417 protein-coding genes, 5 pseudogenes, 2 riboswitches and 1 other annotated feature (1 of these 425 only partly in view) are annotated in these 458,086 nt (G+C 53.7%); of the genes and pseudogenes, 354 read left to right on the forward strand and 68 right to left on the reverse strand.

Going from position 1 to position 458,086, the window contains the following annotated elements; genetic code table 11:
* The 16 genes from mutL to FE783_RS03240 all read left to right on the forward strand — a co-directional run.
* A protein-coding gene (gene mutL / locus FE783_RS03165; protein WP_138877882.1) for a DNA mismatch repair endonuclease MutL crosses the window boundary here: on the forward strand, positions 1 to 830 show its end. 1,168 nt of this gene lie to the left of the window's left edge; only the last 830 of its 1,998 coding nucleotides appear in the window; the start codon falls outside the window, past its left edge; it ends in the stop codon at positions 828 to 830.
* Positions 830 to 1,603 carry a class I SAM-dependent methyltransferase gene (locus FE783_RS03170; RefSeq protein WP_138877883.1) on the forward strand — a complete coding sequence of 258 codons (774 nt, stop codon included), beginning with the start codon at positions 830 to 832 and terminating at the stop codon, positions 1,601 to 1,603. The genes mutL and FE783_RS03170 overlap by 1 nt, the downstream gene beginning before the upstream one ends.
* The gene (gene miaA, locus FE783_RS03175) at positions 1,603 to 2,559 is read left to right on the forward strand and encodes a tRNA (adenosine(37)-N6)-dimethylallyltransferase MiaA (protein WP_138878270.1); all 957 of its coding nucleotides are present in this window, start codon (positions 1,603 to 1,605) and stop codon (positions 2,557 to 2,559) included. Before FE783_RS03170 ends, miaA begins: the two co-directional genes overlap by 1 nt.
* A gap of 73 nt (positions 2,560 to 2,632) precedes the next feature.
* The gene (gene hfq, locus FE783_RS03180) at positions 2,633 to 2,875 is read left to right on the forward strand and encodes an RNA chaperone Hfq (RefSeq protein ID WP_138877884.1); all 243 of its coding nucleotides are present in this window, start codon (positions 2,633 to 2,635) and stop codon (positions 2,873 to 2,875) included.
* A gap of 148 nt (positions 2,876 to 3,023) precedes the next feature.
* Complete coding sequence (locus FE783_RS03185; RefSeq protein ID WP_138877885.1) at positions 3,024 to 5,870, forward strand: transglycosylase domain-containing protein; 2,847 nt, start codon at positions 3,024 to 3,026, stop codon at positions 5,868 to 5,870.
* Between the two features lie 214 nt (positions 5,871 to 6,084).
* Positions 6,085 to 6,477, forward strand: a complete 393-nt coding sequence (locus FE783_RS03190; protein ID WP_138877886.1) for a hypothetical protein — start codon at positions 6,085 to 6,087, stop codon at positions 6,475 to 6,477.
* A gap of 13 nt (positions 6,478 to 6,490) precedes the next feature.
* Positions 6,491 to 8,218: an ABC transporter ATP-binding protein gene (locus tag FE783_RS03195; protein ID WP_138877887.1), complete on the forward strand. Its 1,728-nt coding sequence runs from the start codon at positions 6,491 to 6,493 to the stop codon at positions 8,216 to 8,218.
* Positions 8,215 to 10,110: an ABC transporter ATP-binding protein gene (locus tag FE783_RS03200; RefSeq protein ID WP_138877888.1), complete on the forward strand. Its 1,896-nt coding sequence runs from the start codon at positions 8,215 to 8,217 to the stop codon at positions 10,108 to 10,110. The genes FE783_RS03195 and FE783_RS03200 overlap by 4 nt, the downstream gene beginning before the upstream one ends.
* Before the next feature lie 112 nt (positions 10,111 to 10,222).
* Positions 10,223 to 11,968, forward strand: coding sequence for a sensor histidine kinase (locus FE783_RS03205; RefSeq protein WP_138877889.1), 1,746 nt, complete (start codon positions 10,223 to 10,225; stop codon positions 11,966 to 11,968).
* Between the two features lie 2 nt (positions 11,969 to 11,970).
* Complete coding sequence (locus FE783_RS03210; protein ID WP_138877890.1) at positions 11,971 to 13,536, forward strand: response regulator; 1,566 nt, start codon at positions 11,971 to 11,973, stop codon at positions 13,534 to 13,536.
* A gap of 24 nt (positions 13,537 to 13,560) precedes the next feature.
* Positions 13,561 to 14,304 (forward strand): metallophosphoesterase family protein, encoded by a 744-nt coding sequence (locus FE783_RS03215; RefSeq protein WP_238402839.1) that lies wholly within the window; start codon positions 13,561 to 13,563, stop codon positions 14,302 to 14,304.
* Between the two features lie 23 nt (positions 14,305 to 14,327).
* Positions 14,328 to 14,837 (forward strand): NUDIX hydrolase, encoded by a 510-nt coding sequence (locus FE783_RS03220; RefSeq protein WP_138877891.1) that lies wholly within the window; start codon positions 14,328 to 14,330, stop codon positions 14,835 to 14,837.
* Positions 14,821 to 15,411: a CDP-diacylglycerol--glycerol-3-phosphate 3-phosphatidyltransferase gene (pgsA, locus tag FE783_RS03225; protein WP_138877892.1), complete on the forward strand. Its 591-nt coding sequence runs from the start codon at positions 14,821 to 14,823 to the stop codon at positions 15,409 to 15,411. The genes FE783_RS03220 and pgsA (FE783_RS03225) overlap by 17 nt, the downstream gene beginning before the upstream one ends.
* 147 nt (positions 15,412 to 15,558) lie before the next feature.
* A complete protein-coding gene (locus FE783_RS03230; protein ID WP_138877893.1) occupies positions 15,559 to 15,975 on the forward strand; it encodes a GNAT family N-acetyltransferase in 417 nt (138 codons plus the stop codon).
* Positions 15,972 to 16,529 (forward strand): NUDIX hydrolase, encoded by a 558-nt coding sequence (locus tag FE783_RS03235; RefSeq protein ID WP_138877894.1) that lies wholly within the window; start codon positions 15,972 to 15,974, stop codon positions 16,527 to 16,529. Before FE783_RS03230 ends, FE783_RS03235 begins: the two co-directional genes overlap by 4 nt.
* A gap of 35 nt (positions 16,530 to 16,564) precedes the next feature.
* Positions 16,565 to 17,059, forward strand: coding sequence for an NUDIX hydrolase (locus FE783_RS03240; protein WP_138877895.1), 495 nt, complete (start codon positions 16,565 to 16,567; stop codon positions 17,057 to 17,059).
* A gap of 156 nt (positions 17,060 to 17,215) precedes the next feature.
* Here FE783_RS03240 and FE783_RS03245 read toward each other — a convergent pair whose 3' ends face one another.
* A complete protein-coding gene (locus tag FE783_RS03245; protein WP_238402869.1) occupies positions 17,216 to 18,298 on the reverse strand; it encodes an RNA-guided endonuclease InsQ/TnpB family protein in 1,083 nt (360 codons plus the stop codon).
* Between the two features lie 237 nt (positions 18,299 to 18,535).
* On the opposite strand from FE783_RS03245, the gene FE783_RS03250 reads away from it, so the two are divergent.
* The 4 genes from FE783_RS03250 (at position 18,536) to FE783_RS37890 (ending at position 20,405) form a co-directional block, all read left to right on the forward strand.
* Positions 18,536 to 19,186: an HAD family hydrolase gene (locus tag FE783_RS03250; protein ID WP_158301598.1), complete on the forward strand. Its 651-nt coding sequence runs from the start codon at positions 18,536 to 18,538 to the stop codon at positions 19,184 to 19,186.
* A complete protein-coding gene (locus tag FE783_RS03255) occupies positions 19,183 to 19,836 on the forward strand; it encodes an HAD family hydrolase (RefSeq protein ID WP_138877898.1) in 654 nt (217 codons plus the stop codon). The genes FE783_RS03250 and FE783_RS03255 overlap by 4 nt, the downstream gene beginning before the upstream one ends.
* Positions 19,837 to 19,897: 61 nt before the next feature.
* Entirely contained in the window at positions 19,898 to 20,065 is a 168-nt protein-coding gene (locus tag FE783_RS37390) for a hypothetical protein (protein WP_158301599.1), read from the forward strand.
* A gap of 178 nt (positions 20,066 to 20,243) precedes the next feature.
* Positions 20,244 to 20,405 (forward strand): glycine zipper domain-containing protein, encoded by a 162-nt coding sequence (locus tag FE783_RS37890; protein WP_202916120.1) that lies wholly within the window; start codon positions 20,244 to 20,246, stop codon positions 20,403 to 20,405.
* A gap of 311 nt (positions 20,406 to 20,716) precedes the next feature.
* Here the strand turns inward: FE783_RS37890 and FE783_RS03260 are convergent, their stop codons facing one another.
* Together FE783_RS03260 and FE783_RS03265 are read right to left on the reverse strand one after the other, a co-directional pair.
* Positions 20,717 to 20,893 (reverse strand): hypothetical protein, encoded by a 177-nt coding sequence (locus FE783_RS03260; RefSeq protein WP_238402840.1) that lies wholly within the window; start codon positions 20,891 to 20,893, stop codon positions 20,717 to 20,719.
* Positions 20,894 to 21,048: 155 nt separating this feature from the next.
* Positions 21,049 to 21,567, reverse strand: a complete 519-nt coding sequence (locus FE783_RS03265) for a DUF3231 family protein (RefSeq protein ID WP_138877900.1) — start codon at positions 21,565 to 21,567, stop codon at positions 21,049 to 21,051.
* 252 nt (positions 21,568 to 21,819) lie between these two features.
* Here FE783_RS03265 and FE783_RS03270 point away from each other — a divergent pair, with 252 nt between their 5' ends.
* The 3 genes from FE783_RS03270 to coaD all read left to right on the forward strand — a co-directional run bounded on the left by FE783_RS03270 (position 21,820) and on the right by coaD (position 23,717).
* Positions 21,820 to 22,260: a CBO0543 family protein gene (locus FE783_RS03270; RefSeq protein ID WP_138877901.1), complete on the forward strand. Its 441-nt coding sequence runs from the start codon at positions 21,820 to 21,822 to the stop codon at positions 22,258 to 22,260.
* A 372-nt stretch (positions 22,261 to 22,632) separates the two neighbouring features.
* Positions 22,633 to 23,184 (forward strand): 16S rRNA (guanine(966)-N(2))-methyltransferase RsmD, encoded by a 552-nt coding sequence (gene rsmD, locus FE783_RS03280; RefSeq protein WP_138878272.1) that lies wholly within the window; start codon positions 22,633 to 22,635, stop codon positions 23,182 to 23,184.
* A 17-nt stretch (positions 23,185 to 23,201) separates the two neighbouring features.
* Positions 23,202 to 23,717 (forward strand): pantetheine-phosphate adenylyltransferase, encoded by a 516-nt coding sequence (coaD, locus tag FE783_RS03285; protein WP_420799702.1) that lies wholly within the window; start codon positions 23,202 to 23,204, stop codon positions 23,715 to 23,717.
* Positions 23,718 to 23,752: 35 nt separating this feature from the next.
* Here coaD and FE783_RS03290 read toward each other — a convergent pair whose 3' ends face one another.
* Positions 23,753 to 25,036 (reverse strand): sporulation protein, encoded by a 1,284-nt coding sequence (locus FE783_RS03290; protein WP_138877904.1) that lies wholly within the window; start codon positions 25,034 to 25,036, stop codon positions 23,753 to 23,755.
* A 110-nt stretch (positions 25,037 to 25,146) separates the two neighbouring features.
* On the opposite strand from FE783_RS03290, the gene FE783_RS03295 reads away from it, so the two are divergent.
* Positions 25,147 to 26,283, forward strand: coding sequence for a SepM family pheromone-processing serine protease (locus tag FE783_RS03295; RefSeq protein WP_158301600.1), 1,137 nt, complete (start codon positions 25,147 to 25,149; stop codon positions 26,281 to 26,283).
* On the opposite strand, the gene FE783_RS03300 is transcribed toward FE783_RS03295, so the two are convergent.
* Positions 26,280 to 27,587 (reverse strand): nucleotidyltransferase, encoded by a 1,308-nt coding sequence (locus FE783_RS03300; RefSeq protein WP_138877906.1) that lies wholly within the window; start codon positions 27,585 to 27,587, stop codon positions 26,280 to 26,282. The two genes, FE783_RS03295 and FE783_RS03300, sit on opposite strands and share 4 nt — an antisense overlap.
* A 205-nt stretch (positions 27,588 to 27,792) precedes the next feature.
* On the opposite strand from FE783_RS03300, the gene FE783_RS03305 reads away from it, so the two are divergent.
* The 15 genes from FE783_RS03305 (at position 27,793) to FE783_RS03375 (ending at position 42,452) form a co-directional block, all read left to right on the forward strand.
* Complete coding sequence (locus tag FE783_RS03305) at positions 27,793 to 28,305, forward strand: YceD family protein (RefSeq protein WP_158301601.1); 513 nt, start codon at positions 27,793 to 27,795, stop codon at positions 28,303 to 28,305.
* A gap of 28 nt (positions 28,306 to 28,333) precedes the next feature.
* Positions 28,334 to 28,507: a 50S ribosomal protein L32 gene (gene rpmF, locus FE783_RS03310; protein WP_138877908.1), complete on the forward strand. Its 174-nt coding sequence runs from the start codon at positions 28,334 to 28,336 to the stop codon at positions 28,505 to 28,507.
* 250 nt (positions 28,508 to 28,757) lie between these two features.
* Positions 28,758 to 29,354 carry a transcription factor FapR gene (gene fapR / locus FE783_RS03315; protein ID WP_138877909.1) on the forward strand — a complete coding sequence of 199 codons (597 nt, stop codon included), beginning with the start codon at positions 28,758 to 28,760 and terminating at the stop codon, positions 29,352 to 29,354.
* Positions 29,338 to 30,339, forward strand: a complete 1,002-nt coding sequence (plsX, locus tag FE783_RS03320; RefSeq protein ID WP_138877910.1) for a phosphate acyltransferase PlsX — start codon at positions 29,338 to 29,340, stop codon at positions 30,337 to 30,339. The genes fapR and plsX overlap by 17 nt, the downstream gene beginning before the upstream one ends.
* 1 nt (position 30,340) lies before the next feature.
* A complete protein-coding gene (locus FE783_RS03325; protein WP_138878273.1) occupies positions 30,341 to 31,327 on the forward strand; it encodes a beta-ketoacyl-ACP synthase III in 987 nt (328 codons plus the stop codon).
* Between the two features lie 39 nt (positions 31,328 to 31,366).
* Positions 31,367 to 32,320: an ACP S-malonyltransferase gene (gene fabD / locus FE783_RS03330; protein ID WP_138877911.1), complete on the forward strand. Its 954-nt coding sequence runs from the start codon at positions 31,367 to 31,369 to the stop codon at positions 32,318 to 32,320.
* Positions 32,321 to 32,333: 13 nt separating this feature from the next.
* A complete protein-coding gene (gene fabG, locus FE783_RS03335) occupies positions 32,334 to 33,074 on the forward strand; it encodes a 3-oxoacyl-[acyl-carrier-protein] reductase (RefSeq protein WP_138877912.1) in 741 nt (246 codons plus the stop codon).
* 139 nt (positions 33,075 to 33,213) lie between these two features.
* Positions 33,214 to 33,447, forward strand: coding sequence for an acyl carrier protein (gene acpP / locus FE783_RS03340; protein ID WP_138877913.1), 234 nt, complete (start codon positions 33,214 to 33,216; stop codon positions 33,445 to 33,447).
* A 313-nt stretch (positions 33,448 to 33,760) separates the two neighbouring features.
* Positions 33,761 to 34,999, forward strand: coding sequence for a beta-ketoacyl-ACP synthase II (gene fabF, locus FE783_RS03345; RefSeq protein ID WP_138877914.1), 1,239 nt, complete (start codon positions 33,761 to 33,763; stop codon positions 34,997 to 34,999).
* Between the two features lie 186 nt (positions 35,000 to 35,185).
* Complete coding sequence (rnc, locus tag FE783_RS03350) at positions 35,186 to 35,884, forward strand: ribonuclease III (RefSeq protein WP_238402841.1); 699 nt, start codon at positions 35,186 to 35,188, stop codon at positions 35,882 to 35,884.
* Positions 35,885 to 36,085: 201 nt separating this feature from the next.
* On the forward strand, positions 36,086 to 39,655 hold the full coding sequence (gene smc / locus FE783_RS03355) for a chromosome segregation protein SMC (RefSeq protein WP_138877915.1): 3,570 nt from the start codon (positions 36,086 to 36,088) through the stop codon (positions 39,653 to 39,655).
* Between the two features lie 54 nt (positions 39,656 to 39,709).
* Positions 39,710 to 40,702, forward strand: a complete 993-nt coding sequence (gene ftsY, locus FE783_RS03360; protein ID WP_138877916.1) for a signal recognition particle-docking protein FtsY — start codon at positions 39,710 to 39,712, stop codon at positions 40,700 to 40,702.
* A 108-nt stretch (positions 40,703 to 40,810) separates the two neighbouring features.
* Positions 40,811 to 41,551: an RNA polymerase sigma factor gene (locus tag FE783_RS03365; protein WP_138877917.1), complete on the forward strand. Its 741-nt coding sequence runs from the start codon at positions 40,811 to 40,813 to the stop codon at positions 41,549 to 41,551.
* Between the two features lie 73 nt (positions 41,552 to 41,624).
* Positions 41,625 to 42,053: a VOC family protein gene (locus FE783_RS03370; RefSeq protein WP_138877918.1), complete on the forward strand. Its 429-nt coding sequence runs from the start codon at positions 41,625 to 41,627 to the stop codon at positions 42,051 to 42,053.
* Positions 42,054 to 42,068: 15 nt separating this feature from the next.
* Positions 42,069 to 42,452: a VOC family protein gene (locus FE783_RS03375; RefSeq protein ID WP_158301602.1), complete on the forward strand. Its 384-nt coding sequence runs from the start codon at positions 42,069 to 42,071 to the stop codon at positions 42,450 to 42,452.
* 109 nt (positions 42,453 to 42,561) lie between these two features.
* Here FE783_RS03375 and FE783_RS03380 read toward each other — a convergent pair whose 3' ends face one another.
* Both FE783_RS03380 and FE783_RS03385 read right to left on the reverse strand, forming a co-directional pair.
* Positions 42,562 to 43,335, reverse strand: coding sequence for a VOC family protein (locus tag FE783_RS03380; RefSeq protein WP_138877920.1), 774 nt, complete (start codon positions 43,333 to 43,335; stop codon positions 42,562 to 42,564).
* A 16-nt stretch (positions 43,336 to 43,351) separates the two neighbouring features.
* The gene (locus FE783_RS03385; RefSeq protein ID WP_138877921.1) at positions 43,352 to 45,088 is read right to left on the reverse strand and encodes an RNA polymerase sigma factor; all 1,737 of its coding nucleotides are present in this window, start codon (positions 45,086 to 45,088) and stop codon (positions 43,352 to 43,354) included.
* A gap of 190 nt (positions 45,089 to 45,278) precedes the next feature.
* Here FE783_RS03385 and FE783_RS03390 point away from each other — a divergent pair, with 190 nt between their 5' ends.
* The 16 genes from FE783_RS03390 to FE783_RS03465 all read left to right on the forward strand — a co-directional run bounded on the left by FE783_RS03390 (position 45,279) and on the right by FE783_RS03465 (position 58,387).
* Complete coding sequence (locus tag FE783_RS03390; RefSeq protein WP_138878275.1) at positions 45,279 to 45,698, forward strand: MerR family transcriptional regulator; 420 nt, start codon at positions 45,279 to 45,281, stop codon at positions 45,696 to 45,698.
* A gap of 141 nt (positions 45,699 to 45,839) precedes the next feature.
* A complete protein-coding gene (locus FE783_RS03395; RefSeq protein ID WP_138877922.1) occupies positions 45,840 to 47,534 on the forward strand; it encodes a MutS-related protein in 1,695 nt (564 codons plus the stop codon).
* A gap of 169 nt (positions 47,535 to 47,703) precedes the next feature.
* On the forward strand, positions 47,704 to 48,033 hold the full coding sequence (gene csaA / locus FE783_RS03400; RefSeq protein ID WP_138877923.1) for a chaperone CsaA: 330 nt from the start codon (positions 47,704 to 47,706) through the stop codon (positions 48,031 to 48,033).
* A 176-nt stretch (positions 48,034 to 48,209) separates the two neighbouring features.
* A complete protein-coding gene (gene ylxM, locus FE783_RS03405; RefSeq protein WP_420799711.1) occupies positions 48,210 to 48,518 on the forward strand; it encodes a YlxM family DNA-binding protein in 309 nt (102 codons plus the stop codon).
* Between the two features lie 50 nt (positions 48,519 to 48,568).
* Positions 48,569 to 49,954 carry a signal recognition particle protein gene (ffh, locus tag FE783_RS03410; RefSeq protein ID WP_138877925.1) on the forward strand — a complete coding sequence of 462 codons (1,386 nt, stop codon included), beginning with the start codon at positions 48,569 to 48,571 and terminating at the stop codon, positions 49,952 to 49,954.
* Between the two features lie 206 nt (positions 49,955 to 50,160).
* Positions 50,161 to 50,433, forward strand: a complete 273-nt coding sequence (rpsP, locus tag FE783_RS03415) for a 30S ribosomal protein S16 (RefSeq protein ID WP_138877926.1) — start codon at positions 50,161 to 50,163, stop codon at positions 50,431 to 50,433.
* Between the two features lie 21 nt (positions 50,434 to 50,454).
* Positions 50,455 to 50,685, forward strand: a complete 231-nt coding sequence (locus tag FE783_RS03420; protein WP_138877927.1) for a KH domain-containing protein — start codon at positions 50,455 to 50,457, stop codon at positions 50,683 to 50,685.
* A gap of 219 nt (positions 50,686 to 50,904) precedes the next feature.
* The gene (rimM, locus tag FE783_RS03425; protein ID WP_138877928.1) at positions 50,905 to 51,429 is read left to right on the forward strand and encodes a ribosome maturation factor RimM; all 525 of its coding nucleotides are present in this window, start codon (positions 50,905 to 50,907) and stop codon (positions 51,427 to 51,429) included.
* Complete coding sequence (gene trmD / locus FE783_RS03430; protein ID WP_138877929.1) at positions 51,429 to 52,181, forward strand: tRNA (guanosine(37)-N1)-methyltransferase TrmD; 753 nt, start codon at positions 51,429 to 51,431, stop codon at positions 52,179 to 52,181. The genes rimM and trmD overlap by 1 nt, the downstream gene beginning before the upstream one ends.
* Positions 52,182 to 52,613: 432 nt before the next feature.
* A complete protein-coding gene (gene rplS, locus FE783_RS03435) occupies positions 52,614 to 52,955 on the forward strand; it encodes a 50S ribosomal protein L19 (RefSeq protein WP_138877930.1) in 342 nt (113 codons plus the stop codon).
* 185 nt (positions 52,956 to 53,140) lie between these two features.
* Complete coding sequence (lepB, locus tag FE783_RS03440; protein WP_138877931.1) at positions 53,141 to 53,839, forward strand: signal peptidase I; 699 nt, start codon at positions 53,141 to 53,143, stop codon at positions 53,837 to 53,839.
* A 24-nt stretch (positions 53,840 to 53,863) separates the two neighbouring features.
* Entirely contained in the window at positions 53,864 to 54,742 is an 879-nt protein-coding gene (gene ylqF / locus FE783_RS03445; RefSeq protein WP_138877932.1) for a ribosome biogenesis GTPase YlqF, read from the forward strand.
* Between the two features lie 78 nt (positions 54,743 to 54,820).
* Positions 54,821 to 55,471: a ribonuclease HII gene (locus FE783_RS03450; RefSeq protein WP_420799703.1), complete on the forward strand. Its 651-nt coding sequence runs from the start codon at positions 54,821 to 54,823 to the stop codon at positions 55,469 to 55,471.
* Between the two features lie 92 nt (positions 55,472 to 55,563).
* Positions 55,564 to 57,708: a hypothetical protein gene (locus FE783_RS03455; RefSeq protein WP_138877933.1), complete on the forward strand. Its 2,145-nt coding sequence runs from the start codon at positions 55,564 to 55,566 to the stop codon at positions 57,706 to 57,708.
* The gene (locus FE783_RS03460; protein WP_138877934.1) at positions 57,705 to 58,010 is read left to right on the forward strand and encodes an EscU/YscU/HrcU family type III secretion system export apparatus switch protein; all 306 of its coding nucleotides are present in this window, start codon (positions 57,705 to 57,707) and stop codon (positions 58,008 to 58,010) included. The genes FE783_RS03455 and FE783_RS03460 overlap by 4 nt, the downstream gene beginning before the upstream one ends.
* Positions 58,007 to 58,387, forward strand: coding sequence for a YraN family protein (locus tag FE783_RS03465; protein ID WP_138877935.1), 381 nt, complete (start codon positions 58,007 to 58,009; stop codon positions 58,385 to 58,387). The genes FE783_RS03460 and FE783_RS03465 overlap by 4 nt, the downstream gene beginning before the upstream one ends.
* A 315-nt stretch (positions 58,388 to 58,702) precedes the next feature.
* Here FE783_RS03465 and FE783_RS03470 read toward each other — a convergent pair whose 3' ends face one another.
* Together FE783_RS03470 and FE783_RS03475 are read right to left on the reverse strand one after the other, a co-directional pair.
* Positions 58,703 to 58,891: a DUF2524 domain-containing protein gene (locus FE783_RS03470; RefSeq protein WP_138877936.1), complete on the reverse strand. Its 189-nt coding sequence runs from the start codon at positions 58,889 to 58,891 to the stop codon at positions 58,703 to 58,705.
* Between the two features lie 104 nt (positions 58,892 to 58,995).
* Positions 58,996 to 60,540: a YifB family Mg chelatase-like AAA ATPase gene (locus tag FE783_RS03475; RefSeq protein WP_138877937.1), complete on the reverse strand. Its 1,545-nt coding sequence runs from the start codon at positions 60,538 to 60,540 to the stop codon at positions 58,996 to 58,998.
* A 213-nt stretch (positions 60,541 to 60,753) separates the two neighbouring features.
* On the opposite strand from FE783_RS03475, the gene FE783_RS03480 reads away from it, so the two are divergent.
* From FE783_RS03480 to FE783_RS04045, 114 genes are all read left to right on the forward strand, one after another.
* Positions 60,754 to 61,014, forward strand: a complete 261-nt coding sequence (locus FE783_RS03480) for a hypothetical protein (RefSeq protein WP_138877938.1) — start codon at positions 60,754 to 60,756, stop codon at positions 61,012 to 61,014.
* 402 nt (positions 61,015 to 61,416) lie between these two features.
* The gene (sucC, locus tag FE783_RS03485; protein WP_138877939.1) at positions 61,417 to 62,577 is read left to right on the forward strand and encodes an ADP-forming succinate--CoA ligase subunit beta; all 1,161 of its coding nucleotides are present in this window, start codon (positions 61,417 to 61,419) and stop codon (positions 62,575 to 62,577) included.
* 22 nt (positions 62,578 to 62,599) lie between these two features.
* Positions 62,600 to 63,532 carry a succinate--CoA ligase subunit alpha gene (gene sucD / locus FE783_RS03490; protein ID WP_138877940.1) on the forward strand — a complete coding sequence of 311 codons (933 nt, stop codon included), beginning with the start codon at positions 62,600 to 62,602 and terminating at the stop codon, positions 63,530 to 63,532.
* A 184-nt stretch (positions 63,533 to 63,716) separates the two neighbouring features.
* Positions 63,717 to 64,823 carry a DNA-processing protein DprA gene (dprA, locus tag FE783_RS03495; RefSeq protein WP_420799704.1) on the forward strand — a complete coding sequence of 369 codons (1,107 nt, stop codon included), beginning with the start codon at positions 63,717 to 63,719 and terminating at the stop codon, positions 64,821 to 64,823.
* A gap of 70 nt (positions 64,824 to 64,893) precedes the next feature.
* Positions 64,894 to 66,996 (forward strand): type I DNA topoisomerase, encoded by a 2,103-nt coding sequence (topA, locus tag FE783_RS03500; RefSeq protein WP_138877941.1) that lies wholly within the window; start codon positions 64,894 to 64,896, stop codon positions 66,994 to 66,996.
* 75 nt (positions 66,997 to 67,071) lie between these two features.
* Positions 67,072 to 68,400, forward strand: coding sequence for an FADH(2)-oxidizing methylenetetrahydrofolate--tRNA-(uracil(54)-C(5))-methyltransferase TrmFO (gene trmFO / locus FE783_RS03505; RefSeq protein ID WP_138877942.1), 1,329 nt, complete (start codon positions 67,072 to 67,074; stop codon positions 68,398 to 68,400).
* Between the two features lie 184 nt (positions 68,401 to 68,584).
* Entirely contained in the window at positions 68,585 to 69,124 is a 540-nt protein-coding gene (gene hslV, locus FE783_RS03510; protein ID WP_138877943.1) for an ATP-dependent protease subunit HslV, read from the forward strand.
* 26 nt (positions 69,125 to 69,150) lie between these two features.
* Positions 69,151 to 70,545, forward strand: coding sequence for an ATP-dependent protease ATPase subunit HslU (hslU, locus tag FE783_RS03515; protein ID WP_138877944.1), 1,395 nt, complete (start codon positions 69,151 to 69,153; stop codon positions 70,543 to 70,545).
* A gap of 64 nt (positions 70,546 to 70,609) precedes the next feature.
* Complete coding sequence (codY, locus tag FE783_RS03520; RefSeq protein ID WP_138877945.1) at positions 70,610 to 71,386, forward strand: GTP-sensing pleiotropic transcriptional regulator CodY; 777 nt, start codon at positions 70,610 to 70,612, stop codon at positions 71,384 to 71,386.
* A gap of 220 nt (positions 71,387 to 71,606) precedes the next feature.
* Entirely contained in the window at positions 71,607 to 72,011 is a 405-nt protein-coding gene (gene flgB / locus FE783_RS03525) for a flagellar basal body rod protein FlgB (RefSeq protein WP_138877946.1), read from the forward strand.
* 3 nt (positions 72,012 to 72,014) lie between these two features.
* Positions 72,015 to 72,464 carry a flagellar basal body rod protein FlgC gene (flgC, locus tag FE783_RS03530; RefSeq protein WP_138877947.1) on the forward strand — a complete coding sequence of 150 codons (450 nt, stop codon included), beginning with the start codon at positions 72,015 to 72,017 and terminating at the stop codon, positions 72,462 to 72,464.
* 43 nt (positions 72,465 to 72,507) lie between these two features.
* The gene (fliE, locus tag FE783_RS03535) at positions 72,508 to 72,816 is read left to right on the forward strand and encodes a flagellar hook-basal body complex protein FliE (protein ID WP_138877948.1); all 309 of its coding nucleotides are present in this window, start codon (positions 72,508 to 72,510) and stop codon (positions 72,814 to 72,816) included.
* 42 nt (positions 72,817 to 72,858) lie between these two features.
* On the forward strand, positions 72,859 to 74,445 hold the full coding sequence (fliF, locus tag FE783_RS03540) for a flagellar basal-body MS-ring/collar protein FliF (protein ID WP_138877949.1): 1,587 nt from the start codon (positions 72,859 to 72,861) through the stop codon (positions 74,443 to 74,445).
* Positions 74,446 to 74,457: 12 nt separating this feature from the next.
* On the forward strand, positions 74,458 to 75,474 hold the full coding sequence (gene fliG / locus FE783_RS03545; RefSeq protein WP_138877950.1) for a flagellar motor switch protein FliG: 1,017 nt from the start codon (positions 74,458 to 74,460) through the stop codon (positions 75,472 to 75,474).
* Positions 75,467 to 76,315 carry a FliH/SctL family protein gene (locus FE783_RS03550; protein WP_138877951.1) on the forward strand — a complete coding sequence of 283 codons (849 nt, stop codon included), beginning with the start codon at positions 75,467 to 75,469 and terminating at the stop codon, positions 76,313 to 76,315. The genes fliG and FE783_RS03550 overlap by 8 nt, the downstream gene beginning before the upstream one ends.
* Positions 76,308 to 77,630, forward strand: coding sequence for a flagellar protein export ATPase FliI (fliI, locus tag FE783_RS03555; protein ID WP_138877952.1), 1,323 nt, complete (start codon positions 76,308 to 76,310; stop codon positions 77,628 to 77,630). The genes FE783_RS03550 and fliI overlap by 8 nt, the downstream gene beginning before the upstream one ends.
* 4 nt (positions 77,631 to 77,634) lie before the next feature.
* Positions 77,635 to 78,075: a flagellar export protein FliJ gene (gene fliJ / locus FE783_RS03560; RefSeq protein ID WP_138877953.1), complete on the forward strand. Its 441-nt coding sequence runs from the start codon at positions 77,635 to 77,637 to the stop codon at positions 78,073 to 78,075.
* Between the two features lie 33 nt (positions 78,076 to 78,108).
* Positions 78,109 to 79,020 carry a MotE family protein gene (locus tag FE783_RS03565; protein WP_138877954.1) on the forward strand — a complete coding sequence of 304 codons (912 nt, stop codon included), beginning with the start codon at positions 78,109 to 78,111 and terminating at the stop codon, positions 79,018 to 79,020.
* Between the two features lie 42 nt (positions 79,021 to 79,062).
* Positions 79,063 to 80,838 (forward strand): flagellar hook-length control protein FliK, encoded by a 1,776-nt coding sequence (locus tag FE783_RS03570; protein ID WP_138877955.1) that lies wholly within the window; start codon positions 79,063 to 79,065, stop codon positions 80,836 to 80,838.
* 82 nt (positions 80,839 to 80,920) lie between these two features.
* Complete coding sequence (locus FE783_RS03575; RefSeq protein WP_138877956.1) at positions 80,921 to 81,340, forward strand: flagellar hook capping FlgD N-terminal domain-containing protein; 420 nt, start codon at positions 80,921 to 80,923, stop codon at positions 81,338 to 81,340.
* 11 nt (positions 81,341 to 81,351) lie between these two features.
* Positions 81,352 to 81,738, forward strand: a complete 387-nt coding sequence (locus FE783_RS03580) for a TIGR02530 family flagellar biosynthesis protein (RefSeq protein ID WP_138877957.1) — start codon at positions 81,352 to 81,354, stop codon at positions 81,736 to 81,738.
* 264 nt (positions 81,739 to 82,002) lie between these two features.
* Entirely contained in the window at positions 82,003 to 82,821 is an 819-nt protein-coding gene (locus FE783_RS03585; protein WP_138877958.1) for a flagellar hook-basal body complex protein, read from the forward strand.
* An 80-nt stretch (positions 82,822 to 82,901) separates the two neighbouring features.
* Positions 82,902 to 83,123: a flagellar FlbD family protein gene (locus FE783_RS03590; protein WP_138877959.1), complete on the forward strand. Its 222-nt coding sequence runs from the start codon at positions 82,902 to 82,904 to the stop codon at positions 83,121 to 83,123.
* A gap of 2 nt (positions 83,124 to 83,125) precedes the next feature.
* Positions 83,126 to 83,608 (forward strand): flagellar basal body-associated FliL family protein, encoded by a 483-nt coding sequence (locus FE783_RS03595; RefSeq protein WP_138877960.1) that lies wholly within the window; start codon positions 83,126 to 83,128, stop codon positions 83,606 to 83,608.
* Positions 83,609 to 83,639: 31 nt separating this feature from the next.
* Entirely contained in the window at positions 83,640 to 84,638 is a 999-nt protein-coding gene (fliM, locus tag FE783_RS03600; RefSeq protein ID WP_138877961.1) for a flagellar motor switch protein FliM, read from the forward strand.
* Positions 84,628 to 85,989, forward strand: coding sequence for a flagellar motor switch phosphatase FliY (gene fliY, locus FE783_RS03605; RefSeq protein ID WP_138877962.1), 1,362 nt, complete (start codon positions 84,628 to 84,630; stop codon positions 85,987 to 85,989). Before fliM ends, fliY begins: the two co-directional genes overlap by 11 nt.
* A gap of 22 nt (positions 85,990 to 86,011) precedes the next feature.
* Complete coding sequence (locus tag FE783_RS03610; protein ID WP_138877963.1) at positions 86,012 to 86,374, forward strand: response regulator; 363 nt, start codon at positions 86,012 to 86,014, stop codon at positions 86,372 to 86,374.
* Positions 86,374 to 87,054, forward strand: coding sequence for a flagellar biosynthetic protein FliO (locus FE783_RS03615; RefSeq protein WP_138877964.1), 681 nt, complete (start codon positions 86,374 to 86,376; stop codon positions 87,052 to 87,054). Before FE783_RS03610 ends, FE783_RS03615 begins: the two co-directional genes overlap by 1 nt.
* Positions 87,051 to 87,815: a flagellar type III secretion system pore protein FliP gene (gene fliP, locus FE783_RS03620; RefSeq protein WP_138877965.1), complete on the forward strand. Its 765-nt coding sequence runs from the start codon at positions 87,051 to 87,053 to the stop codon at positions 87,813 to 87,815. Before FE783_RS03615 ends, fliP begins: the two co-directional genes overlap by 4 nt.
* A gap of 49 nt (positions 87,816 to 87,864) precedes the next feature.
* Positions 87,865 to 88,134 carry a flagellar biosynthesis protein FliQ gene (gene fliQ, locus FE783_RS03625; RefSeq protein WP_138877966.1) on the forward strand — a complete coding sequence of 90 codons (270 nt, stop codon included), beginning with the start codon at positions 87,865 to 87,867 and terminating at the stop codon, positions 88,132 to 88,134.
* An 11-nt stretch (positions 88,135 to 88,145) separates the two neighbouring features.
* Positions 88,146 to 88,934, forward strand: a complete 789-nt coding sequence (fliR, locus tag FE783_RS03630; RefSeq protein ID WP_138877967.1) for a flagellar biosynthetic protein FliR — start codon at positions 88,146 to 88,148, stop codon at positions 88,932 to 88,934.
* 32 nt (positions 88,935 to 88,966) lie between these two features.
* Positions 88,967 to 90,064, forward strand: coding sequence for a flagellar biosynthesis protein FlhB (gene flhB / locus FE783_RS03635; protein ID WP_138877968.1), 1,098 nt, complete (start codon positions 88,967 to 88,969; stop codon positions 90,062 to 90,064).
* A gap of 36 nt (positions 90,065 to 90,100) precedes the next feature.
* A complete protein-coding gene (gene flhA, locus FE783_RS03640; RefSeq protein WP_138877969.1) occupies positions 90,101 to 92,134 on the forward strand; it encodes a flagellar biosynthesis protein FlhA in 2,034 nt (677 codons plus the stop codon).
* Positions 92,131 to 93,375 carry a flagellar biosynthesis GTPase FlhF gene (flhF, locus tag FE783_RS03645; protein ID WP_138877970.1) on the forward strand — a complete coding sequence of 415 codons (1,245 nt, stop codon included), beginning with the start codon at positions 92,131 to 92,133 and terminating at the stop codon, positions 93,373 to 93,375. Before flhA ends, flhF begins: the two co-directional genes overlap by 4 nt.
* Positions 93,372 to 94,244 (forward strand): MinD/ParA family protein, encoded by an 873-nt coding sequence (locus tag FE783_RS03650; RefSeq protein ID WP_138877971.1) that lies wholly within the window; start codon positions 93,372 to 93,374, stop codon positions 94,242 to 94,244. The genes flhF and FE783_RS03650 overlap by 4 nt, the downstream gene beginning before the upstream one ends.
* Before the next feature lie 42 nt (positions 94,245 to 94,286).
* Entirely contained in the window at positions 94,287 to 95,390 is a 1,104-nt protein-coding gene (locus tag FE783_RS03655; protein ID WP_138877972.1) for a protein-glutamate methylesterase/protein-glutamine glutaminase, read from the forward strand.
* 19 nt (positions 95,391 to 95,409) lie between these two features.
* Complete coding sequence (locus FE783_RS03660) at positions 95,410 to 97,467, forward strand: chemotaxis protein CheA (protein WP_138877973.1); 2,058 nt, start codon at positions 95,410 to 95,412, stop codon at positions 97,465 to 97,467.
* A 16-nt stretch (positions 97,468 to 97,483) separates the two neighbouring features.
* Positions 97,484 to 97,945, forward strand: coding sequence for a chemotaxis protein CheW (locus FE783_RS03665; protein WP_138877974.1), 462 nt, complete (start codon positions 97,484 to 97,486; stop codon positions 97,943 to 97,945).
* Between the two features lie 2 nt (positions 97,946 to 97,947).
* On the forward strand, positions 97,948 to 98,568 hold the full coding sequence (locus tag FE783_RS03670) for a chemotaxis protein CheC (RefSeq protein ID WP_138877975.1): 621 nt from the start codon (positions 97,948 to 97,950) through the stop codon (positions 98,566 to 98,568).
* Positions 98,565 to 99,059 (forward strand): chemotaxis protein CheD, encoded by a 495-nt coding sequence (locus tag FE783_RS03675; RefSeq protein WP_138877976.1) that lies wholly within the window; start codon positions 98,565 to 98,567, stop codon positions 99,057 to 99,059. Before FE783_RS03670 ends, FE783_RS03675 begins: the two co-directional genes overlap by 4 nt.
* A 2-nt stretch (positions 99,060 to 99,061) precedes the next feature.
* A complete protein-coding gene (locus tag FE783_RS03680) occupies positions 99,062 to 99,478 on the forward strand; it encodes a hypothetical protein (RefSeq protein ID WP_138877977.1) in 417 nt (138 codons plus the stop codon).
* Between the two features lie 112 nt (positions 99,479 to 99,590).
* Positions 99,591 to 100,376, forward strand: a complete 786-nt coding sequence (locus FE783_RS03685; protein WP_138877978.1) for a FliA/WhiG family RNA polymerase sigma factor — start codon at positions 99,591 to 99,593, stop codon at positions 100,374 to 100,376.
* A 26-nt stretch (positions 100,377 to 100,402) separates the two neighbouring features.
* Positions 100,403 to 101,809 carry a DUF342 domain-containing protein gene (locus tag FE783_RS03690; RefSeq protein ID WP_138877979.1) on the forward strand — a complete coding sequence of 469 codons (1,407 nt, stop codon included), beginning with the start codon at positions 100,403 to 100,405 and terminating at the stop codon, positions 101,807 to 101,809.
* A gap of 73 nt (positions 101,810 to 101,882) precedes the next feature.
* Positions 101,883 to 102,215: a hypothetical protein gene (locus tag FE783_RS03695; RefSeq protein ID WP_138877980.1), complete on the forward strand. Its 333-nt coding sequence runs from the start codon at positions 101,883 to 101,885 to the stop codon at positions 102,213 to 102,215.
* An 83-nt stretch (positions 102,216 to 102,298) separates the two neighbouring features.
* Complete coding sequence (locus tag FE783_RS03700) at positions 102,299 to 102,919, forward strand: hypothetical protein (protein WP_138877981.1); 621 nt, start codon at positions 102,299 to 102,301, stop codon at positions 102,917 to 102,919.
* The gene (locus FE783_RS03705; protein WP_138877982.1) at positions 102,912 to 103,421 is read left to right on the forward strand and encodes an endolytic transglycosylase MltG; all 510 of its coding nucleotides are present in this window, start codon (positions 102,912 to 102,914) and stop codon (positions 103,419 to 103,421) included. Before FE783_RS03700 ends, FE783_RS03705 begins: the two co-directional genes overlap by 8 nt.
* 436 nt (positions 103,422 to 103,857) lie before the next feature.
* Positions 103,858 to 104,067, forward strand: a complete 210-nt coding sequence (locus FE783_RS03710; RefSeq protein WP_138877983.1) for a hypothetical protein — start codon at positions 103,858 to 103,860, stop codon at positions 104,065 to 104,067.
* Between the two features lie 247 nt (positions 104,068 to 104,314).
* Positions 104,315 to 105,013, forward strand: coding sequence for a 30S ribosomal protein S2 (gene rpsB / locus FE783_RS03715; protein ID WP_138877984.1), 699 nt, complete (start codon positions 104,315 to 104,317; stop codon positions 105,011 to 105,013).
* A gap of 109 nt (positions 105,014 to 105,122) precedes the next feature.
* On the forward strand, positions 105,123 to 105,773 hold the full coding sequence (gene tsf, locus FE783_RS03720) for a translation elongation factor Ts (protein ID WP_138877985.1): 651 nt from the start codon (positions 105,123 to 105,125) through the stop codon (positions 105,771 to 105,773).
* Between the two features lie 119 nt (positions 105,774 to 105,892).
* Positions 105,893 to 106,621 carry a UMP kinase gene (pyrH, locus tag FE783_RS03725; protein ID WP_138877986.1) on the forward strand — a complete coding sequence of 243 codons (729 nt, stop codon included), beginning with the start codon at positions 105,893 to 105,895 and terminating at the stop codon, positions 106,619 to 106,621.
* A complete protein-coding gene (frr, locus tag FE783_RS03730) occupies positions 106,621 to 107,175 on the forward strand; it encodes a ribosome recycling factor (protein ID WP_138877987.1) in 555 nt (184 codons plus the stop codon). The genes pyrH and frr overlap by 1 nt, the downstream gene beginning before the upstream one ends.
* 72 nt (positions 107,176 to 107,247) lie before the next feature.
* Positions 107,248 to 108,012: an isoprenyl transferase gene (locus tag FE783_RS03735; protein ID WP_138877988.1), complete on the forward strand. Its 765-nt coding sequence runs from the start codon at positions 107,248 to 107,250 to the stop codon at positions 108,010 to 108,012.
* Between the two features lie 25 nt (positions 108,013 to 108,037).
* Positions 108,038 to 108,832: a phosphatidate cytidylyltransferase gene (locus FE783_RS03740; RefSeq protein WP_138877989.1), complete on the forward strand. Its 795-nt coding sequence runs from the start codon at positions 108,038 to 108,040 to the stop codon at positions 108,830 to 108,832.
* 29 nt (positions 108,833 to 108,861) lie between these two features.
* A complete protein-coding gene (locus tag FE783_RS03745) occupies positions 108,862 to 110,007 on the forward strand; it encodes a 1-deoxy-D-xylulose-5-phosphate reductoisomerase (RefSeq protein WP_138877990.1) in 1,146 nt (381 codons plus the stop codon).
* Between the two features lie 433 nt (positions 110,008 to 110,440).
* Positions 110,441 to 111,694, forward strand: coding sequence for an RIP metalloprotease RseP (gene rseP, locus FE783_RS03750; RefSeq protein WP_420799705.1), 1,254 nt, complete (start codon positions 110,441 to 110,443; stop codon positions 111,692 to 111,694).
* 265 nt (positions 111,695 to 111,959) lie between these two features.
* The gene (gene proS / locus FE783_RS03755; protein WP_138877992.1) at positions 111,960 to 113,414 is read left to right on the forward strand and encodes a proline--tRNA ligase; all 1,455 of its coding nucleotides are present in this window, start codon (positions 111,960 to 111,962) and stop codon (positions 113,412 to 113,414) included.
* Positions 113,415 to 113,642: 228 nt separating this feature from the next.
* Positions 113,643 to 117,956 carry a PolC-type DNA polymerase III gene (locus tag FE783_RS03760; RefSeq protein WP_138877993.1) on the forward strand — a complete coding sequence of 1,438 codons (4,314 nt, stop codon included), beginning with the start codon at positions 113,643 to 113,645 and terminating at the stop codon, positions 117,954 to 117,956.
* 126 nt (positions 117,957 to 118,082) lie between these two features.
* A complete protein-coding gene (locus tag FE783_RS03765) occupies positions 118,083 to 118,577 on the forward strand; it encodes a CBO0543 family protein (RefSeq protein ID WP_138877994.1) in 495 nt (164 codons plus the stop codon).
* Positions 118,574 to 119,080 (forward strand): CBO0543 family protein, encoded by a 507-nt coding sequence (locus tag FE783_RS03770; RefSeq protein WP_138877995.1) that lies wholly within the window; start codon positions 118,574 to 118,576, stop codon positions 119,078 to 119,080. The genes FE783_RS03765 and FE783_RS03770 overlap by 4 nt, the downstream gene beginning before the upstream one ends.
* 145 nt (positions 119,081 to 119,225) lie before the next feature.
* Positions 119,226 to 119,684 (forward strand): ribosome maturation factor RimP, encoded by a 459-nt coding sequence (rimP, locus tag FE783_RS03775; protein ID WP_138877996.1) that lies wholly within the window; start codon positions 119,226 to 119,228, stop codon positions 119,682 to 119,684.
* A 93-nt stretch (positions 119,685 to 119,777) separates the two neighbouring features.
* Positions 119,778 to 120,875: a transcription termination factor NusA gene (gene nusA / locus FE783_RS03780; RefSeq protein WP_138877997.1), complete on the forward strand. Its 1,098-nt coding sequence runs from the start codon at positions 119,778 to 119,780 to the stop codon at positions 120,873 to 120,875.
* 60 nt (positions 120,876 to 120,935) lie between these two features.
* The gene (gene rnpM / locus FE783_RS03785) at positions 120,936 to 121,253 is read left to right on the forward strand and encodes an RNase P modulator RnpM (protein WP_138877998.1); all 318 of its coding nucleotides are present in this window, start codon (positions 120,936 to 120,938) and stop codon (positions 121,251 to 121,253) included.
* Positions 121,237 to 121,569 carry a L7Ae/L30e/S12e/Gadd45 family ribosomal protein gene (locus FE783_RS03790; RefSeq protein ID WP_138877999.1) on the forward strand — a complete coding sequence of 111 codons (333 nt, stop codon included), beginning with the start codon at positions 121,237 to 121,239 and terminating at the stop codon, positions 121,567 to 121,569. The genes rnpM and FE783_RS03790 overlap by 17 nt, the downstream gene beginning before the upstream one ends.
* Positions 121,562 to 124,684, forward strand: coding sequence for a translation initiation factor IF-2 (gene infB / locus FE783_RS03795; RefSeq protein ID WP_138878000.1), 3,123 nt, complete (start codon positions 121,562 to 121,564; stop codon positions 124,682 to 124,684). The genes FE783_RS03790 and infB overlap by 8 nt, the downstream gene beginning before the upstream one ends.
* A 6-nt stretch (positions 124,685 to 124,690) precedes the next feature.
* Positions 124,691 to 125,047, forward strand: coding sequence for a 30S ribosome-binding factor RbfA (gene rbfA / locus FE783_RS03800; RefSeq protein ID WP_138878001.1), 357 nt, complete (start codon positions 124,691 to 124,693; stop codon positions 125,045 to 125,047).
* Entirely contained in the window at positions 125,044 to 126,042 is a 999-nt protein-coding gene (locus tag FE783_RS03805; protein ID WP_138878002.1) for a DHH family phosphoesterase, read from the forward strand. Before rbfA ends, FE783_RS03805 begins: the two co-directional genes overlap by 4 nt.
* Positions 126,039 to 126,980: a tRNA pseudouridine(55) synthase TruB gene (truB, locus tag FE783_RS03810; protein WP_138878003.1), complete on the forward strand. Its 942-nt coding sequence runs from the start codon at positions 126,039 to 126,041 to the stop codon at positions 126,978 to 126,980. Before FE783_RS03805 ends, truB begins: the two co-directional genes overlap by 4 nt.
* A gap of 15 nt (positions 126,981 to 126,995) precedes the next feature.
* Positions 126,996 to 127,976, forward strand: coding sequence for a bifunctional riboflavin kinase/FAD synthetase (locus tag FE783_RS03815; protein WP_138878004.1), 981 nt, complete (start codon positions 126,996 to 126,998; stop codon positions 127,974 to 127,976).
* A 181-nt stretch (positions 127,977 to 128,157) separates the two neighbouring features.
* Positions 128,158 to 128,427 carry a 30S ribosomal protein S15 gene (gene rpsO, locus FE783_RS03820; protein ID WP_138878005.1) on the forward strand — a complete coding sequence of 90 codons (270 nt, stop codon included), beginning with the start codon at positions 128,158 to 128,160 and terminating at the stop codon, positions 128,425 to 128,427.
* Positions 128,428 to 128,563: 136 nt separating this feature from the next.
* Positions 128,564 to 130,669, forward strand: a complete 2,106-nt coding sequence (pnp, locus tag FE783_RS03825; RefSeq protein WP_138878006.1) for a polyribonucleotide nucleotidyltransferase — start codon at positions 128,564 to 128,566, stop codon at positions 130,667 to 130,669.
* Positions 130,670 to 131,114: 445 nt separating this feature from the next.
* Positions 131,115 to 132,140, forward strand: coding sequence for a polysaccharide deacetylase family protein (locus tag FE783_RS03830; RefSeq protein ID WP_138878007.1), 1,026 nt, complete (start codon positions 131,115 to 131,117; stop codon positions 132,138 to 132,140).
* A gap of 143 nt (positions 132,141 to 132,283) precedes the next feature.
* Complete coding sequence (locus tag FE783_RS03835; protein WP_138878008.1) at positions 132,284 to 133,543, forward strand: M16 family metallopeptidase; 1,260 nt, start codon at positions 132,284 to 132,286, stop codon at positions 133,541 to 133,543.
* Positions 133,527 to 133,976: a dUTP diphosphatase gene (gene dut / locus FE783_RS03840; protein WP_202916121.1), complete on the forward strand. Its 450-nt coding sequence runs from the start codon at positions 133,527 to 133,529 to the stop codon at positions 133,974 to 133,976. Before FE783_RS03835 ends, dut begins: the two co-directional genes overlap by 17 nt.
* A gap of 157 nt (positions 133,977 to 134,133) precedes the next feature.
* Complete coding sequence (gene dpsA, locus FE783_RS03845) at positions 134,134 to 135,033, forward strand: dipicolinate synthase subunit DpsA (protein WP_138878010.1); 900 nt, start codon at positions 134,134 to 134,136, stop codon at positions 135,031 to 135,033.
* Positions 135,030 to 135,632, forward strand: coding sequence for a dipicolinate synthase subunit B (locus FE783_RS03850; RefSeq protein WP_138878011.1), 603 nt, complete (start codon positions 135,030 to 135,032; stop codon positions 135,630 to 135,632). Before dpsA ends, FE783_RS03850 begins: the two co-directional genes overlap by 4 nt.
* 36 nt (positions 135,633 to 135,668) lie before the next feature.
* Positions 135,669 to 136,709: an aspartate-semialdehyde dehydrogenase gene (locus FE783_RS03855; RefSeq protein ID WP_138878012.1), complete on the forward strand. Its 1,041-nt coding sequence runs from the start codon at positions 135,669 to 135,671 to the stop codon at positions 136,707 to 136,709.
* A gap of 65 nt (positions 136,710 to 136,774) precedes the next feature.
* The gene (dapG, locus tag FE783_RS03860) at positions 136,775 to 137,995 is read left to right on the forward strand and encodes an aspartate kinase (RefSeq protein WP_138878013.1); all 1,221 of its coding nucleotides are present in this window, start codon (positions 136,775 to 136,777) and stop codon (positions 137,993 to 137,995) included.
* 60 nt (positions 137,996 to 138,055) lie between these two features.
* Positions 138,056 to 138,937, forward strand: a complete 882-nt coding sequence (gene dapA, locus FE783_RS03865) for a 4-hydroxy-tetrahydrodipicolinate synthase (RefSeq protein ID WP_238402842.1) — start codon at positions 138,056 to 138,058, stop codon at positions 138,935 to 138,937.
* A gap of 187 nt (positions 138,938 to 139,124) precedes the next feature.
* Positions 139,125 to 140,801 (forward strand): ribonuclease J, encoded by a 1,677-nt coding sequence (locus FE783_RS03870; protein ID WP_138878014.1) that lies wholly within the window; start codon positions 139,125 to 139,127, stop codon positions 140,799 to 140,801.
* A 597-nt stretch (positions 140,802 to 141,398) separates the two neighbouring features.
* Entirely contained in the window at positions 141,399 to 142,133 is a 735-nt protein-coding gene (locus FE783_RS03875) for a ClpP family protease (RefSeq protein WP_138878015.1), read from the forward strand.
* Positions 142,130 to 142,348, forward strand: coding sequence for a YlzJ-like family protein (locus tag FE783_RS03880; protein WP_138878016.1), 219 nt, complete (start codon positions 142,130 to 142,132; stop codon positions 142,346 to 142,348). Before FE783_RS03875 ends, FE783_RS03880 begins: the two co-directional genes overlap by 4 nt.
* 479 nt (positions 142,349 to 142,827) lie before the next feature.
* A complete protein-coding gene (locus FE783_RS03885) occupies positions 142,828 to 145,395 on the forward strand; it encodes an FtsK/SpoIIIE family DNA translocase (protein WP_138878279.1) in 2,568 nt (855 codons plus the stop codon).
* Positions 145,396 to 145,582: 187 nt separating this feature from the next.
* The gene (gene sleB / locus FE783_RS03890; protein WP_138878017.1) at positions 145,583 to 146,389 is read left to right on the forward strand and encodes a spore cortex-lytic enzyme; all 807 of its coding nucleotides are present in this window, start codon (positions 145,583 to 145,585) and stop codon (positions 146,387 to 146,389) included.
* 75 nt (positions 146,390 to 146,464) lie between these two features.
* Positions 146,465 to 147,796 carry an EF-P 5-aminopentanol modification-associated protein YfmF gene (gene yfmF / locus FE783_RS03895; RefSeq protein WP_138878018.1) on the forward strand — a complete coding sequence of 444 codons (1,332 nt, stop codon included), beginning with the start codon at positions 146,465 to 146,467 and terminating at the stop codon, positions 147,794 to 147,796.
* Positions 147,797 to 147,799: 3 nt separating this feature from the next.
* Positions 147,800 to 149,086: an EF-P 5-aminopentanol modification-associated protein YfmH gene (gene yfmH, locus FE783_RS03900; protein WP_138878019.1), complete on the forward strand. Its 1,287-nt coding sequence runs from the start codon at positions 147,800 to 147,802 to the stop codon at positions 149,084 to 149,086.
* Positions 149,086 to 149,832 (forward strand): elongation factor P 5-aminopentanone reductase, encoded by a 747-nt coding sequence (gene ymfI / locus FE783_RS03905; protein WP_138878280.1) that lies wholly within the window; start codon positions 149,086 to 149,088, stop codon positions 149,830 to 149,832. Before yfmH ends, ymfI begins: the two co-directional genes overlap by 1 nt.
* A gap of 216 nt (positions 149,833 to 150,048) precedes the next feature.
* Positions 150,049 to 150,300, forward strand: coding sequence for a DUF3243 domain-containing protein (locus FE783_RS03910; protein WP_138878020.1), 252 nt, complete (start codon positions 150,049 to 150,051; stop codon positions 150,298 to 150,300).
* A 175-nt stretch (positions 150,301 to 150,475) separates the two neighbouring features.
* Positions 150,476 to 151,243 (forward strand): DUF3388 domain-containing protein, encoded by a 768-nt coding sequence (locus tag FE783_RS03915; RefSeq protein ID WP_138878021.1) that lies wholly within the window; start codon positions 150,476 to 150,478, stop codon positions 151,241 to 151,243.
* 44 nt (positions 151,244 to 151,287) lie between these two features.
* Positions 151,288 to 152,211: a helix-turn-helix domain-containing protein gene (locus FE783_RS03920; RefSeq protein WP_238402843.1), complete on the forward strand. Its 924-nt coding sequence runs from the start codon at positions 151,288 to 151,290 to the stop codon at positions 152,209 to 152,211.
* Positions 152,212 to 152,301: 90 nt separating this feature from the next.
* Entirely contained in the window at positions 152,302 to 152,793 is a 492-nt protein-coding gene (locus FE783_RS03925; protein WP_138878022.1) for a YajQ family cyclic di-GMP-binding protein, read from the forward strand.
* A 107-nt stretch (positions 152,794 to 152,900) separates the two neighbouring features.
* Positions 152,901 to 154,229, forward strand: a complete 1,329-nt coding sequence (rimO, locus tag FE783_RS03930) for a 30S ribosomal protein S12 methylthiotransferase RimO (RefSeq protein ID WP_138878023.1) — start codon at positions 152,901 to 152,903, stop codon at positions 154,227 to 154,229.
* Complete coding sequence (pgsA, locus tag FE783_RS03935) at positions 154,226 to 154,804, forward strand: CDP-diacylglycerol--glycerol-3-phosphate 3-phosphatidyltransferase (protein ID WP_138878024.1); 579 nt, start codon at positions 154,226 to 154,228, stop codon at positions 154,802 to 154,804. The genes rimO and pgsA (FE783_RS03935) overlap by 4 nt, the downstream gene beginning before the upstream one ends.
* A 50-nt stretch (positions 154,805 to 154,854) precedes the next feature.
* Positions 154,855 to 156,108: a competence/damage-inducible protein A gene (locus FE783_RS03940; RefSeq protein ID WP_138878025.1), complete on the forward strand. Its 1,254-nt coding sequence runs from the start codon at positions 154,855 to 154,857 to the stop codon at positions 156,106 to 156,108.
* Positions 156,109 to 156,334: 226 nt separating this feature from the next.
* On the forward strand, positions 156,335 to 157,387 hold the full coding sequence (gene recA / locus FE783_RS03945; protein ID WP_138878282.1) for a recombinase RecA: 1,053 nt from the start codon (positions 156,335 to 156,337) through the stop codon (positions 157,385 to 157,387).
* A 117-nt stretch (positions 157,388 to 157,504) separates the two neighbouring features.
* A complete protein-coding gene (locus FE783_RS03950) occupies positions 157,505 to 158,197 on the forward strand; it encodes a regulatory protein RecX (protein ID WP_138878026.1) in 693 nt (230 codons plus the stop codon).
* Positions 158,198 to 158,264: 67 nt separating this feature from the next.
* Positions 158,265 to 159,230, forward strand: coding sequence for a Gfo/Idh/MocA family protein (locus FE783_RS03955; RefSeq protein ID WP_138878027.1), 966 nt, complete (start codon positions 158,265 to 158,267; stop codon positions 159,228 to 159,230).
* A gap of 395 nt (positions 159,231 to 159,625) precedes the next feature.
* Positions 159,626 to 160,255: a chromate transporter gene (locus tag FE783_RS03960; protein WP_238402845.1), complete on the forward strand. Its 630-nt coding sequence runs from the start codon at positions 159,626 to 159,628 to the stop codon at positions 160,253 to 160,255.
* A gap of 60 nt (positions 160,256 to 160,315) precedes the next feature.
* On the forward strand, positions 160,316 to 160,852 hold the full coding sequence (locus FE783_RS03965; protein WP_138878028.1) for a chromate transporter: 537 nt from the start codon (positions 160,316 to 160,318) through the stop codon (positions 160,850 to 160,852).
* A complete protein-coding gene (locus FE783_RS03970; RefSeq protein WP_138878029.1) occupies positions 160,845 to 162,047 on the forward strand; it encodes an ROK family transcriptional regulator in 1,203 nt (400 codons plus the stop codon). The genes FE783_RS03965 and FE783_RS03970 overlap by 8 nt, the downstream gene beginning before the upstream one ends.
* Before the next feature lie 263 nt (positions 162,048 to 162,310).
* Positions 162,311 to 163,852 (forward strand): ribonuclease Y, encoded by a 1,542-nt coding sequence (gene rny / locus FE783_RS03975; protein ID WP_138878030.1) that lies wholly within the window; start codon positions 162,311 to 162,313, stop codon positions 163,850 to 163,852.
* A gap of 196 nt (positions 163,853 to 164,048) precedes the next feature.
* A complete protein-coding gene (locus FE783_RS03980; RefSeq protein WP_158301636.1) occupies positions 164,049 to 164,846 on the forward strand; it encodes a TIGR00282 family metallophosphoesterase in 798 nt (265 codons plus the stop codon).
* A 138-nt stretch (positions 164,847 to 164,984) separates the two neighbouring features.
* Positions 164,985 to 165,245, forward strand: coding sequence for a stage V sporulation protein S (locus FE783_RS03985; protein WP_006286829.1), 261 nt, complete (start codon positions 164,985 to 164,987; stop codon positions 165,243 to 165,245).
* 120 nt (positions 165,246 to 165,365) lie between these two features.
* Positions 165,366 to 166,316: a dipeptidase gene (locus FE783_RS03990; protein ID WP_138878032.1), complete on the forward strand. Its 951-nt coding sequence runs from the start codon at positions 165,366 to 165,368 to the stop codon at positions 166,314 to 166,316.
* A 355-nt stretch (positions 166,317 to 166,671) separates the two neighbouring features.
* Entirely contained in the window at positions 166,672 to 168,402 is a 1,731-nt protein-coding gene (locus FE783_RS03995) for a 2-oxoacid:acceptor oxidoreductase subunit alpha (RefSeq protein WP_138878033.1), read from the forward strand.
* Between the two features lies 1 nt (position 168,403).
* Positions 168,404 to 169,273 (forward strand): 2-oxoacid:ferredoxin oxidoreductase subunit beta, encoded by an 870-nt coding sequence (locus FE783_RS04000; protein ID WP_138878034.1) that lies wholly within the window; start codon positions 168,404 to 168,406, stop codon positions 169,271 to 169,273.
* Between the two features lie 223 nt (positions 169,274 to 169,496).
* Positions 169,497 to 170,534 (forward strand): ComEC/Rec2 family competence protein, encoded by a 1,038-nt coding sequence (locus FE783_RS04005; protein ID WP_138878035.1) that lies wholly within the window; start codon positions 169,497 to 169,499, stop codon positions 170,532 to 170,534.
* 161 nt (positions 170,535 to 170,695) lie between these two features.
* On the forward strand, positions 170,696 to 171,853 hold the full coding sequence (locus FE783_RS04010; RefSeq protein WP_138878036.1) for an ROK family transcriptional regulator: 1,158 nt from the start codon (positions 170,696 to 170,698) through the stop codon (positions 171,851 to 171,853).
* Positions 171,825 to 172,241, forward strand: coding sequence for a YdcF family protein (locus tag FE783_RS04015; protein ID WP_138878037.1), 417 nt, complete (start codon positions 171,825 to 171,827; stop codon positions 172,239 to 172,241). The genes FE783_RS04010 and FE783_RS04015 overlap by 29 nt, the downstream gene beginning before the upstream one ends.
* The gene (locus FE783_RS04020; RefSeq protein WP_138878038.1) at positions 172,238 to 172,999 is read left to right on the forward strand and encodes a Cof-type HAD-IIB family hydrolase; all 762 of its coding nucleotides are present in this window, start codon (positions 172,238 to 172,240) and stop codon (positions 172,997 to 172,999) included. The genes FE783_RS04015 and FE783_RS04020 overlap by 4 nt, the downstream gene beginning before the upstream one ends.
* Before the next feature lie 134 nt (positions 173,000 to 173,133).
* Positions 173,134 to 173,709 carry a phosphate propanoyltransferase gene (locus FE783_RS04025; protein WP_138878039.1) on the forward strand — a complete coding sequence of 192 codons (576 nt, stop codon included), beginning with the start codon at positions 173,134 to 173,136 and terminating at the stop codon, positions 173,707 to 173,709.
* Positions 173,710 to 173,861: 152 nt separating this feature from the next.
* Positions 173,862 to 175,367 (forward strand): tRNA (N6-isopentenyl adenosine(37)-C2)-methylthiotransferase MiaB, encoded by a 1,506-nt coding sequence (miaB, locus tag FE783_RS04030; protein WP_420799706.1) that lies wholly within the window; start codon positions 173,862 to 173,864, stop codon positions 175,365 to 175,367.
* 43 nt (positions 175,368 to 175,410) lie between these two features.
* Positions 175,411 to 175,896: a YlbF/YmcA family competence regulator gene (locus FE783_RS04035; RefSeq protein WP_420799712.1), complete on the forward strand. Its 486-nt coding sequence runs from the start codon at positions 175,411 to 175,413 to the stop codon at positions 175,894 to 175,896.
* A gap of 188 nt (positions 175,897 to 176,084) precedes the next feature.
* Positions 176,085 to 176,972 (forward strand): diacylglycerol/lipid kinase family protein, encoded by an 888-nt coding sequence (locus FE783_RS04040; RefSeq protein WP_158301604.1) that lies wholly within the window; start codon positions 176,085 to 176,087, stop codon positions 176,970 to 176,972.
* Between the two features lie 31 nt (positions 176,973 to 177,003).
* Complete coding sequence (locus FE783_RS04045) at positions 177,004 to 177,501, forward strand: low molecular weight protein-tyrosine-phosphatase (RefSeq protein ID WP_138878042.1); 498 nt, start codon at positions 177,004 to 177,006, stop codon at positions 177,499 to 177,501.
* Positions 177,502 to 177,553: 52 nt separating this feature from the next.
* Here FE783_RS04045 and FE783_RS04050 read toward each other — a convergent pair whose 3' ends face one another.
* Positions 177,554 to 178,963 (reverse strand): hypothetical protein, encoded by a 1,410-nt coding sequence (locus FE783_RS04050; RefSeq protein ID WP_138878043.1) that lies wholly within the window; start codon positions 178,961 to 178,963, stop codon positions 177,554 to 177,556.
* Between the two features lie 262 nt (positions 178,964 to 179,225).
* On the opposite strand from FE783_RS04050, the pseudogene FE783_RS04055 reads away from it, so the two are divergent.
* A pseudogene (locus FE783_RS04055) lies at positions 179,226 to 179,990 on the forward strand (DUF2087 domain-containing protein); the annotation flags it as partial.
* A gap of 468 nt (positions 179,991 to 180,458) precedes the next feature.
* A complete protein-coding gene (locus FE783_RS04060; protein WP_138878045.1) occupies positions 180,459 to 181,967 on the forward strand; it encodes an FAD-dependent oxidoreductase in 1,509 nt (502 codons plus the stop codon).
* 66 nt (positions 181,968 to 182,033) lie between these two features.
* Here FE783_RS04060 and FE783_RS04065 read toward each other — a convergent pair whose 3' ends face one another.
* From FE783_RS04065 to FE783_RS04080, 4 genes are all read right to left on the reverse strand, one after another.
* A complete protein-coding gene (locus FE783_RS04065) occupies positions 182,034 to 182,348 on the reverse strand; it encodes a DMT family transporter (protein WP_138878046.1) in 315 nt (104 codons plus the stop codon).
* 2 nt (positions 182,349 to 182,350) lie between these two features.
* On the reverse strand, positions 182,351 to 182,689 hold the full coding sequence (locus tag FE783_RS04070) for a DMT family transporter (protein ID WP_138878047.1): 339 nt from the start codon (positions 182,687 to 182,689) through the stop codon (positions 182,351 to 182,353).
* Between the two features lie 89 nt (positions 182,690 to 182,778).
* Positions 182,779 to 182,883, reverse strand: a riboswitch (guanidine-I (ykkC/yxkD leader).
* 57 nt (positions 182,884 to 182,940) lie between these two features.
* Positions 182,941 to 184,380, reverse strand: coding sequence for an NAD-dependent malic enzyme (locus FE783_RS04075; protein WP_138878048.1), 1,440 nt, complete (start codon positions 184,378 to 184,380; stop codon positions 182,941 to 182,943).
* A gap of 34 nt (positions 184,381 to 184,414) precedes the next feature.
* Entirely contained in the window at positions 184,415 to 185,695 is a 1,281-nt protein-coding gene (locus FE783_RS04080) for a cation:dicarboxylate symporter family transporter (RefSeq protein ID WP_138878049.1), read from the reverse strand.
* Positions 185,696 to 185,938: 243 nt separating this feature from the next.
* On the opposite strand from FE783_RS04080, the gene FE783_RS04085 reads away from it, so the two are divergent.
* The 6 genes from FE783_RS04085 (at position 185,939) to FE783_RS04110 (ending at position 190,786) form a co-directional block, all read left to right on the forward strand.
* The gene (locus tag FE783_RS04085; RefSeq protein WP_138878050.1) at positions 185,939 to 187,219 is read left to right on the forward strand and encodes an ATP-binding protein; all 1,281 of its coding nucleotides are present in this window, start codon (positions 185,939 to 185,941) and stop codon (positions 187,217 to 187,219) included.
* A gap of 6 nt (positions 187,220 to 187,225) precedes the next feature.
* Entirely contained in the window at positions 187,226 to 188,155 is a 930-nt protein-coding gene (locus FE783_RS04090; protein WP_138878051.1) for a DNA-binding domain-containing protein, read from the forward strand.
* A gap of 318 nt (positions 188,156 to 188,473) precedes the next feature.
* Positions 188,474 to 189,004, forward strand: coding sequence for a mismatch-specific DNA-glycosylase (locus FE783_RS04095; RefSeq protein ID WP_138878052.1), 531 nt, complete (start codon positions 188,474 to 188,476; stop codon positions 189,002 to 189,004).
* Positions 189,001 to 189,501 carry a metallophosphoesterase family protein gene (locus FE783_RS04100; protein ID WP_138878053.1) on the forward strand — a complete coding sequence of 167 codons (501 nt, stop codon included), beginning with the start codon at positions 189,001 to 189,003 and terminating at the stop codon, positions 189,499 to 189,501. Before FE783_RS04095 ends, FE783_RS04100 begins: the two co-directional genes overlap by 4 nt.
* Positions 189,502 to 189,528: 27 nt before the next feature.
* Positions 189,529 to 190,341, forward strand: a complete 813-nt coding sequence (locus FE783_RS04105; protein ID WP_138878054.1) for a protein phosphatase 2C domain-containing protein — start codon at positions 189,529 to 189,531, stop codon at positions 190,339 to 190,341.
* A gap of 61 nt (positions 190,342 to 190,402) precedes the next feature.
* Complete coding sequence (locus FE783_RS04110; RefSeq protein ID WP_238402846.1) at positions 190,403 to 190,786, forward strand: hypothetical protein; 384 nt, start codon at positions 190,403 to 190,405, stop codon at positions 190,784 to 190,786.
* Between the two features lie 16 nt (positions 190,787 to 190,802).
* Here the strand turns inward: FE783_RS04110 and yiaK are convergent, their stop codons facing one another.
* Positions 190,803 to 191,807, reverse strand: coding sequence for a 3-dehydro-L-gulonate 2-dehydrogenase (gene yiaK, locus FE783_RS04115; protein WP_138878056.1), 1,005 nt, complete (start codon positions 191,805 to 191,807; stop codon positions 190,803 to 190,805).
* 72 nt (positions 191,808 to 191,879) lie between these two features.
* On the opposite strand from yiaK, the gene FE783_RS04120 reads away from it, so the two are divergent.
* The 4 genes from FE783_RS04120 to FE783_RS04135 are packed head-to-tail and all read left to right on the forward strand — an operon-like array spanning position 191,880 to position 195,025.
* Positions 191,880 to 192,629 carry an SDR family NAD(P)-dependent oxidoreductase gene (locus FE783_RS04120; protein WP_138878057.1) on the forward strand — a complete coding sequence of 250 codons (750 nt, stop codon included), beginning with the start codon at positions 191,880 to 191,882 and terminating at the stop codon, positions 192,627 to 192,629.
* A 15-nt stretch (positions 192,630 to 192,644) separates the two neighbouring features.
* Entirely contained in the window at positions 192,645 to 193,232 is a 588-nt protein-coding gene (locus FE783_RS04125) for a GNAT family N-acetyltransferase (RefSeq protein ID WP_138878058.1), read from the forward strand.
* A gap of 30 nt (positions 193,233 to 193,262) precedes the next feature.
* Positions 193,263 to 194,603 carry an MFS transporter gene (locus FE783_RS04130; protein WP_138878059.1) on the forward strand — a complete coding sequence of 447 codons (1,341 nt, stop codon included), beginning with the start codon at positions 193,263 to 193,265 and terminating at the stop codon, positions 194,601 to 194,603.
* 23 nt (positions 194,604 to 194,626) lie between these two features.
* Positions 194,627 to 195,025 carry a hypothetical protein gene (locus FE783_RS04135; RefSeq protein WP_138878060.1) on the forward strand — a complete coding sequence of 133 codons (399 nt, stop codon included), beginning with the start codon at positions 194,627 to 194,629 and terminating at the stop codon, positions 195,023 to 195,025.
* Between the two features lie 79 nt (positions 195,026 to 195,104).
* On the opposite strand, the gene FE783_RS04140 is transcribed toward FE783_RS04135, so the two are convergent.
* Positions 195,105 to 198,185 (reverse strand): hybrid sensor histidine kinase/response regulator, encoded by a 3,081-nt coding sequence (locus FE783_RS04140; protein ID WP_138878061.1) that lies wholly within the window; start codon positions 198,183 to 198,185, stop codon positions 195,105 to 195,107.
* A gap of 43 nt (positions 198,186 to 198,228) precedes the next feature.
* Complete coding sequence (locus tag FE783_RS04145) at positions 198,229 to 199,374, reverse strand: response regulator (protein ID WP_138878062.1); 1,146 nt, start codon at positions 199,372 to 199,374, stop codon at positions 198,229 to 198,231.
* A gap of 192 nt (positions 199,375 to 199,566) precedes the next feature.
* On the opposite strand from FE783_RS04145, the gene speD reads away from it, so the two are divergent.
* A complete protein-coding gene (gene speD, locus FE783_RS04150) occupies positions 199,567 to 200,382 on the forward strand; it encodes an adenosylmethionine decarboxylase (protein ID WP_138878063.1) in 816 nt (271 codons plus the stop codon).
* A 59-nt stretch (positions 200,383 to 200,441) separates the two neighbouring features.
* Here speD and FE783_RS04155 read toward each other — a convergent pair whose 3' ends face one another.
* Positions 200,442 to 200,897 (reverse strand): hypothetical protein, encoded by a 456-nt coding sequence (locus tag FE783_RS04155; RefSeq protein ID WP_138878064.1) that lies wholly within the window; start codon positions 200,895 to 200,897, stop codon positions 200,442 to 200,444.
* Between the two features lie 385 nt (positions 200,898 to 201,282).
* Between FE783_RS04155 and FE783_RS04160 the strand changes: the two genes are divergently transcribed.
* The 6 genes and pseudogenes from FE783_RS04160 to FE783_RS39135 form a co-directional block, all read left to right on the forward strand.
* Positions 201,283 to 203,646: a glycosyl hydrolase family 28-related protein gene (locus tag FE783_RS04160; protein ID WP_138878065.1), complete on the forward strand. Its 2,364-nt coding sequence runs from the start codon at positions 201,283 to 201,285 to the stop codon at positions 203,644 to 203,646.
* Between the two features lie 216 nt (positions 203,647 to 203,862).
* On the forward strand, positions 203,863 to 206,268 hold the full coding sequence (locus FE783_RS04165; RefSeq protein WP_138878066.1) for a right-handed parallel beta-helix repeat-containing protein: 2,406 nt from the start codon (positions 203,863 to 203,865) through the stop codon (positions 206,266 to 206,268).
* A gap of 32 nt (positions 206,269 to 206,300) precedes the next feature.
* On the forward strand, positions 206,301 to 208,574 hold the full coding sequence (locus FE783_RS04170) for a right-handed parallel beta-helix repeat-containing protein (RefSeq protein WP_138878067.1): 2,274 nt from the start codon (positions 206,301 to 206,303) through the stop codon (positions 208,572 to 208,574).
* A gap of 87 nt (positions 208,575 to 208,661) precedes the next feature.
* On the forward strand, positions 208,662 to 209,255 hold the full coding sequence (locus tag FE783_RS04175) for a GyrI-like domain-containing protein (protein WP_158301605.1): 594 nt from the start codon (positions 208,662 to 208,664) through the stop codon (positions 209,253 to 209,255).
* A 130-nt stretch (positions 209,256 to 209,385) separates the two neighbouring features.
* Positions 209,386 to 209,580: pseudogene (locus FE783_RS39130) on the forward strand (MerR family transcriptional regulator); the annotation flags it as partial.
* Positions 209,581 to 209,727: 147 nt separating this feature from the next.
* Positions 209,728 to 210,075, forward strand: a pseudogene (locus FE783_RS39135) (response regulator); the annotation flags it as partial.
* Between the two features lie 715 nt (positions 210,076 to 210,790).
* Here the strand turns inward: FE783_RS39135 and FE783_RS38170 are convergent.
* From FE783_RS38170 to FE783_RS04190, 3 genes and pseudogenes are all read right to left on the reverse strand, one after another.
* Entirely contained in the window at positions 210,791 to 211,066 is a 276-nt protein-coding gene (locus tag FE783_RS38170; RefSeq protein ID WP_238402847.1) for a polysaccharide deacetylase family protein, read from the reverse strand.
* Between the two features lie 90 nt (positions 211,067 to 211,156).
* Positions 211,157 to 211,417, reverse strand: a pseudogene (locus tag FE783_RS38905) (polysaccharide deacetylase family protein); the annotation flags it as partial.
* Positions 211,405 to 212,385 (reverse strand): CgeB family protein, encoded by a 981-nt coding sequence (locus FE783_RS04190; protein ID WP_138878070.1) that lies wholly within the window; start codon positions 212,383 to 212,385, stop codon positions 211,405 to 211,407. The gene FE783_RS04190 and the pseudogene FE783_RS38905, both read right to left, overlap by 13 nt.
* Before the next feature lie 81 nt (positions 212,386 to 212,466).
* On the opposite strand from FE783_RS04190, the gene pdaB reads away from it, so the two are divergent.
* Positions 212,467 to 213,102, forward strand: coding sequence for a polysaccharide deacetylase family sporulation protein PdaB (pdaB, locus tag FE783_RS04195; protein WP_158301607.1), 636 nt, complete (start codon positions 212,467 to 212,469; stop codon positions 213,100 to 213,102).
* On the opposite strand, the gene FE783_RS04200 is transcribed toward pdaB, so the two are convergent.
* From FE783_RS04200 to FE783_RS04210, 3 genes are all read right to left on the reverse strand, one after another.
* Complete coding sequence (locus FE783_RS04200) at positions 213,085 to 213,738, reverse strand: polysaccharide deacetylase family protein (RefSeq protein WP_158301608.1); 654 nt, start codon at positions 213,736 to 213,738, stop codon at positions 213,085 to 213,087. The genes pdaB and FE783_RS04200 overlap by 18 nt on opposite strands.
* 26 nt (positions 213,739 to 213,764) lie before the next feature.
* Positions 213,765 to 214,745, reverse strand: a complete 981-nt coding sequence (locus FE783_RS04205) for a CgeB family protein (protein ID WP_138878073.1) — start codon at positions 214,743 to 214,745, stop codon at positions 213,765 to 213,767.
* Positions 214,746 to 214,933: 188 nt separating this feature from the next.
* A complete protein-coding gene (locus tag FE783_RS04210) occupies positions 214,934 to 215,524 on the reverse strand; it encodes a glycoside hydrolase family 75 protein (protein ID WP_138878074.1) in 591 nt (196 codons plus the stop codon).
* Positions 215,525 to 215,939: 415 nt separating this feature from the next.
* Here FE783_RS04210 and FE783_RS04215 point away from each other — a divergent pair, with 415 nt between their 5' ends.
* The 3 genes from FE783_RS04215 (at position 215,940) to FE783_RS04225 (ending at position 220,542) form a co-directional block, all read left to right on the forward strand.
* Complete coding sequence (locus FE783_RS04215; RefSeq protein ID WP_158301609.1) at positions 215,940 to 218,261, forward strand: glycosyl hydrolase family 28-related protein; 2,322 nt, start codon at positions 215,940 to 215,942, stop codon at positions 218,259 to 218,261.
* Between the two features lie 230 nt (positions 218,262 to 218,491).
* The gene (locus FE783_RS04220; protein ID WP_138878076.1) at positions 218,492 to 219,508 is read left to right on the forward strand and encodes a Gfo/Idh/MocA family protein; all 1,017 of its coding nucleotides are present in this window, start codon (positions 218,492 to 218,494) and stop codon (positions 219,506 to 219,508) included.
* A 32-nt stretch (positions 219,509 to 219,540) separates the two neighbouring features.
* A complete protein-coding gene (locus FE783_RS04225) occupies positions 219,541 to 220,542 on the forward strand; it encodes a Gfo/Idh/MocA family protein (protein ID WP_138878077.1) in 1,002 nt (333 codons plus the stop codon).
* 106 nt (positions 220,543 to 220,648) lie between these two features.
* On the opposite strand, the gene FE783_RS04230 is transcribed toward FE783_RS04225, so the two are convergent.
* The 5 genes from FE783_RS04230 to FE783_RS04250 all read right to left on the reverse strand — a co-directional run bounded on the left by FE783_RS04230 (position 220,649) and on the right by FE783_RS04250 (position 225,405).
* Positions 220,649 to 221,863 carry a cation:proton antiporter gene (locus FE783_RS04230; protein WP_138878078.1) on the reverse strand — a complete coding sequence of 405 codons (1,215 nt, stop codon included), beginning with the start codon at positions 221,861 to 221,863 and terminating at the stop codon, positions 220,649 to 220,651.
* A gap of 3 nt (positions 221,864 to 221,866) precedes the next feature.
* Positions 221,867 to 222,361: a cation:proton antiporter regulatory subunit gene (locus tag FE783_RS04235; protein WP_238402848.1), complete on the reverse strand. Its 495-nt coding sequence runs from the start codon at positions 222,359 to 222,361 to the stop codon at positions 221,867 to 221,869.
* A 280-nt stretch (positions 222,362 to 222,641) separates the two neighbouring features.
* Entirely contained in the window at positions 222,642 to 223,538 is an 897-nt protein-coding gene (locus FE783_RS04240; RefSeq protein ID WP_138878080.1) for an AraC family transcriptional regulator, read from the reverse strand.
* Positions 223,535 to 224,488, reverse strand: a complete 954-nt coding sequence (locus FE783_RS04245) for an AraC family transcriptional regulator (RefSeq protein ID WP_158301610.1) — start codon at positions 224,486 to 224,488, stop codon at positions 223,535 to 223,537. Before FE783_RS04245 ends, FE783_RS04240 begins: the two co-directional genes overlap by 4 nt.
* Positions 224,489 to 224,508: 20 nt before the next feature.
* Entirely contained in the window at positions 224,509 to 225,405 is an 897-nt protein-coding gene (locus tag FE783_RS04250) for a helix-turn-helix transcriptional regulator (RefSeq protein ID WP_138878082.1), read from the reverse strand.
* 234 nt (positions 225,406 to 225,639) lie between these two features.
* Here FE783_RS04250 and FE783_RS04255 point away from each other — a divergent pair, with 234 nt between their 5' ends.
* The 6 genes from FE783_RS04255 to FE783_RS04280 all read left to right on the forward strand — a co-directional run bounded on the left by FE783_RS04255 (position 225,640) and on the right by FE783_RS04280 (position 230,736).
* Positions 225,640 to 226,452 carry a sugar phosphate isomerase/epimerase family protein gene (locus tag FE783_RS04255; protein ID WP_138878083.1) on the forward strand — a complete coding sequence of 271 codons (813 nt, stop codon included), beginning with the start codon at positions 225,640 to 225,642 and terminating at the stop codon, positions 226,450 to 226,452.
* Positions 226,453 to 226,478: 26 nt separating this feature from the next.
* A complete protein-coding gene (locus FE783_RS04260) occupies positions 226,479 to 227,429 on the forward strand; it encodes a sugar phosphate isomerase family (RefSeq protein WP_138878084.1) in 951 nt (316 codons plus the stop codon).
* A gap of 23 nt (positions 227,430 to 227,452) precedes the next feature.
* Positions 227,453 to 228,157: a PIG-L deacetylase family protein gene (locus FE783_RS04265; protein WP_138878085.1), complete on the forward strand. Its 705-nt coding sequence runs from the start codon at positions 227,453 to 227,455 to the stop codon at positions 228,155 to 228,157.
* Positions 228,158 to 228,241: 84 nt separating this feature from the next.
* Positions 228,242 to 229,267, forward strand: a complete 1,026-nt coding sequence (locus tag FE783_RS04270; RefSeq protein WP_138878086.1) for a Gfo/Idh/MocA family protein — start codon at positions 228,242 to 228,244, stop codon at positions 229,265 to 229,267.
* Between the two features lie 131 nt (positions 229,268 to 229,398).
* Positions 229,399 to 229,608 (forward strand): twin-arginine translocase TatA/TatE family subunit, encoded by a 210-nt coding sequence (tatA, locus tag FE783_RS04275; RefSeq protein WP_138878087.1) that lies wholly within the window; start codon positions 229,399 to 229,401, stop codon positions 229,606 to 229,608.
* A gap of 135 nt (positions 229,609 to 229,743) precedes the next feature.
* A complete protein-coding gene (locus FE783_RS04280; RefSeq protein ID WP_238402849.1) occupies positions 229,744 to 230,736 on the forward strand; it encodes a hydroxyacid dehydrogenase in 993 nt (330 codons plus the stop codon).
* On the opposite strand, the gene FE783_RS04285 is transcribed toward FE783_RS04280, so the two are convergent.
* Together FE783_RS04285 and FE783_RS04290 are read right to left on the reverse strand one after the other, a co-directional pair.
* The gene (locus FE783_RS04285) at positions 230,737 to 231,042 is read right to left on the reverse strand and encodes a hypothetical protein (RefSeq protein ID WP_138878089.1); all 306 of its coding nucleotides are present in this window, start codon (positions 231,040 to 231,042) and stop codon (positions 230,737 to 230,739) included.
* A 25-nt stretch (positions 231,043 to 231,067) separates the two neighbouring features.
* The gene (locus tag FE783_RS04290) at positions 231,068 to 231,574 is read right to left on the reverse strand and encodes a hypothetical protein (protein WP_138878090.1); all 507 of its coding nucleotides are present in this window, start codon (positions 231,572 to 231,574) and stop codon (positions 231,068 to 231,070) included.
* 153 nt (positions 231,575 to 231,727) lie between these two features.
* Between FE783_RS04290 and FE783_RS04295 the strand changes: the two genes are divergently transcribed.
* The 3 genes from FE783_RS04295 to FE783_RS04305 are packed head-to-tail and all read left to right on the forward strand — an operon-like array spanning position 231,728 to position 232,828.
* Positions 231,728 to 231,985 (forward strand): hypothetical protein, encoded by a 258-nt coding sequence (locus tag FE783_RS04295; RefSeq protein WP_138878091.1) that lies wholly within the window; start codon positions 231,728 to 231,730, stop codon positions 231,983 to 231,985.
* Positions 231,986 to 232,002: 17 nt separating this feature from the next.
* On the forward strand, positions 232,003 to 232,263 hold the full coding sequence (locus tag FE783_RS04300) for a hypothetical protein (protein ID WP_138878092.1): 261 nt from the start codon (positions 232,003 to 232,005) through the stop codon (positions 232,261 to 232,263).
* Positions 232,264 to 232,306: 43 nt separating this feature from the next.
* Positions 232,307 to 232,828: an Hsp20/alpha crystallin family protein gene (locus FE783_RS04305; protein ID WP_138878093.1), complete on the forward strand. Its 522-nt coding sequence runs from the start codon at positions 232,307 to 232,309 to the stop codon at positions 232,826 to 232,828.
* 385 nt (positions 232,829 to 233,213) lie between these two features.
* On the opposite strand, the gene FE783_RS04310 is transcribed toward FE783_RS04305, so the two are convergent.
* The 4 genes from FE783_RS04310 to FE783_RS04325 form a co-directional block, all read right to left on the reverse strand.
* Positions 233,214 to 233,531 carry a hypothetical protein gene (locus tag FE783_RS04310; protein ID WP_202916123.1) on the reverse strand — a complete coding sequence of 106 codons (318 nt, stop codon included), beginning with the start codon at positions 233,529 to 233,531 and terminating at the stop codon, positions 233,214 to 233,216.
* Positions 233,532 to 233,534: 3 nt separating this feature from the next.
* Positions 233,535 to 233,741, reverse strand: coding sequence for a hypothetical protein (locus FE783_RS04315; RefSeq protein ID WP_138878094.1), 207 nt, complete (start codon positions 233,739 to 233,741; stop codon positions 233,535 to 233,537).
* Positions 233,742 to 233,754: 13 nt separating this feature from the next.
* A complete protein-coding gene (locus FE783_RS04320; RefSeq protein ID WP_158301611.1) occupies positions 233,755 to 234,234 on the reverse strand; it encodes an Hsp20/alpha crystallin family protein in 480 nt (159 codons plus the stop codon).
* Positions 234,235 to 234,318: 84 nt separating this feature from the next.
* Positions 234,319 to 234,612, reverse strand: coding sequence for a hypothetical protein (locus tag FE783_RS04325; protein ID WP_138878096.1), 294 nt, complete (start codon positions 234,610 to 234,612; stop codon positions 234,319 to 234,321).
* Positions 234,613 to 234,787: 175 nt separating this feature from the next.
* Between FE783_RS04325 and FE783_RS04330 the strand changes: the two genes are divergently transcribed.
* From FE783_RS04330 to FE783_RS04345, 4 genes are all read left to right on the forward strand, one after another.
* Positions 234,788 to 235,849 (forward strand): M20/M25/M40 family metallo-hydrolase, encoded by a 1,062-nt coding sequence (locus tag FE783_RS04330; protein ID WP_202916124.1) that lies wholly within the window; start codon positions 234,788 to 234,790, stop codon positions 235,847 to 235,849.
* Positions 235,850 to 236,023: 174 nt separating this feature from the next.
* A complete protein-coding gene (locus FE783_RS04335; RefSeq protein WP_138878098.1) occupies positions 236,024 to 237,097 on the forward strand; it encodes a metallophosphoesterase family protein in 1,074 nt (357 codons plus the stop codon).
* A gap of 162 nt (positions 237,098 to 237,259) precedes the next feature.
* Entirely contained in the window at positions 237,260 to 237,844 is a 585-nt protein-coding gene (locus tag FE783_RS04340) for a nitroreductase family protein (protein ID WP_138878099.1), read from the forward strand.
* A 177-nt stretch (positions 237,845 to 238,021) separates the two neighbouring features.
* Positions 238,022 to 238,387, forward strand: coding sequence for a hypothetical protein (locus tag FE783_RS04345; protein ID WP_138878100.1), 366 nt, complete (start codon positions 238,022 to 238,024; stop codon positions 238,385 to 238,387).
* 439 nt (positions 238,388 to 238,826) lie between these two features.
* On the opposite strand, the gene FE783_RS04350 is transcribed toward FE783_RS04345, so the two are convergent.
* Entirely contained in the window at positions 238,827 to 239,966 is a 1,140-nt protein-coding gene (locus tag FE783_RS04350; RefSeq protein WP_238402850.1) for an RluA family pseudouridine synthase, read from the reverse strand.
* A 190-nt stretch (positions 239,967 to 240,156) separates the two neighbouring features.
* On the opposite strand from FE783_RS04350, the gene FE783_RS04355 reads away from it, so the two are divergent.
* The 22 genes and pseudogenes from FE783_RS04355 (at position 240,157) to FE783_RS04460 (ending at position 264,583) form a co-directional block, all read left to right on the forward strand.
* Positions 240,157 to 240,606 (forward strand): helix-turn-helix domain-containing protein, encoded by a 450-nt coding sequence (locus FE783_RS04355; protein WP_138878101.1) that lies wholly within the window; start codon positions 240,157 to 240,159, stop codon positions 240,604 to 240,606.
* 29 nt (positions 240,607 to 240,635) lie between these two features.
* Positions 240,636 to 241,409, forward strand: a complete 774-nt coding sequence (locus tag FE783_RS04360) for a Cof-type HAD-IIB family hydrolase (RefSeq protein ID WP_158301612.1) — start codon at positions 240,636 to 240,638, stop codon at positions 241,407 to 241,409.
* 56 nt (positions 241,410 to 241,465) lie between these two features.
* Positions 241,466 to 242,155, forward strand: a complete 690-nt coding sequence (locus tag FE783_RS04365; protein ID WP_158301613.1) for a class I SAM-dependent methyltransferase — start codon at positions 241,466 to 241,468, stop codon at positions 242,153 to 242,155.
* Positions 242,152 to 242,379: a hypothetical protein gene (locus FE783_RS04370; RefSeq protein WP_138878104.1), complete on the forward strand. Its 228-nt coding sequence runs from the start codon at positions 242,152 to 242,154 to the stop codon at positions 242,377 to 242,379. Before FE783_RS04365 ends, FE783_RS04370 begins: the two co-directional genes overlap by 4 nt.
* 271 nt (positions 242,380 to 242,650) lie before the next feature.
* Positions 242,651 to 243,616 (forward strand): RluA family pseudouridine synthase, encoded by a 966-nt coding sequence (locus tag FE783_RS04375; protein ID WP_158301614.1) that lies wholly within the window; start codon positions 242,651 to 242,653, stop codon positions 243,614 to 243,616.
* 353 nt (positions 243,617 to 243,969) lie between these two features.
* Positions 243,970 to 245,742 (forward strand): sensor domain-containing diguanylate cyclase, encoded by a 1,773-nt coding sequence (locus tag FE783_RS04380; RefSeq protein ID WP_158301615.1) that lies wholly within the window; start codon positions 243,970 to 243,972, stop codon positions 245,740 to 245,742.
* A gap of 152 nt (positions 245,743 to 245,894) precedes the next feature.
* Positions 245,895 to 246,659, forward strand: a complete 765-nt coding sequence (locus tag FE783_RS04385; RefSeq protein WP_138878107.1) for an IclR family transcriptional regulator — start codon at positions 245,895 to 245,897, stop codon at positions 246,657 to 246,659.
* Between the two features lie 172 nt (positions 246,660 to 246,831).
* Positions 246,832 to 247,431: a carbohydrate-binding family 9-like protein gene (locus FE783_RS04390; protein WP_138878108.1), complete on the forward strand. Its 600-nt coding sequence runs from the start codon at positions 246,832 to 246,834 to the stop codon at positions 247,429 to 247,431.
* A gap of 18 nt (positions 247,432 to 247,449) precedes the next feature.
* Positions 247,450 to 249,399, forward strand: coding sequence for an alpha/beta hydrolase family protein (locus FE783_RS04395; RefSeq protein ID WP_138878109.1), 1,950 nt, complete (start codon positions 247,450 to 247,452; stop codon positions 249,397 to 249,399).
* Between the two features lie 155 nt (positions 249,400 to 249,554).
* Positions 249,555 to 250,496 carry an LLM class flavin-dependent oxidoreductase gene (locus FE783_RS04400; RefSeq protein ID WP_138878110.1) on the forward strand — a complete coding sequence of 314 codons (942 nt, stop codon included), beginning with the start codon at positions 249,555 to 249,557 and terminating at the stop codon, positions 250,494 to 250,496.
* An 18-nt stretch (positions 250,497 to 250,514) separates the two neighbouring features.
* Entirely contained in the window at positions 250,515 to 251,255 is a 741-nt protein-coding gene (locus FE783_RS04405) for an NAD-dependent protein deacylase (protein ID WP_138878111.1), read from the forward strand.
* 180 nt (positions 251,256 to 251,435) lie between these two features.
* Positions 251,436 to 251,669: pseudogene (tnpA, locus tag FE783_RS04410) on the forward strand (IS200/IS605 family transposase); the annotation flags it as partial.
* On the forward strand, positions 251,666 to 252,790 hold the full coding sequence (locus FE783_RS04415) for an RNA-guided endonuclease TnpB family protein (RefSeq protein ID WP_138878112.1): 1,125 nt from the start codon (positions 251,666 to 251,668) through the stop codon (positions 252,788 to 252,790). The pseudogene tnpA and the gene FE783_RS04415, both read left to right, overlap by 4 nt.
* 188 nt (positions 252,791 to 252,978) lie before the next feature.
* Complete coding sequence (locus tag FE783_RS04420) at positions 252,979 to 253,656, forward strand: response regulator transcription factor (RefSeq protein WP_138878113.1); 678 nt, start codon at positions 252,979 to 252,981, stop codon at positions 253,654 to 253,656.
* Positions 253,653 to 255,035: a sensor histidine kinase gene (locus tag FE783_RS04425; RefSeq protein WP_138878114.1), complete on the forward strand. Its 1,383-nt coding sequence runs from the start codon at positions 253,653 to 253,655 to the stop codon at positions 255,033 to 255,035. The genes FE783_RS04420 and FE783_RS04425 overlap by 4 nt, the downstream gene beginning before the upstream one ends.
* 311 nt (positions 255,036 to 255,346) lie before the next feature.
* A complete protein-coding gene (locus tag FE783_RS04430) occupies positions 255,347 to 256,840 on the forward strand; it encodes a hypothetical protein (protein ID WP_138878115.1) in 1,494 nt (497 codons plus the stop codon).
* Between the two features lie 429 nt (positions 256,841 to 257,269).
* On the forward strand, positions 257,270 to 258,985 hold the full coding sequence (locus FE783_RS04435) for an efflux RND transporter periplasmic adaptor subunit (protein WP_138878116.1): 1,716 nt from the start codon (positions 257,270 to 257,272) through the stop codon (positions 258,983 to 258,985).
* Positions 258,986 to 258,987: 2 nt separating this feature from the next.
* Positions 258,988 to 259,698, forward strand: a complete 711-nt coding sequence (locus FE783_RS04440; protein ID WP_138878117.1) for an ABC transporter ATP-binding protein — start codon at positions 258,988 to 258,990, stop codon at positions 259,696 to 259,698.
* Complete coding sequence (locus FE783_RS04445) at positions 259,695 to 260,873, forward strand: ABC transporter permease (RefSeq protein ID WP_138878118.1); 1,179 nt, start codon at positions 259,695 to 259,697, stop codon at positions 260,871 to 260,873. The genes FE783_RS04440 and FE783_RS04445 overlap by 4 nt, the downstream gene beginning before the upstream one ends.
* A gap of 21 nt (positions 260,874 to 260,894) precedes the next feature.
* On the forward strand, positions 260,895 to 263,042 hold the full coding sequence (locus FE783_RS04450) for a hypothetical protein (protein ID WP_138878119.1): 2,148 nt from the start codon (positions 260,895 to 260,897) through the stop codon (positions 263,040 to 263,042).
* A 113-nt stretch (positions 263,043 to 263,155) separates the two neighbouring features.
* Positions 263,156 to 263,920, forward strand: coding sequence for a copper amine oxidase N-terminal domain-containing protein (locus FE783_RS04455; protein ID WP_138878120.1), 765 nt, complete (start codon positions 263,156 to 263,158; stop codon positions 263,918 to 263,920).
* 105 nt (positions 263,921 to 264,025) lie between these two features.
* Complete coding sequence (locus tag FE783_RS04460) at positions 264,026 to 264,583, forward strand: GNAT family N-acetyltransferase (protein ID WP_138878121.1); 558 nt, start codon at positions 264,026 to 264,028, stop codon at positions 264,581 to 264,583.
* Between the two features lie 333 nt (positions 264,584 to 264,916).
* Here FE783_RS04460 and FE783_RS04465 read toward each other — a convergent pair whose 3' ends face one another.
* Positions 264,917 to 266,020: a cation diffusion facilitator family transporter gene (locus tag FE783_RS04465; protein WP_138878122.1), complete on the reverse strand. Its 1,104-nt coding sequence runs from the start codon at positions 266,018 to 266,020 to the stop codon at positions 264,917 to 264,919.
* A gap of 316 nt (positions 266,021 to 266,336) precedes the next feature.
* On the opposite strand from FE783_RS04465, the gene FE783_RS04470 reads away from it, so the two are divergent.
* From FE783_RS04470 to FE783_RS04480, 3 genes are all read left to right on the forward strand, one after another.
* Positions 266,337 to 266,705, forward strand: coding sequence for an ArsR/SmtB family transcription factor (locus tag FE783_RS04470; RefSeq protein WP_420799707.1), 369 nt, complete (start codon positions 266,337 to 266,339; stop codon positions 266,703 to 266,705).
* A gap of 173 nt (positions 266,706 to 266,878) precedes the next feature.
* Entirely contained in the window at positions 266,879 to 267,079 is a 201-nt protein-coding gene (locus tag FE783_RS04475; protein WP_138878123.1) for a copper ion binding protein, read from the forward strand.
* A 167-nt stretch (positions 267,080 to 267,246) separates the two neighbouring features.
* Entirely contained in the window at positions 267,247 to 267,861 is a 615-nt protein-coding gene (locus FE783_RS04480) for an NAD(P)/FAD-dependent oxidoreductase (RefSeq protein ID WP_238402851.1), read from the forward strand.
* Between the two features lie 73 nt (positions 267,862 to 267,934).
* Here the strand turns inward: FE783_RS04480 and FE783_RS04485 are convergent, their stop codons facing one another.
* The gene (locus FE783_RS04485) at positions 267,935 to 269,191 is read right to left on the reverse strand and encodes a PASTA domain-containing protein (RefSeq protein ID WP_138878125.1); all 1,257 of its coding nucleotides are present in this window, start codon (positions 269,189 to 269,191) and stop codon (positions 267,935 to 267,937) included.
* 283 nt (positions 269,192 to 269,474) lie between these two features.
* Here FE783_RS04485 and FE783_RS04490 point away from each other — a divergent pair, with 283 nt between their 5' ends.
* The 5 genes from FE783_RS04490 (at position 269,475) to FE783_RS04510 (ending at position 275,760) form a co-directional block, all read left to right on the forward strand.
* A complete protein-coding gene (locus FE783_RS04490; RefSeq protein ID WP_138878126.1) occupies positions 269,475 to 270,560 on the forward strand; it encodes an LCP family protein in 1,086 nt (361 codons plus the stop codon).
* Positions 270,561 to 270,724: 164 nt separating this feature from the next.
* Positions 270,725 to 271,435, forward strand: coding sequence for a glycosyltransferase family 2 protein (locus FE783_RS04495; RefSeq protein WP_138878127.1), 711 nt, complete (start codon positions 270,725 to 270,727; stop codon positions 271,433 to 271,435).
* 356 nt (positions 271,436 to 271,791) lie between these two features.
* Positions 271,792 to 273,105: an ABC transporter substrate-binding protein gene (locus tag FE783_RS04500; protein ID WP_138878128.1), complete on the forward strand. Its 1,314-nt coding sequence runs from the start codon at positions 271,792 to 271,794 to the stop codon at positions 273,103 to 273,105.
* A gap of 135 nt (positions 273,106 to 273,240) precedes the next feature.
* Positions 273,241 to 274,629: an extracellular solute-binding protein gene (locus tag FE783_RS04505; protein ID WP_138878129.1), complete on the forward strand. Its 1,389-nt coding sequence runs from the start codon at positions 273,241 to 273,243 to the stop codon at positions 274,627 to 274,629.
* Between the two features lie 45 nt (positions 274,630 to 274,674).
* Positions 274,675 to 275,760, forward strand: coding sequence for a DUF871 domain-containing protein (locus tag FE783_RS04510; protein ID WP_138878130.1), 1,086 nt, complete (start codon positions 274,675 to 274,677; stop codon positions 275,758 to 275,760).
* On the opposite strand, the gene xerS is transcribed toward FE783_RS04510, so the two are convergent.
* A complete protein-coding gene (gene xerS, locus FE783_RS04515) occupies positions 275,744 to 276,817 on the reverse strand; it encodes a tyrosine recombinase XerS (protein ID WP_138878131.1) in 1,074 nt (357 codons plus the stop codon). The genes FE783_RS04510 and xerS overlap by 17 nt on opposite strands.
* A 232-nt stretch (positions 276,818 to 277,049) precedes the next feature.
* On the opposite strand from xerS, the gene FE783_RS04520 reads away from it, so the two are divergent.
* Both FE783_RS04520 and FE783_RS04525 read left to right on the forward strand, forming a co-directional pair.
* Positions 277,050 to 278,912 carry an ABC transporter ATP-binding protein gene (locus FE783_RS04520; RefSeq protein WP_238402882.1) on the forward strand — a complete coding sequence of 621 codons (1,863 nt, stop codon included), beginning with the start codon at positions 277,050 to 277,052 and terminating at the stop codon, positions 278,910 to 278,912.
* Between the two features lie 28 nt (positions 278,913 to 278,940).
* Positions 278,941 to 280,677 (forward strand): ABC transporter ATP-binding protein, encoded by a 1,737-nt coding sequence (locus FE783_RS04525; protein ID WP_138878133.1) that lies wholly within the window; start codon positions 278,941 to 278,943, stop codon positions 280,675 to 280,677.
* 1 nt (position 280,678) lies between these two features.
* Here FE783_RS04525 and FE783_RS04530 read toward each other — a convergent pair whose 3' ends face one another.
* Entirely contained in the window at positions 280,679 to 282,052 is a 1,374-nt protein-coding gene (locus FE783_RS04530; protein WP_138878134.1) for an MFS transporter, read from the reverse strand.
* A gap of 198 nt (positions 282,053 to 282,250) precedes the next feature.
* Between FE783_RS04530 and FE783_RS04535 the strand changes: the two genes are divergently transcribed.
* Positions 282,251 to 282,913: a helix-turn-helix transcriptional regulator gene (locus FE783_RS04535; protein WP_138878135.1), complete on the forward strand. Its 663-nt coding sequence runs from the start codon at positions 282,251 to 282,253 to the stop codon at positions 282,911 to 282,913.
* A gap of 220 nt (positions 282,914 to 283,133) precedes the next feature.
* Positions 283,134 to 285,464 carry a TIM-barrel domain-containing protein gene (locus tag FE783_RS04540; protein WP_158301617.1) on the forward strand — a complete coding sequence of 777 codons (2,331 nt, stop codon included), beginning with the start codon at positions 283,134 to 283,136 and terminating at the stop codon, positions 285,462 to 285,464.
* A gap of 6 nt (positions 285,465 to 285,470) precedes the next feature.
* Here the strand turns inward: FE783_RS04540 and FE783_RS04545 are convergent, their stop codons facing one another.
* Complete coding sequence (locus FE783_RS04545) at positions 285,471 to 286,289, reverse strand: helix-turn-helix domain-containing protein (RefSeq protein WP_138878137.1); 819 nt, start codon at positions 286,287 to 286,289, stop codon at positions 285,471 to 285,473.
* A 247-nt stretch (positions 286,290 to 286,536) separates the two neighbouring features.
* Here FE783_RS04545 and FE783_RS04550 point away from each other — a divergent pair, with 247 nt between their 5' ends.
* Together FE783_RS04550 and FE783_RS04555 are read left to right on the forward strand one after the other, a co-directional pair.
* Positions 286,537 to 287,766, forward strand: coding sequence for a Gfo/Idh/MocA family protein (locus tag FE783_RS04550; protein WP_158301618.1), 1,230 nt, complete (start codon positions 286,537 to 286,539; stop codon positions 287,764 to 287,766).
* Between the two features lie 22 nt (positions 287,767 to 287,788).
* Positions 287,789 to 289,105: an ABC transporter substrate-binding protein gene (locus FE783_RS04555; RefSeq protein ID WP_138878139.1), complete on the forward strand. Its 1,317-nt coding sequence runs from the start codon at positions 287,789 to 287,791 to the stop codon at positions 289,103 to 289,105.
* A gap of 136 nt (positions 289,106 to 289,241) precedes the next feature.
* Here the strand turns inward: FE783_RS04555 and FE783_RS04560 are convergent, their stop codons facing one another.
* A complete protein-coding gene (locus tag FE783_RS04560) occupies positions 289,242 to 292,160 on the reverse strand; it encodes a TIM-barrel domain-containing protein (protein ID WP_138878140.1) in 2,919 nt (972 codons plus the stop codon).
* A gap of 137 nt (positions 292,161 to 292,297) precedes the next feature.
* On the opposite strand from FE783_RS04560, the gene FE783_RS04565 reads away from it, so the two are divergent.
* The 7 genes from FE783_RS04565 to FE783_RS04595 all read left to right on the forward strand — a co-directional run bounded on the left by FE783_RS04565 (position 292,298) and on the right by FE783_RS04595 (position 300,606).
* The gene (locus FE783_RS04565) at positions 292,298 to 292,438 is read left to right on the forward strand and encodes a twin-arginine translocation signal domain-containing protein (RefSeq protein WP_138878141.1); all 141 of its coding nucleotides are present in this window, start codon (positions 292,298 to 292,300) and stop codon (positions 292,436 to 292,438) included.
* A gap of 43 nt (positions 292,439 to 292,481) precedes the next feature.
* Positions 292,482 to 293,807: an ABC transporter substrate-binding protein gene (locus tag FE783_RS04570; RefSeq protein ID WP_138878142.1), complete on the forward strand. Its 1,326-nt coding sequence runs from the start codon at positions 292,482 to 292,484 to the stop codon at positions 293,805 to 293,807.
* A gap of 29 nt (positions 293,808 to 293,836) precedes the next feature.
* Positions 293,837 to 296,173 carry a glycoside hydrolase family 31 protein gene (locus FE783_RS04575; protein ID WP_138878143.1) on the forward strand — a complete coding sequence of 779 codons (2,337 nt, stop codon included), beginning with the start codon at positions 293,837 to 293,839 and terminating at the stop codon, positions 296,171 to 296,173.
* A 155-nt stretch (positions 296,174 to 296,328) separates the two neighbouring features.
* Complete coding sequence (locus FE783_RS04580) at positions 296,329 to 298,104, forward strand: extracellular solute-binding protein (RefSeq protein WP_158301619.1); 1,776 nt, start codon at positions 296,329 to 296,331, stop codon at positions 298,102 to 298,104.
* Between the two features lie 128 nt (positions 298,105 to 298,232).
* Positions 298,233 to 299,060 (forward strand): RNA polymerase sigma factor, encoded by an 828-nt coding sequence (locus FE783_RS04585; RefSeq protein WP_158301620.1) that lies wholly within the window; start codon positions 298,233 to 298,235, stop codon positions 299,058 to 299,060.
* Positions 299,061 to 299,084: 24 nt separating this feature from the next.
* A complete protein-coding gene (locus tag FE783_RS04590) occupies positions 299,085 to 300,131 on the forward strand; it encodes a hypothetical protein (RefSeq protein WP_138878146.1) in 1,047 nt (348 codons plus the stop codon).
* A 25-nt stretch (positions 300,132 to 300,156) separates the two neighbouring features.
* The gene (locus FE783_RS04595; protein ID WP_138878147.1) at positions 300,157 to 300,606 is read left to right on the forward strand and encodes a GyrI-like domain-containing protein; all 450 of its coding nucleotides are present in this window, start codon (positions 300,157 to 300,159) and stop codon (positions 300,604 to 300,606) included.
* A 395-nt stretch (positions 300,607 to 301,001) separates the two neighbouring features.
* Here the strand turns inward: FE783_RS04595 and FE783_RS04600 are convergent, their stop codons facing one another.
* The gene (locus FE783_RS04600) at positions 301,002 to 302,099 is read right to left on the reverse strand and encodes a PRK06851 family protein (protein ID WP_138878148.1); all 1,098 of its coding nucleotides are present in this window, start codon (positions 302,097 to 302,099) and stop codon (positions 301,002 to 301,004) included.
* A 180-nt stretch (positions 302,100 to 302,279) separates the two neighbouring features.
* Between FE783_RS04600 and FE783_RS04605 the strand changes: the two genes are divergently transcribed.
* The 3 genes from FE783_RS04605 (at position 302,280) to FE783_RS04615 (ending at position 307,709) form a co-directional block, all read left to right on the forward strand.
* Positions 302,280 to 303,215 carry a carbohydrate deacetylase gene (locus FE783_RS04605; protein ID WP_158301621.1) on the forward strand — a complete coding sequence of 312 codons (936 nt, stop codon included), beginning with the start codon at positions 302,280 to 302,282 and terminating at the stop codon, positions 303,213 to 303,215.
* Between the two features lie 106 nt (positions 303,216 to 303,321).
* On the forward strand, positions 303,322 to 306,993 hold the full coding sequence (locus FE783_RS04610) for a heparinase II/III family protein (RefSeq protein ID WP_138878150.1): 3,672 nt from the start codon (positions 303,322 to 303,324) through the stop codon (positions 306,991 to 306,993).
* Complete coding sequence (locus tag FE783_RS04615; RefSeq protein ID WP_138878151.1) at positions 306,990 to 307,709, forward strand: nucleotidyltransferase domain-containing protein; 720 nt, start codon at positions 306,990 to 306,992, stop codon at positions 307,707 to 307,709. Before FE783_RS04610 ends, FE783_RS04615 begins: the two co-directional genes overlap by 4 nt.
* 639 nt (positions 307,710 to 308,348) lie before the next feature.
* On the opposite strand, the gene FE783_RS04620 is transcribed toward FE783_RS04615, so the two are convergent.
* Entirely contained in the window at positions 308,349 to 309,125 is a 777-nt protein-coding gene (locus tag FE783_RS04620) for a helix-turn-helix transcriptional regulator (protein ID WP_158301622.1), read from the reverse strand.
* Between the two features lie 157 nt (positions 309,126 to 309,282).
* Here FE783_RS04620 and FE783_RS04625 point away from each other — a divergent pair, with 157 nt between their 5' ends.
* From FE783_RS04625 to FE783_RS04655, 8 genes are all read left to right on the forward strand, one after another.
* Positions 309,283 to 310,713 carry a sulfatase family protein gene (locus FE783_RS04625; protein WP_238402852.1) on the forward strand — a complete coding sequence of 477 codons (1,431 nt, stop codon included), beginning with the start codon at positions 309,283 to 309,285 and terminating at the stop codon, positions 310,711 to 310,713.
* A gap of 226 nt (positions 310,714 to 310,939) precedes the next feature.
* Positions 310,940 to 312,256 carry an ABC transporter substrate-binding protein gene (locus tag FE783_RS04630; protein WP_158301623.1) on the forward strand — a complete coding sequence of 439 codons (1,317 nt, stop codon included), beginning with the start codon at positions 310,940 to 310,942 and terminating at the stop codon, positions 312,254 to 312,256.
* Positions 312,257 to 312,583: 327 nt separating this feature from the next.
* Positions 312,584 to 313,765, forward strand: coding sequence for an MFS transporter (locus FE783_RS04635; protein ID WP_138878154.1), 1,182 nt, complete (start codon positions 312,584 to 312,586; stop codon positions 313,763 to 313,765).
* A 63-nt stretch (positions 313,766 to 313,828) separates the two neighbouring features.
* Positions 313,829 to 313,909, forward strand: a riboswitch (ZMP/ZTP riboswitch).
* Positions 313,910 to 313,969: 60 nt separating this feature from the next.
* Complete coding sequence (gene purT / locus FE783_RS04640; protein WP_138878155.1) at positions 313,970 to 315,130, forward strand: phosphoribosylglycinamide formyltransferase 2; 1,161 nt, start codon at positions 313,970 to 313,972, stop codon at positions 315,128 to 315,130.
* A gap of 116 nt (positions 315,131 to 315,246) precedes the next feature.
* Entirely contained in the window at positions 315,247 to 316,500 is a 1,254-nt protein-coding gene (ilvA, locus tag FE783_RS04645) for a threonine ammonia-lyase IlvA (RefSeq protein ID WP_138878156.1), read from the forward strand.
* Positions 316,501 to 316,511: 11 nt separating this feature from the next.
* The gene (locus FE783_RS04650) at positions 316,512 to 316,796 is read left to right on the forward strand and encodes a HAMP domain-containing protein (protein WP_158301624.1); all 285 of its coding nucleotides are present in this window, start codon (positions 316,512 to 316,514) and stop codon (positions 316,794 to 316,796) included.
* Between the two features lie 78 nt (positions 316,797 to 316,874).
* Entirely contained in the window at positions 316,875 to 317,054 is a 180-nt protein-coding gene (locus FE783_RS37395) for a hypothetical protein (RefSeq protein WP_158301625.1), read from the forward strand.
* Between the two features lie 83 nt (positions 317,055 to 317,137).
* Entirely contained in the window at positions 317,138 to 317,329 is a 192-nt protein-coding gene (locus FE783_RS04655; RefSeq protein ID WP_138878158.1) for a hypothetical protein, read from the forward strand.
* A 56-nt stretch (positions 317,330 to 317,385) separates the two neighbouring features.
* Here the strand turns inward: FE783_RS04655 and FE783_RS04660 are convergent, their stop codons facing one another.
* The gene (locus tag FE783_RS04660) at positions 317,386 to 318,264 is read right to left on the reverse strand and encodes a serine/threonine protein kinase (RefSeq protein WP_138878159.1); all 879 of its coding nucleotides are present in this window, start codon (positions 318,262 to 318,264) and stop codon (positions 317,386 to 317,388) included.
* 255 nt (positions 318,265 to 318,519) lie between these two features.
* On the opposite strand from FE783_RS04660, the gene FE783_RS04665 reads away from it, so the two are divergent.
* The 8 genes from FE783_RS04665 (at position 318,520) to FE783_RS04700 (ending at position 326,631) form a co-directional block, all read left to right on the forward strand.
* Positions 318,520 to 319,551 (forward strand): multicopper oxidase domain-containing protein, encoded by a 1,032-nt coding sequence (locus FE783_RS04665; RefSeq protein WP_420799708.1) that lies wholly within the window; start codon positions 318,520 to 318,522, stop codon positions 319,549 to 319,551.
* A gap of 21 nt (positions 319,552 to 319,572) precedes the next feature.
* Positions 319,573 to 320,787, forward strand: a complete 1,215-nt coding sequence (locus FE783_RS04670; protein WP_238402853.1) for a ZIP family metal transporter — start codon at positions 319,573 to 319,575, stop codon at positions 320,785 to 320,787.
* Between the two features lie 166 nt (positions 320,788 to 320,953).
* Positions 320,954 to 321,751, forward strand: a complete 798-nt coding sequence (locus tag FE783_RS04675) for a PSP1 domain-containing protein (RefSeq protein WP_138878160.1) — start codon at positions 320,954 to 320,956, stop codon at positions 321,749 to 321,751.
* A 425-nt stretch (positions 321,752 to 322,176) separates the two neighbouring features.
* Positions 322,177 to 323,424: an MFS transporter gene (locus FE783_RS04680; RefSeq protein ID WP_338015761.1), complete on the forward strand. Its 1,248-nt coding sequence runs from the start codon at positions 322,177 to 322,179 to the stop codon at positions 323,422 to 323,424.
* A 196-nt stretch (positions 323,425 to 323,620) separates the two neighbouring features.
* Positions 323,621 to 324,547, forward strand: coding sequence for an acetamidase/formamidase family protein (locus FE783_RS04685; RefSeq protein WP_138878161.1), 927 nt, complete (start codon positions 323,621 to 323,623; stop codon positions 324,545 to 324,547).
* A gap of 109 nt (positions 324,548 to 324,656) precedes the next feature.
* Complete coding sequence (locus FE783_RS04690) at positions 324,657 to 325,106, forward strand: VOC family protein (protein WP_138878162.1); 450 nt, start codon at positions 324,657 to 324,659, stop codon at positions 325,104 to 325,106.
* A 53-nt stretch (positions 325,107 to 325,159) separates the two neighbouring features.
* Complete coding sequence (locus FE783_RS04695; protein WP_138878163.1) at positions 325,160 to 325,918, forward strand: class I SAM-dependent methyltransferase; 759 nt, start codon at positions 325,160 to 325,162, stop codon at positions 325,916 to 325,918.
* A 206-nt stretch (positions 325,919 to 326,124) separates the two neighbouring features.
* On the forward strand, positions 326,125 to 326,631 hold the full coding sequence (locus FE783_RS04700; protein WP_138878164.1) for a hypothetical protein: 507 nt from the start codon (positions 326,125 to 326,127) through the stop codon (positions 326,629 to 326,631).
* 118 nt (positions 326,632 to 326,749) lie between these two features.
* Here the strand turns inward: FE783_RS04700 and FE783_RS04705 are convergent, their stop codons facing one another.
* Positions 326,750 to 327,151: a GNAT family N-acetyltransferase gene (locus FE783_RS04705; protein WP_138878165.1), complete on the reverse strand. Its 402-nt coding sequence runs from the start codon at positions 327,149 to 327,151 to the stop codon at positions 326,750 to 326,752.
* Between the two features lie 207 nt (positions 327,152 to 327,358).
* Between FE783_RS04705 and FE783_RS04710 the strand changes: the two genes are divergently transcribed.
* From FE783_RS04710 to FE783_RS04770, 13 genes are all read left to right on the forward strand, one after another.
* A complete protein-coding gene (locus FE783_RS04710; RefSeq protein ID WP_138878166.1) occupies positions 327,359 to 328,066 on the forward strand; it encodes a TioE family transcriptional regulator in 708 nt (235 codons plus the stop codon).
* 88 nt (positions 328,067 to 328,154) lie between these two features.
* Complete coding sequence (locus tag FE783_RS04715; RefSeq protein ID WP_138878167.1) at positions 328,155 to 328,829, forward strand: response regulator transcription factor; 675 nt, start codon at positions 328,155 to 328,157, stop codon at positions 328,827 to 328,829.
* Positions 328,830 to 330,242: a HAMP domain-containing sensor histidine kinase gene (locus FE783_RS04720; protein WP_138878168.1), complete on the forward strand. Its 1,413-nt coding sequence runs from the start codon at positions 328,830 to 328,832 to the stop codon at positions 330,240 to 330,242.
* Positions 330,243 to 330,302: 60 nt separating this feature from the next.
* Positions 330,303 to 331,214, forward strand: coding sequence for an ABC transporter ATP-binding protein (locus FE783_RS04725; protein WP_138878169.1), 912 nt, complete (start codon positions 330,303 to 330,305; stop codon positions 331,212 to 331,214).
* A complete protein-coding gene (locus FE783_RS04730; protein ID WP_138878170.1) occupies positions 331,214 to 331,927 on the forward strand; it encodes an ABC transporter permease in 714 nt (237 codons plus the stop codon). The genes FE783_RS04725 and FE783_RS04730 overlap by 1 nt, the downstream gene beginning before the upstream one ends.
* Position 331,928: 1 nt before the next feature.
* Complete coding sequence (locus FE783_RS04735) at positions 331,929 to 332,675, forward strand: ABC transporter permease (RefSeq protein WP_138878171.1); 747 nt, start codon at positions 331,929 to 331,931, stop codon at positions 332,673 to 332,675.
* A 496-nt stretch (positions 332,676 to 333,171) separates the two neighbouring features.
* Entirely contained in the window at positions 333,172 to 334,821 is a 1,650-nt protein-coding gene (locus tag FE783_RS04740; RefSeq protein WP_138878172.1) for a transporter substrate-binding domain-containing protein, read from the forward strand.
* The gene (locus tag FE783_RS04745) at positions 334,811 to 336,184 is read left to right on the forward strand and encodes a sigma-54-dependent transcriptional regulator (protein WP_338015762.1); all 1,374 of its coding nucleotides are present in this window, start codon (positions 334,811 to 334,813) and stop codon (positions 336,182 to 336,184) included. The genes FE783_RS04740 and FE783_RS04745 overlap by 11 nt, the downstream gene beginning before the upstream one ends.
* A 218-nt stretch (positions 336,185 to 336,402) precedes the next feature.
* Positions 336,403 to 337,245 carry a transporter substrate-binding domain-containing protein gene (locus FE783_RS04750; RefSeq protein ID WP_138878173.1) on the forward strand — a complete coding sequence of 281 codons (843 nt, stop codon included), beginning with the start codon at positions 336,403 to 336,405 and terminating at the stop codon, positions 337,243 to 337,245.
* 20 nt (positions 337,246 to 337,265) lie between these two features.
* Positions 337,266 to 337,943 (forward strand): amino acid ABC transporter permease, encoded by a 678-nt coding sequence (locus FE783_RS04755; RefSeq protein ID WP_138878174.1) that lies wholly within the window; start codon positions 337,266 to 337,268, stop codon positions 337,941 to 337,943.
* Positions 337,940 to 338,704, forward strand: a complete 765-nt coding sequence (locus FE783_RS04760; protein ID WP_138878175.1) for an amino acid ABC transporter ATP-binding protein — start codon at positions 337,940 to 337,942, stop codon at positions 338,702 to 338,704. Before FE783_RS04755 ends, FE783_RS04760 begins: the two co-directional genes overlap by 4 nt.
* 25 nt (positions 338,705 to 338,729) lie before the next feature.
* Positions 338,730 to 339,710 (forward strand): agmatinase family protein, encoded by a 981-nt coding sequence (locus FE783_RS04765; protein ID WP_138878176.1) that lies wholly within the window; start codon positions 338,730 to 338,732, stop codon positions 339,708 to 339,710.
* Positions 339,711 to 339,936: 226 nt separating this feature from the next.
* On the forward strand, positions 339,937 to 340,431 hold the full coding sequence (locus FE783_RS04770) for a GNAT family N-acetyltransferase (RefSeq protein WP_138878177.1): 495 nt from the start codon (positions 339,937 to 339,939) through the stop codon (positions 340,429 to 340,431).
* 18 nt (positions 340,432 to 340,449) lie between these two features.
* Here the strand turns inward: FE783_RS04770 and FE783_RS37895 are convergent, their stop codons facing one another.
* Positions 340,450 to 340,614, reverse strand: a complete 165-nt coding sequence (locus FE783_RS37895) for a hypothetical protein (protein WP_202916125.1) — start codon at positions 340,612 to 340,614, stop codon at positions 340,450 to 340,452.
* Positions 340,615 to 340,767: 153 nt separating this feature from the next.
* On the opposite strand from FE783_RS37895, the gene FE783_RS04775 reads away from it, so the two are divergent.
* Positions 340,768 to 341,247 (forward strand): GAF domain-containing protein, encoded by a 480-nt coding sequence (locus tag FE783_RS04775; protein WP_138878178.1) that lies wholly within the window; start codon positions 340,768 to 340,770, stop codon positions 341,245 to 341,247.
* A gap of 192 nt (positions 341,248 to 341,439) precedes the next feature.
* Positions 341,440 to 342,309 carry a cation diffusion facilitator family transporter gene (locus tag FE783_RS04780; protein ID WP_420799709.1) on the forward strand — a complete coding sequence of 290 codons (870 nt, stop codon included), beginning with the start codon at positions 341,440 to 341,442 and terminating at the stop codon, positions 342,307 to 342,309.
* 76 nt (positions 342,310 to 342,385) lie between these two features.
* Here FE783_RS04780 and FE783_RS04785 read toward each other — a convergent pair whose 3' ends face one another.
* Positions 342,386 to 343,060, reverse strand: a complete 675-nt coding sequence (locus FE783_RS04785; protein ID WP_138878180.1) for a GntR family transcriptional regulator — start codon at positions 343,058 to 343,060, stop codon at positions 342,386 to 342,388.
* Positions 343,061 to 343,185: 125 nt separating this feature from the next.
* Positions 343,186 to 344,028 carry a helix-turn-helix domain-containing protein gene (locus FE783_RS04790; RefSeq protein WP_138878181.1) on the reverse strand — a complete coding sequence of 281 codons (843 nt, stop codon included), beginning with the start codon at positions 344,026 to 344,028 and terminating at the stop codon, positions 343,186 to 343,188.
* A gap of 185 nt (positions 344,029 to 344,213) precedes the next feature.
* Between FE783_RS04790 and FE783_RS04795 the strand changes: the two genes are divergently transcribed.
* The 6 genes from FE783_RS04795 (at position 344,214) to FE783_RS04820 (ending at position 353,532) form a co-directional block, all read left to right on the forward strand.
* A complete protein-coding gene (locus tag FE783_RS04795; RefSeq protein WP_138878182.1) occupies positions 344,214 to 345,275 on the forward strand; it encodes an amidohydrolase family protein in 1,062 nt (353 codons plus the stop codon).
* A gap of 14 nt (positions 345,276 to 345,289) precedes the next feature.
* Complete coding sequence (locus tag FE783_RS04800) at positions 345,290 to 345,640, forward strand: Rieske (2Fe-2S) protein (RefSeq protein WP_138878183.1); 351 nt, start codon at positions 345,290 to 345,292, stop codon at positions 345,638 to 345,640.
* 160 nt (positions 345,641 to 345,800) lie between these two features.
* A complete protein-coding gene (locus FE783_RS04805) occupies positions 345,801 to 347,159 on the forward strand; it encodes an ABC transporter substrate-binding protein (RefSeq protein WP_138878184.1) in 1,359 nt (452 codons plus the stop codon).
* A gap of 124 nt (positions 347,160 to 347,283) precedes the next feature.
* Positions 347,284 to 349,587, forward strand: a complete 2,304-nt coding sequence (locus tag FE783_RS04810; protein WP_138878185.1) for a right-handed parallel beta-helix repeat-containing protein — start codon at positions 347,284 to 347,286, stop codon at positions 349,585 to 349,587.
* Positions 349,588 to 349,863: 276 nt separating this feature from the next.
* Positions 349,864 to 352,401, forward strand: a complete 2,538-nt coding sequence (locus FE783_RS04815; RefSeq protein ID WP_138878186.1) for a phosphodiester glycosidase family protein — start codon at positions 349,864 to 349,866, stop codon at positions 352,399 to 352,401.
* 81 nt (positions 352,402 to 352,482) lie between these two features.
* Positions 352,483 to 353,532, forward strand: coding sequence for an FUSC family protein (locus FE783_RS04820; protein WP_138878187.1), 1,050 nt, complete (start codon positions 352,483 to 352,485; stop codon positions 353,530 to 353,532).
* Between the two features lie 133 nt (positions 353,533 to 353,665).
* On the opposite strand, the gene FE783_RS04825 is transcribed toward FE783_RS04820, so the two are convergent.
* Both FE783_RS04825 and FE783_RS04830 read right to left on the reverse strand, forming a co-directional pair.
* The gene (locus FE783_RS04825) at positions 353,666 to 354,175 is read right to left on the reverse strand and encodes an SRPBCC domain-containing protein (RefSeq protein ID WP_138878188.1); all 510 of its coding nucleotides are present in this window, start codon (positions 354,173 to 354,175) and stop codon (positions 353,666 to 353,668) included.
* 3 nt (positions 354,176 to 354,178) lie between these two features.
* Positions 354,179 to 354,523, reverse strand: coding sequence for an ArsR/SmtB family transcription factor (locus FE783_RS04830; protein WP_138878189.1), 345 nt, complete (start codon positions 354,521 to 354,523; stop codon positions 354,179 to 354,181).
* 239 nt (positions 354,524 to 354,762) lie between these two features.
* On the opposite strand from FE783_RS04830, the gene FE783_RS04835 reads away from it, so the two are divergent.
* The 5 genes from FE783_RS04835 to FE783_RS04855 all read left to right on the forward strand — a co-directional run bounded on the left by FE783_RS04835 (position 354,763) and on the right by FE783_RS04855 (position 361,199).
* Positions 354,763 to 355,665 carry a LysR family transcriptional regulator gene (locus FE783_RS04835; RefSeq protein ID WP_138878190.1) on the forward strand — a complete coding sequence of 301 codons (903 nt, stop codon included), beginning with the start codon at positions 354,763 to 354,765 and terminating at the stop codon, positions 355,663 to 355,665.
* 125 nt (positions 355,666 to 355,790) lie between these two features.
* Positions 355,791 to 358,067 (forward strand): 5-methyltetrahydropteroyltriglutamate--homocysteine S-methyltransferase, encoded by a 2,277-nt coding sequence (gene metE, locus FE783_RS04840; RefSeq protein ID WP_138878191.1) that lies wholly within the window; start codon positions 355,791 to 355,793, stop codon positions 358,065 to 358,067.
* A 185-nt stretch (positions 358,068 to 358,252) separates the two neighbouring features.
* On the forward strand, positions 358,253 to 359,122 hold the full coding sequence (locus FE783_RS04845; protein WP_158301626.1) for a S1C family serine protease: 870 nt from the start codon (positions 358,253 to 358,255) through the stop codon (positions 359,120 to 359,122).
* 107 nt (positions 359,123 to 359,229) lie between these two features.
* Positions 359,230 to 360,585: an AraC family transcriptional regulator gene (locus tag FE783_RS04850; RefSeq protein WP_158301627.1), complete on the forward strand. Its 1,356-nt coding sequence runs from the start codon at positions 359,230 to 359,232 to the stop codon at positions 360,583 to 360,585.
* 17 nt (positions 360,586 to 360,602) lie between these two features.
* Positions 360,603 to 361,199, forward strand: coding sequence for a GyrI-like domain-containing protein (locus FE783_RS04855; RefSeq protein ID WP_138878194.1), 597 nt, complete (start codon positions 360,603 to 360,605; stop codon positions 361,197 to 361,199).
* 47 nt (positions 361,200 to 361,246) lie between these two features.
* On the opposite strand, the gene FE783_RS04860 is transcribed toward FE783_RS04855, so the two are convergent.
* Positions 361,247 to 362,116 carry a pentapeptide repeat-containing protein gene (locus FE783_RS04860; RefSeq protein ID WP_138878195.1) on the reverse strand — a complete coding sequence of 290 codons (870 nt, stop codon included), beginning with the start codon at positions 362,114 to 362,116 and terminating at the stop codon, positions 361,247 to 361,249.
* 329 nt (positions 362,117 to 362,445) lie between these two features.
* On the opposite strand from FE783_RS04860, the gene FE783_RS04865 reads away from it, so the two are divergent.
* The 5 genes from FE783_RS04865 to FE783_RS04885 all read left to right on the forward strand — a co-directional run bounded on the left by FE783_RS04865 (position 362,446) and on the right by FE783_RS04885 (position 367,085).
* A complete protein-coding gene (locus FE783_RS04865; protein ID WP_138878196.1) occupies positions 362,446 to 363,102 on the forward strand; it encodes a FusB/FusC family EF-G-binding protein in 657 nt (218 codons plus the stop codon).
* 363 nt (positions 363,103 to 363,465) lie between these two features.
* On the forward strand, positions 363,466 to 364,401 hold the full coding sequence (locus FE783_RS04870) for a DUF4037 domain-containing protein (RefSeq protein WP_158301628.1): 936 nt from the start codon (positions 363,466 to 363,468) through the stop codon (positions 364,399 to 364,401).
* Between the two features lie 150 nt (positions 364,402 to 364,551).
* Positions 364,552 to 364,929 (forward strand): VOC family protein, encoded by a 378-nt coding sequence (locus FE783_RS04875; RefSeq protein ID WP_238402854.1) that lies wholly within the window; start codon positions 364,552 to 364,554, stop codon positions 364,927 to 364,929.
* A gap of 31 nt (positions 364,930 to 364,960) precedes the next feature.
* Complete coding sequence (locus tag FE783_RS04880; RefSeq protein WP_238402855.1) at positions 364,961 to 365,896, forward strand: phosphotransferase family protein; 936 nt, start codon at positions 364,961 to 364,963, stop codon at positions 365,894 to 365,896.
* Between the two features lie 169 nt (positions 365,897 to 366,065).
* A complete protein-coding gene (locus tag FE783_RS04885; RefSeq protein ID WP_274381431.1) occupies positions 366,066 to 367,085 on the forward strand; it encodes a Gfo/Idh/MocA family protein in 1,020 nt (339 codons plus the stop codon).
* A gap of 130 nt (positions 367,086 to 367,215) precedes the next feature.
* Here the strand turns inward: FE783_RS04885 and FE783_RS04890 are convergent, their stop codons facing one another.
* Both FE783_RS04890 and panD read right to left on the reverse strand, forming a co-directional pair.
* Positions 367,216 to 367,947 (reverse strand): YheC/YheD family protein, encoded by a 732-nt coding sequence (locus FE783_RS04890; protein ID WP_138878200.1) that lies wholly within the window; start codon positions 367,945 to 367,947, stop codon positions 367,216 to 367,218.
* Positions 367,928 to 368,341: an aspartate 1-decarboxylase gene (gene panD / locus FE783_RS04895; RefSeq protein WP_138878201.1), complete on the reverse strand. Its 414-nt coding sequence runs from the start codon at positions 368,339 to 368,341 to the stop codon at positions 367,928 to 367,930. Before panD ends, FE783_RS04890 begins: the two co-directional genes overlap by 20 nt.
* A 254-nt stretch (positions 368,342 to 368,595) precedes the next feature.
* Between panD and FE783_RS04900 the strand changes: the two genes are divergently transcribed.
* The 8 genes from FE783_RS04900 (at position 368,596) to FE783_RS04935 (ending at position 378,880) form a co-directional block, all read left to right on the forward strand.
* Entirely contained in the window at positions 368,596 to 369,543 is a 948-nt protein-coding gene (locus FE783_RS04900; RefSeq protein ID WP_158301630.1) for a DUF3895 domain-containing protein, read from the forward strand.
* Between the two features lie 66 nt (positions 369,544 to 369,609).
* Positions 369,610 to 370,071, forward strand: a complete 462-nt coding sequence (locus tag FE783_RS04905) for an SRPBCC family protein (RefSeq protein ID WP_138878203.1) — start codon at positions 369,610 to 369,612, stop codon at positions 370,069 to 370,071.
* Between the two features lie 87 nt (positions 370,072 to 370,158).
* Complete coding sequence (locus FE783_RS04910; RefSeq protein WP_138878204.1) at positions 370,159 to 373,257, forward strand: hybrid sensor histidine kinase/response regulator; 3,099 nt, start codon at positions 370,159 to 370,161, stop codon at positions 373,255 to 373,257.
* 2 nt (positions 373,258 to 373,259) lie between these two features.
* Entirely contained in the window at positions 373,260 to 374,390 is a 1,131-nt protein-coding gene (locus FE783_RS04915; RefSeq protein WP_138878205.1) for a response regulator, read from the forward strand.
* A gap of 130 nt (positions 374,391 to 374,520) precedes the next feature.
* The gene (locus tag FE783_RS04920) at positions 374,521 to 375,279 is read left to right on the forward strand and encodes an alpha/beta fold hydrolase (RefSeq protein ID WP_138878206.1); all 759 of its coding nucleotides are present in this window, start codon (positions 374,521 to 374,523) and stop codon (positions 375,277 to 375,279) included.
* 169 nt (positions 375,280 to 375,448) lie between these two features.
* Positions 375,449 to 377,608 (forward strand): ABC transporter transmembrane domain-containing protein, encoded by a 2,160-nt coding sequence (locus FE783_RS04925; protein ID WP_138878207.1) that lies wholly within the window; start codon positions 375,449 to 375,451, stop codon positions 377,606 to 377,608.
* Positions 377,605 to 378,132 (forward strand): hypothetical protein, encoded by a 528-nt coding sequence (locus FE783_RS04930; protein ID WP_138878208.1) that lies wholly within the window; start codon positions 377,605 to 377,607, stop codon positions 378,130 to 378,132. The genes FE783_RS04925 and FE783_RS04930 overlap by 4 nt, the downstream gene beginning before the upstream one ends.
* A 241-nt stretch (positions 378,133 to 378,373) precedes the next feature.
* The gene (locus FE783_RS04935) at positions 378,374 to 378,880 is read left to right on the forward strand and encodes a hypothetical protein (RefSeq protein WP_138878209.1); all 507 of its coding nucleotides are present in this window, start codon (positions 378,374 to 378,376) and stop codon (positions 378,878 to 378,880) included.
* A 245-nt stretch (positions 378,881 to 379,125) separates the two neighbouring features.
* On the opposite strand, the gene FE783_RS04940 is transcribed toward FE783_RS04935, so the two are convergent.
* Positions 379,126 to 380,538, reverse strand: coding sequence for a sialate O-acetylesterase (locus FE783_RS04940; protein ID WP_158301631.1), 1,413 nt, complete (start codon positions 380,536 to 380,538; stop codon positions 379,126 to 379,128).
* A gap of 290 nt (positions 380,539 to 380,828) precedes the next feature.
* On the opposite strand from FE783_RS04940, the gene hcp reads away from it, so the two are divergent.
* Positions 380,829 to 382,121, forward strand: coding sequence for a hydroxylamine reductase (gene hcp, locus FE783_RS04945; protein ID WP_138878211.1), 1,293 nt, complete (start codon positions 380,829 to 380,831; stop codon positions 382,119 to 382,121).
* 213 nt (positions 382,122 to 382,334) lie between these two features.
* Here the strand turns inward: hcp and FE783_RS04950 are convergent, their stop codons facing one another.
* On the reverse strand, positions 382,335 to 382,505 hold the full coding sequence (locus FE783_RS04950) for a helix-turn-helix domain-containing protein (RefSeq protein ID WP_274381432.1): 171 nt from the start codon (positions 382,503 to 382,505) through the stop codon (positions 382,335 to 382,337).
* A gap of 319 nt (positions 382,506 to 382,824) precedes the next feature.
* On the opposite strand from FE783_RS04950, the gene FE783_RS04955 reads away from it, so the two are divergent.
* The 12 genes from FE783_RS04955 (at position 382,825) to FE783_RS05010 (ending at position 398,614) form a co-directional block, all read left to right on the forward strand.
* Positions 382,825 to 383,604 (forward strand): putative protein N(5)-glutamine methyltransferase, encoded by a 780-nt coding sequence (locus FE783_RS04955; RefSeq protein ID WP_202916132.1) that lies wholly within the window; start codon positions 382,825 to 382,827, stop codon positions 383,602 to 383,604.
* Between the two features lie 9 nt (positions 383,605 to 383,613).
* Positions 383,614 to 384,156 carry a GNAT family N-acetyltransferase gene (locus tag FE783_RS04960; protein WP_138878213.1) on the forward strand — a complete coding sequence of 181 codons (543 nt, stop codon included), beginning with the start codon at positions 383,614 to 383,616 and terminating at the stop codon, positions 384,154 to 384,156.
* A 181-nt stretch (positions 384,157 to 384,337) separates the two neighbouring features.
* Positions 384,338 to 385,561, forward strand: coding sequence for an MDR family MFS transporter (locus FE783_RS04965; protein WP_138878214.1), 1,224 nt, complete (start codon positions 384,338 to 384,340; stop codon positions 385,559 to 385,561).
* Between the two features lie 62 nt (positions 385,562 to 385,623).
* Complete coding sequence (locus FE783_RS04970) at positions 385,624 to 387,120, forward strand: hypothetical protein (protein WP_138878215.1); 1,497 nt, start codon at positions 385,624 to 385,626, stop codon at positions 387,118 to 387,120.
* 58 nt (positions 387,121 to 387,178) lie between these two features.
* Positions 387,179 to 389,512 carry a helix-turn-helix domain-containing protein gene (locus tag FE783_RS04975; RefSeq protein WP_138878216.1) on the forward strand — a complete coding sequence of 778 codons (2,334 nt, stop codon included), beginning with the start codon at positions 387,179 to 387,181 and terminating at the stop codon, positions 389,510 to 389,512.
* A 184-nt stretch (positions 389,513 to 389,696) separates the two neighbouring features.
* Positions 389,697 to 391,319 carry an extracellular solute-binding protein gene (locus FE783_RS04980; protein WP_138878217.1) on the forward strand — a complete coding sequence of 541 codons (1,623 nt, stop codon included), beginning with the start codon at positions 389,697 to 389,699 and terminating at the stop codon, positions 391,317 to 391,319.
* 89 nt (positions 391,320 to 391,408) lie between these two features.
* Positions 391,409 to 392,317, forward strand: coding sequence for an ABC transporter permease (locus FE783_RS04985; RefSeq protein ID WP_238402857.1), 909 nt, complete (start codon positions 391,409 to 391,411; stop codon positions 392,315 to 392,317).
* Between the two features lie 15 nt (positions 392,318 to 392,332).
* Positions 392,333 to 393,214: a carbohydrate ABC transporter permease gene (locus FE783_RS04990; RefSeq protein WP_138878219.1), complete on the forward strand. Its 882-nt coding sequence runs from the start codon at positions 392,333 to 392,335 to the stop codon at positions 393,212 to 393,214.
* A 16-nt stretch (positions 393,215 to 393,230) separates the two neighbouring features.
* Complete coding sequence (locus tag FE783_RS04995) at positions 393,231 to 395,540, forward strand: glycosyl hydrolase family 95 catalytic domain-containing protein (RefSeq protein WP_238402858.1); 2,310 nt, start codon at positions 393,231 to 393,233, stop codon at positions 395,538 to 395,540.
* A gap of 204 nt (positions 395,541 to 395,744) precedes the next feature.
* Positions 395,745 to 396,224: a DUF6530 family protein gene (locus FE783_RS05000; RefSeq protein ID WP_138878220.1), complete on the forward strand. Its 480-nt coding sequence runs from the start codon at positions 395,745 to 395,747 to the stop codon at positions 396,222 to 396,224.
* A gap of 177 nt (positions 396,225 to 396,401) precedes the next feature.
* Complete coding sequence (locus FE783_RS05005) at positions 396,402 to 397,517, forward strand: AAA family ATPase (RefSeq protein WP_138878221.1); 1,116 nt, start codon at positions 396,402 to 396,404, stop codon at positions 397,515 to 397,517.
* A 137-nt stretch (positions 397,518 to 397,654) separates the two neighbouring features.
* The gene (locus FE783_RS05010) at positions 397,655 to 398,614 is read left to right on the forward strand and encodes a vWA domain-containing protein (protein ID WP_238402859.1); all 960 of its coding nucleotides are present in this window, start codon (positions 397,655 to 397,657) and stop codon (positions 398,612 to 398,614) included.
* A 74-nt stretch (positions 398,615 to 398,688) separates the two neighbouring features.
* Here FE783_RS05010 and FE783_RS05015 read toward each other — a convergent pair whose 3' ends face one another.
* On the reverse strand, positions 398,689 to 400,332 hold the full coding sequence (locus tag FE783_RS05015) for an aldehyde dehydrogenase family protein (protein WP_138878223.1): 1,644 nt from the start codon (positions 400,330 to 400,332) through the stop codon (positions 398,689 to 398,691).
* Between the two features lie 79 nt (positions 400,333 to 400,411).
* Entirely contained in the window at positions 400,412 to 401,449 is a 1,038-nt protein-coding gene (locus FE783_RS05020; protein WP_158301633.1) for a LacI family DNA-binding transcriptional regulator, read from the reverse strand.
* Positions 401,450 to 401,601: 152 nt separating this feature from the next.
* Here FE783_RS05020 and FE783_RS05025 point away from each other — a divergent pair, with 152 nt between their 5' ends.
* The 9 genes from FE783_RS05025 to FE783_RS05065 all read left to right on the forward strand — a co-directional run bounded on the left by FE783_RS05025 (position 401,602) and on the right by FE783_RS05065 (position 413,232).
* Positions 401,602 to 403,161 (forward strand): FAD-dependent oxidoreductase, encoded by a 1,560-nt coding sequence (locus FE783_RS05025; RefSeq protein ID WP_138878225.1) that lies wholly within the window; start codon positions 401,602 to 401,604, stop codon positions 403,159 to 403,161.
* A 20-nt stretch (positions 403,162 to 403,181) separates the two neighbouring features.
* Positions 403,182 to 404,486, forward strand: coding sequence for an ABC transporter substrate-binding protein (locus FE783_RS05030; RefSeq protein WP_158301634.1), 1,305 nt, complete (start codon positions 403,182 to 403,184; stop codon positions 404,484 to 404,486).
* Between the two features lie 69 nt (positions 404,487 to 404,555).
* The gene (locus tag FE783_RS05035; RefSeq protein WP_138878227.1) at positions 404,556 to 406,412 is read left to right on the forward strand and encodes a right-handed parallel beta-helix repeat-containing protein; all 1,857 of its coding nucleotides are present in this window, start codon (positions 404,556 to 404,558) and stop codon (positions 406,410 to 406,412) included.
* A gap of 149 nt (positions 406,413 to 406,561) precedes the next feature.
* Positions 406,562 to 407,560, forward strand: coding sequence for a beta-ketoacyl-ACP synthase III (locus FE783_RS05040; protein WP_138878228.1), 999 nt, complete (start codon positions 406,562 to 406,564; stop codon positions 407,558 to 407,560).
* Positions 407,550 to 408,833 carry an ATP-grasp domain-containing protein gene (locus FE783_RS05045; RefSeq protein ID WP_138878229.1) on the forward strand — a complete coding sequence of 428 codons (1,284 nt, stop codon included), beginning with the start codon at positions 407,550 to 407,552 and terminating at the stop codon, positions 408,831 to 408,833. Before FE783_RS05040 ends, FE783_RS05045 begins: the two co-directional genes overlap by 11 nt.
* Positions 408,830 to 409,819, forward strand: a complete 990-nt coding sequence (locus tag FE783_RS05050) for an NAD-dependent epimerase/dehydratase family protein (protein ID WP_138878230.1) — start codon at positions 408,830 to 408,832, stop codon at positions 409,817 to 409,819. The genes FE783_RS05045 and FE783_RS05050 overlap by 4 nt, the downstream gene beginning before the upstream one ends.
* A 23-nt stretch (positions 409,820 to 409,842) precedes the next feature.
* Positions 409,843 to 410,748: an MBL fold metallo-hydrolase gene (locus tag FE783_RS05055; RefSeq protein ID WP_138878231.1), complete on the forward strand. Its 906-nt coding sequence runs from the start codon at positions 409,843 to 409,845 to the stop codon at positions 410,746 to 410,748.
* Positions 410,745 to 412,100 carry a F390 synthetase-related protein gene (locus FE783_RS05060; protein ID WP_238402860.1) on the forward strand — a complete coding sequence of 452 codons (1,356 nt, stop codon included), beginning with the start codon at positions 410,745 to 410,747 and terminating at the stop codon, positions 412,098 to 412,100. Before FE783_RS05055 ends, FE783_RS05060 begins: the two co-directional genes overlap by 4 nt.
* Positions 412,072 to 413,232: a GNAT family N-acetyltransferase gene (locus FE783_RS05065; protein WP_138878232.1), complete on the forward strand. Its 1,161-nt coding sequence runs from the start codon at positions 412,072 to 412,074 to the stop codon at positions 413,230 to 413,232. Before FE783_RS05060 ends, FE783_RS05065 begins: the two co-directional genes overlap by 29 nt.
* Positions 413,233 to 413,264: 32 nt before the next feature.
* On the opposite strand, the gene FE783_RS37900 is transcribed toward FE783_RS05065, so the two are convergent.
* Positions 413,265 to 413,432, reverse strand: a complete 168-nt coding sequence (locus tag FE783_RS37900; RefSeq protein WP_202916126.1) for a hypothetical protein — start codon at positions 413,430 to 413,432, stop codon at positions 413,265 to 413,267.
* A 117-nt stretch (positions 413,433 to 413,549) separates the two neighbouring features.
* Positions 413,550 to 413,803: a binding site (T-box leader), on the forward strand.
* A gap of 80 nt (positions 413,804 to 413,883) precedes the next feature.
* Between FE783_RS37900 and FE783_RS05070 the strand changes: the two genes are divergently transcribed.
* Complete coding sequence (locus tag FE783_RS05070; protein ID WP_138878233.1) at positions 413,884 to 415,563, forward strand: glutamine--tRNA ligase/YqeY domain fusion protein; 1,680 nt, start codon at positions 413,884 to 413,886, stop codon at positions 415,561 to 415,563.
* A gap of 64 nt (positions 415,564 to 415,627) precedes the next feature.
* Here the strand turns inward: FE783_RS05070 and FE783_RS05075 are convergent, their stop codons facing one another.
* The gene (locus tag FE783_RS05075; RefSeq protein ID WP_138878234.1) at positions 415,628 to 416,470 is read right to left on the reverse strand and encodes an AraC family transcriptional regulator; all 843 of its coding nucleotides are present in this window, start codon (positions 416,468 to 416,470) and stop codon (positions 415,628 to 415,630) included.
* Between the two features lie 229 nt (positions 416,471 to 416,699).
* Between FE783_RS05075 and FE783_RS05080 the strand changes: the two genes are divergently transcribed.
* The 3 genes from FE783_RS05080 (at position 416,700) to FE783_RS05090 (ending at position 420,598) form a co-directional block, all read left to right on the forward strand.
* Entirely contained in the window at positions 416,700 to 417,470 is a 771-nt protein-coding gene (locus FE783_RS05080; RefSeq protein ID WP_138878235.1) for a TIM barrel protein, read from the forward strand.
* Between the two features lie 26 nt (positions 417,471 to 417,496).
* Positions 417,497 to 418,471: a Gfo/Idh/MocA family protein gene (locus FE783_RS05085; RefSeq protein ID WP_138878236.1), complete on the forward strand. Its 975-nt coding sequence runs from the start codon at positions 417,497 to 417,499 to the stop codon at positions 418,469 to 418,471.
* A gap of 297 nt (positions 418,472 to 418,768) precedes the next feature.
* Positions 418,769 to 420,598, forward strand: coding sequence for a fibronectin type III domain-containing protein (locus FE783_RS05090; RefSeq protein WP_138878237.1), 1,830 nt, complete (start codon positions 418,769 to 418,771; stop codon positions 420,596 to 420,598).
* Positions 420,599 to 420,653: 55 nt separating this feature from the next.
* On the opposite strand, the gene FE783_RS05095 is transcribed toward FE783_RS05090, so the two are convergent.
* On the reverse strand, positions 420,654 to 421,862 hold the full coding sequence (locus FE783_RS05095; RefSeq protein ID WP_138878238.1) for a GntR family transcriptional regulator: 1,209 nt from the start codon (positions 421,860 to 421,862) through the stop codon (positions 420,654 to 420,656).
* Positions 421,863 to 422,020: 158 nt separating this feature from the next.
* On the opposite strand from FE783_RS05095, the gene FE783_RS05100 reads away from it, so the two are divergent.
* Entirely contained in the window at positions 422,021 to 423,415 is a 1,395-nt protein-coding gene (locus FE783_RS05100) for a metallophosphoesterase family protein (RefSeq protein ID WP_138878239.1), read from the forward strand.
* Positions 423,412 to 424,161, forward strand: coding sequence for a Cof-type HAD-IIB family hydrolase (locus tag FE783_RS05105; RefSeq protein WP_138878240.1), 750 nt, complete (start codon positions 423,412 to 423,414; stop codon positions 424,159 to 424,161). Before FE783_RS05100 ends, FE783_RS05105 begins: the two co-directional genes overlap by 4 nt.
* A 58-nt stretch (positions 424,162 to 424,219) precedes the next feature.
* Here FE783_RS05105 and FE783_RS05110 read toward each other — a convergent pair whose 3' ends face one another.
* Positions 424,220 to 425,530: an ABC transporter substrate-binding protein gene (locus FE783_RS05110; protein WP_138878241.1), complete on the reverse strand. Its 1,311-nt coding sequence runs from the start codon at positions 425,528 to 425,530 to the stop codon at positions 424,220 to 424,222.
* 183 nt (positions 425,531 to 425,713) lie between these two features.
* Positions 425,714 to 426,850, reverse strand: a complete 1,137-nt coding sequence (locus FE783_RS05115; protein WP_138878242.1) for an ABC transporter ATP-binding protein — start codon at positions 426,848 to 426,850, stop codon at positions 425,714 to 425,716.
* 252 nt (positions 426,851 to 427,102) lie between these two features.
* Between FE783_RS05115 and FE783_RS05120 the strand changes: the two genes are divergently transcribed.
* The 6 genes from FE783_RS05120 (at position 427,103) to FE783_RS05145 (ending at position 437,435) form a co-directional block, all read left to right on the forward strand.
* Positions 427,103 to 428,590: a spore germination protein gene (locus FE783_RS05120; protein ID WP_238402861.1), complete on the forward strand. Its 1,488-nt coding sequence runs from the start codon at positions 427,103 to 427,105 to the stop codon at positions 428,588 to 428,590.
* Positions 428,591 to 428,601: 11 nt separating this feature from the next.
* On the forward strand, positions 428,602 to 429,684 hold the full coding sequence (locus FE783_RS05125; RefSeq protein WP_138878244.1) for a GerAB/ArcD/ProY family transporter: 1,083 nt from the start codon (positions 428,602 to 428,604) through the stop codon (positions 429,682 to 429,684).
* Positions 429,677 to 430,780, forward strand: a complete 1,104-nt coding sequence (locus tag FE783_RS05130; protein ID WP_138878245.1) for a Ger(x)C family spore germination protein — start codon at positions 429,677 to 429,679, stop codon at positions 430,778 to 430,780. Before FE783_RS05125 ends, FE783_RS05130 begins: the two co-directional genes overlap by 8 nt.
* A gap of 171 nt (positions 430,781 to 430,951) precedes the next feature.
* Positions 430,952 to 433,648 (forward strand): hypothetical protein, encoded by a 2,697-nt coding sequence (locus FE783_RS05135; protein WP_138878246.1) that lies wholly within the window; start codon positions 430,952 to 430,954, stop codon positions 433,646 to 433,648.
* A gap of 377 nt (positions 433,649 to 434,025) precedes the next feature.
* Entirely contained in the window at positions 434,026 to 435,282 is a 1,257-nt protein-coding gene (locus FE783_RS05140; RefSeq protein ID WP_138878247.1) for a nitrate/nitrite transporter, read from the forward strand.
* A 53-nt stretch (positions 435,283 to 435,335) separates the two neighbouring features.
* Positions 435,336 to 437,435, forward strand: a complete 2,100-nt coding sequence (locus FE783_RS05145) for a molybdopterin oxidoreductase family protein (protein WP_238402862.1) — start codon at positions 435,336 to 435,338, stop codon at positions 437,433 to 437,435.
* A gap of 8 nt (positions 437,436 to 437,443) precedes the next feature.
* On the opposite strand, the gene FE783_RS05150 is transcribed toward FE783_RS05145, so the two are convergent.
* The gene (locus FE783_RS05150; protein WP_138878249.1) at positions 437,444 to 438,268 is read right to left on the reverse strand and encodes a flagellin; all 825 of its coding nucleotides are present in this window, start codon (positions 438,266 to 438,268) and stop codon (positions 437,444 to 437,446) included.
* Between the two features lie 26 nt (positions 438,269 to 438,294).
* Positions 438,295 to 438,642, reverse strand: a complete 348-nt coding sequence (locus FE783_RS05155; RefSeq protein ID WP_138878250.1) for a hypothetical protein — start codon at positions 438,640 to 438,642, stop codon at positions 438,295 to 438,297.
* Between the two features lie 299 nt (positions 438,643 to 438,941).
* Between FE783_RS05155 and FE783_RS05160 the strand changes: the two genes are divergently transcribed.
* Positions 438,942 to 440,084, forward strand: coding sequence for an MGDG synthase family glycosyltransferase (locus FE783_RS05160; RefSeq protein ID WP_138878251.1), 1,143 nt, complete (start codon positions 438,942 to 438,944; stop codon positions 440,082 to 440,084).
* 20 nt (positions 440,085 to 440,104) lie between these two features.
* Here the strand turns inward: FE783_RS05160 and FE783_RS05165 are convergent, their stop codons facing one another.
* The gene (locus FE783_RS05165; RefSeq protein ID WP_138878297.1) at positions 440,105 to 440,809 is read right to left on the reverse strand and encodes an aspartate/glutamate racemase family protein; all 705 of its coding nucleotides are present in this window, start codon (positions 440,807 to 440,809) and stop codon (positions 440,105 to 440,107) included.
* A 123-nt stretch (positions 440,810 to 440,932) separates the two neighbouring features.
* Here FE783_RS05165 and pdxR point away from each other — a divergent pair, with 123 nt between their 5' ends.
* The 3 genes from pdxR to FE783_RS05180 all read left to right on the forward strand — a co-directional run bounded on the left by pdxR (position 440,933) and on the right by FE783_RS05180 (position 444,028).
* Positions 440,933 to 442,342, forward strand: a complete 1,410-nt coding sequence (pdxR, locus tag FE783_RS05170; RefSeq protein WP_138878252.1) for a MocR-like pyridoxine biosynthesis transcription factor PdxR — start codon at positions 440,933 to 440,935, stop codon at positions 442,340 to 442,342.
* A 68-nt stretch (positions 442,343 to 442,410) separates the two neighbouring features.
* On the forward strand, positions 442,411 to 443,322 hold the full coding sequence (locus tag FE783_RS05175) for an SDR family oxidoreductase (protein ID WP_138878253.1): 912 nt from the start codon (positions 442,411 to 442,413) through the stop codon (positions 443,320 to 443,322).
* 241 nt (positions 443,323 to 443,563) lie between these two features.
* On the forward strand, positions 443,564 to 444,028 hold the full coding sequence (locus tag FE783_RS05180; RefSeq protein ID WP_238402863.1) for an 8-oxo-dGTP diphosphatase: 465 nt from the start codon (positions 443,564 to 443,566) through the stop codon (positions 444,026 to 444,028).
* A 30-nt stretch (positions 444,029 to 444,058) separates the two neighbouring features.
* Here the strand turns inward: FE783_RS05180 and FE783_RS05185 are convergent, their stop codons facing one another.
* Positions 444,059 to 444,916 (reverse strand): DUF2268 domain-containing putative Zn-dependent protease, encoded by an 858-nt coding sequence (locus FE783_RS05185; protein ID WP_158301635.1) that lies wholly within the window; start codon positions 444,914 to 444,916, stop codon positions 444,059 to 444,061.
* Between the two features lie 160 nt (positions 444,917 to 445,076).
* Here FE783_RS05185 and FE783_RS05190 point away from each other — a divergent pair, with 160 nt between their 5' ends.
* The 9 genes from FE783_RS05190 to FE783_RS05230 all read left to right on the forward strand — a co-directional run bounded on the left by FE783_RS05190 (position 445,077) and on the right by FE783_RS05230 (position 456,537).
* Positions 445,077 to 445,649, forward strand: coding sequence for an RNA polymerase sigma factor (locus FE783_RS05190; protein WP_138878256.1), 573 nt, complete (start codon positions 445,077 to 445,079; stop codon positions 445,647 to 445,649).
* Positions 445,650 to 445,680: 31 nt separating this feature from the next.
* Complete coding sequence (locus FE783_RS05195) at positions 445,681 to 446,439, forward strand: hypothetical protein (RefSeq protein ID WP_138878257.1); 759 nt, start codon at positions 445,681 to 445,683, stop codon at positions 446,437 to 446,439.
* On the forward strand, positions 446,423 to 447,295 hold the full coding sequence (locus FE783_RS05200; RefSeq protein WP_138878258.1) for an ABC transporter ATP-binding protein: 873 nt from the start codon (positions 446,423 to 446,425) through the stop codon (positions 447,293 to 447,295). Before FE783_RS05195 ends, FE783_RS05200 begins: the two co-directional genes overlap by 17 nt.
* On the forward strand, positions 447,295 to 448,422 hold the full coding sequence (locus FE783_RS05205; RefSeq protein WP_138878259.1) for a hypothetical protein: 1,128 nt from the start codon (positions 447,295 to 447,297) through the stop codon (positions 448,420 to 448,422). The genes FE783_RS05200 and FE783_RS05205 overlap by 1 nt, the downstream gene beginning before the upstream one ends.
* A gap of 138 nt (positions 448,423 to 448,560) precedes the next feature.
* Positions 448,561 to 449,997: an SWIM zinc finger family protein gene (locus tag FE783_RS05210; protein WP_138878260.1), complete on the forward strand. Its 1,437-nt coding sequence runs from the start codon at positions 448,561 to 448,563 to the stop codon at positions 449,995 to 449,997.
* Positions 449,998 to 450,010: 13 nt separating this feature from the next.
* The gene (locus FE783_RS05215) at positions 450,011 to 451,852 is read left to right on the forward strand and encodes a HEAT repeat domain-containing protein (RefSeq protein ID WP_138878261.1); all 1,842 of its coding nucleotides are present in this window, start codon (positions 450,011 to 450,013) and stop codon (positions 451,850 to 451,852) included.
* Positions 451,853 to 451,884: 32 nt separating this feature from the next.
* Positions 451,885 to 452,988, forward strand: coding sequence for an ATP-binding protein (locus FE783_RS05220; protein WP_138878262.1), 1,104 nt, complete (start codon positions 451,885 to 451,887; stop codon positions 452,986 to 452,988).
* Positions 452,946 to 455,321, forward strand: coding sequence for a DUF5682 family protein (locus FE783_RS05225; protein ID WP_138878263.1), 2,376 nt, complete (start codon positions 452,946 to 452,948; stop codon positions 455,319 to 455,321). The genes FE783_RS05220 and FE783_RS05225 overlap by 43 nt, the downstream gene beginning before the upstream one ends.
* A 1-nt stretch (position 455,322) precedes the next feature.
* Positions 455,323 to 456,537, forward strand: coding sequence for a VWA domain-containing protein (locus FE783_RS05230; protein WP_138878264.1), 1,215 nt, complete (start codon positions 455,323 to 455,325; stop codon positions 456,535 to 456,537).
* A gap of 119 nt (positions 456,538 to 456,656) precedes the next feature.
* On the opposite strand, the gene FE783_RS05235 is transcribed toward FE783_RS05230, so the two are convergent.
* Complete coding sequence (locus FE783_RS05235; RefSeq protein ID WP_138878265.1) at positions 456,657 to 456,995, reverse strand: DoxX family protein; 339 nt, start codon at positions 456,993 to 456,995, stop codon at positions 456,657 to 456,659.
* A 202-nt stretch (positions 456,996 to 457,197) separates the two neighbouring features.
* Between FE783_RS05235 and FE783_RS05240 the strand changes: the two genes are divergently transcribed.
* Positions 457,198 to 457,824, forward strand: a complete 627-nt coding sequence (locus tag FE783_RS05240) for a Crp/Fnr family transcriptional regulator (RefSeq protein WP_420799713.1) — start codon at positions 457,198 to 457,200, stop codon at positions 457,822 to 457,824.
* Positions 457,825 to 458,086: the final 262 nt, after the last annotated feature.

Raw genomic sequence — 458,086 nt, forward strand, 5'->3', positions numbered from 1 at the left:
CGGAAAGCGAGGCCGCCGACAGCGCGGTCGTACCGGCGGGCCGAAGCGAAACCGGTGCGGCGGATCGCGCCGCAGCGAAGGCTCCGTACATAAACAATACGCAGTCGGGATCGAATCAAACGTACCGGCATTCCGTGGCTTCGCGGGCTAATGTAAGCCAGCCGGAACGCAAGGCCGAACTGACCTATGATCAAATTGCCGGGATGGTGCAGCATAAGGACGAAACTCCGAAACCGACCGTCCCGACCTTTCCTCATCTCGATCCGATCGGGCAAATGCACGGCACTTACGTCGTCGCGCAAAACGAGAACGGGCTTTATTTGATCGACCAGCATGCGGCGCACGAGCGGATCAATTACGAGCATTATTACGAGAAGTTCGGCCGTCCCGCGGAAGCGAGCCAGCAGCTGCTCGTGCCGATTACGCTGGAATTCACGTCCGTCGAAGCGGAAGCGCTGCAGGGCAAGCTGCCGCTGCTCGAACAGGTCGGCGTCGATCTGGAGCCGTTCGGGGGCGGGGCGTTTCTCGTCCGCGGCCTGCCGCATTGGTTCCCGGCGGGAGAAGAGAAGGCGCTCGTGGAGGAAATGACCGATTGGCTGCTGGCCGAGAAAAAATCGGTCGATTTGACGAAGCTGCGGGAGAAGGCTGCGATCATGTGCTCGTGCAAAGCGTCGATCAAAGCGAACCAGCATTTGAGCCGGGCGGAGATCGAAGCGCTGCTCGACCGGTTGGCCCGCTGCCGCAACCCGTATACTTGTCCGCACGGCAGACCGATCGTAGTCAGCTTCTCGACCTACGAGCTGGAAAAAATGTTCAAGCGGGTGATGTAATGCTGGTGACGACATCTTACTCTCCGTCTAGGGAGGCGGAAGAACGCGCAAAACGGTTCGCCAAGGAGCTGGCTGTCCGCTATGTGCCGCGCGGAACGGCGTCCGTGCGCAGGCTCGGGGAGCGGTATCGCGACAAACGGTTCCTGCTCGTCACGGAGCGGGAGCTGCAATATTACGGAGGCGGAGAGACGCCGCTCTTCTTCCACCCGTCCTTGTCTCTCGTCCGCGTCAAGCGGCTGCTGAACGGGGAGAACGACGGACTGATCGAAATATCCGGAGCCGGGCCGGGAGACGTCGTGCTGGATTGCACCGCAGGCTTGGGGGCGGACTCGATCGTGTTTTCTTACGCAGTCGGGGAGACGGGCGAAGTATCCGCAGTCGAGAGCGAACCGGCGCTATTTACGATCGTGCGGGAAGGGCTGAGCCAGTATGAGACGCATTTGGAGCCGTTCAACGCCGCGATGAGGCGCGTCCGGATGAAGCTGGGCCATCATCTGGAGGAACTGCGGGGCCGGCCGGATAAAAGCGTCGACATCGTTTACTTCGACCCGATGTTCCGCGAGCCCGTGGAGGAGTCGAGCGCGATCGGACCGCTTCGGCAGGTGGCGAACCATGCTCCTTTAACCGAAGAAGCGATCCGGGAAGCCGTCCGCATCGCCCGCAAAAGCGTAGTGCTCAAAGAGCACCGGGACAGCGGCGAATTCGAGAGACTCGGCTTCCGCCAGCCGATGCGTACACGAACGAAAATCGCATATGGAGTGATACATCCTTGATTGCACCGGAAACGAAACGTCGTCTTCTCGTGCTGGTCGGGCCGACGGCCGTTGGCAAAACGAAGCTGAGTCTGGCGGCCGCCGCCCGGTTCGGCTGCGAAGTGATCTCGGGCGATTCGATGCAAGTATACCGGGGCATGGACATCGGCACGGCGAAGGCGACACCGCAAGAGCAGGCGATCGTGCCTCATCATATGATCGACATACACGATCCGGACTACCCGTTCTCGGTAGCCGAATTTCAGGAACGGGCCCGCGCGTTGATCGAAGACATTCACGGCCGGGGCAAGCTGCCTTTTATCGTAGGCGGAACCGGTCTGTATATCGAGTCGGTCTGCTACGATTTTCAATTCGGCGAAGGCGGATCGGACGAGCCGTACCGCCGCGAGCTTAACGAGTATGCCGACCGGCATGGCGAGGAGGCGCTGCACGACAAGCTGAAAGCGGTCGATCCCGCTTCGGCGGAGCGCATCCATGCGAACGACCGGAGGCGGACGATCCGCGCGCTGGAGGTGTTCCGGGCGACCGGAATGACGATGTCCGAGCATTTGGCGGGACAAAAAAAGGAGTCGCCGTACGAACTATGTATAGTCGGATTGACAATGGACCGTCCCCTTTTGTATAAACGTATTGAAGAGCGGATCGATCTGATGATCGAGGAAGGTCTTGTCGGCGAAGTCGAGCGACTGCTCGAACGCGGATATTCGACCGGGCTCGTCTCGATGCAAGGGCTGGGCTACAAGGAAATAGCCGGCTTTCTGGAAGGCTCCTACGACCTTCCGTTTGCGGTCGAGCTGTTGAAACGCAATACGCGTCGCTTCGCGAAACGTCAGCTTTCGTGGTTCCGGCGCATGAAAGACATCCGTTGGATCGACGTAACCGAACCAAATTTTTCTGCGCATTTGCAAACAATTCATGATATACTAGCAGGAAAGTTTCCCCCTGATCCAGAATAGTATTGGTGGAGTAATGGGATGGACAATTCCGGCGACAGGCCGTGGAAATCACTATATTAGGGGGTACATTTTGATGAACAAGTCGATCAACATTCAGGACACCTTTTTGAACCAGCTGCGCAAGGAAAGCATTGCGGTTACCGTCTATTTGACGAACGGTTTCCAAATCCGCGGCTACATCAAGGCGTTCGATAACTTCACGATCATTATCGACAGCGACGGCCGCCAGCAAATGGTGTACAAGCATGCGATCTCCACCTTCACGCCGCAGCGTCCGGTGTCGCTTATGCCGCAGGAGCCGGCTACCGAATCGTAATCGATTGCCTTTTTTCGCCTTGGACATGTCCGGTAGGTGAAACTTTTTTGCCGGCCGGAACGTTTAATAAGTAGAAAGAAAGAAAGAAGCGGAGCAACCCCATAAGGGTTGTTCTTTTGCTTCAATCGGGTTAGGAGGGAGTCGGAAGATGAGCGCAACGAGAAATCCCAACGCCAATCAACCGAAACAGCAACCGAAGCAGTCGAAGAAAAAAAAGAAAAAGTTTAGCGCGCGCAGGCTGATCGTATGGTTTCTGCTGACGTGCGCGCTCGGCATGTTCTGTGCGATGGGCGGCTATATTTTCATTATGCTGAACGGCGAGAAGCTGTACCAGGTCAATATCGATAAGCTGGATATGCCCGAAGCGGCGGTCGTCTACGATGTCAACGAGAAGGAAGTCACAACGCTTGCGAGAGAGAACCGCGAGCTCGTCACGACGAAGGAAATACCGGATCGTCTCAGCCAGGCTTTCATCGCTACCGAGGACAAACGGTTTAACGAGCACGGAGGCATCGACTTCTGGTCGATCGGCCGCGCATTGGTGAAAGATATCGTGAACCGCAGCGCGGTGGAAGGCGGAAGCACGATTACGCAGCAGCTCGCCAAAAACTTGTTTCTGAACGCGGACAAAACGGTGTTCCGCAAGGCGACGGAAGCGTCGATCGCGCTGGCGCTGGAAAACAACTTGCCCAAAGAAAAAATATTGGAGCTGTATTTGAACCGCATTTACTTCGGCAACCGCGCATACGGCGTCAAGGCCGCGGCCAAAAAATATTTCGGCAAATCGGATCTCGCGTCGCTTGAACTATGGGAAATGGCTACGTTGGCGGCGATTCCGAAGGCGCCTTCTCATTACAATCCGATCGAACATCCGGATCGTTCCAAAGAACGGCGCGGTGTAGTGCTTATGCTGATGCGGGACCAAGGTTATATTACCGAAGCGGAACGGGCGCAAGCCGCCGAGGTCGATTATACGTACAAAGCGCCTGCAGGAAATAACGATTACGCCACATTTATCGATTTCATGCTGAACGAAGCGGTCGAGAAGTCGGGTAAGACCGAAGACGAGCTGCTCCGCGGCGGATATAAAATATATTCAACGATGGACCCGGTCGCCCAGAAGGCGATCGAGCAAGCCTATGCGAACGACAAGCTGTTCCAGAAAGACGGACCGAAGCAGAAAATGCAAAGCTCGATGGTCATCGTCAATCATAAAAACGGCGGCATCGTCGGAATGATCGGCGGCAGGGGCTATAAGACGAAAGACTTGAACAGAGCGGTCCGACCGCGTGCTCCCGGATCGTCGTTCAAGCCGATTGCGGCATACGCGCCGGCGATGGAGCAGGATTTCAAGAAATACAACCCGTATACGATGCTGAAGGACGAGAAAATGTCGTTCGGCTCCTATTCGCCCAACAACTGGGACAATGTGTATCTCGGACAGATCAGTATGACGCAAGCGTTGCAGAAGTCGGCGAACGTAGCAAGCGTGTGGCTGCTGAACGAAATCGGCGTACAGAAAGGCATGGATTTTGCAGAAAAACTCGGCATCAAATTGGATAAAAGCAAGGATCACAATCTCGCCATCGCATTGGGCGGCTTGACCAACGGCGTTACCCCTCTGCAGTTGGCGACGGCGTACGGAGCGTTCGCCAATAACGGCCAGATGTACGATAGCCACTCCGTCGTCAAAATCGTCGATTCGGATAACAAGGAAGTATATAAATTCAAGGCCGATAAGCCGAAGCAGGTTATGACCGCAAGAACCGCCTGGTATATGACGGTCATGCTGAAAAACGCGGTCGACAACGGAACGGGCGCCAGCGCCAAAATGAACCGTCCGGTCGCGGGGAAAACAGGGACGACGCAGCTGGATTTGAAAGGACTTGAGAAGTTTAACCGCGACGTCTGGTTTGCCGGCTATACGCCCGAGTGGACGGCGGCGATCTGGATGGGCTTCGACACTACCGATACGCAGCACTATGTGTCCAGCGGCAGCGCGGGTCCGGCGATCTTATTCAAGGAAGTCATGACGAAGGCGCTCGAGGGCCATAAGGTAACGCAGTTCCAGAAGCCGAAAGACGTACCGGAACTGAGCGAGCCGCCGAAGTCGGTTACGGATTTGTCCGCCGTCTACGTACCGGAGAAAGGGAGTGTCAGGTTGACCTGGACTCCGATCGGCGGCGACAATATCGTTTATAAGCTGTTCCGCAAAGGCTCGAAGGAGAAAGACTTTATCGAGCTGCCGCGTACGACGAACGCAACGGCGGACGATATAACCGCTCCCGCCGGAGATAAATACGAGTATTACGTCGTGCCGTACAACTCCTCGACGGATACCGAGGCGGCGAAGTCCAATACGGTTTCCATCGAAGTTCCGGCGGGCGGCGGTCTGCTTGACCCGCTAAAGCCGGGCAACGGTAACGGCGGTAACGGGAATAACGGAAACGGTCAAGGTCAAACGAATCCCGGCAACGGAAATCCGAACCAGGGAGGCGGCGCGACGAAACCGGGAACGGGAAGCGGGACCGGCACGGGAGGAAGCGGAACGGGAACGGGAAGCGGGACCGGTACGGGAGGAAGCGGAACGGGGACGGGAAGCGGGACCGGTACGGGAGGAAGCGGAACGGGAACGGGAAGCGGGACCAGCACGGGAGGAAGCGGAACGGGGACGGGAAGCGGGACCGGTACGGGAGGAAGCGGAACGGGAACGGGAAGCGGGACCAGCACGGGAGGAAGCGGAACGGGGACGGGAAGCGGGACCAGCACGGGAGGAAGCGGAACGGGGACGGGAAGCGGGACCGGCACGGTAGGAAGCGGAACGGGAACGGGAAGCGGGACCAGCACGGGAGGAAGCGGAACGGGGACGGGAAGCGGGACCAGTACGGGTGGGACCGGCACGGGAAGCGGGACCAGTACGGGTGGGACCGGCACGGGAACTCCAAGCACAGACAATCCTGTCAGAATTACACCGACTACGCCGATCATCCGATAAATACCGCTTTGTTCAACTGCTGCATTTCAATACGAGAAAAAGAATCGGTCGCCGGACCGATTCTTTTTTAATTTCCAACCCGTATAGTATTCGGTATATGCCACAAAGGAAATTTAAAGGGGGATGAATTAGGAAATCTAATTAGATATGTTATTTACATATCTAATTAGATGTGCAATAGTATGTTTATCATCATCTTAACGAGGTGGGCAACATGAGCAGGCTGAAAAAATACGCAAAAAAATCGAAAGAGGAATATCATCAGTATCCTTGGAAAGTGGATTACGAGCTGTTCGCCTTCTTCAGCAAATATTGCGAAAGCTTGAATTTGTCGGTCAACGAGGCGTTATCTTTGCTCGTCAGCGATGAAATCGAAACGTACAAGGAGCAATTGTCGGAAGAGGAGCAATCCGGCATATTGGATGAATTCCGAATGAAGAAAGGAATCTTTTTACGCGAAGGGATGCCTCCTGCCTGCGTACACCCCGGCATGCCTCCCCAAGGAATGCGGCCGCGCGGAATGATGCCGGAGCACCAGGACGGAAATCCGCGCCGTGGCGGTCCGAGAGGAAATCCCCCGCATCACCCGATCCCCGACAACGAATAGGAGAGTGGACTGTTTGATCAAGCTGTTCCGATTTTTGGGACCGTACCGGTATTGGATTGCGGCCGTAGTGTGCCTGATGTTCCTGCAGTCGATCGCGCAGCTGTACTTGCCGACGCTTATGGCCGATATCGTCGACATCGGCGTCATGCACGGCGACACCGCTTACATCTTGACGATGGGGGCGGTTATGCTGGTTGTCGCGGCATTGGGAACGGCATGCAACGTGACGGCCGGTTTCCTTTCCTCGAAGACGTCTGCCGGCTTCGGGAAAATCGTAAGAGGTAAAGTGTTCGGCCATGTGGAACGATTTTCGCTCCAGGAGTTCGATACGTTCGGCACCGCTTCGATGATTACGCGCACGACGAACGATATTACGCAGGTTCAACAAGTGCTGTTCATGCTGATGCGCATGTTTCTGAGCGCACCGCTCATGATCGTCGGCGGGATCGTGATGGCTGTATCCAAAGACGCGAAGCTGTCTCTTGTACTGGTCGCGGTCATTCCGCTGCTCGCGGGAGTCATCGTCTTTGTGGCATCCAAAGGGATACCGCTCTTTCGCTCCATGCAGGCGAAGCTGGACCGGCTGAACTTGGTATTGCGTGAAAATTTGACCGGAATCCGCGTCATTCGCGCCTTTAATCGAACCGAACACGAACGGGACCGCTTCGGAGCGTCCAATGAAGATTTGACCCGGACGGCGATCAAAGTGACGCGCATCATGTCCGTTATTTTCCCGATTATGCTGCTGCTTCTCAACTTGTCGCTCGTGGCGATTATGTGGTTCGGCAGCATTCGCATCGATCTAGGCTACATGCAAGTAGGAGATTTGATCGCATTCACCCAGTACGCGTCGCAAATTTTATTTTCCCTGACAATGGTATCGATGATGTTCATGATGATTCCGAGGGCATCCGCTTCGGCCGTACGGATCAATGAAGTGCTGAATACTTCGCCAACGATCGTCGACGCTCCGGACTTCAAAGGCAGTGCAGGACTTAAGGGCGCCGTGGAATTCCGGGACGTTACGTTCAGTTATCCGGGAGCGGAGCAGCCTGCGGTGCGCAACGTGTCGTTTACCGCCGGTACGGGTGAAGTGACGGCGATTATCGGAGGAACGGGCTCCGGGAAATCGACGCTCATGAATTTGCTGCTCCGCTTCTATGATGTTGGTGGTGGCAGCGTAAGAATCGACGGGACGGATATCCGTGAACTCGGTCAGGAGCAATTGCGCGAAATGATCGGCTATGTCCCGCAGAAAGCATCGCTGTTCTCCGGAACCGTGACGGATAATATTCGTTTCGGTAATGTTGGGGCTACCCGGGAAGAAATCGAGCATGCGGCGGAAGTCGCGCAAGCCGGAGAGTTCATATCCGGTTTGAAGGACGGATTCGACTCGCCGGTGTCGCAAGGGGGAACGAACTTCTCCGGAGGACAAAAGCAGCGGCTCTCGATCGCTCGCGCGCTTGTAAGAAATCCGGCGATTTACGTGTTCGACGACAGCTTCTCGGCGCTCGATTTCAAAACGGACGCCAAGCTGCGGGCCGCGCTTCAAGCCGAGACGGCCGACGCCACTTTGCTGATCGTAGCCCAACGCGTCAGTACGATAATGAACGCCGATCGGATCGTCGTTCTGGATGACGGGGAGGTAGCGGGAATCGGAACCCATCGCGAGCTGCTCGATTCGTGCGAAGTATACCGGGAGATCGTGATGTCCCAGCTGTCTGAGGAGGAAATCGCATGAGCGGACAACAAAAAAGCCAGGAGCCGAAAGGACAAGGCTTCCGACCGGGCTTCGGCTTCGGTCCCGGGGGCGGCATGATGGGCATGCCGGGGCAGAAGGCGAACGACGCCAAAGGGGCGATGAAGCGTCTGCTCGGCTACCTCAAGCAGCGGAAGGGACAGCTGTTCATCGTGTTCGTGGCGGCTGTGCTGAGTACCGTATTCGGAATCGTCAGCCCGAAAATTATGGGACAGGTGACGACCAAGCTGTTCGAAGGCGCCATGGCGAAGCTGAAAGGCGTCGCCGGAGCCGCTATCGATTTCGAGTACATTTGGCACATTTTGCTTATTCTGATCGGATTATACGCTTTAAGCGCTTTGTTCACATTCGTCCAGCAATATATTGTGGCGGGTGTCGCCCAGCAGGTCGTGTTCTCGCTGCGCAAGGACGTACAGAACAAACTGAACCGGCTGCCGCTTAAATATTTCGATTCCCGGACGCATGGGGAAATATTGAGCCGGGCCACCAATGACGTCGACAATATCGGGAACACGCTTCAGCAGGTGCTGTCCCAGTTCATTTCGTCCGTCGTCCTGCTGGTCGGCATCATCGTCATGATGCTGACGATCAGTCCGCTGCTTACGCTGATTACGATCATTACGCTGCCTCTTAGCGTACTCGTGACGAAGAAAGTCGCATCGCGCTCGCAAAAATATTTTGCCTCCCAACAAAAGACGCTCGGCGAATTGAACGGCCATGTCGAGGAAATGTACGGCGGACATACGATCGTCAAAGCATTCGGCCACGAGAAGAAGTCGATTGAATCGTTTAATGCCATTAACGAAAAACTGTACGATTCCGGTTGGAGAGCGCAGTTCGTATCCGGCATCATTATGCCGCTCATGATGTTTGTCGGGAATATCGGCTATGTGCTCGTCTGCGTCGTAGGCGGCATATTCGTGACGCGGCAGGCGATTACGATCGGCGATGTCCAGGCGTTCATTCAGTATTCGCAGCAGTTTACGATGCCGATTACGCAGGTGGCGAATATCGCCAATTTGATCCAGTCCTCTCTTGCTTCCGCCGAACGCGTATTCGAGCTGCTGGACGAGACGGAAGAGGTGCCCGAAGCCGTCAAGTCCAACGCGCTTGCAGGCGTGAAAGGAAATGTCGCTTTCCGGGACGTATCGTTCGGGTATAAGGACGACGCTCCTCTCCTCGAAGGGATGTCGATTGCGATTCGCCCGGGACAAACGGTTGCCATTGTCGGACCTACCGGCGCGGGTAAGACGACACTCGTGAATCTGCTCATGCGGTTTTATGAAATCGGCGGCGGTGCCATAACGATCGACGGAGTGGACATCCGCGAGCTGAAGAGGAGCCGGCTGCGGGAGCTGTTCGGGATGGTGCTGCAGGATACGTGGCTGTTCAACGGAACGATCCGCGACAATATCGCTTACGGGCGCGAAGGGGCGACCGAAGAGGAAGTTGTGCAGGCGGCCAAGGCGGCTTACGCGGACCATTTCATCCGCACGCTTCCGGAAGGGTACGACACCGTGCTGAACGAAGAGGCGTCCAATTTGTCGCAAGGCCAAAAGCAGCTGCTGACGATCGCCCGCGCGATATTGGCCGACCCGGCCATCCTTATCCTCGACGAAGCGACCAGCAGCGTCGATACCCGTACCGAGGTGCATATTCAGAAAGCGATGCACGATTTGATGAAAGGCCGAACGAGCTTCGTTATCGCCCACCGTTTATCCACGATACGCGATGCCGACTTGATTCTGGTCATGAACCACGGCCGCGTCATCGAACAGGGCAATCATGAGCAGCTACTTGCGATGGACGGATTTTATACGGATTTGTACTACAGCCAGTTTACCGGCGGCAAGCAGCGTAAAGAAATCGTATAGCAGCGGAAACACTTAGCCCGAGCGATCGGGCTTTTTCTTTTTACCTGTAGGAATCCGGCCGCTTTTGTCGAATGATATGGGTAATGCGGGTACTATGGAATCGTGGTGAACTATGAATCGATTGTACGAATGGATCGGCTCGCAGCCCTTCAGAAGCTTTCAGCTCCGATTGTTCTTATATTTGTTTTGGATTGGCTCGATTCCGATTTTCGTGGCGCTCACGTTTTTCTATCTCCATTCCTCCGAACGGTCGGAAGGCGAGTGGCGGGGGCTTGTCGCGAAGAAGCACGATCAGGTGCAGCGGCGGCTCGAGAGGGAAATGCGCGAGCTTGAATATATGTACAGCGTCTGGCTGCAAAACGATGCCGTAGGGCAGCTGATGAGGGCAAGCCGGGACGGGCGCGAGATGGGCGAACCGGCGCGGATGGCCAAAGAATCGATTACCGCGACAGCGGCGTTTCAGATGGAATACCGCAAAAGCGTATCCGATTTGTGTTTCTATTTCGAAGGGAGCGGCTCGTTTTGCGCTACGGGGAATCCGTACGACTACGAGGCCGAGCAGCCGGTCCGTCTTCCGGCGAACCGGAACGACTTCTTCGTTCTTCCGGAAGGAAGGAACATGATCGGCTGGGTAGGTCCGATCTACGATCCGGTCAACCTTGTCATCGTCGGGTACATCAAAATCATATTGGACATTTCCCGCGTGCTCGATGACGTCCGTCAAGATCAGTTGTTGTCGGATATCGTATTGTGGGATCCGGCGACCGACTCGGTCCTGTTCGAGAGCGGAAGGCGCGATCCGGCCACCAGTCACAGTCCGGCGTCGTTCCTGTCGGAGAAAAGCGCCTTTCTCCGCAGCGAGAACGGAGTGTTTTTGTCGCAGCGTCCGGTTGCCATACCCGGCCAATCGTGGATGTCGTATCTCGAAGCCCCGAATACCGATATACGCTCCCTGCAATCGACGCTGCGCAATACGGTGCTCGTGTTTTTTACGATTTTGCTTGCCGTCTCCGTCATCAGCTCGCTGATCTTCTCCAAGCTGTTCTCCAGGCCGCTCCATCTGCTTCGCCAGTTGATGAAACGGGCCGAATCCGGGGATTTGAAAGCGTACTGGACGTACGGCAGCATCCGCGAGATCGACGAGCTCGGCAACAGCTACAACCAAATGCTCAACCGGCTCGAGGAGACGATCAAGCAGGTGAAGCAGGAGGAGTCGCTCAAGAAGGAAGCGGAGATCGAGGCGCTGCAATATCAGCTGAATCCGCATTTTTTATACAATACGTTAAATACGATTAAATGGGTGGCGAAAATTCATAAAACGCCGCAAATCTCCGATGCGGTCAGCGCGCTCGTCAGACTGCTGCAGGCGAGCCTCGGCAAAAAAGGCGATTTTATTTCCTTGAAAGAGGAAATCGGCCTCATCCAGGATTACATGGCCATTCAGTCGTTCCGGTACGGCGATACGGTCCGGATCCGTTATGAGATCGATCCGCTCGCTTCGGTTTGTCTGGTGCCGAAAATGATGCTTCAGCCGCTCGTGGAGAATGCGCTCATACACGGCCTCGAGAACAGCGCCATTGACGGAGAAATTACGATCCGGGCATGGCTCGACCGCGATATGCTGCTGTGCGAGGTGCAGGACAACGGAAAAGGGATGGACGCACCGGAAAAAATGTTGGATACGCAGCCGCGCGGACATAGCGCCAAAGAACGGATGAGCGGCATCGGCTTGAGCAACATTCGCGAGAAAATCAAGCTGTATTACGGCCCGGATTATAAAATGCACGTGATCAGCAAGCCGGGCTTCGGGATGACAGTCCGTTTGTCGCTGCCTATTCATCGAAATGAGGAGTCTTGAGCATGAACGTTTTGATCGTCGATGACGAACCGATCATCCGCATCGGCTTGAAATCTCTTGTGAATTGGGAGGAGCACGGCTTCCGCCTGGTCGGCGAAGCCTCGGACGGAGTAGAAGCGCTGGAGCACATCCGCCGCGAACCGGTCGATATCGTCATAACCGATATCCGCATGCCGAAGATGGACGGATTGGAGCTTATGCGAGAAGTGAAGGCGGTCCAGAGAGACGTCGGATTGCTCGTGCTCAGCTGTTTGGACGACTTCGCCTTCGTCAAAGAAGCGATGAAGCTCGGGGCACACGATTATATATTGAAGCCCACGATGGAGCCCGACGAGCTGCTCGCGATCTTGCGAACGATCCGGACGAAGCTCGAGGAAGAACGTCAAACGAAACGGGTGCTCGCCGAATGGAGGGAACAAATTCAACAATCCGGGGCTTACCGGATTGCCGAATGGCTGCGGCAATATGTGCAGACGGGTACGGGGCAGGAGCGGCTCGAGGCGGAGCTGTTTCAGCCGGGCTGCGGCGTATTCAGTATCTGGATCGAAGGAGATCCGGGCATCTTGCCGGCGGTCGACGAATGGCCCATTCCGCACAGCCGCGCGATCATCAAATGGAGCGATAAGGTATGGATCGCGCTGTGCAGTTACGAGAAGGGAGTCTCCGAGAAGGAGCGGTACGACCGGATGTTCGGCTACGCCCAAACCGTCTTCGTGAGGATGAAAGAGACGAGCGGGCCGGAGGACGATTGGGTTGTCTGTCTCGGTCCGGTTATTCCGAAGCTTTCAGACTTCTCTCATGCTCTTTCGTATCATCGTTTGCAGCTTCACGAACGGTTTTACGGTACGCCGGAACGTTTTGTCGTCGGCGAGCCGGAGACGGCCGACGACGGACCGCTTCCTGCGGCGGAGCGTAACGATTTTTTGCGCGCGGTATCGAATGGCAACCGTGAGGCGGCTTTTTACTGGATCGACGTATTGACCGGATCGCTGAAGCATCACAAGCCGAACGTCGGCAAGCTGCGGACGTTTCTGTCCGAGATGCTCGGACTTGCGTTCGAATTCGCCCGGCAGCACAATTCCGCCCCTCCGGTCGAGGAAGAGTTTCTGAGCGTTTCGCTCGACAATATTCGAGCAATTCCCCATATCGATCCGCTCTGCTTGTTCGTAAGAGAAACGGCCCGTCAGCTCTGGTCGAAGCCGCTTGACGATCGTATGACGAGAGAGCCCAGCAACCCGTTTATCAAAAAAGCGGTACGCTTCATGCGCGAGCACTACAACCGCAATATCGGGACTGTCGATATCGCCGATCATGTCAAGCTGAGCCGCAGCTACTTGAGCGACTTGTTCAGCAAAGAAATGGGAGAGTCGCTCACTGAGACGCTGACCCGGATCCGAATCGAGGAAGCGAAGCGGAAGCTGCGCACCGGAGAGATGAAGGTGTATGAAATCGCCGAAGCGGTCGGCTTCTCCGATCCGAAGTCGTTTGCCAAAACGTTCAAGCGGTTCGTCGGCTGTACGCCGAAGGAGTTCGAGGCGCGCGAGGGGGAAGGGGCGGGCCGGAGGTAAGACTTGTCGACAAGGGATGGAAGGTTGAGACCGAAAACTATGAAAATAGCGATTATTACGGATGTGCATGGGAATTACCCTGCCTTGCAGACTGCAATCTCGCAAATAGACCACGCCGGGGATATCGAACGGATTTATTGTTTGGGCGACATGATCGGTATCGGTCCCGATACGAATGAAGTGCTGGAGCTGCTGACCGCGAGAAACGACGTCTCGTTCGTAACGGGAAATCATGAGCTGGCCGTGCTTCATATTCTGGACGGCAATGGATGTCTGGAAGGGCATGAAAGTGCGTTTGAGCACCATAAGTGGATTGCGGATCGGCTGGACTCGCGATTTTTACCTTTTCTTAGAGCTCTTCCGCTGCAGCAGACCATGCGGATGGAGGGGGTGACGATGCTGCTGACGCATTATCATCTCCAAGCGGACGGCCGTTACCGGATGATCGATCCGGACCCGAGCGGTGAAAAGCTGGATTCGCTCTACGATGCGGCCCCGTACAAGCTCGTTTGTTTTGGCCACCATCACCCTTTGCACCACTTCCGGACGAACGAAAGGACTTATTTGAATCCGGGGGCGTTGGGATGTAATGATAAGCCGTTGACTAGGTACGGCATCGTTACGGTTGTGAGCGGGGAGGCCGTTGTTGAAGTGAAAGAAGTGGAGTACGATAATCGTGCCTTTTTGCGGTCCTATTACAAACTGGATGTCCCGGACAAAGAGTTTATTTTTAAAGTGTTTCATGGAATTCAGCGCGCCGATCGATAACGGCTAGTAAGGGTGGTGGTTTCATGGACGATTATCGATATTGCCCGCTGTGCGGCAGCGAACTGGCAGGCTCTTACATACCCGGGAAAAGCTATCGCCGCTGCGCATCGGGGCATTTTACGCTATATCCGAACCAATCCGTTGGCGCCGCCGCGATTATTACAGACAACGGACGCGTACTGCTGGAACGAAGGGCGATCAAGTCGGGCTATGGCCTATGGGCTTTGCCCGGCGGGATGGCCGAGCGGGGCGAATCGATCGAGCATTGCGTAAGGAGAGAAGTACGGGAAGAAACGGGCTTGGATATCGAGCAAGTGCAATTGCTGGACGTTGTCGGCGGAAATCGGGTGTGCATCGTATTTTACGAAGCGCAAGTGGCGGGCGGCGAGCTCCAGAAGTCGGAGGAGTCGTTGGAGCTGGCGTGGTTCGATTTCGAAAGCGTCCCGTTCGAGCATTTCGCGTTCCCCCGGCATACGGACATGCTGCGCAAATGGATGGAAAAGGGGGAGATCCGTTATGAATCTGGCCAATAAAATAACGATCGCCAGAATCGCGTTGGTACCGCTATTCATGTTGTTTTTGCAGCCTTTTCCGGACTGGATGGTGCGGCAGTTCGGAGCGGTCGCGTTCATTGACCGTTACGGCATTTATTTGGCGGCGCTCCTCTTTATTACGGCTGCCGCCACCGATAAAATAGACGGATATGTGGCGAGAACATACAACCAGATCACGAACCTGGGGAAGCTGCTCGATCCGCTTGCGGATAAGCTGTTGATCGCAACGGCCCTGATCATGCTTGTCCAGACGGACAGCATATCGTCGTGGGCGGCTGTCGTCATTATCGGCAGGGAGGCGTTTATTACCGCGATCCGGGTTGTTGCCGCATCGAAGGGCATCGTTCTCGCAGCCGACCGTTACGGGAAATGGAAGCTGGTCCTGCAGGTTGCGGCGATCGCCGCCGTCCTCATTCAGCAGTTTCCGATATGGGGCGCCGCGGTTTATCCGATCGGTTCGTTCTTGATGGCGGCCGCCGTGCTGTTGACGGTTTATTCCGGCTTTCATTATGTCCGGACCAATTATAAGCAATTGCAGTTGAACGGGGTATAACATGGTAGATTAACGCCGGTTACGAGTGCCGGAAGAACAACAAACGACATTTTTCGGCTTTCGCCGAAGGAAGTGTCGCTTTATGCGCTTTCCCGGGAAAAGGTGTACTCCGCTGTCAAGCACAACGTAAAGGAGTTCAAGATTCCGATGGAATTGACGGAAATGACGGTCGATCACTACGAGCAGTCGATCGAGTTATGGAAGAGTACGGAGGGCCTGGTGTTGAGCGAATCCGATTCGAAAGCGAACATCGGTCTGTTTTTGAGCCGAAATGAAGGAATGAGCTTTGTTTGCTTGGAGGGAGGACGCGTCGTCGGAACGATCATGTGCGGCCATGACGGGCGGCGCGGGTTTCTGTATCACGTAGCGGTCAGCAAGACGTTTCGCGGCAAAGGCATTGCGAGACGGATGGTGGAGCGCAGCCTCGAAGCTCTTCGAGCGGCGGGAATAACCAAGTGCCATTTGTTTACGCTCGAATCGAATGAGGCCGGCAATCGTTATTGGTCCGGTACCGGCTGGGAGAGACGGAGCGGCATCCTGCTGTATTCGAGGGATGTGCCATGAGCGGTCTGTTGCCGCTCGCCTATACGATCTTGTTTATCCGGCAAGGAAGCAAGCTGTTGATGCTGAACCGGGACCGCGCACCGGCAAAAGGGTTATGGAACGGCGTAGGCGGCAAGCTGGAGCCGGGTGAAGCGCCTTTGGACGGCGTTCTCCGGGAAGCGCTGGAGGAGACGGATATCCGTTTGGCACATGCCCGGTTCAGAGGCGTGGTTACATGGGAGTCGGACCATTCCCGGATCGGAGGGATGTATGCCTATGTGGCGGTGCTGCCGGACGGCGTCTCTTATCCGACACCGAGACGCACCGACGAAGGATTGCTGGAGTGGAAGGAGATCGAATGGATTTTCTCGGAGAACAATCTGGGAATCGGCGAGATCATCCCGAAATATTTGCCCGCTCTGCTGCATGACGACAGTCTCCACGCGCATCACTTCGTCCTGAACAACAATCGGTGCATGCGATATGATCAGTTCGCGCTGGAACATTTCGTTGATGGAAAGGGTAGGGAGCTTGGCCTTAGGTTCGATCTATCGATTGTTCCATTGATATACTAAGGAACTAGACGTAAAGTCGAGAATCGGAGGATACGATGAACAATAAAGAAATATGGCATCGCCACTTGGGAGCGTATGGGATCTGCTACGAGGACGGCAAGCTGCTGGTTATCCGCAAAAAAGGCGGCCCGTACTCAGGGCGATACGATTTGCCGGGAGGTTCCTTGGAACCCGTCGAATCGCTTATGCAGACGGTGGAACGCGAGATGATGGAAGAAAGCGGAATACGCGCGAACATCATCCGTTGTCTGGGCACCCGGGACTATGTGGTAGCTTGGCGGCGGGAAGCTTTCGCTCATACTCACTGTCATCATATTGCCATTCTGTACGAAGTCGCATACGCCGGCGGCGATGTAGCGGACTCGCCGAACTTCGACGATTCGGACGGCGCGGAGTGGATTGCGATTGAGTCGCTGGACGAGGAGGAGGCATCGCCTTTAGTCCGGGATGCCGTTCGGTGGATTCGCACCGGTCAACTCCCCGTAGAAGCGACAAGATTTGACGATTGGCAAATTCGGCATAACGGTTAATGGGGGTGAATGCCTCCCACCGCCTGAAGAGGCGGGGGCTTCTTGTTTCAAGGATCTCTGCCTTTCCTTGGAGAAAGGTCTTACATGATCTCCACAAGCGTTCGATGCTTTTCCGCATCCCGTTCGGGGACAACCCTCCCTACGGTGTTCGGTCCGTCAAGCTGGTATGTTCAAGGCCCGCTGCAAGATGATCTTGGCCGAGACGATGTCCCTGTCTTGAATCAATCCGCACGACTCGCATTCATGGATCCGGATGGATAATGTTTTCGGAACAGGCGCGCCGCACAGACAAGTTTGCGATGTGCCGTGGGCAGGCACTTGGGCGAATCGTTTCCCTTGTCTTTTGGCTTTGTAGCACAGATAAGTGATGAATCGTCTCCATCCGGCATCCGAAATGCTTTTGGCCAGGCGGCGGTTGCGGACCATGTTCCTGACCTTTAACTCTTCCACTGCGATCAGATCATGGTCGCGGACGATGCGGTACGATTGTTTATGCAAAAAGTCTTTTCGCTGCCGCGCGACTTTCTGGTGGGCCTTGGTGACCTTATGTTTGGCCTTCTTCCGGTTGCGGGAAGCAGGTTGCTTGCGGGATAGCTGCCGGTGCTTCCGTTTCAGTTGCTTCTCCGCTTTGCGCAAATACCGGGGGTTGTCCACCTTCGTTTCATCGGACAGCGCCGCGAACGTGTTCAACCCGACATCAATGCCCACAGCGGATTCCGCCGTTTGCGTCGCTTCCGCATCAGGCACTTTCACGCTGATATTGATCATCCACTCGTCCACATACCGTTTCACATTGATTTGCGTCACGTTCGCAAGGTCGAAGGGACGGTGGGTGTTCATTTTGATAACGCCGATTTTGGAAAGATAGACGTACCCTGGTTTGGCAAATGTCTTATCAACCGCGCCGGGTTGCGGGTAGGTGAAGGAAACGTATCGGTCAGCCGACTTGTAGCGGGGATACCCGGCTTCACCGCGGAAGAAACGCTGATACGCATCATCCAAACGCTGCAAACAGTCCTGCAGTACCTGCGAATGAACATTCTTGTATTCGGGAAACTCCTTCTTAAAGGCAGGCAGTTCATTCTGCTGCATGGCATAGGTGATGGTTTTGCCTTCCTGTTTGTAGGCGGTCTCGCGCTGTTCCTTCGCCCTATTGTATAGCTTCCGGCACAGTTCCAGTGTTCGATTCATGAGTTGTTCCTGTTCGGGAGTCGGATAAAGGCGAAACTGAAAGGTCATTTGCACATGGACCCCTCCTGATGGGAACGTATATTCCTATTATACTCTATTCACCACGAATCCTCCACCCAATTATAGAAAAATTTACAAGAGAAAAGACGAGGGATCTCGACAAAAACAGTTCATTTAGGCTTCGCCTAACCGAAATTCATCCCCTCCCTGCAGAGGAAGAGGACTTCTTTCGGATTGCTGTTAAATAACAAAAGCGGACTACCAATAAGATCGGAGTGTGAACATGTGAGCATTACTACCGTACTTTTCGATTTTGACGGCACATTGGCCGATACGCTTCCCATCTGCATTCATTCGATCGGCGAGGCGTTTAAGAAATACGACGGCAAAACGTTAACCGGCCCTGATGTCGTTGCCATGTTCGGACCAACGGAAGCCGACATCATCCGATTGAATTTGGGCAACCGGGAAGCGGCGGAGGAGGCCGTCCTGCTGTTCTATGAGCTGTATAAACGGGAACATGAGCGCATGGTGCAACCGAACGCCGATATGATCGCGCTGCTCTCCGAGCTGAAACAAAGAGGGTATCGGATGGGAATCGTGACGGGCAAAGGTAGAGACTCTTTGGATATATCGCTTGAGCGGCTCGGCATGACTTCCTACTTCGACGTAACCGTCTCCGGAGACGAGATGTCGCGCCCGAAGCCGGATCCCGAAGGCGTGCTGACGGCGATGAAATCGTTGGGGGCGGACAAAGCGGAAACCTTGTTTATCGGCGACAGCGAAGCCGACATGCGCGCCGGTAAAGGTGCCGGAGTATTTACGATCGGCGCGCACTGGCTGGAAAACGTGCAAACGCACCGGTTCGACACGACACCGGACTTATTCGTCACCCGCACGAGCGAATTGATCGCTTTTCTGGACGGTAACCGATGAACCGAAGCTGCCGCTATCAAGCGATTCTGTTCGATATGGACAATACGCTGTTAAAGTCCACCATCGACTTCCCGCGAATCAAGCGGGACGTATTCGCTCAAGTAACGGAAGCCGGGTTGCTTCCGGCATCGTTCCCTATTCATGAACATACGATTGCTACGCTGATCGAATCGGCACGTTCAACTGATGGATTCACAGTGGAGCACGAAGCGGCGGTATGGGATACGGTCGTGGCCGGGGAGCGGGAAGGCATGGTCGGGGCGGAGCTGGAGTCGCATGTACCGGAGGTGCTGGAGCGTCTGCGCGAACGGGTGCGGTTATCCGTCCTGACGAACAATGCGCGGGAGGCTGCGATCGATGCTCTGGAGAGGACCGGAATCGCTTCGTATTTCGACCATATTGCCGGGCGGGAGCAAATGACCGCTTTGAAGCCTTCTCCGTCCGGAATCGCCCACATCATGTCCCGCTACCCGGACATTCACCCGGAGCAGTGGTTGAGCGTAGGCGACTCGTGGATTGACGGGAAAGCGGCCCAGTCCGGCGGAATCGCCTTCTTGGCCTACAACGCCCGGATCGAGGAGCTGAAGCGCAGGCAAATTCCTTTTGTCGGGCATATCCGATCGATGCATGAGCTGTTCGATTTTTTGTAGGATTGCATAAAAACGCCCTTCTTCGGCGGGTTCGGCCAATGCGCAGGACCGAACGGTGCCGATGGAAGGGCGTTTTGTCTATTTCGCGGTCGTCTGCTTGAACGTCTGTATCGCACTAATCGCTTCCTCCTCCATCGTCCGGAAGGCGGAATTTATGTCCATCGTACCGTTCATGACCGAGACGGAATATTTCGGCTTGCCGATAGAAACCGATTTCCCTTTTACATGAGAGCGTTATCAGAAAGTTGGTGATTCGCGAAAAGTCTTTGGATAAAACGATGAAAAGTTTGTACAATTGTCAAGGAATCGGATCGTAAAAATCTTCAAAAATGACTGGCATGAATCTAGCGGAAACCAAAGCATTCTAGCAGCGTATTAGTATATAACAACTGGTGGGGGGACACGATATGGAGAGAAAAAGTAACGGCTCCGGCATAGCTATCGGCATTGCTCTCGGAGCCGGAATCGGCGTTGCTATCAATCATATTGCCATTGGGATCGGTGTCGGCATAGCGCTTGGAGTTGCGATCGAGCTGCTGCGGGCGAAGAAAAAACCGCCCAATAAGTAATTCGCGCCGAAGAGAGATGCATGCGGCGGCAGGAGTGTAACATGCAAAAAATGCATGTTGTTCGGGCATTTTCAGCGATTATTTATGGTTTGGATGCAAAAAGTGCAGGTACACAATCGAATTTTGGACGAAAATGGTTAAAATCGCGGAATCTACCTGCACTACTGTATGTAATCGGCTTGCATCATTTGTATCAGGCAGTATGTAAATGCAGCACTATTGCATGCTATTCAGAACTTATCCCCGATAAAAGCTAATACGGCAAAGGTCCGGCACCCCTCGCAGGGTGCTTTTCTTTTGCCGCAGCTATCTTACTCGTCGTGAAGCTTGCCGGCATCTTCCGGATAAAGCTCTTCTTCGATATTGTCCATAATGCCCTCGATCACGTCGCTGATCATGTCGGTTGAACCGATATGTTCTTGATCGGGAGGCGTCGGAATGCCCGCCGTTTCGAATGCCGTTTGTCCCGTAATTTTTTTATCGGCCAATGTAAAACGCTCCTTTCGGGAAGATGGTTTCATGTATCGTTTCCAGCCTCACCTTATATTATCCGCGTCCACGGTTCATTTGCTTTATTTCTGTTATGCAGAAATAAAAACAACCCCCGGCAGCTACACGCTCTCGAGGGTTGTCTGTATAATTTTTAAGCTTCAACGAGCTCGGGTCTTTTGATATGCAAAGGAGGCGGCACCAGCCATCCTTTTTCCTTGTTCAACTGCAAAATTTTCAAGCCCAAAGCTGCTTTTGTTGCATGATACTTGCCGAATAATGCTCCGATGTCTTCTCGAATCGCTTTACCCATTATCATGCTGCATGCCGCCATGCTTGCAGCGGTATCGGCAGCTACTAAGGAGGCAATTTCTATATCCGTGATTCTTGCGCCGACAGGAATATCTTCAAGCTTGGCTTCCGGTCTCGCAGGGAGAGTAGGTGAAGAAGGGATTCCATTGTGAATCAGAATTTGATCGCATTCTTCGGATTCCAGTTCCGCTTGGTTGATCAAATCGCCCAGAATATTTTTCAGTTCTTTATCACCGGCATGATATGAGTATGCTCTATAAATGGAAATGCAACCTTTTGCTTTCATCGAGAAAGACCAGAGATCGAATACTTCTCCATAATGCAGAGGCTGGTCTTTAGGATTACCGCCTAGAATTCCCATCTGGAAATAACAACTCCTTAGTTTAGATTGAAAACCGTTTGTTATCATTACCGCTAACTGCTCCGGCTATTCTTTAGCATACGTTTGCCAGTATGTTCATCGATAGGCCGTATGGGTTCCCTTAACATTTATTCTCATTCATTGTAACGGTTCGTATTGGAAAAAATATTACCGTCAGTAGCCTTACATAATGGGTTTTGAACGGGAATGTCGTTATGGGGAAGAGTATAAGGAAAGGGGGGAATTCATTTGGTGTTCGGTTTAACATTTGGATTTATTATTCCTTGGTTATTCGGTTGTTACCTCTTAAAGAATGACTTGAAAACTCTTATTACAATAGGTCCCGTCGCATCGCTTATTTCTTTTGCGGTAAATGATTTTGGAGTACATATACAATGGTGGTCCCACGAGCCCGCTCATTTAGGTTCATTATCGCTTTTCACTTCAAATGTCGGTCTTTTTCCCATTGTCGCCTGTTTCATGATACATTTCGTAAATCTGCATCAAGAAAAATATAAAGTTGCAATATTTATTTCCGCAGTATTATTATCCGCTTTGGAAGGGGTAAGTCTTGTTCTCAACAAAGTTAATTATACTAATGGTTGGAACTTTGGATGGACTTTTATTTCCTATATCCTTTCTCTTGCAATCATTTACAGATACAATCTCCTGCTAATAAAGACAGTAAAATAGTCGATCGCGCGTTCTCTATCGGAGGCGGCGATCCGTCAAAGCCATAAAAACAAAAAAACCGCTCTGCACAAGGCAAAGCGGATCAAGGTCTCGGGGGCCGCTTGCGCGACCCCCTCATGGGAGAGGAGAAACCGGACGAAGAGCTTATGGGGAAACGTAAGTCTTCTCCGCGGTTGTCTACGACACTTTTTGGATGTCGATATCTTCAATATGTCCCATTTTGGAAAAAGATATACAGGCCTTCTCAAAAATTTTGTGGTTTATTTGCCGAATATGTTACGATAGCTACAGAAAATCAGCCGGACCCGCAGTCATAAAGGGCAACCCGGCTGTTTGGAGTCATACATATTGCGCAATTATGGGGTGGACAGCGTGAGAGTCATTTCGGGATCGGCCAAAGGCAGGCCGTTAAAAGCGGTGCCGGGAATGGGAACGCGGCCGACGACGGATAAGGTGAAGGAAGCGATCTTCAGCATGATCGGCCCGTATTTTGCAGGCGGCAGCGTGCTCGATCTGTTTGCGGGTACCGGCGGGCTTGGCATCGAGGCGCTCAGCAGAGGGATGGACAAAGCCGTTTTCGTTGACGCGGACATAAAAAGCATCGACGTTGTAAGATCCAACCTGAAAGCGGCAAAACTGGAGGATCAAGCGGAGGTATACCGCAACGACGCGCTCCGGGCGCTCAAAGCGCTGGGCAAGCGGGAAGCGAGGTTCGATCTCGTCTTTCTCGATCCGCCATACAAGATGACCGCCATCCCGGAGCTGATCGGCTCGATGCTGGAGATGGACATGCTGGCGAATGCCGCCACAATCGTTGTCGAGCACGATTCGGCAAATCAGTTCGGAGACCGGATCGGCGATGCGGTTCGGGTTAAGCATGCCGAATACGGGGAAACGGCCGTATCCATTTATCGCCGTACCTGAATCTAACCGTGTAGGAGATGGTTAAAATGAACGAGATGAAGCACGATTACAAGATCGCCGTCTATCCGGGCAGCTTCGATCCGGTTACGTTCGGGCATCTGGACATCATCCACCGTGCCGCCAACGTCTTCGACAAGGTTATCGTGGCGGTGTTGAACAACAGCAGGAAAAATCCGCTGTTTACCGTCGAGGAGCGGACGCAGCTGCTTCAAGAAGTGACGCGGGGCGTACCCAATGTCGAAGTGGACAGCTTCGGCGATTTGCTGATCAATTATGTAGCCGAGAAGAAGGCGCATGTCATCGTTAAAGGGCTGCGGGCCGTTTCGGACTTCGAATATGAAATGCAGATGGCGTCGCTCAATCATAAGTTGAACGATAAAGTGGAAACCTTCTTCATGATGACAAGCCCGCAATATTCGTACTTGAGCTCGAGCATCGTGAAAGAAATCGCCCGTTACCACGGCCCCGTATCGGATCTCGTTCCGCTTGAAGTCGAAGCGGCACTGCGGATCAAGTACACGGAAGACCGGTAACAACGGTAAGGGAAGCGTCCTTCGCGGGCTGTCGATCAGACCGTTTTGGACGGACGAAGCACTCGCGACACGATCAGCGACAAGACGACTGCAATCGCAAGAACAAGCCCCAGCTCCACGATCCGCTGCGGTATGGCGGTCCACGCCCACCAGAACGTTAAGCCGCCGGAATATGCCGTTGCCGAGGCGGTATCGGACAGGAAGCTCGGTTCGGAACGTTGAAACAAGTCCGTTATCGGGCGCCACGAAAGCAGCGTAAGAACGAATGACAATCCCGCATGAACGATCCGGGACAGGAGGAAGAAACGGTAACGCAAATCGGTTTGGCGAATGGCGGTTTTCACCTGTAAATGGACGGCTAATCCGCTCCAGGCCAACGCCGCACCTATCAGCGCGGCCGTGACCGAATTCGCGGCCGGTATTTGGCTCAGCCGATTGGTGCCTATATGCAGCTCGAACAAGCCGGACAGTCCGCTTCTGATCGTTTCGAGCGGCGCCGATAAGCTAGGCGCGGCCCGCGATGCGGCTTCCGCTAACAGACGGGCGATTCCGAACGTGTCCATGACTCCGAGCAGCACGGAGAATACGATCATAATACCGCCGATCATCATGAGAGTCTGGATCGCCCCGGACACGGAATCTCCCAGAAGCTTGCCGAACGTGCGCCCGTCCTCGAGTCGGGCATGATGCATATCGGACAACGCACGAAGGAGGATCGGTTTCCGGGCTTCTCTTGCTTTCGGCTTGGCCGATTCGGGCGGCAGGGAAAGCGGAACGGGAGCTGAGCCAAATCGTACTCCACGGAGCAGCAGTCCCGTCGCAATTGCCGAAACATAATGAATGACGGCGATGGCCGCTCCGGTCTCGACATTGTGCAGAAATCCGGCTCCGATCACGGTCAGGACGAAGAATGGGCTGGCGACATGGGAGAGCGCAAGAATGCGTTCCCCCTCTTCCCGGCTGACGAGGTTTTCCCGGCGGAGCTTACCGGCCGCTTCGGCGCCTGCCGGCATGCCGGTGACGGCTCCCAGCGCTATCGCCCACCCGCCTAGGCCGGGAATACGGAACGCAAGCCGCATCAACGGTTCCATAAGCGTCCCGAATCCTCGGACGGCTCCAAAGCCTGCCATCATTTCGCTCAGCATCAAGAAAGGGAGCATAGAAGGAAACACGATGTTCCACCATATCGTCAATCCCCCGAGCGAGGATTGGAAAGCGCGTTCCGGAAACAACAGGATTGAGAGTACAAATACGGCCGTCAGCAGGGCAAGCGCTACCGTATATTCACGGCTTCTCGCGTGAAATATTCCGATTCGCATATGAGTTTGCCTCCTATTTATGGGTGCTACATGTTTACGCGAAGCGGCTGTCCTTTAGACCAAGCCTGACGGCATAATGGATTAGCCGGATCATGGAAGGAGCGTCAAGGATGATCGATTACCGCCAAAGAGAACGCAACAAGCTGAAATGGACGCGCGGCTTCCTATCCTCGTTTCTCATAACGCTTACGATCGTATACGCCTTCTACTTCATTCCGGTGCCGTACTACATCTACAAGCCCGGGACGGCGGAAGAGATCAAGCCGATGGTGAAGGTCGCGAACGGCGATGAAGAGGAGAAAGGCGCGTTTATGCTGACTACGGTTACGATGGGGCGCTCCAGTATTTTCAGTTATTTGACCGCCAGGTTTAACCCGAACACGGAAATCCGCAAAAAGGAAGAAGTGCTGCGGGGAAGCTCGGAGGAAGAATATTCGACCCGTCAGGAGTACGTCATGCTCGACTCGCAGAGCAGCGCCATCCAGGCCGCCTACAAGCAGGCGGGAATATCGTATACAATCGATTCGCAGGGCGTGCTCGTCATGCAGACGATCGAAGGGTACCCGGCCGACGGGATTCTTCACCCCGGCGACAAAATCGTGCAAGTCGGCTCCAAGCCGATCGTCAAGCACGAAGATATTTTGAACGAGTTGAAACCCCGCAAGGCGGGCGAGTCGATCGAGGTTACGGTCAAGAGGGGCAAAACGGAGAAAAAAGTGGCCGTTACGTTAAAAGATTTGAATGCATTGGACAAAGAAACGGGCAGGACCGGCGCTTCGGGCGGGGCGGCAAGCGGCGAGCCCCGTATCGGTTTCGGCATATCGACCGCCGAGCTGCTTGAAATCGCGCCGGAGCAAGGGAATAAGAAAGTAACGATCGATGCCGGCGAAATTGGCGGACCGTCCGCCGGACTGCTCTTCTCGCTGGAGATATACAACCAGCTCACCCCGGGAGATCTGTCAGGCGGGTACCGGATTGCCGGCACGGGCACGATCGATGCGAAAGGCACGGTATGCTCCATAGGGGGGATCCGGCAAAAAATCGTCGCGGCGGACCGGGAGAAGGCCGACATTTTCTTCGCGCCGGTCGATCGCAAGAAGGGTGAATGCAACCTCGGCGCCGATGTGCCGAACGCTTCCGACGCAGCCGACCAAGCGAGCAAAATCGCGTCGAAAATGAAAGTGGTTCCGGTGGCGACTTTGGACGAAGCGGTCCGCTATCTTGCCGGTTTGAAACCGAAAACTTAATCTTCTTCGGCCTCCCGCTCGCCGAGACGAAGGGGCGCTTCGTAATAATCGCGGAACAGGTCCGTTTGCGACGGCGTCCGGTACGCCGAAGCGTGGACGGCGGCTGCCTGTATGTCGAGTTCGAGAAACGGGTGCTTGTGGGAAGCGGCCTTTGTAACGACGGGTACGCCTGCTGTTTTTTTCATCGTTTTCAAGAGCTGTTGTCCGGTCGGGGAAAAGCCGAGCACTCGCAAATACGGTACGCCGGAACGAAGCAGCTCGGGTGACAGCTCTTCTTTACGATGGTTCAACAGGATGCGGGTCATCATTCGTTGCAGCTTCGTCCGGGTATACCTTCTCGTCTTCAAAGCATGCATCAGCTGTTCGAACGGACCGCCCTTGTCCGGATGCACGGCGGCGAGCGATCGTTTGATCCGATGCTCCAGCCCCTCCGTCACCTCGCCGAGCTCCGCCAATTCGGAGACGCCGGTAACGGCCAGGCGGACGAGCAGCGTACGGAAGAACGATTCCCAATTAACCGGCGCGCGTCCGGCAGCCATTTCGCGCTGTAAAATGTCCAGCGTGTAGGCGGGAACGAAAGGGCGAATGGCGAAGGCAGTCGTGTCGTCGGCAAGAAGCTTGCGCAGCGCAGTCGCGCTCGCAATTCGCTCGTCCGAAATGTCCGTTTGATTGTAGCCGGCCTTTTGCCGACTTATCGTATAGGGGCGCATGCTGCCTTGAAGCCGCTCCAGAGCAAGCAAATAGTGCAAGCCGAGCGTATTGTTCGGCTGTGCGAGCCATTCGCCGTCGCCTTCTCCCAGCAGCGATCCCGCGGCCGCCGCATACGCGGACGGGTAGCTCGCCCCGCTTTTCAGACGGGCGCGGATCGTGTCCCGGAAGCCGGACGTTTCGGCATCGCCTGGTTCCGGAGCGGACGGATCCACGGCTACTTTTGCACGGTCCTCCATATGAAGCCGTTTCGCCGCCGCTTGCAGCAGCTCCATGTCGCCGCTCTCGCTGCCGAAGCAGAATGCATCGACGACGCCCGTCGCTTCGAGCGCGGATACGGCCCCGTAGGCGAACCATTCGGCCGGCTGCGTGGAATAGGCGACGGGAAGCTCGATGACGAGATCCGCTCCCATGCGCAAGGCCATCTCCGTCCGGGCCCATTTGCTGACGAGAGCGGGTTCGCCCCGCTGCAGGAAGCTGCCGCTCATGACGGCGACGACCGCGTCGGCTTCTGATACAATTTTGCTTTGTTGGAAATGATAAACGTGGCCATTATGCAATGGGTTGTATTCGACGATAATTCCGACCGTTTTCAATGGGAGGACTCCTTATCGGTTATGCTTCGTCAGCTTCACTTCACTTTGTGGGGCTGGATTCTCGGGGTCCCCGAAAAGTAATCGGAATAAGCTGCAGAGAGCTTCGTCACTTTTTGGGGTAACTACACTATATCATGCAGTGAAAATGTTGACAAAGCAGGAACGGAATCGATATAATAGTCTATGTTTGTTTGGAGTGATAAACATGCAATTGAACATTCGGGATCTGGCTTCCCATTCGGGACAGGTCCGGCGTATCGAGCAGTCGGACGTCGGGCATCTGTTTCAAGGGGAGAGCGATGTAACACGTGCCGAACCGCTTCTCATCGAGGTGCAGGCCATGACCGATTCCGGCGTTGTGGACGTATCCGGAACGCTGACCTTGCCCGCCGAATTTGTTTGCTCGCGTTGTTTGTGCCAGTATGGCCAGCGGCTGTCGATCCCGTTCAGGGAACGATTTACACGCGACAAAAACCGTTCGGATGCCGATGAAGACGATTTGCATGTGATCAACGAAGACGTCGTCGACTTGACGCCGTACATCGAAGAGAGCGTCCTGCTCGGCTTACCTTACATTCCGGTGTGCACTCCTGAATGCAAAGGCTTGAACCCGGAGACGGGGGCGAATCTCAATATCGATCCCGCGGCCGTGCCGGAGGCGCGTATCGATCCGCGACTCGCCGTATTGCAGCAGTTGCTAGACAAAGGGAAACAGTAGTCATAAGATTTGTGAAGGAGGTGGGAATATGGCAGTTCCTTTTCGTAAAACTTCTAAAGCGACCCGCGACAAACGCCGTACTCACTTTAAATTGTCCGTACCGGGCATGGTAAAATGCGAAAACTGCGGCGAATTCAAGCTGGCTCACCGCGTTTGCAAAGTGTGCGGAACTTACAAGGGCAGAGAGATCGTAAAGCAGTAATAACGGATCGTGAGCAAAAGGTACTTCATTTCGGTGAGGTGCTTTTTTCTTTTGTACATAAAGAAGCGGTACTCGATACGCGCTTCGCTTCCGGGGGAGCCCGGGGATAGGCGTGCGGGGAAGTACTTTCTTTTTCAATCGGAATAACTTATACTAACGTTTAGTACCTGGTAATAATCGATACGTCGATTCATATATGCGAAACGAACGATTGCATGAACATGGAAAGTAGGTGCCCGTTATCGAACGAATGCCCAAACGTCAACGCCAGCAGCAGTTGGCCAAAGAGCTGGATCAAAATCCGTTCGTCACGGACGAGGAGCTTACCCGCCTATTCAAGGTGAGCATCCAAACGATCCGTCTCGACCGGCTGGAGCTCGGCATTCCGGAGCTTCGGGAGAGATTGAAGCTGATGGCCGAGCGGACGTACGATCAAGTACGGTCTTTGCCGCTACATGAGGTGATCGGGGACGTCATTGACCTGCAATTGGACAAGAGCGGAATATCGATGTTCGAAATTAAAGAAGAGCACGTGTTTTCCCGGACCAAAATCGCCCGGGGCCACCATGTGTTCTCGCAGGCGAATTCGCTTGCGATTGCCGTCATCAACAATGAAATGGCGCTCACGGCATCGGCGGACATCCGGTTTATCCGGTCGGTGAAGCTTGGCGAGAAATGCATCGCGAAGGCGTATGTCCGCACGATCTCCGGACAGAAAGGAAAAGCGAAGGTCGAAGTGTTTACGTATGTCGGAGAAGAGACGGTATTTCACGGAAACTTTCTGATCTATCGTTCTGCGGGTGAATTGAATGAAAGAGGGGAAGAGCTGCATGCGAATCGCGATTGATGCCATGGGCGGGGACCACGGTCCCGCGATGACGGTGGCAGGTGCGCTGCTGGCGGCTAAAGAATGGAACGATGTGGAGATCATTTTGGTCGGTGACGAGGAGAAAATATCGGCGCATATTCCGGACGGCGCCAAGCCTGCCAATATAACCGTAATGCATGCTTCGGATATCATTTCCGCGGATGACGAGCCCGCCCGGGCCGTACGGCGCAAAAAAGACGCCTCGATGGTAGTGGCGGGCCGGCTGATCCGGGAAGGGGCCGCGGACGCGATGATATCGGCCGGCAATACCGGTGCGCTGATGGCGACGGGGCTGTTGATCGTCGGAAGGATCGACGGGATCGAAAGACCGGCTCTTGCCCCCATGCTCCCTACGATGGACGGCAGCGGCGTTCTGGCCTTGGATCTTGGCGCCAACATGGACTCGTCGGCGGACAATTTGCTGCAGTACGCCATCATGGGCAGCATTTACCGCAGCAAAGTGCACGGACTGGCGAAGCCGCGCGTCGGACTGCTGAACGTCGGTACGGAAGCGGCGAAAGGCAATGAGCTCGCGAAAGCCGCTTATCCGCTGCTGGAGCAAGCGCCGATTCATTTCGTAGGCAATGTGGAGGCAAGGGAAGTGCTTCACGGTCCGTGCGATGTGCTGGTATGCGACGGGTTTGCGGGCAACATATTGCTGAAGGCGATGGAAGGAACCGCGGAGGTCGTTTTCTCGGCATTGAAAACCGAATTTACCCGCACGTTCGTGAGCAAGCTGGCTGCGGCCATATTGAAGCCCGGGCTGTCCGCCTTCAAGAAAAAGATGGACTACAGCGAGCACGGTGCGGCGCCGCTGCTCGGCATTAACGGGCTTGTGCTGAAAAGCCACGGCCCTTCGGACGCCAACGCCTTCAAAAATGCCGTCCGGCAAGCGCGAATCGCTTTGGCGAATCGGCTGGTCGAGGCGATTTCCACGGAAACCAGCAGGAAGCGAGATGGATAAAATGAATGGAGTACCGGTAGGCATATTGGGTACCGGCATGTACGTGCCGGAGCGGGTATTGACGAATCAGGATCTGGTGAAGATGGTGGAGACGAACGACGAATGGATCGTCAGCCGTACCGGCATCCGCGAACGGCGGATCGCGTCCGCCGAACAGGCTTCTTCCGATCTGGCATACGAAGCGTCGCTGGAGGCGCTTGGCAACGCCGGCATATCGCCGGAAAACCTCGATCTGATCATCGTGGCGACGGTTACGCCGGACATGTCGTTTCCGTCGACGGCCTGCATTTTGCAAAGCAAGCTCGGAGCGAAGAAGGCGGCGGCTTTCGATTTATCCGCGGCATGCTCCGGATTTATTTACGGATTGGCCAACGCGACGGCGCTGATCGCGAACGGCATGTACAAAAACGCACTGGTTATCGGCGCGGAATGCTTGTCGAGAATAACCGACTATACGGACCGCAATACGTGCATTTTGTTTGGAGACGGAGCTGGGGCGGTCGTATTGGGGCAAGTTCCGGAAGGCCGGGGATTCCGGTCGTTCGAGCTCGGGGCGGACGGCTCCGGGGGCGAGCTGCTGAAAGCGTGCGGAGGCGGCTCCCGCAATCCGATCAGCCAGGAAGTGCTGGATGCGAAGATGCAGTACATTTACATGGCCGGCAAAGAAGTGTTCAAGTTCGCCGTGAAAATTATGGGCTCCGCGGCGGAGGAAGCGCTGCGCAAGGCGGGAGTCGACAAAAGCGAGATCGACCTGCTCATCCCGCACCAGGCGAACGTCCGCATTATCCAATCGGCTCTGGAACGTTTGGAGCTGCCTGAAGAAAAGTGCATGATTAATTTGCACAAATACGGCAATGTTTCCGCCGCTTCCATTCCGATCGCGTTGGCCGAAGCGGTAAGGGAAAACCGGATCAAGGAAGGGGACCAGCTGCTGTTCGTCGGCTTCGGCGGCGGACTGACTTGGGGCGCCTCCGTATTGGTTTGGTAACGCTCTGCGGAACTACTACGAACGAAAGGGGAACTGCATATGAAACGAATCGCGTTTGTGTTTCCCGGTCAAGGCGCTCAAGCCGTCGGCATGGGAAAAGATTTTTACGACGGCCACGCGGCTGCCAGAAGCCGCTTCGAGCAAGCGGACGAAGCGCTCGGCTTCAAGCTTACCGACATTATATTTCAAGGTCCTGAAGAAGAATTGAAGAAGACGGCGAATACCCAGCCGGCCCTGCTGACGACAAGCATCGCGATACTGGAAGCGGTGAAGGAGCTCGGCATAGAGCCCGATTTCGTCGCGGGACACAGCCTGGGCGAATATTCCGCGCTCGTTGCCGCGGGCGTCATGAGCTTCGAGGATGCGGTCCGGACCGTCCGGGCGCGCGGTGAGTTCATGGAGCAAGCGGTGCCGAGCGGTCAAGGCGGCATGGCGGCCGTACTTGGCGCCGACCGCGAGAAGCTGGCCGAGCTGTGCCGCACCGTATCGTCGGAAGCGGGCGTTGTAGAGATGGCCAACGTGAACTGTACGGGACAAATCGTCGTTTCCGGGAGCTCCGAAGGGGTGCAGGCGATTGTGGAGCGCGGCAAGGAAGCCGGAGCGAAGCGGGTCATTCCGCTTGAAGTGAGCGGCCCGTTCCATTCGTCCCTCATGAAGCCCGCCGCCGACAAGCTGGCGGTCACTTTGGGCGGCGTCGCCATGCAGGATGCGAGCATCCCGGTCGTTGCCAACGTGACGGCGGATTCGGTGCTTCAAGCGGATCAAATCCGGACGCTTCTCGTGGATCAGGTCGTATCTCCCGTGCTGTGGGAAGACAGCATCGCGTGGATGATCGCTCAAGGGGTAGATACGTTTGTGGAGATCGGTTCCGGCACCGTATTGGCGGGGCTGATCAAAAAAGTGGATAAGCAGGTCCAGACCGTATCGATCAACAGCTGCGAATCGTTGGAGAAATTCGCCGCGGAGCTTCAAGCCGTTCGTACGTCATCTTGAAGGAGGGAATGCGATGCTGGAAGGAAAAGTGGCGATTGTTACGGGAGCTTCCCGTGGAATAGGCCGGGCGATAGCGATCGGATTGGCCGAAGCCGGCGCCGACGTCGTCGTCAACTACGCGGGCAGCGAACAAGCCGCCGAGGAAGTCGTGAAGCATATCGAGAGCTTGGGACGCCGTTCGTTCAAGGTGAAGGCGGACGTAGCCTCTTCCGCGGAAGTGGAAGAGATGGTCAAGCAGACGCTGGACCGGTTTCAAAAAATCGATATTATGGTCAACAATGCGGGGATTACGCGCGACAACCTGATCATGCGCATGAAAGAGGAAGAATTTGATCAAGTTATCAATACGAACTTGAAGGGCGTATTCAACTGCATCAAAGCGGTTACCCGTCCGATGATGAAGCAGCGTTCCGGCAAAATCATCAATATTTCTTCCGTCGTCGGCGTGCTCGGCAATGCGGGTCAGGCGAACTATGTCGCAGCGAAAGCCGGCGTCATCGGCCTTACCAAATCGGCCGCTAGGGAACTGGCTTCCCGCAATATTGCGGTTAATGCGGTCGCGCCCGGTTTTATCGAAACCGATATGACCGACAAGCTGACCCAGGAGCAGCGCGATTCCATGATGCAGCAAATCCCGCTCGCCCGCCTCGGGCAGCCGGAGGACATTGCCAGAGTTGTACGTTTTCTCGCGTCCGACGATTCCGGCTACATGACGGGGCAGACGCTTCATGTCGACGGCGGCATGTACATGTAACATAGGCCTCGGCTGTCGCAGCAAACGGCGCAGAAATTCGTCGAAACCTGACATTCCTTGGCCGGCGCGGGCAAGCTGTCGGTCAGGTATGGCAATTTAGTTTCTTTTCTCGTATAATACCAAAGAGGAGGTGAACGGGATGTCCGATATTTTTGACCGCGTAAAGCGCATTGTGGTCGATCGCCTCGGGGTTGAAGAGTCTGAAGTCACCCTCGAAGCATCTTTCAAAGACGATTTGGGTGCAGATTCCCTCGACGTAGTCGAATTGGTTATGGAGTTGGAAGACGAGTTCGATTTGGAAATTTCCGACGAAGACGCTGAGAAGATTACAAGCGTAGGAGAGGTAGTAGAATACATAAAGTCTCATACCTAAGAGCTTTCGAAGAAAGCTCGCTACGTAAGCAAAAGCTGAGCTTTCGAAGAAAGCTCGCAACGTAAGCAAAGCTGAACTTTCGAAGAAAGCTTACTACGCAAGGAATCGCTGAGCTTTCGAGAAAGCTTGCTCCATAAGCAACTTTTAAGCTTTCGGCACCATAAGCAAAACCAAACAAGCGTTTTAAGTCCCGTTTTCATGTCAGGAACGGGACTTCTCCTCATTAATGATGCAAACGATGCCTCCGGCCGCAAGACCGGAGCTTCTGATAAAGCTTGAAACTATCGTCGTGATGTCGAAGAGGTGGGAACTGATGAAACGAAGAGTCGTCATAACCGGAATGGGAGTCATGTCTTCCTTGGGGCACGATCTGGAAACATTTTGGAACAACCTGATGGCAGGCAAATCCGGCGTCTCGGTAATCGAGTCGTTCGACACGAGCGAGTATACGACCCATATCGCTGCAGAAATCCACGATTTCAACCCTGAAGATTACATGGACAAAAAAGAAGCTCGACGCATGGACCGGTTCGTTCAATTCGGCGTGGCGGCCAGCCAGCTCGCGGTGAAGAATGCGAAGCTCGAAATCGGAGTGAACGCGGACCCCGAACGGTGCGGCGTGTATGTAGGCTCGGGAATCGGCGGACTCGGGACATGGGAAGAGCAGCATAAAATATTGCTGGAGAAGGGACCGAAGCGGGTAAGCCCGTTCTTCATCCCGATGATGATCGCCAATATGGCATCCGGACAAATCTCCATGCTGTTCGGCGCCAAAGGCCCCAACAGTACGGCGGTTACCGCTTGCGCTACGGGCACCCACTCGATCGGCGATTCGTACAAGCTGATTCAGCGCGACGATGCCGATGTGATGATTTGCGGCGGTGCCGAGGCGACGATCCGTCCAACCGGTATGGCGGGCTTCTGCGCATTGAGAGCGATGTCGACGCGCAACGAAGAGCCCGAGAAGGCGAGTCGTCCGTTCGATACGGACCGTGACGGATTCGTCATGGGCGAAGGCGCCGGCATACTCGTTCTTGAGGAGCTGGAACACGCCCGCAAGCGCGGAGCCCACATCTACGCCGAAGTCATCGGCTACGGCATGTCCGGAGATGCGCACCATATGACCGACCCCGATCCGGAAGGCGCTGCACGGTGCATGTCGCGCGCGATCCGCGATGCCGGCATCGAACCGTCGGAGATCGACTACATTAATGCGCACGGCACTTCGACGCCCGTCGGCGACAAATCGGAGACGACGGCGATCAAGAAGGCGCTCGGCGACCATGCTTATAAAGTGGCGGTCAGCTCGACCAAATCGATGACCGGCCATTTGCTCGGAGCGGCCGGCGGCGTAGAGGCGGTTATTACGGGGCTGACGCTTGAGAGAGGCAGAATTGCCCCTACGATCAACTTGGACAATCAAGACCCGGAATGCGATCTCGACTACGTGCCGAACGTTCCTAGAGATGCGGATGTACAAATCGCCATGTCCAATTCATTCGGCTTTGGCGGTCATAACGCGACGATCATTTTGAAGCGCTTCGCAGAATAAGGAACTTTTACGGAATGACGTACAGTTCTCTGACAACCGCGACTTGCCGTTCCACAAAGCCCCGGTCGTCAGTCAGGGCGGTAATTCCGTTAAAGGTCCTAAGCTTTCACCCGGGATTTACGAATACAATCGGCATTTGTGGGCGAATCCTACTACCGGATCCGAAACGATGGGCGGTGGATTTCGTTGAAATCATTGAAAAAGCTGCAAACGGAGCTCGGCATCGTATTCCATGAGCCTCATCTGCTGAAGCAAGCGTTCACCCATTCGTCATACGTGAACGAACAGCGGTCCGCCGAGACTCAGGACAACGAGCGGCTGGAGTTTCTGGGCGACGCCGTTTTGCAAGTAACGGTATCGGAGTATTTGTTCCGGACGTATCCCGACCGGCCGGAAGGGGAGCTGACCAAGCATCGGGCATCGATCGTATGCGAGCCGTCGCTGGTCCAGTTCGCCGAACGGCTCGATTTCGGCTCCTGCGTCTTCCTGGGCAAAGGAGAAGAGCTTACGGGCGGAAGGACGCGGCCGGCTCTGCTCGCGGACGTATTCGAATCGTTCGTAGGCGCACTCTATTTGGACCAAGGCTTGGAAGCGGTAAAATCGTTTCTGCATAAGCATATGTTTCCGTTCTTGGCGAAGGATGCGATGCTGCAGGCGGGCGACTACAAGACGAAGCTGCAGGAGTATACCCAGCAGCGGGGAATGGGTACGGTCGAGTACCGGATCGTCGAGGAGCGCGGCCCGGCGCATGACCGGGAATTCGTGTCCGAGGTATGGCTGGACGAGCGGATGCTCGGAACCGGGACCGGGCGGTCGAAGAAGGACGCCGAGCAGCAAGCGGCATCGCAGGCGCTCGCCATGTTCCATTCGATGCAGAAGGCGTAAACGGCCAACAGGAACGTGCCGGGCGAAGCTTGGCGAAGGAAGCGGCGGAAGCCGCTTTTTCTTGTTTTGGAAATGATGCGGAGCCCATTTCCGTGTGTAACGGGGGCTTCCCCGGAAGTGTTATCGCCCGGCTATATATGCTACAATGCTTGTAAAAGGGTCGGTTATCGGATTTTGTGGAAACTGTTTTGAGGTGAAGCTATGTTTTTAAAACGTTTGGAGCTGGCCGGATTCAAGTCGTTCGCCGACAAGACGGAGCTGGAATTCGTACAGGGCATTACTGCGGTTGTCGGCCCGAACGGAAGCGGCAAAAGCAACATATCCGACTCGATCCGCTGGGTACTGGGCGAGCAAAGCGCGCGCTCCTTGCGCGGAGGGAAGATGGAGGATATCATTTTCGCCGGCAGCGACGCGCGCAAGGCGGTCAATTACGGCGAAGTGTCGCTGACGCTCGACAACTCGGACGAATCGCTGAAGCTGGACTTCAACGAGGTGACGGTTACACGCCGCATTCACCGAAGCGGGGACAGCGAGTATTTCATCAACAAGCAATCCTGCAGGCTGAAAGATATTACCGAGCTGTTCATGGATACCGGCATCGGCAAGGAAGCGTACTCGATTATCGGACAAGGCCGGATCGAGGAAATTTTGAGTACGAAGTCGGAAGACCGGCGAGGCATCTTCGAGGAAGCTTCGGGTATCGTCAAATACAAATCCCGGAAACGGGAAGCGGAGAAGAAGCTCGCCGATACGGAGCAAAATTTGCTGCGCATTCACGATCTCGTATCCGAGCTCGAGGATCAGATCGAGCCGCTGCGCATACAGTCGGAGAAGGCGATACGCTTCAAGCAGTTGAAAGAGCAGCTGAAGTCGGGAGAAATCTCGATGTACGTGTATCAGATCGAGCAAATTCATCGTTCTTGGAAGGAAGCCAGCGATAAACTGGCATCCTTGCAGAAGGAGCAGCTGGAGCTGTCTACCGTCGTCAGCCGTCATGACGCCTTGCTCGAGAAGGAGCGGATGGAAGCGCGGCGGCTCGAAGAGGAAGTCGATCGGCTGCATGAAACGGTTCTCCGTTTAAGCGAAGAGTTCGAGAAAAGCGAAGGCCAGGGCGAAGTGTTGAAGGAGCGCGGCAAAAATTTGCTGGCGAACCGCTCCCAGCTCGATCAGACGATCGAGGCGCAGCAGCTGCGAATGGCCGAGAGGCAATCCGAGACGGCCGCGTTCCGCGAAAAATATGAAGCGCTGGAGCGGGAGGTCGAGCAGCTCAAAGCGAAGCTGACTTCGGAGGAAGAACGGTTGCTTGGCGTGGCCGGAGGCGTAAGCAGCGCGGAAGAAGAGAGCTTGAAGGCGGACTTGATCGAGACGTTGGGCCGGATCGCGCAAGCAAGAAACGAGATCCGGTATTCGGAGCAAAACGTGGATTCGCTCGCCCGCCGTCTGGACCGGATGGAGGAAGAGCACTCCAAATGGGCCGGCCAGCATGAGCAGATCGTACGCAAGCGGCTCGAGCTTCAGGAGCAGGCCGAGAAGCTGGCCAAGGAGCTGCAGGACAACCGCGACCATTACATAACGCTCGGTCACGAGCTCAAGTCGAAGCAGGAGCTGCTCGTCCAAGTCCAAGATACGGTGCGCAAGTGGGAGCAGAAGCTGGAGGCGCTCGTGTCCCGGCGCGATACGATGCGCGAGATGCAGAACGACTACGACGGTTTCGCCATCGGGGTCAAGGAAGTGCTCAAGGCGAAAAGCCGGGCCGACGGTCTGAAAGGGATTCACGGCGCGGTAGCGGAACTCGTGAAGGTTCCCGCCGAAGTGGAGACGGCGATCGAGACCGCGCTCGGCGGAGCGCTGCAAAACATCGTCGTCGAGAACGAGGCGTACGGCCGGGAAGCGATCGCTTTCTTGAAGCGCAGACAGGCGGGAAGAGCGACATTTTTGCCGCTGGACGTCATCCGGGGAAGATCGATTCCGGAGCACGAGAGGAAGAGCTTGTCCGATGTCGGCGGCTTTGTCGGCATTGCCGTTAACCTCGTACGGTTCGACGAGAAATACGAGAACATCATGTCCAGCCTTCTTGGCAACGTCATTATCGCCGAGAAGCTCGAGGAAGCGAACCGAATCGCCGCCAAATGCCAATACCGGTATCGCGTCGTCACGCTGGAAGGCGACGTCGTCAATCCGGGAGGATCGATGACAGGCGGCAGTTTGCAGAAAAAAACGTCCAGCCTGCTCGGGCGCAATCGCCAGATCGACGAAATGGAAAAGGAAATCCGCACTTCGGAAGTTCAAGTGGGCGATTTGCGCAAGAAGCTGGAGCAGATCAAGCGCGAGCTGTCGGAAGGCAGCCGGACGTTGGACGAGCTTCGCCAATTGGGCGAGCAGCATCGAATCGGCGAGCAGCAGCTCCGTTCGCAGTTTAGCCAGCTTGACAGCGAGGGCAAGAACGCCGAGGAGCAGACGGCGCTGTACTCGCAGGATCGCGAAGCGCTCGCGAAGGAGCGGAGCGACTTCGAGCAGAAGAAGCAGGCTGCCGAGTTGTCTCTCGCGGCGTTGCAGCAGGAAGAGACGGAGCTGCAGCAGGCGATCCGCGATGCGGAATTGAAGCGCAAGGCGAAGGAATCGGCTAAGGAAGAGCTGCAGGTCCAATTGACGTCGCTCAAAGTCAAGACCGCCTCCGTCAGCCAGGAGAAGCAGTCGCTCGAGGAGCAGCTTCGCCGGCTGGACGACGATTTATCCGCTGCGGAGCGGGAGCTTGGCACAAGCAAGCGTCTGTTCAAGCAGATCGAGGCGGATCTCGACGCGAACGAGGCGGAGACGGTCAAGCAGATCGAGCAGCTCAACCATTTCCGGCTCAAGAAGCGGGAAGCTTCCGAGCAAATGGACTTCAAACGGGCGGAGCGGGCGAAATGGGTACAGAAGCTTGAAGAGGGCGAAAGCTTGACCAAGGAGCAGCGCACCCAGCTGAAGCAGGTCGAGGATCAGCTCAGGCAGACCGAGGTGCGCGTCAATCGTCTGGACGTCGAGCTGGAAAACTTGCTGAAGAAACTGGCGGAGGAATACGAGCTAAGCTACGAGCTCGCCAAGGAACGATATCCGGTACCCGAGGACGTGCCCGGGACCCAGAACGCGGTAAGAGACTTGAAACGGCAAATCTCCGCGCTCGGGGACGTCAATTTGGGAGCGATCGAGGAATTCCAGCGGGTGAACGAACGGTTCCAGTTTTTGTCCGAGCAAAAAAACGATCTGGTCGAGGCGAAGACGCAGCTGTATTTGGTCATCCGCGAGATGGACGAGGAAATGTCCAAGCGGTTTAAAACGACGTTCGACGCGATCCGTTCGCAGTTCGTCGTCGTATTCGTCAAGCTGTTCGGCGGCGGGCGTGCCGATCTGATCTTGTCCGAGCCGGACCGTCTGCTCGATACGGGCATCGAAATCGTCGCCCAGCCTCCCGGCAAGAAGCTGCAAAACTTGCAGCTGCTGAGCGGCGGAGAACGCGCCTTGACCGCGATGGCGCTGCTGTTCGCGATACTCCGGGTCAAGCCCGTGCCGTTCTGCGTCCTCGACGAGGTCGAAGCGGCGCTGGACGAGGCGAACGTCAGCCGGTTCGCGGATTACTTGCGCGAGTTTTCCGAGCAGACGCAATTTATCGTCGTTACCCACCGCAAAGGGACGATGGAATCGGCGGACGTGCTGTACGGCGTCACGATGGAAGAGGGCGGCGTTTCGAAGCTCGTTTCGGTCAAGCTGGACGATGAAGATATGACCGCCTGATGCAAGCGTTATGTGCGGATTCGAGAATATCAAGAGACGGACGGAGAGAGGTTTATGAGTTTTTTCAAGAAGCTGCGCGACAGCATATCCGCCAAGGCGGAAGAAGTCACGAACAAGTTCAAGGACGGATTGAGCAAAACCCGCTCCGCCTTCGTGGAGAAGGTAGAGGAGCTCATTCTCCGCCGCAAAAAGATCGATGAGGATTTCTACGAAGAGCTCGAGGAAATATTGATCGGCGCCGATGTCGGCGTGAACACGGTCATGGAGCTGATCGAACAGCTTCGGGCGGAAGTGCGCAAACGCAAAATAGAAAATCCCGCCGACCTGCAGCCGGTCTTGTCCGAGAAGCTCGTAGGGATGCTCCAGGGGGCGGAGGACAACAGGCTGCGGATGAACGAGAACGGGATGACCGTCTATTTATTCGTAGGCGTCAACGGCGTCGGCAAAACGACTACGATCGGCAAGCTCGCCCATCGTTTCCGGTCGCAAGGGAAGAAGGTGCTGCTCGCGGCCGGCGATACGTTCCGCGCGGCGGCTATCGATCAGCTGGAAGTGTGGGGACAGCGCGCCGGTGTCGACGTCATCAAGCATTCGGAAGGCTCCGATCCGGCGGCCGTCATGTTCGACGCCATTCAGGCAGCCAAAAATCGGGGCGTGGACGTACTGCTGTGCGACACGGCCGGACGATTGCAAAACAAAGCGAACCTGATGGATGAGCTTAACAAAATTTATCGCGTCATTCGTCGGGAAATCCCCGATGCGCCGCACGAGACACTGCTCGTCATCGATGCGACAACCGGCCAGAACGCCCTTACGCAAGCGAAGCTGTTCGGGGAGAAGACCGGAGTAACCGGACTCGTCTTGTCGAAGCTGGACAGTACGGCCAAAGGCGGAATCGTCATCGCGATCCGCAATGAGCTGAATATCCCGGTCAAGCTGGTCGGACTCGGAGAGAAGATGGACGATCTGGAAAATTTCGATTCGGAGCAATTCGTTCATGCGCTGTTCGCCGGGTTGATCCAGAAGGAAGAAGCGGCCGAGGCGTAAGCCGGCCGGCTCGTTGCGCCGGTATGACGCTCCCGAATCGGGGAAGACTTCAGGTCTTCCTCCGACAAGGGGGCGTTTTTTTGTATCTCGAAGAGAGGCGGAGAACCATTGGGCGAGAAGCAGAATTTATGTTCCGCAGCCGCGATACTCGATCTTGTCCATCCGTATCGGCATGATCTATACCGGTTCTGCAAAATGCTGACCCGATCGGAATGGGATGCGGACGACCTCGTTCAAGAGACGCTGGTAAAGCTGTTTACATACGGCAGGAATAGGGAGATTCCGGTAAGCAAATCTTACCTGTTCAGAACGGCAACGAACGCGTGGATTGACATATGCCGCAAAAATAAAGTGGTCCTCGTGGAGCTGCAGGAGCTGCCGGATACGGCTGCTGCGGACCCTGATCCGATAGAGCTGCACGGCTCGCTGGAGCTGCTGCTGGAAACGCTGCCACTCGGTCAGGCAACCGTCGTGCTGCTTATGGACGTCTTTCAATATACGGCGAAGGAAACGGCGCAAATGATCGATTCCACCGAAGGAGCGGTTAAAGCGATGCTTCATCGCGCAAGAGCCGGAATTCGCAAGCAAGCCGCCTCCGACCGAATGGAAGACGGCTCAGGCGCATCTGCAGCTTCCCGGGCGAAGCTTACGGACAAACCGCCGCATCAGCTCATTTCCCGTTTCTTGGACGCTTTCCGCCGTTACGATCCGTACGAGATCAGCGCCGCGTACATGGAGCTGCAGCGAAATGAAATCGAAGTTGGCCGTCATGCCGAAGGACGGGCACTGTTTTTCCGTTTCCGGGACCCGGAGGGGAATTTGTGCGTTATCCATTCCGAACTTTTTTAGCAAGCCTGCGTATCGAATCGTCACGATTTCTCGTTGTATAGGATGAAGACATATAAGCCGAGGGGGCGATCGAATGGGGGAAGCGATTTTAAACCGGATTCGTATGGTCAGTTTGCGGGTAAGGAGCAAGGCGGCGGCCGAACAATGGTACACGGGAACATTGGGGCTGCGCGTATTGTGGAGAAACGAATCGACGGTGGGGCTTCAGGCGGGTGAAACGCGGGGAGCGATCGTCGTATTGGTGCAAGCGTCGGATCCTTCGCGCTTCGAGCGGGAGAGCGCCGTTCATTTCTCCACGCCGGACATTCAACTGGCATTCGACAAGGTGAAAGCGAGCGGGGCCGCTTCGTTCGTGGAACAAATTCAAACATCGGGGTCCGCATCCGCGTTCTGCTATTCCGATTCCGGACAGCCGACGATGGTATGGTCGGAATTCGATCCGACGGAACGCACCGAAGAAATAGCGGACTTGATATCCCGTTTTGTTCCGGTGCTGGCTTAGTAAAGGGGGATGGATATGAACGAGGCGAAACGGCAATTGTCTCATATCGGCGTCGTGTTCCGGCATGTCGGGGATTTGGACGGTATGCGCGATTTTTATGAGAACGTATTGAATATGGAGAAGCTGTGGGTCGCGCCGAACGGGGCTACCGGGTTCCGTACGGGAAAGGAGCCGGGTCCTACTATTATTGTCGATCGGAAACAGACAAGTCCGGATCGCCTTGTCGCGTTTAACTTCGAGACGGCGGACGTATTCGGCTTTCATCGGAAGCTGCGGGCTCAGGGGGTTAAGACCGACGAAGTTAGGACGTTCGAGGATCGTTCCGCGCTGTTTCACTTTACTGATCCGGACGGGTATACGCTTATGATATGGGGCTGCAACCAACGTGACACGAATTAGAGGGAGACGCCGCATCCCTTCCCTATAATCGAAGAGCAGCACAAAACGCACCCCGATCGGAAAAGACTTCGAGCCTTGCCCGATCAGGGGCGCGATAGTACAAGACGGATTAAGGGTGGCGCCGGGCGGATTCCACTGCGAGCAGACGACCGTCACAATCGTTGAAGAGGATCGGCTGTCCCCGTTCGGCATCAGCGGGACCGGTCAACAGATCCGCCTGCATCGCTTTCAAGTGCTCATAGGCGGCCGGCAAATCTTCCGAATGCAGACGCAGAAGCGGGAACGCCCGGTTTCCTTGACCGTCGTCGGGTATAAGCTCAATCTGCGTACCGTCCTGAAGTCCGATCCGAAAACAGCCGTTGTCCGCCACCACCCCGGCCGGCTCAGGAACAGACAGCCATTGCGCGTAAAACGCTCCGGCTTTGCGCACATCCGAGACCGGCAGCACTAGATGGGACGTCCGGGCATCGATAGGACTCGCGCTCGTTATCTGTACCGTACCGGTGTAAGGATACGGACGGTCGGCGACGGCAAACATGTTGTGGTCCGTATCTCGGCACGTAAAGTATAAATAATTTACGCCTTTCTCGATCGGCGATACGTGGGCGAAAGGAAATAGCTTCGTATGCTCGTTAGCGGCGGAAAGCTCCTTCGCGACAAGAACGGCAGCCGGTCTCGCCAACGGTTCGCGGACATCGGCCGCACGGATATCGTCCAGCAGCAGCAAACGGCCGTCGGACATGCGAAAAGCATACATTTCCCCGTTGAACAGCTCTTTAATAACCGGACAGCCGAATAAGGAGCTGTAGAAGCGAATAGCCGGCTTAAGCCGCCGCGCGCGCAGCCGCACGCAGTCGAGCTCGTAAGAAACGGTAAAAGTCATAACGGTTTTCCTCCTCCTAGAACACCCAGAACGGATCGGGCTCGAGCAGACGGGGGGGTTCCCCGATCGCGCTCATATGGTCCAGCAATCGTTCCAACGATGCAAGCCCGGCTTCCTCCGCGGCGCGCGCCCGTTTCAATAACGAGACGGCTCGCTCAGCCGTTTCCCTGAGGTGGGGCTCTCCCCCCAGCGGGTAAGGGAACATCGTCTGCAGCTGACGGAAAGCTTCGGTAACCTCGGAGTAGCGGGATGACGCATCGCGCAGCAGCTTGACGACGGCATCATCCTGAGAAGCTTCGGACTCCCGCTCGTTCGTTTTTCTGCGCAGGTAGGAGGCGGCATAGCTTCTCATATCCCCGACATTCCGCATATTGGCCGCATTGCCCGCCGCGTCTACTGTTCGGTTGGCAAAGGCTTCTATCCATGCGTCATAAGCATCCAATCCGTTCACGATACCAGTGAACGTCGTCTCCTTGCCCCGTCCGTGGGCAACCGCCATAGCGAGCATGCGGCGAAAGCTTTCGTTCTCGTCCATCCGTACCGCCTCCTCGATGACAAAGCCGTACAAGTGACGATTGCGGAATGATTCGTAAGACACTTCCATTGCGGTCAGCGTATCGGCGGCATAGAATACTTCTCGATCATCGTCATATCCGTAATAGAGCGCGAACTGGGGATTTTTGCCGCTGCCGAATAGGGCCGGAACGCCGCGGTCGATCGAATCCCGGATCATGTCCAGCAGCATTCGGTACAGCTCTTCCTTTACTTGGCTTTCCGGCATGTTCTCGTAGCCGAATTTGTCGATTAGGGAGGAGTTGTGCCCCAGATTCATCATGCTGTTTGGAAACATCGTCGTTCCGGCATACATGTACACGCCGCATAGATCGATTTTGCGCCGCTCGATGTTGATCTGGAACGCGTGTCCGGTGACGGCCATCACTTCGTCGTAAGGAAGATGGCCTTTGCCGACATAGGGAAGCGCGTAATAGACGCAGTTCCGGATTGACTCGTTGTAAAGTCCGGTACGGGAAAACAAGATCGCCGGCTTCGCCAGCACGACACGTTTACTCGAAGTCATCGCCATTTCCTTTCCGCCATAAGGCGAGAGTCGGGCGCGAAGCTGTTCCTCCCGCAGTTTTTTCCGGGATCGGGACAAAGACATGTAGACGCTGGCGGTGCTCATTTGCAGCAGCTCGGCAATCTCGCGGGCCGTCAGCTCCTGAACGACATGCGCCTCGAAAATTTTCCGCTCGGCCGGCTTCAGTCTGCGACACATCGCCTCGATCGTCTCCAGCACTTCGCGGCGCAGCAGCAGCGCGCAAGGGTCGTACTCCCGGGAAGCGGCGATTGCCGACGGCGTCATTGCCGGCCAGGCGTTCTCCGACCCGTACGCTCCTTCACGCGGCTCCGGCTGAGCGAAAGCGGACATCGGCTGTTCCTTCCCGAACCGGCCGCCGCCGTTTCGCATACTGCGCAGCGCTTGGTTATGGACGATCCGGCGAAGCCAAGGCAGGAAACGCCGCATGTCGACAAGCGTCCCCAGCCGCAGAAACGATTTCATGGTCGCCTCCTGTACGACGTCTTCCGCCAGGTGGGGATCTCGGACGATTGCATGCGCCCAGCCGTATACTTTGGCGCGATGACGCAGCACCAGCTCTCCGAACGCTTCCGGATCGCCTGCGCGCGCCATTGCCACTAGAGCCGCATCATCCCCGGCTTCTATCGCCGAACGTCGATTTTGTTCACTCCTCATCGTTTCCCTCCTTCGCGCCTCTATGATATAGAGCCTTTTCGAAGTCGTTATTTAACAAAGCGTACAAAAAAATGTTTAAAACGTCTATCGATCGGTTTAATAATATTGCCGCACGACATTGGTTACAGTATACTGTAACTATAACATTATGATGTAACATTGACACAATGGTGGTAAAGAGGTGACGCAATTGAATACTTATACGGCCAAGCAAGTTGCGGAGGTTCTCCAGCAGGACGATCCGCAAATGAATTTGAGAACGGTCCGCTACTATACGCAAATCGGACTTATTCCCCCTCTGGAGCTAGTCGGCAACAAGAGAGTATATACGGATAAGCACCTCCATTATTTTCGGGCGGCGCTCACATTGGCCAAGAGCGGGGAGACGCTGGCTGCCGTCCAGGAGAAGCTAAAGGCGCTTCCTGTACAGGAAGTGGTCAAGATCGGAGAAAGCCTTCACCTGTACCAATCGAAGCCATGGATCGGCAATGAAACGTACAAGATCGGCGATGACGTCATCATTTCGGTAAGTCCGCGCATTTCCGCCGAGCTTCGAACGAGCGTGATCGATACCGTAACCCGGATGCTGAAAGGAGAGACAAGCCGATGATCCGCTGCAAATTCTCGAAAGCCGTCATGGCCGGAAAGAAAGTATCGCGTCGACTGTTCCCGAGCTTCGGCTTTGCCGGTCCGCTTAACCCACGGTAATGCAAGGCTATGAGATAGTCCATATCGATTGGGAGGAACTTTTATGGAAAAACTTGATGCGGCAAGCTTGCTGTGGCCGACGGAAATATCAAAGAACGAGTACAGGGATACGATTCGCATTGCCGACCAAACGATCGCGGACCTGGGACTGGAGCGTATTTTCCAGGAGCTGTGCTGCAATCATAAATATTATAACGACACCAAGAAGCTATTGTTGAATTTGTGCGACGATCCTGACGTAATCCGGTACCGGCTCGATATTTTGGACGATTTTCTTCATATTCCCGAGCTTGCCGCACAGTTCGAGAACGTATTGCCGATTATGCACAAGCTTGACATCCACCATCGATCCAAGGTGATAACGGGAGCGGAGCTGCTGCGAAAAATTGCTTGGCAATTGGAAGCATTGGAAGTATACGTTCATTGCGCGGCCGCGGTGAAATCGTTATCGACCCGCTTTAGGCAAGAGGTGAAATCGGCAGGCCTGCGCCGTCTGTTCGCGTTCATCGAGCATATAACCGAAGACGACGGATACCGGTCGCTCGCCGCGACGCTTCCCGATTATCGGAGGAAACTTCAAGGCATGTCCAGCGTTACGATCGGCATTAATTTGGACAACGAGCTAAAGCCGGCCGAAGCGATCATTTTATCGCTGGATGCGAAACCTTTCAAGAACAGGAAAAGCTCGCTGCTGTCCAGCTTGCTCGGCATGAAATCGGTCGAAGAGCCGTACGAAGGCATATCCCCGTTCCAAAATATCGTGAAGCTGAATCATTCGGCGCTCGATACCGCTCTGCTCAAAAGCTTGGAGGACGTATTCAACGACGCGCTGCTCCCGATCGGAAACGCCATAAAACGGTATATCGATGTCAATATCCCCGCGATTACGAATCTGGAAGCGGAAATCGGCTATTTTGTCGGCGCCTCCAAGTTTTACAATCTGCTATCCGCTGCCGGACTCGCCGTATGCAAGCCTGATATCGCTCCCGCCGAGGATCGGATATGCCGGATCCGGAACATGATCGACGTCATCCTGGCGGTCGGATTGACCCGACAGCATCCCGGCTTGCATCTGAATAATTCGATCGTCGCCAACGATATTGATTTTGGGCCCGACGGAAGAGTGTACATCTTAACCGGACCGAATCAAGGCGGGAAAACGACGTATACCCGGGCGATCGGAGTCGCTCAAGTGTTGTTTCAGGCGGGACTGTTCGTGCCGGGGAGCCAAGCCGCCATGAGTCCTACGGACGGTCTGTATACCCACTTCAGCGAAGAGGAGAAGCCGAATATCGACAACGGCAGGCTCGGAGAGGAATCCAAGCGGCTGCACGACATTTTTATGAGCGCGACGCGGCATAGTCTCGTCTTGTTGAATGAATCGCTATCCAGCACGAGCTCGAGGGATAGTTTGTATTTGGCCCGGGATGTCGTGAAAGGTTTCAAAGTTCTCGGCTGCAGGGCGGTCTATGCGACACATTTGCTCGAATTGGCTGCCGGCGCCGATCGGATCAACGAGGAACTGCCCGGGGAAAATAAAGTAATCAGCATGGTCGCCGGAGTGGAGCGCGAATCCGATTCCGCCGATCGTCCCGGCTTGAAAGCGAAACGGACGTACAAGGTCAAGCCCGGTCCGCCGAATGAAATCAGCTTCGCCAAAGATATCGCCCATCTGTACGGAATCAGCTTCGATCAGATCGTGCTGACGTTGAAAGACCGTAGCGCAATCGACAGATAAGGAAGGTGCTTGAAGAAATACGCCTGCGATTCCGTTGAATCGTGGGCGTTTTTTTCGAATATGGGTACAGGAGAAAATGATTGAAACCGAACATAACGTTGACAATAGGCTTGAAAGAAGGGCAAGCTGATGGAATAGACCCCATGTAGGAGCAGAGGAGCGATCATGAATGTCAACCTATGAGCAATTTGCCGAATTGGATATTCGCATCGGAACGGTGCTGGAAGCCGAACCGTTCCCGGAAGCCCGTAAACCGGCCATCAAGCTGAAGATCGATTTCGGTCCGCTAGGCGTGAAGCGGACAAGCGCCCAAATCACGAGAAGGTATGCGCCGGAGTCGTTGATCGGGAGGCAGGTGGCGGCGGTAGTCAACTTTCCTCCGAAGCGCATCGCGGGCTTCGTCTCCGAGGTGCTCGTGCTCGGAGGGGTGCCGGAGGAGGGGGACGTCGTGCTGTTGCAGCCGGGAGAGCGCGTCCCGGACGGAACTCCGGTCGCTTAGGCATCGGGATTAGAAGTGACCTAGACAAATTTCCGACTGACAAGGTAAAATACTTGACATTGCTTCCGACAGTCGTTATGATTAGATTTGTTGTCGTTGTAAAGTGTTTTTCCTTTACAGGAGGTGTGGCGCGGGTGACAGGTGAAGAGCCTCTCAGCAAGACGAACCGCATCAACATGCTGTTCGATATTTATGGGCAGCTGCTCACCGACAAGCAGCGCACGTTTCTCGGCCTGTATTTCCATGACGATTATTCGCTCGGCGAAATAGCCGCGGAGTTCGAGATCAGCCGTCAGGCGGTCTATGAACACATCAAGCGGTCTGAAGCGGCGCTCGAGGAATACGAGACGAAGCTTCGGCTCGTGGCCAAGCATGAAGAGCGCAGACGGTTTGCGGACCGGATCGAGGCGATCTTCGGCGGAGAGCCGCCCGCGGAACCGGACGAATTGAAAGAGCTAGTGAGAAAGCTGTACAATATAGATTGAACGACTGATTTTGCTTTAACCGACTCCACCGAAGAAACGGGGGGATGACCATGGCATTCGAAGGATTGACCGGCCGTTTGCAAAATGTGCTCAGCAAGCTGCGCGGCAAAGGCAAGCTGACCGAGGATGACGTAAACGAAGCGATGCGCGAAGTTCGACTGGCGCTGTTGGAGGCGGACGTCAACTTCAAAGTCGTCAAAGATTTCATCGCCAAGGTGAAGGAGAAGGCGATCGGCCAAGAGGTGCTCAAAAGCTTTACGCCCGGCATGGTCGTCATCGATATCGTCAACAAAGAGCTGACCGCGCTGATGGGCGGTACGCAGAGCAAGCTGGCCAAGGCGAACAAGCCGCCGACCGTCATCCTGATGGTAGGTTTGCAGGGCGCGGGGAAAACGACGGCGTCAAGCAAGCTGGCCAAGCTTCTGCAGAAGCAGAACCACCGTCCTCTACTGGTCGCGGCCGATATTTACCGCCCGGCGGCCATCAAGCAGCTGCAGGTGCTCGGCGAGCAGATCAAGGTGCCGGTATATACGCTCGGAGACAAGACAAGCCCGGTCGATATCGCGAAGGGCGGCTTGCAGCACGCGAAAGATAACGGCAACGATTATTTGATTATCGACACGGCCGGCCGGCTGCAAACGGACGAGCAGCTGATGGAGGAGCTGAAGCAGATTACCGCTTCGGTAGATCCCGACGAAACGCTTCTCGTCATCGATGCGATGACGGGACAGGAAGCGGTCAATGTCGCCGAAAGCTTCCATTCCCAGCTGGAGCTGACCGGGGTCATTCTGTCCCGGCTCGACGGCGACATGCGCGGCGGCGCGGCGTTGTCGGTCAAAGCGATCACCGGCTGCCCGATCAAGTTCGCCTCCATGGGCGAGAAGGTCGATTCGCTCGAGCCGTTCCATCCGGAACGGATGGCTTCCCGCATACTCGGTATGGGCGATATGCTGTCGCTGATCGAGAAGGCGCAATCGAGCATCGATGCGGAGAAAGCGGCGGAGATGGAGCGCAAAATGCGCAACGCCGAATTCACGTTCGAAGATTTCCTCGAACAGATGGAACAGGTCAAGAAGCTCGGACCGATCGACCAGCTGCTCGATATGCTGCCCGGAGCGAGCAAGATGAAGGGCATGAAGGATCTGAAAGTCGACGACAAGCAGATGGGACGGGTCGTCGCGATCGTCAAGTCGATGACGAAGGAAGAGAAGCTGAAGCCCGAGCTGTTGAATGCAAGCCGCCGCAAGCGGATCGCGGCGGGCAGCGGCACATCGATTCAGGACGTGAACCGGCTTATCAAGCAGTTCGACGACATGCGGAAGATGATGAAGCAATTTTCGTCGATGATGGGCCCCGGCGGTCCGAAGGGCTTGAAAAACATGAAGAACATGAAGAAGCTCGGCAAGGGCGGCGGCTTCAAGTTCCCGTTCGGTTAATGTAGGAAGTACTCGGAATTAGCTTCGAAGCTGCACGTCACTTTATGGGGCATGTATTAGGGGGGCTCCCCCAAAAGTACTAGGAGTAAGCTCCAGAGCTTCGCTTCACTTTTGGGGGAATTGTTCCGGGGTCCCCATAAAGTACTCGGAATAAGCTACGAAGCACATCTTCACTTTATGGGGTATTTAAGGGAGGTGAAAACACAATGGCAGTTCGCATTCGTTTGAAACGTATGGGCGCTCATAAAGCTCCTTTTTACCGCGTGGTCGTATCGGATTCCCGTTCCCCGCGCGACGGCCGTTTCATTGAAGAAATCGGCACGTACAACCCGTTGACTACGCCTGCTTCCGTCGCGATCGACGAGGAGAAAGCGTTGAAATGGCTGAAAGACGGCGCGCAAGCGTCCGACACGGTTCGCAACCTGTTCAGCAAAGCCGGCATCTTGACTAAGTTTCACCAATTCAGACAACAGAAGTAATCTGTTGAATTGGAGGTTGCTATGAAAGATTTGATCACCGTTCTCGCCAAGGCGTTGGTTGATCATCCGGAAGATGTCGTCGTGAGCGAAGCCGAGGAGAAAGACGAGATCGTGTACCGGCTGTCCGTTCATCCGTCCGATATGGGCAAGGTGATCGGCAAGCAGGGACGCATCGCCAAAGCTTTGCGCACCGTCGTCACATCGGCGGCCGTGAAACATAACAAGCGCGTGTCCGTGGAGATCGTCTCCTGACGGTGGAAACGGACCTCGCGCAGATTGCGCGCAATCGATCGGGATGCGGGTGCATAACGGTTCGGGCGGCTGCGCAAACTGCGAAAGAGAAGGGTTAGGCATGTGCCTAACCCTTTTCCCGATCCGGCGGGACTTGTCTTCCGAACCCGTCGCTATCGCTGCAGTACAGGTCGATCCGGCGCGTCATGGTGTCGGGAGGACCGGATATGGAGGGAACGAATGAGCGGAAAACTGTACAACGTCGGCAAAGTGGTCAATACGCACGGGATACGAGGCGAAGTAAAGGTCGTGTCGCAAACCGACTTTCCGGAGGAGCGGTTCGGCAAAGGCAGCCGGCTCGTACTGACGGAGCCGCAGAACGGGGACGCCGAGCTCCGGGTCCAAGTCGAAAGCGCGCGTTTGCACAAGAATGTATATATCGTCAAATTCAAAGGGTACGATAATATTAATGAAATCCTTCCCTACAAAGGCTGGCTGCTGAAAGTATCCGATGAGGAGCGTAAGCCGCTTGACGAAGGCGAATATTATTACGAACAAATTATCGGCTGCCGCGTCGTGACGGACGAAGGGGAGGAGCTCGGCACGATCGGGGAAATATTGGCTCCAGGCGCAAACCATGTGTGGGTGGTCGAACGTCCGAAGGGCAAGCCCGTACTGCTGCCCGTTATCGACGATGTCATCCTGGACGTGGACGTAGAGGCGAAGCAGGTTCGCGTACATATAATGGAAGGTTTGATCGACTGATGCAAATCGATGTGCTCACCTTGTTTCCCGCCATGTTCGACGGGGTGTTCGGTTCGAGCATTTTGGGTAAAGCGCGGGATAAGGGGATCGTAAGCTTCAAGACGGTCAACTTTCGCGAATATGCCAATAATAAGCACAATACGGTTGACGATTACCCGTTCGGAGGCGGAGGCGGAATGGTGCTGAAGCCCGAGCCGATCTTCGCGGCGGTGGAAGACTTGACGAGTGCGGGTCAAGTCCGCCCGAGAGTGATCCTCATGTGCCCGCAAGGCGAGACGTTTACGCAGCGCAAAGCGGAAGAGCTGGCCGGAGAACAGCATCTGATGTTTGTTTGCGGACATTATGAAGGATACGACGAACGCATCCGCGAACATTTGATTACGGACGAGCTGTCGATCGGAGATTACGTGCTGACCGGCGGAGAGCTTCCCGCAATGGTAGTCATCGACAGCGTCGTACGGCTGCTGCCCGGTGTTCTTGGCAATGAGCAATCGGCCGTCACCGACTCGTTCAGTACCGGCTTGCTGGAATATCCGCATTACACGCGACCTGCCCAATTCCGCGAATGGAGCATTCCCGACGTGCTTGTGTCCGGCCATCACGAGAATATCGCCAAGTGGCGCCGCGAGCAGTCGCTGCTTCGCACGCTGCGGCGTCGGCCGGATTTGCTCGAGAACGCCGATTTGACGCCGAAGGAACGGGAATGGCTCGATCGGATGCGCCGGCAGGAATCGGCTGAAGACCCGGGGTGACCGGCTTGTATGAGATGTCTGATGGAAAACATGCAGGTAATATCGGCACTCGATAACCATTAGCAATGTTTTGCTGGAAAAGATGCAGCTATTTTACAAGCCACCATCGGCGATCGGGCCAATCAGGTAAACGAACTGGATTTATTCCGGCTCGTCATGATAAAAGTGCCGTTACTCCCGAAAATAACTGCATCTTTTCCATTACGGACGAATGGGACGGCCGGTGCGAGTTTGTGCAATATGGTCTGAAATTACATCACACGTTCATATGAAACTACGAATCAAATTTCCTTGCTTTTTGTGGGCAACTATGGTAATATGTCCTTTGTTGTGGTTTTTTCTTAATTCGGTGGTCCGCTGCGAGCCATGATGAGAGCCGATGGAGCTTTCGGAGCGAGTACGAACATCTGAGTGGAAGGAGGGAGTCAACCTATGAATCTCGTACGTCAAATTACGCAAGAACAGCTTCGTACAGGTTTGCCGAACTTTCGTCCGGGCGATACTTTGAAAGTGCACGTTAAAGTTATCGAGGGATCTCGCGAGCGGGTTCAGTTGTTCGAAGGCGTTGTTATTAGACGCCGCGGCGGCGGAATCAGCGAAACGTTCACGGTTCGCAAAGTTTCGTACGGTGTAGGCGTGGAAAGAACATTCCCGCTTCATTCGCCGAAGCTGGAGAAGATCGAGGTGGCTCGCCGGGGTAAAGTTCGCCGTGCGAAGCTCTACTATCTGCGCGACCTGCGCGGTAAAGCGGCTAGAATTAAAGAGATTCGTTAATCGGGACGGGGGCTTGCCACAAACAAGTCCCTTTTCGTTTATGTCATAGAACGATTCATGAAGGTTGTCGCTTCATCGGAAAGCTTCGCTCAGAAGCTTTTCTTTGTATCGGCAATGAATCGGAAGCAGACCGGCTCCTCGTCGTAACCGTATCGAAAATAATCCGGGATTGGGAGGGAGATGCTATGAACGAGAACGAACGGAAGGATTCCGAAACCGGCTTGGCTGACGGAACCCGTCCGGATGTCCGCAGCGGCGCGTATGATGCCCGGGAGCAGTCCGCCTTAGCGGAACAACTGCAGCCCGACAATAGGAACGAATTGACATCGGCTTCGGGAACGGCGGTAAAGGCCAAAAACGAAGTGTGGGAATGGACGAAAGCGCTTCTGATCGCTTTCGCGCTGGCGTTCCTGATCCGCTATTTCCTGTTCGGATCGTACATTGTCGACGGCCCATCGATGAAACCGAATTTCCATACGGGCGAACGGCTGATCGTCAATAAAATTTTGTACGACATGCGTACGCCGCAACGCGGTGAAGTTGTCGTCTTTCACGCGACACCGGACAAAGACTTCATTAAACGCGTCATTGCCCTTCCGGGAGAAACCGTGAAGGTGCAGGGCGACGAAGTGTATATTAACGGCCAGCTGCTGGACGAGCCTTACTTGAAGGAAGTCGTGGAGCAGGCGAAGCAGTCGGGAAAGTCTTATAACGATTTGAACTGGCCGGAATCGAAAGTGCCGGAAGGCGCCGTATTCGTGATGGGCGACAATCGTTCGGACAGCACCGACAGCCGGATGATCGGACCGGTCACGTTCGACAAAATCGTCGGACGCGCGGAAATCGTCTTCTGGCCCATAGTGGACATGCAGTGGATACATTAAGGACAATCGCCGGGAGGTGACGGCATGACGACGATACAATGGTTTCCCGGTCATATGACAAGAGCCAAAAGGCAAATTCAGGAGAAGCTCAAGCTGATCGATATCGCCTTCGAGCTGCTGGATGCCCGTGTTCCGCTGTCGAGCCGCAATCCGATGATCGATGAAATATTGATGAACAAGCCACGCCTCGTGCTGCTGAACAAAGCCGATTTGGCCGATCCGAGCGTGACGCGCGAGTGGATCGCCTACTTTGCGGAGGCGGGAATCGAGGCGGTTCCGATCGATTCCGTAACGGGCGAGGGCGTTCGGAGCATACCGGAGAAAGCGAAGCATGCGCTGCGGGACAAAATAGCGGCCCAACTGCGCAAAGGAATGAATCCCCGCTCGGTGCGGGCGCTCATCGTCGGCATTCCGAACGTAGGGAAATCGACGCTGATCAACCGTCTGGCGGGAAAGCATGTGGCGGCAACGGGCGACAAGCCGGGCGTCACGAAGGGCCAGCAGTGGATCAAGGCGGGCGGAGATTTGGAGCTGCTCGACACGCCGGGTATTTTGTGGCCGAAGTTTGACGATTCGCAGGTAGGCTACCGTCTGGCTGCGATCGGTTCGATCAACGACCAAATCCTGCATGTGGATGACGTTGCGTATCATGCTATACGGTTCATGTGCGAGTCTTATCCTCGCGAGCTGAAGGAGCGGTACGAGCTTGACGAAGTTCCGGCAAGCGATCTTGAACAGAACGAAATCGTAAACGTCATGGAACGGATCGGACGGAAACGCGGCTGCTTGCAAAGCGGAGGCTCCGTCAATTTGGAGAAGGCGTCCATGGTCATCCTGCGCGATTTGCGGGGCGGCAAGCTGGGCCGTATCAGTCTGGAAAGACCCAAGCTCCAACCGGTTTAATGCAAAGCACTCTCGACGGCTGAAAGCCGTTGACGGGTGCTTTTTTTTGTCTTCCTTCTTGTCCGGATTCCCGGTACAATGGAAGGAATGATAACGATCATGGGGGAACTTTACGTGCTGGAATATGAACGCGACTTGTGGAAGAGCGGCATGTGTCATGTCGCAGGAATCGATGAAGTCGGACGCGGCTGTCTGTTCGGCGATGTAGTGGCTGCCGCCGTGGTGCTTCCGGCGGAACTCGAAATCGAAGGAATCGACGATTCCAAGAAGCTGAGCGAGAAAAAGCGCGAAGAGCTGTACGCGATCATACGCGAATGCGCGCTCGGCATCGGGATCGGGCGCGTCGATGCGTCCGTCGTCGATTCGATTAACATCAAGCAGGCCGCTAGGCTGGCGATGAAGCAAGCATTGGCTGAGCTTTGCGAAACAGTGACGCCGGACTATTTATTGATCGACGCGGAGAAAGTCGACAGTCCGATCCGGCAGCTTGCCGTCATACACGGGGATGCGCTGAGCCAGTCCATCGCCGCCGCCTCCATCATCGCCAAGGTGACGAGAGACAGGCTGTGCCTGCAGTGGGATATCGAATACCCCGAATACGGTATCGCTTCGCACAAAGGATATGCCACCAAAGTGCATAGGGAAGCGATCCTTGCTTACGGCGCATGCCCGATGCATCGGAAAACATTTTTGGGCGGGATCTTAAACGAGCAGATGGAGCTGTTCTAGCGGTACATAGCGAAACGACGGTTCAATCTGCAAAAAAACGGGTTTGCGGCCGATATACATAGTATGGATTCCAAACGGAAGGGGCGGACGGCATGAGCATGCAAATCGGTCAAATGATCAGCCATATGCTCGGCGATATGCAGCCGACGGAAGCCAAATCGTTGGAGCTGAAAGTCGGGCAAATCGTCAAAGGAATGGTGCTGCAGCTGCTCGGCGAGCAGGACGCGCTTGTCAATATCGGCGGCGTTCATATGAGGGCTAAGCTGGAAACCCCGCTCCGGCAAGGGCAAGTGACCCATTTCCAGGTGCAGCCGGAATCGAACGGCAGCCAAATCGTATTGAAACCGGTCCAAGGGCAGCAGACTCCGCTGACGGACGATTCGATAGCGGACATGATCAGAAGCTTCGGCATGAAAGACCAGCCGGACGTCCGTCAATTGGCGAAGGTGCTGCAGCAATCGGATATCGAGCTGACGAAAGCGAATATGCAGCGATTCGGTAAAATCATGGAACAGCCGCCTGTGGACATACCGTCCGATCAATGGCTCGAATCGGCTGTAATTGCCCATAAGCGAAATTTGCCGATGACTCCTGAATCGGTACGCAGTTTGCGGGAAGCGATGTTCGGCCAGCCGCTGCTCGGCCAATTGGACGGCTTGGAGGCGAGAGCGGAGGAGACGGCAAAAGCTATGGCGTCCCTCCCCGATAAAGCTTCCGCCGAGGTGAAGGAGCTTGTAGGGAAGCTGCAGCAGGCCATCCGGCTGGTGAGGGAATCGGCAGGGCCGGCGGTTTCTTCCGGCAGCCCTATTCAGCCCGACATCGCGGCTGGGGAAAATGCGGTTTCGACCAGGATTGATCCGGAGACATCCGGGAAGCCGGCAGCCGCTGCGGCTCAAAGGCAAGCGCAGGCTTCAGCAGGGAACCTGTACGGGAATATGCAGCTCCAGGGCGGCATCGATGAACAGGGAAATCCCGTTCATTCCGCACAGGAGCGGGCTGCGGCGCCTGATGAGCAGACTCGAGCGGAACCGCCGAATAGATTGAATCAGACTGTCACGAAACCGGATAGCACGGTACGGTCTCCAATGCAAGCGATTGAATTTGCGCCGCCTCAGACGAATGGGACGGATACGAATCGTGCCGCAGACATCCCTCGCCGGCCCGAGGGACCGCAACGAACGGATCAGCCGGTTCCGAAGACGGAGAGTACGATTGTACCCCAAAGGCAAACCGATGCGCCGCCGCCGCCCGAGACGAGAGGGTTGGAACCTGCACGCGCGGCGGAAAGTACGCGAAAGATCGAAGCGCAGCAGCTGCGGACGGATCTGCCTGTATCCGATCAAAGCGCGGAAGCGGAGGCGGCGGATTCCGTTCCAAGAAAAGCCGCCGAACCTGCCGAACGCGAAAGGATTGCCGCGAGGCAGACCGGCATTCAGGAACAAGATGGTTCTCAAGGGCGGCCGCCGGCGAAGGTCGAAGAAAACTGGATCAATCGGCTGTTTAAGGCCGTCGGTATGGATCATGAGCATCAAGTATCCCGGGCGATCGAGAAATCGGACCACCGGCCTCAGGCAAATGAGAGCGGTATTGCTCAGTCGGCGCTAATACCGGGGGAGCATCCGGAGCCGAACTTGCCGACGCCGGGGATCAACCGCCACGAAGCGGCGGACAGTCTCAAAAGTATACTGTTGCAGTTGAGCACATCCGACGTTGTGCCGGAACCGCTGCGGGAGCAAGCGCAGCAAACGCTGCAGCAAATAACCGGACAACAGCTGCTGCTGTCGCCGGATCGCGGAGCGGTGCTGTCTCACGTTACCTTGTTTTTGCCGGTTCGCCACGAAGGCGGGGGCGAGCATGCCGCCGCCGTTCACGTTCAGTCCCGTAAAGGAAAGCGCGGCGAGATCGATGCCCGCAATTGCCGGCTGCTGTTCGATCTGAACATGCAAACACTCGGATTAACGCTTGTGGACGTACAAGTGTTTGATCGGAAGGTGCATCTGCAGGTGCATAACGATATGCCTTTCCTCGGATCTATTTTGGAACGGTATCGCGGGGAAATAGAGGAAGGGCTCCGGCAAAACGGCTACCAGTGCATGTCTCTGAAATGCGCACCGTTTCCTCAGCCGATCCAATATGACGGCGATGCCGCACCGGCTGCGAATTCATCCGCGATCCGGTCTGCAGCAGCGTCGGCTTATCACATAAAGCCGTACAAAGGTGTGGACGTCCGGGTATGAGCGGAAAACACGACGAGAGGCATAAAGTCAAAAGAGCCGTCGCCCTGCGCTACGCGCCCGAGAAGAACGTATCTCCGGTCGTGGTGGCCAAGGGCAAGGGCCATATTGCCGAGACGATCATGCAGAAGGCGAAAGAGCACGGAGTGCCGCTCCAGGAAGATCCGTCGCTTGTGGAAGTATTGTCAAAGCTGGACATCAAGCAGGAAATTCCGACCGAGCTGTATCAACTCGTAGCCGAAATATTAAGCTTCGTATACCGCACCGATTCGCGGGCGAAAGCAAGAAAGAACGGTGGGGAATGACGGGACGGAGAAGTGCGGACGGAAGGCGGAAGCTCGGACTGCAGGGTGAGGAATTCGCTGCGGAGCACTTGGTTTCAGCGGGCTATCGAATCGTCGGGCGCAACTGGCGCTGCCCGCGCGGCGAGCTTGATCTGATCGCAGAAGACGAAGATGTGATCGTGTTCATAGAGGTCCGTTCCCGTCGAAATACCGGGACGTTCGGCAGTCCGGAAGAGTCCGTAGACGCCCGCAAACAAAAAAAAGTGCGCGACACCGCGCAGTATTACCTGTACCTTGGCAAGGCACTGGAGCGGAAAGTCAGGTTCGACGTCATTACGGTCACCTTCATGCCGGAAGGCAAATTTCTCGCATTGAACCATGTGAAGCATGCTTTCTAGTTCCACGGTCAATAACAAGGGCATAGCCGTCCGGACGATAAGTCCAGGCGGCTTTTTTGCCTCCCGGAGGCTGCTAGAAATAAAGTACAGTACCCGGGAGAGGGTGGCCGGAGCGCAGAAGAACTGAAAAGCGGTCATTATCCGATCCGGTGGTTTGTGAAATAAGAGCCTGCAGCAAGCAAAATGCCGTCATGACCGGTCCGGTCTTTGACGGCATTTTGTCCTTGTACAAGGAATTTCTGTAGGGGGGGTTCCCCAGAAGTAGTCGGAATAAGATACGAAGCGGATCTTCACTTCTGGGGGATTTGAAAGCGGTCAGCTTTCGCCGGTAATGGAGCATTTGTTGCGGATAAACCGGATTTGGTTCTCGACCCGGTTCAGCCGTTCCTCGTCCTCTTTGGACCCGTTCGACTGCGCCCGCAGCTGCTCGGCTTCCTGCAGCAGCTCGTGCAGATCGCTTCCCGCGTTGGCGCAGTTATAATCGCTTTCCAATTGTTCGAGCATGTCGTCCTCCGTTACTGATCGTAATTTGCGGCAGCGCCCGATTATTGTGCGCATAACGACGTCAGGGTAAACATGGTATCCAACTTCATTCGTTCGTTTGACGTTCAAAGGCTTCGGTCCAGACACCGGTATTGAAGAGCTTCCGCAAGGTGGGAGGTGCCGATGCCGTCGCTGTCGTCCAAGTCGGCGATCGTTCTAGCAATTTTCAGTATGCGGTCGTGTGCGCGGACGCTTAAGCCGAGAGCTTCGAACGATTCGGACAAAAGCTTCTCCCCTTCCGGCGGGAGACGGCAATGCTCCCTCAGCATCCGGCCGTTCAGCTCGCCGTTGAACCGGATTGGTGTACCGGCATAGCGTGCGGATTGCCGGTTCAGTGCCTGGAGCACCGATTGCCGCAAATCGCGTGAAGCGGCGTTGCCGCTCGTTTGCTTCATCGAATCGAAGTCGATGCGGGGCACTTCGACGTGCAGATCGATCCGGTCGAGCAGCGGCCCGGAAATTTTCGACCTGTACTGCCGTACCTTCATGGGGGTGCACGTGCACGAGGCGGTAAGCGTAGGGAAGCCCCAATACCCGCACGGACAAGGGTTCATCGATGCCGCGAGCATAAAATGAGTCGGGAACGTAATAACGGCCTTCGCCCGGCCGATCGTGACACGCCGGTCCTCGATCGGCTGGCGAAGCACCTCGAGCACGCTGCGGGGAAACTCGGGCAGCTCGTCCAGAAACAGCACGCCGCGGTGCGCCAAGCTCACCTCGCCCGGCTTCGGATAGCTTCCCGCCCCCACCAGGCCGCCCATGGAAACGGTGTGGTGCGGGTTCCGGAACGGCCTGCGCCGGATCAGCTTCGACCGGTCGGGGATAAGGCCTGCCGCACTGTAAATTTTCGTCACTTCCAGCGATTCGTCGTCGGACAATACCGGAAGTATGGACGGTAGGCGGCGAATGAGCATCGTTTTGCCCGAGCCCGGGGGACCGATGAAGATGAGGTTGTGAAGTCCCGCCGCAGCGATCGTCAGGGCACGCTTGGCTTGGAACTGACCGCAAACGTCGACAAAATCCTCCGTGTCGACATCTTCGACATTCGACGGCATTCGCTCGTTCTGCAATCCGCGCGAAACGGGAATGCCGTCGAATAGCGGATTGTCTTTTCTTGCGAGCAATTGTGTAATGCTGTCGATTCCCGCGATGCGCATTCCTTCGATCAGTGTCGCTTCTTCGACATTTGCGGAAGGGAGCAGCACATTCGTCATGCCGCGCCGTTTGGCCGCATCGACCATCGACAATACGCCCCGGACCGGGCGGAGCCGTCCGTCGAGCGACAGCTCGCCGATCGTCAGACAACGGTCCAGCCCCGGCAGCTGCAGCTGTCCGCTCGCGCAAAGAATCCCGACGGCTATAGCCAAGTCGAATGAAGCGCCTTCCTTGCGTACATCGGCGGGAGCCAGATTGATCGTAATCCGTTCCATCGGGAACGCCGCGCCGCTGTTTTTGAGCGCGGAGCGGACCCGCTCCGTCGATTCTTTTACGGAAGAATCGGGCAGCCCCACGATTTGAAAATGAGGAAGGCCGTTGCTGATATCGACCTCCACGTCGACGATCGTCCCGTCGATGCCTTGCAGGCAGGCTCCGTACATTTTATCGTACATGCGAAAAAGCACCTTCTTAGTCCAGATTAACGCCGACATGGAGAGTGAGGCCCAAGTCCAGGCGTTTCGGGAGAAAAAAGGTGCTTCCTTATTTTTTCCATGCTATGTATTTCTACAAGATAGGCCGAAATCCTCCTTGAATCTTGCGGATCATAATTAAAATGGTTCCGGGTGGGGATAATGGAAAAGAGAGAGAAGCGAGGTGATTGCGATATGCAGGAAAAACCGTATTATTGTCCGGAGTGCCGTTCGAATCGGACCAAATTCCGGGTGCTTTCCACAACGTACCGATCATTCATGAAAGATGCGATTACGGGAATGGTGCAAAATTTGACGGAGCCGATTACGATCGAAGAGACCGAGCCGACCATCGGCTGCCTCGTCTGCGGCTTTACCGGCAACGAGATGCGCTTCATCAAGCAGGCGGAACGCGAACCGCGGGTGATGACGCCGACGACGCCGGCATACCGGTAATAGGGCCGTAACGCTTAGGAATTAAAGGGTATTACCGCCCTGACTGACGGCCGGGGCTTTGTGGACAGGTATGTCCCGATCGTCAGAGAGCAGCTGCGTTATTCCGTTAAAGTTCCTTGCTCTTGTGCGATAGCGCAAGCTTTCACGCCGAAAGCCTGCGCTATTTCCACGTTTATCCACCCGTCTATCTCAATGGCCGGAAAGATGTCTTAATGACGTCCAAAACAAAAATGATGTATAATGTTCACAAAAATTTCAGGAAACCGTCGAAAAAACGTGTTACAATAAGTAAGGCATTTTTGGGTCAACCGCGGGCGGTTTAGTACGTTCGGTGGGGAGCGGGGCATCATGCCCTTTTTTGTATACACATCACCCAAGACAGTTTGATAGGAGGATTCGAGAATGAATATCCATGAGTATCAAGGGAAAGAGGTCCTGAGACAATATGGTGTAGCGGTTCCTCAGGGCAAAGTGGCGTTTTCCGTCGACGAAGCGGTCGAAGCGGCCAAATCGCTCGGTACGCCGGTAGTCGTCGTCAAGGCGCAAATCCATGCAGGCGGACGCGGCAAAGCAGGCGGCGTCAAAGTTGCCAAAAACCTCGACGAAGTTCGTACATACGCCGAGCAAATTCTTGGCAAAGTGCTTGTTACGCATCAAACCGGTCCGGAAGGCAAAGAAGTGAAGCGCCTCCTGATCGAGCAAGGCTGCGACATCAAGAAAGAGTATTACGTAGGCGTCGTCGTCGACCGGGGTACCGGCCGTGTCGTCATGATGGCTTCGGAAGAAGGCGGTACGGAAATCGAAGAAGTGGCTGCCCACACGCCGGAGAAAATTTTCAAGGAAGTGATCGATCCCGCTATCGGTCTGCAGCCGTTCCAGGCTCGCAAGCTCGCTTATTCGATCAACATTCCGACCGCGCTTGTAAACAAAGCCGTACAGTTCATGACGGCTCTTTATACCGCGTTTGTGGACAAGGACTGCTCCATCGCCGAGATCAATCCGCTCGTCGTAACCGGAGACGGCAATGTTATGGCGCTGGACGCCAAATTGAACTTCGATTCGAACGCGCTGTACCGCCACAAAGACATTTTGGAGCTGCGCGACCTGGACGAAGAAGACGAGAAGGAAATTCAAGCTTCCAAGTTCGACCTGAGCTACATCGCGCTTGACGGCAACATCGGCTGTCTCGTCAACGGCGCCGGCCTTGCCATGTCGACGATGGACATTATCAAATATTACGGCGGCGAGCCTGCCAACTTCCTCGACGTAGGCGGCGGCGCGACGGCCGAGAAAGTAACCGAAGCGTTCAAAATCATTTTGTCCGATCCGAAAGTAAAAGGAATTTTCGTCAACATTTTCGGCGGCATCATGAAATGCGACGTTATTGCGGACGGCGTCATCGAAGCGGCCAAGCAAGTAGGCTTGGATCGTCCGCTTGTCGTGCGCCTGGAAGGTACGAACGTAGATCTGGGCAAGAAAAAGCTCAATGAATCCGGACTCAACATCGTCGCGGCCGATTCGATGGCGGACGGCGCTCAAAAAATCGTTTCGCTGGTGAAGTAATTCGAGAGGAGATGAACGTTCGATGAGCATTTTGATCGATAAAAATACGAAAATCATTACACAAGGCATCACCGGTTCGCAAGGGACTTTCCATACGAAAGGCGGCCTTGAATACGGCTCCCAATTCGTAGGCGGCGTAACGCCGGGCAAAGGCGGTACGGAAGTCGAATTTTCTCTGGAAAACGGATCTACCGTGAAGCTGCCGGTATACAATACCGTTATCGAAGCGAAGAAAGCTACCGGTGCAACCGTTTCGCTCATTTTCGTTCCTCCGGCTTTTGCCGCGGATTCGATTCTTGAAGCGGTCGATGCCGAGATGGATCTGGCAATCTGTATTACCGAAGGCATTCCGGTGCTGGACATGGTTCGCGTCAGCCGTTACATGGAAGGCAAGAAAACTCGTTTGATCGGACCGAACTGTCCGGGTGTCATCACTCCGGGACAATGCAAAATCGGCATCATGCCGGGATACATCCACCTGCCGGGTCATGTCGGCGTCGTATCGCGCAGCGGAACGCTTACTTATGAAGCGGTTCATCAGCTGACTACGCGCGGCATCGGCCAATCGACGGCCGTAGGGATCGGCGGAGACCCTGTAAAAGGCTCCGAGTTCATCGACATCCTGAAGCTGTTCAACGAAGATCCGAACACGTATGCCGTCATCATGATCGGCGAAATCGGCGGAACCGCGGAAGAGGAAGCGGCCGAGTGGATTAAAGCGAACATGACGAAGCCGGTCGTAGGCTTCATCGGCGGCCAAACGGCGCCTCCGGGAAAACGCATGGGACATGCCGGCGCGATCATCTCGGGCGGCAAAGGAACGGCGGCGGAGAAAGTGGCGACGCTCGAAGCTTGCGGCGTAAAAGTAGCTCCGACTCCTTCCGAGATGGGCTCTACGCTCGTCAGCGTGCTTGAAGAAAAAGGCTTGCTCGAGAAGTGCATCGTGAAAAAATAAATGTTGTCAAGAGCGATAGCGAATCGCTCGAAGAAGGTAAGCAACCTTCCGCATCCCTCCAAGGGGTACGGGAGGTTTTTCTTTTTTGGACCGGGTCTGGGGGGCTTTTCGGGGGCTCCCCCAAAAGTACTCGGAATAAGCTGCGAAGGGTTTACTTCACTTTTGGGGGAAATTTTTCTAAGGGGTGCTTTACTTGATAAACGACCGTACTGTATTATTTGGATTGCACGAGTTGGAAGGCGTAGGGTGGAGAACGATCGACCGGCTGGCGTCTGGAGTGTCCGGAGCCTACTCGTGTTTGCTCGATGCGGAGCCCGCCGATTTGGTCGCGTTCGGCCTGAAGCCGAGTGCGGCGGAGCATATTTGCAGCAAGCTCACTGTACCGTTTATAGAAGGACGGTTGGAAGCTTACGAACGTTCCCGCGTCTCCGTCATGACCGCGCTTGATTCGGATTACCCTCCGCTGCTGAGGGAAATCGCACAGCCTCCTTGGATCCTTTACTTCCGCGGGGATATGCGGGTGCTGGAGCGGCCTTCGATCGCAATGGTTGGGACGCGTTCGCCCACCGCATACGGCAAAAAGATGGCGTTCGAGCTCGGTCGCGATTTGTCCGCTTACGGAGCGTGCGTCGTCAGCGGATTGGCCAGAGGCATCGACGCGAGCGCTCATCGCGGTGCATTGACGGAAGCGGGCAGCACCGCGGCCGTGCTCGGATGCGGACCGGATACCGTGTATCCGCTTGAAAACGCTTCCCTTTATGCGGAGATCGAAGAGAAAGGGGTTTTATTGACGGAATATCCGCTGGGAACACAAATTAAGCCCGGGCTGTTTCCGCAGCGCAACCGTATCATATCGGGATTGAGCTTAGGCACTGTCGTCGTGGAGGCGGCGGACAGAAGCGGGTCGCTCATTACGGCCGACCAGGCGCTGGAGCAATCCAGAGACGTATTCGCCGTCCCGGGGCCGGTTACGTCTCCCAAAAGCTCGGGAACGCTCGAGCTGATCCGGCAGGGCGCGAAAATGGTCGCGAGCGCCGAACATATATTGGAAGAGTACGGCAGGCTCGTCCCGTTAGGCGGGAGAAGGCGGGAAAACGCGGTCGGGGCCGATTATGCGGCTACCGAGGACGAGCGAAAACTGCTCGGATTGTTGTCGGCCGCACCGGTCACCTTCGATGAGCTGTTGACGCTTACCGGGTTTGAATTTGGACATTTGCATTCAGTTCTGTTAAATTTAATTTTGAAAAAAAAGATTGCACCGTTATCCGGTTCATCTTATATGACGTTATGACGCCTGTCACAACGGGCGTAAACATACGCATACTATTGAAGTGGAATATCGAGGGGAGGACGGCGAGCCTATGGCGGATTCACTGGTCATTGTGGAGTCACCCGCAAAAGCGAAAACGATCGGCAAATATTTGGGCAGCAAATTTATCGTCAAGGCGTCCATGGGACATATCCGGGACCTTCCGAAAAGCCAGATCGGAGTGGAAGTCGAAAATAAATTCGAGCCGAAATATATAACGATCCGGGGTAAAGGATCGGTATTGAAAGAACTGAAAGACGCGAGCCGCAAAGTGAAAAACATATATCTCGCGGCTGACCCCGATCGCGAAGGGGAGGCGATCGCCTGGCATTTGGCGCATTACCTCGAGCTGAGCGAGACGGAGCCTTGCCGCGTCGTATTTAACGAAATAACGAAGCAGGCCGTAAAAGACGCGTTCAAGCAGCCGAGGCCGATCGATATGGATTTGGTCAACGCCCAGCAGGCGCGCCGCATATTGGATCGTCTTGTCGGCTACAAAATCAGCCCTCTGCTGTGGAAGAAGGTCAAGAAAGGGTTATCCGCCGGCCGTGTGCAGTCCGTCGCCGTGAAGCTCATTATTGATCGCGAGAACGAGATCAAAGCGTTCGTCCCGGAAGAATATTGGTCCATTACGGCGAAGCTGGCCGTGAACGGCACGGAGTTCGAAGCGAAGTTTTACGGCGTGGACGGGGAGAAGAAGGAGCTTCACCGCGAAGCGGACGTACAGGACATTTTGAGCCGGATCGGCAAATCGGCTTTTGTCGTCGGCGAAGTGAAGGAGAAGGAACGGCAGCGCAATCCGGCGGCTCCGTTCATCACAAGCTCCATGCAGCAGGAGGCGGCGCGCAAGCTGAACTTCCGTGCGGCCAAGACGATGCAGGTGGCGCAGCAGCTGTACGAGGGCATCGATCTCGGTAAGGAAGGGACCGTAGGGTTGATTACGTATATGCGTACCGACTCGACCCGGATTTCCCCGGTTGCCCAAGAAGAAGCGAAAGCCTATATCGAATCCGCATACGGCCCGGAGTATTATCCGGAAACGCCGCGTGTTTATTTAAAGAAAAACGCGAACGCTCAGGACGCCCATGAAGGCATACGGCCGACAGCGGTAACCAAAACCCCCGAGGAGCTCAAGTCTTTCCTGAGCAGAGATCAGTACCGGCTGTATAAGCTCGTTTGGGAGCGTTTCGTGGCGAGTCAGATGGCTTCGGCCGTCCTTGATACGATGACGGTGGACATTTCTGCCGCGGATACGATTTTCCGGGCAGTCGGCTCGAAGGTGAAGTTTCCCGGCTTCATGAAAATTTACGTGGAAGGCAATGACGACGGCACGACGGAAGACGATAAATATTTGCCCGTCCTCAAGCAGGGCGACGAGCTGAACAATAGAGGGATCGATCCGAAGCAGCATTTTACGCAGCCGCCTCCGAGATATTCCGAAGCCCGTCTCGTCCGCGTGCTGGAGGAAATGGGGATCGGCAGGCCGAGCACGTACGCGCCGACGCTGGAAACGATCCAGAAGCGCGGCTATGTGGCCATGGAAGAGAAAAAATTCGTGCCGACCGAGCTGGGCGATCTCGTTATCCAGCTGATGGCCGAGTTTTTTCCGGAAATTTTGAACGTGGAATTTACGGCCCATATGGAGGAAGAGCTCGACTTCGTCGAAGAGGGCAAAGTCGACTGGGTACGTGTTCTCGACGAATTTTACACGACGTTCGAGAAACGTCTGGAAGTTGCCGAAGAGGAAATGAAGGAAATCGAAATTCAAGACGAAGTGACCGACGTGCTCTGCGAGAAATGTGGCAGGAACATGGTTATCAAAATGGGTCGTTTCGGCAAATTTCTGGCTTGCTCGGGTTTCCCGGACTGCCGGAACGCCAAACCCATCGTTAAGGAAATCGGCGTTACTTGCCCGAAATGCAAAGAGGGCAGCGTAGTCGAGCGGCGAAGCAAAAAAGGGCGCATTTTTTACGGCTGCGACAAATATCCGGACTGCGACTTCGTCTCCTGGGATAAGCCGGCCGACAAGCCGTGCCCGAACTGCAGCTCGATGCTCGTGGAGAAAAACACGAAAGCCGGCTCCTTCCTGCAATGCGTGGAATGCAGTTATAAAGAAGAAAATCAGCAGGCGGATGCCGAGGGCGACGCCGATTGATCCGTACCGCAAGGCCGCGTATGCACCGGCTGCAACCAAAGCGGGGATACGAACAAAAGCGGGAGGCTTAGTACATTGACATATGCAAGTAAAGTAACCGTCATCGGCGCGGGACTGGCCGGAAGCGAAGCGGCATGGCAAATCGCGAACCAGGGTGTGCCGGTCGTACTATACGAGATGCGGCCGGTAAGCAAGACGCCCGCTCATATTACGGATAAATTCGCCGAGCTCGTATGCAGCAATTCGCTGCGCGCGAACGGTCTGACGAACGCCGTAGGGGTGCTGAAGGAAGAGATGCGGCTGATGAATTCGCTCATTATGCGCTGCGCCGACAAGCATGCCGTTCCGGCGGGAGGGGCTTTGGCCGTCGACCGCGACGGCTTCTCCGGCGAGGTGACTTCGACGCTGCGCAATCATCCGCTCATCGAGGTGCGGAATGAGGAGCTGACCGAACTGCCTGGAGGGATTACGGTGGTCGCTACGGGACCGCTTACGTCTCCAGCGCTGTCCGATCTGTTGAAACAATTGACGGGCGAAGAATATTTGTACTTCTACGATGCCGCAGCACCGATCGTCGAGAAAGATTCGATCGATATGAGCAAGGTGTACTTGGCATCCCGATACGACAAGGGAGAAGCGGCCTATTTGAACTGCCCGATGACGGAGGAAGAGTACAACGCTTTTCTCGAAGCGCTCATCGGCGCGGAAACGGCTCCTGTCAAAGAGTTCGAGAAGGAAATCTATTTCGAAGGGTGCATGCCGGTCGAAGTAATGGCGGGGCGCGGCAGGCAGACGCTGCTGTTCGGACCGATGAAGCCGGTAGGACTGGTCAATCCCCACACCGGCAAGCTGCCGTACGCAGTCGTTCAGCTTCGTCAGGACAATGCAGCCGGAACGTTGTTCAATCTCGTCGGATTCCAGACGCATCTGAAATGGGGGGAGCAGAAGCGGGTATTCTCGCTCATTCCGGGGCTTGAGAACGCCGAGTTTGTCCGTTACGGCGTCATGCACCGCAACACGTTCATCAGTTCCCCCAAACTGCTGAATCCGACGTATCAATTCAAGCAGCGCGACAATTTGTTTTTCGCCGGACAGATGACGGGTGTGGAAGGGTATGTAGAGTCGGCGGCATCGGGACTGATCGCGGGGCTCAATGCGGGCCGGATGGCCAAAGGCGAAGCTTGCCTAGTCCTGCCGCAAGAGACTACGCTCGGATGTATGGCGCATTACATAACATCCGCCGATCCGAAGCATTTTCAGCCGATGAACGCCAATTTCGGACTGCTTCCTCCGCTTGAGCAAAAAATACGCGACAAAAAACGGAAAAATGAGCTTCTTGCCGAGCGCGCTCTTGAAACAATTCAGAATTTTTCATATAATGTACACAATTTCACTTGTAACTAGAAGTTGCCTTATGATACGATGAACATGTTTTTCGGATAACTGGAACTTTGCGAAACAAAGCTTCACAACCAATTTACCGAATATACGAAACAGCAGCAGAACGAAACGTTTGGTGCTGTTTCTTGTTTGTCCGTTTATAAACATCATATGGAAATCGTAGCTGGAGAGGGAGGGGGATACCGACGTGAGCGAGTTTCACGCAACAACGATATTCGCCATACGCCATGAGGGCAAAGGGGCGATTGCCGGCGACGGCCAGGTGACGTTCGGCAACAGTATGGTGATGAAATCCCATGCCAAAAAGGTGCGCCGGCTGTACAGGGGCAAAGTGGTGGCGGGATTCGCCGGCTCCGTCGCAGACGCGGTAACGTTATTCGAGAAATACGAAGCGAAGCTGGAGGAGCATCAAGGGAACCTGCTTCGTGCGGCTGTGGAATTGGCCAAAGATTGGCGGTCGGACCGGGTATTGCGCCGGCTGGAGGCGATGATGATCGTCATGGACGCGCAGAGCCTGCTGCTCATCTCCGGCAATGGCGAAATCATCGAGCCGGACGACGGCATACTCGCCATCGGTTCGGGCGGGAGCTTCGCGCTGGCGGCCGGCCGGGCATTGAAGCGGTTCGCACCGCAGCTAGCCGCAAGCGATATAGCGAGAGCGTCGCTGGAAACGGCAGCCGACATATGCGTATTCACGAACCGGAACATTATTGTCGAAGAGATATAATCGGATAGGCACCGGGAGGGAATTCCATGAACAATCGCGCTCTGACGCCTAGGCAAATCGTGGCGGAGCTGGATAAATACATCGTCGGACAAAAGCAGGCGAAAAAATCGGTCGCGATCGCCTTGCGCAATCGGTACCGCCGCAGTCAGCTTGACGACTCGATGCGGGACGAAATCGTGCCCAAGAACATATTGATGATCGGACCTACCGGAGTAGGCAAGACGGAAATCGCAAGACGGCTTGCGAAGCTCGTCAACGCTCCGTTCGTCAAAGTCGAGGCGACCAAGTTTACCGAAGTCGGTTATGTCGGCCGAGACGTCGAGTCGATGGTGCGCGACCTGATCGAAACGTCTATCCGCATGGTGAAGTCGGAGAAGACGGATAAGCTGAAAGACAAAGCGGAGCAAATGGCCAACGACCGGATCGTCGCGCTGCTCGTCCCGTCCGCTACTTCGAACAAGTCGCAGCGGAATCCGCTGGAGATGCTGTTCAGCGGTGCGAACCAGGCGAGCGGAGACAAGGAAGAAACCGACCAGGGCGTCATTCAGCGCAGGGCGGAGATGAAGCAGAAACTGCTTAAGGGCGAGCTGGAGGATCAGGTGATCGAGATCGAGGTGGAGGATGCGGCACCTTCCATGCTCGATATGTTCGCAGGCCAAGGGAACGAGCAGATGGGCATGAACATGCAGGAGATGTTCGGGAACTTGATGCCGAAGCGGACGAAGAAGCGCAAGCTGTCTGTCAAGGAAGCGAGACTCGTGCTCGTACAAGAGGAAGCGCAGAAGCTGCTCGATATGGACGAAGTTGTGCAGGAATCGATCCGGCGAGCGGAGCAATCCGGCATCATCTTCATCGATGAAATCGATAAAATCGCCAGCGCGGGCCGGGGCGGAGGCCCAGATGTGTCCCGCGAGGGCGTTCAGCGGGATATATTGCCCATCGTGGAAGGCTCGACGATTATGACGAAGTACGGCCCGGTCAAAACGGATTACGTGCTGTTCATCGCGGCCGGAGCGTTCCATATCGCCAAGCCGTCCGATTTGATTCCGGAGCTGCAGGGGCGGTTTCCGATCCGCGTGGAGCTGACCAATCTGACGCAGGAAGATTTCGTTCTTATTTTGACCGAACCGCAAAATGCGCTGACCAAGCAATATACCGCATTACTCGAGACAGAAGGCATCCGCGTCGAGTTTTCGGAAGGCGCCATCTCCGAGCTCGCGAAAATTGCCGCTGAAGTAAACCAGAATACCGACAATATCGGCGCCAGAAGACTGCATACGATTTTGGAGAAGCTGCTTGAGGATTTGTCTTTCGAAGCGCCTGACCTTTCATTGGACCACATTTTGATCACGCCCGAATATGTGCGCGAGAAAGTGGCCGGCATCGCGCAAAACCGCGACTTGAGCCAATATATTTTGTAGGCTCCGCTCGAGACATAAAACGTCCTATTGGCAAGTTCTTTTCAATACCCGGGAGGCTTGAATCATGACTTTACTGAGCAAGACAAGAAGCTTGAACCGCTTGCTGCAAAGAGCGGCCGGCAACGCCGTGAGCTTCATGGAAATGTCCGAGGTGCTGCGCGATCTGATCGCTGCGAATATTTTCGTCGTCAGCCGCAAAGGGAAAATTTTGGGGTATGCGACGGGAGAGCTGCTGTCCGAGCCTTTGCACGAGATGATCGTTGAAAATCGCCGGTTGCCCGAAGACTACAACAACATCTTGAAAAAAATCGAAGAAACATCGTCGAACGGCGATCAGGACAGCCCTTACTATATGTTTACGGAAAAAATACATTCGTTTTTCGCCGAGACGCATGTAACGATTATTCCGATTCTCGGGGGCGGCGACCGTCTGGGGACGGTTGTGCTGACGCGCAGCGGAGATGCTTTCATCGACGACGATTTGATTATGGCGGAATATGGCACGACGATTATCGGCATGGAGATTTTGCGGGAGCATGCGGAAGAAATCGAGCTGGACGCGCGAAGCAAAGCCGTCGTGCAGGTTGCGGTCAATTCGCTGTCGTACAGCGAGATGGAAGCGGTCGACCATATTATCGAAGAATTGAAAGAGAAAGAAGGACTGCTTGTTGCGAGCAAAATAGCGGACCGGGTAGGCATTACCCGCTCGGTTATCGTCAACGCGCTCCGCAAACTGGAAAGCGCCGGCGTCATCGAGACGAGATCGCTCGGAATGAAAGGGACTTATATCAAAATATTGAACGATCAGCTCATGCAGAGCGTGGCGAACGCCAGAGCCTGAATGACTTTCGTAACGGTTGAAGCCCTGTCTTGTCAAAAGATAGGGCTTTTTGCTTATTGTAAACTTTCCTATATAGATGGAATATAGATATGGCCGTAATGTTACAAAAATAGACAATGAATAAATATTTTTTTTTGTTCAATAACTCGAATTTAGAAGGAATAGCGCTAATCGTGAAGAATACAATTACATAACTTTTTAGCGAAAGTGGGTATTTGGAATGGCTTTATGGGACACTCCAAGCCTAGGGATGATGGAGCGGACGTTAGACGCGGCGGCATTTCGACAAAAAGTGATATCGAACAACGTCGCAAATATAGATACTCCTTATTTCAAACGGTCCGACGTGCTGTTCGAAGAGCTTTTGTCGAAGGAATTGAATAAAAAGTCGATACAAGGGCGAAGAACCGATCCGCGTCATATTCCGATCGGCCGGGTTGCCGCGCCGACCGTTCCCGAAGTCGTCGCAGACGAGAACACGATGATGAACAACAACTTGAACAACGTGGATATCGACTACGAGATGACGCTGCTGGCCAAAAATCAGCTTCGGTATAACGTGCTGATCGGCCAAGTCAGTCATGATTTGAAAAATTACCGTACCGCGATGAATGGGGGGAGATAAGAAGTGAAGCTGACGAACGGATTCGACATTAGCTCCTCTGCCTTGACCGCCCAGCGGTTCAGGATGGACGTTATTTCCTCGAACATCGCCAATGCGGATACGACCCGCGGGAAGCTTGTAAACGGCAGGTGGGTTCCTTACCAACGGAAGCTGATCGCGATGGAAGCGAAGGAACAGGCGCCGTTCTCCCAGTTGCTCCAGCAATCGATGCGCAATTCGACTGGGGAAGGCGTAAGAGTGTCGCGCGTGTTCGAAGACGAGGCGCCTTTCAAGCAAGTGTACAATCCGAATCATCCGGACGCCGATGAGCGCGGGTACGTAGAAATGCCGAACGTCGATATTTTGAAAGAGATGGTAGACATGATGTCGGCCTCCCGTTCGTATGATGCTAACGTTACTGCGTTGAACGCCACCAAGGCGATGATTACAAAAGCGCTAGAAATCGGCAAGTAAATTCGTTCTACATAGGAATATCCACATCGGAGGGTCATGAAGCATGATCGATCAAATCGGGTTTTTACCCAAAAAACCACTCGTATCCTTGGACCCGAACTCGGCCAAGGACGCCGGCGCCGCAGAAATCGCCAAAGATTTCGGCTCGTTCCTGAACGGCGCCATGAACAATTTGAACAAGCAGCATACGGTGGTCGATACTTTGAACGATAAATTCGTGACTGGAGAATTCGCCGATGCACACCAGCTTACGATCGCAGCCGAGAAGCTCTCTCTCAGCCTGGAAATGACCGTGCAAATTCGCAATAAAATTATCGAAGCCTATCAGGAGGTAATGAGGACGCAGATCTAATCGTACCAGTAGTCGCAGCAGATTCCCGGGCGGGGTGACATAGTGAATGAGACACTAGTCCAATATCGAGAGAAAGCTACTCAATATTGGAAACAGTTAAGTAAAAATCAAAAATATATGGTGCTGGGTACGATCGTCATTTTACTCGCGGTCGTAATCCTGACCTCGATCAATTTATCCAAAACGGAATTTGCCACGGCGTTCCGGAACTTGCAGCCGAACGACGCCGCCAACATAAAGAAATATTTGGACGACTCAAAAATCCCCTATCAGCTAAGCGCCGACGGAACCGCGATAGCCGTTCCTGCGAACGAAGCCGCATCGATCAAGCTCGAGGTCGAATCGCAAGGATTGAACAAAAACGGATCGCTCGGCTACGGAGCGTTCGAAGGCAGCAACACGTTCGGCATGTCCGACAACGAATTCAATGTGAAGCTGATCAACGCCATGCAGGGCGAAATTCAGCAAATGTTCAACCAGATCAACGGCGTCGCCAGCTCGAAAGTACTCATTACCGTACCGAAGGAAAGCGCCTTTGTATCTACACAACCCCAGGAATCGACGGCGTCCGTCGTACTGAATATCGAGAACGGTTACCGGTTTGACCAGGCCCAAATCGATACGATGTACAATCTCGTCGCCAAGACGATCGCCAAACTCAAGTACGAGAACATTACGATCTCCAACCAAAAGGGCGAGCTGCTTCCATATTCCAAGACAAATGGTGTGGTCGCTGGAACCTCGGGTCAAATTCAACAGCAATTCCAAGTGAAAAACCAGTTTCAAAATGATCTGCAAAAAAATATAATGAGTCTGTTGGGGAAAATGTACGCACCCGACAAAGTTGTCGTCAGCGTGATTTCCACCTTGAACTTCGATCAGAAAACGAGCAAGCAAAACTTGGTGACTCCTGTCAACACGGTGGACGGCAGAGGCATCGAGATCAGCGTCCAGGAAAACAACAAATCGGCGACAAGTACGGGAGGCTCGACCGGCGGAGTGCCGGGAACGGGGAATACGGACGTACCCACCTACCAAGGCGGCCAAAACGGCGGCGGCCAGTCGCAATCGGAAGAAACAAATAGAATCGTTAATTTTGAAGTGAATCGGATTACGAACGATATTGTTTCAAGCCCTTTTATCGTAAAAGATTTGTCGATAAGTGTCGGAATCGAACCGCCGGTGAAGGACGATCCGAACTCTCTTACTCAGGAAATGAAAGACAATATTCAAAGAACGCTCGCAAGCATCGTCTCCGCAACACTGGCAGACAGCGGTCAGGCATATACGGAAGCGGATATAGCCAGAAAAGTAACTTTGTTCGCCCAACCGTTCGCGGTTACGCCGGGGATGGAGCAGGCCGGAATCAATTATTGGATGTGGGGCGGAATCGGCGTTGCCGCAATGGCTCTTGCCGGCGTCGGCGGCTTTATGATCCGGCGCAGAAAGCAAAAGCAGCTGGAGCAGCTCGAGGAGGAGCTCGCTCCGCCGACAAAAGTGGAGCTTCCGACTATCGATATCGAGAACGTCTCGAACGAAAGTCAAGTTCGCAAACAATTGGAAGGACTCGCTAAGAGGAAGCCGGATGAATTTGTGAACTTGCTGCGCACTTGGCTAGTAGATGAATAAGGAGGGACTTCTGTGGCGAAAGCGGTGCAGCAAGGATTGACCGGGCGACAAAAGGCCGCCATTTTGCTCATCAGTCTCGGGCCGGAAGTATCCGCCCAAATTTTCAAGCATTTGCGCGAGGAAGAAATCGAACAATTGACGCTTGAAATCGCCAATGTGCGTAAAGTGGATAATGCCGAGAAAGAAGCCATTTTAGCGGAATTTCATCAAATTTGCTTGGTGCAGGAGTATATTTCCCAAGGCGGGATTCAATACGCCAAAGAAATTTTGGAGAAGGCGCTCGGCTCAAGCAAAGCAATGGATATTATCAACAGGCTGACGGCCACGCTGCAAGTAAGGCCGTTCGATTTCGCCCGCAAGGCGGATCCGGCTCAAATCTTAAACTTTATCCAGAACGAAAATTCGCAGACGATCGCACTCATTTTATCTTATTTGCAGCCCGATCAGGCGTCGATCATTTTATCGTCGCTGCCGCAGGATAAGCAGGCGGATGTCGCGAAGCGGATCGCGATGATGGACAGTACGTCGCCGGAAGTTATCAACCAGGTGGAACGCGTGCTGGAGCAGAAGCTGTCCTCGACCGTTACGCAGGACTATACGTCGGCGGGCGGCATCGAAGCAATCGTACAAATATTGAACGGAGTCGATCGCGGAACGGAGCGGACGATTCTCGACTCGCTGGAAATTCAGGATCCTGAGCTCGCCGAAGAAATCAAGAAGCGGATGTTCGTATTCGAGGATATCGTCAATATCGACAACCGTTCGATTCAACGCATTATCCGGGATATCGAGAACGCCGACCTGCAGCTTGCGCTCAAAGTCGCGAGCGAGGAAGTGCGCGAAGTCATTTTCCGGAATATGTCCAAGCGTATGGCGGAAACGTTCCGCGAGGAAATGGAATATATGGGGCCCGTCCGGCTGCGCGACGTCGAGGAGGCGCAGACGCGCATCGTAGCGACGATCCGTCGACTGGAGGAGTCGGGAGAAATCATTATCGCTCGCGGCGGAGGAGACGATATCATTGTCTAACGTCATTAAAGCGACCCATTATATTCCTATAGACGATAAAAAGCTGATCCAGGTTTCACATTCGGATCCGAATTCGGACAAAGAAGCGGTCGGCGGTGTTGCCGAACAGTCCGAAGACGAGTCTGAGGCCGTCCCTGCAGAGGTTACGGCGGCACTGGCGGCCAAAGAGCAAATTATTCGCGATGCGGAGTCGTATGCCGAGTCGGTCGTTGCCGAAGCTTCGGAAGAAGCGAAGCGTATACGGCAGGACGCGAATGAAGAAGTGGAGAGATGGTGGCGCCAGCGCAGGATGGACGATGAGACCGCTGCGGCAAATGCACGCGAGGCGGGCCATCAAGCCGGCTATCGGCAAGGGCTGGATGAAGCGGAATCCCATGTCCGCGGCCAATATGAGCAGCTGCTGGGCGAGGCGCAGGCCATTATCGAGAGCGCGGTGGCGATCAAGCATCAATTGATTCAAGAATCGGAGCCGTTTCTGATCGAGCTCAGCTGCTCGATCGCCGAGAAAATTATTACCCGTCAGCTTTCCGTAGAGCCCGAGTGGTCGATCGAATTGATCAAGAAGGTGCTTATGCGCAGACGGGAGCAAGGAATTATTACATTGTGCGTATCGGCGGAGCATTTTCAGTTTGTACTGGATGCGAGGGAAGAGCTGATGCTGGCGATCGACTCGCAGGCCGAACTGCAAATCATTCCCGATCCGACGGTGCACGATCATGGGTGCGTTATCCGTTCTTCCTTCGGCAGCATCGATGCGAGAATCGACACGCAGCTGAATGAAATCAAAAAAGGGTTGCAGCAAGTGGCCTTGAGAAGCGAAGGAGCCTATGACGATGAATAACGCTCCTCAAGCCGGAAAATATATCGATTACTTGCGGCATATCGATCCGATCCGGGTGAACGGCAAGGTGACGCAGGTCATCGGCTTGACGGTAGAGTCCGAAGGACCGGACGCCAGCGTCGGCGACGTCTGCTACATATACCCGTTCAAGTCGGCTCAGCCGCTCAAAGCCGAAGTGGTCGGTTTTCGCAATAACAAAGTCATTCTGATGCCGCTCGGGGAGCTGCATTCGATCGGTCCGGGGTGCGATGTCGTAGGGACCGGGAAGCCATTGACCGTACAGGTCGGACACGAGCTGCTGGGTAAAGTGCTGGACGGACTCGGTCAGCCGCTGGACGGATCATTCTTGCCGACGCGAATGGCCCACTATTCGACGAATGCTGCAGTCAACAATCCGCTTAAGCGTCCCCGGGTGCATGAACCGATAAGCGTCGGGGTGCGCTGCATCGACGGGCTGCTTACTCTCGGCAAAGGGCAGCGCGTAGGCATATTCGCCGGCTCCGGGGTCGGGAAAAGCACGCTGATGGGCATGATCGCCAGGAATACGTCCGCAGACGTCAACGTCATCGGACTGATCGGCGAACGCGGCCGCGAAGTTCTGGATTTTATCGAACGGGATCTGGGCCCGGAGGGGCTGGCCCGTTCCGTCGTGGTAGTCGCTACTTCGGATCAGCCCGCATTAATCCGGATGAAGGGCGCCTTGATCGCTACGACGATAGCCGAATATTTTCGCGACCGCGGCTTGAACGTCATGCTCATGATGGATTCCGTCACGCGTTACGCCATGGCGCTGCGCGAAGTAGGTCTTGCTATCGGGGAACCGCCCGCGACACGCGGATATACACCGTCGGTGTTTGCAAATTTGCCCAAGCTGCTCGAACGGGCCGGTACCGGACCGAAAGGGTCGATTACCGCGTTTTATACCGTTCTCGTAGACGGGGACGACATGAACGAGCCTATCGCCGATACGGTGAGGGGTATATTGGACGGCCATATCGTTTTGGACAGGAGCTTGGCACATAAAGGCCACTATCCGGCCATCAACGTATTGGCCAGCGTAAGCCGATGCATGAAAGAGATCGTTCCCGAACAGCAGACGGACGCGGCCGACCGATTGAAGCGGCTGTTGTCCATTTATAAAGATTCGGAGGACTTGATCAATATCGGGGCGTACCAAAGAGGCTCGAATCATGAAATCGACACTTCGCTTGAATACATACAGACGATTTGGGGCTTCTTGAGGCAGAAGACGAGCGAGAAGATCGGCTACAACGATGCATACAACGAGTTGATCCAACAATTCGGCGGAGGATGAGTTCATGCGGTTCCGATACCCCTTGCAAAAGCTGGTCGATTTGAAGACGAATGAAAAAGAGCAGGCGGAGTGGATGCTGTCCGAAGCGGTAGGGCGTCTTCAGCGGGAAGAGAGTGCGTTGTCGGAGCTTATGGCCGAGCAAGCCCAGGTTGGCGAAGAGCTCGAGAACGCCTCGGTCCGCAGCACGACCATCTCTCAAATGCAGCTGCTTCAGCATTATTCGCAGCATCTGGAACAGATGATCCGCCTCAAAACAAAGGACGTTGATGGGGCGAAGTCGGACGTGGCGGATAAACAGCTCGTCTTGTCCGGCAAGATGATGGAAGAGAAAGTATGGACGAAAGCGAAGGAAAAGGCGCAGCTTCAGTTTACCGCCTTCGTCTTGAAAAAAGAACAGGAAGAGTTGGACGAAATCGCGCTGAACCGCCGCATCCAGACGATTTAACGAAGCATACGAGTGGAAGGGGGCTTAAGCGTTATGGCGAATGCGGACGTGGAGAAATCTTCGTACGGAGCGTTCGAGCGTTTCCTGTTTTACGCGACGCCGATCATTTTCACCTTGGTGCTGCTGGGCGTCTTGTATGCGCTGTTCGATTCGAGCATCATGAACGGCGTGTTGAGGGCAGCGAATAAAGTACCGGGGCTGGAGAAAATACTTCCCGATCCGAAAACGAATGAAAAAGTAACGCTGCCGTCTGGGGCGAAGGAAAGCACGGCTGCTCCCGAGTCGGACGCCGCCGCTGTCGAACAATTAAAGGCGCAGCTCGCGCAAGCGAAGGCGGAGCTGCAAAGCTCGGTGAATCAAAGCCAGCAAAAGGACCAGACGATCAAAGATTTGAAGACGCAAATCACCGAGCTTGACGACAAGCTCAAGACGAAAACGCAAACCGATCAGGAGTACCGGGCGCAAGTGCAGCAGCTTGCTTCCATCTATGCAGGCATGATGCCGACAAAATCGGCGCCGATTCTGGAGGCATTGACGCTGAAGGAACGTGTGCTCGTCCTGAGCGAGATGAAGCCTGCCGATCGCGGCAAAATATTGGAGAGAATGACCCCCGCTGTCGCGGCGGAAGCTTCGATCCAGCTGAAAGACGCCGTTCCGGCCAAAGATATGCAAATTGCGGCATTGCAGGAACGGCTGGACGTCAACAAGAAGCAAGAACAGAAAGCGGCTCCGGCCATTACGAAGGACGACCTCGGCCAGACCTTCTCGCAGATGGTTCCCAAAAGCGCGGCGGCGATATTGATCGAGATGAACACGGCCAGCCAGCCCCGGGTGCTGGAAATATTGAAAGCGATGGATAGCGCGGGCCGTGCCAGGGTGCTTGCCGCCATCTCCGATGCCAACAAGCAAACGGCGGCCTCGCTTGGAGCGAAGCTGACGGAATAGCTCGCCATATGAGGTTCAGCGCATTGAAAGGAGGTGATAACTATGAATGCACCTTTTATGCTGCAAAGTTCCATCCCATCCGGAGGAGCTGCACCGCTTGGCGTAATCGTACCGAAAAACGGTTCATCGACTGGAACGAACGTATTTGCAGGGGATGCCGCCTTCGCGAAAAGCTTGGTTCAGGCGATGACCGGGAATAGCGATCCGGCCGGTTCCGCACAGACGAATATGCTGGCGACGAACTTGTTGGCCCAGCTCGTTTCGGTTAATTCGGCGGGAGGCGAATCGCAGATTGGCGATGTATTGTCCCGGCTGCTAGCCGATATGAACGTCAATTCGGATTCCGTCAGCGAGCTTGACGGTGCCGCGATTTCTCCGCTGATGAACGCTCTGGTGTCCAATCTTTTGGCTGAATATGCTGCGGATCAGTCCGCTCAGACGAACTTGGTTCAGGGCGCCGCTACTGACGCAAAACCGCAAACGGGCGATGTACTGACACAATGGCTCGGAAGTCTCGGAAACGATTCGGACCTGGACGATCGTCAGGACGTTATGAACGATTTGATGGCACTGCTGGAGCTTGCTCAAGCGATCATCCAACAATGGCAGCCTGTCGACTCACAACCCGACGTGAAGACGGAGCAGAACCCGGCAGAGATTCAGACAAACGCAATCGACTCGACGCTGAGCGCAGAGGTTGGCGAGCAAGCGATCGTTCCGCAAGGGCAGATGTCGAATCAACAACAGCAGGGACCGGAAACGAATACGGATTCCGCATCGACAGAGACGAAAGTAAATGACAACAAGCCATACGGCAAACATGCCGAATTGCTGCAAACGCTGAATCAGCTCGCCGATTTGTTGCAGCAGCACCCGGATCAACCGGAAATCGTCCAAATCGTGGAGTCGATCGAGTATTTGATTGCGCCTATGATGAAAGACGACGGTGTGAAATCCGAGAATGGCGTCGAACAAGTCCAGGTTCCGGTTCAATCGACCGCCGCTCCGGCATCTACCGTATCAAACGCAGCTTCTGTCGTACCTGTGCACCAATCGCCAAGACAGAAACCGGCCGCAGGTTCGGTTAATATCCAGAATTTGCAACAAATTGCAATCGCACCGAGCATAATGACGCGCGGAATCGATTTGAAAGGCCGGCTTGAGGCTCTCGCGGCCAAAGCGATTGTTCAGCCGCAAATCGCCGCCGTACAAGCGACGGATACGACTGCTGCAAGCGATGAGTCGAATGATACGGTACAGGCAGGGGAAACGGCGGATACCGCTCATAACCCGCTGCAGTTGAACCAACTCCGTCATTCGGCACCGGTGCATGCCGCTCAGCCGCAAGAGCATTTTGTCCGGGCGGATCGTTTCGCCGACGAGATGGCTCAGGTGCTGAGAAGCATGAAAGTCAATACGGCAAACGGATTGTCTGAAGTTCGGATTATGCTGCAGCCGGAGCATTTGGGACACGTCGATGTGAAAGTATCGATGCAAAACGGTCAAATTGTGGCGCATTTTATGGCGGACTCCGCTCACGGCAAAGAATTGCTGGAGAGCCAGCTGTCCCAATTGAGAACGGTGCTGCAAAATCAAGGGCTGCAGGTGGATCGTCTGGAAGTAGTGCACTACGATCCGCAATATTCCGGCGCATTCCAGGATTCCAGACAGCAGCAGCAATCTCGTGAGTCGGATCGCAACGATAAAGAGAAGTCTTCGGAGACCGAACGTACAGCCGCAGATTTCTTATCGGAGCTGGAACGGATAGCCGGTTCAAAATCTCCGAACGACAGCAAATCGTTCGACGTTACGGCCTAGAAACTGTCACGTAATATCCCCAAAGCAGATACGTTATTACATGATAGTTCCCTAATGCACCCGTTATGATGGAGGTATTCGAATGGCTACGGTAGCCGTATCGAACGGAACGTTCTATTACAAGAACGCAGTCGAGAAACAAAAAACCGGCAGCAACAACATGGGCAAGGACGAGTTTCTGAAAATTCTCGTGACCCAGCTGTCCAACCAGGACCCCACGCAGCCGCTGCAGGATAAAGAGTTTATTGCACAGATGGCGACATTCACGTCTGTCGAGCAATTGACCAACATGGCCGGAGAAATGAAGCTGCTCCGCCAATCGATCGGGTTCAGTTCGGGATTGATCGGCAAAACGATCGGCTGGACGCAAAAGGATTCGAATAGCGAGCCGGAAACGCTTTCCGGAGTCGTAGAATCGATCAAGATTAAAGAGAGCAAGCAGTATGCCGTCGTCGGCGACAAGGAAGTGCCGATCGATCAAATTACTGAGATTAAGAGCTAGAAGGTGGTTACATGACTGATCGAATGACGGTCGGGTATTTGTATCCCAATTCGGTTCCGCCGGTTACCCCCGCGAAGCGTCTCGATCCGAATGTCCAACAGCCGCAAGGAACGAAATCGTTTCAAGACGTATTCCGCGACAGTATCGTCCGCGTCAGTCATCATGCCGGTGTGCGGCTGCAGCAGCGGGGTATCGAGCTGAAGGCCGAGCAGATGGATAAAATTCATTCGGCGATCGAGAAAGCCGCTGCAAAAGGTGCAAAGGAATCGTTGATTTTGATGGACAATATGGCGATGATCGTGAACGTGAAAAACAAAACGATCGTAACCGCGATGGACGGTGCGGCGATGAAGGATAACGTGTTTACGCAAATCGACAGCGCCGTCATTATTTCCTGATTCAAAAGGGCTGGCCCTATGAGGGAGCCTTGGATTGCTGACCGCTTGATGCAATCCGCTTACGATGCCAGCTTTGCTTCGCAAAGCTAAGAAGATGCTTACGATGCTAGCTTTGCTTGCGCAAAGCTAAGAAGATGCTTACGATGCTAGCTTTGCTTGCGCAAAGCTAAGAAGATGCTTACGATGCTAGCTTTGCTTGCGCAAAGCTAAGAAGATGCTTACGATGCTAGCTTTGCTTGCGCAAAGCTCTTGGGAGGAAAGCAAATGTTAAGATCGCTTTATTCCGGCGTATCCGGAATGAGAGGCTTCCAAACGAAGCTTGACGTTATCGGCAACAACATCGCCAACGTCAACACGATCGGCTTTAAAGGCAGCCGCGCCATGTTCAAAGACATTTTGAGCCAAACGGTTGCAGGCGTTACGGCACCGGCAGACGGCAACGGCGGGATAAACGCCAAGCAGATCGGCCTTGGGGTGACGCTGGCCGCGATCGATACGCTGCATACGCCCGGAAGCGCCATGACCACGAACGTCGTTACGGACGTGCGCATTGACGGAGACGGCTTCTTCGCGGTGCAAGCCGGCGAAGACGGCGGCGTCTTTCTGACGCGGGACGGCAACTTCAAGCTTGATGCGGCCGGACAAATCGTAACTGCCGACGGCTACCGGGTTATGGGACTTGACGCCGCTCTGCCGCCAATCGATACCGCAGCGGTTACCGCATTCTCGATCGATCAGAGCGGGCAGTTCATCGGAGTCAACGTGGACGGAACTTCCGCGCCGATCGACGGTATGCAGCTTGCCGTCGTCAAAGTTACGAACCCGTCCGGATTGGAGAAGATGGGCGGCAACTTGTATCGCGTCACTCCTAACGCCACGGCCGAGGATATCGTATTCTCGGTAGCGAACGACCCGGAAGTCGGAACAGGCGCGATCATCTCGGGGCAGCTGGAGATGTCCAACGTAGACCTGACCGGCGAGTTCACGGAAATGATCGTAGCTCAGCGCGGCTTCCAAGCCAACTCGAAAATTATTACGACTTCCGACGAAGTATTGCAGGAAGTGCTCGGATTGAAACGATAAGCGGTTTGATCGACCGGCAAGGGGGAAGCTTCCCCCTTGCCGTACCTAAGTAACCGAAGCAACATTTCGGGAGGGAAAGCATGATACCTGTCACACGGTTGAATGGCAGCAAGCTTACCATCAACGCCTTGTTGATCGAGACGATAGAGGAAACCCCGGATACACTCATCACGCTGACGACGGGCAAAAAATTTATCGTGACCGAGAAGGTGCCTGACGTGGTAAGCTTGGTAAAAGCGTACATGCAGAATGTCGGTTCGATCAGGGTAGCCGTGAAGAATAATGTCCCGGAGGGCTCATAGTCATGTTCAAGAACAAAATGCTGCAATGGTTAATTATGATCCTCATCGCCATTACTTTGATCGCGCTCGCCAGCTTCATTCTGTATGATTATTTGGACAAAAGGAATCAGCCGACCGACCCGTCCGAACAAGCAGCAAACTCTGTCGAGAACGTGAAGCCGAAGAAGATGACCGCGCAGCAAATGAAGGACGCAACGGTAGAGATCAAAGATATTACGACCAACTTGGCCGGAAAAAGTTTTGTGAAAATCAATTTCGCTTTCCTGCTGGAAGACACCAAGGCAAAAGAAGAATTCGAATTGCTGTCCACGAGAGTTAGAGCGACGATTATCCAGACGCTCGCCGACTTGACCGCAGAGCAGGCAAGCGGCTCGAAAGGTCAAGATTTGATCAGTACGACGCTTATCAATAAAATCAACCCGTTATTATCCAAGGGCAAGTTGGTGCGTGTCGACATTACAGACATCAACATCATGAGCAACTAAGCGAATACCGCGGATAAGGGGGTGATCCAAATTGGTAGACGTACTATCGCAGAATGAGATCGACGCACTGCTAGCCGCGCTGTCATCCGGCGAAATGGACGCCGAGGAGCTTAAGAAAGAAGAGACGCAGAAAAAAGTAAAAGCGTATGATTTCAAACGCGCCGTCCGGTTCTCGAAGGAGCATCTTCGCAGCCTGACGCGGATTCACGAAAACTTCGCCCGTTACTTGACTACTTACTTCTCGGCTCTGCTCCGGACGTTCGTGCAGATCAATGTAATCCAGGTAGAGCAGCTGCCGTACGACGAATTCATACGTTCCATTCCGAAAATGACGATTTTAAATATATTCGAGGCGGAACCGCTCCAAGGCCGAATGGTGCTCGAGGTGCACCCGAACGTGGCCTATGCGCTGCTGGATCGGCTGCTTGGGGGGCCCGGAAGCTCGCCTGCCAAAATCAACGCGCTCACGGAAATTGAAACGATCGTCATGGAGCGCATATTCAGCAGAGCTTTCGAAAGCCTGCAGGAAGCATGGAAGACGGTCATCGATTTATCGCCCAGACTGGAAGCTCTCGAGACGAATCCGCAGTTTATGCAAATCGTTTCGCCCAATGAAACGATCGCGCTCATCTCGCTGACGGCGAAAATCGGCGATACGACGGGAATGATCAACCTTTGTATCCCGCATGTCGTCATCGAACCGATCATGCCGCGATTGTCCGTGCATCACCAATTTTTGTCCCAGCGCAAAAGCCGCGCGCCGGAGGAAGTGTCCGCTCTCCAGGAGCGGGTATACAAAGCGAAGCTGCCGGTCATTGCGGAGCTGGGAGAATCGGTGATTACCGTCAAGGAGTTTTTGAATTTGGCCGCAGGCGACGTCATCACGTTAAATAAGCCCGTTGACGAGGGACTGCATATCAAAGTAGGGGATAAGCTCAAATTTATCGGAAGTCCGGGAACCGTTAAAGACAAACTTGCCGTTCAAGTAACGGAGATTGTCAGCGAAGGGGAAGAAGAACATGACGAGTAAAGATTATTTATCGCAGGAAGAAATCGACGCGCTGCTAAGGCAAACGAGCGAAGATTTCGGCGGCGGCGGAACCTCCTCCGATTACGGCAGTCCGAACGTCGACGATTATTTGAGCCCGATCGAACAGGATGCGCTGGGGGAAATCGGCAACATTACGTTCGGCAGCGCGGCAACCGCTCTTTCTACCCTTCTCGGCAAAAAAGTCGATATTACGACACCGAAAGTATCCGTCATTGCCCGGGTAGAACTCGAGAAAGAGTTTCCGAAGCCGCACGTTGCGATTCACGTCAATTACGTGGACGGATTTGACGGAATCAACTTGCTGGTCATCAAAACGAAAGATGCCCAAGTCATCGCGGATCTGATGATGGGCGGCACCGGGAATGTGTCGGAAGATATGGAAATGTCCGAAATTCATATCAGCGCCGTGCAAGAAGCGATGAACCAAATGATGGGCTCGTCCGCAACGTCCATGTCGACTATCTTCAACCGGTTTGTCAACATTTCTCCTCCGGGGATCAACATTCTGGATTTGCAGAACGGGGAAGGAAAAGAGAATTTGCCCCGGGAAGAAGTGTTCGTCAAAATATCGTTCCGTCTCATTATCGGGGATTTGATCGATTCCACCTTAATGCAGCTGCTGCCGGTGTCTTTCGCCAAAGATATGGTTTCGATCTTGATGGGCGGAACCGGCATGGAATCGGAACCGTCGTACTCTTCGCCGGCTCCGGACACTGCGCCGTCGTCATCTTACGCATCTACGTCCGTATCCCAGCCTGACCCTATGGCCGGGTACACGAATAACGCTCCGACGCCGGTGATGCCGCCGACGCAGTATGACCCGTATCAGCAGCAGCAACAGCAGATGATGCAACATCAGCCTCCGATGATGCCTCCTCAGCAGCCGATGTATCAACAACCGATGTACCAGCAACCGATGTACCAGCAGCAGCCCATGTATGAACAGCCTCAGCAGATGTACCAGCAGCCGCCGCATGTCCCGGCCAATTACGGAGGGATACCGGGTCGGAACGTCAACGTACAAGCCGCGCAGTTTTCCAATTTCGCGAGCCCGTCCGTACATGTGGATGAAACGAATCTCAATTTGCTACTGGATATTCCTCTCAAGGTTACCGTAGAATTAGGGAGAACCAAAAAGCTGATCAAGGACATCTTGGAGTTTTCCCAGGGCTCGATCATCGAACTGGACAAATTGGCCGGCGAGCCGGTCGATATTCTGGTTAATAACAAGCTGATCGCCAAAGGCGAGGTCGTCGTAATCGACGAAAACTTCGGTGTGCGCGTAACCGATATTATCAGCCAAATGGATCGAATTCAAAAATTACAATAGTCTTAGGAGGACTGACAGTACAATGGCTAACAAAATTTTGATCGTAGACGACGCAGCTTTCATGAGAATGATGATCAAGGAAATTTTAAGCAAGAACGGTTACGAGGTAGTCGGAGAAGCGCAAGACGGATCCGTTGCGGTCGAGAAGTATAAAGAGCTGAAGCCGGATCTGGTCACGATGGACATTACGATGCCCGAGATGGACGGCATCGCGGCTTTGAAGGAAATCAAAAAATTCGATTCCAATGCGAAGGTGATCATGTGTTCCGCAATGGGCCAACAGGCGATGGTTATCGACGCGATCCAAGCCGGCGCGAAAGACTTTATCGTCAAACCGTTTCAGGCGGACCGCGTTATCGAAGCGATCAAGAAAACGTTGGGCTAATGGCAAGGAACGCGGGAGGGCGATTAAAGCTGCTGCGCCATTCGATGATGCTCGCCGCTTTTGCCGTTCTGTCGCTGTCGGCTCCGTGGAACGCCGCAACGGTCGCGTATGCAGAGGGGGACGCGGCGGGAGGGGCTTTTCAGGCCGGTTCGGGCTCATCAACCGCAATACCGGGCAGTTCCGGAGCGGTATTTATTGCTATGGTCAAGGTGATTTTTTTCCTTATTCTTATTATCGGAATCTTCCTCATCATTATGAAGGCTTTGTCCAAAAAAAAATGGAGCTGGAATTCGGGCCGGGCCGTGAAAGCGTTGGGCGGACTTCCGCTCGGGCAAAACAAGTCGGTACAAATCGTCGAGATCGGCAGATCGATCTACATACTCGGGGTCGGCGACGGCGTCCAATTGATCCAAAAAATCGACGATCCCGAGGAAATAGCTTACATAACCGCCTTCCTCAATCCGGATTCCGCTAACGCCGGGCAAAGCTGGCAAGGGATACGCGAATGGCTGGGCGGAATGAAAAAACGCGAACGGGAACCGGTGGAGGATGAAAACGACGTGGCCGCTTCTTTCCAGGATGTATTCCAATCGAAGATGAAGCATATGACGGGCCGGAAACAACTGATCGAGGACATGCTGCGGAGCGACGACAAGACGAACCGGAAGGTCGACCCATGAGACGTTACTTCGTGATACTGGTCGCGTTATGGCTTATATGCTTGCTGTGGAGTCCGGGACAAGCTTACGCCGCGGATCCGATCCCCGGAATCGAGCTCAATATCGGCAACGGGGAAGGCAATTCGGGAGCGTCGAATACGGTTACGCTAATTCTCCTTATTACCGTTCTTAGTCTTGCACCTTCGATTTTGGTACTAATGACTAGTTTTACGAGAATCGTCATCGTACTGGGCTTCGTCCGTACGGCACTCGGTACGCAGCAGATGCCGCCCAATCAAGTTTTGATCGGGTTGGCGATGTTTTTGACCTTGTTCGTCATGTCGCCGACGATATCGCAAATGAATCAGACGGCGATCCAGCCTTATTTGAAAGGCGAAATCACACAAACCGAGGCGTTATCCAAGGCGGCGCTACCGCTCAAAAAATTTATGGCGGCGCAAACGCGGGAAAAAGACTTGATGCTATTCCTTACCTATTCGAAGGCCGAGAAGCCGAAAGGGGTCGAGGATACGCCGTTAACCGCACTGTTGCCGGCGTTTGCGATCAGCGAGCTGAAATCGGCATTTCAGATGGGCTTCATGATTTTCATTCCGTTTCTCGTAATCGATATGATCGTAGCCAGTACGCTGATGTCGATGGGGATGATGATGCTTCCGCCGGTCATGATCTCGCTGCCGTTCAAAATATTGCTGTTCGTCATGGTGGACGGCTGGTATTTGGTCGTGAAGTCGCTGCTTCTCAGCTTTCATCCGCCGGTATGACGCGGCCAGCGGATTGTACCCGATACGGCGGCGGAAAGGAGTGGCCGCGATGAGTTCCGAATTCGTCATCCGAATTGCCGGAGAGGCCGTATACACAGTACTGAAGGCAAGCGCGCCGATGCTTCTGCTGGCGCTCGTCGCCGGTTTGATTATAAGCGTGTTTCAGGCGGCGACGCAAATCCAGGAGCAGACGCTCGCCTTCGTTCCGAAAATCGTGATCGTCATGTTGTCCATTCTCGTGTTCGGGCCTTGGATTTTGCAGACGTTAGTCGACTATACGTTCAATTTGCTGGATAACTTGTACAAATTTATCGGGTAAGGGGAGTCCTTATGGAAGCGTGGATTCCTTATTTACCGAACTGGCTGTTGATATTCTGTCGTATAACCGCGTTTCTGTTGGCCGCTCCCGTATTCTCGACCCGCGGAATTCCTTCACAATGGAAGATCGGCATATCAGTAATGATCGCCTTTCTGGCGTTTGCCGCAATCGGTTTGAAACAACCGACTGCCATGGACGGAATGTTCGTCCTCGCGATCATCCGCGAGGTGCTGGTCGGGGTGCTGCTCGGCTTTACGGCTTACTTGTTTTTTACGGCGGTGCAAATTGCCGGCTCGTTTATCGACATCCAAATGGGACTCGGGATTGCCAACGTCATCGATCCGATGACGGGCGCGCAAAGTCCGCTGGTCGGTAACTTCAAGTTCATATTGGCGATGCTGCTGTTCCTGACGTTTAACGGTCATCATTACATGATCGACGGGTTTATGAAAAGCTACGAATGGATTCCTTTGAATAACGATCTGTTTGCAAGCATACAGCGCGGCGTCGTTCACGAGTTTTTGCTTCGCACCTTCGCGAACGTCTTCTCGCTTGCCCTGCAAATGTCGGCACCACTCGTGGTAGCGTTGTTTCTGACTGACGTGGGACTCGGCATTTTGTCCAAAACGGCGCCTCAATTCAATATTTTCGTAGTCGGCGTTCCGATCAAAATTATTGTCGGTTTTTTATTGCTGATTATGGTTTTACCGGGATTCGTCTTTCTGTTTCAAGACTTGTTCGGCTCGCTGTTTCAAGCGTTGGACCAGTTGGTCAAGTTGATCGGGACAAGCCCGAAATGATCGTGGCAGTGCCAGTGGGGGAGTGAACAACCGTGCCGCGATTTGCACTTCAGCTCGACCTGCAGCTGTTCGCAGGGGAAAAGACCGAAAAAGCGACTCCTAAAAAGCGGCAGGAGGCCCGCAAGAAAGGCCAAGTCGCCAAAAGCATGGAGCTTCCCTCGGCATTGATCCTGTTCGGCATCACCCTTCTATTATTCGGCTATGGCAGTATCATGAGAGACAAAATCGAGAGCATGTTCGTATCTACATTCTACGACTATATGAATTTGGAAATGACGATGAACAACGTCACGGTTTTGTTCGGACAGTTGATTTACGAGGGCTTTCTACTGCTTGCCCCCATCTTCGGCTTGGCCGTCGTCATGGCGATCGTGGCGTCTTACTCGCAAGTCGGTTTTTTGCTGACGATGGAACCGCTCAAAATGTCGTTCAGCAAGCTCGATCCGATTAAAGGCATCGCCAATTTGTTCAAGCTCCGCTCGCTTGTAGAACTGTTGAAGTCCATTTTGAAAATGACCGTTATCGGTCTTGTCGTTTTTTTCACCATATGGAACGCGAAGGAAGATTTCATCGAGATGGGAAGATGGCCGGTCGTTCATACGTTCTCGTATACGGCTCATCTGATCTTGATATTGGCCGTCCAAATAGCCGCCATATTGCTCATTCTCGCCCTGTTCGATTATTTGTACCAACGATTCGAATACGAGAAAAACTTGAGAATGTCCAAGGATGAGATCAAGCAGGAATACAAGAACAGCGAAGGCGATCCGCTGATCAAAGGGAAAATACGCGAGAAGCAGCGCCGTATGGCGTTGCAGCGGATGATGCAGGATGTGCCGAAGGCGGACGTCGTCATTACGAACCCGACTCATTTCGCCATCGCAATCCGATACGATCCGAAAAAAGCGGAAGCCCCGGTCGTCCTTGCCAAAGGAATGGACTATATCGCTTTGAAAATCCGCCAGGTCGCGGAAGAGCACGGAATCGTCAGGATGGAAAACAAGCCGCTCGCCCGTGCGCTGTACGATCAGGTCGAAATCGGACAAACGATACCGGCGGACCTGTTCCAAGCGGTGGCCGAGGTGCTGGCATACGTATATAAGCTCAAAGGGAAAACGACCGTCAAATAGCGAAATGCCGAACGACCGGGAAAGGAGGGCGAAGCCATGAGAACGAGAGATCTACTTATACTTACAGGCATTATCGGGATCATACTCATGATGGTCGTCCCCATCCCTATTATGCTTCTCGATTTTTTGCTGATCGTCAACATTTCGATAGCGCTGATCATTATCCTCATCGCGATGAACACGCAGCAAGCGCTCGATTTCTCGATTTTCCCGACATTGCTGCTCATTACGACGCTTTTCAGGCTCGCGCTTAACGTTTCGACTACCCGGAACATTTTGAGCGAAGCGGAAGCGGGAAGCGTCGTAGCGACGTTCGGCTCTTTCGTAGCCGGCGGGAATATCGTCATCGGGTTCGTTGTATTTTTGATACTCGTTATCGTGCAGTTTATCGTCATCACGAAAGGCTCGGAGCGGGTAGCCGAAGTCGGCGCGAGATTTACGCTCGACGCTATGCCCGGCAAGCAGATGGCGATCGACGCGGATTTGAACTCCGGCTTGATCAACGAGCAGGAAGCTAAGGAACGGCGGAAGAAGATCGAACGGGAAGCCGACTTTTACGGGGCGATGGACGGTGCGAGCAAGTTCGTCAAAGGCGACGCGATCGCGGGCATCATCATTCTGATCATCAATATGATCGGCGGCCTCATTATCGGAGCTACCTATCATGGAATGTCGCTATCGGAGTCGCTGCAAACGTTCTCGATTCTTACGATCGGCGACGGGCTGGTCAGCCAAATACCGGCACTGCTCATCTCGTCGGCCGCGGGCATCATCGTCACGCGTTCCGCTTCCGAGGGGAATTTGGCATCGGATTTGACGGCCCAGCTGTTCAGCTATCCGAAGCTGCTGTACGTCGTGGCGGGTACGATTTTATTTCTCGGACTGTTTACTCCGATCCATTTCATCACGACGGCTCCGATCGCCGGTTTGCTCGCGTTCGCGGCGTACCGGATGCAGCGGAACTTGACCCGGAAAGCGGTGGAAACCGAGCAAATGGTGGAGGAACAGAAGATCGAGGAAGTCCGCAGTCCCGAAAGCGTCGTGTCGCTGCTGCAAATCGACCCGATCGAGTTCGAATTCGGATACGGCTTGATTCCGCTTGCCGATACGAATCAGGGCGGCGACCTGCTTGACCGGATTATTTTGATCCGAAGGCAGTGCGCACTCGAGCTCGGCCTTGTCGTGCCGGTCATCCGAATCCGGGACAACATTCAGCTGAGGCCGAACGAGTATGTGATCAAAATCAAAGGCAATACGGTGGCGCGGAGCGAGCTGCTCCTCAATCATTACTTGGCGATGAGTCCAGGCATCGAGGATGACTCGATCGTCGGAATCGATACGACCGAGCCCGCCTTCGGCCTGCCTGCCATATGGATTGACGACAACATGAAGGAGCGGGCTGAACTGTCCGGATATACCGTAGTCGACCCGCCGTCGGTCGTTGCAACTCATCTGACCGAAGTCGTAAAACGGCATGCGCACGAGCTGCTCGGCAGACAGGAAACGAAAATGCTCGTCGAAAATGTCAAGGAAAGCTATCCAGCGCTTGTCGACGATTTGATCCCGAACGTGCTTAGCGTGGGGGACATTCAGAAGGTGTTGGCCAAGCTGCTCAAAGAGAAAATATCGATTCGCGATCTCGTCACGATTTTCGAAACGCTGGCCGATTATGGAACCTATACGAAAGATCCCGATATTTTGACCGAATACGTACGGCAAGCGTTGTCGAGACAAATTACGAACCAGTACGTGAACGGGGGCGATTCGCTCAAGGTGGTCACGATCGGGCCCGCGCTCGAGAAAAAAATTGCCGAAAGCGTTCAGCAGACGGAGCATGGCTCGTACTTGGCGATGGACCCGGTTTCGTCTCAGACGATCTATCAAAAAGTAACCGAGCAGGTGAGCAAGTTGATTCAGCAAGGACAGCAGCCGGTCATTCTGGCTTCGCCGACGATCCGCATGTATTTGCGCCAGCTTCTGGAGCGGACGATGCAGGATGTGACGGTACTTTCGTACAGCGAGCTTGAGCCTCAAGCCGAAATTCAAAGCGTAGGGGTGGTGAATTTATGAGGGTGAAACGATACGTCGTCGATTCGATGCCGGACGCGCTGCAAAAAATCCGTACCGATTTGGGCAAAGATGCGGTCATTTTGAATACGAAGGAAATTCGCTCGGGCGGCTTCCTCGGACTGTTCGGCAAGAAGAAGATCGAAGTCATCGCCGCGACGGATTCCGGACAAGCGCAGTCCGCTCCGACGGCCGCACCGGCCGCGATCAAGCAGTCGATGCCGACGGGAGCGTCGTTCGTTTCGCATATGCAGGAAGCTATCGCAAACGCCGCGAAGCAGCCTGTCCCGGCTCCGCGAGCGGTAGCTACGATGGAGGAGCCCGTCATCCCTCCTCTTGCCCAACCGGTTGTCCGCAGCCGGGTCAAAGAAGACGTGCTGCTCGACGAAATCAAACAAATGAAGGAAATGGTCGCCAAGCTGTCGGCCGGTTCCCACTTAGGGCCCACATTGCCTGAACCGATCGGTAAATACGAGCGTTTGCTGCTGGATCATGAGGTATCGCCCGACATCGCGGAGAAATTGCTAAGCAAGGCGGCTGAGGAATTCGAAAGCGAGCATTCGCCGAAAACGAACGAGTTCGCCTATCAAGCCGTCAAGAAGCAGCTGAAGGACATTTTGCATTCCCCGAACAAAAAAGGAATTGCAAGCGATACGCGGATCGCCCATTTCGTCGGTCCTACCGGAGTCGGCAAAACGACGACGATCGCCAAGCTGGCTGCGGAGCAGGTGCTGAAGCATAACCGCAAAGTCGGATTTATTACGTCGGACACGTACCGGATCGCGGCGGTCGAGCAGCTGAAGACATATGCCACTATTCTGAACGTTCCGCTCGAGGTTGTTTTCTCGCCGCAGGAGCTTGTGCGGGCTTTTCAACAGCTGCAGGACTGCGACGTCATCTTCATGGATACGGCCGGACGCAACTTCCGCAACCAGATGTACGTTTCCGAGCTCAATTCTCTTCTCCACTCGAAAGGCAAAAGCGAGACGTTTCTCGTTCTCAGCCTCACTTCGAAGTACAAGGACATGAAGGCGATCACCGAAAACTTCGCCAAATTCCGGCTCGATAAAGTGCTGTTCACGAAAATGGACGAGACGCATTCTTACGGATCGATCGTCAATTTGCTTTACGACTTTCCGCTGCAGCTTTCTTACATAACGAACGGACAAAACGTCCCTGAAGATATTCTCGAAACGAACGAAGACAAATTGATCGATCTACTCCTGGAGGAACGCGATCCATGAGCGATCAGGCGCAAAGCTTGCGGAATCTGGTCAGGTCCCAATCCGATCCGAACGTTAGGAATACCCGGATCATCACCGTGACCAGCGGAAAAGGCGGAGTCGGAAAGTCGAATTTTACTTTGAATTTTGCGCTTTCCCTGCAAAAGCAAGGCTACAAGGTTCTCGTATTCGATGCGGATATCGGTCTGGCCAACATCGACCTGCTGATGGGCGTATCGCCCAAGTACAGCCTGTACCATCTGTTGAAGCGGGAAAAGACGATTTGGGAAATTATTCATAAAGGCTATAACGATCTTGAATTTATTGCCGGCGGATCGGGCTTCAATGACCTGATGCGTCTGACCGAAGCGGAAGTCGACTATTTCGCGGAGCAGGTGAACCAGCTTAACGGATATGTCGATTTCATCATCTTCGATACCGGTGCCGGTCTTTCCAAAGAAACGTTGAAATTCATCGTCGCCGCCACCGACACGATCGTAGTGACTACACCGGAGCCGACCGCCATTACGGACGCGTATGCCATCATCAAGATGGTCCATTCGCAAGGGCATCATCATGTCAGGTTCCAGCTCGTGGTGAACCGGGTGACGGAGACGCATGAGGGCAAGCAGACGGCCGACAAGATCAGTCTCGTGGCCAAGCAATTTTTGAACCTGGACATCCCGACGCTTGGTTTTGTGGAAGACGATATTAGCGTGAGCAAGGCGGTAAAGAAGCAAATCCCGTTCACGGTCGCTTTCCCGGCATGCGTTGCAACGAGAAGCATCGAACGTCTCGCCGGACGGTTCGTTTCCGGTCCGATGGTTCCGGAGCCGCAAAACGGCGGAGTGAAAGGTTTCTTGAGCAAAATGATGAAGCTGCTGAGATGAGAAACCGCGCGAAACCGATGACATCAGGATGAGGTGAGTGATATGGCGAAACACAAGGTGTTGGTTGTAGACGATTCCGTCTTCATGCGTAAGATCATTTCCGACATGATCCAGGAGGACGAACGATTTGAAGTAATCGATACGGCCAAAAACGGAGTGGAAGCCGTTGACAAAACGAAGCGGCTTGCGCCCGACGTCATTACGCTCGATATCGAAATGCCCGAGATGAACGGTCTGGAAGCGCTGAAGCGCATCATGAGCGAACATCCGGTTCCCGTCGTGATGCTAAGCAGCTTGACCGAGGAGGGGGCGAAGGAAACGATTGCCGCTCTGGAATTGGGCGCGGTCGACTTCGTAAGGAAGCCTTCCGGCTCCATATCGCTTGACTTGTTCAAAGTGAAAGCTTTGCTGCTCGATAAACTGGCGATCGCCGTTCAGACGAAAGTATCGCGTTCGCTGCTAACGCGGCCGGCACCGATCCCTTATCCGGTCGTAAAACCGCAGGCTGCCATAGAAGCGAAGGAATTGACGGAATTGCCGCCTCTGGGCCGAGTCGAACGGTTGGTGGCGATCGGCACTTCTACCGGAGGACCCCGCGCGCTGCAGCAGGTCATCTCGGCTTTGCCGGACCGGTTCCCTTCTCCGGTTCTGATCGTCCAGCATATGCCGCCGAATTTTACGAAGTCTTTGGCTCAGCGGCTCGACGCCACTTCCCGCATCAAAGTCGTCGAAGCGGCGGACGGTGACCGGCTGCGCAACGGAGTGGCTTATATCGCACCGGGAGGATGGCATATGATCGTCAAGAAGGACGATGCGGGCTATAAAATCCGTCTGACGAAAGACGAGCCCCGCAGCGGCCACCGGCCGTCGGTCGATATGCTGTTCGACTCGCTGCTGCCGTTTCGCGAGCTGAAGCGCCATATTGTGCTCATGACCGGCATGGGAAGCGACGGAGCCAAAGGCATGCAGTCGTTAAAGCAGGCCGGCGCGCTATCCACGATCGCGGAATCGAGCGAAACTTGTGTCGTATACGGAATGCCCCGTGCCGCGGTCGAGCTGAATTGCGTTACCCACCAGCTTCCCCTTCACCAAATTGCCGCAAAATTGACCGAGCTTGTCACGAAGGATTCCAATTCCAAAACGTAAACCAAGGGGGTGTTGTTGGATGGAAATGAATCAATACCTGAGTATGTTCATCGACGAGTCCAAAGAGCATTTGCAAGCTTTAAACGATAATATGCTGAAGCTGGAAGCCAGTCCGGAAGACATCGGCATCGTGCAAAGCATTTTCCGTTCGGCGCATACGTTGAAAGGGATGTCCGCGACGATGGGGTTCGAAGACCTCGCATCGCTCACGCACGAAATGGAAAACGTATTGGATCTCGTCCGCAATCATAAGCTCGCAATGAATCCGTTCATATTCGACGCGATATTCAAAAGTCTGGATTCACTTGAAGCGATGGTGGAAGACATTATTAACGGCGGAACGGGAAAAGCCGACGTTACCGACATTATCGCGATATTGAAATCGATCGTAACCGGCGATTACGAGAAGGAAGCAACCGGCGCGGGCAAGCCGGCGGCTGCGGCAGCCGCAGCGGTGAACGAAGCCGAGCTGGACGAGTTCCAATACTCGATATTGATGCAATCGCTGGAAGCGGGGCTGCAAGTTTATTGCGTTAAGGTCGGCGTTCAGGAAACATGCGTGCTGAAAGCGGCGCGCGCCTATATGGTGTTCAATTATCTCGAGCAGAACGGAGAAGTAGTCAAGTCGAATCCGTCGGTCGAAGATATCGAGAAGGAAAAGTTCGATAAGACGTTTACCGTCTATTACGTCTCCGAGCTTGGCAAGGAAGAGCTGGAGAAGCAGGTCGGCAACATCAGCGAGATTGAAGCCGTGGAAGTCGAGAAGCTGGATGTGGACGGATTGAAGCGCAAAATGCAGCGTGTGCAAGCCGCAACCGCACCTTCCGAAGCGGTTGCCGCACATAAAGAAGCCGCTCCCGCCGCTGCTGCGGCCAAAGCGGAAACCGCCGCCCCCAAGACGTCCGCAGGCGGCGGGGCGGCCGTCGCTTCACGGACGATCCGGGTCGATATCGAGCGGCTGGACGTGCTGATGAACCTGTTCAGCGAGCTGTTGATCGACCGCGTCCGTCTGGAACAGCTGGCGAGCGAAGTTCGCCGCAACGATTTGACCGAGACGGTGGAGCATATGGCCCGGGTCAGCAGCGATCTGCAAAATATCGTATTGAAGCTGCGCATGGTGCCGATCGATAACGTGTTTAACCGGTTTCCGCGCATGGTTCGCGATCTGGCCAAAAACCTCGAGAAAAAAGTCGATCTGATTATTACGGGCGCGGAAACGGAACTGGACCGGACCGTCATCGACGAAATCGGCGATCCTCTCGTGCACTTGCTGCGGAATTCCGTAGACCACGGGGTGGAAACGGTACCCGAGAGAATTGCGGCGGGCAAGCCGGAAACCGGAAACGTCTATTTGCGGGCGTTTCATAGCGGCAATCATGTGTTCATCGAGATCGAAGACGACGGCAAAGGAATCAACCGCGATAAAGTGCTGGCTACCGCCTTGAAACGGGGAATCGTCACGCCGGAGCAGGCCAAGACGCTGACGGACGAAGAAGTGTACCTGCTCTTGTTCGCCGCGGGCTTCAGCACGGCCGAGAAAATTTCCGACGTATCGGGCCGGGGCGTCGGGCTCGACGTTGTCAAGACGAAGATCGAATCGCTTGGCGGCCACGTGCAGGTAAGTTCCAAGCTCGGTGCGGGAACGAAATTTTCCGTACAGCTGCCGCTGACCTTGTCGATTATTTCCGCCATGCTCATCCGACTCGGCAGCGAGAAATATGCGATTCCGCTTTCCTCCATCGTGGAGACTTCCGTCGTCCGCAAAGAGACGATCCGCCGCGTTCACGGCAACAAAATGATGGATTTCCGCAGTACCATTATCCCGCTGCTGTCGCTCAGTTCGTTGTTCGACGTTCCGGATTTCTCCGAAGAGAACGAGGCGGAAACGGAAGTCGTCATTGTCCGCAAAGGCGACAAGCTGGTCGGTCTAATGGTGGACGAGTTCATCGGACAGCAGGAAATCGTACTGAAAACGCTCGGCAAATATTTGACGAATTTGTTCGCGGTGTCCGGGGCGACGATTCTCGGCGACGGGCAAGTGGCTTTGATTATCGATACGAATGCGCTTATCAAATAATGGGGGGAAATGAATCGTGGGAGAAGAGCTGAAAGTGATCGTGTTTTCGCTGGCTCATGAGCAGTACGGCGTCGAGGTGGAAAAAGTACGGACGATCGAACGGATGCAGCCGTTGACCCGCGTTCCGAAAACTCCGGCGTTCGTCAAAGGCGTCATCAACTTGCGCGGCGTAGTCGTGCCGGTTATCGATCTGCGCGGCCGATTCGGCTTGCCGGAAGCGGAATATACCGATAATTCGCGGATCATTATCGTGGCCGTGAAAGATATGGAAGTCGGCATGATCGTCGATAGCGCGAACGACGTAGTCGATGTGGACAGCGACGCCATCGAGCAGCCGCCGGAAATCGTCGGAGGCATTCGTGCGAAATATTTGCGCGGACTGGCCAAGCTTAGCGACGGCAGGCTTCTCGTGCTGCTCAATTTGGAGGAAGTTTTGAACAAAAGCGAGATCGTGCAGCTTGAGCAGTTCGGGGAGTGACGATGACCAACTTTCACAACTTCGCGGATTTTCAACTGGATGTTCTTAAGGAAGTCGGCAATATCGGAGCCGGGAACGCGGCGACGGCGCTGTCCAAGCTGCTGAACCGGCCGGTCGATATGCAAGTGCCGCTCGTCAATATGCTGCCTTTCGAAGAGATCATCGAAGTATTGGGCGGTTCGGAGCAAATCGTGCTGACCATCTTTTTGCGGGTGACGGGCGATGCTCCGGGCAATATGTTCTTTATTTTGACCAAGCAATCGGCGAAGCGGCTGTTGAAGCTTTTGGCCGGAATCGAAGTTCAGAACGATGAGTTTTATTCGGAGATGGAGCTTTCCGCTTTAAACGAAATCGGCAATATTTTGGCGGGGTCGTACTTGTCGTCGCTTGCCGATTTCACCAAACTGAGCATGTCGCCTTCCGTCCCCTCCCTCGCCATCGACATGCTCGGCGCCGTGATCAGCTACGGTCTGATCCAGTACGGGGAAATGGGGGACAGGGCGCTGTTTATCGATACGAAGTTTTTTGAAGGAAACGATGCGGTGGAAGGACATTTCTTCCTCGTACCGGATCCGGATTCATTCGACAAAATATTCAGTGCCCTGGGAGTGCCTCTCGAATGATCCACGATCCTTTCATCAAAGTGGGAATGGCTGATTTAAACGTTACGGCAGGGACGGGCATTTTGAAGACAACAGGACTTGGGTCGTGCGTTGGAGTTACGATTTACGACCCGAAAACGAAAGTAGCCGGAATGGCGCATGTGATGCTGCCCTCCTCCGACATTGCCAAGGAAGGTAATTTTAACGTAGCCAAGTACGCCGATACGGCGATTCCCGAGATGGTGAAGCGGATGAACCGGCTCGGAGCGATCAACTCCCGAATGGTAGCCAAAATGGCCGGCGGCGCGCAGATGTTCGCCTTCCATACGACAAGCGATACGATGCGGATCGGTCCGCGCAACGTGGAATCGTGCAAAGATCAATTGAAGCGTTTGTCCATACCGGTCATTGCGGAAGACACGGGGGGGAGCTTCGGAAGGACGATCGAGTTTTATCCGGACAACGGTATTCTTGTATTGCGAACCGTACAACAAGGAGTCAAGGAACTGTAGCTATGATCGGATCCATTCGGTGGAACATCCTTATAGGTTTTTTCGGTTTTTTGCTGACATTCGTCATGTCGGTCGGAAGCAATTTTCTGGTGCGGGCATTGCTGCACGGTGCATACAGCTTTCTCATTTTGTTTGCCGTCGTATTTGCGATTCGCTGGTTTCTCGGAACGCTCGCCGGTTTGAAAGGCGTGGCCGGTCCCGCCGACCTCGAAGCCGATGATCCGGTTGGCCATACAGTGAACGAGATGACGCCGGACGATCAGGACCAATTGAACGACCTGTTGAAAACCCAGTTGAACCGCCCCGACGCGGCGGACCCGTTCGTTCCGCTCCAGCCGAAGAAGCTCGCCTCGGTGCCGGACGCGGATCCGGAGCAGCTGGCCCAAATGCTGCGACAATTGAAAGATAAGGAACCTTAACGGAATTACCGCCCGGACTGACGACCGGGACTTTATGGACCCGCAGGTCCCGATCGTCAGAAGTAGGTACGATATTCCGTTAAAGTTCCTAAGTAAGGAGTGCTAGCTTACCATGACTCAACCAAAGCAATCCCCCTTGTCCAATATCGAGATATGGAAACAATGGAAAAGTGAAGGTTTGCTTTCGGCGAAGCAGTTGTTGATCGAACATTATTTACCTTTGGTCGATTTCGTGGTCGGCCGACTTCTTATCGGTTTGCCCAAAAACGTTTCTAGGGACGATATATCGAGCTATGGTATAATGGGGTTGATCGACGCGATCGAGAAGTTCGATTACGAGCGGGGTCTCCAGTTTGAAACGTATGCTTCCTGGCGCATTCGCGGCGCGATGATCGACGGCTTGAGGCAAGGCGATTGGGTGCCCCGATCGGTCAGGGAGAAGGCCAAGAAAATAGAGGATGCCTATCAGAAGCTGGAGCAGCACTACTTGCGTTCCGTTACCGATGCCGAAATGAGCGAGTATCTAAGTATTAGCGAGAAAGAATTTCAGCAAATGCTGCAGGAAATTTCGATTACGACGGTATGCTCATTCGACGATCCGATCAAGGAAGAAGAAACGGAAACGCGCCTCTCGCTTATGGTGGACGAGAAAGCGAAAAATCCGGAGAGCCAGGTGAACGATTTTTTCTTGAAAGAATCGCTCGCCAAAGCGATCGACAAGCTTACGGAGAAGGAACGCACCGTCGTCTCCTTGTTTTACTATGAAGAGCTTTCTCTGAGCGAGATTGCAGAGGTCATGTCGTTATCTCCTTCACGCATCTCGCAGCTTCATTCGAAAGCGATATTGCGGCTGCGGGGGTCGCTCGGCAGATGGAAAAATCAATTGATGCAGCAATAGCTGATCGTGATGAAGGGGGGATTGGATTGTCCAACGAATTGCCTTTGGAGCACTATATGACCGTGAGCCTGGCCGAGGACAAATGTTCAGCCTCCATCCAAGTTGTTACGCTTCCGGACTCTTTCAACTATACGGTTAACGACATCATCGCGTTTCTTCATAAAAATAACGTGCGGTACGGAATACAACACGAAGTAATTGGGCAATTGATCCGGGAGCCGAAGCCGTTCATCCAGACGAAAACCGTAGTCGCAGTCGGGGATCTCCCCGGCGACGGCATAGACGGAGAGATTCGAAACCTGTACGATAAGGATGCGGAACTGAAAAAGCCGACGGAGCTCGAGGACGGCACGGTCGACTACAAGGAAGTTACCCGCTTGACCAACGTTCGCAAAGGCCAGCTCATTGCGGAGCGTCTGCCGGCCAAGGACGGCGTTCCCGGGAAAACGGTCGGCGGAGAGCCGATTCCCGGACGCAAAGGAAAAGAAGCGCGCTTTAAAATCGGCAAGAACGTCGTTGCCGACGGGGAGCAGAAAGCGCTTTATGCCGCGATAGACGGAATGGTCGTCAAAACCGAGAACGATAAAATAAACGTGTTTCCGGTTTATGAAGTAAACGGCGATGTCGACTATAAGATCGGAAATATCGATTTTTTGGGAACGGTCGTCATTCGCGGTAACGTCATTTCCGGCTTTAAAGTAAAAGCGGCCGGCGATATCCGCATTACGGGAGGCGTTGAGGGAGCCGAAGTGGAAGCTTTGGGCTCGATCGAGATCAGCGCCGGCATTCTGGGTCACAACAAAGCGGTCATCCGGGCGGGCGTCAACATTAAAAGCTCGTTCATTCAAGACGCCACGATCGAGGCGGGGCAGGACATCATCGTGTCGCAAAGCATTTTGCATTCCCAGGTGCGCGCAGGCCAATCGGTCATGTGCACCGGTCCGAAAGGGCTGATCGTCGGCGGAACGATCCAGGCCGGAGAGAAAGTGCTGGCCAGAACGATCGGCAATACGATGTCCACTCCTACGGCCGTAGAGGTCGGAGTGTTGCCGGAGCTTCGTAATGAGCTTACCGCCTTGCGCCAGCAGCTGAGGCAGGTGCAGGATAGCTTGGACAAGACCGACAAGGCGCTCGTCTTGCTCGACCAGCTGGCCGCTGCGGGCAATTTGTCCCCCGATAAGCTGGCGATGCGAATCAAGCTGACCCATACGAAAAAGCAGTCCGTGGAAGAGCAAACCGGGTTTAAAGAACGTATATTGGAAATAGAAAAAACGCTGGAAGACACCGACCGTGCCAAAGTCGAGGTCATTTCCGTCATTTACGGCGGAACGAAGATCGTAATCGGCCGGTATACCCGTTTCGTCAAAGATGCGACCCCGAGAGTCCATTTCGTATATTCCGAAGGCGACATTGCGATGTTGCCTAACGTATAGTTCCAATTGGGGAGCCTCTCCCCAGGCGTTCGTTCGAGCTTGACGCATGCAGATTCGGATAGGGGTGAAGGGCATGAGCAGCAGATCGGTTGAATTGCAAGTCGCCATTCCGCGTACAAGCGAAATCGGAAATGCGCAAAACCACTTGATGCAAAAGCCGGTTTACGACCAGACGGCGTTGGCCGCGAAGATGATGCAGCAGAAAGAGCGACAGCTAAAGCAAAGCACGAAAATCGATGAGCCTGCCGGTCCTCTTGTAGGGGACGAACGGCAGGCGGGGAAAGGCGACAAAGGCAAGAAAGAGCGGAATCCAGGGAAGACGCGGACCGAAACGGCGAACGCGAATGCCGGTTCAGTCCGGTCCGGTCATCCTTACAAAGGCCATCACATAGATTTTTCTCTATAGGGAACTGTCACGTCACGTGACTGTTCCAAGGGAACAGGCTGCATCCCGTCTTGCCATTCCAAACCAGATAAAGGATGAGTGCCGTGGATCCTTGGCTTTACATCGTTTTGCTTGGGCTAGTTCTGGTCGTATATGCGAAGTTCATACCGAAACGGGAGCCATCCTCCAAGCAGACGAACGTGATCAAAGAAATTGAGGATACGATGGAGCAATTTTCGGCCGAGCTGGAAGAAGAAAACCGTCAATTCCTCGGGCTTGTCTCGGATATGAAGAAAGAGCATGATGTTCATACCGCGAAGCTGCAAGGGCGGATTGAAGCGTTGGAGCAGCAAAATCGTGCGGTTAACGACCAGCTGGCCGTGCTCCTTCGCGCGGAGCAGAAGCGCCGGGAAGAGCCGCAGTCCCGCCCTGATGAAACGTTCCGGCAACCGAACGTATCGTCTGCTTCGCGTTCCCAGCTTCAAGAAACGGTCGTTCTGTCCGAGAGCGAGAGAGATAAGCTGACGGCTGTCTTATCGGCCGGTACCCCTTCGAACCAACCGGAGCGCGGGCCCATGAATATCAGGGAAAGATATGCGAACGTGTTTCACTTGTACGACCAAGGAAAATCGACGGAGTATATCGCCAAAAAGCTGGAAATGAACAAGGGCGAAGTGATGCTGATTATTCAGCTTGCCAAGCAGGAGGAACAAGCTCGTGTTTAAAAACAGACTTTTTTTATACGGCTTGGGCCTCGGTCTCATTGCGGGCGCGGTCATGCTCCAATTGATGTTCAAGGTGGACGAGATGGAACGGCTTCCGACTGTGGAGCAGCTTCAAGCCGATGCGGGCAAGCTGAGCTACAAAGTCGTGCCGAAGGAACAACCGGTCTATTCGGACAAAGAGATCGAAGCGATTAAGCAAAAAGCGGCCGAAGAAGAGCGGAACAAGATTGCCAAGCAAACGGCAGCACCTGCACCTGCGCCGACGAATGCGCCTCCGGCTCAGGCCGTCGTTAAGACGATCAAAACAGTGTATATCTCCGAGCGGATGGATGCTTCCCAAGTGGCGGACATGCTGGCCAACGCGGGCGTTCTGCCGGATTCGGCGGGGCTGGTTGCTTCGTTGAACCAAAAAAAGCTGACGACCCGGATCCGAGCCGGCTCCTACTCGTTTGAGGATCAGCCTTCGGTTGATGATGTAATCGCGAAGATTACAATACAGTGAATTTTGCTATTTTTTTGAACCTTTTCATAACTTTTCTCTATCCCCCTCTTTAGCTTCTTCGATCCCCCTCTTTCCCCCTTCGCCAAGGGGGAGGACACGGGACTTCGTCCCGTGACCCTGAAAGGAGCGTGCCTGCAGCCTGGGCCGTCGTTGATGGGGCTTTTGGTGGTTTGAGCGCTCGTTATCCGCCCCAGTCTCCTTCGCCGGAGACCGGGGCGGATTCGCTTTCAGGCGGCGTTCTTACATTACGTTTTGCCCTGAGGGTGTGATCTTCTACTTTGACTCAATGGAGGGTGTGTGATGAGTCCCTCGCCGTCATGACTTTGTCATGAAGCTTTTGTTCGAGCTTTTAAAAAACAAATCAAATATAGAGGAAATTTCTCCCTTCGGTCGAAATTTCTTCATTAGAGAAAGTACGAAGAGGAGCGATGAGCCAATGGCCAAGTACTTAGTACAGTTTTATTTCATGGGCGGAGGAACGCACAGTATGGAAGTGCAAGCCGACACGTTCACCCAAGTTTCGATGAGCATCACGCAAAACCGCGACGGCTGGTTCGGCAAGCAAGGAGACCTGATCAATCTCAAAAACGTTGAAAGGGTCCAAATAACCGAAGCGGACGACTTCAAAGGGAGAAACGGACGCTAAGTCATAATGACACATACCGTGCTCCTGAACGCGAATGTACCGGTCATTTCGAGCGCCAACCGCCCGATGATGTCGAAACGCGCAAACTGTGTTGCAAACCGCATTTCAGTTATGGTATAGTAATTGACGGTGTTAAACCACGCACGCCATTCAATTCCAGTGAAGGTGCTCCGGGCAAGCGGGAGTCTCATCGGAAGATGCGAACGGCGGAGGAAACCAAAAACCAATTTTAAGGAGGTGTGTGAAGATGGCAGTAATCTCCATGAAACAGCTTCTCGAAGCTGGGGTACACTTCGGTCATCAAACTCGTCGCTGGAACCCGAAAATGGATCGTTACATCTTCACCGAAAGAAACGGAATTTACATTATCGACCTGCAAAAGACGGTCAAAAAAGTGGAGGAAGCTTACAACTTCGTCAAATCGGTTGCCGACCAAAACGGTACGATCCTGTTCGTAGGAACGAAGAAGCAAGCTCAAGACTCCGTCAAAGAAGAAGCGGAACGCTGCGGCATGTACTACATCAACCAACGTTGGTTGGGCGGTACGCTGACGAACTTCCAAACGATTCAGAAGCGGGTTAACCGCCTGCACGAACTGAACCGGATGGAAAACGACGGCACGTTCGATGTGCTTCCGAAGAAAGAAGTTATTTTGCTCCGCAAAGAAATGGAACGCCTCGAGAAGTTCTTGGGCGGCATTAAACATATGAAAGCATTGCCGAGCGCACTCTTCGTCATCGACCCGCGCAAAGAACGCATCGCGGTTGCGGAAGCACGCAAGCTGGGCATTCCGATCGTGGGCATCGTAGACACGAACTGCGATCCGGACGAGATCGACTACGTGATTCCGGGCAACGACGACGCAATCCGCGCCGTGAAGCTGCTGACGGGCAAAATCGCCGACGCGGTCGTCGAAGCTCACCAAGGCGAGCAAACGACAGCTTAACATCGACGTTTGACGAGAAAAGGGTGGTTTGAAGGTTACTTAACCTCTCGCCGCCCTTTTTTTAGAATGATTGACTTTTGCGGTATAAATCGGAGGAGGTTCATAAGGTATGGCAGTATCTGCACAAGCGGTAAAAGAATTGCGCGAAAAAACCGGAGCAGGCATGCTCGATTGCAAGAAAGCGTTGGAGGAAGCCAACGGCGATTTGACTAAAGCGGCAGAAATTCTCCGTGAAAAAGGATTGGCGGCTGCAGCGAAAAAAGGCGACCGTATCGCAACCGAAGGCGTAGTAGAGTCCTACATCCACGCCGGCGGACGGATCGGCGTACTCGTCGAAGTCAACTGCGAAACCGACTTCGTCGGCAAAACGGATTCGTTCCGCGAGTTCGTTCGCGATATCGCGATGCAAATCGCGGCGACCAACCCTCTGTACGTCGGCCGTGAAGAAGTGCCGCAAGAGGCTTTGGACAAAGAGCGCGAAATTTTGAGAAACCAAGCGCTTAACGAAGGCAAACCGGCTCATATCGTCGACAAAATGGTGGAAGGCCGTCTTGCCAAATACTACGAAGAATATTGCCTGCTCGAGCAAGCGTACATCAAGGATCAAGACAAAACGATCAACGCGCTGCTGAATGAAAAAGTAGCTACGATCGGCGAGAAAATCTCGATCCGCCGTTTCGTGCGTTACGAGCTTGGCGAAGGCTTGGAGAAAAAGCAAGACAATTTCGTAGAAGAAGTTATGGCGCAAGTCAAACAATAAGGTCGTTCGCGGACAACCAATACCGTAAACTCAGGTATTGGTTGTCCCATAATTGCCCGATACGAGGAACACGCCGTGTTCCTTCTTTTTTAGCGGAACGAGCATAGGAGGAGACCATATTGGAACGACCGAAATATAAACGAGTGGTGCTGAAGTTAAGCGGGGAAGCATTGGCGGGCCAGCAAGGATACGGGATCGATTCGAAGATGATTTCGGAGATTGCCGCGCAAGTAAAGGACATTCACGATTTGCAGGTCGAAATCGCGATCGTAGTCGGCGGCGGCAACATCTGGAGAGGCATCGCCGGAAGCGCGAAAGGAATCGATCGGGCGACAGCGGACTATATGGGGATGCTCGCTACCGTTATGAACTCTTTGGCTCTTCAAGATGCGCTCGAGCAAATCGAAGTGCCGACAAGAGTGCAAACCTCGATTACGATGCAGCAGGTTGCCGAGCCTTACATTCGCCGTAGAGCGATTCGCCATCTCGAGAAAGGTCGCGTCGTCATTTTTGCAGCCGGTACCGGCAATCCTTACTTCTCCACCGATACGACCGCGGCATTGCGGGCGGCCGAGATTGAAGCGGAAGTCATCCTTATGGCCAAAAATAAAGTCGACGGCGTATACAGCGCGGATCCGTTCAAGGATGCGGACGCAATCAAATTCGAGACGCTTACCTATATGGAAATGCTCAACAAAAACTTGGGTGTCATGGATTCTACCGCATCCTCGTTGTGCATGGACAACAACATACCGCTGCTCGTATTCTCCATTACGGAGCGCGGAAATATAAAACGCGCCGTTATGGGCGAGAAAATCGGAACGATCGTGAAAGGAAGTGCAGAATAATGCCACAGTCCATCAAGAAAAGTGCGGAAGAACGGATGGAAAAGGCGATCGGCTCGCTGAAGAAGGAGCTGGCCAGCCTGCGTGCAGGTCGGGCTACCCCGGCGCTGCTCGATCGCGTGCAGGTCGAATATTATGGATCGATGACCCCGGTCAACCAGCTCGCCAACATTAATACGCCCGATTCCCGTACGATTATGATTCAACCGTGGGACAAGTCTTCCGTCGCAGCGATTGAAAAAGCGATTTTGAAGTCGGAGCTCGGATTGACGCCTGCAAACGATGGAGCGTCTATTCGTCTTAGCATTCCTCCGCTTACGGAAGAACGCCGCGGCGAGCTTGTGAAAATGACGAAAAAATTCGGCGAGGAAGCGAAAGTGGCGATCCGCAACATTCGCCGCGACGCGAACGACGATATCAAGAAGCTGGAAAAGTCGAGTATTTCCGAGGACGAATCCCGCCGTCACCAGGAAGACATCCAGAAATCGACCGACAAGTACATTGCCGAGATCGATAAGGTGCTGGCAGGCAAAGAAAAAGAAATTATGGAAGTGTGACAGCTGCAAATCGGCCCCCCGCATTGAAGGGGGATTTTTGTGTTCGCTTCGAATAAGGGTGGGGAGTAGAATATGTTCCATCTTTTCAAACGGACTCGATCCGACCGGAGACCGGAGGAGATCAGCGAGCTTAATCCGGACCGTATCCCGGAGCATATCGCGATCATCATGGACGGTAACGGACGATGGGCAAAGCGGCGCGGGCTTCCGCGCATCGCCGGTCATCACGCCGGGATGAAAGCAGTCAAACGGGCTACGATCGGGGCCAGCGATATGGGCGTCAAAGTGTTGACGCTTTACGCCTTCTCTACGGAAAATTGGAAACGTCCCCGCGACGAAGTCGAATTTCTGATGAAGCTGCCCCAAGAGTTTTTGGCTTTGGAGCTCGACGAGCTGGTCGAAAAGAACGTTCAGGTCCGCATGACCGGATGGAAGGAAGGATTGCCCGCCCATACGCTCGATGCGGTGGATGCGGCGATCGAACGAACGAAGCAAAATGACGGCCTTATTCTCAATTTTGCTCTGAACTACGGAAGCCGCCACGAGATCGTGAACGCCGTTCGGGATATCGCCGAACAAGTGCGGCAGGGCGAACTGAAGAAGGAAGATATTTCCGAAACGCTTATTTCCAGCCGTCTGCTCACACAATCGCTGCCGGACCCCGATTTGATCATTCGGACAAGCGGAGAAATTCGTATCAGTAACTTTTTGCTTTGGCAAATGGCTTATTCCGAGCTATGGTTTACGGATATTTATTGGCCGGAGTTTACCGAACAACATCTGGTTCAGGCGGTGTGCGAATACCAGCGCCGGGCGAGAAGATACGGCGGCTTGTAACACGCATTCGGACGGAGGAAATCGCTTGAGACAACGTATCGTGACTGCAGTCGTGGCGGGTGCCGGTTTTCTATTGTTTCTCATGCTGGGCAAACTGTATTACGCCGCTTTGATCATGCTGCTCGCAGCCGTCGGTTATTACGAATATACCCGTATGAACGGTCATCCGCCCGTGCGTCTGACCGCTCTGATCGGTTTTTTGTTTACGCTCTATCTTGCATTTCCTTGGGAAGTTTATCCCGAGTGGGGCTCGATCCCTCAAGCGGCGGCCATCTGGCTCGCCATGTTTCTGCTGTTTGCAATGACCGTTATTTCCAAGAACAAAGTGACGATCGATCAAGCGGCCGTCGTGTTTCTGGGGATCGTCTACTTGGGAATAGGCTTTCATTACATGATCACGACCCGTCTCGGCGATCATGGATTGTATTGGACGTTGTTAACCTTCGCCTGCATATGGACAACCGATTCAGGAGCCTATTTCTGCGGCAAGGCGTTCGGTAAGAGGCCGCTCTGGCCTACGATCAGCCCGAAGAAAACGGTGGAGGGTGCCCTTGGCGGGATAGCCGTCTCGATCGTTGCCGCGCTTTGCTTCTCCCTATACGCACCGGAGCTGCTGTCTTGGAGCAAGGCGATCGGGCTCGGCTTCGTAATCGCGGTCGTCGGCCAAACCGGCGATTTGATTCAGTCCGCCTACAAACGGATTCGCAACATTAAGGATACGGGCTCCGTTTTACCAGGACACGGCGGCGTGTTGGACCGTTGCGACAGCTGGCTGATCGTCTTTCCGTTCGTTCAATTGCTTTCCCTTATCCCGCAGTAACGATTATTGTTCATTGAGGTGGAATCGATTTGAAACGAGTTTCCTTATTGGGCAGTACCGGATCGGTCGGTACGCAGACGTTGGATGTCATTTCCCGCTACCCCGAACGTTTCCGGCTGGAGGCGCTCGCGGCGGGGCAAAACTGGGAGCTGCTGATCGAACAGGCGAACCGGTTCCGGCCGAAGCAGGTTTCCGTCGCAACAAAGGAATTGGCGGACAAAATCGCTTCCCACATTCCGTCTGGAACGACGATCTTGTACGGCGAGCAAGGGCTGATCGAGACGGCGGCCGGCAACGATGCGGATATCGTCGTTACCGCGATCGTGGGCAGCCAAGGATTGAAGCCGACGCTTGCAGCCATTGAAGCGGGCAAGCATATCGGACTTGCCAACAAAGAAACGCTGGTAAGCGGCGGGCATCTTGTGTCCGCGGCAGCCGAACGAAACAACGTCAAGCTGCTGCCGGTGGACAGCGAGCATTCCGCGATATTCCAATGCTTGAATGGCGAATCGATGTCGGCGTTGCGCAAAATCGTGCTGACCGCATCCGGCGGATCGTTCCGCAACCGGACGCGCGAAGAGCTTAAGGGCGTTACGGTCGAGCAAGCGCTCGCTCATCCGAACTGGTCGATGGGAGCGAAAATAACGATCGATTCGGCAACGATGGCGAACAAAGGCTTGGAAGTGATAGAAGCCCATTGGCTGTTCGGACTTCCGTACGAGCGGATCGAAGTCGTCATTCATCCGGAGAGCATCATTCATTCCTTTGTGGAGTTCGAGGACCGGAGTATGATCGCCCAGATGGGCTTGCCGGATATGAGAGTTCCGATCCAGTATGCGCTTACATATCCCGAAAGGCTCGTTTCTCCGGTGCAATCCCTCGATTTGACGGAGCTTGGGAAACTGCATTTCCGTAAAATGGATTTCGACCGTTTCCCGTGCTTGCGTATGGCATACGAATGCGGAAAAACGGGAGGCACGATGACAGCCGTATTCAACGCCGCCAATGAAATTGCCGTATCGAGATTCGTGGCCGGCGAAATCGGATTCCTGGAAATCGAGAATGTGATCGAGTCCGTCATAGATCGTCACGAGACGGTCGCGGCGCCTACTCTCGAACAAATCGTCGAAGCCGACGGCTGGGCTCGCCGGCTGGCGGGCTCGTACGGGAAATGACCGGAGAAACGGGGTAAACGCGCGGCAACGTTTCCGCTTTTGAGCAACAGGTTCTGATCCTTGCGGCAAGCTTGTATTATAGTAAAGAATAATGTTAATCTTAGTACAAGCTGGAACTAAGGAACTTTCGCGGAATGACCTGGGAGTCTGTCCGACGATTCGAAATCGGCGAATATTTATGCAAGAACGTCCATTTATGCAACTGAAAGCAAGATTTACAGTCAACATTGGATAAATATTCGCTAAAAATGTTTCGTCTGACAGACTCCTGTTTTGTTATTACGTGACAGTTCCTGAGGAGCTTCGCAGAAATAATCAATCCGTTGACCGCGACTGATTTCCTCATCGACGAGGAGCGGCATTGCCGGGACGGGCAGCTTGTTTCATCGCGACTCCCAAGTCTATGGGCTAGCGCCGCGGGAGGAAGATGCTTTTGTCACCTCAGGTTATTTTTCAAATCGTGCTCCTGTTTTTCGTGCTCGTCACGATACACGAATGGGGACATTATTATTTCGCGAAGCGGGCCGGCATACTCGTTCGCGAATTCGCGATCGGCTTCGGACCTAAACTGTTTTCGTTCATTCGCGGCGAAACCCGCTATACGCTCAGACTGCTTCCGATCGGCGGCTTCGTCCGGATGGCCGGGGAAGACCCTGAAATCGTCCAGATTCAGCCGGGTCAGACGATAGCCGTATCTCTCGAGCAAGGCCGGGTCAATCGTATTTATTTGGACCAGCTCGACCAACGGTCCAATGTCGTTCAAGGAACGGTTGATCGGATCGATTTGGAACGCGAGTTGTCGGTCTCGCTCGATGTGGACGGTGAGAAGCTGACTTATGCGGTTCACCCTCAAGCGTTCATGATCGCCAAATCGAAGGAAACGCAGATCGCCCCTTGGGACCGGCAATTCGGCAGCAAGACGGTCGGTCAACGGGCGTTGTCGATCTTCGCCGGACCGTTCATGAATTTTATATTGGCCTTCGTTTTGTTCGTGACCGTCTTATTTTTGGCCGGCATGCCGGTAAACGTCAAGATCGATCGCGTCGAGCCCGATTCGCCTGCGCAGAAGGCCGGCTTGCAGAGCGGAGACATCATTACCCGGGTGAACGGCCAGCAGATCGGCGACAATCCGAGCGACTTGACCGGACTCATTCGCGGCTCGGCCAATAAGAAGATGGACTGGACAATCCAGCGCGGCGGCAATGAGCAGCAAATCCAAGTGACGCCGGAAATGAAGGAAGATGTTGCGCTGGTAGGGGTCAGGTTGACGTCGGATAAACGGAACACGAAGATCGGAGAGGCGATCACCGGCGGCTGGACCAATATGGTCGAAGCGACCAAGCAGATTATGATCGGCTTCAAGACGCTTATTCTCGGCAACTTCAAGCTGGACGATCTCGGAGGACCGGTTCGTATTGTGGAAGTAACCGGAGAGCACGCCAGCGCCGGACTTCCGCAGTATACGTTCTGGGCGGCCATCATGAGCCTGTACTTGGGAATATTCAATTTGCTGCCCTTTCCGGCTTTGGACGGGAGCAGACTAGTCTTTCTCGCATTCGAAGCGGTGCGGGGCAGACCGGTAGATCCTAGCCGGGAGAGCATGGTTCATTTCGTCGGCTTCGCGATGCTGATGCTGCTTATGATCGCGGTAACGTATAACGATATTTTGCGCTTGATCAAAGGCTGACGAAGCCACCGGACAGGACACAAGCGAATTGTGTCCTGTCTGCGGTTCGCGGTTAAAGTGGGGCTCCCCCAAAAGTACTCGGAATAAGCTGCAGAGGATAAATTTCGCTACCTGAAAAATTTCCATTTATCGTCAATGATGCTGCACAACGGCATGGATGTTTTGAGGGGTTTGAATTTCAGGGGGCTCCCCCAAAAGTACTCGGAATAAGCTACAGAGGATAACTTCACTTTTGGGGGACCAATTTAGGAGGCTCTCGTTCCATATGTCCAAAGATAAAGAGAAGCAGTTCGTAAAAGAAATTACGCCGCAAAGCGAAGATTTTTCCCGCTGGTACATAGATGCGATCAGCAAAGCGGAATTGATGAGCTATTCGCCCGTTCGCGGATGCGTCGTGCTCCGTCCGGACGGCTACGAAATATGGGAGCACATCCAGCGCGAGCTCGACCGGAGATTCAAGGAAACCGGGCACCGCAACGCATATTTCCCGTTGTTCATTCCCGAGAGCTTCTTCCAGAAGGAAAAGGAGCATGTCGAAGGCTTCAATCCCGAATTGCCGTGGGTGACGGAAGCCGGCGGAGAGAAGCTGGAGGAGCGTCTTGCGATTCGTCCGACTTCGGAAACGATGATCGGCCATATGTACTCGAACTGGATCAATTCGTATCGCGATCTGCCTGTGCTGATCAATCAGTGGGCGAACGTTGTCCGCTGGGAGAAGCGGACGCTGCCGTTCCTGCGAACGACCGAGTTTTTGTGGCAGGAAGGCCATACGGCTCACGAGGACGAAGCGGACGCTCGGAAAGAAACGATGCAAATGCTCGAAGTATACCGCGATTTTGCCGAGAATTTCTTGGCTATTCCGGTTATAATGGGTCAGAAGACGCCGTCGGAGAAATTTGCCGGAGCAGTCGACACCTATTCGATCGAAGCGATGATGAAGGACGGTAAAGCGGTTCAAGCGGGTACGTCCCACTATTTGGGAACCAACTTCGCGCAGGCGTTCGACATTAAATATTTGGACAGGGACAACTCGCAGCAATTCGTGCACACGACATCGTGGGGAGTAAGCACCCGGCTGATCGGTGCCTTGATTATGGTGCATGGCGACGATCGCGGACTTGCCCTTCCTCCGAAGGTTGCACCGACGCAAGCGGTCGTCATCCCGATCGGTCCTCCGAAAACCCGCGATCAAGTCGTTCCTCGCGCGGAAGAGATGTTCTTCGAATTGAAGCGTGCGGGAATCCGGGTCAAGATCGACGATAATCCGGATCAAAGCCCCGGCTGGAAGTTCAACGAATACGAAATGCGCGGAGTTCCGGTTCGGATCGAGTTCGGTCCCCGCGATATGGAGAACGGACAAGCCGTGCTCGTATCCCGCGTATCGGGCGAGAAGCGTCCGGTCCGGCTCGATGCGATCGTGGAAGAAGTCCGGAAGATGCTGGATGACGTTCACCAGACAATGTACAACAACGCCAAGGCGTTTATGGAAAGCAATTTCAAAATAGTGGACACGCTTGACGAAATGAAGAGCTTCCTGGATGCACAGCGGGGCTTCGTACTGACCGGCTGGTGCGGCTCCGAAGTGTGCGAGAAGCAAGTGAAAGAGGAGACCGGCGCCACGAGCCGGAACATCCCGTTCGAGCCTGCCGAGCGTAAATCGGCGTGCGTCGTATGCGGATCGAAGGCCGAACATACGGTTGTCTTCGGAAAGTCTTATTAAGGAACTTTAACGGAATAACGTACCTGCACTCTGACGACCGGGACTTTGCCGAACCACAAAGCTCGGGTCGTCAGTCAGGGCGGTAATTCCGTTAAAGATCCTAATCGCTGCAGTCGAACCCCAAGAAGGGATCAGGATAAGCCGCCGAGCTTAACTTCGCTTTTTGGGGTTGTTTTTTCGCCGCGACTCTAGCAATCTATTACTAGCTGCAAGTTTGGGGGGAACCGGATGAGCAATACGGCGGACAAGAGGAAACGGTTCGAGCTTTTGCTTGCGCAGGCGGCCGTGCCGAATAACGTCGTCGAAGCCTATTTTGCGGACGGTCACATCGAGCGGGTGGAGTGCAGCCGCAGCAATCGGGAATGGACCTTATTTATTCATAAATCGACATTGATCCCGCTCGACATCTACCGTTCGTTCTACAAAATGATTCAAGACAAGTTCGCGCACATATCCAAAATTCGCCTCGTGCTGAACTATACGGATGACGTAAGCGATCCCGACCTCGTGGACGCATACTGGGGCCTGTTTCTCGAATGGGTGCAGCGCGAAGCGACATCCGTAAACGGGTGGATGAGCAAGGCGAAGTACGAGGTGGCGCCGGGCGGTATCGTGACGCTGCGGATGCTGGACGCGATCGGATTGGAAATGGCCAGGAAAAGGAGCGTCGACGGTTGGGTCCAGCGCTTCTTTGACGAAAATTTCAACCGGAAGTACAATGTCCGGCTTGCCGTAAGCGAGAGCAGCAACGTGGAATTCGAGAAGTTTGCGCAGCGCGTCGTCGAGGAGGAACGGACGGTCATCCAGGAAATCATGACGGCCGTCGATACGGAAGCCGAGACGCCGGAAGTGCCGGAAGGCGAATTGAAGCTCGTGATGGGCTACGATATCAAGGAGCCTCCGGTCCCGCTGAAGGACGTTCTGGAAGAAGAGAAGAAAGTGACCGTGCAAGGTCTTATTTTCGGCCTGGACAAAAAGGAATTGAAAAACGGCAATACGCTGTTCGAGTTCAAGCTGACCGATTTCTCCGATTCGCTTATGATGAAGGCGTTCGCCCGCAACAAGGAAGATTTGAAAATATTGAATTTGCTGGCCGACGGCAAATGGATTCGCGCCCGGGGCAAAGTTGAATACGACCGGTTCATGATGGTGCCGGAGCTCGTCATGATCCCGAGCGACCTTACCGAAGTCGTCGCGCCGCCGGAGCGCAAGGACGACGCCGAGGAGAAACGCGTCGAGCTTCATCTGCATACGACGCTCAGTACGATGGACGCCGTCACGCCCATAGACGCTTATATCAAGACTGCCGCCAAATGGGGGCATAAAGCGATCGCCATTACCGATCACGGCAACGTGCAGGCGTACCCCGAGGCGAACAAGGCGGCCAAGAAGCATGGCATCAAAATCATTTACGGCATGGAAGCGAATGTGGTTAACGATTCGGTCCCGGTTGTAATCAACGAGACGGACGAACCGCTCGCGGAAGCGACCTACATCGTATTCGACATTGAGACGACGGGTCTATCGGTTATCAACAACAAGATCATCGAGCTGGCTGGCGTCAAGATGCAGGACGGCAAAGTTATCGACAAGTTCGAGACATTCGTCAATCCGCATGAAAAAATCCCCTATCATATAAGCCAGCTTACGCACATTACCGACGACATGGTCGTAGGAGCTCCGGAGCTTGAGGACGTGCTGCCGAAGTTTATCGAGTTCGTCGGGGACGCCGTTCTCGTCGCGCACAACGCCCGGTTCGATATCGGGTTCATCCAGGAGTTTTGCAAGCGGCTCGGCCTGCCGGTGCTGACCAATCCGGTGCTCGATACGCTGGAACTGGCCCGTATCCAATATCCGACGCTGAAAAACCACCGGCTGAATACGTTGTCCGACAAATTCAAGGTCGGGCTGGAAAACCATCACCGCGCGGTCGACGACTCCGCTGCGCTCGGGCAAGTGTTGTTCCATATGCTGAAAGACGCCGCGGAACGCGGGAAGACGACGCTCCGCCAGCTGAATGACGAGGTAGGGAAAGATTTATCCAACACCCGCCCGTTCCACTGCTGCATATATGCGAAAAATTTGACCGGCAAAAAGAACTTGTACAAGCTCGTTTCGCTGTCGCATACCGAATATTTCAAGAGAGTACCGTGCATCCCGAGAAGCAAGCTGATCGAGCTGAGGGAAGGGCTGCTTATTTCGTCCGGCTGCGAGAAAGGCGAGTTTTACGAGACGGTGCTGAACAAATCTGTGGAAGAAGCGGAGCAGGTGGCCGAATTTTACGACGTGCTGGAAGTGCAGCCGATCGGCGTCAACATGCATCTCGTCGATAAAGGACTTGTCGGCAGCCGGCTGGAGCTGGAAGAAGCGAACCGGCGCATCGTGCAAATCGCCGAGAAGCAGGGGAAATGGGTTGTCGCCACCGGCAACGTGCATTACTTGCATCCGCGGGAGAAAATTCACCGCGACATTACGATACACGGCATCACCGGCTTCAGCCCGTTGAAGGATATGAAGAAGCCGGACGTTCATTTCCGGACGACCCGCGAGATGCTGGAGGAATTCGCGCATTTGGGCGAACAGAAAGCTTATGAAGCGGTTGTTACGAACACGAACTTGTTCGCCGATCTGATCGAGCAGTATGATTTGTTCCCGAAGGAGCTGTTCACGCCGATTATCGAAGGGGCGGAGGAAGAAATCCGCAGCACGTGCTACCGGACCGCGAAAGAGTTTTATGGGGAGGACGTTCCCGAGGTTGTCGTGGCGAGGCTGGAAAAAGAGCTGAAGCCGATTATCAGCTACGGCTTCTCTGCGAACTACTTGATCTCGGCGCGGCTCGTAAAAAAGTCGAACGAAGACGGGTATTTGGTAGGCTCGCGGGGTTCGGTAGGTTCGTCCGTTGTCGCCACGTTTCTGGGCATTTCGGAAGTTAATCCGCTTCCCCCGCATTATATGTGCCGGTCATGCAAGCACAGCGAATGGTTCCTCGACGGAAGCATTCCGAGCGGCTTCGACCTGCCGGAGAAGCTTTGTCCGAAATGCGGGGCCAAGATGAAAGGCGAAGGACAAGACATCCCGTTCGAAACGTTCCTCGGCTTCAAAGGCGATAAAGTTCCCGATATCGACTTGAACTTCTCGGGCGAATACCAGCCGGAGGCGCACAATTTCACGAAGATCATGTTCGGGGAAAAAAGCGTGTTCCGCGCGGGGACGATCGGAACGGTCGCCGAAAAAACGGCGTTCGGCTACGTGAAAAAGTTCGAGGAGGAGCACGGGAAAAAGTGGCGCACCGCGGAAGTGCTTCGGCTTGCCCAAGGCTGTACCGGCGTGAAGCGCAGTACCGGCCAGCATCCCGGCGGCATCGTCGTCGTTCCCGATTACATCGAGGTGGAGGACGTTACGCCGGTGCAATATCCGGCGGACGATACGAAAGCGGAGTGGAAGACGACGCATTTCGACTATCATGCATTCGAGGATAATCTGCTGAAGCTCGACATACTGGGACACGACGATCCGACGATGATGCGGATGCTTCAGGACTTGACGGGGATCGATCCGACGACTCTTCCGATGAACGATCCGAAAGTGATGAGCTTGTTCAGCTCGACGGACGCACTCGGCGTTACGCCGGAGCAGATCCGCTCCCCGGTGGCGACTTACGGCGTTCCGGAGATGGGTACGAAGTTCGTCCGGCAAATGCTTCAGGAGACGCAGCCGTCGTCGTTCGCTGACTTGCTGCAAATATCCGGGCTTTCCCACGGAACCGGCGTTTGGCTCGGGAACGCCCAAGAGCTGATCAAGAACAATACATGCAATATCAAAACCGTTATCGGCTGCCGCGACGACATTATGCTGTATTTGATCTACAAGGCCGGGATGGACGCGGGTCTAGCGTTCAAAATAACGGAAAGCGTACGTAAAGGTAGAGGACTCACCGACGAATGGATCGAAGAAATGAAAAACTGCAAGGTGCCGAAATGGTACATCGACTCGTGTCTGAAAATCGAGTATATGTTCCCGAAGGCGCATGCGGCCGCTTACGTCATCTCCGCGGTTCGCACCGCTTATTTCAAGCTGTATCATCCGATTGCGTTCTATGCGACCTACTTTTCGGTGCGCGCCTCGGAAGATTTCGATATCGAATTGTGCTGCCAAGGCTACGAAGCGATTAAAGCGAAGCTGATCGAAATCGAAGCCAAAGGGTTTCAGGCCGCGCCGAAAGAAAAGGCGATGGTGTCCGTTCTCGAAATGGCGCTAGAGATGACGGCGCGCGGCTTCTCGTTCAAAAGCATCGATCTGTACCGATCCGACGCGACCCGGTTCAAAATCGAAGAAAATTCGCTGATCCCGCCGTTTTCCGCCATTCAAGGCGTCGGCGAGAACGCGGCGCGCAATATCGCGGCCGCTTGCGAGGAAGGCTCGTTTCTCTCGATTGAAGATTTCCAATCGAAGGCGAAAGCGACGAAGACGATCGTTGAAATTTTGGGCGGCATGGGCTGCTTCCGCGGCCTTCCCGAGTCGAACCAGCTCTCATTGTTTTGATAAATCCGGCACAACGTACGCAGCCTCCTCGGGAGGCTGTTTTTTTCTGATCGCACTGCCGAAGAATTGGACCGCCCTCCCAAGGGAAAACTGACGGAACAATCCGATTTGTCGAGAGGGACGTTCATGTTATTGTCTTCCGAAAGATTCATTTTGATTACGTTATGGATGCTCGGGATTACGGGCTGCCTCATGATACCGGAGCGCAAACGCAGAGAAGCCTGGATCGCTTTTCTGGCATGCCAAGCGATTACATGGATCGGTTCGCTCGTGCAGGTCCGCTTGGGCTGGATTGCGTTTCCGGTTCGCGAATTTCCGAAGGCGACGGATTTATGCTTGACGACGGAATTTTTCTTTTATCCGCTGGCTTGTGCAATCTATTACATATTCGAACCCAAACATTCGGCAACATTTCGCATATGCTACTCGCTCCTATGGGTTTTCGGCTTGACCTTGTTTGATTGGAATTTATCCGTCCATACCGAAGTGCTGGACTATAAACGGTACACGTGGTACTGGAGCGGGCTCGATTTTGCGATCACTTTCGTTGCGGCAAACATCTACACCCGTTGGTTTTTCAAGTCACAGGCACTGCGCTCGGAAAGGAGAAATCTGCCATGACGCTGGAATGGGTCATCCTGGGGGCCGTATGGGTTCTGTCTTTGGCCATTCTCGTTTTCCTGGTGCCGAAGGACCGGGTCCGCATTGCGCATACCGCTTTTCTGTTCAAGCAGATGATCACCTGGTTTTTCGGATTGATCGTCGTCGAGCTCGGCATGTTGGAGTACCCGGTCCGGGAGCTGGCGTCCGTGAACCGGACAAGCCTTACGTACGAATTTTTGGCTTACCCTACCATATGCGCCGTATTTAACGCTCGTTATCCGACCGGACGCGGACTTTTGTTCCAGTTATGCTACTTCGGCATTTACTGCACGGCGATGACGGTCACAGAAGTGCTGATCGAGAAAAATACGCGGCTGATCGCCTACTTGCACTGGAGCTGGTATTGGACTTGGTGCACGCTTTTTTTGACGTTTTTGGGCTCCCGTCTATTTTGTGTATGGTTTCTCAAAAAACGGCGGGAACCCGCGAAATTGCAAGAAAACTGCGGTGAAAACGGTTGAAAGGAAACAACTGTTATGGTATAATCATTTTTGGCAATAATGAGGATGGATAGAACGTCGCGACAGGAGAGTGGGGAAACCCACTCTTTACGTTTTATCTCACATATCGGAGGCTACCCGGCAATCGTAGCAGAGGAGGTCGACCATGGCGCAGCAAATCAAAACGGCCGTGGAGGAAATGCTTGCTTCCTTTTTGGAGCGGGAAGGGTTCGAGCTGGTGGACATCGAGTACGTGAAGGAGGGCAGCAACTGGTTCCTTCGCGTCTTTGTAGATAAAGAGGGCGGTATCGATATCGACGATTGCGGACGAATCAGCGAGTATTTAAGCGAACGGCTGGACGAGAAAGATCCAATCCCGACCGCTTACTTCCTCGAAGTGTCTTCTCCCGGCGCCGAGCGCCCGCTTAAGAAGCCGCAGGACTACGTCCGCGCAGTAGGCAAGAATGTGTTCGTAACGACATACGAGCCGATAGACGGCGCGAAAGAATTCGAAGGACGGCTGCTAGATTATACCGAAGAGGCTATCGTCGTTCAGACCGCCAAAAAAACAACGGAAATTCCGGCAGGCAAAATCGCCAGCGCGAGACTTGCCATTTTATTCTAGGAACTATAACGGAATAACGTTTCTACTCTCCGACGGTAATTCCGTTAAAGTTCCCTAGCCGTTTCTAGCCTTGAAAGGGGGAATTCCCAAACCATGAACATGGAATTTATCGAAGCGTTGTCGGATATCGAGCGGGAAAAAGGGATAGCGAAGGATGTTTTGATCGATGCGATCGAAGCGGCCCTCATATCGAGCTATAAACGCAATTTCAACACGGCGCAAAATGTAAGAGTAGACATCAACCGTCATACCGGACTTATTAAAGTGTATGCCCGTAAGACGGTTGTGGACGACGTGCTCGACCCCAGATTGGAAATTTCGCAGCATGCGGCGAGAGAGATCAATCCGAACTTCCAGTTGGACGACATCGTGGAAATCGAAGTGACCCCGCGCGACTTCGGACGGATCGCCGCCCAAACGGCAAAGCAGGTCGTCACCCAGCGAATCCGCGAGGCGGAGCGCGGACTGATTTATAACGCGTTTATCGACCGCGAGGAAGATATCGTGACCGGCACCGTGCAGCGTCAAGATTTGCGCAACATTTACTTGGATCTGGGCAAGGTCGAGGCGGTGCTTCCGCTCAGCGAGCTGATGCAGGGCGAGAAGTTCAAGCATCAGGACCGGATCAAGGCGTACATTACGAAGGTGGAGAATACGACGAAGGGCCCTCAGATCATTCTCTCCCGTACGCATCCCGGGCTGCTGAAACGTCTGTTCGAGCTGGAAGTTCCGGAAATATACGACGGTGTCGTCGAAATCCGCTCCGTCGCGAGGGAGGCCGGCTTCCGTTCGAAAATCGCCGTCCATTCGCGCAACGACGAGGTCGATCCGGTAGGGTCGTGCGTCGGGCCGAAGGGCACCCGCGTGCAAACGATCGTAAACGAGCTGCGTGGCGAAAAAATCGATATCGTGCGCTGGTCGGAAAGCGTCGAGGAGTATGTGGCGAATGCGCTCAGTCCTTCCAAGGTGCTGGAAGTGAACGTGTTCGAGGCGGAGAAGATGGCCCGTGTCATCGTCCCGGACTACCAGCTGTCGCTCGCGATCGGTATCAAAGGACAGAACGCCCGTCTAGCCGCCAAGCTGACCGGCTGGAAAATCGATATCAAGAGCGAATCCCAAGCCGAGCAGGAGCTGGGCAGACCGCGTTCGTCCGGCGAGGAGATGCCGCAAGATTCGGTCAGCATCGACTAGAATCCGTATTAAAGCAGTTATTGTTGCCGAGCCGACTACATTTTTCAGGTGGGGATCGCCGTGAAAGTAAGAAAAGTACCGCAGCGCAAATGTATCGTCTGCCAGAAGACGTTATCGAAGCGGGAGATGCTGCGCGTCGTCCGCACGCCGGAAGGCGAAGTCGAGCTCGATCCGACAGGCAAGAAAAACGGGCGCGGCGCTTATATATGCGGGGACGCGGAAGCGTTCAAAAAAGCAAGAAAAACGAAAGCGTTCGAGCGCGCTCTCAAGGTAAGCCTGACGCCGGAGCAGCACGATTCGCTCGAACAGTCTTTCTTGGCCGTACAAGACAAATTCAAATCGGTAAGCTGCGGAAAACCCGATGAGCAAGCCGAATAAAGCATTATCGTATATGGGACTCGCCATGCGGGCGGGGAAACTGGCATTCGGGGAGGAAGGCGTCCTTAAAGCGATCCGGTCGGGACAGGCTCGCCTAGTCGTGATGGCGGAGGACGCTTCCGACAATACCCGGAAGAAGTACCGGGACAAATGCCAGCACTACAATGTCGAACTGTCGGAGAGTTTCAGCCGGTACGAACTCGGAGCCGCGATCGGAAAGGAAGCGCGGGTGCTTGTGGCCGTACTGGATTCAGGATTGGCACAGCTGATCAAGCCGTGTCTCGTAAAACCCCCGGAGGTGGAACCTATTGAGTAATCAGGACAAAGATAAATTACGGGTGTACGAATATGCAAAATCTTTGAACATGAGCAGCAAGGAAATTATTACGATTCTAAAACGTTTGAGTGTTCCAGTAAACAACCATATGAGCGTTATGGAAAATGAGGCGGTTGATAAAGTGGAAAAGTTTTTCCGTGACGTAAAAGCAAATGCTGCAGCAAAACGTGCTGCAGGCGAAGGCAGCTCGGCTGGCTCGGCATCCAACTCGCAAGGCGGCAAGCCGGCCCCTAGACCGGGTGCAGGAGGGCAAGATAATCGCGGAGATCGTCCGCAAGGCGGGGACCGCGGCGATCGTCCGCAAGGTGGAGACCGTGGAGACCGTCCGCAGGGCGGAGACCGTGGAGATCGCCCGCAAGGCGGAGAACGCGGAGATCGTCCGCAAGGCGGAGATCGTGGGGATCGTCCGCAGGGCGGAGACCGTGGAGACCGTCCGCAAGGCGGAGATCGTGGGGATCGTCCGCAGGGCGGAGATCGTGGGGATCGTCCGCAGGGCGGAGACCGTGGAGACCGTCCGCAAGGCGGAGACGGCCAGCGCCGTTACGATAATAATCGTCCTCCGTACCAAGGGAACCGTCCGCAAGGAGGCGGCCAAGGACGTCCGTATGGAGACCGTCCGCAAGGCGGTCAAGGCGGAGACGGCCAACGCCGTTACGACAACAATCGTCCGCCATACCAAGGCGGGAACCGTCCGCAAGGAGGCGGTCAGGGAGGTCAAGGCGGCCAAGGACGTCCGTATGGAGACCGTCCGCAAGGCGGTCAAGGCGGAGACGGCCAGCGCCGTTACGACAATAACCGTCCGCCGTACCAAGGCGGGAACCGTCCGCAAGGAGGCGGCCAGGGAGGTCCAGGCGGCCAAGGCCGACCGTATGGCGATCGTCCGCAAGGTGGTCAAGGAGGCAGCCGTCCGCCGTACCAAGGCGGAAACCGTCCGCAAGGAGGCGGTCAAGGAGGTCAAGGACGTCCGGCCGGAGACGGTCAACGCCGTTTCGACAATAACCGTCCACAAGGAGGCGGTCAAGGCGGAGGAGCAAAACCGGCTGCGGCCATTCAGCCTACGGCGGCTCCGCGCCAAGCGCCCCCGCGTACCGACCGTGATCGGGGATATCAGGACAGAGACCGGGCGAGCGCTCTGAAAAACGCCGACCCTCGTTTCAATAAAGCGGAAGTGATCCGCACAACCGTCGAGAACTTGGACGATATTAACGTAAATCAAAATGTGAAGACGTCGAAGAAACCGAAGCCGACCCAGAACAACAGATCGGGCGGAGCCGGTTATAAAGGCAAGCAAGGCGGCAGAGGCAGAGGACAGGAGCCTGTCCGCAAAGAAAAAATCGACAATACGCCGAAGAAAATTATCGTACGGGGCACAATGACCGTAGGCGATCTTTGCAAATTGCTTCATAAAGACGCCTCCGAAGTTATCAAGAAGCTGCTGCTCCTCGGCACGATGGCGACGATCAACCAGGAGCTGGAGCTTGATACGATCCTGCTTGTCGCGAACGAATTCAAAGTGGAAGTGGAAGTCAAGCTTCCGGTCGAAGAAGACAACTTCGAGACGATCGAGGAGAAGGACGAGGCTGAGGATCTGCTCGAGCGTCCGCCGGTCGTCACGATTATGGGTCACGTCGACCACGGTAAAACTACGCTGCTCGACGCCATCCGTCAGACGAACGTATCGGAAGGCGAAGCGGGGGGCATTACCCAGCATATCGGCGCGTATCAGGTCGAGATCAAAAACAAAAAGATTACGTTCCTGGATACTCCGGGTCACGAAGCGTTCACTTCGATGCGCGCGCGCGGCGCCCAAGTAACGGACATTACGATTATCGTCGTAGCGGCGGATGACGGCGTTATGCCGCAAACCGTCGAAGCGATCAGCCATGCGAAGGCCGCTAACGTGCCGATTATCGTCGCGGTGAACAAGATCGACAAGCCGGACGCCAACCCGGACAAAATCAAGCAGGAACTGACCGAGTACAACCTCGTTCCGGAGGAGTGGGGCGGAGATACGATCTTCGTTAACATTTCGGCGAAACAAAAGCAAGGCCTGGAAGAACTGCTCGAGATGATTTTGCTCGTGGCGGAAGTGCAGGAATTCAAGGCGAACCCGAACAAGCGGGCGAGAGGAACGGTCATCGAGGCCGAGCTGGACAAAGGAAAAGGCCCGGTTGCCCGGATCTTGATCCAGCACGGAACATTGAAGATCGGAGACGCCTTCGTAGCGGGCGTATGCTTCGGCCGCGTTCGGGCCATGGTTAACGACAAGGGCCGTCGTCTGAAGGAAGCGGGTCCGTCCACGCCTGTAGAAATAACCGGTCTTACGGAAGTGCCGCAAGCCGGCGATCCGTTCCTCGCGTTCGAGGACGAACGGAAAGCAAGAGCGATCGCGGAACGCCGGATGACGACGCATCGTCAATCGACGATGGGCGCGAACAGCCGCGTAACGCTCGACGATTTGTACAAACACATCAAGGAAGGCGAGATCAAAGATTTGAACGTCATTATCAAGGGCGACGTTCAAGGATCCGTCGAAGCGCTCAAAGGATCCCTCGCGAAAATTGAAGTGGAAGGCGTCCGCGTCAAAATTTTGCACAATGGAGTAGGCGCGATCACCGAATCGGATATCATCCTCGCGTCCGCGTCGAATGCCATCATCATCGGCTTCAACGTCCGGCCGGAGCCGGCTGCCATGGCGACCGCCGAGCAGGAGAAGGTAGACATCCGTCTGCACAGCATTATTTACAAAGTGATCGAAGAGATCGAGCAAGCGATGAAGGGCATGCTGGATCCGGTGTACAAGGAAGTAGTCATCGGCCAGGCCGAAGTGCGCAACCTGTTCAAGGTTACCAAAATCGGTACGATAGCCGGATGTATGATTACTTCGGGCAAAATTACCCGGGCGGCGGAATTGCGCGTCATCCGCGGCGGCATTGTCGTATTTACGGGCAAGGTCGACTCGCTGAAGCGATTCAAAGACGATGTTCGCGAAGTGTCACAAGGGTACGAGTGCGGTATTTCCATCGAGAAATATAACGATATTAAAGAAGGGGACGTCATCGAGGCGTTCGTGATGGAAACCGTAGAAAGGTGATGACCGATGGCAAAAGTACGTGTCGGCCGTGTCGGCGAGCAAATTAAAAAAGAATTGAGCCAAATTTTGCAGTCGGAGCTGAAAGATCCGCGCGTCGGTTTTATAACCGTTACCGGGGTCGATGTGACGAACGATTTGTCGCAGGCCAAAGTGTTCCTGAGCGTACTCGGCACCGAGCAGCAGAAGGAAGAATCGCTCAAGGCGATTGCGAAGGCGACCGGATTTATCCGCTCCGAGCTCAGCAAGCGGATCCGGCTTCGCATTACGCCGGAGCTGCAGTTCCAGTTCGATGCTTCGATCGAGTACGGCAGCCGTATCGACGAGCTGTTGAACAAAATCAATAACGGGAATGCGAGCGTATGACGGCCTCCCTCCACGCTCGTCCTTATCCCGAACAGCTGGCCGCCGCCCGGGCGTTCATCGAGGCGAACGACGGATTCCTCGTCGTTGCCCATGTGAATCCCGACGGCGACGCAGCCAGCTCGACGCTGGCGGTCGGATGGATGCTGGAGCGTATCGGCAAACGGTATGTGATGATCAATGAGGGCAAGACGCCGGACAAGTTCGGTTATTTGTGGGGCTTCGACCGGCTGCTGCGCTATGAGGAACGGCAGCCGGAAGAACGTTTCCGGTTCGTCATCAGCGTCGATTGCGCCGACGCCTCGCGTATCGGCAAAGTAAGCGAGCTGTTCGCCGAAGACGTTCAGGTGCTCAATATCGATCACCATGCTACGAACGATTATTTCGGAGACGTGCAGCTGATTCGCGAAGACGCGGCGGCGACTGTAGAAGTGCTGTATGATTTGGCGGAGGAAATGCGGCTGCCGCTCGCGATCGAGCTGGCGACGGCTTTGTATACGGGGCTTCTGACCGATACGGGAGGATTTCGTTATTCGAATACGACGCCCAAGGTGATGAAGATCGCCGCAGAGCTTCTTGCCGCCGGAGTGGCGGGTCACAAGCTGGCGGAGCAAGTGCTGGAGAAAATAACGTTTTCGCACATTGCCGTATTGAAGCAGGTGCTCACCACATTGTCTTTCGCTTTCGATAAAAAAGTAAGCTGGATTACCGTATCGCAGGACGACATCAGACAAACGGGAGCCACTTCGGAAGATATGGAAGGTCTCATTCTGTATCCGCGCAACATCGAAGGCGTCGAGGTAGGGCTATTGTTCAAGCAGACGGACGAGCGGACGGTGAAGGTCAGCTTTCGCTCCAATGGTACGGTGGACGTAGCCGCCATCGCCAAGTCTTTCGGCGGAGGGGGACACGTTCGAGCTTCCGGATGTACGATCGCCGGTGAGCTGCCGGATGTCGTCACGCAAGTTATAAAGGAAGTAGGGCAATCGTTGCAATGATATACGAGGGTGTATTGCCGGTCAACAAGCCGGCTGGCTTCACCTCGCACGACGTGGTGGCGAAGATGCGCCGGATACTCGGGATGAAGCGGATCGGTCACACCGGTACGCTCGACCCGCAAGTAACCGGCGTACTGCCGCTATGTTTGGGCAGAGCTACCCGATTCGTCGAGTACATACAAGAAATGCCCAAGCAGTATGAAGCCGAGCTTTGTATCGGCTATTCGACGGATACGGAGGATTGGACCGGCGAAACGATCGAACGGCTTCAGCCGGGACAAGCCGTATTGACGGAAGAACAGGTTCGCGGGACGCTGGCCGCATTCGTTGGAACGATTGACCAGGTGCCGCCGATGTATTCCGCGGTGAAGGTCGGGGGCAAGAAGCTGTACGAGCTGGCGAGAGAAGGAAAAGAGATTGAACGGAAAGCGCGAAAGGTCGACATTTACGAGATCGAGACGCTTGGGTTAGACCTGCAAGCCGAATATCCGAGAATCCGCTTCCGGGCCCTATGCTCCAAAGGCACCTATATCCGCACGTTATGCGTCGATATCGGCAAAGCGTTGGGCTATCCCGCGGTTATGACCGGTTTGGTGCGAAGCCGTTCCGGTTCCATCTCGATCGACCGGTGCATGAGTTTAGAGGAAATCGAAAGCCTGCACCGTTCGGGGAAATTGGCGGATAGAATTATTCCTGCGGACCGCGTCGTGACCCACTTGCCCGAATGTACCGTTTCCGGGAAGGAAGCGATTCACGCCATACAAGGCAAAACGATTCCTTTACCGCAATGCCCGATTTCTCCGGAAGCCGGGGAATTGATTCGTATGTACGATCCGCAAGGAACGTTCGTAGGCCTGTTCCGGGTCGATCGCGAACGCGAAACGTTGCGTCCCGAGAAAGTATTTGCGTCAAGCGGATCTCGGAATGACGCCGATTAGCAGGTGAGAGCTGACATGCAAACTATAACTATGCAATATCCGGTATCGTTCCCGCTTCCGGGCATGCCCGAGGGCGGGCAAGTACTCGCGATCGGGGATTTCGACGGGCTGCATCTCGGTCACCGCGAAGTGATTCGCCGAGCGGTGGAAACGGCCGGGAAGCTGCGGCTGCCGGCCGCCATCATGACGTTTCATCCGCATCCGCGCGAGGTGCTGGGGCAGAGCAAATACGTTCGGCACATTACCCCGCTGCCGGAGAAGCTGGCCTTGTTTGCGGAAGCGGGAGTCGACGTTGCATACATGATGAACTTCGATCCGGCCTTCTCGCAAATAAGCCCTGCGCAATTCGTCGAAGAGGTGCTTGTGCCGCTTCGGGTCGGCACCGTCGTTGTCGGGTTCGATTTCCGGTTCGGCCATAAAGGCAGCGGCGATCCCGACATGTTGTGCGAGCTTGCTGCGGGCAGGTTTGCCGTGGAGGTAGTCCGGCCTTACCATATGGACGGCGTTAAAGTAAGCAGCACGCTTATCCGCGATCACTTGGAGCGGGGGGACGTAGCGAGAGTCGAGCATCTTCTCGGACGCCGTTACTCGTTGACCGGCAAAGTCGTGCACGGCGCAGCCAGAGGCAGGCAAATCGGCTTTCCGACCGCGAACATCGAGCTGGACGGGGCTTACGTCATTCCGATGAACGGCGTCTATGCGGTTCGTCTGGATTGGGCCGGACAACATTACTACGGAGTCATGAATATCGGGACTAAGCCGACGTTTGAAGACTCCTCGCACCGGACGCTGGAAGCCCATCTGTTCGATTTCGGACATACGATCTATGGCGAATCCGTCAAGCTGGAGCTGATTTCTTATATTCGGCCCGAGCAAAAGTTCGCTTCTATAGATGAGCTGATCGCGCAGATCGGCAAAGACGTGTTGACCGCAAAGGAGCGGATCGGCTACGTACCGGACAAAGCGGCCAACCCTCTTTTGAACGGGATGTCGTGACCGTGTCCGAATAAACCGTTTGTTTTCCGGCATTTACTTTGACTCTGCAAGTATGCTATACTAATTTTCGTTGCTTGGGTTCTCACCCGGCAATGAAATGCGAACCTTGGCTCGGTCGCTCGATCTCACCGACGGCTTCTGGGCTAACGGCGATTATTTGACGAATAGGGAGGTGAACAGGATGGCTTTGACTCAAGAACGCAAGACACAATTGATCCAGGATTACAAAAACCATGAATCCGATACGGGATCTCCGGAAGTGCAAATCGCTATCCTTACGGAAAACATCGTGAACTTGACCAACCATCTGCGCGCGCACAAGAAGGATCATCATTCTCGCCGCGGATTGTTGAAAATGGTCGGTCAACGCCGTAAGCTGCTGGCATACCTGAAAAACAAAGATGTTAGCCGCTACAGCGCATTGATCGAACGTCTCGGACTTCGCAGATAATGTGTTAAGGACAAAAACAACCTTGTCGGCCATTGCCGAACGGTTGTTTTTTTCTTGTGCAAGAAGGAAATACTGGTTGGTATGCAGAATAAGGGAGAGTCGCGACCAAACTTACATAACGAGCAGGAGGGATTATATGGAGAAGAAGGTGCGCATGGATTTTGGAGGACGCCCGCTTACGTTTGAAACCGGACGTCTGGCCAAGCAGGCCAACGGCGCCGTGCTGGTACGCTACGGCGAAACCGTAGTTCTCTGTACGGTGACCGCTTCCAGCGAGCCGAAGGATTTGGACTTTTTTCCGCTGACGGTCAACTACGAGGAAAGACTGTATGCGGTAGGGAAAATTCCCGGAGGCTTCATTAAGCGGGAAGGCCGTCCGAGCGAGAAAGCGATTTTGGCAGGCCGTCTGACGGACCGGACGATTCGTCCGCTCTTTGCGGAAGGATTCCGCAACGACGTGCAGATCGTGGCGATGGTCATGAGCGTCGATCAAAACTGCTCCCCGGAAATTGCCGCCATGGTGGGGACATCGGCTGCGCTTACCGTTTCCGACGTTCCGTTCAACGGGCCGATCGGAGGCGTCATCGTCGGTCGGATCGACGGACAGTTCATCATTAACCCGAATCACGAGCAGGAGCAAAAGAGCGACATGTACGTTGTCGTCGGGGGAACGAAGGACGCCATCATGATGGTGGAAGCCGAAGCGAACGAAGTTTCGGAAGAAGATATGCTCGAAGCGATCATGTTCGGACACGAGGAAATCAAGAAGATCGTGGCTCTTCAAGAACAGTTCGCGGCCGAGGCGGGCAAACCGAAGATGGAAGTGAAGCTGCATGCCGTCGACGAGCAGGTTAACGCCGAAGTACGCGCTTTTGCCAGCGCCAGACTTGTCGAGGCGATCCGCATTCCGGAGAAGCATGCGCGTCAGGAAGCGATTGACGCCATTAACGCCGAAGCGGTGGAGCATTTTGCACAAGCATATGCGGAAGCTCCCGAGAAGCTGAAGGACGTCAAGGAAGTGCTTTACGATATCGTCAAGGAAGAAGTTCGCCGTCTCATCACGCACGATAAAGTACGCCCGGATGGCCGCGGATTGGCCGAAATTCGTCCGATCGAGTGCGACACCGCGATTTTGCCGCGCACGCACGGGTCCGGATTGTTCACCCGCGGACAAACCCAAGCGTTGAGCATTTGTACGCTGGGCGCTCTCGGCGACGTGCAAATTTTGGACGGGTTGGATTTGGAAGAAACGAAACGGTTCATGCACCATTACAACTTCCCGCCGTTCAGCGTAGGGGAAGCCAGACCGCTGCGCGCACCGGGACGGCGCGAGATCGGACACGGCGCATTGGGCGAACGCGCGCTCTCGAAGGTGCTTCCGCCGGAATCCGAATTCCCGTACACGATCCGTCTCGTATCCGAAGTGTTGGAATCGAACGGTTCGACATCGCAGGCGAGCATTTGCGCCAGCACTTTGGCGATGATGGATGCCGGAGTACCGATCAAAGCGCCTGTTGCCGGCGTAGCCATGGGACTCATCAAGGACGGAAGCCATTTCTCGGTCTTGACCGACATCCAAGGGATGGAAGATCATCTCGGCGATATGGACTTTAAAGTAGCGGGAACGTCCGCGGGTGTTACGGCCATTCAGATGGATATCAAGATCGACGGGATCGACCGCGCGATTTTGGACGAAGCGCTCGGACAAGCGAAGGAAGGCCGGATGTTCATTCTCGGCAAAATGATGGAATCGATCAGCGAGCCGCGCAAAGCTTTGTCCCAATATGCGCCGAAAATCATCATCATGCACATCAACCCGGACAAAATCCGCGAAGTTATCGGAGCTGGCGGCAAAATCATCAACAAGATCATCGAGGAAACGGGCGTCAAGATCGATATCGAGCAGGACGGAACCGTGTTCATCGCATCCTCCAATGCGGAGATGAACGAGAAAGCGAAGTCGATCATCGAAGGAATCGTTCGCGAAGTCGTCGTTGGCGAGACTTACCTCGGAACGGTCAGACGGATCGAGAAGTTCGGCGCGTTCGTGGAAATTTTGCCGGGCAAAGACGGTCTCGTCCACATTTCCCAATTGTCCACCGAACGGGTGGCGAAAGTGGAAGACGTCGTGAAGATCGGCGATCAAATTACCGTTAAAGTAACCGAGATCGACAATCAAGGCCGCGTCAATTTGTCGCGCAAAGCTACGCTTGCCCCGCCTCAAGTACCTGCACAAAACTAAGAAGGAACTTTCACGTAATTGCCTACCGTGTATTACGTGATAGTTCCTAAGGCGTACAACCGAATACAATCGCTTCATACAAAGAGCCAGAGCAGTCTGTCTCTTTTTTTATTGCTCAATAACAGGTATCAATCGAGAAAGCTTCGAAAAGGATTTTAAGGCTTTTGAGAAAGTCAAAAAGAGATGAACGTCCAAAAGAGGTTGGGGAGATGTGCGTAAAGCGAAGCGTCTGACTTTAAAATCGTGTTGTAACCGCTAAAAATAGATTCAAGCAACTCGATTTTAACGGAAGTGGAGCGCATTCCCCAACCTCTTGCCTTCATCGCCACATCTTTTTGTACACTTTCTCAACAATCTTGCAGCTTCGAACAGAAGCTTTTTTTGTGGACATATATAGGGTCTGTCCGTCATAATATGGTACAAACCTACGGATCGGGGAATGAATATGTCTTGGACTAAATGGATATTTACAGGAGGAGCGCTGACCCTCGTTACTTGGGGGTTGTTCCAATCGAGCAGTCTCGATGCCTTCGTCAAATCGCTTGACCACCGCTCGGGAACGGCATACGAGTATGTGCAGCCATGGGAAGCGTTGTACGACACCTCTCAGACGACATCGACAACGCCCAAGGACGAACAGCTGCTCGCAGCCATTATGGAAGAGGCGGATAAACGGAAGGAAGCTCCGATCGATGCCCGGGTGGACCGTGTATGGAAAGCGATACCGGGCTACAACGGGATCGAAGTGGACGTAGAGAAAACGTTGGACTTGGCGAAACGGCAAGGGGTGGGGAACGGAATCCCGTTCGTATACAGGGAGGTTGCCCCGGCCGTCGGTTTGGAACAGCTCGGGGCGCAGCCGATCTATAAAGGCAACCCGAAGAAGCCGATGGCGGCTCTGATGATCAATGTCGCTTGGGGCAACGAATTTATCGGACCGATGCTGGAAGTGCTGGAGCACGAGCAAGTGCGCGCCACCTTTTTCTTCGACGGCTCCTGGCTGAGCAAAAACGTCGAAACGGCCCAGCTCATTCAGCAAAAAGGACACGAGCTGTCCAATCACGCGTATTCGCACAAAAACATGAGCACGCTCGGACGCGAAGAAGCGATAAAGGAAATCGATCGTACCCAGAAGCTGTTGAAGGAAAAGCTGGGCGTCGATAATACGTTGTTCGCCCCGCCATCCGGCGATTTCAACGATTCGACCGTCAAGGTGGCGCATGAAATGAACTTGAAGACGATTCTTTGGACGCTGGATACGGTCGATTGGATGAAGCCCACGTCGGATTCGATCGTCCGGAAAGTTGCCGCTCGGGTTGAACCCGGCTCGATGATCTTGATGCATCCTACCGCTTCTTCGTCCGGAGCTCTTGCAGGCATGATCGCGGAGATCAAACGGAAAAATCTCGTGCTCGGCACCGTTTCGGAATTAATCTCTTCCGACCGCATCCCAAAGGTTGAGCCCGAGTGATATTTTTGATAAACTTACTGGTATTGCAATTGTGATTGCAGGGTCCGACCTTAGAGGGCATTGTTGTGTTACACGGCAATGCATTCATCATAAGATGCAGGAAGCTCGCATACTACGTTTCTACTATAAGGGGGAGCCCCATTTTGATCAAAAAGACGTTGAGCAACGGATTGCGAATCGTCGCGGAACAAATTCCGACCTATCGTTCCGTTTCATTCGGAATATGGATCAAGACCGGTTCGCGAAATGAAGGCGCAGCGAACAACGGGATTTCGCATTTTATCGAGCATATGCTTTTCAAAGGTACGGATCGTTACACGGCTAAAGATATCGCGGAAATTTTCGACGGTATCGGCGGGAACGTGAACGCTTTTACGGCCAAGGAATATACGTGCTATTACGCCAAAGTGCTCGATACGCATCTGCCGATCGCCGTGGACGTGCTGGCCGACATGTTCTTCAACTCCAAGTTTGATCAAGCGGAATTAGATAAGGAGCGCAACGTCATCCTCGAAGAAATCTCGATGTATGACGATACGCCCGACGATCTGGTTCACGATCTGATATCCAAAGCGGCTTACGACGATCATGCGCTTGCTTATTCGATTCTCGGCACCGAGCCGAATTTGCGCGAGATGCAGCCGGATACGCTACGGCAATATATGAAGGAACATTATTCGATTCCGAATATCGTAATCGGCATGGCCGGGAATATCGACGAGAGCGTTATCGACTTGCTGGAGCGCCATTTCGGATCGTACCGGAATGCCGGCACCGAGTCCACCCTGATCGCGCCGCAATACTCCGGACAGACGCTATTCCATTCCAAAAAAACAGAGCAAAACCATATATGCCTTGCGCTTCCAGGATGCTCGCTGCATGATCCGATGTTGTATCCGATGATTCTGCTCAACAACCTGATCGGCGGCGGCATGAGCTCGTATTTGTTCCAGGAAATTCGCGAGAAACGGGGACTCGCTTACTCCGTTTATTCGTATCATACCGCGCATATCGACAGCGGGCTGTTTACGATTTATATGGGAACCGCGCCGAAGCAGACGGACGAAGTGCTGAAGGTGACGATGGAAGTGCTGCAAGGCGCCGCCCAGAACGGGTTATCGGAAGAAGAATTGCGCAAGGGCAAGGAGCAGCTGAAAGGCAGCTTCATACTTAGCCTCGAGAGCACGAGCAGCCGGATGAACCGGTTAGGCAAAAACGAGCTGATGCTCGGCAAGCATCATACGCTCGATGAAATATTGACGATGATCGATGCGGTATCCCAGGAAGATATCAAGGCGTTGGTTCATAAATTGTTCGCCCAGCCGTTTGCATTGGCCATGGTAGGCAAATCGGATAAAGCGATCCAGTCGTTCAGGAGGGATTCCCTTGTCATTCCAAGTTAAGCTGAAACGGCTGCCAGGCTGTGAAGACGTAAATATTCCGCAAAAGATGTCCGCTCTCGCGAGCGGCTTCGACCTATATGCCGCCGTTTCGGAGCCCGTAACACTGCAGCCCGGTGAACGCGCGCTGATTCCCACCGGGGTAGCGATTGCGATGCCGAACGAGCTGGAGGCGCAAATCCGTCCGCGCAGCGGGCTAGCTTTGAAGCACGGCATCACCTGCCTGAACACGCCTGGTACGATCGATGCCGATTACCGCGGAGAAATTAAAGTACTGCTCATTAACCTCGGACAGTCCGCCTTCACGATCGAGCGGAACGAACGGATCGCTCAGATGGTATTCCAAGTCGTACCTGCCGTCACTCTCGAGGAAGTGGCCGATCTGGACGAGACGGTGCGGGGTGCGGGCGGCTTCGGTCATACCGGTACGCAATAAGTTTTGTGATCCATACGGACAAGTGCTGAATCGCCGTTCCTATTATAAGGAACGGCGATTTTTTGTTTGCCGGACGCGGCTCATGGCGTAGGCAGTAACCCATTCCCGTATCTGAGCATAAGATGTCGTATACTTGGCGCAAGAAAGGGGTGTAATTATGCTGACCGGCATACAAGTTACATTGATCGGAGGAGACGCCCGTCAATTGGAAGTGATCCAGAAGTTTTCCGAGCTGGACGCGGCCGTCACCCTGATCGGGTTCGACAATTTGCAAAATTTGTACAGCGGAGTCACGAAAGTGGCGTTCTCCCCGGAAGCGCTGGAAAAGTCGGACGCGGTTATTTTGCCCGTTGTCGGGACCGATGACAACGGTGTTGTCGAATCCATTTTTTCCACCTCGGATATGGTCATCAAGGGCGAGCATTTGGCCGCTTTGCCGCAACATGCGAAAGTGTACACCGGAATGGCCAAAACGTATTTGAAGAAGCTATGCTCCGAGCACAACATCCAATTGGTCGAGCTGCTGGACCGGGATGACGTGGCTATCTATAACTCGATCCCGACGGCCGAAGGCGCGCTGATGATGGCGATCCAGAACACGGACATTACGATCCACGGCTCCACCTGCATGGTGCTGGGACTCGGACGGACGGGACTGACCATGGCGCGTACGCTTCAAGGATTAGGCGCAAAAGTGAAGGTGGGCATCCGCAGACCGGAGCATTTCGCGAGAGCCTGGGAGATGGGTTTCTCGCCGTTCTATCTAGGCGATTTGCCCCATGAGGTGACCGATATCGACTTGCTTTTTAATACGATTCCGACTATGATAGTCACAGCGCAAATTATTGCCAACATGCCGCACAGAGCCGTCATTATCGACCTCGCGTCGAGACCCGGCGGAACCGATTTCCGCTATGCGGAAAAGCGGGGCGTCAAAGCAATGCTTGCACCCGGACTACCCGGAATCGTCGCACCGAAAACAGCTGGTCGCATTATTGCGAACACCGTAAGTCAGCTGATCTTGGAAGACGTAACAACCGGGAGGAATGCGCAATGAATTGGACAGGGAAAACGGTCGGGTTCGCCTTGACCGGGTCTCACTGTACATTTGCCGAGACAATGCCTCATATACAGAGCTTCGTAGACGCGGGCGCGCGGGTGATCCCGATCGCTTCGAATACGCTTATGACGACGGATACCCGATTCGGAACGTCGGAAAATTGGCAAAAACAGTTGAAAGATATAACCGGGAATGATATCATTTCTTCGATTGTCGATGCCGAGCCGCTAGGTCCTTCCAAATTGCTCGACGTCATGCTCATTGCGCCTTGTACAGGCAACACGACGAGCCGGCTGGCGAACGCCTTGACCGACAGCGCCGTGCTGATGGCGGCCAAAGCGCAAATGAGAAATCAGCGTCCGCTCGTACTGGCCATCTCCACGAATGACGGCCTCGGTCTGAACGCGGCGAATATCGCCAAGCTTCTCGTAGCCAAAAACATTTATTTCGTACCGTTCGGTCAGGACAATCCGGTGCAAAAGCCGAATTCGCTCGTGGCGCGAATGGAATTGATTATGGACACGTGTGCGGCGGCACTCTCTGGCAAGCAGCTTCAACCGCTGCTGATCGAAAGGTTCCAGGACATCATCTCGTAGCTTCATTTTATTTCTCAGAAGGGGAGAGCCTAGTTTATGTCGAGCCAAAAACGATTCAATGTCGCCGTAGTCGGTGCAACCGGCGCCGTAGGCGAGCAAATCATCCGGCTGCTGGCTGAACGGGAATTTCCGGTTAACGAGCTGAAGCTGCTTTCGTCCGCGCGTTCCGCCGGTACGAAAATAAAGTTCAAGGACCGCGAAATCACGATCGAGGAAGCGACTCCTGAAAGTTTTAAAGGGATCGATATAGCCTTGTTCAGCGCGGGCGGAGACGTCAGTCGCAAGCTCGTACCCTACGCGATAGAGCATGGAGCGGTATGCATCGATAACACGAGCGCATTCCGGATGGATCCGGAAACGCCTCTTGTCGTACCGGAAGTGAATATCGATAAAATCAGCGATCATAAAGGGGTCATCGCCAACCCGAACTGCTCGACGATCCAAATGGTTGCAGCCCTTAAGCCGCTTTATGACCGTTACGGCATTTCCCGGATCATCGTATCGACTTATCAGGCGGTATCGGGAGCCGGTGCCAAGGCGATTCAAGAAATGCTGCGCCAGTCGAAGGAAGTATTGGATGGGCGCGAGGCGAATCCGGACTTATTGCCGGTTTCATCGCTTCCGGTGAAGCACCAGATCGCTTTTAACGCGATTCCGCAAATCGACAAGTTTACGGAAAACGGCTTTACTTACGAAGAGATGAAAATGATCAACGAAACGAAGAAAATAATGGGAGACGAGACGCTCGAAGTAACGGCGACTTGCGTGCGTATCCCGGTCGTATACGGCCATTCCGAATCCGTGTACGTGGAGCTGAAGAAGGATTTCGACTTGGAAGAGGCGAAGGCTCTGCTCGCGGACGCGCCGGGTATCGAGCTGGTCGACAATCCGGACGAACAGCGGTATCCGCTTGCTACGGATTCGGCCGGCAAGCTGGAAACGTTCGTTGGCCGCGTCCGCCGCGACCTTTCGAATCCGCGCGCGCTCAATATGTGGATCGTTTCCGACAACCTGCTGAAGGGCGCTGCGTGGAACGCCGTTCAAATAGCGGAATATATCGCGATCGAACAAAAATAATGCTGTATCCTTAGGAATATCGGTTCGCTTCCAGCGGATCGATTTTTCCGGCTTGGAGGGAAGCCATGCGCACTTTGGTGCAAAAGTTCGGCGGAACTTCCCTCTCCGATGCTCAAGCCAGATCTCATGCTATCGGCCATATGAAGAAGGCTTTGGCCGATTCGTACAATCTTGTCGTAGTCGTTTCCGCAATGGGCAGAAAAGGGGAGCCATACGCCACCGATTCATTGTTGGAGCTTATTCGCCAAAACGGAAACTGTCTTCCCGCGAGGGAAAAAGATTTGCTGCTTCACTGCGGGGAGCTTATATCCGCAGCGGTGATGTGCAGCTTGCTCGAAGCCGAGAACGTGCCATCGGTCGTACTAACGGGTGCACAAGCGGGCATCCGGACGAACGAGCGCTTCGGCGATGCCAGGATCGAATCGATTCAACCTTCCCGTATCATGCAGGCTTTATCCGAAGGGAAAGTTGTCATCGTTCCGGGTTTTCAAGGTGAAACGTCGCAAGGCGATGTGACGACGCTCGGACGGGGCGGAAGCGATACGACCGCTACGGCGCTAGGATCGGCGCTTCGGGCGGAATGCGTGGACATTTTTACGGATGTAGACGGCATCTTCACGGCCGATCCGAGAATCGTGAACAAGGCCAAGCCGATTGAAAAAGTTACGTATGCGGAAATTTGCAATATGGCGTATCAAGGCGCCAAAGTGATCCATCCGCGCGCGGTCGAAATCGCGATGGAAGCCCATATTCCGATTCGGGTGCGATCGACATTTTCCGACAGCTTGGGAACGCTTGTCACGAAAGCCGACGAGTCCATGCCTGACGGCCGGAGACTGAAAGATCGTTTCGTTACGGGAATCGCTCATGTTTCCCCGGTTACGCAAATTAAGGTAGCCGCGCAGGAAGGCCAGTACGACTTGTCGTTGAACGTTTTCAAAACGATGGCGATCCATCAAATCAGCGTGGACTTCATAAATGTCAATATTTCCGGCGTCACCTATACGGTGTTTCAGCACGAATCGGATCGCGCGATCGCCGTGTTGCGAAGCATGGGTTATTTCCCCGAGGTCGTTACCGATTGCGCGAAAGTTTCCGTTATCGGGGGAGGCATGAACGGCGTGCCGGGAATCATGGCCCGCATTGTCGAATCCTTGACCGAGCGGGATATCCCGATTTTGCAATCGGCCGATTCCAACGCCACCATATGGGTGCTCGTCAAAGAATCGGATATGGTCCATGCGATCCAAGCGCTGCATCATTCGTTCCAGTTGGATAAAACGTAAAGCTCTGTAGTGCTTACGATGCAAGCTTTGCTTACGCAAAGCTCTGAGGAGGAAATTGTAGTGGATTTCGGAAGAGTCATTACCGCCATGGTCACCCCGTTCGATTCGGAGCTTCAAGTCGATTGGAGCCAAGCAAGACGGCTGATCGACTATTTGATAGAAGAGCAGCAGTCCGACAGTCTCGTCATATGCGGTACGACGGGGGAGTCCCCGACGCTGACCGAGGAAGAGAAGCTCGGACTATTCAAGCTGGCTGTCGAGCAGGCTAGGGGTCGCTGCAAAATTATCGCGGGCACCGGCAGCTACGATACGGCTCATACGATTCATTTGACCAAGGAAGCGGAGAAAATCGGAGTAGACGGCGTGCTGCTCGTGGCGCCATACTACAACAGGCCGTCCCAAGACGGAATCTACGAGCATTTCAAAGCGGCCGCGCAAGCGACGAAGCTCCCGGTCATGCTGTACAATATTCCTTCCCGCACCGGGATTACCGTTTCCGCCTCGACTACGTTGAAGCTTGCCGAATTGCCGAACGTGTTCGCTTCGAAGGAAGCTCACTCGGACTTCGATTTGATCTCCGAATTGACGGCGAAGGCGCCGGAGCATTTTAAAGTGTACAGCGGGGACGACATTTTGACGCTTCCGATGTTATCGGTCGGGGCATACGGCATCGTGAGCGTGGCGAGCCACGTAATCGGCAAAGAAATGCAGCAGATGGTCCGATCTTTCGTCGGCGGCGACGTGCAGAAAGCGGTTGAATGGCATGCACGGCTTCGTCCGGTGTTTAACGGTTTGTTCAATTGCCCGCATCGCGTGCCTAATCCGGTTCCGGTCAAATATGCGCTGGGTCTCCACGGGATGCATGTAGGCAGTGTCAGATTGCCGCTGGTGCCGGCTACGGAAGAAGAAGGCCGGTTCATTCAAGCTTTGTTCCAATCCTGAATTTTGAATAAGCAAATCGTCAGCCGGTGCTCTAGGAGCATCGGTTTTTCGTTTTGGGGTACGCTAACACTACTCGACTTGTATTCACCATTACGCTTATGTATAATAAAACACAAGTGACTGGTTCGGGTTATCTTTGGTCTGGGAGTATAAAGATCGTCGTCAAAAAAACCTAGGAGGGTTAGACTTGTCAAAAAAGAATATAGAAAAAGTATCCATTTTCGCTCTGGGCGGCGTGGGCGAAATTGGTAAAAATATGTATGTCGTGCAATACGCTAACGACATTGTCGTTATCGATTCCGGTTTGAAATTTCCGGAAGAGGACATGCTCGGCATTGATATCGTTATCCCCGATATCACTTATTTAACGGAGAACCGCGATAAAGTCCGAGGGATTTTGATTACGCACGGCCATGAGGATCACATCGGCGGACTGCCTTACATCCTCAAAACGTTGAACGTTCCCGTCTATGGAACGAAGCTCACGCTCGGCTTGATCGAAGGAAAGCTGAAGGAAGCGAACTTGCTCGGCGAAACGAAACGGATTCTGATCAACTCGGATTCGGAAGTGCAGCTTGGCTCGATGAAAGCGACCTTCTTCAAGACGAATCACAGCATTCCGGATTCGGTCGGCGTTTGTCTCGATACGCCGGAAGGGCTGGTCGTTCATACCGGCGACTTCAAATTCGATCAGACGCCTGTCAACGATCAGTATGCGGATTTGCACAAAATGGCGAACATCGGTAGCCGCGGCGTGCTCGCATTGATGTCGGACAGTACCAATGCCGAACGCCCGGGATATACCGGATCGGAACGCACGGTCGGAGTCGAGCTGGAGGAAGTGTTCCGCAAAGCCAAGCAGCGTGTCGTCGTCGCAACGTTCGCCTCGAACGTGCACCGCATTCAGCAGGTTATCAACGCAGCTGAAGCGACGCGCCGCAAGATGACGGTAATCGGACGAAGCATGGTCAATGTCGTAAACATAGCAAGCGAACTCGGCTATTTGCATATACCGGACGGCATGCTGATTGAACCGGAAGAAGTAAATAAGCTTGCAGCCGATCGGGTTGTCATCTTGTCTACCGGAAGCCAGGGAGAGCCTATGTCCGCTTTGACGCGGATGGCTCGCGCCAATCACCGGAAGGTGGACATTTTACCGGGAGATACGGTCGTCATCGCGGCGACGCCGATCCCGGGCAACGAACGGTATGTAGGACGTACGGTCGACGAATTGTTCCGGATCGGAGCGAACGTCATTTACGGACCGGGATCGGTTTCGGGCGTGCACGTATCCGGGCACGGAAGCCAAGAAGAATTGAAGCTGATGCTGAATATGATGAAGCCGAAATACTTCATTCCGATCCACGGCGAGTACCGGATGCTTCGCCAGCACGCTTTGCTTGCAGAGTCGGTCGGTATCGATCGCGAAGATATTTTCATCGTAGACATTGGGGATACGGTGGAAATCCAAGGCGGCGTTGCCCGCAGAGGACCGCGAGTCCCATGCGGCAACGTGCTGATCGACGGACTTGGCGTCGGCGACGTAGGCAATATCGTTCTCCGCGACCGGAAGCTTTTGTCGCAAGACGGTATTCTGGTCGTAGTCGTTACGCTGAGCAAGCAGGACGGCACGATCATGTCGGGACCGGACATCATCTCGAGAGGATTCGTCTATGTGCGTGAATCCGAGGGGCTTCTGGAAGAAGCGAACCGGATCGTAAGCAGCACGCTGAACCGGCTGATGGTGGAAAATGTAAATGAATGGGCTTCGCTCAAAACTCAAGTAAAAGATGCACTCGGACGATTTTTATATGAACAAACCCGAAGAAGACCAATGATTTTGCCGATCATTATGGAAGTGTAAACAGGCAAAGCACTAGTCACTGAACCCATGGATACCCGAACACGTTTATGGAGAGCTTTTCCGGCCTTGGCCGGGAGAGCTTTTTTCTTTTACTTCGATCCCCCTCGCAGCATCTTCGATCCCCCTCTTTAGCATCTTCGATCCCCCTCTTTCCCCCTTCACCAAGGGGGAGGACACGGGGCTTTGCCCCATGACCCCAAAAGGTTGCGAACGAGTTGCTTGGGCCGTCGTTGATGGGGCTATAGCGTATGAGCGCTATCGTCCGGGAGATGTTGGTCAGGGTGAGATTTGCACCGGACACGCTTTACGTTTGTGTTCTTACGGTACGTTTTGCCCTGGGGTGGAGGGTGCTGTTTTTGCGGGATTGGATTTCATGCGTGGAGACCCTCGCTGTCATGACTTCGTCATGAAGCTTTTGTTCGAGCGTGGTTTTGGCTGAACCTAAGAAGCTGATCTTCCGGGTAATTCTGCTTTAAACATTTGCAAGCAACCCTCGCTTCGCTTGTCAAGCAAAGTTTGAGCAACCCCAGCGATTACCATCGGATAAAAATCCTCGCCCAATTCATACTAAGCAAGACAACATGAGGAGGGTTTGTTATGCCGATAACGCCGAACAACGAAACCGAACAGCCTGACGTTACCGAGGAGAAGAAAAAAGCAGTCGTAGTCGACACGATCCAGCAGCTGGGGCAAACGACGACGCCCGCCACAGAATCGAACATATACTGCATGACGATTATTGGCCAAGTGGAAGGCCATATCGTGCTTCCTCCGCAAAACAAAACGACCAAATACGAGCACTTGATTCCGCAGCTCGTGGCGGCCGAACAAAATTCGAAAATCGAAGGTATCCTGGTTATCTTGAACACGGTAGGGGGGGACGTCGAAGCGGGTCTCGCGATCGCGGAGATGATCTCGTCCTTGTCCAAGCCGAAAGTGACGCTCGTTCTCGGGGGAGGACACAGTATCGGAGTGCCGATTGCCGTATCGTCCGACTATTCGCTTATCGCGGAAACGGCCACGATGACGATCCACCCGATCCGGTTGAACGGAATGGTCATCGGCGTGCCGCAAACGTTCGAATATTTGGAGAAAATGCAGGAGCGCGTGATCCGCTTTGTTACGAGCCACTCCGGCATTTCCGAGCAGAAGCTGAAAGAGCTGATGTTCAAAACCGGCGAGCTGACGAGGGATATAGGCACGACCGTAATCGGAGCGGACGCCGTGAAATACGGGCTTATCGACGCCGTAGGAGGCGTGGGAGAAGCATTGAAGCAGCTGAATGCGCGGATCGAGCAACACCGCAGCATGAAGGGGGCGATCGTCCAATGATCCTGTATACGGAAGTTCCGCTTGAAACGGTGCTGGAAGGTATGGACAACCCGCCACCGGAAACTACGGAAATAACAGTTAACGGCGTGCTAATGCAGGTAGAGTCGACATCGCCATATCGGGGCAAAATCGTTCGTTTATTAAGTCCCGATCCGATGCACTATTTGAATCCGGCTTACGCGCCCGGGCAATTGATCGAATTCAAACCGGTTTGAGTACAGGAGCAGCCGTGAGCATCCCGGGCTGGCTTATGGTATAGCGAAATATCGGCGTAGGGTTCCGATGTATGGATAGCGAGCTTGTTTAGCCGCCGGTAACGAATTCCAGCTCCGTTGAGGCTTAACATTCGGTGGATGTGCTTATTCTTGAAGCACAAGCTGAGGGCCGGCGGCGATGTGCAGCACGACTCGTTGGCTCATGATGCGTCGAAACTGCGGCGCGGAGGCAATTAGCACGACGGTTAGCGTACGCGGGGGACGTTTACGTATCTCGCGTAGTTTTCAGCGCACGGCATTGCGCTGATACCATAAGAGAGAAAGTCGGCGATTCGGGAAGCCGTTGTCTCGGTAACGGGACGGCTTCCTCTTTTTTTTGCGCAAAACCGAACAAACGTTTTTATTCGAGCCGTTTTTTGGAAAGTATGATATAATAAAAACCGCTTCGGTCGAATTAATCTAAACGGGAGGTGCGGATGATGGCCAAAAGACGGAAAAAAAACGGCTCGGTCTCAACTCAACTAAAATATGAACTCTATGGCGTCCTTATCCTCATTTTCTCTGTCATCGCGTTGTCTCACGAAGGGCGCGTCGGACGCTCGATTATGTACTTGTTCCGGTTTTTTCTCGGTGTGTTGGACTGGGTCATTCCCGTTTTCTTCATATACATAGGACTGCACGTCATGATCCGGAGAGCTTGGCCGCACGGCTGGACCGCGCGCAAATCGGGTTTCCTGCTGATCGTTCTCGGATTTCTGATCATGAATCATATTACGATGTTCCAGCTGCTCGATCCGAACGGGGAGTTTACGTCGGCCTCCTGGATCGTCGGCCAGACGTGGTCCAGCTTGCTGGACGGGCTCAGCCCGCAGAACGAGCAGGTGCTGTCGAATCAAGTGGGGGGAGGAATGATCGGTGCAGTTTTATACGCCTGTCTCTTCTTCCTGTTCGATAACTTGGGCGCTCGGCTGATCGAATATTCCTCGTTCGCGATCGGCTTCCTGCTCATTACCGGCATGTCCTATGTCGATATGGCGAGCAAACTGAAGCGTTTGTTTCGCGGAAGCGGGCTTCGGATGCGGGATACATTCTCGCAAATGTTCCAGCTGATGAAAAGTCCGGACAAGCCGAAGCCGGTTCGAACGCGCAAATCGGTGCAGCCGCAAATTCCGCTGGACGACGATGAATTCGAAGACGAGCTGACGGGTCCCGTTATCATGAAGGAAAAGAAAAAGCCGGTCTTTTTCCAGCTGCTGCAAAAAAAGCAAAAACAGGCGCCGGATATCGAACAATCCGACGACACCGCGATCGAACAAGTCGTCTACTCGGCGGATGCAGAGAAAAGCGCTGCGCGCAACCAGGACCGTTACGAGGACGATGAAGAAGAGCAAGCGGACTCGGAATTTCCGCGCATCCGCGATTTTCAGGAGCATACCCAGGATCAGCCGGATGACGACGGTTACGAAGAGCCGCAGCCGACTGCGCCCGTACCAGCGAACGCGCTTCCGGCGCCGCAAGGCTATCAGCCGCCTTCCAACCAGATGAAGATCAAGCTTCCGGTAGAAGGCGAGGGGGAACTCGACGTTACCTTCGCGCAGCAGCCGGAGCGTCCTCCGGCAAAGCCGTATCTGCTTCCCGCGTTCTCGCTGTTGGCGAAACCCGGCAATTCGGGCAAAGGCGGAGACGCGGTAGATTACAAGACGATCGCCCGCAAGCTGGAAACGACGCTCGAAAGCTTCGGGGTCCGCACGAAAGTGTTGGACGTCGTACGCGGCCCGGCCGTCACCCGTTACGAGATACAGCCGGATGTCGGCGTCAAAGTAAGCCGGGTCGTCAGCTTGACCGACGACATCGCGCTGGCGCTCGCCGCCAAAGATATACGGATGGAAGCGCCGATTCCGGGCAAATCGGCGATCGGCATCGAAGTACCGAATTCCGAGGTTGCCGTCGTGACAATGCGCGAGGTGATGGAAAGCTCGGTATTTCAGGAATCGAACTCCAAGCTGTCGATCGCGTTCGGCCGGGACATCTCCGGTCAGGCGATCGTGGGCAATTTGGCGAAGATGCCCCATCTTCTGGTCGCCGGTGCGACCGGTTCCGGGAAATCGGTCTGCGTGAACGGGATTATTACGAGCATTTTGTTCAAGGCGAAGCCGGATGAAGTGAAGTTTCTGATGATCGACCCGAAGATGGTCGAGCTCAATATGTACAACGGCATTCCGCACTTGCTCGCGCCGGTCGTCACCGACCCGCGAAGAGCGTCGCTGGCGCTCAAAAAGATTGTCGGCGAGATGGAGAAGCGGTACGAGCTGTTTTCCAAATTCGGCACACGCAATATCGAAGGCTACAACAACATGATTGCCGAGAAGCAGGAAGGCGAGTCGATGCCGTACATCGTCGTCATCTTGGACGAGCTCGCCGACTTGATGATGGTAGCCGCAAGCGATGTGGAAGATTCGATATGCCGGCTCGCCCAGAAAGCCCGCGCTGCCGGCATCCATCTGATCATAGCGACGCAAAGACCGTCAGTGGACGTCATCACCGGTCTGATCAAAGCGAACATCCCTTCGAGAATCGCCTTCGGTGTATCGTCCCAGGTGGACTCCCGTACCATTCTCGATATGGTGGGAGCGGAGAAGCTGCTCGGCCGTGGCGATATGCTGTTCTTGCCGGTAGGGGCGTCGAAGCCGATCCGGGTGCAAGGAGCGTTTCTGTCCGATCAGGAAGTCGAGGCGGTCGTCAGCTTCTGCAAAAACCAGGAAGAGGCCAACTATCAGGAGGAGATGGTACCGGAGGTGGAGGAGCAGTCCGAAGCCGAGGACGAATACGAGGACGAGCTTTACGATCAGGCGGTGCAGGTCGTCATCGAGGCGAAGCAGGCTTCCGTATCGCTGCTGCAGCGCCGGATGCGGGTCGGCTACGCCAGAGCGGCCCGTCTCATCGACGCGCTCGAAGCGAAAGGCGTCGTCGGCCCGTACGAGGGCAGCAAGCCGCGCGAGGTGCTGCTCACGATGGAGCAATATCAACACAGCCGAATACCGTCTTGAGCGTTGCAGCATTCCGTCATCCGGCGGAATGCTTTTCTTTTTTCATGCTTCGCCGCCCTTCCGGCGTTTCCCATGCATAATTTCATTGCCGCGCGTGCGTCCCTCTTTTTGAATAATACGGCTATCCCTTTGTCATAATAAGGCGTGAATAGGGCCCATATCATGAGCGGAGGAAGGGAATAGCGAGATGAACAAACGACTTGTTGTCATTACGATATGTACCGTACTTTTTTTGCTGGCTGCGATGCAGGTCAAGCATAAGTTTTACTCCGAACAAACGTTCGGAAATGTGGAATTGAGATACGGAGCAAAGGGCGGAGACGTATACGAGCTGCAGGGCAGGCTGAAGATGCTCGGATTTTATCATGGCGATGTGGATGGCGATTTCGGCTACAGTACGCTGCAGTCTTTGAAAAACTTTCAATATAAGTTCGGCATGAAGGTCGACGGGATCGCGGGAGGCAAAACGAAGGTGAAGCTGTGGGAGGCGACGAAGGAATGGTCGCCGGATCGGACTCCCCGCAAAGGAGCCGCTGCGCCGGCCCCGGCCCCGACACCGGCTCCGGGCCAAGGTCAAGCGACTCCCCCTGCGACCGCCGGGCAAAACGAGCTGTACTCCGGTTCGAATCACTTGGGGCTTTCGAACCAGGATTTGAACCTGATGGCCAACGCCGTATACGGCGAATCGCGGGGAGAGCCTTACGTCGGTCAAATCGCCGTAGCGGCCGTTATCATTAACCGGGTCAAATCGGCGAGCTTTCCGAACACGGTGTCGGGAGTCATCTTCCAGCCGGGAGCCTTTACCGCTGTCGCGGACGGGCAAATATGGCTGACGCCGAACGAGGTGGCCAAGAAGGCGGTCCAGGACGCACTGAACGGATATGATCCTTCCGGAGGATGCCTCTATTATTTCAATCCCGAGACGGCGACCTCCAAATGGATATGGACCCGTCCGCAGGTGAAGCAGATCGGCAAACATATTTTCTGCAAATGAGTGCCCCGAAAGAAGTAACCGATCAGGTTGCTTCTTCTGTTTCTGGAAGAATATAATGGAAATGAGGTCGATACAATGGCAGTAGAAGCACGTCAACCATTAATCGAGGAGGGGAGCATATTGCCGGTAACGAAGTCCAAGTTCGAACGAGCCACGATCGGCAACGTTAGGCTTCACGTCTTGCCTACGGATCAATTTAAGACGTACGCCATCTCGGTATACATAGGCACTCCCTTGACGGAATCGACCGTAACGCAGGTGGCGTTGGCGCCTTTCGTCCTGCGCAGAGGGACAACCAAGCTGCCCGAAACGAAGCAGTTCCGCGAACGTCAGGACGACTTGTACGGAGCCGGCTTCGGCTTCGACGTTTACAAACGGGGAGATTATCAGATCGTGCAGTTCCGCATGGATATGATTCACGACGACTTCGTGTCGGATCAAGCGTCCATGCTGGAGCAGGCTTTGCAATTCGTGGGAGAGGCGATAACCGATCCGGTGCGCGACAACGGTGTATTCCGGGCCAAATACGTCGAAGCGGAGAAGGAAACGCTCCGCAAACGTCTGGCGGCGATCGTGAACGATAAAATTCGTTATGCCGGCGAACGGTGCATCGAGGAAATGTGCAAAAACGAGCCTTTCCGGCTTCATCCGCTCGGCAAAACGGAAGATTTGGCCGCTATTACGCCCCAGTCGCTGTATGCCTCTTACGAGCAATGGCTGGCAAGCTCGCCGATCGATGTATATGTCGCCGGCAATACGACGCTTGATCAGGTGAAGCCAATGCTGGAATCCGCATTCCGCTGGAACCGTTCGAGTTCCGCAGCCTATGACCGCAAGCCGGAGCACCGTGAAGTCGAACAAGTCAACACGGTCGTGGAGCGGTTGGACGTAACCCAAGGCAAGCTCAATATGGGTCTGCGCACTTATGTTACTTATGCCGACGACGATTATCCGGCTATGCTGATGTATAACGGCATATTGGGCGGATACCCGCACTCCAAGCTGTTTTTGAACGTCCGGGAGAAAGAAAGCTTGGCTTATTACGCTTCGTCCCGTTTGGATGGACATAAAGGCATTTTGACGATTCAATCGGGCATCGAATTCGCCAACTACGAGAAAGCCGTAGACATTATCAAGCAGCAAATCGGACATATGGCCGAAGGCCGGATCAGCGATCTGGAAATGTCGCAAACTCGCGCCATGATCGCCAATCAGCTGCGGGAAAGCCAAGATTCCGCCTTCGAGACGATATCGCTCGATTTCAACAACCAGCTGTCGGGCAAAACCCGCACCGCATCGGAATTGATCGATCAGGTAGCGAAGGTCGACGTCGAGGCGATCCGCAAAGTGGCCGAACGCGTGAAGCTGGACACCGTCTATTTCTTGCGGGACCGGAAGGGGGAGTGACGCATGCAAACGATACCGTTTACCCGATTGAAAGAAACGCTTTATTACGAACAGCTGCCGAACGGACTTAAAGTGTACATCCTCCCGAAGCCCGGGTTTCATAAAATTTATGCGACCTTCTCGACCCGGTACGGCTCGATCGACAATCATTTCCGGGTGGAAGGTAAGCCGGAGACGACAGTACCGGACGGAATCGCCCATTTCCTCGAGCATAAAATGTTCGAGGAGCCGACAGGCGACATCTTCGCCACCTTCGCGTCGCAAGGCGCCTCCGCCAACGCGTTTACGAGCTTTGACCGAACCGTCTATTTGTTCTCGGCAACGGAGCAGGTAAACGAAAATTTGACGACTTTGATCAATTTCGTTCAAAATCCGTACTTTACGGACCAGAATGTCGAGAAAGAAAAAGGGATCATCGGCCAGGAGATCAACATGTACCGGGACAATCCGGACTGGCGCTCTTACTTCGGGTTGATCGAGGCTTTGTACCAAAAGCATCCCGTCAGCATCGACATTGCCGGAACGATCGACTCCATCGCGCAAATAACGAAGGATACGCTGTACGAATGCTACCATACGTTTTACCATCCGAGCAATATGAGCCTGTTCGTCGTGGGCGGCGTCAATCCGGAGGATGTGATGCGGCTCGTCAGAGACAATCAAGCGGCCAAAACGTTTCCTTCCCAAGGCGAAATCCGCCGGTTTTTCGAGCAGGAGCCGGAACAGGTGCGCGAGGAGCTTAAGCTGATCGAGCTTCCCGTATCGCTTCCGAAATGCTTGTTCGGCTTTAAAGATCCGGTGCGGCCGGTTCCGGGCAGCGAAGCGCTCAAGCGGGAAATGACGACGAAGCTCGTGCTGGACGCGTTGCTCAGCCCAAGCTCCAAGCTTTATCAGGAAATGTACGACGACGGGCTGATCTCCGATCAATTCGGCCATGAATACAATTCCAACTCGAATTACGCGTTCTCGGTTATCGGCGGGGAAACGAAAAATCCCGACGAGCTCGTGCAGCGGGTCAAAGCCGGGCTTGAGCGGGCGAAGACGGAAGGAATCGAAGCCGAATCGTTCGAGCGCAGCAAGCGGAAGAAGATCGGAGGCTTCATGCGGATGATGAATTCGCCGGAGGCGATGGCGAACGAATTTACCAAATACGAATTCAAGGAAACGAGCTTGTTCGACGTTCTGAGCGCCTATGAGTCCGTCACGCTGGAGGATGCCAACCGCCGGCTGAACGAGCATGCCGATTTCGGCCGTTTCGCCATATCGATCGTGCGGAGCCCGCAAGGATGATGAAGTCTTTTGCCGATACGACCGTGCTCGTCACCGGGGCGAGCCGGGGAATCGGAGCCGCTATCGCCCGGCGTTTCGCCTCCGTCGGGATGAAGGTCGTCATCCATTACTTGAATTCCCACGAATCGGCAAACGAAACGGCGCGGACGTGCTTGAATTACGGAGCCCAAGTGTTAACGGTGACGGCGGATGTTACGTCCAGGGAACAGCTGCTGCGGATGAAGGAAAAGATGGAGAAGCACGGCATGATGCCGGATATCGTCGTCAACAATGCGGGCGTAGCGCACTATGGGCTGCTGCAGGACGTAACCGAAGAAGAGTGGGCGCGCGTCATGGACGTTAACCTCAAAGGAATGTTTCTGTGCACGCAGCTGTTCATGGACAACATGGTACGGCAAAAATACGGGCGGATCATTAATGTATCGTCCGTATGGGGACTTTCCGGAGCATCCTGCGAGGTCGTCTATTCGACCGCCAAGGGCGGGGTCAACGCCTTTACGAAAGCGCTGGCCAAGGAGCTGGCGCCTTCGGGCGTTACCGTGAACGCCGTCGCGCCCGGAGTCGTCGAGACGTCCATGAACGCCAATCTGAACTCGGCGGAGAAGGAAGCGCTGCAGAACGATATTCCCGCAGGCCGGTTTGCCCATCCCGATGAGATCGCCTCGCTCGTTTATTTTATCGCGCTGCCGGAGTCGGGTTACATTACCGGACAAATCATAAGTCCGAACGGCGGTTGGCATACATAGTCCGGTTTTCACGTAAATGAGTGTGAAATCCAGACATAGTCTGGTTTTCACGTAAATGAGTGTGAGATCCAGACATAGTCTGGTTTTCACGTAAATGAGTGTGAAATCCAGACCTAGTCTGCTTCCTGAACTTGGAGACGTTCCTCCGAATATAGGGTCATCAATCCGCACATCCTAAAATTGTTGTAACCCTATATCGACAAGGAGGAACCTCTAATGGCAACTGTATTGAAAAGTTTCGAGCGTTGGAAGCAATTTTTGTCCGAGCGTGTGGAGCAAGCTCATAAAGTCGGCATGAGCGACGAAACGATTGCCAAGCTCGCTGCGAATGTCGGCGAATATTTGGCCGATAAAGTCGATCCGGAAAACAAGGAAGAGCGCGTACTGAAGGAGCTTTGGGACGTGGCGGACGAACATGAAAAACAAACGATCGCCCGCTGCATGATCAAGCTCGTCAGCACTAAATAAAGAATCGACAAGTACGGACTGACGATAACCGTATCCGCAGATGCGTTTTTCTCAGGAGCCTCCTCAAGCAGGGGGCTTTTGCGACGTGGAGCAACTTTTTGGGCGAAGCAAGGAGGATAATAGCGAATATTGTAGAATTATTCGTTATAGGGCCAACTGGGGAAAGGTGAGATTAATGGAAACGAAGCAATGGTACATGGAATACAAAATACATAAGAACCGTCCGGGACTTCTGGGTGATATCGCGTCTCTTATGGGGATGCTTGAAATCAATATATTGACCATCAACGGCGTCGAGGACCGTACGCGCGGTATGCTGCTGCAGACGAACGACGACGAAAAAATAGAATTGATGGGTAAGATGCTGAAAAAAGTGGATAATATTACTGTATCGGCTCTTCGCGCACCGAGACTTGTCGATATTTTGGCCGTACGGCACGGCCGCTACATCGAACGCGACTCCGACGACCGCAAAACGTTCCGGTTTACCCGCGACGAGCTGGGACTGCTCGTTGATTTTCTGGGCGAAATATGCAAGATGGAGGGCAATCAGGTCATAGGCTTGCGCGGCATGCCGCGCGTAGGCAAAACCGAATCGATAATCGCCGGAAGCGTATGCGCCCAGAAGCGTTGGACATTCGTATCGTCCACCCTGCTCAGACAAACGGTACGGAGTCAAATGTCCGAGGATGAGATGAGTCCGAACAACGTGTTTATTATCGACGGAATCGTATCGACTATGCGCTCGAACGAGAAGCATCATATGCTGCTGCGCGAAATTATGGCTATGCCGTCGACAAAAGTAATCGAGCATCCGGATATTTTTATTCGCGAATCCGAATATACTTACGATACGTTTAACGTAATCATCGAGCTTCGCAATACGCCTGACGAAGAAATTACATACGAGACATTCACCAATTTCGACGGCGATAAATTTTAAGCCGTTCGGATTGCTGCGCAACGCTACCGGGAGGTGATTGAACAGTGTCGGATTTGGGGCAGCTGCTTAAAAAAGCGCGTCTGGAAAAAGGAATATCGATGGACCAGCTCGAAGAAATGACGAAAATACGAAAACGATATTTGGAAGCGATTGAAGAAGGCGAATATAAAATATTGCCCGGAAGCTTCTATGTGCGCGCCTTTATAAAAAGCTATTCGGAATCCGTGGGGCTGGATCCGAATGAAGTTCTGGGGTTGTATGGAAAAGCGATTCCGGCACCGTCTGTCGAAGCGGTGGCGGAGCCGATCCGGCGGCGGAAGCGGAACGATACGCGCAGTACGGAAAAACTGAGCAAATGGGCGTCGACTATTTTAATGCTGTCGTTCGTCCTGCTCATACTGGGCGTCCTCTACTACTTCATCGGTAACTCGTACGGCGGAAGCGAAGGCAAAGAAGTAAACCCGAGCGATAAAATAACCGATAAATTTCCGGATCCGAATGCGGCCGGCGGAACGGCTACCGGAGAATCCGCCTCCGGCAACAAAACGGATGCGGGCAAACAGCCGCCGGGGGGACAGGCCGTTACGCCTCCGACAGGACAGGCCGTAGCGCCTCCGCCGGCTCCGATCCCGGTCGTGACGCTCGCCCGCACGGAGAACAACGTCGATTATTATGTGGCCACGAACGCCGACAAGCTCAGCGTGCAGTTAAAAATAGGCGGAGAGGAATGCTGGCTGCGTATCGACAAAATCATTCCGCCGACGGAAAACCGCAAGCAGGAGCGCCAGGTGATCGAAGAGAAGCTGTACAAAAAGGGCGATGTACGCGATTGGACATCCGATTCGAGCGTCTATATGACGGTCGGGTTTCCCCCAGCAGCCGAGATTGTCGTAAACGGCATCCCGATCTCCCTCGGAACGAAAAAAGACGTCAAGCGCATCCAGATCGATTTGCAAAAATCGATATAACGGACATCTGCATAGTAGCGGATGTCTTTTTTTCGTTAATGCCGATTGTTATAATAAGAAAGGAAAAATATAGGAAGGCGGGATATACAGATGAGTTCGGAAAGTTCGTTCGATATTGTGTCCGCGATCGACATGCAGGAATTGAATAACGCCGTTCAGCAGGCGGTGAAGGAAATCGACAGCCGGTTCGATTTCAAAGGCTCGAAAAGCAGCATTACGCTTGAAAAAAACGAGCTTGTCATCGTTTCGGATGACGAGTACAAGCTGAAAAGCGTAATCGACGTGCTGCAGTCGAAAATGTCCAAACGGGGCATCGCGCTGAAAAATTTGGACTACGGCAAAGTCGAGCCGGCCGCCTCGTCGACGGTACGTCAGCGCATCGGTTTGAAGCAGGGGATCGACCAGGAAAACGCCAAAAAAATCAACGTCATCATCCGCGATTCGAAGCTGAAAATCAAAAGCCAAATCCAGGGAGACCAAATCCGGGTGACCGGCAAAAGCAAAGACGATCTTCAGCAGGCGATCCACCTGCTCAGGCAGGCGAATATTCCGCTTGATCTGCAGTTCGTCAATTTCCGGTAACAGGTTCGTGTCCCGGGCCGAATTTGCAATTTTGACACTCCAAAGCCGATTATATTATACTTGTGTGGATAAACAGGTTAGGATACGGGTTTGGGGGATAAGCATTCATGACAGAAAAAGTAAAAGTGGTCACGCTCGGCTGCGAGAAAAATTTGGTCGATTCGGAAATCATGTCCGGGTTGATTCACGAGCGCGGATACTCGCTGGTAGATGACAAAGAGGAAGCGACCGTCATCATCGTCAATACGTGCGGCTTCATCGACGCGGCCAAGGAAGAGTCGGTCAACACGATATTGGATTTGGCCGATCTGAAGGAAACGGCGAATTTGAAGGCGCTTATCGTTTCCGGCTGCCTGACGCAGCGGTACAAAAAAGAGCTGATGAACGAAATGCCGGAAATCGACGGAATCGTCGGCACCGGAGACTTTGATAAAATCAACGACATTATCGACGAAGCGCTGGCGGGGAGAAAACCGATCCTTGTCGGCAATCCGGCATTCAATTACGAGAAGCAGCTGCCGCGCCGGATGACGACTCCGCGCTATACTGCCTATGTCAAAATAGCCGAAGGGTGCGACAACGCCTGCACGTTCTGCAGCATTCCGATTATGCGCGGCAAATTCCGCAGCCGCTCGATCGAATCGATCGTTGCCGAAGCGACACAGCTGGCCGCGCAAGGCGTCCGCGAAATCAGTCTGATCGCACAGGATTCCACCAACTACGGGACGGATCTGTACGAGGGCTTTATGTTGCCGACTTTGTTGAACAAGATTACGGAAGTGCCCGGAATCGAATGGGTGAGACTGCATTACGCCTACCCCGGTTTTTTCACGGACGAGCTGATCGAAACGATTGCAAGCAATCCGAAGGTTTGCAAATATATCGATATGCCGCTGCAGCATAGCGAGGACATCATTCTGAAGCGGATGCGCCGTCCCGGCCGTCAGCGGGATACGAGGGAGCTTGTTCATAAAATTCGTTCCCGCATTCCGGACGTTGCGCTGCGGACGTCTCTGATCGTCGGCTTTCCGGGTGAGACGGAGCAGGATTTCGCCAATTTGTGCGAATTCGTCAAGGAGATGCGATTTGACCGGCTGGGCGTATTCGCTTATTCGAAAGAAGATGATACACCGGCATCGCGGCTTCCGGATCAAGTGCCGGATGAAGTCAAAGAATTCCGGGCCACTACGCTTATGGAAATTCAAAGGGAAATTTCCCGCGAAGAGAACGGCAAACGCATCGGTCAAGAATTGAACGTATTAATCGAACGGTACGACGGGCGAAACGATGTTTATGTCGGCCGTTCCGAGTTCGACGCCCCGGATGTCGACGGCGAAGTATTTGTGACCCGCTGCACGGCGGGCATCGGCGAAATGCAGAAAGTACGCATCACGCATTCCTTCGAATTCGACCTGTCCGGGGAGGGAATTGCATGAATCTGGCCAACCGGATCACGCTGGCGAGAATTTTTCTCGTGCCCATCATCATGTTTTTTCTGCTGGTCAAGCTCGATCTTCCTCCAATCAAGATCGAGCAGTTCAGCATTACGTACAACCAGATTATTGCGGTACTTATTTTCATCATCGCGGCGAGCACGGACAGCCTAGACGGCTACATAGCGCGCAAGCGTAAGCTGATAACGAATCTGGGCAAGCTGCTCGATCCGCTCGCGGACAAGCTGCTCGTAACGGCCGTGCTCGTCTCGCTCGTTGATATGGGCAAGCTGGATGCCTGGATTGCCGTAGTCATCATTAGCCGGGAGTTCGCCGTAACCGGGCTGCGTTCGATTTGCGCGGCGGAAGGGATCGTCATCGCGGCGAGCAAGCTCGGAAAATGGAAGACGGCTGCGCAAATTACGGCTATTATCGCATTGCTTATCAACAACTTCCCGTTTGCTTTTCTCGATATCCCGTTCGATCTGATCGCCAGCTGGATCGCCGCGATTATTACGATCTATTCGGGCATCGACTATTTTGCGAAAAACTGGCATGTCATTCAGTTTGACAATTGACGGATACCGGGCGGGCTTTCCCGTACCGGTTACGCGGAGGTAGCATAAGCATGAGAGCGGAAATTATTGCCGTCGGCACCGAGCTGCTGCTCGGTCAAATCGTGAACACCAACGCCCAATACATCGCGCAAGGCTGCGCGGGTATTGGGCTTAACGTTTATTACCAAACCGTCGTCGGGGACAACCGGGAACGAATCGGGGAAGCATTCCGCTTGGCCGCCTCGCGGGCCGACGTCGTGATCGTCACCGGAGGGCTCGGACCGACGCAGGACGACTTGACGAAAGACGCTTTATCGGAGCTTCTCGGCCTGCCGATGTCGATTCACGGTCCTTCGATGGACAAAATCGTCTCCGTCTTCCAATCGCGCGGACTTGAAATGGTGCAGAGCAACGAAAGACAAGCGAACGTTCTGGAAGGATGCACGCCTCTCGACAACGATAACGGACTTGCCGTCGGCGTCGCCCTTTCGAAGGACGGGACTCACTATGTATTGCTGCCGGGGCCGCCAAAGGAAATGAAGCCGATGTTCGACAGCCGCGCCATCCCGTGGATCCGCTCGGTCATGGGAGACGATGCGGCTCCCCTTTACTCGAAGATGCTCAAGTTCGCCGGAATCGGCGAATCGAGCTTGGAGCATCGGCTTATCGATCTGATCGAAGGCCAGGACGACCCGACGATCGCCCCTTATGCCAAGGAAGGGGAAGTAAGCATCCGGCTGACGACCCGCGCGGGCTCGATCGAGCTGGCGGAGCGGAAGCTTGCCGAGACCGAGTCGGAAATACGAAGCAGGGTCGGCGAATATATTTATGCCGACCAAGACGTTCCGATCGAGCAAGAGATTGTGGCGATGCTCGGCAGGGCGGGCAAAACGGCGGCGCTCGCGGAAAGCTGCACCGGCGGTATGATAAGTGAAATGATTACGGCGATTCCGGGCAGCTCGGCGGTATATCGCGGCGGAATCGTCTGCTATACGAACGATGCGAAGAGGGAGCTGCTGGGCGTTCCTGCGGACGTGCTGGAGGGCGACGGCGCACCCGGCGCGGTCAGCGCCGAGACGGCCGCGCTGCTGGCCGAACGCGTGCTGGAGAGAACGGCGTCCGATTACGCGCTGTCCGTTACCGGTGTCGCCGGTCCGGCCGAGTCGGAAGGCAAGCCGGTCGGCCTAGTATATATCGGCGTCGCGGAACGCGGACGTCCTCCCGAGGCGGTACGGCTCCAGCTCTCGGGCAACCGGGGCTCGATCCGGCTGAAGGCGGCCAAGCAAGCGTTCTACTTGTTGTGGCTGCGGTTGAAAGAGCGGTAAAAATTTGTTGCCGTGCACGCGTATATGGCTTATACTGGAAATATCGAAACGGAAGCACCGTTACAACAGGCCGGCAATGCCTTTTGTAGCGGTGCTTCTTCTTTGCCGTTGGCGCATGCGCATGCTTCCCTCAAGTGAATGCGAATGTATGTTCGAAAAAACACTTGGCAAACGGCGGAAAACGATGTATCATAACAATATAGAAACGATAAAGGAAGTGAGTATGTTGTCAGATCGCCGTGCTGCGTTAGAAGTGGCCCTTCGTCAAATCGAGAAGCAATTTGGCAAAGGATCGATTATGAAACTGGGCGAATCCGCTCACATGCAAGTGGAAACCGTCTCTACCGGAGCGCTTGCGCTTGATCTCGCGCTCGGAATAGGTGGATTCCCGCGGGGCAGAATTATCGAAGTGTACGGCCCCGAATCGTCCGGTAAAACGACAGTGGCGCTGCATGCGATTGCCGAGGTGCAACGTACCGGCGGACAAGCCGCCTTTATCGACGCCGAGCATGCGCTGGACCCGCTATATGCCAGCAAGCTGGGCATCAACATCGACGAATTGCTTTTGTCGCAGCCGGATACCGGCGAACAAGCGTTGGAAATCGCCGAAGCGCTCGTTCGCAGCGGAGCGGTCGACATCATTGTTATAGACTCGGTAGCGGCACTCGTACCGAAAGCGGAAATCGAAGGAGAGATGGGCGATTCCCACGTCGGGCTGCAGGCTCGCCTCATGTCGCAGGCGCTGCGGAAGCTGTCGGGCGCGATCAACAAGTCGAAGGTCATTGCCATCTTCATCAACCAATTGCGCGAGAAAGTAGGAGTCATGTTCGGCAATCCCGAAACGACTCCAGGCGGGCGCGCACTCAAGTTCTATTCCACCATTCGGCTGGACGTACGCCGCGTAGAGACGATCAAGCAAGGCAATGACATGGTCGGCAACCGGACCCGGATCAAAGTCGTCAAGAACAAAGTGGCGCCGCCGTTCAAGCAGGCCGAGCTGGACATTATGTACGGGGAAGGCATTTCCCGCGAAGGCAGCATCATCGACATCGGCACGGAAATGGATATCGTCAACAAAAGCGGCGCTTGGTATTCGTACGATGGCGATCGACTCGGACAAGGTCGGGAAAACGCGAAACAATTTTTGAAAGATAATCCTCAAGTCGCGTCCGTTATCGAGAAGAAGATTCGCGAAGCGAGCAATATGACGCAAGGCGCCGTTCCTATGGCCGTATCGGATGACGATGAGGATGAAGAAGAATTGGCGGCATTTGAATAACAACAACTAAGCGAACGGAAATCGACTGCGCACCTTTGCGATATTTAAGGTGCGTTTTCGGTTTTTGAGCGTTGCAAGATAAGTTACAGGAACGTTAACTTCGCTGCAGGAGGCATTATGGACGCACCCGATTCGATCATCACCGCCGTAGAACGGCATCCGAAGACGGCGAGCCGTTACCTCATTTTTATCGATGGGCAGTATGTGCTTACCGTTCATGAGGATGTGCTGATCAAGCACCGGCTGCTGAAAGGGGAACGCGCGGAGCCCGACAAGCTCCGGCTCGTATTGGAGGATGAAGAGCAGCAGAGGGCTTGGTCCGATGCGCTCAAGCAGGTCGGCCGCCGTCCCCGGTCGGAGAAAGAAATTCGGCAATATTTGAAGCGGAAGCAATATTTGCCGCCGTTGATCGACCGGATCGTGCTGCGTCTGAAGGAGCAGAACTTTTTGAACGACGCCGACTTCGCCGCGCAGTGGACGGAGCAAAGAATTTATTCGCAGAAAAAAGGCCGCCGTCTGATCAAGCAGGAGCTTCAGCTTAAGGGCGTCGCTCTGGCAACGATCCAGCAGACGCTGAACCAGGTTCCGGTCGACGAGGAACAGCGTCTCGCCTTCGAGCTTGCGGTAAAAAAGTGGAAGCTGACGTCAGGCGGCGCCCTGGATAAAAAACGGAAGACGGCCGCTTTTTTGATACGAAGAGGGTATTCCGCACAAATCGTCAGCAACGCGGTACGGAAAGCTGCGGAAACGTTCCGGGAAGAAGCGGACGCAAGCGATGAATCGGACATGTGGGACTGGCCGGAAGCATAATGATGTATACCGGAAGCTGCAAGAACGGTATTTGTAATTTTATCGGGCGAACGGGGGATTCGGTACGATGAATACGATCAAATGGGGAATTATCGGCTGCGGCAACGTAACGGAAGTCAAGAGCGGACCGGGCTTCCAGCTGGCTGACGGCTCGGAGCTGGTCGCCGTCATGCGGCGCAACGGGGAATTGGCGGCGGATTACGCCCGCCGGCACCAAGTGCCGAAATGGTACGACGATGCCGATGCGCTAATCGGGGATCCGGATGTGAACGCCATTTATGTCGCCACGCCCCCGTCAACTCACAAAGAGTACACGCTGGCCGCGGCCAAAGCGGGCAAGCCCGTCTATGTCGAAAAGCCGATGGCGCTTCATGCCGGCGAATGCGGCGAGATGATCGAAGCTTGCCGGGCCGCCGGAGTGCCGCTTTTCGTTGCTTATTACAGAAGAGCGCTTCCGCGATTTTTGAAAGTAAAGCAGCTGATGGAGATGGGAGCGATCGGGGATATCCGGTTCGTCACGACCGTACATACGAAGAAGCTGACGGAAGATCCGGCCAATTTGCCATGGAGGGTTATCCCGGAGTTGTCGGGCGGCGGCCATTTCTTCGATTTGGCGAGCCATACGCTCGACTTGCTCGACTTTCTGCTCGGACCGATCCGCGACGCCTCGGGCAGGGCGTCCAATCAGGGAAAAGCATACCCGGCGGAGGATATCGTCAGCGGCACTTATACGTTCGAATCCGGAGTTCAGGGAACCGCAATATGGTGCTTTACCGCATACCAGGGCGGTGAAATAAACGAAATAGTCGGATCGCGCGGGAAGCTCACCTTCTCCACCTTCGGAAGCGAGCCGATCCGGCTGACAACGGCCGACGGGATCGGGGACTATTCGTTGGAGCAGCCCCAACATATTCAGCAGCCGCTTATTCAGACGATCGTGAACGAGCTGCTTGGTAAGGGGGCTTGCCCCAGCACGGGACAATCGGCTCTTCGTACGGCTAAAGTGATGGACGAATTGGCGATCATCCGTTAGCTTTCGGAGCGCAATGCATAGACTCACTCTGGAAGCCGGGACCTTGTCCCGGCTTTTTGTCGTATAGGAAATCATGCGAAGCTAATTTCTGTGGATAACGGGGGCTCCCCCAGAAGTAATAGGAATAATCTACGTAGCAGATCTTCGCTTCTGGGGGTGTTCCGCTATGGAACTCCAATCCGTTCTTGATTAAAGGAGTACCACCCTCCTTTTATCCAAGTTAATTGATATGAATGATATGATTAAAAACCATTTTGGAATAAAGACTCAACTCGTTCATTCGATATATCCATAAATATCGCTTGTCAATCCTATTATTTACGAAAAAGGCCAATATCTTTATTCCAAAATGAAATAAAGTCGTTTATAATAGAGATATCGATGGAGAGGACAGAATGGGGATGACGGACATGAGAACGCGGCTGAAACGGCTTTTGCCGATTTTTTGGACATTTTGCCGAATAGCTCCCATCACGTTCGGCGGCGGATATGCGATGATACCGGTGCTGGAGCGGGAGGCGGTCCATAAACGGCGCTGGATCAGACAGGAGGATGTCGCCGACGTCTTGGCGGTGTCGCAGACGATTCCGGGGGCGGTCGCTCTTAACGCGGCCTCGTTCGTAGGCTATAGGGTGGCCGGAGTAGCCGGCGCGGTTACGGCCGTGCTGGGCATGATGCTGCCGACGTTTCTGATCGTGATCGCGCTGGCCGCGCTGCTGCTTGCGTACCAGGATAATGTCAAAGTCGCCGCCGCTCTGCAAGGGATGAAGCCGGCCGTTATCGCCATGATCGTGTTCGCGGGTTACCGGATGGCACGGACGGCTATCGTCGATAAAGCGACAATCGCGGTTGCTTTGATAGCGGCTTTTCTTTTGCTGCAAACGTCGTTATCGCCTATTATGATTATCGTAATCGGCGCGACTGCAGGTATAGCGATCGGGGGCTGGAAGCATAAACGCGGTGTCGAGACGGCGCCGGTAATACGTTACACGGACCCGGATTATTTTATCGGAGACGGGATTTGACTTTCGGAATATCCGGACAGCCGGTCATAGCAGGTGTCAACGGCAGGGGGTGCATATGGAATGCTATGGGAAATGTTCGTCACATTCATGCTGATCGGCTTCGTATCGGTCGGCGGCGGCTATTCGATGGTACCGGTCATCGAGCACGAAGCAATTTCACGCGGATGGATGAACGGGGAAACGTTTTCTGATATGATTGCAGTAGCGGGAGCATCGCCCGGTCCGATTGCCACGAATACCGCCGTCATGGTCGGGTACCATTCGTACGGCTGGCCCGGCGCGGCCGTTTCCGCGATCGGAATGACGCTGCCGTCGCTATTGCTCGTCATCGTTGCGGGCATGCTGTTTGCCAAGTTTCAGCACCACCCGTTGGTGGAGTCGGCTTTTTACGGCCTGCGGCCGATCGTTGCCGCTTTGATTTTTTATGCGGCCTACCGGCTGCTGCTGACAGGCGGCACGGCTTTTGCGATCGATTGGAAAACGGTATGCTTCATCGCCATATTCGCCGGTGCCTTGATCGCCCTGATGCGCTATCGCGTTCATCCTTTGGCGGTGATTGCGGTTTCCGGTCTGGTGGGTGTAGCCTTGTATGCCTAATTTGGAAGAATGGATCCCGAACCGGAAGGCGAAGCAAATATTGGCCGAAATCCGAAAAAGGGGTATCGTTTCGAAATTCGACCTGCTCGATTTGAGCGGTTTGACATCAAGCACGCTGACGCGAATGCTGGAGGAGCTGACCTCTACAGGCTGGATCGAAGAAAGCGGACTCGGCGAATCGTCCGGCGGCCGAAGACCGCTCCTATACCGGTTGAAGCAGGACCGCGGCTTCGTATTAGGTCTCGATGTGTCACGTTCGACAACCCGTTTAGTATTATGCGACCTGCAGCTGGAAAAAATCGATTCCGCCTCCTGGCAAATGACGGAACGGATGACCCCGGATTTGCTGCTGCAAGAGGTTGTCCGAGCGACGCGCAAGATGTTGGCCAAACATTCGATCGATCCGGACAAGCTGCTCGGGATGGGGATCGGAGCCGTCGGTCCGGTAGACCGTACGAAAGGAATTATGCTCAACCCCTTATATTTTCCTGCTGAAGGCTGGAACCAGGTGCAGATCGGACCGAGGCTCGAACGCGAGCTTGGTGTATCCGTCCTGCTCGATAACGGGGCGAATACGGCGCTGCTGGCCGAATATTGGGCAGGATCGCAGCAGTACAGGCATCTGCTGTACGTGAGGGCGGGTGTCGGTTTGCGTTCGGCGATGATGTCCAACGGGCAGCTCGTGTACGGTGCGGTCGATATGGAAGGTTCCGTGGGACATATGATCATCCAAACCGACGGTCCGCCTCATCCCGAGCGTCCGCACGTGTTCGGCTGTTTGGAATCGTTCGTTTCGATTCCGGTGCTAGAGAAGCAGGCGGCGGTCCGGTTGAAGCAGGGCAGAAGAAGCGTGCTGACGGAATGGGTGGATAACCCCGACCACGTCGGCTTTCCGCATTTGCTGAAGGCTTTGTCGGCGGACGACCGTCTCGTGACCGAGCTGTTTACCCAGGCGGCCACTTATTTCGGAATCGGATTGTCCAATTTATTAAATATTTTGCATCCGGAGAAAGTGATTTTGGGCGGACCGCTTATTACGACCAACGAGCTGTTTTATCAGATCAGCACGCAGACCGCTTTGAAAAATACGCTGTATTATCCGGCTTACCCGGTCACCTTTACGCGGGGCAAGCTTTCGGACGATGCGCTGGCCGTCGGAGCCGCAGCCATGGTCATTGACCGGCTCACTTCGTAATTGGCAGACGAAGCGCTTTCTTGTTGCTTGACAAGCCACTTTTGCAAACGATAAAATGGGTGTGTACATTCCGTTTTCGCCGGATTTCGCACCTTTTTTTCTTCTTGCAGTTTTCACCGCGGCAATCGGCTGAAATCCGCGTGAATGCGTTCTAATCCGGCCCGTACAACCGGAACTTTGATTTAAAATGGAAACAAAACCGGAATAAAAAACCGAATATCCCAAGCTAACCCCTTGGAGGCTTCAACGAGGAGGTGAACAAGATGCAGACTTTCATCTGGATCGTGATCGTTCTCGTTGTTGGCGCAATATGCTTTGGGATTGGTTATTTTATCCGCAAGTCCCTCGCCGAGGCGAAAATTTCCAGCGCCGAAGAAGCGGCCCGTCAGCTGATCGAAGCGGCGAAGAAAGAAGCCGACGCTCAGAAAAAAGAGGCGGTGCTGGAAGCGAAGGACGAAATTCATAAACTTCGCGCCGAAGCTGAAAAAGACATTCGTGAACGTCGGAATGAAACTCAACGGCAAGAAAGACGATTGTTGCAAAAAGAGGAAACGCTGGATAAAAAGCTGGAATCTCTGGAGCGTAAAGAAGAACAGATCGCCAACAAAGAGAAACGAATCGACGAAACGCAAGCGCAAATCGATCAGTTGTACCGAAGTCAAGTCGCCGAGCTGGAACGCATTTCTGGATTGACGATGGATGAAGCGAAGCATATCATTTTGTCCTCCGTCGAGCAGGAAGTCCGTTACGAGACGGCTCAATTGATCAAGGATATCGAGAACCAGGCGAAGGAAGAAGCAGAGAAGCGGGCTCGCGAAGTGATTACGCTGGCGATCCAGCGCTGCGCGGCGGACCATGTCGCGGAAACGACCGTTTCCGTCGTCGCCTTGCCTAACGAAGAAATGAAAGGCCGCATCATCGGACGCGAAGGCCGCAACATTCGCGCGCTCGAGACGTTGACCGGCATCGACCTCATTATTGACGATACGCCGGAGGCGGTCATCCTGTCCGGGTTCGACCCGATCCGCAGGGAAATTGCCCGCACTTCGCTCGAGAAGCTCGTTGCGGACGGCCGGATTCACCCGGCCCGCATCGAAGAAATGGTCGAGAAATCGCGCAAGGAAGTGGACGAACGAATCCGCGAATACGGGGAGCAAGCTACGTTCGAGACCGGCGTGCACGGGCTGCATCCGGACCTTATCAAAATTTTGGGCCGCTTGAAGTTCCGTACGAGCTATGGGCAGAACGTACTGAAGCATTCGATGGAAGTCGCTTACTTGGCCGGCCTGATGGCCGGAGAGCTCGGAGAAGACGTTACGCTTGCGAAACGTGCCGGACTGCTTCACGATATCGGCAAAGCGCTCGACCATGAAGTCGAAGGCTCCCATGTCGAGATCGGCGTCGAGATCGGCAAGAAATACAAGGAACATCCGGTCGTCGTAAACAGCATCGCGTCCCATCACGGCGATTGCGAAGCAACGTCGGTCATCGCCATGCTGGTCGGCGCAGCGGACGCCTTGTCTGCCGCACGGCCCGGAGCGCGGCGCGAGACGCTAGAAACGTACATCAAACGTCTCGAGAAGCTGGAAGAAATCACGGAATCGTTCGAAGGCGTCGAGAAATCTTATGCAATCCAGGCCGGACGCGAAGTCCGGGTTATGGTGCAGCCGGAGAAAATCGATGATACGGAAGCGTTCCGACTGGCGCGCGACATTACGAAGAAGATCGAAAGCGAGCTCGATTACCCGGGGCACATCAAGGTAACCGTCATCCGCGAAACCCGAGCGGTCGAGTACGCGAAGTAAGAATGGGTATAACGATCACGAATGATGCGAGAAGTGGCTAACCGGCCACTTCTCGCTTGCTTTTCAACAAGGCGCGATCAAAAAAAAATAGACCAATTTGATTGTCAATTGTAGCGTAGCGACGCGAAATTTCGTTCAAATGGGATCAGCCATTTTTTTGATCGCGCCTAAGCGGTTACTTGAGGAGGAGAGTTCCATACGCATCCTGTTTATCGGCGATATAGTCGGAGGCTCCGGTCGGAGAGCCGTTAAAGCGTTATTGCCAGAGCTCAAAAGAAAATATGATCCCGCCTTCATTGTGGCAAACGGCGAGAACGCGGCCGGCGGACGCGGCATAACGGCCCAGATCGCCAAAGAATTGTACGACCAAGGGATACACGGCATTACGATGGGCAACCACACGTGGGACAATAAAGATATTTTCAATTTCATCGACGACGACGAGCGGATGATCAGACCGGCGAACTACCCGCCCGGAACGCCGGGCAACGGGTATACCGTACTGCGAAATGCCTCGGGCAAGGAGCTTGCGATCGTCAATGTGATGGGTCGCACGTTCCTGCCGCCGCTCGATTGCCCGTTTCAAACGATAGACGCAATTTTGGACAAGCTCAAAAAAAAGCATAAATTCATTTTCGTCGATTTCCACGCCGAAGCGACCTCCGAGAAAATCGCCATGGGCTGGCATCTCGACGGAAGAGCATCCGCCGTCGTAGGAACCCATACGCACGTACAGACGCATGACGAACGGGTGCTGCCGCGAGGGACCGGATATGTTACGGACGTCGGCATGACCGGGGCAAGGGATGGCGTACTCGGCATGGAACGCGATGCCGTGCTGCAGAAATTCAAGACGCAGCTGCCTGTCCGCTTCACGGCGGATGAAGGGAAATGGCAGTTTCATGCGGTTGTGATCGAGCTTGACAACGACACGGGGCTGGCCAAGAAAGTGGAGCTCATTCGCAGGTTCGAGACGGAAGCCGTTTTCGAATAAATCGCGCCAAATTGCAAGAATTGACTGAAACTTTCGAAAATAATCGACCGAACGGCAAGCGGGAAGAAGGAATTATTCAAGACTTGCACGAATAGTGTAGTAGTGGAATTCATCCAACATTCCCGAGGAGGTCTTGCCATGGAAGTATTAAAAGTTTCAGCAAAGTCCAATCCAAACTCCGTAGCTGGTGCATTGGCCGGCGTTTTGCGCGAACGCGGGGCGGCCGAGCTGCAAGCCATCGGCGCAGGTGCACTCAATCAAGCAATTAAAGCAGTAGCGATCGCACGAGGATTCGTAGCACCCAGCGGCGTCGATTTGATTTGCATTCCGGCTTTTACCGATATCGTCATTGACGGTGAAGACCGGACTGCCATCAAACTGATTGTAGAACCTCGATAATGGGCGGATCGATTTCCACGATTACCGATCGGATGAAAGCTCCTGAATGGAGCTTTTTTGCTGTGCCTGCAGAAATATAGGTGCGGTCCATGACAGCGGATAAAAAGGGGAGCTGCGACGATGAAAGGGATAATAGATGCGCATTGCGACGTTCTAAGCAAGCTGATGATGAACCCTGCGCTTGATTTCAGCCTGGACGATTCCGGGCTCGACGTTACGCTGCCGAAGCTTCGTCAAGCCGGAGTCGCGATGCAATGCTTTGCGGTATGGATTCCGGAACCCGTGAACGATCCCGGAATGAAGCATTTGCTGACAGGCGTCGAGCTGTTCTGGGACCGGATCGTCGGACAGGCGGGAATGAAAGCCATCAGGACGGCGGAGGACTTGAGCTCCGGAACGGACAACGGACAGCAGTGCGCGCTGCTGACCGTAGAAGGGGCCGATGCGCTGAACGGGAGCATGGATCATTTGCGGACACTGTTTCAGCTCGGGGTTCGTTGTCTCGGCATAACATGGAATTATGCCAACTGGGCTGCGGACGGCGTAGCGGAGCCGAGAAAGGGCGGTCTTACATTAAAAGGAAGACAGCTTGTTAAAGAATGCAATAATTTGGGAATGATAATGGATATATCCCATTTGGCCGAACGAAGCTTCTGGGAGCTGGATGAGCTCAGCAGCCGGCCGTATATCGCCTCCCACTCCAATGTGCTCGAGCTGTGCGGGCATCCCCGCAATCTGAACAAGCGCCAAATCGAACGCATCAGCGAACGGGGAGGAGTGATCGGCATCAATTTTTTTCCGCCGTTCGTAAGCACGGAGACCGAAGCGACGATCGATCATGTCATCCGTCATATCGATACGGTATGCGAATGGGGCGGCGAGCGATCGGTTGCGCTGGGATCGGATTTCGACGGGATAAGCAAGAAGGTCAAAGGCTTGGAGGACCCGTCAGGCTATGCACGGCTGGGCGAAGCTTTGGCCAAAAGATTTTCGAACGAACAGGTCGAGCGAATATGTGTTCGGAACTGGTATGAATTTTTTGTGACACAGCTACCGAAATCAGAATGCTAGAAGAAAAATCAATCTATTTTCGAGAACGGTTCGATCTAAAATAACTATGTTTAAAAGTTATGAATTCGCTTGCTTTTTCATGTCCGAAAGCATAAAATCGTAGGGAATGATAAGGAATTATGTAGGTCAATGCGCATTCGCAAACAAAGACCGCTCTTTTCAGAGAGGAGCGCCGCAGCTTGACCCGACAAAGTGAACAGTAGGTTCGGAGACTATTCCATCTTGCTTCGCGGGGCCCATTTGGTTGCGGGAGTTTTTTTTGCTGTGGAGATGCAAAACGCTTTCATGCTTTAAAGAATGCAACACTTTCTGTAACGTTCAAAATGTCAGGACACAGTTCAAAGGAGTGGACGTTGTGATCGAGCAATTGTCATGGAAAGTCGGAGGGCAGCAAGGGGAAGGTGTCGAAAGTACGGACCGCATTTTCTCTACCGCCCTAAATCGTCTTGGCTACTATCTGTACGGCTATAGACACTTTTCTTCCCGGATCAAGGGAGGACATACGAATAATAAAATCCGTATCAGCACGAAGCCGAAGAGAGCGATATCCGACGACCTGGACATTTTGGTCGCTTTCGACCAGGAAACAATCGATTTGAACGCACACGAGCTTCGCCCAGGCGGAGTTGTCGTAGCGGATGCGAAATTTAATCCGACCTTACCCGAAGGAATAGATGCACGTTTGTTCCCGGTTCCGATTACGGCGATCGCGGAAGATTTGGGAACGGCGCTGTTTAAAAATATGGCCGCTTCCGGCGCATCCTGGGCGCTCCTCGGATTGCCGCTCGAAGTGTTCAACAAAGCGGTGGAAGAAGAATTCGGACGCAAAGGTCCTGCTGTCGTCGAGAAAAACGTCGAAGCGGTCAAACGCGCGGCGGACTACGTCATCGAGCTCGCAGGCGGTCCTTTGGAAGAGTTCAAGCTTGCTGAGGCCGACGGAAAGCAAAAGCTGTTCATCATCGGGAACGACGCGATCGGACTCGGCGCAGTTGCAGCCGGCTGCCGGTTCATGCCGGCGTATCCGATTACGCCTGCTTCCGAGATTATGGAATATTTGATCAAGCGACTGCCGAAATTCGGCGGTACGGTTATCCAAACCGAGGACGAAATCGCGGCCGTGACGATGGCGATCGGCGCCAACTACGGCGGCGTGCGCGCTCTTACCGCGTCGGCGGGTCCCGGCTTGTCTCTCATGATGGAAGCGATCGGTCTCGCGGGTATGACGGAAACGCCTGTCGTTATCGTCAATACGCAGCGCGGCGGACCGAGCACGGGGCTTCCTACGAAGCAGGAGCAAAGCGACTTGAACGCCATGGTGTACGGAACGCACGGGGAAATCCCGAAAATCGTACTCGCGCCAAGTACCGTGGAAGACTGCTTCTACGACACGATCGAAGCGTTCAACCTGGCGGAGAAATTCCAATGCCCGGTAATTCTTATGACCGACCTGCAGTTGTCGCTCGGCAAGCAGTCGTCCGAGCTTCTCGATTACAACAAAATCGTAATCGACCGCGGCAACCTCGTAACAGGTACGGAGAAGCTTGAAGACGGCAAGCTGTTCAAGCGTTACGAATTTACGGAAGACGGCATTTCCCCGCGCGTCCTGCCGGGCGAGCTGGGCGGCCTTCATCACGTAACCGGCGTAGAGCACGACGAGACCGGACGTCCGTCCGAAAGTCCGATCAACCGTCAAAAAATGATGGATAAGCGTCTGGCCAAGCAGAAAAGCTTGAAGCTGCCTAACGCGATCGTGACGGATGCACCGCATGACAATGCGGACGTTCTGATCATCGGCATGGGTTCGACCGGCGGAACGATCGACGAAGCGAGAACGCGTCTCGAGAAGGACGGCATCACGACGAACCATGTAACGGTACGGCTGATCCATCCGTTCCCGGCCGACGAAGTCGCAGCTCAAATCGCCAAAGCGAAAAAAGTGCTCGTCGTCGAAAATAACGCTACGGCACAATTGGCCGATCAAATCAAGCTGCATGTCGGACACGACAAAGTTTCCAGCATGCTGAAATATGACGGCACGCCGTTCCTGCCTTCTGAAGTATACTCTCACTGCAAGGGGCTGAAATAAGATGGCTACATTAAAGGATTTCAGAAATAATGTAAAGCCGAACTGGTGCCCGGGCTGCGGCGACTTCGCCGTACAAGCTGCTATCCAAAGAGCAGCCGCCAACGTCGGTTTGGAGCCTGAAAACTTGGCTATCGTTTCCGGTATCGGCTGTTCCGGCCGTATCTCCGGTTATATTAACTGCTATGGCTTCCACGGCATTCACGGCCGTTCGCTGCCGATTGCCCAAGGATTGAAAATGGCTAACCGCGAGCTTACCGTAGTCGCATCCGGCGGCGACGGGGACGGATTCGCCATCGGTCTCGGCCATACGATGCATGCGATCCGCCGCAACATCGACATGTCTTATATCGTGATGGACAACCAAATTTACGGGCTGACGAAAGGGCAAAACTCCCCGCGCAGCGCGAAAGGGTTCATCAACGCGAAATATACGCCGCAAGGATCGATCGAGACCGAGCTGGCTCCGCTCGAAATGGCACTGGCTGCCGGCGCTACGTTCGTAGCCCAATCGTTCTCGAGCAACCTGAAGCAATTGACGATGGTTATCGAAGAAGGCATGAAGCATCAAGGCTTCTCGTTCATCAACATTTTCAGCCCGTGCGTAACGTTCAATAAGACGAATACGTACGAGTGGTTCAAGGAAAACATCGTCGATCTCGACGAGTTCCCGGACTACAACCCGAGCGACCGGGTTATGGCGATGACGAAAATTATGGAAACGAACGGTATGCTGACCGGGATCATCTACCAAAACAAAGAAAAGCAAAGCTACGAGCAGCTCGTTCCGGGCTTCAAGCCGGAAGCGCTGGCGAAGCAAAATCTCAAAATTACCGAAGCCGAATTCGAGAAGCTTGTAGCCGAATTCAGATAATCGGTATTGGAAAGAAGGCGTGCGATGAGAATCGCATGCCTTTTTTGTCTGCAGGAAATCCCTGGGATACAAACTTTACAAAAGCAAAACAAAATGTGCATTGTAATTTAACAAAAATCGTATACAATACAGATGTAACTTAATAAAACAAATTGATTTATTAACGGTGGGAGGTCATACCGCTAAACGATCAGGACATGAGAGATAGTAAGGAGGCGATTCCATGGCGAATCCCGGGAAGCGGCGAGCTGCCGCCGGTCTCATACTCCTCCTGCTCGTACTGGCTTTGTTCACTGCTTGCTCCAACGGCAACCAAAGTGCGGCAAACAGCGAGGCGAAGCCGGCACAGGGGAGTGGGACGGCTGCAATGGCCCCGGCTGCAAAAGAGAAGGCGTCGGGCGCCGAACAAATTTTTGACGGAAAGCGCTTCAACGATGTACTGCGCATCCGCTATCTGGATCTGACTGGAAAGGAGGTTATGGGAGACAGCATCCTGATTCAGACGCCTGACGGAAAGTCGATGCTCATAGACGGCGGTCTTCCCGGAGCAGGCGGACAAGTGGCCGCTTATGCCAAGAAGCTCGGTCTCGAGAGAATCGACATCGCATTGAATACACACCCGCATACCGATCATATCGGAGGATTCGCGGCTATTGCCAACTTGCTGCACATTGGCGAGTTTTATATGGAAAATTTGCCTTATCCCGGTTCTCAGTCGTATGAGAAAACGGTTGCCGCCATCAAGGGCAAACAAATTCCGATCAAGTACTTGGAAAGAGGAGATACGATCCAGCTTGGCTCAGAAGTTCGAATCGATGTGCTTAATCCTCTGGCGGGATCGTTGCCCCGTGATGTCGATCCGGCCGATCTGCCCGAAGTGAATTCCCATTCTCTCGTGCTGCAGCTGCATTACAAAGGGCAATCGTTTCTTTTCAACGGAGACATCTATAAGCATAGAGAGCAAGAACTGATTCGTACGATGGGGGAACGTCTGAGTTCAACCGCGATGCATGTACCCCATCACGGAAGCACGACCTCGTCCAGCTTCGCCTTTATTCAGGCGGTGAAGCCGCAGGCGGCCATTATCAGCAACAATCATTTCAAAAATTGGGATTTGCTCCGGCTGTACGATGCGCAGAAGACAAAAGTATATATTACGGAGAAGCACGGCAATATTATGGTGACGCTTGACGGGAAGCAGATGAAGGTAATAACGGAGAAAGAGTGGCTGGACCGTCCGGAATTTCTTAAAAACCAGTGAGGAAGGATTACGTGAACATTAATACGTAATCGCTCCCAAGGAACGATTACGTGAACATTAATACATAATCGTTCCTAAGGAACCAGTGCCTCCCAATGTTTCTTTCCTAATCAAATCATTTGATTTATAATGAAAGAAGCTGAATAATACCGGAGGACACTATGCAGGCAAATAAACCGACAAGCAATAAATTATTGAAATCGATCAACCAGCAAAAAGTGCTTCGTTTGATTTATACGGACGGGCCGATCTCCCGGGTGGAGCTTGCGGAGAAAACCGGGCTGACGCAGCAGACGATTACGAACATTGTGAACCGGCTGCTGCAGGACGATATCGTCCTGGAAATGACGCCGACGGCAAGCAGCGGCGGGCGTAAGCCGGTACCGCTCGTCATCGATGGAAGCAGCATGTATGCGATCGGAGTCGAGGTTGCGGTCGAATATGTGCGCGGCTCCTTGATGGATTTTCAGAATAAGCGGATCTATGAAGTAACGAAGCGGAAGAACGGGAACGAAGGCTATCCGTTAAGATACATTATCGGAGCGGTCGACGAGCTGCTGCAGCATGTCCCCGACAGAAGCCGGTTGAAAGGAATCGGCTGCAGCATTCAAGGTCTTGTCGATTCGAGACAAGGGACTGTGATCTATTCCCCGGGACTCGGGTTTCGCAATTATCCGCTCAGAGACCGGCTGGAGGAAGCGTACGGTTTGCCGGTATTGCTGGAAAATGACGTTAATTTGCTGGCTCTCGTGGAAAATTTAAAGGGAACGCTCGCCGCTTCGCAAAACAATATTACGATTAAGCTCGACTACGGTATCGGCGGCGCTATCGTTGCCAACAACCAGCTCTGTGCAGGCGCCAACCACGTGGCGGGCGAGTTCGGCCACTACAAGGTGGAGACCGGAGAGCAAGCGCTTAAGTGCCATTGCGGCGCGAAAGGATGCCTGACGACGATCGCTTCGATCAGCGGTTTGCGGCGTTCGAGCTGGACACTGGAAAATCTGCGGGCCGGCGTATCGGAACAAGAACCCGAAGCGAAGGCTAAGTTCAAGCAAATCGTCGATGCGATAGGGATCGCACTCGGTAATGTCATTACATTTCTGAATCCGGAGCATGTACTGTTAACCGGAGCTCTAGTGGATGAGCTGAAGGAATTGCTGGTCCCCGAATTGAAAGAAAGGATCCGAAGCAACGTTCCGGAAACATGCAGAGGAGTCGAACTCGTATGTCTCCCGGCGACGCCTAATGAATCCATTTCAGCAGCCGGGTTAGTTATAAACGAATTTTTCGATGTACCGCTGGAACAGCTGTCTCTCTGAACACGGTGAGGACGTTATGGTGAGCCGCGGTATTCGCGAAGAGCGGCTCTTATTGGAGCAAAAGTCGCGAAACACGGTGCACAACATCGTCAATTGCAAAATATTGATGAATGAACACGGCATGGAAACTTGCTTGCTTGTCTCCAATTCCTTTCATATCCGGCGAATGAAGTACATTATGAGTGATCTGGGCATATCGGCTTCATTTTATGCGATCCGCGATTTCATGCAGCTTGTCAGGCAGTGGCGTATTACGTTTCAAGAAATTCGCGCATTCCGCCTGACGCTGCCTTGGCTTGCGAAGGCTCGGCAGCTGGCCCCGGGCGAAATGATGGGAGCGGCGGCCAAGGCGGGCGGCGGCCATTACGAAAGGAGTGCAAAAGCATGACGGCTTATCGATTGCTCGCTCTGGATATGGACGGCACTTTATTAACCGACAACAAACAAATTACGGAAGAGGCGCGTCATTGGATTCGGTTGGCGGAGGAAGCGGGAGTCAAAGTCATTTTCGCCACCGGCCGCGGCATGCAGACAGCGGGATCGTTCTGGAACGAGCTCGGCTTGCAATCCCCGATGGTGCTGCTGAACGGGGCGGAAATATGGGAAGGGCCCGGCCGGCTTCACGAAAGAGTGTACATAAGCAGAGACGATATCCGCAGACTTCACCGGTTGGCGGTGGAGGCGGGAGCGTCCTTCTGGGGTTACAGCGTCGAAAGCATGACGAACGGCCGCCATTGGAACGAGGAGATGTTCGACCGGGATTGGATGAAATTCGGCATACGCCATGACGACCTTGCCGTAATCGGCGGGCTGCGCGATGAAGTTCGGAGCTGGGGATGTCTGGAAATAACCCGGTCCGCAGACATCAACATGGAAATATCGCCATTAGGCATCAGCAAGCTATCGGGTGTCAAAAAAGTGTGCGCTCTGCTCGGGATCACGATGGACGAAGTTATGGCTGTCGGCGATCATCATAATGACATCAAGCTGATTCGTTCGGCCGGCCTCGGCATCGCGATGGGCAATGCGGACGAAGCGGTTAAGCTTGCCGCCCGCGGGGTGACGGATACGAACGAGCGGAACGGAGTGGCCAAAGCGATACAGAAATATTTGTTTCAACTGGATCCGGAGAAGCACGCCGGATAACCGGTTTCAAGCGGTACATCGTTCGATTCCAAGCGGAAGTCTGCGGAATCGAACTTTTTTTGTTTGTAGGTTATAATTGGAGTAGAGTCAAACTGAACATACATACACCGAGCAATCGGAAAGGGAGCGAGACCATGAACAACAAATCCGTACCGGTCGGCGTATCCGCGCGCCACATCCATCTAACCGAAGAGCACATCGCCGTTCTGTTCGGCCCGAGCTATCCATTGAACGTATTGAAGCCGCTCTCGCAGCCCGGTCAATTCGCAGCCGCAGAGACGGTAGCGGTAATCGGGCCGAAAGGCAAATTCGATAAAGTACGTATTTTGGGTCCGGCCCGGAAAGCGTCGCAGCTTGAAATATCGAAAACCGATTCGTTTCAGCTGGGCGTCCATCCGCCGGTAAGAGAATCGGGCAATATCAACGATACGCCGGGGATTACGGTCAAAGGCCCAGCGGGAGAAGTCGTGCTGGAGCGGGGCGTCATCATCGCGGCCCGGCATATCCACTTTCATACGAAGGAAGCGGCCGAATGGGGAATTACGGATAAACAGCTCCTTCGCGTACGTGTGGAAGGCGAGCGGCCGCTCGTCTTCGAGAACGTGATCGCCCGCGTGTCCGACCAGTTCGCGCTGGACATGCATATCGATACGGACGAGGCGAATGCGGCTGGCATCGCAACCGGCGACACCGCCGTCATTTTGGACTAGCAGTTGAATCGGCTCCATCGGTGTCGGAATTTTGTCCGTTTCGGGAGCAATTCCATCATTTTGATGCAGCCGACGATTCATTTTTTTTGTCAGGCGGGGAGGTTCGATGCTATAATGAAGAAATGACCGAACGCGGAAAGGAAGTGCAGCGAATGAAAAAAGAATTGCCTATTATGGATGAGAAGCAGGCGAAGTCCGACAAGGACTTTTCGATATATTTCCAACCGCCTTCCTTGAAGGATGCGAAAAAACGCGGCAAAGAGGACATTGCCGTCCACTACGAATCGGCCATACCGGATGAGATGAAGACAATCGGCCTAGGGAAGCGGTACTTCATCCGCACTTACGGCTGCCAAATGAACGAGCACGATACCGAAGTGATGATGGGCATGCTGGAGCTGATGGGCTTCGAGTCGACGGAAGACAAGCTGGACGCCGACATCATTTTGCTTAATACTTGCGCCATTCGGGAGAACGCCGAGGACAAAGTGTTCGGCGAGCTCGGGCATCTGAAGACGCTGAAGCAGGAGAAGCCGGGTCTCATTCTCGGCGTCTGCGGCTGCATGTCTCAGGAGGAGTCCGTAGTCAACCGGATCATGCAGAAGCATGCGTTCGTCGATATTATTTTCGGAACGCACAACATTCACCGTCTTCCGATGCTGCTGAAGGAAGCGTATTACAGCAAAGAGATGGTCGTCGAGGTGTGGTCCAAGGAAGGCGACATCATCGAGAATTTGCCCAAAAAGCGCGAAGGCATGAAAGCATGGGTCAACATCATGTACGGATGCGACAAGTTTTGCACGTACTGCATCGTGCCGTATACGCGCGGGAAAGAACGAAGCCGGCGTCCGCAGGACGTGCTGGCGGAAATTCGCGATCTGGCCCGTCAAGGCTTCAAGGAAATTACGCTGCTCGGCCAAAACGTGAACGCCTACGGCAAAGATTTTACCGATCTTACTTATACGTTCGGAGATTTGATGGACGACGTGCGCAAGATCGACATCCCGCGCATCCGGTTTACGACGTCCCATCCGCGGGATTTTGACGATCATCTGATCGAAGTGTTGGCCAAACGGGGCAATTTGGTGGAGCATATCCATTTGCCGGTTCAATCGGGCAGCACGGAAGTGTTGAAGCGGATGAGCCGGAAATATTCGCGCGAGCATTATTTGGAGCTTGTGAACAAAATCCGGCATGCGATTCCTGACGTCATGCTTACGACCGACATCATCGTCGGATTCCCGGGGGAGACGGAGGAGCAGTTCCAGGAAACGTTGTCGCTCGTCCGCGAAGTCCGCTACGACTCGGCCTATACGTTCAGCTATTCGCCGCGTGACGGCACACCTGCAGCCTCCATGGACGATAACGTGCCGGAAGAGGTCAAGAAAGACCGTTTGAAGCGGTTGAACGATCTGATGACGCAGATCGGCCGGGAGCAAAATGAGCTGCTGCGCGGTCAGACGGTCGAAGTTCTCGTCGAGGGCGAGAGCAAGACGAACCCCGACGTGCTGTCCGGAAGGACGAGAACGAACAAGCTGGTGTTGTTCCAAGGACCGAAGGAACTGGCCGGCCAGTTTGTCCACGTAACGATTACGGAGCCGCAGACATGGGTGCTTAAAGGCCAGCTCGTAACTTCCCAGCCGGCCAAAGTGGTATAAGGGTACGAAGCAAAGAGACGAATCGCGTAGGAGTGAATCAATGATGGCAGGCCAACACGGATCGCATGCCCACGATCATGAGCATGGACACGATTGCGATACGCATCGCAACATGGAGAAATTTACGGCGACGGAACTGATCGTCCGGGCCGACATTATGGATAAAGCGAAAGAGCTCGCAGCGTTAATATCTACGTCCGACGAAGTGCGGTTTTATCAAAAAGCCGAGAAGCAAGTGCAGGGCAACGGCGAGATCCAGGACTTGATCAAGCTGATTAAAAAGCGGCAAAAAGAAGCCGTTGCGTTCGAGAAGTTTCAAAACGAGAAAATGATAACGAAGATCAACGGCGAAATCGAAGAGCTGCAGGACAAGCTCGACGGTTATCCGATCGTAACCCAATTCAAGCAAGCCCAGGAAGATATCAACTACTTGCTGCAGCTGGTGATCGGCGTCATCCGCGATACCGTATCGGATAAAATCCAGGTGGAAGATGCCGCTGTTGAAGCCGAAAGCAATTGCAGCGACTGACAAGCGGATAAAATACGGAGTGACCTGAACGGATAGGAAGGTGTACAATGTTTTACGATGGCGATCGTCGTAGGACATTGTATTTTTTTTATATTGGGGGCTCCCCCAAAAGTAATTCGAATAAGCGGCGTAGCATAACGTCACTTCTGGGGGATTTTGGGGAATTATTGGCGAAGGGGCGTCCGGGTATGATATGGTTTGTTATTAACCGCGGTTCCGGAAACGGCAGAGGCCAGGCGATCTGGCGGCAAGTGGAGCAATCGCTGCGTGATCGGGGTGTAGTGTACGGCTGCAAATATACCGAACGTCAAGGCCATGCAAGGGAGCTGGCGCTTGAGCTTGCCGGGCAGCCGGATACGGCGGCGGTAGTAGCCGTAGGAGGAGACGGTACGGTGCACGAGGTAGCAGGCGGTCTGGCGGGCACTTCCGTTCCTCTCGGTTGTATCCCGGCAGGTTCGGGTAACGACTATGCTCGCAGCGTATCGATTCCGCAAGGTTGGGAAGCCGCGCTGGAACGGGTGCTGGAGCTGAAGAGCAGCCCGATCGATGCGGGACTGCTAGGCGGCAAAGTGTTCGCCATTTCGTGCGGAATCGGCTTCGACGGGGAAGTCGCCAAAATGACGAACCGGTCGTGGTATAAGCGGTGGCTGAACCGACTCGGAGCCGGCAGCTTGTCCTATGTCGTGTCCGTCCTTCGGCTGCTCGTGACGTACCGGCCGTGTGACGTCCATTTGACAGTCGACGGGTTGGAGCGGTCTTACAAGAAAGTATGGCTGATCGCCGTCGCCAATATGCCCTACTACGGAGGCGGAATGAAAATTTGTCCGAATGCCCGGCATGACGACGGAATTTTGCACATGTGCGTGGTGGAAAATATAGGGCGCTTCGATTTCCTCCGATTTTTTCCTCGGGTGTTTCAGGGAACCCATGTCGAGCATCCGGCAGTCCATATGCTGTCGGGAAGCAAGATCCGGATAGAAGGATCGGCACCGATGACGATACACACCGACGGCGAATATGGCGGGGAAACCCCGACGGACATTGTCGTGCATCGAAACCGGCTGCACGTATTGTAAATAAAAATCGTAAATAGAGCGAGGTTGAACGATGATTCGGGTGCTTTTCGTTTGTTTGGGCAATATTTGCCGTTCTCCGATGGCCGAAGCGGTGATGCGCAGCAAAGTAAAGGAGGCCGGACTGGACGGTCGGATCGGCATCGATTCGGCTGGGACCGGCGACTGGCATATCGGGAAAGCTCCGCACGAAGGAACGCGCAAGCTGCTGGACGAGAAGCGGATATCGTGGGAAGGTATTACGGCGCGGCAAGTAGCGAAGGAAGATTTGAAGAAGTTTGATTACATCGTGGCGATGGATAGCAGTAATATGACTCATTTGCAGGGAATGGCCGAGGAGCTCGGTTTGTCGGACGTCCGCAAAGCGAACGATGCCAAGCCGAAGCTGTGCCGGCTGCTTGATTTCGTGCCGGAAGAGCAGCCGGGCGACGTCCCGGACCCTTATTATACCGGTAATTTCCAGGAAACGTACCGTCTTGTCGATGCAGGCTGCGACGCCTTGTTGGAGCGTATTAAGCATCAATTGGTCTAGCGAGTCCTTATAAAAGTCGGAAGCCCCGGCGACGGGCCGGAACTTCTCGGCTTCATATCAGAAACATCGCAACGATCGTCGTAACGGCAAGGCCGATGACGACCGGCTTTACATTGCGCCTAGCCAGCTCGAACGGGTCGATGCCGCAAATGGCGGCGGCCGGGATGAGCGCCCACGGCACGAGCGTACCGCCGCCGACCCAGATGGCGGCAATTTGCCCGAGCGCGGTCAAGGTGGCGATGCCCGAGCCGATCGCGGCCGCAAACAGATGAGCGATCGAACCGGCGAGCGAGATGCCGGAGAAACCGGACCCGTCAAGCCCGGTAATGGCGCCGACGGTCGTTAGCGTTACGGCACTGACGCCTGTGTTGATCGGTACGGTTTGCGCAAGAGCGAGACCGAGGTCGTTTACGATGCCGTGCGAGTTTTCCGGAAGCACTTTGCCGAAAATATCGGTGAAAGCGGAGTCTCCGAGATAGAAAAAGGCGGCGATCGGAATAACCGGTCCGAATACTTTGAAGCCGAACAAGAAGCCTTCGATCAAGTAGGAGGTGGCCTTCTCCAGCCCGGCGCCGCGGTGAGCCAGAAGCGAAAGCGCAATCATAATGATCAGGGCGGTGCCGCCGATTAAGGCGGTCGCGTCGCCGCCCTGGAGGTCGAGACGGAACATGGCGACAATATCGAGCGCGAACAGAAGCGGAATGACGATCGCAGACGTCTTCTTGACAGCGGGAGATAATAGGACTCCGGACTTTTGCTGCGAATGGTCCGTTTCCGCCGGAGCGATAGCTGTTCGTCCCGTGTCCATCGTCAGTTTGCCGGACTGCATATCGCGCTTCATATACCAGTAGGCGACGGCTGTCGTGACGACACCCATTACGATAACAAGAGGAACGCTGGCTGAAATAACGTCGGAAACCGGGATGCCTGCCGCATCCGCAGTCAGCTTCGGTGCGCCCTGGATAACGAAATCGCCGGATAGGGCGATCCCGTGTCCGAACAAGTTCATCGCCGCCGCAACACCGAGCGCAGGCAAACCTGCACGCAAGGCGACCGGAAGCAGCACGGCGCCTACTAGGGCGACGGCCGGCGACGGCCAGAAAAACCACGATATGACCATCATCACGATCCCGATGATCCAGAAGGCGAGAGCGGGGGAGCGGATCAGCCGCGCAACCGGGGAAATCATCACTTCATTTATTCCCGTGCCGATCAACAGCTTGCTTAGGGCGACGATCAAGGAAATGACGAGAATGGTCCCGATCAATTCTTTAATGGCATAAATGAATCCGGAAAAGACGCCGCCGACGGAGCTGCTGACCGAATGAGTAGCCAACAAGCCGAGTGCCAGTATGCCGACGATGCACACGATCGTCGTATCGCGCCGCATGACCATGAAGCCGATGATCAGCATGACGAAAGCGAGATAAACCCAGTGCAGCGACAAGAGCGAGACGTCCATATAGGTACACCTCCGAGTAAGGAACTTTAACAGAATTATCGACCTGACTGACGAACCGGGGCTTTGCGGACCGGTAAGTCTCGGTCGTCAGAGAGCAGAAACGTTATTCCGTTAAAGTTCCTAGGGTTTGCAATCGAACCGTACTGTAGTGTATGCGGGGCCGGAAAATGTGTGTTAGCGGACAGGGTATTTGCTTATTTGACGATTTGGAAACAAAGTGTTATTATGTCTATAAATATATAGACGAAACGGAATGATGTTTGTGAATAAAATGACGGAGCTGTTGTGGGAAGCGAATATCGAAGAGATGAAGAAAGGGTACTTGTTCGAGCCGGATTCCGCGCAATTCGTCTGCCTCGTTTGCGGCGAACGGTTCGAGAAAGGGATCGTCTACCCTAAAGGAACGCTGCTGTATGAAGCGGAACGAGCGGCAGCCGTTCATCTGGCCGATGAGCACGGCTCGATGTTCGATTATCTGCTGCAGCTGGACAAGAAGCTGACCGGGTTGTCCGACCTGCAGAAGCAGCTGCTGCGTATGTTCCACGACGGAATGAGCGACAAAGAAATCGTTAGCGAAATGAACGGGGGCAGCGCCTCCACGATCCGCAACCACCGGTTCATGCTCAGGGAGAAAGAGAAGCAGGCCAAGCTATTCCTCGTTCTCATGGAGCTGTTGAACGAGAAAAAAACGTCCAAGCCGAAGCCGGACTTTATGCCGGTTCAACGAACAGCGCCTCGGGATGGCGAACGGTACGCCGTAACCGTGGATGAACGGCAGACCATTTTGAATCAATATTTCCCCGATGGGCCTGACGGCGGGCTGAGCGAATTCCCGCGCAAGGAAAAGCGGAAGCGCGTCATATTGGACCACATGATGAACCGCTTCGAGCCGGAGCGCCTTTACTCGGAGAAAGAAGTCAACGAGATCATCAAGCAGGTGTTCGAAGACTATGTAACGATCCGCCGGTATTTGATCGAATTCGGTTATTTGAGCCGGCGCGATGACGGAAGCGAGTATTGGGTGAAAGATTCGGCCAATGTCCCGCAGAAGCACGAGGAAGCCAAGGCGGGAGTATTCCGGCTGGTGAATACGGTTAACGGGAAAATGTTGGTAGAATCGACGCCAAACATGTACGGCGCTTGGAACCGGATCCGGTTCGGTCTTCAGACCGGCTTGCTCGACAATCCGGAATTGCAAAAAGATTGGAACGACTACGGGGAAGACAAGTTCGTCTTCGAAGTGCTCGATACATGGAGTCCGGAGGAGGGCGCCGAGCCGAATTCGAAGGAAAGACGGTTGCAGCTGAAGGAAATGGAAAATCGGCGGCTCGAGCAGCTGCAGCCATACGGGGAGCGGGGCTACAATGTACCGCCTGCCTCCAAGGAGAAGTCCCGGTGACGAATCGGGGCTTTTTCGTACGAAAAAGGATGATTATGAAACGAAACTTGTTCTATTTCGTCTATTATAGGGACAAACTGTTCCTAAGGGGGAATTATGAAAAAGTATTTGTACGGAATCATAGGGTTGGTATTATGGATTGGTTTGCTAACCGCCTGCAAGGAGCGGGAGGCGGAAGTCCGCAAGCCTGTTTCGGATCCGACTAAACCGGATGTCGTCGTCATCGGGTCGGAGATCGAAGGGATGTATTTGGCCCGAGCGGCGGCTGACGAAGGTCTGGCCGTTCTGGTGATCGATCCGCGGGAACAGCCGGGGGGGCAGCTTATTCAAGGCGAGATGCTGTTTTTGGACGAGCCGTCCGCGGAAGGAGGCAAGTCGCTTCTTCAGGGCAGAGTCAAGCAGCTGTTTACCGCATACAAGAAAGGCGATATTCGCAAGCCGGCGCAGTTCCAACAATATTACCGCACGCTGACCGACGGAATCCCGATCGTATCGGGAGCTTCCATAACGAATGTGGAAATCGCCACCGACGCCGCAGCGTCCAAGAAAAGCATCCGTTCCGTCTCTTACCGGACGAAGGACGGTCAGCAAAAAACGATAACGGCCCGTTATTGGGTGGAAAATACTGATTTTGCCGCATTGACGAGCCGGCTTGGTCTGAAACGGATACCCGGGATCGAAACCGTATTCCCCTCCTCGCGGGAGAAAGACTATATGGCGGCATCGCTAATGATGAAATTCCGCGGAGTCGATTGGGATAAGTTCCGGAAAGAAGTCGGGAAGCTCGGCAAGAAAGAACTCGAAGAAAAATACGGAGCGGAGACGACCGTCACCGATACGTTCACGTGGGGCTTCGGCAACGTCGGAGCGAGATACTCCCCGAGCAGCAAGGAGCTGTTTCTACGCGGACTGAATACGATCAATCAGGGAGACGGGGAAGTGCTGATCAATGCTCTTCTCGTATACGGCGTCAATCCGTCCGATGATGAGAGCGTACGAAAGGCTGTCGAGAACGGCAAGCGGGAGACGGAACGAATCCTTCCCCATCTCCGGTCGGAGCTGCCAGGCTGGGAGAACGCGGAATTGAACGGATTCCCGAATTATTTATATATCCGCGATTACGACCGGTACGAGACCGAATACGTGCTCCAAGCGACCGATCTGATGAGCGGCAGTACATATTGGGACGATGTAAGCATAGCCGGCTATCCTCTCGATCTGCAGGGAACGTTGGAGCACACGTGGGGCGAGCGGAAGGGCGTTCCCGACAAATATGGGATGCCTCTGCGCTCCTTCATCCCGAAAGGCTATTCGAACGTATTCGTGGCCGGCAAAAACGTGGGCGCCTCCGCCGTCGCTTACGGCAGCGCCCGGATACAGCCGAATACTTCGCTTGCCGGGGAAGTAATCGGCATTATGCTCGCCAGAACGGCGAACGAACGCGGCTTGAGCGAAGTGACGGAGAAGGAAATGAAAGAGCTGCATCGATACATCGAGAAAAAGTACGACATTCGAATTAGCGGAGTGAAAGGGAAAAACAAAATCGCGAAATTGTCCGAGGAGGAGAAGCGTCAGTTCAACGAAGGAAAGCTGACGCTGCCTTAACCCGGCTTCGCGCATATCCAGCTGCAGGCTGCCGATGATGACAAGATTTGGGCGGCCCGCCGCCCTTCACGCCATCAGTTTCAATCCGACGGCGGCGCAGAGCACCATCGAGATAAACAAAATACGTTTCCATTCCTTCGATTCCCCATAGACGATCATGCCGAGAAGCGCACTGCCGACGGTGCCGATCCCGGTCCATACGGCGTAGGCGGTTCCCATCGAGATCGTCTTCATCGCATAAGACAGGAAGAAGAAGCTGAGAATGAAGCCGATGATTAGGGTAGAATAGGAAGCCACGGTTTTGGAACGGTTAACTTTATTAATGCCGGACACGCCGACGACTTCGAAGCAGCCGGCCAATACGAGCGAAATCCAATCCATCTTTACTGCACCTCCTTCGATCCATGTTCCTTCGTGATCGTTTTCAGTCCGACGACACCGGCCAGCAGCAGCATAATGAGCAGCAGCTTGCCGATCTTGAACGGCTCGCCGAAGACGACCATTTCCATCACGACCGTTCCTGCCGTACCGATTCCGGTAAATACGGCATACGTCGTACCGATGGGAAGACGCTTGGAGGCCCGGATCAGCAAATCCATGCTGATGAGGATGGCCACAATGGTTCCGATCCAAGTGAGCGTGTCATAAGCGTGTTTCAATCCGCTGACCCAAGCGATTTCGAACAGCCCGGCAACGAATACGAGCATCCAATTCCGATTCATCGTATAACCCTCTCTTTCGTTCTCATGTTCTGCATTTCCCGTAAGTTCTAAACAACAGAAAAAGCCCGGGCGATATCATCGAAATGATATCCTCCCGGGCTTTTGTCCCTCCGTGTCCGCAGAAATACGGTTCTGCGCGTTTTCTCTCGGACCTGGCCGATCGTCATGATCGCGGAACCCTAGAAAACAAGTCCCCATCATCATAGGCGATGGGCAACGCCTAGTCAAGCGAACGAATGTTCGTTATCGTCTTACTGATCGCTCTCATTGTCCTGCATATCCGGAGGCGATTTGCGCGCCGCACCCGTCGAGAAAGCTGCACGGACAACCGCTTTGCGCACGTTTTCGACGACTTTCTGGTTGAACACGCTCGGTATGATGTACGTGTCGCTCAGCTCCTCGTCGCCCACGACATCGGCGATCGCCCGCGCGGCGGCCAGCTTCATCGCCTCGTTGATTTCCCGCGCCCGGCAGTCGAGCGCTCCGCGGAACATGCCGGGGAAGCAGAGGACGTTATTGATCTGGTTCGGCTTGTCGGACCTGCCGGTCGCCATAATTCGCACGTAAGGCTTCGCCAGCTCCGGATCGATCTCCGGCGTCGGGTTCGCCATCGCGAATACGATCGGGTCCGCCGCCATCTTTCGGACATCGTCCACGGTCAAAATTCCGGGAGCGGACAAACCGATAAATACGTCGGCTCCGGCGATCACATCGGACAACCGGCCGCTCTCGTCGTTCGGGTTCGTCATCCGCGCATATTCGTTCCAATGCGGATGGTCATAACGGACGCCGCGACGGATCGCACCTTCGCGATCGACACCGATCAAGTTGCGCACGCCGGCGGAAAGTAATATTTTACTGCAGGCGATGCCGGCGGCGCCGATGCCGGTAACGACAACTTTAATTTCCTCCAGCCGTTTGCCGGTCACCTTCAGCGCATTCAGCAGACCGGCGAGTATGACTACGGCCGTTCCGTGCTGATCGTCGTGAAAGACCGGGATGTCCAGCTCTTCCTTGAGGCGCTGCTCGATTTCGAAGCAGCGGGGCGACGAGATGTCTTCCAGGTTGATGCCGCCGAAGGCGGGAGCGACCGCTTTCACGATCCGTACAATTTCATCGGGATCTTTCGTATCCAGGCAGAGCGGGAACGCATCGACACCGGCCATCTCCTTGAATAGCATCGCTTTCCCTTCCATGACCGGCATCGCGGCGGCCGGGCCGATATCGCCGAGTCCGAGAACGGCCGTTCCGTCGGAAATGACGGCGACCATGTTCCGCTTGATCGTCAGCGAGTATGCTTTGTCGGGTGCTTCGGCGATGGCGTTGCATACCCGGGCGACTCCCGGCGTATAGACCCGAGACAAGTCGTCGCGGTTTTTTACCGGGGTTTTCGATTGAATTTCGATTTTGCCTCCGAGATGGACTAGGAACGTGCGGTCGGACTCGTGTACGACGCGGACGCCGCTTATTTGATCGAGCGTTTCGCCGATTTGCATGCTGTGGCGGTGATCCGTCACGTTGACGGTGACGTCGCGGATCGTCTGGCTCCGGTTGGAGGAGATGACGTCGATGCCGACGATATCGCCGCCCGCTCCTTCGATGACGGATGCGATATCGCCGAAGGATGCCTCGTCTTTATTCAACTGCAGTCTGAATACGATCGTCGTTCCGGAGATGCTTTCGATAGCCATATTGTCCATTGCCTCCCAAATGTTTTGAGCGCGTTTACGCCGCTTCTGCCTTGCTGTCGTTCCGTACCGATTTTAAATAGCTTCTTGCGCCCTTCGAGTCGTACTGACCTTCCCATTTCGACATAACGATTGCCGCAAGCGAATTGCCCAGCACGTTGACTACGGTGCGCGCCATGTCGAGCAGTCGGTCGATGCCGGCGATAAAAGCCAATCCTTCCAACGGCAGGCCGACCGATCCCAGCGTAGCGAGCAGGACGACGAAGGAGACGCCGGGAACGCCTGCGATGCCCTTCGATGTGAGCATCAATACGAGCATCAAAGTGATTTGCGTCGAAATCGGCAAATGGATGCCATACATTTGCGCGATGAAGATCGCTGCAAGCGCCTGATACAGCGTCGAGCCGTCCAGATTGAACGAGTACCCGGTCGGAATGACGAAGGAGGTGACGGCTTTCGGACACCCGAACTTCTCCATCTTTTCCATCAGCTTCGGCATGACCGATTCCGAGCTGGCCGTCGAGTAGGCGAGCACAAGCTCGTCCTTCAAAATCATGATGATCGAGAAAATGCTCGTCCCGGCCATTCTCGCGACCAAACCGAGAACGACGATGATGAAAAAAGCCATCGCGCCGTAAACGGTGAGCACCAGCTTGCCGAGCGGCAGCAGCGAGGACAGTCCGAACTTCGATACCGTCACCCCGATAAGCGCGAATACGCCGAACGGCGCGAACCGCATAATTTGATTCGTCACCCAGAACATCGCGTCGGCGACTCCTTGGAAGAAGGCGATGACCGGTTTCCCTCTTTCGCCGATGGCGGCAACGCCGAGACCGAATAGGACGGAGAAGAAAATTACGGCCAGCATGTCGCCCTTTACGAACGCTTCGAACACATTTTTGGGCACAATATTGACGAACGTGTCCGCGAAGCTGTGACTGGCGGACGTTTCGGCGGTACCGACATAGGTGGAGATGTCGGTTTTCGTAAGATGATCCATATCGACGCCGGCTCCCGGTTGGAAAACGTTGGCGAACAAAAGTCCGATCACGATCGCAATCGTCGTGATCACTTCGAAATAGAGCAGCGTCTTGCCGCCCAGCTTGCCCAGCCGCTTCATATCGCCGACACCGGCGACTCCGACGATGAGCGAAGCGACGACGATCGGAACGACAATCATTTTGATCAACCGAATAAATACGTCGCCGATTGGCTGAAGATAAGTAGAGACCGCCGGATTGCCGTAGAATATCGCTCCGGCCGCAATGCCCAGCACGAGCCCGATCACGATTTGCAGCGCCAAACCGAATTTTTTCATTGGGTTCACCTCTGGAATAGATTAGGAAAATAAAGCGCTTTCTTAGCCGCGGAAAATGTCGTAGACTGATCATATATTCGCTCCTACGGGATTCTACTGAATTCTACAAGTTGGTTTAAAAAATATTTACAAGTTGATGGAGCAATGGCGCATAAGGAGCGGGTATAGTAGAATAATTGCGTTCGTGACGAAAAAGCTACGCTGGCATGCCCGGTACGTGAAGTCAAGTGGGAGGGAATTTCTTTGAAGCACGGAATTGCCGCTTTGGTATTGTTGGCCATAGCCGTACCGCTCGCCGGCGAATTCAAGTTTTTTCCTTTCCGCAACGAATATCGCGTCAGCCTAGCTCCGCCGGTGCTGTTTTTCTTTCTGCTATGGATGCGCCGCATTCCCCCGATCGTCTCGGGTTTGACGGCCGGCGTCTCGGTCGCGTTGTTCCGAAGCGTATTGGACCTGGCTTACGGCGATGCTGCCGGATTCGGCGCGGCATTCGGACAGCATTATCCGGCCTTTTTCTATTATGTCGCTTACGCGATGTTGTTTCAGCTGACCGGAATAAACCGGCTGCATCACCGTCCGCTATTGGTCGGCCTCTTGGGCATCGTCGTAGAGCTCGGTGCGGGGGTGACGGAGCTTGTATTCCGTGTGCCGGGGGCGGAGAGGACGTTGTCGGTATCGAGTGTAAACGAGGTTTTGCTGATCGCCGTTTTCCGCAGCTTCTTCGTGCTCGGGTTCTTCAATCTGCTCAAGCTCCGGGAAGTGCAGCTTACGGAACGTCAGCGGCGCATGCAGGTGGAGCATATGATGATGCTGACCTCGAATTTGTACGTGGAAGCGGTCCAGCTGCAGAAAACGATGGCGAATGCGGAGGCGATTACCCGTGACTGTTACATCCTGTATCAGGAGTATAAGGAACGACCGGAAGCGTGCGACAGCGACAAAATGGCGGCGGCCGTCCTAAAGCTCGCCGGACAAATCCACGAGATCAAAAAAGATAACCAGCGTATTTATGCCGGTTTGTCGCATATCATTTCCGGCGAAAGCGTAACCGATTATATGAATGCCAAGGAGATCGGCGAGCTGATCGTGAAGGCGAACCGCAAATACGCCGGCATGCTGGACAAGCGGATCGATATCCGTCTGCATATCGAAGGCGACCATCCGCCGTATCATATTTACACGGTGCTCTCTTTACTGAACAATCTGGTTGCCAACGCGGTGGAGGCGATCGCAGACATTGGCGAAATATCGATCGCCATGGAAAGAAAGGACGATTTCGTCGAGTTTCGGGTGACGGATAACGGACCGGGTGTAGCCGCTTCGCGGATGAAGGTCATTTTCCAGCCCGGCTTCACTACCAAATTCGACAGCTTCGGCAAGCCTTCGACGGGCATCGGGCTTCCTTATGTGAAGCAAACGGTGGAGAGCCTGAACGGAACGATCCGGATCCGGAATCGGGAAGCCGGAACGGGATGCACGTTCGAGCTGCTGCTGCCGGTTGAGCAAATCGCAGATAAAGGATGAAGGAACATGCGTTTTTTTATTGTGGATGACGATGAAGCGGTTCGGTCGATGCTCGCCTATTTGATCGAGGAGGAAGAACTTGGCAGCGTAGTTGGCGAGGCCGAGGACGGCTTCGGAGTCGATGCGGGAATGCTTGCCATGAAGGCGGTGGACGTGCTGCTGATCGACCTGCTGATGCCGATCCGGGACGGAATCGAGACGGTTCGTTCGCTGAAAGGCGGGTTCGGCGGGAAAATCATTATGATCTCCCAGGTGGAGTCGAAGGAAATGATCGGCGCGGCATACGAGATGGGAATCGAATATTACATCACGAAACCGATCAATCGGCTTGAGGTTATATCGATCTTCCGCAAGGTGTCGGAGAAACGGAAGCTGGAGCTCTCGATACGGGAAATCGAACGGTCGCTCAGCGGACTGGGCATATCGCGTTCCGAACGGCCGCCGGAGCAGACCCGATCGGCGAGAAGCATCGCGGGCCCGGGCAACGTACTGTTGTCCGAGCTCGGCATGATCGGCGAAGCGGGCTGCAAGGATTTGCTCGGGATGCTTGAAGCGCTGGAGGGTATGGAACAAACGACTGCGGCGGATTGGCGCTTCCCTCCGCTTCAGGAGCTGTTCGCCCAAACGGCCGCGAGCAAGCTCGGACCGGACGCCGGGCCGGATGCACTGCGCAAGGAAATCAAAGCGGCCGAACAGCGGGTGCGGCGGTCGGTCGGACAAGCGCTGAACCATCTCGCCTCGCTCGGACTTACCGATTATGCGAACCCGAAATTCGAAAATTACGCTTCTAAGTTTTTCGAGTTCTCGGAAGTGCGCAAAAAAATGCGGGAGCTCGAAACAGGCACCGGCTCCGACAATAGCGGCGTTCGATTGAATGTGAAAAAATTCGTGCAGGTGCTTTATTTGGAAGCGAAGCAGATGCTGGGTCCGCAGTAAAGCATTGCGGGCCGAATGGGTTCCGCACTTGTTGAGAAAGTCAAAAAGAGAATGGAACGTCTAAAAGAGGTTGGGGAGATGTGCGGAAAGCGAAGCGGTTGACTTTAAAATCGAGTTGTATCCGCTGCGAGTATATGAAAACAACTCGATTTTAACGGATGTGGAGCGCATTCCCCAACCTCTTGCCTTTCAGCGCTACCTCTTTTTGCGCACTTTCTCAACAACCTCAGGACCCGAAAGGGTCCCTTATCGTTTTGTCAATGTGGTATAATGGAATGACATTTATCGGACGGCAAAGCCGGACGAGGAGGAGGCGTCATGAATCCGATTCCCGATCATCTCGATTACGGCTTGGCCGTCTTGTTTATCGGCTATAACCCGAGCGTGCGTTCCGGCGAGACCGGCCACCATTACGCCAATCCGAGCAACCGGTTCTGGAAAATCATTCACGAAGCGGGACTCACTTCGCGGAAATATAAACCCGAGGAAGACGGCGATTTGCTGAAGCTCGGTTACGGCTTCACCAATATCGTCTCCCGACCGACCAAGATGGCTGCGGAAATTACGAAGGAAGAATACAAGTCAGGCCGTTTGCGGTTAATGGACACGATCGCGACCTATCGTCCGAAGGTCGCCTGCTTCGTCGGCAAAGGCGTATACGAGCAATACAGCGGAAGAAGCGGCATCGACTGGGGCGAGCAGCCGGACCCGGTCGTTCCGGGAGTCGTGGAATTCGTCGCACCTTCCTCGAGCGGGCTTGTCCGGATGCCGACCGGAGAGATAACGGAAATATTCCGGCGTTTGACGAAATATACGACAGATCAATTACGAAAGAGTGAGCTAGGATGATCATCGGAGTCGTATCGGATACTCACCTGTCGACACGGGCGCGCAAGCTGCCATCCGTTCTTATGGAAGGACTTCGCCATGCCGACGTCATTATTCATGCCGGAGACTGGTTTACGACCGACGTTTACGAGGAATTGTCGGCATTGGCGCCTGTTGTCGGTGTAGCCGGCAATGGCGACGGCGACGACATCATCAACCGTTTCGGCATGAAGCGGACGGTCGAATACGAGGGAGTTCGAATCGGAATCGTGCATGGACACGAAGGTCCGGACAGGTCGACACCGGAAAGGGCCCGGCTCGCTTTCCGCGACGATCCGCAGGACCTGATTGTATTCGGCCATTCGCATATTCCGCTGCTGGAGAAAATCGGCGATACCGTACTGTTCAATCCGGGCTCGCCTACGGACAAAAGACGACAGCTGAAATATTCGTTCGGCATTGTCACGGCAAGGAACGGGACGTTTGAAGCCGAGCACCGCTATTATGATTGGTCATAATGCACAGCATGGGAGGGGCACATTCAGATGCATATTCAGCACTATTCGAAACCGAGCCCACAGAAGCGGGAAGGGGAAGACGCCCTTCTGCTTAACCCGGTACGGAATATTTACGGCGTCTTAGACGGTGTTACCCCTATTGCAGATTATAGGGACAGCAACGGTCATAACGGCGCTTATTTGGCTTCCAACACATTGAAAGCGTATTTGGAGCGAATAGACGGTAACGCCGGGAGCCTCGTGGAAGAAATAGCCGCGGCAAACGCCGAGCTGCGGCAAGCGATGCTCCGTAACGGTATCGATACCGGGATCAAGCACGAGCTATGGGCTTCCTGCATAGCGGCGGTCCATGTGACTCCGGACGGCATCCGCTTCGCACAATTGGGCGATTGCATGGCTGTGGCGCGTTATATGGACGGACGCGTGGTCGTCTTGACGCAGAATCGGGTAAAAGGAGTCAGCGCGAGAGCAAAAGCGAAGAGGGAGCGGGACCGGAAAAACGGAGTGAGCGTCCCGGAGGAAAGCACGTTTGCGGAGCTGTTTCCCGTCATGGTGTACAACCGGACGTTCATGGCGAATACGCCGGAAGGATATGGCGTCGCCAACGGTACGGAAGAAGCCGTCGGGCATATTCAATCCGGGCTTGTACCGACGGAAGGATTGACTCATGTGCTGCTGGTTTCGGACGGGATGTTCCATCCGGACCTTCCGCTGGAAACGACGATGGAGCTCATCCTGCAGGAAGGCTTCGAGCGTTACGTGGAACGGGTGGAACAAGCCGAGCGGGACAAATCGATGGCCCCCGATGACCGTTCGGCCGTACTGCTGAGTTGGAAGTAACGGACTGCACAAATCGCCGTCGAAATGGCAGAGGAGGTCGATCGACATCAACCCGGATTTCATGAAACTGAAGCCGCTGGAAGGCGAACTGAAGCTGTCGCATAAGAAAATGAATTTCGGCATTACCGTTTCGACGAAGGAATTGGTGCTGCACAAGCCGCACGTCAACTATTATTTGAATTTGGAGGACATCGTGAGCATAACCCCTTTCGAGTCGAAAGGGGCTACGCAGGTCCGGTTCGTGAACAAGCACAATACGCAGCAGGAAATCGTCCATGCCGATGACGGGACACCGCATTACAACGTATACGTCAAGCAAGCAACGATCCATAACCGCAGCGGGTTGTTCACGCTTGGTACGATGCGCTTCGTCATCCCGATCCATCACGAGCTGATGAAAGCGATCGGTCAGTTCGGAAGATGGGATGTCGTGCTGGATATGTAGTTCGCGCCGGAGATGCTTAGGCGTCCAACTCGAGAACGCGCTGCCACATCGCCTCGTCCACGGGAATGCCCTCGCGCAGGTTGCGTTCGCGCACGCGAACCGTCTCTTCGCCCGGGTATCGCGCTTTTCCGCCTTTCTCGTCCGGGGCGGCCGCATGCAGGTCGTCGATGATCTCGCGTATTTTGCCATTGATCGCATCGGAATCGGGCAAGCGGCTGGCGTCGATGACGAGGAATACCTGGGATAAATTCCGTTCGGTTCCGAGCTTGCCCATATCCATCGAGCTGTTGCCGCCGGACAGCATCGTGACGATCAGATCGAGCATAAACGATAAGCCGGAGCCTTTCCAGAATCCGATCGGCATCGCTCTTCTCGACTCCACGATCGCCGCGGCGTCACGCGTCGCATTGCCGTCTCGGTCGAATCCGCCGTCGACGGGGAGCGGCTCGCCGCTTTGCGCGTGGATGCCCATTTTCCCGTACGAGAACTGCGACATGGCGATGTCGAGCACGACCGGTCCTTCCGGACGGGGGACGGCGAAGACAATCGGATTGTTGCCGAGCTTGTTGTCCTTCGAGCCCCATGGCGGCATATTCGGAATCGTATTCGTCCAGCAAATGCCGATGCAGCCGGATTCCGCCGCTTGCCAGCCGTAGCTGCCCGCACGCATCCAATGGTTCGTATCGCGGATCGCCACGCAGCCGATGCCGTGCTGCTTCGCCAATTCGATCGCGCGGTTCATCGAGAAATGCGCATTCAGATTGCCGGGCCCCGACCGGCCGTCCCAACGCTCCAGCACCCCCAGAGATTCGACGAGCACCGGTTCGGCATCGGCGCGGACGTAGCCTTTGCGGATATAATCGATAAATAGAGGAAAGCGGTTCAGGCCGTGCGAGTAAACGCCGTCGCGGCTCGATTCGGCGAACAGACGCGAGCAAAGCTCGGCCCGCTCCGGGGTAAAGCCTTCTTTCTCCAGGACGGATCGGAAACGCCCGACCATTTGTTCAAACGGAATTCGCAAGTAGAATCAGCTCCTTTGCTTACCAGTATACCAAATATACATATTTTTCACAGAGGAGAGGTCGGAAAACGAATGGATTACTCGAATCGGGTCGTTATCGTAACCGGCGCCGGCAGCGGGATCGGGAAAGCGGTATCGCAAAATTATGCCGCCCGCGGCGCGCATGTAATCGTCGCCGACAGCAACGCGGAAGCGGGGGAAAGGCAAGCCGCTTCGATCCGGGCTGAGGGCGGATCAGCTATATTCGTACGGACGGATGTCCGCAAAGAAGCCGATATCGCGGCGCTAGTCGGCATTGCGAAGGAGACGTTCGGCACGATACATATCCTGATCAACAATGCAGGCGTTTCGCGCTGGAAGTCCGTTTACGAGCTAACCGCCGACGAATGGGACGACGTGCTTCATACGAATTTGCGAGGGATGTTTCTGTGCGCGAGGGAAGCCGCCAAGGTGATGCGGCATAATGCCGATGGCGGTGCCATTGTCAATATCGCTTCCACGAGGGCGATCATGTCCGAGCCGAATTCGGAAGCTTATGCCGCATCGAAGGGAGGCACCGTGGCGTTGACGCATGCCCTTGCCGTATCGCTCGGACCGGATCGGATCCGCGTGAACTGCATCAGTCCGGGCTGGATCGAGACCGGGAGCTACGATTCGCTGCGGGAAGCCGATCATGCCCAGCATCCGGCAGGGCGGGTCGGGAAGCCGGACGACATCGCCAGAGCTTGCCGCTATTTGACAGACCCGGGCAACGATTTCGTAACCGGGGCCCATCTGGTCATTGACGGCGGAATGACGCGGAAAATGATATACGAGGAATAGGGAGGGAATACCTAGATGACTGATCAGATAAACTCGGAGGAGCCGGGGTCCATCCCGCATTTCGGACTGACGATGGTAAGGCCGAACATGCTCGGCATTCCCGAGGCGGCTATGCCGGGAGGTTACTCCATACGGACATTTAGGGACGGGGATGAGGAGCATTGGGCGCGGATCGAGCAGGCGGCCGGCGAATTCAAATCGGCGGAAGCGGCATTGCGGAGGTTTCGGGACGAATTCGGCGGGTATACGGACGAGATGGAGCAGCGCTGCTTGTTCGTTACCGACGAACGGGATATTCCGATCGGGACGACAACGGCATGGTACGGCGAGCTGGACGGAAGCGTGATCGGCCGCATCCATTGGGTTGCAGTCGTGCCCGAACACCAGGGAAGAAAGCTGTCTAAGCCGCTGCTGTCGGCCGCGCTGCGGACGATGGCCCGGTTCCATGACAAGGCGTATTTGACAACCCAGACTACAAGCTATAAGGCGGTCGGCATGTATTTGAATTACGGCTTCGAGCCGGTTATTCGGACGCCGGAGTGCGCTGACGGCTGGAAGCTCATGGAACGATTGCTCGGCAGAAGCATTGTTGCCGAACGGTAGCATAAGATGAGAACGGGGGCGGGGCGGAGCATGAAGAGCAAATGGTTTGTCATGACCAGCATCGTGCTGGCCGTCTTGATCTCTTCGATCGATTCGACCATCACGAACACGACGGTGCCGCACATCGTCAAGGAATTGGGCGGCTTCGAGCTGTACGCCTGGAGCTTCGTAGCCTACATGATTACATCCACCGTGCTGACTCCGATCGCCGGGCGGCTATCCGACATGTTCGGAAGGAAGAAAGTGTTCGCGACCGGGATGATCGTGTTCCTGATCGGATCGCTTCTATGCGGGAGCGCGCAAACGATGCTGCAGCTCGTATTGTTCCGTGCCGTGCAGGGCATAGGGGCCGGAATTATGAACCCGTTTCCCTCGATTATTGCCGGAGATTTGCTTAAGGTCGAGAAGCGGGGGACCGTACAGGCGTTGTTTTCCGGCATGTGGGGTATTTCCGCCGTTCTCGCGCCGCTGCTCGGCGCCTTATTTGTCGAGTATGCGAGCTGGCGCTGGATTTTTTACGTCAATATTCCGGTGTGCATCGTTGCCGTTCTGATGCTGATCCCTTACAAGGAAGCGTATGTGCCGAAGAGGGCTCCGGTCGATTTCTGGGGAGCTGCAATGTTTACGGCCAGCATAAGTCTATTGCTGCTTCTGACCGTCGTCGAGAAAGGGATTTGGTTGTATGCGGCAGGGGGAATTTTGCTGCTGGCGGCCTTTATTGCTTTCGAGCTTAAAACGAAATCGCCGCTCATTCCGCTGACGCTGTTCCGCAAAAGAAATATTGCCTGGATGATCGGCAATACGTTCCTAGCGTGCGCTTCCTTGTTCGGAGCGGCAAGCTACATTCCGCTGTTCATGCAGGAGGTGCGGGGCAACGAGCTGTTCGTGAGCGGACTTCCGCTGCTCGGTCAGGCCGTCGGCTGGATGCTCGTCTCGGTGCCGGCCGGCAAATGGGTCATCCGTTACGGATACCGGAGGCTGCTCCTATGCGGGAATGCGCTATTGATCGTATGCGGCATCGCGGCCGTCATGATCAATGCGGCCAGCGGATTTCTGTTCGTGTTCTCGATGATGTTCGTGCAAGGATTGGCTTACGGTCTCATCTTCACGGTAACGACGATAGGCGCGCAGGAATTGGTGGAGCCGCACCAGAAAGGGATTTCCACGTCGATGCAATTTTTCGCGCGCAATATCGGGACGGCGGTCGGTACGACGATGATGGGAGCTTTCCTGACGAAGGCGCCGGATACGATGGCCGGTATCCATCAATTGCTCGTATACGGCTTCTGGATGTCGTTGCTCGCTTTCGCGTCGTGCTTGTTCATCCAATCGGCTCGGACGGCGAGCGCGAGGAAACGGACTGCCGTATAACAATAGCGAGGGGAGAGAATGTCATGCTTAAGCTGCCTCCCAAAAGAAGCTCCAGCTGGATGCTTCGGTGGATGCCCGCTTACGGACTGGTGCTGGCGGTTCTGCTATGGCTGAACCGGTTTGTCGCGCTGGGACAGACGGTCGATGTGGGCGTTGCGCTTCGCTTTGTGCTGCTATCGTTTATTTTGTCGGTTGTCGTGAACGGCTTCGGCTGGCTGGGTGCCCGTTGGGTATGGACGATAACGTCGCTCGGCATCGTCTTCGGTCTGGTCGTGATGTTCGTCTATGTATCGCGAGATATGGCAGGATGGGAAGATCTCGCCAGCTTCCTGGCCTTTGCCGAAAGTATCGTAATCGGCTTCGCGCTTGGACTGGCGGCCGAAGGCTGTTACCGTCTGTTGAACCGGCGGAAAAAGAAGTAAGTTGTGCATTTGATAGTGCAGAAAGGCCATGAACCTTTTCGTTCATGGCCTTTCATGTGTAAGCGGCAGTGGTAACGAACTATTTCGGTATTTGATAGGAAACGGTTGTGCCTTTGCCAGGTATGCTTTGGATGCTCAGGCCGAGGCCGTAATGCTGCCGCAACCGTCGGTCTGTATTGCGGAGACCGATTCCCCGCCTTCCGTCGGCGGTGCTGTCAAGCAGCGATTGCACCCTATTCTCATCCATCCCGACGCCGTCATCGATGATGGCGATTTCGCCGAAGCTGCCGCAATCGGTAGTTCGGATCCGGATCGTACCGCCGCCGGGACGCTGCAAGATTCCGTGTCTGACCGCATTTTCCACGATTGGCTGGATGGTGAGCGGGGGAAGCTGCAGCCGCAGCGATTCGTCAAGCTCCAAGCTGACTTGCAGCCGCTCTTCGAACCGTTCCTTCTCGATGTACAAATACGAGCGTACAAGCTCGAGCTCCCGTTCAAGCGGAATGATATGCTCGGTATGATGAAACTCGAAGCTCGTGCGCAAATAATGTCCGAACTTTTCAAGCAGTAGCTGCATCCTATCCGTGTCGATATCGCCGAGCGCCGAAATCGAATTCAGCGTGTTAAATAAGAAATGGGGTTGAAATTGGGCTTGCAGCCAAGCGGCTTCCATACGCAAGCGCTCGTGTACGGACTGCTTCAGCTCCGTCAAGGCGCGAACTCTGGCCCGCAGCTCCAGCGCATCGACCGGCTTTGTCACATAATCGTTCGCTCCCGCAAGAAATCCCGCATCGATATCCTCCGTCCGGCTTCGCGCCGTAAGCAGCAAAATCGGAAGCTCGGATACCGAGAATCGGGCGCGTATACCGCGCGTCAGCTCATAGCCTGACATATGGGGCATCATGACATCGGATATGATCAGATCGTAATGCTTCGTCTCGAGCTTGGATATCGCCTCCATACCGTTCAACGCCTTCGTGATTTCATATTGCTCCTGTGTCAGAATGCTCTCCAATATGTTCAAATTGACGGGATCGTCATCTACAATTAATAGGTGCGGCTTGCTTCCGGCAAATGCCCGCTCCGTTTCGGTCCCGATCGGCTTATCGGATAAAAGCGAAACAGCCGCTGCCGTCTCGGACTCGACGACGGTTTCGTTGCGAAGGTAGGCCGGTTGGTCCCGGAGGTCGCTCTCCTCGGCGAAAGGCAGCGTGAATCCGAAGACGGAGCCCCTGCCGGGCACGGAACCGACTTCCAGCACGCCGCCATGCAGCTCCACAAGCTGCTTGCATATGCTTAGGCCAAGACCTAGACCGCCGCCAACTGCCGTTACTCCGGCATCACCCTGTTCGTAGGGCCGGAATACGCGTCGCTGCAACGAATCGTCCATTCCGATGCCGCTATCCTCGACTTCAATGAATGCGCAATTATCCCGGCTCCTTGCACGGATCTCGATCGTACCCTCATTCGTAAATTTAACCGCATTGTGAAGAAGGTTGAATAGGATTTGGATCAGCCGGTTCTCGTCTGCGCGTACATCGGGGAACGAATCCGGGATCGTGATGGAGAACCGGATCGGTTTGGCTTCGCTCATATACCGGAGCATGTCGACAACGCCCGAAGCAACGGACTGTAAGTTCACCCGGCCGGGCTGCAGCCGCACCGTTTTTTCCTTGAGCCGGGTTACATCAAGCAAGTCACCCAGCATAAGCGACATACGCCGCCCTACATTCACCAAAAGCTGCAATTTTTGCGGATTTTGCGTATTCCGTTCGTCGTCGAGCACGGACTGGGCAATGTTGATGATCCCGTGCAGCGGGTTGCGCAGTTCGTGAGACGTGTTGGCCAGAAAATCGTCTTTGACTTTGTCGGCCTTTAACAGTTCGGCAGCAAGTTTTTCCGCCTGGACATTGGCCCGGAAAAATCGTTTGAACCAAAACGCCGCAAAGCTGAGAAACGCGACAATCAGGTCGAACGGATAAAACGTTAGAGGGTTCCAATAATTGATCTTAACGGCAGCCCACACGACGTTGGCGGCCACACTTGTTGCGGAGATGAGCAAAAAGATGACATCATCCTTCCCTTGCATGGCTAGGCGCAGCAAAAGGATCGGCACTACGGCTGAAGGGAGCAGCATAAAGAACAAGAGCAGCTTGCTGAACAGAGCCGAATATTGAACCGGACTAAGCAGAACGATCCATACGAATAAGAAGCTGACGATCATACATGCGCGGTAAGCTCTAGGCATGCCGTTCTCAGGAAATAAATGATGAAACAATCTGATCAAGAAAACGGCTGTTCCGGCGTAGGACAATATTAGCAGCTTAACCGCCCATTCTCCCGGAATCGAAGGCATCCAGACGAGCAGCACTCTATCATCGTCGATCAGCACCCCGACAATCGTGCAGCCGACCAGCATAAAGAAGGAAGAGAGCGCTTTGCGCGGCCGGGGGCCGACGAAATAAATAATTACGGCAAATAATCCGTGCATCAGCAGGACGACGGCAAGCAGCAGCTGCATCCCGATGGACAATAAGGTCGTACGGGTCAGGTCGTCGTACGTTCCGAGCAGAACGGAGCCGGTTATTCCGCCCTTCTCCAATACGGAATGGTCGGATACCCGAATCCAAAGTTCAATGACGCTGCTATCCGGCTCGAAGGAGACGGTGTACGGAACGTTGCGCGCTTCGAATAACCGCAGTTCTTCGGCCGTAACGCCCGACCCGGATAAATGCCGGCCGTTTACATAAATATCCGAAGCGAATTTGATGGTTGTCGTCCTTATTCCTAACGTTTGCCTGTTATCGTCGCTCAGCAATATGCACAGCCGGTACGTACCGAAGCGGAACGAACGATCCTCCCCCTCGGGAAAAGCGGATTTCCATGCCCCCGGAACTTGGACGTACCGGCGTGCGGAGTCGGGAAGTGCGGCGGGGGAATTACCGTTATCCTGTTGAAGGAAAAGATGGGGGAAAAATTCCCATTCCCCATTCAGCGCAATCGTGTAGTCGGGCGGCAGATGGCTGTCCCGCAAATCCAGTACGCCTCGAACGGCTTCAACGTGCTGGGTTGGAGCGTATTGTTGATTCCATAACAACCGGATACCGACCGACGTCAGCAAAAACAATCCGAGGATGAACAACATTTTTTTCGTTGACATATTAGGACATTTTCGGCACGGTGTTGGCCGATCCCTCTCCCGGCTACGAGATAGCCGTATCCATATCCTTCAACCGCCGATAGCACGCCGTTATTTCCGGTCCGGGACCCGCACCCGCTTCTTCATTCAGTACGCGGACGGCGAGGTTGAACTGCGCCTCAACGGAGTCCATATCTTTTAACAGCGCGAATACGTTCATCAGCCCGATATAACTATGCTCGAGCAAAGGGTCGAGCTGCTGCATCCGGTTATAGACGGAGATGGCTTGGGTATTCATCCCATGATCGCCGTAAAACTGGCCGAGCCGCTCGGCATGCTGCATCCAAAGCGCCTTGAGCCGCTGCCGCTCGAGCTCCGCCCAAGAATAACGGTCTTCGCCGAAGTATGTGCCGCGGTACTGATCGAACAGCTGCTGATGGCCTGCGAGCTGCTTCAGAGAGACGGGAGGCAATTCCCGGAGCTGCCGCTCCCATTCCTCCGCATCGATCCGCACCTGCTTCGTCTCGAGCGTATATCCGCTGTTCGCATAACGGATCGAGATGAGCGGTTCGTCGACAAATTCCTTCAATATCCGGCGCAGCTGGTAGATGCCGGTATGCAAATTCATTCTTCCTTTCTGCTCGTCCAGCTCCGGCCAAAGCAGCTCCAGCAAGCTGTCCATGCTTACTCTGTTGTTCCGCCGGTGAAGCATATAGGCGAACAGCTCTTTGATTTTGGCCGTGCGCCACCTCAATGCGGCAGGCTGCCCGTCCGCCTTCTGGAACTGGAGCATGCCTAAGCAGCGGATGAATGCCGTTTCTTGCTGCGGCGGTGAATTTGCAGGTCCGGACACTATACGCCGGCGCAGCCTTTGCACCGTGCTCTTTAACCGCTCCGCGCCAACCGGCTTCAGTACGTAGTCCAGCACGTCCAGTCCGAATGCCGTAAGCGCATATTCCCCATGGCCGGTAACCAGTACGACTTCCAAGTCCGGCACGATCGCACGCATGCGTTCTATTGCTTGAAGCCCGTTTAACCCGGGCATATGAATGTCCAGAAAGACGACATCCGGCTTAAGGAGTCCGATCTGCTCAACCGCCTGTTCTGCGCTTAGGAAGCAGCCGACAACTTCGCAGTCTTCCATGCCCTGAAGCATCTTCGTTAGTTTCATCAACGCAAGCCGCTCATCGTCCACTACAATCACTTTCATGCCGGAACTCCTTTCTATGACGCGGAAACCGTCTACGGGTCATACAGTATATACCGATTATATCCCATTCCGATTCGCCCTGATAAGCTGGAATTGAATTGGAAAACGACATCATCATGAACATTTGGACTTGAAAAGCGGAAAATGGGGTAAGTAATAAAGAGGAATACGACGGAAAAGAGGGAGCGAGCCATGAAACTGACGCAAGAGCAGCGGATCACGCTGCACGGGTTTAATAATTTGACCAAGTCGCTGAGCTTCAATATGTACGATATTTGCTATACGAAAACGAAGGAGGAACGCGAAGCTTATCTCGAGTATATCGACGAGCAGTACAATTCCGACCGGTTGAAAGGGATTTTGGAATCGGTCACCGACATTATCGGCGCGCATATTCTGAACATTGCCAAGCAGGACTACGTTCCGCAAGGAGCGAGCGTCACTTTTCTAATTTCGGAGGGCCCGATCGTAGAGGTTCCTACCGAATCGTTCGACGAGTCCCCGGGACCGCTGCCGAAGTCGCTCGTTCTGCAGCTGGACAAAAGCCATATTACGGTACATACGTATCCGGAATACCATCCGGACGAAGGGATCAGCACGTTCCGGGCGGATATCGACGTGTCCACCTGCGGCGAAATTTCTCCGCTGAAGGCGCTCAACTTTTTGATCCATTCCTTCGACACGGATATCATGACGATCGATTACCGGGTGCGCGGCTTTACTAGAGACATTCACGGGGAGAAGCTGTTTATCGATCACGAGATCAGCTCGATCCAAAATTACATTCCGGACGAAGTGCTCGACCATTACGATTTTATCGATGTCAATGTATACCAGGAGCATATTTTCCATACGAAATGCAAGCTTAAACGGTTCGATCTGAACAACTATTTGTTCGGGTATACGAAGGAGAAGCTTCGTCCGGAGGAACAAGCGGAGATCACGGAACGGTTGAAGACGGAGATGGACGAAATATTTTACGGAAAAAATATGAACGGCATCAAGTAGAGGCGGAACTGGGGACCGGCGACCGGATTTGTCCGCGATCGCCGCTGCGTCCGGGGCGGTCAGTAGATCGATTGGGCGGAAGCCCAGTCCAGAAGCTGGCCGACCTTTTGTTTGTCCCCCGTCAAGGAGTACCACCCGTCATGAACTTGAGCCACAATGTTCCGTTCGGCATTTTTCGTTTTGACCGGAAAATAGAGGATAAGGTCCTGTTCATAGCGCGCGTATACATGGGCCCAATCCGTCTTCGTACCGGAGGGCAATCGGGCCGTTACGGTCAATGTCGGCAAAATGCCGTCCAGCAGCTCTTGGATTTTGGCTCTTCCGCCGGGCGTCCATTCGGCAATCGAGCCGCTTGCTTGTAATTCGGCCGATTTTCCTGTATGAATGGCCAATAGTCGGGCAATTTCATCTTTTGTCTCCGGGTCGAGCGATGCTTTCTTGCCTGTGCGATCATGGCCGGAGCAGCCGGATGCGAGCATGACCGTAAATATCGTAATCATGAGCAATTGCTTCATAGGTTCGCAGTCCCCCGATTCGTTATGATTGTAAAAAATAACGGCCGATATAACCGAAAAGTTGCAGTCGAATGCCTATGTGCAAAATTTCCGTACGATATTGCAAAGGGAAGTGAACAAAAAACGCTTTGCCGTATCAATCATTTCCCCCCTCGATCGCCTACAATAGCGATAACCCCCATAGTTCCTCCATCATCCGCCTGTTCAACGAGAACGCACCTCGGCCATGCTGCCATTACTCGTCTCATTTATGAAAACGGTTTATTTCGAATTTCGGTTCCTTTCGTTCCCGGCTATCCGGGCAGGAGCCGGTTTTTCCGATGTCTTCGGTATGACGGTTTGTTCGAACCTTCATATAATTCTCGATTGACTGGAGGAAGAGAGAATGAACGATTGGAATGGATGGAAGCCGGGCGGGGAAACCGATACCGTCGGGGACGACAATTCGGCATGGAAAGGAGGGGCTGTGACGAACGGCAGTACGATCGAAGCAACGACCGATCCGGTATGGGCGCCTAGCCGCCGCAAGCTGCTGAAAGCGCTGGGCATGGCCGGAACAGCCGCAGTACTCGGCGGTTTGCTGCAGCAGCAGCTGATCGAGACGGCATATGCGGCGGGCACGTACTCGTTGACGACCATCGCCGGCTTGAGGGCGATTTCGACTGCGCCGGATCCGGCCAATGTGTACTATGTAACCGACCGCGGTCAGGAGGGGCATTTTTATTACGATTCCACCGATACCGTATCGGCCGACAATACCGGAACGATTGTGGTATCGACGGCGTCGTCTCCGGGTTACCGGTTCAAGCGGATTGTCGAGACAGAAGCTTACAACGTGAAATGGTTCGGAGCGAAGGGCGACGGAACGAACGACGATACGCAAGCGATACGAAACGCGATATCGGCCGCCTCGGCAGCCGGAGGGGGAGTCGTCTTTTTTCCGCAGGGAACGTTTATCGTCTCACCGGGCGGAGCGACCCGGATCGACTTGAAAAGCTTTGTCCATCTGAATGGAACCGGAGCGAAGTCGGTGATCAAGGTCAAGAACAATCCGGGCGATTACGCGACGATATTTGGCGCCTCCTCGGCCGTGTTGACGGAGCACGTCCGAATCAGCAACCTGAAGTTCGATCAAAATCCCGCCAATAATACTTCCTGCAATCTCGATACGACCCGGATCGATACGAATTGGTATCAATTTTGCATCATGCTGTACAATTACGACCATATCACGATCGACAACTGCATATTCGATCCGGTATGCGGCGTCAATGCCGTCACGCTCAATAATCCGGCTTGCCGCAATGCAACGATCCGGAACTGTTATTTTCGTTTTGTACGCGGTACGGGCACAACGAATTATGACAATACGTCCGTCTATTTGAACGGCCGGAACCATACCGTGTCCGATTGCCGGTTTTATACGGATATTTCGGCCAAGGCGCTGGGCGCGATCGAGACCCACACCGGGCAAAGCGTCATCGCGAACAACGTGACGGAAAATTTTTGCACCGGCATCAATTTGCAGGCGAGCGCGGACAGCGATCCTCACTGCGACATGACGATAACGGGCAACACGTTCTCGAACGCCAATCAGGCGATCCAGCTATGGCCACTTGGGAACCATCCGATCAAAAACGTAACGATAACGGGTAACACGATCAGCCTCGACAACCCGGGACACAACCGGGCTACCACGGCAGGAATCACGAGTGCGGGAAGTTCTACCGACACGGGCGCCTTCGAGAATATCAACATTACGGGCAATACGATTTTGTTCAAGGAAGAGCTCGTATCGAGATCGGGGACGTTCTACGAAGGGTTCGCTTACGGGATCGGAATCGCCAAAGATACGACGATCCGCGATCTTATAATCAGCAACAACGTGATCAAATACGCCCCTTGCGTCGGTATCCATATAGGTACTCCCGATCCGACGGCGACGAACTGCGTACTCGAGAACGTGTCGGTTACCGGCAACGTCATAATCAATTCCGGCTGTTATCCCGCGCTCAACGAACTGATGCGGGCGGGGATTCTGCTGCGCAAAACGGTTCGAAACGCCAAAGTTTCCGGTAACTGCATCTTCGATACGTACAATCCGTGCCGGTCTTTGTTCTCGATCCGCATGAACGCAAGCGAAGGAACTTTTACGAACGTCGAGGTAAGCGGAAATTTCACCCGGACTTCGCAAGGCGGGTTGTACCTCGACTTGGCCACAACGGTAACGAATAAGGATGCGCCCGGCGCCGTACAAGTGTCGGCGGCCAATCCGCCCAACGCCGGATCGTATACGGCAGGAGATATAGTCGTTACGTCTTCGGCTGCGGTAACGGACGGGCAAACTCCGGCGGGATACAAATGCACGGTCAGCGGCACCTTCGGGTCCATTACAGGGATTACCGCGACGGGAGCTAGCGGCTCCTTCAAGCTGACGGTATCCGGGACTGCTCCGGAACTTGCGAAGCTGCAGGTAGGACAGTGGATCAATATCGTTACGACGACGGCGGGGATGGTTAGCCGTCAAATTATGCGGATCGGCGGAACCGACGTCAGATTGCATGCTTCTTTGCCGGGAGCGGTGTCCGGCGGAGCCGTCACTTACGCCGCGCCGGTGTTGAAGCCGTTCGGAGCCGTCGGCGCTGGCGCCGCCATCCCGAACGTTGCGGTAAGCTCTTTTGCGGCGGTAGAGACGGAGCTGAACAAGCTGAAGCAGGCTTTGCGCAATTCCAACCTTATTGCGCCGTAAGCAGGCGGGGCCGCATTTGCAAGAATTGTGCAAAAAAAGTGAACGATTGTCCAAATGGAAATGCAAAAATCGCGGTTTATCTTATAAAGATTTCAGATCCGAACGACGTTATGATAACGATTACAGTCTATTGAAAACGCTTGCCCATCGTTGGGACGAACCGCATCCAACCGAGGAACGAAGCGTTGATCGATATTCCAATTGGGAGGCGCAGCAATGGGGAACACGAGCAATAACAACATGGAACGAACGAAGGAGGCGGGAGGGAACGGAACGGAGCTTCTTGGGTCCGCCGGATATAGCGATCCGGACCGGATTGCGGAGCAAAAAATGAGCCGCCGCAGGCTGCTCGCTTCCATAGGAGCGGCAGGAGCGGCAGCGGTCGTATACGGTGCGACGCTTAGCATCGCAAGCGCCGGAAACAACGAGAGCTCCGTAACCGGGGCCGCATACGGAGACGGCAAGAAAGGGCCCAAACCGCCCAAAGGCGACAAACAGAAGGGCGATTTCGTCAAAACGACGATCGCCGGCCTGCGCGCCGAGACGGAGCCGGATGAGGAAGTGCTGTACTATGTGACCGATCCCGGACGGGAAGGACATTTTTATTACGACGAATCGGACACGGTCTCGGCGGATAATACCGGACTCGTGATCGTGTCCGTCGCCGGAGCCCGGTTCAAGCGGATCGTGGAAGGCGACCGCTACAGCGTCAAATGGTTCGGGGCGAAAGGCGACGGCATGACCGACGATATGGACATCATCCAATCGGCTATCGACATCGTTTACGGACTCGGCGGGGGAACGGTATTTTTCCCCAAAGGCACTTATATCGTCTCACCCTTGCTGCAGACGAGGCGCATCGTTCCGAAAAACAACGTCCATCTGCTCGGCGAAGGGCCGAATTCCGTCATTAAAGTGAAAGACGACGCAGGCGATTATTGGACGATTATCGGCAACTTTCAGACGTGGCCGAAGGTGAGCAACGTCTCGATTCGCGGCTTGCGCTTCGATCAAAATCCGAGCGGCAATACGACATGCAATATCGATCACCGGAGAACGGACTATTATTGGACCCAGTACTGCATCGGCTTGTTCGACTATGAGAACATCGTTATAGAAAATTGCACATTCGACCCGATATGCGGCTGGAACACGGTCGTGCTAAACAATGCGCAGTCCAAGAACGCTACGGTGAACAACTGCACGTTCCATTTCGTTCACGCAAGAGGGTTCGACGGGTACGACAATTCGGCGGTCTACATGAACGGTTCCAACCATACGGTCACGAACTGCCGGTTCTATGCGGCTCCGGGCGAGAAAGCGATGGGGGCGATCGAGACGCACACCGGGAAGAGCGTCATCGCGAACAACGTGTCGGACGGCTACGTGACGGGGGTACATATCCAGTCGAGCGAGACGAGCGGCGAGCATGCGGATATGACGGTTTCGAACAATACGTTCACCAATGCCGTCCATGCGATCCAGTTCTGGCCTTACAAGCAGCATTCGCTCAAAAATGTGACGGTGTCCGGCAATACGATCCATTTGGCGAACGCCAGGGCGCAGCGGACCATGATGGTCGGCATCGGTGCCTACCCCGGCTTTTTGCCGCCGGACCATACGGGCTCGTTCGAGAACATTACGATCGTCGGCAATACCATCTTGTGCGAGGAAGAATTTACGAAACGGACCAATTTGCTCGAAGGCTTCTGCTACGGCATCGGCTTCGTCCGCGATACGAGCGTGAGAAACGTCGTCATCAGCAGCAACATCATCAAAAATGCGCCGCTCACGGCTATTCATATCGGGAATACGAGCAAAGTCGGCACCATGTCCAACCTGCACATAACCGGCAATCTGATCGTAAACGCGGGACATTATCCGGCCGGGAACGAAACGTACAAATCGGCGATATTGCTCCGTTCGACGGTTATCGGGGCGAAAATATCAGGCAATACGATCAACGAAACGTACGATACGGCGCTGGGACTGTACTCGATACGGCTGAATGCAGCCGACGGGACGTTCACCGATGCGGAGGTGACCGATAATCTCATTACATCCAAGCAGGGAGGGCTATGGCTCGATCTGAACAGCGTTGTCAAAACGGATTTGGCCGATAAGCATTTGAAATTCACGGACAAATATTTCGACGATCCGCTTCTGGAAGCGGGTACGACATACCAGCCGGGTACGGTTGTGCTTGCAGTAGGGACTTCGGTAGTACCGGGCAAATCGCCGGCAGGATACCGCATACTGAACGGTGGCACGTTCGGCACGCTTGCGGGCGTAACGGCAACCGGGGCGGCAGGCACATATAAAGTTACGGTGAACGACGTCTCGAAGCTAAAGGTCGGGCAATGGATCCGGATCGACAGCGGGAATCAAACTCGCAGAATTAACCGGATAGCCGGGAACGAGCTGCGGGTCAACGCGCCGTTGTCCGCCGCTGTGACGAGTCCGAGCGCCGTGTCGTACTCGCCACCGGTCTACCAGTCATTCGGTCATACCGGGCGGCTGCCGGCCATCGCCAACACGACCGGTTCGTCATTGGAACAGCTGGAAGCGGAGTTGAACAAGCTGAAGCAAACGATGCGCGATTCGGGCATCATTTCCAATTAAGCACGTTATGTTCAAAAGGGGGCGACAAAAAATTGAACATCTCGCACGATAGCCCGAACGGCAATAAGGCGGTGGAAGCGAAAACGCAGGGGACGGCGATGAGCAGAAGAAAGCTGCTCACCTATATCGGAACGACCGGTGCCGCGGCATTGCTTGCGGGTGCCTCGCTCGGCTTCGTGAACGGCACGGTGAGCGGGAACAAAAGCAGGCTGGATCAAGTGCTTCAGTCGGGCATCGTCGTATCCGCAACGATCGAGGAGCTCCGGGCAATGGCCGACCCGGACCCGCAGCATATTTATTATGTGACGGACAGAGGGCAGGAAGGGCAATTCGTCATCGATACCGACGACAAAATAACGAAGGACAATACCGGCACCGTGCTCGTCTCCGTTTCCGGCGCCAGGTTCAAGCGGCTGATGGATTCGCCTTATCTGAGCGTGAAATGGTTCGGGGCGAAGGGCGACGGTGAGAACGCCGACATGGCGCCGATTCAGTCTGCGATCGATGCGGCGTCCGCCCTCGGAGGAGGGACCGTCTTTTTCCCGCGAGGCACGTACATCGTCGCTCCTTCCGGACGAACGTTCATTTCATTGCGGGATAACGTCAACCTGCTTGGAGAAGGCACAAGCTCCATCATCAAAATAAAAGATAATGCCGGCGACTACGGCATGCTGTTCAGCGCCAATTCGGGCCAGCCGCTGAAAAATGTCCGAATCTCGCATCTGCTCATCGACCAGAATCCGAAAGGCAACCAGACGTGCAACATCGACCGGGCCAGAACCGATTCGCATTATTGGCAATTCGTCATAGGGCTGTACAATTATGAAAATATCGTGATCGACAACGTCGCCTTCGACCCGACTTGCGGCATCAATACGATAACGCTGAACAAGGTGACGGCCAAAAACGCCATGATTACGAACTGCCGGTTCAACTTCGTCATGGCCAAAGGCAACGGAGTGTATGACAATTCGGCGATCTATATTAACGGACGCAGCCATACGGTGTCGAACTGCCTGTTCTACGCCGCGCCAGACCAAAGGGCGAGAGGGGCGATCGAAACGCATACCGGGACGAGCGTCATTTCCAACAACGTCTCCGACGGCTATTATACGGGCATCAACCTGCAATCGAGCGAGACGAGCGGCGATCACAGCGATATGACCGTGACGAACAATACGATATCGAACGCCAATCAAGGGATTCAGTTCGGCCCGCGTTTCAAAATTCCGATCCGGAACGTCGTCATCTCGAACAATACGATTCATCTGGTGAACACCGTTCACAACCGCAATTTGACGACAGGCATCTCGTCGGCGGGAAGCTCGGAGGACGTCGGAGCGTTCGACAACATCACCATTACCGGCAATACGATCGTATTCCAGGAAGAATTGACCCTTCGGCCCGCCTTGACTACGTCCGCATATGGAATCGGCCTGTACAAGGAAGCGGACTATTCCAACGTACTCATCAGCAGCAATTTGATCCGAAACGCCCCTGTCACCGGCATCCGAATCGGAAGCGGCACCAAAACGGGGATATGCACGAACATCCACGTAACCGGCAACATGATCGTGAACGCCGGACATTATCCGACTCCGCACGAGCAGTTCCGGGCGGCGATTCATCTGCGTTCCACGATCAACGGAGCGGTCGTTTCGGGCAATTTCATTACGGATACGTACGACCAACCACTGGGGATGCAATCGATCCGGGCGGTCGACTCGGACGGCGCTTACACCGGCGTAACGGTCGTAGGCAACTGGGTAACGGCCAAGCAAGGAGGGCTGTGGCTCAATCTCAGCCCTTCGGTAACCGCGGATTCGCCTTTGGTCAAGACGTTGGCCGCTTACCCCCCTGCAGCCGGAACGTTCAATCAAGGCGAGATCGTGCTCATTAGCGGCCCGTCTCCGGTCAACGGTCAGACGGCTGTCGGGTACAAGGTTACGACCAGCGGCACGGCAGGTCAATTAAACGGAGTGACGGCGACCGGCGAGAGCGGCAAGCCTTATATCATCGTGACCGATTCGACGCAGTTGAAGCCGGAGCAGTGGATCCGGATCCAGACGGGCAATCAGCTCCATCGAATCGTCCGGGTTTCCGGTAACGAGGTGCGTCTGAACGCCAATTTGACCGCCGATGTATCGGCCCCGAGTCCGATCGCTTTCGCCGCGCCCGCATTTACTCCGTTTGCTTACGGAGGCAAGCCGTCGAGCGATGCCGAAGCAAGCCAAGCGAGCTATACCCGGCTTGAGCAGGAAATTTCTTTGCTTAAGGAGGTTTTGAGAAACAACGGTCTGCTGTAGTCGAAGACGGCATTTTCTATACACGCGAACATGTGTGTGCTATATTCAATGTATACGCTATTATTTGCTCTGTATGGAGGGACCGGGATGCCGATGCTCGTGAACGATAATCGAAAGTCATATCCGGATGTTTACAAATTGAAGGCCGGAGCGGCGGAAATCGTAACTATGCCCGCGCTGCAATTCATCTCGCAGGAAATGTACGGCAAACTGGGAGTAAGCGGACGACCCGAAGAGGGAGAATGGATCGTATGGAAAATCGTGAATCAGTTGAAGCGGTTGACGAAGAACATCCATCAATATAAATTTAAGCTGATGCCTCATGAGATCGTCTGGCATCGCCAGCACGACGACGAACATTGGTCTTATTCGATCATGATGCAAGTACCCGATTTGATTACGTTCGAGCTTTACGAGCAAGCACGCGCTTCCGTCTGTGCGCGCTACAAGGAGCAGGAAGTGCCCGAGACCCGTTTTGTCGGCATGGAGCAGGGGTTATGCGCACAGAAGCTCCATGTGGGGCCTTATCGGGAAACGTGGCGGACATTGCGCGAAATTGAGGCTCATGTGGAGGAACGGGGTTATCGCATCACCGGAGATCGCCGGGAGGTTTATTTAAATCAGCCGGGGTGCAATCCGACTGAGAAGTGGCAAACGATCGTAAGAGTTCCGATCGGTTAGAGGGAGTACGTGAGATGGATGCAAGCAGGTCGTCGATTCGGCGGCCTGCTTGTTTTTTTTCGCTTGACTCTGGAGCCGCTCCAAAGTGTAGAGTGTATGTATGTCAGATTTACGTACTCAGGAGGTACAAATGTACACGATCGGTGAACTATCGAAAATTGTCAAACTATCGGCCGATGCCTTGCGCTACTACGACGAGATTGGTCTTCTCAAGCCTCACCGTATCGATGAGGCTAGCAGGTATCGGTACTACAGTGCGGATCAGATAGGCCAGATTATCGCGATCATGGAATGGAGGCAATATGGCTATACCCTGGAGGAGATCAAGGAGCTTCTGCTTTGTACGGACGATACACAGCTTGAACAAATGATCCGATCCCGGATCGAGCAACTTTCAAACGATCAGGCACAAACCGCGCGATCCATCGAACAGCTTCATCAAAAACTGCGGAGATTGAATAGGGGGACGAGTATGGAGGAGAAAACGGTTCTGATCATTGACGATGCGCCGTTTATGCGCAAAGTACTGAAAGAGATTTTGGAGAAACAAGGATATGTTGCTGCCGGAGAAGCGGCCAATGGTGAATCGGGCGTTGCGCTGTATGCCGAGTTGAAGCCTGATCTCGTCATTGTGGATATCGGCCTTCCGGATATGGACGGAATCGAAGTTGTCCGAAAAATAAAGGAGTTGGACATCGGTGCGAAAATTGTCATGTGTTCTGCGAGAGGCCAAATTCGTACGATTTTGTCTAGTTTACAAGCAGGAGCGAGTCATTTTGTTGTCAAACCCTTTCATCAACAATCATTGCTGGAAGCGTTGGAATATACCCGGAAACACGATCAAGAGTACGATGCCGATACACTTCATGCTCTGAATAGCGATGAGCGGTTGTGTGTCTTAGAACGCAAAGTTACTCCTGAAACGGTCCATGCTTTGCTCACTCTTTGCAACCTGCGTCGGATTACCGCGGAAAGCCCGGAGTATTTGCAGTTTTGGAGCAATATCGGTTTCAAGGAGGAAGCGGTGTAGTCAGGCGGGATCGGCCTTCCGATTGATTCAACGATTAAAGGAAAAAATCGACCTTATTCATGTCATTTTGGATCCTGTCCAGTAAATAGAGGAAAAATTTTCATTTTATTATATAAGGACGAAATAACGAACTCCAATTTCCGCGAGCTTTTCCGCTTTTCTTCTGTAGGAATAAGCGATTGGACATGAGATTTTGGAGTAGAAGACATTTCGCAAAAGCTCCGAGAGGGAATGGGTATTGAAGCGGAAAGTTTACGGGCCGCCTTTGAAGTCGTGTTGTTACCGCCAAGTCTAATCAAGACAACACGACTTCAACAGCGGTTGGAGCTCAATACCCATTCCCTCCCAACGCGCTGACGTATGGGTTTACACACCAATAGACCGTCCGGGAACCGGACGGTTTATTTTATCCGGAGACTGCAAAGAAAGCTCTGGACGAACGGTCTTTCGTGGTGACGAGGCACAGTGCAGCATATTCACGACCCGAAAGGTTTCGTCTTTTATTTCATCGAAATCGAACGGTAAAAGAATGCTTCGTCAACGCCCGGAAAATAAAGCCTTGCCGTCTCAGCCCTTTGATTACAGCCGGCAAGCATCGGGGCGTATTCGGATTGAAATCGTGGAAAAGCACGATGATGTTATGTTTGTTTTTACTGCCTCGCAGCACGTTGCGAATCATAGCTTCCGTAGTGGGACGGGGGAGCTTGGAGTCACCGGACTCGACATTCCAATCGAAATATCGGTATCCTCGTCTCGTCATTACTTGGGTAACCTTGATCATCCGCGCACTATTCCCATACTCCGGATTCACCGCATTTGGGGAGCCCCCGGGAAATCGAAATATTTTCGGTTTTACATGGACGTATCGCTCCAACAGGGACTCCAACTTATGGAAATCCTTTACAAACGCCGGTATGGAGCTGTAAATGTCCCGATAATTGTGAGAAAACGTATGGTTGCCAATGGCATGACCTTCCCGCACCATTCTTTTATACATCCGTATTCCTTTAAAGGTACGATCGCCGAGGACAAAGAAGGTTGCCTTCACCCGGTGATCCCGCAACTGATCCAGGATTGCATTCGTATAACGCGCCGGGCCATCGTCAAAAGTCAGATAAGCTACTTTGATAATCCGGTCCTCCTAAGAATCGATAGCATGCGTTTTGCCCGATTCGTGTAATTATGTTTATCAACCGTGCGTCTCCCCTGCCTACGGATTCGTTCTCGAGCGGAAGGATGTTTCAGATAATGACGAACTAGCCGCACCGTATCGGCAGCCGAGGCAGACGCTGCAAAATCGCGTCCGGGTTTGCCAACCCGTCTGACCCCCGGTGTGTCGACAGTAAGAAGGAACCCGCCAGATCCTAATATTTCATAGGTTCGTTGGGTTACCATATCTCTATAATTTTGCAAGCCTAGCATGATATCGGAGGAACTATAAACTTGATTCGCGTTGAGGTAGGGCAACTTACCGTGTATCCAACCCCGCGGAATGGTTCTCCCCAAAACAGACTTCATCTTCTCCCAATCCGCCCCATAGAAATCTACCCGAATTCCCGCGTGCAGGAGCGGACGTACAAGCAGATTCAATGCCTTTCGTCGAAAATGCTTCGGATACCTGCTCAACACTTGAGGATAGGCATTCGCAACGACGGCAATCTTGTGTCTATACGTTTTCGTCGGCCTTACCCTGCGATGAATGCCCGGATCAAAACCAAAGTCGAGATGGGCTGTGCGGATGCCGAGCTTCCGGTAATACGCTGCGGTCCGGGCGGAAATGGTAAATACAAAATCCGGTTTCATTCTACGGATCAGCGGAAGTGTAAATTCTTTGGTGAAATTGGGATCCTCCGTTGACCAATAAATCAACGGAATACCCGAAATGCTGGCATATTTACGCATCCAGCGCTGCTTTTCCTTCGTATGCTCGGGGCCCCAGCCTACGGTTATCAGTAGTTGCGGCTTAAAGGAGGAAATCAATGTAGCTATTTTTTGCTTGGTCAAAGGACCTGAAATTTTGACGTTGTGACCCAAAGCACGCAATCCGTCAGGCAGCCCCCTTGACCAGATAGGCCCGCTTTCCAAAAAGAGAATTTTCATCGTAACTCCCCTTCGCAGGCCGCCGCACAGTCAGGCTATCCCGCTCTCGGAATATAATGCGTGTGAATGGAGGAGATCAGTTTGGATGACAGTGACGCTATTTACCGTATAACGAATAATAAGCGGAGTATCGCGCTCACATTCGATATCGGATGGGGAAAAAAGGTACCGGGACCCGTGCTGCGGGTGCTGCGGCAAAAAAACGTAAATAGGGCCACTTTTTTTTTGTCGGCCACTTGGGTGGCTAAATATCCCGGATTAGCACGCAGAATCCATTCCGCAGGTTATGAAATCGGCTCGCACGGTTATCTGCACGAAGACTTTACCAAACACAGCGATCATTGGATACGGGCCCAAGTAAAAAAAGCGGAACGGATCATACGAAACGTAACAGGAGTTCGGACCCGATTGATTCGGACACCTAACGGCAGTATCAATGGTAAGGTTGTAAAAAAACTGAGAACACTAGGCTATCGGAAGATCCATTGGAGCGTAGATTCACTGGACTGGACCAATCCAGGGAATGATGCCATCGTCAAGCGGGTGCTCTCCAGGACTAGATCCGGGGACATCATTCTTATGCATGCAAGTGATTCTGCAACTCAAACGGCGAAGGCCCTTCCGAAAATGATTGACGGATTGAGAGCCAAAGGATTTCGGTTCGTCACGGTTTCCGAACTAATAAACGGGCGATCAGGTTCATCCCGCGTTCCCTGATGATTTCCGGCCGGCTTTAGGACGGATCCTAGATAACAGTTCATTTACGGTTACTAATGTGTAACCCTTCTTTTTGATTCCATCCAGAATAATGGGTAAAGCTTTCAACGTCTGGGGCCAAGGGTCGCATCCATGAAGTAATAGGATCGCACCCGGATGCAGATGAGGAATCACTCGCCGAACGATTTTATTGACATTCTTGTATTTCCAGTCCAATGAATCCGTATCCCAATGGACAATCGTTTGCTTCATACGCAGCAGCTTCCGGATCACTCGCGAATCGAGGTCGCCGCTTGGCGTGCGAATCATATTGGTCTTGATTCCGGTTGCTTTGAGAATAGCCCGCTGTGCAGCTTTCACATCCCGCTCGATCCAAACATTCGAATGAGTCGTATAATCCTCATGACGATGGCCATGAGAAGCAATTTCATAACCCATCTTACGAATTCGTTTGGCTATGCCCGGATTGCGCTGCGCCCATTCTCCAGTAAGAAAAAAAGTCGCTTTTGTTACACCCTTCTTTTTCAATAATGAAAGTAATTGGACAGGAACCCGATTGCCGAAAGCCATATTGAAGGTTAAGGCGAGGATACGTTTTCGTGTGGGCACATTGTAGATAACGCGATTTACATCCATGTGTGATTCTTCTCTTTCTTTCATTGTCATTTTAGAATGCTGCGTTTCTTTAGCTCAAGGATCATCCGGATCGCACGATGCTTGTAAGAATGCTTTGCCACAGCCTTTATGCCGGCTTTACGAATTTGTTCCCTTTTATCGGGGTGTTTAAGATAATACCGGACAAGACGTACCGTTTCTTGCGGCGACCTTGTGACAACAAGGTGTTTTCCAGGCTTAAAAAGCCGGCGTATTTCCGGTGTATCGCTTGTCAGCAAAAATCCTCCCGACCCGAGGATTTCATAAGTTCTTTGCGTTACTTGCTTTAATTGGTTTTGAGGACCGATTATAATTTTCGCGGAGTTGTAAGCCTTATAAGCATCTTGGTAGGGCAAATAACCATGAATCCACTTGGCGGGAATCTGAACACCCAATATAGGTTTTATGTCTTCCCACTGTTTTCCCCAAAAATCGACCCTGATTTTCCTTTTGACCAGCGGACGGATCAGGTTGCTCAAGGACTTGATGCGATAATGACGAGGATATTCTTTTAAGATTCGGGAATAGCCATTGGCCACGACAGCGATATTGCTGCGAAACCTCGCTTGTTCTCTCCCGCACCTATGAACATTCCGATGGTAGCCGAAATCTGAATGAGCTGCGGGAATGCCCATTTTCTCGTACTTCTTTACCATGTCACGGCAAATGGTAAATACAAAATTCGGTTTGACCGCTTTTACGTACGGGAGGGTAAAGGTGTCATGGTGCGTAGGATCTTCCGTTGCCCAATAGACGTGCGGAATGCCAGATCGGCCGACATAGCGTCGAATCCATTTTTGTTTATGGGGATCATGCTCGTCAGTCCAACCCATAGTAATGATTAAATGCGGCCGAAAATGAGCTATCAAGCGGGGAAGCTTATTTCTCGTAAGAGGACCGGACACTTTCACCTGGTGCCCCGCATCCCGGAAACCATTGGGGAGGCCATAAATCCACATGGGATGGTTTTCCAAAAACAGTACCCTCAAGCCGGTAACCTCCTGTTGTTACAGTTCACAGTCATAGCCCGTATCCTATACGCCTTGAGCATAAAATAGCTTATGCGCACAGATTACAAAGGAAAGTTGTCCGTTCGCTGCAGGCGATGCCTATATTTGGGCAGAAACACAATAGGCCGGACTCTCGAAGGCCCGGCTTTATGGCATAATAGGTTCAACTAACATGTTCTTACCTTTTTTAAAAGTCGAATCCCTCCCCATTCCCTGAACAGCCGTTGCGTTTTTCTTATAATTTCCCTTCGGGAAGGTATGTGCCCATTCCCCCTTCCGGACTTCGGGAAAACTAAATAGATTACATTTTCACGATTCCCTGTTCCGCCGGTTCTCGGATTCGGGTTGATGCCCAGCGCTCTAGCCAATGCAATAGATCCTTCGCCAAAACCATTATTAACATCCGCGTAAACGGCAAAAGCCACTCTTCCGTTCCTCGTGTTATACACTACGGCCATGTCTCCTAAAACCGCACCAAAATTTTTGTTTTTAGGTAAAACGATATACGGGATTTTCTCCGCATTTACATATGCGTTTGGATCGGTAAAACGCTTGTTAAAATCACTAAGAGATGTTCGGGAAACATAAAAGCCCGGGGCGGGATCGGTTCTTTTTTGTATGACCGGCTTTCCCGAAGGCTTATCGTTATGAGTGACAATCGCTACCCAATGCCCGGGTCTGCCAGCGAAACGTAAATCGTCAAGCCCCGTATTTTGGGGGTTGTAGGCGCGGGGGGAACCATCCGCATCAATGTCCATATTGCTGCGATAAAAAAATGCGGGAGGTTTATGCCCGGGAATCGTATAAACGTATATTTTATGATTTAATCGGTTTACAGCTTCACCTATTCTACGTAACTTAACTGCGTTAAGGAATAATTTTCTACTTATAATAGATCACTCCTTCCGTTAAGAACCTTCATGACCCATTATATTTGTATTTGGGAACAAGGTTCCAAGCAGGGGAGAAGGAAGAAAGTACCGTCGGATTATTGTGCAAAATTTATGAACGATTGTACAAAATGATGTATAAAAAAAACGATGAATCCTACAAAGATTTCAGCGCTCAACCGCGATATGATAACGATAACGGCGCCGAATGAAAGCGCTTACGGACGGAACGTGCATAAGGCGCGGCTGCAATCGAATTCATAGATCGAAGGAGGGATTAATAATGACACGACATGAGCAAGTTGACGGAATGGAAAGGTTGGAAGCAATCGGGACGGAATGGGTGGAAAGCAAAATGATCAGCCGACGGAAGCTGATCGCGTCCGCGGGAATGGCCGGGGCGGCGGCACTGCTGTTTAATACGATGATGGGAAGCGCGAACGCGAAAGATAAGGCGCATGGCACCGTGAATGGCCAAGTATACGGAGAGGGCGTTCCCGAGCTTGAATCTTTGCTGGAGCTGGACTTCGTGATCGCCACGACGATCGCGGAGCTGAGAGCGAACACGGCTCCCGAGCTCGATTACGTGTGCTTGATCACCGATAAAGGTCAGGAAGGGCATTACTTATACGACGCCGCGGATACGACTTCGGCCGATAATACCGGAACCGTGCTTGTAACGGCTTCCGGCGCCCGCTACAAGCGTTTGCTGGAGTCGCCGTATTTGAATGTCAAATGGTTCGGTGCGAAGGGCGACGGGGCGTCGGACGACATGGCCTTCATTCAGAAAGCGCTGGATACGGCGAATGCCAGGGGCGGAGGCACCGTGTTTTTTCCGAAAGGGACCTATATCGTCTCGCCTTCGGGAAGCACGAGAATCAATTTGCGCAATGACGTGCATCTGCTTGGCGAAGGGACGAGTGCGGTCATCAAGGTAAAGGATAATGCAGGAGACTACGGGATGATTTTCGGGTCCAACAACTCGGGGGTACCGCTCAAAAACGTCCGCATCTCCAATCTGCGCGTCGATCAGAACCCGCAAGGCAACCAAACGTGCAACATCGATTCGTCAAGGACGGATTCGTATTATTGGCAGTTCGTCGTCGGGTTGTACAATTATGAAAGTATCGTCATCGATAATGTGACGTTCGATCCGACCTGCGGAATCAATACGATTACGCTCAACAATATTAACGCCAAGAACGCCACGATTACGAACTGCAGGTTCAACTTCGTTATGGCCAAAGGCGACGGTTCTTACGATAACTCGGCCATTTACTTGAACGGACGAAGCCATACCGTCTCGAACTGCATCTTCTACGCCGTGCCGGGTCAGAAGGCGAGAGGAGCGATCGAAACCCATACGGGTACGAGCGTCATATCCAATAACGTATCCGACGGCTACTATACGGGCATCAACATCCAATCCAGCGAATCTAGCGGGGATCACAGCGATATGACCGTCACGAACAACACGATCTCCAATGCGAATCAAGGCATCCAGTTCGGGCCGAGAACGACGCATCCGATCAAAAATGTCGTAATCTCGAACAACACGATCCATTTGATCAATACCGTGCATCTGAGAAACTTGACGACCGGCATATCCACCGCCGGAAGCTCGGTCGATGCGGCCGACTACGAGAATATTACGGTCACCGGCAACACGATCGTCTTTCAAGAGGAATTGACGCGGCGCACAACGCTAAACGAAGGGGCGTACGGGATCGGCTTTTACAAGGAGAGCAATTATACGAACATTGTCGTCAGCAACAATGTGATCAAAAATGCGCCCGTCACCGGCATCCGGTTCGGCAGCAACAGCAAAGTCGGCGTTTCCACCAATATTCAGATTACGGGCAACATGATCGTGAACGCCGGACATTATCCGGCCCCGAGCGAGCTGTACCGTGCCGCCATCTTGCTGCGTTCCACGGTGAAAGGCGCCGTCATATCCGGCAATTTCATATCCGATACGTTCGATAATGCGCAAGGGCTGTTTTCGATCCGGGTTAACGATTTCGACGGCACGTTCTCGAATGTGTCGGTTACGAACAATTTAATCACGGCCAAGCAAGGAGGGCTTTGGTTCAGCGTCAGTCCTTCTTCCACGACGGACCTCCCGCTGCTGAAAACGTCCGCCTCTTCGCCGCCTGCGTCGGGAACGTTCAATCAAGGGGAAATCGTCATGGTGACGGGGACGTCCGTAACACCCGGACAATCGCCCGCCGGCTATAAAGTAACGGGTACCGGTACGGCCGGAACGTTAACAGGCGTTACCGCGACCGGGGAAATCAATAAGCCGTACATAACGGTCAATGATCCGACGCAGCTCAAGCCCGAGCAGTGGATCCGGATCGCAACCGGCAATCAGCTGAGGCGCATCGTGCGAATATCCGGCAATGAGGTGCGATTGAACGCATCCTTGACGACTGACGTTCCGACGGCGAGCGCCGTCAGCTTCGCCGCACCTTCATTCCTCGCTTTCGGAAGCATAGGGAAGCTATCCGCCATTTCCGACACGACCGGGGCTACACTGGCGGCTCTTGAAGGGGAAGTGAATTTGCTCAAGCAGGCAATGCGCAATTATGGGGTATTGTCTTAATGGTTGCTTAAAGATGGATGACGGCAGGCCGATCGGTACCGTTTACCCGGTGCGATTTTCCTGCCGTTTTCCATTGTGCTGCCTAATAAGATGTGCAAACTTTTCGTACGATTGTCCAAACGATAATGCAAAAACTTCGATCAATCCGCTAAATCTTTTGCAAGACCCGCTGTGTATAGTTACGGTAGCACATATCATGCGAAACGAACCTTATATGGAGGACAAGGTACATGTCGGTACGTTTTGGAATCTACGGTTGTCAGCACGGCCACATCGCGACTTTTATGAAAGAAATGTCGGAGCTCGGAGCGGAGTGCGCAGGAATATATGAACCGGAGCGCAACGCCCTGTCCCGGAGGCTGGCGGAACAGTATGGCATTCCGCTTCTGGAAAGCGCTATACCGCTCACGGACGAGTCGATCTCGATTATAGGCTCGTCCGCCGTCAATAACGAGAAAATCGGCGTCATCGAATGGTGTGAGAAGCACGGAAAACATATTATGCTCGACAAACCCGTCGTGACTAGCCGGGAAGGACTCGAATCGTTGGAGAAAGCAGCCGCCGGCGGGCGGATTCAGATAGGAATGCTGTTAACCGAGCGGTTCCGTCCGGCTATAGCGGCCTTGAAGCGGAATATCGATGCCGGGGTGCTCGGGAATATAGTCAGCATCACGATGCGCAAGCCGCATAAGCTGACGCCGGCATCCAGACACGAATGGCACTTTTCCAAAGAGCGCAACGGGGGAATCATCGTCGATTTGTTCGTTCACGATTTCGATTTGCTCCGCTGGCTGACCGGGCAAGAAGTTAAGGCCGTCCAAAGCTTGCTTGCCAAAAATATAATGCCGGAGCACCCGACCTTTTATGACACGGCATGCGCTCAAGTACTTATGGGCGGAGGAACGATGGCGCAGCTGTACGCGGACTGGCATACCCCGGATAAAAGCTGGACATGGGGTGACTGCCGCATTTTCGTTACCGGCACCCAAGGCAGCGCAGAGCTGCGTCTAAGCGGAGATCCGTCAATCGTCCCGAACGAGGAGCTATACTTCCAGATTACGCATGGAGAGCCGTTCGTCCGTATTATTCCGGAAGCTGTACCCGTGTCGATTACGCAAGACTTTATGAATCGGATCGAAGGCAAAGCGAGCTTGCTGACGCATCGGGACGTTATCGAAGCGAGCCGGGCTGCTCTGCTCGCGGACGAGAATGCGAACAGAGTAGATTTAATAAATTTAATGGCATAAATGATTAATGACATGAAGGGTGAGGTCATCGAATGAGCGAGCGCAAAGCGCGTTTTGCCGTCGTCGGCTGCGGCGGAATTTCTTTCAGCCATTTTATCGGAATCGAACGGGCCGAAGAGGCCGAACTGGTAGCCGTATGCGACGCGAACGAGAACAGAGCGGAAGAATTCGGGATCAAGCATAACGTGAAAGCTTATACCGATTACGAAAAGCTGCTGGCCGATCCCGATATCGATGTCGTCTGCCTGTGCACGCCGAGCGGGATGCATGCGGAGCAGACGATTATGGCCGCGGAGGCGGGGAAGCATATCGTCTGCGAGAAGCCGATGGCGATCAAGCTGTCCGATGCCGATCGGATGGTCGAAGCTTGCGAAGTAATGGGCGTCAAGCTCGCTACCATATTTCCGCGCCGGATGTCGCCGGCGTCGCGGTTCGTGAAGAAGCTGCTGGACGACGGCAAGCTCGGGAAGCTGAGCTTGTGCTCGGGCTATGTGAAGTTTTATCGCGACCAGAACTATTACGACAGTGCCGGCTGGCGCGGGACGTGGGCGATGGACGGCGGCGGGGCGATGATGAACCAAGGCATCCATACGATCGATCTGCTTCAATGGTTAGCCGGTCGGGTCGAGTCGCTGCACGGTTATGCCCGCAGCGTGCTTCGAAACATCGAGGTGGAGGATACGGCCGTAGTAACCCTTCAGTTCAAGAGCGGCGCCCTCGGATCGATCGAAGCGACGACGACGGCATACAAGCAGCCGGATCATCGGATCGTCCTTCATGGCGATAAAGGGACGATCGTGCTTACCGGCGATGAAATCACAACGCTGGATATTATCGGGGAGACAGTGGAAATTCCCGCCTTCGAACCGTTTAGCGTCGTACCGGACGGCCATGCCGTACAAATCCGCGATATGGCGCTCGCCGTGCTGCACGATCGTCAGCCGGTCGTTACCGGCCGCGACGGGAAGCACTCGCTTGAGATTATTCTCGGCACGTACGAATCGCATCGGAGTCACCGCGAAATTTTATTTTAGACATCGTGCGCATAAGCACATACGCCAAACACCCCATCATAACGAAGCTTGCTTCGGGAGGATGGGGTCTTTGGCATGCTAAGAAACGGGAGCGCTCCCAATAAGGCTACGCTTGTTCCTTGCTCCTATCGCGTTTCAACCGGGCGTAACTCTTCCCGGCCCAGACATAGATCGATTTCGATTCTTTGGCCAGAATCGGGCCGAGGACGGCCAGGATCAGGACATACAGCACGGCGAATGACTGGATGGCCGGCATCAAGCCGCCGGCTTTGCCGATATTCGCCATAATGATCGAGAATTCGCCTCTAGCGACGAGCGTGAAGCCGACATTCAAGGAAGCGCGGGGAGAAATGCCGGAGAGCCGTCCGGCGATCGCCCCGGCCAAGCCGTTGCCGATGATCGTCAACAATACCGCGAGGAGCGCCATGCCGACCGCTCCGCCCAATGTCGCAGGCTCGATCGTCAAGCCGAAGCCGAAGAAGAACACCGCTCCGAAGAAATCGCGGAACGGAAGCACGTGATGCTCGATCCGCTTCACATGTCTGGATTCCCCGAGCACGAGACCGATCATTAAGGCGCCGATCGCTTCGGCGACGTGCAGCGTTTCCGAGAAACCGGCGACCAGAAACAGCATCGTCATGACGAGCAGCAGAAAAAGCTCGGACGATTGAATATTCAGAGCGATATCGATATAGCGAATGATTTTTCTGCCGATCATGAGAAACACGACGATAAACAGAAGGGCGGTCAGCGAAATAAGGAGCACTCCGGCTAGCGATGTCGCCCCGCTCAATACGAGGCCGGTCAATATGGAGATGTGCACGGCGATGAACAAATCGTCGAACATGATCATCCCCATAATGAGCTCCGTCTCCGGATTCGCTGTCCGCTTCAAATCGACAAGCACCTTAGCGACAATGGCCGTAGATGAGCTGGTCATGATGCCGCATACGACGAGCGTTTCCTTGAGCGGCAAATCCATTACCCAGCCGAGCAGAAGACCGGATACGAAATTGATCGCGACGTAGAAAGAACCTCCGACAAGAATCGCTTTGCCGGATTTCATCAGACGTTTAACGGAAAATTCCAGTCCCAAATAAAACAGCAGAAACAAAATACCGAGACGCCCCATAAAGTCGATAAAGGCCGAGCTTTCGATAAAACGAAGGTCGATGATCCAGAAATGGGGCGCATGCGGACCGACGGCCATACCGATCAAAATATAGAAGGGGATGACCGAAAAGCGGAGCTTGGCGGAAATAAGCCCAACGATCGTAATCAGCGCAATGGCGAGACCGACTTCGAATATGAGCATATCCATCGGTTATAGGCTCCCGTGCAGCAGCAGCCGCTTCAATTCCTTCAGCTGCATGCGCTCTCCGGCAACGACCAAGGTCGATCCTGCGGTAAACACGTAGTCCGGCCCCGGATTCATGCATTTCTTCTGATTTTTCTCCGTCACGGCGATAATGGTCGCTCCGGTTTGCCTGCGGATGTCCAATTGTCCGATCCGGCAGCCGATGCACCGCGATAACGGTTCGATCCGCACCCATTCGATAATCAAATCGTCGAGCACCATCTCCTGGTTATCCGCGAGCTTGGGTTTGTAAGCGATACCCGAGACGATGGCGGCGACGGTGCGGGCCTCTTCATCGTCCAGCGTTACCATGGAAAGCACTTCATCGGGGTCATCGGGGTTCATGTGAAACAAATCACGCCGATTATCGTTATGCACGACGATGACGAGCTTCTCGCCACTGCGCGTATCCAGACAAAACTTGCGGCCGATGCCCGGCAAATCCGATTCTCTAAGGTTCACTGTATAGTTTGCCTCCCTTCCAAGCTTCATTCGGTCTCCCTCTACGGCGTTCCGGCGGTTTCATGTCGAATCCCTCCCTGTAGAAATAGACCTCTGGTCGGAGGTCTTACTGCAAGTGTACCAGACCCGGAAAATAAGTCTACTCCCCAAGGCGGAAAGTTGTGCAAATATTGTGAATGATCGTGAAAAAGACGAAGGGGGAAGAGGAAGCGGAAGAGGATAAGTTTATTTGCGGGTACAAGAGCACAAACAAGTAGGCAATCGGGTGAAGACGGGGCGGTTAATCGGTAATTTGCTTGAAAAGCCTTTCCCGCAGTACTTTGGCATATTCCGAAGGGGTCATCCCCGTCGTTTTCTTGAACTGCCGCGAAAAATAATGGAGGCTGTTGTAGCCGAGCAGCTCGGAAATTTCCGTCAAATTGTAGCTGTTCTGGCGGATATGCTCCTTCGCCTTGTCGACCTTCAGCCGGTTCCAATATTCGAGTACGCCGCAGTCATATTTAGCCTTGAACAATACGCTCAGGTGCGTCCTTCCGACGGAGAACGTTTCGCATAAATGCGCGAGGGTCAAGTTGCCGATCAAATGATCCTTCATATAAGCGGTTACTTTATCGATCAGCTCGACCTCTTGTCTTTCTTTCATGATCGACGCACGCTGTTTTTTCTCCTTCAGCACCTCCGCTTTGCGGATCAGCTGGAGGAGCAGCAACTCCAGGTATAGGACGAACAGCTGCTCGCTCCCGAACGGCGATTCGCTTTGTCTGGACAATTTGCCCGCGACCGGATTGGGACCGAACGTGTTCCAGCCCTCCTTCATGAGAAGGGAGACGGTCGCGATTTCTTCGTTTCCAAGATGAAATCGTTTGTTTTCCGCGAAAAAGCTTAAGGCGGGGGAGCTGCATTCGAACGTTACGATGTACATATTGGCCGCGATTTTCCCGTTCGAGCTGGGGCGGTGGAACTCGTTCGGCTCGTATACGAGCATGTCTCCCTGCTTCAGTTCATAAACGCTCGTATCGGTGCTGACGCTTAATTCCCCGCGGTCGATGTAAACAAGCTCCCAGAAATCGTGCCGCTCTCCCCGATGCCAGTAGTTTTTGGCCAACTCGAAATAATGGCAGGAAATCAGCTTGTCGATCACAATATCCCGCGTAATCGGGTACCGCTTCAACATCATAGCGATCCAAGCTCCTCTCCGGATAATAACGGTAACGTGGTTTGACCTCGTTCGATAGGAAAACGACTCGCGTCAAGGCGCGATAACTTCTTCGCATATTCCGAAGGGTTCATGTCGGTCGCTTTCTTGAAATGGCGCGAGAAGTAATGGAGACTGCTGTAACCGAGCAGCTCGGATATTTCGGTCAAATTGTAGACGCCCTCGCATATAAACGTCTTGGCGCGGTTGATTTTGAGCTTGTTCATGTACTCGATCGCGCCGCAGCCGACTTTGGCCTTGATCATGATGCCGATCTGCGTACGTCCGACGGCGAATTGGTCGCAAAGTTCGTCCAGCGTCAAATTTTCGTCCAAATGCTCGTTCATATATCGGATAATCTTATCGGCGGTGCCTTCCTCCTGTTTGTTCCGCGGAACAGGCGTCGGCGTTATTGGATTCTCCTTGCAGCCGGAGCGGATCAAATGAATGAGCAGCGTCTCCAGATGCGCCTTGAACAGCTGCTCGCTGCCGAACGGGGCATCCTCGCGCGGACACAAGATGCGGTTGCCGCCGACCGGGTACGGACCGAATGAATTCCAGCCCTCCTCCATCAACCGGGTCAGAACAAGCTTTTCTTTCTCGCCCGGATGGAACAGCTTGTTGCGATGAAAAAAAGACATCGGCTCGGAATCGCATTCGAAGGTGACGATGAAAATGTTCGGGGGTACTATTCCGTTGCTTCTCGGACTGTGAAATTCGTTCGGCTCGTATACGAGCATGTCTCCCTGCTTCAGCTCATAATCGCTCGTATCGGTGCTGACGCTCAATTCCCCTCGGTCGATGTAGACAAGCTCCCAGAAATCGTGCCGCTCCCCCTGGTGCCGGTAGTTTTTGGCCAGCTCGAAATAATGGAAGGAAATCAGTTTGTCGATCACAATATCCCGCGTAATCGGGTACCGATGCAAATTCATAGTCGCATTATGCTCCTCCATTACCTGGTAATCCGCCGATATCCTCTCGATAACGTCTTCGCATATTCCGAAGGGGTCATGTTGGTCGCTTTCTTGAAATGGCGCGAGAAATAGTGGACGCTGCTGTAGCCGAGCAGCTCGGATATTTCGGTCAAGTTGTAGACGTCTTCGCGTATATGCATCTTGGCCCGGTCGATTTTGAGCTGGTTCATATACTCGATCACGCCGCAGCCTACTCTTTTCTTGAACATGATGCTGATCTGGGTTCGTCCGATCGCAAATTGGTCGCACAGATCGTCAAGCGTCAAGTTGTCGCCCAAATGCTCATTCATGTATTTGATGATTTTATCGGCGGCGCCGGATTCCTGATTGTCCCGCGGGACGGGCGTCGGCGTAACTTTTTGCTCCTCGTAGCCGGTACGGATCAAATGAATGAGCAGCGTCTCCAGATGCACCTTGAACAGCTGCTCGCTGCCGAACGGAGCGTCCTCGCGAGGATACAAGATCCGGCCGCTGCCGAGCGGGCTCGGACCGAACGAATTCCAGCCCTCCTCCATTAGGTGAGTCAGAACGAGCTTCTCCTTCTCGCCCAGGTGGAACAGTTTATTGCGAAGAAAGAACGACATCGGCTCGGATTCGCATTCGAAGGTGACGACGAATACGTTCGGAGATACTTTTCCGTTGCTTTTCGGACTGTGGAACTCATCGGGCTCGTGGAACAGCAGATCGCCCTGCTTCAGGTTGAAATGGCCGAAATCGGTATCGATTTCGATCTCGCCTTTGTCCACATAATAAATTTCCCAGAAGTCGTGCTTTTCGCCCGCGTACTTGTAATTTTTCGACAGCTCGAAATAATAGCAGGAAATTAACTTGCGGATTTGGATGTCTTCGCGTATTTCATATCGTGGGAACCGCATAGTCCGTTGTCTCCCTTTCTGTTGGAAACGTTATCTTTTTTCTTCATTCAACGCGAAATCGAAAAATCCTTTCTTCGACTGCCGGAGATTTGTACAGATGCATAATAATGCAAATATACCGGACGATTGTGTAAAAGATGGTGCAAAAAAGTCGTTTCATCGTCTAAAGATCGGCATTCCTATCCACGGTATGATAACGGTATCACGCGATCATGAGAAGGAGGGCGCTATCCGATGGAAATCGGCGTCGTCAATATTTTGAAAAACAACGGAAACTGCTTCGAGCATGTGAGCCAATTCGGCTTGAACGTCTGTCAGCTGATCGGCTGGAATCCGGAGCTGTGCACGCCGGAAATCGCGGACAATGTGCTGCGCGAATCGGAGAAGCACGGCGTGCGCATATGCGCCATGTGGGGCTGGGTGGCCGGGCCGGGCAAATGGAACTTCACGGAAGGACCGGTTACGCTCGGTCTCGTGCCGGAAGAGTACCGGGAGGAGCGGGTCCGTACGCTGAAAAACTGGGCGGACTTCGCCAAGCGGGTCGGTGCCCCGGCACTTGTGACGCACTGCGGCTTCATTCCGGAAAATATGACGGATCCAAACTATGAGGGCGTCGTGGCCGCCATTCGGGAAGTCGCTCAATATTGCGAAGGCTTGGGGCTCGGCTTCTGGTTCGAAACCGGCCAGGAAACTCCGGTCGTACTGCTCCGGACGATCGAACGGGTAGGAACGTCCAACTTGGGCATCAATCTCGACCCGGCCAACCTGATTTTGTACGGCAAAGGCAATCCGATCGATGCACTCGACGTGATCGGACCTTACGTGCGTAACGTCCATGTGAAGGACGGGCTTTATCCGACTAACGGCGACCTGCTGGGCAAAGAAATGCTCGTAGGCACGGGTAAAGTGAATTTCCCCGAATTTTTGGCGAAGCTTCGCTCGATCGGGTACGACGGCGAGTTGATCATCGAACGGGAAATTTCCGGCGAGGAGCAAGCGCGGGACATTCGCGCCACGATCGACAATTTGAATAAATGGCTGGCTTGACCGGCCCGACAAGGAGGCAGCAGAGCATGAATTTGTTCACGACATTGGAAGGCTCGCTCATGGAGCAATTTTTCCCGAAGGGCTGGGATTTGCAAAAGATCGACCGCTGCGCAAGCTTGAAGCCGCAAGAGGCGCTGAAGCGCAGTGAGCACTGGAGTCCGGAATTCCGTCCGGTCCCTTGCACAAGTCTCGAGCAGTTCGACACATACATGGGTCATGAGATCGCTCTCCTGATCAAACAGACGCGAGACCGCGGGGAGAAGCTGGCGATCATCTTACCGGTCGGCCCGATGGGCATGTACAAGTGGACCGTCTATTTCCTGAAAGCGTGGAATGTGAGCGCTTCGCACGTATACGGCTTCAATATGGACGAATGGAGCGACGCGGAAGGGAATACGCTTCCTCCGACGAATCCGGGGGCGTTCCAATATGCGATGGAAAACAGCTTCTATGAGCTGCTGGGCGACTTGACCGTTCCGGTATCGCAGCGAAATTTCGCTACCAAAGAAAATTTGCCGACTTATGCGGACAAAATCGCCAAGCTGAAAAGCGAAGGCGCAAAGCTTGCCGTCGTCTACGGCATCGGCCGCGTATTCCATATCGCCTTCTGGGAGCCTCATTTCGCAGGCGAATACGGCTCCGAGCAGGAATGGCGCGCAGCTACGCATCGTATCGCCGCCAAGCTGCATCCGCTGACGATCGAGCAAAATGCGATTACGAGCTTCAAGAGCCGGACGACGCTCGTGCCGTGTTATGCCAATACGATCGGACCGGGACTGTTCCTGCAGGCCGACTATGCGATCGGAGGAGCGGATGGAGCGCTTGGACGCGGGATGATGTGGCAGGGGATGTCATTGCTCACGACTCTGCAATACGGCCCGGATCCGTGGGTGCCGTCCAGCTACATGCCGACTTTGCCCGGGAAGTTGTTTTTCCTGAATGAGCTGGCCGGACCGCTCGAGCCCGAATTGAATTGACCGGAGAAAAGGAGCATTCACCCATGAATATTTTGGCGGTAGGAGCGCATCCCGACGATATTGAAATCTCTTGCGCGGGAACGCTGTCCAAGCTGAAGCAAGCCGGCCATCATATCGTCATCTGCCACGCATGCAAAGGCGACAAAGGCCATTATACGATTCCGCCGGAGGAGCTGACGGAAATTCGCCGCAAGGAGGCGCAGGAGGCGGGCGCCGTTATCGGCAGCGAAGTCGTCTCGCTCGGCTTCGGCGACGGGGAAATTATCGCGGAGAACCAGGAGAACCGGATGATCTTCATCGATCTCGTCCGGTATGCCAAGCCCGATATCGTTATCACTCATGCTCCGAACGACTACATGCCGGACCATATCGCGGTGAGCCAGCTTGTCTTTCACGCCACGTTTTTCGCGACATTGCCGTGGTTCCGGACGAAAAACGCAGCCGCCGAAAAAGTGCCGGGGCTCTATTATATGGACAATTTGTCCGGACTCGGCTTCGAGCCGACGTTTTACGTCGATATTACGGATCATCTGGAGACGAAGCTGGATATGCTCCGCAAGCACCAAAGCCAGCTCGTATGGCTGAAGGAGCACGACAACGTCGATATCGTCGACTTCACCACGACACTCGGCAAGACGCGGGGGATTCAAGCGGGCTGCACGTATGCGGAAGGGTTCGTCCAGCATCTCGTCTGGACAAGGCCGAACGCCGTCCGCTTCCCGGTTTGATAGAAGCGTGCGGAGATACTTAAAAGTCCGGCGATGAAGTGAGCGGAGTTACTCGCCGGAAATCCAAGTTGGGAGAGAACGAATATGCTGAAGGTGGGCTTGGTCGGCCTCGGATTTATGGGCCGCATGCATTTGACGAACTACAGACGGTTGGAGCAGGAAGGATTTCCGATCCGGGTTACCGCGATATGCGACTTGGACGAGAAAAAGTTCCGCGGCATTTTTATCGAGGGCAACATCCAGTCGGCCGACAGCGGCATCGACTTGTCCGGCTGCAGCCATTATACCGATTATGACAAGATGCTGGCGGAAGAGGAATTCGATATTATCGATATCGCCATGCCGAGCAACCTCCATGCGGAAATGACGGTCAAAGCGATGGATCGCGGCATCCATGTTCTGTGCGAGAAGCCGATGGCGCTCAGCACGGCGGAAGGACGCCGCATGATCGAAGCGGAGAAGCGCAGCGGCAAGAAGCTGATGATCGCCCAAGTGCTGCGGTTCTGGCCGGAATACGAATATTTGAAGGAAACGGTCGACAGCGGCCGATACGGCCAAGTGTTGTCGGCTCATTTCTTCCGCGGCGGACATCCGCCGAAGTGGACGTACAACGACTGGATGATCCGTACGGAAACGAGCGGAGGCGGCTTGTACGATCTGCACATTCACGATATCGATATGGTCAACTGGCTGTTCGGCAAACCGCAATCGGTATCGACATTGGCCCGCGATGTCATACCCGGCAGCTCGTATGACATTATTTCCACCAATTACGTCTATCCGGACCGGAAAATTGTCAGCTCCCAATGCGATCGCTCGCTGACCGGAGAGTTCGGATTCGAAATGTCGTTCCGGGTTAATTTCGAACGCGGCAATCTCCTGTTCGAGAAACGCGTCCTGCGCGACAACCCGATGGAAGGCAAAGGCTTCGTGCCGGACGTGTCCAAAGATTCGGGCTATTACCGGGAAATCAAATATTACGTCGAGGCGATACTCCATAACCGTCCGATCGAGCGCGCGTCGTCGGAAGATACGCTCCGTACACTCGCCATCGCCGAGGCGGAAGCCCGTTCCGCAACAGCCGGAGGAGCGATCGTCGATATCGCGTAACCTTAAACTTGTGTTAAAAATCGAAAAAAATGCGTTTTTGCCCGTCCGGGGGATTGCCCACGGTCGGGCTGTCTGTTATGGTTAAGGTAGAGTTGCCCATAAAGTAATCGGATAACAGGGAGGGAATAAGCATGCCGTTCAATATTGGTTGGACAGGACTCATCTTGATCGTGTTAATAGCGCTGCTTCTGTTCGGACCTTCCAAGCTCCCTCAATTGGGCCGTGCGATCGGGGATACGATGCGGGAATTCCGCAAAGGAAGCCGGCAAATGATCGCGGAGGCGGAAGAAACGAACGCAGCGGAAAGCAAAAAAGAAGCGGAACGCAAGCAGGTCAATTGACATACGAAATGGCCGCATCGGATTACCGAATTCGGGAGTGACGGGATTCGGTTTTTCTTTTTTTGTAAGCGCTAACTCGATGGACCTTGTTAGGAAATGGTTGCTATAAAACATCGATTGGGCAGGTGTGGGGCGTTGGCCGTAAAGCCGAAATTATTGCAAATCTTGTCGATGTACCATGAAGCGGGTGAAGCGATTCTTGCCGAAGGAGCCGACGTCGTACGCACCGATCGATATGACGAGGATCACCTGTGCGAAATCGCCCGCGACGTTGAAGCAATCGTGCTGCGAGCCCCAGCGAGGATCACTCGTGCGGTAATCGATGCGGCGCCGTCGCTCAGAGTCATATCGGGAGCGGGAGTCGGTTTGGACAATATCGACGTTCGCTATGCGACGGAGAAATCGATTCCGGTGCTTCATGCGCCTTCCGTGAACGCGGTATCCACGGCTGAGCATGCCGTGGCGATCATAATGGCGCTCGGCAAATCGCTTATTCCGTTTCATCGGCAGATGAGCCGGGGCCGTTACGCGTCGAGAACCGAGTTGAAAACGTACGAGCTTAGCGGAAAACGGGTCGGATTGATCGGCTTCGGCAACATTGCCAAAGAAGTGGCCAAGCGTGTCAAGCTCGGCTTGAATATGAACGTATCCGTATGGGTACGGCAGTTCGATCCGGTCAAACACGCCGAAGCCGAAGAGTGGGGATTCGACATCACGACGAATATGGACCGAGTGTTTGCCGAATCCGATTTCGTATCGCTTCATACCCCGTTAACGGATGCGACGAAAGGTATGATCGATCGCCGTCTACTCGATCTGATGAAGCCGTCCGCCTTTCTCGTCAATACGGCTCGGGGCGGAATCGTCAATCAGGCTGATTTGTTCCGGGCTTTGACGGACGGATCGATCGCCGGAGCCGGACTTGACGTCTTCGAACCGGAACCGCCGGCAGCGGATTCGCCGCTCCTGTCGCTTCCGAATGTGATTGTAACGCCCCACGTGGGCGGTACGACGGTCGAAACGAACTATACGACGGCGACGACGGTAGCCCGCAATGTACTGCGGGCACTTGCGGGCGAGCGTCCCGAGCACGTGGGCAATCCATCCGTATACGGCAAATCCGTATAACTATTTTCTTTTGGCGGCCTTTTGTTTAGCGGTCCGGATGTTCCCGTTATGACGGGGGCGTTTCGGGCTTTTGTTTGTGCGCTTTTTTTTGACGGCGAGAGGTCCGACGGCAATGATGTCGACAACATCCTTGTCGCTGAAGAAGGTCCGGTTGCGGATCGCCCTTCCGTTCGCTACCTCGATACCGGTCTGCTGCTTGCTGAACGTTCCCCATAGCGGAGCTTTGTTGTTGCCGATGAAAACGCCGCTGTTGGAGCCCATTTCGTTGACACGGATTTGCTTGAACACGATGGAGGAGTAAGACATCCCATTCCGCCCTTATCATTGGTTTCTACAGCTTACGCGTTTGCGGAGGATCGGGATTGGGCGCAGGCTCGCGAAAGGAAGTGGAGGACGATGCCGTGCGGAACGAATATCCCGATGACGTCCGCTGAAATGAGGAGTCGTCCTCGTGCGCCGATTGCGCCGTTCCTGCATCAGTATGCCTGGAGTCACCCGCTGAACCGCTTTTGCCGCCGGTATGACCACGCTTCGCTTTCCCGTCCTTGCTTCCGCGGAACAGTTGCTCGGGATCGAGCTGTACGTCGAAGTTGTTGCCCAAATTAAGCGAACCGCTAAGTTCCTCTATATCGAGAGCATCGAGACGGAACGTCACGTTTTCGACGACGGGATGATGAATATGAAGTTGACGGACTACGACGCTCTGCTTCCGAGTCTCGCTCGCGAGCTGCCGCACCGTTTGCTCGAGCAGTTCGATTTTTTGTTCCAGCCGGCTCGTCTGTGCTTCGTGGCTTGAGACGGCCGCCGTTTTACCGCGTCCCTGCAACCAGTTGAACATGGCCATTCCCCGTTTGTCCGAATTAGACAACCTGTCTTGTACATTATATGGCCCGACTTGGCAAAGCATGCGCCGATTACTGTCAAACATCGAATAGGACATTGGCTTAACCGCATATATATGATTTACGACGAAAGACGGGAGGGGAACACATTGCCGCAAACAATTATATTCAACGGAATTTATGTAAACAGCCAAGGTCCGAATGGAGCCGTATTCGTAGGAGAAACGGCAGCGCCGGGTTGGGATTCCCATAATAAAAACCAAGCGTCGAGCGGACAAAACAATAACGGTTTCGGCGGCGGAGAGAACATTGCCGGAAATTTATTCCTGATGTCCGACAACGACTTTTTGGATACGCTCATCCTCGACGGCTTCGAGAGGGAGGGAGGACCGAGCATCCAATCTTGATGAGGGGAGCAGCCGCCATGCCGGACGCCAGGTTTATCGTTCAATTCGACCGGATCGTCGTCAATTCGATCGGTCCGAATTCGGGCATTTTTGTCGGAACGAATTTGCAATACGGCTGGAGCTCGCATAACAAGTCGAATGCCAGCTTATCGGGTATGGGCGAGAAGAGCGAAGTGTCGCGGAATGTGAACATTATTTACGACAATGATATGATCGATACGCCGATCGACGACCGCGACATTATATTGCACGGACAGAAGGTAGCCAAAGCTTCGTAATCGGTTGCCCTGCAGCAATCAGGAAAGGAAGCGGGGGATTTTCGTGAGTCGGAGCAAAGACGGTCAAGCGATGCAGGGAGCAGGGGAACCATTATTCGATTGGGACGAATTCCAGAACAGCTTCTTTGGCGCCGGAGGATGGAAGGAGGCTTGGAGCGGGAATCCGGCCGGGGCAATTCCGTGGGTGGACCGGTATGTGAAGGGCATATTGGCCGATGCCGTTCCGGGCGCAGTTCAGAAAGCCTCGTCGCAAACCGGTCAATCCCCCCCATCCTCCTCCAAGCTTTCTTCGGCGGCCAGCAACGTGTTCGAGACGCATCACGCCGTCATCGTCCGTATTCGCCTCTCGGCGGATGTAGTACCGCATCATATTCGACTGCACGCTTCACCGAACGAGATTGTCGTTTCCGGTCTGCCCGGAGACGAAGACAAGCTGGTAAAGCTGCCGGCGGTTATCCGTGTTGAAGGAGCCAAAGCGATATGCAAGCAGGGCATCCTCGAGATCACGCTTCCGAAAGGAGGAGACAATCCCGTCAAAGAAATACTGATTCGTCATGTGGATTGATGCTTGCGTCGAACCGATGAACCGGGAATAGGGGAGGCTGCCGGCATGCCGGCAGCCTTTGCCGTATTCGCGGGCATACAGACGGGAGAAACCGGCTGGAGGGAACGTGCATAGGATGGATCTATATACATTTCCCGGATGTCTTATGCGAAAGGCGTGAAGCGGCATGGCAGAGGACAAAGAAAAAGATCCGTGTATCCGATGCGGAAACCAGCCGGAAAAGTCCGACAAGCATTGCGTTCGCTGCGGAGCGCCGCTCATCAACCGGTGCTCGAAGAAGAAAAGCCCTTTGCACAAGGGCTGTTCGAAAGTGAATCGTCAAGATGCAGCTTACTGCGCGGACTGCGGTTCGCCGACGGTGTTCGGGAGTATGGGATTGCTGTAGTCACTTGCTCTTACCGATATCGGCCTGCTGCGACGATTCTCGCACCAGGGCGGCGAACCAGTCGCGGATCGGTTCGGGAATATCTTTGGCGGCATCGCCGGACATCCATTCGAGAAAATCGGCGTCGTCCAGCGTCGAATGAGTCCCCGACAACCGGTTGTTGTTGCCGCTCACATCTCCGAATCCTTGATTATGCTTCTTGCTGCTCTGGAAATTCGACGGGAAATTGTTGCCCAGATTGATACAGGAAGCCCCTTCCACACTGCCGATCTCGATACGTCCTATCACGAAGTTCGGGGAAAATAACGATGCGCCCATACGTTAAGTCTCCGATCTTCCGGACGGGCGGCCCGGCGCGATCGTATGCATTCCGCCCGATACCTCGTTGTGCTTTCCGTCTATCGCGCCCATCCCTTCATTGATTTCTTCGCGGCTGCTCCGGCCGATCACGACATTGATCCCGGAATTGACCGAAGAGCTTTTGGACAAGCTGTCGATCTTGATCGATTCGAAACGGATGCGTACCATACAACCGGCCTCCTTATTCGGATTGAGAGTCGTTATGCGGATCGTCCTTCCGGCCGATATCCGGAGAATCGATGGCAATGTCGACGATCTCGTCGGATTCTTTGCGGCGAATGAATTCAACTGTCAACAACCCGTCGGCATAGCGGGCTTTCATGCCTTCGCTTAAAGTTCCCGGGGGAAGCGCGATTTTGCGGTGAAATTGGCCGAAAAACCGCTCGGATACGAGCAGCTCTTCCTCCTCAACCGGGTATCGGTAAGGAAGGTCGCCTTTTACGTGGAGCGTATTTTTGTGAACCGACAGCTTGATCGCTTCGTCGGCCTTGCAGCCCGGCAGTTCGATCACGACGAATAGGCGGTCGCCGGTTTGATAAACGTCTGTTCTCGGCTGCGAGGTCGGGATCAGACCGGAAATATCGTTCCAGAATCCGTCGCCTAACGTCCGGTCGGCTTGGGAACGAAGCTTTTTCCAAAAATGATGGGGAGTTTCGCTCATGGCGGCCTCCTTATGCGTGCATAGGCGGAAACGGTTCTTTATCATATTATGAGCCGAACGACCATCCCATGACGAGGAAGTCCGTTAAATCAGCTTGATCAGATGAACGATCTGCGAATCCGTCCACACCCGGATCAGATGATTGGACGGGTCGTATTGCACTTTGCCTTCTCCGACTTCGATATAGGGCTCCGTACCGAGGCCGTAAAAAATGTCGTCCGCAAGCGTCCGCAAAAATTCGATTTGCTCTTCGCGTTCCAGTTCGTCCCAATCGGCTCTTTCCATTTCAAAAGCATCATAGCAATTATCGATTTGTCCCAACGCCGATCCGAGATCGCGGACGATATCCCGGTACTCGCGGTTAAATTTGACGCCCATCTTCAGTCACAACCTTCGTTTCGCAATGTACACTCATCTTACCAAATGAACGGCCCCGTAATCCACTGGAGTCCCGTATTATTTTTCTCGGCGATAAGTGGAATTCGATTCCGAACACGGCTATGATGGAAATAATGAATCATGCAATTCATACAGGGAAAGGATGTTGGCCTACTTGAACGAACAAGCGAAGCGTTTTTTGCTGGAGCTGCTTGCAACACCGTCGCCATCCGGCCAAGAGTGGCATATTCAACGGAAATGGATCGAGTACATAAAGCCGTTCGCACACGAGATTCGCACCGATATGGCGGGCAACGCGATCGGGATCGTCAACCCGGAAGCACCTTTCAAAGTGCTGCTTGCCGGCCATTGCGATGAGATCGGGCTTATCGTAAGCCGGATCGACGACAAAGGGTTCATCTACGTCGATGCGCTGGGCGGCATCAGCCAGAAGCTGGCCGTCGGCATGAAGGTGGACATATTGGGATACGGCGGCTGCCTGACGGGTGTAATCGGAGCGAACGCCCAGCATCACGGCGGATTAAAGGAAAACTTCGAATTTGCCGATATTTGCATCGATTGCGGCGCCAAGAGCAAGGAGGAGGTCGCCGGTATCGTTCAGGTCGGCGATTTGGCGGTGTACAAACGGGAACCGGAGCTGCTGCTTAACGGCAGGCTAAGCGGCCGAGGACTGGACAACAGGACCGGGGCGTTTATCGTGGCCGAGACGCTTCGCCGGGTATCGGAGAGGGGAACGAAGGTCGGATTATACGCGGCAAGCACCGTTAACGAGGAGACGAATATGGGAGGAGCTTACTTCGCATCCGCCGGATCGTCGCCGAATATGGCCATAGCGATCGACGTTACGTTTGCCACCGATTACCCCGGCTCAAGCTCCAACCATGCCGTCATCGAATTGGATGGCGGCCCGGTGTTGGCGAAAGGAGCTCCGATCAACCGGAAAATCAACCGGCTATTGGAGCAAAGCGCCGAACGGCAAAGCATACCGCTGCAGTATGAGCTGACTCCCCGCAAAACGGGCACGGATGCGGACATGATCCGCACGACCGGGCGAGGCGTCCCGATCGCTCTGGTCTCGCTGCCGCTCCGCTACATGCACGCACCCGTGGAGACGGCAAGCCTGAACGATATCGAGCAGGAAATCGAGCTGCTCGCGGACATGATCGTCCGAATGACCGGAAACGAAAATTTGAATCCGCTCGACGACGAATTGTGAGAAGAGCCCCCGTTTGCTTGTATGCAGCGGGGGATTTGTTTTTGACTTTATACCGGATTTAATTAACTGTATGGATAGTTAATGGTATTAAGTGATTTCGTGCCATATTTTCTTTCCCGTAAAGCTGCGATATAATCGAACCATAACGCTCAAGCGGCCTCGGAGGAAGCGGATATGAACAGAAGAACGTTTATAAAGAGACTATTGGCCGCCGGCGTCTTGACGGCTGCCGCCGCGGGAGGCGTATGGAAATACGTGTTCAACCGGGAGTCCGGTACTGGGGGCGGCGTATCCGTTCTTGGAAGAGACAGAGGCGAAAGTGTCGTCCTCGGCAACAAGAACGATAGCTCGGGCGCGCTGCTCTCCTTCATGATCGTGAGCGACCTGCACATCAACAGCGGAATCGCTTATCCGAGCGAAAACTTTCGCCGTGCGCTCGACGACATGACCGATTTCGAATCGAAGGTAGAGGCGATTCTCATAACCGGGGACGTGACGGAATCCGCTACGGATAAAGATTACGAGGAATTCCGCAAAATATTGAAAGGCTACAAACTGCCGCCGATTCATGCGAATATGGGCAATCATGACTACTACAATATATGGATCAGCAAGGACGGGGCATGGAGCAAGGAAACGATGCCGAACGGGAAGTCGGATGCGGGATCGAGGCAAGCGTTCATGAAGCAGTTCCAGCTTGACAAGCCGTATTCGGAAGCGACGCTGAACGGATACCAAGTATTGCTGCTGTCCCAGGAAACGTACGTTCAGGAAAAGCCCGACGTCAGCGAAGGCGCGTGGTATTCCGACGAGCAGCTTGCTTGGCTGAAGGAACGTTTGGCGGCGCGGAAAGACGACAAACCCGTATTTGTCATGATCCATCAGCCTCTCCCGGCGGTCGGTCAGAACGGGGGAAGTCACTCGCTCATAAGGGCCAAAGAATTCCGGGAAATTTTAAAGCCGCATTCGAACGTATTCCTTTTCTCCGGCCATACGCATCAGGACTTCCAGAACGGCCGCGCACATTATGTGAAAGAAACGTTTCACTGGTTCCACAATTCGTCCGTCGGTCGAGTCCTGAATGCGCAATACAGGCCATATAGGGAAAATGTGGCTCAAGGCTTGTATGTCCAAGTATTCGCCGACAAAATCGTACTGAGGGGTAGGGAATTTATTGGCCGCACCTGGATCAAGGAAGCCGATTGGACCGTTCCGCTGGCGAAGCAGGGAGCGGCTGGAAAGGCGTGAATCCGGGGAATGACCGAAGGCTGGGCGCTGCAGGGCGTTCCGGCTTTTTTTAAATATGCTTATGAAAATGATTTGCATTTTCAATTAGGTTATGCAGTATGGTATCTTTAGGATACGAGTTTGATCTTATAAGTTTGAATGAGCGGAAACGGGAGTGAAGATATGGAGTTATTCGATGCGATACGCGGAAGAAGATCGGTAGGAATGTTGAAGGATGAACCGGTTTCCAAGGAACAGATTGAGCAAATACTGGAGGCGGGCAATTGGGCTCCGAGTCATCATAATACGGAGCCTTGGCGTTTCTTCGTCATGACGGGCGAAGGCCGCAGTGTGCTGGCGAACGCGTATGCGGACATTGCAATCGATCATGCACGCGCATCCGGAGCAGCGGTAGAGGAAGCGGACATCCGGACGAAGCAGGGGGCGAAAGCATTCCGGGCACCGGTCGTGATCGCCGTGGCCGTCTCGCCAAGCCCGGACCCGCAAGTATGCCGGGTCGAGGAGTTTGCCGCAGCTCACTGCGCCGTGCAAAATATGCTTCTGGCGGCCCATGCAATCGGACTCGGGGCGATCTGGCGTTCGGGTGAACCGATGTATCATTCGATCATGCGGCAGGCGTTCGGCCTGAAAGAAGGCGAAGAGCTTGTGGCGCTCCTTTATTTGGGCGTTCCTCAGCTGCCTCTGCCTGTAAAAAAACGGATTCCCGTTCGCGAGAAAACGGTTTGGATCGAGTCCGCCGGTCGCTAGAATTACCATCGAATCGACAATCGGAAGTCGAATAGAGCCTTCGTCTGTCGCGTTAATAGTGTTTTTATCGACTTTTGCGCTTCCCCGGGAAATGGGGGGAATTTTCCGGAGAAGCGTCCAATCGCAAATCTCCTCCTAGCATAGTTTGATATGTATAGGATGGGAGGAGATAAGGGAATGCAAAAGCCGATTTTGCAGACTTACCCCAGACTCGCTCTGTTCAGCGAAGAAAACTACAGGGGCAGAGAGAGCGTCGTTCGCGGCAGCGCGGGTATCCGCAGCCTGGAAGCCCGGTTTGGCGATGTGGAAAGCCTGCGCTTTTTCTCCACAAATCCGAACGCTACACTTGTCTTGTTTTCACGCTCGAACTGCAAAGGACTGTTCCGGGTATTCAGAGGGAACCGCAACATTGCCGATTTGCGCGATTTTATCGGCGGCAACAACGTCGAATCATTGATTTCGTCGAATGTCCGGCTTACGCTGGAGCAAATCCGCAGAATTCGCAGGACGGGCGAATTGCCTGCCGGATTCAGAAATTTATAGCATAGTCTCGACGAGACTACGCCAATTGTCGATCTTATTGAAGCTACCCGGGCCATGTTCCAGCTCGATCGCACCGTTTCCTCTCCCGTAACTGGAAAACATGCCGTTATTTTTTCGATTTCTTTGCTTCTTCGAGTAGTTAACTGGAAAACCTACAGTATTATTTATCGAATTTGCTTTTTGGGTCCAATTATGACGAGATTAGCTGTAGGTTTTCCCGTTATGCCTCGATACTTGTTCTATTCTTGTTACATGTACTGTATGTTTTCCATTAAGTGGGTCGAGGCCGGTCGTGTTACCATAATCCCATCCAGACATCACGATTCTGGGGAGCGGTTGGAGCCGGTACCCATTCCCTCCAACGCGCAAACGTATGGGTTTGCACACCAAAAACCGTCCGGGCGTTTCCCGGACGGTTTTTTATATTGCATATGCGGACTCAAAGCCCGTCCATCTCAGCCCGCAGCTGATCGAGCAGCCTGCTCATATCCTCGGGCAGCGGGGCGCGCACTTCCATACGTTCGCCTGTCCATGGATGATGCCACACCAGCTTTTCCCCATGCAGCGCCTGTCTGTGAATATACCGGCGGGTACCGCCATACATGCCGTCCCCGGCAAGCGGATGGTCGATCGACGATAGATGGACGCGAATCTGATGCGTGCGACCGGTCTCAAGACGGAGACGGACTAACGTATGGTTGACGAACGTATCCACGACCTCGAACAGCGTGACGGCCGGATCGCCGGTTTCGCTGACACGGCGGCGGGTCGAATGGTGGCGGTCTTGTCCGATCGGCTTGTCGATTTTCCCTTTCCGCTGCTCGAATACGCCTTCCGCGACGGCTAAATAGATGCGTTCGATTTTTTTCTCGCGCATCGCTTTATCGAATTCGTAGTGGGCATATTCGTTCTTGGCATACAGGACCGGTCCGGTCGTTTCTTTATCCAGCCTGTGAATATGGCGCACTCTGCACGGCTGTCCGGACGCTTCATAGTAGGCCGCCACCGCGTGGGCCAGCGTCCCGCGCTGTCCTTGTACGCTCGGATGCACTTCCATCCCGACGGGCTTGTTGACCACGAGGGTAAAATCGTCCTCGTACAAAACGTTCAGCTCCATCCAGTCGGCCGGGAATCCCGGAGATTCGTGCGGAAACAGCTTCAGTCTGAGAAGCTGGCCCTGCTTGACGGCGCCGTTCGTCGCCATCCATTTGGCGGTCAGCTTGGCGGGCAGGGGAAGCTGCTTCAAGATGACGGCGATCGGCGCACCCGCAAGGCCCTCCGGCAGTTTGATTTCAAGCCATTCGCCTTTGCGCCGGCCGGATTTCAAGCTGATCCCGGTCTTGGGCTGGATTGCGGCACCTTTTCGATCGGGCGCGCCGTCGCGGCTTGGCTTGCTTGGGTAGGATTTATCGGATCTGCCCGATTTGATCGTTGGCTTGGGGCCATCCTGCCGGCTGAATTTAGCCGGGGCGGCTCCTTTTTTGTCACGGCGGCTGTTGTCGTTCGGGGGTGCGGGCTTGCGCCGCTGACCTTGCTTGCCTGACGGATTGGGTCTGGAATAATTACCGGAATCTCTCACTGGCGGCACCACGCATTTCTCTCATTTTTCAATACCGATAATTGTACGACAAAATGGGTGGAAATAAAAATACGATTTATCTTTGTCCGAACTATTACGTATTGTTACCTATTATTACATTGATTTGTTGACATGAATCCGTTTGCAAAGTAAACTGAAGAGGATATGGGAATATTTGGAGTTGAATCTTATGTACACGGTAGAAGAATTGGCAGGGCTATTGGAGATGCATCCGAGAACGATTCGCCGATATATCCGGGAAGGCAGGCTGATCGCGAGCAAAGTCGGCGGGGAATGGAGAATTCGGGAGGAAGACGCCGAGAAGTTCGCGGGAGGCCATGTACGAAAGCTGCAGGAAGGGATGAACCGGGATATCGTCTCGTTTGTTAACGGCGGTCATATGGAGGCCGATGGGAAGGTTCAAGTTTGCTCGGTGTTGGATTGCTGGATCGACGCTCGGGAAGCGGCGGATATTTCCCGGCATCTGATCGAGTTCATGAACGGGGACGATCCGTCAAGAGGCAAAGCTAAATTTCAGTATTTGTATGTGGAGGAGGAGAAGAAGAGCCGGTTCATCCTGTGGGGGAATCCGTCGTTCGTCGGCCGGCTGCTTTGCGAGATAGGCGAACGTACGAAGTAAACATTGTCTAATCCGAGGGGGTGGCGCGATTGAAATACAAGCTGCTTGCACTGGACATTGACGGCACGATTTTGAATGACCGGGGGCAGCTGACGCCGCCTACGATTCAAAGCATCCGGACAGCGGTCGACTCGGGTGTGAAGGTCGTGCTTTGCACGGGACGAAGCTTCCGGCAGAGCGGTGGCATCGTTTCGCAGCTTGGACTTACGGACCCGCTCATTGCTTATAACGGAGCCGCTGCAATAGATCCGGTTACAAGAAACGTTATTGACGAAATGTCGTTTCCGATCGGGGATGTGGCTCCGTTCATTTCTCACTGCCGCAAGTACGATATCCATTGCTCCGCGTGTACGGCATTCGATGTGTTTGTCGAAAGGATGGACGATTACCAAATCGACCGGTATCGCAAATTCGAAATCCATTATTCGCTTAGTGACAATCTCCTGTTGACGGATGAACCGGTCATGAAGTTTACGGTAGATGACCGGAAACGAATAGGCGGATGGCAAATAATCGATTCGGTGCAGAAAAAATACATGAAAGATTTTTTTATGAACGTTATGCATCCGAATGCGAGTAAAGCGGAGTCGCTCGCGCGTTTGGCCCGCTCGTACGGTATCGGTCGGGAAGAAGTGATGGCTATCGGCAATTTTTACAACGATCTGGGCATGCTCGAATATGCCGGCCTTGGCGTTGCAATGGGGAATGCACCATGGCAGATCAAGCAAAGAGCGAATGCGGTGACGGCTTCCAATAAAGAAGACGGCGTCCATCTGGCGATACATAAATATTTGTTGAAATGAAATGCAAGTAAGTAATTAATGGCATTAATTATATGGGAATACGGGAGGAACATACGATGGCCCAGTACGACGGATTTGCCGAGCAATACCGGGAGATGGTGAAGAAAGGCGGCCCGGAGGCTTCATTCCGCTACATTATGCGGCAGTTGACACGTTTGGACGATATTCGCAATAAATCAATTTGCGACATCGGCTGCGGTCAAGGGGAATTATGCCGTAGGATGGCATTCGCGGGAGCACGTGTGACCGGCGTAGATTTGAGCGCCGAACAGATTGCGATCGCGCGGGGCGATATCGCGGGTGTCCGATGGGTTCAAGACGATGCGATGAGCTTGGGCAGCTTGCCTGACGAGTCGTTCGACTATGTCGTTTCGAGCGTCATGCTGATGGACGTGCCGGACCATCGGGCCGTGTTCCGCGCTTCCCGCCGTATATTGAAGCCGGACGGCGTCATGATCTGGGTCATCATGCATCCTTGCTTCCAGTCGCCCTTCAGCCATCCCCTCGGAGACGGCTCCCGGAAAGTGCTGGACTATAAGGAACAATTCTGGAAATCGCAAGGAACCGGTACGATTCGATCGACGCTCGGAGCTTATCACAGGCCGCTGTCGGCCTATCTGAACGATTTTATGGAGGCGGGCTTCTCCGTCATCCGCGTCGATGAATTGGAACGTTTGGATTCGTCGGTCGATGTGCTGCCCGCTCACTTCGCGGCGGTCGGAAGAAAGGTTAGGCCGTCCGTATGACACCCGTCGATATTATGGGGAAAGTTGTGAAGCTGGCCTCCAACATCCAGTGGAAGCACTTTCACATCCGGGATATCCCTGTCGCAATTTATGACGGAACGACGACTTGGCTGTTCGGACACGCCGACCCGGGCGAACCGTTCGCCGCATTGGATGGTCATCCCCATGTATTCCGATTATTTCGGCACAAGACGGTTGCATCAAGGCGGAAGCTGACGGACTAAAAGCGAGACTATCGGAAAGTGGCTTGAAAAAGTTGAACGTAAACAAAATCGGATAGTCCAAAACGTTGTACTGAGAATTGAACGGCATGATCGAAAAATTCAAAGTTTGAGACGAGGGTTACAGCGGCTGCCGGGTGCGGCCGTTTTTGCTTGCTGGAGACGGGACGCTGCTCCGGGCGAATTCCGGTTTCCGGCCAAACATGGTATGATGTATATTCGAACAAGGAAAATGATACGGACGAACGAGCCGTGCCGGGGAGTGCAAACGACAATGATTACCCGCATCGTGACGCCATCCGAAAGCGGAAAACGACTGCATCGCTATGTCAGAAGCTTGATGCCCAATTATCCGTTGGGCCAAATTTATAAAATGATCGATCAAGGCAAGGTGAAAGTGAACGGCAAACGAAAGAAGGATACGTACGAGCTTGCTGCCGGGGACGAGCTGACGATTCATATCGAGGAAGATACGTTCAAAGAGGCGAACGTCGGAGCGGTGGAGAAGAAGGTCAAATTCGCAGGCGTCATTTCCAAAATCGACGTCGTGTTCGAGGACGGGGAGCTGCTTGTCGTCAACAAGCCGGCCGGGCTGCTTACTCATCCGGATCAGACGGAGCAGAAGGAAACGTTGATTACGCGTGTGCATGCCTATCTGCACAAAAAAGGAGAGCTCGACAGCCGTCTCTTTTTGCCGGCAACGGCCAACAGGCTGGACCGCAACACGAGCGGCCTGGTACTGATCGGCAAAACGGCCGGTATGCTGCACCAGCTGAACCAATGGATTCAGAAGCGGGAGCTGGACAAGTATTACATGACCGTCGTGGAGGGCGCGCTGACGGCAGGCGGCACGGTGGACGCCAAGCTGGTCCGCGACGAGAGCGGCAACCGGACCCGGGTCGTGAAGGGAGACGATTCGCTCCGAAACGGTGCCGATCAAGCGGAAAAAGAAGCAGTTACTCATTACCGGCCGCTCAGAGCGGGCCAAGGATACACTTTGATCGAGGTGGAGCTGATCAGCGGGCGTACCCATCAAATCCGTACGCATCTGCAAAGCATCGGGCATCCGCTGCTCGGCGATATCAAATACGGCGGCAAAGCGTTCGGGGACGTCAATCATCAGCTGCTGCATGCATGGAAAATTTCGCTTGCCGACGGCAGGACCTTCACCGCGCCGCTGCCGCCTTTGTTCCGTTCGGTGCTCAAGAAAACGGGCATCGATTTCGCGATGCCCGTTTGACCGGACTATGCTGTCTTGAACCGCGCTTCCCTTTTGGGTAGCGCCGTTTTTGTTTTTGTTAATTAATTCACATATGGATTTCCGGTAAAGTCTGGTACACTCAACAAGTGTAAATGCTCAGGTTGTTGAAAAAGTCTAAAGCGAGAGTTGGAATACCAAAAGAGGTGGGGGAGATGTGCGTAAAGCGTAGCGGCTGACTTTAAAATCGTGTTGTAACCGCTGTAATTTATAAAAACAACACGATTTTAACGGAAGTGGAGCGCATTCCCCCACCTCTTGCCTTCAGTGCTTCCTCTCTTGCAGACTTTTTCAACAGCCTTAAAGCTGCAGCTTGATCGACGGAGATGATGGACTTGAGGATCTTGACGATGCTGTTCCTGATGGCGATAAGCTATATTGCATGGATCCCCGAAGCGTCCGGGGCATCTGCTCCGGCAGTCATGCAATTAAATGAGACAAACCGGACATACGATGCCAGCCGGTATCTTGAAATATTGGAGGACCGGGACGGAAGCTTGACGATCGTCGATATGGATAATCCGGACATTGCCCGGCGGTTCTCGGGAAACGAACAACGTATTCCGAGCTTCGGCTATACGAAATCGGTGTATTGGGCGAAGCTGCGGCTGGAAAACAACTCGCGGCAGCGGCAATGGCTGCTGAACATCGACCAGCCGCCGATGGATCAAATCGATTTGTACATACCCGATATGCCCGGGCAGTGGGAGCATCGAAGCTCGGGAGACGCTTTTCCGTTTGCTTGGAGGGAAGTCCGCAATCCCGATTATTCGTTTCGTCTCGAGCTCGGTCCGAATGAAACGAAAACCGTCATTCTCCGGTTCGAAACCGAAGGAGCGATGATTTTCCCGGTCCGGATCGCGACGCCGGTTCAGCACGCCGAGCAGCAGAAGGCGACGGATTTGCTGATGGGCGCGTTCTTCGGCATCCTGATCGTCATGAGCGTATACAACACGATATTGGCCGTTTCGTTGCGGTCCAAAGAATACGTTTATTATGTTTGTATCAATGTGACCGCGGCGCTGCTCTATTCCTCGCTGAACGGAATAGCTTATCAATACTTATGGCCGGAAGCGGTGTGGTGGAACAATCGGGCGATCGTTTTCTTCATTTGCCTGGCGCATATTGCCGCACTTCTGTTCACGCGCACCTTCCTGAAGCTGGACTCCTACTATCCGAGAATATACCGGCTGTTCTCCGGATTCATAATGTTCGAGATGGTGAACATCGCGCTGCTGTTCGCGGATTACAGTTCAGGACTGCAAATGGCGGCCTGCATGGTCGTCCTGATCGACCTGACGATCGTGGGCGTGGGGGCGGCGAGCTTGTGGCGGGGCTTTATGCCCGCCCGATTTTTCATGGCGGGCTGGGGCGTATTTATGGTAGGAAGCGTCCTGACATTGCTCGCTGACGCCGGCATACTGCCTCAAGTCGCTCATATCCGGTATGCTTCCCAGACCGGCTCCCTATTTGAGGCGATCGTTCTGTCCCTCGGACTGGCTTCGCGAATTCAGTCGATCCGAATGGAGAAAGAACAGGCCGAAGCTTTGATGATTCTGTCCAAGAAGCAGGCGGAATCCGACTTTTTGACCGGCCTGTATTCCAGGAGATACATAGTGGGACATTTTGAAGCATTGCAAACGCGTTCGGTCAACCGCCCGGTATCGCTGCTGCTGATGGATATCGACTATTTCAAAAAGATCAACGACACATACGGCCATGAGACCGGGGACTTGATTCTGAAGCAATTCGCTTCCGTCATTCGCGGCGAGCTTCCCGCGAAAGGAATCGCCGGCAGATTCGGGGGAGAGGAATTCGTCATCCTGCTGCCGGATCACGATTTGAATGAAGCGCAAGAGGCTGCGGAACGATTGCTGAAAGCGGTAAGACAATTTCCGTTCCGTATCGGCGACGGTTCCTATCCTTGCACGGCCAGTATCGGCGTAGCCGAATGGAGAAGGCACGAGCGGGAATCGTTCGAGTCGTGTGTGCGCAGGGCGGACAATGCTTTGTACGAAGCGAAAAGAACCGGCAGAAACCGGGTCTGCGCCGCATTGGAGCAGAAACGGCCGCTCGGCCATGATGCAGCCGCCGTACCGATTGAATAATCGCACGTGTCCCGATAAGCCGTCTGTCGACAGGCCCGAACAATTTACATTGTGAAACTCGCTCCTTTAGGCTATGATTCATATAGTTGAAGCCTATCACGTTGCAATGATTAGGTAACGAGTCATTGTCAACAAGGAGTTGAGTACGATCGATGGAACCGCAGAAGCATAAAGTGAAGTCGGCCGATCGAGTGCTGGATATATTCGAACTGTACGCCGGGGATAAAGACTCGTACAGCTTGACTGAAATATCCAGACTGCTGAAGACGCCGCCGAGCAGCACGTACTTGCTGCTGCAGAACATGCTGGAGCGGGGATACTTGCAGACGGACAAGACGGGTAAACAGTTCCAGCTCGGTCATAAGCTGTTCACGATCCGCAACAAGCGGCTGAAGGGTAGCAATTTGAGCGAAGAGTTTCAGCAGGTGGCCGATCAGCTTTTCAGCGAATTGAACGAAACGGTTAATTTAAGTATTCGGCTGGGCGACAAGCTGCTCTATATCGGGGAGAAATCGAGCACCCAATTTCTCAGATTTACGCCGAATACCGGCGATATGAGGCCGCTTCACGCTACCGCCTCCGGTAAAGTACTGCTGGCCGGGATGACCGTGGAGGAGCTGCGCGCGATATATCCGGAAGATGCGCTCGAGAAAGTTACCGACAAGACGATCTCCACCTTCCCCGAATTGCTGACGGAGCTGGATAAGGTCAGGGACCAAGGCTTCGGATACAATATGGGGGAGACGGTGGAAGGCGTACAGTGTGTCGCTGCTGCCGTCCATGATGCGGAGGGCAAGGCGGTTGCCGCGATCAGCGTCTCGATTCCGGTCGTCCGGGTTACCGGTGAAATATGGGAGAAAGTACACGGGCGGATCAAATTCGCGAGCGAACAATTGTCAAGGAACGTATATCCGTAGCGGGACGAAGGCGGCAGCTTTCGTCCTTATTCGTTTTGAAGGCGAATAATAGCATTGACGTCAAAAAAATGCGCGTATTATAATGAAGTCGCATCTTAGAAACCGATTGCTATCACGATTAGAATAGAAGCGGAGCCGTGCGAAATAGGACGGTGAGAAAGGAAGTTTGCCCGTGGAGAACTATGTATACCGGTGCGGATTCGAATCCGGTCCCGGCATCGAATGGCAGCGGATCGAAGGCAAGGAACTGGTCGGAACGGTAAACGGAGAAGCGCCGAGATTGCGGACGATCGTGAAAATGTGCAGGTCCGCCGAATATGTCCACGTTCGGTTCGAATGCGAGGACGATCACGTCGTGGCTACATATGCGAATCGCGACGATCCGATTTATCGGGAAGATGTCGTGGAAATATTTCTTGACGAGATCGGCGCGGGAACGCATTACAAGGAGTACGAGTTCAGTCCTCGCAATGTCGTATTCGACGCTCTGATCGAGAAGAAACCCGACAAACCGCCGATCGTCAATACGAGCTGGGACCATGAGGGACTGCGGTCCCGGGTCACGGCTCGAGATGACGGCTGGCTCGTGTTCGACATCGACCTGCCGGTAAGCGCATTCGGGAAGCCGCCCATTCCTGGGACGAGCTGGAGAATGAACTTCTACCGGATCGACGCCGATCCGCAAGGGACTAGACATTACTGGGCATGGTCGCCGACGGGCAAAGTCGATTACCACAAGCCCGAGAAATTCGGATACGTTCTATTCGAATAGAGGAAGGTGAGACAGGGTATGGGCATCGAGCATCTCGAGAAATTCGCGCTACACATTTATGATGTAAAAGACCAGTTCAAACGATGGGTGTATGACCGCTCCAAGTCGGCGTTCGCCGAGGGGGATCGCGCCCGGGACGGCATCTTGACCGTCGATGACTTGAAAGCCCGTCAAGCGCTCATGCGCCGGAAACTGATCGACGCCGTCGGCGGATTGCCGCCCTCGGATCATCCGTTGAACCCGACAGTAACCGGTTCCGTCGACTGCGGCGGGTATCGGATCGACAAAGTCATATTCGAGTCGCGGCCATCAACCTACGTTACCTGCAACCTGTATATGCCCGACGGCTTGCAAAGCCCGGGTGCCGCAGTCGTGTTTCTGTGCGGACATTCGGACAACGGGAAGCAGTACGATCGATACCAGCACGTTTGCCAGCGTCTTGTCGCCGAAGGGTTGATCGTCCTGGCGGTCGATCCGGTCGGTCAAGGAGAGCGGTTAAGCTATTATGAGCCGGATACCGGCGAACTGCCCGTCAAGCCAAGCACACGGGAGCACGATTATGCCGGTAGTCAATGCCTGCCGCTCGGCGACGGCCTTGCCCGTTATTTTATCCACGATGCGATGAGGGCGGTCGATTACTTGTGCAGCTTGCCTTCTGTCGACCCGGAACGGATCGGCGTTACCGGCAATTCCGGCGGAGGCTTGCAGACGAGTCTCGTGATGCTGTGCGATCCGCGCATCGCCGCAGCCGCTCCCGGCACCTTTATCATGAACCGGGAATCTTACTTGTACGCCGGACAGGCGCAGGATGCGGAGCAGATTTGGCCCGGCATGACGAAGCACGGCCTCGACCACGAGGATTTGATTATGGCGATGGCGCCACGCCCCGTATTGGTATTGGCGGTAACATCCGATTTTTTCCCGATCGAAGGAACGAGGCGGACGGTGGAGCGGACGAGACGGTTCTGGGAGCTGTTCGGAGTGGCGCACATGCCCGGCCTGAAGGAAGACCGTTCGGTTCATCAATACAGTCCTCCGCTCGCGGATGCGGCTGCCGCTTTCTTCTCCGAGCATCTGCTCGGCGTCAAGGAAACGAAGGGGGATGCTTCCGCGATCGTACCGTTTCCTCAAGAGGTGCTGAATTGTGCGCGCAGCGGGCAAGTGCGGGGAGATTACTCGGACGCTCGCGCTGTTTATGAGGAGAATGCCGACCGTCTGGACGAAATCGAACGTCGTCTCGCTGCATTGTCGGACGACGAGCGCAAGGAGCGGGCGCTATCATGGCTAAGAGAGCGGATTTGCGGCACCCGTACCGCCCCGCAATTGAATCCGAGGCATTTGACGCTGTCGTCGACGGAAGTACTTTCGGTCGAAAGCTACATCTGGTGGAGTCAGGAAGGCGTATTCAACCACGGATTCGCATTCCGAGATCCGAAGTTTGCAGGGACTAGTCTTCCCGTGACGATCGGATTGTGGGAACGGGGGACGAACAAGCTCGCGGATAAGCTCTCCTGGATTCGAAAGACGTGCGCCGAAGGCCGCGTCGTTCTCGTACTGGACGTTACCGGGGAAGGTGTATGCACGCCGCATCCGATCAATCCGCAGCCGGTATGGGGTTTGTTTGGAACGATCCATAAGCTGACAACGGATCTGTTCTGGCTGGATGACAGCTTGGCGGCCGTACGCGCTTACGATGTGATGCGCGCGGTGGATATGGTGAAGCTGATTCCCGATTGCAATCCCGACCGGACGAACTTGTATGCGCACGGCCGTTTCGGCATATATGCAGAGCTCGCCGCGGCGCTGGACGATCGAATAACGGACGTTACTGTGGAAGAGGGGATCGGGAGCGTCGCAACGTGGGTACGTTCGCGGTTCTATGAGTCTTACGATACGGTAAGCATCCTGTTGCCCGGCATGCTGCAATATTTCGATTTGCCCGATCTGCGCCGTTGGGGCGGACGGTGAGAATAACGATACTAAACCCCGGTTCTCGCAGAGCCGGGGTTATTCAATTTGACGTCAATAACGACAGATCCATAGAGTTCGACAAGCCGCATCGCGGACTTATTCCGTTTCCCTGACATGTGAGCTATAATAATTGGAAGCAAAGGGGAATGGGAATGAAGCGTATCCGACTAAGCGTGCTGGATCTCGTTCCGGTATTGGAACATGCGAACCCGCAATATGCGTTAATGCAAGCCGTCCGTCTCGCGCAAACCGCCGAGAAACTGGGCTACTCCCGCTATTGGGTAGCCGAGCATCATGATATGCCTAACATCGTTTCATCGTGCCCGGAAGTTCTGCTTTCACATGTCGGCGCGAAAACGGAACGAATCCGCATCGGCTCGGGTGCGGTGTTATTGCCCTACTACAAGCCGTATAAAGTCGCCGAAACGTTTCATATGCTGGCAACCTTGTACCCGGACCGGATCGACCTCGGCATCGGCCGCGCTCCCGGAGGCCACGCGCATGCCTCGATGGCGTTAAGCGACAATTATCTGGAGCAGGTGCGGCGGCTGCCGGAATCCATTCAGTCTCTCGTTTCACTGCTGTCGGACGATTTCCGCATCGAGGAGCAGCGTGTCTCGGCGCGGCCGGTTCCCGCCGCGGCCCCCGAATTATGGATGCTCGGTACGAACAGTAAAAGCGCGCAGTTCGCTTCCCGGTTCGGAACCGGCTACGTGTTCGGGCATTTCATGAGCGATCAGGACGGGAAGCCGATTATCGACTCTTATCGGGAAAGCTATCAAGCGACGAGTATAGGTCCCGAACCGCGAGTAATCGTAGCGGTCAGCGTCGTATGCGCGGAGACCGATTCGGAGGCGGCCCGCTGCGCCGAGCTGGGTGCCCGCGCATTTCTCGGTGAAGCGCCGATCGATGACGGAGTGCGGCGGCAGTACCGCGGGAGGGCTGTCGTCGGCTCTCCGGATAGCGTCAGACGGCAGTTACTCGAAATGCAGGAGCAATTTGGCGCTGACGAGTTTATCGTAGTGACGACATCGCAAGATTACGAGACTAGAATCCGTTCCTACGAGCTGTTGGCCAAATCGTTGTTCTTATAACCGGGAGGGATCGTAACGATGGATTTGCAACATCTGCGGCATATCGTATCAGCCAGCTCGCGAATCGTCTTTTTCGGGGGAGCCGGTACTTCGACCGAGAGCGGCATCCCGGACTTCCGTTCGCATAACGGATTGTTCCGGACGCAGCAAGGGACGGAGCATCCGCCCGAGGAGATGTTGAGCCGCGATTTTTTTATGGGGCATACGGAAGAGTTTTACCGGTTCTATAAAGAAAAAATGATTCACAGGTGCGCGAGGCCCAACCCCGGTCATTCGGCTCTGGTCGCATTGGAAGCGGCGGGCAAGCTAAGCGCGCTTGTAACGCAAAATATCGACGGGCTTCATCAAGCGGCCGGAAGCCGCAACGTGCTGGAGCTTCATGGCTCCGTGCATCGGAATCATTGCATGGAATGCGGCGCGTTCTACTCGCTCGAGGAGATGCTTGCGCTTGGAGGAACGTTGCCCAAGTGCGGCAAATGTGGCGGAATCGTCAAACCGGACGTGGTGCTGTATCAGGAGCCGTTGGACGAGCGCGTATTCGCCGGAGCCGAAGAGGCGATTTCGGAGGCGGATATGCTGATCGTCGCGGGCACGTCGTTAAGCGTTTATCCGGCGGCGGGACTGGTCCGCTATTATAAAGGCGACCGTCTGCTGTTGATCAACAAATCGGCCACCCGCTACGATGTGAATGCCCGTTACACGATTCATGATTCTTTCTCGGACGTGATGAGCCGGCTGGCCGTGTCCGGCAGCGGTTGATTTTAAGCTGGTTTTAACCCCATGCGGCAAGAAGTCTCCTATCCTCTATAGGTGGGAGATGAATTGCCGCCTTCGAAGCTTCGCTTACTAAATGAGCATCGTCATGATAAAATCAGTAGTATAGTTATATATGGCGGTGATTACAGTGGAATTGGACAATAATAATCATTCAGTCACCCCGACAAAGACCATGTTCATATTTTGTTCAAAGCGCAGCCAAACAGCGAATTGTCCAAATTCATTAATACCTATAAGAGTGCATCATCACGTCTAATCAAGAAAGAACATTCCATGATCAGAAAATCATTATGGAAAGAATATTTCTGGTCGAGAAGCTTCTGCCTGCTGACAACAGGCGGTGCACCGATTGAAGTTGTCAAACGTTATATCGAAAGCCAAGGTGAGAAAGTATGAACAAGGCATTCAAATACCGCATCTATCCTAATGCCGAACAAGAAATTCTCATGAATAAAACCTTTGGCTGTGTGCGATTTGTGTATAATCAAATGCTTGCGAATCGTAAGGAAATCTATGAGCAATTCAAAGATGATAAAGAAGCATTGAGGAAACAAAAATACAGGCTTCCTGCCGACTTCAAAAAGGAGTTCGAATGGCTCAAAGAAGTGGACAGTCTGGCTCTGGCAAATGCTCAACTCCATCTGCAAACCGCTTATAAAAACTTCTTCAGAGATAAATCGGCAGGCTTTCCAAAATTCAAGAGCAAGCATCATGACGGAAAATCCTATACGACGAACAACCAGGGCGGTACAATCCGACTTATTGATAGTAAAACAATCCGACTGCCAAAACTAAAAGATGTACGGATTAAGCTGCATCGGCAATTGCCGAAAGAAGCAGTCATCAAATCTGCAACGATAAGTAAAACACCTGTAGGAAACTATTATATTTCTATATTGGTGGAATACGAAGCCCACATAGAACCAGTACTACCTACATCAGAAACGGTATTAGGTTTGGATTATTCCTCCCAATCCTTGTTTGTGGATAGCGAAGCCAATGATGCCGATTATCCCAAATTCTACCATCAAGCGGAAGAAAAACTAAAAAAAGCCCAACGTAAACTGTCCCAGCGGCAAAAAGGAAGCAAAAATCGTGAAAAGCAACGCCGTAAAGTTGCCAAAATGCATGAAAAAGTAGCGAATCAACGTAAAGACTTCTTGCATAAGCTCTCAAGGCAGATAGCCAATGCCTATGAAGCCGTTGCGATTGAAGACTTAAATATGCGTGGGATGGCACAAAGTCTCAATCTGGCAAAGTCCACGAATGACAATGGATTTGGCATGCTAAAAACCTTTCTGGCATATAAGCTTGCAGAGCAAGGAAAACAGCTTGTTGTTATTGACAAATGGTTTCCATCGAGCAAACGGTGCCGGTTTTGCCAACACGAGAATAAAGCACTGACATTGGCAGATCGAACTTGGGTATGCAATCATTGTGGTGCAGAATTAGACAGAGACGTAAACGCCGCAATCAACATCAAAAATGAAAGTTGCCGAATGCTTGGTATCGCCTAATCATACTCATAACAACCGTTGGGCAAACGGGGATAGCTTGGTAATAATGCTGGCGTTAGCTGGTACGTCCCAAGAAGCCCCCACCTCTAAGCGTTAGCGTAGGTGGTGGGAGTATGTCACGGATGGGATGATATGATCCGATCCGATAGGATCTATTCATTTCCGATCGAAAGGAACATGGAACTTAGATGAGCAAAATATTGATCGTTGACGACGATCTCGCCATACGCAAACTGATCAAAGCCTTCTTGCAGCAGGAAGGATTCGCAACTTTCGAAGCCGCGAACGGCCAGGAAGCGCTCGACGTACTCGGTAACGTAAAAATAGATTTGATCGTACTCGATATTATGATGCCCGTGATGGACGGATGGGATTTTTGCCGGGATCTGAAAAAAACGATGGACGTTCCGATCATCATGGTTACGGCCAAAGGCGAAATTGCCGAAAGGCTGAAAGGCTTCCAGCTCGGAACGGACGATTATATGGTCAAGCCGTTCGATCCGATGGAATTGGTCATGCGGGTGAAGGCGCTTCTGAAGCGGTACCGGATCGAACATTCGGAGACGGTTCAAGTCGGGGATGTGACGATCGACCGCAAAACGTTCGAGCTGACGGTGAACGGGATCAGCTCGATGATACCGCCGAAGGAATTCGAGCTGCTGTTCAAGTTCGCGAGCAACCCCGGCCATATTTTTACCCGTGCCCAATTAATCGAGCAAATATGGGGCGTCGACTATGAAGGTGACGCGAGAACGGTAGACGTTCATGTCAAACGGCTCCGGGAGAAGCTGGAGCAGCACGCCTCCGAGAAAGTGTCGATTATTACAATCCGCAACCTCGGCTACAGGCTAGAGGTGCATCCTTGATCCGCACGCTGTATTTGCGCATCGCCATCGTCATCTTTGTCGTCGTTTGGTGCAGCTTGGCGTTATCCAGCTTCATGCTCTCTCATTATTACCGCAACCAATTGAACAGCCGGGTGGAGGAGCTGCTGCAAAATGCGTCAAAGCTCGTAGTACGTCTCATCCAGAAAACGGAAACCCAGCAAATTAACCAGACCGTATCGATTGTCGGTAAACTGAACCGGGGCCAGGAGCTGTACCTCTATTCCGAAACCGGGGAAAGCTACATGTCGAGGCCTGGAGCCAATGCGAGGTGTACGATCCCGGAACGTTATATAACGGAAGTATTGGACGGCGGATCCTTTTCCAGCTTCCAGGACAACGAGAACGATTACTGTCCGCAAGGAAGTGTAGGTACCTTTTTTGAATACGGAGGTAAGCGATATGCGCTGTTCGTATCCGCTTCCGTACCGAATCCGACCCGCCGGTTCGAGCTGTTCGATTTTCGCAATATGTGGTCGATCTTGTTTATAAGCACGTTCCTGATCGTCCTTGCCGCCATTTATTTGGTAAGACCGCTCAAGAAAATAACCGAGGCGACCCGCAAAATCGCCGGCGGCGATTTCAATGTCCGGCTGCAAATCCGGCAAAAGGACGAGCTTGGCTTACTGGCCGCAAGCATCACCCATATGGCGGAAGAATTGAAGAAAATGGAGAAAATGAGGCAGGAATTCGTCTCGAACGTCTCGCACGACATCCAGACCCCGCTAACGTCGATTCGCGGCTTCTCCAAGCTGCTGCAGCAGGACACCCTGGACGCCGAAGAGCGCCACGGTTATTTGAAGCTGATCGAGAGCGAATCGGCGCGGCTTTCCCGTCTGAGTGAAAACTTGCTGAAGCTGGCGTCGCTCGACTCGGAGCATCATCCTTACGATCCGAAGAGCATCGAGCTGGATGAGCAGCTTCGCAGATGCGTGGTCGCATGCGAGCCGCTATGGTCGAGCAAACGTCTGGATATCGAGCTGGAGCTGCCTCCCGTTCGCGTCGTCGCGGACGAAGATTCGCTGAATCAGGTATGGACGAATTTGCTTCATAATGCGATCAAATTCACCCCTCCTGACGGCCGGATCATCATTTCCCTTACTCAGGATGACAAGCAGGCGGAGGTCACCGTCACCGATACGGGCATCGGCATTTCGCCGGAAGACCAGAAGCATATTTTCCGCCGTTTCTACAAAGCGGACGATTCCCGCCAAAATTCGGAATGGAGCGGAAGCGGTCTCGGTCTTGCGATCGTCCATAAAATCGTTGGCCTGCATGGCGGCAAAATCGAGCTGACAAGCAGCTTGAATGAGGGTACGACGGTACGCGTATTTCTGCCTATACAAGGAAATCAAGCATAAACTTCAAGTAACATGGAGTAGCATTACAAGGTTGAACCGCTCTCGGAGGAGGGCGGTTTTTTTGGTGTGAATAGATTTTATTATTTCGGGGTCCCCGCAAAGTACTTGGAATAAGCTTCGAAGCAAGGCTCCACTTTGTGGGGTGTTTTTGGTGTCGGCACTCTTATGCCGAGAAACTGAGTTTAAGCATTTTTTTAGTTTATTTTCAGCTTCGTTTAAGCGTTTGTTCATACACATAACACATTGGCGTCCTATTCTTATTTGCGTAGGGACCATACATAGAGACAGTGAGCGAGAAAGGATGGAGCGAAATGAGAGTAACGATGAGAAAACGGCTGGCCGTTCTGGTAAGTGCCGTGCTATTGACGACTTCGGGAGGTCTGGCGCTGCCGGCGCAATCGGTATTCGCGGAAACCTCGGCGTATCCCATTGCAGCCAATGCACAGACGGAGGGAGGCACTCAGACGAAAGCGGGAAACGAGAGGACGGACTATATCGATGTGCTGGTCGGAAAATTCGTCTCGAATCTGCGCGAACTAGCGGCGGCTTTGGCGAATGTGGATTACGATACGTTCATACAGGAGATACAATCGGGAAAAACGCTCGCGGAAGCTTCGGGACTCAGCGAGTCCGAGCTGGCGGACAGGCTCGTTCAATCGATCGGGCATAGTCTGGAAGCCGAAGTACAGCTCGGGGCACTGACCGCCGACGAGTCGGAACAAGTGAAAAAACGTGCGGAGGCATCGATTCTCGAAGCCGTCTCCGGGTCCGGAGGCGCGGATTCTTTCCGGAAGGACCCCGTTGTAGGTCGGCAAATAGTAAATAGCCATATCGCCGAAGTCGTTCAAACGACCGCAACCCTATACGAGCTCAATTCGAGTCAATTGAGAAGGGCGCTTCATGAGGGGCGGAGCCTGGCGTCCGTAACCGGACAAGTGTACGGGCCGTTAGCGGACGCGATAACGGAGCCGCTCATCCGGGAGCTCGACCTCGCCGTTCAGGCGGGTAAAATGTCGGCCGAGGAAGCCGACTCCTTGAAATCGGAAGGGGCCGGGGCGATCGGGAAGATTGTGGACACCGAGGGCTACGATTCGCCCACTACGAACTGGATGGAGCAATATGGGCAACATTTGCTCTATAACAAGCTGGGCTTCGTCATATCGCAAACCGTTGCGTTATCCGACAAGGAGGAGGAAGAAATCGTCGCGGCGCTCGCCGCAGGCAGTACGCTTGCCGCCGCTTCGGGTTTATCCGACACGGAGCTGCTCCGTTCGTTAAGCGACAATATCGATATCTCGATCGATCAGGCGTGGCTGGAAGGCAAGCTGTCCGCGAATTATGCGGAACGGCTGAAGGAGCAGGCAAGGGAGCAGCTGACAGCGATCATCCATAAGTCGGGATACGGTGTGAATGTACAGCAGGAGGCAAGACAAGCAACTTACGAGGACAATTGGGAAACTTGCGAGACGGAAGAGAATGGGGAGACACGCTGCACCGAGGTGACTGAGGAAGCGACGGATATCGATCCAAGCTCCTATACGGACTTCAAGTTGAACAATGCGATCTCGGAACTGGCTGCCATAGCGAATATCGATATAGACGTCTTGCTCGGCAGATTGGCGAGCGGCGAATCGATCTCCCGGGCGACAGGCAGGAGCTACGACAATCTGATCTATGAGCTTTACAGTTCGACAAGCAAACAAATTAACCGTTATGTCTCACGAGGCATTTTTACCGAGGAGGAAAGCGAACAGATCAAGTCGAACTATACGTCAGGGCTTGTAGAGCTGATGACGCAATCATAAGCTTCGTTCTCAGGGCTGCTCCGTAACCGGGCAGCCTTTCACTTTTACCTTGTTTTAAGGTTTTGTTCATAAATGGTTCACAATTGCGTCCTATAATCTCTCCATATGTGTTGAAAACCGATATTCGCCAAGCAGGTCTCGCCGTTTCCCAGGCGCAGGTCATTTATTTGATTTCCTTGTTTGAAAGCGCAATCTCGCTTGGCGATTATACACAAAGAGATTAACGGGGCCGCCTTTGCGGACCGGGATTAGCGACCTGGAAAGGAGGAGCTTGGCGGCGGAAATCGCAATCCTGCCGGACGATTGGCGCGAAAGCCAGCATCAGAAGCGTGGCGCACGACCAAGCCGGGTATTCCGGCCCGGTGTGCAGGTTAAAGTTCAGACATATTATACGTAACCTTAGGTGTAGCGGGGAAAGGGAAGATGGACATGGCACTGAAACGTGGAACCAAGTGGGCGCTAGCATTGGCAATTGTAATCGTTTTCGGAGGCGGCGGTACATATTTGTTTATGAACAAGACGGAACGGCCTGCTGCCGCCCAACAGCAGGAATCGACGGTTGCGGTAAAAAAGGGGAACGTGCGCTTATCCGTATCTGGAACTTCCCAGTTTCAGACGCAAAGTATTCAAAATATTACTTCCCCCGCGGCAGGAACGATCCGAACGATGAAACTGACCCGAAGCATGCCGGTTAAAAAAGGCGATATTTTGGTGCAAATTTCCAGTTATCAAGTCGAAGAAAACTTGAAAAACGGACAAAACACGCTGCAAACGCTGCAAAAGGATTTGGCGGATTTGCAGAAGCAGCAGCAAAGCTTGAAAATTGTCGCGCCTATGAGCGGCAAGCTGGCGCTAACCGGAAATTTGGACGTCGGGTCGACAGTCAATAAGACGACGAAGATCGGCACGGTATCGACCAACACCTCCTTAACGGTGAAACTGTCGTACGCCCTGGAAGAAGCGCTTCAACTGAAGCCGGGAGACCCGATCGATTTGACAATTGCCGCATTTGCTCTGACAAAGACGGGCAAAGTGCAAACGATAGGCAAAGAGACGAGAGCGGATGCGTCGGGAAACCGGCTTGTCGACGTGGAAATCGCCATCGATAACGACGGTACGCTCGATGCGGGAATGGACGTTTCCGGCACCGCGCTCTTGAACGGCCGGGAAATCAAATCCAAAGCAAACGCCAAGCTGGAGTATGTCAAATCGACCGCCTTTTTGGCCGATACGAGCGGGGCGATATCCGAATTGCTGCACAAGAGCGGCGATATCGTCAAAGCGGGCGAAGTGATCGCTATTGTAGTCAACGATACGCTGCAGGATTCCATCTCCGCCAAGAAGGAAAGCGTTGACCGTCAGGAAGCCGCGGTGAAGGAATCGCAGCTGCGCGTCGACGAGCTGACGCTCAGAGCTCCGTTCGACGGCGTATTTTCCACCGATTTCGCCAATCAGAGAATCAACGTTCTCGCCAACTTCCAACCCGGGGCCAACGTGAAGATAGGAGATATGTTCGGAGCGGTAACGAGCTTCGACGTTATGACGCTGCCCATTCAAGTAGACGAGCTGGATATTCAGAGCATGAAGCCGGGCCTGAAAGCTGAAGTCCGGGTGGATTCCTTCGCCGGAAGAGTGTTTCAGGGGGAGCTGGCGCAAGTATCGACGGTCGGGGTAACCTCGAATGGAGTCACCTACTACGATGCAATCGTTGCCGTTCCGAACAGAGACCAGCAGCTCAAGTACGGGATGACCGGCACGGCGGAAATATTGATCCAGGATAAAAAAGACGTTCTTACGCTTCCGGTCGAAGCGCTGCAAATTCAAAGAGGCAACGTGTCCGTTACTGTAAAACATGCCGATGGCACGAAAGAAAGCGTACCGATCAAGCTCGGTGTAAGGAGCAAGACGAGCGTCGAGGTCGTGGAAGGATTGAAGGAAGGCGACCAGGTCGTCGTACCGACTCGCCAACGGGCGCAGAACGGAACCCAACAGCAGATCGACCAGCTTCGTCAGCAGTTTCAGCAAGGCGGTATTCCGGCTGGCGTTGCGCCGGGCGGAGGCGGTGCGCCAGCCGGAGGAGGAGGAAATGCTCCGGGCGGAGCGGGCGCTGCCGGAGGCGGGGCTGCCAACAGGGGAGGCAGATAAGTGTGAACATCATCGAACTGAAGGACATCTGCAAAACGTACGGCCGGGGAGCGGAAGAGGTGCGCATATTAAGGGGCATCTCACTTACCGTCGCTACCGGAGACTTCGTGGCGATCGTCGGCCCTTCCGGCTCCGGCAAATCGACACTGATGAATACGATCGGACTTCTGGACTCGCCTACATCGGGATCCTATGTGCTGGATGGCGTGAAGACGGATAAATTGAGCGACAGTCAGATGGCTGTAGTTCGAAACAAGAAGATTGGGTTTATATTTCAGCAATTTAATTTGCTCCCAAGACTTACCGCTTTGGAAAATGTCGAACTTCCGCTTATTTACTCGGGGATGGGCAAAAGCGAACGCAGAGACAAGGCAAAGCGCATGCTGGAATCGCTCGGAATGGGGCCGCGAACGGGTCATAGGCCGAGCCAGCTGTCCGGAGGACAGCAGCAGCGGGTAGCGATCGCCAGAGCACTCGCCACGTCGCCGGCGCTACTGCTGGCCGACGAGCCGACGGGGGCGCTCGACTCCAAAACGGGGACGGAAGTGCTGGAGTTGATGATTCAGCTGAATGACCAGGGCAATACCATCGTATTGATCACGCATGATCCTCATATTGCCGAACATGCCAAACGGGTCGTTTCGATTCGCGACGGGGAAATCGTGGAAGATAAGCGCAACGTCTCGCCGCCAAGGCAGGTGGTTACCGTATGAACCTGTTTGAGCTCGTAGGGATGGCCATGCGAACGATCATGAGCAAACCGATGCGGACACTGCTTACGATGCTGGGCGTCATTATCGGCGTCGCCTCGGTCGTTACGCTCGTTTCGATCGGTCAAGGCACGACTGCGCAGATCGAGAAGCAATACGAGAAGCTCGGGACGAATCTGCTCATCGTCAACTTGCTCGGCAATGGAAGGGCTACACAGCTCGACTACGATCAGTTGATGGAGCTGGAAATATTGCCCGAAATCGAGTCGATGGCTCCGACGATTACGAAAGCCAATTCGAACGTCAAGTATGAGCGGACGACGGAGCCGTTCAACTTGATCGGAACGAACGATCGGTTCTTCTCGATTATGAAAACCGATCTGGACAACGGCAGGACGCTCGCGCCCGCCGACAACGAGTTCCGCAATCCGGTTGCCGTGCTGGGCAGCGAAACGGCCGCCACTTTGTTCGGAACCGCGGATCCCGTCGGACAGGACGTCAACATCGATGGAGTCGTTTTTACGATCATTGGGACGCTGAAGACGAAAGGCTCGAATCTGGGAGGAACGTCGGTCGACAGATCCGTGATGGTCCCCTTGGAGACCGCTAGGCGGGCTTACAGATTAGGTACGATTCGGACGACCTATATCGAAGCTCCCGACGTCAAAGATTTGGCCGAGGCTCAGGAAACGATAAGCAACTATTTGACATTCAAATTCAAAAGCAGCACCGGCTTCCGGGTGCAAAATCAAGACGAGCTGATGAATGCGCGCAAAGAAGCGTCCAGCTCGTTGACGAATCAATTGATCAGCGTAGCTCTCATTTCCCTGCTTGTCGGTGGAATCGGGATTATGAACATCATGCTGGTCACCGTCAGCGAAAGAACGAAGGAAATCGGTATCCGCAAGTCGATAGGGGCGCAGCGAAGGCATATATTGGCGCAGTTTCTCGTTGAGGCCACCGTGATCAGCGGTCTGGGCGGTCTGCTCGGCTTGCTTGTCGGCATCGGGGCATCGTTAAGCTGGCCGATGTTTAATCCGAAGCAGCCGACGGAGCTGTCATTGACGATCGGCATCTATGCGTTTTTATTTTCTCTGCTGGTCGGCGTGTTGTTCGGCATATATCCGGCCAACAAAGCTTCAAGGCTCAAACCGATCGATGCGCTTCGTTTCGACTAATAGACATGGAGGTTGAACCTGATGACTCGCAATATACAAGGCTGGCTGAATAAACAAGCGAGAATGCTCATGCTGTATTTCATCGTCGCATGCATCGCACTCCCGCCTATAACGGCATCGGCCGGCAAGGAAGGCGTGTACTTGAGCGACACCGTTTATTTTACAATTGAAAAAGTCCGGTTCTCGGCAGGCGCCGACGATTCCGTTCTTCGCTTCGCCATAAATCTCCACAATGGCAGCAGCGCCGCCGTGGATTACAACCCTTTCGGCGTTCGCGTAACCGACGACAGCGGTTTCAGCTATTCCGCCCAATTGACCGGTCAGCAAAGCGCTCGCGTGCTTCCCGGGAAAGAACAGGAATTTGCTTATGAAGCCCGTATTGCCAAGGGGGTACAAGCGGAACAATTGAGGGTAGTGCTCTTTGCTTGGAATTATGGCGCTTCGATAACGATGAACGATATCGGCTCCTTTTCCGTAACGGCAGCGATGGAATTTGCAGCCGAATCGGCGCCGCAGGCGATCGTGCCGCTGTCCAAAGTGGACACGACGCTTTCGAGCGACGACAAAGTCGAATTCCGGATCGGCAACGAATATTTCATTTATGAGAACAACGACTGGAATTTGTATATCGACCTGGTCGCGCAAAATGCCGGAACCTCGGGGCTGACACTGCCTGCCGGATTGAAGATGAGGCTGGAGGATGCCTCGGGCCAGACCGTAGCGGTAACGACAATCGACGGAGCGGATAGATCGCTGCTGCCCGGCAAGCCTCAACGGATCACCGTTCGCGCTGCCATTCCCGCAGAGGATTCCGCGAACGATTGGACGCTGCAGTTCTACTATGGAAATGCTAATGCTCCGACAGTGCTTGACAGCATGGCTGCGGGAAAAACAGTCAAAGCTTCGGCTATCGGCGATTCGCTCTCGATAACGGATATTCAAGGTCAGGAAACCGTATCGGTCCAAGTAGTTTCGGCTGCCGTTTCCCAAAGCGACGGAGGACAATGGGTTAATGCGAAAGTCCGTGTAGACAACAACGGAACGTATGTGGCAAGCGTTCCCAAGCTCACCGCCAGAGTACAGTCCCGAAACGGCGGCGTAACCGTTCCAGCGGATGATTCGTCCGCCACCCATCCGTCGTACTTGTCGCCAAAAGAAAGCGAATCGTTCTCCTTCAATGCGTTTATGCCTAAAGGAGTAGACATCTCCGATATGCAGATCGCGCTATTCGAGACGAGAAGCAATGGATCGGCTACGAATGTGAACGGCACAAACGCTGCGTCCGGTACAAACAACAACACGGCGGCCAACAATGCCAACTCCAACACGAACAATACCGTAACAACCAAGACGGTTCCCGTCCTGATCGCCGACTTGAATAACGCCCAGCTTTACGTGCAAGGAACGGGAGGCGATTATACGATCGGCGACAAGATCGCTCTCTCGTTGGATAAGAAAGTGGAAGTCGCCGTCTCCGAGCTGAAGCTGTACGATAACGACAGCAACGGATTCAAGACGGCTATCGCGAAGTTGAAGGTAACGAACGCCGACTCGACCGTGTTGTCGACACCCGACCTTGCGCTGGAATTGGTGGACGCCGCCGGCCATGTATATTCCGGCACGAGACAAACGACAGCGGCGGCGCAGCTTGCGACGAACAGCAGCTATTTGGTCAGCTATTCGTTCCTGATGTCCGGCATAGAGGAACAGCAGCCTTTGCTGCTTCGCGTCTACAATGCGAAGGATGCGGGCAAAGTTCCGCTCGGTACGATCAAGGTAGCGTTCCAGCAAGACGATATTACGGACGATACATGGAACGTATTCCCTTATCTGATCAACGTCCGCCAAAGAATTTTGCTTCACAGCGTGCTTAGCACGACGTTCTCGTATACGCTCAGAATGGACCTCGATTTGCAGCGCAAGGAGCAAATTGTTGCGGACGCCAACTTATCCAAGCTGCAATTCGAATTGGTCGATGGGACGAAGCAGGTCATTTCCACCCAGACGATCCCGTTCCTTGGAACGACGAAGCTGTTGAACGGCACTAACGAATTGACGTTTACGAACTTGAAATTGAATCAATACAGCTCCACCAATTATATTAACGTTTACGAGATAATAGAAACGCCGAACGGCGTGGTGAAACGGAAGCTGACCGAGTTCCACTAAACCCTCTTCCGTAAAGCGCAGGCGGTATGGCATTAAAGCCATGCCGCTTTTCTTTTGTTGCCTGCGAGGGGCATCTCTACTAAAATATAGGAGAAAAGGAAGGAGAGCGAGAGATGAAACGGAAAGTATCGGTACTGGTGGCCGCCTTATTGGCAGCCGCTTCAGGCGTTGCCGTTGCCGCCGGCACGACCGGCGAATATAAAGGACACCCGATCGTGAACGTTGTCGTGAACGGCAAGATCGTGCAAGGAGAAGTACCGGGAATCAATATGGAAGGCACGACGTTAGTGCCCTTGAAGGTCATAAGCGAAGCGCTCGGCGCGCAGGTCGGTTGGGATCAGGCGACCTCTACCGCTTCCGTCACGACGGCCGCCCCGGCCGCGCCGCCTCCCAAGCCGCCGACGCAGGAGGATGAGGCAAAGCGCAAGCTCGTGCAAAGCGTCCGTGCCATATATGCCAAGGTCGATGCCTATATCGATCAATTGCCGATCATACGAGAGAAAATCCGGATTGCGAAAGAGTTTTACGATATCAAGAAAAACGATCAATACTTTAAAATGATGAACGAGCTGTACTGGAAGACGTTCGAGGATACGTATATGGCCATGCTGACCGAGACGAGCAGCGCCGAGATGAACGAAGCGAAGCAGAAGGGCATACTCTCGGTCGACTTTATGCAAATGCTGGAAACGGCTCATTCGGCGATGTCCTATTATAAATATTCGGTTGAACACTTTACGCGGTCCGTCACGATGGGGCAGCCGCAGTTTCTCGAGTTCTACATTACGAGCTATGCCAGCGGCTTCGAGGAAGAGTTGAAAGCGAAAGAGAAATATGAAGCTTCCCTGAAGCAATTCGTTGAACGCGCCAACCCGTGAGCATTTCGCATCGCGGGTTTTTCTTTTTTGCTTCCGCGTTATGTGAAGGGTATGCTTGTAATATGACATCCCGAATATTTCGTCATGCATGAAGGAGGGCAGCTCATGATCAGACAGGCAGTGATAGAAGATGCGGAGCAGGTGATGCCGCTGGTGCACGACGCGATCGGCTCCATCGCCAACTCCCTCGCGGGTACGGACGACGAGGCGGAGGCGATGCGGATATTGAGCGAGTTTTACCGGGAGCCGGGAAACCGGCTCAGCTACGGCCACGTAATCGTGGAGGAACGAAACGGACAAGTTGCCGGTATTCTGATCGCTTATGACGGCAGCCGGGCGGATGAGCTGGATAAGCCGTTCCTGGACCGAATCCGTACCGAAACCGGCCGGACCGATTATATGATTGAGAAGGAACCGCAGCCGGGCGAATATTATTTGGACTCGATCGCCGTCCGCGAATCGTATAGGGGACAAGGCATTGCCAAAGGACTGATGGCCGCATTCGAAGCGAAAGCGAAGGAGGAGGGACATAAGAAGCTTTCCTTGATTGTGGAGCAGGAGAACGATCGCGCTTATGCGTTATACCGGAAGATGGGGTACGAGGAGGATGGTACGCTGCAGGTTAGCGGGCACCTATTTCGCCGGATGGTGAAGGAAATTTGACCCGGGGCACCCGTGTGAAAGACTGCATACCTTAGGTAATGCAGTCTTTTTGAGCTATACGAAGGTTCAAGCACTTCGCCGTAAAGTATCCGAGACATTATTCGGCTCATTCGAACCGTTGTGACTCCCGTAACTGGAAAACATGCTGTTCCTTCCTTCAATTATTAGCCAATGCGAAGGTTTAACTGGAAAACCTGCAGTATATTTCTGCAAATTTGCTCTTTTAGCCCAATTATGACGATTTTTGCTGGAGGTTTTCCAGTTATTTCTTGCATATTGCTCACTTATGGTTACATTAGCTGTATCTTTTCCATTTAGTGGATCTAGAGGCTGCTAAACTTTAAGCTCGCCGTGCTTGAGGCTTGAAGTTTCGACCTGAATCGTAGCATGCATAATTTTATATTTGCGTTCGATCAGGTGAACGGCCTGCTGAAGAATCGATTGGCTGTCCGCATCGTCCTCGATCAGCACATGGCAGCTTAAAGAGTCGAGTCCGGAAGTGATCGTCCATACGTGCAGGTCGTGCACGTCCTTGACGCCTTTGATTCGAAGCAGCGATGTTTTCACATCCTCACAGTCGATCGTCACCGGAGTGCCTTCCATCAAAATGTGGATAGCGTGCTTGATGACTCCCCATGCGCTCTTCAGAATAAGCAGCGCGACGAGGACGCTAATAATGGGGTCGGCGACATACCACGAGAAGGCCATCATGAAAAGTCCCGCCACAATAGCTCCGACAGAGCCTAACGCATCTCCGAGAACGTGCAAATAGGCGCTCCGCACATTAATGTTGTCCTTCACATCGCCCTTTCGCATAAGCGCCCAAGCGCTGCCCAAATTGGCAAGCAGTCCGATCGCGGCAATGATCATCATCGAGCCGCTCGCTACGGCAGGCGGATTCAGCAGCCGCCCATAAGCTTCCCAGATGATAAAGCCGGCGATTACGAACAAAGTGGCCCCGTTGAATAGTGCCGCGAGTATTTCGAACCGGTAGTAGCCGTACGTTTTGTTCGGAGCGGCCGGCTTGACGGCGAACCACATCGCCGCCAAGCTTAACGCAAGCGCAGCGGCATCGCTGAGCATATGGCCGGAGTCGGACAGCAGAGCCAAGCTATTCGTGAACAGCCCGCCGAAAAATTCGAGCACCATAATACTTGCGGTGATCAGCAGCGCGATCGTCAATCCTTTCTTGTTGTCCGGTCCGTGATGATGATGTCCGATTCCGTGCGCATGATCGTGACCGTGAGCGTGCGAATGCCCGTGAGCATGAGTCTGATGAGGCTTATCGCCATGGCTGTGGTCGCGGTCATGGTCATGGTCATGATCATGATCGTGATCGTGATGATGATTATGATGATTATGATGATTATGATGATCGTGATCGTTATGATGAGTTCGGCTTTCGTTAAGGTTTATTTTGTTCTGATCGTTCCTCATCGGCCATTCCTCCGTTGATATATGAGCATGTATTCATATGTATTATATTCCAACGTTATTATTGTTGCAAGCGTCTTTTTCTATCGATAAAGAAAGTTTAACTTCGCTAAAGCATTAAAGCAAAGTGAGACTTTCTTTACCAAGAGAAACTTCCGCTAAATCGCGGTCGCTCTTCCTAGAAGTACATCGTTAGACGTTTTTCTTATTCGGGATCCGATTCCTTATTCCGGTGAGATGGCTCCACAGGAAAATGTTGTTGAATATTTGGTATAATACATGAAAGCGAACTAGTTTCGATTATTCCAGAGGTGGTGTCATGTTGGAGAAATTGCTGCACGATTCATGCGATGATACATGTACGGGAACGGAAACGGATTTGCAAAACCTGAAGCAATCGATGATAACGGAACCGGCTGCCGCAGGTATGGCCGATTTATTTAAAGCGCTCGGGGACCCTACCCGGGTAAAGCTGATCTATGCGATGCTGAACAAAGAATTATGCGTTCATGATTTATCCGTGCTGCTCGAGATGGGGCAGTCGGCAATCTCCCATCAGCTCCGCTATTTGCGCAATCTTAGAATCGTGAAGCGGCGTAAGGCGGGCAAGACGGTGTTTTATTCGTTGGACGACGATCACATTGAGCAAATATTCGTACAAACGTTGCAGCATTTGAAGCACCATTGAAAAGACTATTGACATACCCTCGGGGGGTATTGTATGATTGGAAATGTAAGGCGGATGAATTGCGGTTGGATGCAAGCTATCGTCCGGACGATCAATATGGCGCATAACGAACCGCATCGCGTAACGAAAAGCAAATAACTGGGTACCATAGAGGAAACGGGGAGGAATTGACTATGCAAAACGTTAATTTGAAAGTCGAAGGAATGTCCTGCGGACATTGCGTAAATTCTATCGAAGGAGCGGTCAAAAAGCTGGGAGCCTCCGCGAAGGTGGATCTCGGCAGCAAGTCCGTGGCGCTTCAGTTTGACGAGTCCAAAGTCTCGCTTTCGGCCATTAAGGAAGCGATCGAAGATCAAGGCTATGACGTCGTGTGAAATGGTCGAAGGAGCTATCTACCAGGTGGCTCCATCCTTTTACCCCAAAACATACCCTGTAGGGGTATGATAAAGAGAGTGCGACACGTACGGCCCTGATCGAGAAGGGGCTGAGTAAACTTTCGGGCGTCCTCGGAATGTCGAAGATCGAACGGGGAGGAATACGCGTGAAAATTGCGGTTGCGCCGGCAATTGGCGCAGGGGGCAGCTTGTTTTCCGCCGATCAATGGAAAGCGATTGGAGAAGCGCTTGGCAAGGAGGCCAAAGTCGAGTTCACTTCCTTCAAGCAGCTTTATGTGGACATAGAAGTTGAACGCGCCGACGAAGTGAAGAACGCTCTTCTTGCGGCTGGTTTGGAAATATATCCAGTCGGATTTTTTACGAAAAATTTGATTGCCTGCAATTTTTGCCGGGGAGCCGAAGAGGCCGGACTCGCGATCGCCTTGCAGCTGAACGAAGCGGTGGCGGGTCAAGAGGTGCCGAGTCCGCTCAAGGTCGGTTACGCCGGATGCGCCAATGCGACCAGTGAGCCTTTGTTTCAACATATCGGCGTTGTCAAAATGAAGAACGGATTCGATATCTACGTAGGCGGCGAAGGGAAGAGCATAAAGGCATCGGTCGGTCTTCTAATGCTGGAGGACGTCCCCGAGAACGCGGTAGTTGCCGTCGTTCAGCGATTGATCGCCGTTTACAAAGAGAATGCCAGAAAGAAAGAAAGGTTCTCGCGCTTCGTTCAGCGGATAACGCTGGAGCGGCTTCGCGAACTGGTTTCAACGGAATAAGAAAACGGGAAACAGGCTGCCGTACGCAGCCTGTTTCCTTTTGCAGTTCAGCCTATTTTACTAAAGCAGCGCTCTATTGCGGCGAAGGACCTTTGCTGATCCAGAAAGTCACCTTGCTTCCTTTCTCCACTTGCTCGTTCGGACGGGGCTCCTGCTTGAAAACAGTGCCTGCGGCTTGTTTGTCGGTTTCCAGAAAAAACTCGTACCGCAGCCCGGTATCCAGCGCCATTTTTTCCGCGGCTTCCTTGGACAACCCGGTCAAGGTAGGAACCCCGACGATGGGCTGATTGCCGGAAGGAGCGACGACCGGGGGTTTCTCTTTAGGGACTTCGACGGCGGTTTTTTGCGGTACGGTAGGCTGCGCGCGATGTTCGACTACGACAGGCTCCGCCGGCTTCGACTTTCCGCCGCCGTTCATCGTTTCCACGAGTAGAACGAACCCTCCGGCAAATACGGCCAAGCCCAATGCCGATAACGAAAGGGCGATCCATACTTTTTTGCCGACCTTCAGCCAACGATTGCGGAAAACGGGCCGGGACGTCTGCTCCTCTTCCTGATAAGCAATGTGCAACTCCTGATAAGTAAGAGTCTTGGCGCCGGTTCCGGAAGTCTCTAGCCGCTCATCGCGAAACGCCGCGGAAGACGGAGACTGCAGAAGCATGCTCATGTATTGCACGAAGGAGGCGAGCGAAAGCTTTTCCTTCCACGCGTCCGTTACGGCCGCCACGACTTCTTCCTTCTTGCTGACCGGAAGCACAAGAGCCCTGTACAGAGAGGAGGACAAAGATTCCGCATCTTCCGGCACCTCCTCGGATCGGGCCATAAGCTGAACGAACAGCCGGCTCAGTCCTTTGGACAACCGGGAATGGGATGACGGACGGTCCCATGTATTGATTACATTAATCGTTCCGTCTTCCGTAATCCAAATATTGCTGGGGTCGAGCAGGAAATGCAAATGACGTTCCTCCGCGGCGTCGAGCAGCGCTTGACCGAGATTCGCAATCATGGCGACGGCTTCCTTGAATGAAGGAGGATTGTTGCGGACGAACTGCCGGAAAGAGCAGCCCGGCTTGTAGGAAATAATGACATTGATATTCCCGGAGCCGGCTTCGATATCCAGAACATGCAAAAAGGGCGAGTCGGTCGCTCCTTGTTGAGCCGCGCTCCCCAGTTTGCCGATATATTGTTTGGCAGTCGCTTCCCCCTGCAGATCGACGGTGTAGACGAACACCGACCGCGCAAGCGACAAGTCCTTGCCCTCATACAGCTGTCCGTCGAGAAGCGGACCCAGCAGCTGCTTCAGTTCGTAACGGTTTGAAATAGGCTTCATTGCAAATCACCCCAATATTGTTTCCTATTCCATATGATTCGGAATCATACCTAATTTTGAGGACCGGCTCGTCCTCGGAAGCCTCCTGACGAAGGCGGCAAACGATAATTTCGCTTAGTGTAACACTCTTACGGACTCCAATCAATACTTCGAACATTTCTCGAAAAGAAATTTTGAACATTAAACCGTACGGGTAGGACTTTCGTCTAATAGGATGTGAGTAATTCTACATATTCCTTCAAGAATCGACTGTGAACGGAATAACGGGAGCGGTGGGAATGCGATGAGGGTCAGGACGACCAAGCGATTGGCCAAAAAAATAGGGATCATCGCCGCATCGGTTATCGGCGTATGTCTCGTCGGCGCGGCAATATATGCAGGGAATTTGGTGAACAAGGCGGATTCCGCCATCAGCTTGATTTCGGCGTCCGGTACTTCCCAGTCCGAGCCGGATGAAACGATTACGAATGTGAAGGAGGCGGCGATGAAGCCGATCTCGTTCCTCCTTGCGGGTGTGGACAACCGCGAAGGCGGAGGAGGATCGATGAACACCGACGTCATGATGCTGGTCGCCCTGAATCCGGAGGAACGCGCCGCGACCGTCGTCTCTTTGCCGAGAGACATGCAGCTGAAGCCGGAGCGGTTGTCGCCGCAGAAAGCGAACTACTATTACGCTTACTATTATAACAAGGACCGGAACAGCGCGATAACGAACACGAAAAATTTTTTCAGCGAGCTGCTGCATATTCCGATCGACTACATGGCCGTTATCAACTTCGACGGCTTTCGGAAATTGGTGGATGGGCTAGGCGGACTGCGGATTGACGTAGATATGGATATGCGATACGTCGACGAGGAGGACGGAACGAATATTAATTTGAAGAAAGGCTTGCAGACGTTGAACGGAAAAGAAACGCTGGACTTCGTCCGGTACCGGAAATCGAACGAAGGCACCGCAGAATCGTCCGACCTTGCCAGGAATGCCCGGCAGCACCAAGTTTTGAATCAGCTGCTGGATAAGCTGACTTCCTTTAACGGAATTTCGCAGTGGGGGAACGTGCTGGACACCGCCGGCCAAAGCATCAGAACCGATGTGCCCGAGTCCCGCATACGCGAATGGATTACGCAATACAAGAAGATGAAGCCGGACCAAATCGAGTTTGTTCCGCTGGAAGGCAAATGGGACAGTCCTTACATCGTTCCGTCGGAGAAGGATTTGAACTCGGCGCTGACGGCGCTTCGTACCCGGTTGGAATTACCGGACGAGAGCATGGAGGAAAGCCGGTCTTTTCGCATATCGGACGTAGTGAGGGTAGAGCCTTCGGAGCCGAATACCGTTACGAAGAATACGTATAGCAAAACGCGGTAAGAAGAAATACCGGTATCGCTTCATGAAAATCAGCGGCCATTCTCCGGTAACCGCCGTCTTCCGATTGACATCGGCCGCATATGGATATGATGTTATGTCCGATATGAAAGCGTGACGCTGTTGCGGTCGCGAAAGAGGTGACGGGGAGATTGGGAAATCGGCGAATGGCGAGATCCGGCGTTACGATTATTACGTGTACGAAAAGAGCCGCTTATCTCGACAATATATTCAACAATTATAAAAATCAGCAAGGGATAAATAAAGAACTTATTATCGTCTTGAATCACGACAAGCTGGTACCGGAGCATTACAGGCGAAAAGCAAATGCATACGGCAGCGTCTCCGTCTACCGGCTCCCGGAGAAAATGTCGCTCGGCTCCTGTTTGAACTTCGCCGTGAACAAAGCCCGATATCCGGTTATCGCCAAATTTGACGATGACGATTATTACGCGCCGCGCTATTTATCGGATAGTATCGCCGCGCTTGCAAAATCAAAAGCGGATATTGTCGGGAAACGTTCCTACTATATGTATCTCGAAGGGAAAAAAGTGCTTATTCTCCGGTTCCCGAAAGGAGCGAACAAATTCGTTCGCACTGTAGCGGGAGCTACGCTTGTTATCCGGAAACGGGTATTCCGCAAAGTCCGATTCGGCAACCGAACGCTGGGGGAGGACGTGAAGTTTTGCCGCGACAGCAGGGCGAGAGGATTCAAGATATACTCCGGCAGCAGTCGCAGTTTCGTAGCCGTTCGAAGGAAGCGTTCGCTGAATCACACTTGGATCGTGAGCGACAGAAAACTGCTTTCCAATAAACAAGTCCGTATTATCGGACGTGTAACCTACTACCGAAATTTCGCGGCGCTCACAAAGAAATAGGGGCACCGAAACGAACCTCCTTCCCGCGCGGAATGGAGGTTTTACTTTTTCACGGTGTAAATCAGAACAGAATCACAAAGGCGATTTGGATGAAATATAAGAAAAATATAGCAGTTTTGATTAAAATCAGTGTTGACTTCACCAAATATTGTATCTATAATCACGTTAGAAGGAAATCAATACGAAATCACAGACGATATTGAAGGCCATTGTAAAAATCAGAAACGCTTATCTAATTTCATGGAACGAGCGAGGCCGGCTTTCTTGCAGCGAAAAGAAAACGCTTTCAGTTTGATATAAGGGCACAAGATGAGCCTTTATATAGATTAACGGGTCAAGAAAAGGGAGGAGTCCTCATGAGAAAGAAGTCGTTAGCGTCGTTAGGTCTAGGCATCATGGCATTGTCGGTGATTTCCGCATGCAGCGGAACGAAGGAGCCGGAGGCATCCAAAGCGAAGGATGTGCCCGCCGCCGCCGATACGCCGGTGAAAGTAAGCGCGGATCCGGTTACGCTCAAGTTCGCCATCAATTTCTCCTGGCTGAACGAAGAAGAACGGAAAATGTACATCGTCGACCCGGTCAAGAAGAAATACCCGAACATTACGCTGGAGTTCATCAACTTGACGGAAACATCGCTCGATAAAGTGATCGCGACCGGCGTAGTACCGGACATCGTGCAGTCCGCTTCGCCGATCATCAACGTGTTCACCGACCTCGGTCTTGCGGATAACATCGAGCCGCTTATCAAGGCACACAAATTCGATACTTCGAAAATCAGCAAGCCGGGACTTGACGCCGTCAAAATTACGAGCGGCAACGATTACTTGATCGGATTGCCGTGGACGATTTCGTTCAATGCGACTTATTACAACAAAGACATTTTCGACAAGTTCGGTGTGGCCTATCCGAAAGACGGCATGACGTGGGATGAAATGAAAGATCTTGCGGTGAAGCTGACCCGCAAAGACGGATTGACGCAATACCGCGGACTCGAGCCGGACGTACCGAGCCGTATGGCTTCCGTTCTGTCGGTCGGTTACGTCGATCCGAAGACGAACAAAGCGACTCTCGACAACGATGCCTGGAAACGCGTCTTCAATTATATCAAATCCGTCTATGAGATTCCGGGCAATGAGAATTACCGATGGGTTCCGAGCGCGTTCGATTCTTTTATCAAGGAGCGTTCGCTCGCCATGTATCCGGGGCTTAACCACTTCCCGAACTTCAAGGGCGTAGAGGGGATCAACTGGGATATCGTTCAATATCCGCAATTCAAAGACAAGCCGAATATCGGCATGCAGGTTGACGAATGGATTCTGCACATCACGAAGCAAAGCAAATTCAAGGATCAGGCTTTCCAAGTCATCTCGACGATTCTTACGGACGAAGTGCAAGCCGAAATGTCCCGCAACGCGCGTTCGCCGATTATCAGCTCGAAGTCGGTACAAGACGAATTCGGAAAGAACGTCCCGTATTTGCAGGGCAAAAACCTGAAATCCATCTTCTTGACCCAACCGGCGGCACCGGTACCGCCAAGCAAAGATGGCGCTTACGGATCCACGGTTTCCCAGGAAGCGTTCAAGAAAGTGATGAAAGATGGCGTAGACGTCAACTCGGCATTGCGTGAAGCGGATGAGAAGCTGAACAAGAAAATTGCCGAAAGCAAATAAGCCGGAGTTTTGAAAGCGCGGGGTCCGGATAACAACTTTGCCGCCGTAGGCGCGTGAATTGTTGTCCGGCGAACGCGCGCATGGTATGATTTGGAGGAAGAGAACCATCTGGTCCGGCAATCTGGAGGAGACGATATGGAAAACCGCAACAGCCGCAAAACGTTTCGGTCCCGTTTGGACGAGCTCGTTCATACGCTGCGGGAAGAAATCGTCACCGGCCATCGCATTCCCGGCGAATTTCTGCCTTCCGAACGAGAATTTTCCAAGCAGTACCAATTGAGCAACTTGACCGTCCGCAAAGGATTGGAGCTGCTCGTCGCCGAAGGGTTAATAGACAAAATCCCCAGAGTCGGCAATAAAGTCATCGGTCCGGCCCGCGCAAGCGGGCCGATTCAGCTAAACATCGGCTATTATACGTCCATCCCGCGGGAAACCGGGATCGAACGGCTGCTGGACCGTTTCCGAGAGCTGAATCCGGACATTGAAGTGCAAGCGGTACCGTTTACGAACGAACGTCCCGATATCGTCAAGCAGTATTTGGACAACGGCATGTTCGATGTCATTACGCTCAACAACAATCATTTCCAGACTTATTTGGAGCAGGACTGGACGGATTCCTTGGAGCCGTTCGAACCGGACCCGGATATTTATCCGTTCCTGACGGATACGTTTACGGATGGCGGCAAGCTGCTCGTCCAGCCTTTTATTTTCTCTCCGGTCATTTTGTGCTACAACAGGGAGCATTTCCGCGATTACCACGCCCTCGAGCCGGACGGCGGCTGGAGCTGGGACCGCATGTTCGAGGTCGCTTCCCAGCTCGCCATCCCGAATGAGCGTCTCGGCTTCTACTACCATTTTCTATCGGCGAACCGCTGGGCCGTCTTCCTTCTGCAGCGCGGAGGCGCCTTCGAGAAAGAAGAGAACGGCCGCATTCGCTTGTACGGCACGGACATGATGGAAGCTTTTCGCTTCTGCCGCGAAGTTCAGGAGCATTTTCCGATCTTGTCGGTAGACATCTCCAACGGCGATGCCGAGAAGCTGTTCATCCAAGGGAAAGCCTCCGTCATCATGACGAGCTATTTCCATCTCAATTTCCTGCTCGACACCCCCGTCCAATTTGATATATCTCCGGTGCCGCATTTCGGCCGGCCGGCAACGCTGCTCATGAATATCGGCTTGGCCGTGAACCGGAAATCCCGGCATAAAGAGGCGGCCATGAAGCTCGTCCGCTTCCTGACGTCCGAGACGTCCCAGCTGTCCATCCGCAAGCATACGTACAGTCTTCCGGCGTTGAAGCCCGCGGCGGAATGGGTCGGCGAAGAAGCTATTTACCGCCCGTCCCGCTTCTCGCTGTTCCGCGAGATGATCTCCTCGTTCCATCCGTTTACCGATCTCGGAATCGGAGATAAGGAGTTCAGGACGATCGAGCGGGAGGTGAAGCTGTATTGGGCGGGCTTGGAAAGCGAGGAAAGCTTCTGCTGCCGGCTGGAGCAGCTGCTGTCGCCCGTGGAGGAGCCGGGATAAAATCCGCCGCCGCGGTTCTATCAACAACTCATACGAGGTGCGGACATGTTTGGGATTTCCGTCTATACGAACGATGACTTCTCGCTGAAGACGAATATGGATTACGTGGAGTCGGCTGCGAAGCTGGGTTACCGTCACGTGTTTACGTCACTGCATTTGCCGGAGGTGGACTTCCGGGCGAAATGGGCGGAGATGGAGCAGCTCTGCCGCCGCGTCAGCGAGCTCGGGATGCAGCTGACTGCGGACATTTCTCCGACGACGATGAAGATGGTCGGCGCTTCCGTACACGATCTGCTTCCATTCCGTCAACTCGGCATAGCCGCTCTGCGAATCGATTACGGATTTACGAGCGAAGAGATTGCCGCGATGACCGGCAACGGGCATCAACTGGGCATCGTGCTTAACGCAAGCACGCTTAAGAAGGCGCAGCTCGCCGAGCTGGCCTCGCTTCGTGCGGAATTCGGTTCGATGGGCGCATGCCACAACTTTTATCCAAGATCTTATACGGGCTTGACGTATCGTCAGCTTGCGGCACAAGCGGGTATCTTCTCGGAATACGGGGTGAAGCTGTCGGCTTTCGTGCCGTCTCAGCATGGCAAGCGGGGACCGATCTATGAGGGGCTCCCCACGATGGAAGCGCACCGGACGATGTCGCCGACCGTGTCGGCCCAATATTTGCTGCACGCCGGCTTGGCGGATACGGTATATATCGGGGACGCATATGCTTCCGAGGAAGAGCTTAGACGATTAATCGGCATCGATCCGGACATTGTCGAGCTGGAGCTGCAGCTGGAGGACGGCATTACGGATGAGGAATGGCGCATCCTTTTTTCCGGCGTTCATCGAAACCGGTCCGACGCCCCCGACTACGTCATCCGTTCGTCGGAATCCCGCAATTTCGCCCGGATCGGATCGCCGCTCGCGGCCAATCGATGCAAGGAACGGACCCGATACAGCGTGACGATCGACAATGCCGGCTATAAACGCTACTCCGGCGAGCTGCAGGTATGCAGGGCCGATATCCCGCAGGACGCCAGAGTGAACGTTGTCGGCTCCGTATGGGGCGACAGCCGCGAGCTGGTCGATCTCATAACCGGAGGCAAGAAGTTCGTATTCAAGATTTATCAATAGCTTCCGCCATCGTCTTGTCCGTAAGGTGAGCGTAAATTTGCGTCGTTTCCGGCGAGGCGTGTCCGAGCTGATCCTGCGTTTTGTACAGATCGTTTCTCAAGTAATAATCGGTGGCGAAAGAATGCCTCAGCTTATGTACGGACAAATACGGCTTCCCGAAATATTTCGCGTACTTGATCACCATCTCTTGGATGGCGCGTTTGGTCATTCTTTTGCCTTCTTTCGAACCGTTGGCGACGGCGAGAAACAAGGCTTTTTCCTTTTTGTCCGGATTGTACCGGACTTGTCGCACTTCGAGATAGGCGAGCAGATCGGCGACCGCCTCCTGGCGGAAGTAGACCGGAGTTTTGAACGTCTCGTCGTTTTTCCCTTTGCGGTATACGTAGAGCAGCTTTTTCTTAAGGTCCATGTCCTCCGTATTGAGATTGACGACTTCGGATACGCGCAGGCCGGAATTCAGAATGAGGCTGATCATGCACACATCGCGTACTTTGTTCAGCTCGTAGGAATACAGCGCCTGCTTGTTCCGGGCTACGGTATGAGGGTATCCCGTCTTCACATAATCGATAAATTCCGCGATTTCGGACTCCTGAAGAAGCTTGCCCTCCAGCTTGGCGGCCGTATCCTTCGGCTTATGCGTCCGCTTGATTTCGACCTTCGCCATCACATTCCGCTTCAATAATGGATACAAGTCCTCGTCCTCGGCGATTTGGCTTAAATAATGGAACAGCGAGCGGAGCGAGGACAGCTTTCTGGATATGGTCGTTTTCGTATTGGCCTGATCCTTCTTCGTCGCCAGAAACATTTTGTATGTGTCGATATGTTCCATCCGCAGCTTCTCCAGCACATCGATCGGAACATCCTTGATCGAAGGAGCTTCGCAGATCCCTTCGGCAAGCAGCCACGAGAAGAACGTGTCGTAATCGCGCACATACTCGAGCAGCGAGGACGGAGACAGGTCGGGCAGCTTGTAATTGATGAATTTCTCGACGTACCATGGCATGGAAGGGATTTTCTTGTCCAGCTCCTGACGGTCTTTCTGCTTTAATACATTCATTGGCAGCACTCCTCTCCGAACCCATACTACCGATTTTACCATAGTTTGCCCGCTCGGATGAACCCGGAACAAGGCGGATAACAGGCGGAAAGTCATTTAATCCATGTTTTGAAATAACATCTTCTATTCAACCTGAATATTCCATATGGTATGCTGGTGGTCGAATGCAAACCGATCACATCTTAGCAGCGGCCGCAGCACCGCAAGTTCGAAAGGAATGATCCGCTTGGCAATGGCGCGGGGAGAAAAAGAGCGCGATCCGGAAGAAGCGCGCAACAAGTGGCAGGGACGAGGCCGGGGTGGAAGAAGGGACCCGGACGACGATTGGGACCGGGAGTACGAGCGGGATCCTTCGAAGAACGGCAAGTACTATTTTACGATTTACATGTGGCTGCTCACGTATCTGAAGCCTTACAAATGGCAAATGGTTCTGTTCATCTTATGCGGGCTGTTCATTTCGCTGTCCCAGATGAGCATCTTCCGCGTACTCCAGCACATTATCGACGATGTCGTGATGGCGGGGAACGCGCAAAAATTCAAGGTGATCGTCGGCGTTCTCGTGCTGATCTTATTGTGCATGTTTTCCGCGATGGCGGCGAACAATTTGCTGTCAAGGCTCATCCGCGAGAAAGCGTCCCGCGATTTGCAGTTCGATTGCATCAAGCAGCTTCGCCGGCTCAGCTTCTCCTATTACGAGTGCCATCCCGTCGGGGAGACGCTGTCGCTCTTGAACAGCGATGTACAGGCCGTCCAGGGCATTTACCAGCGGCATTTTCCGAATCTGATCAACAATGCGCTGCTGCTGTTCGTCGCTTTCGGCTTCGTTCTGCATATGAATGCGGCGCTGACGCTGGTGACGTTGCCCTGCTTCTTGCTGTACTACGTGGTCGGACCGTATTTAACGAAGAGGACGTCCTTCTGGGGCAAACTCGCGAGAGACCGCAGAACGGACTGGAACCGCAAAATATACGAAAGCATTACCGGCTTGACGGAAATGCGGGCGAACCGGAGCGAGTCGTGGGATCTCGAACGGTTCAAAGAGAAGCACGAAAGCTATAACGAGAGCCAGAGGAAGCAGTTTATGTTCCGGGGGCTTCGCGCATTGGCGCGTCAGCTGTCGTCGTTTGCCGGGATGATGGTCATGTTCATATACGGGGCTTACTTGAACAGAATCGGGGCGTTATCGGTGGGCGAGTTCGTCGCCTTTACGATGTATTACCAGATGCTGAACCGCCAATCGTCACAGCTGGTGTCGATCTTCATGGATCAAAGCCTGCTGCTGCATCAAGGGGAGAAGCTGAAGGATTTCATGGGACTGAAGCCGGTCGTGACGGAAGCGGAGCAGCCTGTTGTGCTGCCTCGTGTAAACGGCAGTTTGAGCTTCCGGGGGGTGCGGTTCGGCTACGGCGGTCCGGATATTTTGCGCGGGTTTACGCTGGATATACGCGCAGGCGAACGGGTAGCCTTAGTCGGCACGAGCGGCAACGGCAAGTCGACGATTTTGAAGCTGATCGACCGGTTCTACGATCCGGCGGAAGGGGAAATTGTGCTCGACGGCGTCCCGCTCAAGGAGCTGTCGATGAATCAGCTGCGCGATTCGATCGGCATCGTCTTTCAAGACATCTATTTGTTCGGCACGACGATCCGCGAAAATATCCGGTTCGGCTATCCGGAGGCGACGGACGAACAGGTCGAGGAGGCGGCAAAGGCGGCGTATGCCCACGATTTCATTATGGCGCTGCCGGGAGGTTACGACACCAATGTGGGGGAACGGGGTGTGAAGCTGTCCGGCGGACAACGCCAGCGCATCTCGATAGCGAGAATGTTCATCAAAAATCCGCGCATCGTCCTATTGGACGAGGCGACGTCCGCTCTCGACAACGTCAGCGAACGAGAGGTATTGAAAGCGCTTGAGCAACTGATGAAAGGCCGCACGACTGTTACGGTCGCCCACCGGATATCGACCGTACGCGACTACGATCGGATTATCGTCGTCAAGGACGGTCAGGTGGCGGAAGCGGGCAGCTACCGGGAGCTCGTCGCAGGACGCGGGTGGCTGTACGAGCTGGAGGGCGGCATGATTGTGAACGGATAAGGAACTTTAACGGAAGAGGAAGCTTGGTATGAAGACGATCCGATGGATATGGGGATATGTAATCAAGGCGCGCTGGGCTATCGGGCTGAGCATGCTTGTGCTTATTTTGGGGCAGTCGGCGCAAATATTGGCGCAAGCCTCGCAAAAGTTTTTGATCGACGACGTGCTCGTCGGCAAGCAGTACGACATGCTGAAATGGGTGCTGCTGTACTTTACGGTCACCTACTTAACCTCGTACGCGCTGAACTGGTGGGGCCGGTATTTGACCAGAATGAACGGGTTGACGCTGCATAAGCATATGGGCGGCAGTCTGATGGCCGTCATTCAGCGGACTCCGGTCTCCTCGATACAAAGCGGCAGGACGGCCAAATGGGTCCAGTATTTCACGAGCGACATCCAGCAAGTATCGACCTTCGTCACGGATGAACTGCCGAGAGGGATTCAACAAATCGCGGGAATGGTTCTACTGATCGGAATTATCGGCTGGAACAGTCCGGTCGTGCTGGGCATCGTATCCATCTTCAGCGTCCTGTATATCGTAATCGGCCGCTACTTCTCGCCGATCATGCGAAAGCAGACGAGAGAAATGCAGGAGAAGCGGGGCGAGCTGCTGACGAAAATCGAGGAAGGGATCTCCTCGACTCGCGAGGTGATCGCCTTCAACCGGTTGGCCTGGGAGGAGAAGAGCTTCCGCAGCACGTTCGCCGTCTTCTTCGATAAAGTGATGCAGAACGGCAAGCTGGCGAATTCGCAGCTGCTGCTGAGCAACTCTGTGCAGTGGATCGGACGTATAGCCGTGCTCATCTTCGGAGGCTACTCGGTCATCAAGGGCGATGTAACGATCGGCTCTTTCGTCATCGTGTATCAATACTCCAACCAATTGTTTACGAACTACCAGACCGTTTTCAATTTCACGATGAATATGTCGGGGCAGCTTGCCTATGTCGACAGGGTGAAGGAGTTGTTCGATCAGGAGAAAATAAACGAAGGCACACAGCCGTTGAATCGTGCTGTTGCGAGCATACAATTCGAGAAGGTTACGTTCGCCTATCCCGGTACCGAGCGTAACGTGTTGAACGAGCTGAAGCTATCGCTGCCGCCGGGCAACAAGATCGCGATCGTCGGGGCAAGCGGAGGCGGCAAGTCGACGATTACGCAGCTGCTGCTGCGGTTTTTCGATCCGTCCTCCGGGTACATTCGCGTAAACGGCATCCCGCTGTCGGACATTCGGCTGTCGGATTGGCTCGGCAAAGTATCGGTCGTCTTCCAGGAACCCTTCCTGCTGCCCGATACGATCCGCAACAATTTGCTGCTCGGACGGAGCGATGTGACCGAGAACCGGATGATCGAAGCGTGCCGTGACGCGCAAATCCATGATTTTATCGTGTCGCTGGAGCAGGGGTACGATACGGTTGTCGGGGAACGGGGCTACACGCTGTCCGGCGGTCAAAGGCAGCGGGTGGCGATCGCGCGGGCGATCATGGGCGACCCGGAGCTGCTAATATTGGATGAAGCCACTTCCGCGCTCGATATGGAAACGGAAATGAAGCTGCAAGAGCGGCTGGATAAACGAAGAGCGGGCAAGACGACGATCGTCATCGCCCATCGTCTGTCCACGATCCGCAACGCCGATCTGATCATGGTCATGCACCAAGGCCGGCTCGTGGAGCAAGGGACGCACGACGAGCTGATGGCCAAGGGGGACGCTTATCAGCGGCTCGTCGCCACGATGAGCGAGCAGCGTTCGGGAACGATCGGGGCTTGAGCTACGCGAGCGCTTTGACCGCCTTTGCCCGTATCCGTGTACTTGCATACAGACTCATGACGATTAGAACGAGATGGAATGCCATCGCGCCGCTGATTCCGGCTTCCATGGACATTCCCGCCGCTTTGCCGACCGCGATAATCGCTCCGCCGATCCCAATGACAATTCCGGGCGTGAACGAATCGGCAAACTGCAGATTGGCGGATATTTCCCCGGCTCCGCCCCCTCCGGTTCCCGCGAAAGCGACAGCTCCGCTTGTCGGATGCGCAAGCCCGATCCCGATCCCAGTTATCATCTGACCGGCAACCGCTGCCGCGATCGTCAATGTCGGAATCCAGACGACAATGGAAATGCCGACAATCATGAGAAGCACTCCGGTTACGATCCGTTTGTGGCGGCCCCGTCCTTGATCGGCGGCATCCCACCCGGACTGCATGTAGGAGACGGCGCACCAGCTGAGCGCGGCGCTTGCCACGATTAACCCGGCCATATCGGCCGTCACTCCTTTCGTATCCGTCAAGGCGAGCACAAGGAAGTTTTGCGTACTCGCATAAGCGGCGAAGAACAGTCCGCGGGAGGCGAGAAGGGACGGCAATCCGAAGCGGAACGACAAGGTGCCGGCAGGCAGCAGTTTGCGAAGCGGCAGTATGAACAGCACCAAACCGATAAGCGACAATGCGACCCCCATCGCTTGTGGCAGCATGCCGACGCCGCTCAAGAAAAGCCCGGTACCGAGGGCGAGCATCATGGAGAGCCATGTAGCTTTGGACATGCCTTTCTCTCCGGCGGCCGGCACTTTCAATTTGCGGAAGACGGATAAGCTGAGAAGAGCCGCCAGCAGCAGAAACGGCAGTACGCCCCAGAACACGAATCGCCAGGACAGCTGCTCGGCAATGACGCCCGCAACGTAAGGACCGATCATGGAAGGCAGCACATAGGCGGTGCCGAAGGCGCCTAATATTTTTGGGCGGAGCTCATCGGGATAGCTAAGCGATATGGCCGTATAGACGCAAGTCATCATGGCTCCCGCGCCGAATCCCTGCAACGCCCGGGAAGCGATCAGAACGATCATATCGGCCGTAACCGCAGCGAGTATTAATCCTGCCGCAAACAATATGATCGCGATCGTAAAAGGAAATGCGGGTCCTTTGCGGTCGATTTGACGCCCGATGACCAAAGTGCCGATAATTTGCGCCAACAAATATGCGCTGAAAATCCAACCGTACAGCTTGATCCCCTGCAAGTCGCTAGCAATGGCCGGGGCAACCGTCGTTACCGCCAAGCCTTCGAAGCCTACGGCCATGACGGCCAAAATGATTCCGATCGACAATGCCGCATATAGCGGGCTGAATATAGATGGTGTCGGGGAAGACATGCTTTACTACCTCCAGTATAGGTATCGTTTGTATGTATACGCCGTATCCGGATACTTTGTAAACATAATTCTTTACAAAGTAAATGTACGGTCTCCTTTTGACTTTGTCAACATTTTTCTTTACAATGTAGCTGATCATAGATAACAGTCTCAGCTTGTCCGCAGCGTACTTTTTCCCGGAAATGAAGGTGTTATCGAATGAAAAGGAAAGAAAATCAAGCCAAAGAAGGCAGTGCCGTAAAAACTCGAAGAGCTATCGTGAGGCTGTTGAAGCAGGAAGGGCCGATGGATGCCCTGCAGCTGGCGGAGCAGCTGGAATTGTCCAGGATGGCCGTACGGCAGCATTTATATAGTCTGCAAGAACAGAAGCTGATTACCTATGAGGAACAACCAAGGTCCATGGGGCGCCCGGCGAAAATGTGGAGATTGACGTCCGAGGCGAATCGGCTGTTTCCGGACGGGTATGCCGATCTGACGGTCCAGCTCATCGAGTCCATGAGGGAAGCGTTCGGGGAAGAAGGACTGGAGAAGCTTCTCGACATCCGCAATCGGAAGCAAATGGTTGAGTATGGAAGCAAAGCGCCGTCCAGCATGCCGCTGCACGAACAATTGGAGGCTCTTTCGCAGCTGCGCACAGCCGAAGGATATATGGCGGAATGGATCGAGAATGCCGATGGAACTTTTTGCTTTGTAGAGAAGCACTGCCCGATCTGTGCGGCTGCGGAAGCTTGCTCGGGCATTTGCCGCAAGGAGATCGAAATGCTGCGGCACGTTTTTGGCGAAAGTCATGAGGTGGAGAGAATCGATCATCTGCTGACGGGCGGCAGCCGGTGCGTTTATCGGATTACGCCGATATCGTAATCGTCACGGACTGGGAGCGACGGCCAGCTATATATAAAGCAAATTTTTGTCCTATCGACAAAAGTTTGCTTTTTTGTGTTGCTCCGGAAACGTACGCTCCCGGAAAATGCGGATATGCTTCATCAAAACTGAAGCCATGTCATCGGAACGAAAGTTCTTTTACAATGTAGCTACATCCGGCGGGCTTATTGCCGGAATGGCGCAAGGAGTGAAGAACATAGTGGCGATTAAGCACAGCGAGGAAGAAGCAGGAGTCGTACGGCAGGAGCAAAGCGGCCGACAGGTCGTCATGTCGAAAGGCCGTTACAGGCTCACAGTGGACGAAGATGGGTTTCGGTACGGGTTCGAGCAGACGGGTCGATCCAAACATGTGGGCGCACATGACCGGGCCGGTTTGTTTTTCTCGACGGCTGACGAGGCGTGCCCGCATCCGGTGAAGTCCTCACGTCTTGTTGGCCGGGAACCCGATAAAGCTCATTATGTAGCGGAGAATGAGGAAGGACAACAAGCGGACGTCACGATCGTTTGCCACGAGCGTTATGTCCGTATCGACGTGACCGTTCGAGGGGAAGGACCTCACACGGTTGAATTCAAAACTGCGCCGCTTTCCCCGGTATACGGACTCGGCGATTACGGCTCGCAGATCGACACCGTCGCGACGGAGGAGCCTCCGGCACGCGGAAAGCTGGACATTCCGGCTAGGGATACGGCCGATCTGACCGGCTACACTCGCAGCGATATGGTGAATCAAGGCACCAATATGCGGTTCGTATCCAACTTCGCGGTATTCCCGGCACACGGATTCGCGGCCGTACTATTCGAGGAAGGCTCGAAACGGGTCGCCTTTACGATAACCGAGACGATGCTCGGGGCAAGCCGTGCGGAGGGCGCGTTCCGGATTTATTACTTTATGGGCACGATGTCGGAAATTTACCGGGAATACAAGCGGGTCCGCGAGGCGGCAGGCTACGTCGATAAACGGCCCCGGTACGAGATGTTCCGCATAGGCTGGGAGGCATACGGTTCACTCGGCTGGAATTCGTACCAATCAGAGGTGCAAGGAGCGATTCGGGAGTATTTGGACCGCGGCTACGAGCTCTCATGGGGGGTCATCGGTTCAGGCTTCTGGAAAGGCGACCGGAAGGGCAAATACGAAGGCACGACGACCAGCTTCAACATTTGGGACGATACTTACGAAGAAGGGCGCCAAGACGGCTTGGCCAATCCGAGATTTCCCGATGTAGCGGGACTGAAGACGTTTTTTCGTGAACGGGGTATCAAGCTGATACTGGGGCTGCGGAATCATTTCAAAGCCGGGGAAAATGACGGCGGATACAACCACTTGACTTACAACGGGCCGTATTTGGACGAGGCGCTGGAGCGGGGATACTTGCTCACGAATCGTGACGGGAAGCTTGTCCGGATTACGAACGCCCAATTTCCGAACGGCACGGTATACGTTCTGGACAGCCGGAATCCGGATGCGGTGCGTTGGTTCGTATCCAAGGCGGATACGTGGGAGGCGGACGGGTTTAAAGAGGACGCTATGCTCTATACGAAGCATTATGCGGACGGCAACTGGAACGAGCTGAACGGGGCGCTGATGGATCACGGCCGCTGCGTCATCGTGCGCAATTCCGCTTATTCGGTTCCGGGAGATTTGGTGCGGATCAACGATACGTACTACGGGACCGGCGGGGCGTACCATTACGATCAGGACCGGGTTCCGATCAACTTGCTTAATATCGCCGCATCGGGCGCCTCCAATTTGTATCCGGATATTACCGGCGGAACGCCGAAGACCGAACCGACCTTGCCGAGCTACCAGCGCTATTTCGTGCGCAATGCGATGCTGAATGCGGTGACGCCGGGCATGTCGATGGGGCGCAAGCCGTGGGAGATGAAGCATTCCGAATTCGAAGCGATCGTGAAGAAAGCGGCCGATTGGCATAACCGCTATGCGCCTTATATATACAGCGCAGTAATCGACTCCTTCCATACAGGCTATCCTTACGCGATGACGCCGCTGCATATCGCCTATCCCGACGATCCGGTCACTTATGGGCTGATCAATCGGACTACGAGGCAGTACGAATGGATGCTGGGCCCTTCGATGCTGGCCGCTCCGCTGTACGGGAACGATTTCGATACGGCGGACACGAGAGACGTCTATTTGCCGGAGGGAAGCTGGATCGATTACGAGACGGGCGAGAGCTTCACAGGTCCGATCACGCTGTACGGTTATCCGATTCCGCCCGGGAAAATCCCCGTCTTTATCGGGGGCAAAGGTACGGTAGTCTTTCATGATCCGGAGCAAGGATATGCAGCCGAGGTGTATCCGGTAACAAGACAAGGCTCCGAGTACAAGTATACTTACATCGACGGGGAGACCGTATCGACGATAACGCATTCGAACGAGGGATGGAACCCGGAAACGATCCGCATCCGGAGTGACGAGGGAGATGTCGCTTACGAGTATAGGGAGCGAACGGGCTCGTACCGGTTCCCGCTAATTCCCGGCCGTCATTATACGATAAGCGGAGGCGAGTAAGGCTGCTTACACCCGGTAAGACTTGCGGTATTCCGTGGGCGGCATATGAAACTGCTTCGTGAAGATTCGGCTTAAATAAAAGCCGTTCTCGTATCCGCAGCATTGGGCGATCTGATCGAGCGTGAGGTACGTTTCGAGCAGCAGCGACCTGGCCTTCTCCAGGCGGAGATCGATCAAATATTCGCTCGGCGTAAGGCCGAAGCTTGCCTTGAACCGTTTCGTAAGCTTGGCCGGGCTCATGCCGAGCTCTTCGGCTACTTGCCGCAGCTCGAACGATTCGAAGGCGTTTTGCTTGATTTTCTTCTCCGCCTGCTTCATCAAGCCGTCTTCTTTGCGGCTGCGCAGCGGGAGCGAATTCGAATCGGCGGGCTCTTCTTCGGAGCAGAACGTATACCACAAATCGCGGATGTAGTGGTTTCTCCGGCTGCTCAGCCTGAGTCGGGACACGAGCGGAATGCTTCGCAGGCAAGCATAATTTGCCGCAAGACGATCCGTATTGGTTACGCTAATTTTCCCGACAGGCAGCCATATATCCGGGGATGCATCGTGATCCGACTCATGCGTCCACTTGACGCGAAACGAGTGGAAGCTGGCCGGCTCGACCATGACCCGGTGAAAGTCGGTATCCGGAGGGCAGACGAGCATGTCTCCGAAGGAGGCCGTCCCTTTATGTTCGCCGATTTCATAGTAGATGGCGCCGGCTTCAATCGCGAAGAAAGCCCAATCGGGATAACGGTCCTCGAACAGCAGAAACTTTTCTTTCCGCTCCCAATAGTCGTAATAGGTTGTAGTCGGAATAAAGTCGGACAGCAAATGGGACTTCATCGAAAAAGGCGGACCTCCATCGCTAGGCGGATATGGTATTCATTATAACATCCGCGGCGGATCTTTCCATCGGATTAAATGGAAAATGGAGATATGGCCGATACAACTCAATGTATGTCATTCGGGCAATCGTTTTTTTACAATAGAGGCAAGTAAGGGTTTTCACATTACGCCCGGTCACGCCGGGAAAGCGATTACCTATCGATAGGGATAAAGGGTGTCCGAAGGAAGGATGAGGGAAAACAACATGATGAAAATCGGTATATGCGGAGTAGGCTCTTTCTCGGAAGCGTTCATTCCGCTCTTCAAGGCGCACCCTCTTGTCAGCGAGGTGGTGCTGGCGGACATTTTGCCCGACAGGCTCGAACACGTGGCGGCCAAATACGGCATACGGCGTACCGTCGATTCTCACGACGCATTATGCGCGAGCGACGTCGACGCGATCGCCATTTTCGCTCAGCGGCATTTGCACGGTCCGCTCACGATCCAAGCGCTCCAAGCCGGCAAGCATGTATACTGCGCGGTGCCGATCGCTTCGACGCTGGAGGAGATTGCCGAGGTCGTCAATACGGTAGAGAAGACGCGCCTCATTTACATGAACGGCGAAACGTGCTACTACTACCCGCACACGATCTATTGCCGCGACCGGTATCGCAAAGGAGATTTCGGACATTTCGTCTACGGCGAGGCCGCTTACCTGCACGACATGTCCCACGGGTTTTATCAGGCGTTCCAACATTCCGGCGGCGCGGATTGGAAGAAGGTGGCTGGTTTTCCGCCGATGTACTATCCAACGCATTCGACCAGTATGATCATTTCCGTGACAGGGGCGAGAATGACGCAGGTGAGCTGCCTCGGGTACCGCGACCGGCATGAGGACGGCATTTTTACGGAAGAGGGCAATCTGTGGAGCAATCCGTACAGCAACGAAACCGCCCTTCTTCGTTCGTCCGATGGCGGGATGGTGCGGATCAACGAATTCCGCCGCGTCGGCTGGTGGGGCAAATCGAGCAGCAACCCGGTCAGCATTTTCGGTACGAAAGGATGTTTCGAGGAAAGCAGCGGGGGTCAATATTGGACCGAGCTTGCGCATAACAAAATCGTCGATTTGTCGGAGCTGCTCCATTGCGCCAGAAACCACATCCCGAAAGAAGACGAGCATCTGCACGAGGTGCTGCAGAAAGACTTCAACAGCCTGTTCTCGCCGATTCATCCCGTGCACCGGCTCCCGGCATCGTTCACGGGGCTTCGCAACGGCCATCTCGGCTCGCATCAGTTTCTGGTGGACGATTTCGTGAAGGCGGTATTTACGGGCAAGCTGCCGCCGGTAAACGTATGGGAAGCGGCCAAATATTGCGCTCCCGGACTTGTCGCCCACGAGTCGGCGCTGCAGGACGGCGTCAAAATGGACATTCCCGATTTCGGCGAAGCGCCGGAAGAATGGGAGCTGCTGGACCCGGATCAACCGGTCGTATAAAGAGAGGGAGGTACAAGCTCATATGAAAAAGAAGAATACGGTCAAGCTTGCAATGTCGATGACCTGTCTGGTATCGGTACTGGCTGCATGCGGCGGGTCGGGTGGAGCGGGCGAGACGCCCAAACAAGCGGACGGTCAAACCCCGAAGCAGGAACAATTCACCCCCGTTACACTCAAGCTGTTTCCGAACCAGCAGGTGACCGAAGCCGATTTTAAGAAGCTTTTTGCCGATCCGGTCAAGAAGAAATATCCTCACATTACCGTCGAGATGATCGTCAAGGATGCGGCGAAATGGCTGCCGGATTACGTAGCGGCCGGCGAGCAGATGGATTTGATCACGCTCTGGAACGGGACGCTGCCGAGCTACCAGGACCTGGGCTTGTACGAGGACATCACGCCTCTGGCCAAGAAGCTGAACTTCGATTTGAGCCGGTTCGATCAAGGGTCGCTCGATACGATCCGCGAGGTTTCGGACAAGAAGGAGCTGTATGCGCTGCCGTATGGAGTGCAAATCAATGCGCTCTATTATAACAAAGACATATTCGACAAGTTCGGCGTGCCTTACCCGAAGGACGGCATGACGTGGGACGACGCGATCGAGCTGTCGAAGAAGGTGACCCGCGAGGAAAGCGGGGTCGCGTATCGCGGGCTGGACCCCGAATCGATGACGCGCATGCTGTTCCCGTTATCCCTTAACGTTGTCGATAACAAGACGCAGAAGTCGAACGTGAACACGGAACCGTACAAGCGGGTATTCGATGTGACGAACCGGATTTACTCATTGCCAGGCAATAAACCTAAATCGCTTTCGCAGAACGCTTCGGACATTTTCATCAAAGAGAAAATCGTAGCGATGGTGGCCACGGTCAACATCTTCGACAAGCTTCGTACGGACCCGGGCTTCGCCTGGGACGTGGCGCAATACCCGAGCTACCCGGAGAGGCCGAACACGTTCGGCATGTTCGATCTGCATACGATCTTCATCAGCAAAACGAGCAAGTACAAGGACGACGCGATGCGCGTGCTCGAAGTGCTGTTCTCCGACGAAGTGCAATTGATCAGCACGAAAGAGACCGGGCGCGTCTCCCCCTTGAAGGACCCGAAATACAATCAAGCGTTCGGAGCGGAAATGCCGCACTTGAAAGGGAAGCAGCTGCAGAGCATATTCAAGAGCAAGCCGGCGCAAAGCCCGCCGTTCTCGGTGCATTACACGAAAGGCGTCGCCCTGCTCCGCAACAGCTTCACCGAAGTGGCGGACGGCAAGAAAGATATTAATACGGCGCTGCGCGAAGCGGACGAGAAAATCAATCAGATGATCGAAGCGGAGAAGAAGAAATAAGGAGAATCGGCAAGAAAACCGACCCGGCGATGACCGGATCGGTTTTCTTGCAGCTATAGGGAGTTTAATAATTTCGGGGTCCCCGCAAAGTAATTGGAATAAGCTTCGAAGAATGGCTCCACTTTGTGGGGCATCGTTACATTTTCAATTCGCCGGGAGTTACACCCCAATATTTGCGGAACACGCGGATGAAATGGCTCGTATCTTTATAGCCAAGCTGCAAAGCCGCTTCCGAGACGCTGCTGCCTGCGATGAGCAGCGATTTGGCACGCTCCATTTTCCGGATCATCACGTAGTCGGTGAACGATTGTCCGACGGCTTGCTTGAACATCCGGCTCAAGTGGGAGGAGTTGACGTGCAGCCGATCGGCCATCGTGTGAAGCGTCATATTGCCGTCGATCTCTTTTTCCACGATATCGGTTATTTGTTTGATCAGCGGGTGGATATCGGACTTTTTGGCGGAACGCCGGTACTCGATAAACTTTTGGACCGCTTGCCTCATAAGATCGTATCCACGCTCTTTCTTGAAAACGGCTTGTATATTTACGAAAGCGTCGTATTCGCCGTCGAGTACGGTCTGGACACTCCATCCTTGGCGATTGCAGACGCGAACGAACAATCCGCAAATCATAAGCATGTTTACGCGTGCTTCTTCCGGGTTCGGAATCCGCTCGATCCGTTCTGCCCACCATTCCTCCAGCGCTCCAAACGCCTTGGCGCGATCCCCCGTCTCCAGACCGATTTCCAGTTCCGTCTCCCAATGCGTGTTCGTTCCGGGCGAATCGGGTGTATCGTGACGCAAATGCCTCGTCTGGCTCTCTCGGTGAGAAGTGGCGTCGTAGCATACTTCGATCGTCACGTCTTCCTGTTTATCCGCATGCTCTTGTGCGCCAAGTCGGAGGCGGACGATCCGGGATGCCCGGTCAAAATACCAGCCATTGCGCGCCGAACCGGTTTCCGGCGGATGGACCGTTTCCTCGGCCAAGCTTCCGTCTACCGTCACTTGCAGCGGCTTGGCCGGAACATGAACGTATACATCGTAGCCGCGTCTGCACGGCATTCCCTCATAGCGACCCTTCCGGGTACCGATCCGAACCGTGGTTCGTTTATCCGTCGTCCGGCAGCTTATTTTTGTTTCGGCGATCCGATGCTCCAAATACCCGTAAGTCACCCCATCGTCTTCTATAAGAACATATTCGCTTTCGCCGTACGGATACAGGTGGAGACCGATGGTCTCCGGCTGCTTCGGCCCGATATGGCTCATCTCCGGCCAAACGGGGATGATGGCGCCGGCTTTGACGAACAAAGGTCCGCCGGCCGGCGCGACTGCCGCATATTCCATCTTTTTCGGACCCATATGCCGTTCGCCGGTCCAATAGTCGATCCAGACGCCTTCCGGCAAATAGACGGTGCGCGTAAACGCGGCTACGAGAAGCGAATCCCCGAACATATACTGGTGCAGCAGCTCGTCCGAATGCGGATCATCGGGAAATGCCAATGGCATTGCGCGAAGGATCGGCATACCGGTGCGGGCGGCGTTGTGAGCGGCCGAATAAATATAGGGCAGCAGGCTGTAGCGCAACTTGGCATACGTTCGGAACGTTTGCAGCAGCTCGTGCTCCAACAGGCACGGATGGCGCCAGTAAGCCCAGCTGTTCACCTGCGACCACGGCTGCAAAAAACCGAAGTGGATGCCCTCGGGAGTAGAGACGTCCATATCCTCGGTCGTATGGACATGACCGGACATTCCGTGATTGAGCATGGAGACGAGAGCCGGCTGCTGTTCGGACGTTCCGGCCCATGTGGCGGCGTATCTTTGCATGCCGGTGTACCCGTTGGCCATATAGATCATCGACCGCAGACCCGTCTGCTCTTTATACCCCAGGTGCAGCTGCTTGGCGAGCAAAATCGGATACAGATTGTGCATCTCATCGTCGCTCATCCCGTTGCCCCACCTTCGTCCGGAAGTTTCCAGCCCGAATGGCGCCCCGCTCAGCTTGAACGCGCTTACGCCTTGGTCGACGAACTTCCGCAAATGATCGTACCAGGGCGCTTCGGTAAGCGTCGGGTTTGCGCTCGAAGCCGGCTCCGACAACGCCGAACGTTCTTCCTCTATGCTCAAGTCATGCGTGCAGGTCAGCCATAAGCTAAGCTTAAAGCCGAGCTTGTCCAGCGCGCCGATAAACGTATCGGATTTTTTGGAGTATGGAGGGAGGGCAAAACGTTCCGGGTGCCAATTTTTATGAACGGATTCGCTAGGCGTATCCATCCAGCCCGGTTCGAGCCCTATCATATCGCATGGAATACCCGCCCGGCGGAAATTGAGCGCATCGTCCACCATCTCGCGCGCATTGACTTGCTGGTGGCATACGTAAGTCAGGCCATAAGCCCAGACGGGCAGCAGCACCGGCTTTCCGGCCACGTCGGTATATCGATCCAGCAGATCTGCATAGGAGTCGCCGACAAACAGGAAGTAGTCCAGCTTTCCGCAGGCCCCCTTGAATGACAACAAGTCATGCTCCGCATGGCCGATATCGATCTCGTGACTCCAAGTCGTGTTTATGAAAAGCCCCCATCGGCGGCTGCTCATCAGGAATGGAACGGGGGCGTAGCGGTGCGCATTCTCGATCCGCATCTCGGCACGATGTCCCCGGTGCTGAATCCGATCTCTCTTCACATCGCCGAGCCCGTATATCCGCTCCCCGTCCGCCAGCATGAAATGAGCACCGAATCCTCGGGCGGCATCGGACCAGGGGCGTTCGGCTTGGCACGTCAACGTTTCGCCGCGTTCATTGCGCAAAGAAAGACAGCCGTTTCGCGTATCGACCGTCAGCGCCGCTTTGTCCGTTCGGATTGTGCAGTCGGGACCGTCGTATTCGAGCGCGTAGTCGCACGAGCTGCGATGTAAGACGATTCCGTAGCGTTCGAGGGCGGTTTCCGGAAAGTCGTTCGTTTCATGAAGGCGAATCCGCAGCGTACCGGGGGATACCGAATCTACGCGCAAATATCCGCCGCTGGCAATTTCAAATACGATTCCGTATGATTTTGCGCACAACTCGTTATGCCTCCTTCTCCAAAACAGTCATCGATAGACTATTGGTTGCAATCGATCGTCCTACGAAATGTATGCGATTCCATGTACAATGATTGTAATTCCACGAAAGCAGAGAAAGCAATAAGGAAGGTTAATTCATGAAAGGAGGCAACGACCCCGTGAAGCGAATCATGTCCGGCAAAATGTCCAGAAGAAAGCTGCTTGCCGCTTTGGGAGCGGCCGGCACTGCCGCCGTTACGGGCGCGGCGTGGATTGACGCGGTAGGAACTGTAGTGTAAAGAGAATCGGAGATTCCAAGTAACTCACAAAGGGGATAAAAAGATGGTCAAAAAGAACGGGAAAAGAAGTGCAGCGGTACTGTTGCCGCTTTTGCTGGCAACCGCCATGACGACGGCATGCGGCAGCGGAAAGGAAGGACAGGAAGGAAAGGCAAACGAACCTCCGCAAGAGCCGGTTGAGCTGGTTCTGTACTATCCGTTTATTAACGATTGGGATGAAGAAGGATTGAATAAATTGCTCGGAGAACCGCTCAAGAAAAAATATCCTTACATCACTCCCAAATTTATCGTAGGCGGTTCGAGGCCGGGAACGAGCATCTCCGAACTGATCGCGGCAGGCCAAAAAATCGACATCATGTTTTTCTCGATCGGGGCGACGCCGCCTACGCTGCTGGATCAGAAGCTGGAATACGACATTTCCCCGCTGATCAAAAAAAATGGATTCGATCTGGGCAAGATGGAGCCGACAACGGTCGACATGGCCAAGCAAATCGCGAAAGGCGGCATGTACGGTCTGCCGGCGTACGTTCCTCCTTCGGCGCTTTATTACAATAAAGATGTATTCGATAAATTCGGCGTTTCCTATCCGAAGGACGGCATGAACTGGGATGACCTTGAAGAACTGAACAAGAAGCTTACGCGGAAAGAGGGGGATACGCAATACTACGGGCTGGCGATGCCGTTCGGACATTTGGCGCTGATGAACGCCCGTTCGCTCAATCCGATCGACCCGGTGTCCGAGAAAGCCGTTATCAATACGGATGGCTGGAAGAAGTTTGCCGATAATTTCATCCGCTATTATACGGTTCCCGGCTATGAGAAGACGGCGAAAGCGCTGGACGTCGGCGTTCAAACGAATCGGTTTTTCAAAGACCGCAATACGGCCATGTTCCTTGAGATTACCGGCACGCACGCCGCCCAGCTGGAAGGAATGAACTTCGATATTGCTACGTTTCCCGTGTTTAAGGATGCGCCATCCGTCGGACCCCAGCCATATCCGACATACTACTACATTACGAACACGAGCAAGTATAAGGATCAAGCGTTCCAGGCCATCTCCTACTTCACATCGGAAGAGTTCCAGATGCAGAAGTCGAAGGAAGGGAAGATGCTGACCGTATTGCAAAACAAGGCGGTCAGAGAATCGTTCGGCCAAGACGTGCCGTTGTTCAAAGGCAAAAATACGAAAGCGATGCTGCCGCAAAAATACGGTCCCGCGAGCGCGGTGACGCGATACAACAGCATCGCCACGACCGAATATTACAATGCCGTTATCGCAACGATCAGCGGAGACAAGGATCTCAATACGGCGCTTCGCGATGCCGAAGAAACGGCCAATCAAAAAATTCAGACGGCAAAGCAGAAATAGACGCATGACCGGGAGAAGAGGGGTATACCGTGGAAAATAATTTGCTTCAATTCACGCTGCAAAGCGGCGAGCATATGCGCATTCAAATTGTTGCGCCGGATACGTTCCGCATCCGCTTAAGTGCGGCCGACGATTTCCGCGAACCCGCGCTGATCCGTTACGGCATATTTGACAGCCGGCAAAGGGATGCCGTTTGTACGGTTAACGACCAGGAGCAAGTGGCGGACATCCGCACGGAACGGGCGCAGCTTCGAGTCGAGAAAAGCAGCGGTCGCATCGAACTTATGAATGCACGAGGTGAAATGCTGACACGCCACGCGATACCGCCGTGGTCCAATGCGCAGCGGGGATTCGGCGCGGAATTTTTGCTGGCCGATGAGGAACGGCTGTACGGGCTGGGCGACGAGACGCGGGAGCGGCTTCAGAAACGCGGCCATCGGGTGAATATGTGGGTGGCGAACGTGAAAGCATATGCTCCGATTCCGTTTCTGATGAGCAGCAAAGGATGGGGGCTCCTTATTAACACGACATGGCGACATGCCGTAGATATCGGCAGCACGGTGAATGATCGGCTGCGATTTTGGGGCCGCCGCGGCGAGCTGGACTATTACTTGTTCGCGGGGGAAACGCTGGCCGATCTGCTGCAAAGCTACACGTCCGTCGCCGGCAAGCCGCAGGTTCTCCCGATCTGGGCATACGGCCTTACTTTCGTGTGCAATGAACAGGCCAATGCGAGAGAGATGATCGACGATGCGCTGAACTTTCGCCGTGAGGGCATCCCTTGCGACTTGATCGGGCTCGAACCGGGCTGGATGGATAAAAATTACGATTATTCGGTGAATAAAAACTGGCATCCGGAGAGGTTTGCGATTCCGCATTGGTTGCCGGACGGCGGACCTTCCACTTTCTTCGGCGCATTGGAACGACTCGGCTTTAAATTGAGTTTGTGGCTATGCGCCGACTACGACTTGAGTTTGCATGAGGAGCGGCTGATCCGGGAGAAAGAAAATGCCGGCGGCGATCCAAGCGGCTCGAGCGCGGAGGGAGGTGGCTTCCAAGGAGCGCATCCTGACGATTATGAACAAGATACGAAGCTGCAGTACCCGGTCTATATGGATAGGGTCACGAAGCATAGCGAGGCTTGGTATGCGCATTTAACCAAGTTTGTGAAGCAAGGCGTTTCCGCGTTCAAGCTGGACGGCGCACAGCAAGTTCTCGACCACCCCGACCGGCTGTGGGGCAATGGAATGATCGACGAAGAAATGCACAATCTGTATCCGATTTTGCTCGCCAAACAGATGCATCTAGGCTTTAAGGAGCAGACGGGACGCAGACCGATGATTTATACGGCAGGCGGATTTGCCGGCATCCAGCAATACGCGGCCACTTGGGCGGGAGACACCGGCGGAGGACCGAAGCCGCTCGTATCGCTGCTGAATCACGGGTTGTCCGGACATGCCAATACAAGCTGCGATATGGAGGTGTTTACTCCGGCCGGACTCCACTTCGGTTTTTTGCAGCCGTGGTCGCAGGTGAACAGCTGGGCCTACTGGCGCCATCCGTGGTTGCTGGATAAGAAGATGCTGGCTATGTTCAAAATGTACGCGAAGTTGCGGTATCGCTTGCTGCCGTATATTTATTCCGCAGCGCATGTTGCCGCTCGTACGGGAATGCCGATTATCCGTGCAATGCCGCTCGCGTATCCGAACGATCCGAAGTCGGACGACCTGCTCAGCCAATATATGTTCGGCGATTCCTTCCTCGTCGCCGCTTTTACGGACCAAGTCTATTTGCCGGAAGGCGAGTGGATCGATTATTGGACGAAGGAGCGGTACACGGGCCCGCAAACCGTCGCCTGCAAGATTCCCGCTTATGCGGGAGGAGCTTTGTTCGTTCGCGCCGGAGCTATCATCCCCGAATGGCCCGAAATGGACTACGTCGGAGAGAAGTCTGTCGAGCATATAGGGGTGCATGTTTACCCTCATGGCGACAGCAGCTTTACACTGTATGAGGACGACGGGACGACTTTCCTGTATGAGGAAGGGAACGTTGCCGAGACGCGGATCGAATGCCGGCAACAACAGGATGCCATCGTCCTGCGTATAAGTCCGCGAACCGGAATGTACGAGGGAATGCCGGCGAAACGCAGCTACGACATCCTGATCCAATCGGATACGAAGCCCTCCGGCATAGAAATCAACGGGTCGAAGCTGCCGGAACGAGTGGAGAAGAGTAGTCGGGACGATGCCTCTTGCGGCGTCGAGGGAGATGGATGGGTTTACGATCAAAGCTTGCGTGCGATTCGGCTAATAGCGGAGGAAGATGAACGGAAGAGGGATGTTGTAGAGATTGTCATTGTTTCTTAAGCGGCGAACAAGAAGTAAGAGGAATGTCAAGGAAACCGATGCGGCGATGGCCGTGTCGGTTTTTTTGTGTTTATAAAAAAATTACGGCTGAGACGATTTAACCGGTCGCGTTTCGTCTGTATGATTGAATCAGTATATGAATGGAGATGGGCACGGTGGATGAACAAATCATAATTCGGGCGGCAGGCGGCGATACCGGGGCATTCCGCGCCTTTATGGAGCATTATTCGAACGCCGTATACGGGGCTGCCTACGGAATCGTCGGCGATTTCCACATCGCCCAAGACTTGACGCAGGAAGTGTTTATGCGTTCGTACCGGGGGCTGGCAAAGCTTGCCGATCCGGGTGCGGCCGGGAGCTGGCTGTATACGATGACACGGCGACTATGCATCGACTGGCTGCGCAAAAACCGTAATCAACCGGTTCCGGTAGAGCACACCGCCGAATTAGCCGACTCCCGTCAGGGGGAGCTGCTGCGCCGGCAGCAGATGAGCATAGACGTCTGGGACGCTCTGCAAACGTTGGAGGAAGACAACCGCACGGCGATCGTACTGCAAATGTACGGCTACAGCATGGAGGAGATCGGCCGGTTTCTCGGTCTGACCGTTAAAGCGGTCGACAGCAGGATAAGGCGGACACGCATCAAATTAAAAAAGGAGCTGATCCGAACGATGGATGGAACGATTCGAGAAAACCGTCTGGATGCGCCGGCATTCGCCGAGAAAGTAGCAAGCACGCTTCTATTCCCGAAAATGCTGCGCTTTCCGAACCCCCAGCTATCGGACGAGCTGATGGACAAGGTGAAACGGCAGTTCGAAGAGAATCATCCTGAACTGACGCTGAACGTGTATACGGTTCACAATTACCACGACAAATTGCGCCAATATATGGCGGAACATCAGGCGCCTGATCTGATCCTGATGGACAGTGCGCGCGGCAAAGAATACGACCGGCTCGGATATTTAGCCGATTTAACGCCATATTTGCAGCGGGACAACGTGAATACCGACGATTTCATTAAACCTTTTCAGGATTTGATGACCGTGGATGGAGAGGTGATCGGCATCCCGCTGGCCGGAGCGACGATGGCCGTCTTTTATAACAAGTCATGGTTCGACCGTGCAGGTCTGCCGCACCCGGAGGCGGAATGGACCTGGGAAACGTTCGCCGAGACCGCGAAAGTACTGATGGCGTCCGAAGGCGACCCAAAGCAATGGAAGTATGGGGCTTCCCTCTATTACCATACGAACATTTTGGAGCCGATCGTGCTAAGCCGGGGAGGACGATTCATTTCGCCGGACGGGACAAGGGTGAAAGGGTATTTGGACAGTCCGGAAACGATAGCTGCGTTGCAATGGGCGGCGGATCTCATACATGTGCACAAAGCGGCCGCCCCGATGGTTGACTATGGATTTCGGCGTCTGTTCTGGGAAGGACGGATGGGCATGATTGTAGACTACATCGATGCGATGCACGGTATAACCAAAAATATGAAAGAGCCTTTCGGCACGGCGCCGATGCCGAAGTTCGCCGATGGTGCGCGCGTTAATGTCGCCGCAGCGGGAGCGATCGGCATTTCCTCGCAAGCGGCCAACCCGGAGGCGGCATGGTTGTTCCTGAAGCAAATGCTGATCTCCCGCAGCGCGCTGTCCGAGCTGCACGCGGTCTCCGAGATTGCGAACACGCATTCTTTGCTACGTGATCTCGGGCACCGGTCCGATCCGATCCGAAAAATCTTTATCGACGAGCTTGAGCATGCGGTTCCGAGCGCCGGCGCAAGCAGCCTATTTTGGGAGACTTACTTCTCCGGACAAATCAACAGCCGACTGCTGCACATCGTGAAGAACAAGGCAGACGTGGAAGAGACGCTCCAATGGGCAGCGGAATCGATCGAGTACAACCTGGATTTGCTTAGCCGGCTCCGTTCCTGACAAAATAGAAGAGGATTCTTGACTTTTTCATGGAAAATAGTTACTGCTGGAAATTTTTTTTTTCGAATCCATATAGATATCCGCTCGCCTCGGCATCTATGAAGTATAGGCGGAAATGGGGTGCTGCATTGCTCGTATCGGAAATCCGGGGACAATTGGAGTCGGCATGGAGAAAGAAAAGCGTCGAATCGTACGCCGATCCGGCAGGTCGGGATGAAGCGGAGCAAGACGGACAGCTGCGGTCGCTCAGCGATGAAGCTTTGACGGAGCAAGCCAAGACCGGCGACAGGTCCGCGTTCGGAGAGCTTGTCCGGAGGCACCGGACGAAAGCGTGCAGTTTGGCGCAATCGATGGCGCGAGATGAATATTTGGCGGAAGATATCGTGCAGGACGCGTTGGTCCGGGCTTTTCTCCGGGTAGGAACGTTATCCGATCCGAAGCGTTTTTTGCCGTGGTTTCATCGGATTGTCCGAAATCAGGCGCTGATGAAGCTGAGACGCGGCGGTCCGTACTCCAAAGAAATGCCGCTTGCCAGCTGGGAAGGACAGATCCCAAACAACGACGCAGCCGCTTCTGTCCGTGGAAGAGAACAATGGGGAGATCTTGACAGTATCCTGCACCGGTTGGCCCGGTCATCCGCCGAGCGGGATACGGATAACTCCGACCCGGCCGTTCTGTTGCTGAGGAAAGAAACGGTCGATCATATTCGAGGCTTGCTGCACTGCTTAAGCCGCAGAGAGCGGGAAATATTCGAAGCGTTCTTCTTCGACCAACTGACGCCTGCCGACATAGCGGGATTGTTCCATACCTCGACGGCCAACGTCTATAACCACATTGCCAATTCGAGACGCAAGGTGAAGCAGGAACGGCTGCGCGTTCACGTCAGCATGTACGTGGACAAGCGAAGACAATTCAGGCTTCCCCGGGCCCGTACGCTGGCACCCCCGCCATTTTGAGTATCAGAAGGAGGCAATGAGCGAATGAATCCGCATGGAAGAACCAATTATTCCGTAACATGGACAACGGCTGCGCAAGCTATGGCCAATATGATGCATTATACGGATAAGAAGCAGCACGACTTGGTCGATGTAATGGGGTATACCGGTCTCGCATTCCGGCTCAACATACATGCCGAGACAGTAGATATCGGCGGGCCTTACGCCTCGTTCGATTGGGGGGCTACTTTCTCGAGGGGCATGAGGAATCTCGGGTTTCACTGCAAGTCTATGGGAACCATTACGGCTACTCCGGTTGCTCCGACGCTCGAAGAGCTCGAGGAAGGGCTTGCATTCGTCCAGAGGAGCATCGACAGGGGACTACCGGTTATGACTTGGGATCTGTTCACGCCCGAGTTCGGCGTCATATACGGTTACGACGACGACGCCCGGACGCTTCGCTGCAAGGATAATTGGAAAGACGGCGAAATCCCCTATACGAAGCTCGGCCACGGCCAAATCGGCGAGTTGTTTCTGCTCGGCATCGAATCAAGCTTTGAGCCGGATCGGCGCGAGTCGATGCGGGATGCGCTCGAGATGATAGTCGCTCACGCGCGGATACCGGTCATCCGGGAAGACGGCCAGCCATTCCGGAACGGTCTGGCCGGTTACGGGGCATGGAAAGAAGCGTTTGAAGCCCGGACGGTCGAAGCGTTCGCCAATGCGTACAACGTTGGGGTTATTAGCGATGCGAGAGAATTCGCGGCGGAGTTTCTAAGAAGAGTGTCCGTCGAGTGGATGCAGGAAGACGAGATCGGCCGAGAGATCGGCGCGCTGGCGCAAGACGCTTCGGTTTATTACCGGCATGCGGCGGATGCTCTTGTAACGATGCGCGGCATGTTTCCTTTTCCGCAAGGAGGCGAGCCGAACGAACCCGGGCAAGCGGATCGGGCGATTTCCTTGCTGGCGGTAGCGGAAGAGGCGGAGAAACAAGGCGTCGAATTGCTGGAGAGGATGCTTGCCGTTCTCCAAGCTTCGTCGGGACAGCCGACATCGGCTCGACCCTGGCCCATGCAACGTACCTACCCATAAGGATTCATAAAGGAGGCTGGAGAAGATGAGCGGCAATGTGGACATCGCGGAATTGATGCAAGTTCGTAAAGTCAAGATCGAGGCGGTAAGCCTCGTCGGGCTTCAAGGCCGGGATCTGGACGATCAGAAACGGTTATTCGGCGAGTTGGCGGGGAGAATGGAAGAAATCGGCACTCGGACTAGCGATAGTCCGTACCTCGTCATTCCGGGCGATTTCCGCCCGATCGTAGCGGTGGAGGTCAGCGCCCCGGGCGAAGTGCCGGAAGGGATGATCGCTTTCAAGATCCCCGAGGGCGACTATGTCGCGTTCCGGTTCGAGAAGAAGCACGTGGGCGATTTTTGGAGCAACATTTGCACAAGCGAGAACCAGATGAGATATAATATCGATCTGTCGAAGCCGAGATTTGAAACTTTTTCGCATGAGCTTCAATCGGCTGGTGCCCTCGAATGGTATATACCATCCAAGCGTACTTGAGATTTACCGCGGAGGGCCGAATGGAGTAAGGTTTCCTCGAAATAACTTCAAAAGGGAATAGGTGTTGGAGCGAAAAGCTTACATACGTGCTTCAATTGTACCCAAGGCAAACGCCGGCTCATTCGAACCGTTTCCGTTCCCGTAACTGGAAAACCTGCAGTCTATTTTATCGAATAGGCTGCTTTGACCCGATTATGATGAAATTAGCTGTAGGTTTTCCCGTTATTACTCGCTGTTTGCTCTTTTCAAGTTGAATGAACTGTAGGTTTTCCATTAAGCGGGTCGAGGCCACAACGCAGTCAGCCAAATCCCCATTTCTTCCCAACGCGCTGACGTATGGGATTGCACGTAAAAGAACCGCTGGAGCGTTCCCCGGCGGTTTTTCTTAATTCCACTCATTTCACCTTGGCCGCAATGTCCGATAGTTCCTGTTCAATCTCCTCCCTGATCCGGTCCACTATACCGTAATCGACGGCCGGTACATAAATTTGCTTCAGTTGATCCTGCAGCGATTTGGCATGAGCCAGATGCCCGATCGATTCCTTCATTTTGGCGGAATACCGTCCCTTGATCTCGCCGATCGGCTCCGCGTACGCTTCATCCGTCCCCGGCTGGATACAGTGCTCATACATATCGATGATTTCATCCGTTGGGCGGTCGGGAAAATATTCATGCGGTGCCGTGCTGTCGAAAACGGCGAATCCGAGCTCTCGGACGATGACCATGTCCAAGCTGTTCGGGTCGAAGCCGCAATGATAAATTTCCACATCAAAGCCGCGTTCCGTACCGGCCGCTGCTATTTTTTTCAGCATGGTCGATTTCCCGGACCCGGCACGCCCTTTGACGAGATACCTTTTCAGACCGTCAGTCAAATTAGGCACAAAATCGACGGCGCCATTCGGTGTAGCCGCACCCAAGAACCGGTGGTCGATCCGGCTTTTCTTCCCGAGCTTGCGATCCCCGTACAGAAGCTTCACGTAAGTTGCGGTCAACGTATCGGCTGCCGGAAAATCCATGTTGGTAATGTAATACGTTTCCCATTCGTCATGGATGCGAAGCGCCTCCGCGAAACCGGAGTAGCCGTGTTCATAGGCCCGGGAAATTTCGTTTTTCAAGCTTTCGATCAACGGCATTTGAGCAGCGAGCCGAGACCGGTCGCAGGCGGCGTCCAAATCGACGTACCGCACGTCTTCTCCGGAAAGTCGAGGCCGTATTACGCGAGGCGCCGTTCCATTTACGATTCCCGCCCTCAGCCCGGGTACGATCACACCATCAAGCGAGTCATTGTCGAAAGGACAGTGGATAAACCACGTATCGTAGCCATTCTCCGTCAACCGGTCGCCGATTGACCGAATCATACTCGACTTTCCCGTACCCGGCCCTCCCAGCAGGACGAAAAGACGCTCCAGACGCTGCAGAGACGAATCGAACAAGTTGGCGAAGCCAGCGGCGGTATTGCCGCTTGCAAAATAATGTTTAACCGTTCCGGTCATAAAGCACACACCTCTCTAGGCAAATGTCACGGTTCATACCATATCGTATTAATCTGACGTATAAAAGGTGCGGCCGAATAACTGCTTGCTACGCGCCGAACAGGTTAGTGTCCCTATCGATCCGGCGCCAAACGCATATGATATTTGAACCTTGTGTATGGGGGGGGGGGGGGGAGTTTATTGTCCAAATATGTGATCGTAAACGCCGACGATTTCGGATTATCGAAGCACATTAATGAAGCGATTCTCGAAGCGCATCGGAACGGCATCGTAACAAGCACTACTCTGATGGCCAATATGCCGGGATTCAATCACGCCGTCTTATCGGCAAAACGAAACCGATCGCTCGGCGTAGGATTGCACGCAAATTTGAGTTACGGCAAGCCGTTGTCGCCTGCCGCAAGCGTTCCATCCCTCGTAGGGGCGGACGGCTTCTTTTCAGATAAGAGGGACGGTTGGAGGGTGCAGGACATTGAACGGGAATTGTACCGACAGTTCGACATGCTCGTATCGGCGGGTCTTCAACCAACTCATCTCGACTCCCATCATCATATTCATCTCGAGGTCTCTTCCGTCTATTCCATTATGTGCAAACTTGCCGAGCAGAAACGAATCCCTATCCGGCTTCATCCTTGGTCGTCGCAGCTGGAGTGCAGACCAGCCAGTACGGACCGACTGATCATGGATACGTATGAACAAAGTGACGGAGCGGAGAGGCTGCTTGCGCATATGGAGTCGATGGCGGACGGAACGACGGAAATCATGTGTCATCCCGTGTACGGCGGCGGGGAGCTGCGGTCGTTAACCGATCCCCGGATAAAGGAAGCGATTCTCCGGCATTCGATTCGGCTGATCGATTACAGACTGCTTCCCGCGCTCCATAGCGTGCCGGTCGGGACCGAAGCCGACTTGCTGGAGGCAACTATTCCGCATCCTACCGATCCTATCGCTCCCGCAAAGTATCGCCCCCGAAGAAATAAGCCAAGAGCAAGAAAATCGTATTCCGGTAAAACAAAATCGGCATCCGTTCGGAAAAAACGGTCTTCCCGCGCGATAAGCGGAAGGACTTCCCGAACCCGCATCGCGAAAAGAAGGTGGAAAACGAAGCCGCGATGAACAAAGATTTTTAGACATGTCAATTACTTGACTATAAAACAGCCGGGCCCGATCCGCGTGTTATGATGTTACCAGTCGAAAGAATGATTTGGAGGGATCCTGCGCTTTGAAGCCGTTATATCCATATTACGTAGTCCGGGAGTCCGAGCAATTCGAACAGCTTCCGGCTGCGGGAGATTTTACGGAAGGCGATACGATGAATAGAGCCTCCCGGAAGTCCGAGTTTGCCGCTTATACGAACAAAGGCATGCTTCACTTTCGGATATGGTGTTATGATGCCGACCCGCAGCAAGCGGAGACGATACGTCTGAATTTCGATCCGGATCATTCGGGCCGAAGACCTCATAATCTGGTGCAAGTAATCGTCGATTCCGAAGGCAGAACGAAGGCGGAGACGATGGAGTACGATATCGTCCGTTTTTCTCCGGTCGAAGAGGTCCGCAGCAGCACGGTCTTTCGAGGCGGAGTATTGGAAATAACCGTGGTGATGCCGCTCGGTCTGGTCTACAAGAGCAGAGATTCGCGACCTTATATCGGACTAAATGTGATACGGATGCGCGCGGGCGCGCCTGCTTTGTCAAAGTGGTCCGGTTTGCCCGGGGAGATTTCGGTGCATTGTTTGCAAGGAATCGGGGATTTGATTTTCGCCGAAGGATTAACGGCGGATGAGACGGACGCCTGGACCCGTCGCGCGATCGAAGACAGCAGCAAGGCGTATACGAGATGGGAGAAGCAGAAGCTCCCCCCTGAAATGCTCCGCCACGTACGCGCCAAAAAATCGGGCTTCTCGCTGCGAATCAAACCGGAGGATGCGGAGCGCGCCCGCCGCAACGCCCGCGAGACGGATTGGGGCGCCCGTATTGCCGCGAGGATCTATGAAGTAGCGGATTACTGGGCGTCCAAATCGGATGACGAATTGTTCGATTTCATTATTCCCGGCAATCCACGGGCGATGACGCCGAGCCAGTTTTACGGAGATCCGTTGACCGGCGGCAACCGGCTTACGCTGAAAACATGCTTGGAAACGCCGTTCCGGTTCTACAACGAGAAGACCGGGGAATGGTGGTATCCGGGCAAGAAGCTGAACAATCCCGCGACGGGCGAGGAAGTGATCGTGGAAGATAACGGAGAAGGATTTCTGATTCCGGAAGGATTCCCCAATCCATATACCCGATGCATGCTTGTCGCGGCAACCCGCAACTACCGGCTGGCAATGGCGATGGCGGCGCCGTACTGTCCTTCCATCACCGATAAGAACGTCGTCCCGGAAACGAGCGGTACCCTGTATGCCGGGGGAATTCCGAATTTGGCGTATGCATACATATTGTCCGGAGATGTCCGTTACGCCTATAAAGCGGCCATTCTGATCGGGAGAATTGCGGAGCTGTACCCTTACATGAACGGCGGCTACCATGACGGGAGCTATTCGGATACGGTGCATTTGTCGGAGCCGTCCACGACGGGCACGGAATGGAAGAAAAACTTGCTGGAAGCGTACGACCTTATTTTCGATGGAATCGACGCGTTTCATGACGACTTGGAGGCGTTGTTCGCGCGGAAGCCCGATGCCGAGAACAAGCGGCGCGCAGTCCCGTTCGATCTGCGAAGAGCGGTGGAGCGGGAGATGATCCCTTATGTCATCTATACGTGCGAATTGGAGCGAAGCGGCGCGAGCGACTGGTCGATGAGGCTGCTCGAGCTGGAGATGGAAGCGGCGGCTTTGATCCAGAACGGAGAGCTGCTTCACGAAGTGCTTATGGATTCCGCCTTCAGCTTATTCTCCAAGCTGAAAAACGGCTATTACCGGGACGGAAAATACGCGTACGATTCGTCCGGCTATGTCGAGCTGATGTCTTATGCCATGATGAACTACCCGAATTGGACTTACTTGTTCCAGGACGACGGTCCGTTCATAGAGCCTTTGAATTTGTTCGAGGATCCCCGCTTCGGCGTGAAAGAAATTATCGCTTTTTATTACCGTTACAGATGCGGAAGTTTATCATCCGCATTCGGCGACACTCCAGTGGATAATTTGCTTCCCCTATCGGACAAGCGCAAAAACGGGATGATGCCTTTTCTTGCGTTAAGCGAAACCGTGTTTCGGAGAATGCCTTCGGCACGGGATATTATAGGGCAGGCGCTCACCCATTACAGCGAGGAGGAGCTGGCGAGACTGCGGGTGGAGGCTTGCGCGGATAACGGAAGAGGCGGCAACCAGTCTCTCCTGGTACTTGCGAACGCCTTGTCCGAGTCGGAGCTGGCGCCGTACCGCGAGCAATCGTCACAAGGAGTGCAGCCTTCGTTCTTGGCGGAGGACTCGGAAATCAGCATCTTGAGAAGCGGCAGCACGGCCCGGAATACGAAGCACCTTGTGTTATACGGACAACCTACACTGCCTCATGCGCATGGCGATAAGCTCGGACTATGGCTCGGAGCGTACGGGGTGCATCAGCTGGCGTTCGGCGGCCATTATCCGTTTATTTGGATCGGTCCGAAAATCCGGCAATGGGAGCTTCATTCCGCGTCGTGCAACGTCGTACTGATAGACGGCAAAAATCAGGCGCCTTCGAGCTCCGTTCAGCTCGAGCATTATGAAGGGAAATCGTTTCAAGCGGCGGGAATGGAGAACAAAGAGGCGTATCCCGGCAGCCACTACGAAAGATGGGCATGGCTCATTCAAGCTCCGGACGGAGAAAACGCATACGTGCTGGACCGGTTTCTCGTCTCCGGCGGCTCCAAATTCGATTACAATACTCACGGTCTGGACGTATCGCTGGAGCAGGTCGCGTTCGAAGGGATCGAGAACTGGGAGCCGATGGAAGGAACGCTTGCCGGAGCGGACATTCCGCTGTACGGGCAGCCCGGGTACGGCTGGATGAAAGCGATCCGCAAAGCGAAAGCGGGCCGACAAGTATCATGGACTTACCCGTACGGGGACAGTTCGTTGAAAATTACCGCGCTGAACGGTAAAGAGCGGGAATTGATATGCTGCCTGGGCGAGAAGGGCGGACAAGAAATGAAAAAATCGCCGTGGGATACTTATGTTCTGATTAGGGACGAGCAGGACGAGCCTGAAGGTCATGCCGCTTCCTTCGTTACGGTAATGGAGCCTTTTGAAGGTAATCCCTTTCTGAAGTCCGTTCAAGCCATGGAGTGCAGAAGCGGGGTACATGACGGCGTATTCGAGCCTGTCGGCCTTAGCGCGACACATCTTGACGGGAGCCGTGATATCGTCATTTCCGCACGCCATCAAAGGAAGCCGGTGACGTTCCGGGACGAGGCGGGACTGCTGCATACGACCGATGCGCAAACGCTATTAATCCGTTATTCCGGCAACCGTCCGGTATTAGTCGAAGCGGTAGGTTACACGGTGATCGAATCGGGCGGGTTGAGATGGGAGCGGGCGCAGTCCGAATGGCGGGGAACCGTCACCTCGGTCGATACGGAGCTCAGACTGATCGAGGTGGAGTTCGCCGGGGAAGTGCCGGATTCGGCCCAGCTTCAAGATGCCGTCGGATTTATTGACGGCGAGGGCTACAAGAAGCCGTCTCCTTACTACATCAGAGATCCCCGCATACAAGGGAACCGGCTTGTGTTCCGAACGGATATTACGATGTTCCGTGGAGAAGAAGGCTGGCAAGGGACGGAAAAAGTACGCGTGCAGCAAGGCAAGCAGGCGATCGATTACATGGGCAAACGAATGCTGGTCGACGTCCGGGCCGGGGACCGGTTTACGTTGAGCAACCGGATCTGTCTCGGCAACGGAGATTTCATATGAAAATGTCGGGAGTGGAGGCTGCTAAGCAATTTGTATCGGATCATTTCCCGAGTTGCAATATCGCGATACTGACCGGAAGTACGGCTCGCGGAGAGGATACGGCGTATTCCGATTTGGACATCGTCATCATCTCGGACGATGCGCCGGCGGCTTATGCAGAGGCGTATTGCGAGTACGGCTGGATGATTGAAATATTAATGCACAACCGGGACACATACAAACAGTTTTTTGACAGGGATTGTATGCGCGGGCGACCGTCATTGCCCCACATGTTCGCGAGCGGCATAATTTTGGTTGACGACGGCACGGCGGAGGGCATACAGCTTGAAGCTCGGCGGCTGCTCGATGCCGGTCCTCCGGCATGGTCCGAGCAAGAAGTCCGGCGCGCCCGGTTCGCGATAACGAACCATTTGTTGGATTTGCAAGGCGGGCTTCCGGCAGGAGAAGCGATCTTCGCTGGGCAGGAATTGGCGCATGCGTTGCATGAGCTGGTGCTCCGCGCCAATAGGCGATGGGTCTCAAGGGGAAGGCGAATCCCGCGGGCTTTGGAGGAATACGATCCGGTTTTCGCCGGACGATTCGCCGAATCGTTTCAAGCTTTTTACAGCTCGCCGCATGATGCATCGGCGGTCATCCGATATGCCGACGAAGTTCTTGCCCCTTACGGAGGGAGACTGTTCGAGGGATACTCCACCAAACCGGCTGTGCAGCCATAGCGATGTTTACTTCATGCAGAAAGCGCCCACTCGTCCGCGAGGGGCGCTTTTCTCAAAGTATCGGAGGTTAAAGTCCTTCACCGTACAAAAGCGAAAATATACCATTACGTGTCACGCTCTACATGTGAAGGCTTGATGGAGAGAGTGAGGCGGAACTTTCATTTCCTCTATCGGTTCAGAAAGAGAGTACATGCATCACAAATGGAACTTTCAGTTCCGTTATTCGCTCTGGTTTAGTATAAATGCTATTTATTTTGTCTGATAGCGGAACTCAAACTTCCGTTAAGCCCGATTTCAACCTTACGTTTTCGAAATAACGGAACGCCAATTTCCGCGAGCTTTATTCCGCTTTTCATCCGTAGGAATAAGCGATTGGGACACGGGCATTTGGAGTAGAAGTCATTTCGCAAAAGCTCCGAGAGGGAATGGGTATTGAAGCGGAAAGTTTAGGTGTGAATTTGGCATGAACCTCGTCAAAATCACACTCGGGCCGCCTTTGAAGTCGTGTTGTTACCGCAAAGTCTAATCAAGACAACACGACTTCAACAGCGGTTGGAGCCGGGTACCCATTCCCTCCCAACGCGCCAATGTATGGGTTTGCACACCAAAACCGTCCGGGCGTTGCCCGGACGGTTTTTCTCATCTTTCCCGCATCGCGATAAATGCGGATGGAGACATGGAAGTCGCTTTTTTGAAAGTCCTGTAGAAGTATGAAGTATCGTAGAAGCCCAAATAATCCGCGATTTCGGTAATCGTAAAATCGGTGCCGAGCAGCAAGTTGCGGGCTTCGGCGATCCGTAGCTGCTGCATATACTGTCCGGGGGTTTGTCCGGTCACTTCCTTGAACAAAGAAATCGTGTAGTTCGGGGAACGCAGGATCAGTCCGGCCAGCTCGTTAATGTTAAGCGGCTGGCGATAATGCTCGCGGATATAGCGCTGCATTTTCTCGGCGAGCAGCCACTTCGTCGGCGATATTCCGGTCGACTCCGACTCGCGGCTGGCGATTCCCGCCAGTTCCTGAATAATCCCCGTGGCGACGAAACGGTGCATCGGCTTCTCTTCCCGCATCTCGCGGTGAAGCGCTTCGAACCTTTTGGCGACATAATCGATATTGGTGATCCGTTTTTTCGTAAACCGATTGTTGTCGAACAGCGGAACGCATCCGACGGGAAACGAATGATCGAACAGGGCCGAATATTTCCGATGGGGAGTGCCGCCGTCATTTTCCGCGCTGCGGAACGTTCCCTTCGGAATATACACAAGATCGCCTTTCTCGGCCGTAATGATCGAATGATTGATGGAATATACCAATTTGCCCTGTACGACCAAAATCAATATGTTGGATTCCACGGCTACGGGAGCCATTCGCCAATTCGGAATCATATCGTCATAATAAGCCGAGCGGAGAGTGAGCATTCGGGAAACTCCCTTTCGTACCGGTTTCTTTGTGTTCATCGTAGCATATTGCCATGTGATTTTGTACCCAAAACCGGAGTATTGTACATGGATTGCCGGGAGCGGGATTCGCTATAATGGCCTGGAAGCGGCAGATTGAAAGGAGAGGTTGACGAGAGTGGAACAGCGAGCGGGGGGACGCCCCAACATTTTGTTCATCATGAGCGACGACCATGCGGCCCATGCGATGAGCTGCTACGGCAGCCGGATCAATCGGACGCCGAACATCGACCGGGTAGCCGAAGAAGGAATGCGTTTCGACCATTGCTTCTGCACGAATTCGATCTGCGCCCCGAGCCGGGCGGCGATCTTGACGGGGGTTTACAATCATATCAACGGCGTCCGGACGTTGTCCGACAGGTTCGACGGAAGCCAGCAAACGATGCCGAAGCTGCTGCAGCAGCACGGGTATCAGACGGCGATTGTCGGCAAATGGCATCTCGGGCATGGAGGCGAAAGCGATCCGACCGGTTTCGATTATTGGGACATTTTGCCCGGTCAGGGCGATTACCACAATCCGGCCTTCATACGCGGCGGAGAGAAACGGGTCGTGAACGGGTATGCGACCGACATCATCACCGACCTGTCCATCGATTGGATCCGGAACCGGGACAAGGACCGGCCGTTCTTCCTGATGTGTCACCACAAAGCGCCGCATCGGCCGTGGATACCGGACGAGAAGCATGCCCGTCTGTATGAAGACGTCGAGATCCCCGAGCCGGAAACGTTCAACGACGATTACAGCAACAGGGCGAGTGCCGCGGCTGCGGCGGAGATGCGGATCGACCGGGATTTGACCAAGAAAGATCTGAAGATCGATCCTCCCGAACATTTGACCGGAGCCGCGCTGAAGAGCTGGAAATATCAAAGATACATTAAAGATTATTTGAGATGCATCGCCTCCGTCGACGACAATGTCGGCCGAATGCTCGATTATTTGGACGAGGAGGGACTTGCGGACGACACGATCGTCGTGTATACGTCCGATCAAGGATTTTTCCTCGGCGATCACGGCTGGTATGATAAACGGTTCATGTATGAAGAATCGCTGCGAATGCCTTTCATCATCCGTTACCCACGGCATATCCGGCCAGGAAGCGTGGATCGGCACATGGTGTTGAATACGGACTTCGCTCCTACGTTTCTCGATTATGCGGGGATTCCCGTACCGGAGGAGATGCAAGGAAGAAGCTTCCGGCAAATCGTAGAAGGGGAGCGTCCGGAACAATGGCGCACTTCGATGTATTACCGGTATTGGATGCACATGTCCGAGCACGCCGTCTATGCGCATTACGGCATCCGCACGGAGCAATACAAGCTGATCTACTATTACGCCGACGCTTTGGGCACCAAAGGCTCAACCGACGACCCGAAGCCGCCGGAATGGGAATTGTTCGACCTGAAGAAAGACCCTTACGAAATGATCAACGTGTATGACGATCCGGACTATGCCCGCGTCGTAGAGCTGTTGGAGAAAGAATTGTACCGGCTGCAGGAGGAGGTAAAGGACGAGAAATATGAACGGCCGGATTCCCTCCATTCCCGTTGACGCTTCGGCTTTGCTTCACGGAACGAGCGGCGACAAGGGAAGTGACGAAAGCTGGCACAGGCGCGGAACCGTGCCGGCTTCTTCCCTTATTCAAAATTGCTCAATCTCTTTGGCTGAAGGAGGTGAGTTCATTTGATAATATTTTGAATACGCTTACATAACGTGGGGGGCATAAGGCTATGGCCTTATGGAAGAGGGACCTATACAAAATCGGGAGGGTTCGAACATGAAACATAGGAGTTTGCTTACCGTCTTGACAATTGTACCGCTATCGGCGGCGCTTGTCGGCTGCGGCGGCAAAGATAACGCTGTGGCGGACGTGAAGACGGCCGGAGGCTACAACAACGAGCCGGTTAAATTATCGATCTATGACTATCAGGCCGGCATCAATGATCGCGAGCTGCAGACGTACATCATCAAGCCTATCCAGGCGAAATATCCGAATATTTCGTTCGAGCTGCTGAGTGCGAAATCTCCCGAAGAATTGGCCGCCTCCGGGGTCGTGCCGGACCTGGTCGCGACGAGCAACGTGTACGTGAAATATATGCTCGATCTGGGCTTCGGCGAAGATCTGCAATCGATGGTGAAGACGAGCGGCTTGAACTTGAGCCGGATCGAGCCGGAAGCCTTGAACGAGCTCAAGAAGTTCGGGCCCAAAGGAGAAATATACGGATTGCCGCTCTCGATGAATTACGGCGTGATGCTGTATAATAAAGAGATTTTCGATAAGCTCGGGGTTGCATATCCGAAGGACGAGATGACATGGAGCCAGACGCTCGAGCTGGCCAAGAAAGTAACCCGGACGGAAGGCGGAATTCGGTACATCGGTGTATCCATGGGGGCACCTCAAGGGCTGGTGCGGCAATATTCGTTGCCGGTCGTGGACGATAAGCAGCAGAAGTCGATCGTCACATCGGATGGCTTCAAAACGATCTTCTCGGCGTTGCGTCAATTGTACGATATGAACGGCTACCTCGGGCCGGCTAAAGAGTTCAACTACGGATTCAATGAGTTTTCCAAAGATCAGACATTGGCGATGAATCCGAACTGGATTGCCGCGGTGACCGACACGCTCGCGCAGCTGGACAAGGACGGGAAAACGTTCCAATGGGACATAGTTTCGTTTCCGGCGTTCGACGACCGTCCGAAGCTGGGGCGACAGATCGATTTCCATCTGTTCATGGTGCCGCCGGCATCGAAAAATAAAAACGCAGCGTATGAAGTCGCCCGATCGCTGCTTACGGACGAAGCGCAAACCGCGATGAACAAAGCCGGACGGATGACGGTGTTGAAAGTTTCGGAGCTGAAGAAGCAATACGCGCAAGATTTGAAAGTGTATAACGGCAAAAACTTGGCGGGAATATTCAAAGTGACGCCGGCCCCCGCCCCGATGAGCACGAATTACGACACGAAAATTTATTCGATCCTTCAGGAATCGAATAAAGAAATGGCGCAAAACAATATGGACGTCAATACGGCGCTCCGGATGGCCGACGAGAAAGCGAACAAGCATATCCAGGAGATGAAGCAGCAAGGCAAGTAAACGGAATGGTGAAACGATCGTGCAACACTTGACTTACTTTCACACACGGGTCTGGGAACGGTGCTAAGCAACGGATATCGTGGTAAACTGGATATGGAAGGATTGCCCGCCGATTCCGCCATGCGGACGGTCTAAGCGTTACCGCCTGACCGGTTTCGTTGTTCCCGGAAGCGGGACTGCCGATGTCATTCTATCTAAAGAAGGAGACCGAGCCATGATCCCATTCGCCAGACCTCCCTGCTAAGACTTAGACGCCAGCACGCCGCGAGCGCCTCCTGTCTGATTGAGCTTCGGTAAGCCCAATCAGATTCGGAGAGGAGCTCCACAATGAACTACGTATCCAACCTTTGGAAGCTTTATGCGCTTCGATTTTTTTCCAGCCTCATCCCCGCCTATGTGATCGAAAGGCTGTACTGGGAAGAGCGGGGCATGACGATCCAGATGGTCGTATTTACAGAGATCATTTACGCGCTGACGATCGTCCTCCTGGAAGTTCCGACCGGCATTATGGCCGATAAGTGGGGCCGGAAAAAGATGCTGGTGTTCAGCGCCCTGCTCGGCTGCAGCGAGTTTGCGATCCTGCTGTACGCAACGGAATTTTGGCACTTTGCGGTGGTCGTCTTCTTGGCGGGTATAAGCCGTTCCGCCGGTAGCGGCTCGGAGAACGCTCTGCTCTACGATAGCTTGGTGGCTCAAGGCAAGGCGGCTTCATTCGAAAAGCAGCTGGGCGGCTTGAACGCCTGCGATTTCGTATCGGCCATACTGGCCGCCTTGTGCGGCAGCCTGCTCGCCGGCCGTTTCGGCTTGGAGCTGAACTATTGGATATCGCTCGGAAGCGCGCTGATCGCCCTTATCATCTCGCTGCTGCTGGTCGAGTCCGCAGCAGCTGCAGGCGGCCCTGCGGACGAACATGAGATTCCGTTCAAGCAATATGTGACCGAATCTTTGCGTTTCTTTAGAAAAAACAAGGGAGTCAGCCTCGTGGTGCTCTCGGGAATGGTAACAGGCTCGGCGATGGGCTATATCGAGGAGTTTTGGCAGCTGTACGCGAATAGATTGGAGATGCCGGTAGTGTTCTTCGGCGTACTGTCGGCCGCGATCATGCTCTTGCAGCTGCCGGGCAATTTGCTGGCTCACGCGCTGTTAAAGCGTTTCAGCAGCAGGACGTTGATTCTTATAGTCGGATCCATCTTCGCCGTCGGCTTTGCATATACCGCCGCAAGCAAGGACTATATCGGCCTTGCGGCAATGCTCGTCATCTGCTTGTTCTCCGGGGTGATGGAGCCGCTAGCCGCCGGTTACCTGCATCACCGGATCGATTCGACGATGCGGGCGACGATCGATTCATTCCGGTCGTTGGGGGAAAATGTCGTGCATACCTTCATCGGCATCGGCTTCGGTTACTTTTCGACCCGGTACGACGTGTTCGGCGGATACGGTTTTATCGCGGCGCTGTGCTTCGCCTTCTTGGTGTGGTATGTCGGCGCATCCCGTACGATTCAATCGTGATCACGTCTTGCAGCGATATTGCATTTCCGCCAAGATTCCAGTATGATCGAACTGACAAAATAAACGTTTATGCGTGACTGGCGGAGCATGGGGTACCATGAGGGAGCGCGTGAATCGAATGAGCCGTACGCCTGGGCAGAGGTAAGGAGTATTATTCTCCTTACCTCTTTTTAGATCAAGAAGATGAAGCGGGGGAACTTACCTATGTTTCGCACGAGGAAAATGATGCTGCTCGGCTCGGGAGAATTGGGCAAGGAAGTGATTATCGAAGCCGAGCGGCTGGGCGTGGAGACGGTCGCGGTAGACCGGTACGCGGATGCGCCGGCGATGCAGGTCGCCCGCCGCAGCTACGTGATCGATATGCTGGATGCGGACAAGCTGCGGGATGTAATCGAGCGGGAGAAGCCGGACTTGATCGTACCGGAAATCGAAGCGCTTGCGACTTCCGAGCTGGTGAAGCTGGAGGCGGAAGGGTATCGCGTCATTCCTACGGCCCGCGCCGCGAAGCTTACGATGGATCGCGAAGGCATCCGCCGGCTTGCCTCGGAGAAGCTGGGATTGCCTACGGCCGGCTACAAATTCGCCGATACGTACGAGCAGTTCGTCCAAGCGGTCAAGGAAACAGGCTATCCTTGCGTCATCAAGCCGCTCATGAGCTCGTCGGGCAAAGGGCAGAGCGTATGCCGAGAAGAGAAGGACATCGAGCCATGCTGGAACATTGCGATGGAAGGCGGGCGAGTGCGGAACGGACGAGTGATCATCGAACAATTTATCCGGTTCCAGTCGGAGATTACGCTGCTTACGGTCCGCTCCGTGAGCGGGACAAGCTTCTGCGCGCCGATCGGGCATATTCAGGAGAGCGGGGACTACATCGAATCGTGGCAGCCCCACGCCATGTCGGATCGTCAGATCGAGGAAGCGAAGCACATTGCGAAGACGATTACGGACGAGCTAGGTGGTTACGGTCTTTTTGGCGTCGAGCTGTTCTTGACGGAAGACAAAGTGTATTTCAGCGAAGTTTCGCCGCGGCCTCACGATACGGGACTGGTTACGCTCGTAACGCAAAATTTGTCCGAGTTCGCGATTCACGTCCGAGCCATACTCGGCTATCCGATCCCGGAGATCGTAATGATGACGCCTGGCGCCAGTCGGCCGCTGAAGGCGGATCGCGAGCTGGAAAACTATCGCATCGGCGGTGTGGATAAAGCGTTGTCCGTTCCCAATACGCAGGTGCGACTATTCGGCAAACCGGTCACGAAGACGGGACGCCGCATGGCGGTCGCGTTATCATCGGCGGATTCGGTCGAAGAGGCGCGCATTCGTGCGAAACAAGCTTTGGACGAGCTTTCCGTCGACGAAGCATAGAAGAAAATGTTTATGGAATGTAGGGCTGCACAGCCGAGCGGCCCTTTTCCGCCGAGATGGACACTCCGCCTGCGCGGTGTATAATAGAGATCATCACGTTAAGCAGAGGGGTCAGCATGGACAATCAAACGATCACACTTGAAGATATCGTAATGGCTAATCATGTATTGAAAGATGTCGTAACGCATACGCCGCTCCAGCAAAATTATATATTGTCCGAGAAGTACGGCTGCAACGTGTATTTGAAGCGCGAAGATTTGCAGGTAGTCCGATCGTTCAAAATTCGCGGCGCCTACAATCTGATGAGCAGCCTGCCGCCGGACAAGCTGGAGAAGGGGGTCGTTTGCGCCAGTGCAGGCAACCACGCTCAAGGCGTAGCCTACTCGTGCCGGGCGCTTAAAGTGCGGGGCAACATCTTTATGCCGACGACGACGCCGCGCCAAAAAATTTCCCAGGTCAAGCTGTTCGGCGGCTCCTATATCGAAGTCATTCTGAGCGGAGACACATTCGACGATTCGCTGCGCGAGGCGATCGAGTTCGGCGAACGTGAAGGGATGCAGTTCGTGCACCCATTCGACCACCGGAAAATTATGGCCGGGCAAGGCACGGTCGGACTCGAGCTGATGACCGACATGCGCGAGCCGGTCGATTATGTCTTCGCCGGCATCGGGGGCGGCGGCCTTGCGGCGGGAGTGGGCACATACGTCAAGAGCATCAGCCCCCATACGAAGCTAATAGGCGTCGAAGCATCCGGTGCCCCTTCGATGTCGCGCTCGATCGAGCAGGGAGAAATCGTTACGCTAGGGGAGATCGACAAGTTCGTCGACGGAACGGCCGTGAAGCGGGTCGGGGAGCTGAGCTACGAAATTTGCCGCCAAGTGGTCGACGATATCGTCGTAGTACCCGAAGGCAAAGTATGCACCACCATCCTTGAGCTGTACAATGAAAACGCGATCGTCGCCGAGCCGGCGGGAGCGCTGTCGATCACGGCGCTCGATATGTACCGCGAGCAGATTGCGGGCAAAAACGTCGTCTGCATTATTAGCGGAGGCAACAACGATATCGAGCGGATGCAGGAAATCAAGGAGCGGTCCTTGATTTACGAAGGACTGAAGCATTACTTTACCGTACAGTTTCCGCAGCGGGCCGGTGCTCTGAGGGAGTTTCTCGACAAGGTGCTCGGACCGAACGACGACATTACGCGTTTCGAATATACGAAGAAAACGAGCAAAGAAAACGGGCCGGCGCTGGTCGGCATCGAGCTGAAAAATAAGGAAGATTACGAGCCGCTGATCGAGCGGATGATCGAAAGAGGCATCCAATACGTCGAGCTCAACAAAAATCCGACGCTGTTCAATTTGCTTATATGAGGAAGAGGAGCTTGCCTAAGCGGCGGCTCCTTTTTTCGTTGCGTCGATTCCGCTTCATGCTGAAGCCCGTCCGCGCTTTGACCCGTTTGTCGCAGCAGGCGGCGACCGGGGATCTAACCGTAGCGATACCGGTTCGACGGCAGGATGAGGTAGGACAATTGGCGGGGCATTTCAACACGATGATCGCTAATATACGCGATTTGATAAGGCAAACCCGCGAGCTGAGCGTTCAAGTCGGACAATCGTCCGAGACGCTGCGGTCGAGCGCGGAACAAACCGCTAATGCGGCTGAATAAGGTACGGGGTCTTTCGGACATCGTCAACCAGATCGGAGAATCGTTCCGTCATATCGTCCGTTCCGTCGCACCGAACAGGTGACCGCCTCCATCCTCGAGTTATCCGAAATCTCGCAGCAGTCCGCGTCGGCTTCCCAGAGCGTAGCCGCATCGTCGGAGGAGCAATTGGCTTCGATGGAGGAGATTACCGCCGCGGCCGGCTCGCTGAACGAAATGGCGGACAAGCTGAACAAAACGGTCGAACGTTTCAAGCTGTAGCGCCGTTTTGAAACCTCGGCTCCATTTTTGCGTAGTAAAAGGAGAGGGCTTAAGAGCCACTTTACGCGAATGGGGGAGTACTGATGTTGAAACGAATGCTGAAAGAACTGCTCATGTCGAAGCTTGGACATAAAGGCCACCAATCCCGGTACAGCAGCAGCGACTCGTACAAGCGCCAAGGCGGATACCCGCCTTCCAACCAAGGCACTCACCACCATAACAACCAAGGGCATACGTATTACAGGCGCAAACACAAGAGCTACTCCAGCTCCTAAATGGCAGTCGTACTGCCGATCAGCTTGCCGGATTTGACGGCAAGCTTTCTTTTTGCTCAACGCACTTTCCCGATCAATTCGTCCAGATCGCGGCGCAGCTCCGCGATTGTATCGTACGGCTGGTCCAGCTGCAGCAGTCGGCGGATGAAGCGGCGGATATCCGGGTGAAGGCGCAGTTCTTCCTCCCACCCGCGATCCGTTTGTCCGGGCTTTTCCTCAAATCCGGTATAGAGCAGAAACAGCAAGCTGTGGCCCAATGCATAGAAATCGCTCGCAAAAACGGGCTTCCGGCGTATCCGTTTTTCTTCCGTATACTTATCGCCGCCATCCTCTTCCTCGAACGGAAGCCGCCCGTCAGCCGACACCGGGCATGCGAGTCCGAAATCGATCAAAGCGGTCCGGCCGTCCGGCTGCAAAATCAGGTTGGGAATCCGCACGTCACGGTGGACGATATGCCGGCTATGTACGTACTCGAGAATACCGACGACGCCATGGATCAGTCGAAGCGCTTCCGGTACGGTAAAGACTGTTCCGTCCGCCATAATCAAGTCTTCGAGGTTCCGGCCTTCTTTATATTCCATACAGAGGAAAAGATCGTTCCGTTCCTCGAAACGGTCCAGAAGCTTCGGGATGTCCGGATGATCGAACTTGCCCAATACGGCCGCTTCCCGCTCGTATACCGGCAGGCCGGTTCTTCCCGCACGCTTGCTGGGTTTCACTTGCTTCATGACGCAGGTGTGTCCGTTTGCCGCCGAATCCTCGCATAAATAGCTGATCCCATAACTCCCGATGCCGAGCACTTTGCGGATCGAGTAGCGCCCCCGAATGACAGTGCCGGGCCGAAACGGCCGATCCAGCACGAACTCGCGAAGCCTCTTCAGACTATGCTCCGCCTCATTCCGAAAGCGCAGCAGCATGTCGCGCCAACGCATCATGCAATCCCTCCTTCGAAGTGGTGCGGTGCGGCTATAGAACCATTTTATACAAAGAGGACCATGAAAGGAAACAGCCGCATCGTGACAAGCCGTACAAAAAAAAAGATTTACAAAATCAGGATCGCGGGAGTATGATGATTATAAAGTTGCCCAACGGAAACATTATGTCCCCGGGTAAAAAAATATTTTTTTGGACATAAATTTGCACTGGGTCAATAGTTTTTGACTTGCACAAAAAAAAGGAGGCTGCGAGGATTGAAAAACAACATCTCCAGAAGGAACGTGTTGAAGTGGGGGGCGGCGAGCACCTTCGCGTTAGTGGGAAGCACGCTTTTGAATCCCGGAACATGGTTTCAGAAGCCGGCGCAAGCGATGGATAAGCATGACGTTCATAACGCGCTGAAGAATGATCTGCATGCGGGCATGAAGCATGGGTACGATCCGGGAACAGACGTAACCGAGGGTCTGAAAATGGCTCGGAACGCACTGACGCAATTCGATTACGGGAAGGTCAGCAAAATGACGGACGGGAAAACCGTTCGCGAATTCGAGATCAAAGCCCGCGAGCATGAAGTTGAGATTGCGAAAGGAATCAAGTTCCCGGGGTGGGCGTATAACGGCACGATTCCCGGTCCGACTTTGCGCTGCACGGAGGGAGACCTTCTCCGGATCAAATTCTTGAATCAATCCTCTCACCCGCACTCCATTCATTTTCACGGCATTCACCCGACGAATATGGACGGACTCGAAGCCATCCTTCCGGGCGAATCGTTTACTTACGAGTTCGAAGCGAAGCCGGCCGGCATGCAGCTGTATCATTGTCATGTCGCACCGCTGGCCAGACACATACACAAAGGGCTGTACGGGAATTTCATTATCGACCCGGTCAAACCGAGACCGACCGCCAAGGAGTTCAGCATGGTCATGAACGGATTCGACCTGGATCTGGACGGCGAGAATGAAGTGTACACGGTAAACGGCTACGCCTTCGCCTATCTCCAGGAACCGATCAAAGTAAAGGCCGGCGAGCTGGTCCGGATCTATGTAAGCAATTTCACGGAATTCGATCCGATCAATTCGTTCCATCTTCACGCCAACTTCTTCAACTACTACGCGACCGGCGCCGATCCGGAAGCCCGTCCCTCCTATACCGATACGATCATGCAGTGCCAAGGTGAGCGGGGCATTCTGGAAATCGTATTTCCCAAGCCCGGCCGTTATATGTTCCACGCCCATCAAAGCGAATTTGCGGAATTGGGCTGGATGGGTTTCTTTTTAGCCGAATGAGGAAGGAGGGAGAGGGCGAATATGAGCAATCTGGGTATGAATCCTATGGACCGTAATATCAGCCATGGCAGAGGGAAAATGCTGCTTCTCGGAATTTTGCCGCTGATTCTCCTCATCGCTTTGGTGACGGGAATTGCCGTACTCGGTACCGGGGTGGAGAACGAGCCTGCTGCGCCGATCGAAGTACTGAACGTGGAGAAAATCAAATTGACGGATGACGGGTTCGAGGTCAAAGTGTTGAACTCCGGGCCGGAAGAGGTGACGATCGCGCAAGTCGTCGTGGACGATTCGTTCTGGAACGCTTCCTACGATCCGGGGCCGATCTTGGCTCGCTTCGGTCATGCGATCGTGCATATTCCGTATCCGTGGGTAGCCGGCGATCCGCACGAGATCAAATTCATCACCTCGAACGGGCTGATTTTCTCCGGTGAGGTCGCGGCCGCCGCATTGACGCCGGTTGCCGATGGGAACCGGTTTGCGCAGTACGCTTTGATCGGATTTTACGTAGGGATCGTCCCGGTAGGATTAGGGCTGTTGTGGTACCCGTTCATGAGGCGCTTTTCGACGAAAGGGATGCACGCCATTCTTGCTTTTACGGTCGGTCTGTTGTTTTTCCTGTTCGTCGATACGCTCGAGGAAGGATTCGAGATGGCTGCGGAGGCGCCGGGCGTGTTTCAGGGAACGGGTCTCGTCTGGTTCGGAGCGTTGCTCAGCTTCTTGTTCTTGATTGCGGTCGACCAGATGAACAGCCGGAAAATGCGGCACGCCCCCGCGAGCGGCAAACGGATCTCGTATAAGCTGGCGACGGGAATCGGCTTGCATAACTTCGGCGAAGGGTTGGCGATCGGTGCCGCTTTTGCCGTAGGGGAGTCGGCGCTCGGAACGTTTCTCGTGATCGGATTTACGCTGCACAATATTACGGAAGGGGTGGGCATTGCCGCACCGCTGCTGAAAGACCGACCGACCTGGAAAACGTTCGCGGCGCTAGCCGCCATAGCGGGAGCCCCGGCCATATTGGGTACTTGGACGGGCGGATTCATATTCGATCCGACGTTCGCCGCGCTGTTCTTCGGGATCGGGGCAGGCGCCATCCTGCAAGTCATCTACGTCATATCCAAGATGGTAATCCGAGAATCGACGGAAAAAGGATATCCGGCCGTATCGTGGGCGAACTTCAGCGGAATTACGATCGGTATGCTCGTGATGTACGCGACTGCGCTGCTCGTAAATTTTTAACCGATAAGATGTGAACTGACACCGCCAAGGAGGGCGGTGTTTTTGCTTACGACGGCGGAAATAAGTGATCAATTCGTGTCGGGTACCGGAAGGATAATACGGTATTTCATGGAATATATTGAATGTACTAGAAAGATGACAAATCGGCATAAGGGAGGGATGACAATTGTACAGCGTAGTTGGCATACGTTTCAAGAAGGGAAGCAAACTGTTTTATTTCGACCCCGGGGATTTGCAACTGGAGCAAGACCAGCATGTTATTGTAGACACCGTACGCGGCTTGGAGTTCGGGAAAGTCGTCGTAGGCAAAAGAATGGTAAAAGAGCAGGACGTCGTGCTGCCCTTGAAGCCGGTTATCCGGGTCGCCGGAAGCGACGATTATGGAATCGTCGAGAAAAATAAGCGGGACGCCGAAGCTGCGCTCGCCTCGCATTTCAACAAATTCAAAGAGCTGAAGATGAAAGTGGTCGACGCCGAGTGGACGTTCGATCGAAGCAAAATTTTTTTCTATTACACGGCCGACAGCAGAGTCGATTTCCGCGAATTGGTCAAATATCTCGGCAGCGTCTTTCGCACGCGGGTAGAGCTTAGACATATCGGCGTCCGCGACGAAGCCAAGTTAATCGGCGGACTCGGTCCTTGCGGCCGCATCCTTTGCTGCTCCTCTTTTTTGGGCGAGCTCGAACCGGTTTCCATCAAGATGGCCAAAGATCAGAACTTGTCGTTGAATCCTGCGAAAATATCCGGGCTATGCGGCAAGCTGATGTGCTGCCTCCGCTTCGAACTCGATCATTACGAGCGTTCCAACGAGTCGCTGCCGAAGGTCGGTCAATCGATTCACACCTCATACGGACAAGGCAAAGTGCTGGGAGTCCATGAATCGAATCATCGTATACGCGTAAAGTTCCAAGGAGCCGACAACATTAAAGAATTCGAGTTGGATGACCCGACTATCAATTGGTAACTGACAGGTTGTACAGCCGCTTTATCTAAAATAAGAAAAAAACCATGTCGACTGTACCGCGGTCGATATGATCATGAAATAAGCAAGATCGCGATGCGAGAAGCAGCATAGAAGCCCGTTATAGATAGTCCGATTCCAGTCCGCGCATTCCGCGGATTTTTTTTGTTCGGCTTTCCCGATTTTCCCGCTAAGAAATGAACATAACCAAACTTTATCTGTTTTGCGTCGAAGTCATGCTTGTATAATAGGAACAACTAATTTCGGGGGTGTTCGATCATGTCACGAATCAAATCTGCCGTCACGTTATTTAAGGTGTATAAAGAAAACGACCGGTAGAGCATACGCGCGCAGCTAACGCGGCGTAACATGTCGGGACGGGCGCGAACGTGTCAACTCTGCCGGCGTCAGAGAGGCGGACCCGACTTATGATGATGCTACAAGCACCGCACGTTTATATCCTCATTGGATTCATGACTTCGCTCGCCAATGCGACGATGTTTACGACTTATGCGGTATATCAGGTAATCGCGCTTGGGTTGACCCCCCTTCAATTGCTGTTGGTGGGAATGGTTTTGGAAGTAACCGTACTCGTTTTTGAAGGTATCACCGGAGTCATGGCCGATGTATACAGCCGCAGACGGTCCGTCATTATCGGCATGTTCGTGCTTGGCATCGGCTTCCTGCTGGAAGGCGGAGCCATATGGCTTGCGGAAGCGAGTCCGCTCCTATCGGCGTTCATGTGGCTGCTGCTGGCGCAGGTCATCTTCGGGATCGGCGCTACGTTCGTTAGCGGAGCGGATACGGCTTGGATCGTCGATGAGGTTGGGGAAGAGAACGCCGGCCGCATTTTTCTGAAAGCGAAGCGTATAGGTCTGTTTGGCACATTGACCGGCATCGCGCTAAGCGTAGGATTGTCGGCGCTCGGACCGAACCTTCCTTACGTCACTGGAGGCGTCATGTATGTGATGCTGGGCGTGTTTCTGGTCTTCGGCATGAAAGAGACGAAGTTTGCGAGTGCCGAGAACGGCAGCTTTGCTGTATCACATTGGAGCAGCATGAAAGCTACTTGGTTGTACGGGACCCGTGTATTCCGGCGCAATCCCGTGCTGCTTATGATTATGATCGTCACGATATTCGGAGGCGCTGCATCGGAAGGATACGACCGATTATGGCAGGCCCATCTTATCGTCGATGTCGGACTTCCGCTGGACGATCGGTTCGCGCCGGCTGTATGGTTCGGGCTTATTGCCGTACTTTCCACTATGCTGAGCTTGATCGTGATATGGATCGCAGAGAAACGAATCGATATGAGCAGCGAGCGGGTTGCGTTCCGCGGCATGCTTGTGCTGACAGCGGCGCGAATCGCAGCCATCGTCGGCTTGGCGTTCTCGTCCGATTTCGCGGGGGCGCTGGCCGCCGTCCTGCTGTACGATATCGTACGGACACTGAGCGGTCCGGTTTACGATGCTTGGCTTAACCTGAACATCGACAGCAAATCGCGGGCTACCGTACTATCGATGATGAGTCAATCAGACGCGCTCGGCCAAACGGCCGGAGGCCCTTTCGTCGGATGGATCGGCAGCCGGTTCTCCATCCGGGCGTCTCTCGTAGCCGCCGCCGTGCTGCTTTCTCCGATTTTGGGCGTGTATGTCCGTGTGCTGCGCAGACGTTGAAGCAAACAGCCGCCGGACTTTCTTTGCGAAGGGTGCCATTTCCGTCAGGAGGACCGTGTAGCCAATCGACCGGTCAAATGGTAATCTAGGTTACGAGACAAGGGTGGCCGACATGCCCTGAGACGGGGAGCGCAACGTTGAATCGTTCTACAAGGCTCGCTTGCACGATCATTCCATATAAGGACGTGAAGAAACTATGGCGGAACATCGGTTTGTACCCCAGTCGTATTGGAATACGATAGGCTCGCACGCACCCGCGCTATACGTGAACAGCGGCGACACGGTTGAGACGACGACGGTGGATGCCCGGGGATGGGACAAGGAAGGCGGCCAGGCGGCCGCGAGAGGCAACCCGATGACCGGTCCGATCCATGTTGCGGGCGCAGAGCCGGGGGATACGCTTGCCATCCGGTTCGAGCGCATCGTGCCAGACCGGGAATGGGCATGGGCGTCCGACGTGCTGTCGCTGGGCGTGGTCGAGCCGGAGTATGTATCCCGGCTGCCGGAGGCGCAAATACGCCGCTGGAAAGTGGATGCGGCGGCAGGCTATGCCGAGCTGGAGGAAGCGTCGACCGGCTATTGGGCCGGCCGTCGGCTCCCGCTGAGTCCGTTTCTTGGCTGCTTCGGCGTAGCGCCGTCGCGGGGGCAAGCGATATCGACAGCAACTTCGGGCGAGCACGGCGGAAATATGGATTACCGCGGCTTTGTAGCCGGGGTGACGGCCTATTTCCCCGTGTTCGCAGAAGGCGCTCTGCTGCATCTTGGCGACGGCCACGCCCTTCAGGGAGACGGAGAAATTGCCGGGACCGGATTGGAAATATCGATGTCCGTCCGTTTCAGCGTCCGGGTCTTGAAAGGCTGCAAGAGTGGTTGGCCACGCGGCGAGACTCCCGACCATATATTTACGGTAGGCAATGCCAGGCCGCTCGATCAGGCGCTGCAGCATGCTACGACCGAGATGCAGCGCTGGCTGACGGAGGGTTATGGCATGACGATGCAGGAAGCGAGCCAACTGCTCGGTCAGGCGGTGGAGTACGATGTAGCGAACGTGTATAATCCGGCGTACTCGATGGTGTGCAAGCTGAGCAAGCGGCTTCTGCCGGACGTCCCGGTTATGAGCTAAGCTGAATAAAAATAGCAATCCAAAAGAAACCGCAGCTCCCTTTCTATGCTACTATTTCAATAGAGCGCAAATGCAGACGCAAAAAATATGGAATGAGGAGCGATACGCCATGCAAAAAATTAGCCCTTTTCTTTGGTTCGACGGCAATGCCGAGGAGGCGATCAATTTTTATATCTCCATTTTCAAAAACTCGAAGATCGAGAGCCTCGTTCGCCATGGCGATACGGTCATGAGCGGGACTTTCCGGATCGAAGGACAACAGTTTATGGCGTTGAACGGCGGCCCGCATTTCAGCTTCTCACCGGCCATCTCCTTCTTCGTGAGCTGCGAGACGCAGCAGGAAGTGGACGAACTGTGGGAGAAGCTGTCCGAAGGCGGAGAGAAACAAAGATGCGGCTGGTTGAAGGACAAATTCGGCGTATCGTGGCAAATCATTCCTACCGCGTTGGGACAGTTGATGCATGATAAGGATCCCGAGAAAGCGGGAAGAGTCATGCAGGCGATGATGCAAATGGACAAGATCGATATTGAAGCTTTGAGAAAAGCGTACGACGGGTAACGCACGGCTACGAACCGGTCTGGTTCGAGCAGGAAAACGGCGGAGAGCCCCCTATGAATACATTTGTATATAAACAATTTTACGACAAGGTTGGACAACGAAACGGATGGGATTTCAGCAAATTGAACGTTATAACCGAAGGGGCGCTGTGGGAATTCGAGCAAGAAGTAGCGGCAAGATGTACGAAGTCCGATCTATTGCTCGATATCGGGACCGGCGGTGGAGAAAGATTGCTGTCTCTCGCCGATGCCGCCTTGCTGCTTGTAGGTATCGACCATTCGTTCCCTATGATCCGGGCCGCCAATGCCAATTTGGAGAAGGCAAAGAAACCGAACGTGCGCTTTCTGCATATGGATGCTGAAAACTTGCGGTTTCCTTCCGGCTTTTTTCAAATAGCTGCATGTCGTCAGTCTCATTTCGATGCCGGGCAGGTGGCAAATGTTCTGGCTCAAGGCGGGATATTCCTCACCCAGCAAGTAGGCGAGCGCGATAAAAACAACCTTACGCAAGCGTTCGGACGGGGACAACATGGTGGGAACGGTGACGGGGTTTTAAAGGATCGGTACGTATCCGAGCTTGCTGAAGCCGGTTTTACCGATATTCGATCTTTCGAATACGATGCGGCGGAATACTATGAATCGTTCGAAGACTTAGTATTTCTTCTGAAACATACTCCGATCATTCCTGATTTCGGCGAAAATGACGATGATTTCGATATCCTGCATCATTTTATTGAAGAGCATCAAACCGACAAAGGAATTAAGACCAATTCGCATCGTTTTATGATCACTGCCGTTCTGTCATCAGGCTGAGGATAGACATAGAATTGCGTTCGGGTGACGAACAGGATCCCCGATGCTAGAGGCTGCCGCTACGATATGGCAGTCTTGTTTGCGTTTACGGGTCATTATAAAAGGAGTTTTTTGCCGGAAGGGCAGAGGAAATGGTGCAACAAAAGAAGGAAGTACACCGTCGTTAAGATGTAATGGAAACGGGGATAAACTTGGGAGGAGAAGGTATGAAACGAGCGGTCGCTGCCATTGCGGTTGTATTCCTGCTATTCGTCCCAGTGCTTCCCGTACACGGGTTATCGTGCGCGCAGCCGAGGCCGGTAGTCGAAGAGTTCGCTTCGAGCGAATTGGTATTTCGCGGCACGGTGAGCGGCAAGAAACGAACCGAAGCCGGAGTGGCGGTCACATTCACGGTGCATGAAGTATGGAAGGGGACGGCCTCCCGCAAGGTGGAATTGTTGGAAAGCGATATGTGGCTCGAGTTCCAAACCGGCAAGCAATACTTGGTATACGTAGATGAGGACCGGGACGCCCGGCGTGCCAATCTATGCGGAAACACGAAGCTGTGGGACAGAGGCATTGTAGATGCGGCTTCGTTCGGCGTCCCGTCGATAGCCAAATTTGCCGAGCCGGTTTCTGCATTCACGGTATGGCGGATAGCGGCTTTGATCGGAGCGGCAGCGGCGGCCTATATCACATACAAGGTTTGGCGACGCCGTCGTTTAACGCGATAAGAGCGGTTCGAAAAGCCGGGAATCGGTTTTTCGCAAATAACAGTTGTTATTAATAAAAGCGCGAAGATTTGGTTTTCCCCCCCAATCTCTCCGGAGGCGGAGAAATTGGGGTTTGTTTTTACAGCGTTTTGCGCAAACTGATCGATTTGGGATACGTAAACTCGAAGCCGTACTTTTGATACGTACCGATAGCCGACACATCGGCCATGATCAGAACTTCGGCTCCTTTCGGAGCATGCCGATTCAAATATTCCGTAATCTCGTTCATGATGATCGTATCCAGCCCTTCGCCTTGATGAGCGGGAGAGACGACGAGATCGACAATTTGAAAATAACAGGCTCCATCCCCAATGAGCCGGCCCATGGCGACAAGCTCTGCATCATCGTCCCTCATGATTACCGAAAAAATCGAATGGCCAAGTGCCGTTCCCGCTGCCGAGTCATCCTTCGAACCGAAGTCTGCGGCAATTCTCAATTCCACATATTCCTTCGAGTCCGGTACTTCATGCGAAAGTTTCATTCGGATTCTCCCTTTCTTATACCGTGAAATCATCATTCCATAAACCATTCTACAACATTAATGCAAGTGAGAAGGTATTGCTCCATCAGTCTTGAAATGAATGACGAAGTTTATTTTAGCACTTTAATGTTCTAATCTAATGTTTGCAGGTGTCGAACGCATCTGGTATAGTGGTCTTCTACTTTTTGACGCCGAGGAGGCGTGGGAATGCATCATTACAAGCCGATAGATATAGCCAGAGTGCTCAACATCAGTACAAGCGCGTTACGGCATTATGAGTCGTGGGGAGTCGTTCCGAAGCCCGCCCGCGCCGAGAATGGGTATCGTCTATATTCGAAAGTGCATTTGGCTTACTTTCGTTGTCTTCGCGCGATGTTTCCCGGATTCGGTGTCGGGGTCACTTGCGACGTGCTTCGCCATATTCAAAACGCCGACATGGATACCGCCTTGTGGCTCGTCAACAAACAACAGGCGGACCTGCAGCAAGAAAAAGTCGTAGCCGACCAAACGCTGGTGCTTCTGCAAAATCCGGAGCTCCCGCTCCTCGCGAATAAAAAGCGGAAGCACCGCATGACGATCGGCGAAGCCGCCGCTATGACCGACGTGCGGCAATCGGCCATCCGGCATTGGGAGAAGGAAGGACTGCTCTCGCCGGAGCGGGATCCGGAGAACGGATACCGGCTGTTCACGCCTATGCACATCCGGCAAATCCTGCTGATCCGCACCTTGCGGAGAACCGTCTATTTTTTGGAGAATATGAAGGAAATTGTGCAAGCCGTGGAGCATCAAAACATCGAGAAAGCCAAGAAAGTTACGGAGGATGCGCTCGCAAGCATCCACCAGCGCAATCGTCTGCAGTTTGCCGGCGTTCACCAATTGGTCGAGCTTTGCAAAGAACTCGGGTTGTCGGGGTGACATCTCGTGAAGGAAGCCGAATTCGTATCGAAGCGGCTGCAACCATGATATAATGGGCAAAAACGGAATGACGCAAAGGTGAACGAATGTGAAAATACCGATTTTATATATCGAAGACGATACGGACATCGGCGCTTGGGTGACGAAGGATTTGGCGGGAAGAGGGTATGAGGTGACTTGGCTGACAAGCGGAGAGCGGGCGCTTCAGGAAGCGGCTGCTTGCCGGCTGGCGATTGTCGACGTCATGCTCCCCGGACTGGACGGCTTCACGGTCGGACAGCGGCTCAAGAAACAGAACCCGCAGCTGCCCGTGCTCATCTTGTCCGCCCGTGCCGCTATCGACGATAAACTGCAAGGGCTGCAATTCGCCGACGATTATTTGACGAAGCCGTTTCATCCCGACGAATTGGCCGCTCGCATCGAAGTACTGTTGAGACGAACCGGGGATGCTTTCGAGGATACGTTGACGCTTAAGCATCTGCTGGTTCATATGCGGGACAAAAGGATCGTACATCGCGATACGGGCGAGGATATCGTCTTGACCGGGAAACAGTTTCATATTTTTCAATATTTGCTGAAACATCTCGGACAAATTATGACCAAAGAGCAAATATTCGAGGCGGTGTGGAGCGAACCATATCTCGAGGGGGATAAAACACTAATGGTGCATATCCGGTATTTGCGCGAAAAGCTGGAGCGCGATCCCGCTGCCCCCGAAATTATCGAAACGATACGCGGCATCGGGTATCGGGTAAAGGCGTAAATGACGAGACGCGGCTATAAATTCAATCAATCGCTGTTGTCGCGCTATTTGCTGCTGCTGCTTGCGGCGCTGCTGTTCATCCCGATCGCGATTCCCGCAAGTATGGCCGCGTCATGGCTCGTCAACCGGCTGTTGTCCCCGAGCTCCGGTCCGACCGAACCGCTGCGGTACGGAACGGGGCTGGATATCGAGCGCGCCTGGCATAGTGAAGCGGGCCAACTGCTCGGGGCTCCGGACGAAATGATTGACGCCCGGCTTCAGGAGCTGAAGCAGCGATATCCGGACGCTTCGCTGTACTGGGTAGACGGCAACGGAAATACGCGTTTGCAGCTGCCTGTACAGGAGCGTGTACCGGTGCATTGGTCGGCGGAAACGGCGATTGCGTTCATGAAGGAGCGGACCGCGCAAAAGTCCGAGCCGTTTACCGTTGTCGCCTTTGTAGGAGGAGACCCGAGCCTGCAATCCGGGTTCATCGTATTCGAGCTTCCGCGCGCTTTTCTTGTTCGTTCGCGTACGGATGATACGAACGACATGGCTTTTTTCGGATTCATCCTCGCTTTGATGCTGATCGTTTTCATGGTGGCGTCTTATTTGTTCTTCCACCGGATACGCCGCAGGCTGCTCAGTCTCGAGGCGGCCATGACGATGTCAGGCAAATCCGGCATCCCGCTGCCCGTACCCGTAGGACGGCCGGACGAGATCGGTCAATTAAAGATGGCGTTCAACGGCATGATTGCCGAGTTGACGCTCAGCAAGCGAAGAGAGAAGGAAGAGGAGGCGCTGCGGCAGCATTTGATAGGCAGTTTGTCGCATGATCTGCGAACACCGCTTACCGTTATGGGAAGCCATCTGTACTCGCTCGGCCGGGAGCCGTTGTCCGAGGAAGGCCGCCGCTCGATCGCCTTGATGCAGCAGAAAATCGGCGATCTGGACCGGCTGCTCGACCATTTGCTGTCATACAATTTGCTCGTAAACGGGCGATATGCCGTGACGCTTCAGCGGCTGGATGTGCTGCGGATTGTGCGGCAAAGCGCAGCCGCCTGGTATCCGGTTTGGGAGAAGGAGGGTATGACGGCGGAACTGGATCTGCCGGATACGCCGCTTTATTGGAGTATCGATGAGCATGGATTCGGCCGAGTCCTCGACAATCTGTTCCAAAACGTGGTTCGCCATGCCAAAGACGGCGGATACGTCGGGATATCCGTAGAGGAACGGCACGGCCGGGCGGCCTTGCTGATCGCCGACCATGGCCCGGGAATGGATTCGGCCGGGATTGTGAAAGGTGCCGGACTCGGCCTGTCCGTCGTCGATTTGCTGCTGAAGGAAATGAGGCTGTACCGGGAGACGGAAAGCTCAGAACGGGGCGTCAAGATGTTTCTTGTTCCGACCGCGGAAAATTTAAACGAAATTTAAACTTCGTCGCGACGTTCCTTTAAACTGAGCCGATTATGATGGTAGGCGAGGTGATGTAGGATGAAACAGCCGGTTATCCAAACGGCCGGATTGACCAAAGTATACCGCGGGCGCGCAGCCGTAGATGCACTGAACCTTCAAATCGGGGAAGGTGAAATTTACGGATTTCTCGGCCCGAACGGCGCCGGCAAGACGACCACGATCCGGATGCTTCTCGGTCTGATCAAGCCGACAAGCGGCTCGATTCGCATACTGGGCCAAGATATGCGCAGCAACAAATTGCAGGTGCTGCGCCAAATCGGTTCTCTTGTCGAGTACCCTTCCTATTACGGCCATCTTAGCGCCGTCGACAATCTGGAAGCGATTCGCCGTATTTTGAACGTGCCGAGGTCCCGGATCGCGGAGGTGCTGAATATCGTATCGCTTACGAAGGAATCGAGAAGACCGGTCCGGGGGTTCTCGCTCGGCATGAAGCAGCGGCTAGGGATTGCCGCGGCACTGCTCGGATCCCCGAAACTGCTCATCCTCGACGAGCCGACGAACGGACTCGATCCCGAGGGCATATTGGAAATCCGCGAGCTGATCAAGGACATGCCCCGCCAGCACGGGATGACCGTACTCGTATCCAGCCATCTGCTGAGCGAGGTGGAGCAGATGGCCGGTACGGTCGGCATCATACGCGAAGGAAGAATGGTATTCCAGGATACGATTCAGAACTTGCGATTGCAGTCGGCACAAGGACTGAAATTATCCGTTTCCGATCCCGAGAAGGCGCTCGGCTTTGTCCGAGTCGTGGGAGGGGAATGCACACTCAGAGAAGGCATGCTGTATTGCCCGGATATACCGGACCGCGAGATCGCGTATCTCGTTCGCGGACTTGTGGAGCAAGGACACGACATTTACAGAATCGAAGAACAGCGGAAGTCGCTGGAGGACATCTTTATGCGTATCGTCGGAAAGGACGTGTCCTGATGTTTGTTCGGGCGCTTTCCGCCGATTTTTTGAAAATACGCGGCAAAGGCATTTGGTTTTTGGTTTTTCTCGGACCGGTCGGATTGGTTGTCATGCAGTCGCTCAACTACGGTCTTCGATATGACTATTTGATGAAACGGCATGCCTCCGACTTGTGGGGCGGCTTGATCGAGAATGTGAGCGCATTTGTGCCGATAGCCCTCTATCTCGGAATGACGCTGGTCTGTTCCTTGATTGCGGGGGTGGAGCATCAGACAAGCGCGTGGAAGCAGCTGCTCGCCCTGCCGATATCCCGATCCGCCGTATTCGCCGCCAAGCTGACGATATCGATCGTTCTGCTGGCCGCTTCTTGCTTGCTTCTTTCGATCGGGACGGTCATCCTTGGTTTTATTCTCGGATTCGGAGCCGCACCTCCATTCGGTGAAATGCTGCGGATGAGCTTTGTTCCTTTTGTTGCGGCTATGCCTATGCTGACGCTTGCGATGTGGCTGACGGTAACGATCAAAAATCAGGGTGTTCCCGTCTCGATCGGCGTCGCCGCCGCACTTGTCAGTCCATTCGTATCGACGATGTCGGTGTTGATTCCTCTGAATTGGCCGGCACTCGCATTCCATGGTCCTTTGCATTGGCAGATGATGGCTGCCGGGGCTTCGCTCGCCGTTGCGATCGGCTTGATCGGATGGTTTCATTTTACCCGGAAGGATGTGGAGTAAGATGAGCGGTTTCTTTCGGGTAGTAGCTTCGGAACGATTGAAAATAGGGCGGCCGCCGATATGGCTGCTTCTGTCGGTCAGCCCGCTGCTCGCGCTTCTGATCGGAATATTCGTCAATCTCGATTCCCCTGGGGTGGCCGACGGCTCGGAATGGGGCACGCTTATCGTCGCCATGTCCATGCTGCACGCGGTCATGCTGCTGCCGGTTCTGGCCGGAATATTGGCGGCATGGGTATGCCGCTACGAGCATGCGGGCGGCGGCTGGAAGCAATTGTTGGCGTTGCCTGTGACGAGGGCGACGGTGTATGCGGCCAAGCTGACGGTCGTCGTCGGCTTGATCGGGATTTGCCAGCTGATGCTGCTGGCCGCTATGTGGCTCGTCGGATTGTACAAAGGAATATCGGCCCCGTTCCCTTGGAGCATGGTGTTGACAAGCTTGACGGGAAGCTGGCTCGCCTGCTTCCCGCTAGCCGCCCTGCAGCTTGGCGCATCGCTCGCCTGGTCCAGCTTCGGTATCCCGCTGGCGATAAATGTATCGTTTACCGTTCCGAATCTGCTTATCCTGAATTCCGCCAAGATCGCGCCGTTCTATCCGTGGGCGCAGCCGGTTCTCGCCTTGGTGCCCGATACGCTGCAGTCGGGAGGGATGCTGCTGCCGCCCATGGAAAGCTTGATCCTTACGGTGACGGGAAGCTTCATCGCGTTTGCGACGGCGGGACTGATCTATTTTGTGAAAAAAGAGATATAGCGTTCGCCGCTATCTTGAACTCATGCCGACTGTGGCATGAGTTTTTGCCTAGTAAGCGAAAATATACCCTTACATTTCACACTCTTCATGCGAAGTCTTGGTGAAGAGAGAGGGGGAACTTTCATTTCCTCTGTTTCCGCTTTTCATCCACAGGAATAAGCGATTGGGACTTGGGCTTTTGGAGTAGAAGTCATTTCGTAGAAGCTCCGAGAGGGAATGAGTATTGAAGCGGAGAGTTTGGGTGTGAATTTGGCATGGACCTCGCCAAAATCACACTCGGGCCGCCTTTGAAGTCGTGTTGTTACCGCCAAGTCTAATCAAGACAACACGACTTCAACAGCGGTTGGAGCCGGGTACTCATTCCCTCCCAACGCGCTAACGTATGGATTTGCACATCAAAGGACCTTCCGGGAACCGGACGGTTTTTCTTAAGTAAGGTATTCGTGTCGTTCTGTTTGAGGAATAATATCGCTATGATGCGGAGGAGGTGCTGTTGATGCGGCATGTGAACAAATTGCATTTAACTCGATACCGACAAACCACTCTGTTGACAATTATTCTCTTAATCGCATCGTTGATGCTAGGCGGTTCGAGGATTGATCCGCATGCGTACGGGCAGCCCGCTTCCGAATATCCGACGAAGCTGAGAATCGCCGGAGACAACCGGTTTCCGCCGTTTGAATACGAATCGAACGGAACGTACCAAGGCTTCGACGTCGATATGATGAACGCGCTCTCGATCGAAACCGGCATCACGTTCGAATTGTATCCGATGCCATGGAGCGAAGCGCTGAAGGCACTCGAGAGCGGGCGGGTCGACGCGATTCAAGGGATGAAATACAGCAAGGAGCGGGCTGATAAATATGACTTCTCGGAGCCGTATTTTACGAGCACTCAGTCGATTTTCGTGTTGAAGGACAACTATTCCGTGTTCTCCTTGGACGATCTGCAGCATCGCGCCATATCGATGCAGGAAGGAGATATTACCGGCGAAGTGCTGCGGAAGGTGCCGAATGCAAGGATGATAGCCGCGGAAAATCAGGAGGAAGCGATCCGCCTGCTGATCGACCGCAAGGTCGACGCATTTGTCGGGAACCAAATTACCGGACAATATGTGCTGCAAACGACCGGACAGCACGAGCTCGTCAAGCTTGTCGGCGATCCGATCTCGCCTACCGATTACGGAATGGCCGTGCTGAAAGGGAACGAACGGCTGCTTGAGCCGCTGAACGAAGCGATCCGTACTTTGAAAAAGAACGGGACTTACCGGAAAATCGAGCGGAAGTGGCTCGGCGAATATATTTATCCTTCCGCTTCCCGTCTTCGCGGCGTATTGACCGCCGTCTTGGCCGGTCTCGTCCTCATTACGGCGGCGCTGCTGCTGATCGTGTGGTGGAACATCGCGCTCAAGCGGGAGCTTCGCAGGCGGATCGACGATTACAAGCGGACGATGGACGAGCTGGCTCGCAAAGACCGGCTCCAGTCGATCGGACAAATGGTGGCGGGAATCGCTCACGAGATCCGCAATCCGATCACCTCCATCTTATCGTATTCCCAGCTTCTGCCGATCAAATACGATAATCCGCAATACCGCGAGTTTTTCGCCAAGCATGTGACGGATGAGGTCATGAGACTGAACCGCATCGTTACCGATTTGCTTGACTTTGCCCGCGACAAGCCTCCTGAGAAAAGCGTGTTCCCGTTACACGGGCTTGTGGAGTCGGTCGTTCTCTTTTTTCAGCCGATTATGGAGAAGAAAGGCATCGAGGTGCGGACAGATGTGCCGGAGGCGTACCGGATAGAGGCCGACTTTCAGCAAATGAAGCAGGTTCTCATCAATTTGCTCAAAAATGCGATAGAAGCGATGGACACCGGAGGCCGGGTGACGATTGAGGCGGCTTTGAAACAAAGATATGTCAGGCTCGGCATCAAGGATACCGGAAGCGGGATCGATCCGGAAGACCAAAGCCAAATTTTCAATCCTTTTTTTACCCGAAAAGCAGGCGGCGCGGGGCTCGGGCTGTCGATCTGCTACCGGCTTGTGACGGAGAACGGCGGCAGCATTCATTTGTTCAGCGAGAAAGGGGCCGGAACGACCGCAGTAGTCAGTCTGCCTCGTCCGAAAGGGGAGATGGATGATGCATAAACCGAATGTGCTGATCGTCGATGACGAGGCGGCTATATGCAAATCATTGTCGTTCATTTTGGAGGACGATTACCAAGTATATACGGCGACAGATCCGGATGAAGCGGTCGACTTGTTTACAGCGGTTACGTTTTCCGTCGTGCTGCTGGATTTGAGAATCGGGCTGAAGGACGGTATCGGGGTGCTGCGAACGATAAAGCGGCTGTCGCCAAATACCGTCGTCATTATGATGACCGCCTACGGAAGCATTCCTTCCGCTGTCGAGGCGATGAAGCTCGGAGCGTTCTACTACGTGTCCAAGCCGATCGATATGACGGAGCTCAAGGCGATGATGAGCCGGGCCTATGAGCAATTCGCATTGCTGTCCCGAGTCGAATGGCTGAGCGGTGAGCTGGAGCGCGCGTTTGACGTGCATGGGCTGATCGGCGAAAGCGAGAAGATGAAGCATGTTTTCGCGATGATCGAGAAAGTGAAAAATATCGATTCCAGCGTGCTCATTATGGGCGAGAGCGGTACGGGAAAAGAATTGGTCGCACGGGCAATCCACTTCGCCGGCGCGCGTTCGAAGGAAGCTTTCTCCACGCTGAACTGCGCCGCTATTCCGGCGAGCCTCATGGAGTCCGAGCTGTTCGGCTACGAGAAAGGAGCTTTCACCGGAGCGATCGCGCGCAAAGCCGGCATATTCGAAACGGCGGACGGCGGGACGCTTTTTCTCGACGAGATCGGCGAGATGGACCTTGGTTTGCAGAGCAAGCTGCTGCGCGTGCTGCAGGAGAAGACGGTAACGCCGGTCGGCGGTCACCGGGAGAAGCGGATCGACGTGCGCATCATCGCGGCGACGAACCGGGATTTGAAGAAGGAGGCGCAGCAGGGCAAATTTCGCGAAGACTTGTATTACCGGCTGAACGTAATCCCGGTTCATCTGCCCCCGTTGCGGGAGAGGAAGGAAGACATTCCGCTGCTCGTCGAGCATTTTATCCGGAAAATAAGCGGCAAAATGTCCAAGCAGACGAACGGCATCACCCGGGAAGCGCTGCAGCTGCTGCAGCAGTATCCGTTTCCGGGAAATGTTAGGGAGCTGCAAAACATAATCGAACGCTCGATCGCGCTCGCAGACGGGGAGCGGCTTGAGCTCGGAGACCTGCCGAGAGATTTGCAGCCGGAGCAGGCAGCGGTGAATTCAGGACGATTCGTACCGGTCTACGTTGGCGATACGGTCGACGAAGCGGAACGAAAGCTGATTATGGCCACGCTGCAGTCGCATGAAGGCAACCGGCGCAAAACGGCGGAAACGCTCGGCATCGGCGAAAGGACGCTTCGGGATAAGCTGGCGAAATATAAGCTGCTTGACGGGGAGCCGTAAAGGCATCCGGATTGCGGACACTCCATACGAATCGGCATTTTTCGCCCGGCAGTTTTTGCCGCCCCGGCGATTTTTGCCGCTTTTTTGTGAAGAAATCGTGTCATTTGTGTTGTAAACCCTTACAATTGACGGATTATTGCCGCCCTTTAATCGATTGGCACGATAATTGCTTATTAAAATAACAGGCAGCAAAATTTCGAAGATGGGGGAATGAATTTATGTTTACTGCGAAAATAAAACCCGGATTGTGGCTCGCCATCCTGTTATGCGTGTTGACCGTGCTCGCTTCGGCGTGCGGCAGCAAGCCGGCGGAACAGCCGAAAACCGAAGGACAAGCCGCTGGGGGGAACGGCTCCGCCGCAGCCAGCTCGGACGAGGTGCTGAAGAAGATCGCCAAAACGAAGACGCTTACAGTCGGCACGGACGCTACCTTCAAGCCGTTCGAGTACAAGTCCAACGATAAATACGAAGGGTTCGACATCGAGCTGATTCAGGCGGTCGCCAAGGAGCTTGGTGCGGATAAAGTGGAATTCGTGGATACCGAGTTCAAAGGACTCATTCCGGGCATGCAGGCAGGCAAGTTCGACCTGATCGTGTCGGCTATGTACATTACCGAAGAACGGATGAAGACGATCGATTTCTCCGACACGTATTTCCCGGGCGGTCTGTCCATCATGACGAAGAAGGACAACAAGTCGATTAACGGCATTAATGATTTGAAGGGCAAAAAAGTATCGGTGCAAATCGGCACGAAATCGGTCAAGTTTCTGGAAGAAGGCTATAAAGACATCCAGATGGTGAAAGTGGAGAAAAACACCGAAATGTTCCTCGAGCTCGAAACCGGCAAGGTAGATGCGGTTATTACCGGATCCCCCGCCGCCAAGACGTATGCAAAGGAAAAGGGAACGGTTCAGGTGCTTCCGCAGGAGTTGACGGAAGAGTTTTACGGCTACGGCATCCGCAAAGAAAATCCGGAGTTCAAGAAAGCGGTTAACGAAGCGTTGAAGCGCGTGAAAGCGAACGGAACTTACGATCAGATCGTCAAAAAATGGTTTGAGTAAACAGGAAATGGGGAGGAACTATGCAGCATTTCGATTTTAGCGTGCTTCTGGAATGGGAATATACAGGTCTCCTCCTGAAGTCGCTCTGGTTCACCGTGTTGTATACGCTGGGCGGCTTCGCGCTCAGTCTCGTCATCGGCACGCTGATCGCGTTCGGCCAGATGGCCAAAAACAAGCCGGTCCGCTACGTATCGCTCACGTATTTATCATGGTTTCGGGGAACGCCGCTGCTCGTACAGCTGTTCCTGCTCTACTACGGGCTGCCGATCCTGTTCGGCATCGACACGGTTGCGTCGGTATCGGGTATCATTGCGCTCGGCATGTATAGCGGCGCTTATACTTCGCAAGTCATCCGGGGAGCGATCCAATCGATCGACAAAGGCCAGTTGGAAGCCGGGCGCTCCCTAGGCTTCTCCTATGCCGAGACGATGCGCAAAGTCATCATCCCGCAGGCGAACGTACGGATGCTGGCGCCGATGACGAACGAGCTGATCTCGCTAACGAAAAACTCGTCTCTGCTGTCGACGATTACGGTAGTCGAGCTGTTCCGGCAGGCAAACATCATCATCGCCGATACGTACAAGACGATGGAGTTTCTATTAGCCGTTGCGATTCTGTACTACTTGGTCAATAACGTAATCGGGCTGATCGGCTTGAAGCTGGAGAAAAGATGGAGTACGGGGGAGGAGACGAAATGATTCGGATAAATGGTCTGCACAAAAGGTTCGGAACGAACCACGTTCTGCGCGGTATCGATCTTCATATCAATCAAGGCGAGGTCGTCGTCATTCTCGGCCCATCCGGCTCCGGCAAAAGCACGCTGCTGCGCTGCATCAACTATTTGGAGACGTACGATTCAGGCCAGGTCGTCATCGAGGGGAAACCGATCGGCCGTATGTCGGTAAACGGCGTATCCCGGGAAATGCCGCAGAAGGAGCTGAACCGGGTACGTCAGGAGGTGGGAATGGTATTCCAATCGTTCAACTTGTTCCCGCACAAAACGGTTATGCAGAACATTACGATGGCTCCCAAGTCGCTGCTGAAAGTCGGGGATGCGGAGGCGAAGACGCAAGCGCTTGACCTGCTCCGCAAAGTGGGCTTGGAGGACAAGGCGGACGCGAAGCCGTCCAGCTTGTCCGGCGGTCAGAAGCAGCGGGTGGCGATCGCCCGGGCGCTGGCGATGAAACCGAAAGTGATGCTGTTCGACGAGCCTACGTCGGCGCTCGATCCGGAAACGGTGGGCGAGGTGCTGCAAGTCATGCGCAAGCTTGCGCAGGAAGGGATGACGATGGCTATCGTCACGCACGAGATGGGCTTCGCGCGCGACGTGGCCGATCGGGTTGTCATTATGGACGGGGGCGTCATACTGGAGCAGGGGCCGCCATCCGTTATTTTTACGAAGCCCGGACATGCCCGAACCAGAAGCTTTCTGAGCCAGGTTTTGGCAGCCCATGCATAGTATCGAGAGGAGGAGGAGTCCACAATTGGAACGTATACCATACATCGGACGACCGGGCATTGTTCATACTTCCGGTCAGGGGGACCCTTACGTTACCCGGCTGAGCGACTGGATTACCGAATGGGACGGAGCGGAGGCGCTGGATGCGGCTGTCATCGGTGCGCCTTTGTCCAAAAGCTCGATCAGCTTCTCGGGCGCTCACATGCATCCCGGCGTTTTCCGTCAGCTGTTCAGCGCGTTTACAACTTACAACTTTGAAGAAGATCTCGACTTGCGCCATATGCGAGTTCGCGATTTGGGCGATATCGCGATGCACGTCACCGATATCCCGCAATGCCACACCAACATCGAGCGGGCGATGGCCGAAGTGGCCAAACGCCTGCCTACCGCCGTCCCTTGTCTGATCGGGGGCGACCACTCGATCACGTACCCGTCCGTGACCGGATTGCGAAGCGTTCGGCGGCAAAGGATCGGGCTTATCCAGTTCGACGCCCATCTCGACGTACGGGATACGGCATATGGCGGACGGTCGAACGGAACGCCGGTGCGCAGCTTGGTCGAGACGGAAGCGGTCCGGGGGGAGGACATTGTCACAATCGGGCTGCGCAGCTTCGCAAATTCGAAGGAGTACCGGACTTATGCGGAGCAGCAGGGGATAACGCTTTATACGGCGAAGCAAGTTCGCGAGCAAGGCATCCGAACGGTACTGGAGGAAGCGATGGATCGGCTCGCCTCCAAAGTCGATGCGGTGTATGCGACGTTCGATATCGACGTGCTGGATCAGTCGGACGTGCCGGGAGTTCCGGCTATCGGTCCGGGCGGGTTGTCGCCGATCGACTTGTTTTATTGCGCCGAAGCGCTCGGTGCTTGGGATCGTGTCGCGGCCATGGATATGGTATGCGTCGATCCGAACCGCGATACGCGCGACAGGACGACCCGCATCAGCATGCACGTGCTGCTCTATTTTTTGACCGGACTGGCCAAACGTCTGCGAACAAGCGAATAGATCGAGCGGTATGCAGAAGTCGTGAGGGATCACGGCTTTCTTTTTTTTGAGGTGTTGAGACGATCGCGGCGAATAAATAATTGATAACGATAGTTCACCTGTCAGGAATAAGGTATCTTGTCCTAAAATAGAAATGCAAGCCGATATTGCCGATTACCCAATAATTAGCCGCACCGCAGATGCACGCTTCGATAGGTTCTTCTGCGCGAACTCGAGGAGGAACCGGATGTCCGTTACATTTAGAGAGATAACTGAACACAATTGGGAGGAATGCGTTCGACTGCAAGTCCGGGAAGGACAAGAGCGATTTGTCGCCCCCAATGTATACTCGATTGCTCAAGCCAAGTACGAGCCCGACAAAGTTCCTCTTGCGATTTACAAGGATCAAACGATGGTAGGATTTATGATGTACGGACGCGATCCCGATGACGGACGTTATTGGATTTTGCGGCTCATGATCGATAAGAGCTATCAGGGCAGAGGCTACGGCCGTGCCGCTCTGCAGCAAGCGATAGCCTTAATAAAAAGCAAGCCGGATTGCAGCAAAGATTTGACCATAAGCTTCAAGCCGGACAATGAAGCCGCTTCGAAACTTTACAAGAGCCTAGGATTCGAAGCGGAAGATTCGGCCGATATCCAGGATCATAACAAAGAGATTGTCGCCAGACTGCCGTTATTCGAAGATAGTGGCACGGAACAAAGCAGGAGCTCCCGGCTATAGGGAACTCCTGCTTTCATTTTACTCTTCATTCTCGTAGGCTTGGTTAGCGGATTCGTTTTGTTCGAACACTTCAGCGGCTTCCTCGGCGGAAAACTCCGTTTCGTATTCGCCCGGGACAGGCAATTTGTTCAGCTTTGTCGTCTGAACCATCGCTTTTGTTTGTTCGTTATTGGATTTGGCCATAATGGCACCTCCTTTATTTAACTAACAACAACGTTTAATTTTCCTGATCGGTGGTAAAATTATACGCATCATTCCGGGCGTCAAGTTGGTGGCGGCAGGAGGGAGTATCCATCTATAATAGAGGTTACTACGGAATGGGGAAGGTGCGGAAGCATGTTTCATGTCGAAGCCTATCAAGGAACAAGGGAGCAAAATTACGAGTCCGTCATCCGGCAGCTGCAAGCTCTGGTGGACGGTGAAACCGATCGAATCGCGAACTTGTCCAACGCTTCGGCTTTGCTGAACCAATTTATGGACGACATCAATTGGGTCGGGTTTTATTTATATAAAGACGGCGAGCTCGTACTCGGACCTTTTCAAGGATTGCCCGCATGCGTGCGCATTCCGCTGAGCCGGGGAGTATGCGGGAAAGCCGCCCGGGAAAGGGCGATCGTGCGCGTCGCCAACGTGCATGAATTCCCCGGCCATATTGCATGCGATGCCGCTTCGCAATCGGAAATCGTCATTCCAATGGTGAAGGACGGCGAGTTGATCGGGGTTCTGGACATCGACAGCCCGAAGCCGGACCGGTTTGACGAAATCGACGAGTCGTACTTGCAGCAATTCGTCATCCGGCTGTGTGAATGCTTATAACGATTCGAATGCGGTCCGCCGACATCCTTTTGCCATAATTTGTGCCGGTGCAACATGATTGGTCCGGTTAAACTGTATTGGCGTACAGGAAGACTTCTACCGCGGGGCAAGACTGTTTCTCTAGACCCACTCGAAGTACGTTTTGTATAATGACACGGTACCCTTTTATCGTGGATGGGAGATAAGCGTATCGTGGATACAATTCAAGAAAAACGGAAGTATAGCGCGGAGTTCGGAGCTTGGTTGAGCATTATCGTGTACATCGCGCTGTCAGCGCTCAAGCTCGGAGTCGGTTATATTTCGGGCTCCAAAGCATTAATGGCGGACGGACTCAATAACAGTACGGATATTATCGCCTCGTTAGCCGTACTCATCGGACTCAAAATTTCCAAGAAACCGGCCGATTCCGATCATAAATACGGGCATTCGCGCGCGGAGACGGTAGCTTCCATGGTCGCTTCTTTTATTATGGCGGCGGTCGGCCTGGAAGTGCTGATCAGCTCGGGCGCGAAGTTCGTCCGGGGCGAATTCCAGTCGCCCGGAATGGCGGCGGCTTGGGTAGCGTTCTTATCGGCAGGCGTCATGTTCCTGGTGTACCGGTACAATATCCGCTTATCCGAGAGAACGGGAAGCCATGCTCTGAAAGCCGCTGCAGCCGACAACCGTTCGGATGCGCTTGTCAGCTTAGGGACGGTCGTGGGCATCCTTGGCAGCGTATGGGGGCTGCCATGGCTCGATGCATGCACCGCTCTTATAGTGGGCATCCTCATTTGCAAAACGGCTTGGGATATTTTTCGCGAAGCGACGCACATGCTTACGGACGGGTTTGACGTAAAGGAACTGGAAAAATATAAAGACGCGGTCAAATGGATCGACGGCGTCGAAAAAGTGAAGGACATTAAAGGCCGAGTCCACGGCAACCAAATATTCGTGGATCTCGTCATCGAAGTGGACCAAGCGATGAACGTATTAGACAGTCATGCGATTACCGAACATATCGAGAGCGAATTATGGGACAAGTATCAAATTCAGCACGTTCATGTTCATATCGAGCCTCACTGACATGCGATTGTGCGATCGAAAGCCGAAAGCACCGGAACTTGAGAGGGACCGCCCTCTACATGTTCCGGTGCTTATTTTAGTTTGATCCGGTATTGTCGTCGAAGCAAAGCAGTGAATCGCGTCGGCTTATATGATGAATCCATAGCTCCTCGATTTTGGCTAAATCTTGGGCGATCAAAGCTTCCAGCAGCAGCTCATGATCGGCGGGAATCCGGCTCAGGTCGGGAGCGAGCTTCATATTTTTAATAAAGTGAATGCGGAGCCTGTTCACGATGCCATACCAAATTTGCTTCGGGAAAGAAGTTTCTTTGTAAGTAATGATCGTTTCGTGGAAACGGATATCCTCCTCGACCAGCGAGGATATGTCGTTATCGGCGGCTGCCTTCTTCATAATTGCGATCGTCTCTCTTAAAATGTCAAAGAATGCTTGGTCCATCTCCGCCAGCTTCGTGCGTATCGAGAAGAGCTCGAGCTGTATCCGGATCGGAATGAGCAGCTCGGTAATTTCCGCCTTATTCACATCGGCTACGACCGTTTCGCGGTACGGATGATTGCTGACCAGGCCCATCGCCTCAAGATCACGAAGCGCTTCCCGGACCGGACCGCGGCTGACGCCCATTTGACTTGCGATATCGAACTCTCTCAGCTTATCCCCGGCCTTCAAGTCTCCGCTTACAATCGCATCGCGGATTTCTTTGCCGACCCGGTGACGGAGGGAGAAGTTGGATTGGTTCTTAAATTGAAATGACATTCTTGGTTCGCTCCATTATGAAAAAGTTGAAATACGGCTTGCAACCGGTTTCGTTACCAGTATAGCCAAGATCGTATCACTCTGGCAAGTGCAACCTTCTTCAATCGATTGTTAACAATGGTCTATTAGTTCCTTTTTTTTGCAGCTTCTTTTCTGGCAGCTGCACTGAGACCGGGAAGCGGGACGAAGGCGATCGAATGGCCCTTCTGAACGGCGGTGGGGGCGACTCCGGTAAACTTTTTGAATATGCGGTGAAAATAAGATTGCTCGCAGTATCCGAGATGATCGGATATTTCCGCGATCGTCATGCCGCCTGACTTCAACAATTCGCAAGCTACGGATACTTTGACCTGATGAATGAAATCGATGGGCGTTTGTCCGAGCATTTCCTTGAATATTCTTGTCACGTGATTCGGGGATCGGTCGATATGGCGCGCCAAGTCTGACAGCTGAATCGGCTTGCAATGATTGTGCACGATGTAGTTTTGCAGTCTGTTGATCAGGTCCTTCTTGACGGCGGAGCTATGCTTGTGCCGCGCATCGTGTATCAATCTCCCTACCAACTCGAGCAAGATTCCTTGGCAGATCAGATGCCCCCCTTGTGCTTGATCGAACCATTGCATCAGAAGCATGGAGAACCGTTGTCTGAAATAGTTGGCGTTGTGCATCCTCCATTTGAATACGCCGTGTTCGCGCAATACGTCCAGGGCCGACTCCGCCTCTCCGGTAGCGGTGAAATGAGCCGAATATTTCTGATGCGGGCCCTTGGGATCGTTGCGGCAGGAGCGTATCGTGCCGGACGGAATAAACAGCACGTCGCCATCATGAAGCTCGATTACTTCTTCCTTGACCTGATATATAACTTTGCCGCCTGTTACGAAGATCAGAATGTGGTGATAAACGGGCTCCTCGCGGATTTGCCATTTCTCGATACGGTCGTCGTACAAGACGGATTTCAAAGTAAACATAGGCAATCCCACCTCTCCTTCTCCGGAGTCGATTATTCCATTCTACGTGCGAGTCCAATGTCCTTTTTCAACGGATGCATTTCGAAAAAGGGTTGAATCGTTCAAAAAGAATCGCTAACGTTCATGGATATTGAAATCGCGATCATGATAAATTGGAGGTAAGTTAGAAGCAGAGAGGGGATCGGATGTTGAGTGAAAAACTAAAGATCATTGATTGCGACGTACACAATGCACTTAGAAGCGACAGAGATTTGCTGCCCTACTTGCCCGATGCTTGGAAGGACCGGGTAGCCCAATCGGGACTGGGCCTGATGTACTCCGGATATTACTCTCCGGTCGGAGTCGGGAGGCAAGATGCCTTGCCTCCGGGCGGAGGCGGTGTTGGATCAGATCCGGATTTCGTCATCAAGCAGCTGGTGGAGCCGTATAACATGGAATACGCGATTTTGACCAGCAATTTGTTCAGCGTATCGGTAGGCCATGATCCGGATTTCGCCGCAGCCGTGGCCAGCGCCTACAACGATTATTTGGTCGACCATTGGTTGGATAAGGATCCCAGATTCAAAGGCTCCATACTGGTAGCTTTGCAGGACCCGCAGTTGGCCGCGAGAGAAATCGACCGGCTCGGTTCTCACCCCGGCTTCGTCCAGGTGGTGAGCAGCAGCGCTTCCCGCATGCCGCTCGGCCAACGGTACTATCATCCGATCTACGAGGCGGCCGAGAGAAACGGATTGCCGATCGCGATCCATCCCGGAGCGGAAGGAGCGGGACAGGCCAATCCGCCTACGGCGGCGGGTTATCCGACGTGGTATATCGAGTGGCATACTTGTCTGTCGACGACGTTCATGGCGCATCTCACCAGCTTAATTTGCGAGGGCGTCTTCGAGAAATATCCGCGATTGAAATTCGTGTTCATCGAGGGCGGCGTATCGTGGCTGCCGCATCTGATGTGGAGGCTAGATAAAAACTACACGGCGCTGCGCTCTCAAGTCCCTTGGCTGAAAAAAATGCCAAGCGCTTACATTCGCGACCACTGCTTCTTCACGACTCAACCGATCGAGGAGCCGAGCCAACCGTCCGATCTGAAGCATATTTTCGAGATGATCGACGCGGAGCATATTTTGCTCTATTCCAGCGATTATCCGCACTGGGATTTCGATTCTCCCGATCACATTCTGAGATGGCTGAAGCCGGAAGAGCGGAGACGCATATTCTACGAGAATGCCAAGCAGTTATACAAGCTGTAGAGAGGGAAGGCATAATGACTGTACATGTTGTTGGCACGGCCGATCAGATTGGCGAAGGACAGCATCGCGTATACGACGTCTCGGGCCGTTCCGTCGTCATTTACAATATACGGGGCGAATATTACGCGATATTGAACTACTGTCCTCATCAAGGGGCGGAAATGTGCAAAGGGCGGGTGTGCGGTACGAATTTGCCCTCCGAAGTATACGAGTACTCGTTCGGAAGAGAAGGCGAAATCGTCAGATGTCCGTGGCACGGCTGGGAATTCGAGATCAAAACGGGGAAATCGCTCGCCCGCCCGAATATGAGGCTGCTCCGCTATGAAGTTGTCCTTGAGGGCGGCAAGCTGGGGATCAAGATGTAACGCCGGATGTCGGGCGGAACAGAAGCGAACATGCGGCAAGGATTGAAAACGTTTACATTTTAATGTCGCGGCGATAATGTAACTTTAGTAAGATACTTATATCCGCGAAGATATGCTCCTACCCTGTATATTCAGCGAATTTACAGGGTAGGAGCAAACGATGCTGGAGGGGGACAACAACGTGGCGATCGTATCGAGAAAAATGGGAATGGCGTCTATCTTGTTCATGCTTCCGCTTGCCGCTTGCGGCAAATTGGATAACGGTGCCGCGGATAAAGCACCGAACGCGCAGACGCCGCCGGCGGAAATTGTGTTCTACGGGGGTTCGACCCAGCCGAAAGATTTCTTCGATAAACAGTACGGTGAATTGCTTTACAAAAAATTTCCGCAGCACACGTTCAAGTACATTCAGATGCCGAGCGGGAACATCCAGGAAGGCACGACGAAGCTGCTGACGGAAGGCCAACGGATCGATATTTTCTACAACAATATCGGGATTTTCGAGAATACGCTGTTCTCGTTCGGGATGCAGTACGATATGACCGATCTGATGAAGAAGCATCAAGTCGATCTGGGCCGGCTGGAGCAGGAATCGATCAAAGCGATGAAGCAGTTTTCCGGGGGGAAAACGTACGGCGTTCCGGTTACCGATATGAAGTTCGTACTCTTTTACAATAAAGATATATTCGATAAATTCGGCGTCGGTTATCCGCGGGACGGCATGACATGGGATGAAGCGATCGAGCTCGGCAAGAAGCTGACGCGATTTGATAACGGCACACAGTATGTCGGTTTGAGTACTTCCCCGAGTCAATTCATTGCTCAGAACCAGTTGTCCATCCCGATAGTCAACAACGAGACGGAGCAGCCGACAATTAATACGAATCCCGGCTGGCGCAGGCTGTTCGATGCGCTGTTCGTGCAACCGATGCAGGATAACGGCGTTCGCAGCAAGATCGGAGCATTGAAAGCGATTCCAGGCAACGATGCGTTCGTGACGAAACAGGATTTGGCGATGTACGCGTACAACATTGCCATCTACATCAGCCCGAGCCTAATCCCCGCCATGCAGCAGTTCAATTGGGATATGGTTACGGTGCCTGTCTTCCCCGATGCGCCGGGAGTCGGTTCGCAGACAACTCCGTTCTACTTCGGCTTGACCAATATGACGAAGGAGAAAGACGCCGCCATGGAAGTGCTGAAGTTCATGATTTCGGACGAATACCAGAATTGGGTTTCCCGGCGCGGCTTCATTCCAACGTTGATGACGGATGAAACGAAGAGAGAGTATGGGAAAGAAACGGCTTTTCCGAATAAAAATTATGCCGCCCTCTTCAAGTACAAAAATGCTCCGATCCCGCCTTCCGCGGATTATACGTTCTCGGTGAACAGCGTATACGCGGCTTCCGCATTGCCGATAGCGAACGGTACGAAAGATATGAACACGGCGTTCCGCGAGGCGGAGGAGCTCGCGCTCAAACGGATCGAGGAAGCCAAGAGAAACAGAACGGCAAAATAATTGAAATGCGACCGGTCAGATTGCGGGATTCGCCCTATTAGGAGCTTGTCCCGCCCGGGCAGTCGATTCTTTTCGATCGAAATGTAAGCGATTTCAATATTTAACTTAACAGGAGGAATGCAAGATGGATGATAACAATGCGAAGAAGACCGGGGGAAGCGGGGAAGAGGCGCTAAACGGACGGAACGGCGCCATCAGCAGAAGAGCCGTATTGGCTTCACTTGGTATGGCAGGGGCTGCGGTCATCGGTTCGTCGCTCGACACCGCTCATGCCAACGCGGCATCCGTTCTGGAATCCGTATACGGAGATAATGCCAGGAAACCGGATAAGCCCCCGAAAGGCTCGCAGTTGCTGGACTGTTGTAATACTATCGTTCTGAACAGCGTGGTTGATTTTTTCACCGTTTCAATGACAGTCGATACGCTGTATATTGTGAAGGGATATCACGCGAATACGGATTATGGCGGCGGCCTATTGTTTTGGAACCCAAGCAAGCCAAAGAGCGAACATAACGGCGGAACCGTTATAAGCCCGACTGTTCCATGGGACGGATCCCGCGCAGGGCACTCCAACTTTCTTCTTGGCGTCGGCGAGACTCAGCCAAGCGGGCTGGGATGTTTCTATCGTCCTGAGCTCGAAAGCTATCCAGTTCAAATGTTCGGAGCGATCGCCGATTGGGACGGGACAACCGGGTTCGATAACCGGCTTGTATTGGAAACAACCATCAAGTCGGTCTACAAGACGGTAATCCCGAAGGGGGATTACGGCGTCGGCGCTGCCGGCTCCATTTTCATCCAAGGTTATAACGGCAAACGAATCGAGGGCGAAGGAACGCTTCACAAGATGGGCCGCAAAGGCATATTTTCGTTTAACGCTTGCACGGACATTGCAATCAGCGGCATCGGCATGGACGGACAGATCGTCAGCGACGAGGCTGAAGGCGGCAACATTTGGGACGGTACACGTCCTGCCCTCAATTATGCGTTTGCAGTGTCGTTCGCCAATTGCCACCATTGCGAGGTAAGCGATACCCGCATCTATGATTTTGCTTGGGACGGGCTGGTCGCCCAAGGGACCGTGGCGGCAGGCGGCGAGTCGGCAACGCTCTCGACCGAGATCGTGTTCCGCAACAATAAGATCAGCTCGATCCGCGGCAGCCAAATATGGCTCAAGGCCGTTCGCGGGGCGGATATTAGCCGGAACAAGCTGTATAACCCGACCGACTTCGCCCAGAAAGCCAATGCGGTCTTTCTCGTGGAATGGTGCGAGGAAATGACGGTAGCTCATAACCGGATGAGCTTCATTGGGGACAACGCGGTCGGCATCGGCGAAATGCTGAACAACAACGCTTTTGCCCGCAACAAGCGCATTACCGTCGATCATAACCTGATCAAGACAACCCGTTACCACTCCATCCTGGTCGCTCAGGGAGAAGATATCGACGTTACGAATAACATCATTCACGAGGCCGGAGCCAAGACCGTCATGCCGGGCAACAACTCGGTCGTTCTTACCGCCGCCATAACGATTATGGCCGGAGGCATTTCTCCCAGCAATGCAAGAGTTTCAGTCCATGGCAATACGATCCGGAATCCGTATGAGTATGGAGTGTACGGATTCGATCGGCCCGGCACATCTTTCGCCCAGTCTTCCGAAGACATTATTATAGAAAGCAATACGATTACTGGGGCGGGAAAGCCGCCTACAGCGACCCGGCTCGCCAGCGGCGGTATATTGACCCAATTCCAGAAGCCGGTCAAAATCTCCGGCAACGTCATCGACTATACCACGGGTGACGGAATCCGCGTATTCGGCGATGCGGTCATATCCGGAAACGTGCTGTCCCAGTTGATCGGACTCGGAATCAATGTGCCGGCGGACACGATATGGGGCAATACGGACCTCAGTTCGGCATTAACCGGCAATACGGTCAGAGATGCGACACGAACAGGGATCAGCGTGGCGGGACGCGATCAAATAACGCTGACCGGCAATACGACGATCCGATGCGGCAGGGACGTCAATCCGGGAACGGAGAATATTACGACAGCAACCCAATACGCCGGCATTTCTACCTATAACATCAGGCTCGTTCAAACAGGCGGCAATCATATGCGCGAATGCGGCTCCAGCGGGTTCGTATCCCGGTTGTGCGAATATGTACATGACTCGGGCTCTACCATGTCGGAAAACGGCCAAGTGTTTACAGTAAACAACTTGAAGAGCGGAGCCTATCTGGAAGGCAGTTCGTCACGGCTGGTCAAGGCCGCATTCTTGCTTCCACAAGGCGATGGCGGTACGACACAGCATTACCCCATACGCATCTTGTATGCGGATCCGTCGGCAGTCGCATTGGACGGCCGGTTTACCAACCATGCCAGTGCCAGTCTCGGAGTCAGCGCCAAATCTTTGATTAACATTCCATAATCGAGCAGGTACCGCCGAGCAAGCTTTCAATCTTTGAGGTTGAAAAGCTTGATTTTTTTTGAGGAGCGCCGCCACTATGCGGGAATAAGAGCGGTTACGGAAAGCGCCGAATAAGAGATGGTAGAGACCACTATTTTCTGGCAGAGAGGACAAATGGTTCACAAGTCACGTTGAGGTGCTTAATCGCCAAGCAAGTGCGGATTGAAAGTTGGCGCCATCTTCTTTATTATATAGTTAATCAAATAGATTTATAAAGTGTGGAGGAGAGAGAGAACGATGAATCAATACGGGGAACGGGAACTATTTGGAATGGCTAAAGCTCAACAAGCGGTAAATTGGGCCGTCAAGCAGGAGGAAACTTATCGCGTAGCTCCCGGTGTCGTCCATACGATCCGGCAGCTTGCCGGCCGGGATATGGTGCAAACGATCCAAATGACCGAGATAGATGCGACAAATCCATACTTGCAGCTGGAAGCTTTCTCCTCGAATGGCACGGTTACCGGACTGGAGACGGTAGGCGGGATGCTTCGGCAATTGGAGGCGCAGGGGAAGCGGATCGTCGGCGGATTCAACGGGGATTTTTTCAGCTATGCCGGTGTTCCGTCCGGACTGCAAATAACGAATGGGGAAGTCGTAACTTCTCCGTCGGTAACGAAAGTACTGATGGCCGTCATGCCGGACGGGACCGTCATTATTCGGGAGTCGGTCGAGATGAGCATGCTGCTGACAACGAGCTGCGGTTCATGTATTGGGCTGCATATGATCAATCGGGCGCAAAGCCCGGCATTTGCCGACCATGCATGGATCTATAATAATCGTTTCGGCAAGTCGACCCGCACTGCCGAAGGTACCGTCGAAGCGGTCATCACGGTTTCTGAAGGTAACGGTCTATTCATCGCAGGAAAGCGGATAACCGGAACGGTCGACCAAGCGGGCATAGGCTCCGGTACGCCGATCGAGAACGGCAAGCTCGTAATATCGGCAACCGGCACGAAGGCGCAATGGGTAGCGGAATATCTCGTTCCGGGAACGCAAGTACAGCTCGATCTTTCATTCGGCTCGGAAATCGATCGGGCGCGGCAAGTTATCTCGGGCAGCTCGACATTAGGCTGCGTTCTGCTGCGAGACTCCGAGGTGCCGCACAGACTGCTGGATCCCGCCGTCAGGCAAAACAGCGACCGTCATCCCCGTACCATGATCGGCGTCAAAGGAGGCAAGCTGTACTTGTTCGCCGTAGACGGGCGGCAGCCCGGACATTCGGATGGCGTTACGATGGCTGAGAGCGCATACTACTTGCAATCGATCGGAATGGAGCAAGCCATTAACGTCGACGGCGGCGGGTCGACCACTTGCTATATCCGACCGCCCGGCGATGACCGTTCCGTGCTGAGCAATCGCCCTTCGGACGGATTCGAGCGCCTGGTCGGCAATACTTTGGCTTTATGGAGCACTGCTCCGTTACGCTCCCTGGAGGAGCTCGTATTGCTACCCGGCCGGACGGTCAAAGTGATGTGCGGCAGCAATGTTTCATTTTCCGTTAAAGGCCGAGACGCCTTCGGCAACAATGTCCCGATACGACAAGAACAGCTGGAGTGGAAGGTGTCGGGGAATATTGGCAAGGTGGACCCTACAGGCGGATTCCTTGCAGGCGCGGTCAAAGGAATCGGACAAATTGCCGTTCGCTGCGGAACGGTAACTCAAACATGTACAATCATCGTCGAAGATCGTGCCGCCTCATTGCAAATAGAACCGTCATCCGTCGTCATGATGCCGGGAGGAAACGTGAACTTTCGGGCATTCGCCTACGACCTGAAGGGGGAGCGGGTTCGAATCGACGTCGAGCAATTGACTTGGTCGGTGCAAGGGGGAATAGGAGAAGTCGCCGCAGCCGGCACATTTCACGCGTCGGAAAGTATGCTGCAAGGCAAAGTTATAGTCAGACACGGAGAGGCGATGACAGAGGCGGATGTCCGAATCGGGATACTGCCGCATCTCATAACCGGCTTCGAGTCGTTGGACGGCATGCTTGTCACCGAGTCCAATGCGGTTCCGGGTTCGGTTGCCCTATCACGGACAGCAAGACCGCAGCCCGTTCGCTACGGCACCTTTTCCGCGAAGCTTGCGTATGATTTTACCGGCATGAAGGGGGTGTCGGAGGCGGGAATCCGCTTTATGGGACAATCGGACGATGCCGGATACTCGATCGAAGGCACCCCTTACCGTCTCAGCGTGTGGGTATTCGGGGATGCGAAACGGCATATGCTGCAGCTCCAGATAACCGATGCATCGGGTCGCAGGCAAAGCGTAAATGCAACGGAAGACGAGGGGGTGTATTGGAAAGGCTGGAAATACGTATACGCCGATATTCCCGTAAATATCGTTTATCCGATACAAGTAAACAAGCTGTCCGTCGTCGAAACGGATGAAGCGAATAAAGGTGACGGCATCGTTTATTTCGATAACTTCAGGGCCGAATACATGGATCTGAACGAGGATGTCGAAGGTCCGGCAATCGATCGGTTGACTCCTGCGCCGAATACGTCGCATAGGGCCGGAAGCCGACTCGTGATCAGCGCCGTCGTAACGGACGCGGGAAGCGGCGTCCAACCGGCATCCATTCGGATGTGGCTTAACGGTGTCGTCATGGACCATCGCTACGATGCCGTTACCGGCAAAGTCGAGTTTGTCCCCGAATCGGATTGGGAGGACGGGGAATACAACTTTGTCATCGAAGCGGCGGACAATAACGGAACCGCAGCCGTGCCGCCCGCCGGGTGGACGTTCCGGATAGGAGGGACCGGAATCGACGGCTAACGCCGTCCCGACTTGTTGGAACGGGGATCGGATTGTATAATTCTTTTGTTACCCAACCGACAAAAGAAGGAGGGAGATCCCATGACATTCGGAGCCCGGATGCTCAAGACGGGAATCGCGGTCACGTTGGCTATATACGTGAGCACTTGGCTTCACTTCTCTCCTCCGGTCATTGCCGCCGTGGCGGCGATCTTCGCCGTGCAGCCGTCGATTTACCGTTCATGGCGCTACTTTCTCGATCAGGTGCAAACGAACACGGTCGGAGCCACGATCGCGCTGCTGGCCGGCATGTTTTTCTCCAATGATCCGATCGCGATAGGAGTTATTTGCGTCCTCGTCATTATGCTCTGCATCAAATTCAAGATGGAAGAAACGATCGGCTTGACGCTCGTAACGGTCGTGGCCGTCATGGAAGCATCGGGTCAATGGGATTTCGCTTTGAACCGGTTTCTGCTCAGCCTGATCGGCATCATATCCGCCTTTGTGATCAATATCGCGTTTCTGCCTCCGAAGCCCAAGTCGCAATTTTACGAGCAAGTCGATTCGGTATTTACCCAGTTGTCTTTGCTGCTTCGCACGGCCATATCCGATGAGATCAAGGAGAAAGTATTCCGCGAGCGGAGACAGGCGCTGCAAGACGGTCTTGCTTCGCTAACCGCCAAGTACAAGCTGCTCGAGGAGGAGCAGAAGAAGCTGAAGCGTACCAAATACCGGCAAACGCGTCAGCTTGTCGTGGACAAGCAGATGCTGTATACGCTTCAGAAAGGCTTCGAAGCGCTGGAAGCCGTGCACGAGCATTTTTTCCAAGCGGATCGGACCGAGGAAATGAATAGAAGATTCGATCGGCATTTGGAGAAAATGATCAAGTTTCATGAGCATGTTCTGCTGAAATTCGAGGACAAGCTGAAGTCCGGCAGCTGGGATTCGACTCCGGCAGAGGAAGCCAACGATGTATTTATGAAACAGGCGATGACCCAATACAATGAAGGCAAGAACGGTTCATTGCGGCTCATTATCGTCGCGGCGGCCATATACGACTATGGTCATCAGACGGCCCGGTTGAACCGGATCGTCGAGCATGTCGACCCGGACGAGGAGGAGAAGGAGGAGGAACATATCCCCCAGAAGTGAAAATCTGCTTCGTAGATTAATCCTATTACTTCTGGGGAAGCCCCCGATATCCACAGAAATTAGCTTCGCATAATTTCCTATACAATAAACAAAGCCGTCGGCTCTATGCCGGACGGCTTTGTTGCTGCAGCGGTTATTGAACGGACTGCAGGTGCTCGGCGAGACGATCCCAAGTTTCCGTAATGCCTTGCTCCATTCCCATATCGATAACTTTTTGGAGCGCTTCGGCGGAATCGTAGTGCGACCGGCTTACAAGCTTAGTCTTGCCTTCGTGAGACAGAAACGCCATCGTAACCCGAGTGGAGGGCATTCCCTCCGCCTCATTGCAATCGGCATCCGAGAAATAGTCGACGTAGACGATTTTTTCCGATTTTATGATTTCTTCGTAGACGGCTTTGCCCCAGGCTTCGAATCCATAAAAATCCCCTTGATTCTTATCGATACATTTCATGCAGTAATGCCATATGCCGCCCGGACGGAAGTCGACATTGCAAACCGTGAGCGTCCAGCCGCGAGGCCCCCACCAGTGCTTCAGATGCTCGGCCTCCGAGAATGCCCGGAATACGAGCTCGGGCGGCGCATCGAATACGCGCTCCAGAACAAATTCGGTACCTTCTACTCTTGTAATCATTTTGTTGGACATGGGTTATTCCTCCTGAAATGTGGTTTGATTGGGTTCATGGGTTCGCAGCTTATGCAAATAGTTCTCCAAGGCGTCGAGCCGCTCGTCCCAAACGCCGCGGTATGTTTCCAGCCAAGCGTCCAGCTCGCGGAATGGCTCCAGGCGTATCTTGTAGCTCCGGCGATTGGCGACAGCCTGTACTTCGACCAGCCCGGCCTCTAGCAGAACTCGCAGATGCTTCGAAGCTTGCGGCTGGCGGAGACCCAGCCGGTTAGCGATATCGCCGACGGTCAAAGGCCCGTTGAGCAGGAGCTCTACAATACGCAGGCGGTTGGGTTCTGCCAGTGCGCTAAATGTCGTTATATCCATAATTCCATGTTGGGTACGGCGCGGGCGCTTTCTTCCGTTCGATTCATATCAGCCACCTCGTTTCATTGGTTACTTACCGTACTCACATTTACAATATACACTATAGGGAATATTCTTGTAAAGGAATATTTCAAAAAAACAGGCGGCTGTTTATTTTGCGGGAGTTGTGATATAAGGGAAGAAAGCTTATGACGCCCGGCACCGGTTGGATGTCGCAAGGATGAAAGGAGCGGTACTCCATGACTTTGCAGCAGTTGAGGTACGTGATCGAGGTGGCGAACCGGGGTTCGATGAACGAGGCCGCCAAACGGCTGTTTATATCCCAGCCGAGCCTCTCCAATGCCATAAAGGAACTGGAAGAAGAAATGAAGCTTACGATTTTCGAACGTACTAACAAAGGAATTTCCCTTTCGAAAGAAGGCGCCGAATTTCTCGGATACGCCCGTCAGGTGATTGAGCAGGCCGAGCTGTTGGAGAACCGGTATTTGAACGCCAAGCCGTCGCCGCAGCATTTCTCGGTATCGACCCAGCATTACGCATTTGCGGTGAATGCTTTCGTGAAGCTGGTTCGCGAATTCGGGCAGGACGAGTACGAGCTTGCTTTAAGAGAAACCAAAACGTACGAAATCATACAGGACGTCAAAAGCCAGCGCAGCGAAATCGGCATTTTGTACGTCAACGAATTCAATGCCAAGGTGATCAACAGGCTGCTCAAGGACGCCAACTTGACGTTTACGAGCCTATTTACGGCGAAAGCGCATATTTTCATAAGCATCCGCAACCCTCTCGCCCGGCACGCGGTCGTTACCCTTGAACAGCTGCAAGATTATCCGTATTTGTACTTCGAACAGGGGGAGTACAATTCGTTTCATTTTTCCGAGGAAATATTGAGTACACTCTCGCACAAAAAAAGCATCCGCGTCAACGACAGGGCGACCTTGTTCAATTTATTGATCGGATTGAACGGATATACGATATCGACGGGGGTGCTGAGCGCGGATCTGAACGGGAACGAGATCATACCGGTTCCGCTCGCGAGCGACGAGACGATTCATGTAGGTTGGATCTGCCATCGAAACGCCGCGCTGTCGAAGCTCGCCGCCGCCTATATCGAGGCGCTCCAGCAGTCCTTGTCGGAATAAACGGCCGCCCTTATAGCTTCAAGCTATTACCGGTCATAGTTAATCCGATTTACATGATAGCGAATCTAATATGCTATCTTTCTCTTAGTGATCCGTCAATGGATTCGTAAAGGAGAGTGTTGCATATGAAAAGCGGCAATCTGGGCTATCCCCGTATCGGACGGGACCGGGAATGGAAAAAAGCGCTGGAGGCGTATTGGTCCGGCAGGCTGGAGGAGGAGGCGTTCCATGCGGAGCTGAAGGCGATCCGCCTTCGCAATCTGAAAGTTCAGCAGGAGAAAGGGATCGACATCATTCCCGTCGGCGACTTCACGTATTACGATCATGTGCTGGATACGGCGTTCATGTTCGGACTCGTTCCCGCCCGGTTCCGCTCTACTGACCGTGAGCCGGGATTGGCCGAGTACTATGCTATGGCGCGGGGGAATCGCGAGGCGACCGCTTGCGAGATGACGAAATGGTTCAATACGAATTACCATTACATCGTGCCGGAGCTTGCGGACGTGAAACCCGTATTGGGGAGAAACCGTCTAGTGGAAGCGTATCGCGAGGCAAAATCGGAGCTCGGGATCGAAGGGAGGCCGGTCATCGTCGGACTTTACACGTTCCTGAAGCTGTCCAAAGGCTACAAACCGTCCGAGCTTGAAAACTGGATCGACCGTTTGCTGCCGCTGTATGGACAAGTGCTGCGCGAGCTGGAGGCGGAAGGCGTGCAATGGGTCCAGGTGGACGAACCGATATTGTCCATGTCGCTTCCCGCCGAGGAGTTGTTCCATGTCGCCCGTATATACGATAAGCTGACAAAGGAGGCTCCCGGCATCAAACTGCTCTTGCAAACTTATTTCGAATCCGTCGACCATTACCCGGAAGTCGTCTCGCTGCCGGTTCACGGCATCGGCCTGGACTTCGTCCATGACGGCGGGCGAAATCTGCAAGCCGTCCGTGAACACGGCTTTCCTTCGGATAAAGTACTCGGAGCGGGCTTGATCGACGGAAGAGGGATATGGAAAGCCGACCTGAAGGGCAGGCTGGAAACGTTAAAGATGCTGGGCGAGACCGTATCCGCCGATCGCATCGTCATACAGCCGTCGAGCAGTCTGCTGCATGTTCCCGTGAACGCCGCAATGGAGAACGGACTCGAACCGACTCTGCGCGAAGCGCTTGCCTTTGCCGATGAGAAGCTGGAGGAGCTTGTACTGCTGACGAAAGCCGGCCGATTGGGAGCAGATTCCATCGTCACCGAAATCGAAGCTTCTAGCTGCAGCCGCAACGCACTGCAGCAGTCTCCGTCTCGCACCCGCAAGCAGGTGCACAAGCGTATTGCCGAGCTTGCGAATCAACCGGCGACCCGCCGCTCGAGCTTCGACGTCCGTCGCGACAAGCAGCGGAAGAGATGGAACCTGCCCTTGCTGCCGACGACGACGATCGGCAGCTTCCCGCAAACGACCGACATACGCGGGGCCAGACTGAAATGGCGAAGAGGAGAATGGAGCGGCGAACGGTACGAAGCTTTTATCCAAGAGCAGATCAAGGTGTGGATCGAAACACAGACGAAACTGGGCTTGGATGTGTTCGTCCACGGCGAATTCGAGCGGACCGATATGGCGGAGTTTTTCGGCGAGAAGCTGGCCGGCTTCGCCTTTACCGCAAGCGGCTGGGTGCAGTCTTACGGATCCCGCTGCGTGAAGCCGCCGATCCTGTACGGCGATGTTGAATTCGTGGCGCCGATGACGGTCGCGGAGACCGTCTACGCCCAGTCGCTGACGGAGGTGCCGGTCAAGGGAATGCTGACCGGTCCGATTACGATACTGAATTGGTCGTTCGTCCGCGACGACAAGCCCCGCGACGAGGTCGCCTACCAGATCGCGCTGGCTCTCAGGGAAGAGGTGGAGGCGCTGGAAGCGGCGGGGATCGGCATGATCCAGGTGGATGAACCCGCGCTGCGCGAAGGATTGCCGCTTAAGCGGGAGCAGTGGCCGCATTATATGGATTGGACGGTGCGGGCGTTCCGGCTGTCCACCTCCGCGGTGAAGGACGAGACGCAAATTCATACCCACATGTGTTACTGCGAATTCCACGACATGATCGATTCGATCAGCGCGCTTGACGCCGACGTCATCTCGATCGAAACCTCGCGCAGCCATGGAGAACTGATCGGCAGCTTCGAGCGGCATACTTACGTCAAAGGCATCGGACTTGGCGTATATGACATACACAGCCCGAGAGTGCCGACGGTCGAGGAGATCGGCTCCATGATCGACAGAGCTTTGCGAGTGCTGGACCCCGCCCAGTTCTGGATCAATCCGGACTGTGGTCTGAAGACGCGGAACGTCGAGGAAACGATCGCCTCCTTGCGCAATATGGTCAAGGCAACTGAATTGGCCCGGGAAAAGTACGCTTAATAATTGGATATGCAGAGACGGTGCCGCATCGCGAGCCCGTCTTTTTTTCGCCAAGCATGTCGCAAAAGCCCAGGATCTTTGCCGGACTTTTCCTTTATTCGCCGCGAACCTGAAGCCCCGCCACGCCTATGGCCGATCATGTTATAATACAGGCTAACGACGCAAGAGCGGGACAGGAGGAGCAGATGAAGGAACGCGAGCATAATCCAGGAGAGAGAAACGGTCGGGAAGACAATGACAAGGAATATGAGGCGATGCGGGAGGAAGAGACGGACACCCTTCGCGACGATGAGGCGGATGAAGAGGAAGAACGGAAATTTTTCGAGCGCAAAGAACGGACAAGGAAGCGGATTAGGAAAGGGATTACCATCTTCCTGATCGTCGCTTTGGTCGCCAACGGGGCGGCTTTCTGGCCGATGCTCTACAATTTGCAGGCGATCCGCTTTCTCGCTATATCCAGAGAGCTATCCAAGAGCGAAGCGATATCGCAATACAAGCAGGCCGTCGTCACGGTCAGCACGGAGGACGGGAAAGGGACCGGATTTCTCATATCGCCGGACGGGTACATCGTAACGAATCACCATGTGATCGACGGGAAGAAGAACGTGTTTGTCCGTTTTTCCGAAGGGACGAGCCATGAAGCGGAAGTGGTGATCAGCGAAGCATCCCGGGATCTGGCCGTATTGAAAATTGCGCTGAACGGTGAAAAGCGGACGGCGCTGCCGCTTGAACGAGAGCCGAGCTGGAAGCCCGGGACGCATGTATATGTGATCGGCAATCCGTTGTTTTTCGACCACATTGTCAACCAGGGGACGGTCGTCGGGGAAATTCCGGTACAGGGGCTGGACGTTCCGGCTATGGCCATCGAAGCGCCCATCTACAAAGGCAACAGCGGAAGCCCGCTCTTGAGCGAGAAAGGCGAAGTAGTCGCAGTCGTCTTCGCGACGACGGAGATTGAGGATTCAGGAGAAACACGGAAAGTCGGCTTAGCCGTTCCGGTAAAGCATCTCATTCCTCTTCTGGACAAGATGGCCTGGGGCGGTCCGACGAAATGAGCAAAGGCTTCGATTAGTAGCTTTTCTGATAAAAATCTACATATGCGACCATGACAACTTTGCTAAACTGTAACAAACGGATAACGGTTCCGATAAGAAGGTGTACGATGAATTCCATCCATCCCGTCCAGCATGCGATCGACTATATCGAAGATCACTTGAGCGAGCCGCTGGAATTGCAGCATATCGCTGGCGTTGCTTTCATGTCCGTACCTAATCTATACAGAGCGTTCTATGCGCTGACCGGCCATCCGATTAAAGAATATATCAGGAAAAGAAGAATCAGCACGTCTTCCTGGTATTTACGGTACACGGACAAACCGATTATCGACGTCGCGATCGAATGCGGATTCGATTCCTACCAAACGTTTACGAAAATATTCAAGAAGCTGGTAGGAATGACGCCCGGCACGTATCGCAAGGCGGACGTGTATTACTCGTTCGAAGCCGTGAATCTTCTGGAACATGTTGCTTACATGGAGGATAGAGGGCTATCCGAACGACATCCCGATGTGAAAGTAATTCGCTTCTCGCCGGTACAGGTCGCTACATATCGGCATCAAGCTTCGAAACCGGACGGGATCGAGGAGGAAGCGGTCCGTCTGCTGTTCGCCCTGTTGGAACGCCACGGATGGGTTATGGAGAGAATCCGGTTTTACGGCACGAATGTGGAGCTGCCGTCGTTGGAGAAGCCGTTCGGGTACGACATCATGATCCCTCTCGACGAGACAAAAACCGGTCTTAAGTTGGATGACTTTCAGATCGGTACGTTTCCGGGGGGGCTGTATGCGGTTGGTAAAAGCCTGGATACGGACGGCTCGAAAATTATGGCCGCTTGGGATCGGCTGCTGAGCGAATGGCTCCCGAGAAGCACCTTCGCACTTGGAGAACATCCGTATATAGAGGAGTTTCTGACTTATCAGGGAACGGTGACCCGAATGAAGCTGTACCTTCCGGTGAAACGGAAATTGGAGCGGGATACGCTTGAAACGATAATCGTTGAGCGTTTCACGGTATATGCCAGCAGAGTGCACGGCTTTGCCGCCCAGAAAGAAGCGGACGAACGATTGATAGCATGGATGAACCGGAATCGCTTGACCAGCAGACCGGGATTGCAATTATTCATGTCCTATAGTTACGGTGTCGAGCTGGGGGAGGAGTTCTGGTACGAGCTCGCTCTATCCGTTCCGAATCAAAGGGAGGCTGTAGATAGATATGTCGACGGGATTGCAGCCAAAGATCTGGGCGGCGGACTTTATGTCCGTCTTACAAGCGGAGCGTTCGGGATGATGACCGGGGTACTGGATAGGATGTACCAATGGATCTATGGAAGCGAAAATTACGTACTGGATGAGAGCAGGCAATGGTTTGCCGAATATTTGGAGGGAGAAGGCCCCGACTTAGAAAGATCGGCATCCGTAAGGTGTTATATCCCTGTACTGGCAACTGCCGAATCGGTATAAATAAGGAGGCATACAAGATGGGAGAGAGGGTTTCGAATAACTGCCGGATGCACGACAATTACAAACCGTCGGCCATCCCCGGAACTTTGCGCTTGATCCATCATGAAAGCGCAAAAGTCGATGAAGTTCCGATAAACGGCCTTTCATATCCGACTATCCAATTGAACGATATGATGCTGATCGGGGTAAAGCTGCAGGAGCCCTTCCCGGGGTTCGCCAGAAAGGCGGAATATTTGGCTGACGGTTGGAGTCGGCTCATCCGATTGTTGGATGGAATGCTTGTCACGGATACCCCGGCAACCTATTTCGTCTATCATGGAAGCGAAGCGAACCTATCCTTATGTGTTCAGATGGATGACCTCAGGGCGATTCCGAATGGTTCGGTTAAGATTCCGGTTCCTGGCCGCACGTATGCGGTCGTTCCGTATAAAGACTCGCTTCAAGATCAAGAAAAAATGTTTGTGGAAGTTTGCCGAGCGGATTTTGAGATGGATCAAGATGCGATTAGATTCGAGCTGTACGATGTACCGCTTGTTCCGTTTGCTACGCAGCAATGTGAGCTTAAATCATTTTTTCCGCTGCCTATCGAGGATCGTGTCCGGCTGCGGCCTTAATTTCTATGCATACGATCCGAGTGGGGCAGATCACTGGGCCCGCCCGCTTAGGCGGACCAGTGCGCCGGGCGAGCGAGCGTCGGAGGAAGCTTGGTGTCGGCATTGCCCTTCGCCGAGTTAAGCTGAGGCTGCGTGAGAAAGAGGCTATCGGTAAGGTCGGCGCCGCTCAGGTCGGCGTCCCGGAAATCGGCCCCGATCAGGTCGGCCGCTCTCAAGTCGGCCCCTCTTAAGTCGGCGGCGATCAGATAGGCTCCTCTCAAGTTGGCTCCCCGGAGGTCGGCTCCTCTAAGCTTGGCTCCAATTAAGTCGGCCCCTCGGCCGTATGTTTTCTGACGCTGTGACGGATTTTTCTGCTTGAGCCGGGCGTCGGCCCGCACGAGCTCGCTTGTTCGCAGAAGCAGGGTGTTGACATTCGCCCGGTGTGCCGCCACATCCAATTCCAGGAGGGAGTCGGGACTCAGTCGCGTGAGGCGCTCCGTCTCGTCGAGCGCGGAGCTGACTTCTTCATGAATCGGACGGGCCGGCTGCAGCGTCAACGCCTCGGTCAAATACCAGAGCAGCTCGTGAAGCTGGCGCATGATCGGGAATACTTCGAACATCTGCTTCGCGGTACCCGGTGCCTCCCGCCAGTCTTTTCCTCCGTAGGTGACTTGGGCGACCTTCTGGCCTGCGCCGAAGCAGTCATAAACGGTGCAGCCTCGAAAGCCGCGCTGCCGAAGGCTTTGATGCATGCCGCAGCGGAAGTCCGCCTGCAGATGGGGGCAAGGCCGGCCGGCGTCTTTGTCGATCGCAAAATCTGCCGATGCCGCGAAAGGCAGCGCAACACAGCATAAGCCGAAGCAGCTCTCGCAGTCGGCCGTCAGACTGAGGCGGTTCCTGTCAGAGCTTTTTCCTGTATAGTCGTGATTCTCGGACAATGCTTGGTCTCCTCCGTCTTTGGCGATGGATGTATTTTCAATTCTTATATATTAGTCCTCAATATTTTTCACGTCAATCTTTGTTTGCGCATGAAGTTGCGGCAATGGCCGGAGTTATTTTATAATGGTCAAGGAAAGGGAGGTCGGTAGGGATGGCAAATGACTTTGCCGGAATCGATATCTACTCATGCAGAGCCTAACATTGGGGCGATACTTTGCATGGGGTTAGACAGATGTCGTTAACATTGTCGCCCGAGAGAGCTAATATCGTTTCTAATAATGGGCTTTGCACCTTATTCTATTCATTCATGATAAGGGGCTGACAAGCAATGAGTACACCATTTATTAGAAACCATCAATATAACTTGATCAAGAAGCAGGCCGACTTGCTTCAGCACGCGTGCAGCACCGTTTCCGATCCGAAAGTGGTGGAAGCGGTAAGATACAGCGCACTATCCAAAATAATCGAAGCGTTCCCGGATGCAATGGACCATCAAAAGCAGTTGCTCGAGAAGCTTTCGACGTTAAATACGGCGGGAGAGTTCCAGCAATATTTGCACTCCTTGGAGCCTTACTTGACGGAGTTTGCGCAGGTGACGGAAAATCAGCTGAAGAAGCTGTTTCCCAAAAACAAAAAGCTTAAGCTTCCCGATTTATCCGGTATCGATTACCGTCAGGTGACTTACCTGGGCTGGGTCGATATCGCGACAAACAAATTGTTTCTCGTCTATGATCTGAACGGCCAGCTCGTCGGCATCGAAGGAAAATATACGCCGGCGGCCAAGAAGAGCATATGCTTTTTGTGCAATCGGCATGAAGAGGTCGCTTTATTCTCGGCGATCACGAAAACGAAACCGGCCAACGCGTCGCCGGATTACTATAAGGCGATCGGCAACTATTTGTGCATGAACAGCGATTCCTGCAACAAGAACATTACGGATGTTACCGCATTGGAAAAGTTTGTTCATGACGTTACCGGGATGTAACCGTATATATGGAGAGAGTCAGACAGAGTCCTGCTTGTTAGGGCTCTGTTTTTTGTTTATTGGAGTTGTGTTTGGCGCAGGAACTAAATGACAAAAACATTAGCCATTATTGGTTGAAATAGGATAAAATTTGTTAAAAGGATGCTTCATCCATTTCCAATAGTGGGGTGATGTGTTGGTCAAAGTACATAATTACATTCCAGAGTTACTGAAGTTGGATGATGCGGAGTATACGAAATATTTGGACGACTTGACCGAAAAACTTTCGTTTAATGAACCTCTTTAATGGACGATACGGGGAAGAATTATAAATGCAAATGGAGGGGTTTGATTAGTAGACCGGCTATGAAAGGAGTTGGCGAGTTGAAAGGTCTTGAACTTTGTAAGGATTTCTTCTTCGAAATAGGGCTGCCCAAAATAAAAGAGAGTATACCTGAGATTTTGCCTTATCTAGCTGCTGGTTTAGGAGGCGGTTCACAATGTCATGGGAATGACGATGAGATATACCGTGACCACGGATGGGGACCTGGATTTGGGATATGGCTGCAAAAAGATATCAAAGAGCGATTTGAAAAAGAACTAAAGGAAGTTTTAGACCAGCTCCCCAAACAGTACAAGGGATATGGTTGGGCTGATAAATCAGAGGCTCAATATGCTTGCCTGATTTTGGACATTGATAAATTCATGAATGTAAAAGTTGGTGTTTCAGATGCACCTTCAAAAGATGTCCACTGGCTGCATATCGCAGAAGAAAGGTTATTTGAAATTACTCATTACCCTATTTTTTATGATGCAGCTGTTGAGGTTACTCGCCGATTTAATTCCTTTAAGAATTATTACCCGGAAGATGTTTGGAAAAAACGGCTATCCCATCACCTCATTGAGGTTTGGCGATGGAATGTTCAATATGTAAAAAGATCTGCAAATCGCAATGATCTTGTTACGGCTGGATTATTATGGGGAAGATTTGCGGAGCATGTAATGAAAGTTGGTTTTCTCTTAAATCGAGAATACGCCCCGTATGAAAAATGGTTATACGTTCAGTTTCTTAAGCTTCCGCGGCTGGGAGAAGAAATTGGAAATAGGATTGCAAGGGGGATAAGAGAACCTACAGAAATCGTTGACTTAACGGATCAAATCGAAGATTTATTGATAAAGGAATTGAAAACATTAGGGTTTAGAGCGCAAGAAGTTCCAAGAGCGGCGTATCCAAAAGAAACAATTCGGTTATTGAAATTCTCGAAAGGGATCGTAGAATCTATAAAGAATACGGAAATCAAAAGTTTCCAGAATTTATAATATCAATCATTGCTTCATCCGGTTTTCGGTTAATAAATGAATTGGAAGCTTGTTAGTTTACATAGGAACATACGTTTGTTAGAATGATGGGTATATATGGTATTCTGGAAGCCAGCCGGTAATAGAAATCTAATGTCGGAGGTATGATTGGTGAGCCCAATTCATAATCGAGTCGATACAATCTTTGTTCATGTCACAAATTTGGAACATTCCATTCGCTGGTACAGCGAGCTTCTCGGTCTGGAAATAAGGGGTGAACATCATCCGGGACCTATCTATACGTTGGATATGGGAGCCGGTCGTCCGGGCATAACTCTGGATAATCATTGCTTGGATGATCATTACGAGCATATCCCGTCAAGTCAGCCGCTTTTTAACTTAAGCGCCTCGGATATCGATGCAGCGTATCGGCACGCGAAGAAACTGAGCGCTGACGTTTCGGAGATCATAACGTTCCCGGATTTTTCCGAATTTACTTTTAAAGATCCGGACGGCAACATCATTATGGTATGCAGTTGCTTCAGTTAATCAGTTCTACTGGAATAGGATGGAGGATTTCATGAGTCCGATCAGCAAACCGTTATCCGATCGCGCCCTTAAATGGGTTATCGATAAGGTTCACCCCGAAGCTAGTGTGATTTCGGGTCAACAACTGCACGGAGGTATTTCTTCTCTCGTCCATGGGGTTACGTTGCGATTGGACGGAGAAGAGAAAGCTTTCGTGTTGCGGCAGTTCGACAATGAGGAGTGGATTAGGGACCAGCCGGATCTGGCTTTTCGCGAAGCGGAAAGCTTGAGACGGGCATCCCGAACTATCGGCGTGCAGACGCCGGAGATCGTCGCCTTCGACGAAAACGGAAGCGAGTGCGGCTTGCCGGCCGTACTCATGACACGGCTCAAGGGCGCAGTAGTCCTGGAGCCGCCGGATCGTTCCGAATGGCTGAACGGTATGGCCAAGGCGCTAGCAAGCATTCACGTGGTGGACGCAACCGATTTTCCATGGACATTCGCTCCTTACTGCGATGCCTCGAAGCTTCATACGTCGTCATGGTCCAAATATCCCGACAAGTGGCAGAGAGCGGCCGACATCGTCATGGGACCTCGCCCCTCGTTCACGGAGCGCTTCATCCACCGGGACTATCACCCCGCGAATATATTATGGAATGGCGGGGAGGTAAGCGGAGTCGTCGACTGGGTCAACGGCTGCATCGGCCCGGCAGGCATCGACGTTGGCCATTGTCGCGTCAATTTGGCGCAATTGTATGGCGTTCATGCTGCCGACGAATTTTTAGTTTGCTACCAAATCCATGCCGGAGCATCCTATACGCATGATCCTTATTGGGACCTCGTCACGTTAATCGACTTCGCCTACTGGCCGCCTGAAGTTTATGGCGGGTGGACGGCTTTGGGCATGACCGGCCTGACGAAGGAAATGATGATCGAGCGATTGGATAATTACTTGATCAGTTTATTGAACCGAATTACCAATGTTTGAGAGGCGAAAACTATTTTTTATCGATGAATCGGCTGTCGACTCGTTCGGCAGCCTTTCTGAATGAACGGACTCAATCACGAATAGCTATTTACAGGACCAAAAAAACGGGATTATAATGCAGCTACAAGCCAGATCGACTAGCCCAAGTTTACTTAAGGGAGACGATGCAATGTCTATCCATCACGGTAAGATTCGAGGCTCTGTTATCGGTTACGGAGGCGCCTTCAATATGGGGAGGATGCATGCCAATGAAATGAAGCGAGTCGGCTTCGATTTCGTTGCTGCTTGCGATATGGACCCGTTGCGAATGGAGCAAGCCCAGCAAGATTTTCCAGGTATCCAAACGTTTATAAATGTGGAGGAAATGCTTGCGCAGCCGGATATCGATCTGGTTGTAGTCATTACCCCGCACAATACCCACGCCCGGCTGGCCGAACAAATTCTTCGCAGCGGCAAACATTGCATTTTGGAGAAACCGATGTGCATCCATGCCGAAGATGCCCATCGGCTCGTTCAACTCGCCAAGGCAAACGGCCTTATGCTGACCGTTTTTCATAATCGCCGCTTCGACAGCTGGTATTTGACCGTGAAAGACTTGATCCGGCAAGGGGAGCTCGGCGATATTTACAACATCGAAATTTTATCGGGCAACTTCTCGGCTCCGCGAGGCTGGTGGCGAGACAGCAAGGAAATATCCGGAGGCGCATTATACGATTGGGGCGCACACTTTATCGATCATGTGCTGGGTCTCATTCCCGGAAAAGTCGGCTCGGTACGCGGCTACGTCCAGAACCGGGTGTGGCATGAGAAAACGAACGAGGATCAGATCAACAGCATCATCCAGTTTGAGAACGGAGCCGTAGCTCATATTCAAATCAGTTCCATCGACCGCGCGGGCAGACAAATATACCGGATTAAAGGAACCAAGGGCGACGTCGAGATAACCGATCTGAAGAAAAAAGCATTGAATCTGTATCGGGACATCGATGGTCAAAATACGCTGACGGAAGTGGACTTTTTGTCGGCACAGCATCATCGCTATTACGAAAACATTGCGGATCATCTGTTGAATGGCGTTGAATTAGTTGTAAAGCCCGAGGAGGCTAGGCGCGTTATCGCGATCATCGAGACTACGGGGATATCGGCCGAGGCGGGCAAGGAACTGCGTCCGGCTTTCGAAGGGGAATAGCCCGGTGATTTCGGATAACCGACACCTGAGCAGCAACAAGCGTTATGGCGTTCATTCGAGCAAAATCCCTCCGCTATGGTGCGGACGGGATTTTGTATCGAATTAGAACGTTTCATTGAGAAAACTTCGATCATTTCTTATGGAACCCGACGATTCGCCTGTACATCGACTTATCCTTCAGCTTCAGAAACAGCGATTTGGCCGGTTTGAAATTCGCTTCGATAATCCAAACTTTTCCTTTCCGATCGATTCCTGCATCAAGTCCGAGCGTACGGATTCGATAATAGCTGCGAAGCTGCTTTGCCGCTTTCCGGGCAATCCGGTTCATCCGCCTATGAATACGGCCGACGGAAGAGCCGCGAATATCGGACTTTCGAATCGCGGTCGATAACGGAACGACTTTGCCTTTGCTGCGAGCGATATTTGTAATGATGAACCCGGCTCCGGCGAGCTTTGCCAATTTCCCCGTCACCTTCCAACCGGTGCGTTTCCCCCTTTGCACCATGACCCGTGCATCGAACGGTCTTCCGTTTACTCGCGCCAAAGCGATTTTTTGCTGAACGATGTAGGAGGCTCCATTAGCATTGCGCCTAATATTCGCGTATGCGGGAGATAATCCGCGGATTGTTTTTATTTTTGTCCCATAATGGACTTTGAAGGTGCGTCGGCCTTTGGAAGAGATGGAAATGACCCCGACTCCGCCGGAACCCCTGGAGGGCTTCGCGATCACATCTCCGTATGCTGCTAGAAGAGAGCGGAAATTGCGTTTCGTCATGGAAAGCGTCTTCGGTAGCGCCGATTTCAGTTTGGGGGATTTCGCCATTAATTTGTATTTCGTTAATTTATCTAGGCTGAAGGTCATTCCATCTCACATCCCCGTTTGCCTCGAATAGAGGATGATCCTCGTACCGGGTTATTCGATTCTCCGCATCGACGAAGACGACTCTGGGGACAAGATCCTGCAGCTCTTCAACATCGAATAATCCGAGACTCAGTATAATGACCAGATCTCCGGGCTGAAATAAATGGGCGGGAGGACCGTTCAAGCATATTTTCCCCGAGCCCTCCCTTCCCGGGATCGCATAGGTTTTCCAGCGAGTCGCATTGCGGAGACTGGTCACTTGAACCATTTCGTAAGGATGGATGTTCGCCTTCTTCATCAGGAGGGAATCGATCGTAATGCTTCCTACATAGTCCAGGCTAGCCTCGGTTACGGTCGCACGATGAATCTTTCCTTTGCACATCAGTCTCATCATACTTGATTGATCCTTTCCTCTCTTCTCCGCATGAAAGCTTAACGGTTCTCTAAACCACTCTATGTACAGGAGCACAGGAACGTATGGGCGGTTGACGGCATGCCGCGATAATAGGCGGCTGGCTGTGCGAACGGTCGGGTGAATGGGGAGTTGAAAGGAGTTATGAGTATAGATAACGAATACTTATGGAGGCAACAACGTGTTTTTCATACGCTTCAGATCCGCTTGATCTGAAATGGACGGGAGGGGCGATCTTGAAGTTATCCGAAGAACAACGGGACCGGCTATTAAGTCAATTAAATGAAGACCAGGTTCATTTCTTGAAAGAGGAATTGAAGCGGGGCAAACGGACCGTCTTCGCTAATGTGATCGCAAAGCAAAAAGGACTGCAAATTCCGGAAATTGCAACATTCGAAGATGTGGAGCGTATGGTCGATTCCTGGATACTGGTCGGGTACGTGGATGCCGGTTATGTTTCTCCCGATCTGAAATGCGAGTGCGGCAGAAGCTTGCGCTTCCAATATCATGTGATCAATAAGCAGACCGGCGAAGAATACAAGTTCGGAATTGATCATTTGGAGTTGCATACCGGGATCGATGCGAAAACAGTTGCTGAAATCCGCAGCGGATTCTCAAAAATTGATCTGGAGCTTGACGAACTATTGGTGAAGCTTGATGCAGGCTGGTCTATCCAGGTGGAATCGCTCCCACCCTTCGAGCATCTTGCTTTGCCTCACGACATTCAACGACATTTCGAGCTTCAATTACCGCTGCTGGACCGGCAAGTCTCGCGTATTAGGCGGCTGCTTGCCGAATATGCAAGAGAACGGCGGCAAGCGCTTATCGATTCCCAAGCAAAACCGGTAGACTCTTCGCCGATCAAACCGGTGATTGAGCAGGATTTGTTTACCCTGCTGGAACCCGATCCCGATCCCGTTCCCGTTTCCGGCGGGGACGAGCTGACGGATGAAAAAAAACAAGCGATCCTCTCCTATCTGGACGAAGGGGTGCAGAGCGCGAGAATTATTGCAGAATTATTGATCAAGCACGGAAAAACGAGAGACAGCCGGTTTATAACCGGCAGCCCCAAAATTTTCGTAGATGTGTGCTGGTTTATCGAATCGTTCATTCCGACTAAACAATGCAAGCTTATTTCCGTAGAACATCTTGACCGCCTTTACCAATGGAATAGCAATCGATAAGAAATCAAGCACCCGTTATGTGATACAATATAAGGAACCTTGCGTGATGAAAGGAGATATCTCGGGATGACAACCTTGAATCAAATACCGGTTGTAAAAACGGAAATGTTAATCAGAAAACCGGTCGATATCGTGTTTGAAGCCTTTATCGATCCTGCGATCACTACAAAATTTTGGTTCACAAGAAGCAGCGGGAGGCTGGAAGCCGGGAAACGCGTCCAGTGGGATTGGGAAATGTACGGCGCTTCCGCAGACGTCGATGTTCTGGAAATCGAGGAAAACAAGCGGATCGTCATCGATTTCGGAACTACGGTCGAGTGGACGTTTGCACCCCGGGGAGAGAACGAAACGTTCGTTTCGATAACGACCTCGGGATTTACGGGAGATGGCGACGACATCGTGAAGCAGGCAATGGACTCGACGGAAGGGTTTACGATCGTTCTGTGCGGGCTGAAGGCGCTGCTTGAGCACGACATCGTCTTGAATCTCGTGTCGGACAAGGCTCCCGATGCGCACGTGACAAGGTAAGAATGGTTCCGCTATCCCGGCCACGTCTTTCGGACGTGGCTTTTTGCAAGATGAATGAAATTACCAACTGAAGGCGGTGCTGGTTGAATGATGACGTCTAGTCGGCGAATCAGGATTGCGGTATTGGCCGGCTTGATTATGGTTGTAGCGGCATTGTGCCTGCCTTCGTTGCAATTATTTCCTGCAAAGCATGCTCCCCGGGCCGTCGACGGAGTATTGGAGCTGCGGCATTGGAGCTTGAAAGAGGAAGGGCCTGTCCAACTTAACGGACGCTGGTCAATCCATTGGAATCAGCTGCTGACGGAAGCCGATGAAGGTCTTAAAAAGATGACGCAGCCGGCCTTCGCGGAAGTGCCTGGAGTATGGACACGGTATGGACTGCCGGGACGCGGCTATGCAACGTATCGTCTTACCGTACATACGCAAGGGGATACCGGTAAGCTGGGTCTGCAAATACCTGCGATAGCACCGGCCTACCGGATTCTGGTCGATGGACGCATCATTGCGGAGGCCGGAGTCGTCGCCGCCGATCGGACAAGTGTACATGCCGCCTATTTCCCACAGACCGTATACTTCGATCCTCCCGGAGACAAGTTCGACCTCTTCATCCAAATTTCCAATGAACTGTATCCTAAAGGAGGAATATGGTTTAGCTTGACACTTGGAGCCGAGCGCTCGATGATCGCCTTGAAGGAACGTACGGGTATCGTGGAGATGGCGGTATTCGGCGGCAGCGCGCTGCTAGGCTTGTATCAGATCGCCTTGTTCGTGCTGCGTCGATCGGAACGCTCTTCATTGTATTTCGGCATATGCTGTCTCCTGGGCGCTATCCGAATGTGGGCGGTAGGGGGGATCTATATTGTCCAATTCTACCCGCTTACCGATATTCGGTTGATAATCATGCTGGAGTATTTGACTTATTACGGCGGTGTTACCGCGGCGCTGCTGTTCGTCAGGGAGCTGTATCCGAAGGAATTCCATCCGGTCGTCATAAAGATACTGACCTGTATTGGCTTCGCCTTTATCGGAAGCGTACTGCTCCTTCCCACGGAATGGTATACGCGCTTCATTGATTTGTATAAATATATTTCCTTAGTCAGTTTGGCCTACATTCTGTTTGGCTTTACTATGGCGTTATGGCGAAGGCGAAGCGGCGCGCTGCTCCAGCTGGCAGGGTGGATCATCTTCGCGGCAGCAGCACTTCATGACATTTTATACAGCGTTGGCCGCATATTGTGGATCGATCTCCAGCTCGTCCCGTACGGCTTCATCCTGCTGGTTTTTATAGAGGCGATGGAGCTTGCAAGAAGGTTTACGAACGCCTATCGTACAATCGGCCGAATGTCGGACGAGTTGATCGCCTCGAACCGGATGAAGGACGAATTTTTGGCCAATACCTCGCATGAGCTGAAGACGCCCCTGCACGGTATTATGAATCTTTCTCTGGCTCTGGCTGAGGAGAAGTCCGGTCCGATAAACGGGAACCAGCGGGAGCAGTTGGAGGTTGTCGTCTCCGTGGCGCGCCGCATGTCGAATCTCATTAACGGCATTCTCGATTTGTCCCGATTGAAAAACAGCGGCATTCAGCTGCAGCGCGGACCGGTCGATGTTCGAGCCGTCGTATCGGCTCAGCAGGAGGTGTTCCGCCATTATATCGGGGATAAGCCGGTTACTCTCCACCTCGATTGGCCGGATACGCTGCCGTATGCCTATGCCGACGAGAGCCGTTTGCTGCAGATTGCGTATAACCTCATCGGAAACGCGATAAAGTTTACGCCTGAAGGCAAGGTCACGGTATCTGCATGGTCGGCAGGCGGTATGCTTCATGTGGCAGTCGCCGATACAGGTATCGGCATCGAATCGGAGAAGCTGGAGACGATCTTTCAATCGTTCGAACAAGTGGGAACGTCCGTTGCGCGAGAATATGGCGGAACCGGACTTGGACTCGGCATCGCGAGGAGGCTTGTCGAGCTCCATGGGGGACGGATATCGGTGAAATCGGAAATCGGGAGCGGCTCCGTCTTTACTTTTACGCTTCCTGTCTGCGAAGACAGCCAATTGCAAGTAATTCGGCCGCGGACCACGGCGGATCACCGTGAAGCGGCAGCGACGACGATCGGCTGGATGGAGAAGCCGGCTTCGGCGGCAATTAGCCCGGATAACGGTACGAAGCGGGAACACGCAGTTTTGGCGGTCGACGACGATCCGGTCAATTTGCGGGTCATACAATCGGTGCTGGCGGACGAGCCTTACGAAATTGTTACCGCTTCGAACGGGAAGGAAGCGATGGATATCCTGGACCGTTTAGGCAGCCGGATCGGGCTTGTCATTCTGGACGTGATGATGCCGGGGCAGACGGGGTATGAGACTTGCCTACAAATACGTCAGAAGTATGCGCTCTTCGAGCTGCCTATTCTGCTGACAACGGTTCGCAGCGAACAGGCGGATGTGATGTACGGCTTCGAAGTCGGGGCGAACGATTATTTGACCAAGCCGTTCGAAGCTTATGAACTGCGGGCGCGGTCACGGACATTGCTCGCGATGAGACGCTCCGCCGAGGAAGCGGTCCGGTCGGAGCTGGCGTTTCTGCAGGCGCAGATCAAGCCGCATTTTTTGTACAACGCACTGAATACGATTATTTCCTTATCACTGGAGGAGCCGCAGACCGCCCATGATTTGCTGCTGAACCTTAGCCGTTATTTGCGCGGCAGCTTCGACTTCAAGAACAAGGAAAGGCTGGTGCCTCTGCGCAAAGAGCTGGAGCTGGCCCGTGCATACCTGCAAATCGAGCGTGCCCGATTCGGCGAACGGCTCCGTATCCGCTTTGATGTGGACGAAACCGCCGAATGTATGCTGCCTCCGCTGACCGTGCAGCCGCTCGTCGAGAATGCGGTGCGGCACGGTATATCCATACAAGAGGATGGGGGTACCGTGACGGTTTCCGTACGTACCGATTCCGGTCATACCATTTTTTCTGTCGAAGACGATGGGCCCGGTATGCCTGTATGGGCTCGATCGATACTCTCGAACGACTATGAGGGCAAGGGAGGAGTAGGACTGCGAAACATTCATCAGCGAATGCTAAGGCTGTTCGGTGAAGGTATAGAGATTGGGGAAGGCAGCTCCGGCGGCACCAAAGTGATCTTTCGCATACCGCATGCCGCATGGAGCGGTAAGGAGGTTTAGGCATGATTCGAATTGTTGCGGTTGATGACGAGCAGCCTGCACTTCGCAGAGTCGGAAAGCTGCTGGAGGCGTTTGAAGAAGTCCGTGTGTGCGGTTTGTTCGATAAATCCCCGGCTTTCCTGGAATACGTATTAACCGACCCGGAGCCGATTGATCTGGTTCTGCTCGATATGGAAATGCCCTCGCTGCACGGTATGGAGCTGGCAAGGAGAATTCGCGGATGCCGGCCGGAGATCCATATCGCGTTTCTAACCGCTTATGAGGAATTTGCCAGGGAGGCTTTCGATGTGGAGGCGCTCGATTATTTATTGAAGCCCGTGATGAAGGAAGATTTATCCCGCATGATCAATCGGTTTGTGAAACGGAGCGGGCGCGACGGAAACCGGGATCATCAGCCTGAACGGGGGGTAGAGGTACAGAGCTTCGGTCCGTTCACCGTAACGGCTAATACGGGTGATCAGATCCGGTTTCGAAATTCGAAGGGGAAGGAGCTTCTGGCGTATTTACACCATCATCGGGGAAAGCCGGTCAGCAAAACGCAAATTATGGAGGACATCTGGTACGGCCGCGATGCGGAGCGGACCCAGGCCAATTTACATTCGACGGTCTACCAGCTGCGTAAAGATCTTGAAGCTTACGGAATGTCCGATCTCATCGAACAGACGAAAATTGCAGGAGGCAGCTACTGTCTGAAGTGGTCTCCTTCCTATGACGATGTCGTTTCCTACGAGGATGAAGTTGCACGGTACAATCAAACGTTATCTTTGACGCATGCGCTAAAAGCCGTTCGATACTACGGCGGGGGATATTTGACCGGCAGCGGCTACGGTTGGGCTGCGCCGCGGCAAGCGGAGCTGGAGCTCAGTTATGCCGGGCTGCTGGAAGCGATCGTAGATACGTATGTACGGCAGCAGCGCTATGATATCGCATTGAATCCGATGCGGAAGTGGGCCGAGCTGTTTCCCTTAAGCGGGCGGATTCATGCCAAGGCGATCGCGCTTCTGCTGCTAATGAACAGGGAATCTGACGCGAAGGCTTATCACGAATTTGTAATGGAAACGCTCGATCGGCCAGAGGATTTGGCGGAAATCGATTATGCCCTCTTATCTGCCGACCCGTCGCTATTGTTTTAAAGGGGCAACATATACACGGATTCGTTCTCCGCTGCGAGGATCCGCTCTCCTGACCGTATTCGTCAGGGAATCGGGTGTATGATCCTCATAACGGTTGTCAGCCGATTATCGAACAGCGGAGGAAAAAGAAATGAATCAAACACAGGTCGTTAAGAGAGCGGAAGAGCAAGTCGGAATCGTCTTTATCCACGGTGCGGGCTTGTACGGTAAAATATGGGGGAGCATGACGGAGGGGCTGGAAAACCCGAGTCTTGCTGTCGACTTCCCGAATGGCAATGCCGCTGACGTCGAGACGCCGAGGAAACACCTTTCCATGCAAGACTATATTACGCATATGAACGATCAGATCGCAGCGTGGAAAGTCCGAAAATTTGTCATTGTGGCGCACTCGCTCGGCGGAACGCTTGCTCTCAAGGTCGCCGCCGCATTTCCGGACCGGCTTGTCGGGTTTGCGGCGATCGGAGCGGTAATACCGCAGCGTGGCGGGTCGTTTTTGTCGACGATGCCGTTACCGAAGCGAATGATTCTAGGCGCCCTGCTGCGACTGGCGGGGACGAAGCCGCCCGAGTCGGCCATTCGGCAAGGGCTGTGCAGCGATTTGTCTCCCGAGCAAGCGGCGGCGGTCGTGAGCGGTTTTGTGCCCGAATCGATTCGGGTATATACGGAACGAGTCGGCGCGCTTGCTCCGGACGTACCCAAGCTGTACATAAAGCTCGGGCAGGACCGGGAGCTTCCTCTGCGCGAGCAGGAGCGAATGGCTTCCAATCTCGGAGCGAATGATACGGAGCTGCTGGATGCAGGACATTTGCCGATGCTGAGCCGGCCGGACGAACTGCTACAAGTACTGAACGCGTTCATGTCCCGTATAGGTACCGGTGTTCCAGTCTAATCGGGATGATGCCAAGCGAACGGACGAGCCGAACGGCTTTCTCATGAGAGAAGCCGTTTTTTTTGACCCTTTTGAGAAACCTGACATGAAGCGCTTTCTTTTCAGTTTGCAACGATAGGGGGTCTGTTACCATTGCGATAGTTGTTCGCGAAGGAGGAGACAGACCGGGATGCTATTCAAGACTATTACGGCTTCGATTCGCTCGTCTCCGGGATTTGTATTGCTCATCGGACTGGGAGCCGTATTCGAACTATCGTTCCACTACTTATCCGCTCTCAGCTACAAATATTTGATAGATAAAGCGCTGCTGCCGCGCGATGCATCCGCGCTGGCTCTTCTGGTGGGCACTTTGTTTTGTATCGGGCTGCTGAACGTGATTGCCGGAATTGGCAGTGACTATGCCAAAGCAAGATTGGGCGCGAAGCTGTTGTTCGAGTACCGGATGAAGCTGTTCCGGCATATGCAGATGCAGTCCCATCGTTTCTACGAACGGTTCGGAATCGGCGATCTCTTGGCGAGATATACCGACGATATTCCGGCCATTCAGACGGCTGTGCTGCAAACCGTTTCAAGAGGACTCCTATCCGCTCTCAGCGTCGCGATCGGACTTTCGATTCTTTTCGCAATGGAATGGAAGCTTACGCTGCTCGCCATTGCCGGTTCGGTTCTGCTATTCGTGCCTTACCGGCTGCTTAAGTCTCGATCGCTTGCATGGAACGAGGCCTATTCGTCGCACCTCGAACAGTTCACCGGATCGATCGACGAAAATATTAAGGCAGCCAAAGTCATACGAGCGTTCGACCTGCGGCGGAACATGCTGGCCCAAGTAGAAGGGAACCTTCGGACGATGATGTCGATCGGCGTACGGAGGAGCTTCGTCAATACGAATCTGAACCGCTTGCCAATGCTGGCCATCTCGATCTTAACCGCCGTCATTCTCGGTTACGGCAGCTATCTTACCTTCAGCGGGAAGCTGACGATCGGCAGCTTCATCGCTTATAATTCCATCTTTATTACAGTAGGACAATCAATGTTCAGCATTGCGGCGGTCCTTCCCTACTACCTGTCGGCGAGAACGAGTCTTCATCGTGTCGAGCAAGTGATGAACTGGCAGCCTGAAGTGACGGAGCTCGGTACGCAGGAACTCCCTTCCATTCGGCGGGGGATAGGGCTGCACAACGTATCCTTTGCTTACGTTTCCGAGGAGCCGGTGCTGAGGCAATTGAATCTCGAGATTCCCTTAACCGGCTGCACGTCAATAGTCGGTGCGAGCGGATCGGGAAAAAGCACGGTGCTTCAGCTTCTGCTGCGATTCGCCGATCCCGATAGCGGCACGGTTTCGTACGATGGACATGATATTCGGGAAGTCCGCTACGCTTCGCTGCTCCGCCAGATCGGGGTCGTCTTTCAAGATTCGATTCTGTTTCATGCCTCGATTCGGGACAATATCCTTGTCGGCAAGCCGGACGCGAATGAAGAGGAGATCGTGGAAGCCGCAAGAGCCGCGGGAATTCATGAGACGATTGTCGGATTTGCGAAGGGGTATGACACCATCGTACGCAATCAGGGGGATAATTTGTCCGGCGGACAACGGCAGAGGATCGCGTTGGCCCGAGCGCTGCTGCGCAAGCCGAATGTATTATTTTTGGACGAAGCCACCTCGGCGCTCGACCCGGACACCGAGCGTGCGGTGAATGAGACGATTTGGTCGCTGGCGGGCAGCAGAGCGATCATTTCCGTTACGCATCGCCTGGCATACGCAGCCAAGTCCGACCGCATCATCGTCCTTGATCAAGGAACGGTTGCGGAGTCCGGATCGCATGAGGAGTTGATGAAGCGTGAGGGATTGTATCATCGGATGTGGGAGAAGCAGCAAGGATTCGTACTGTCCAAAGGCGACGGCGGTGCCCGAGTGGAACTGGATCGGCTCCGAATGCTGCCTTTCTTCCGGGGAATCGAATCCGACGCGCTGCAGCAGATCACCCGTTTGTTCGTCACGGAGAAATTCGAAGCAGGCGTTCCCGTGGTCGAGCAGGGCGATCAGGGAGACAAATTTTATTTGATTGCGAGAGGGAAAGTGGAAGTCATGGTCGCTTCGGCTGTGGGTGAGCGTAAAAAAATAGCCATCCTTTCGGACGGAGACCATTTTGGAGAGATCGCACTCATGCACCATATTCCGAGAACGGCCAGCATCGTTACCTCGACGCCATGCTTGCTGCTGTCTTTGTCGTACGAGCATTTCCATCCGCTTATGGTTCAATATCCTTCGATCCGGAGAGGACTCGAAGCTACGTTACAAATGCGAATGCAGGGGAGAGATGCGCAATGATACAGTGGGTATCCGCCGATTCGGAAGAAGATAGGGAGAATGGAGTGCGCTTCCTGTGCCGGAATGGAGAAAAGCTCGGCGTTCCGTACAAGTGGAGTACGGTTATGTCTTCTTTGTCCTGTTCCTTGAACGAGAACGGATTCATGATCGCTCTGGACGATTACGGGCAGGTAGGAGGGGCTCTGGCGTATACGTACGGTACGGGGGAGGATGATTATGAGAACCGCAGCCGGATCGAAGTTCATCTTCTATACATCGATAAACCGTTTCGCGGCGAGAAAGCGCTGGTGGAAACGATTCAAGCCCTTTCCTCGCATGTATTAGCACTGCCGCAACGTATCGGGGAAATCGGGTTTTATTGCGTGCCGGCAAAAGGCAACAGACGTCTATACGGCAAGTGCGCGACGATCCGGAACACAAAGCTGCATCCATGCGGCATATTGGATTTCTATACCGCCGCACCCGAAAGCTTACGACAATATGCCGTCAGTCGAATGGCACGGGAGAAGACAGAGCGGGAATAAGACCAGCATCGCTGCTGGCCTCCCGCATAGGACTGTTATTACTCTTTCGATGATGGCTTGGAATTTTCATTTGCTCCCCCGTCATCACGTTCGACCCCCGAGGCCATTGGCGCATTGCAAGCAGGTGCTCCCATTCGTATCACCTCCTTCATCGGAATTATTAATTACTATAAACAACAAAAATAGAAAATTCAACAATAAATTGAAAAAAATACTATTTAAAAAAAAAGGGGGTTAACCAATGGTCCAATTCGAAATTTGCTCAAAGACGGGGCAATGGAGCCGATTTACCGATTTCTACGTCGAGCACCGAACTCGCATTATCCCGGGCTACAAAGTCAGTCACGTGCTTACAGACGTCCAAAATTATATGAAGCAGGGGAGGGGAGCCATACTCGTTGACGGCTTGAATCAAGTGATCGGGATCGGATGTTTCGTGCTTGGGTTGAAGGAAGAAGGATTTAAGAACAAAGAAATCGCCGTGCTGGGCAACTGCTATTTTAAGGAGGAGTATCAAAATAACCGGACGTTTATACGGGGCTTGCAAGTTTTGGCCGATCAAATATGGGACGCGAATCGGGACGTGAAGGAAGTGAGAATTCCCACATCGGCCAGTAATGTCTACACGAACCGTCTGTACGGGAAGATTGCGGCGAAGCGGTATTCGTATGACACCGGCTATGGGACGTTTCACGTATATTCGACGCCCTATAGCGAATTTGCCGACTACTGTGACCGGTTTCGCTGAGCATTGTTGATGCAGCCCCAAGAACCGGCCGAGAATAGGAAAAAGCGCCGCCGGTTCGGGATTCGAGCCGGGGCGCCTTTTTCTGGACATACCATTAAATGAATTGCGGAACCTCTTTCCGCTATGTTGGATATTTCACGGCATCTCCTGTTTATAACGGAACTCTATTCCGTTAAACCATGCATGAGGGGCTTTCTTGAAGGCAAATCGACTCGATAATGGAATAGAATTCCGTTATTTTACGATTATACAGGAATCGGCCCGAAAGCAAGCAGTGGAATGCCGCGCTCGTCCTTGATATTGACGGCGGGATTCAACCCGTTGCCGTGCCAGAGTCGGGTTCCGTCCGGAGCGGATCGTTCGAAGCGGATGAGTACGCTGTCCCCTTCAGCCGAAATTGCTGCCGTAACCGGAAGCGGCGCACCCGAATGATCGGCGGCGAATCCGAAAGGATTGCCGATCGGCTGCAACAGTCGGCCGTTCACGCCGCTGAGAGCGACCCGAAGCAGCGTGCGGTCGGCATTCCACTCGAAGCCGCTCGGGCGTGGTCCCGGCTTCGCCGCATCGATGCCATAAGCGATGCTTAGCGCCCGCCACGCCATCCGTTTACCGACTTCCCGAAGCGACGGAGCATCCAAATGGATCGAATCCGACAACGTCGCATCGATCGTCGGCACGATGGCCGCGCAGCCGAGCTCGCTTTCCATCAGCCGCTGTTCCTCGCGAATATGATCCCACGATTCCGGTCCCCGACCCCACGTATACACTACGGAAAGCTGGGCATAGACGAAAGGCAGCCCGGGGTCGCCCAAATCGCGCCGTAAGGCCTCCACAAACGATTTTGTCCGCTCGCGGTAATACGGAGCCGCTTGCTCGTTCGCGTCGCTCTCTCCTTGATACCATAACACGCCCTTTACTTTACCGCCCTGCTTGCGCACTTTGCGCATCATCGCGCTGTACAAGGTCGTGCCGATATCGCCCGGACGCTCGCGGTCCCATTGCTCCATGCTCGTTCCGCCGTGCGCGCACATGATTAGGCCGACCGGAACGCCCGTATGCCGCAGCAGCTCCTTGGCGAATGGGATGGCAAGACTGGCGCCTCTTATCCGGTTATGCCTGGCGATGGTGTCACCGATTACCGGATGCTGCGGGGTAGGCGTAATCCGGTGTACAGGGTCGATCGAATCGTTCAGCCAACAGAGCGGATCTTCCGCGATTCCCCACCGGTCTCCCAAGTAGAAGCAGCTTACCCCTTCCTGTGGCGATTCGAAGTCCACAAGCTTACCGCAGCCTTCCATGTTGGATTGTCCCGCCATAACCCACAGATCCCCAACGAAAACGGGTTCAACGCTGAAGGCCGAGACGACTGCTTCGTTCGAGCCGCCCGCCGATGCCGAAATTCGGACTTCCACTGTGTAACGCCCTATAGGCGCTTCAGCCAAATGCCCTACAAATTCGGTTCCGTCGATGGAGCCGATCGTCGTCCATTCCGAGCCAGTCGCACTCGAGATGAAACGGGCTTCCACATTGCCGGTCACAGCGAAAGACAACTGGAAGCGGATCGGAAGCGCGGCGGCATTCCGTTCATTTCTTTGATACACGGCATGCGGAATCGGGTCGATTACGTTTACCGCTATCGCCGGGCTATTGGTATTCATTGAAGGCACCCCCACCATCTACTCTAATTCGAAATAAGAGTATATAGTTCCACGCCTTAGGGCAGATTCCTTCCAGTGGAGAAAAAAATGGCAAAACGGGAACCGGTCCAACCCTGATCGAATCGCCTAACCACATATTGTAACCACAAGGCTGCCGGAACGAACCGCGGCTTTTGGTTGTCACCATTTCGCCAGAAACGATGTGACGGCTATCACATTAACCTCCAACCGCTTCTGATAAGCTAATAGCTGTAAAAGAACATAGCGAATCGCCGAATGGAGGATGCATCATGTTTTGTTACCAATGCGAACAAACGCCTAGCGGCGGCTGCAAGGTTATCGGAGTATGCGGGAAAGACGAGACGATCGCAAGTTTGCAGGATACGATCATTTTTGCTCTGAAGGGAATTGCCGCTTACGCCACGCATGCCAGACAGCTCGGTTATACGGACCCGGAAGTAGATCGAATAACGCATGAAGCCCTTTATCTGACATTAACCAACTCCAATTTCAATCTGCAGGAACACCTGGATATGGCCATGAAGGTCGGAAATGCCGCTGTACGGATCATGGATGTGCTCGACCGGGCGCATACGACGCACTTCGGTATTCCGCAGCCGGTTACGGTACCGCAGAATAAGATCGAGGGCAAGTGCATCGTCGTAACGGGGCACAACCTGTATGCGCTGGAAGAGCTGCTTAAGCAGACGGAAGGCAAAGGCATCAACATCTATACCCACTCCGAGATGCTGCCGGCCCACGGATATCCGAAGCTGAAGCAATATGCACACTTAAAAGGAAACATCGGGAAAGCCTGGTATGATCAACGCCGGCTGTTCGAGCAGTTCCCCGGAGCGATTCTGGCGACGACAAATTGCGTTATGCCAATCAAGGGTACGTATGCGGATCGCTTCTTCTCCTACGAGGTTGCCGGACTCGAGAACGTCACGAAAATCGTCGGCGAAGATTTTTCGCCGCTGATCGAGCGGGCGCTTGAGCTGCCGGAGGCGAATATCGACTCCAAGCAGGTGCTGACCACCGGCTACCACCATGAAACCGTCATCGGGCTTGCGCCGGAAATCATCCAAGCGGTAAAGGACGGACTGATCAAACGTTTCTTCGTCATCGCCGGATGCGACGCTCCGGGCAAAGGCGGAGAGTACTACCGCGAATTGGCGACATCGCTCCCTAACGATACGGTCATCTTGACGACATCCTGCGGCAAGTTCCGCTTTAATGATGTGGACTACGGTACAGTTGCCGGAACAGGTATTCCGCGGTATATCGATTTGGGCCAATGCAACAATTCCGGCTCCACGGTCAAAATCGCGCTGGCGCTCGCCGACGCCTTCGGCTGCAGTGTCAACGACCTGCCGGTGAGCATCGTGCTGTCTTGGTTCGAGCAAAAGGCCGTCGCCATATTGTTAGGCTTGTTCAGTCTCGGAATCCGGGATATCCGTATCGGTCCGAAGGCGCCGGAGTTCATTAACGAAGGTGTCTTGAACGTGCTCGTCGATAAGTTCGGTCTGAAGCTGATCGGCGATGCGCAAGAGGATATGGTGGCGATGCTTTCTCTGCACTAAACGGATTACAAGCTGCCATATCGATACATGAAGAGCCGCGAACTTCGCGGCTTTTTGCTTTTTACCTTCGTTCCTGTATCGGGACATTTTCCGCTGAAAGATTTCCGCCCAGCTTGAGCTTGTTGTTGGCTGTACGTCGCGTCCGCTACACTTGTGTTAATCGCAAGCAAATGCAGCTAACGAGGAGGTGATGAAGCATCGACCATTGCCGCATCAATTGTCAATCGGAGTAATGCTGTTATGCTCCATGGCGCGGTATTCCGAGGGGGTCATCCCAGTCTTTTGATAGAACAGTTGGCAGAAATATTGCGTCGATGCATAGCCGACATCGCCTGCGATGCGTTCGATAGACAGCTTGCTCGTTCGCAGCATGTCTTTGGCCACTTCCCACTCGCGTGTCCATCAGCTTGTGCATGAAAGAGGAGTTGAAATGTTTTTTGAGCAGCCGATTCGTTTGCTTGTAAGTCAGCCCGGATAGGACAGCCTTGATCTGTGCCGCTTCCTCCGCCGGAAAGCCCGGGTCCAAGGTCAGCGTCCCGATGCCGTAATTTATGAACTGCAGCTCGATTGCCGCGTGGTTATCATACCGCTCTTATGTTATGACTCGGATAGTTTGGCAATAACCGTTCTTAACAACCTCTCCCGGGAGAGGATATGTTATGATAGGACCCGAAAGAGTTTCTATCGAAATGAGGCGAATTATATCAATTTTACAAAAATCGCGGCAAGGCTCCGGGCCGCCGGTTGCGTTTACGCCGAAGAGGAAGCCAGGATGCTTATTACCGCGGCGCGGACGCCGGCCGAACTCGCCGACATGGCGGACAGGCGGGCTGCCGGACTACCTCTCGAGCACGTCATCGGCTGGGCGGAGTTTTGCGGGTTAAGGATAAAGGTGGACCCGGGAGTGTTCGTCCCTCGCCACCGCAGCGAGTTTCTTGCCCGCAAAGCTGCCGCCCTCGCCAGGTCGGGAGCCGTAGTGGTGGACCTGTGCTGCGGCACGGGAGCGTTGGGAGCGGTGTTGGCCGCTGCATGGGAGCGGATCGAGCTGCACGCCGTCGATATAGATCCCGCTGCTGTGCGGTGTGCCCGACGCAATGTCGCGGCCGCAGGCGGTCGCGTGTATGAAGGTGACCTGTACGAACCGCTTCCCGCCGAATTGCGGGATCGCGTCGACATCTTGATCGCAAACGCGCCGTACGTCCCTACCAAGGCGATCCCGCTAATGCCCTATGAGGCTCGTACCTATGAGAAGAGGGTGGCGCTCGACGGAGGCGAGGACGGACTTGACATCCAAAGGCGAGTCGTCGAAGCCGCACCGCTCTGGCTTGCACCGGGAGGTCAACTGCTGGTCGAGACCAGCGAGCGCCAGGTGCCGCAGACCGTCGGGATTTTCTCCCGCGGCGGGCTGATCCCGAAGGTAGTCAAATCCGACGAATGGGACGCTACCGTCGTCGTCGGAACCAAACAAGACGAATCAAAATAAGGTGATATAATGCTGAAAATACGAAATGCCGTAAGAACAGACCTCGAGTTTTTGGTTCGAATCGACCTAAAAAACGATGGGTACACCGTTTCGAATAAACTTGACTTGACAGATTCAGAGAAAAAAGATCATTGCAAAAAGATAGAGCGGTTCCTCACGGAACGGGATAGAGGCGCGATACTTATGGAGGACACCGGTTCCCACAATCCGATCGCCATGATCATGTACTCCATTGCAAATAGGGACACTACCTATCCTTGGAAAACCATTTACAGCGAGTTGGACCGGGCATTGTTTCAAAGCGATGGCAGGTTCATGGAAATTTTTCAATTATGGGTTCATCCGGACTACCGCAGACTGGGACTGGCAACCAAGCTGAAGCTCAAGCTGGAGGAAGAGGCTCGCAATCGCCATGTCGATTTGATATACACCCATACGGAACAATCGAATCACCATGTCATCGAACTCAACAAAAAAATCGGCTATGAAGAAGTTCGGCGCGGGTCGATATGGGACGATGTCATACGCGTAAGCTTGATTAAGAAATTATAATGGGGGGATCGTGGCTTGCTTCACGTCGGATGAGAAATGTCATATTGCAGGCGGCCGTCGCCATGTCGGCCGTCTTGACTCGTTTACGGGGGAAGCGACGATTTCGAAAAAAGGATGGCCTGACGCCGTATACTTGCTATAATGCAAGTAACAAGCGGAGTATGAAGGAAGGTGACCGGCTATGGCATTGCAAGCGTGGAGAGTTGCGCCAGCCAGCATAAAGGCGCTGTACGTTTGTTCGTTTCTGATGAATTTGGGTTTTTTTGCGTTAATCCCGTATCTCACCCTCCACTTGACCGGCCATTTCCTCTGGTCATTGGCGCTTGCCGGCGTATTGCTCGGCGTCCGTCAGTTTTCACAGCAGGGGCTCACTTTCTTGGGAGGGATTGTGGCGGACCGGTTCGGCTGCAAGGAAACGCTGGTGTTCGGCGTCGCGGTGCGCGCAGCGGGATTTTTGGCGTTTGCTTTCTGCAGCGAGGTGTGGCATTTTTTCGCCGCGGCAATCGTTTCCGGATTGGGAGGGGCGCTGTTCGAACCTTCCTATCAGGCGGCGTTTGCCCGGTTAACCCCGGACGAGCACCGGAAGCTGCTGTTTTCTTTCAAAAATATCGTATCGAACCTCGGGATGGTTTCGTCTACGATCGTCGGCAGCGTGCTCAGCTCGCTCGATTTCTTTTATTTGTCTCTCGTTTCCGGCAGTATTTACATCGCGATCGCTTTTCTGATCTCGTGGAAATTGCCGAAGCTGACCGTGGAATTTTCGCGCGACAGCGTATTCAAGGATATGCAGACGATATTGAAAGACAAGCCTTTCGTCGTCTACACGCTGATACTCATCGGTTACTACTATTTGTTTATGCAGCTGTTTTTGACCGTGCCGCAGATTGCGGAAACGGTGGCCGGCAGCAAAAGCGGGGTCGCTTACGTATACGCCGCGATCTCGATCTCGGTTATCGTATTGCAGCTGCGCATCACCCGGAAGCTGCAAAACTACGAAAACCGTTTTATGCTGATCGGGCTTGGTACTCTTATAATGGGAATCGGGCTGTTTAGTTTCGTTTTTGCTTACAATCTGCTCCTGCTGCTGGCCGGATCGGTCGTATTCGCGCTCGGAACGATGATCGCCGGCCCTTTGCTGATGGACGTCATCCCGATGTTTGCGCCGCCGCGGCAAATCGCCTCGTATTACGGGTTCAACGGCTACTCGCTCGCCATAGGGGGCGCCCTGAGCACGATCGTCGGCGGCTGGTTTTACGACCTCGGCGTTCTGTGGGGTTGGCCTGGCTTTCCTTGGATCGTTTGTTTGGGGGTATCGTTGTTAGCTTCATGGCGGCTTTATGTATTAAAGGATGATAGGAACCGGTTTCATCGCGCTTCGCCTGTTCTTCCAAATGATAGCAACTAAGACGTACGATTTTGCGTCAATAAGAAGGAACGTTATTTCAATCCGGAAAGGATGCATTTCTTGTGACGCGTCGAATCGGGCAGTTCATGGTTACAATCCTTGTCGTATTCATGTCTTTCACTTATGCTCCGGGGATTCAAGCCGCCGATGCAAATATTCGGGTATCCGTGTCGGACGATCCGGTCCGCATCAACGGGCAGCTCATTGACAATACCCGTACGAAGTATCCTTTTGTCACGTATAAAGGGATTACGTACATGCCATTGACATGGGATAATACGAGTGCGCTCGGCATTGGGCTTGCGTGGGACGAAAGCGCAGGCTTGCAAGTTTTCCCGGCTTCCGTTACCAGGTTCGGAAACTCGATCGGCTGGAAAAAACCTTCGTTCAAGCAGGAGTTGTCCGCGAATCGCAAACTTCCCGCGAGCTACATGGCCGCGAAAGCCGATTACCCGATCTACATCGGGTCCAGCGCCATTGACAACAGCAAGGAGCAGTACCCTTTTCTGGAGCTTCAGGACATTACCTACATGCCGTTGACTTGGCAGTTCGTGCATGATCTGCTGCGGCTTACGATATTTTGGGACGCCAAGAACGGCTTGAACGTGATCGGCGGCCAGCAGCAGGTGCTAGGACGGATCCTTTACGACGATGCGGATTATTTGTATATCTCCGCTTCCATCATCACGGCGTCAGATCAAGGCGGTGTATTAAAAGTAAGCAAGACGCTTGCGGAGAAGCCGGTATGGATGAACAAAGCCGAAGCCGGGAAGCTGCAGGAGCAGATGGAGCAGCAGAGGCAGGCCGATCCGTATCGGGGAACGGCGGTCGAAGTGGAAACTCGCGAGGATGGGCTATACTACGAAGGGATCAAGCTGCTCGAGAAAGCCGAAATGGTCTCGAATACTTCGATGAGCATCGATTTTAGCGGAACGATGTTCAAACTGGATGGCAATCGCTCTTTGCTTGCGATTCAGAAAAGAAACTCGTATTTAACGGTTTCCATAAACACCGGTTACCTTTATATGTATTCCGACGGAAAAGCCGAACTGCTGAAAGAGTTCCCGCAAGTTCCGGCCAAGGTGATCCCGAATCGGGACGGAAGCTACTGGATCGCAAGTAACGGGCAATCCGTACGTGGGCACGTGTGGCTGGACACCCTTCGGTTAGCACATCTGGATGCGGACGGCAATTTGCAGATGATGAATCAACGTTGGAACCAACTATCCGTTACGATGCTCGGATTGGGCAGCCGAGACTTTATATGGCTCGGCGAACCCGGAACGACCAATCCGCAGACGGTCGACGGCCGAATCTTCGTACAATTGGGTGACTTTCCGTTGGACAGGGAACGCGAGAGAGTAGAACTTGGGATCTATTCCGTTGATTCGGAGCTGAATTTGACCCGGCTTAGCGGACCGCTTCCCACGACGGCGCAAGCATACGTAAGCAGCGACAAGCAGTTGTATACTCTCGGAGAGAGAGTCAATACGATCATCAATATCAGCAGCGGGCAAGCCAACATGTGGTACGATCACGAAATGCTGGAGACGGAGTAATAACGGTGTGTATAATGGAAGGTAGGATCATATAAACAAGACCAAGGAGCGCGGGCAGATGAGCGGTAAGCGAATCAGGTTCAACAAGCGAAGCGTCATTTTCACCTGGCTTATCTCCTACATTTCCGTGCTTCTCGTGCCGATCGCGATCAGCGGAGTTATTTATGCGTCGACCTGGCATGTAGTCGAATCTGAAGTGAGTCGCGCCAACGAATCGATGCTGCGGCAGATGGAGCAGGCGATCGACAGCAACCTGTCGGGCATCGAACGGCTGAGCGTGGAGATGGCGCTGAACAAACGGCTGGCCGCCTTCATCAATGCGAACAAGCCTCTCTCGGATACCGACTACTACGATTTGGTCGGGATTGCCGGAGATTTGCGGATTTACAAAATGGCCAACGACTTCATCGAGCAAATCTATATTTATTATAAAAACAGCGACACCGTCATCTCGACGCGGGACCATATAAACAGCCGGACATTGTACGAGAAGCTTCGCGACACAGACGAGACGAGCTACGAGAATTGGAAGTCGTTTCTGGACAAACGGTACATTCAGGAATATGCTCCCGCCACGATCCGGGAAGACGGCACCGCTGTCAAAGCGGTCATGTACGCGAAGTCGATCGTTCTCGACAATCCGGAGCTTCCGGGTGCGGTTATTTTGTTCGTGATCAAAGATTCGAAGCTGCTCGACAATATTGCGTCCTCGAACATGGCTTCCGTAGCTGTGGTGGATAAGCAGGACCGGCTGCTGGCATCTGCAGGCCTCGCGTCCGGCGTATCCGTTCCGAAATACAAAGCGCTATCCGGCAAAAACGGTTTTTTTTACGGCGAGTTGTCGAGTGAGCGGACTGCCGTTTCCTATACTACGTCGGAGACTACGGGCTGGAAATACGTATCGTTCATTCCCGCCGATGTGTTCGACGAGAAGATGAAATTTTTGAAAACGCTTATATATGCGAGTCTGCTGTTAAGCGTACTTATGGGTGGTCTCGTCACGTTCCTGTTCGTGAAAAAAAATTATATCCCGATTCGCGTACTGATCCGCAGCTTATCGACCCGATCGGGGCTAATTTTCGACGAGGAGACGAACGAATACGGGTATTTGCAATCCGCGCTGAACAATACGTTTGCCGAGAAGGAGAAGATCGACGCCAGACTTCTCCGGCATCGGGACGCGATCCGGTCTCACTTTTTGCAAGGGCTGCTCAAAGGGCGAGACGACCCGAACGTTCCCGTACACGAGTCTTTGGCCGCGCACGACATCCGGCTTGTATCGCAGCAATTTGCCGTATTGCTGTTCCATATCGAGCGATACGGGAAGCTGGAGGAGACCGGCTATTCCGATCGTCAGAAGGAGAAGCTCGTTCATTTTATCCTCATGAACGTAGCCGCGGAAGTGGCCGGAGACGGGAATCGCGCGTTCACGACGGAAATGGACGATATGTACGTTTGCATCGTCAATATCGGGACAGTTCCCGAGCTTGGCGAGCCGGACCGTATCGCCCGGCAGGTGAAATCGTTCCTGCTCGATTGCTATCACATTCGTTTGACGGTGGCGATCAGCGGCATTCACCGCGAACTTTACGGAATCTCGGCTGCCTATCAGGAGGCGCTGACGGCTCTAGAGTACCGGCTTGTAATGGGAAGCGGCGAAATTATCCGGCATGGAGATTTGCCGGGCTCGGAAGCCGATGCATCGCCCCGATCGGCCAGTTACTACTATCCGCTGCACGTCGAACAGCAGCTGATCAACTTCATCAAGACGGGCGATACCGACCATTCAAGCGCGTTGATCGAAGAAATCATCAGAATGAATGTCGAAGAAACACTTCTCACGGTTCCGCTCGCCAAATGTCTCATGTTCGATCTGATCGGCACCATGCTGAAGACGATGGGGGAAATCGGCATCGCGAACAAGCAGCCGTTCGCGCAGCGGGATATTTCGCTCGACCGGTTGATCGGCTGCGAGACGATCGTTGACATGAAACTGCAGCTGCTGGACGTGCTGAAGCAGGTGTGCGAGTCGATCCGGGATAACCGCAAGGACGAGCATATTCAGATCAGCCGCCAAGTGATCGATTACGTTCATAAGCATTATAGCTCTGAGAATTTGAACATTACGATGATCGGCGAAGCGTTCGGGCTGACCCCGTCTTATTTGTCGAAGCTGTTCAAAGCTCAGACCGGCGAAGCGCTGCTCGACACGATTAACAGGACCCGGCTCGAGGAAGCGAAGAAAATGCTTGTGCAGCGAGACGTTCCGATCGCGGATATCGCCAGAAGCGTCGGATACTCGGATATTAACACGTTCAACCGGATCTTCAAAAAGTTTGAAGGGGTAACTCCGGGCAAATATAAAGGGATGCAGCAGCAAATGCCGGAATGAAAGGAGACGGAAAAGCCGCCACACGCGGTTTTTCCGTTTTTGCATAAGGAATGCGGAATGTGAAGATGGAGTATTCCCGATTTTGAAGACGTTTTTCCGATTTTGATGATATTCACGCAATGGTTTGCCGCCGCATAATAACGCTAAGCACCAACGGTGCCCATAACCGAAGAGGGGGATTGGCATGGGGAACGATACCCGTAAAAAGTCGATAGGCGTTGCGCTTTCCATCGTATTGGCATCGACCGGCGTCATCGCGGCGTGCTCCAAACAAACGGCGAACGAGCCGGCCGCGCAGAAAGGCTCGAACACGCCGGCAGCGGAGGCGGGCAAATATCCGATCGCGACGCAGGAAACGATCACGTCATGGGAGCAAATGAATACGAACTTGACGACGTTTTACACGAACTTGGCCGAGTCGCCGTTCGGCAAGCAGCTGGAGAAGGAAACCGGCGTGAAGGTGAAGTATGCGCACCCGGCCGACGGACAGTCCAAGGAGCAATTCAACTTGCTGATCGCTTCCAACAATTTGACGGATGTGATCGAGTACGACTGGAACAGCGCTTACCCGGGAGGTCCCGAGAAGGCGATCGCCGACAAGGTTATCGTTCCGCTCAACGATTTGATCGACAAGCATGCGCCCAACCTGAAAAAAATATTGCAAACCGATAAAGAACTCGACAAAATGCTCAAAACGGACAGCGGCAAATATTACGTCTTTCCGATGATTCGTCCGGACAACGGACTCGTCTTCCGCGGCCCGATGATCCGCAAAGATTGGCTGGACGAGCTGAAGCTTGCGGTGCCGACGACGATTGACGAATGGTATACCGTTTTGAAAGCGTTTAAAGAGAAGAAAGGCGCGACGGCTCCGTTCACCGCGCTGTACAGCAACGAGCTGAACATTCAAGATGCGTTTATCGGCGCTTACCGCACCGCCAACCGGTTCTACATCGACGACCAGGGCAAAGTGAAATACGGTCCGATCGATCCGCAGTTTAAAGATGCGCTCTCTTTGCTGCGCAAATGGTATGCAGAAGGCTTGATCGATAAAGACTTTGCGCTGAACACCGACTCTAAGGCGCTCGACAACAAAATGATGAGCGACGCCGCAGGTGCGACCGTCCATTTGTTAAGCGGCGGCATGGGACGATGGATGGAAACGGGCAAGAAGAAGGACCCGAAATACCAGCTTGTGGGTGCGCCGTACCCGACGCTGAAAAAAGGAGAGCGTGCCTTTATCGGGCAGCGGGACTTCAAATACAACCCGTCGGCGAGCAAAGCGGTTACCGCTGCCGCCAAAAATCCCGAGCTTGCGGTCAAATGGCTCGATTACGCCTACAGCGATAAAGGAAGCCTTCTGTTCAACTTCGGGATCGAAGGCGAAAGCTACACGATGAAGAACGGCACTCCCGTCTTCACCGATTCGATCGCCAAAAACGAGAAGTACAATTTGCAGCAGATGATTTCCCAATATACGAAGCCGAACGGTCCTTTCCCCGGCGACAGCAGGAAAAGCTTCAACACGTTCCCGGAACAGGACGAGGCGATCAAAATTTGGGGCGAAACGGACGCTGCCAAACACGTCATGCCGCTCTTCATAACGCCGACGGTGGAGGAAAGCAAGGAAGTGGCGAAGCTGAACACCGCCATTGCCAGCTACAAGGAAGAAATGTTCGTGAAATTCGTGATGGGCAAGGAGCCGATCGAGAAGTTCGACGAATACGTGAAGCGGATTAAAGATATGGGAATCGACAAAGTCACGAAAATTTATCAAGATGCTTACGACCGCTACAACAAGCGGTAAATGGAGCCTGGCGCGCAGCGAGAGAGCGTGTTCGCCATAAAGGCGGATACGTTCTCTGCATGCGGCTGCCGATGGATGGAGTGGAATGTATGAGCAAATTAGGCATCCTGTTGGATATCCGCAAAAATAAGCTGTTGTATGTCATGTTACTGCCCGTCTTGCTGTATTACGTTATTTTTCACTATTTCCCGATGTACGGCGCGATGATCGCCTTCAAAGATTTTTCCCCCCGGCTCGGTATATGGGGAAGCGAGTGGGTCGGCTTCGAGCATTTCGAGACGTTTTTTACCGGCGCTTATTTTTGGCGAACGATCAAAAACACGATTTTGATCAGCTTGTATGAGCTTATCTTCGGTTTTCCGGCACCGATCGTATTGGCGCTATTGCTGAATGAAGTGAAAAACTCCATATTCAGAAGAACGGTGCAAACGGTTACCTATATGCCGCATTTTATATCGCTCGTCGTGATTTGCGGGATGGTGAAAGACTTTACTTCGAGCGAAGGCGTTATTAACGACATTATCGCCTACTTCGGCGGGGAACGGCTGACGTTTTTGCTTGAGCCCGACTTATTCCGTACGATTTACGTATCTTCCGGAATATGGCAGCATATCGGCTGGGGCACGATCATTTATTTGGCCGCTCTGACCGGAATCGATCCGGAGCAGTACGAGGCGGCGAAGATCGACGGAGCCGGGCGATGGAAGCAGATGCTGAACGTGACGCTGCCGGGGATTATGCCGACCATCGTCATCCTGCTCATTCTGGAAATCGGCCGCATGATGAACGTTGGATTCGAGAAAATTATTTTGCTGTACAATCCGGGAACGTACGAGACGGCCGACGTCGTATCTTCCTACGTGTACCGGGCAGGCTTGCAGGATTTCAATTACAGCTTCAGCTCGGCGGTCGGCTTGTTCAACTCCGTCGTCAATTTCAGTCTGCTCGTATGTTCCAACTGGTTAAGCCGGAAGTTCAACGATACGAGCCTTTGGTAAAGGGAGGAGCGCTTCATGCCGAACCAGGCGACGATGATGGAGAAAGTATTCGATTCGTTCAATGGGTTATTTTTGACCGCGTTAATGGTGCTGACGGTTTATCCGCTCGTTTATGTGGCGTTCTCCTCAGTGAGCAGCGCCGAGAGCCTGATGGCGTACAACGGCATCTTGTGGAAGCCTCTCGGATTTTCGCTTGAGGCGTATGTGAACGTGTTCCGGAATCCGATGATTTTGAAGGGCTATGGCAACACGTTTTTCGTTGTCGTCGTCGGTCTAGTTTTCAATATTTTGCTTACGGCGTTCGGGGCTTACGCGCTGTCGCGCAAAAGCTTGGTCTACCGTAAAAAAATAATGCTGTTCATCGTGTTTACGATGTTTTTCAGCGGGGGCTTGATCCCGTTCTATTTAACGGTCAAAGGAGTCGGGTTGAACAATACGCTGTGGGCGTTGATCATCCCGCAGGCCATCAATACGTTCAACCTGATTTTGATGAAAACGGCGTTCGAATCGATTCCCGACGCTTTGGAGGAATCGGCCAAGATGGACGGCGCGAACGATTTCGTCATCCTGTTCCGCATCATATTGCCCTTGTCGATGCCGGTCATTGCCGTGATGCTGCTGTATTACGGGGTCAGCCATTGGAATTCCTGGTTCCATGCGCTCATTTTTTTGCAGGATCGGTCGATGTATCCGCTGCAGCTCGTGCTGCGCGAAATTTTACTGCAGGGCGAAGCGAGTGCGATGGCGGTAGGAGCGACGGACGCGGATGCGGCGATGCTGTCGGTTACTTTGAAATACGCGACGATTATCGTGGCGACGGTGCCGATCTTGCTCGTTTATCCGTTCCTGCAAAAGTATTTCGTCAAAGGCGCGTTGATCGGAGCGATCAAGGGGTAAGGAGGCGATTTGGCAAGTGACGGGGAATGGGGCGGTTCACGGGAATGAAAAGCGGATGGGAAACGTTCGTCTCGAGCTGGATTGGGAAACATTCATGGCGGAGCACGATATGGAATGGGTCGTCAAGCCGGTCGGATGGGAGGAAGGGGCGTTTATCGGCAACGGATTGATCGGCGCGATGATCTACGGGGAGGAGCATGCGAAGAAACGGCATGTGCTTCGTTTCGTAACGGGCCGGACGGACGTCACGGCGACACGTACGGACAGGCGGGGGTTTCCTCCCCGCGTGCCGGTCGGCGAGCTCGATCTGGAGATGGAAGGGATGATTTATCATCCGACGGCGATGCGGCTCGATTTGTGGAATGCGGAGCTGCGGGCGGTGCTGACGACGACGCGCGGGGAAGTGCGGCTCCGCGCTTTTGCTCATGCCGAAGATGCGGTCATGGCCGTCGAGCTTGAATCGTCGGAGGGGGAGTGCAGTTCGCGGTTCTCATGGTATGCGCATAGCGAAGTCGATCCGGTGCTGATCAACGCCGACGGAATCAATCTGAATCAGTTCATTCCCGATACGGTTGTAGAAAGGACGGCGGAGGAGGACGGGATCGCGATCGCCATCCAGAAGTATGCGACCGGGGAAGGCTGCACGACTGCCTGGAAAGAAGTGCGGACGACCGGGGGCGAGGGCCGCAGACTGTTTTATTGGACGATAGCGAAAGGATGCGGCAAGGCTGCGAAAGCGGAAGCCGCGGAGTCGATCCGAAAAGCGGCCCGGATGGATTTTGATAAATGGATGCACATTCACCGGAATTGGTGGCATCGATACTATCGGCAAAGCTTCGTGTCGATCCCCGACCGGAGGCTCGAAAGCTTCTACTGGATTCAAATGTACAAGCTGGCTTCAGCCACGAGAGCGGACGCTCCGCTCATCGACAATCAGGGGCCGTGGCTCGCTCCTACGCCATGGGCCGGCGTTTGGTTCAACATGAATGTGCAGATGAGCTATTCGCCGGTTTATGCGGCCAACCGCCTGGACATAGGGGAGTCGCTCGTTCGGGCATTGGAGATGAACCGGGAGCAGCTCATACGCAACGTACCCGAGCCGTACCGGCATGATTCCGCCGGATTGGGGCGCAGCTGCAGCTATGATTTGAATAGTCCGGTCGATAACGAAATCGGGAATTTGACTTGGGTATGCCACAACCTGTGGAGGCAGTACCGGCACTCGATGGATGACGGGCTGTTGCAGCGTCTGCTGGCGCCGGTATTGCGCAGAAGCGTCAATTATTATTTGCATTTGCTGGAGGAAGGGGAGGACGGTCGGCTGCATTTGCCTCCTACGATTTCGCCGGAATACGGGTCCTTTATGAAAACGGTCGTCCGCGATTGCCATTACGATATGGCTCTTCTGCGTTGGGGTTGTGAAACATTGCTTGCTATCGACGAACGGTTGAAGACGGATGACCCGCTGCGCGGGAAATGGAGGGAGACGCTGGAACGCCTCGCCCCGCTTCCGGTTGACGAGACCGGCTTCATGATCGGCCGGGATACGCCGCTTGCGTACGGGCATCGGCATTTCAGCCATCTGATGGCCGTATTTCCGCTGCATCTGATCGGCGGCGACCGGGAAGAGGAGCGGGAATTGATCGGGAAGTCGCTGCGGCATTGGATCGGCAAAGAGGGCGACCTTCGGGGGTTCAGCATGACCGGAGCGGCTTCGATTGCCGCAGCGTTGGGATGGGGTGACGTATCGCTTGGGTTTCTGCAATCGCTGCTGCCGATGCTTAAGCCGAATACGATGTACAAAGAAGCGGGGCCGGTTATGGAGACGCCGCTCGCCGGCGCCGAAGCGCTTCACGACATGCTGCTGCAAAGCTGGGGCGGAACGATCCGCATCTTTCCGGCTGTGCCTGAATCGTGGAAGGAAGCGGCGTTTCACGATTTGCGCGCCGAAGGGGCATTTCTGGTTAGCGCGTTACGCCGTGACGGCGTAACGCAGTTCGTCCGGGTGAGGAGCTTGGCCGGTGAGCCGTGCCGGATCAATCCGGGGTGGAGCGCAGGCCAATTACGCGTGATGATTCTGGGTCCAACCGGCAGCGGCGGGGAGGATGCGGAGCAGGAACTGGAATCGGTTGAACACTATTGCCGGGCTTGTGAAGATGCAATCGATATCCATTTGGACAAGGGGCAAGAGGCGATTTTGTACCGGGGCGAGACAGTGCCGGAATGGGTCATCCGTCAAGTGCAGGCTTCATTCGGACCGGTCCGTTCTTTTGGCGGGCATAAGCCTTGGAGGCTATATGGATTTCCTTACGAAAACCACGATTGAGCACTCAATAAGAGCTCGAAACCGGTCGGCGGCGAAGATTTCCTAGCCTCCAACGGTCCGGACGAAAGCGGCAGTCATGGACAGCGTAGATGTCCGGGCTGCCGCTGTTTCTTGTGTCACGGATTGACTTACGAAGAGTTGAGAGGTAGAATGAGTTTGTTGTTTAGTAAATTAGTAATTCAGTAGAGGGAAGAGGGGGAAGTCGTGAAAATACCAACAACTTTAAAACATAAACCTGTCGTCGTCTCGGAAAATTATGAGCACGTTGATGGCCGATTCGCACGGAATACGGATGCCAAAGGTCTTTCTCTCGGACTAGCCCAATGGAACGATAGGGGCAAAGTCGATATTTCGGCCAAAGTATGGAGATATACAGGAGAGAAATGGTCCAGACAGTCGGAAGAGCTGCCTCTTCATCGCGTTCTTGATTTATCCATACTGATATGCCGAACGATGGAGCATTTCCGCGAAGCTTACCGATATGAGCATTTATATGATCCACAGTCGCCGACTATCGACAGAATCGGCCTGCAGGGAGACGCCATGACTGTGGCGGTATGTACGGATAACGAGAAAATCAATGAAGATATTAAGCTGTTCAATCAAGCTTTGAGCGATGACGGCGAGCTGATCGGGGAGCGTCTGCGCACTTTGTCCAGAATTTTGAAGGATATGGGTTATTAATGCGTAACTTGAATAGAACTTGAACATGCCGGGCTGCTGCCCGGCATTTGACATTTCAGGGATGACAGCAGCGGGATTGACTAACGTAGAAATGGAGGTTAGAATGTTTTTATGATTTAGTAAATTAGTAAATTAGTAAATTAGTAAGTGACTCGTTACAAAGAAAGGTGAACGGCCATGAATAACGATGAACCCTATTATTTGTCGCCCTCTAGACAGCTGACAGAAGCGGAGCAAGCGCTGATCTGGAAAAAACCGCAATCTCATAAGGCCAGCGAAGAGGAGCTCCGTATTTGTAAGGAAATCAAACGCAACTGGAATCGCGGGGAAATGAAGATCGCCAATATATTGTTGGAAGGTGACGCCGGTTCCGGTAAAACTCAGCTTGCCAAAGCATTGTCGGCCCATTTCGGCCTGCCTTATACGAAAGTGACCTGTTTCGCCGATATGGATAAATCGGATATTATCGGCGCAATTTTGCCGGTTATTTCATCCGAACGAATGGAGAAAATGGAGCCGGCGGAGCAGATCGCCTTGAAAGCTTTGTATGAAAGCGACGGATTTCAAAGCGCCTCGGAAGTATTGATGAACGTCCTGGGAGTTACCCGGGAAAAAGCCGCACAGAAGATGAAGCAACTACTGAAGCTGGCCGCGGAAAACAGCGAGGGCGAAACGGTCGAGTATCGGTTTTACCCTTCCGAAATCGTGAGAGCTTATGAGAAAGGATATATTTTGGAAATACAGGAACCGACCGTCATTCGGGATGCTGCGGTGTTAATGGCGCTGAACTCCGCCTTGGAGCCGGATGGAGGCATCAACCTTCCGACAGAGATCGTACGCAGACATCCGGACTTCATAGCGGTCATCACGACAAACCGCAGTTATGCAGGGACCAGACCGCTGAACGAAGCGTTGCGCGACAGAGTTCAGCATACGGAAAAGATGGATCTGCCGACCAAGTCGGTCATGATCGAACGGGCAATGGCCAAAACCGGTTACACCGATCGGAATGTGATGGACGTTCTCGCCGAAATCATCATTGTATTGGATCAAACGGCACGTGCCCATGCCATTAAAGGAGTGGCGGGCATGCGTTCCTTTTTTTACTGGACGGATGCGGTTGCCGGAGGCGCGTCTGCGAAACAATCCCTTTATCATAAGGTCATTTATAAAATCACAACCGATTCCGAAGAAATCAAGCTATTGGAAGAAGCGCTGCATAGCAAAGGATTGTTGACCGGCTTGGAAGAGGTCGAGTCCGAGGTAAAAAAAAACGAAAATTTGACGTCGTAGAATTAAGGACTTGGGGAAATATCGACGATACCCGGTTCGATTATGGGAAACATAAGGATGAAGAAGGCATCGCATTCAAAAAGTCGGCCGACAGCGACGAAAGCCATTCTTCTTATCGTTCCGATGAGTCCGGCCATTTGGAAAGTCCGGATGCGGGAGAGGATGGCTCTCCGATCTACCATCAGGCAAATCCGGAACCGAGGCCGGACGATGCGAAGCATAAAGAGCGGGAGTTCCGCAAAAAGCTGAATCGGGAAGCGAGGGACGTTGTGTCCGACTCGATTCATAAGGGGGTGAAGCTCATCGTTCACCGTCCGGATTACGATTCGGCTAACGAACAGGAGTATGCCGGTCTAAGCATGGAGCTTATGCCTATTGTGCGGGAAATTGCAAGAAAAACGATTCCGCTGCTGGAACACGAGATGTCGGCCGAATTTGCCAGGAACCATTATTACGGCAGCAAATTTCAAGCGGACAGCGTCGCTTATCGGGATTTTAAATATTTTGCCAAGAAGCGTCCGCCGACGGAGTGTCCATCCCTTGTGATCGGTCTAAGAGTGGATGAATCGGCATCCATGTCCGCATTCGGGAGATTGGAAGCTGCGAAGCGCGCGGCGATCGCCGTCTATGAATTTTGTCGAATTTGCAATATTCCGATCCTGATCTACGGGGATACGGCGGATGTTTCCAGGCTGGAGCAGATGTCGATCTATGCTTATACCGACTATGATAAGCCGGACCCGAATGACCGGTTCAGACTAATGGGAATTCGCGGCAGAAGCAATAACCGCGACGGAATGGCTCTTCGAATTATGGCGGACCGACTAGCCGCCGCTTCGCAGCAGACCAAGCTATTGATTAGTGTAAGCGACGGACAGCCTAAAGCGATGGAGAATTACACCGGATCTTATGCAGCCCAAGACATGCAGCAGACGATTGCCGAGTATGAGCGGAAAGGGATTACTTTTCTGGCAGCCGCCATCGGCCAGGACAAAGATGTGATTAGTCAAATTTATGGCAGCGAGAGATTTCTCGATATTACGAATCTGAACGAATTTCCTGCAAAGCTTGTGCGGATCATCGCCCGATACGTATAAGGTTTTATGTGGTTACGAGAAAAGTCCTTGATCATCAAGGACTTTTCTGTAGATTCGGTTCAACGACACCGCCGTCACACCGTTTTCTCCGCGTATGTCAATTCCATCCATCGTTGTGCCGTTTTTAACGTCTTTCGTTTCAAGGAAAAGTCGATGAGAGATTTGCCGCTTATGCCGAGCATCATTTTGATTTGTCCGTTCTCGACCGCCGTGACGAATTTCCCTTCGTCGTACTTCAGCTTCAAAATGTCGTGACATTGTCGAACCTCGATATGTCCCGAAAGCGTACTCGTATTTGCCGCCTGTGCTTCCTCCATTCTTTCTCTCGTCTTCCCGTCTATTTGGAGCGGATCTATCCCATAGGCAATAACCAGTCTCCATGGAATCACATAGCCTACGATCCCATAGTCGTGGTTATATACGGATTTGGCTACCGACCTCATATAATGGCGCAGTTCTTCCTCCGTCGATTCGTCTTTTCCGCCGGTTTTATATTTCTCGTGCTGCTCCGAAGCGGATTTTACGACGTCTTTGCCGGTCTTTCGTTTGTCCCCGGCTTTTTTGCCGCGCATAAAATCAGACGCATTGCCCCCGATATTGGCAAGTTGTCGGGTTACCATAAGCGTGGAAGCCGAACTGAAAGCTGGCAATATGACATCCAGTCCTTTTAACTGCGGCACCATTTTTTCCAGGTCCACGATTCCTTTATTCCACAAATGCGAGGCCACTCCGATATATTTAAGCGGCTCCTCTACATTGAAATGGAGCTCCACCGTGTCCTGTTTGATTTTGACTAGCGTAACCTCTCCAAGCCGGATGTTTCCCGCGTAGTATGCAAGCTTGAAGCCGGTTTTCGTTTCTTCGACTACCGGTTTTGCACGATCGAGCGTTTCTTTGAATTGTTCCATCTTCGCATTCTTCTTGAGCTCGATCAAGTGTTGAGCCAATCTCTCCTGCTCGAACGTTTCCATAAAATCGGTCGGCTCGAAATTGCTTCCGCGCCCGTCAGCCATTGCGTTCATCGCGTTCATAATTCTTCTCATTACGTGTTCCTTCGTGGATGGACGAAGCGTATCATTGCTGTCCACCATCTGAATCATTTGTCCCAAATAGTTGACCAGCTTATTCAAAGCGGCTTGGGCTTCGGACAATGTCATCGTATCGGCGATTTTGTCCGCCGCCTCCACGAATTTACTTTCCCAAGGCTCCTCCAGCTCGAGGTCTTCGATATGTTCATCGATGGCTTCCTCGTATTCATCCTCAAAGTCGATATCGAGATCCTGCTTAATATCCCGCATCTTCTTCCAGTGCATATCTCTGTCCAATCGCGTTGTTTTCGAATCGGTCAAGTGCCCCAACTGACGGCTGTCGGGATCGTACGTTTCCATCGTTTCGTAGTTGACGTAATACGCCCCGGGCTTCATTGAAAACTCGTCAATGTCCCATTTGGCTTGAATATGCAGGCCGCTGCGACCCGCAGGAGCGTCCGTCACTTTCGGCACTGTTTTCGGCGTCTGCGAGGGGAGTGGGGATGAGCGGATCAACTGGCCGACGGAGCGGTTTCCGATCGTTCTCTGCAAGTGCATGACGGTGTTCGCAGTAAGCAGCGGGGGGCGCCGGTTCGAACTTTGTGCCGTCAAGGACGGAGCACGGCGCTCCTTCGACTCCGCTTGTTTTGCGAAGCCCGATGGATGTGATGCTTTCGTGCCTTGCTTCATTCCGAATCGACCCTCTCCTGATTTGATGAGAAGTGCTTAGCCCCCAAATTATACCATAATTCAGGCGCGGTGAACCGGATCAAATCGACTTTACAGTCGTCCCCTCATAATAGCCGCCCTGCAGCAAAGTATGCTCATAAGGAAGATGCGGATTCGCCATTCGCCACAACATGCGTTCGGCGGCGCGGATTCCCGATTCCCGGATCATGAGCGTCGGCCGCGATAGCTCGGGGACGAAGGCGTTCTCGGCATGCGCCAGACTGATCAGCGAAACGTCGTCGGGTATTCGTTTGCCGAGCATGCTGCAGGCGTGATAGATCCAGACGAGCTCGTGATTGATCGCGCTCAAGATGGCTGATGGCTGGAATTGCCGCAGCTTCTCGACCAACTGGGCGGACCATGTTTCTTGACCTCCCAGTCCCCCCGTCATATGTTCGTTCGGGTTCACGTGAATCCCGCCCTCTTTCATCGCGCTCAAGAAAGACTGCCATCGCAATATAAACCCTCTATGGATGTCAATATTCCCGATATACATGATCCGTCTATGTCCTTTGGACAGCAGATGCCGCACCGATTGATGAATCGCGGTCCCGACATCCCATACGACGCTATCGACCTTGGCCGCAGGACCCGGGAAGTTGATCAGTATACGGGGGATCGAATACTGCAGCAAATGCGCTTCCTGAGCCTGTCCGATCATCGGCGTAACAAAAACGCCGTCACAATATTCAAACTGGTGCGTTTTGGACCACTGAAGCAATGTATCTGGCTCAAGGCGGTATGGAATCGTCACCGTTTCGATGGAATGGCCGTATTCCGACAGCTTCTCCTGCAGCCCGCTTAAGATGAGATGCACCAAATCAAACGTTTCATATTTGTCGGAAACAACCATTTTGAACCTGGCAGGCTTTTGGGGGTGGAGCGGAATCCGTTCGACCGCGTGAACACGCTCTTGATCCTTCGTCCGGTACCCGATCTCCTGGGCCACTTTATGGACTTGATTCCGAGTCTCCTCGGACATGCCGGGCAAACCGCGCAAAGCTTTGGAAACCGTATGAACCGACAGTCCCGAGTGCCGGGACAAATCTTGCAGCGTGACTGTTTTCTTCTTCCGCATCCGAAATCTCCTTCGATTTTTCATCGTATTACCTTTGATTTTAATTAAAATGAAAGTATTCTTCAACTGGAAATAAAGCTTTGATTTAAATAAAATCGAGTTGAAACCGGATATAAAAACAAACTAACAGAAGCAGCAAGGGGAGGAGAACCATGCGCATCATCGATTTCAGCAAGATCAAGTACGATGCCGAACCCGCCGTCGAAACGAACCCGTTAACGATTAACGCCGATTTATGTATTTTCGGGGGAAGCTCGGCCGGAATTGCCGCTGCGATCCAAGCTCGCCGGATGGGGATGAAAGTCGTCATGGTCGAGTCCAGCCGTCATTTGGGCGGACTGACGACAGGCGGATTAGGCGCGACGGACATTGGCAACAAAGCTGCGATTGGGGGGATTGCCCGACATTTTTACAGCGAGGTCGGCAACCATTATGGAAGCACAGAGCCGGATGGAACCCAATGGACATTCGAACCGGGCACGGCCAAACAAATTTACATGAACTGGCTGGAGGCTGCGGATGTTCCCGTTTACTTCCATCAACGGTTGAAGAAAGTAGACATGCAGAACGGGAAAATATCGCGGCTGATCATGACAAACGGCAGCGAGTTCAGCGCAGCGGCCTTTATTGACGCCTCGTATGAAGGAGATTTGCTGGCAGGCGCCGGAGTCGATTATCATGTCGGACGGGAAGCGAACTCGGTATACCGGGAAACGCTGAATGGCGTTCATTACGGGCATCCGAACCATAATTTCAAAGCTTGGGTCGATCCTTACAGGGTCCCGGGAAAACCGGACAGCGGCTTGATCCCGGGTGTGACGGATGCTCCCGTACTGCGGCAAGGAGATGGCGACGCTAGTGTGCAAGCTTACAATTTCCGCATATGTCTGACGAATGTGCCGGCCAATCGAATCCCGTTCCCGCAGCCGCCCGGCTACGATCCCGACACCTATACGCTGCTTGCCAGGTACATTCAGGCGGGAGTGTGGGACGCACTGCGCCTGCACAAAATGATGCCGAACGGGAAAACCGATCTGAACAACTTCGGTGGGGTTTCCACCGATTATATCGGGGGCGGCGACCATTGGCCGGAAGGCGATCCGCTCACCCGGGAACGGCTGTTTCAAGATCATCTGCGGTACAACTTGGGGATGCTGTATTTTCTAAGCCATGACGAACGGGTACCGGAATCGATACGCCGGGAAGTCGGCGAGTGGGGGCTTCCTGCGGACGAATATTCGGACAGCGGGCACTTTACTCCGCAACTATACGTCCGGGAAGCGCGCCGGATGATTTCGGAGGTCGTCATGACCGAGCATCATTGCCGTGGATATGACGTTGTGGACGACCCGGTCGGATTGGCGGCGTATACAATGGATTCCCATAACTGCCGCAGGCTCGTCATCGACGGGAGATGCATCAACGAAGGAAATGTGGAGGTAGCTCCCAGCTCGCCTTATCCGATATCGTATCGCGCGATCGTACCGAAAGGGGAGCAATGCACGAACCTGCTCGTTCCCATCTGTTTGTCCTCCTCGCATATCGCCTTCGGCTCGATCCGTATGGAGCCGGTGTTCATGATCTTGGGACAATCGGCGGCGACGGCGGCTGCGCTCGCTCTGGAAGCAGGCTGCGCCGTACAGGAAGTCGACTATTCAAAGCTGCGGAAGAAGCTGCTCGCAGACAAACAAGTTCTGGAATGGAAGAAATGAGAAAAATGGGGGATTTGCGGATGACAGCAACAAGAAAATATGGCCGAGCGGGCTGCATTCTGGCGATTGGTGCGTCACTACTCGCCGCCTGTTCGCAAGACGGAGGAGAGAAGCGGAAATCACCCGGGGACGAAGCAAGTGCTGTCCCCGGCGCCGCGCTAACATCGCCCGTCACGCTTCACTATTATACGAATGACAACACCAAATGGCTGGAGCTCGAGAAACAGCTGATCGCGAAGAAATATCCGAACGTCACGCTGAAAGTAACGCTGGAAGCGGATCAAAAAATGGATAAGCTGGTAGCCGCCGGAGAGCTGCCCGACTTCCTCTCGTTCAGTCTCGGCTCGTTCTGGGATTTGAAAAGCTATGGCCTTATTTCCGATATGGCACCGCTAATGAAGAAATACAAGTTCGACGAAAGCCGCTTTATCCCGGGCGTACTGGAAAGCGTGCGGTCCTACTCGGAAACCGGCGAAATGCAGTTTCTGCCGTTCGAGCTCAACAGCAACGTCCTTTTCTACAATAAAGCGATATTCGACAAATTCGGCGTTTCGTATCCGCGTGACGGGATGACCTGGGAGGAACTGTACGAGCTGGCGCGAAAAGTGTCGCGCAAAGAAAACGGCACGGAGTATAAGGGATTTATTTTCCAGCATCAAAATCTCGTCTGGAAAAACCAGCTTGGCTTGCCCTTCGTCGATCCGAAAACGAGCAGGGCGGCGATCAATACGGCGGAATGGAAAAAATGGCTGGAGGTGATGGGTGGCTTTTATTTTCTTCCGAACAACGACTACAAAAACTTAAGCTTCTACAAAGACCAGACGATCGCGATGTGGACCGGGGCGAACATCATATCGTCCGTTATCGAAGCTTCGGCCTCTACCGGATTGAACTGGGACGTAGTGTCATTGCCGCAGTTCGGCGGTGGAACGAGCGGCGGGACGCAGATGATAGCGCCGTTCTATGCGGTTCCTCCGGGAAGCAAGCATAAGGATGAAGCGTTTCAGGTGATTTCTTACCTGCTGTCGGAAGAAGTACAGATCGCCAAGGCTAAGCAGGGCAAAGTTCCGATCGTCAACAGCCCGGCGGCGACGCAAGCGTTTGCCGAGGAGTTGAAGGGCGTTTCCGGTAAAAACATGGGGGCTTTCCTGAAGGATAAAATCGGCAAGCCGGCAGTCGTGACGAAATACGACGGCATCGCCAAAGATGTATTCTACAAGACGGCTCTCGGCAAAGATTTCTACAGCCAAACGAAAGACGTCAATACGATTCTTCGCGAGGTGGAAGAAGAAATCAATCGGAAGATCAAGGAAGCCCAGAAGTAATTCATACAACATTTCGGGCGGTGACAAATCATTTGTAAGCACTTACAATAATAAAGGAGCGAATGCCACATGTCCCAAGAGCGCAAAATCAGCAGAAGAAAACTGTTGGCCGCCATAGGCATGACCGGCGCCGCAGCGGCAATGTACGCCACATCGATCGGCAATGCGGACGGGAAGGGAGAAGGCGTTCAGAAATCGGTGTATGGCAAAGGCGGCAAGCACGGGCTAATGTTCGCCGAATCAAGCCTTGCAACGACAATTGCAGAGCTGCGCGCGGAAACGAGTCCGCTGGAAGGTGTCGTCTATTACGTCATCGATGCCGGACAAGAGGGGCCGTTTCTGTACGATCCGGCCGATACGACATCCGCAGACAACACCGGCACTATTGTAGTTTCCGTATCCGGAGCGCGATTCAAACGAATCCGGGATGCGGGATACGTCGATGTAAGGTGGTTCGGAGCGAAAGGAGACGGGGTGACCGACGATACCGAAGCGATCAATCGGGCGATCGGAGACGGCGGAGTGACAGTGCATATCCCGAAGGGGACTTATATGATCCACGCCGATGCCACGTCTTCCGGACAGCTCAATGCGGGAGTTCAGGCCAAGGACGACACCACGATCGTCATTAGCCCGGGTGCGATTCTGAAAGCCAAACCGACCGCTTCCAATCGATATACGATCATCAATATTTTCGGAAAGCGGAACGTGACGGTGGAAGGCGGAGGCAGCATTGTCGGAGAACGCAACGAGCATCTCGGCACGACGGGAGAATGGGGATACGGCATCGCCATCGGCGGTTCGGATCTGGTGCTTATACGCGATATCCGGATCATAGACTGCTGGGGCGACGGAGCGGTTCTCGGCTCCTACCAGGGGAAGACGAACGTATCCCGCAACGTGACTTTCCGAAACGTGCGCTGCGATAACAACCGCAGGCAAGGCGTCAGTGTCATTGCCGCGGAAGGCGTGCTTCTCAGCGAATGTTATTTCGGCAATACGAACGGCACGCTTCCCCAAGCCGGCATCGATATCGAGCCGGATTCGGGCACGGCCGTTGCGGGCGTCGTCATTACAGGATGTTTGTTCGAGAACAACGCCGGCGGTAACTTGGTCCTGAACGGTATGAACGGGCCGGTCAAGCACGTTATCGTCGAATCGAGCCGGTTCCGCGGTCCGAATGGCGGAATTACCTCCCAGCAGGCGCACGATGTCCGGATCAGCGGCAATTGGATCGATACCCCGGCAAGGAGCATCCATATCAACAAAAGCAGCAACCACATCGTCGAAGGCAATCAAATTCAAAACAGTTCGGATCGTGGCATCGATGTAAGATTTTCTTCGTCCGTCGTCATGGCGGGCAATCACTTCTACAATATCGGATCGAACAGCGCGCGGCTCAGTCAATCGAACCATTGTCTATTCGAAGGCAACGTAATCGACGAATGCGGGAAAACGACCAACAGCTGCGATGTGATCGTAACGTCCTCCGCCAGCTATAACAGCATTCAAGGCAATACGATCCGCAATCGACTGAAGCATGCCGGCAAAGCGATATCGGCAAGCGGTGCCACGATCGTTCTCGCTGCCGAGGCATCCGCCGCAAACGACGAATACAACGGCATGCTGATCACGGTTACCGGAGGGACGGGCATCGGGCAGAGACGGAAAATCGTCTCGTACAACGGGGCGAGCAAGACCGCGACATGCAGCGCGAACTGGTCGATCGCACCCGATGCGACATCGGAATACGAGATCCGTTATGGATCGGCGAATGCGATTCTCATTACGACACCGGCGGAAAAGTACAATACGATTCACGGCAATCAGCTGTTGTTCGGCACGACTTCGCCCGAATCGAACGGTATTAACGATATGGGAACCGGAACGTCGATCCAAAACAATGTCGCTTTCGCGACAATATAGGGAGAAGACAGGCGATGCTTGATGCATTGCCTTTTTTTCGTTTAGGAGACCGGGGCTTAGAAAAAGATAGTACTTCCTCTGTGCGCTAATTCCATTACAATACAAGTAGCCGACATCATGGAGTTTGACGACGGAAAGTAGAGGTGCGTATGCAAAATCGCAAAGTACGAATCGCCGGAACGGGCAAATATTTACCGAAGCGCCGGGTCACCGACTCGGATATGGATGCCGCTCTCGGTGTACCGGATGGCTGGGTACGCAAAAAAACGAACGTGGTCGAACGTTATTTCATAGAGGATGAAACCGCCTCGCAGATGGGGGCGAAGGCGGCCTATGCCGCACTGGATGCGGCAGGACTTACATTCGCGGATATCGATTGCCTCGTCTGTACGAGCGGCACGATGGAACAGCCGATTCCTTGCACGGCCGCCTTGATACAGGAAGCGATGGGACAGCGGCAGTCCGGCGTGCCTGCCTTCGACATCAACTCGACCTGCCTCAGCTTCGTGGCGGGGCTCGATGTGATGTCCTACATGGTTGCGGCGGGTAGGTACCGGCATGTACTGCTGGTCGCGACCGAAGTTGCGTCGAAAGGGTTAAACTGGCGGCATAAGGAGAGCGCCGCTCTGTTCGGCGACGGAGCGGCGGCAGCTGTCATCGGACCTTCGGGACCGAAAGATTCGTCGCGTATTTTATATGCCGCTATGGAGACGTACAGCGCAGGAGCCCATTTATCGGAAATACGCGGAGGCGGCAGCGCAAGGCATGCCGCGGCTTACGCGGCCGATACCGCCGACCATTATTTGTTCGATATGAACGGAGATGCGCTGTTCCGGATGGCTTCGCAGAAGCTGCCGGATTTTCTGAACAGGCTGCTGGCCGGGGCCGGCTGCGGGCTCGACCGCATCAAGCTTGTCGTCCCGCATCAAGGGAGCGCGATGGCGATGAGGCTGCTTGCCCGCAAGCTGGGAATAGAAGAAGGGAAGCTGATGTGCATTACTCCGAACCATGGCAATACGATCGCGGCTTCGATCCCGATGGGATTGCACGAAGCGATTCGCGGCGGCATGATCGAGCGCGGGGATCGGGTGCTGCTGCTCGGCACGTCAGCCGGCATGACGTTGGGAGGCGTAGTGCTTGACTATTAGGCTTGATGCGGGGAAGCGCGAAGGGCATGGCAAACCGTCAAAGCGACCGAAGGTGCTCATTACCGGAGGACGGGCGCCTGTCGCTCTGGAGATGGCCCGAATGCTTGCCGAGGCCGGCTGCGAGGTGCATGCCGCGGAAAGCTTGCGGTTTCATTTGTGCCGCGTCTCGAAAGCCGTCACGAGCAGTACTCATGTTCCGAGCCCGGCATGGGACACGGAAGGATTTCTGAGCGGACTCGAGCGGATCGTCAGGAGGGAAGGAATCGACTGGATCGTACCGACTTGTGAAGAAATCTTCTATGTCTCTTCCGGTCTGGAACGGCTCGAACGATTATGCCGCGTATTCGCGGCGCCGCTCGGCCAGCTGCGACGGCTGCACAGCAAGTGGTTATTCATTCGGCGGGCTGAGGAGCTCGGCTTTGCCGTACCCGCAACCCGCTTGCTTGCCAGTCCGGCGGAGTGGAGCGATACGATGGCTCGTACGATACCGGAATGGGCGGACGGCGTCGTACTGAAGCCGGAGTTTTCCCGCTCCGGCACCAAGGTGCGCATCATCCGCCAAGAAACGGGCGGACGCGGAGTCTACGGTTCAGTCGGGCAATCGGCTAACTTGATCGATAGACGGAAATCGCCGGTCCCGGAAGGAAGCGGCTATCCATGGGTAGCACAGCAATATATTCGCGGACAAGGCTTATGCACTTATAGCATCGTGCATGACGGCAAGCTGGCGGCCCACGCCGCATATGCCGTCACTTATTCGGTCCGCGGCGGAGCCTGCTTTTATTTCGAGCCGTTGAACGATCCGAGGCTGAAGGAGTGGGTGCGGACGTTTGCCCGGCACGAGCGTTTTACCGGGCAGCTTGCCTTCGATTTCATCGAGTCGGCGGACGGCGTTCTGTATCCGATCGAATGCAATCCGCGGGCGACAAGCGGCATCCATTTATTCGGACCTGAGGACCGTCTGGCCGATGCCTTGTTCGATCCGGATTCGCTCGGCGATACGATTGTCGAGCCGCAGCCGACGACGCGGAAAATGCTGGCCGTGCCGATGCTCGCCTTGGGATGGAAAAACGGCGGCCCTGGACGAAGCTTGCTGATATGGCTGCGGAAGCTCGCTTCGGCGCGCGATGTCGTATACCGGCGGGACGATCCGCGGCCTTTCCGCGAGCAGCTGCTGCTCCTGAACGAATTGCGCCGGATCGCCCGCGCCCGCGGCCAGACGATGATGGAGGCGTCGACCTGCGATATCGAATGGAATGGGGGCTTGCTATGAAGGCACTCGTGACGGGCGGAACCGGATTTCTCGGGAGACGGCTCGCCATGGCGCTGCACGACGATGGCTGGGACGTGACCGCTGTCGGAAGGCGTCCGGCCAAGGGCGAGGAGCTGCGGCGGCAAGGCATCCGTTTCGTGCAGGCGGATTTGCGGGATCGGGAAAGTATTTCAGCCGCATGTGCCGGTCAAGACGCGGTCTTTCACTGCGGCGCCCTGTCCGCCTCATGGGGCGCTTACTCCGCATTTTATGAGAGCAACGTACGGGGCACGGAGCATGTCATTGCCGGGTGCAGGAGGCATGAGGTAGCGAGGCTAGTTCATGTATCCACTCCGAGCGTCTATTTCGGCGGCACGAACAGGATTAACGTTCGGGAATCGGACCCATTGCCCGCCCGTCAAGCGAGTCCTTATGCGGAAACGAAGCGACTCGCTGAGCTGGCGGTGCTGGATGCTTGCGCGCAAGGCTTGCCGGCGGTCATTATCCGCCCGCGTGCGCTGTTCGGCCCGGAGGACGCTTCGATTATACCCCGGTTGATCGAAGCCAATGCAACTCGCGGTATTCCGCTTATCGACGGCGGTACGGCGTTAATCGACCTGACTTATGTCGATAATGCCGTGCAGGCGATGCTGCTTTGCCAGGCCGCACCGGAGTCCGTAGTCGGGAACATTTACAATATATCGAACGGTGAACCGATGCCGTTCGCCGAAGCGGTCGACTTGCTATTCGGTCTGCTGAAGCTTCCGGTGCGGTACAGACCGCTGCCGTTTGCAGCGGCATATGCGGCGGCCGCGCTCATGGAGCTGTCGGCAAGGCTGCTTCCCGGCGATCGGGAGCCGCTCTTGACCCGGGCCATGGCGGGCATGCTTGGCCGCAGTCAGACGCTGGACATCGGCGCGGCCCGGCGCGAGCTCGGCTATTCGCCGAACGTAACGGTGCGGGAGGGCATGCAGGCTTATGCCCGGTGGAGGAGCAATCAGCATTAGTGCGAGGAGGTGAGCAACGGACCATGAAGGATTGGCGGCAGGACATGCATCAAGACGATAATGGGAAGCTCCCTTTGCAGCTGTCGCAGAAAGTCGGTCTGCGGCTGTTCGCGGCCGGCTACTGCACACATCCCGAATGGGTGACAATTCGTGGAGGTTCGTTACGCAATTGCCGTATTCCGGCTCTATTCGCTTGTATCGAGCATCCGACATTCGGCACGGTGCTGGTCGACACCGGCTATTCCGGGAGATTTTTGCGGGAAACGGACCGTCTGCCCGGCAGATTGTATCGAGCCGTTACGCCGGTCTTCTTTCGCGAGGAGGACAGCGCCGCGCGCCAGCTTGAACATTGCGGAATCACAGCAGAGCAAGTGCGCGTGATCATTATTACGCATTTCCATGCCGACCATATAGCCGGATCGAAAGACTTTCCGAACGCGCAATTCGTATACTTGCCGAAGGCTTACGACGCAGTGAAACGATTACGCGGCTTGGCCGCTTTGCGCAGGGCGTTCCTGCCGGGCCTGCTGCCGGATCGATTCGAGGAGCGGTCGAGACCGATCCGGCCGGACGCGCGAATTGCGCTGCCTCCCGAGATTCCGTTTCCCTATGCGCTGGACGCGCTCGGAGACGGCAGCGTGCTTGCGGTCGAGCTTCCGGGGCATGCCGACGGGCAGATCGGGCTGCTGATGGCGACAGAGAGGCACGACTACTTGCTATGCGCCGATGCGGCCTGGTCGGGTAGAGCGGTTCGCGAGAACCGGCCGCCGCATCCGATCGCCGGCCTTATTATGCCGGACCGGCGTCAATACGCGGACAGCTTCCGGAAGCTTGTCGAGCTGAAGCGTCGCTTTCCGAAGCTTCGCCTCGTCGCGTCGCATTGTCCGGAAGTTTGGCGAGAATGGGTTCCGGGCGGTGAGCCGCTATGAATATGGAAACGTTGGACCGATTGGCCGTGTTATACCGGTATTGGCTGACACGACGTCATAGCAGCCGCTGGGCGGATCGGGCATCGCTCGAACGATGGCAAGAAAAACGTGTAAGAGCCCATTTGAAGCGAGTGAGGAGCGAATCTCCATTTTACCGGGAGCTGTGGGGAGAACGGGACCTTTCGCGATGGCGGGAGCTGCCCGTGATCGACAAAGCCGCGATGATGGAGCATTTCGACCGGCTGAATACGGCCGGCATCCGCAAGGACGATGCTTTTGCTCTTGCGCTGCGGGCTGAACGAACGCGCGATTTTACGCCGATGATGGACGGTATTACGATCGGTCTGTCGTCGGGAACGTCGGGCAGCCGCGGACTGTTTCTAGTCAGCAAGGAAGAACGGCTGGCCTGGGCGGGAGCGGTGCTGGCCAAGGTGCTGCCCGGATCGATCGCGGACGATCATCGTATCGCGTTCTTTTTACGCGCGGACAGCAATTTGTACGGAACGGTCGGCGGGGGAAGGCTGCAGTTCGTCTTCTACGATTTGCTCGATCCGGTGGCGCAGCATCTGGCCCGTCTCGCGAGACAGCAGCCGACCTTGCTCGCTGCGCCGCCGTCGATGCTGCGGCTGCTGGCCGAGAGCCGTAAGACGGGGAAGCTCGATATTCGTCCCGAACGGATCGTCTCGGTAGCAGAGTCGCTGGATCCGCTCGACCGTAGCTTTATCGAGGAGGCGTTCGGACAAACCTTGCATCAGGTGTACCAATGCACCGAAGGTTTTCTCGGCTCTACCTGCGCACTTGGGACGATCCATATTCATGAAGATATCGTCTGTATTCAGAAAGAGTACGTTGACCCCGGGCAGTCGAAGTTCGTTCCGATCGTCACCGACTTCTCCAGACGGACCCAGCCGATTGTCCGATACAGGCTGAACGATCTACTGACCGAACGCGACGGCCCTTGTCCGTGCGGATCGCCGTTCATGGCCATACAATCGATCGAAGGCCGCTGCGACGATCTGTACTATTTTCCTTCACTGGACGGCAAAGGGTGGGTACGGGTCTTTCCGGATTTCATAACGAGAGCCGTGCTTGGAGCATCCTCGGAAATCGAGGAATATCAGGTCGTGCTCCATGCACCGGATCTGATGAGTATTCATTTGCGCGTTCGTCAGGATGCCCGGGCGGTTACGTGCGAGCACGTAGCGAAAGCGATGGCCGGATTGTGCGCGCGAATGGGCTGCCGCACTCCCGAGATCGAATTCGCCGATTATTCATTTGTGCCGGGAAGCAAGAAGCTGAGACGGGTAGAAAGGAGATTCGCTTTTGAACCGAATCCCGACCTTATTCGATAAACAATCGTTTGAGCGGATCGACTGGCCCGAGACGCCGGAAGGCGACTACGCAAAGCGCTTCCTGCTCCCGCTATTCCGGCAGCCGGTTGAAACTTATGTTCCCAACATTAGCACGACCGTTTACGCTCTCCGGTTAGATCGGACTGTTTTGCCGGTGACGGTTAACGATGCCGAGTACGGCAACTCCTATGTATGCTCGCCGTTTACGCACTATGCAAGCTATGCCCGTCAGGAGCTGTACTTTCTGAAATCCGGCACGGCGCGATTCGTGTTGAGCGGCGTGCTCCATGCTCTGGGTTTGTTGCTTAGAGCAAGCCGATTCAACCGGGCAGTTCATGTCAACAACTGGCTGCTTTCTACGAATCTGTATCCGGAAATGACCGCACAAGAGACGGATGGGGCGATCAAGCTGCTGCTCGACCAATTTCCGCGGCATACGATCATTTTCCGCTCCTTATGCCGAACGATCAACGGCGATCTGATAGACCGCCTGCAGCGAAAAGGCTTCCGGCTCGTACCGAGCAGACAAATTTATTTATGGCGGGAGAAGGGCCCGCAAGCGCCCAATGCGAAAGCCCGCTGGTTGTTGAAACGCGATTATGCGCTATTGGAGAAGCACGGGTATGAAGCGATCGGTCCGGAAATGCTGACGGCCGCGGATATGCCAAGGCTGGCGGAGCTGTATCGCGCGCTTTACTTGGATAAATATTCGTATTACAATCCGCAATTCGGCGAAGCTTTTCTGGAGCTGGCCCACAGCGGGAAGCTGCTGCAGCTGCATGCACTGCGTCATACAAAAAGCGGCCGCCTCGATGCCGTACTCGGCTATTACTGCCGCGACGGAATCATGACGACCCCCATATTCGGCTATGACACCTCGCTGCCGCAGGTAACCGGCTTGTACCGTATGCTGTCCGCCGTACTTCTCGGCATTGCCGGATCGAACTGCCACCTGCTGCATGAAAGCTCGGGAGCCGCGCAGTTCAAACGAAACCGTGGAGCGGCAGCCGAGATCGAGTACAGCGCGGTTTACGACCGCCATCTGCCGTTCGATCGCCGGGCTAGCTGGATGCTGCTGGAGAAGCTGTTGAACGGCATCGGAGTGCCGATGCTTGAGAAATACAAACTGTAATGTCCGGATTGCTCATCGTCCGCAGCCGGTTGTTAATTCTTCGATAAGCCCGCGGCCGCTTCCTTGGCTTGCTCCGTTACATCCAGTGCCATTTCGGCTGCTTTGACGGCCCAATTGCGCACGGTTTTTCTCGCTTGCGGCGAAATAGCCAGCAGGATGACCGCTGCGCCTAAAGCTGCTGCTATCGGGGATTTGATCATTTCCTGTACCTCCTCGGACATGGAATCATTCTCGAATTATGCTTTCCAACCGTTTCCGTTTTTTATGCAAAGTATTGTTGGCAAACCTAATCATGTTTGTTATCATATAAAGAATATTCAAACGCGATGACGAGAAGAGTACGGAAAACCGTTCTTGCACAGAGAGCTCCAACCGCTGAAAAGGAGCCAAGAACTTTTTCCCGAACCAAGCCTCCGAGCGGCGCGTCGGAACCGAAGGAGGGGATGGCGTGACGGGAGCTCCCGTTATAGAGCTAGGGTATAAGCATTGCGTGCAATGCCGTACTCGAAGAGGTTAATATGGCGACATATTAATGAACCTGGGGTGGTACCACGAAAATTTCGTCCCCAAGACTTAAAGTCTTGGAGGTGAAGTTTTTTTTATTTGTACACCGGATTGCCATTCATCCAAGTTCATTAGGAGGAGCCGACCGTGGAAAACGAGAACGAACGCTCAAACGATCATTTTTTAGTCAAGCTCATCGATGAGGAGCTTGAAGCGAAGCCATTCGGCAGAGAGATGTGCACGCGATTTCCGCCCGAGCCTAACGGCTATCTTCATATCGGAAGCGCCTACGCCATTCACACGAATTACTCGGTCGCCCGGAAATATAACGGAACGTTTCATTTGCGCTTCGACGATACGAATCCTCTCAAAGAGGACATCGAGTATGTGAACGCGATTATCGAAGACATCAAGTGGCTCGGCTACGATTCGGGACCTCATATTTACTACGGTTCGGACTATTCGGACGAAATCTATAACGCCGCAGTCGCCTTGATCAAGCGCGGGAAAGCTTACGTCTGCGATTTGACTCCGGAGGAGGTAACCGAGTATCGGGGGACTTTGACGGAACCGGGCAAAGACAGTCCTTATCGGAACAGGTCGGTCGATGAAAACCTGGAGCTGTTCGCGGACATGAAGAATGGCGTATACCCGGCCGCCTCGAAAGTTGTTCGCGCCAAAATCGATATGAGCTCGCCGAATATCAATTTGCGAGACCCGGTTATTTATCGAATTGTTTACGCGGAGCACTACAGGACGGGCTCACAATGGTGCATTTATCCGATGTACGATTTCGCCCATCCGATCCAAGATGCGATCGAGGGCATCACCTATTCGTTATGCTCGATCGAATTCAAGGATCACCGGCCATTGTACGAATGGGTCTTAAAGGAGCTTGCGATCCCCGAGCCTCCGCGGCAAAGGGAGTTCGGCCGGCTGAGCTTGACGGGCGTCGTGACAAGCAAACGGTTTTTGCGGCAGCTGGTGGAAGGGGGTTACGTGGACGGCTGGGACGATCCCAGACTTCCGACGCTCCGGGGCTTACGAAGAAGAGGCTTCACGCCGGACAGCATACGCCGATTTATTGACGAGATCGGCAGCATCCGAACCCAGAGTACGGTGGACATCTCGCTTCTGGACCATTGTCTCAGACAAGATCTCAAATATAAAACGGTTAGCGTGATGACGGTCCTAAAGCCTTTGAAGGTTGTCATTACGAACTATCCGGATGATGCCGCGGAACTGCTGACGATTGAAAACAACAGCGAGAACGAGGCGCTGGGGACAAGAGAAGTTCCTTTCTCCAAAACGATATACATCGAGAGGGACGACTTTAGCGAGCAGCCGCCCAAAGGCTTTCACCGGCTTAGTCCGAATGCCGAGGTCAGGCTGAAAGGCGCCTATTTCATCAAGTGCGAGGAAGTAATCAAAGACCCTGCAACTGGTGAAATTACGGAGCTTCGCTGTACGTACGATCCGCTTACGAAGAGCGGTACGGGATTTACCGGGCGCAAGGTGAAGGGGACGATTCACTGGGTTTCGGCGGACCATGCCGTAAAGGCATATATTCATCTATACGAGAAGCTGCTGCTTGATACGAGCATTCCGGAGGAGGACGGCGGGGATTGGACGGATTCGATCAATCCGGACTCGCTTGTTATCGTGAAGGATGCTTTAATGGAGCCTGCCGCCCGGCATGCCCGACCGGAACAAAGGCTTCAATTTTTCCGACACGGCTATTTTACAGCGGATAAGAAGCATACTACCGGCGGACGGCTTGTGTTTAACCGCATCGTACCGTTGAAAGATACATGGAATAGGAAATAAGGCATATGCAAAAGTAACTTAACCATGGAGAACCGCCAATCGATCATTGGCGGTTTCTTGACGTTTAGCCGGATGGATAAAGCTTCGCTTTATACTGGCCCGGCGTGATGCCGTGAACGCGTTTGAAGGCACGGATAAAGTAATTGGCTTCCATCCCGAGCGCGGTAGCGATGTCTTGAATGCTCATATCGAGACCGAGCAGCTGCAGCGATTTCTCGAAGCGGATATCGTCCAAATATTGATGCATCGTGACGCCGTACGCTTGTTTGAATAAACGGTTCATATGCTGCACGGTGTACCCGAGACTTTGAGCATACTCGGCCAGCAGGATCGGTTCGGCATAATGCTCGCGGATCATCTTGGCCGCCAGCTTGATGGCGTTCTCGTTGTTTTTCGCCGGGGTCGACGCCTCTCGACGGAATGACGATTGCTTCAGTACTTCAAGCAGCAGCTCGTAGAGCAGCGCGGACATTCTCCAGTCCTTGTCCGGAGGATTGTCCCGTACAAGCTGAAAGATATTGTCGAATAACGGCCAGATCGCTTCCGTCGATTGTAGCGGTATCGTCTCCATAGCCGGCAAATTCATCGTTTTCAGCAGATCGCTCAGGCCGGGTCCCATAATCGTGACGAAGCCGTGCATCCAAGTCGTATCGGGATGGGGGTAGTAAGTATGCGGCACTCGCGCGGGTAGGATGCATGCCTGATTGTCCGCAAGCGTCCATTCTTTGCCGTTATGCAGCGTCTGAAACTGGCCGCTTCCCGAACGGTTGACGAAAAGATGCAGTACCGGAAACCCTTCGAGCCTTATAATTTTCTTCTGCTGGATGAGGCCGGTATTGTACAGCTGGAGGGGGATATTGCCGAGACTTGCGTCGCCTGCGAGATACGGATGTCTCCAATGAAGCATGTGCGGAGCTCTCCTCTCCAAAAATGTTCAATTCGTGCTATTCATCTTCAAAAAAGCAGATTGTTTTCGATTTCGTGACGATGATAAGATAGGCATGAACAAACCGGATACAAGCGGGATAAGGGCTGGAGTGCTTCACGGCAATAATAGCGGAACGTGTTTTATTTGTCCAGTAATTCGACAAGAGACGATAACGTCATTCCGGTGTAGAGTGAAGGAGGAGAGCTTGTTGAAGTACGCAATAAGTGCAGGCGCTTACAAAGGAAAAAATGTGATTGAATTACTGGAGAAGGTGGCGGAGCACGGTTTTCACGGTCTGGAATATTTAAGCTGGAAATCGGTGCAGGATGTACGAGAGCTGGTGAAGGCGCAGGAACGTCTCGGAGTAGGGATCAGCGCGGTATGCACCACCTTTTTCAATTTGGTTGACGGTTCCAAGAGCGAGCAATACTTGGACGGACTTAGGCATACGCTGGCATTTTGCAAGGAAGCGGGAACGCCAAGCATCATTACGCAGACCGGTCAGGAGATGCCGGGAATCTCGCGCGAGAAGCAAAAAAACGATATGATGGAAACTTTGAAGCGCTGCGCCGTCTTGTGCGAAGAAGCGGGCGTGGTGCTCGAATTGGAGCCGTTGAACGGTCTTGTCAATCATCCCGGTCATTTCCTCCAATATTCCGATGAATCGGCCGAAGTGATCGACAGGGTCGGCAGCCCGTTCATTAAGCTTGTGTTCGATGTGTATCATCAGCAAATTACCGAAGGCAACGTAATCCGCAACGCTGTCGCTTACATCGATCGCATCCATCATTTTCATATAGCCGATAATCCGGGGAGGAAGCAGCCGGGAACGGGCGAGCTGAATTATTTGAATATTTTGAAAGCGATCAAACAAACCGGATTCGACGGGTTTGTCGCCCTCGAATGCGGGTATACGATCGACACGGATGAAGCGCTTCACCAGTTCAAACGGGATATTGTCCGCCATGTGGAGCAATAACCGAATAAGGAAGGGATGAGAGAAGGATGACGTTAAAGCTCGGTTTTATCGGAACGGGTGGAGTAGCCAAAGCGCATATTGCAAATTTGGCGGCGATCGAAGGGGCGGAAATTACCGCTTTTTGCGACTTGCAGCTGGAGCGCGCCGAAGCGGCGGCGCGCGAGTGGTCGGATGCGAAAGCATACTCGGCGATCGTCGACATGCTGGACGACCGGAAGCTGGATGCCGCATTCGTGTGTCTGCCGCCAATGGCGCACGGGGAGGCTGAGCGTGCGTTGATCGAGCGCGGAATTCCATTCATGGTGGAGAAGCCGCTCGGCGTCGATAACGAGCTGCCGCGACAGCTGGCGGCGCAGATTGCCGAGAAGGGGCTCATTACATCCGTAGGGTACCAGTGGCGTTATATTCAATCGCTGGACGAAGCGAAGCAGTTCCTGGATTCCAGCCGCATCGGGATGTCGCTCGGCTGCTGGCTCGGCAGCATGCCGAAAGTGCCGTGGTGGCGGGTGCAGCATTTGTCGGGAGGACAGTTCGTCGAGCAGACGACGCATATAACGGATCTGCTTCGATACTTGTGCGGCGAAGTAATTGAAGTTTATGCGGCGTACGGCCACCGTATCATGCATGAGCTCGAGGAAGGCACCGATGTGGCCGATGTAGGTACGGTCACGATGAAGCTGGCCAACGGCAGTGTGGCGACCATCTCTAATACGTGTTTAATTCCTGCGGGGCATCAAACGGGATTGAACGTATATACCGATCAAGGCGTACTGGAAGTGAAAGCGAATGGCAGCAGGGTCATTAGAACGAAAGAAGACGCCTCGGCACACTTCGCGATTACGCAAAATCCGCGCTTGTTCGAAGATACGTCATTTCTTGATGCGGTTCGCACAGGTGACCAATCGTTGATCAAGTCGTCCTACGCGGATTCACTGAAAACGCATGAGGTAACGGTTGCGGCTAACATGTCGGCTGCAACTGGCAAGCCTGTAAAGCTATAAACTGCATGAAGGCAAGCTCGTCGGTATAATACCGGCGAGTTTTTTTGCGCAAGGAATTTAGGCGCAGCTAATTTCTGTGGATAACGGGGGCTCCCCCAGAAATACCAGGAATAATCTACGAAGCAGATCCTCACTTCTAGGGGATTATTTTGTGTTAAAGAATGTTTAAGTTCGCAATTCCGATTGGAAAAAAAATGAAGCTGCCGATATAATGAGACTTAAGAACTATTTATCATCCATGCAATGATACTTTGGTATGAATTCCTATTAATAGGAATAATTGAGAGGATGTTCATCATGATTAAGAAGATGCTTGTACTTGTCTTATTCATCATGGCTATAATACTCGTCGGCATTCAATATGTATCCCCAACCGCGGCTGCCGCTGCTCCTCAAACGTTGAGCATTCTTGGAGCCCAAGGAACTACGGGAGCGACCGATCCGTATACCGAATTCTCGCTGGACAACGGACAAACCTGGCGCCGTGCGTTTCTGTATGCCGGGCATCCATGGGGGAACGTGGAAGGGACCAATAATTGGATCAATTGCGGCCCCACCGGCTCTGACTGTGCGGGAATGCAAGTTCTTTACCGCGTCCGCTTCACTATGCCTGACGAATTCTCCAACCCGCAAACGGTATTCCAGTTCAAAGCCGACAATGCCATAACAGTCGCACTGAATAACACCAACGTATCCAGTATTACGACGGAAGGTACGGTAACCGGCAATACATACGTCAATAGCGCACTTAAACCGGGCTTAAACGAGATCGGAATGGTTCTCTACGATTACGGCGGGTTGACAGGCTTCAATTATAAAGTCTCGATCCAGATTGACGCGGCATCCAGTCCTACGCTGGTAATGGCGCCTCCTTCCGTATTACCCGCGCCGACATTCACCGGCAGCCCGGTGCTACCGACAAAAGGTAACGTGAGCGTGACGATCGTCTACCCGGCCGATGCCGCGGTGAAGGAGTACAGCTTCAATCAATCCGATTGGTTTCCATATGCTTCGGCGGTCACAATGACGAATAACGGAACGATCTATGCCCGATGGAAAGATTCGCTGGGCGTTGTGTCCGACACGGGAACGTTTGCCGTATCCAATATAGACAGAACGGCTCCGGCTGCGCCAACTTTGAGCGCCACGCCGACTACGCCGACGAATGGCGACGTAAGTGTGACGATCTCGTACCCCGGCGACTCGGTATCGAATAAATACCGGGTCGGAGCAGGCGGGGAGAACGTTTATTCCGGGGCGATTACCCTTTCCGTAAACGATGTCGTCTATGCCTTTGCGGTCGACGCGGCCGGGAATACGAGCGCTTACGGATCGATCGCTGTAACCAATATTGATAAATCGGCGCCGCCGATGCCAACTCTCGCTGCGGATATTACGAAACCGACCCATAGCAACGTTCATGTTACCTTTTCGAATTGGGGCGATGCCACGGTAAAACAATACCGCATTAACGGAGGCTCCTGGCAAGCCGCTACCGATACTTCCCAGGTAGCCATGACGGCCAATGGAACAGTCGAAGCAAGGGGGATGGATAGTGTAGGGAACGAATCGGCTATAGGCACGATCGTGATCGGCAACATAGTGGCGGATCCGAATCCGCTCAAGGTTACAGTCGCAGCGGTAAGTCCGAATGGGACGGAAATGATCTTGCAATTCAATCACGTGTTGGATCTCCACACGACGCTATCAAAAGAAAAATTTCATTTGAATGGAGCGGCAGCCTCCATAAGCCGCGCAAATTACGTTTCGAATCAAGTCGTCTTGTTGATACTGTCGAGCCCTGCCGTTGCAACCGACGCTGCACAGCCAATCACACTGGATGTCGATTACGAAGCCGTCAAGGATCAGGGAGGCAAGTCGATTTTGGAATGGAGAGAGCTTCCTGTGAAATCCTCTCAGGAAACTTACCAGTTAAGAGAACAATTGAAATCAAACACTCCCGGCAATCCTGCTCCTGCTCCTGCAATCCGGATCGACCATGTCGTGAGGTATATGCGTCAATCTCCGCAGGATGTTACGGGTGACGGCATCTTTGACCGAAATGATATTTTATTTATATTGCTGCAAATCGATAGTCTGGCCGTGGGAATGACCTCATCTCCATAGCCGGCATGACCATGAACCGGAGGCGGCGCCTCCGGTTTTTTGGTGCGCAGTGAGCTTACTTCGGAAGTAAGGATTCACTCTGGATCAACGGCGCGGTCGATTCACGTACGATCAATCGGGTCGGCACGACGATTTTCCGGCGTTTCTGCCGCGGATTTTCCATCACGGAGACCAGCAGCTTGGCGGCTTCCCGGCCGACCGTATATTCCTCCTGATTGACGTAAGTAGGAGGGATGGCGGAAAAGGCGGATAATTCGAAGTCATCCAAAAAAACGACCGACAGCTGCTCCGGAACTTGTATCGATAGCTCTTTGGCCGCTTCCAACAACGTTAATCCTACCGCGGAATTGACCGCAATGACCGCCGTGAGGCCGGGATTTCTTGACAAATAATGTTTGATCTGTTCCTTGCTGGCGGCATGGCTCGCCCCTTCCCGCAATATTTCATTGACTTGCCTGCTGTCCAATCCGGTGAGCCGCAAATGCCGGTCGATTAATATACCGTGTTCGGAAAGCGCCTTCTCATACCCGGTCAGCCGGTCCTCGATGCTGGATGTGCCTTCCGCATGGGTGGATATAAATCCGATGCTGCGATGTCCTTGCCTAATGCAGTGGGATACCGCATCGAAAGCGCCCGTGACGTTATCGGAGCATACGTAATTGGTTTCGACGCCTCTCAAGTATCGGTCGACGACAACGACCGGAAATTCGTTTAAAGTCAATTTCAAAATATCTTCGTTATAGCTCTGTCCTTGAGCGGGATATATGATGATTCCTTTTACCCCGGACTGAACCAGTTTGTGCAAGATCTGCCTTTCGTTTTCTTGAGAATCGCCCGTTGTGCGGAACAGCAAGTGGAAACCTTCCTCCGCCAGCTGATTTTCAATACCATGCAGCAAATTGGCCGTAAACCGGTTATCGAGTCGAGGCATCAAATAGGCTATCGTATGATCGGAATCCTGCTGCGCCGATCGGTAAACGGGAGGCTCCCCGAGCTTGTTCGCGGATACGAAAGTGCCTTTTCCTTGAATCCGATAAATGAGACCTTCCTCGATCAGCTCCTGCAGCGCGTTTTTGATCGTGATCCGGCTAACTTTAAACTTGCCCGCAAGCTCATTTTCCGAAGGAATTTTGTCATCGGACTGCCATACCGATTGCCGGATGTTATCCCGCACATATTCCATGATCTGTTTATAGAGCGGCGTTCGGCCGCCTTGCTTCGCTTCGTTTGGTTGTTTGGACTGCTTATTGATTTCGATAGACACGTGGGGCCTTCTTTCCCGGAAAAGTCCGGATTTATGTTATTTTTTTATGAACGCATTGACACCCGGTGAGCAAGATCTCTATACTTGTTCTGTTGATATAAATAACTATATGTCAAATATGGCAAATAATCAACTTGAACAATGAGAGGTGCCGAGATTTGAAACCGACATTACGTTTTGTGGTCATGGGAGACTTGCATTATGTGCAGGAGCAGTCGCACCGAAAAGCGTTGAACGGCAATCCGAGAGGTGTTACGGAATTTGCCGACATTACCCGCAATCTATGGATGACCCGGAATGTAACGCCGAGAGTCATCGATGAAATCGCGGCGTTGAAGCCGGACTTTGTCATACAGACCGGTGACATCATCCAAGGGCATTGCGATGATGAAGCGAGCGGACTGCAAGAAATGAAGGAAGCGATGGAGCTGCTGAAACAACTGAAAGCGCCGGTCTTCTTCGCGCTCGGAACTCACGACGGCGTTGTAGGCAAACGCGAGGAGGAGCAGGTTAATCAATTCGTATATCCGGCCATCGGACAAGCGATGGGCTCCACACCGGTAACAAAAGGTTACTACACGTTCGAAAAAGCCGGCTCCTTATTTATCGTTCTCGATTATACGGCGTTTGCAAAAGGCGACGTGCAGGAAGATTTTATTATGGAAACTTTCGCCGAATCGGCAAAATACGAGCATGTGTTTTTATTTGCTCATCCTCCGCTCATCTGTGTGGGAAGACCTTTCTTTACTCATTACGATTTCGCGCATACGGTACTTCGGGAAATTGCCGATCATCCGGTAGACGCTTACTTTTGCGGGCATACGCATAACCAGGTTTCCACGTTGCATAAAGTAGGAGAGCATTGGATGCCGCAGCTGAAAAGCTCGGTGCTGGGTTATCCGGAGCTTGCGCCTATTAGCCTGAGCGACGTTCGAACCATTTTACCTGATCCGTCATCGTTCGAATACGGCTGGGGATACTTGGAGGATTCGGCACCCGGCTGGTGGGTGATCAACGTCGAAGGCGAAGCGGTTCAAGCCGACTGGCACGTCTTGCAGAGGGGCGTTGCAGGACGGTTGAGCTGGCGCCGGGGAGAGAAAGCAAGCTTTACACAAAAGCCCGATTTTGCGAAAACGTCCGGACTGGCGCTATCCGATCGCAGCGATATCCGTTCCGTGCAGCTAAGGGCCGCAGGCTCCAACTGCAAACCTGCGGAAGATTACCGGGTCTACCTGAACGGCATCGAGGTCGGCACGCTTCCGCGCCTCGAATATTTCGACAGTCGGCAATCTATGAAGCTTGATCCGCAATACTGGCCATTGCTTGATATGCATAATCAAATCGAAGTGACAACCGGGGACGAACCGATGTGTATCGGCGGCTTTGTATTGGAGGTTGAAACTACGGACGGTTGGGTTCGCAGTACGGTTTCCGATTACTACGCCAATTGCGACCGTTGGGACCGATGGGGACAATCCCCGATGGAGAAAATCGTTCCGCGGCAGACGATCCGCACGGAGCTTTGTTTCGGACCAAGGGGAGAGCGCCGATGACATTTCGATTAATCGCTTTGGACTTGGACGGAACATTGCTTAACAAGCAGAAAGACATTTCGGAAGAAAACGTCAAGTGGATCAAAACCGCCATCAAGGCCGGGATGAAATTCACGTTGGCTACGGGCAGACCGATCCGGGATGTCGCCGGTTACGCCGCTCGGTTGGGTATCGATTGCCCGCTTGTCGTCAATAATGGCAGCGAGGTATGGGAAACTTCCGAGGTTCTCCATTCCAGACGCGAATTGACGCCCGGCTTGATCGTCAGGCTGTTCGAGCTTCTGCAATCGTACGGGGAAGAGCTCGATTTCTGGGCCCATACGGTTGGAGGGAAAATCGACAAAACGAATATTCCCGCCGACCCGGCGGATGTTCAGTGGCTGCAATTTGCGTTTCGCAGCGGCAACGCCGTTCTCTTGCATGGCATCCGCGAGCGACTTACTTCCTGGAATGCATTCGAAATAAGCAACTCCCATATTACGAATATCGAATGCAATGCCGTCGGGGTCAACAAAGCAAGCGGTTTGCGCGAAGTGTGCACGCTCGTCGGAATAGACATGTCGCAAGTCATAGCGATGGGGGACAGTCTTAACGATATCCCGATGATTCGCGAAGCCGGACTTGGAATTGCGATGGGAAATGCGCAGCAGGCGGTCAAAGAGGCCGCGGATCTGGTCGCTCCCGGCCATCAGGAGGACGGCGTGGCCAGAATGATCGAGCGACATCTCCCGGCCCGGGGAAAATGAACAATTAGTTGAAAAAGCCTTGCGCCCGCTCTGGGCGCAAGGCTTTTTACCTTTGTAATTATTTCACGGTGCTGATCGCTTTGTTGATTTCCTCGTCCGCCTGTCTCAAGGCGGTGTTCAGGTCGATTTTATCCGCCAGATAATCCCGGAATTTTTGCTGGCCGATTTTTTTGCCGTTCGATTCATAGATGGAGTATAAGGGGGAAGGGGAAACTCCGCTTTTGAACAAAGCTTGTACGTTTTTCCCTTTCAAATAAGACACTTCCGCGCCAAACTGCTTCTTCATATCCTCTTTCAACAAAGGCGACATTCTCGCCGTCTTTCTGGCACCGAGCAGCTGCACTTCGTCGGATGTGACGACTTCGAGCACTTTGATCGCGTCATCCTGGTATTTCGTCGTTTTGGAGATGCTCAAATTGTGAGAATCCAGCTTGCCCGAAATGTTCGGCTTATCCTTGTAGCTCGGGTATTGCGCTATGTCCCAATTCACGGCTTCCGAGGCGCTGCCGATCTGGGCCATCAGATTCGTCGAAGCAAGCATCGCCACGTTTCTTTCCTTGATAAACAAGTTGCCCGACGCCGCGGCCGAAGGCTCCGGACTAGGCTGAGCGTTTCCGGGTATCGTGAGAATGGTTTTGGCAAGCTCGAATACTTGCTTCCACTTTTCGTTATCCATGCTGGCTTTGTCCGTTTTCCCGTCGACATAAGCGAGCGAGTAAGGGAAGCTCATGACGTAGCTGCTCGCGGGGTCGAGTCCCCGATATTGAATGCCCCCGTCCTTTTGCGTCAATTGACGTCCCAGATCGATTGTCTCATCCCAGGTCATGCCGTCTTTCGGGTAGCTTTTGCCGAATTTATCGAAAATGTCTTTATTGTAGTACAGAGCATTGAACTGCATGGCGTATGGCAGTCCCCATAATTCCCCTTTATCCGACTTCACGGCTTCGATTGCGACCGGATTGAATCGCGCCAAATCGAGGCTCTGTTTTTTGACGAGCGGAGTCAAATCAAACAGAAGGTCCTGCTGCTTTAAGCCCAAAATCCCCGAGTTCGGCGTCAGGAGAATGTCCGGCACTTCGCGGGCGGCAATAAGACTGTCCAGCGTCACGGATTTATCCGGACGAACGATTTTCAAGCTGATGTGCGGATACTTTTTCTTCACCGGTTCGGAGAACATCAGTTGGAAATCTTCGTCCGTAATTTCGGCGCCGTTCTGAAAGACCGTTAACGTGACGGGGGAAGCTGACTCGGTTTTGTTCGCCTGCGCTTGTTTGGCGCCGTTCTCCTGGCTGCCCGAATTGCCGCAGCCCGTTGCCGTCAATGCGAGGGATAGAGCAATAAAGCCTGAAAACATTCGTTGTTTCCTCATCGACCATAACCTCCATCTATGATATCGAGTGCTTGTTCTGTAGTCATTATAAGAGTCGAGTATTAAAACAAGCTTGTTCTTTTGTCAAACATGTATTAAATATCGCTTGAACTTGTATATTTGGTATAGAAAAAGCGAACCTTAACGGTTCGCCAATCTTTTAAATATGTGATTTCAATAAGATTACCCGAATGAGTTATGCACATTGACGAGTCGTTCTCCGCTATCCTTCTCGAAGTACAGCGCCTTCTGCATGTCAAAGACTACCGATATTTGCTGCCCTTCATTATAAAGGTTGTCCGGACTGCCTCGAACGACCAGCAAGGTTGGTCCGCCAATATCCAAATGCAGGAAGCGGTCTGCTCCCATTAGCTCGTTGAATGCATACACGCCATTTATGACTGCGTTCGGAAACACCTCAAGAGCTTTTCGGTTGACGGAGATGTTCTCCGGACGAATGCCAAGGGTGACGACTTTGTTGACCAGCCGTTTGGATACAAGCTCTTTCGAGTGGATTGCCGGAATTGCCAGCGCGAACCGGTTCGTGTGAAACTCCAGCTTGCCGGCGCGCTCTTCCAGCCTGCCTGCGATGAAGTTCATGGAAGGCGATCCGATAAAGCTCGCTACGAACGTGTTCGCAGGGTTGTTATACACTTCCTCGGGGGTATCGACCTGTTGAACGATGCCGTCTTTCATGACGACGATTCGACTCGCCATCGTCATCGCCTCGGTTTGATCGTGCGTCACGTAAATCGTTGTGACTCCGAGCTGCTTGTGCAGCCGGATGATCTCGGAGCGCATCTGCACGCGCAGCTTGGCATCGAGGTTGGACAGCGGCTCGTCCATCAGGAAAACTTCGGGATTGCGGACGATTGCGCGGCCGAGCGCCACACGCTGGCGTTGACCACCGGACAGTTGCTTCGGTTTGCGTTCGAGATACGGTTCGATTTCGAGAACGCGCGCCGCCCTTTTGACCGCGATATCGATTTCATGCTTGGGCATTTTGCGGAGCCGCAGACCAAAAGCGATATTTTCATAAACCGACATATTGGGATATAACGCATAATTTTGGAACACCATGGCGATGTCGCGGTCTTTCGGAGGCAGATCGTTGACAAGCACATCGTTAATGTAAATTTCCCCGGCGCTAATGTCTTCCAGGCCGGCGATCATTCGCAGCATGGTCGATTTGCCGCAGCCGGAAGGACCGACGAACACGACGAACTCTTTATCTTCGATGGACAGATTGAAGTCTTTGACTACGTTGAGCTTGTCTTTGCCGTACTGTTTGTAGACGTGATTGAATAAGATCCGGGACAAAAGCCGATCTCCTCCTTCGAATGAACGGTTGATGACTATGAACGTTCAACGGGTCCATGAATAGCCATTGCATTTATTATAGAAGGAATGTTGTTAATTTAGCGTTAAGTTAACGACGTGATTCGAAGCATTACCGGCTTTTTCGACAATGTTTTATGAATTTCGCGTGAAGGCCGGCACAATTCGGATGTTTAATCCCTGCATTTTCCGCACATAGTAAAATAATCATCCTTATGATCGAAGGTGCGGATCGTGAACTTCTTCAAAAAAGTGATTCAAGCCATAGGGTCTAAACAGGCTGCGCCCGATCCCGAACCGGGTTCGACCGAGCTGTCCGGGAAACCGACATTATCCTACGTCCTCCATGAATTTCTGGATTGCTCGGATATAGTCCATAGATCGTATCCGCACTTGCACATCGATCTGATCTATTTCGAACATCAGGTCGACCAAGACAAGCTCTATCGGGATGTGATGAATCCCATTCTGAACGTGCCTCAAGACGAGATGCGCGAGTTGCTGAACCAGTCCCCGTTCACCGCGGCAACGGATATGAAGCAGCTCATACTTGCGATATTGGCCGGGAAAACAGCCATCTTCCACCGGCAAGACGTCTATCTAGCGGATGTGTTCGGGTTCCAGTCCCGCCCCGTAGGGGAGTCCGAGACGGAGACGGTCATAACCGGCCCGCATGATGCTTTTACCGAAAAAGCAAGCACCAATTTGGCTCTGCTCCGTCAACGCATCAAGAGCTCCCATCTCAAAGTAATCAAGCTGTCCGTCGGGGAAATAACGAAAACGGACGTTTATGTCCTCTATATCAAAAATATCGTCAATATGCATTATGTGGACGAGGCGCTCGCCAGAATATCGAACATCGAGATCGATGCCATCTTCGATACGAATATGCTGCTTCAGATGATCGATGACTCGCCGTATTCCGTATTCCCGCAATTCCTTACTTCGGAACGTCCGGATGTGATCGGGTCGAAGCTGATTGCCGGCAGAATAATCGGTATCGTGGACGGCAGTCCTTCGGCTTTCAGTGCGCCAACCTCGTTTTTTGAATTTTTCTCGTCGTCCGACGATTATTATCAGCGCCCGCTGCTTGGAAGCGCCAGCCGGTTGTTAAGATTTCTGGCGCTATTAATCACGATCATGTTCACGGCGCTCTATGTATCCGTCACCACCTTCCATTACGAGATGATCCCGGAAAACATGCTGCTTACATTGACCGAGTCCAGAAGCAGGGTGCCGTTCCCTCCGCTGTACGAGGCCTTGTTTCTGGAAACGACCATAGAGCTTCTGCGGGAGGCCGGTGCCCGGCTGCCGACCAAGATCGGGCAAACGATCGGTATCGTGGGCGGTATCGTCATAGGACAAGCTGCCGTTCAAGCCGGATTGACGAGCAACATCTTGATCATCGCCGTTGCCGCTTCCGCGATCGCATCGTTCGTTACGCCGGCTTACGTCATGAGCGCCTCCATTCGTCTGCTTCGTTTCGGTTTGATCATTTTGGCAGGTATATGGGGAAATTTCGGGTTGGCCATCGGAATAAGCGCAATCGTCATCCATATGAGCGGACTTACAAGCCTCGGTTCGTCTTACTTGACTCCCGTCGCCCCTTTTCAACCAAAGGACTGGAAAGATGTGTTTATTATCGCGCCTTTCAAGTTCCTTATCGAAAGACCGACTCAGAGCAAATCGCCGAATCCGGTCCGAAACAAAATGAAAAAGTAAGGGTGCTGAGCATGAAGGAAAAATTATCGTCATTTCACTTGGCCATTCTCATTAACATGACCCAAACGGGGGTCGTGATATTGGTGCTGCCGCATTTGCTAGCCCGGTATTTCGGCACGAACGGGTGGCTTGCTTTGATCATCGTTTCCGCTGCCGTTTCGCTGAGTATCGGCCTGATTACGGCCGTGTATCGTTTGGGCGAAGGACAGTCCATTTTCGAAATTCTGGAACGTTTCATTCCGGGATTATTGCTTTATCCGTTCTATATTTCTTTGATTTGCATATGGGCGCTTCTCGGTTGCTTGACGGCCAAATATTATGTGCTCGTGTTTCAGATGGTGGCTTTTCCGACCGTGAATCCAATGGCGTTCAAGGTGGCGGTTGACGTGCTGGCTTTTTTTCTGATCATCAAGACGATCTATAACATCTCGAAGGCCGCAACCGTTTTCTTCTGGATGAGCATTTGGATGCTGCTCTTGTTGTTTTTCTTCTACGGACAATTCCAATGGGCGCGGCTGACTCCTTTTGTTTTCCAAGACAGTACGTATTCGGCGGCAAGCTTCATCAACATATTTCCCGCTTATTTGGGATACGAGCTGTGTCTTCTGCTGATTCCGTACTGCGACCGCAGAACGAAGTTCGGTTCGTCCGTTCTGATCGGTCACTTGTTGAGCACTGTTGTTTACTTATACGTAAGCCTGGTTTCCTACGGCTTTCACGGGTACGAATTGTTGCGGCACATGCAGTTTCCTTTGATGAATCTGTTCGCGTATGTCCAGCTGCCATTTATCCAAGCTACGGAAAATTTATTGTATGGCTTTCTGTTGTTCACGACACTGATTACGGCGGTTATGTACTTCTGGTCGGCCAAGGAGGTTGCGTTAAGAATGATCCCGAAGAAGAGGAAGCTAATCACGTTTGTTATCGTTTTCCTGGCCTATTGGATTTCCTTCATACCCGACGTACTGAGCGAGGTGCAGCAATGGCTGAAGTATCTAGGTTATATCGAAATCGGTCTTGCGTTCGGCCTGCCACTCGGCTTGATAGCGCTGCTGGCCGTTCATAAACGGAGAGGGCGTGTGTCAAGTGCATAATGCACGAGCGTGTATCGGTTTGCTGGTCGTAATGCTCCTTGCTGCGGGCTGCGGGGACCGGCGAATATTGGAGAGGACCGGATTTATTCAATCGACAAGTCATGATCTGCTGCCTGACGGGAAAATAAAATATGCGATAAGCCTTCCCATTGCGACTCCCGACATCAAGGTAAAAAGCGAATATTTAAGGACCGCGGCGGATAGCGCAAAGGAAGCCAGAATCATTCTCGCGCGAAAAACCAATCTGCTGCTCGTCAGCGGACAATTGCGAACCGCTTTGTTCGGCATATCGTTAGCCCAAAAGAGTATATGGGAGCATATGGATACTTTGATCAGGGACCCGACGATATCGGAGCAGGTCAAGATCATTGTCGTGAACGGGGATGCGGACAAACTGCTTGAAAAGAAATATAGGGAGTTTCCCCGGACGGCCCAATACATCGACCGGCTTATCGAGAAAGAAGCGAAAGGCAATACGATTCCGGAGACGACCATGTACTCGTTCTCGAGAGACTATTACGATGACGGGATCGATCCGATTGCGCCGGTTATCAAAGATGCGGGAGACAGCATCATCGTCGACGGAATCGGACTATTTCGGGACGGCCAGTACGTGGACAAAATCGATCCGAGCGAGTCGATTGTCTTCTCTTTTCTGTTGGGCAGCTTTAAGCATGGCGAGATTAGCTTCGACTTGAGGGCGATGGAACCGAGAAGCAAAGCCATCATGTTAAGCTCATTAAACAGCACAAGAAAAGTTAGCGTCGAGCATGGAGCGGACGGTCCGAGGAATGTCGTCATCAATGTAAATGTCAAAGCATCAGTGCTTGAATACATAGGGGAATTGGATCCGGGCAATGAGGCGGATAGGCATAAGCTGGAGCAAGTGCTCTCCAAAAATTTGACGCAGCGCGCGCAGCAGACCGTAAAGTTTCTCCAAGAGAAGAAGCTCGATAGTATTGGCATAGGGAAGTATGTCAGAAACAGTATGGACTACGCCGAATGGAAGAAATTAAATTGGCGGGATGAGTTTTCAAACTTAAACGTAAGTTGCAATATCAAGCTTAAGATTAAAGATTACGGGTTTCGTCGCTAAATGGAATTAATGCCGGCAGGCTCTTACCTTTCATGGGACAAGGGCCTATTCCTCGTCTGCGCTTTTTATTACGGAGCGGATAATATAGTATTCATTGACAGATTCTGATGTGGTTTATATATTATATATAATACATTCGATGTCTATATAAGTAAGACGGGGGCGTGCGACATGTCCGTTACGTTTCAAACGAAATATATGCGCTATTCCATAGCGTCCGACGGCAAAAACATGGAGTTTACCGACATCTCCTCAGGGCGTAATTATGTTGCGGACGGTTATTGCGGCAAGCTGATCGACCTCGAGAAGAAGGAGCATCTCCCGACGGCTGTCGCTTATTGTGCTCCTCATCTGGAGGTTACTTATGGCAATGGGATCACCGCGGTTATCGCCGTTGCCGAGCATGAGGAATATTTGACGTTCCGGCTAGTCTCGGTAACAAGCGAGCAGCTGTATTCCGTATCGGTCGTCGATGTGGAGGTAGACATCGACTACGACAACGATTCTTCGTTCATCGCATCGTGCATGTCGATGACGCTCGGCACGAGAATGGAGGAGTACCCGGGCCGGAATAGGAGGCTGTATGCGGAAGCATTCCCGCACATCGGCTTGACGTCAACCCGGAGGAGCGATCATCCCGCCAATGCGGCGATCGTCGGCGCGCCCGAGCCGCTGCTCAGACAGATTATGAAAAATGTCATCGAGGATATTCCGGACGGGGAACTGCCGAAATCGAAGACAGGCGGACCGTATGGCTGCGAGATCGAGCTTGGCAAATGTACTTATACGATATTGGGAAGTCCGGTGACGACGGACAATATCGACGAAGTGATTGCGGCCATGAAGAAGTTCGGCGTCAAGCAAGCAAGCCTGCATCAAGGAGCGATGTATCGGCAGGGCGATTTTCAAGTCAATGAGAAGGCGTATCCGGGCGGGATCGAACAGTTTAAAGCGGTGATCGATCGATTCCATCGGGAAGGCTTGATCGTTGGCTTGCATACGTATACATTCTTTCTTGCGAAAGCGGAAAGCTTGTCCGTCTATACGACGCCGGTACCGCATCCGGATCTCGATACGCTACAGGAGTTTACGTTAGCTCTCGATCTGGACGAATCGTCTACAGAGGTAATCGTCAACGAGTCCCTTCACGATGTGAGTTTGACGACTGGTTTTCATAGTCAAAATACGCTCATTCTGTGGATCGACGACGAGCTGATTCGCTTTACCGGAGTTTCCGATGCCGCTCCTTATACGTTCACAGGCTGCGAGCGCGGAGCATACGGGACAAAAGCCGCCTTGCATCGCGCGGGCGTGCGCGCCGGTCATCTGAAAAGCTACTTCGGCGGGTATTTGGCTCCCAAGAAGCATTCCGAGCTGTTTTATGAAATCGCCCGAAATACGGCGGAGTTTTATAACGAATGCGAGTTCGACGCCTTTTACCTGGATGCGATCGACGGCGTATTTATACTCGACGGCAACGAGTTTGCCTGGTATCATGCGATGGCGTTCATTAACGAAATGTACAAACATTTGAAACGGCCGGCCGTGTTCGACTGCTGCTATGGACCGCAATATCCGGCCTCGTGGTTTGCACGCACGCGGTTCGGGGCGCTGGACCATCCGTACCGGGCCTACAACGACTTTAATGACGTCCATGTCGAATACGACGCGAAGACGGCGGAACGAATGTATCTGGTTCCTCAATTGGGCTGGTGGTCGCTATACCCGAGCGGCAAGGAGGACATGATCGGCTGGCAGCAGCAAGTGATGACGATCGAAGAACTGGAATATTTGTGCATCAAGCATTTGGCGATGGATGCATGCCAATGTTATCAAGGCTCGATGATGAGGTATAAGGAGCTGCCTGTGCTCGAAAGGTTCGCGGCGGTCATCCGGCAATATGACGAGGTGCGGGAAAGCGGCTATTTCCGGTTCGACAAGCAGACGGAACAGCTGCTGCGCGCTCCGAGATCCGAGTTTAAGCTCGTGAAAGAGGAGGAGGCGTACCATCTTCGCCGGATGAAGACGACGAAGTACCGCGCCGAAAGCTTCGAGGAAGGCAGAAATACGTTTCTTGCCGCAAATCCGTACAGCACACAGAAGCCGTTCATTCGCATAGAAGCATTATGGACCGCGGAGCCGTATGAATCGCCGGACTCTCGGCTGCTGCTGGATCTGGATGAAGAGGCGCCGCTTGAGCTGAACCGGACCTACTCGTTTGCCGAGCCTCTCGATACCGAAGGAAGACGGGGAATTGGCGTATGGATTTGCGGCGACGGGCGCGGCGAAACGATCAATATTCGACTGCGCAGCGAGTTGTGGGTCGGGGCGGCGATGGCGGATCATTTTATAAAGGTCGACTTTACGGGGTGGCGCCGTTTCTCCTTCTACGAGTCGCAGAACGGCGACATGGAGCATGGCGATTGGCCGAGAGCCGAGCTCGAATACCGGATTTACGACGATGTGAAAAACTTCTACGCCAGCTATACAAACTCGGTGGATTATGCTCGGATTCACTATATGGACCTGTTGACCAGCGGCAAAGGCCGATACGATCTGAAAATGAAGCCGATCGTCGCCCTGCCGCATCGGGAGCAGACATTGGTTAACCCGACCGTAACGATCAACGGACAGTCCGTCACATTTATGACCGAGCTGAGGAGTGGAACGTATCTGGAATGTTCGGCTGAAGGGGAGTGTACCGTCTATGACAGGAAAGGCAGCGTTATTGACACTCCGGCTATTGCGGGCGAAATTCCGGTTGTTCTATCTGGCAATAATGAGCTGACGATCACGTCTAGCGAAGCTTCACCCTATATGAAACGTGCTGCCGTCACTTTGCGGCTTATGGGAGAATACTTAATTTAATGGGACGTAGGCGACAGCCTCCATGTAGAAGGCGGTAAAGGTGTAAGCTGGTAGAAAGATGATGGCATCGTAAAATATAACACATAAATTACGTGTTATGTTACATAAATCCCTTATTTATTGATACTAAAGTAAGGTGATAAGGTGAAAAGAAATAAAATAATCAAATATACGTCAAATATATTGACATGACCATCGTGCTTGCGTACAATTTAATTATCAATTATCACAAAGCAGTGATATGTTACCAAATTAAATAAGGGACACAATGTCGTGTCCGCTTTGGCAAAGAAGCCTATCCCACTTTACGATCATCGTAAGGGGATAGGCTTTCTGTTTTTCAAAACCGGGAAACAAACAAAGAGAGGGGAATCGGTATGGCGGATCGGAAATCTTTTTTGAAAAGCGGCCATAAGGGGTCTTTGTTCAGTGCCTTTTTGTACTTTGACATGAGTTTCATGATTTGGGTCATGCTTGGCCCGCTGGCGGTGTTGATTGCCAAAGATTTCGAAATGGATGCGGCTCAGAAAGCGAATTTGGTCGCGCTCCCGGCACTCGGCGGTTCGATTTTGCGGCTCGTGTTAGGTTATTTGACAGATAGAATCGGTCCGAAGAAAACGGGTATCGTCGGGATGTCGCTGACGATTATCCCGCTGCTGGTCGGCTGGAAATTAACGGATTCGCTCGCGGACATGTACTTCGTCGCACTGATGCTCGGCATCGCCGGAGCCAGCTTTGCCGCAGCGCTGCCGCTGGCCAGCCGGTGGTATCCGCCGGAGCACCAGGGACTGGCGCTCGGTATTGCGGGTGCGGGCAACAGCGGCACCATCTTCAGCACCTTGTTCGCCAATCGGCTGGCACAATATTACGGAGACTGGCATGTCGTGTTCGGGTTGGCCTTGATTCCGCTGATCGTTGTATTCCTTATTTTCCTCTTTACGGCCAAAGACAGCCCCAATCAGCCGGAACCCAAGAAGCTGTCGGACTATGGCGGGGTGTTGAAGCAAAAAGATACATGGCTGTTCTGTCTGTTTTATATGGTGACCTTCGGCGGTTTTTCCGGAATGGCCAACTATTTGACCCTATTCTTCAATACGGAGTACAACTTGAATCCGGTCGCGGCAGCAGATTTTGCAACGATATGTATAATCGCAGGAAGCTTGTTCCGTCCGATTGGGGGCTGGTTGTCCGATAAGGTGGGTGGCATCCGGATGCTGATGCTGCTCTATGCGGTCATCGGGCTGATGCTCGCCGCCGTCTCGACTTTGCCTGCACTGGCGGTTACTACCGCGCTGCTGTTCATCGGCATGATGGGAATGGGGATGGGCAATGGAGCCGTGTTCCAGCTTGTGCCTCAACGGTTTCGTGAAGAAGTCGGCATCATTACCGGCATAGTCGGGGCTGCGGGCGGCTTGGGCGGATATTTCCTGCCGAAAATTTTAGGCAGCCTGAAGCTGTCGACGGGATCGTTTACCCCGGGGTTCCTGGTATTGTCCGGAATCGCCTTGTCGTGCATCATCATGATTTATTTGGCCCAGCGCGAATGGAAACGCAACTGGATCGGAGAGGGCGGCAAGGTGGGAGCGGGCCTCTATCTTGACGGCGGTCTGAACGCGGAAGCGCCCAAAGCGTAACATGCCGCAAGCGAAGGCACGAAAGTATGAAGGCCAGCGGAGGTGAAGAAACCATGACTGCAGATTTGAACCTGTCGCCTGCGCTTGCATCCTCTACACACTGCTGCTTTTGCAGTATGCAATGCGGTATGGAACTGGTTGACAAAGGCCCCGGTTTGACGATCAAGCCGAGCCCGGACTTTCCGGTAGCTACGGGACGCCTGTGCCAGAAGGGGCTCAATGCGCTGGATCACGTCATTCACGAGGAACGCATTACCCGGCCTTTCCGGCGGACGAATCGTCATGAGCGTTGGGAGCCGGTTGAATGGACGCAGACGCTGCCGCATATCGCCACCCGTATTAAAGAGATTCAGACCCGATACGGCAATGATGCGGTATGCGTCTATGGAGGAGGATCGCTTACCAACGAGGTCTGTTACCTGCTCGGCAAGTTTACCCGCGTCGGCTTGCGTTCCAAATATATCGATTATAACGGGCGTTACTGCATGTCCTCCGCCGCAGCCGCCAGCAATCAGGCATTTGGCATCGATCGCGGCATGACGATGCCGCTCTCCGAAATTCCGAAGGCGAAATATTTGATTTTGTCCGGGACGAATATTGCCGAGTGCCAGCCGACTATGATGCCTTACTTGCTGGAAGCGAAAAAAAATGGTGCCGTAATCGTGACGATCGACCCCCGCAATACGATGACGTCCAAAAGCGCGGACATTCATGTCAGGCTGCAGCCCGGCTTCGATTCGGTATTCGTCAACGGGCTGCTGAATGTGATCGTCACGGAGAAGCTCTATGATGCAACTTTTGTCCGGGAGCGGACGAATGGCTTGGAGCAGCTGGCCGAGGCGGTAAAACCGTTCACCCCGGCTAGGGTGGAGGAGCTCACCGGCATTCTCGAGGCGGTGACGAGAACGATCGCACGCGGCTTTGCCAAGGCGGAGACCGGAATCGTGATGACGGCCCGCGGATTGGAGCAGCAAGTAAACGGTGTGGAGAACACCTGGAATTATATAAACTTGGCCCTGATCACAGGCAAAATCGGCAAGCCGGGCTGCGGCTACGGAGCGGTGACCGGACAGGCGAACGGACAGGGCGGGCGCGAGCACGGACAGAAGGCGGACCAACTACCGGGCTACCGCTTGATTGAAAATCCGGTCGACAGGGACCATGTGGCCGGCGTTTGGGGCATCGATCCTTTGGAATTACCGGGTAAAGGCGTATCCGCCTATGAAATGCTGCAAAAAATCGACGAGGGCGAAATCAAGGCGATGATCGTGCTGGGCTCCAATCCGGTCGTCTCCAGTCCGAACAGTCTGATGGTAGAGCGGGCGCTAAACAAGCTGGAGCTGCTTGTGGTCGTCGATCTGTTCGAGACGGAAACGGCGCGGTTCGCTCACTGGCTGCTGCCGGGGTCTTCTTTTCTGGAAGGCGAGGGTACGCTGACGAATCTGGAGGGCAGAGTCTTTCACAGGCCGCAGGCACTGCCGCTCCCGGGGGCGTGCAAGCTGGATTACGAGTTGATCTGCGGGCTGGCGAAGGAACTGGGACGCGGCGCTTATTTTCAATATGAATCGATCGAGGATGTATTCAATGAAATGCGCAAAGCTACAGCCGGCGGCAAAGCCGATTACAGCGGCATAACGTACGAGCGTCTCAGGCGGGAAAAGGGAATCTTCTGGCCGTGTCCCTCGGAGGATCATCCGGGCACGCCGCAAATGTTCCGGGAACGGTTCGCCCATTCCGACGGAAAAGCGTTGCTGAAGGGCATAACGCCGAAAATGCCCGCGGAGCCGATTGATGAGGAATATCCTTACATTTTGACGACGGGACGGCTGGGAAACCATTATTTAAGCGGCGCTCAAACCCGCCGTACGCCGGGATTGGTCAAAAAAGCCCCGGTGCCGGTTGCCGAAATTCACCCTTGGCTGGCAAGCAAAATCGGGTTGGGTCTCGAAAGCAAGCTGCGCATTACGAGCCGTAGAGCTTCGCTCGTTTTTCCTTTCAAGATTACGGAAGGCATTCAGCCGCGGACGATCTTCGTGCCTTTCCATTGGGGCGAGGAGCTGTCCGTCAATAGATTGACCATTGACGCCCTAGACCCGGTAAGCCGCATGCCCGAATTCAAAATTTGCGCGGTGAAAGCGGAACGGGCGGACTGAAGCGACGGTTACGGGAACAGATAATCGATCATATTTTGTCTCGATTCGCTCAAATAAGCGATAGCGGCAAGCGCATATTGTTGAAGCATTTGATTTTGGTCCAGCTCGGCGGATATTTTAACAGGATCGATATATTCGTATTTCTCGATCAGCAGTTCGAGTTCGGTCTGTTTACTTTCCATCAGAGTAGACCTCGATTCCACGATATATTCATCGGTCCCGAGGCTGCGCTGCATTGAGGTCAAGGAATCGATGGCATCCTCTAGCCTGGTGATGGCCGTATTCGTATTATTAGTCGAAGCGATTGACGTTCCGTCCAAATTCAAACCGTCGCTATCCGTTGTCGTTTTTTGGAAATTGATTTCATAGTTAACATTCTGGCCTGTTGTAATCATATAACCGGAGCCGCTAGCCGCAAAGGAACCGTCCAATAAAGGTTTCGAATTGAAAGTCGTGTTATTGACGATGTTGTTCAGTTCAGCGTTCAGTTTCAAATATTCGGCATTGTATGCATTTCTTTCATTTTGAGATGTGCCGCCTTGTTTCGATTCGTTGGCAAGCTCCAGCATTTTGGTAAGGAAGCCCAATTGCTCGGTAACGGCATCTTGCACTTGCGATACGGCAGAAAGCCCTTCGTTCATGTTATTCAGGTAAGTGTCAAATCGGGAAATCTCGTCGCGAAACGTGTTGATCCGGTTATACAGGACAGGGTTGTCACGGGGGGAGATGATTTTTTTCCCGGCGGTAAGCTGCTGCGTTAGAGCGTTGCCTGTTTGTTGCAGCTTATTGTAATTCGATACCGCTTGCAGTATTGCGGAGAATTGTACGGTCATGTTCCGTTCGCCCCTCTTCTCGAAAGTTACTTGCGCAGCAGCGGCTTTATCAAGTTAACCGTTTCTTGGTATCGGCCGTTATGCAGATGGATGGACGCGGCATGGTACACGATAAGCAGATGGTCACAGGTTACGGTGTCGGCTTTATCGCACATACGGCTGTCCTTTATTCGGCCCGTCAAAAGATTCAGTATCCGGAGCGCTCTATTTTCCAGCATCGTTCTTTTGACGCCGTTCCGCTCGGCCGATGCCGATTTGGCGCAGCGAATGATCGTTTCGAGAAGTTTGATGACGGCTGTTTGATTGTCCATCGTTGAACAATACGATTGTTGAAACCGGCGCAATCGCGCTTCATGTGCTGCCCTTTCCACCATGACGCTCACCTCGTCCACCGATCGCCGAGAGCCGAAACTATCTCTTCGATCTATCTAAATCTATTTGTATGAGAGCGTGAGAAAGATCATGCATGGCGGAGCTGGCAAATTGAGCGGATTGGATCATAATGGATCATTATTAATTTTCCGTAACGCTATGTTAAATTGCAATAAAAGCGTGGTATAAAGATAATAATAAGTAGTATCGCACAATCTAATTTATGGAGGAATCTGGAGCCCCTTTATCGTACAAGGAGTTCGGGCCGTTACTCTCAAGCATTTGAGAAAGGTGGATCGCAATGCGGAGGAGGAACAAATTTCTAATTCTGACTGCGGGATACGGAGACGGGCATATCAAAGTGGCGCAGGCGCTGCAGCAGACGATCGAACAATATGGCGATCAACACGTTATCATCGACCTTTATCAGGAAGCTCTTCCGAAGTGGAACGGATTCTGCAAGCAGTTGTACAAAAAAAGTGCGGCAATGGCGGGATACGGTCTAGATTATTACGGCTGGAGCTACTATTTGACCCGCAATATGAGCAGCGACAACAAATTGTTCAAATGGATCCGCGGTTTTATCGTGAAAACGCTTGCGAATATCATCGAACGCGAAATGCCCACGGCTCTCATCAATACGTTTCCATACGGAAACATGATCGATTGCTTACAGGATCGCGGCATCGAACTTCCGACATTTACAGTCATAACGGATTATACGCTTCATAGCCGTTGGCTTCATGGAGGACCGGATCACTATTATATTGCATCCGCCGAATTGCAGCGGACTCTCGAGCAGCGCGGCATACCGAAGGAACGAACGACCGTAAGCGGCATTCCGATCCGCAAGCAGTTCGACCGGCTGCACGACATGCCGCATACGAAGCATGCGCGGTCCGTGCTGATCATGTCCGGCTCGTATTTGACGGTATCGAGGACGGTTAAGCTCGTCAATGAGTTGCTTAAGCAACCCGATATAGAAATCGACATCGTATGCGGCCGAGACGAGAGGTTGAAGCAGTGGTTGACGTATCGGTACCGCGATGTCGCGACAGTTCGCATTTTCGGCTTTATCGACAACATCCACGAACTGATGATCCGGTCGTTCTGCATGATTACGAAGGCGGGAGGGGTGACCTTGTCGGAAGCGGTTCATCTCCAAATTCCGATTCTGATCTACAACCCTCTGCCGGGGCAGGAGAAAGAAAATGCATCGTATTTGGCCGGAAAGGAAGTGGTGCTCGTCTCCCGTACGATCCACCAGCTATCCGGGCAAATTCGCGAACTGTTGCGAAGTGACGACAAGGCGGAGCTGATGCGCCGGCGGGCGGGCTCCTTGCGGATGCCGGACGCCGCCGATGCAATCGTGAGACATATGCGGCACACTCTCGAAGGATCCGTTCGCAGGACTCCTGCCGCAGATATACATACCGTGCCGTGAACCGTTATAGCGGAACTGCTTTAGTCGAAGACAGGCGGGTTCAGGGCAAATTGTACGGCTGCATTCGCATGAATGTAGGTCGTATCGAAGAGGGGCAGAGGACTATCCCCCTCCCGAAGAAGGAGCGGAATTTCCGTGCAGCCCAGAATGATGCCCTCCGCGCCTTGCGTACGCAGACGATCGATTATTCGCAAATATTCCGCTTTGGAAGTCGGGTTCAGCTCCCCCCGGCACAGCTCGTGGAAAATGACCTCATGCACCCGGTCCCGATCCGCCTTCTCCGGCACTATCGCTTCGATACCCAGATCCAGCAGGCGATCCCGGTAAAACGGCTGCTCCATCGTATACCGCGTGCCGAGCAACCCTACCTTGCGGATCGACTGCCGTTTCACTTCCTTCGCCGTTTCATCGATAATATGCAGCAGCGGGATGCTGAGAGTACGCCGGACTTCGTCCGCTACCGTATGCATCGTGTTCGTGCAGATGAGTACTACGTCGCAGCCGCCAGCCTCCAGCTTGGCGGCTGCTTCCGCCAACAGCGCCGCCGCCTCTTGCCATTGCCCCGCTTCTTGAAGCTGTACGACCTCCGCAAAGTCGAACGAGTACAGCAAGCACTTCGCCGAATGCAATCCTCCCAATCGAGCTTGGATGCCTTGATTGATGTACTTATAATAATAAGCGGTCGATTCCCAGCTTAAACCGCCGATCAAGCCGATCGTTTTCATCATCGCTCACGCTCCCTTTCGATCCAAAGCATACCATGCTATACTGGTTGCTATAAGTGCCAGAAACTGAATAGTTTTATAGTACCAGTTGGATTTTATTATCGGAACAAGGGGGAGGGGACAATGTTATGGTTTACCGTGGATCGAAACGATTTCGTTCCATTAACGGTTCAGGTATATGACCAGCTCCGTTTGCGCATTTTGCGGCACGAGCTGGCGGAAGGCGAACGGCTGCCTTCAAGCCGCGAATTGGCCGCCAATATCGGCGTATCGCGCAATGTCGTACTGGAGGCTTACGACCGGCTCACGGCGGAAGGGTATATCGAGGTGCGGCCGCATTCGGGTACCTATGTCGCCGCCGGTTCTTCGTTCGGGCGTCACAGGGAAACGAAACGGGAGCGAGCTACACTTACCCCAGGCGAGTCAATTAAAATTTCGGGGCCGGCGGCTATCGACTTCCGGGCGGCGCATCCGGCAGCGGACTATTTTCCCCGCACCGTATGGGGGCGCCTGGCCAAGGAAGTTTGCTTGGACGCACCGGAGCGCGTCTTTGGCTATACCGGAGCGGAAGGCGTTCCCGAGCTTCGAGGCGTGCTGGCGCATTACCTGCTCCGGGCGCGCGGCGTCCGCTGCCATCCAGACCAGATCGTCATTACCTCGGGGGCAACGCAAGCGCTGCATCTGATCACGGAGCTGCTTTCGGGCAAAAAGAATGCGTTCGTCGCCGTCGAAGATCCGGTGACGGACGAGATGCGCTCCATTTTCACCTACGCAGGCTCGACTGTTGTTCCGATTCCGGTGGACGACAAGGGGATTATCCCCGAAGAGCTGCCCGCCGAGCTGAAGCCGGACTTCGTCTTCGTCATTCCCTCCCATCAGTTTCCGCTTGGCGGCACATTGCCGATTCAGCGGCGAATTCAATTGCTCGAGTATGCCCGGCATAAGGATTGCTGCATCGTCGAGGACGATTATGACAGCGAATTCACATATGAGGGCGTCGCCGTGCATTCGATGCAAGGGCTTGATCCGGAGCGTGTCATCTATGTCGGGACGTTCAGCAAAATTTTATCGCCTGCGCTGCGGATCGGTTACGCCGTTCTGCCCGAGCGGTACGTTCCGGAGTACCGCCGGTTGAAGTGGTTTGCCGACCGGCACACCTCCGCCCTGGAGCAGCTGATCCTGGCCCGATTCATGGAGGAGGGCTACTTCGAGCGGCATATACGGAGCATGAGAAAAATTTACCGCAAGAGGCGTGAAACGCTCGTACGCAGCTTGCGGCAGGAACTGCCGCAGGCGAAAATTTTGGGACAAGCCGCAGGCATGCATCTGGTCGTGGAAATTCCGGGGACGCGATTCACCCAAACCTTGCTCGATCAAATCCATTTTGAGGGAGTACAAGTGTATGCTGTAGAGCATTATGCAATCCGTAAGGGCCGTCACGAGCATCAAATCGTAATGGGTTACGGCGGATTGACGATCGAATCGATACAGGAAGGGGTCATTCGGCTGCGACGGGCGTTGGAGAAGAAGTGAAATACGACATTCCTTGTCATATTGACACTTTATAATGAAGGAGTAATGAACGAAAGGAGTGAACGATCATAAAACCATTGGATGGAAAAGTGGCGTTGGTAGCAGGTGCAACACGCGGCGCCGGTCGAGGCATCGCGGTCGAATTGGGAGCGGCCGGAGCGACCGTTTATGTAACCGGACGCACGACACGAACCCAACGTTCCGAGTACAATCGTCCGGAAACGATCGAAGAAACCGCCGAATTGGTAAACGAAGCGGGCGGGAAAGGCATAGCGGTTCAAGTGGATCATCTCGTTCCCGATCAAGTTCAAGCTCTTATAGGGCGAATCGAGAACGAACAGGGGCGATTGGACGTACTTGTCAACGATATTTGGGGAGCGGAGAATCTGATGCAGTGGGATGTACCGGTATGGGAGCACTCGCTGGACAACGGAATTCGTATGCTTCGGCTTGCAATCGATACCCATTTGATTACGAGCCATTTCGCGCTGCCCTTATTGATCCGAAGCGAGAATGGACTGGTCGTGGAGATGACGGACGGCACGGACGCGTATAACGAACGGAACTACCGGGTATCGATGTTCTACGATTTAGCGAAAACGTCCGTTCTCCGCATGGCAAAGTCGCTGGCTCGGGAGCTTCAACCGTATCGCTGCACCGCCGTCGCCGTTACGCCGGGCTGGATGCGTTCGGAGATCATGCTAGAAACTTTCGGCGTTCGGGAAGACAATTGGCGCGACGCACTAGAGAAGGTGCCGCATTTTGTCATTTCGGAGACGCCACGGTTTGTAGGGCGCGCTGTTGCCGCTTTGGCGGGAGACCCGGAGGTCTCTCGCTGGAACGGACAATCCGTGTCGAGCGGCGAGCTGGCAAAGGTTTATGATTTCTATGATCTTGACGGCTCCCAGCCGGACGCTTGGCGATATCTCGTAGAAGTGCAGGATGCGGGTAAACCGGCAAATGCAGCCGGGTATCGTTAATATAGTCCGCCGGTATGCCCGGAAAGCGCGTCCTGCAGGGCGCGCTTTCCTTGTTCCGTTTTCTGCAACGAACGTTTCAAGAATATGGAAAAGCCCATAATCAGGCGAGTTGCGGAACATTGCGAATCGAGAAGCGAATTATGGAGATCGCATCCGTTTTATCGTATAATCGTTTTGGCGTATCGATACGATCAAAGAATGTGCAGGGCAACTGAAGGAATTCGAATGAAGTCAATGGGAGATGGGAAATTTGCCTAAGGTCGAAATGACAAATATGTGTATGATATATGATAGCGAAACGGGTAAGGTTTTAGTGCAGGACAGAATCAAATCATGGAAAGGAATCACCTTTCCGGGAGGTAAAGTCGAGAAAGGCGAAAGTATTGTCGATTCCACCATCAGAGAAATAAAAGAAGAAACGGGTTTGACCATTTCCGATTTGGAATTATGCGGGATCGTCAATTGGTATAACGACGCCACAGGCGATACATATTTGGTATTTAGCTACAGAACGAATGTTTTCAGCGGACAATGGATAGACAAAACGGAAGAAGGCAGCCTTTACTGGGTGCATAAGAATGATTTGCCGTCACTCTCGCTGGCTGAAGGGTTTATAGAAAGGCTGCCTATGTTTTTTGATAAAGCTTATTCGGAAGGATTTGGAGTTTGGAACGAGCATCGTAAAGGCAAAATTACATGGAAATAAAGGGGTGGGCCAGTTCGCCCGAATCCCTCCTCAGAAGTAACGCGACTTCTCGATAATTTCTTGCCAAGGCCGATAAGTCGCTTCCACCACCGATACCCCGCTATGCCGCAAGTATTCGTTTACGACCCGATACCCGACGGAATAGCCGGCATATGCCGGTATGCCCGCCTGAGGATTGCCGAACATATAGCCCAGGATGACCGGGAAACCGGTTGTCACCAAAGCTTCCCGATACATAGGTTTGACCCGCTCATGCTGCTCTTCGTCAAGCGAGTGAACCCACGGGCCCAGCTTGTCCGCACCGTACATCTCCGCGGCAAAAGCTTCCGCCAGCCCCTCGACCACGATATACTGGCCGACCGTCGTCTCGGCACTCCATGGCTCGTAAGACAGCCGAATGTTATGATGATATTCGTGAGCCGTAATCGACGGCAGCCGAGGCACGTTGTATTCGCTCGGCCACACGAGCACGATCGCCTGACCCGGCGTTCCGCCGAAACCGGTGTAACCGTGCAGATGCCCAAACTTCACGGGGTTGGCCAACACTAGCGAATACAGCAGATTATCGAGAACGATGCCATGGTCGGCCGGACGCAGCAGCCGTTCGGCTTGTTCGATCGCTTCCAGGCATTGACGCCACGAGTCGGCCCGCTCAAGCCAATCAATGGCCGCTATTCCTTCTCGATCGTCGAGATCGGGAGTGTATACGCCCATCAATGCTGCGGGATCCGACGTATCTTGTCCAGGCGGCATTTTCGCCAGCATCGATTCCCAGAATGGCCGCAGCGGCTCCGCCACCATTTCGTTGTATAAGTCCATTCTCCGTTCCGGCGCGGCTTCCAGCAAGAAGCGCTGGTTTCGAAGCATATCGATTCCTCTGATCATCATCCGGATTCCCTCCTTATTGGCGGACATCTTTGTCCGCTTCAAGTGAAAGCATACACCTTCACTCAACGTCAAAGTCAACAGTGCCGTACGCCAAAAAAGATGAACGCTTAAATCTTTTTTCAGAATGATTTCGTCTTAATAATCGAGGTGAAGTTGTCCGATGCCTGAGGACCGGGAGCTTATCGAAGAAATAAAAGGCGGCAGCCAAGCGGCGATGGAAGTATTGACGAGAAAGCACTACAAATCTATCTATGCATACGTTTACCGTAAAATCGGAGACAAGGAAACGGCCTTCGACTTGACACAAGAAATTTTTATTAAAGTCATCCAACGACTGCAGACCTACTCGAATAAAGGCGAATTTTCAAGCTGGCTGTTCTCGATCGCGATTAATCATTGCAGAGATTACTGGCGAAGCGCACAGTATAAGCAAACGTCCCGGCAGTCCGAATTGCCCGAGCTCATGGATAGCGAGCAGAGAAGCGTTCCTTATATTTTCGAACGGAAGGAAACGAGGGAACAGGTGAAAACGGCTATCGATACTTTGCCGGACTACCAGAAGGAAGCCCTTATTCTGAAATATTTTCATCAGATGAAGATTAAAGAAATTGCCCATGCAACCAAGTCAAGCGTGCCGACAGTCAAATCCAGGTTGAAGCAAGGGCTGGGCAAATTGGCCGCCTTGCTGAGGAGAGGTGAGGAAGATGAACAAGCGCACACCGGTAAACGATGAACCGGAATTCGACTCGGAAACGGATGCAGAGTTGGAACTGCTCGAACAACAAGTAAGGGGAAAGTTGGATGAATACGACGTGGAGTACCCTAGCGAATCCGAAATGATGAGGACAATCGACGCGATCAGACCTTTTGTTCCTGTTAAGGGGATCAAACCGAGATATGGCAACATGGCTTTGCTATTCAAGCAATCGTGCCGCGAGGCTTTCTATATCAGCTCGTTATTTTGGATGTCTAACGGTTTGTTTCTGCTGACCGGACTTGCTGCGGTTTTCCTTACGAAACAAAATCCATATGCCATTATGATGCTGCTTGCGCCGATTCCAACCTTAACGGGTCTAATTGAAGTGTTAAAAAGCAAACATGCCGGCATGGCCGAGCTTGAAATGTCGTTCAAGTATAGCTTGCAGGAAATCATTTTGTCGAGGATGGCGGTCGTTGGCGGATTTAACTTGCTAATCAATCTCGTTTTTGTTTGCGGCGCTTCGATATCGGATCATGACGTATCGATTTGGAAAATGATGATGTATTGGATCGTACCCTTCACGGTGATCACGGCCATTTCCTTCGTAGTCGTCAACAGATTCAGGCATGCTTTTGCGGCGGCTTTGGGACTCACTTTCTGGTTTGTATTAGCGGGCCTGAGCGTCCAAGCCGGCGGGGTTGAAAAGATAGAAAACGTGCCGGGCTCCGTTTATTTGCTAGTTATATTTATTGCCGTAAGCGTCATCGTGCTCCAAATGAATAAAATTTATAAAAAGGGAGTTTCCTATGAATTTAACTGTTGATCGAGTGTCCAAAAGCTTCGGGAATAAATCGGCATTGACCGATATAAGCTTGGAATTTACTACGGGCGTATATGGAATTCTGGGGGCGAACGGTTCGGGGAAAACGACATTCATGCGCATTGTCGCCAGCGTAATGAAGCCCAGCTCGGGGAAAGTTTTGCTGAACGGTCAAGATATTGCGGCGCTGGATCATCAATATCGGGAGCTGATCGGATATTTGCCTCAACAAGTGGGAATGTATCCGAATTTTACCGCCGAGAAGTTTCTGAGCTATATTGCCGCTCTGAAAGGGTTGTCGAGAACGGAGGCGCAAGCCAAAGTCAATGAAGTTCTGGAACTGGTCAAATTGTCCGATCACCGTAAAGAGAAGGTGGGCAAATTTTCCGGAGGCATGACCAGGCGAATCGGAATCGCTCAAGCTTTATTAAACGATCCCCAAATCTTGATCGTAGATGAGCCGACGGCGGGACTTGATCCGAAGGAACGGATTCGATTCCGAAATTTGTTGTCCCAAATATCCGCGGACCGGATCGTGCTGTTATCGACTCATATCGTGTCGGATATCGAGCTGATTGCTAAAGAAATATTGGTACTTAAGGGCGGACGGTTGATTCGGAAGGACACGCCCCGGGAGCTGCTGAAACCAATCGAAGGCAAAGTATGGTCGCTTCTCGTCGACGAGACGGGCGTTTCGACTTTTCAAGCGAAGTATAGAGTGGAAGCTATTGCGCGTATTCGGGATCAATTCCAACTGCGAATAATTAGCGAAACGAAGCCTCATCCTGACGCGGTCAATGAAGATCCGAACTTGGAAGATTTATATCTGCACTACTTCGACGAGGAGGTCGTCGTGTAATGTCGCTTCTTGCATTCGAGCTGTACAAAATATTCAAGCAAAAAGGCATTTATTTGACTTTGATCGTAATGCTGGGCATGTCTTACTTCTCCTTGGGCTATCCGTTTCAGTCCGATCTGGAAAAAGAAGTATATAAGAGTTGGGAAGGACCCATTACGGAAGAGAAGGTACGACTCGCGGTCGGCGAGAACGCCGAATTGATGAAAAAGCTGGAAGAAAGGAGAAGGAGCGGAGGCGACGAGTTCAAGCCGGAAGACATCTACTCCGAACGCGAGCTCATCCAGTTAAGGGTTTATCAAAAAATCATGTTGTCCCAAACAATAGAAACGAATGCGACTGAAAAAATAAACCGCATCGAAAACGAGAACAACGCTGCAGGCAGAATGGAAAAACAGATGCTGGAGCAATTGGAGCTGGCTCCTTTGCAATATCATACGGGTCCGGCGCAGATTGTCGGTTTCGTAGAATTCGGTTCATTCGTGGTGCTGGGGGTTATGCTGCTGTTCGGACTGTCGCCCATCTATTCCAGAGAATACAGCTCGGGTGTCGATCATTACATATTCAGTTCAAGAAAAGGAAGAAGAGAGCTGGTATGGGCGAAGCTAGGGGCTTCCGTCATTTATACGTTCTTTATCGTTGCCGCTTGGGAAACGTTCAGTCTGGTGCTTAATATGATGCGTCACGGGAATCAGGGCTGGGGGACGTCGCTGCAATTATTTACTCAACATACGGAAGCGCCGTATGCCGGTTCGCCTTATGGGATCAGTTTGTTGAATTATCATTTCCTTCAGTTATCGATTCACTTCGTTGGAGCGATCGGCTTGGCGTTAATGATCGTATTCATTTCTTCTGTCAGCAAAAGCTCCTTGATTACGTTTTTTGCCGGCAGTTTTATTTTCTTCGCGCCCATCATGCTGGAGGGTGTGCAGCCGATAAGAACCGTACTGGCGTTCTCTTATTCTTCTATCTTGCGGGTTCAATTTTTGTTTGAAGCCTTCTCGGTTGTTAACGTACTGGGGTATCCGGTTATGTATCCGATCTTTGCCGTCGTCGTGGTGGTCGTTACTTCTCTGCTTTTCATTTCGATTGTTTTCCGGATTATGAAACATAGAGAAGTAATGGCGTAGGAGAAAGAAAATGCGAAGCGAAAATGGCGCTTCGGTCCCTTTAATCTGGAAATCGTCTCCAGTATAATCGTTAAAGTGCGGCATCCATAAGGTTGTTCGCACCTGCTAGAGCACGGGAGACGGGAGGACTTATGCGTCATGGAACTAACGGAATCATACGTCGATTCATTGGCGCCGAACAGCTCGGCCATCAAAAATGCGCAAGGCTTAGTCAAAAAACGGAGCTTCGTCCGGCTCAACCGTTCGGACGACGATTCGCTCCTGTTCGGGGAATGCACCGGCAGCGGCAGCTCCAATTATGAATGCTCGGCCGATTTTATCGTTCCGGAGAAGCCGGTGCTGCGATGCTCCTGCCCTAGCCGGCAGCTGCCTTGCAAGCATGCGCTCGGCTTGCTGTACGCTCTGATCGGGGGGAGCGATTTCATCGTCGCCGCCGTCCCCGAAGACATCGCCTCCAAACGGGAGAAGGCGGTGAAGCGGGAGGAGAAGAAGGAACAGCAAGCCGCCGAAGGTGTAACGGATAAGCCGAGGAAGACCAACAAGTCCGCGCTGACGAAAAAAATCCGGACACAGCTCGAAGGGCTCGATGCGCTGGAGAAGCTTACATTGTCGCTCGTTCGCGGCGGACTCGGCACGGTCGATAAGAAAACGGTCAAGGCGATCGAGGACCATGTGAAACAGCTCGGCAACTACTATTTGACGGGGGCCCAAACAGAGCTGCGCCGGCTCGCTTTGCTGCTGTCCGATACGGACGACCGGGAGAAGGCCTATACATATGCGGTTGAACAATTGACGCTAATTCACGCTTTTGTCAAAAAAGGACGCGCCCATTTGACCGCAAAGCTCGACGATCCGGAATTGGCGCCGGATAGCGTTTCGACGATCGAGGAATGGCTCGGTCACGCCTGGCAGCTGGCTGAGCTGAAGCAGTCCGGTCTTGTGTCGGAAGATGTCGAATTGATCCAGCTCGCTTTTATGAGCTATGACGATCCGGCGAGACAGGAGTATGTCGACCAAGGCTATTGGCTGGAACAAGCGACCGGGGATATCCACCGGACCGTACATTACCGGCCCTACAAGGCGGCGAAGCATATGCGCGAGGAAGACAGCTTCTTCGATGTCGCGCTTGTCAAGTCGCTGTACCGTTATCCGGGGGAAACGAACCGCAGGGTGCGCTGGGAAGAGATGGCTTCGCGGCCGCTCGCGCCTCTAGATTTGGAACGGATTCCGGCTGCGGCCAATCGGTCCTACGCCGATGCTGTGAAACGGGTTAAGAACGAGCTGAAAAATCCGCTCGGCGAGCGTAATCCGGTCATGCTGCTCCATGTAGCGGACGTTGTTCGGGACGGGAAAGGGCGGTATGCCATTGCCGACGAATCGGGCCAGCATATAGCGCTGGACGATGCTCCCGCTTTCGGTCACGGAACCGTATCGCTGCTGCCGCACGTTCCGGCCGAGAGCTTGCGGGATGCAGCATTGCTGGTTATGTTCGAGCACCTGCCCGACAGCGGGCGGCTCGTCGCACAGCCATTGACGATCATCAAGGGCGCGGACATGATCCGCCTCTTGTATTAAGGGAGGTATGGCGATGAGTACGGCATTGCTGCAGGAGCTCATGCAAGAAGTGAGGCGGCTGTATATCGCAGGCAGCGAGCTGGCAGCCGGCGATTTCCGCCTGAAGCGGCTTTTGCCCCAGTTCGTACAGCTCGGGGAGCGTGCGCCTGTGTTCAAGCGGCTCGGCGAAGGAATTGCCACATTGGTCGAACCGCATGCAGGTCAGACAGGCACATCGGCGGAGTCATTGCAGGAGTTGGGCCTATTGCTCGGCTCCGTGCTTCGCACGCAAGGATCGGTTTCCCCGGAGGGGGAGCTGAAAGCGATAGAAAATAGACCGGTTCCGTTGTCCACCGGGCTGTCGTACCGTAAATTGGCAGCCGTGCGGACCGCGCTTACGACGACCGGGGGCGGCCGTTACGAAGTAATCGTGCAAGCGTTCGAAGCGGGAATGTTCCGGGATCTTCGCTTGCTGCCGCATGCCATCGCGGCGTTGGACGATCCGTATGTCGAAGTTGCGGAGTATGCGATGTCGCATATTTTGCCCTCATACGGTCCATCGATCGTTCCGCTTCTGTCCGAATCGTTCGATCCGTCCGGAGGCAAGCCCGAAACGAGAAAGCTGCAGGTTATCGGCGCAGCGGGCGGCGATTCGGCAGCCGAGTATATCAATCAGGCGGCTGAGACCGGCTCGGAAGAGGTAAGGGCGACGGCCATCGGACTGCTGGCGGGCCGCGAGCGGTACGTAGAAGCGCTGATCGGCTGGACGAAGGACAAGAAGAAGGCGATACGCGAAGCCGCTTATCTCGCTTTGGCGGAGGGTGGGTCGGCTCGCGCGGCGGAGCGGCTTTACGATGCTTTCTCCGGCAAAGATATCGAGCTTGCGGCAGAGGCGGCAAGACGATGCCGGGCGAACGGGCTGACCGAAAGCCTGGTGCGCGATCTGGATGCGGAATTGAAGCATGCGGCCGGGTTGAACGATGACGAGAAGAAGCGTGCAGCCGCCTGGTCGAAAATCGGGCACTTTATGACGGCATTGGACGGCAAGCAAAGCGAGGTGCTCCGAGACGTATACGCGTATGCAGCGGACCAATATCCGTTATTCGTTTCTTACGGATGGCTGGACTTAATCGACGCCGCGGCCTCCTATTTCGAACAGGACGATTCGGAGCAAGCGCTCGCGCTGCTGCACGAGCTCGAGCGGCAAAATGTCCGCTATGTGCCGTACGCGTTTCGTGCGTCGTTCCGTTTGATGGAGCCGGCTGAACTATATGAGCGATACGCAGGGGCACTGATCAGCAAATGGAAGCTGCTGCAAACGAACAAGGACATCGCCAAGCGGAAGCAGGCGCTGTTCGCGGCGATTCAATCCATAGTCATTACACGCGACTATAGAGAGTATCCGATGCTATGGAGCGGCACGGACGAGACAACTACGCTGTCGACTGTCGCAATGACGCCTTCCGAACAACTTGCGGAGCTATGGGATGCACGCTGGCTGGATTGTTTTATCGAGCAAAACGCGCTCGAGCTTGTATGCGCCTTTGCACGGCCCGGCCACGAGTCTTGCGTGAAGTTTTTGCTCGGCAAATTGGAAAATAACCCGGAATTCCGCAATCCGTTTGCCGGAATGCTGCTCTGCGGATTGGAGCGGGCCGGAGCGCGGGAGGACGTTCGGCAGGAGGCGCTCATGAAGGCGCTGGAAGATAAGCGGAACAGCAACTGCTACTACTTCGAGGGCCACGTGCTGGAACAATTATACCGGCTCCCCGCACAGTATCGGGAACGTCTCGAGGCGGTACTGTCCAAGTTCAATTATACGGCCGGGCAGCAGCTCCGGTACGTGCTGGAAACGATGCAGGCTGCCGTAAGCTGAAATGTAAGATGATCATGGAGGGAGAGAATCGGATGGCCGCAAATGAACAACAACTGCAAGATATGATGCGACTGCCTGCCGAACGGCTGTACGAGGAAGAACTGGCGGCGCTGCGCAAGGCGGACAAAGGAAACGTACCGGCAGGCTGGCAAATGTCGCCGCAGTCGGTCTTGACGTTTATTACGGGCGGGAAAGCAGGAAATACCGTCATTACCCCCAAATATATCGGCAATAAACGACTGGTCGAGATGGCGATCGCGACGCTGGTTACGGATCGCGCGCTGCTGCTCATCGGGGAGCCGGGTACGGCCAAGTCGTGGCTGTCCGAAAATTTGTCCGCGGCGATCTGCGGCGATTCCGGCCTTGTCGTTCAGGGGACGGCCGGAACGAGCGAAGAGCACGTCCGCTACTCTTGGAACTATGCGATGCTGCTCGCGAACGGCCCGACTCCCGAAGCGTTGGTGCGGAGCCCGATCATGCGGGCGATGGAAGCGGGGGAGATCGCCCGCTTCGAGGAAATTTCCCGCTGTGCGTCCGAGGTTCAAGATGCGCTTATCTCGATCTTGTCCGAGAAAACGATCTCGGTACCCGAGCTCGGCAAAGAAGTGAACGCGCGCAAAGGGTTCTCGATTATCGCCACGGCCAACACGCGAGATCGCGGCGTAAATGAAATGTCGGCCGCCTTGAAGCGGCGGTTCAACATTATCGTGCTGCCTTCCCCATCCGACGTGGCAACCGAAGTCGAAATCGTGAAGAAACGGGTCCGGGAAATTGCATCGGCTTACAATTTGCAGGCGGCCGCTCCTGCGGACGAAGCATTGCTCAAGGTCGTCACCATATTCCGCGAGCTGAGAAGCGGGATGACGCTCGACAAGAAGGAGAAAGTGAAGTCGCCGGCCGGCGTCATTTCGACCGCGGAAGCGATCTCGCTGCTCACGAACAGCATGGCGTTGGCCGCAAGCTTCGGCAGCGGGGAGCTGACCGACGAAGATCTGGCCGCGGGTCTTCAAGGGGCGATCGTGAAAGATGACGACAAAGACAAGCTCGTCTGGAAAGAGTATCTCGACAACGTCATGAAGAAGCGCGGGGCGGAATGGCGCGGCCTGTATACGGCCTGCAAGGAGATGAACGAGTGAGCGCGGCTGCCGTAGCGGCTGTACACAGGTTCGGCGTGCGGCATCTATCTCCCGGCGGCGCGAAGCATTTGCTCGACTTTCTGGACAACATCCGGCCGACGGCAGTTCTTATCGAAGGACCATCCGATGCGACGTCGGAAATCCGCCATTTGACGAATCGGGCAACGAAACCGCCTGTGGCGATATTGGCATTTACCGACGATTTGCCGGTTCGTACCGTGTTGTGGCCGTTCGCCGTCTACTCACCGGAGTACCAGGCTATGTTGTGGGCGGAACGAAATGGGGCGGCGTGCGCCTTTATCGATTTGCCTTCTTCCGTGACGATCGCTTTGCAGGACGCCCGCAAGGAGTCGGAAGCCGATATCGCGGATGGCGAACCGGCTTCGCCGGGCCCTCTGCAGGAGGAAGGTCTCGGCGAACGGTCCGTCTATACTCGCATAGCCGAGTTAGCCGGAGAGCACGATTTCGACATGTATTGGGAACGTCAATTCGAGCACAACTTGAATACCGACGCTTATCAAGCGGCGATACGGGCATATTCCGCGCAGATGCGGGAGTTGTCGGAGACAAGGGAACGGCTCGAACGGCGATCGGAATACGCCTACAACGCGATCCGGGAAGCCTATATGCGGCGAAAAATCCGGGAAACGATGATTGCCGGGCATGACCCGGACAAAATCGTCGTCGTTTGCGGCGCCTACCATGCGGACGCGCTGGCCGACGCGACGGCGGCGATGACGGACGAGGAGCTGGCCGTTCTGCCTTCCCGCAGCACGAAGCTTACGCTGATGCCGTACTCCTATTACCGCCTTTCCTCGATGTCCGGATACGGAGCGGGCAATAACGCACCCCATTATTATGAAATGATGTGGGAGGGGATGGCGAACGGCACGCCGGATGGTTTGCCGGAGCGTTACTTGACGACGATCGCCCGCCTGCTGCGGGATTCCGGCACGCATCGCTCGACTGCCGAGGTGATCGAGGGGGTGCGGCTGGCCGAGTCGCTGGCTGCCTTGCACGGCGGCAGCGCGCCGACGCTTCGCGACTTGAGGGATGCGGCTCAGACGCTGCTCGGGCGCGGGGAACTATCCGTCGTAGCGGAAGCGATGGCGCGAACGGATGTTGGGACGACGATCGGGTCGCTTGCGGACGGCGTGAGCCAGACGCCGATCCAAGACGATTTGAACCGGCAGCTGAAACGATTGAAGCTGGAATCGTACAAAACGGCGATCGCGGCCGATTTGGCGCTCGATCTGCGCGAGAACCGGCGCGTCAAGTCGGAAGAAGCCGCTTTTCTCGATTTGAACCGGTCTACGCTGTTTCACCGGCTTGCTCTCCTCGGCATTTCGTTCGCGAAAATCCGGCCGAGCGGACAAGAGCGCGCGACATGGGCCGAACATTGGGTCGTTCAATGGACGCCGGAAGCGGAAATCGAGGTCGTCGAATCGACGCTGCTCGGAGAAACGGTCGAGGTCGCCGCCGCTTATGTGCTGCAGCAAAAGCTCGACGGCTGCGGCTCGGTCGCCGAAGCGTCCAAATGGATCCGTACCGCTTGCGAATGCGGGATGTTGGCACAAATGGATGCGGCGCGCGGGACGCTGCAGCGGCTTGCCGTCGACAGCCGCGACGTCGTGCAAATGGCCGCCGCGGCGCGTGAGCTGTCGACGATCGTAAGCTATGGCGACATACGGCGGATGGATACGGCTCCGCTATTGCCGCTGCTCGAACAGCTGTTTATGCGCGCCTGCTTGTTCCTGCTCGATGCCGCCGGCTGCAACGACGAGGCGGCCCATGCGATGGTTGCGGCGATGAACGAGCTGAACGGCGTGGCGCTGGAACACGGGGAGCAGGTGGATGAAGGGCTGTGGCTGCGGGAGCTGCTCCGGTTGGCGGAGAGAGACGACCGCAATCCGCGGCTTTCAGGCTTCGCCTGCGCGATCTTGATGGAACGGGGCGCGATATCCGCCCACGAGTGCGCGGCGGAGGTGTCGCGCCGTCTGTCCCCGGGCATTCCGGCCGAGCTCGGCGCCGGATGGTTCGAAGGGCTGTCGATGCGCAACCGATACGCGCTGTTGTCGCGGATGAGCTTGTGGGAGCAGCTCAACGATTATATCGACTCCCTGGGGGACGATGAATTCGTGCGCGCTCTTGTCTTCTTACGACGGGCGTTCGGCACGTTCGCGCCACGCGAGAAGACGATGGTCGCTGAGCTGCTCGGCGAGCTGTGGGGTGTGCAAGCCGGGCAGGCGGAAGAGATATTGACCGGGGAGCTTAAGGAGGAAGAAGCGAAGATGGTGGACGAATTGAACGATTTTGATTTCGGGGACATTTGACATGAGTGCTGCTGTCGAACGAAAGACGGTTGCGCGTTGGCGTCTCATTCTCGGCCAGAGCGCGGAAAAGCAGCTGGAAGGCTGCTGCGAAGGCGGGACGATCGGTTTAACCGAGGAAGAGCAAATTATGGATAGGGCGCTTGCGGACATTTACGACGATACGAGCGATGGAACGGACGGCGGCACCGGCGGCTCAGCGGGCGGCAAAGGGGCCGGAACGGGCAAGTCCGCACCGCGTCTGTCCAAGTGGCTCGGGGACGTGCGCTCCATGTTTCCGGAAGACGTCGTCTCGATAATCCAGAACGATGCGATGGAGAGGAAGGGGTGGAAGCAGCTTCTGTTCGAGCCGGAAGTGCTGGCGAAAGTAAAACCGGACATCCAGCTTGTCGGTACGCTGCTGTCGCTGAAAGGGAAAATTCCCGAGAAGACGAAAGACACCGCCCGCATGCTTGTGCAAGCCGTAGTCGACGATTTGGTGAAGCGGCTCGAGAACGATATTCGCCGTGCCGTCACGGGGGCGTTGAACCGCAGGCAGCATTCGCCGCTTCCGTCCTTGAGCGGGATTGATTGGAAACGGACGATCCGGCGCAATTTGAAGCATTATGATACGGAACGGCGGCTGATGATACCGGAAAAGTTTTATTTTTTCGACCGCGCGCGGCGGAGCAAGGAATGGACGGTGATCGTGGATATCGACCAGAGCGGCTCGATGGCCGATTCGGTCATTTGGGCTTCGGTCATCAGCTCGATCTTCGCCGGTATTCCGTCGCTGAACACGAGAGTAGTCGTGTTCGATACGGCGGTCGTCGACCTGACGGAGCAGTGCGCGAACGATCCCGTCGATATGCTGTTCGGCATCCAGCTTGGCGGCGGGACGGATATCAACAAATCGGTCGCGTACTGCGAGCAGTTTATCGAGGAACCGAGAAAGACGCTGTTCATTATCGTGTCCGATCTGTACGAGGGCGGCAACCGCGGGGCGTTGATACGCCGCATGCGCGAGCTGCGGGAGGCGGGAGTGCGGACGATGTGCTTGCTTGCGTTGTCCGATCAAGGCCAGCCGTACTATGACGAGAATTTGGCGAAAGTGTTGGCCCGGGACGGAACCCCTTGTTTTGCGTGTACCCCGGCGCTGCTGCCGGAGCTTGTGGAAGGGACTTTGAAAGGGCTGGATCTGACCGAGCTGGCGAAACGGATCGCGACGAAGCAGCATTGACATTGAAAACGGTGCATGAGCGGCGTTCGCAGCGGAACGTGCCATGCACCGTTTTTTCACATAAACTGGATTGCTTCGCTTAAAGAACGGAGGGGATGGTGACGGAACAAGCTTAAGCTCTAGGTCAATAACAGAGCGGCGGCTATAACAAACATCAACAGAGCATTCAACGCCATGACAGGCTTATGCTTGGCGCGGAAAAAATGGGCATGCATCGCACCGATCATAAGCACGGCCAAGAGGAGAGCCGCTGCTTTCAGTAGCTCCGGAATCCAAACCGCCGCTATGAGACCGATTACACCCAATAGCTCCAGCGAAGCGGTTACGGACATAAACCACATGGGATAGCGGTACTCTTTCCAGTGCCTAACCATGCTCCGGGTACGGGCAAATTTCATCGAAGCAGATATTATGAACATAACAACCAACAACAACTGACCGATTACTATGTAGTTCAACCCTATTCATCTCCTTCGTATCAAGAGCAGCGTTCTTGTAATCCATTATAGTTTGATCTATGATTCATTAGATGTAGCCCAGCCTACACTTGAAGAAGAAAACGGGTGAAAATCGCTGAACAAGATCAAATATTTATCGAGAATCAACTTATTTCAAGTACTGGATGCCGAGGATATCAACCAACTCGAATATGACATCCCGATCGAGCCTGTAAAAAAAGGCACGATTGTTACCTCCCCGCATAAAACGAAACAGACGCTATACTTGGTCAAATCGGGCGCGGTTCGTCTATATTCGATGACCGCCGAGGGAAGAGAGCTTACGCTGGACGTTCTGGCTGCCGGGCATCTTTTCGGAGAGATCGGTTCTCTTGTTTCTGAGAGCAGCATGTATGCCGTTACTCTGGAAGATTCGATAATCTGCACGATCGACTATGAGCAGTTTAAATCGCTGCTTCGCGAGAAACCGGAATTGAGCATAAAGTTCATCGAAATCATGTCTGCTCGTATAAAGGAGGTGGAGGAGCTTCTCGAGCATATGGCTTATAGCAGCGTGAGAATTCGCCTGCTCTATCTGCTTCACAAGCTCGCGAACAAGTTCGGCGAGAATTCAATCGGAAAGGAAAGCGAAGCGGTGCAGCATGATTGGATCAAGCTCGGGGTGGAGCTGACTCATCAAGAATTGGCCAGCATGACGGGGTGTATTCGCGAAACCGTCACGGAAACATTGAATCGGCTTGCTGCGGAGGGGATTTTGATAAAATCGGGGGTGCGGCAGCCTCTTTGGGTCCATATCGACCGCTTAAAGGACGAGTTAGCCCGGCACTAAAGCAGCTTCAACTATAGGTATGATATCGGCCGAAAGCTTCGCCAATTGTTCCAGATTGATTAGTTTCATAAGCGGAGGTGTGATATCTGGCGTCGGTCCATGGGGGACGTCTAAAAATGGGATGAATCCTTGGGCTTACTGGAAAACAGAGACTGTCGATTAAATCGCCGAATCCATTTTGGAGAAAACGATTCAAAAAGGTCGGTTTACCTATTAAAAAACATATTTTTCTCCCATTTCCTCCATTTTACTCGGTATTTTG

The sequence above is a fragment of the Paenibacillus mesophilus genome, assembly GCF_005938385.1.
Taxonomy (GTDB): domain Bacteria; phylum Bacillota; class Bacilli; order Paenibacillales; family NBRC-103111; genus Paenibacillus_AB; species Paenibacillus_AB mesophilus.

What these genes read in the sequence shown, in the direction of transcription:
- FE783_RS04245 (WP_158301610.1), bottom strand. Translation starts at nt 224,488, where the DNA reads ATGAATTTGCATCGGTACCCGATTACGCGGGATATTGTGATCGACAAA.
- plsX (WP_138877910.1), top strand. Translation starts at nt 29,338, where the DNA reads ATGCGAATCGCGATTGATGCCATGGGCGGGGACCACGGTCCCGCGATG.
- FE783_RS03670 (WP_138877975.1), top strand. Translation starts at nt 97,948, where the DNA reads ATGACCAACTTTCACAACTTCGCGGATTTTCAACTGGATGTTCTTAAG.
- FE783_RS38170 (WP_238402847.1), bottom strand. Translation starts at nt 211,066, where the DNA reads ATGATCAAGGTTACCCAAGTAATGACGAGACGAGGATACCGATATTTC.
- FE783_RS04680 (WP_338015761.1), top strand. Translation starts at nt 322,177, where the DNA reads ATGATGATGCTACAAGCACCGCACGTTTATATCCTCATTGGATTCATG.
- FE783_RS04935 (WP_138878209.1), top strand. Translation starts at nt 378,374, where the DNA reads ATGGTCCAATTCGAAATTTGCTCAAAGACGGGGCAATGGAGCCGATTT.
- FE783_RS04555 (WP_138878139.1), top strand. Translation starts at nt 287,789, where the DNA reads ATGAAAAAGAAGAATACGGTCAAGCTTGCAATGTCGATGACCTGTCTG.
- rpsP (WP_138877926.1), top strand. Translation starts at nt 50,161, where the DNA reads ATGGCAGTTCGCATTCGTTTGAAACGTATGGGCGCTCATAAAGCTCCT.
- FE783_RS03185 (WP_138877885.1), top strand. Translation starts at nt 3,024, where the DNA reads ATGAGCGCAACGAGAAATCCCAACGCCAATCAACCGAAACAGCAACCG.
- metE (WP_138878191.1), top strand. Translation starts at nt 355,791, where the DNA reads ATGAAAAGCGGCAATCTGGGCTATCCCCGTATCGGACGGGACCGGGAA.
- fabD (WP_138877911.1), top strand. Translation starts at nt 31,367, where the DNA reads ATGAAACGAATCGCGTTTGTGTTTCCCGGTCAAGGCGCTCAAGCCGTC.
- FE783_RS04920 (WP_138878206.1), top strand. Translation starts at nt 374,521, where the DNA reads ATGAATCAAACACAGGTCGTTAAGAGAGCGGAAGAGCAAGTCGGAATC.
- rimO (WP_138878023.1), top strand. Translation starts at nt 152,901, where the DNA reads ATGACAGAAAAAGTAAAAGTGGTCACGCTCGGCTGCGAGAAAAATTTG.
- FE783_RS03965 (WP_138878028.1), top strand. Translation starts at nt 160,316, where the DNA reads ATGCTATGGGAAATGTTCGTCACATTCATGCTGATCGGCTTCGTATCG.
- FE783_RS04405 (WP_138878111.1), top strand. Translation starts at nt 250,515, where the DNA reads ATGGATTTGCAACATCTGCGGCATATCGTATCAGCCAGCTCGCGAATC.
- FE783_RS04470 (WP_420799707.1), top strand. Translation starts at nt 266,337, where the DNA reads ATGTTGGAGAAATTGCTGCACGATTCATGCGATGATACATGTACGGGA.
- FE783_RS04430 (WP_138878115.1), top strand. Translation starts at nt 255,347, where the DNA reads ATGAGAGTAACGATGAGAAAACGGCTGGCCGTTCTGGTAAGTGCCGTG.
- FE783_RS04155 (WP_138878064.1), bottom strand. Translation starts at nt 200,897, where the DNA reads ATGAAGCAATTGCTCATGATTACGATATTTACGGTCATGCTCGCATCC.
- rpsO (WP_138878005.1), top strand. Translation starts at nt 128,158, where the DNA reads ATGGCTTTGACTCAAGAACGCAAGACACAATTGATCCAGGATTACAAA.
- xerS (WP_138878131.1), bottom strand. Translation starts at nt 276,817, where the DNA reads ATGAATGTATTAAAGCAGAAAGACCGTCAGGAGCTGGACAAGAAAATC.
- FE783_RS04485 (WP_138878125.1), bottom strand. Translation starts at nt 269,191, where the DNA reads ATGAAGCCTATTTCAAACCGTTACGAACTGAAGCAGCTGCTGGGTCCG.
- FE783_RS05140 (WP_138878247.1), top strand. Translation starts at nt 434,026, where the DNA reads ATGGCGGATCGGAAATCTTTTTTGAAAAGCGGCCATAAGGGGTCTTTG.
- FE783_RS37900 (WP_202916126.1), bottom strand. Translation starts at nt 413,432, where the DNA reads ATGATCAAATCCCCGATAGCAGCAGCTTTAGGCGCAGCGGTCATCCTG.
- FE783_RS04755 (WP_138878174.1), top strand. Translation starts at nt 337,266, where the DNA reads ATGCAGCATTTCGATTTTAGCGTGCTTCTGGAATGGGAATATACAGGT.
- FE783_RS03880 (WP_138878016.1), top strand. Translation starts at nt 142,130, where the DNA reads ATGATCCTGTATACGGAAGTTCCGCTTGAAACGGTGCTGGAAGGTATG.
- rpsB (WP_138877984.1), top strand. Translation starts at nt 104,315, where the DNA reads ATGGCAGTAATCTCCATGAAACAGCTTCTCGAAGCTGGGGTACACTTC.
- fabF (WP_138877914.1), top strand. Translation starts at nt 33,761, where the DNA reads ATGAAACGAAGAGTCGTCATAACCGGAATGGGAGTCATGTCTTCCTTG.
- FE783_RS04915 (WP_138878205.1), top strand. Translation starts at nt 373,260, where the DNA reads ATGATTCGAATTGTTGCGGTTGATGACGAGCAGCCTGCACTTCGCAGA.
- FE783_RS04565 (WP_138878141.1), top strand. Translation starts at nt 292,298, where the DNA reads ATGAAAGGAGGCAACGACCCCGTGAAGCGAATCATGTCCGGCAAAATG.
- FE783_RS04045 (WP_138878042.1), top strand. Translation starts at nt 177,004, where the DNA reads ATGATTCGGGTGCTTTTCGTTTGTTTGGGCAATATTTGCCGTTCTCCG.
- rbfA (WP_138878001.1), top strand. Translation starts at nt 124,691, where the DNA reads ATGGCAAAAGTACGTGTCGGCCGTGTCGGCGAGCAAATTAAAAAAGAA.
- FE783_RS03580 (WP_138877957.1), top strand. Translation starts at nt 81,352, where the DNA reads ATGACTGATCGAATGACGGTCGGGTATTTGTATCCCAATTCGGTTCCG.
- FE783_RS04830 (WP_138878189.1), bottom strand. Translation starts at nt 354,523, where the DNA reads ATGGATATAACGACATTTAGCGCACTGGCAGAACCCAACCGCCTGCGT.
- rimP (WP_138877996.1), top strand. Translation starts at nt 119,226, where the DNA reads ATGGCGCAGCAAATCAAAACGGCCGTGGAGGAAATGCTTGCTTCCTTT.
- FE783_RS04505 (WP_138878129.1), top strand. Translation starts at nt 273,241, where the DNA reads ATGGAAAACCGCAACAGCCGCAAAACGTTTCGGTCCCGTTTGGACGAG.
- FE783_RS04385 (WP_138878107.1), top strand. Translation starts at nt 245,895, where the DNA reads ATGGAACCGCAGAAGCATAAAGTGAAGTCGGCCGATCGAGTGCTGGAT.
- FE783_RS03875 (WP_138878015.1), top strand. Translation starts at nt 141,399, where the DNA reads ATGCCGATAACGCCGAACAACGAAACCGAACAGCCTGACGTTACCGAG.
- FE783_RS04460 (WP_138878121.1), top strand. Translation starts at nt 264,026, where the DNA reads ATGATCAGACAGGCAGTGATAGAAGATGCGGAGCAGGTGATGCCGCTG.
- FE783_RS04600 (WP_138878148.1), bottom strand. Translation starts at nt 302,099, where the DNA reads ATGACCGGAACGGTTAAACATTATTTTGCAAGCGGCAATACCGCCGCT.
- dpsA (WP_138878010.1), top strand. Translation starts at nt 134,134, where the DNA reads ATGCTGACCGGCATACAAGTTACATTGATCGGAGGAGACGCCCGTCAA.
- FE783_RS03955 (WP_138878027.1), top strand. Translation starts at nt 158,265, where the DNA reads ATGAATACGATCAAATGGGGAATTATCGGCTGCGGCAACGTAACGGAA.
- FE783_RS04160 (WP_138878065.1), top strand. Translation starts at nt 201,283, where the DNA reads ATGAACGATTGGAATGGATGGAAGCCGGGCGGGGAAACCGATACCGTC.
- FE783_RS04080 (WP_138878049.1), bottom strand. Translation starts at nt 185,695, where the DNA reads ATGAAAAAATTCGGTTTGGCGCTGCAAATCGTGATCGGGCTCGTGCTG.
- FE783_RS04370 (WP_138878104.1), top strand. Translation starts at nt 242,152, where the DNA reads ATGACACCCGTCGATATTATGGGGAAAGTTGTGAAGCTGGCCTCCAAC.
- FE783_RS04990 (WP_138878219.1), top strand. Translation starts at nt 392,333, where the DNA reads ATGCCGAACCAGGCGACGATGATGGAGAAAGTATTCGATTCGTTCAAT.
- proS (WP_138877992.1), top strand. Translation starts at nt 111,960, where the DNA reads ATGTCCAAAGATAAAGAGAAGCAGTTCGTAAAAGAAATTACGCCGCAA.
- fliQ (WP_138877966.1), top strand. Translation starts at nt 87,865, where the DNA reads ATGAGTTCCGAATTCGTCATCCGAATTGCCGGAGAGGCCGTATACACA.
- FE783_RS03735 (WP_138877988.1), top strand. Translation starts at nt 107,248, where the DNA reads ATGTTCCATCTTTTCAAACGGACTCGATCCGACCGGAGACCGGAGGAG.
- lepB (WP_138877931.1), top strand. Translation starts at nt 53,141, where the DNA reads ATGAACGAGAACGAACGGAAGGATTCCGAAACCGGCTTGGCTGACGGA.
- FE783_RS04210 (WP_138878074.1), bottom strand. Translation starts at nt 215,524, where the DNA reads ATGGACATTGATGCGGATGGTTCCCCCCGCGCCTACAACCCCCAAAAT.
- FE783_RS05215 (WP_138878261.1), top strand. Translation starts at nt 450,011, where the DNA reads ATGAGTACGGCATTGCTGCAGGAGCTCATGCAAGAAGTGAGGCGGCTG.
- FE783_RS04285 (WP_138878089.1), bottom strand. Translation starts at nt 231,042, where the DNA reads ATGTCTTACTCCTCCATCGTGTTCAAGCAAATCCGTGTCAACGAAATG.
- FE783_RS05185 (WP_158301635.1), bottom strand. Translation starts at nt 444,916, where the DNA reads ATGATGATCAGAGGAATCGATATGCTTCGAAACCAGCGCTTCTTGCTG.
- rplS (WP_138877930.1), top strand. Translation starts at nt 52,614, where the DNA reads ATGAATCTCGTACGTCAAATTACGCAAGAACAGCTTCGTACAGGTTTG.
- fliP (WP_138877965.1), top strand. Translation starts at nt 87,051, where the DNA reads ATGAGACGTTACTTCGTGATACTGGTCGCGTTATGGCTTATATGCTTG.
- FE783_RS05135 (WP_138878246.1), top strand. Translation starts at nt 430,952, where the DNA reads ATGTCCGTTACGTTTCAAACGAAATATATGCGCTATTCCATAGCGTCC.
- FE783_RS05210 (WP_138878260.1), top strand. Translation starts at nt 448,561, where the DNA reads ATGGAACTAACGGAATCATACGTCGATTCATTGGCGCCGAACAGCTCG.
- FE783_RS04745 (WP_338015762.1), top strand. Translation starts at nt 334,811, where the DNA reads ATGATGCATAAACCGAATGTGCTGATCGTCGATGACGAGGCGGCTATA.
- FE783_RS04125 (WP_138878058.1), top strand. Translation starts at nt 192,645, where the DNA reads ATGACTGATCAGATAAACTCGGAGGAGCCGGGGTCCATCCCGCATTTC.
- FE783_RS04020 (WP_138878038.1), top strand. Translation starts at nt 172,238, where the DNA reads ATGACGGCTTATCGATTGCTCGCTCTGGATATGGACGGCACTTTATTA.
- FE783_RS05150 (WP_138878249.1), bottom strand. Translation starts at nt 438,268, where the DNA reads ATGACCGTACAATTCTCCGCAATACTGCAAGCGGTATCGAATTACAAT.
- smc (WP_138877915.1), top strand. Translation starts at nt 36,086, where the DNA reads ATGTTTTTAAAACGTTTGGAGCTGGCCGGATTCAAGTCGTTCGCCGAC.
- FE783_RS04615 (WP_138878151.1), top strand. Translation starts at nt 306,990, where the DNA reads ATGAAAATGTCGGGAGTGGAGGCTGCTAAGCAATTTGTATCGGATCAT.
- flgB (WP_138877946.1), top strand. Translation starts at nt 71,607, where the DNA reads ATGGCTTTATGGGACACTCCAAGCCTAGGGATGATGGAGCGGACGTTA.
- fapR (WP_138877909.1), top strand. Translation starts at nt 28,758, where the DNA reads ATGCCCAAACGTCAACGCCAGCAGCAGTTGGCCAAAGAGCTGGATCAA.
- FE783_RS03990 (WP_138878032.1), top strand. Translation starts at nt 165,366, where the DNA reads ATGAAAGGGATAATAGATGCGCATTGCGACGTTCTAAGCAAGCTGATG.
- FE783_RS03370 (WP_138877918.1), top strand. Translation starts at nt 41,625, where the DNA reads ATGGGGGAAGCGATTTTAAACCGGATTCGTATGGTCAGTTTGCGGGTA.
- FE783_RS03240 (WP_138877895.1), top strand. Translation starts at nt 16,565, where the DNA reads ATGAACAATAAAGAAATATGGCATCGCCACTTGGGAGCGTATGGGATC.
- FE783_RS03480 (WP_138877938.1), top strand. Translation starts at nt 60,754, where the DNA reads ATGCAGGAAAAACCGTATTATTGTCCGGAGTGCCGTTCGAATCGGACC.
- FE783_RS04290 (WP_138878090.1), bottom strand. Translation starts at nt 231,574, where the DNA reads ATGTTCAACTGGTTGCAGGGACGCGGTAAAACGGCGGCCGTCTCAAGC.
- FE783_RS04250 (WP_138878082.1), bottom strand. Translation starts at nt 225,405, where the DNA reads ATGCGGTTCCCACGATATGAAATACGCGAAGACATCCAAATCCGCAAG.
- FE783_RS05075 (WP_138878234.1), bottom strand. Translation starts at nt 416,470, where the DNA reads ATGCTTCATTGGAGACATCCGTATCTCGCAGGCGACGCAAGTCTCGGC.
- FE783_RS04750 (WP_138878173.1), top strand. Translation starts at nt 336,403, where the DNA reads ATGTTTACTGCGAAAATAAAACCCGGATTGTGGCTCGCCATCCTGTTA.
- FE783_RS04050 (WP_138878043.1), bottom strand. Translation starts at nt 178,963, where the DNA reads ATGGACGTCTCGCTCTTGTCGCTGCACTGGGTTTATCTCGCTTTCGTC.
- FE783_RS03305 (WP_158301601.1), top strand. Translation starts at nt 27,793, where the DNA reads ATGCAATTGAACATTCGGGATCTGGCTTCCCATTCGGGACAGGTCCGG.
- FE783_RS03610 (WP_138877963.1), top strand. Translation starts at nt 86,012, where the DNA reads ATGGCTAACAAAATTTTGATCGTAGACGACGCAGCTTTCATGAGAATG.
- FE783_RS04775 (WP_138878178.1), top strand. Translation starts at nt 340,768, where the DNA reads ATGTTTCATGTCGAAGCCTATCAAGGAACAAGGGAGCAAAATTACGAG.
- FE783_RS04635 (WP_138878154.1), top strand. Translation starts at nt 312,584, where the DNA reads ATGAACTACGTATCCAACCTTTGGAAGCTTTATGCGCTTCGATTTTTT.
- FE783_RS04850 (WP_158301627.1), top strand. Translation starts at nt 359,230, where the DNA reads ATGAATTCCATCCATCCCGTCCAGCATGCGATCGACTATATCGAAGAT.
- FE783_RS37890 (WP_202916120.1), top strand. Translation starts at nt 20,244, where the DNA reads ATGGAGAGAAAAAGTAACGGCTCCGGCATAGCTATCGGCATTGCTCTC.
- FE783_RS04140 (WP_138878061.1), bottom strand. Translation starts at nt 198,185, where the DNA reads ATGTCAACGAAAAAAATGTTGTTCATCCTCGGATTGTTTTTGCTGACG.
- FE783_RS05145 (WP_238402862.1), top strand. Translation starts at nt 435,336, where the DNA reads ATGACTGCAGATTTGAACCTGTCGCCTGCGCTTGCATCCTCTACACAC.
- FE783_RS03465 (WP_138877935.1), top strand. Translation starts at nt 58,007, where the DNA reads ATGACGGGACGGAGAAGTGCGGACGGAAGGCGGAAGCTCGGACTGCAG.
- FE783_RS04340 (WP_138878099.1), top strand. Translation starts at nt 237,260, where the DNA reads ATGGAGTTATTCGATGCGATACGCGGAAGAAGATCGGTAGGAATGTTG.
- FE783_RS04120 (WP_138878057.1), top strand. Translation starts at nt 191,880, where the DNA reads ATGGATTACTCGAATCGGGTCGTTATCGTAACCGGCGCCGGCAGCGGG.
- FE783_RS04015 (WP_138878037.1), top strand. Translation starts at nt 171,825, where the DNA reads ATGTACCGCTGGAACAGCTGTCTCTCTGAACACGGTGAGGACGTTATG.
- FE783_RS03290 (WP_138877904.1), bottom strand. Translation starts at nt 25,036, where the DNA reads ATGCGAATCGGAATATTTCACGCGAGAAGCCGTGAATATACGGTAGCG.
- FE783_RS03710 (WP_138877983.1), top strand. Translation starts at nt 103,858, where the DNA reads ATGGCCAAGTACTTAGTACAGTTTTATTTCATGGGCGGAGGAACGCAC.
- FE783_RS04475 (WP_138878123.1), top strand. Translation starts at nt 266,879, where the DNA reads ATGCAAAACGTTAATTTGAAAGTCGAAGGAATGTCCTGCGGACATTGC.
- FE783_RS03695 (WP_138877980.1), top strand. Translation starts at nt 101,883, where the DNA reads ATGAGCAGCAGATCGGTTGAATTGCAAGTCGCCATTCCGCGTACAAGC.
- FE783_RS04760 (WP_138878175.1), top strand. Translation starts at nt 337,940, where the DNA reads ATGATTCGGATAAATGGTCTGCACAAAAGGTTCGGAACGAACCACGTT.
- FE783_RS04845 (WP_158301626.1), top strand. Translation starts at nt 358,253, where the DNA reads ATGAAGGAACGCGAGCATAATCCAGGAGAGAGAAACGGTCGGGAAGAC.
- sucD (WP_138877940.1), top strand. Translation starts at nt 62,600, where the DNA reads ATGAGCATTTTGATCGATAAAAATACGAAAATCATTACACAAGGCATC.
- FE783_RS04105 (WP_138878054.1), top strand. Translation starts at nt 189,529, where the DNA reads ATGCATATTCAGCACTATTCGAAACCGAGCCCACAGAAGCGGGAAGGG.
- FE783_RS03815 (WP_138878004.1), top strand. Translation starts at nt 126,996, where the DNA reads ATGCAAACTATAACTATGCAATATCCGGTATCGTTCCCGCTTCCGGGC.
- FE783_RS04925 (WP_138878207.1), top strand. Translation starts at nt 375,449, where the DNA reads ATGCTATTCAAGACTATTACGGCTTCGATTCGCTCGTCTCCGGGATTT.
- FE783_RS04220 (WP_138878076.1), top strand. Translation starts at nt 218,492, where the DNA reads ATGTCGGTACGTTTTGGAATCTACGGTTGTCAGCACGGCCACATCGCG.
- FE783_RS03395 (WP_138877922.1), top strand. Translation starts at nt 45,840, where the DNA reads ATGGAAAAACTTGATGCGGCAAGCTTGCTGTGGCCGACGGAAATATCA.
- yfmF (WP_138878018.1), top strand. Translation starts at nt 146,465, where the DNA reads ATGGCAGTAGAAGCACGTCAACCATTAATCGAGGAGGGGAGCATATTG.
- fliR (WP_138877967.1), top strand. Translation starts at nt 88,146, where the DNA reads ATGGAAGCGTGGATTCCTTATTTACCGAACTGGCTGTTGATATTCTGT.
- FE783_RS05005 (WP_138878221.1), top strand. Translation starts at nt 396,402, where the DNA reads ATGAATAACGATGAACCCTATTATTTGTCGCCCTCTAGACAGCTGACA.
- FE783_RS04090 (WP_138878051.1), top strand. Translation starts at nt 187,226, where the DNA reads ATGCGTTTTTTTATTGTGGATGACGATGAAGCGGTTCGGTCGATGCTC.
- FE783_RS05030 (WP_158301634.1), top strand. Translation starts at nt 403,182, where the DNA reads ATGACAGCAACAAGAAAATATGGCCGAGCGGGCTGCATTCTGGCGATT.
- FE783_RS03590 (WP_138877959.1), top strand. Translation starts at nt 82,902, where the DNA reads ATGATACCTGTCACACGGTTGAATGGCAGCAAGCTTACCATCAACGCC.
- FE783_RS03190 (WP_138877886.1), top strand. Translation starts at nt 6,085, where the DNA reads ATGAGCAGGCTGAAAAAATACGCAAAAAAATCGAAAGAGGAATATCAT.
- FE783_RS05205 (WP_138878259.1), top strand. Translation starts at nt 447,295, where the DNA reads ATGTCGCTTCTTGCATTCGAGCTGTACAAAATATTCAAGCAAAAAGGC.
- FE783_RS03380 (WP_138877920.1), bottom strand. Translation starts at nt 43,335, where the DNA reads ATGACTTTTACCGTTTCTTACGAGCTCGACTGCGTGCGGCTGCGCGCG.
- FE783_RS03170 (WP_138877883.1), top strand. Translation starts at nt 830, where the DNA reads ATGCTGGTGACGACATCTTACTCTCCGTCTAGGGAGGCGGAAGAACGC.
- FE783_RS04815 (WP_138878186.1), top strand. Translation starts at nt 349,864, where the DNA reads ATGAATCAATACGGGGAACGGGAACTATTTGGAATGGCTAAAGCTCAA.
- FE783_RS04595 (WP_138878147.1), top strand. Translation starts at nt 300,157, where the DNA reads ATGAGCGGCAATGTGGACATCGCGGAATTGATGCAAGTTCGTAAAGTC.
- FE783_RS04685 (WP_138878161.1), top strand. Translation starts at nt 323,621, where the DNA reads ATGGCGGAACATCGGTTTGTACCCCAGTCGTATTGGAATACGATAGGC.
- FE783_RS03790 (WP_138877999.1), top strand. Translation starts at nt 121,237, where the DNA reads ATGAGCAAGCCGAATAAAGCATTATCGTATATGGGACTCGCCATGCGG.
- FE783_RS05165 (WP_138878297.1), bottom strand. Translation starts at nt 440,809, where the DNA reads ATGAAAACGATCGGCTTGATCGGCGGTTTAAGCTGGGAATCGACCGCT.
- FE783_RS05230 (WP_138878264.1), top strand. Translation starts at nt 455,323, where the DNA reads ATGAGTGCTGCTGTCGAACGAAAGACGGTTGCGCGTTGGCGTCTCATT.
- FE783_RS03950 (WP_138878026.1), top strand. Translation starts at nt 157,505, where the DNA reads ATGGACGCACCCGATTCGATCATCACCGCCGTAGAACGGCATCCGAAG.
- FE783_RS04525 (WP_138878133.1), top strand. Translation starts at nt 278,941, where the DNA reads ATGAAGACGATCCGATGGATATGGGGATATGTAATCAAGGCGCGCTGG.
- FE783_RS04000 (WP_138878034.1), top strand. Translation starts at nt 168,404, where the DNA reads ATGGCTACATTAAAGGATTTCAGAAATAATGTAAAGCCGAACTGGTGC.
- FE783_RS04795 (WP_138878182.1), top strand. Translation starts at nt 344,214, where the DNA reads ATGTTGAGTGAAAAACTAAAGATCATTGATTGCGACGTACACAATGCA.
- FE783_RS04855 (WP_138878194.1), top strand. Translation starts at nt 360,603, where the DNA reads ATGGGAGAGAGGGTTTCGAATAACTGCCGGATGCACGACAATTACAAA.
- FE783_RS05015 (WP_138878223.1), bottom strand. Translation starts at nt 400,332, where the DNA reads ATGAAGCAAGGCACGAAAGCATCACATCCATCGGGCTTCGCAAAACAA.
- FE783_RS04165 (WP_138878066.1), top strand. Translation starts at nt 203,863, where the DNA reads ATGGGGAACACGAGCAATAACAACATGGAACGAACGAAGGAGGCGGGA.
- FE783_RS04730 (WP_138878170.1), top strand. Translation starts at nt 331,214, where the DNA reads ATGTTTGTTCGGGCGCTTTCCGCCGATTTTTTGAAAATACGCGGCAAA.
- FE783_RS04095 (WP_138878052.1), top strand. Translation starts at nt 188,474, where the DNA reads ATGAATCCGATTCCCGATCATCTCGATTACGGCTTGGCCGTCTTGTTT.
- FE783_RS03325 (WP_138878273.1), top strand. Translation starts at nt 30,341, where the DNA reads ATGAATGGAGTACCGGTAGGCATATTGGGTACCGGCATGTACGTGCCG.
- hcp (WP_138878211.1), top strand. Translation starts at nt 380,829, where the DNA reads ATGTTTTGTTACCAATGCGAACAAACGCCTAGCGGCGGCTGCAAGGTT.
- FE783_RS04670 (WP_238402853.1), top strand. Translation starts at nt 319,573, where the DNA reads ATGAGCAATCTGGGTATGAATCCTATGGACCGTAATATCAGCCATGGC.
- FE783_RS04270 (WP_138878086.1), top strand. Translation starts at nt 228,242, where the DNA reads ATGCTGAAGGTGGGCTTGGTCGGCCTCGGATTTATGGGCCGCATGCAT.
- FE783_RS03210 (WP_138877890.1), top strand. Translation starts at nt 11,971, where the DNA reads ATGAACGTTTTGATCGTCGATGACGAACCGATCATCCGCATCGGCTTG.
- FE783_RS04620 (WP_158301622.1), bottom strand. Translation starts at nt 309,125, where the DNA reads ATGCTCACTCTCCGCTCGGCTTATTATGACGATATGATTCCGAATTGG.
- FE783_RS04240 (WP_138878080.1), bottom strand. Translation starts at nt 223,538, where the DNA reads ATGATGTTGAAGCGGTACCCGATTACGCGGGATATTGTGATCGACAAG.
- FE783_RS03685 (WP_138877978.1), top strand. Translation starts at nt 99,591, where the DNA reads ATGACTCAACCAAAGCAATCCCCCTTGTCCAATATCGAGATATGGAAA.
- FE783_RS03675 (WP_138877976.1), top strand. Translation starts at nt 98,565, where the DNA reads ATGATCCACGATCCTTTCATCAAAGTGGGAATGGCTGATTTAAACGTT.
- panD (WP_138878201.1), bottom strand. Translation starts at nt 368,341, where the DNA reads ATGATGAGACTGATGTGCAAAGGAAAGATTCATCGTGCGACCGTAACC.
- FE783_RS04510 (WP_138878130.1), top strand. Translation starts at nt 274,675, where the DNA reads ATGTTTGGGATTTCCGTCTATACGAACGATGACTTCTCGCTGAAGACG.
- FE783_RS04930 (WP_138878208.1), top strand. Translation starts at nt 377,605, where the DNA reads ATGATACAGTGGGTATCCGCCGATTCGGAAGAAGATAGGGAGAATGGA.
- purT (WP_138878155.1), top strand. Translation starts at nt 313,970, where the DNA reads ATGTTTCGCACGAGGAAAATGATGCTGCTCGGCTCGGGAGAATTGGGC.
- FE783_RS03915 (WP_138878021.1), top strand. Translation starts at nt 150,476, where the DNA reads ATGGAAACGAAGCAATGGTACATGGAATACAAAATACATAAGAACCGT.
- FE783_RS04660 (WP_138878159.1), bottom strand. Translation starts at nt 318,264, where the DNA reads ATGATGCGTTGGCGCGACATGCTGCTGCGCTTTCGGAATGAGGCGGAG.
- fliE (WP_138877948.1), top strand. Translation starts at nt 72,508, where the DNA reads ATGATCGATCAAATCGGGTTTTTACCCAAAAAACCACTCGTATCCTTG.
- FE783_RS04025 (WP_138878039.1), top strand. Translation starts at nt 173,134, where the DNA reads ATGAACAACAAATCCGTACCGGTCGGCGTATCCGCGCGCCACATCCAT.
- FE783_RS04465 (WP_138878122.1), bottom strand. Translation starts at nt 266,020, where the DNA reads ATGAGGAACGATCAGAACAAAATAAACCTTAACGAAAGCCGAACTCAT.
- FE783_RS04590 (WP_138878146.1), top strand. Translation starts at nt 299,085, where the DNA reads ATGAATCCGCATGGAAGAACCAATTATTCCGTAACATGGACAACGGCT.
- FE783_RS03985 (WP_006286829.1), top strand. Translation starts at nt 164,985, where the DNA reads ATGGAAGTATTAAAAGTTTCAGCAAAGTCCAATCCAAACTCCGTAGCT.
- FE783_RS04075 (WP_138878048.1), bottom strand. Translation starts at nt 184,380, where the DNA reads ATGGCTATCGAAAGCATCTCCGGAACGACGATCGTATTCAGACTGCAG.
- FE783_RS04035 (WP_420799712.1), top strand. Translation starts at nt 175,411, where the DNA reads ATGGCAGGCCAACACGGATCGCATGCCCACGATCATGAGCATGGACAC.
- FE783_RS04890 (WP_138878200.1), bottom strand. Translation starts at nt 367,947, where the DNA reads ATGACCTTCAGCCTAGATAAATTAACGAAATACAAATTAATGGCGAAA.
- FE783_RS04500 (WP_138878128.1), top strand. Translation starts at nt 271,792, where the DNA reads ATGAGAAAGAAGTCGTTAGCGTCGTTAGGTCTAGGCATCATGGCATTG.
- FE783_RS03295 (WP_158301600.1), top strand. Translation starts at nt 25,147, where the DNA reads ATGATCGATTACCGCCAAAGAGAACGCAACAAGCTGAAATGGACGCGC.
- FE783_RS03570 (WP_138877955.1), top strand. Translation starts at nt 79,063, where the DNA reads ATGAATGCACCTTTTATGCTGCAAAGTTCCATCCCATCCGGAGGAGCT.
- FE783_RS04705 (WP_138878165.1), bottom strand. Translation starts at nt 327,151, where the DNA reads ATGAAACTTTCGCATGAAGTACCGGACTCGAAGGAATATGTGGAATTG.
- FE783_RS05060 (WP_238402860.1), top strand. Translation starts at nt 410,745, where the DNA reads ATGAATATGGAAACGTTGGACCGATTGGCCGTGTTATACCGGTATTGG.
- FE783_RS04805 (WP_138878184.1), top strand. Translation starts at nt 345,801, where the DNA reads ATGCTGGAGGGGGACAACAACGTGGCGATCGTATCGAGAAAAATGGGA.
- FE783_RS04420 (WP_138878113.1), top strand. Translation starts at nt 252,979, where the DNA reads ATGAGCAAAATATTGATCGTTGACGACGATCTCGCCATACGCAAACTG.
- flhF (WP_138877970.1), top strand. Translation starts at nt 92,131, where the DNA reads ATGAGGGTGAAACGATACGTCGTCGATTCGATGCCGGACGCGCTGCAA.
- FE783_RS03660 (WP_138877973.1), top strand. Translation starts at nt 95,410, where the DNA reads ATGGAAATGAATCAATACCTGAGTATGTTCATCGACGAGTCCAAAGAG.
- FE783_RS04435 (WP_138878116.1), top strand. Translation starts at nt 257,270, where the DNA reads ATGGCACTGAAACGTGGAACCAAGTGGGCGCTAGCATTGGCAATTGTA.
- hfq (WP_138877884.1), top strand. Translation starts at nt 2,633, where the DNA reads ATGAACAAGTCGATCAACATTCAGGACACCTTTTTGAACCAGCTGCGC.
- FE783_RS05105 (WP_138878240.1), top strand. Translation starts at nt 423,412, where the DNA reads ATGACATTTCGATTAATCGCTTTGGACTTGGACGGAACATTGCTTAAC.
- fabG (WP_138877912.1), top strand. Translation starts at nt 32,334, where the DNA reads ATGCTGGAAGGAAAAGTGGCGATTGTTACGGGAGCTTCCCGTGGAATA.
- FE783_RS05085 (WP_138878236.1), top strand. Translation starts at nt 417,497, where the DNA reads ATGACGTTAAAGCTCGGTTTTATCGGAACGGGTGGAGTAGCCAAAGCG.
- FE783_RS05180 (WP_238402863.1), top strand. Translation starts at nt 443,564, where the DNA reads ATGGGAAATTTGCCTAAGGTCGAAATGACAAATATGTGTATGATATAT.
- FE783_RS03760 (WP_138877993.1), top strand. Translation starts at nt 113,643, where the DNA reads ATGAGCAATACGGCGGACAAGAGGAAACGGTTCGAGCTTTTGCTTGCG.
- FE783_RS03850 (WP_138878011.1), top strand. Translation starts at nt 135,030, where the DNA reads ATGAATTGGACAGGGAAAACGGTCGGGTTCGCCTTGACCGGGTCTCAC.
- FE783_RS03475 (WP_138877937.1), bottom strand. Translation starts at nt 60,540, where the DNA reads ATGTACGATAAAATGTACGGAGCCTGCCTGCAAGGCATCGACGGGACG.
- ylqF (WP_138877932.1), top strand. Translation starts at nt 53,864, where the DNA reads ATGACGACGATACAATGGTTTCCCGGTCATATGACAAGAGCCAAAAGG.
- FE783_RS04315 (WP_138878094.1), bottom strand. Translation starts at nt 233,741, where the DNA reads ATGGTACGCATCCGTTTCGAATCGATCAAGATCGACAGCTTGTCCAAA.
- FE783_RS04445 (WP_138878118.1), top strand. Translation starts at nt 259,695, where the DNA reads ATGAACCTGTTTGAGCTCGTAGGGATGGCCATGCGAACGATCATGAGC.
- FE783_RS03575 (WP_138877956.1), top strand. Translation starts at nt 80,921, where the DNA reads ATGGCTACGGTAGCCGTATCGAACGGAACGTTCTATTACAAGAACGCA.
- nusA (WP_138877997.1), top strand. Translation starts at nt 119,778, where the DNA reads ATGAACATGGAATTTATCGAAGCGTTGTCGGATATCGAGCGGGAAAAA.
- FE783_RS04490 (WP_138878126.1), top strand. Translation starts at nt 269,475, where the DNA reads ATGAGGGTCAGGACGACCAAGCGATTGGCCAAAAAAATAGGGATCATC.
- FE783_RS04740 (WP_138878172.1), top strand. Translation starts at nt 333,172, where the DNA reads ATGCGGCATGTGAACAAATTGCATTTAACTCGATACCGACAAACCACT.
- ftsY (WP_138877916.1), top strand. Translation starts at nt 39,710, where the DNA reads ATGAGTTTTTTCAAGAAGCTGCGCGACAGCATATCCGCCAAGGCGGAA.
- FE783_RS05040 (WP_138878228.1), top strand. Translation starts at nt 406,562, where the DNA reads ATGCAAAATCGCAAAGTACGAATCGCCGGAACGGGCAAATATTTACCG.
- FE783_RS04255 (WP_138878083.1), top strand. Translation starts at nt 225,640, where the DNA reads ATGGAAATCGGCGTCGTCAATATTTTGAAAAACAACGGAAACTGCTTC.
- FE783_RS04825 (WP_138878188.1), bottom strand. Translation starts at nt 354,175, where the DNA reads ATGTCCAACAAAATGATTACAAGAGTAGAAGGTACCGAATTTGTTCTG.
- FE783_RS03655 (WP_138877972.1), top strand. Translation starts at nt 94,287, where the DNA reads ATGGCGAAACACAAGGTGTTGGTTGTAGACGATTCCGTCTTCATGCGT.
- FE783_RS04320 (WP_158301611.1), bottom strand. Translation starts at nt 234,234, where the DNA reads ATGAGCGAAACTCCCCATCATTTTTGGAAAAAGCTTCGTTCCCAAGCC.
- FE783_RS03565 (WP_138877954.1), top strand. Translation starts at nt 78,109, where the DNA reads ATGGCGAATGCGGACGTGGAGAAATCTTCGTACGGAGCGTTCGAGCGT.
- rimM (WP_138877928.1), top strand. Translation starts at nt 50,905, where the DNA reads ATGAGCGGAAAACTGTACAACGTCGGCAAAGTGGTCAATACGCACGGG.
- FE783_RS03470 (WP_138877936.1), bottom strand. Translation starts at nt 58,891, where the DNA reads ATGCTCGAACAATTGGAAAGCGATTATAACTGCGCCAACGCGGGAAGC.
- dapG (WP_138878013.1), top strand. Translation starts at nt 136,775, where the DNA reads ATGCGCACTTTGGTGCAAAAGTTCGGCGGAACTTCCCTCTCCGATGCT.
- fliI (WP_138877952.1), top strand. Translation starts at nt 76,308, where the DNA reads ATGAATAACGCTCCTCAAGCCGGAAAATATATCGATTACTTGCGGCAT.
- FE783_RS03650 (WP_138877971.1), top strand. Translation starts at nt 93,372, where the DNA reads ATGAGCGATCAGGCGCAAAGCTTGCGGAATCTGGTCAGGTCCCAATCC.
- FE783_RS03385 (WP_138877921.1), bottom strand. Translation starts at nt 45,088, where the DNA reads ATGAGGAGTGAACAAAATCGACGTTCGGCGATAGAAGCCGGGGATGAT.
- coaD (WP_420799702.1), top strand. Translation starts at nt 23,202, where the DNA reads ATGGTTAAAATGAACGAGATGAAGCACGATTACAAGATCGCCGTCTAT.
- FE783_RS04790 (WP_138878181.1), bottom strand. Translation starts at nt 344,028, where the DNA reads ATGTTTACTTTGAAATCCGTCTTGTACGACGACCGTATCGAGAAATGG.
- FE783_RS04570 (WP_138878142.1), top strand. Translation starts at nt 292,482, where the DNA reads ATGGTCAAAAAGAACGGGAAAAGAAGTGCAGCGGTACTGTTGCCGCTT.
- FE783_RS03765 (WP_138877994.1), top strand. Translation starts at nt 118,083, where the DNA reads ATGTTATTGTCTTCCGAAAGATTCATTTTGATTACGTTATGGATGCTC.
- FE783_RS05025 (WP_138878225.1), top strand. Translation starts at nt 401,602, where the DNA reads ATGCGCATCATCGATTTCAGCAAGATCAAGTACGATGCCGAACCCGCC.
- FE783_RS03460 (WP_138877934.1), top strand. Translation starts at nt 57,705, where the DNA reads ATGAGCGGAAAACACGACGAGAGGCATAAAGTCAAAAGAGCCGTCGCC.
- pgsA (WP_138877892.1), top strand. Translation starts at nt 14,821, where the DNA reads ATGAATCTGGCCAATAAAATAACGATCGCCAGAATCGCGTTGGTACCG.
- FE783_RS04400 (WP_138878110.1), top strand. Translation starts at nt 249,555, where the DNA reads ATGAAGCGTATCCGACTAAGCGTGCTGGATCTCGTTCCGGTATTGGAA.
- FE783_RS04655 (WP_138878158.1), top strand. Translation starts at nt 317,138, where the DNA reads ATGTTGAAACGAATGCTGAAAGAACTGCTCATGTCGAAGCTTGGACAT.
- FE783_RS05160 (WP_138878251.1), top strand. Translation starts at nt 438,942, where the DNA reads ATGCGGAGGAGGAACAAATTTCTAATTCTGACTGCGGGATACGGAGAC.
- FE783_RS03680 (WP_138877977.1), top strand. Translation starts at nt 99,062, where the DNA reads ATGATCGGATCCATTCGGTGGAACATCCTTATAGGTTTTTTCGGTTTT.
- FE783_RS04070 (WP_138878047.1), bottom strand. Translation starts at nt 182,689, where the DNA reads ATGAATCGGAATTGGATGCTCGTATTCGTTGCCGGGCTGTTCGAAATC.
- FE783_RS04265 (WP_138878085.1), top strand. Translation starts at nt 227,453, where the DNA reads ATGAATATTTTGGCGGTAGGAGCGCATCCCGACGATATTGAAATCTCT.
- FE783_RS05020 (WP_158301633.1), bottom strand. Translation starts at nt 401,449, where the DNA reads ATGCGGAAGAAGAAAACAGTCACGCTGCAAGATTTGTCCCGGCACTCG.
- FE783_RS03245 (WP_238402869.1), bottom strand. Translation starts at nt 18,298, where the DNA reads ATGACCTTTCAGTTTCGCCTTTATCCGACTCCCGAACAGGAACAACTC.
- pdxR (WP_138878252.1), top strand. Translation starts at nt 440,933, where the DNA reads ATGTTATGGTTTACCGTGGATCGAAACGATTTCGTTCCATTAACGGTT.
- FE783_RS04710 (WP_138878166.1), top strand. Translation starts at nt 327,359, where the DNA reads ATGCATCATTACAAGCCGATAGATATAGCCAGAGTGCTCAACATCAGT.
- flhA (WP_138877969.1), top strand. Translation starts at nt 90,101, where the DNA reads ATGAGAACGAGAGATCTACTTATACTTACAGGCATTATCGGGATCATA.
- fliY (WP_138877962.1), top strand. Translation starts at nt 84,628, where the DNA reads ATGACGAGTAAAGATTATTTATCGCAGGAAGAAATCGACGCGCTGCTA.
- FE783_RS04535 (WP_138878135.1), top strand. Translation starts at nt 282,251, where the DNA reads ATGAAAAGGAAAGAAAATCAAGCCAAAGAAGGCAGTGCCGTAAAAACT.
- ylxM (WP_420799711.1), top strand. Translation starts at nt 48,210, where the DNA reads ATGCTGTTCGATATTTATGGGCAGCTGCTCACCGACAAGCAGCGCACG.
- tsf (WP_138877985.1), top strand. Translation starts at nt 105,123, where the DNA reads ATGGCAGTATCTGCACAAGCGGTAAAAGAATTGCGCGAAAAAACCGGA.
- speD (WP_138878063.1), top strand. Translation starts at nt 199,567, where the DNA reads ATGAAACTGACGCAAGAGCAGCGGATCACGCTGCACGGGTTTAATAAT.
- FE783_RS03910 (WP_138878020.1), top strand. Translation starts at nt 150,049, where the DNA reads ATGGCAACTGTATTGAAAAGTTTCGAGCGTTGGAAGCAATTTTTGTCC.
- FE783_RS04725 (WP_138878169.1), top strand. Translation starts at nt 330,303, where the DNA reads ATGAAACAGCCGGTTATCCAAACGGCCGGATTGACCAAAGTATACCGC.
- topA (WP_138877941.1), top strand. Translation starts at nt 64,894, where the DNA reads ATGGCGGATTCACTGGTCATTGTGGAGTCACCCGCAAAAGCGAAAACG.
- FE783_RS05225 (WP_138878263.1), top strand. Translation starts at nt 452,946, where the DNA reads ATGGCGCGGCCTGTATACGGCCTGCAAGGAGATGAACGAGTGAGCGCG.
- FE783_RS03615 (WP_138877964.1), top strand. Translation starts at nt 86,374, where the DNA reads ATGGCAAGGAACGCGGGAGGGCGATTAAAGCTGCTGCGCCATTCGATG.
- FE783_RS03855 (WP_138878012.1), top strand. Translation starts at nt 135,669, where the DNA reads ATGTCGAGCCAAAAACGATTCAATGTCGCCGTAGTCGGTGCAACCGGC.
- FE783_RS03940 (WP_138878025.1), top strand. Translation starts at nt 154,855, where the DNA reads ATGAGAGCGGAAATTATTGCCGTCGGCACCGAGCTGCTGCTCGGTCAA.
- FE783_RS04365 (WP_158301613.1), top strand. Translation starts at nt 241,466, where the DNA reads ATGGCCCAGTACGACGGATTTGCCGAGCAATACCGGGAGATGGTGAAG.
- FE783_RS04885 (WP_274381431.1), top strand. Translation starts at nt 366,066, where the DNA reads ATGTCTATCCATCACGGTAAGATTCGAGGCTCTGTTATCGGTTACGGA.
- FE783_RS04345 (WP_138878100.1), top strand. Translation starts at nt 238,022, where the DNA reads ATGCAAAAGCCGATTTTGCAGACTTACCCCAGACTCGCTCTGTTCAGC.
- FE783_RS05200 (WP_138878258.1), top strand. Translation starts at nt 446,423, where the DNA reads ATGAATTTAACTGTTGATCGAGTGTCCAAAAGCTTCGGGAATAAATCG.
- miaB (WP_420799706.1), top strand. Translation starts at nt 173,862, where the DNA reads ATGAAAAAAGAATTGCCTATTATGGATGAGAAGCAGGCGAAGTCCGAC.
- FE783_RS05220 (WP_138878262.1), top strand. Translation starts at nt 451,885, where the DNA reads ATGGCCGCAAATGAACAACAACTGCAAGATATGATGCGACTGCCTGCC.
- FE783_RS04980 (WP_138878217.1), top strand. Translation starts at nt 389,697, where the DNA reads ATGGGGAACGATACCCGTAAAAAGTCGATAGGCGTTGCGCTTTCCATC.
- FE783_RS04690 (WP_138878162.1), top strand. Translation starts at nt 324,657, where the DNA reads ATGCAAAAAATTAGCCCTTTTCTTTGGTTCGACGGCAATGCCGAGGAG.
- FE783_RS04190 (WP_138878070.1), bottom strand. Translation starts at nt 212,385, where the DNA reads ATGAAAATTCTCTTTTTGGAAAGCGGGCCTATCTGGTCAAGGGGGCTG.
- FE783_RS05110 (WP_138878241.1), bottom strand. Translation starts at nt 425,530, where the DNA reads ATGAGGAAACAACGAATGTTTTCAGGCTTTATTGCTCTATCCCTCGCA.
- FE783_RS04355 (WP_138878101.1), top strand. Translation starts at nt 240,157, where the DNA reads ATGTACACGGTAGAAGAATTGGCAGGGCTATTGGAGATGCATCCGAGA.
- FE783_RS03220 (WP_138877891.1), top strand. Translation starts at nt 14,328, where the DNA reads ATGGACGATTATCGATATTGCCCGCTGTGCGGCAGCGAACTGGCAGGC.
- FE783_RS05035 (WP_138878227.1), top strand. Translation starts at nt 404,556, where the DNA reads ATGTCCCAAGAGCGCAAAATCAGCAGAAGAAAACTGTTGGCCGCCATA.
- ffh (WP_138877925.1), top strand. Translation starts at nt 48,569, where the DNA reads ATGGCATTCGAAGGATTGACCGGCCGTTTGCAAAATGTGCTCAGCAAG.
- FE783_RS04835 (WP_138878190.1), top strand. Translation starts at nt 354,763, where the DNA reads ATGACTTTGCAGCAGTTGAGGTACGTGATCGAGGTGGCGAACCGGGGT.
- FE783_RS04230 (WP_138878078.1), bottom strand. Translation starts at nt 221,863, where the DNA reads ATGGATATGCTCATATTCGAAGTCGGTCTCGCCATTGCGCTGATTACG.
- FE783_RS04975 (WP_138878216.1), top strand. Translation starts at nt 387,179, where the DNA reads ATGAGCGGTAAGCGAATCAGGTTCAACAAGCGAAGCGTCATTTTCACC.
- FE783_RS04905 (WP_138878203.1), top strand. Translation starts at nt 369,610, where the DNA reads ATGACAACCTTGAATCAAATACCGGTTGTAAAAACGGAAATGTTAATC.
- FE783_RS04225 (WP_138878077.1), top strand. Translation starts at nt 219,541, where the DNA reads ATGAGCGAGCGCAAAGCGCGTTTTGCCGTCGTCGGCTGCGGCGGAATT.
- FE783_RS05055 (WP_138878231.1), top strand. Translation starts at nt 409,843, where the DNA reads ATGAAGGATTGGCGGCAGGACATGCATCAAGACGATAATGGGAAGCTC.
- FE783_RS05090 (WP_138878237.1), top strand. Translation starts at nt 418,769, where the DNA reads ATGATTAAGAAGATGCTTGTACTTGTCTTATTCATCATGGCTATAATA.
- FE783_RS04335 (WP_138878098.1), top strand. Translation starts at nt 236,024, where the DNA reads ATGAACAGAAGAACGTTTATAAAGAGACTATTGGCCGCCGGCGTCTTG.
- FE783_RS03265 (WP_138877900.1), bottom strand. Translation starts at nt 21,567, where the DNA reads ATGGGAATTCTAGGCGGTAATCCTAAAGACCAGCCTCTGCATTATGGA.
- truB (WP_138878003.1), top strand. Translation starts at nt 126,039, where the DNA reads ATGATATACGAGGGTGTATTGCCGGTCAACAAGCCGGCTGGCTTCACC.
- acpP (WP_138877913.1), top strand. Translation starts at nt 33,214, where the DNA reads ATGTCCGATATTTTTGACCGCGTAAAGCGCATTGTGGTCGATCGCCTC.
- FE783_RS04455 (WP_138878120.1), top strand. Translation starts at nt 263,156, where the DNA reads ATGAAACGGAAAGTATCGGTACTGGTGGCCGCCTTATTGGCAGCCGCT.
- FE783_RS03885 (WP_138878279.1), top strand. Translation starts at nt 142,828, where the DNA reads ATGGCCAAAAGACGGAAAAAAAACGGCTCGGTCTCAACTCAACTAAAA.
- codY (WP_138877945.1), top strand. Translation starts at nt 70,610, where the DNA reads ATGACTTTACTGAGCAAGACAAGAAGCTTGAACCGCTTGCTGCAAAGA.
- FE783_RS03255 (WP_138877898.1), top strand. Translation starts at nt 19,183, where the DNA reads ATGAACCGAAGCTGCCGCTATCAAGCGATTCTGTTCGATATGGACAAT.
- FE783_RS04200 (WP_158301608.1), bottom strand. Translation starts at nt 213,738, where the DNA reads ATGGATGTAAATCGCGTTATCTACAATGTGCCCACACGAAAACGTATC.
- FE783_RS05155 (WP_138878250.1), bottom strand. Translation starts at nt 438,642, where the DNA reads ATGGTGGAAAGGGCAGCACATGAAGCGCGATTGCGCCGGTTTCAACAA.
- FE783_RS03770 (WP_138877995.1), top strand. Translation starts at nt 118,574, where the DNA reads ATGACGCTGGAATGGGTCATCCTGGGGGCCGTATGGGTTCTGTCTTTG.
- pnp (WP_138878006.1), top strand. Translation starts at nt 128,564, where the DNA reads ATGGAGAAGAAGGTGCGCATGGATTTTGGAGGACGCCCGCTTACGTTT.
- FE783_RS04040 (WP_158301604.1), top strand. Translation starts at nt 176,085, where the DNA reads ATGATATGGTTTGTTATTAACCGCGGTTCCGGAAACGGCAGAGGCCAG.
- csaA (WP_138877923.1), top strand. Translation starts at nt 47,704, where the DNA reads ATGTCAACCTATGAGCAATTTGCCGAATTGGATATTCGCATCGGAACG.
- FE783_RS37390 (WP_158301599.1), top strand. Translation starts at nt 19,898, where the DNA reads ATGGAAGGGCGTTTTGTCTATTTCGCGGTCGTCTGCTTGAACGTCTGT.
- rpmF (WP_138877908.1), top strand. Translation starts at nt 28,334, where the DNA reads ATGGCAGTTCCTTTTCGTAAAACTTCTAAAGCGACCCGCGACAAACGC.
- FE783_RS05190 (WP_138878256.1), top strand. Translation starts at nt 445,077, where the DNA reads ATGCCTGAGGACCGGGAGCTTATCGAAGAAATAAAAGGCGGCAGCCAA.
- FE783_RS04630 (WP_158301623.1), top strand. Translation starts at nt 310,940, where the DNA reads ATGAAACATAGGAGTTTGCTTACCGTCTTGACAATTGTACCGCTATCG.
- FE783_RS03455 (WP_138877933.1), top strand. Translation starts at nt 55,564, where the DNA reads ATGAGCATGCAAATCGGTCAAATGATCAGCCATATGCTCGGCGATATG.
- FE783_RS03420 (WP_138877927.1), top strand. Translation starts at nt 50,455, where the DNA reads ATGAAAGATTTGATCACCGTTCTCGCCAAGGCGTTGGTTGATCATCCG.
- FE783_RS03450 (WP_420799703.1), top strand. Translation starts at nt 54,821, where the DNA reads ATGGAAGGAATGATAACGATCATGGGGGAACTTTACGTGCTGGAATAT.
- ilvA (WP_138878156.1), top strand. Translation starts at nt 315,247, where the DNA reads ATGGACAATCAAACGATCACACTTGAAGATATCGTAATGGCTAATCAT.
- FE783_RS04175 (WP_158301605.1), top strand. Translation starts at nt 208,662, where the DNA reads ATGCCGATGCTCGTGAACGATAATCGAAAGTCATATCCGGATGTTTAC.
- FE783_RS04940 (WP_158301631.1), bottom strand. Translation starts at nt 380,538, where the DNA reads ATGAATACCAATAGCCCGGCGATAGCGGTAAACGTAATCGACCCGATT.
- FE783_RS04215 (WP_158301609.1), top strand. Translation starts at nt 215,940, where the DNA reads ATGACACGACATGAGCAAGTTGACGGAATGGAAAGGTTGGAAGCAATC.
- FE783_RS04325 (WP_138878096.1), bottom strand. Translation starts at nt 234,612, where the DNA reads ATGGGCGTCAAATTTAACCGCGAGTACCGGGATATCGTCCGCGATCTC.
- FE783_RS04065 (WP_138878046.1), bottom strand. Translation starts at nt 182,348, where the DNA reads ATGGATTGGATTTCGCTCGTATTGGCCGGCTGCTTCGAAGTCGTCGGC.
- FE783_RS03205 (WP_138877889.1), top strand. Translation starts at nt 10,223, where the DNA reads ATGAATCGATTGTACGAATGGATCGGCTCGCAGCCCTTCAGAAGCTTT.
- FE783_RS03200 (WP_138877888.1), top strand. Translation starts at nt 8,215, where the DNA reads ATGAGCGGACAACAAAAAAGCCAGGAGCCGAAAGGACAAGGCTTCCGA.
- FE783_RS04880 (WP_238402855.1), top strand. Translation starts at nt 364,961, where the DNA reads ATGAGTCCGATCAGCAAACCGTTATCCGATCGCGCCCTTAAATGGGTT.
- FE783_RS04735 (WP_138878171.1), top strand. Translation starts at nt 331,929, where the DNA reads ATGAGCGGTTTCTTTCGGGTAGTAGCTTCGGAACGATTGAAAATAGGG.
- FE783_RS04300 (WP_138878092.1), top strand. Translation starts at nt 232,003, where the DNA reads ATGCCGGACGCCAGGTTTATCGTTCAATTCGACCGGATCGTCGTCAAT.
- FE783_RS04820 (WP_138878187.1), top strand. Translation starts at nt 352,483, where the DNA reads ATGACATTCGGAGCCCGGATGCTCAAGACGGGAATCGCGGTCACGTTG.
- FE783_RS04415 (WP_138878112.1), top strand. Translation starts at nt 251,666, where the DNA reads ATGAACAAGGCATTCAAATACCGCATCTATCCTAATGCCGAACAAGAA.
- FE783_RS03230 (WP_138877893.1), top strand. Translation starts at nt 15,559, where the DNA reads ATGGAATTGACGGAAATGACGGTCGATCACTACGAGCAGTCGATCGAG.
- FE783_RS03585 (WP_138877958.1), top strand. Translation starts at nt 82,003, where the DNA reads ATGTTAAGATCGCTTTATTCCGGCGTATCCGGAATGAGAGGCTTCCAA.
- FE783_RS05050 (WP_138878230.1), top strand. Translation starts at nt 408,830, where the DNA reads ATGAAGGCACTCGTGACGGGCGGAACCGGATTTCTCGGGAGACGGCTC.
- FE783_RS04010 (WP_138878036.1), top strand. Translation starts at nt 170,696, where the DNA reads ATGCAGGCAAATAAACCGACAAGCAATAAATTATTGAAATCGATCAAC.
- FE783_RS04770 (WP_138878177.1), top strand. Translation starts at nt 339,937, where the DNA reads ATGTCCGTTACATTTAGAGAGATAACTGAACACAATTGGGAGGAATGC.
- FE783_RS04450 (WP_138878119.1), top strand. Translation starts at nt 260,895, where the DNA reads ATGACTCGCAATATACAAGGCTGGCTGAATAAACAAGCGAGAATGCTC.
- FE783_RS04550 (WP_158301618.1), top strand. Translation starts at nt 286,537, where the DNA reads ATGATGAAAATCGGTATATGCGGAGTAGGCTCTTTCTCGGAAGCGTTC.
- FE783_RS04520 (WP_238402882.1), top strand. Translation starts at nt 277,050, where the DNA reads ATGGCGCGGGGAGAAAAAGAGCGCGATCCGGAAGAAGCGCGCAACAAG.
- sucC (WP_138877939.1), top strand. Translation starts at nt 61,417, where the DNA reads ATGAATATCCATGAGTATCAAGGGAAAGAGGTCCTGAGACAATATGGT.
- FE783_RS04800 (WP_138878183.1), top strand. Translation starts at nt 345,290, where the DNA reads ATGACTGTACATGTTGTTGGCACGGCCGATCAGATTGGCGAAGGACAG.
- FE783_RS03375 (WP_158301602.1), top strand. Translation starts at nt 42,069, where the DNA reads ATGAACGAGGCGAAACGGCAATTGTCTCATATCGGCGTCGTGTTCCGG.
- FE783_RS04110 (WP_238402846.1), top strand. Translation starts at nt 190,403, where the DNA reads ATGAAACTGAAGCCGCTGGAAGGCGAACTGAAGCTGTCGCATAAGAAA.
- ymfI (WP_138878280.1), top strand. Translation starts at nt 149,086, where the DNA reads ATGAAGTCTTTTGCCGATACGACCGTGCTCGTCACCGGGGCGAGCCGG.
- fliJ (WP_138877953.1), top strand. Translation starts at nt 77,635, where the DNA reads ATGCGGTTCCGATACCCCTTGCAAAAGCTGGTCGATTTGAAGACGAAT.
- FE783_RS03595 (WP_138877960.1), top strand. Translation starts at nt 83,126, where the DNA reads ATGTTCAAGAACAAAATGCTGCAATGGTTAATTATGATCCTCATCGCC.
- FE783_RS03970 (WP_138878029.1), top strand. Translation starts at nt 160,845, where the DNA reads ATGCCTAATTTGGAAGAATGGATCCCGAACCGGAAGGCGAAGCAAATA.
- FE783_RS04910 (WP_138878204.1), top strand. Translation starts at nt 370,159, where the DNA reads ATGATGACGTCTAGTCGGCGAATCAGGATTGCGGTATTGGCCGGCTTG.
- FE783_RS04375 (WP_158301614.1), top strand. Translation starts at nt 242,651, where the DNA reads ATGATTACCCGCATCGTGACGCCATCCGAAAGCGGAAAACGACTGCAT.
- trmD (WP_138877929.1), top strand. Translation starts at nt 51,429, where the DNA reads ATGCAAATCGATGTGCTCACCTTGTTTCCCGCCATGTTCGACGGGGTG.
- FE783_RS04145 (WP_138878062.1), bottom strand. Translation starts at nt 199,374, where the DNA reads ATGAAAGTGATTGTAGTGGACGATGAGCGGCTTGCGTTGATGAAACTA.
- FE783_RS04720 (WP_138878168.1), top strand. Translation starts at nt 328,830, where the DNA reads ATGACGAGACGCGGCTATAAATTCAATCAATCGCTGTTGTCGCGCTAT.
- FE783_RS03925 (WP_138878022.1), top strand. Translation starts at nt 152,302, where the DNA reads ATGAGTTCGGAAAGTTCGTTCGATATTGTGTCCGCGATCGACATGCAG.
- FE783_RS37895 (WP_202916125.1), bottom strand. Translation starts at nt 340,614, where the DNA reads ATGGCCAAATCCAATAACGAACAAACAAAAGCGATGGTTCAGACGACA.
- FE783_RS04130 (WP_138878059.1), top strand. Translation starts at nt 193,263, where the DNA reads ATGAAGAGCAAATGGTTTGTCATGACCAGCATCGTGCTGGCCGTCTTG.
- FE783_RS03235 (WP_138877894.1), top strand. Translation starts at nt 15,972, where the DNA reads ATGAGCGGTCTGTTGCCGCTCGCCTATACGATCTTGTTTATCCGGCAA.
- FE783_RS04395 (WP_138878109.1), top strand. Translation starts at nt 247,450, where the DNA reads ATGGGCATCGAGCATCTCGAGAAATTCGCGCTACACATTTATGATGTA.
- pgsA (WP_138878024.1), top strand. Translation starts at nt 154,226, where the DNA reads ATGAATCTGGCCAACCGGATCACGCTGGCGAGAATTTTTCTCGTGCCC.
- hslU (WP_138877944.1), top strand. Translation starts at nt 69,151, where the DNA reads ATGAACAATCGCGCTCTGACGCCTAGGCAAATCGTGGCGGAGCTGGAT.
- yfmH (WP_138878019.1), top strand. Translation starts at nt 147,800, where the DNA reads ATGCAAACGATACCGTTTACCCGATTGAAAGAAACGCTTTATTACGAA.
- FE783_RS03830 (WP_138878007.1), top strand. Translation starts at nt 131,115, where the DNA reads ATGTCTTGGACTAAATGGATATTTACAGGAGGAGCGCTGACCCTCGTT.
- FE783_RS03960 (WP_238402845.1), top strand. Translation starts at nt 159,626, where the DNA reads ATGGGGATGACGGACATGAGAACGCGGCTGAAACGGCTTTTGCCGATT.
- FE783_RS04060 (WP_138878045.1), top strand. Translation starts at nt 180,459, where the DNA reads ATGAAAAAGTATTTGTACGGAATCATAGGGTTGGTATTATGGATTGGT.
- FE783_RS04545 (WP_138878137.1), bottom strand. Translation starts at nt 286,289, where the DNA reads ATGAAGTCCCATTTGCTGTCCGACTTTATTCCGACTACAACCTATTAC.
- FE783_RS04695 (WP_138878163.1), top strand. Translation starts at nt 325,160, where the DNA reads ATGAATACATTTGTATATAAACAATTTTACGACAAGGTTGGACAACGA.
- FE783_RS04985 (WP_238402857.1), top strand. Translation starts at nt 391,409, where the DNA reads ATGAGCAAATTAGGCATCCTGTTGGATATCCGCAAAAATAAGCTGTTG.
- FE783_RS04965 (WP_138878214.1), top strand. Translation starts at nt 384,338, where the DNA reads ATGGCATTGCAAGCGTGGAGAGTTGCGCCAGCCAGCATAAAGGCGCTG.
- sleB (WP_138878017.1), top strand. Translation starts at nt 145,583, where the DNA reads ATGAACAAACGACTTGTTGTCATTACGATATGTACCGTACTTTTTTTG.
- FE783_RS04865 (WP_138878196.1), top strand. Translation starts at nt 362,446, where the DNA reads ATGAGTACACCATTTATTAGAAACCATCAATATAACTTGATCAAGAAG.
- FE783_RS04810 (WP_138878185.1), top strand. Translation starts at nt 347,284, where the DNA reads ATGGATGATAACAATGCGAAGAAGACCGGGGGAAGCGGGGAAGAGGCG.
- rny (WP_138878030.1), top strand. Translation starts at nt 162,311, where the DNA reads ATGCAGACTTTCATCTGGATCGTGATCGTTCTCGTTGTTGGCGCAATA.
- FE783_RS04260 (WP_138878084.1), top strand. Translation starts at nt 226,479, where the DNA reads ATGAATTTGTTCACGACATTGGAAGGCTCGCTCATGGAGCAATTTTTC.
- FE783_RS04530 (WP_138878134.1), bottom strand. Translation starts at nt 282,052, where the DNA reads ATGTCTTCCCCGACACCATCTATATTCAGCCCGCTATATGCGGCATTG.
- FE783_RS04700 (WP_138878164.1), top strand. Translation starts at nt 326,125, where the DNA reads ATGAAACGAGCGGTCGCTGCCATTGCGGTTGTATTCCTGCTATTCGTC.
- FE783_RS04495 (WP_138878127.1), top strand. Translation starts at nt 270,725, where the DNA reads ATGGCGAGATCCGGCGTTACGATTATTACGTGTACGAAAAGAGCCGCT.
- FE783_RS03805 (WP_138878002.1), top strand. Translation starts at nt 125,044, where the DNA reads ATGACGGCCTCCCTCCACGCTCGTCCTTATCCCGAACAGCTGGCCGCC.
- FE783_RS04100 (WP_138878053.1), top strand. Translation starts at nt 189,001, where the DNA reads ATGATCATCGGAGTCGTATCGGATACTCACCTGTCGACACGGGCGCGC.
- tatA (WP_138878087.1), top strand. Translation starts at nt 229,399, where the DNA reads ATGCCGTTCAATATTGGTTGGACAGGACTCATCTTGATCGTGTTAATA.
- FE783_RS04785 (WP_138878180.1), bottom strand. Translation starts at nt 343,060, where the DNA reads ATGTCATTTCAATTTAAGAACCAATCCAACTTCTCCCTCCGTCACCGG.
- FE783_RS04005 (WP_138878035.1), top strand. Translation starts at nt 169,497, where the DNA reads ATGGCGAATCCCGGGAAGCGGCGAGCTGCCGCCGGTCTCATACTCCTC.
- FE783_RS04960 (WP_138878213.1), top strand. Translation starts at nt 383,614, where the DNA reads ATGCTGAAAATACGAAATGCCGTAAGAACAGACCTCGAGTTTTTGGTT.
- FE783_RS04135 (WP_138878060.1), top strand. Translation starts at nt 194,627, where the DNA reads ATGCTTAAGCTGCCTCCCAAAAGAAGCTCCAGCTGGATGCTTCGGTGG.
- FE783_RS05125 (WP_138878244.1), top strand. Translation starts at nt 428,602, where the DNA reads ATGAAGGAAAAATTATCGTCATTTCACTTGGCCATTCTCATTAACATG.
- FE783_RS04310 (WP_202916123.1), bottom strand. Translation starts at nt 233,531, where the DNA reads ATGGGCGCATCGTTATTTTCCCCGAACTTCGTGATAGGACGTATCGAG.
- frr (WP_138877987.1), top strand. Translation starts at nt 106,621, where the DNA reads ATGCCACAGTCCATCAAGAAAAGTGCGGAAGAACGGATGGAAAAGGCG.